Annotated in this window: 344 protein-coding genes, 3 tRNA genes and 1 pseudogene (1 of these 348 only partly in view); 200 read left to right on the top strand and 148 right to left on the bottom strand. The window is 35.4% G+C overall.

Annotated features, from left to right (window positions below):
- Both murF and gldJ read right to left on the bottom strand, forming a co-directional pair.
- On the bottom strand, positions 1-834 hold the 5' portion of the coding sequence (murF, locus tag HN014_RS02395) for a UDP-N-acetylmuramoyl-tripeptide--D-alanyl-D-alanine ligase (protein ID WP_176027311.1). 444 nt of this gene lie to the left of the window's left edge; only the first 834 of its 1,278 coding nucleotides appear in the window; its start codon is at positions 832-834; its stop codon lies beyond the left edge, outside the window.
- Between the two features lie 79 nt (positions 835-913).
- Positions 914-2,590: a gliding motility lipoprotein GldJ gene (gene gldJ / locus HN014_RS02390; protein WP_176027310.1), complete on the bottom strand. Its 1,677-nt coding sequence runs from the start codon at positions 2,588-2,590 to the stop codon at positions 914-916.
- Between the two features lie 710 nt (positions 2,591-3,300).
- Between gldJ and porV the strand changes: the two genes are divergently transcribed.
- The 5 genes from porV (at position 3,301) to HN014_RS02365 (ending at position 9,216) form a co-directional block, all read left to right on the top strand.
- The gene (gene porV / locus HN014_RS02385; RefSeq protein WP_176027309.1) at positions 3,301-4,452 is read left to right on the top strand and encodes a type IX secretion system outer membrane channel protein PorV; all 1,152 of its coding nucleotides are present in this window, start codon (positions 3,301-3,303) and stop codon (positions 4,450-4,452) included.
- Between the two features lie 265 nt (positions 4,453-4,717).
- On the top strand, positions 4,718-5,716 hold the full coding sequence (gene pdhA, locus HN014_RS02380) for a pyruvate dehydrogenase (acetyl-transferring) E1 component subunit alpha (protein WP_176027308.1): 999 nt from the start codon (positions 4,718-4,720) through the stop codon (positions 5,714-5,716).
- A gap of 6 nt (positions 5,717-5,722) precedes the next feature.
- Positions 5,723-7,342 (top strand): pyruvate dehydrogenase complex dihydrolipoamide acetyltransferase, encoded by a 1,620-nt coding sequence (locus HN014_RS02375; RefSeq protein ID WP_176027307.1) that lies wholly within the window; start codon positions 5,723-5,725, stop codon positions 7,340-7,342.
- Between the two features lie 160 nt (positions 7,343-7,502).
- Positions 7,503-8,498, top strand: a complete 996-nt coding sequence (locus HN014_RS02370; protein ID WP_176027306.1) for a M20/M25/M40 family metallo-hydrolase — start codon at positions 7,503-7,505, stop codon at positions 8,496-8,498.
- Between the two features lie 34 nt (positions 8,499-8,532).
- Positions 8,533-9,216, top strand: coding sequence for an SDR family oxidoreductase (locus HN014_RS02365; protein ID WP_176027305.1), 684 nt, complete (start codon positions 8,533-8,535; stop codon positions 9,214-9,216).
- A gap of 290 nt (positions 9,217-9,506) precedes the next feature.
- Here the strand turns inward: HN014_RS02365 and HN014_RS02360 are convergent, their stop codons facing one another.
- The 3 genes from HN014_RS02360 to HN014_RS02350 form a co-directional block, all read right to left on the bottom strand.
- Positions 9,507-10,817, bottom strand: coding sequence for a sugar MFS transporter (locus HN014_RS02360; protein WP_176027304.1), 1,311 nt, complete (start codon positions 10,815-10,817; stop codon positions 9,507-9,509).
- A gap of 140 nt (positions 10,818-10,957) precedes the next feature.
- Entirely contained in the window at positions 10,958-11,848 is an 891-nt protein-coding gene (locus tag HN014_RS02355) for a hypothetical protein (protein WP_176027303.1), read from the bottom strand.
- Positions 11,845-12,696, bottom strand: coding sequence for a hypothetical protein (locus HN014_RS02350; protein ID WP_176027302.1), 852 nt, complete (start codon positions 12,694-12,696; stop codon positions 11,845-11,847). Before HN014_RS02350 ends, HN014_RS02355 begins: the two co-directional genes overlap by 4 nt.
- A 241-nt stretch (positions 12,697-12,937) precedes the next feature.
- Here HN014_RS02350 and HN014_RS02345 point away from each other — a divergent pair, with 241 nt between their 5' ends.
- The 4 genes from HN014_RS02345 to HN014_RS02330 are packed head-to-tail and all read left to right on the top strand — an operon-like array spanning position 12,938 to position 16,990.
- The gene (locus HN014_RS02345) at positions 12,938-13,789 is read left to right on the top strand and encodes a DUF4349 domain-containing protein (RefSeq protein ID WP_176027301.1); all 852 of its coding nucleotides are present in this window, start codon (positions 12,938-12,940) and stop codon (positions 13,787-13,789) included.
- 56 nt (positions 13,790-13,845) lie between these two features.
- The gene (locus tag HN014_RS02340; RefSeq protein WP_176031016.1) at positions 13,846-14,442 is read left to right on the top strand and encodes a SprT-like domain-containing protein; all 597 of its coding nucleotides are present in this window, start codon (positions 13,846-13,848) and stop codon (positions 14,440-14,442) included.
- Between the two features lie 2 nt (positions 14,443-14,444).
- Entirely contained in the window at positions 14,445-15,521 is a 1,077-nt protein-coding gene (locus HN014_RS02335; protein ID WP_176027300.1) for a mannose-1-phosphate guanylyltransferase, read from the top strand.
- A gap of 2 nt (positions 15,522-15,523) precedes the next feature.
- Complete coding sequence (locus tag HN014_RS02330; protein WP_176027299.1) at positions 15,524-16,990, top strand: DUF389 domain-containing protein; 1,467 nt, start codon at positions 15,524-15,526, stop codon at positions 16,988-16,990.
- An 81-nt stretch (positions 16,991-17,071) separates the two neighbouring features.
- Here the strand turns inward: HN014_RS02330 and HN014_RS02325 are convergent, their stop codons facing one another.
- Both HN014_RS02325 and HN014_RS02320 read right to left on the bottom strand, forming a co-directional pair.
- Positions 17,072-17,836 (bottom strand): ABC transporter ATP-binding protein, encoded by a 765-nt coding sequence (locus HN014_RS02325; protein WP_176027298.1) that lies wholly within the window; start codon positions 17,834-17,836, stop codon positions 17,072-17,074.
- Positions 17,836-18,573, bottom strand: a complete 738-nt coding sequence (locus HN014_RS02320; protein ID WP_176027297.1) for an ABC transporter permease — start codon at positions 18,571-18,573, stop codon at positions 17,836-17,838. Before HN014_RS02320 ends, HN014_RS02325 begins: the two co-directional genes overlap by 1 nt.
- A gap of 114 nt (positions 18,574-18,687) precedes the next feature.
- Between HN014_RS02320 and pafA the strand changes: the two genes are divergently transcribed.
- A complete protein-coding gene (pafA, locus tag HN014_RS02315; protein WP_176027296.1) occupies positions 18,688-20,349 on the top strand; it encodes an alkaline phosphatase PafA in 1,662 nt (553 codons plus the stop codon).
- Between the two features lie 131 nt (positions 20,350-20,480).
- On the opposite strand, the gene HN014_RS02310 is transcribed toward pafA, so the two are convergent.
- From HN014_RS02310 to HN014_RS02300, 3 genes are all read right to left on the bottom strand, one after another.
- Positions 20,481-21,332: a glycosyltransferase family 2 protein gene (locus HN014_RS02310; protein WP_176027295.1), complete on the bottom strand. Its 852-nt coding sequence runs from the start codon at positions 21,330-21,332 to the stop codon at positions 20,481-20,483.
- A gap of 21 nt (positions 21,333-21,353) precedes the next feature.
- Entirely contained in the window at positions 21,354-21,878 is a 525-nt protein-coding gene (locus tag HN014_RS02305) for a methyltransferase (RefSeq protein ID WP_176027294.1), read from the bottom strand.
- A gap of 399 nt (positions 21,879-22,277) precedes the next feature.
- Positions 22,278-22,550, bottom strand: coding sequence for a hypothetical protein (locus tag HN014_RS02300; RefSeq protein ID WP_176027293.1), 273 nt, complete (start codon positions 22,548-22,550; stop codon positions 22,278-22,280).
- Positions 22,551-22,663: 113 nt separating this feature from the next.
- On the opposite strand from HN014_RS02300, the gene HN014_RS02295 reads away from it, so the two are divergent.
- On the top strand, positions 22,664-23,035 hold the full coding sequence (locus tag HN014_RS02295) for a hypothetical protein (protein ID WP_176027292.1): 372 nt from the start codon (positions 22,664-22,666) through the stop codon (positions 23,033-23,035).
- 94 nt (positions 23,036-23,129) lie between these two features.
- On the opposite strand, the gene gcvP is transcribed toward HN014_RS02295, so the two are convergent.
- Entirely contained in the window at positions 23,130-25,982 is a 2,853-nt protein-coding gene (gcvP, locus tag HN014_RS02290; protein ID WP_176027291.1) for an aminomethyl-transferring glycine dehydrogenase, read from the bottom strand.
- 134 nt (positions 25,983-26,116) lie between these two features.
- On the opposite strand from gcvP, the gene HN014_RS02285 reads away from it, so the two are divergent.
- Positions 26,117-26,932 (top strand): hypothetical protein, encoded by an 816-nt coding sequence (locus HN014_RS02285; protein WP_176027290.1) that lies wholly within the window; start codon positions 26,117-26,119, stop codon positions 26,930-26,932.
- On the opposite strand, the gene HN014_RS02280 is transcribed toward HN014_RS02285, so the two are convergent.
- From HN014_RS02280 to HN014_RS02265, 4 genes are all read right to left on the bottom strand, one after another.
- On the bottom strand, positions 26,933-27,187 hold the full coding sequence (locus tag HN014_RS02280) for a hypothetical protein (protein WP_176027289.1): 255 nt from the start codon (positions 27,185-27,187) through the stop codon (positions 26,933-26,935).
- Between the two features lie 47 nt (positions 27,188-27,234).
- Positions 27,235-27,513 carry a hypothetical protein gene (locus tag HN014_RS02275; protein ID WP_176027288.1) on the bottom strand — a complete coding sequence of 93 codons (279 nt, stop codon included), beginning with the start codon at positions 27,511-27,513 and terminating at the stop codon, positions 27,235-27,237.
- 4 nt (positions 27,514-27,517) lie between these two features.
- On the bottom strand, positions 27,518-28,072 hold the full coding sequence (locus HN014_RS02270; RefSeq protein WP_176027287.1) for a sigma-70 family RNA polymerase sigma factor: 555 nt from the start codon (positions 28,070-28,072) through the stop codon (positions 27,518-27,520).
- Between the two features lie 195 nt (positions 28,073-28,267).
- Positions 28,268-29,584 carry a hypothetical protein gene (locus HN014_RS02265; RefSeq protein WP_176027286.1) on the bottom strand — a complete coding sequence of 439 codons (1,317 nt, stop codon included), beginning with the start codon at positions 29,582-29,584 and terminating at the stop codon, positions 28,268-28,270.
- A gap of 447 nt (positions 29,585-30,031) precedes the next feature.
- Between HN014_RS02265 and HN014_RS02260 the strand changes: the two genes are divergently transcribed.
- Entirely contained in the window at positions 30,032-32,077 is a 2,046-nt protein-coding gene (locus HN014_RS02260) for an SBBP repeat-containing protein (RefSeq protein WP_176027285.1), read from the top strand.
- Positions 32,078-32,534: 457 nt separating this feature from the next.
- On the top strand, positions 32,535-34,898 hold the full coding sequence (locus HN014_RS02255; RefSeq protein ID WP_176027284.1) for a M20/M25/M40 family metallo-hydrolase: 2,364 nt from the start codon (positions 32,535-32,537) through the stop codon (positions 34,896-34,898).
- A 62-nt stretch (positions 34,899-34,960) separates the two neighbouring features.
- Here HN014_RS02255 and HN014_RS02250 read toward each other — a convergent pair whose 3' ends face one another.
- The 3 genes from HN014_RS02250 to HN014_RS02240 form a co-directional block, all read right to left on the bottom strand.
- A complete protein-coding gene (locus HN014_RS02250) occupies positions 34,961-36,982 on the bottom strand; it encodes a M3 family metallopeptidase (RefSeq protein WP_176027283.1) in 2,022 nt (673 codons plus the stop codon).
- Between the two features lie 787 nt (positions 36,983-37,769).
- Positions 37,770-38,255 (bottom strand): 5-(carboxyamino)imidazole ribonucleotide mutase, encoded by a 486-nt coding sequence (gene purE / locus HN014_RS02245; protein WP_176027282.1) that lies wholly within the window; start codon positions 38,253-38,255, stop codon positions 37,770-37,772.
- Entirely contained in the window at positions 38,252-39,412 is a 1,161-nt protein-coding gene (locus HN014_RS02240) for a 5-(carboxyamino)imidazole ribonucleotide synthase (RefSeq protein WP_176027281.1), read from the bottom strand. Before HN014_RS02240 ends, purE begins: the two co-directional genes overlap by 4 nt.
- Positions 39,413-39,575: 163 nt before the next feature.
- Between HN014_RS02240 and HN014_RS02235 the strand changes: the two genes are divergently transcribed.
- Complete coding sequence (locus HN014_RS02235) at positions 39,576-40,682, top strand: adenylate kinase (protein ID WP_176027280.1); 1,107 nt, start codon at positions 39,576-39,578, stop codon at positions 40,680-40,682.
- Between the two features lie 144 nt (positions 40,683-40,826).
- Positions 40,827-41,825: a GTPase ObgE gene (gene obgE, locus HN014_RS02230; RefSeq protein ID WP_176027279.1), complete on the top strand. Its 999-nt coding sequence runs from the start codon at positions 40,827-40,829 to the stop codon at positions 41,823-41,825.
- A gap of 12 nt (positions 41,826-41,837) precedes the next feature.
- Here the strand turns inward: obgE and HN014_RS02225 are convergent, their stop codons facing one another.
- The 3 genes from HN014_RS02225 to HN014_RS02215 all read right to left on the bottom strand — a co-directional run bounded on the left by HN014_RS02225 (position 41,838) and on the right by HN014_RS02215 (position 46,122).
- Positions 41,838-42,857, bottom strand: a complete 1,020-nt coding sequence (locus HN014_RS02225) for an MBL fold metallo-hydrolase (protein WP_176027278.1) — start codon at positions 42,855-42,857, stop codon at positions 41,838-41,840.
- A gap of 14 nt (positions 42,858-42,871) precedes the next feature.
- Positions 42,872-43,606: a serine O-acetyltransferase EpsC gene (gene epsC / locus HN014_RS02220; protein ID WP_176027277.1), complete on the bottom strand. Its 735-nt coding sequence runs from the start codon at positions 43,604-43,606 to the stop codon at positions 42,872-42,874.
- A gap of 131 nt (positions 43,607-43,737) precedes the next feature.
- The gene (locus HN014_RS02215) at positions 43,738-46,122 is read right to left on the bottom strand and encodes a TonB-dependent receptor (protein ID WP_176027276.1); all 2,385 of its coding nucleotides are present in this window, start codon (positions 46,120-46,122) and stop codon (positions 43,738-43,740) included.
- Positions 46,123-46,229: 107 nt separating this feature from the next.
- Here HN014_RS02215 and HN014_RS02210 point away from each other — a divergent pair, with 107 nt between their 5' ends.
- Complete coding sequence (locus tag HN014_RS02210; protein WP_176027275.1) at positions 46,230-47,219, top strand: AraC family transcriptional regulator; 990 nt, start codon at positions 46,230-46,232, stop codon at positions 47,217-47,219.
- 68 nt (positions 47,220-47,287) lie between these two features.
- Here the strand turns inward: HN014_RS02210 and HN014_RS02205 are convergent, their stop codons facing one another.
- Positions 47,288-47,947: an SDR family NAD(P)-dependent oxidoreductase gene (locus HN014_RS02205; protein ID WP_176027274.1), complete on the bottom strand. Its 660-nt coding sequence runs from the start codon at positions 47,945-47,947 to the stop codon at positions 47,288-47,290.
- 835 nt (positions 47,948-48,782) lie between these two features.
- On the opposite strand from HN014_RS02205, the gene HN014_RS02200 reads away from it, so the two are divergent.
- Positions 48,783-49,730: a type IX secretion system membrane protein PorP/SprF gene (locus tag HN014_RS02200; RefSeq protein ID WP_176027273.1), complete on the top strand. Its 948-nt coding sequence runs from the start codon at positions 48,783-48,785 to the stop codon at positions 49,728-49,730.
- 119 nt (positions 49,731-49,849) lie between these two features.
- On the opposite strand, the gene HN014_RS02195 is transcribed toward HN014_RS02200, so the two are convergent.
- Positions 49,850-55,942 (bottom strand): alpha-2-macroglobulin, encoded by a 6,093-nt coding sequence (locus tag HN014_RS02195; RefSeq protein ID WP_176027272.1) that lies wholly within the window; start codon positions 55,940-55,942, stop codon positions 49,850-49,852.
- 345 nt (positions 55,943-56,287) lie between these two features.
- On the opposite strand from HN014_RS02195, the gene murC reads away from it, so the two are divergent.
- A complete protein-coding gene (gene murC / locus HN014_RS02190; RefSeq protein ID WP_176027271.1) occupies positions 56,288-57,643 on the top strand; it encodes a UDP-N-acetylmuramate--L-alanine ligase in 1,356 nt (451 codons plus the stop codon).
- Here murC and HN014_RS02185 read toward each other — a convergent pair.
- Complete coding sequence (locus tag HN014_RS02185) at positions 57,637-58,242, bottom strand: FMN-binding negative transcriptional regulator (protein WP_176027270.1); 606 nt, start codon at positions 58,240-58,242, stop codon at positions 57,637-57,639. The genes murC and HN014_RS02185 overlap by 7 nt on opposite strands.
- Before the next feature lie 99 nt (positions 58,243-58,341).
- Positions 58,342-58,788, bottom strand: a complete 447-nt coding sequence (locus HN014_RS02180) for a hypothetical protein (protein WP_176027269.1) — start codon at positions 58,786-58,788, stop codon at positions 58,342-58,344.
- Between the two features lie 227 nt (positions 58,789-59,015).
- Between HN014_RS02180 and radC the strand changes: the two genes are divergently transcribed.
- From radC to HN014_RS02150, 6 genes are all read left to right on the top strand, one after another.
- Entirely contained in the window at positions 59,016-59,714 is a 699-nt protein-coding gene (gene radC / locus HN014_RS02175) for a DNA repair protein RadC (RefSeq protein WP_176027268.1), read from the top strand.
- The gene (locus HN014_RS02170) at positions 59,711-61,027 is read left to right on the top strand and encodes a polysaccharide deacetylase family protein (RefSeq protein ID WP_176027267.1); all 1,317 of its coding nucleotides are present in this window, start codon (positions 59,711-59,713) and stop codon (positions 61,025-61,027) included. The genes radC and HN014_RS02170 overlap by 4 nt, the downstream gene beginning before the upstream one ends.
- A gap of 9 nt (positions 61,028-61,036) precedes the next feature.
- A complete protein-coding gene (locus HN014_RS02165; RefSeq protein ID WP_176027266.1) occupies positions 61,037-61,723 on the top strand; it encodes a YjjG family noncanonical pyrimidine nucleotidase in 687 nt (228 codons plus the stop codon).
- Positions 61,724-61,768: 45 nt separating this feature from the next.
- On the top strand, positions 61,769-62,344 hold the full coding sequence (locus HN014_RS02160) for a hypothetical protein (protein ID WP_176027265.1): 576 nt from the start codon (positions 61,769-61,771) through the stop codon (positions 62,342-62,344).
- Positions 62,341-63,747: a DUF5723 family protein gene (locus tag HN014_RS02155; protein WP_176027264.1), complete on the top strand. Its 1,407-nt coding sequence runs from the start codon at positions 62,341-62,343 to the stop codon at positions 63,745-63,747. The genes HN014_RS02160 and HN014_RS02155 overlap by 4 nt, the downstream gene beginning before the upstream one ends.
- A gap of 91 nt (positions 63,748-63,838) precedes the next feature.
- Complete coding sequence (locus tag HN014_RS02150; RefSeq protein ID WP_176027263.1) at positions 63,839-64,621, top strand: hypothetical protein; 783 nt, start codon at positions 63,839-63,841, stop codon at positions 64,619-64,621.
- A 9-nt stretch (positions 64,622-64,630) separates the two neighbouring features.
- On the opposite strand, the gene HN014_RS02145 is transcribed toward HN014_RS02150, so the two are convergent.
- Positions 64,631-65,908 carry a replication-associated recombination protein A gene (locus tag HN014_RS02145; protein WP_176027262.1) on the bottom strand — a complete coding sequence of 426 codons (1,278 nt, stop codon included), beginning with the start codon at positions 65,906-65,908 and terminating at the stop codon, positions 64,631-64,633.
- 133 nt (positions 65,909-66,041) lie between these two features.
- Between HN014_RS02145 and HN014_RS02140 the strand changes: the two genes are divergently transcribed.
- A complete protein-coding gene (locus tag HN014_RS02140; protein WP_176027261.1) occupies positions 66,042-66,788 on the top strand; it encodes a rhomboid family intramembrane serine protease in 747 nt (248 codons plus the stop codon).
- On the opposite strand, the gene rlmB is transcribed toward HN014_RS02140, so the two are convergent.
- The 12 genes from rlmB to HN014_RS02080 form a co-directional block, all read right to left on the bottom strand.
- The gene (rlmB, locus tag HN014_RS02135; protein WP_176027260.1) at positions 66,789-67,523 is read right to left on the bottom strand and encodes a 23S rRNA (guanosine(2251)-2'-O)-methyltransferase RlmB; all 735 of its coding nucleotides are present in this window, start codon (positions 67,521-67,523) and stop codon (positions 66,789-66,791) included.
- Positions 67,524-67,609: 86 nt separating this feature from the next.
- A complete protein-coding gene (locus HN014_RS02130; RefSeq protein ID WP_176027259.1) occupies positions 67,610-69,103 on the bottom strand; it encodes a RagB/SusD family nutrient uptake outer membrane protein in 1,494 nt (497 codons plus the stop codon).
- Positions 69,104-69,120: 17 nt separating this feature from the next.
- A complete protein-coding gene (locus tag HN014_RS02125) occupies positions 69,121-72,225 on the bottom strand; it encodes a SusC/RagA family TonB-linked outer membrane protein (RefSeq protein ID WP_176027258.1) in 3,105 nt (1,034 codons plus the stop codon).
- Positions 72,226-72,793: 568 nt separating this feature from the next.
- The gene (locus HN014_RS02120) at positions 72,794-74,395 is read right to left on the bottom strand and encodes a SusD/RagB family nutrient-binding outer membrane lipoprotein (protein WP_176027257.1); all 1,602 of its coding nucleotides are present in this window, start codon (positions 74,393-74,395) and stop codon (positions 72,794-72,796) included.
- 6 nt (positions 74,396-74,401) lie between these two features.
- Complete coding sequence (locus tag HN014_RS02115) at positions 74,402-77,608, bottom strand: SusC/RagA family TonB-linked outer membrane protein (RefSeq protein ID WP_176027256.1); 3,207 nt, start codon at positions 77,606-77,608, stop codon at positions 74,402-74,404.
- A 435-nt stretch (positions 77,609-78,043) separates the two neighbouring features.
- On the bottom strand, positions 78,044-79,492 hold the full coding sequence (locus tag HN014_RS02110; RefSeq protein WP_176027255.1) for a RagB/SusD family nutrient uptake outer membrane protein: 1,449 nt from the start codon (positions 79,490-79,492) through the stop codon (positions 78,044-78,046).
- 10 nt (positions 79,493-79,502) lie between these two features.
- A complete protein-coding gene (locus HN014_RS02105; RefSeq protein WP_176027254.1) occupies positions 79,503-82,544 on the bottom strand; it encodes a SusC/RagA family TonB-linked outer membrane protein in 3,042 nt (1,013 codons plus the stop codon).
- Between the two features lie 293 nt (positions 82,545-82,837).
- On the bottom strand, positions 82,838-84,226 hold the full coding sequence (locus HN014_RS02100) for a SusD/RagB family nutrient-binding outer membrane lipoprotein (protein ID WP_176027253.1): 1,389 nt from the start codon (positions 84,224-84,226) through the stop codon (positions 82,838-82,840).
- A gap of 11 nt (positions 84,227-84,237) precedes the next feature.
- Complete coding sequence (locus HN014_RS02095) at positions 84,238-87,402, bottom strand: SusC/RagA family TonB-linked outer membrane protein (RefSeq protein WP_176027252.1); 3,165 nt, start codon at positions 87,400-87,402, stop codon at positions 84,238-84,240.
- A 688-nt stretch (positions 87,403-88,090) separates the two neighbouring features.
- The gene (locus tag HN014_RS02090) at positions 88,091-89,101 is read right to left on the bottom strand and encodes a hypothetical protein (protein WP_176027251.1); all 1,011 of its coding nucleotides are present in this window, start codon (positions 89,099-89,101) and stop codon (positions 88,091-88,093) included.
- Positions 89,102-89,114: 13 nt separating this feature from the next.
- Positions 89,115-90,824: a SusD/RagB family nutrient-binding outer membrane lipoprotein gene (locus HN014_RS02085; protein WP_176027250.1), complete on the bottom strand. Its 1,710-nt coding sequence runs from the start codon at positions 90,822-90,824 to the stop codon at positions 89,115-89,117.
- Positions 90,825-90,842: 18 nt separating this feature from the next.
- Positions 90,843-94,073, bottom strand: a complete 3,231-nt coding sequence (locus HN014_RS02080) for a SusC/RagA family TonB-linked outer membrane protein (RefSeq protein WP_176027249.1) — start codon at positions 94,071-94,073, stop codon at positions 90,843-90,845.
- Between the two features lie 566 nt (positions 94,074-94,639).
- Here HN014_RS02080 and rpsL point away from each other — a divergent pair.
- The 41 genes from rpsL to HN014_RS01875 all read left to right on the top strand — a co-directional run bounded on the left by rpsL (position 94,640) and on the right by HN014_RS01875 (position 123,179).
- Positions 94,640-95,014: a 30S ribosomal protein S12 gene (gene rpsL / locus HN014_RS02075; protein WP_024770883.1), complete on the top strand. Its 375-nt coding sequence runs from the start codon at positions 94,640-94,642 to the stop codon at positions 95,012-95,014.
- Between the two features lie 28 nt (positions 95,015-95,042).
- Positions 95,043-95,519 carry a 30S ribosomal protein S7 gene (rpsG, locus tag HN014_RS02070; RefSeq protein ID WP_176027248.1) on the top strand — a complete coding sequence of 159 codons (477 nt, stop codon included), beginning with the start codon at positions 95,043-95,045 and terminating at the stop codon, positions 95,517-95,519.
- A gap of 12 nt (positions 95,520-95,531) precedes the next feature.
- Positions 95,532-97,658: an elongation factor G gene (gene fusA, locus HN014_RS02065; protein ID WP_176027247.1), complete on the top strand. Its 2,127-nt coding sequence runs from the start codon at positions 95,532-95,534 to the stop codon at positions 97,656-97,658.
- 11 nt (positions 97,659-97,669) lie between these two features.
- On the top strand, positions 97,670-97,975 hold the full coding sequence (gene rpsJ, locus HN014_RS02060; RefSeq protein WP_010181931.1) for a 30S ribosomal protein S10: 306 nt from the start codon (positions 97,670-97,672) through the stop codon (positions 97,973-97,975).
- Between the two features lie 220 nt (positions 97,976-98,195).
- Entirely contained in the window at positions 98,196-98,813 is a 618-nt protein-coding gene (gene rplC, locus HN014_RS02055; protein WP_176027246.1) for a 50S ribosomal protein L3, read from the top strand.
- The gene (gene rplD, locus HN014_RS02050) at positions 98,813-99,442 is read left to right on the top strand and encodes a 50S ribosomal protein L4 (RefSeq protein WP_176027245.1); all 630 of its coding nucleotides are present in this window, start codon (positions 98,813-98,815) and stop codon (positions 99,440-99,442) included. Before rplC ends, rplD begins: the two co-directional genes overlap by 1 nt.
- Before the next feature lie 5 nt (positions 99,443-99,447).
- On the top strand, positions 99,448-99,738 hold the full coding sequence (gene rplW / locus HN014_RS02045) for a 50S ribosomal protein L23 (RefSeq protein WP_176027244.1): 291 nt from the start codon (positions 99,448-99,450) through the stop codon (positions 99,736-99,738).
- A 9-nt stretch (positions 99,739-99,747) separates the two neighbouring features.
- Complete coding sequence (gene rplB / locus HN014_RS02040; RefSeq protein WP_176027243.1) at positions 99,748-100,572, top strand: 50S ribosomal protein L2; 825 nt, start codon at positions 99,748-99,750, stop codon at positions 100,570-100,572.
- A gap of 6 nt (positions 100,573-100,578) precedes the next feature.
- Positions 100,579-100,857 carry a 30S ribosomal protein S19 gene (rpsS, locus tag HN014_RS02035; protein ID WP_027880209.1) on the top strand — a complete coding sequence of 93 codons (279 nt, stop codon included), beginning with the start codon at positions 100,579-100,581 and terminating at the stop codon, positions 100,855-100,857.
- A gap of 8 nt (positions 100,858-100,865) precedes the next feature.
- The gene (gene rplV / locus HN014_RS02030) at positions 100,866-101,276 is read left to right on the top strand and encodes a 50S ribosomal protein L22 (RefSeq protein WP_176027242.1); all 411 of its coding nucleotides are present in this window, start codon (positions 100,866-100,868) and stop codon (positions 101,274-101,276) included.
- 8 nt (positions 101,277-101,284) lie between these two features.
- Entirely contained in the window at positions 101,285-102,007 is a 723-nt protein-coding gene (gene rpsC / locus HN014_RS02025) for a 30S ribosomal protein S3 (RefSeq protein WP_176027241.1), read from the top strand.
- A 20-nt stretch (positions 102,008-102,027) separates the two neighbouring features.
- Complete coding sequence (rplP, locus tag HN014_RS02020; RefSeq protein ID WP_176027240.1) at positions 102,028-102,447, top strand: 50S ribosomal protein L16; 420 nt, start codon at positions 102,028-102,030, stop codon at positions 102,445-102,447.
- Positions 102,448-102,460: 13 nt separating this feature from the next.
- The gene (gene rpmC / locus HN014_RS02015; RefSeq protein ID WP_176027239.1) at positions 102,461-102,655 is read left to right on the top strand and encodes a 50S ribosomal protein L29; all 195 of its coding nucleotides are present in this window, start codon (positions 102,461-102,463) and stop codon (positions 102,653-102,655) included.
- A 12-nt stretch (positions 102,656-102,667) separates the two neighbouring features.
- Positions 102,668-102,925: a 30S ribosomal protein S17 gene (rpsQ, locus tag HN014_RS02010; RefSeq protein WP_176027238.1), complete on the top strand. Its 258-nt coding sequence runs from the start codon at positions 102,668-102,670 to the stop codon at positions 102,923-102,925.
- A 2-nt stretch (positions 102,926-102,927) separates the two neighbouring features.
- Positions 102,928-103,296: a 50S ribosomal protein L14 gene (rplN, locus tag HN014_RS02005; RefSeq protein ID WP_176027237.1), complete on the top strand. Its 369-nt coding sequence runs from the start codon at positions 102,928-102,930 to the stop codon at positions 103,294-103,296.
- Between the two features lie 13 nt (positions 103,297-103,309).
- Positions 103,310-103,621: a 50S ribosomal protein L24 gene (gene rplX, locus HN014_RS02000; RefSeq protein WP_176027236.1), complete on the top strand. Its 312-nt coding sequence runs from the start codon at positions 103,310-103,312 to the stop codon at positions 103,619-103,621.
- A gap of 2 nt (positions 103,622-103,623) precedes the next feature.
- Positions 103,624-104,175, top strand: coding sequence for a 50S ribosomal protein L5 (gene rplE, locus HN014_RS01995; RefSeq protein WP_176027235.1), 552 nt, complete (start codon positions 103,624-103,626; stop codon positions 104,173-104,175).
- Between the two features lie 2 nt (positions 104,176-104,177).
- A complete protein-coding gene (rpsN, locus tag HN014_RS01990; RefSeq protein WP_140597674.1) occupies positions 104,178-104,447 on the top strand; it encodes a 30S ribosomal protein S14 in 270 nt (89 codons plus the stop codon).
- Positions 104,448-104,516: 69 nt separating this feature from the next.
- Complete coding sequence (rpsH, locus tag HN014_RS01985; RefSeq protein WP_176027234.1) at positions 104,517-104,915, top strand: 30S ribosomal protein S8; 399 nt, start codon at positions 104,517-104,519, stop codon at positions 104,913-104,915.
- Between the two features lie 21 nt (positions 104,916-104,936).
- The gene (rplF, locus tag HN014_RS01980) at positions 104,937-105,482 is read left to right on the top strand and encodes a 50S ribosomal protein L6 (protein WP_176027233.1); all 546 of its coding nucleotides are present in this window, start codon (positions 104,937-104,939) and stop codon (positions 105,480-105,482) included.
- 10 nt (positions 105,483-105,492) lie between these two features.
- A complete protein-coding gene (rplR, locus tag HN014_RS01975) occupies positions 105,493-105,849 on the top strand; it encodes a 50S ribosomal protein L18 (protein ID WP_176027232.1) in 357 nt (118 codons plus the stop codon).
- Positions 105,850-105,855: 6 nt separating this feature from the next.
- Complete coding sequence (gene rpsE / locus HN014_RS01970) at positions 105,856-106,380, top strand: 30S ribosomal protein S5 (protein WP_176027231.1); 525 nt, start codon at positions 105,856-105,858, stop codon at positions 106,378-106,380.
- A gap of 11 nt (positions 106,381-106,391) precedes the next feature.
- Positions 106,392-106,571, top strand: a complete 180-nt coding sequence (gene rpmD / locus HN014_RS01965) for a 50S ribosomal protein L30 (protein WP_176027230.1) — start codon at positions 106,392-106,394, stop codon at positions 106,569-106,571.
- 9 nt (positions 106,572-106,580) lie between these two features.
- Positions 106,581-107,033: a 50S ribosomal protein L15 gene (rplO, locus tag HN014_RS01960; protein ID WP_176027229.1), complete on the top strand. Its 453-nt coding sequence runs from the start codon at positions 106,581-106,583 to the stop codon at positions 107,031-107,033.
- Positions 107,034-107,043: 10 nt separating this feature from the next.
- A complete protein-coding gene (gene secY / locus HN014_RS01955; protein ID WP_176027228.1) occupies positions 107,044-108,384 on the top strand; it encodes a preprotein translocase subunit SecY in 1,341 nt (446 codons plus the stop codon).
- 1 nt (position 108,385) lies between these two features.
- On the top strand, positions 108,386-108,601 hold the full coding sequence (gene infA / locus HN014_RS01950) for a translation initiation factor IF-1 (RefSeq protein WP_010181908.1): 216 nt from the start codon (positions 108,386-108,388) through the stop codon (positions 108,599-108,601).
- 119 nt (positions 108,602-108,720) lie between these two features.
- Positions 108,721-108,837, top strand: coding sequence for a type B 50S ribosomal protein L36 (ykgO, locus tag HN014_RS01945; RefSeq protein WP_073316873.1), 117 nt, complete (start codon positions 108,721-108,723; stop codon positions 108,835-108,837).
- Positions 108,838-108,839: 2 nt separating this feature from the next.
- Positions 108,840-109,214 (top strand): 30S ribosomal protein S13, encoded by a 375-nt coding sequence (gene rpsM, locus HN014_RS01940; protein WP_176027227.1) that lies wholly within the window; start codon positions 108,840-108,842, stop codon positions 109,212-109,214.
- Positions 109,215-109,222: 8 nt separating this feature from the next.
- Positions 109,223-109,606 carry a 30S ribosomal protein S11 gene (rpsK, locus tag HN014_RS01935; protein WP_176027226.1) on the top strand — a complete coding sequence of 128 codons (384 nt, stop codon included), beginning with the start codon at positions 109,223-109,225 and terminating at the stop codon, positions 109,604-109,606.
- Between the two features lie 115 nt (positions 109,607-109,721).
- On the top strand, positions 109,722-110,327 hold the full coding sequence (gene rpsD, locus HN014_RS01930) for a 30S ribosomal protein S4 (protein ID WP_176027225.1): 606 nt from the start codon (positions 109,722-109,724) through the stop codon (positions 110,325-110,327).
- Between the two features lie 23 nt (positions 110,328-110,350).
- Entirely contained in the window at positions 110,351-111,343 is a 993-nt protein-coding gene (locus HN014_RS01925) for a DNA-directed RNA polymerase subunit alpha (protein ID WP_176027224.1), read from the top strand.
- 60 nt (positions 111,344-111,403) lie between these two features.
- A complete protein-coding gene (gene rplQ / locus HN014_RS01920; RefSeq protein ID WP_176027223.1) occupies positions 111,404-111,877 on the top strand; it encodes a 50S ribosomal protein L17 in 474 nt (157 codons plus the stop codon).
- Between the two features lie 131 nt (positions 111,878-112,008).
- Positions 112,009-113,115: a glutamine-hydrolyzing carbamoyl-phosphate synthase small subunit gene (gene carA / locus HN014_RS01915; RefSeq protein ID WP_176027222.1), complete on the top strand. Its 1,107-nt coding sequence runs from the start codon at positions 112,009-112,011 to the stop codon at positions 113,113-113,115.
- 193 nt (positions 113,116-113,308) lie between these two features.
- A complete protein-coding gene (eno, locus tag HN014_RS01910; RefSeq protein WP_176027221.1) occupies positions 113,309-114,622 on the top strand; it encodes a phosphopyruvate hydratase in 1,314 nt (437 codons plus the stop codon).
- 220 nt (positions 114,623-114,842) lie between these two features.
- Entirely contained in the window at positions 114,843-116,129 is a 1,287-nt protein-coding gene (locus tag HN014_RS01905) for a citrate synthase (RefSeq protein ID WP_176027220.1), read from the top strand.
- A gap of 154 nt (positions 116,130-116,283) precedes the next feature.
- A complete protein-coding gene (locus HN014_RS01900; protein WP_254884075.1) occupies positions 116,284-117,246 on the top strand; it encodes an arginase in 963 nt (320 codons plus the stop codon).
- A gap of 7 nt (positions 117,247-117,253) precedes the next feature.
- Positions 117,254-118,192 (top strand): citrulline utilization hydrolase CtlX, encoded by a 939-nt coding sequence (gene ctlX, locus HN014_RS01895; RefSeq protein ID WP_176027219.1) that lies wholly within the window; start codon positions 117,254-117,256, stop codon positions 118,190-118,192.
- Positions 118,193-118,205: 13 nt separating this feature from the next.
- Entirely contained in the window at positions 118,206-118,622 is a 417-nt protein-coding gene (locus tag HN014_RS01890) for an Rrf2 family transcriptional regulator (protein WP_176027218.1), read from the top strand.
- A gap of 274 nt (positions 118,623-118,896) precedes the next feature.
- Entirely contained in the window at positions 118,897-120,675 is a 1,779-nt protein-coding gene (gene argS, locus HN014_RS01885; RefSeq protein ID WP_176031014.1) for an arginine--tRNA ligase, read from the top strand.
- Positions 120,676-120,916: 241 nt separating this feature from the next.
- On the top strand, positions 120,917-122,245 hold the full coding sequence (gene ffh, locus HN014_RS01880; RefSeq protein WP_176027217.1) for a signal recognition particle protein: 1,329 nt from the start codon (positions 120,917-120,919) through the stop codon (positions 122,243-122,245).
- Positions 122,246-122,285: 40 nt separating this feature from the next.
- Positions 122,286-123,179, top strand: coding sequence for a bifunctional 5,10-methylenetetrahydrofolate dehydrogenase/5,10-methenyltetrahydrofolate cyclohydrolase (locus HN014_RS01875; RefSeq protein ID WP_176027216.1), 894 nt, complete (start codon positions 122,286-122,288; stop codon positions 123,177-123,179).
- Positions 123,180-123,566: 387 nt separating this feature from the next.
- Here the strand turns inward: HN014_RS01875 and HN014_RS01870 are convergent, their stop codons facing one another.
- The 3 genes from HN014_RS01870 to rho form a co-directional block, all read right to left on the bottom strand.
- Positions 123,567-124,724 (bottom strand): SH3 domain-containing protein, encoded by a 1,158-nt coding sequence (locus tag HN014_RS01870; protein ID WP_176027215.1) that lies wholly within the window; start codon positions 124,722-124,724, stop codon positions 123,567-123,569.
- Between the two features lie 431 nt (positions 124,725-125,155).
- A complete protein-coding gene (msrA, locus tag HN014_RS01865; protein WP_176027214.1) occupies positions 125,156-125,818 on the bottom strand; it encodes a peptide-methionine (S)-S-oxide reductase MsrA in 663 nt (220 codons plus the stop codon).
- Positions 125,819-125,941: 123 nt separating this feature from the next.
- Entirely contained in the window at positions 125,942-127,642 is a 1,701-nt protein-coding gene (gene rho, locus HN014_RS01860; RefSeq protein ID WP_176027213.1) for a transcription termination factor Rho, read from the bottom strand.
- Positions 127,643-127,857: 215 nt separating this feature from the next.
- On the opposite strand from rho, the gene HN014_RS01855 reads away from it, so the two are divergent.
- Complete coding sequence (locus HN014_RS01855) at positions 127,858-128,268, top strand: DUF4293 domain-containing protein (RefSeq protein ID WP_176027212.1); 411 nt, start codon at positions 127,858-127,860, stop codon at positions 128,266-128,268.
- A 68-nt stretch (positions 128,269-128,336) separates the two neighbouring features.
- On the opposite strand, the gene HN014_RS01850 is transcribed toward HN014_RS01855, so the two are convergent.
- Entirely contained in the window at positions 128,337-128,831 is a 495-nt protein-coding gene (locus HN014_RS01850) for a metallophosphoesterase (protein WP_176027211.1), read from the bottom strand.
- A 116-nt stretch (positions 128,832-128,947) separates the two neighbouring features.
- Here HN014_RS01850 and truA point away from each other — a divergent pair, with 116 nt between their 5' ends.
- The 5 genes from truA to HN014_RS01825 all read left to right on the top strand — a co-directional run bounded on the left by truA (position 128,948) and on the right by HN014_RS01825 (position 135,662).
- Complete coding sequence (truA, locus tag HN014_RS01845) at positions 128,948-129,709, top strand: tRNA pseudouridine(38-40) synthase TruA (protein WP_176027210.1); 762 nt, start codon at positions 128,948-128,950, stop codon at positions 129,707-129,709.
- Positions 129,690-131,453 carry an ABC transporter ATP-binding protein gene (locus HN014_RS01840; protein ID WP_176027209.1) on the top strand — a complete coding sequence of 588 codons (1,764 nt, stop codon included), beginning with the start codon at positions 129,690-129,692 and terminating at the stop codon, positions 131,451-131,453. Before truA ends, HN014_RS01840 begins: the two co-directional genes overlap by 20 nt.
- A gap of 114 nt (positions 131,454-131,567) precedes the next feature.
- Positions 131,568-133,874, top strand: a complete 2,307-nt coding sequence (locus tag HN014_RS01835) for a TonB-dependent receptor (RefSeq protein ID WP_176027208.1) — start codon at positions 131,568-131,570, stop codon at positions 133,872-133,874.
- A gap of 26 nt (positions 133,875-133,900) precedes the next feature.
- On the top strand, positions 133,901-134,911 hold the full coding sequence (locus HN014_RS01830) for a sensor histidine kinase (RefSeq protein ID WP_176027207.1): 1,011 nt from the start codon (positions 133,901-133,903) through the stop codon (positions 134,909-134,911).
- Positions 134,912-134,984: 73 nt separating this feature from the next.
- Complete coding sequence (locus HN014_RS01825; protein WP_176027206.1) at positions 134,985-135,662, top strand: LytTR family DNA-binding domain-containing protein; 678 nt, start codon at positions 134,985-134,987, stop codon at positions 135,660-135,662.
- 95 nt (positions 135,663-135,757) lie between these two features.
- Here the strand turns inward: HN014_RS01825 and HN014_RS01820 are convergent, their stop codons facing one another.
- From HN014_RS01820 to folP, 6 genes are all read right to left on the bottom strand, one after another.
- Positions 135,758-136,534 (bottom strand): diadenylate cyclase, encoded by a 777-nt coding sequence (locus HN014_RS01820; RefSeq protein WP_176027205.1) that lies wholly within the window; start codon positions 136,532-136,534, stop codon positions 135,758-135,760.
- A 174-nt stretch (positions 136,535-136,708) separates the two neighbouring features.
- Positions 136,709-137,737, bottom strand: coding sequence for a hypothetical protein (locus tag HN014_RS01815; protein WP_176027204.1), 1,029 nt, complete (start codon positions 137,735-137,737; stop codon positions 136,709-136,711).
- Between the two features lie 74 nt (positions 137,738-137,811).
- On the bottom strand, positions 137,812-138,855 hold the full coding sequence (locus HN014_RS01810) for a hypothetical protein (RefSeq protein WP_176027203.1): 1,044 nt from the start codon (positions 138,853-138,855) through the stop codon (positions 137,812-137,814).
- A 57-nt stretch (positions 138,856-138,912) separates the two neighbouring features.
- Positions 138,913-139,161: a hypothetical protein gene (locus HN014_RS01805; RefSeq protein ID WP_176027202.1), complete on the bottom strand. Its 249-nt coding sequence runs from the start codon at positions 139,159-139,161 to the stop codon at positions 138,913-138,915.
- A gap of 229 nt (positions 139,162-139,390) precedes the next feature.
- Positions 139,391-140,953, bottom strand: coding sequence for a 7TM diverse intracellular signaling domain-containing protein (locus HN014_RS01800; protein WP_176027201.1), 1,563 nt, complete (start codon positions 140,951-140,953; stop codon positions 139,391-139,393).
- A 373-nt stretch (positions 140,954-141,326) separates the two neighbouring features.
- Positions 141,327-142,157, bottom strand: coding sequence for a dihydropteroate synthase (gene folP / locus HN014_RS01795; protein WP_176027200.1), 831 nt, complete (start codon positions 142,155-142,157; stop codon positions 141,327-141,329).
- Between the two features lie 104 nt (positions 142,158-142,261).
- Between folP and HN014_RS01790 the strand changes: the two genes are divergently transcribed.
- The 7 genes from HN014_RS01790 (at position 142,262) to HN014_RS01760 (ending at position 148,541) form a co-directional block, all read left to right on the top strand.
- Positions 142,262-142,810: a DUF1599 domain-containing protein gene (locus tag HN014_RS01790; RefSeq protein ID WP_176027199.1), complete on the top strand. Its 549-nt coding sequence runs from the start codon at positions 142,262-142,264 to the stop codon at positions 142,808-142,810.
- A gap of 88 nt (positions 142,811-142,898) precedes the next feature.
- Positions 142,899-143,993 carry a BT_3928 family protein gene (locus HN014_RS01785; RefSeq protein WP_176027198.1) on the top strand — a complete coding sequence of 365 codons (1,095 nt, stop codon included), beginning with the start codon at positions 142,899-142,901 and terminating at the stop codon, positions 143,991-143,993.
- A 50-nt stretch (positions 143,994-144,043) separates the two neighbouring features.
- Complete coding sequence (locus HN014_RS01780) at positions 144,044-145,114, top strand: ABC transporter permease (protein ID WP_176027197.1); 1,071 nt, start codon at positions 144,044-144,046, stop codon at positions 145,112-145,114.
- A gap of 43 nt (positions 145,115-145,157) precedes the next feature.
- A complete protein-coding gene (tpiA, locus tag HN014_RS01775; protein ID WP_176027196.1) occupies positions 145,158-145,910 on the top strand; it encodes a triose-phosphate isomerase in 753 nt (250 codons plus the stop codon).
- 119 nt (positions 145,911-146,029) lie between these two features.
- Positions 146,030-146,872 (top strand): 50S ribosomal protein L11 methyltransferase, encoded by an 843-nt coding sequence (prmA, locus tag HN014_RS01770; protein WP_176027195.1) that lies wholly within the window; start codon positions 146,030-146,032, stop codon positions 146,870-146,872.
- Between the two features lie 56 nt (positions 146,873-146,928).
- Entirely contained in the window at positions 146,929-147,204 is a 276-nt protein-coding gene (locus HN014_RS01765) for an ATP-dependent Clp protease adaptor ClpS (protein WP_176027194.1), read from the top strand.
- A gap of 497 nt (positions 147,205-147,701) precedes the next feature.
- A complete protein-coding gene (locus tag HN014_RS01760) occupies positions 147,702-148,541 on the top strand; it encodes a M57 family metalloprotease (RefSeq protein WP_176027193.1) in 840 nt (279 codons plus the stop codon).
- A 176-nt stretch (positions 148,542-148,717) separates the two neighbouring features.
- Here HN014_RS01760 and HN014_RS01755 read toward each other — a convergent pair whose 3' ends face one another.
- Both HN014_RS01755 and HN014_RS01750 read right to left on the bottom strand, forming a co-directional pair.
- Positions 148,718-150,037 carry a DUF4374 domain-containing protein gene (locus tag HN014_RS01755; RefSeq protein WP_176027192.1) on the bottom strand — a complete coding sequence of 440 codons (1,320 nt, stop codon included), beginning with the start codon at positions 150,035-150,037 and terminating at the stop codon, positions 148,718-148,720.
- 25 nt (positions 150,038-150,062) lie between these two features.
- Positions 150,063-152,411 carry a TonB-dependent receptor gene (locus HN014_RS01750; RefSeq protein WP_176027191.1) on the bottom strand — a complete coding sequence of 783 codons (2,349 nt, stop codon included), beginning with the start codon at positions 152,409-152,411 and terminating at the stop codon, positions 150,063-150,065.
- A 94-nt stretch (positions 152,412-152,505) separates the two neighbouring features.
- Here HN014_RS01750 and HN014_RS01745 point away from each other — a divergent pair, with 94 nt between their 5' ends.
- Complete coding sequence (locus tag HN014_RS01745; protein ID WP_176027190.1) at positions 152,506-153,516, top strand: helix-turn-helix transcriptional regulator; 1,011 nt, start codon at positions 152,506-152,508, stop codon at positions 153,514-153,516.
- Positions 153,517-153,603: 87 nt separating this feature from the next.
- Here the strand turns inward: HN014_RS01745 and HN014_RS01740 are convergent, their stop codons facing one another.
- The 19 genes from HN014_RS01740 to HN014_RS01655 form a co-directional block, all read right to left on the bottom strand.
- Positions 153,604-154,191, bottom strand: a complete 588-nt coding sequence (locus tag HN014_RS01740; RefSeq protein ID WP_176027189.1) for a nitroreductase — start codon at positions 154,189-154,191, stop codon at positions 153,604-153,606.
- Positions 154,192-154,206: 15 nt separating this feature from the next.
- A complete protein-coding gene (locus HN014_RS01735) occupies positions 154,207-156,015 on the bottom strand; it encodes an IucA/IucC family siderophore biosynthesis protein (protein WP_217704359.1) in 1,809 nt (602 codons plus the stop codon).
- Positions 156,016-156,034: 19 nt separating this feature from the next.
- Entirely contained in the window at positions 156,035-156,655 is a 621-nt protein-coding gene (locus HN014_RS22540) for a GNAT family N-acetyltransferase (protein WP_217704358.1), read from the bottom strand.
- Positions 156,656-156,666: 11 nt separating this feature from the next.
- A complete protein-coding gene (locus HN014_RS01730; protein ID WP_176027188.1) occupies positions 156,667-158,484 on the bottom strand; it encodes an IucA/IucC family siderophore biosynthesis protein in 1,818 nt (605 codons plus the stop codon).
- Positions 158,485-158,650: 166 nt separating this feature from the next.
- A complete protein-coding gene (locus tag HN014_RS01725) occupies positions 158,651-159,808 on the bottom strand; it encodes an MFS transporter (RefSeq protein WP_176027187.1) in 1,158 nt (385 codons plus the stop codon).
- Positions 159,809-160,035: 227 nt separating this feature from the next.
- Complete coding sequence (locus tag HN014_RS01720) at positions 160,036-161,373, bottom strand: lysine N(6)-hydroxylase/L-ornithine N(5)-oxygenase family protein (RefSeq protein ID WP_176027186.1); 1,338 nt, start codon at positions 161,371-161,373, stop codon at positions 160,036-160,038.
- A 55-nt stretch (positions 161,374-161,428) separates the two neighbouring features.
- Positions 161,429-162,937, bottom strand: coding sequence for an aspartate aminotransferase family protein (locus tag HN014_RS01715; protein WP_176027185.1), 1,509 nt, complete (start codon positions 162,935-162,937; stop codon positions 161,429-161,431).
- 326 nt (positions 162,938-163,263) lie between these two features.
- Entirely contained in the window at positions 163,264-163,764 is a 501-nt protein-coding gene (gene azu / locus HN014_RS01710) for an azurin (protein WP_176027184.1), read from the bottom strand.
- 50 nt (positions 163,765-163,814) lie between these two features.
- A complete protein-coding gene (locus tag HN014_RS01705; protein ID WP_176027183.1) occupies positions 163,815-164,153 on the bottom strand; it encodes a cupin domain-containing protein in 339 nt (112 codons plus the stop codon).
- Between the two features lie 170 nt (positions 164,154-164,323).
- Positions 164,324-165,067 carry an SDR family oxidoreductase gene (locus HN014_RS01700; RefSeq protein WP_176027182.1) on the bottom strand — a complete coding sequence of 248 codons (744 nt, stop codon included), beginning with the start codon at positions 165,065-165,067 and terminating at the stop codon, positions 164,324-164,326.
- Positions 165,068-165,292: 225 nt separating this feature from the next.
- Positions 165,293-167,110: an IucA/IucC family siderophore biosynthesis protein gene (locus tag HN014_RS01695; RefSeq protein ID WP_176027181.1), complete on the bottom strand. Its 1,818-nt coding sequence runs from the start codon at positions 167,108-167,110 to the stop codon at positions 165,293-165,295.
- 323 nt (positions 167,111-167,433) lie between these two features.
- The gene (locus tag HN014_RS01690; protein WP_176027180.1) at positions 167,434-168,171 is read right to left on the bottom strand and encodes a YggS family pyridoxal phosphate-dependent enzyme; all 738 of its coding nucleotides are present in this window, start codon (positions 168,169-168,171) and stop codon (positions 167,434-167,436) included.
- Entirely contained in the window at positions 168,168-168,764 is a 597-nt protein-coding gene (locus HN014_RS01685; RefSeq protein WP_176027179.1) for a MarR family winged helix-turn-helix transcriptional regulator, read from the bottom strand. Before HN014_RS01685 ends, HN014_RS01690 begins: the two co-directional genes overlap by 4 nt.
- Positions 168,765-168,776: 12 nt before the next feature.
- A complete protein-coding gene (locus tag HN014_RS01680; RefSeq protein WP_176027178.1) occupies positions 168,777-169,514 on the bottom strand; it encodes an AAA family ATPase in 738 nt (245 codons plus the stop codon).
- A 31-nt stretch (positions 169,515-169,545) separates the two neighbouring features.
- Positions 169,546-169,803: a DUF2024 family protein gene (locus HN014_RS01675; protein WP_176027177.1), complete on the bottom strand. Its 258-nt coding sequence runs from the start codon at positions 169,801-169,803 to the stop codon at positions 169,546-169,548.
- Positions 169,804-169,882: 79 nt separating this feature from the next.
- The gene (locus HN014_RS01670; RefSeq protein ID WP_176027176.1) at positions 169,883-170,116 is read right to left on the bottom strand and encodes a thioredoxin family protein; all 234 of its coding nucleotides are present in this window, start codon (positions 170,114-170,116) and stop codon (positions 169,883-169,885) included.
- 18 nt (positions 170,117-170,134) lie between these two features.
- Positions 170,135-170,890 carry a hypothetical protein gene (locus HN014_RS01665; protein ID WP_176027175.1) on the bottom strand — a complete coding sequence of 252 codons (756 nt, stop codon included), beginning with the start codon at positions 170,888-170,890 and terminating at the stop codon, positions 170,135-170,137.
- Positions 170,891-171,058: 168 nt separating this feature from the next.
- Positions 171,059-172,522 carry a catalase gene (locus tag HN014_RS01660; RefSeq protein ID WP_176027174.1) on the bottom strand — a complete coding sequence of 488 codons (1,464 nt, stop codon included), beginning with the start codon at positions 172,520-172,522 and terminating at the stop codon, positions 171,059-171,061.
- A 139-nt stretch (positions 172,523-172,661) separates the two neighbouring features.
- The gene (locus HN014_RS01655) at positions 172,662-173,423 is read right to left on the bottom strand and encodes a cyclase family protein (protein WP_176027173.1); all 762 of its coding nucleotides are present in this window, start codon (positions 173,421-173,423) and stop codon (positions 172,662-172,664) included.
- A 259-nt stretch (positions 173,424-173,682) separates the two neighbouring features.
- Here HN014_RS01655 and HN014_RS01650 point away from each other — a divergent pair, with 259 nt between their 5' ends.
- Complete coding sequence (locus HN014_RS01650) at positions 173,683-174,315, top strand: MarC family NAAT transporter (protein ID WP_176027172.1); 633 nt, start codon at positions 173,683-173,685, stop codon at positions 174,313-174,315.
- A 13-nt stretch (positions 174,316-174,328) separates the two neighbouring features.
- Here HN014_RS01650 and HN014_RS01645 read toward each other — a convergent pair whose 3' ends face one another.
- The 4 genes from HN014_RS01645 to HN014_RS01630 all read right to left on the bottom strand — a co-directional run bounded on the left by HN014_RS01645 (position 174,329) and on the right by HN014_RS01630 (position 177,747).
- Positions 174,329-174,910, bottom strand: coding sequence for a cysteine hydrolase family protein (locus HN014_RS01645; protein ID WP_176027171.1), 582 nt, complete (start codon positions 174,908-174,910; stop codon positions 174,329-174,331).
- 82 nt (positions 174,911-174,992) lie between these two features.
- Positions 174,993-175,922, bottom strand: coding sequence for a GlxA family transcriptional regulator (locus HN014_RS01640; protein ID WP_176027170.1), 930 nt, complete (start codon positions 175,920-175,922; stop codon positions 174,993-174,995).
- Positions 175,923-175,939: 17 nt separating this feature from the next.
- Positions 175,940-176,641 carry a YARHG domain-containing protein gene (locus HN014_RS01635; RefSeq protein ID WP_176027169.1) on the bottom strand — a complete coding sequence of 234 codons (702 nt, stop codon included), beginning with the start codon at positions 176,639-176,641 and terminating at the stop codon, positions 175,940-175,942.
- A 215-nt stretch (positions 176,642-176,856) separates the two neighbouring features.
- Positions 176,857-177,747, bottom strand: coding sequence for a LysR family transcriptional regulator (locus tag HN014_RS01630; RefSeq protein ID WP_176027168.1), 891 nt, complete (start codon positions 177,745-177,747; stop codon positions 176,857-176,859).
- Between the two features lie 161 nt (positions 177,748-177,908).
- On the opposite strand from HN014_RS01630, the gene HN014_RS01625 reads away from it, so the two are divergent.
- The gene (locus HN014_RS01625; protein ID WP_176027167.1) at positions 177,909-178,523 is read left to right on the top strand and encodes an FMN-dependent NADH-azoreductase; all 615 of its coding nucleotides are present in this window, start codon (positions 177,909-177,911) and stop codon (positions 178,521-178,523) included.
- Between the two features lie 44 nt (positions 178,524-178,567).
- Here the strand turns inward: HN014_RS01625 and HN014_RS01620 are convergent, their stop codons facing one another.
- Positions 178,568-179,449 carry an alpha/beta fold hydrolase gene (locus HN014_RS01620; protein WP_176027166.1) on the bottom strand — a complete coding sequence of 294 codons (882 nt, stop codon included), beginning with the start codon at positions 179,447-179,449 and terminating at the stop codon, positions 178,568-178,570.
- A 233-nt stretch (positions 179,450-179,682) separates the two neighbouring features.
- Here HN014_RS01620 and HN014_RS01615 point away from each other — a divergent pair, with 233 nt between their 5' ends.
- From HN014_RS01615 to HN014_RS01600, 4 genes are read left to right on the top strand one after another with little or no spacing between them, the layout of a single operon-like run.
- Positions 179,683-180,402, top strand: a complete 720-nt coding sequence (locus tag HN014_RS01615; protein ID WP_176027165.1) for a hypothetical protein — start codon at positions 179,683-179,685, stop codon at positions 180,400-180,402.
- A 29-nt stretch (positions 180,403-180,431) separates the two neighbouring features.
- Positions 180,432-183,188, top strand: a complete 2,757-nt coding sequence (locus HN014_RS01610; RefSeq protein WP_176027164.1) for a TonB-dependent receptor — start codon at positions 180,432-180,434, stop codon at positions 183,186-183,188.
- A 7-nt stretch (positions 183,189-183,195) separates the two neighbouring features.
- Positions 183,196-184,362 (top strand): DUF4249 domain-containing protein, encoded by a 1,167-nt coding sequence (locus tag HN014_RS01605; protein WP_176027163.1) that lies wholly within the window; start codon positions 183,196-183,198, stop codon positions 184,360-184,362.
- Positions 184,350-186,092, top strand: a complete 1,743-nt coding sequence (locus HN014_RS01600; RefSeq protein WP_176027162.1) for a hypothetical protein — start codon at positions 184,350-184,352, stop codon at positions 186,090-186,092. Before HN014_RS01605 ends, HN014_RS01600 begins: the two co-directional genes overlap by 13 nt.
- A gap of 366 nt (positions 186,093-186,458) precedes the next feature.
- Here the strand turns inward: HN014_RS01600 and HN014_RS01595 are convergent, their stop codons facing one another.
- Positions 186,459-186,608, bottom strand: a complete 150-nt coding sequence (locus HN014_RS01595) for a hypothetical protein (protein WP_217704357.1) — start codon at positions 186,606-186,608, stop codon at positions 186,459-186,461.
- A 126-nt stretch (positions 186,609-186,734) separates the two neighbouring features.
- On the opposite strand from HN014_RS01595, the gene HN014_RS01590 reads away from it, so the two are divergent.
- The 11 genes from HN014_RS01590 (at position 186,735) to HN014_RS01540 (ending at position 234,308) form a co-directional block, all read left to right on the top strand.
- Positions 186,735-187,655 (top strand): cupin-like domain-containing protein, encoded by a 921-nt coding sequence (locus HN014_RS01590; RefSeq protein ID WP_176027160.1) that lies wholly within the window; start codon positions 186,735-186,737, stop codon positions 187,653-187,655.
- Positions 187,656-187,903: 248 nt separating this feature from the next.
- Complete coding sequence (locus HN014_RS01585) at positions 187,904-189,292, top strand: aspartate aminotransferase family protein (RefSeq protein ID WP_176027159.1); 1,389 nt, start codon at positions 187,904-187,906, stop codon at positions 189,290-189,292.
- Between the two features lie 57 nt (positions 189,293-189,349).
- Positions 189,350-199,243, top strand: coding sequence for a non-ribosomal peptide synthetase/type I polyketide synthase (locus HN014_RS01580; protein WP_176027158.1), 9,894 nt, complete (start codon positions 189,350-189,352; stop codon positions 199,241-199,243).
- Positions 199,244-199,258: 15 nt separating this feature from the next.
- A complete protein-coding gene (locus HN014_RS01575; RefSeq protein WP_176027157.1) occupies positions 199,259-210,397 on the top strand; it encodes a non-ribosomal peptide synthetase in 11,139 nt (3,712 codons plus the stop codon).
- A gap of 11 nt (positions 210,398-210,408) precedes the next feature.
- A complete protein-coding gene (locus tag HN014_RS01570; protein WP_176027156.1) occupies positions 210,409-221,427 on the top strand; it encodes a non-ribosomal peptide synthetase in 11,019 nt (3,672 codons plus the stop codon).
- A 31-nt stretch (positions 221,428-221,458) separates the two neighbouring features.
- Complete coding sequence (locus HN014_RS01565) at positions 221,459-228,790, top strand: amino acid adenylation domain-containing protein (RefSeq protein WP_176027155.1); 7,332 nt, start codon at positions 221,459-221,461, stop codon at positions 228,788-228,790.
- Positions 228,790-230,061 carry an MFS transporter gene (locus HN014_RS01560; RefSeq protein ID WP_176027154.1) on the top strand — a complete coding sequence of 424 codons (1,272 nt, stop codon included), beginning with the start codon at positions 228,790-228,792 and terminating at the stop codon, positions 230,059-230,061. Before HN014_RS01565 ends, HN014_RS01560 begins: the two co-directional genes overlap by 1 nt.
- A gap of 155 nt (positions 230,062-230,216) precedes the next feature.
- On the top strand, positions 230,217-231,272 hold the full coding sequence (locus tag HN014_RS01555; RefSeq protein ID WP_176027153.1) for a MupA/Atu3671 family FMN-dependent luciferase-like monooxygenase: 1,056 nt from the start codon (positions 230,217-230,219) through the stop codon (positions 231,270-231,272).
- A 184-nt stretch (positions 231,273-231,456) separates the two neighbouring features.
- The gene (locus HN014_RS01550; RefSeq protein WP_176027152.1) at positions 231,457-232,149 is read left to right on the top strand and encodes a hypothetical protein; all 693 of its coding nucleotides are present in this window, start codon (positions 231,457-231,459) and stop codon (positions 232,147-232,149) included.
- A gap of 70 nt (positions 232,150-232,219) precedes the next feature.
- Positions 232,220-232,951, top strand: coding sequence for a thioesterase II family protein (locus tag HN014_RS01545; protein WP_176027151.1), 732 nt, complete (start codon positions 232,220-232,222; stop codon positions 232,949-232,951).
- Positions 232,952-233,240: 289 nt separating this feature from the next.
- Entirely contained in the window at positions 233,241-234,308 is a 1,068-nt protein-coding gene (locus HN014_RS01540; protein WP_176027150.1) for a YncE family protein, read from the top strand.
- A 26-nt stretch (positions 234,309-234,334) separates the two neighbouring features.
- Here HN014_RS01540 and HN014_RS01535 read toward each other — a convergent pair whose 3' ends face one another.
- Positions 234,335-234,898, bottom strand: coding sequence for an AAA family ATPase (locus tag HN014_RS01535; RefSeq protein WP_176027149.1), 564 nt, complete (start codon positions 234,896-234,898; stop codon positions 234,335-234,337).
- A gap of 649 nt (positions 234,899-235,547) precedes the next feature.
- On the opposite strand from HN014_RS01535, the gene HN014_RS01530 reads away from it, so the two are divergent.
- From HN014_RS01530 to HN014_RS01505, 6 genes are read left to right on the top strand one after another with little or no spacing between them, the layout of a single operon-like run.
- Positions 235,548-242,498 (top strand): type I polyketide synthase, encoded by a 6,951-nt coding sequence (locus HN014_RS01530; RefSeq protein WP_176027148.1) that lies wholly within the window; start codon positions 235,548-235,550, stop codon positions 242,496-242,498.
- Between the two features lie 26 nt (positions 242,499-242,524).
- Positions 242,525-246,823 carry a type I polyketide synthase gene (locus HN014_RS01525; protein WP_176027147.1) on the top strand — a complete coding sequence of 1,433 codons (4,299 nt, stop codon included), beginning with the start codon at positions 242,525-242,527 and terminating at the stop codon, positions 246,821-246,823.
- The gene (locus HN014_RS01520) at positions 246,811-247,119 is read left to right on the top strand and encodes an acyl carrier protein (protein WP_176027146.1); all 309 of its coding nucleotides are present in this window, start codon (positions 246,811-246,813) and stop codon (positions 247,117-247,119) included. The genes HN014_RS01525 and HN014_RS01520 overlap by 13 nt, the downstream gene beginning before the upstream one ends.
- A 12-nt stretch (positions 247,120-247,131) precedes the next feature.
- Positions 247,132-247,959, top strand: coding sequence for an alpha/beta fold hydrolase (locus HN014_RS01515; RefSeq protein WP_176027145.1), 828 nt, complete (start codon positions 247,132-247,134; stop codon positions 247,957-247,959).
- 55 nt (positions 247,960-248,014) lie between these two features.
- A complete protein-coding gene (locus HN014_RS01510) occupies positions 248,015-249,208 on the top strand; it encodes a glycosyltransferase (protein ID WP_176027144.1) in 1,194 nt (397 codons plus the stop codon).
- Between the two features lie 30 nt (positions 249,209-249,238).
- The gene (locus HN014_RS01505; RefSeq protein WP_176027143.1) at positions 249,239-249,742 is read left to right on the top strand and encodes a hypothetical protein; all 504 of its coding nucleotides are present in this window, start codon (positions 249,239-249,241) and stop codon (positions 249,740-249,742) included.
- Here the strand turns inward: HN014_RS01505 and HN014_RS01500 are convergent.
- Entirely contained in the window at positions 249,731-250,462 is a 732-nt protein-coding gene (locus tag HN014_RS01500; RefSeq protein ID WP_176027142.1) for a response regulator transcription factor, read from the bottom strand. The two genes, HN014_RS01505 and HN014_RS01500, sit on opposite strands and share 12 nt — an antisense overlap.
- 2 nt (positions 250,463-250,464) lie before the next feature.
- Entirely contained in the window at positions 250,465-251,931 is a 1,467-nt protein-coding gene (locus HN014_RS01495) for a sensor histidine kinase KdpD (RefSeq protein WP_176027141.1), read from the bottom strand.
- 377 nt (positions 251,932-252,308) lie between these two features.
- Between HN014_RS01495 and HN014_RS01490 the strand changes: the two genes are divergently transcribed.
- Complete coding sequence (locus HN014_RS01490) at positions 252,309-253,160, top strand: carboxypeptidase-like regulatory domain-containing protein (protein WP_176027140.1); 852 nt, start codon at positions 252,309-252,311, stop codon at positions 253,158-253,160.
- Positions 253,161-253,323: 163 nt separating this feature from the next.
- Positions 253,324-253,803 carry a hypothetical protein gene (locus HN014_RS01485; protein ID WP_176027139.1) on the top strand — a complete coding sequence of 160 codons (480 nt, stop codon included), beginning with the start codon at positions 253,324-253,326 and terminating at the stop codon, positions 253,801-253,803.
- Here HN014_RS01485 and HN014_RS01480 read toward each other — a convergent pair.
- Positions 253,793-254,428 carry a class I SAM-dependent methyltransferase gene (locus HN014_RS01480; protein WP_254884072.1) on the bottom strand — a complete coding sequence of 212 codons (636 nt, stop codon included), beginning with the start codon at positions 254,426-254,428 and terminating at the stop codon, positions 253,793-253,795. The genes HN014_RS01485 and HN014_RS01480 overlap by 11 nt on opposite strands.
- A 343-nt stretch (positions 254,429-254,771) precedes the next feature.
- On the bottom strand, positions 254,772-254,993 hold the full coding sequence (locus tag HN014_RS01475) for a hypothetical protein (RefSeq protein WP_176027138.1): 222 nt from the start codon (positions 254,991-254,993) through the stop codon (positions 254,772-254,774).
- 438 nt (positions 254,994-255,431) lie between these two features.
- Here HN014_RS01475 and HN014_RS01470 point away from each other — a divergent pair, with 438 nt between their 5' ends.
- Positions 255,432-256,694, top strand: a complete 1,263-nt coding sequence (locus HN014_RS01470; RefSeq protein WP_176027137.1) for a S41 family peptidase — start codon at positions 255,432-255,434, stop codon at positions 256,692-256,694.
- Positions 256,695-256,773: 79 nt separating this feature from the next.
- Here HN014_RS01470 and HN014_RS01465 read toward each other — a convergent pair whose 3' ends face one another.
- The 4 genes from HN014_RS01465 to HN014_RS01450 all read right to left on the bottom strand — a co-directional run bounded on the left by HN014_RS01465 (position 256,774) and on the right by HN014_RS01450 (position 260,769).
- Complete coding sequence (locus tag HN014_RS01465) at positions 256,774-258,153, bottom strand: TlpA disulfide reductase family protein (protein WP_176027136.1); 1,380 nt, start codon at positions 258,151-258,153, stop codon at positions 256,774-256,776.
- A 231-nt stretch (positions 258,154-258,384) separates the two neighbouring features.
- A complete protein-coding gene (locus HN014_RS01460) occupies positions 258,385-259,236 on the bottom strand; it encodes a protein-disulfide reductase DsbD domain-containing protein (protein ID WP_254884071.1) in 852 nt (283 codons plus the stop codon).
- Positions 259,237-259,345: 109 nt separating this feature from the next.
- Positions 259,346-260,041: a LytTR family DNA-binding domain-containing protein gene (locus tag HN014_RS01455; protein WP_176027135.1), complete on the bottom strand. Its 696-nt coding sequence runs from the start codon at positions 260,039-260,041 to the stop codon at positions 259,346-259,348.
- The gene (locus HN014_RS01450; RefSeq protein ID WP_176027134.1) at positions 260,038-260,769 is read right to left on the bottom strand and encodes a sensor histidine kinase; all 732 of its coding nucleotides are present in this window, start codon (positions 260,767-260,769) and stop codon (positions 260,038-260,040) included. Before HN014_RS01450 ends, HN014_RS01455 begins: the two co-directional genes overlap by 4 nt.
- A 691-nt stretch (positions 260,770-261,460) precedes the next feature.
- Between HN014_RS01450 and HN014_RS01445 the strand changes: the two genes are divergently transcribed.
- The 4 genes from HN014_RS01445 to HN014_RS01430 all read left to right on the top strand — a co-directional run bounded on the left by HN014_RS01445 (position 261,461) and on the right by HN014_RS01430 (position 273,502).
- Positions 261,461-262,819 (top strand): TlpA disulfide reductase family protein, encoded by a 1,359-nt coding sequence (locus tag HN014_RS01445; RefSeq protein WP_176027133.1) that lies wholly within the window; start codon positions 261,461-261,463, stop codon positions 262,817-262,819.
- Positions 262,820-262,934: 115 nt separating this feature from the next.
- Positions 262,935-263,735: a head GIN domain-containing protein gene (locus HN014_RS01440; RefSeq protein ID WP_254884070.1), complete on the top strand. Its 801-nt coding sequence runs from the start codon at positions 262,935-262,937 to the stop codon at positions 263,733-263,735.
- Positions 263,736-264,804: 1,069 nt separating this feature from the next.
- Entirely contained in the window at positions 264,805-268,548 is a 3,744-nt protein-coding gene (locus tag HN014_RS01435; RefSeq protein WP_176027132.1) for a fibronectin type III domain-containing protein, read from the top strand.
- A gap of 880 nt (positions 268,549-269,428) precedes the next feature.
- Positions 269,429-273,502, top strand: a complete 4,074-nt coding sequence (locus tag HN014_RS01430; RefSeq protein ID WP_176027131.1) for a CUB domain-containing protein — start codon at positions 269,429-269,431, stop codon at positions 273,500-273,502.
- Between the two features lie 56 nt (positions 273,503-273,558).
- Here the strand turns inward: HN014_RS01430 and HN014_RS01425 are convergent, their stop codons facing one another.
- Entirely contained in the window at positions 273,559-274,242 is a 684-nt protein-coding gene (locus HN014_RS01425) for a GNAT family N-acetyltransferase (RefSeq protein ID WP_176027130.1), read from the bottom strand.
- Positions 274,243-274,439: 197 nt separating this feature from the next.
- Between HN014_RS01425 and HN014_RS01420 the strand changes: the two genes are divergently transcribed.
- The 3 genes from HN014_RS01420 (at position 274,440) to HN014_RS01410 (ending at position 278,776) form a co-directional block, all read left to right on the top strand.
- Positions 274,440-274,847: a hypothetical protein gene (locus HN014_RS01420; RefSeq protein ID WP_176027129.1), complete on the top strand. Its 408-nt coding sequence runs from the start codon at positions 274,440-274,442 to the stop codon at positions 274,845-274,847.
- A 12-nt stretch (positions 274,848-274,859) separates the two neighbouring features.
- Positions 274,860-275,900, top strand: coding sequence for a hypothetical protein (locus HN014_RS01415; RefSeq protein ID WP_176027128.1), 1,041 nt, complete (start codon positions 274,860-274,862; stop codon positions 275,898-275,900).
- A gap of 914 nt (positions 275,901-276,814) precedes the next feature.
- Positions 276,815-278,776 (top strand): alkyl/aryl-sulfatase, encoded by a 1,962-nt coding sequence (locus HN014_RS01410; protein WP_176027127.1) that lies wholly within the window; start codon positions 276,815-276,817, stop codon positions 278,774-278,776.
- A gap of 52 nt (positions 278,777-278,828) precedes the next feature.
- Here the strand turns inward: HN014_RS01410 and HN014_RS01405 are convergent, their stop codons facing one another.
- Positions 278,829-279,401 (bottom strand): YceI family protein, encoded by a 573-nt coding sequence (locus HN014_RS01405; protein ID WP_176027126.1) that lies wholly within the window; start codon positions 279,399-279,401, stop codon positions 278,829-278,831.
- 184 nt (positions 279,402-279,585) lie between these two features.
- On the opposite strand from HN014_RS01405, the gene HN014_RS01400 reads away from it, so the two are divergent.
- Together HN014_RS01400 and HN014_RS01395 are read left to right on the top strand one after the other, a co-directional pair.
- Positions 279,586-280,383: a helix-turn-helix domain-containing protein gene (locus tag HN014_RS01400; protein WP_176027125.1), complete on the top strand. Its 798-nt coding sequence runs from the start codon at positions 279,586-279,588 to the stop codon at positions 280,381-280,383.
- Between the two features lie 470 nt (positions 280,384-280,853).
- On the top strand, positions 280,854-281,585 hold the full coding sequence (locus HN014_RS01395; protein ID WP_176027124.1) for a hypothetical protein: 732 nt from the start codon (positions 280,854-280,856) through the stop codon (positions 281,583-281,585).
- A gap of 73 nt (positions 281,586-281,658) precedes the next feature.
- On the opposite strand, the gene HN014_RS01390 is transcribed toward HN014_RS01395, so the two are convergent.
- Positions 281,659-282,117: a RidA family protein gene (locus HN014_RS01390; protein ID WP_176027123.1), complete on the bottom strand. Its 459-nt coding sequence runs from the start codon at positions 282,115-282,117 to the stop codon at positions 281,659-281,661.
- 185 nt (positions 282,118-282,302) lie between these two features.
- Between HN014_RS01390 and HN014_RS01385 the strand changes: the two genes are divergently transcribed.
- Positions 282,303-282,917 carry a porin family protein gene (locus HN014_RS01385; RefSeq protein WP_176027122.1) on the top strand — a complete coding sequence of 205 codons (615 nt, stop codon included), beginning with the start codon at positions 282,303-282,305 and terminating at the stop codon, positions 282,915-282,917.
- 104 nt (positions 282,918-283,021) lie between these two features.
- On the opposite strand, the gene HN014_RS01380 is transcribed toward HN014_RS01385, so the two are convergent.
- The 4 genes from HN014_RS01380 to HN014_RS01365 all read right to left on the bottom strand — a co-directional run bounded on the left by HN014_RS01380 (position 283,022) and on the right by HN014_RS01365 (position 291,925).
- Complete coding sequence (locus HN014_RS01380) at positions 283,022-286,480, bottom strand: fibronectin type III domain-containing protein (protein WP_176027121.1); 3,459 nt, start codon at positions 286,478-286,480, stop codon at positions 283,022-283,024.
- 734 nt (positions 286,481-287,214) lie between these two features.
- Positions 287,215-288,513 (bottom strand): hypothetical protein, encoded by a 1,299-nt coding sequence (locus HN014_RS01375; protein WP_176027120.1) that lies wholly within the window; start codon positions 288,511-288,513, stop codon positions 287,215-287,217.
- Between the two features lie 744 nt (positions 288,514-289,257).
- Positions 289,258-290,007, bottom strand: a complete 750-nt coding sequence (locus HN014_RS01370; protein WP_176027119.1) for a LytTR family DNA-binding domain-containing protein — start codon at positions 290,005-290,007, stop codon at positions 289,258-289,260.
- Positions 289,997-291,925, bottom strand: a complete 1,929-nt coding sequence (locus tag HN014_RS01365) for a histidine kinase (protein WP_176027118.1) — start codon at positions 291,923-291,925, stop codon at positions 289,997-289,999. Before HN014_RS01365 ends, HN014_RS01370 begins: the two co-directional genes overlap by 11 nt.
- An 832-nt stretch (positions 291,926-292,757) precedes the next feature.
- Here HN014_RS01365 and HN014_RS01360 point away from each other — a divergent pair.
- Both HN014_RS01360 and HN014_RS01355 read left to right on the top strand, forming a co-directional pair.
- A complete protein-coding gene (locus HN014_RS01360) occupies positions 292,758-293,048 on the top strand; it encodes a hypothetical protein (protein WP_176027117.1) in 291 nt (96 codons plus the stop codon).
- Positions 293,049-293,443: 395 nt separating this feature from the next.
- Entirely contained in the window at positions 293,444-294,445 is a 1,002-nt protein-coding gene (locus tag HN014_RS01355; protein ID WP_176027116.1) for a tyrosine-protein phosphatase, read from the top strand.
- A gap of 70 nt (positions 294,446-294,515) precedes the next feature.
- Here the strand turns inward: HN014_RS01355 and HN014_RS01350 are convergent, their stop codons facing one another.
- On the bottom strand, positions 294,516-295,067 hold the full coding sequence (locus tag HN014_RS01350) for an outer membrane beta-barrel protein (protein ID WP_176027115.1): 552 nt from the start codon (positions 295,065-295,067) through the stop codon (positions 294,516-294,518).
- Positions 295,068-295,338: 271 nt separating this feature from the next.
- Between HN014_RS01350 and HN014_RS01345 the strand changes: the two genes are divergently transcribed.
- From HN014_RS01345 to HN014_RS01305, 9 genes are all read left to right on the top strand, one after another.
- Positions 295,339-295,632, top strand: a complete 294-nt coding sequence (locus tag HN014_RS01345) for a hypothetical protein (RefSeq protein WP_176027114.1) — start codon at positions 295,339-295,341, stop codon at positions 295,630-295,632.
- Between the two features lie 490 nt (positions 295,633-296,122).
- On the top strand, positions 296,123-296,266 hold the full coding sequence (locus HN014_RS01340) for a hypothetical protein (protein ID WP_176027113.1): 144 nt from the start codon (positions 296,123-296,125) through the stop codon (positions 296,264-296,266).
- A gap of 481 nt (positions 296,267-296,747) precedes the next feature.
- Positions 296,748-297,362, top strand: a complete 615-nt coding sequence (locus HN014_RS01335) for a biliverdin-producing heme oxygenase (RefSeq protein WP_176027112.1) — start codon at positions 296,748-296,750, stop codon at positions 297,360-297,362.
- The gene (locus HN014_RS01330; protein WP_176027111.1) at positions 297,359-298,045 is read left to right on the top strand and encodes an HmuY family protein; all 687 of its coding nucleotides are present in this window, start codon (positions 297,359-297,361) and stop codon (positions 298,043-298,045) included. Before HN014_RS01335 ends, HN014_RS01330 begins: the two co-directional genes overlap by 4 nt.
- Positions 298,046-298,047: 2 nt before the next feature.
- The gene (locus HN014_RS01325) at positions 298,048-298,677 is read left to right on the top strand and encodes an HmuY family protein (protein WP_176027110.1); all 630 of its coding nucleotides are present in this window, start codon (positions 298,048-298,050) and stop codon (positions 298,675-298,677) included.
- Positions 298,674-300,137 carry a hypothetical protein gene (locus HN014_RS01320; RefSeq protein ID WP_176027109.1) on the top strand — a complete coding sequence of 488 codons (1,464 nt, stop codon included), beginning with the start codon at positions 298,674-298,676 and terminating at the stop codon, positions 300,135-300,137. Before HN014_RS01325 ends, HN014_RS01320 begins: the two co-directional genes overlap by 4 nt.
- Positions 300,121-300,837: a hypothetical protein gene (locus HN014_RS01315; protein WP_176027108.1), complete on the top strand. Its 717-nt coding sequence runs from the start codon at positions 300,121-300,123 to the stop codon at positions 300,835-300,837. Before HN014_RS01320 ends, HN014_RS01315 begins: the two co-directional genes overlap by 17 nt.
- Entirely contained in the window at positions 300,830-301,594 is a 765-nt protein-coding gene (locus HN014_RS01310) for a hypothetical protein (protein ID WP_176027107.1), read from the top strand. Before HN014_RS01315 ends, HN014_RS01310 begins: the two co-directional genes overlap by 8 nt.
- Positions 301,595-301,884: 290 nt before the next feature.
- Positions 301,885-305,067: a TonB-dependent receptor plug domain-containing protein gene (locus HN014_RS01305; RefSeq protein ID WP_217704356.1), complete on the top strand. Its 3,183-nt coding sequence runs from the start codon at positions 301,885-301,887 to the stop codon at positions 305,065-305,067.
- A 174-nt stretch (positions 305,068-305,241) separates the two neighbouring features.
- On the opposite strand, the gene HN014_RS01300 is transcribed toward HN014_RS01305, so the two are convergent.
- On the bottom strand, positions 305,242-305,961 hold the full coding sequence (locus HN014_RS01300) for an SDR family oxidoreductase (protein ID WP_176027105.1): 720 nt from the start codon (positions 305,959-305,961) through the stop codon (positions 305,242-305,244).
- Positions 305,962-307,215: 1,254 nt separating this feature from the next.
- Here HN014_RS01300 and HN014_RS01295 point away from each other — a divergent pair.
- From HN014_RS01295 to HN014_RS01270, 6 genes are all read left to right on the top strand, one after another.
- On the top strand, positions 307,216-307,452 hold the full coding sequence (locus HN014_RS01295; protein WP_176027104.1) for a hypothetical protein: 237 nt from the start codon (positions 307,216-307,218) through the stop codon (positions 307,450-307,452).
- A gap of 36 nt (positions 307,453-307,488) precedes the next feature.
- On the top strand, positions 307,489-307,698 hold the full coding sequence (locus HN014_RS01290; RefSeq protein WP_176027103.1) for a hypothetical protein: 210 nt from the start codon (positions 307,489-307,491) through the stop codon (positions 307,696-307,698).
- A 398-nt stretch (positions 307,699-308,096) separates the two neighbouring features.
- Positions 308,097-308,714: a Crp/Fnr family transcriptional regulator gene (locus tag HN014_RS01285; protein WP_176027102.1), complete on the top strand. Its 618-nt coding sequence runs from the start codon at positions 308,097-308,099 to the stop codon at positions 308,712-308,714.
- 125 nt (positions 308,715-308,839) lie between these two features.
- Positions 308,840-309,469 (top strand): Crp/Fnr family transcriptional regulator, encoded by a 630-nt coding sequence (locus HN014_RS01280; RefSeq protein WP_176027101.1) that lies wholly within the window; start codon positions 308,840-308,842, stop codon positions 309,467-309,469.
- 292 nt (positions 309,470-309,761) lie between these two features.
- Positions 309,762-311,624 (top strand): lytic polysaccharide monooxygenase, encoded by a 1,863-nt coding sequence (locus HN014_RS01275; protein ID WP_176027100.1) that lies wholly within the window; start codon positions 309,762-309,764, stop codon positions 311,622-311,624.
- 280 nt (positions 311,625-311,904) lie between these two features.
- A complete protein-coding gene (locus HN014_RS01270; protein WP_176027099.1) occupies positions 311,905-313,170 on the top strand; it encodes a S8 family serine peptidase in 1,266 nt (421 codons plus the stop codon).
- Positions 313,171-313,609: 439 nt separating this feature from the next.
- On the opposite strand, the gene HN014_RS01265 is transcribed toward HN014_RS01270, so the two are convergent.
- From HN014_RS01265 to cysS (HN014_RS01250), 4 genes are all read right to left on the bottom strand, one after another.
- Positions 313,610-314,965: a matrixin family metalloprotease gene (locus HN014_RS01265; protein WP_176027098.1), complete on the bottom strand. Its 1,356-nt coding sequence runs from the start codon at positions 314,963-314,965 to the stop codon at positions 313,610-313,612.
- Between the two features lie 323 nt (positions 314,966-315,288).
- Positions 315,289-315,591 (bottom strand): hypothetical protein, encoded by a 303-nt coding sequence (locus tag HN014_RS01260; protein WP_176027097.1) that lies wholly within the window; start codon positions 315,589-315,591, stop codon positions 315,289-315,291.
- 257 nt (positions 315,592-315,848) lie between these two features.
- A complete protein-coding gene (locus HN014_RS01255) occupies positions 315,849-318,209 on the bottom strand; it encodes a TonB-dependent receptor (RefSeq protein ID WP_176027096.1) in 2,361 nt (786 codons plus the stop codon).
- Positions 318,210-318,312: 103 nt separating this feature from the next.
- Positions 318,313-319,812, bottom strand: a complete 1,500-nt coding sequence (cysS, locus tag HN014_RS01250; protein ID WP_176027095.1) for a cysteine--tRNA ligase — start codon at positions 319,810-319,812, stop codon at positions 318,313-318,315.
- Positions 319,813-320,655: 843 nt separating this feature from the next.
- Between cysS (HN014_RS01250) and HN014_RS01245 the strand changes: the two genes are divergently transcribed.
- From HN014_RS01245 to HN014_RS01215, 7 genes are all read left to right on the top strand, one after another.
- A complete protein-coding gene (locus HN014_RS01245) occupies positions 320,656-320,931 on the top strand; it encodes a hypothetical protein (protein ID WP_176027094.1) in 276 nt (91 codons plus the stop codon).
- Between the two features lie 264 nt (positions 320,932-321,195).
- Positions 321,196-321,891: an ABC transporter ATP-binding protein gene (locus HN014_RS01240; protein WP_176027093.1), complete on the top strand. Its 696-nt coding sequence runs from the start codon at positions 321,196-321,198 to the stop codon at positions 321,889-321,891.
- A 19-nt stretch (positions 321,892-321,910) separates the two neighbouring features.
- Entirely contained in the window at positions 321,911-324,397 is a 2,487-nt protein-coding gene (locus HN014_RS01235; RefSeq protein WP_176027092.1) for a TonB-dependent receptor, read from the top strand.
- A 4-nt stretch (positions 324,398-324,401) separates the two neighbouring features.
- Complete coding sequence (locus tag HN014_RS01230) at positions 324,402-325,853, top strand: DUF3526 domain-containing protein (protein WP_176027091.1); 1,452 nt, start codon at positions 324,402-324,404, stop codon at positions 325,851-325,853.
- Positions 325,850-327,196, top strand: coding sequence for a DUF3526 domain-containing protein (locus HN014_RS01225; RefSeq protein ID WP_176027090.1), 1,347 nt, complete (start codon positions 325,850-325,852; stop codon positions 327,194-327,196). Before HN014_RS01230 ends, HN014_RS01225 begins: the two co-directional genes overlap by 4 nt.
- Before the next feature lie 317 nt (positions 327,197-327,513).
- Complete coding sequence (locus tag HN014_RS01220) at positions 327,514-327,666, top strand: hypothetical protein (RefSeq protein WP_176027089.1); 153 nt, start codon at positions 327,514-327,516, stop codon at positions 327,664-327,666.
- A gap of 257 nt (positions 327,667-327,923) precedes the next feature.
- Positions 327,924-331,178 (top strand): CHAT domain-containing protein, encoded by a 3,255-nt coding sequence (locus tag HN014_RS01215; protein ID WP_176027088.1) that lies wholly within the window; start codon positions 327,924-327,926, stop codon positions 331,176-331,178.
- A 596-nt stretch (positions 331,179-331,774) separates the two neighbouring features.
- Here the strand turns inward: HN014_RS01215 and HN014_RS01210 are convergent.
- Positions 331,775-331,930, bottom strand: a complete 156-nt coding sequence (locus HN014_RS01210) for a hypothetical protein (protein ID WP_176027087.1) — start codon at positions 331,928-331,930, stop codon at positions 331,775-331,777.
- Positions 331,931-332,728: 798 nt separating this feature from the next.
- On the opposite strand from HN014_RS01210, the gene HN014_RS01205 reads away from it, so the two are divergent.
- The 4 genes from HN014_RS01205 to HN014_RS01195 all read left to right on the top strand — a co-directional run bounded on the left by HN014_RS01205 (position 332,729) and on the right by HN014_RS01195 (position 336,310).
- On the top strand, positions 332,729-334,375 hold the full coding sequence (locus tag HN014_RS01205) for a thiol-activated cytolysin family protein (RefSeq protein WP_176027086.1): 1,647 nt from the start codon (positions 332,729-332,731) through the stop codon (positions 334,373-334,375).
- A 528-nt stretch (positions 334,376-334,903) separates the two neighbouring features.
- Positions 334,904-335,110 (top strand): hypothetical protein, encoded by a 207-nt coding sequence (locus HN014_RS01200; protein WP_176027085.1) that lies wholly within the window; start codon positions 334,904-334,906, stop codon positions 335,108-335,110.
- A gap of 135 nt (positions 335,111-335,245) precedes the next feature.
- A complete protein-coding gene (locus HN014_RS22775) occupies positions 335,246-335,389 on the top strand; it encodes a transposase (protein WP_368660066.1) in 144 nt (47 codons plus the stop codon).
- Between the two features lie 387 nt (positions 335,390-335,776).
- Complete coding sequence (locus HN014_RS01195) at positions 335,777-336,310, top strand: helix-turn-helix transcriptional regulator (protein ID WP_176027084.1); 534 nt, start codon at positions 335,777-335,779, stop codon at positions 336,308-336,310.
- Positions 336,311-337,498: 1,188 nt separating this feature from the next.
- On the opposite strand, the gene HN014_RS01190 is transcribed toward HN014_RS01195, so the two are convergent.
- The 12 genes and pseudogenes from HN014_RS01190 to HN014_RS01135 all read right to left on the bottom strand — a co-directional run bounded on the left by HN014_RS01190 (position 337,499) and on the right by HN014_RS01135 (position 355,699).
- Positions 337,499-338,833, bottom strand: coding sequence for a hypothetical protein (locus HN014_RS01190; RefSeq protein WP_176027083.1), 1,335 nt, complete (start codon positions 338,831-338,833; stop codon positions 337,499-337,501).
- Positions 338,834-338,836: 3 nt separating this feature from the next.
- Positions 338,837-339,865, bottom strand: a complete 1,029-nt coding sequence (locus HN014_RS01185) for a YncE family protein (RefSeq protein WP_217704355.1) — start codon at positions 339,863-339,865, stop codon at positions 338,837-338,839.
- Between the two features lie 10 nt (positions 339,866-339,875).
- Positions 339,876-340,961: a hypothetical protein gene (locus tag HN014_RS01180; RefSeq protein WP_176027082.1), complete on the bottom strand. Its 1,086-nt coding sequence runs from the start codon at positions 340,959-340,961 to the stop codon at positions 339,876-339,878.
- A gap of 234 nt (positions 340,962-341,195) precedes the next feature.
- Positions 341,196-342,032: a M12 family metallopeptidase gene (locus tag HN014_RS01175; protein WP_176027081.1), complete on the bottom strand. Its 837-nt coding sequence runs from the start codon at positions 342,030-342,032 to the stop codon at positions 341,196-341,198.
- Between the two features lie 268 nt (positions 342,033-342,300).
- Positions 342,301-342,933, bottom strand: coding sequence for a hypothetical protein (locus HN014_RS01170; protein ID WP_176027080.1), 633 nt, complete (start codon positions 342,931-342,933; stop codon positions 342,301-342,303).
- Entirely contained in the window at positions 342,933-343,286 is a 354-nt protein-coding gene (locus HN014_RS01165; RefSeq protein WP_176027079.1) for a hypothetical protein, read from the bottom strand. The genes HN014_RS01170 and HN014_RS01165 overlap by 1 nt, the downstream gene beginning before the upstream one ends.
- A gap of 3 nt (positions 343,287-343,289) precedes the next feature.
- Positions 343,290-344,294, bottom strand: a pseudogene (locus HN014_RS01160) (RHS repeat-associated core domain-containing protein); the annotation flags it as partial.
- A gap of 322 nt (positions 344,295-344,616) precedes the next feature.
- Positions 344,617-345,105: a hypothetical protein gene (locus tag HN014_RS01155; RefSeq protein WP_176027078.1), complete on the bottom strand. Its 489-nt coding sequence runs from the start codon at positions 345,103-345,105 to the stop codon at positions 344,617-344,619.
- Positions 345,077-348,907 (bottom strand): DUF6443 domain-containing protein, encoded by a 3,831-nt coding sequence (locus HN014_RS01150; RefSeq protein ID WP_176027077.1) that lies wholly within the window; start codon positions 348,905-348,907, stop codon positions 345,077-345,079. Before HN014_RS01150 ends, HN014_RS01155 begins: the two co-directional genes overlap by 29 nt.
- A gap of 23 nt (positions 348,908-348,930) precedes the next feature.
- Positions 348,931-353,883, bottom strand: coding sequence for a PKD domain-containing protein (locus HN014_RS01145; RefSeq protein WP_176027076.1), 4,953 nt, complete (start codon positions 353,881-353,883; stop codon positions 348,931-348,933).
- Between the two features lie 102 nt (positions 353,884-353,985).
- Complete coding sequence (locus HN014_RS01140; protein ID WP_176027075.1) at positions 353,986-355,233, bottom strand: hypothetical protein; 1,248 nt, start codon at positions 355,231-355,233, stop codon at positions 353,986-353,988.
- 392 nt (positions 355,234-355,625) lie between these two features.
- Positions 355,626-355,699 (bottom strand) — tRNA-Arg (locus HN014_RS01135).
- A gap of 126 nt (positions 355,700-355,825) precedes the next feature.
- Here HN014_RS01135 and HN014_RS01130 point away from each other — a divergent pair.
- Positions 355,826-356,338 (top strand): adenine phosphoribosyltransferase, encoded by a 513-nt coding sequence (locus tag HN014_RS01130; protein WP_176027074.1) that lies wholly within the window; start codon positions 355,826-355,828, stop codon positions 356,336-356,338.
- Between the two features lie 70 nt (positions 356,339-356,408).
- Here HN014_RS01130 and HN014_RS01125 read toward each other — a convergent pair whose 3' ends face one another.
- From HN014_RS01125 to HN014_RS01115, 4 genes are all read right to left on the bottom strand, one after another.
- A complete protein-coding gene (locus tag HN014_RS01125; RefSeq protein WP_176027073.1) occupies positions 356,409-357,230 on the bottom strand; it encodes a hypothetical protein in 822 nt (273 codons plus the stop codon).
- 190 nt (positions 357,231-357,420) lie between these two features.
- The gene (locus HN014_RS22575) at positions 357,421-357,576 is read right to left on the bottom strand and encodes an SsrA-binding protein (protein WP_254884069.1); all 156 of its coding nucleotides are present in this window, start codon (positions 357,574-357,576) and stop codon (positions 357,421-357,423) included.
- Positions 357,577-357,621: 45 nt separating this feature from the next.
- A complete protein-coding gene (locus tag HN014_RS01120) occupies positions 357,622-358,371 on the bottom strand; it encodes a LytTR family DNA-binding domain-containing protein (protein ID WP_176027072.1) in 750 nt (249 codons plus the stop codon).
- A 7-nt stretch (positions 358,372-358,378) separates the two neighbouring features.
- Complete coding sequence (locus HN014_RS01115; protein ID WP_176027071.1) at positions 358,379-360,268, bottom strand: histidine kinase; 1,890 nt, start codon at positions 360,266-360,268, stop codon at positions 358,379-358,381.
- A 185-nt stretch (positions 360,269-360,453) separates the two neighbouring features.
- Here HN014_RS01115 and HN014_RS01110 point away from each other — a divergent pair, with 185 nt between their 5' ends.
- The 30 genes from HN014_RS01110 to HN014_RS00965 all read left to right on the top strand — a co-directional run bounded on the left by HN014_RS01110 (position 360,454) and on the right by HN014_RS00965 (position 401,373).
- Complete coding sequence (locus HN014_RS01110) at positions 360,454-361,317, top strand: M57 family metalloprotease (protein ID WP_176027070.1); 864 nt, start codon at positions 360,454-360,456, stop codon at positions 361,315-361,317.
- Between the two features lie 183 nt (positions 361,318-361,500).
- On the top strand, positions 361,501-362,457 hold the full coding sequence (locus tag HN014_RS01105) for a calcium/sodium antiporter (protein WP_176027069.1): 957 nt from the start codon (positions 361,501-361,503) through the stop codon (positions 362,455-362,457).
- 405 nt (positions 362,458-362,862) lie between these two features.
- Entirely contained in the window at positions 362,863-365,049 is a 2,187-nt protein-coding gene (locus HN014_RS01100) for a glutamine synthetase III (protein WP_176027068.1), read from the top strand.
- Positions 365,050-365,389: 340 nt separating this feature from the next.
- Positions 365,390-366,568, top strand: coding sequence for a hypothetical protein (locus HN014_RS01095; protein ID WP_176027067.1), 1,179 nt, complete (start codon positions 365,390-365,392; stop codon positions 366,566-366,568).
- 175 nt (positions 366,569-366,743) lie between these two features.
- The gene (locus tag HN014_RS01090; RefSeq protein ID WP_176027066.1) at positions 366,744-367,235 is read left to right on the top strand and encodes a hypothetical protein; all 492 of its coding nucleotides are present in this window, start codon (positions 366,744-366,746) and stop codon (positions 367,233-367,235) included.
- Positions 367,236-367,247: 12 nt separating this feature from the next.
- Positions 367,248-367,976 (top strand): CsgE family curli-type amyloid fiber assembly protein, encoded by a 729-nt coding sequence (locus HN014_RS01085; RefSeq protein WP_176027065.1) that lies wholly within the window; start codon positions 367,248-367,250, stop codon positions 367,974-367,976.
- A 107-nt stretch (positions 367,977-368,083) separates the two neighbouring features.
- Complete coding sequence (locus HN014_RS01080; RefSeq protein ID WP_176027064.1) at positions 368,084-368,488, top strand: curli production assembly/transport component CsgF; 405 nt, start codon at positions 368,084-368,086, stop codon at positions 368,486-368,488.
- A 6-nt stretch (positions 368,489-368,494) separates the two neighbouring features.
- On the top strand, positions 368,495-369,925 hold the full coding sequence (locus tag HN014_RS01075) for a CsgG/HfaB family protein (protein ID WP_176027063.1): 1,431 nt from the start codon (positions 368,495-368,497) through the stop codon (positions 369,923-369,925).
- A 48-nt stretch (positions 369,926-369,973) separates the two neighbouring features.
- Entirely contained in the window at positions 369,974-371,482 is a 1,509-nt protein-coding gene (locus HN014_RS01070) for a carboxypeptidase-like regulatory domain-containing protein (RefSeq protein ID WP_176027062.1), read from the top strand.
- A 95-nt stretch (positions 371,483-371,577) separates the two neighbouring features.
- Positions 371,578-372,756: an AIR synthase related protein gene (locus tag HN014_RS01065; protein WP_176027061.1), complete on the top strand. Its 1,179-nt coding sequence runs from the start codon at positions 371,578-371,580 to the stop codon at positions 372,754-372,756.
- Positions 372,757-372,772: 16 nt separating this feature from the next.
- On the top strand, positions 372,773-374,248 hold the full coding sequence (locus HN014_RS01060; protein WP_176027060.1) for a CapA family protein: 1,476 nt from the start codon (positions 372,773-372,775) through the stop codon (positions 374,246-374,248).
- Between the two features lie 163 nt (positions 374,249-374,411).
- Positions 374,412-376,832, top strand: a complete 2,421-nt coding sequence (locus HN014_RS01055; RefSeq protein WP_176027059.1) for a DUF3160 domain-containing protein — start codon at positions 374,412-374,414, stop codon at positions 376,830-376,832.
- 275 nt (positions 376,833-377,107) lie between these two features.
- Positions 377,108-378,103: a hypothetical protein gene (locus HN014_RS01050; RefSeq protein WP_176027058.1), complete on the top strand. Its 996-nt coding sequence runs from the start codon at positions 377,108-377,110 to the stop codon at positions 378,101-378,103.
- A gap of 352 nt (positions 378,104-378,455) precedes the next feature.
- A complete protein-coding gene (locus tag HN014_RS01045; RefSeq protein WP_176027057.1) occupies positions 378,456-379,121 on the top strand; it encodes a hypothetical protein in 666 nt (221 codons plus the stop codon).
- Between the two features lie 7 nt (positions 379,122-379,128).
- A complete protein-coding gene (locus HN014_RS01040) occupies positions 379,129-380,061 on the top strand; it encodes a hypothetical protein (protein WP_176027056.1) in 933 nt (310 codons plus the stop codon).
- Between the two features lie 8 nt (positions 380,062-380,069).
- The gene (locus tag HN014_RS01035; protein ID WP_176027055.1) at positions 380,070-380,540 is read left to right on the top strand and encodes a hypothetical protein; all 471 of its coding nucleotides are present in this window, start codon (positions 380,070-380,072) and stop codon (positions 380,538-380,540) included.
- A 4-nt stretch (positions 380,541-380,544) separates the two neighbouring features.
- On the top strand, positions 380,545-381,822 hold the full coding sequence (locus HN014_RS01030) for a hypothetical protein (protein WP_176027054.1): 1,278 nt from the start codon (positions 380,545-380,547) through the stop codon (positions 381,820-381,822).
- Entirely contained in the window at positions 381,810-382,124 is a 315-nt protein-coding gene (locus HN014_RS01025; protein WP_176027053.1) for a hypothetical protein, read from the top strand. The genes HN014_RS01030 and HN014_RS01025 overlap by 13 nt, the downstream gene beginning before the upstream one ends.
- Entirely contained in the window at positions 382,121-382,603 is a 483-nt protein-coding gene (locus tag HN014_RS01020) for a type II secretion system protein J (protein ID WP_176027052.1), read from the top strand. Before HN014_RS01025 ends, HN014_RS01020 begins: the two co-directional genes overlap by 4 nt.
- Positions 382,593-383,723 (top strand): type II secretion system F family protein, encoded by a 1,131-nt coding sequence (locus HN014_RS01015; RefSeq protein ID WP_176027051.1) that lies wholly within the window; start codon positions 382,593-382,595, stop codon positions 383,721-383,723. Before HN014_RS01020 ends, HN014_RS01015 begins: the two co-directional genes overlap by 11 nt.
- 39 nt (positions 383,724-383,762) lie before the next feature.
- Positions 383,763-384,326: a prepilin-type N-terminal cleavage/methylation domain-containing protein gene (locus HN014_RS01010; protein ID WP_368660065.1), complete on the top strand. Its 564-nt coding sequence runs from the start codon at positions 383,763-383,765 to the stop codon at positions 384,324-384,326.
- A gap of 3 nt (positions 384,327-384,329) precedes the next feature.
- Positions 384,330-384,806 (top strand): prepilin peptidase, encoded by a 477-nt coding sequence (locus HN014_RS01005; RefSeq protein ID WP_176027050.1) that lies wholly within the window; start codon positions 384,330-384,332, stop codon positions 384,804-384,806.
- On the top strand, positions 384,803-386,224 hold the full coding sequence (locus HN014_RS01000) for a GspE/PulE family protein (RefSeq protein ID WP_176027049.1): 1,422 nt from the start codon (positions 384,803-384,805) through the stop codon (positions 386,222-386,224). Before HN014_RS01005 ends, HN014_RS01000 begins: the two co-directional genes overlap by 4 nt.
- 112 nt (positions 386,225-386,336) lie before the next feature.
- On the top strand, positions 386,337-388,556 hold the full coding sequence (locus HN014_RS00995; RefSeq protein ID WP_176027048.1) for a type II secretion system protein GspD: 2,220 nt from the start codon (positions 386,337-386,339) through the stop codon (positions 388,554-388,556).
- On the top strand, positions 388,556-389,767 hold the full coding sequence (locus HN014_RS00990) for a hypothetical protein (protein ID WP_176027047.1): 1,212 nt from the start codon (positions 388,556-388,558) through the stop codon (positions 389,765-389,767). The genes HN014_RS00995 and HN014_RS00990 overlap by 1 nt, the downstream gene beginning before the upstream one ends.
- The gene (locus tag HN014_RS00985; RefSeq protein WP_176027046.1) at positions 389,751-390,269 is read left to right on the top strand and encodes a hypothetical protein; all 519 of its coding nucleotides are present in this window, start codon (positions 389,751-389,753) and stop codon (positions 390,267-390,269) included. The genes HN014_RS00990 and HN014_RS00985 overlap by 17 nt, the downstream gene beginning before the upstream one ends.
- Before the next feature lie 238 nt (positions 390,270-390,507).
- On the top strand, positions 390,508-391,050 hold the full coding sequence (locus HN014_RS00980; protein ID WP_176027045.1) for an OmpH family outer membrane protein: 543 nt from the start codon (positions 390,508-390,510) through the stop codon (positions 391,048-391,050).
- A gap of 2 nt (positions 391,051-391,052) precedes the next feature.
- Positions 391,053-391,667 carry a hypothetical protein gene (locus HN014_RS00975; protein WP_176027044.1) on the top strand — a complete coding sequence of 205 codons (615 nt, stop codon included), beginning with the start codon at positions 391,053-391,055 and terminating at the stop codon, positions 391,665-391,667.
- Between the two features lie 66 nt (positions 391,668-391,733).
- Entirely contained in the window at positions 391,734-396,755 is a 5,022-nt protein-coding gene (locus HN014_RS00970; RefSeq protein WP_176027043.1) for an RHS repeat domain-containing protein, read from the top strand.
- A gap of 37 nt (positions 396,756-396,792) precedes the next feature.
- Entirely contained in the window at positions 396,793-401,373 is a 4,581-nt protein-coding gene (locus HN014_RS00965) for an RHS repeat domain-containing protein (protein ID WP_176027042.1), read from the top strand.
- 725 nt (positions 401,374-402,098) lie between these two features.
- Here HN014_RS00965 and HN014_RS00960 read toward each other — a convergent pair.
- On the bottom strand, positions 402,099-402,245 hold the full coding sequence (locus HN014_RS00960) for a hypothetical protein (RefSeq protein WP_176026871.1): 147 nt from the start codon (positions 402,243-402,245) through the stop codon (positions 402,099-402,101).
- Between the two features lie 479 nt (positions 402,246-402,724).
- Complete coding sequence (locus HN014_RS00950; protein ID WP_176027041.1) at positions 402,725-404,275, bottom strand: hypothetical protein; 1,551 nt, start codon at positions 404,273-404,275, stop codon at positions 402,725-402,727.
- A 467-nt stretch (positions 404,276-404,742) separates the two neighbouring features.
- Here HN014_RS00950 and HN014_RS00945 point away from each other — a divergent pair, with 467 nt between their 5' ends.
- The 3 genes from HN014_RS00945 (at position 404,743) to prfA (ending at position 408,035) form a co-directional block, all read left to right on the top strand.
- Entirely contained in the window at positions 404,743-405,606 is an 864-nt protein-coding gene (locus HN014_RS00945; protein ID WP_176027040.1) for a hypothetical protein, read from the top strand.
- Between the two features lie 176 nt (positions 405,607-405,782).
- Positions 405,783-406,682 (top strand): hypothetical protein, encoded by a 900-nt coding sequence (locus HN014_RS00940; protein WP_176027039.1) that lies wholly within the window; start codon positions 405,783-405,785, stop codon positions 406,680-406,682.
- A gap of 276 nt (positions 406,683-406,958) precedes the next feature.
- Complete coding sequence (gene prfA, locus HN014_RS00935) at positions 406,959-408,035, top strand: peptide chain release factor 1 (RefSeq protein WP_176027038.1); 1,077 nt, start codon at positions 406,959-406,961, stop codon at positions 408,033-408,035.
- Between the two features lie 370 nt (positions 408,036-408,405).
- Here the strand turns inward: prfA and lgt are convergent, their stop codons facing one another.
- From lgt to folE, 4 genes are all read right to left on the bottom strand, one after another.
- On the bottom strand, positions 408,406-409,329 hold the full coding sequence (gene lgt, locus HN014_RS00930) for a prolipoprotein diacylglyceryl transferase (protein ID WP_176027037.1): 924 nt from the start codon (positions 409,327-409,329) through the stop codon (positions 408,406-408,408).
- 68 nt (positions 409,330-409,397) lie between these two features.
- Complete coding sequence (gene yidD, locus HN014_RS00925) at positions 409,398-409,646, bottom strand: membrane protein insertion efficiency factor YidD (RefSeq protein ID WP_176031008.1); 249 nt, start codon at positions 409,644-409,646, stop codon at positions 409,398-409,400.
- A 26-nt stretch (positions 409,647-409,672) separates the two neighbouring features.
- Positions 409,673-411,169: a cysteine--tRNA ligase gene (gene cysS / locus HN014_RS00920; protein WP_176027036.1), complete on the bottom strand. Its 1,497-nt coding sequence runs from the start codon at positions 411,167-411,169 to the stop codon at positions 409,673-409,675.
- 42 nt (positions 411,170-411,211) lie between these two features.
- Complete coding sequence (gene folE, locus HN014_RS00915) at positions 411,212-411,889, bottom strand: GTP cyclohydrolase I FolE (protein WP_176027035.1); 678 nt, start codon at positions 411,887-411,889, stop codon at positions 411,212-411,214.
- 452 nt (positions 411,890-412,341) lie between these two features.
- On the opposite strand from folE, the gene HN014_RS00910 reads away from it, so the two are divergent.
- Positions 412,342-413,757, top strand: a complete 1,416-nt coding sequence (locus HN014_RS00910) for a T9SS type B sorting domain-containing protein (protein WP_176027034.1) — start codon at positions 412,342-412,344, stop codon at positions 413,755-413,757.
- A gap of 64 nt (positions 413,758-413,821) precedes the next feature.
- Here HN014_RS00910 and HN014_RS00905 read toward each other — a convergent pair whose 3' ends face one another.
- Both HN014_RS00905 and HN014_RS00900 read right to left on the bottom strand, forming a co-directional pair.
- Positions 413,822-415,330 (bottom strand): OmpP1/FadL family transporter, encoded by a 1,509-nt coding sequence (locus HN014_RS00905; protein WP_176027033.1) that lies wholly within the window; start codon positions 415,328-415,330, stop codon positions 413,822-413,824.
- 142 nt (positions 415,331-415,472) lie between these two features.
- Complete coding sequence (locus tag HN014_RS00900) at positions 415,473-416,513, bottom strand: hypothetical protein (RefSeq protein WP_176027032.1); 1,041 nt, start codon at positions 416,511-416,513, stop codon at positions 415,473-415,475.
- Positions 416,514-416,612: 99 nt separating this feature from the next.
- Here HN014_RS00900 and proS point away from each other — a divergent pair, with 99 nt between their 5' ends.
- From proS to HN014_RS00875, 5 genes are all read left to right on the top strand, one after another.
- Complete coding sequence (gene proS / locus HN014_RS00895) at positions 416,613-418,091, top strand: proline--tRNA ligase (RefSeq protein WP_176027031.1); 1,479 nt, start codon at positions 416,613-416,615, stop codon at positions 418,089-418,091.
- An 83-nt stretch (positions 418,092-418,174) separates the two neighbouring features.
- A tRNA-Glu gene (locus HN014_RS00890) sits at positions 418,175-418,246 on the top strand.
- Positions 418,247-418,315: 69 nt separating this feature from the next.
- Positions 418,316-418,387, top strand: a tRNA-Glu gene (locus tag HN014_RS00885).
- 36 nt (positions 418,388-418,423) lie between these two features.
- Positions 418,424-418,672: a 30S ribosomal protein S20 gene (gene rpsT / locus HN014_RS00880; protein ID WP_176027030.1), complete on the top strand. Its 249-nt coding sequence runs from the start codon at positions 418,424-418,426 to the stop codon at positions 418,670-418,672.
- 194 nt (positions 418,673-418,866) lie between these two features.
- The gene (locus HN014_RS00875) at positions 418,867-419,334 is read left to right on the top strand and encodes a hypothetical protein (RefSeq protein WP_176027029.1); all 468 of its coding nucleotides are present in this window, start codon (positions 418,867-418,869) and stop codon (positions 419,332-419,334) included.
- 9 nt (positions 419,335-419,343) lie between these two features.
- On the opposite strand, the gene HN014_RS00870 is transcribed toward HN014_RS00875, so the two are convergent.
- Entirely contained in the window at positions 419,344-420,336 is a 993-nt protein-coding gene (locus HN014_RS00870; RefSeq protein ID WP_176027028.1) for an ornithine cyclodeaminase family protein, read from the bottom strand.
- Positions 420,333-421,415 (bottom strand): alanine racemase, encoded by a 1,083-nt coding sequence (locus tag HN014_RS00865; protein WP_176027027.1) that lies wholly within the window; start codon positions 421,413-421,415, stop codon positions 420,333-420,335. Before HN014_RS00865 ends, HN014_RS00870 begins: the two co-directional genes overlap by 4 nt.
- Positions 421,416-421,534: 119 nt before the next feature.
- On the opposite strand from HN014_RS00865, the gene HN014_RS00860 reads away from it, so the two are divergent.
- Complete coding sequence (locus HN014_RS00860) at positions 421,535-422,050, top strand: MarR family winged helix-turn-helix transcriptional regulator (protein WP_176027026.1); 516 nt, start codon at positions 421,535-421,537, stop codon at positions 422,048-422,050.
- Here HN014_RS00860 and HN014_RS00855 read toward each other — a convergent pair.
- From HN014_RS00855 to HN014_RS00845, 3 genes are all read right to left on the bottom strand, one after another.
- Positions 422,045-423,283, bottom strand: coding sequence for a glycosyltransferase (locus tag HN014_RS00855; RefSeq protein WP_176027025.1), 1,239 nt, complete (start codon positions 423,281-423,283; stop codon positions 422,045-422,047). The genes HN014_RS00860 and HN014_RS00855 overlap by 6 nt on opposite strands.
- A gap of 232 nt (positions 423,284-423,515) precedes the next feature.
- On the bottom strand, positions 423,516-424,292 hold the full coding sequence (locus tag HN014_RS00850) for a zinc ribbon domain-containing protein (protein WP_176027024.1): 777 nt from the start codon (positions 424,290-424,292) through the stop codon (positions 423,516-423,518).
- A 3-nt stretch (positions 424,293-424,295) separates the two neighbouring features.
- On the bottom strand, positions 424,296-425,390 hold the full coding sequence (locus tag HN014_RS00845; protein WP_176027023.1) for a Nif3-like dinuclear metal center hexameric protein: 1,095 nt from the start codon (positions 425,388-425,390) through the stop codon (positions 424,296-424,298).
- Positions 425,391-425,544: 154 nt separating this feature from the next.
- Here HN014_RS00845 and lpxK point away from each other — a divergent pair, with 154 nt between their 5' ends.
- Positions 425,545-426,555 carry a tetraacyldisaccharide 4'-kinase gene (gene lpxK, locus HN014_RS00840; protein WP_176027022.1) on the top strand — a complete coding sequence of 337 codons (1,011 nt, stop codon included), beginning with the start codon at positions 425,545-425,547 and terminating at the stop codon, positions 426,553-426,555.
- Positions 426,556-426,660: 105 nt separating this feature from the next.
- Here lpxK and HN014_RS00835 read toward each other — a convergent pair whose 3' ends face one another.
- The 7 genes from HN014_RS00835 to HN014_RS00805 all read right to left on the bottom strand — a co-directional run bounded on the left by HN014_RS00835 (position 426,661) and on the right by HN014_RS00805 (position 434,130).
- On the bottom strand, positions 426,661-428,877 hold the full coding sequence (locus tag HN014_RS00835) for a response regulator (RefSeq protein ID WP_176027021.1): 2,217 nt from the start codon (positions 428,875-428,877) through the stop codon (positions 426,661-426,663).
- Between the two features lie 28 nt (positions 428,878-428,905).
- Positions 428,906-429,910, bottom strand: a complete 1,005-nt coding sequence (gene gap, locus HN014_RS00830; RefSeq protein WP_176027020.1) for a type I glyceraldehyde-3-phosphate dehydrogenase — start codon at positions 429,908-429,910, stop codon at positions 428,906-428,908.
- Positions 429,911-429,944: 34 nt separating this feature from the next.
- Positions 429,945-430,817, bottom strand: coding sequence for a lipoyl synthase (lipA, locus tag HN014_RS00825; protein ID WP_176027019.1), 873 nt, complete (start codon positions 430,815-430,817; stop codon positions 429,945-429,947).
- Between the two features lie 192 nt (positions 430,818-431,009).
- Positions 431,010-431,579 (bottom strand): RNA polymerase sigma factor, encoded by a 570-nt coding sequence (locus HN014_RS00820; protein ID WP_254884068.1) that lies wholly within the window; start codon positions 431,577-431,579, stop codon positions 431,010-431,012.
- A gap of 31 nt (positions 431,580-431,610) precedes the next feature.
- Positions 431,611-431,817, bottom strand: a complete 207-nt coding sequence (locus HN014_RS00815) for a membrane or secreted protein (protein WP_176027018.1) — start codon at positions 431,815-431,817, stop codon at positions 431,611-431,613.
- A 116-nt stretch (positions 431,818-431,933) separates the two neighbouring features.
- Positions 431,934-432,941 carry a UDP-N-acetylmuramate dehydrogenase gene (gene murB, locus HN014_RS00810; protein WP_176031006.1) on the bottom strand — a complete coding sequence of 336 codons (1,008 nt, stop codon included), beginning with the start codon at positions 432,939-432,941 and terminating at the stop codon, positions 431,934-431,936.
- On the bottom strand, positions 432,904-434,130 hold the full coding sequence (locus HN014_RS00805) for a pyridoxal phosphate-dependent aminotransferase (protein ID WP_176027017.1): 1,227 nt from the start codon (positions 434,128-434,130) through the stop codon (positions 432,904-432,906). Before HN014_RS00805 ends, murB begins: the two co-directional genes overlap by 38 nt.
- A gap of 100 nt (positions 434,131-434,230) precedes the next feature.
- Between HN014_RS00805 and HN014_RS00800 the strand changes: the two genes are divergently transcribed.
- Positions 434,231-435,604 (top strand): aspartyl protease family protein, encoded by a 1,374-nt coding sequence (locus HN014_RS00800; RefSeq protein WP_176027016.1) that lies wholly within the window; start codon positions 434,231-434,233, stop codon positions 435,602-435,604.
- Positions 435,605-435,691: 87 nt separating this feature from the next.
- Here HN014_RS00800 and HN014_RS00795 read toward each other — a convergent pair whose 3' ends face one another.
- Positions 435,692-436,072, bottom strand: a complete 381-nt coding sequence (locus HN014_RS00795; RefSeq protein WP_176027015.1) for a DUF1573 domain-containing protein — start codon at positions 436,070-436,072, stop codon at positions 435,692-435,694.
- Between the two features lie 126 nt (positions 436,073-436,198).
- On the opposite strand from HN014_RS00795, the gene HN014_RS00790 reads away from it, so the two are divergent.
- Positions 436,199-438,832 (top strand): valine--tRNA ligase, encoded by a 2,634-nt coding sequence (locus HN014_RS00790; RefSeq protein ID WP_176027014.1) that lies wholly within the window; start codon positions 436,199-436,201, stop codon positions 438,830-438,832.
- Positions 438,833-439,194: 362 nt separating this feature from the next.
- Here the strand turns inward: HN014_RS00790 and HN014_RS00785 are convergent, their stop codons facing one another.
- The 6 genes from HN014_RS00785 to rsfS all read right to left on the bottom strand — a co-directional run bounded on the left by HN014_RS00785 (position 439,195) and on the right by rsfS (position 443,990).
- On the bottom strand, positions 439,195-439,470 hold the full coding sequence (locus tag HN014_RS00785; RefSeq protein WP_176027013.1) for an acyl-CoA-binding protein: 276 nt from the start codon (positions 439,468-439,470) through the stop codon (positions 439,195-439,197).
- A 5-nt stretch (positions 439,471-439,475) separates the two neighbouring features.
- A complete protein-coding gene (locus HN014_RS00780; RefSeq protein WP_176027012.1) occupies positions 439,476-440,123 on the bottom strand; it encodes a phosphatidylserine decarboxylase family protein in 648 nt (215 codons plus the stop codon).
- A complete protein-coding gene (locus tag HN014_RS00775) occupies positions 440,113-440,916 on the bottom strand; it encodes a phosphatidate cytidylyltransferase (RefSeq protein ID WP_176027011.1) in 804 nt (267 codons plus the stop codon). Before HN014_RS00775 ends, HN014_RS00780 begins: the two co-directional genes overlap by 11 nt.
- 1 nt (position 440,917) lies before the next feature.
- A complete protein-coding gene (locus HN014_RS00770) occupies positions 440,918-441,529 on the bottom strand; it encodes an LUD domain-containing protein (RefSeq protein WP_176027010.1) in 612 nt (203 codons plus the stop codon).
- Positions 441,530-441,647: 118 nt separating this feature from the next.
- On the bottom strand, positions 441,648-443,600 hold the full coding sequence (gene ftsH / locus HN014_RS00765) for an ATP-dependent zinc metalloprotease FtsH (protein ID WP_176027009.1): 1,953 nt from the start codon (positions 443,598-443,600) through the stop codon (positions 441,648-441,650).
- A gap of 18 nt (positions 443,601-443,618) precedes the next feature.
- Positions 443,619-443,990: a ribosome silencing factor gene (gene rsfS / locus HN014_RS00760; RefSeq protein ID WP_176027008.1), complete on the bottom strand. Its 372-nt coding sequence runs from the start codon at positions 443,988-443,990 to the stop codon at positions 443,619-443,621.
- Positions 443,991-444,081: 91 nt separating this feature from the next.
- Here rsfS and HN014_RS00755 point away from each other — a divergent pair, with 91 nt between their 5' ends.
- The gene (locus tag HN014_RS00755) at positions 444,082-444,813 is read left to right on the top strand and encodes a biotin--[acetyl-CoA-carboxylase] ligase (protein ID WP_176027007.1); all 732 of its coding nucleotides are present in this window, start codon (positions 444,082-444,084) and stop codon (positions 444,811-444,813) included.
- On the opposite strand, the gene HN014_RS00750 is transcribed toward HN014_RS00755, so the two are convergent.
- Together HN014_RS00750 and pyrE are read right to left on the bottom strand one after the other, a co-directional pair.
- On the bottom strand, positions 444,814-445,206 hold the full coding sequence (locus tag HN014_RS00750; RefSeq protein WP_176027006.1) for an SRPBCC family protein: 393 nt from the start codon (positions 445,204-445,206) through the stop codon (positions 444,814-444,816).
- Positions 445,207-445,860, bottom strand: coding sequence for an orotate phosphoribosyltransferase (pyrE, locus tag HN014_RS00745; RefSeq protein ID WP_176027005.1), 654 nt, complete (start codon positions 445,858-445,860; stop codon positions 445,207-445,209).
- Between the two features lie 7 nt (positions 445,861-445,867).
- Here pyrE and HN014_RS00740 point away from each other — a divergent pair, with 7 nt between their 5' ends.
- On the top strand, positions 445,868-446,464 hold the full coding sequence (locus HN014_RS00740; RefSeq protein ID WP_176027004.1) for an NUDIX hydrolase: 597 nt from the start codon (positions 445,868-445,870) through the stop codon (positions 446,462-446,464).
- Here HN014_RS00740 and HN014_RS00735 read toward each other — a convergent pair.
- Entirely contained in the window at positions 446,456-448,216 is a 1,761-nt protein-coding gene (locus tag HN014_RS00735; RefSeq protein ID WP_176027003.1) for a M14 family metallopeptidase, read from the bottom strand. The two genes, HN014_RS00740 and HN014_RS00735, sit on opposite strands and share 9 nt — an antisense overlap.
- 297 nt (positions 448,217-448,513) lie before the next feature.
- Here HN014_RS00735 and HN014_RS00730 point away from each other — a divergent pair, with 297 nt between their 5' ends.
- From HN014_RS00730 to HN014_RS00715, 4 genes are read left to right on the top strand one after another with little or no spacing between them, the layout of a single operon-like run.
- Positions 448,514-450,382 carry a SulP family inorganic anion transporter gene (locus HN014_RS00730; protein ID WP_176027002.1) on the top strand — a complete coding sequence of 623 codons (1,869 nt, stop codon included), beginning with the start codon at positions 448,514-448,516 and terminating at the stop codon, positions 450,380-450,382.
- 28 nt (positions 450,383-450,410) lie between these two features.
- The gene (locus HN014_RS00725; protein ID WP_176027001.1) at positions 450,411-451,151 is read left to right on the top strand and encodes a prolipoprotein diacylglyceryl transferase; all 741 of its coding nucleotides are present in this window, start codon (positions 450,411-450,413) and stop codon (positions 451,149-451,151) included.
- Positions 451,141-452,535 (top strand): radical SAM protein, encoded by a 1,395-nt coding sequence (locus HN014_RS00720; RefSeq protein WP_176027000.1) that lies wholly within the window; start codon positions 451,141-451,143, stop codon positions 452,533-452,535. The genes HN014_RS00725 and HN014_RS00720 overlap by 11 nt, the downstream gene beginning before the upstream one ends.
- A complete protein-coding gene (locus HN014_RS00715; protein WP_176026999.1) occupies positions 452,532-452,735 on the top strand; it encodes a hypothetical protein in 204 nt (67 codons plus the stop codon). Before HN014_RS00720 ends, HN014_RS00715 begins: the two co-directional genes overlap by 4 nt.
- 84 nt (positions 452,736-452,819) lie before the next feature.
- Here HN014_RS00715 and HN014_RS00710 read toward each other — a convergent pair whose 3' ends face one another.
- The 4 genes from HN014_RS00710 to HN014_RS00695 form a co-directional block, all read right to left on the bottom strand.
- Positions 452,820-454,094 (bottom strand): T9SS type A sorting domain-containing protein, encoded by a 1,275-nt coding sequence (locus HN014_RS00710; protein ID WP_176026998.1) that lies wholly within the window; start codon positions 454,092-454,094, stop codon positions 452,820-452,822.
- 418 nt (positions 454,095-454,512) lie between these two features.
- Positions 454,513-455,334 (bottom strand): class I SAM-dependent methyltransferase, encoded by an 822-nt coding sequence (locus HN014_RS00705; RefSeq protein WP_176026997.1) that lies wholly within the window; start codon positions 455,332-455,334, stop codon positions 454,513-454,515.
- Between the two features lie 131 nt (positions 455,335-455,465).
- Positions 455,466-455,921 carry a pantetheine-phosphate adenylyltransferase gene (coaD, locus tag HN014_RS00700; RefSeq protein ID WP_176026996.1) on the bottom strand — a complete coding sequence of 152 codons (456 nt, stop codon included), beginning with the start codon at positions 455,919-455,921 and terminating at the stop codon, positions 455,466-455,468.
- Between the two features lie 59 nt (positions 455,922-455,980).
- Positions 455,981-456,952, bottom strand: coding sequence for a D-alanine--D-alanine ligase (locus tag HN014_RS00695; protein ID WP_176026995.1), 972 nt, complete (start codon positions 456,950-456,952; stop codon positions 455,981-455,983).
- Positions 456,953-457,135: 183 nt separating this feature from the next.
- Between HN014_RS00695 and HN014_RS00690 the strand changes: the two genes are divergently transcribed.
- The 5 genes from HN014_RS00690 to yaaA all read left to right on the top strand — a co-directional run bounded on the left by HN014_RS00690 (position 457,136) and on the right by yaaA (position 461,135).
- Positions 457,136-457,711: a PASTA domain-containing protein gene (locus tag HN014_RS00690; RefSeq protein ID WP_176026994.1), complete on the top strand. Its 576-nt coding sequence runs from the start codon at positions 457,136-457,138 to the stop codon at positions 457,709-457,711.
- 25 nt (positions 457,712-457,736) lie between these two features.
- Positions 457,737-458,774: an RluA family pseudouridine synthase gene (locus HN014_RS00685; protein ID WP_176026993.1), complete on the top strand. Its 1,038-nt coding sequence runs from the start codon at positions 457,737-457,739 to the stop codon at positions 458,772-458,774.
- A gap of 157 nt (positions 458,775-458,931) precedes the next feature.
- Complete coding sequence (locus tag HN014_RS00680; RefSeq protein WP_176026992.1) at positions 458,932-459,123, top strand: cold-shock protein; 192 nt, start codon at positions 458,932-458,934, stop codon at positions 459,121-459,123.
- 166 nt (positions 459,124-459,289) lie between these two features.
- A complete protein-coding gene (locus HN014_RS00675) occupies positions 459,290-459,979 on the top strand; it encodes a nitroreductase family protein (protein WP_176026991.1) in 690 nt (229 codons plus the stop codon).
- Between the two features lie 394 nt (positions 459,980-460,373).
- A complete protein-coding gene (yaaA, locus tag HN014_RS00670) occupies positions 460,374-461,135 on the top strand; it encodes a peroxide stress protein YaaA (protein ID WP_176026990.1) in 762 nt (253 codons plus the stop codon).
- Positions 461,136-461,373: the final 238 nt, after the last annotated feature.

Here is a 461,373-nt window from a genome sequence, read left to right as displayed (position 1 = left end):
AAAATACTTTCCAATAGTAATAGCAGCAGCAATATTAGTAAAGTTATACGCGCCTATAAGATGACTATTTATAGTCAATCCATCATATGTGACAGTTACCATAGGGGAGGCATCCTTGAGATGAACCATGACATCATTTTTTGTGTGATTACCAAAGGTGTATGTATTCATATTGATGGCTTGCTGAACAAGCGTAGCATCTTCGGTATTTAAAAACACGGTTTTATCTCTGTCGGCAAGGTGGCGATAAAGCTCGGTCTTTCCTTTTAAAACACCTGCTAATCCCCCAAAACCTTCGAGGTGAGCCTTTCCTATATTGGTGATATATCCATAGTCAGGAAGTGCTATCGAGCATAGAAAATCAATTTCCTTTAGGTGGTTTGCACCCATTTCTACAATCCCTATCTCTGTGTCCGAAGACATGGATAGCAAGGTCAGAGGTACTCCGATATGGTTATTTAGATTACCAACAGTAGCAGTTGTGCGATACGTGGATGACAGTACCGTATTAATTAATTCCTTAGTTGTTGTTTTGCCATTGCTTCCTGTCAGGGCAATAATTGGGATAGCTAGTTGTTGTCTATGGAATGTAGCTAACTCCTGTAAAGTCTGTAATGCATTTCCAACATAAATACATCGTGGGGAAACAGCGTATTCTTTTTCATCGACAATAGCATAAGAAGCTCCTTTTTTCAAAGCTTCATCAGCATATATATTGCCATTAAAATTCGCTCCTTTGAGCGCAAAGAAAATACAGGTGTCTTTAATCTTTCTGGTATCTGTAGATACCCCCGAACTTTGTAGAAATAATTGGTGTAATTCAGGAATTGTCATGAGCTGTTTTTATCATATTAAAAAGCCCTGCGATTACACAGGGCTTATTCTTTTCTTCTATAATGAACTTGCTAATTTCTTAATTAGTAGGTTTTTTATGTCTAGGTGTCTTTTTGTTTTTTGCTTTTGTACCTACTCTAGACATCGCATTTCTGAATCCTATATAATCAGTAGCCATATCCTGAGGGAAGAATCTTCTCTGAGCAGGGTCTAACCAATATGCTCTGTCTTTCCAGGAACCACCTTTGTATACTCTTACGTCATCATCAACAATAGTAGTTCTGGTACTGGTCTCATCATATCTTCTGTCCAGTTTTGTACTGTCTTCTTCACTAGGACCTACTTCATGAATAGGAGCGTTGTACATTCTTCTGTTAGGCATGTTTTCGTCCATGTACCCCTCGTAATATCTAGATGAACTCTTATCTCCATCTCTGAAATTACGGTTGTCACTATCAGTAAAGTTTGTTCTCAGATAAGTTTCGTTTTCGTCAACAGGAGTTTGTAATATCCCTCCTGGTAATACACGAGCAACAATCTTACCATTACTTAATGTATCGTATATAATTGAATCAGTCGTAACGATTTTTACAGTACCGTCAGCATTGATTGCATTTTTAGTGTATACATTTCCTCTATAGTAGTTAAAGTCATTGTATTCATCATCAACAATTGGTCTGTAGATGTCAGCTACCCATTCGGCAACATTTCCTGCCATATCATAAAGTCCAAAATCATTTGGATCGTATGATTTTACAGGAGCAGTGATATCAGCTCCATCATCACTCCATCCGGCAATACCACCGTAGTCACCATCACCTTGCTTAAAGTTAGCTAATTGATCCCCACGTGTTCTTCTAGCTCCGGAACGCGTGTATTTTCCATTCCATGGATATTTTTTTCTTCCTCTGTATATGTTATAACTTCTAACTTCTACTAACGCTAATGCAGCATATTCCCACTCAGCTTCTGTTGGAAGACGGTACTTAGGAAGTAGTAATCCATCTTTTCTTTGGATGTATAATCCAGTAGAGTCATTGCTTTTTTCGTATTTTTCAGAAGCACGACCTCCTCTGATTGCTTCATCATTTCCTCCATATGTTTGAGAAGGAGCATTCAGATACGTCTCTGTATCGAATGTACTTTCTGCAGATACATCTTCAAAAGGAGCATTTTTCTTTATTACGTCTTCTTCTTCTAAGATTCTTTCATTAACACGATTCGTTCTCCAATTACTAAATTCTACAGCCTGAATCCAGTTTACACCTACTACAGGGTAGTTAGCATATGCCGGGTGACGTAAGTAATTGTTTGTCATCATTTCGTTAAAACCAAGACGATTTCTCCATACTAATGTATCAGGAAGTGCACCGTTATAGATATTCTTGTATTTAGGTTCCGTAGGAGGGTATACTCCTTTTAACCAATCTAAATATTCTAAATACATAATATTGGTAACCTCAGTTTCGTCCATGTAGAATGACTGAACGTGTTGTTGGGTGGGAGTGTTGTTCCAGTCATGCATAACATCGTCCTGCACGCGTCCCATTGTGAAGGTTCCACCTTCGATAAAAATTAAACCAGGACCAGTTTCCTGATCTTTGTAGTTTGTGTTTACCTGAAATCCGCCGTCTTTGGAATTGTATTTCCAACCAGTGGCTCTGGAACTGTTGCCATAGTCGTTTTTAGTACAACTCAACAGTAAAGCACTAACAGACAACACTATTAGCGATCTAAAAATAAACGCGTTTTTCATAATCTTAAGTTCGTTAAAGTAGAAATTAGGGCTTGCAATATAACAATTAACGTTAAATTTAGCCTAATATTTTTAATATTTTATTGAATAACAAAAAAAATGTAATCCCACTAAGTCAGTTTTTTAACGTCATATTTTATTGTTTAGTATTCTTTTGATGAAAACAAATAAAAAATATGTAGGTGTTTTTAATGATGCCAAAATGCAGGAACCAGGTATAAATACGTGTTTTTTCAAGGGTTCTGAAAGGTTATTATTGACGCTTTGGAATTTGATATTTTTTTTAATTTGTTCCATAAGTAGTTGCTTCCTGTAGAAAAAGTTTTTTCTCAAAGAAAATGATGATCTATATATAATAGAATGAAAAGCCTTACTAAAGGAACTATAGATAGAAGAATACGGTCCAAAGATACTAAAGGCGTTAAAGGATGTGTAAATTTTTATTTAACTATAATCAAGGAAGTATATATTAAAATGAGATTATTATATTTGAGCAAAATATACCGTGGGTTTATCGATAGTATTCCTTGATTGGTATATGGTGTTTTTGGGGGATAAAATCAAAGGAAAAGAATAAAATACACTTTTTTTATATAAGATATCTGTAAAATATGCGTTAACTAATGCAGGACTGTGCAGGCAGATATCCGAAAATGAACTAACTTAATAATTAACAAAGTAACTATATTTGTTTTAAACACACAGACAACATGAAAAAAATAGTGATACTTGGCTTGGTAGCTATGACACTTAGCAACCTATCATTACAAGCTCAGGAAGATCGGGCGATAACTACAGCTACCCCTTTTTTAGTAATCGCAGCTGATGCCAGAGCTTCAGGTTTAGCTGATCAGGGAGTTGCTACTTCTGCAGATGCATTCTCGCAGCAGTGGAACCCCGCAAAGTATGCTTTTATAGAAAAAAAGCAGGGAGTAGGGGTGAACTATACACCTTACCTAAGTAGTCTGGTTAATGATATTTTTCTGGGAAGTGTTAATTACTATAATAGAATAAATGACCGAAGTGCGATGGCAGCAAGTCTGCGATACTTTAGTCTGGGAGATATAGAATTTAGACAAGGACCAACCGATACCCCTAACGTACAAAAACCAAATGAATTTACCTTTGATTTATCTTATGCATTGAGATTGAGTGATCGTTTCTCTATGGCAGTAGGAGGAAGATATCTTCGTTCGGATTTAAGATTACAAGGACTGGGAGATGACGCTAGTGCGGCAGGTAGTTTTGGAGTAGATGTAGCGGCTTTCTATCAGAGTGAAGAAATAGGATACAGATCCTTTAACGGTCGTTGGAGAGCAGGAGCTAATATCTCTAATATCGGACCGAAAATTAAATATGACGACGCAGGAAAAGAAAACTTTATTCCTACTAATTTTAAAATTGGAGCCGGATTCGATTTCATATTTAATGAAGATAACAGAATTACTCCTTCTATAGAATTTAATAAGTTATTGGTGCCAACTCCAAAAGATTTTGACGGAGATGGAGATATCGATTCAGAAGATAATAAAGAATACGAAGATATTAGCGAATTTGGAGCGATCTTTTCTTCTTGGGGAGATGCACCAGGAGGATTTAGTGAAGAGCTAAAAGAAATTACCTGGGGACTTGGAGCAGAATATGTTTATAGAGATGTATTCTCTTTCAGAACAGGATACTTTAATGAGCATGAAGATAAAGGAGCCCGTAAATTTGTATCTCTGGGAGCTGGGTTTAAATACACAATTGTGAATATTGATATTTCATATCTATTCTCTACTTCTGCAGTAAAAAGTCCATTAGAAGGAACACTGAGATTTGGATTATCCTTTAATTTTGGAGAGGACTTCCATGAGAGATAATAAATGATCATTAATAATAATGTACAGAAAAGGGTTACTGATATGGCTTTCAGTAACCCTTTTTTGTTAAAATGAGTTTAAATAATATTTCACTACACGTTAATTAAAACGTTTTCGTAGATTTTTATGACTAAACTGTTTTTACCTTAAAGCCGAATATATTATTTTTGCTTTTCGTTTTGTTGGGATATCATTTCCATCAGGATGTAATAGATCAGGTGTCAGTGAAATAACTGACTTATTAGTGAACATCATATAATTCTAAATGAAAAAAATAACCAAAGAAGTATACCTTAAATGGTATGAAGACATGCTTTTCTGGAGAAAATTTGAAGATAAGCTAGCACAGGTATATATCCAGCAAAAAGTAAGAGGTTTTTTACATTTATATAATGGTCAGGAAGCTATTTTGGCAGGAGCACTGCACGCGATGGATCTGACAAAAGATAAAATGATTACTGCTTATCGTAATCATGTACAGCCTATCGGGATGGGAGAAGACCCTAAAAGAGTAATGGCAGAATTGTATGGTAAAGGAACTGGAACCTCTCAGGGATTAGGAGGATCCATGCATATATTCTCTAAAGAACATCGTTTTTATGGAGGACACGGAATTGTAGGAGGACAAATACCATTAGGTGCAGGATTGGCATTTGCCGATAAATATCATAACAGAGATGCAGTTACGTTGACATTTATGGGAGACGGAGCAACTCGTCAGGGATCTCTTCATGAGACGTTTAATCTGGCCATGTTGTGGAATTTACCTGTTGTTTTTTGTGTAGAAAACAATGGATATGCTATGGGGACTTCTGTAGAAAGAACAGCAAACCATACTGATATCTGGAAATTAGGTTTAGGGTATGAAATGCCTTGTGGTCCTGTAGATGCGATGAATCCTGTAAAAGTTGCAGAAGCAATGGATGAAGCAATTACCAGAGCCAGAACAGGAGGAGGACCTACTTTCTTAGAATTAAAAACGTATCGATATAGAGGGCACTCAATGAGTGATGCTCAGAAATACAGAACCAAAGAAGAAGTAGCAGAATATCAAAAGATTGATCCAATTACACAGGTGTTGGATATAATCAAGGAACATAACTATGCTACAGAAGAAGAAATAAAAGAGATAGATAAGCGAGTTAAAGATAAAGTACGAGAGTGCGAAAAATTTGCAGAAGAATCTCCATTTCCGGATAAAAATGTAATGTACGACGTAGTGTACGAACAGGAAAATTATCCATTTTTACCACATAAACTATAATAGCGTATGGCAACAGTAATAAATATGCCGAGATTGAGCGACACTATGGAAGAAGGAGTAGTGGCAAAATGGCTCGTAAAAGTAGGAGATAAGGTAGCAGAAGGTGATATGCTTGCTGAGATTGAGACAGATAAAGCAACCATGGAGTTCGAATCGTTTTATGAAGGAACTCTATTGCATATCGGTGTTGAAGAAGGCGAAACTGCTCCGGTTGATCAGTTATTAGCTATTATAGGGGATGAAGGAGAAGATATATCTTCTCTGTTAAAAGGAGGAACTCCAGCAGCAGAAACCACCCCGGTAGAAGAAAAAGCAGCAGAAGTAGCAACTCCGGCTCCTACAGGTGCAAGTGTGCCAGAAGGGGTAGAGATTATTACAATGCCTAGACTTAGTGATACGATGGAAGAAGGTACAGTGGCTACCTGGTTGAAGAAAGTTGGAGATGCGGTGTCAGAAGGAGATATTCTGGCGGAGATTGAAACAGATAAAGCTACTATGGAGTTTGAGTCTTTTTATGAAGGGACATTGCTTCATATTGGAATAGAAGAAGGAAAAACCGCTCCGGTTGATTCACTATTGGCAATTATCGGACCTGCGGGAACAGATGTTTCTGCAATTAAAGAAGGTGGAGTACCTTCACAAGCAACTCCGGTAACAACAAGTACAGAAGAAAAGAAAGAAGTTGTTGCAGCAGCAGAAACAGTAGTAGCAGATACATCCGCATCGGGAGGTAGAATATTTGCCTCTCCACTTGCTAAGAAAATAGCAGCAGATAAAGGAATTGATCTGTCTAAAATAAAAGGAACAGGAGAAAACGGACGCGTTGTTAAAAGAGACGTGGAGTCCTATACTCCTTCACAGACAGTGGAGAAAACAACAGCTCCAAAAGAAGCAGAAAATAACACTGCTGTAAGCGGTATTCAGGCATATACACCCGCAGGTGAAGAACGTTTTGAAGAAGTGAAAAATTCTCAGATGCGTAAGACAATTGCAAAACGTCTTTCTGAATCTAAGTTTACAGCACCTCATTACTACTTGACAATAGAAGTAGATATGGAACATGCAATTGCTTCCCGTAAGAACATCAATCAATTGCCGGATACAAAAGTATCATTTAACGATATGGTAGTTAAGGCTTGTGCGATGGCGTTGAGGAAACACCCACAGGTGAATACTCAATGGACAAATACTGCAACGAAATATGCGAAACATATTAGTATAGGTGTGGCAGTAGCTGTGGCTGATGGGTTGGTTGTTCCTGTACTTCCTTTTACAGATCAAATGTCGTTGACCCAAATAGGGGCAAATGTAAAAGACCTGGCAGGAAAAGCAAGGAATAAAAAATTAACTCCGCAGGAAATGGAAGGAAGTACTTTTACAGTTTCAAACCTAGGGATGTTTGGAATCCAGGAGTTTACTTCGATTATAAATCAACCGAACTCGGCAATTCTTTCTGTAGGAGCGATTGTAGAAAAACCAGTTGTAAAAGAAGGACAGATTGTAGTAGGAAATACAATGAAAGTAACCTTGGCATGTGATCATAGAACAGTAGATGGTGCTACGGGAGCTCAGTTTTTACAAACATTAAAACAGTATTTGGAAAATCCGGTAACGATGCTTGCTTAATCCAATTACAGATACAGTATATAAGAAAAATCCCGTTTCATATGAAACGGGATTTTTTATCTTTATAACACCAGTATGTGAATTTTTAGACCTTATGATAGGGGAGAATGAGTCATCTGGAGTTTATAACAATTTCATTAACATCAAAAAACGAAAACAAATGAAACGAATATGGATACTTGCGTTAGCGATGTCTTTAGTGCAATGCAAAGAAGCGGTTACTGCACAGAAAAATAAAGAAGAAACAGCTACTACTACTACTACTACTACTACTACTACTACTACTACTACTGAGGAGAAAGAAGTCGCTGATATTGTTACTTATTTGGCGAGTGATGAGTTGGGTGGGAGAGATACAGGAACAGAAGGATATGAAAAAGCAGTGGTATATGTCGAGAATACGTTTAAGAAATTTGGGGTTGCTCCTTATTTTGAGTCTTATAGGGATAATTTCGAAGTTCAGGGGCAAAAAACCTGTAATGTCGTAGGATATCTCAAAGGAACAGATGAGAAATTAGCAAATGAATTTGTGATTCTGGGAGCACATCTGGACCATATTGGTCATGCCAAAGAAAATGAAGTAAAAGATACGGTAGCTAATGGAGCTAATGATAATGCAGCAGGAAGTGCAGCAGTGATTTCTTTAGCCAGATATTTTGCAGAAAAAAAAGATAATAAGAGAAGTATCTTGTTTGTGCTGTTTGGTGCGGAAGAAAGAGGACTGTTAGGGTCTAAGAATTTAGCGGGGGTATTAAAAGAGAAGAACCTGGACTTGTATACGATGGTTAATTTTGAAATGATAGGTGTGCCGATGAATAACAAGAATTATACAGCTTATATTACAGGTTTTTACAAATCAAATATGGCTCAGAAAATGAATGAATATGCAGGAAAAGATTTGGTGGGATTTTTGGAAAAAGCCAAAGAATTTAGTTTGTTCAAAAGAAGTGATAACTACCCGTTTCACCAGGTGTTTAATGTTCCGGCACAAACAATTTCTACTTTTGATTTTACAAATTATAAGTACTACCACCACGTGGATGATGAGGCTGCTGAAATGGATTTTGCTTTTATGGCAAGACTGATTAATGAATGTGCGCCAGTATTGTCAAAAATTATAAATGCAAAAACAAAAGAAATTGTATATAATAACTAGTATACTGTTTAAAAAAAAATAGAAGATCAGTCATATGAAAAAAATTATCATCACAGGAACAAGTAGGGGAATCGGATTGGAAATGGTTAAGCTTTTTGCAGAAGAAGGGCATCAGGTATTGGCATTATCCAGAAATGAAAAACCTGTTACGTCATTAGGTTATTCGAATGTAACCGCTTTTTCTTTTGATATTTCAGAGGCGTCGGCTATAGCACGGGTAAAAACACATGTAGAAGAGCTTTGGGGAGCAGAGGTAGATGTATTGATCAATAATGCAGGAAAACTACTTAATAAACCTTTTGCAGCGATTACTACAGAAGAATTTGAAGCCGTCTATAGGGTCAATGTATTTGGGGTAGCTGAGCTAACCAGGCAATTACTCCCTTTTATGAAGACAAAAAGCCATGTCGTAACCATTAGTAGTATGGGGGGAATTCAGGGGAGCATGAAATTTCCTGGATTAGCAGCATATAGCTCTAGTAAAGGTGCAGTGATAACCCTGAATGAGTTACTGGCAGAAGAGTACAAAGAAAGCGGGATTTCGTTTAATGTACTGGCATTAGGAGCTGTTCAGACAGAAATGTTGGAAGAAGCGTTCCCAGGCTATCAAGCGCCCTTAACTGCTGTGCAAATGGCTACGTATATTAAGGATTTTTCTTTGACGGGACATGCATTTTATAATGGGAAGGTGTTACAGGTATCAAGCAGCACTCCATAAATTAAGAATGCCTGTCAGTTGAGGAAGTAATAATCACTTTCACAGCTGTAAGTAGAAAACAAGGAGTTTCTTTTGAGGAGATGTGGACTTCTGTAAAATACTCTATGATATACGTAAAAGAGATACCTCTTTAGGTATCTCTTTTACGTATGTTACTTGCTGATACTTTTTTGAGATTATCTCTGTTATAAGAGAGTTTTTGTAGTTGTTATCCATCAATCTTTTATTTATTGACAGAGTCAGAAATGTTTTAGAAAAAGCTTGCAAGACGTCTTGCAAGCTTTTGTAAGTTAATTTGTTTCTTTATGTCGTTTAGACCATCCGTAATATAAAATGAACCCATAGCATAAAGCGATGAGTAATAAAGCGGTTTTAAAGCCGATATGATCTGTGAGTAACCCATATATAGGAGGGATGATAGCTCCTCCTACAATGGCTGTACACAAAATACCGGAAGCTTGTGCTTTGAGGTCTTCCAGTCCGTCTAAAGCCAATGTGAATATAGTAGGAAACATAATAGAATTGAATAATCCTACGGCGAGGATTGACCACATAGATACCAATCCGGATGTGCTAATCGACAGGGTAATCATCAGAATGGCTATAGTAGCAAAAATACCCAATACTTTTCCAGGAGGAATAATTTTAGTCAGGTAGGCTCCTACAAATCTTCCGATCATCGCTCCAGACCAATAAAATACCACAAAGGCACCTACAATTGCCTTTCCGTCTTTTTCTTCCAGACTAGCCCCGAGTAGTGTTTCTGATAAGAATCGCATAAATGGAGTTTCCTTGATAGTATCTACTAATTCCATATGCATAAAATAATTGACCAAATAACTTCCGATAGCCACTTCGGCACCAACGTATACGAATATTCCTAGAGCACCAAGTAGTATTTTAGGTTTTTGAGCAATCAGTGTCAGGTATCCTCCTTGTGGAGAATCTTCAATTAATTTAGGAAGTTTTATAAAGGCAAAAGCTATGACCAGCAAAGCGATAAATACTACGATAAAGAGAAAAGGCATTTGTACAGCAGAGGCTTCAGATATATAATAAGCCTCTTTATCAGCAGCGCTTAACATCTCTATTTCTTCAGATGATTTTACAGTGTCACTTAATAAAAAGATGGCTCCGACAACTGGTGCAATAGCGGTTCCCAGGGAATTGAACGCCTGAGATAGGTTTAGTCGGCTGGCAGCGCCTTCTTCAGTTCCCAAAAGAGCTACATAAGGATTAGCAGCTACCTGTAGAATAGTAATACCACTGGCCAGTGTGAAATATCCGAGAAGGAATGCAGAAAAAGCCCTGTATGAAGCAGCCGGATAAAAAAGCAGACAGCCAATTGCCATTAAACTTAATCCCAGAATGATGCCTTTTTTGTATCCGATTTTTGATAGAATAAAACCTGCGGGAATCGAGAGTAGAAAGAAAGCTCCGAAAAATGCAAATTGAACCAGACCGGCCTGAAAATATGATAATTCAAAAACATCCCGTAACCGGGGAATCAGAGAATCAACTAAAACGGTAATAAACCCCCATAAAAAGAATAAAGAGGTAATGGTAAAAAAAGCACTTCTGTACGATTTTGATGTATTCATAGAGGTTGTTTTATAAAGAGGATTTTATAAATGAAAGAAAGCAATTTACTAAAACTGAATTTTTTAGCTGCTTAATTTTGCGCATTCTTCGTGAGAAAAGTGCTTTTTATTGAAAAGTGCGAAATAAGAAGGAAAAATTATTACGATTTGCAATGAACAAGGATATTTTTTCGGACGAGGGTGTTGTCGGTCTTTTTTCGTAAAAAGAAATTGATAGAGTAAGCGTATTTATCCTTGAATTTAGAAGTTTCGGGAGTAGCTGTTATCCGTATATTATAATGAGAGTTCTTATAGGTTTCTTTCCAGGAAGAACCAAATGCTCTTTTTGTATTTCTGGGAGTGGTAACCTGAATTTTTTCTGAGGCAGCATGAATCCCAACTTGAAGGATGCCGTGAGTATCATCATTAAGTCGCCCGAAGAATATTTTCTGAGAAGGAGTGTCTTCAACGTTTACAGAAAAAAGACAATCGCAATTATCAATGTCTTCCCATGAAAAATTCAGATCTTTTAAAGAAAACTTTTCTTTTTGCAAGGGAGTGTGGACTTCTTTTTGGTAGGTAACGGACGGTTGTTTCTTTTCTGTTTTTTCAAAATCAATCTGGATTGATGTTGTTGCTATTGTATCGATAAAAACAGTTGATCGTTTGATGATAGATATAATGGTGTCTGTTTTCTGACGCTCAAAATTGAGTTTGGTTTTCACTGTTGTAATAGAATCAGTCATTGCGACAGAATCGATGATTTCGATGTTTTTTAATAGCGTATGCGGAGTGATATGAATCCATGTAGGAAGCGTGTCATTTTTAGGAAATTCCGGGTGTTTTATATGAAGCTGTCTGGTTTCGATAATGTCTTTTAATTTCTGAAAAATCACCTCCGTATAGGCTTGTTGCGGTGTGATTACTTCTTTTATGATCGCTTCAGATTCTACAGCAGTAGAGGACTGTTCTTTTGAAGTGAATTTCTCAGCACGATTGTTAGAGCAGCCAATACTGAGCAGAAATAAAACGATATAAAGAAACTGTCTCATAATGAACTTTTAAATTTTAACATTACAATCTTACCATTAACTCTTTTCGAATCGATAATCCGGATATTTTTTAATTCCTGAGTTGGAGTAGTTAATGTATTGATGAAATCATCTTTGGAGAACATTTCTACGCCAACACCATGAGGTAAAATTTTAAAAATAGTAGCCTCATCAGCAAGGATTTTATGTAGTTCTTTTCGCCGTTTTTTCCAATCCTCAATTTTTCCATTTACATAATAATGGAGCATCAGGGCGTAATCATCTGTTTTTACCTGAATTTGTTCTTGTTGGTGTTTAGTGTAAGAGCGATATATAGTGTCATCTTTGTAATAAGGAGAGGTAATACTGAACCGGACAAAGTCATCTTTGGTTGTCCAGGAGAAACATCCTGTGCTATCACTTTTTATGTCAAAAGGAGATTCTTTGCTATTCAATACCTTAATGCTAATCGGTGGATTGATAATTCGTTCTTCTCTGTCCTGATCAATAAAACAAAAGGAGAAGGTGTTTGAAGGAACAGGCGTGAAAAAAAATACCCAAAGTGTTCCTAGTATTGCCCCGGTACTTCCCAGAAGGAAAAGCCATTTTTTGTAATTCAATTGCTTTTGCTGAGGAGCAGGTCTGTTATTGCTCAGAAAGTCATTCCAGTTTTGATATCCGCAATATTGAGCAAACAAATGTAGGACGTCAATTCGGGGAAGCTTGTTGCTATCTTTTTTAAAATAGCTATAAAACGATTTCTCGCTAATACTTCCCTTTGTTTTAAATAATAAATCTTCTCTAAAGAGAGAGATTTCCGTGCCTTTCCAGGTAGAAATATCATGGTTCGCAGTGGTATGACGTTCCAAAAAAGTTTTAGAAAGTGCTTTTTTCAGGGACTCGAAGGCTATTTTTTCTACAGCAGTAATATTAGTAAGCTTTTAAATTATAGGTGTTTGTGTTGTTGTAAAACCTTTTGCAATTGCTTTTCAAGAGTTTTACAAGAAAGTTCATCTGCAGGATACTAGGTTTGTCATATACGATAACAAGATAGTAAAACTTTATGGAGGAAATCAATATATAATCGCTGATTTCTAAAATAATATAAATATGGATAAGATGAAAAAATATGGAATGTATATTCTGGGAATTTCTTTGTTTTTTATACTCGGAGGATGTTCAGAAAACAAAAGCCGGAAAATGAGTTCAGCAGAAATGATTTCTCTGGGAACTGAGACAACAGAAACAGCTATGATTAGAGAAAGTGATCAGAAGCAAACAGTAAAAGAACATACGGTCTCCCTTCGGGATACCCAGAAGATTATTAAAAATGTTCGTTTTCGGGCAAAAGTGGACAGCCTGTATTTAAGGATGGCGACTATAAAAAAAATCGTTAGAGGAGCAGGAGGCTATTTTGCAGAAGAACATTTTGAGGATAACAGCTACGCTAAAGAAAGCAAAGGTGTAATTCGTGTCCCCGAAGCATCACTGGAAGTTGTCATGAGTCGTATAAATGATTTGGTATTGGAAATTGACTATAGAAACAGTAAAGCTACCGATGTAACGATGGAATATATTGATGCGGCTTCCAGATTAAAAACCAAAGAAGCAGTCAGGATTAGGTATGAAGAAATTCTCAGGGGAAAAGCAAAAACAGTAGAAGATGTTTTAATGGCGGAAGGGAAAATAGGAAGATTACAAGAAGAAATAGAAGTGATAAAAGGAAGTATGTTGTATTGGAATGATAAGACAGAATATAGTACGCTGGAACTGGAAGTATATGAAGAAATTAAAGAAGGTGTTCTTTCTGGAAAGAAACAAGATACTTTTTGGGAAGATGCACGAGAAGGGATCTATTTTGGCTGGCAGGGAATAAGGCAAGTACTGTTATTATTATTTTATATATGGCCAGGAGTGGTTATGGCAGGGTTGGTAATTGTATATTTGAAGTGGATTCGGTAGTGAAATTATGGACTAAGCGTATCGCTAAGGTGCGCTTTATTTTGTATTTTGCAACCGTGAAAGAAATTCTTACTAGATATATTCCGGAACGGGCAGTAGAACCAGCATTTTCATTGATTGTAAAATGCAATGTGCATTTAAAAATAGTCAATGAGCGAATGACCAGACATGGTGATTATAGAAGAATGCCGGATGGAAGACATCAGATTACAGTAAATGCGTCATTGAATAAATATCGTTTTTTGATTACACTTATTCATGAAATAGCACATCTGGTATCGTTTGAGAAATATGGCAGGCATATAAAACCCCATGGAATGGAATGGAAACGGACTTTTCAGCACTTGATGTTGCCGTATATTAATCCAGAGGTTTTTCCGTCTAAGTTATTGCCGGTGATAGCAAATCATTTTAAGAACCCAAGAGCGAGTAGTGATACCGACGAGAAGATGTCGATAGCATTAAAGCAATTCGATCCGGAAAATGATAAAAATTATATCTTTGAATTGCCTTTGGGAAGCCAGTTTAGGATTTATAATGGGAAGATCTTTCAAAAAGGTAATAAACGCGTAAAAAGATACGAATGTATGGAGGTTAGTACCGGAAGAATGTATCTTTTTAATCCAAATGCAGAAGTAGAACTATTAGACTAAGTATGAATAAAAACTATTATGCCGTTTTAATGGCAGGCGGAGTTGGATCTAGATTTTGGCCAGTCAGTACGACGACGTTTCCCAAACAATTTCACGATATGTTGGGAACAGGAGAGACACTGATACAAAAGACATTTGCCAGATTGACTAAAATTATTCCTGCTCAGAATATTTTTATTCTTACCAATGAACGATATGCCTCACTAGTATTAGAGCAATTATCAGAAGTAGAAGAAAGACAAGTGGTTACAGAACCAGCTATGAGGAATACAGCTCCGTGTATTCTGTATGCAGCTTTGAAAATACAAAAAGAAAATCCAGATGCCTTATTGGCAGTAGCGCCAAGTGATCATTGGATAGAAAATGAAGATGCTTTTATAGCGGGACTTCAAAAAAGTTTTGATGCATGTGCTAAAAAAGATATTCTGATGACGATGGGTATTCAACCTGCTTTTCCTAATACAGGTTATGGGTATATTCAGTATGAGAAAGAAGAAACAGCTATAAAAAAAGTAACCCAGTTTACTGAAAAACCAGATTACGAAACGGCTAAACAGTTTCTCTCAGAAGGGAATTATCTGTGGAATGCAGGAATCTTTATCTGGAGTGCCAGAAGTATCATCCATGCTTTTGAAAAATTTCAAAAAGATATGGTTGCATTGTTTCGCAAAGGGTCAATGGTCTATAATACTGAGCAGGAGAACGATTTTATTCAGGAAAATTATCCGTTGGCAGAAAATATATCTATTGATTATGCTATTTTAGAGAAAGCAGATAATGTATACGTATTACCAGCTACTTTTGACTGGAGTGACCTGGGGACCTGGGGTTCTTTATATGATAAACTGGATAAGAATGCGGCAGAAAATGCAGTGGTAAATGCTCGTGTGGTATCAGAAGATGCTTCCGGGAATATGATCCGAACTGCTACAGATAAGGTAGTCGTAGTGGATGGATTAGAAGATTACATTATTGTAGACAAGGAAGAAGTACTATTGATCTATCCTAAAAAGAAAGAGCAGGATATCAAAGGAGTTCTTAAAAAAGTAGTAGAGAAATACGGCAACCAATTCGGATAATTATGGAAGAAAACACACAGGATTTAAACGATCAGGAAAAAGAACAACGAGTAGAAGAACAAAAAGAAGCAGTAAAAAAAGATGCCAAAGGACTTTTTGTTAGTATCCTTAGTTTTTTAAGAGAGTTATTAGACTTTAGAGATGATACAGATCGGGAGAGTACTGTAGAAGCAATAAAGAAAGATATTTCGATCAAAGGGGCAACCGCCTGGATTCTGATCTGTTCGATTTTTATCGCATCGGTAGGATTGAACGCGAATTCGATTCCCGTAGTCATCGGAGCCATGTTAATATCTCCGTTAATGGGACCTATTCTGGGAATGGGGCTGTCTATTGCGGTAAATGATATTGATACCTTGAGAAAATCACTTATTAATTTTGGGGTGATGGTGGTGCTGAGTGTATTTACAGCCTTTTTGTTTTTTACTTTCTTCCCGCTAAGAGAAGAATCATCAGAGTTATTGGCGCGAACCCGACCTGATATCAGAGATGTACTGATAGCATTTTTTGGGGGATTGGCATTAATTATTGCCAGAACAAAAAAAGGAACCATTGCCAGTGTAATTTTTGGAGTAGCAATTGCTACTGCCCTGATGCCTCCCTTATGTACAGTAGGGTTTGGTCTGGCAGTAGGAAAATATGGATATGCTCTGGGGGCAATCTACCTGTTTATAATCAATACCATATTTATTGGGCTTGCTACCTTCCTGGTATTGAAATTACTGAGATTCCCGATGCTTAGGTATGCCAACTCAGCTCGTAGAAAATTAATAGCCAGAATCGCTTCTTTTGTAGCAATTTTAGTAATGATTCCTGCGATCTTGACATTTATTGATGTCTATAGAGAAAGCAAGTTTGATAGCCAGACTAAAAACTTTGTGACTAATGAAGTGAAGTCTAATAAATCATTGATGCTGATTGATTGGGATGCGAATTTTAAAACACAGACATTATTCCTTAATTTTTATAATGAAATTACAGAAGCGACAAAAAGTGATTTGTTGAATGAGATTTCCAGTAATCCGTTGTATCCAAGTTTGAAAGATGTAAAACTAAAGATAAAAGGAAGTGATACCAAGAGTTATGAATTGCTTTCTAATGCGTATAAAGATACACGAGAAGAATTGAGTAAGAGCAGGAATATTGTAGAAGGGTTAAATGCTGAAATTGAAGAATTACAAAATAGGATCAAAGACCTCGAGACTCAGCTAGAAGAAGCCAAAGTAACTCCTGTAGTAGGATTGCCGTATAGTACGATTGCAAAAGATGCTAAAATTAGATTCCCGGATCTAAAGGAGTTAGGATATGGAGAGGTGTTGCAGTCTAATTTTATTAAAGTAGATACAGTAAAGGTTCTTTTTCCTATATGGAAATTTCAGGTCTCTGATAGTTTGAATCAATTAAGAAAAGACAAATTAAGAGAGTGGATTACTAAAGAAATGAAAGTCGATACCCTATTGATTAAATAATTGTCAGGTATTGTCAATGCATAGAATAAAAAAAGGACTAGTGTTAACTAGTCCTTTTTTTAATTGATAGGTTGAATATTGTTATAGACCTTTTATTTGAGCATCTCTTACTTTTTTGAACAGGTTAGAAGAATACACAAAATCAGTAACGGCTTTGTTATCTGTTAGGAATATTTGATCTTTATTTCCTTCCCACTCTAAGTGACCTTTTTGTAGAAAGATAATTTTCTCTCCGATTTCCATTACGGAATTCATATCGTGCGTATTGATGACAGTAGTAATATCATTCTCTTCAGTAATCTCTTTGATGAGGTTATCAATGACAATAGCTGTTCTGGGGTCAAGTCCAGAGTTTGGTTCGTCGCAGAATAAGTATTTAGGTCGGGTGACAATCGCTCGTGCAATAGCAACTCTTTTCTGCATTCCTCCACTAATTTCGGAGGGGAGTTTTTTATTAGCATTTTCCAGATGCACCCTGTCTATAACCTGATGAACACGATCCAACATTTCGGATTTACTCTGTTTAGAAAACATCATTAGAGGAAACATAACATTCTCTTCGACAGTCATGGAATCAAATAAGGCACTTCCCTGAAATACCATTCCCATTTGCTCCCGGAGGTCTCTTTGTTCTTTTGAGCCCAGATCAGAATAGGTTTTCCCATCGTAGCAGATACTCCCTTCTTCTGGAGTAAAAAGTCCCAGAAGACATTTAAGAAATACTGTCTTACCACTACCACTAGTTCCTATAATCAGATTTGTCTTACCACGTTCGAAAGAAGTGGTGATCCCTTTGAGGATTTTCTCTCCGTTAAAACCTTTATGTAAATTTTTTACTTCTATCATTAGCTTAATAGCAATTGCGTGAGTATATAATTAGCGATGACGATAACAACTGTTGTCCAGACAAAAGAGGAGGTGCTCGCTTTACCTACTTCTAGGGCTCCTCCCTTCATATAATATCCGTGAAAAGAAGGGATGGTTGCCAGGAAAAAGGCATATATAAAAGTTTTTATAAAAGCATAGACCAAATGAAATGGAATAAAGTCTTCTTGTAACCCGGAAATGAATTCACTACTAGATACAAATCCACCGTAAACCCCTGCAATATATCCTCCAAAAATACCTACAAACATAGCAATGGCAATCACAAAAGGGTACATTAGCATAGCGATAATTTTAGGAAACACGAGGTAGTTCAGGGAGTTTATTCCCATCACTTCCAAAGCATCAATTTGTTCTGTTACACGCATAGTTCCTATACTGGAAGTAATGAATGAACCTACTTTTCCAGCCATAATAACAGAAATAAAAGTAGGCGCAAATTCCAGAATTACAGATTGTCTGGAGGCAAAGGCAATAAGTTGTTTAGGGATTAAAGGGTTGGTTAGGTTTAAGGCTGTTTGTATAGCGACAACAGCACCGATAAAAAAAGCTAGAAATATTGTAATTCCCAGCGATCCCATTATAAGATCATCAATTTCTTTGAGAATAAGGTTTCTTAGTACAGCGCCTTTGGTCATTCGACTAAAAACCCCTTTCAACATTAAAACATAGCGACCTATGTCATCCAAATAAAACATGTGTTCTTAATTAGAAAGGCTAAAATAGAAAAAAAATATCGAGCGCTTTTAACGAACTAATAAAGTTTTGCATTTATTTATATGGTATTTTTGAGCTTTAAATTCAGAGAAATAATGAAAAACAAATTACTCTTCGCCGTTTTAGTTATAATAGGCGTGTTTTCTGGGATGTCTCAGAAGAAAATAACTGATTCGAATACACCGGTCAACTTACACAGTACTCCTAAGTTAGTGGTAGGAGTAGTGGTGGATCAGATGCGATATGATTATATCACACGCTTTTATGCGAGGTTTGGAGAAGGAGGGTTTAAACGATTAGTAACACAAGGTTTTAATTGTAAAAACAATCACTTTAATTATGTGCCGACTTATACAGGACCGGGACACGCTTCTGTATATACAGGAACAACTCCTCAGAATCACGGAATCATATCCAATAACTGGTATAATAAATTCGAAGAGAAGATGGTGTATTGTGCGGGAGATGATTCGGTAGCACCTGTAGGAACTGAGAGTGTAGCAGGTAAGATGTCTCCGCATCGAATGAAAACCACCAGTATTGCAGATCAGAATCGATTGCATACACAAATGAAAGGAAAAACCATCGGAGTTTCCCTAAAAGATAGAGGAGCAATTCTGCCGGCTGGTCATACGGCAAATGCAGCCTATTGGTTTAAGGGGAGTAAGGAAGGAAACTGGATAACGAGTTCCTATTATGTAGATCAATTACCAGCCTGGGTACAAAAGTTTAATGATGCTAAGAAAGTTGATGCCTATATGAAACCCTGGAATACGTTGTTTGATATAAGTACTTATACAGAAAGTGGTTCAGATCAGAATGCATATGAACGAGGATTTAAAGGAAAAGAAACAGCAACCTTTCCTTATGATTTAAAGAAACTGGGAAAGACAAATGGAGGATATGATATTCTGAAGTCAACTCCTTTTGGGAATAGTCTGACAGCAGATTTTGCGATTGCGGCAATTGATGGAGAGGATTTAGGGCGTGATGCAATTACTGATTTTCTAACGGTTAGTTTCTCTAGTACGGACTATGTAGGGCATAACTTTGGTGTAAATTCCAAAGAAATAGAAGATACGTACTTAAGATTGGATAAGGATCTAAAACGTCTATTCGAAGCGCTGGATGCAAAAGTAGGCAAAGGAGCATATACTTTATTCCTTACTGCGGATCACGGAGCAGTGCATGTACCTGCTTATTTGCAGTCTGTAAAAATTCCTGCCGGTTACTTTGATATGAAGTCGTTTCAGACAGCAGTAAAAACGTTTGTGAAGGAAATGTATAAGGTTGATGGACTTATTAAAAACATATCGAATAATCAGCTCTTTTTTGATTATAAAGTATTACAGGAAAATGCAATTTCCATTGCAGATTTAGAGCGTGCATTGGCTCATTTTGTTTTACAGCAAAAAGAAATAGAAAAAGTATACACGAGAAGTCAGTTAGAAGGAACAAGTTACTCAGAAGGGATTGCACATAGAATCCAGAAAGGGTATAATCAAAAACGAAGTGGAGATATCGTTTTTGTCTTTGATCCGGCTACCATTGTGTATTCTCATACAGGGTCTACTCATGGTAGTGGATTGACATATGATACACATGCTCCGTTGTTTTTCTACGGAAATGGAGTGCGAAAGGGGAGTACAACAATGGAAACCAAAATTACAGATATAGCACCGACTATTGCTGCTTTATTAGGGATATCATTTCCTAACGGAGCAACGGGAGAGGTACTTTCTTTTATATTAGAATAGATAACAACATACTATAGAAGGAAAAAGAGCGCAACAAACTGTTGAGCTCTTTTTTATTTGAAATAACAAAAGATGATACGATTGATAATTATTTTGCAATAAATAGTTTTGTGCTTCTGTATTGAAGCTGTTTATCTCAATATTTTTTCTTTAATTTTTTTCCATCTCAGGGAGCGGATGTATGCCCCTTCTTTTTTAGATACCAAATATGAACATTTATGTTGTTTAGCTTTAAAAAAGCCGATGATATAATCAAAAAACAGTAAAGGTTTCTTTTTTAATAGTGCCAGTTTGATAGAAGCGATCACAGTAATTATAAAACCATATCTCATTTTGTAGAAAGCTTCTCCTTGTTTATACCTGGCTTTGGCGGTATAGGTATGTCCCGTAGGTTTTAGATGTTTGACATGTAGTGTTTCGATTGTTTTTATGGACCACTGATGGTATTGTGCCAGTAACTCATCAACGGTATCCCATCCCATAGCAGTCTTTAAGCCTCCGATTGCTTCGAAACAGGGTTTTCTATATGCTTTTAATGCTCCTCGGATATGATCTTTGTTGGTTAAATTTTCTAGTACCCAGGTATTGTTTTTCTGGATATAACAAAAACCTCCTGCCATTCCTACGGCAGGATCTTCTGTAAAAGCAGTGCATATCGTTTTTAGGTAATCAGAAGGGAAGATCAAATCAGCATCAAATTTACAGATGATATCGTATTCCTGATCAATAGAATTATATGCCTGATAGAAAGCATTAATAACTTTGCTTCCGGGAAGGTGGTCTCCGGTTTCAGAAGTTTTGATATAGCTGATGTTTGGGTGTTTTTCTACATAAGACTTGCATATAGTTGCAGTGTTATCTGTAGAGTTATCATCGGCAATAACAATGTTACTGGCAGGAGCTGTCTGGTTTATTAAAGAGTCCAGTGTAGCGCTGAGGTATTTTTCTTCGTTATATGCGGGTATGATAATGTATACTCTCAATGTAAACTTTTTTTAGCAGAACTATTGCTTTTTTCGCTCCGCGTATACAATGTAATACCGAGGAGTAAAAAAACGAAGTAAAGGTCTGAAACCTATTTTTTTTACAGGATGTGTCCATTGTTCTGTTGCTTTGATCTCCCAGCCGGATTTTTCTAAGAGCCAATCGAATTGCCAGGCTTCAAATTCATGGTAATGACGGTCCCAAGGATCAGTTTTACTTCGATAAGCAGGAGAAAACCATAGTCGCATTGGGATCGAAGCTACTAATTTATCCGCTTTGATGTTTTGCAAAACGGTAAAAGGAGATAAAAGATGCTCGAAAATTTCAAAAGCAGTAACAACCTCTGTTTTTTGAGAAAGAGAAGAGGTGTCAATATCGAGATCTTCGCCTTTTGTATTGGTCACGGTATACCCTTCTTTTTTCATGAACTCCACAAAAGGATTTTCTACTCCGAGATCAAGAACAGAAACAGGAGCAGGAACATGCTTGCGTAGAAATTCTAATGTTTTTTTGTAGCGTTTGTGAGGAAAACTCCCTTCGTACATGATATAGTTCTTATATGATAGCCGAAATATAGAGTTTAAAATGGAGATATTTCATTTTTTGTAGAAAGATCTGATAGTTTTTTGAAAAGATTGCCCGGTATTCTAACTAGGGTTACGGAGTTATGAAGGGGATACAGGACAATCTTCTTTATATAATTTTTTCTTTATAGTGGAGTTTTTTTGTTTTTTTTATCTAAAATTATCTGTGTGTAATATTTTATTTATGATGTTATTGAATGTATGTGCTGCTTTTTTAAAACAAATGTGTATCCAAAAATAAAAGGGCAAGTTTTGTTTATGCTGTTTTTCTGTATCAAAAAGTAGAAATAAAAACCAGTGTGAATTGTACTGATAAATCATAAGGTTTGGTTTCTTTTTTGTGTGTTTTTAAAGAAAAGTTTATGTTTTTCTTAAATGTTTTTTCGTTAGTAAGTCCTTGATTTCTTGATTTTTTTCTTTTTCAAGCATTTTACTGTGGGCAAATGCAATGATAGCATTCTCTATGACTTCATTCTCTCTCTTTCCAGATAAAATGTACGATATGATCGTTTTGGAATAAGGTTTGTTATTTGGTGCTGTAATGTTGTTTTTGGATAAGTGATCTTGAATCTTTTTTACGTGTTTGCTCCCGATTATTTTAATAATAGAGTCGCGTTCTTCCGGTTTTATCATGGGTTATTGGCTAATATTATATTGATAATGACTATATTTGTGAACGAAATGTTATAGTTCTGTATACAAAACTATATAAAATAGTATATATAAACAAATAAAATATAGTTATTTTGGATAAACCGAATAAAATTTTAGATAGAGTAATTGCATTTGCAGAATTTAGAAGGGTAAGCTTGAGGAGTTTTAGTCTTTCGATCGGTGCTAGTGCAGGTTATTTGCATAGGTTACAATCTGTTAATAGTAATATTGGAGGTGATTTTATAGAAAAGATAATCAATTTATATACAGAGTTGAATCCGGTATGGCTAGTTACGGGTAAAGGAAAGATGCTGAAACCGGGAGCAAAGTTGGCAGAAGAGCCGGACGTTTTATACGGACAAAGAGATTTTCTGAAAGAAGCATTGTTACATTATCTCGATGATGAAGATGTGAGAAGTAAGATTATTTCTATAGTTCAAGAGGGAATGGACGAAGAGGAATAGGGGAAAGGGAAATTGTTTTTGGTTTATCAGTGAAAAATAATAAAAAAGGCTAAGTGTACACTTAGCCTTTTTTGTGGAGATTATATAACTGGTATTATGCTTCTAAATAAGCCTCTATTGGAGCGCATGTACAGATCAGATTTCTGTCTCCATAGGCATCGTCTACACGACGAACAGATGGCCAGAACTTATTGTCTGCAATATACGGAAGAGGATAGGCAGCTTGCGCTCTGGTATATGGTAGATCCCAAGTGTCAGCCGTAAGCATAGCCTGTGTATGAGGGGCATTTTTTAATACATTATTCGGGTTTTCTGCGGTAGCTTCTGCTATCTCTTGTCTAATTGCTATTAAAGCATCACAAAAACGATCCAACTCAGCTTTGTTTTCACTTTCTGTGGGTTCTATCATAATAGTACCGGCAACAGGGAATGAAACTGTCGGAGCATGGAATCCGTAATCCATTAATCGCTTAGCGATATCCGTAACTTCGATACCGTGTGCTTTAAAAGGCCTGCAATCCAGAATCATTTCGTGTGCAGCACGTCCTCTTTCTCCGGAATAAAGGGTTTGATAATGACCTTCTAGTCTTTCTTTGATATAATTCGCATTTAAGATTGCGTGGATAGTAGCACTTTTTAGTCCATCTGCTCCTAACATAGTGATGTATCCATATGAGATAAGGCAGGCTAATGCTGATCCCCATGGGGCAGAAGATATAGCGGTAATTCCTTTTTCTCCTCCCGAAGGAATAACAGGGTTACCAGGTAAAAATGGAACTAGCTGTTCTGCTACGCAAATAGGTCCTACGCCAGGACCGCCACCGCCATGTGGTATAGCGAATGTTTTATGAAGGTTCAAATGACAGACATCTGCACCAATGGCACCTGGGTTAGTCAGACCTACCTGTGCATTCATGTTGGCTCCATCCATGTATACTTGTCCTCCGTTATCATGGATGATTTTGGTGATTTCTTTAATGGCTGATTCGTACACTCCATGAGTAGAAGGGTAAGTAACCATTAGAGCTGCCAGATTGTCTTTATGTTTGATTGCTTTCTCTCGTAGATCTTCTACATCTATATTTCCTTCTTCAGTAGCTTTTGTAACTACTACTTTCATTCCAGCCATTACAGCAGAAGCAGGGTTGGTACCATGTGCTGAAGATGGGATAAGACAGATATTTCTGTTGTGATCTCCTCTGGATTCATGATATGCTCTGATAACCATTAGTCCGGCAAACTCTCCTTGCGCTCCTGAGTTTGGTTGTAATGAAGTTCCTGCGAATCCAGTGATCTCTGTTAATTGGTCTTCTAATTGTTTTAATACTTCCTGATACCCTTGTGCTTGTGCTACCGGTGCGAAAGGGTGAATATTTCCCCATTGCGGATTACTTAATGGGAGCATCTCTGATGCGGCATTAAGCTTCATTGTACATGAGCCTAATGGAATCATAGAATGATTCAGTGATAGATCTTTGCGCTCTAATTTTTTGATATAACGCATTAATTCAGTTTCCGAATGATATGCATTGAATACTTCATTCGTAAGGAATTCAGTAGTTCTTTGTAAATGATCAGGAAGGGTTGTTGTCTGAACATCTATGTTATTCACTTTAGTTGCTGTTTTTCCTTTTAATTGAGCAAAAATAGAGAGGATAGTATTGATGTCATCTATTGTAGTAGCTTCATTTAGAGAAATAGAAACAGTTTCATTATCTGGGTAGTAGAAATTTACTTCTTTTGATTCTGCTATTTCTTTTGTCTTGGCAGCATCAGCTTTTAATGTAATTGTATCGAAATAAGTAGCGTTTACTTGTTGTAGCTCTAATTTTTTTAATTCCTGACTTAGTGTATGGGTGTATGAATGTACCTTATTAGCAATATAGGTAAGTCCTTTAGGACCGTGATATACGGCATACATTCCTGCCATAACGGCTAATAATACCTGTGCAGTACAAATATTAGAGGTTGCTTTATCTCTTTTTATGTGCTGTTCTCTGGTTTGCAGTGCCATTCTCAGGGCTCTATTACCATTTGTATCTTGGGTAATACCAATAATTCTTCCAGGGATATTTCGCTTGAACTCTTCTCTTGTTGCAAAATAAGCAGCGTGTGGTCCTCCGTATCCTAATGGAATACCAAAGCGCTGAGTAGTTCCTACAACAACATCTGCATTAAAACTTCCTGGAGACTTTAAGGTTACCAAGCTCAGAATATCTGCTGCTACAGCAACTTTGATTCCTGCTTCATGAGCCTTTTTAGTAAAATCAGCGTAGTCGTATACCTGTCCTGATTTTCCAGGGTATTGAAGGATTGCTCCGTAGAAAGAATCAGAGAAATCAAATTCCTCATGATTACCAACAACTAGTTCTATGTCTAATGGGGTAGCTCTTGTTTGTAAAAGTGATAGGGTTTGTGGTAGAATTTCTTCTGACACAAAAAACTTAGAAACGTTGTTTTTCTTTTGATCTCTGGATCTGACAGCAAATAACATCGTCATTGCTTCTGCTGCTGCTGTACTTTCATCCAGAAGAGAAGCATTTGCCAGTTCCATTCCTGTAAGATCACAGATCATCGTCTGGAAGTTTAATAACGCTTCTAATCGTCCTTGTGCAATTTCTGCCTGATACGGAGTATAAGCAGTATACCATCCTGGATTTTCCAGAATGTTTCGTTGGATTACTGCAGGTAAACAAGCTTCGTGATATCCTAATCCAATAAAGGTTTTAAAGATTTTATTTTTCGCAGCTAATTTCAGCATGCTTGCAGAATATTCCTGTTCGCTTAAAGCAGGTGGAAGATTCAAGGGGTTATCTAATAAAATATCATCAGGGACAGTCTCGTAGATTAATTGATCTACGGAGTCTACTTTTATAGTATCTAACATGCTATCCAGTTCTTTCTCAGAAGGACCGATATGGCGTAGTTTAAACGAATCAGTTTTCATAGCTAAAAACAGTTGAAAATTAGACGCCAAAAATACGTATTTAATCACTAAAACGTTATAGTTATTTTAACATGGGTGAATAAAGTTTTTAACTAATTTCAGGTGTTATTAACAGATTCACTTAACTTTGCAATGTGAAAACCTTAAAACGAATATTTGACTTCTATGTGAATGGAAGTATACATGTAGCGATTGCTGTTTGCTGTTTGGTTGTTGTAACTTTTATGAAATATGAGTTACCTATTGATTATCAGTTTTTAATCTTTAGTTTTTTAGGAGTTATTGTGGCGTATAACCTGGTGAAATATGCAAATGTTTCCAAGTTGTATCACAAACGACTGACAGGGTCTATGAGAGGGATTCGTTTTCTGACCATAGCGTGCGCTGTGTTGTTTTTGTATTATACATTTCTGATGCCACTTAGAACTGTGGTGATTTTAGTTCCCTTTGTTTTGTTAACTGTTTTGTATGCTTTTCCTGTTTTTCCGAATAAGAAAAATTTGAGGAGTTATGCTGGGGTGAAGATATTTATTATAGGGATTGTTTGGGCAGGAGTTTCTGTACTAATGCCAATTATTCATGTGCGGATCGCCATTGATATGGATGTGTTAGTAGAGACAATTCAACGGTTTCTTTTTGTAGTTGTGATGATGATGCCTTTTGAGGTAAGGGATTTGCAATATGATGATGAAGATCTGGGTACAATTCCACAGATGATAGGTGTTACTAGGGCTAAGGTGTTTGGTGGGGTATTGTTAGTATTCTTTTTGTTATTGACGGGAGCTAAAGAAGAATTGATGTCAGCCGAAATTCTAAGTACAATTTCCATTACAGCAATAAGTTTACTGTTTTTATGGGGTACTAAAAAAGAGCAATCCGAATATTTTTGCTCTTTTTGGGTAGAAAGCGTTCCGATTATGTGGCTGGGAATCCTTCTGGTGCTTAGGTAATTATTCGTTCATCTTCTCCAGGATATTTTTCTTCATAACCTCTTTCTGTTCTTTGCATAATGTTTGAGGTTTTCCCTTTTTTATGCAGTCAGATAATTTTCCGTTCTTTTTGCTGTATGCTCTGGTAAGCGCACAGAAAATAAGTCGGATGTTTAATTTTATAATCTCTAGCAAAGAAGCTTCTCCATATTGATTTTTATCACAAATCATTTTTGCTTCCTCATGAGAAATGAATAGTCTGTTACTTCGTTTCATAGCAATGTCTTAATTATTCTGGGGGTCTCTAGGGATTTTTAAATTGTTTACGATTGAATGGATTGGTTGCTACTTTTTTTCATTTCCTGTTGTAATCTTTTTTTCATAATTTCTTTAACCTCCTGGTTAATTGTTATGACTTTGGCCTCTTTCATAGTATTAGTAAGTTTTCGGTTTCTTATTACATATTTTTGACATACACGGCAATATAACACATGAATTTTCAAACGTATTTTTTCCCAGAAAGAAGCTTCCTCGTATTGATCTTTGTCGCAAAAGAGATTCGCTTCTTCACAATTAATAAAAAACTTACTAGCCTTGCTCATAATTCTAAAACCAATTTTTTTCTAAGCACTCAGCCATCGCTGTTCTTGCTCTATGGATTGTTACCCATAGATTAGACGCAGTAATATTAAATTCATTACAGATGGCTTCTGTATCAAACCCTTGAATGGTTTTCATTTTGAAAATAAGAGCCTGCTTTTCGGGAAGTTTTTCAATGCAATTATGTATTGCTAATCCTAGTTCTTTATTCTCAATTTCATTTTCTGCATTAAGGTCAAAAGGATCTGCTACTTTTTCCTCTAACCAGTCTCCTTCTGATTCGGAACTGTCATTGTAATTTATCCGTACTTCTGCCTTTCCTTTGTTACTATTGATCTTTCGGTAGTGGTCTATAATTTTTCTTTTCAAAATAGAAACCAGCCAGGTACGTTCACTAGCTTCTCCTTTAAAATTTTTCATAGATTTAAGTCCGGCAAAGAAGGTCTCCTGAACTAAATCCTGAGCAATTTCTTTATCGTCTACTCTTACAATGGTGTAATTGAATAAGTAATCACCGTACTTATCCACCCATATGTTGGGGTCAATAGTATTTGTGGACATATTTTCTTATTGTGTTTATCAAAAATAGAATAAAAAGTTGAAATAATATTTATTGATTCTTTTTTACAATCTTATTAAAGTTAAAAAAGAATTCTCAATACTAACTTTTTAAAATGAAGGAATATTTTAATTATCAGTTGTTTTGTCTTATAATGCTATTTGTTTTTTTTATAGTAAAAATATATTCTAATACGATTAATTTTTTCGTATTCTGTATGTAATTCTTCGATTTGTGATAATAGTTCGTTTGCCTAGTGCTATAGTAAAGCGAAGGTTATTAGCTAATGCAGTTACTCCATTAAACCCATATGTGTTTCCGCCAAGATCGATTGCTGAGGAGATAGGAGTTTCATCATTAAAATTTCCATCATTGTCTGAGTCAATCAGGAGTCGTAAACTGGAAGTGGTAATTCCTGTAATCCCGCTCAGGTCGAATTGCATATCAATGCCACCTACATTTACGGGAGTACCAGTAGTGCTAACCTCACTAACCCGCCAAACTCTGTCGAACCTGGCTGTTATTCCGGTTGGGATATCTGTAGTGTTGTTTATAAGTAAGGTTCCATTGTCATGTCCCCACATAAAAAATTCATCATTATTTAAGTTTGTAGGATTTGATATTCGTACAATTCCGGTTCCCTGAGAATCATTATGCAGATTCGTAGCATTAACTCGACCAATACCGGCAACATCATGATCGTAATTTCCTGCCGCAATATCATCTTCATTATATACATCAATAGGGATAGGGATATTTGCGTATTTGGCACTTAAGTAATTGTCTACGATAATTATTTGGGCAGCATTAAGCCTGTTGTTGTATAGTAATATTTCGAAAAAATCTCCACTTGCTTCATCTGCAGAGGCTGTTGCTTTACCAATTCTGTCAAAAGGAATTCCTTTGTTGGTTGCTCCAATATTTAAAGCTTGCGTTGCAGTATTTACTCTTACATCTAGATTGGAAGAAGTTCCTGTTTTATGATAGGAGATGATTGCGTTTGTTCCAAATGGAGAAGCAATAGTAGTGCTGTAATCTGCAACTCCATAGTGGGTAAAACCAACTCTACTAGTATTGAACCATTGTTCTGCTCTAAGGGAAAAAGTGCCATTGTCAAATAAAGTATGAGAAGGACCAGTATTGACCGTATTGGTTACAAAAAAAGTACTACCGTTGGTATAAAATCCGGTTGTACTGTTATTCATTAATTGAGGGGTTGCTGCATTAGAATCAAAGTTGACAGCATTGAATGTTCCTGTTGTATAGGTAGGGCGATTTGCTCCTGTTTGTGTAAAATGATTCGCACTTCCACTAAAATCAGACCATTGAGAAACAGCAGTTCCATTGGTAGGATTATCAGTGTTATCGCCATCAGCATCAAGATCGTCAGATTTTAACCAAACACGAAGAGAAGAACTGCCGTCAGTGGTTCCGACACCTCCTGGTCCAGTTTGACCAATCCCGCAAAAAGGGATCAGTAGTATACAGCCCCAAACGAGTATTAAGTATTTCATAATAAAAACGATTTTTCGATTTCCCCCTTTCGAGTGTTTTTATTTTCTAAAACATACAATCTATCTATAATAAATAAAGCAAGGGCTTCTGAAAAACTAGAATAAATAACAAGCATTTAATTCTAGCGTAGAATTTTCTATTATATGTTTTCTTTTTTGCCTTTCAAGGTGCTTAAATATACGATAATAAAAGGACTTAAGGGGCAGAGGTATTTTTTAGAGGTTCTAAAGAGAAGGATTGCCGTTATTTTTTAGAAAACAGAAAAAGTCATGATAAGCTGATTTAATGAAATGAATTTGTAACGATGGTTAAGGAGGCTAGTCGTCGTCATGTTTAAGACTCTAAAATTAGGATACTTTATAAACTTATTTTGTTATTCATTAAGTCATTTACTTTTTCCATTCTGGAAAGGGTATACTTGGGGAGTAATCCTTAAATTCAACTAGATGAAAAAAAAATATTTTTGCAAAAAACAATCATTATTACTGATGCTTGTAGCTATATGTTATTCAGGTTTGCTGGCGCAACCTAGTTACCGATGGGGGCATACTATTAATGAACAACCACCATATGGAGGTATAGGGGGAGTTAGTTATGGAGAAGGAATCACAATAGATAGTCAGGGCAATATTCTTACTACAGGGTTTTCATATGGGAGTTTTGATTTTGATCCAAGCCCTACGGGGCAGGCAATAACTAATGGAGATAATTCAGCAAATGTTTATATCCAAAAATTAGATAATGAAGGTAATTATCTGTGGCATAGGTATTATGGTGATGAAAGCGCGACTGCATTTGGGGAATCTCTGACTACAGATGCTGATAGTAATATATATATTGTCGGGACTTTTTCAGGAACACTTTTTTTTGGAAATAATGTAAGTATTTCTTCTAATGGTCATACTGATGTATATGTACTAAAACTAGACTCTAATGGAAATGCTATATGGGCTAGGAACTTTGGGCTTTCTGGATATGATGAAGGCGGTGAGATCTTTTATAATAAAGATACAGATGAGCTCTATTTTTCAGGAACGTATTCCACTATTCAGACCCCGTCATCAGTAACGGATGATACTTTCTTGTATAAAATAAGCCCTACCACAGGAAATGATATTTGGTTTAGGACTTATGGTAGTGTTCACCATGAAGAAGGAAATGGTATCACAGGGGATGACTTAGGAAATGTCTATATGACAGGGACTTATTTTAAAAAATTAGACTATCGTGATTTCTCTTCAGGAAATACAGTTGCAAATCTATTGTCAACGGGATCAACAAATCGAAATGCATTTGTTTTGAAAGTTAATTCTAATGGAAATGTAGTATGGGCTAAAGGATTTAATAAACAACCTAATGTGCAACCTGGAGAAAGAATTGAAGGTAATGTAATAACTATAGATGAGAATAGAAATGTCTATATCGCAGGTACTTTTAAGGCGACTGTTGATTTTGATCCAAACGCTACTAATTTTATTGCCTCAAATCAAGGCCTAAAAGATATATATATTGTATCATTAAAGGCTTCAGGAGAGTTTCGATGGTTTCAGCGTGTAGAGGGAGGAAATACGGCAGCATATGATCGAGTAGAAACGATTACTGTAGATAATCAAAATGGAGTGCTCACAGGGGGGACTACTTCTTCTGGAGGCTTGTTTATAAGTAGGCATGCGACCGCTAATGGAAATATACACTGGATTCATAAAGGAGGATCAGGAGATGTAGGAAGTATCGTAACAGGGAATTGTAATCAGGTGTATGCTACCGGAGGTTTATTTTCTAACACGAATGATTTTGATCCGGACATCAATACAACTCTTTCATTACCACTTATAGGTCATACTAATGCATTTAATATAGCATGGGGGGCTAATACTCCTCCTGTATTAGATCCAGCATTTACATATGAAGTATGTATGACTACATTAAAAGTAGCAGGAGTAAATCAAGTGGCAGGAGCGAATCCGAACTCCGATTGGCATCTTATAGAATACTTTCCGGGGACAAGTACCGAAATAGTAAGAGAAAGTATTTATTGGTGGCAACAACCAGCGCCTTATCTATACCATACAAATCCTATAGTATTTAATTATCAATTACAGCCAAGACGTTATTATTATGTAAAACATGGGGTGTATTTAAATGAGTGTGCACCTTGGAAAGAAGCCAGAAAATATGGAATTACAACCAATAATATTCCTTGCCCAAGAGGAAAAATAGCTGAACTTTCAATACAAAAAACAATACAAAAACAGCTGCCTAACCTGGAAAGTGTAAAGTTGTTCCCTAATCCAGTAAATAATATGCTAAATATAGAATTTGGGACTTCAAAAATCATGTCTTATACGATCTTAGATTTTTCGGGAAAGCGCGTTATGGAAAAAGAATATTTAAACGGTGCTGTAGATGTGTCAGGTCTAAAGTCAGGAAATTATATGCTTCAAATAAAAACAGCTAATGGTGTGTATGTTAAAAGATTTGTAAAAGAATAATCCTAACTGTGAATAAAAAAGTCTTCTACAATTATATTTAGAAGACTTTTTCTATTTCCTGAGATATAGTAAAAATACCCTTGTTTTTTTGGATAATATCAAAAAGTCAAGATGGATTTTATTGTGCCTTACATCATTGCCGGAAAAAAGGAGTGGTTTTTAGTAAGTGATGGTAAGTACTGTATTATCTCACTATGAATAGATATTTTCAAAAAGCTTTTTTTGTTCTAGCATAAAATTTTCTATGTGTATGCTTTCTTTTTTTGGTTTCCAGCGTGTTTTAAATAGTACGATAATAAAAGCACTTAGGCGACAGATGTATTGTATAGTTGTTCTAAAGAAAACGATTGTTGCTGTTTAAAGAGAAGTGAAAACAGTTTTTATTTTGAGGAGATGCCGTTGTTATGTTGTCGTAAAAATATGTATGTTAGGAACATAACACAAACTCACTTTAAAAATGAAAAAAATAAATTTATTTATTTCAGTGCTCTTGGTATGTCTATATGTTTCCAATGGATATGCACAGCAAGAGAAAAAAGAAATGTTCTACGCGACAATGGAAACAAAAGATGCTATAGCTCTAAAAAAAGGACATCCCGAAGATGTGAAAGTAATTGCTTCTAAAAATGGTTTTAGTGCTGTGATGCTAAGCCATAATGCCGCAGAAGAATTACATCACAAGGTATTGGTTCATGGACCAGGTTTTGTTTATGAACATTCAGAAAAAGATGCACTTCGAACTATCGAAAATGAACAAAATAGGAAATCGACACAGCGAAGAGTTTCTTATACGATTACTCAGGATCGATTGGTTAAAGAAAGTTTGGATTTGGTTAATAATGTAAATATCGCCAACCAGATAAAGGAGTTGGAGCGATATGGGACCAGATATCATACAACTAGTAAGGCCAAGCAATCAGTTACAGATTTAAAAAGAAAATGGGAGCAACTAGCTGGAAACAGGAGTGATGTTTCTGTCCGGTTAGTTAATCATAACAGTACCTCAATGCCATCATTAGTCATGACGATCAGAGGAACAGAAAAACCTGATGATTATGTCATTATAGGAGGGCATATTGACTCTGTAAGTCCAGAAAGAACAACGAATGCTCCTGGAGCAGATGATAATGCATCTGGTATTGCCACTATAACCGAAGCGGCAAGGGTGTTATTTCAAATGAATTTTAAGCCGAAACGAACCATAGAGTTTATGGCATATGCAGCTGAAGAAGTTGGGTTGAGAGGGTCTAAAGAAATTGCAGAAGACTATAAGCGAAGAAATGTAAATGTTGTTGGTTATGTGCAGTTTGATATGACTAATTATAAAGGGTCTTCCAGAGATATCTATATTACTGATGATAGTTATAATAGCCAGACATTAAATAGTTTTTTGCGACAGTTAATGGATCATTACAATGCTTCGGGGACACATAAGTTTACGTACGGAACCTCTAGATGTAATTATGGATGTTCTGATCATTATAGCTGGGCGCAACAGGGATATCAGGTTTCTTTCCCGATAGAAGCTACTTTCAGGGAGAGTAATCCTAATATTCATACGACAAGGGATACTTTCGACAGGTCACCAACCCCAAATGCGACTCATGCAGCCAAGTTTACGAAATTAGCGTTAGAGTTTTTAATAGAAGTAGGAAATGGAGTTAGTGGCGGAGGAGACCCGGTTTACTGTGCTTCTAAAGGGAAAAAAGTAACTGATGAGTACATTGGAAATGTAAAATTAGGAAGTATTGATAATACAACCGATGGATCTAATGGTTATGGGGATCACACAGGAATTTCTACAAATTTATCAAAAGGAAGTTCACATACAATAACGATTACTCCTAAATGGTCAGGGACGGCATATGATGAAGGGTATGCTGTATGGATTGATTATAATCAGGATAAAGATTTTAAAGATGCTGGAGAATTGGTCTGGAGTAAGGCTGCTTCCAAAACCAGTCCGGTTAATGGAAGTTTTACAGTGCCTTCTTCTGCAAAGAATGGGAGAACACGAATGCGGGTGTCTATGAAGTATAACGGGATCCCGACAGCTTGTGAAACATTCGATTACGGCGAAGTAGAAGATTATACAGTAGTGATTGGAGGAACTACAGGAGGTGACACACAAGCTCCTTCGGTGCCTGGTGGGCTGACGTCTTCTAATGTGACGCAGAATTCATGTACCCTTTCATGGAATGCTTCTACTGATAATGTAGGTGTGACAGGCTATATACTGTATAGAGGATCTACTAATTTAGGAACTGTGTCCGGAACGTCTAAAAATGTTTCTGGATTAGCTGCCAGTACAACCTATGAGTTTAAGATTAAGGCTAAAGATGCTGCGGGGAATGAATCTGCTTTTAGTGATGCGATACGTGTGACAACTACAGGTAATAGTGGGGATATCTGTGATGGAGTTCCTGCATATGATTCATCTCAGAATTACCAGGTTGGAGATAAGGTGACTTATTTTGGACGTTTGTACGAGAAAACAAGTAGTAGCTGGAGGTTTTTAGGGAACTGTGGTACTTCAGGGAAGAGTACTTTGAAAAAAGGAGAAATGTTGGTTGAAGATGCAGCAGTGATTCAGTTTTCTCCTAATCCTGTTAAAGAAGAATATCTGACAATTTCAATTGGAAATGAATTGTGGAAAGTGAAAAAACTCCTGATTTCTGATATGAATGGAAAAATTATCAGAAAAATAGCTTTAACAGATAAAATAACCAAGTTACTGATTTCTGATCTTGCCTCGGGAACTTACTTTATTTCACTGGAAGGAAGTGCTAAAAAATACACTCAGCAATTGTTGAGAGAATAACGGTCAATAACCATACTAATTGTAAAAGCCATTACCTTTTTTCTAAGGTAATGGCTTTTTCTTTAAGCGATTAAACCGGCACGTTTGAGTAAGGCTTCTGGTTTGGGTTCCTGTCCTCTAAAACGTTTGTATAATACCATTGGGTTTTCTGTTCCTCCTTTAGAGAGTACATTATCTCTGAATTTATGAGCGGTTTTTTCATTAAATATGCCGTTCTCTTTAAAGTATTCAAATGCATCAGCATCCAGTACTTCTGCCCATTTGTAGGAATAGTATCCAGAAGAGTATCCTCCTTGAAAAATATGAGAAAAAGCTACACTCATACAGTTTTCTGCTACTTCAGGGTATAAGGAAGTTTCCTGGAAAATAGTTTTTTCATGTTCTTTTACATTGGTAATTGCAGAAGGATCTTTGGCATGCCATGACATGTCTAATAGCCCGAAGCTCAATTGACGTAAGGTCGCCATTCCTTCCTGAAAAGTAGCAGATGCTTTTATTTTTTCTACTAATTCCATAGGAAGCAATGCTCCAGTTTCATAATGTTTAGCGAATAATTCTAGTGCCTCTTTTTCATAGCACCAGTTTTCTAATATTTGGCTTGGGAGCTCTACAAAATCCCAGTATACATTGGTTCCAGAAAGACTGGGATAGGTTGTGTTTGCAAGCATACCATGCAGTGCGTGACCAAATTCATGGAACAATGTTGTAACCTCATTAAAAGTTAATAAAGACGGTTTGCTAGGAGTGGGTTTTGTGAAGTTGCAAACAATAGAGACATGAGGTCTGATATTTTTGCCTTCTTTTTTCATCTGAGGTTTATAAGAAGTCATCCAGGCTCCATTTCTTTTACCTGCTCTTGGGTGAAAATCCGCATAGAGTAAAGAAATAAAATTTCCTTCTTTGTCTTTTACATTATATGTTTTAACTTCTTCATGATAGGTATCGATATCAAAAACCTCTTCAAATTCCAGACCGAACAATTTAGATGAGACCTGGAAGACCCCATTGATAACATTCTCCAGTTTGAAATAAGGTTTTAGTTTTTCATCATCCAGGTTAAAACGTTTTTGTTTTAGTTTTTCGGAATAATAAGCCCCATCCCATTTTTGAAGCTGATCTATACCATCTAAGTCTTTGGCAAATTGCTCTAATTCTTCATACTCTCTACTAGCAGCAGGCTTGGCTTTTTGAAGGATTTCATTTAGAAAGGAAGTGACATTCTCTGGTGTTTCTGCCATGCGTTCTTCCAGAACATAATGCGCATGCGAATTGTACCCTAAAAGTTGAGCGCGTTGATGTCTTAGGGTAACAATTCTTAAAACAATTTCCTGATTGTCATGTTGATCCCCATGGAATCCCTTAGAACCAAAAGCCATGGATAGTTTTTTTCGAAGCGCTCTGTTAGAAGCATATGTCATAAAAGGGATGTAGCTAGGATAATCCAAAGTGATAATCCATCCTTCTTTATTTTTACTTTTGGCAATGGCTTGTGCGGCTTCTTTAGCCCCTTCTGGCAGTCCATCCAGATCAGATTCCTGGATGAGGTGTAATTCGAATTTATTAGTTTCTGCTAGCACATTTTCTCCAAAAGACAAGCTCAATTGAGCTAATTCTTTATCGATATTTCGAAGTTGCTCTTTTTTGTCATTAGGCAATTTAGCTCCGTTTCGGGAAAAAGACTTATATCTTTTATCCAGTAAGGTAATTTGTTCTTCAGAAAGTGTAAGCTCGTCTTTTTGATTGTATACACTTTCAATTCGATTAAAGAGTTCAATGTTTAATGCGATATCATTCCTGAATTCAGATAGTAGAGGAGATATTTTCTGAGCAGCTTGCTGGATCTCATCTGTGGTTTCTGCACTATTTAGATTAAAGAAAATACTGGTAATTCGATCCAGTAATGCGCCACTATAATCCAATGCTTCAATTGTATTCGAAAAAGAAGGTGTCTCGGTAGTATTAACTATGGAGTCTATTTCTTTTTTAGCCTTGTCAATTGCTTCCTGAATGGCAGGAAGAAAATGTGCAGGTTGTATCTTGGAGAAGGGGGAATGGTCAAATAATTCTAATAATGGATTATTCATTTTATAAATACTGTTTAGTTTTTTGTTAAATACTATGTTTTTTGTCGAAAAAGTGTGCTTTTAATCGAAAATTGCCTTTTTATTATGGTTTTTATTGCTCTACCTAATATTAATACCAGTAGATTTGCCATAGGTTTATTAGTAATGGTTAAGCTATAGAAAAATAAACATTATTGCTATTAGGGGTATGAATAACAATAATTATTTCTTTAGTAAGACCAAATATATTGAAAGAGCCACAAACCTGTGGCTCTTTTTTTATTTTACTCAATTTATAAAAAAAGACTTTCTTTATCTGGATTGCTATATTTTAAGAAAAAAAAAGTAACTTTATGAGTATGAAGGAGGTTTGATTCCTTGTCGAAAAAACAAAATTATACCTTCTGTTTTCTTTCTTTTTTGGCTTTATTGAGACATAATTTTACGGTTTTACATCAATACTGTGAAGTTTTTTCTTTCTTTTGTTTGTTTAGTAAGGCTTAATTTGTGTATTTCATCGGTTTTTTATGTATTTTCATCGAAAAGTTATATTTTTTATGAATACTTTTATTGCGTAATAAAAGTAAGGTTTTACCTTTGTTATAGGTTTTAAGAGTAGGGTTATACAACATTTTTTTTGTGTAATATATTTAAGTTGGTTAATAAATATTGTTATAATTGTTGTATGACCTAATAAAAAAAGAGTCACTTTCTGTGACTCTTTTTGCTTTTTGAGGTTTTTTGAGACATTATTTTCTGGTACTCAATCCTCTGGATTTATATGTTTTTAGAACCGTACCTAAATAATTTACTGTTGGATTTCTTTGGCTCCTTTTATAACCTTTTGTTTTAGCCCTTCTTTATATATCTGAACTTTGTCCAAAACACATTTATCAGTTGCTCCAATAATCTGAGCAGCTAATATCCCTGCATTAAGCGCTCCGTCAAGAGCTACTGTAGCTACAGGAACCCCTCCAGGCATTTGTAATATAGATAATACAGAATCCCATCCATCGATCGAATTTCTCGATTTTACAGGAACCCCGATAACTGGTAATGGAGATAAGGAAGCAACCATTCCAGGAAGATGTGCTGCGCCTCCAGCTCCTGCTATAATGACATTGATTCCTCTGGTATGGGCATTTTTTCCATAGTCAAAAAGTTTATCAGGAGTTCTGTGAGCAGATACGATATCTACTTCTACTTCAATATCGAATCCCTTTAGTACTTCGATGGCTTTTTCCATAATGGGCATATCACTTGTACTACCCATAATTATTCCTACTTTACTCATGGCTTACTTATTACCTTTATTGTGTTTTTTACTTTTTCTGCAATTTTTCTTGCTTCAGATATATTTTCATGTACGATCGTTACATGTCCCATTTTTCTAAAAGGGCGTGTTTCTTTCTTACCGTATATGTGTGGAGTTACTCCATTCATTTGCATAATGGTGTCAATGTCTTCATAAATAACATTTCCTGTGTGCCCTTCTGCTCCTACAAGGTTGACCATAATTCCGCCTACTTTACTATCAGTAGCTCCCAGAGGAAGATCCAGAATAGCTCTGATATGTTGTTCGAATTGATTCGTGTAACTGGCTTCTATACTGTAGTGCCCACTATTATGAGGTCTTGGAGCAACTTCATTAACAAGGATATCATCCGTTTGTGTCTGGAACATTTCTACAGCCAATATACCAACATGTTGGAATGCTTCGGATACTTGTTTGGCAACAGCTCTTGCTTTTTGGGCAACACCATCACTCACTCTGGCCGGACAAATAACATATTCTACCTGATTCGCTTCCGGGTGAAATTCCATTTCTACCACAGGATATGATTTTATCTCTCCAGAGGCGCTTCTGACAACAATAACAGCCAGTTCATTTTTGAAATGAATCATGTCTTCAGCGATGCATTCTGTGTCAGGAAGAGTTGTAAGGTCTTCAGGTTTTCGGATCACGGCTACTCCATTACCATCATACCCTCCCTGCGTACTTTTCCATACAAAAGGGAATGTTATTTCACCATTGTCTACCTGTTTTTTTAATTCCTGAAGTGTTGAGAATTTCTGGAAAGCGGCTGTTGGAATTTGCTGGTCTTTATAAAAAAGCTTTTGTCGTCCTTTGTTTTGAATTTTTTCGAGGGTATCAGCACTTGGGTATACTTTTTTTCCTTCTTTTTCTAATTGCTTTAAGGCATTGATGTTAACGGTTTCTATCTCGAATGTTAATACGTCTACTTTTTTTCCAAAATTATAGACGGTGTCATAATCCATTAAATCACCTTTTTCAAAATAATTACAAGCAATCTTGCTTGGGGCATCATCACTGGGATCCAGGACATATGTCTGAATATCATATTTACGAGTTTCATAAAGCATCATCTTTCCTAATTGTCCTCCTCCTAAGATACCTAGTTTAAAATCGGATGAAAAATAATTGATCATAAAAAAATAAAATGTTTGGTATATGGGGCAAAAATAATTTTTTAAAAAGTAAAAACCACAATATTACGATCTAAATGCAAGGAGTAAACTGTTATAAGTATGATTTGTAATCATTATCTTTGCCACCTGATAACGTCAAACCTTATAAAATTTAGGGGTAAACATGATTAAATTACATGATTTAGAATTTGAGCCATTATTGCCAGAAGAAGCAATTAGTAAAGCAATAGATGGACTTGCTGAAGAACTTAACAGAGACCTGGCAGGAAAAAAACCATTGTTTCTAGCAGTGCTGAATGGTGCTTTTATGTTTGCTTCAGAAGTATTAAAGAGGTTTGATCATGATTGTGAAATAAGTTTCGTGAAACTTTCATCGTATGAAGGAACCGGATCTACAGAACAGGTTCATGAACTGATCGGTTTGACAGAAAAGGTGTCAGATCGGACTGTGGTTGTTCTGGAAGATATTGTAGATACGGGAAATACGATTGCAATATTATCAGATATGATGAAAGATCAGGGATGTAAAGATTTTAGAATTGCTACCTTGTTTTTTAAACCGGAAGCATATACCAGATCGATTCATATCGATTATAAAGCATTAGATATTCCTAATAAATTTATTGTAGGGTATGGTCTCGATTATGACGGATTGGGCCGTAATCTTACTGCGATATACCAATTAAAAACAAAACATATGACAAATCTAGTGTTATTTGGTCCTCCGGGAGCAGGTAAAGGAACACAAGCAGAAGTATTAAAAGAGAAATATAGCCTGGTACACATTTCTACAGGTGATGTGTTTAGATATAATATCAAAAACGCAACCGAATTAGGAACATTGGCAAAATCATATATCGATAAAGGACAGTTGGTTCCTGATGAGGTAACAATTAATATGCTAAGTGCAGAAGTAGAAAAAAATGCAGATGCCAAAGGGTTTATTTTTGATGGATTTCCTAGAACAGAGGCGCAAGCTGATGCATTGACTACTTTATTAGAGAGCAAAGGAACAGGAGTGAATGCAATGGTGGCTTTAGAAGTAGATGATGAGGTGTTGGTACAGCGTCTTTTAGAAAGAGGAAAAACTTCTGGAAGAGCAGATGATGCTGATGAGTCTGTCATCCGAAATAGAATTAAAGTGTATTATGATGAAACTGCAATTCTAAAAGGATATTACGAAAAACTTGATAAGTATTATGGAGTTGATGGAGTAGGAGCTGTTGAGGAGATTACCAATAGATTGAGTGAGGTTATAGATACCTTATAAATAGGATCTAAGTATAAAAAATAGAAAGGTCAGTATATATTTGACCAAATTATAATTATAAAAGTATTCATATTAGAAAGGCGATATTTTCGTGAAGCGGTTAATATGGATACTTTTTTATGATAAAGAAATATAAGGAGCGTTATGACAGAGGGGAATTTTGTTGATTATGTAAAGTTACATGTTACTTCCGGAAATGGAGGGAAAGGTTCAGTACACTTACATAGAGAGAAATATATAACCAAAGGAGGTCCAGATGGAGGAGATGGAGGTCGAGGAGGGCATATCATTCTCAGAGCAAATCCTAATATGTGGACATTGTATCACCTAAAGTTCAAAAGGCACTTCAGAGCAGGTCATGGAGAACATGGAAGTAAAAACAGAAGTACTGGAGCTGATGGAGAAGATATATTTGTTGATGTACCTCTGGGAACTGTTATACGCGAAACAGAAACGCAGAAAATCCTTCATGAAATAGTAGAAGAAGGTCAGGAAATAATCATAGCAGAAGGAGGAATGGGAGGTCGAGGAAACTGGCATTTCAAAAGCTCGGTTAATCAGACACCTCGGTATGCACAACCAGGAATTCCCGGGGAAGAGATTAACATAACCTTAGAATTAAAGGTGCTGGCAGATGTCGGTTTGGTAGGATTTCCTAACGCGGGAAAGTCTACATTATTATCTGTTATAACAGCTGCTAAACCTAAGATAGCAGATTATGAGTTTACGACCCTAAAGCCTAATTTAGGGATTGTAGAATACAGGAATTTTCAGACATTTGTCATGGCAGATATTCCTGGGATTATTGAAGGAGCAGCAGAAGGTAAGGGGATAGGGCATCGGTTTTTACGACATATCGAGCGAAACTCCACTTTATTATTTTTAATTCCTGCAGATGCTCCCGATATTAAGAAACAGTATGAAATCCTGCTTGATGAGCTGAGACGTTATAACCCGGAACTATTGGATAAGGAACGATTGGTAGCAATTTCTAAGTGTGATATGCTGGATGAAGAGCTGGAAGCAGAATTAAAAGAACAGTTAGATGCAGCATTTACGATTCCCTACGTGTTTATTTCTTCTGTTGCACAACAAGGGTTACAGGGGCTAAAAGATAAACTTTGGCAAATGCTCAATGCTTGATTTTTTATCGTCTTATAGTGCGATAATATCATGAATTTGTGCAATGTTGAACCCTTGTGTCAAAACACGCTGTGCTTGCTTACTTTGTGCATTAATAACAGGATTGGTGTGGTTGAAATGAATGAAGTATACCTTGCTTTTTTCTGCTGTTGATAATCCTTTGAATGTACGCATGCTTTCTATAATAAAAGGATGCGGGATCTCGGAAATGTCTCGGTTGTTTATTTCTTCTCCGTCAAAAAAAGTAGCATCTATAAAGGCATAGTCTACACTGGCAATAGCATCAATTATATTGGTGTCCCACTTTTCCCATTTGTCGATATCAGGAATAAACAATGCTTTTTTATTAGGACCGGTGATGTAATATCCGACAGTTTCGGAATATTCATCACGATGAGGGACTGTAAAAGGTGTAACTTGGATGGCAGGCGTTAATGTTATTTCTTTTTTGTTTTCAAGGGGAAGGATCTGAATGTTTTCATTGGTTACAAGTTGACTCCATGGACCATTCTTTTCCAGAAAATCTTTCATTTTAGGCATTGCGTATACAGGTGCTTTTTTGGCATTAGTAGCTTCTTTTCCCAGATACATTAAACCAGTATAATGACCAATATGTGCATGTGTCAAAAAAATACCATCAGGAATTTCTTCCTGTCGGTTAGTGATAAGCTTCTTTAAGGTTTTTAATTGAGTGGTGATGTCCGGGGTTGCTTCGAATAAAAATGTCTTATTTGATATAGGATCGATTACTCCGAGAGAAACCACTTTTCGATTTGCATCAGGTGTGTCAAATAATGAAGTACAACAGCTTTTTTTACAACCTATATGAGGGGAGCCTGCATCCTGGATGGTGCCGAGAATAACAATAGAAGGAGAATCGATAGATGAAGTGGGTGCTTCTGATGTTTGTTGTTGTTTGGTATTTGTAGTTATCAGAGAAGGGATTTCTGAAGTAGTTTTTTGAGAAGATTGATTGCAGGAAATCAATTGTAAGCCCAAAAAAGTAACGATAAGAATTCTGTGTATTGTCATTCGTTTGCGTTTTTTTAAAGTAATTTTTTGGATCTTCCTACTGATTTAGCAGGAATACCGGCGACGGTTGTATGAGGAGGAACGTTTTTAAGAACTACACTACCCGCAGCAATGTTAACGTGATCTGCTATATGTATATTTCCTAGAATTACTGCTCCGGTACCGATAACTACATGATCCTTGATTTTAGGATGACGATCGCCATTTTCATGCCCTGTACTTCCCAAAGTTACCTGATGAAAAATAACACAGTAATCTCCTACCTGAGCCGTTTCTCCAATGACAATGCCGATTCCGTGATCTATGATAGTTCCTTTGCCGATTTGGGCATTTGGATGAATGTCAATGGTGTATAGTTCAATGATTCTGCTATGGAAGAACTTAGCAGTTTGTAGCTGATTCTGAGTAAACAAAAAACGAGAAATACGATACATGCAAGTAGCGAGAAAACCTCTGGAGAATAAAAGGATTTCCAGGTATGTATGACAGGCAAAATCTCTTTTGAAATACTCTTTCAGATCAGTGGTAATAAAAAGCCTGATCATATCATTATCCTTTAGAATAGGAGTAATGATTGTAGCTAAAGTTTGCTGACTAAATACGGAAGTCGCTAGTTTATCACTAAGAATATATGTAAGGACACCCCAGAATCCTTCTTCTGTAGGGAGAGCGTTGGTTAGCTGAGTTATAAACGGCTCTTTTTTTTCTGCTGCTATGATTTCGTCATAGATCGTTTTCCAGATGTCCATTATGAATCTTTTTTTTTACAAAATAAGACTTTTATTTATGGAAATATGGTTCTTGGGAAATGTTTAAAAAAATTAAGGTGGATTTTCACTACAAAGAAAATCCACCTTAATTAAAAAAAGCGAAAAGTCAATTATAACTTATAGGTAAAACCTACATTAACATTAAGAGGTTTTTGTGGCATACCATAAGCGTTATAGTATTCCTTGTCAAACATGTTGTTTATTTTGAAACCGATACGATAATTCGGCTGGTCGTAGAAAATAGTTCCGTCAAATGTGGTATAATCATTGGCCCAGAAGCTATTGTCTAAACTACTTACCTGATAGATTTTACTCATATGATTTCCTCCGAATCCGGCACCTAAACCACTAAGTTGCCCTTTAAGTACTCTATAACTAATCCAGAAATTAGCAACTGTTTCCGGAGTTAATGTTAGCTGTCTTCCGTCGAATTGAGGATTTGCATGTTTTTTGTGTTCTGAGTGATTGTATGTGTATCCTAATACCATATTTAATCCAGGGAGAGGATTTGCGATTAAATCTGCTTCAATTCCCGAGCTTACAATTTCTCCGTCCTGAGTAGAGAATCCATTGAAACGACGAATGGCATTATCAATTGTAATGTTGTAATAGCTAACAGTACTTTTAATTTTACCATCTAGTAGATTTAGTTTTACTCCGGTTTCCCATTGGTTTACTTCTTCTGGATCGAAATCTACAATTTCTCCTTCAGCGTCCATGATTCCAGGGGCTACATTTTTAAAACCATTCATATAATTACCAAATATTCCTAGCTTATCCCCAAATGGATTGTAAACGATTCCGGCATTATAAGAAATGTTATTTTGATTGTATCCTCCCCGAGAGATTCCATTACTTATACTTGGGTCATTCATAAAACGATCAAAACGGATTCCTCCTAGCAAGGTTAGTTTTTTCTGAATAGTGATCGCGTCCGAAATGTATGCTGCTAAGTTTTTGTTTCCTGTTTCACGAGCAGCAATGCTACCATCAGCTTCATCAAGCCCCCTGCGTGTAATAGGAGGTACTATAGTGTTTTCTCCATTTAATACAATTTGATCATATGGGAAATTCCAATGTGATCTTCCGTTTACAACAGGACCGTTTTTAATAGTGAAGTCCCAGAAAGTATTCACATAATTAACTCCGATAACTATTTTGTTTTCGATAGCATCACTTGTATGGATCCCCTGAAAATCCTGGCGTAAGTCTAATGTTCCTCCATTTCCATGGCTGAACTGAATGATCCCTCTGTTAATCGTATCTTTGGCAATTGCTTCCAGATACACATAATTATCAGTTAGGTGGTAATTATTAGATGAAATAGACGTTTTGGAAATCCAGTTATCTGTGATTTTATAGTTTGCAAATAATTGATATAATTGTGATTTTACGTCTCCTGCTGCCTCATTAGAAGTATAACTTTCGTTATAATCCCAGTTGATATCATCCCAGCTATTTGCTCCTTCGATGCCTCCTCTGGCAATTCCTCTAGCAAAATTCTTGGTTTTTTTGCTATGATTGATTTCAGCATTGAACTCCAGATCAAGTTTGTCACTAACCTTATGAGTAATGCTAGGAGCTACCATAAAAGAACGGTGGAATCCCTGGTTTTGGAAACTGTTTTCAGAATGATAAGCACCGTTTACTCGCAATAATGTTTTGTTTTCTTTGTCAAGAGCTGTGTTGAAATCTACCGTAAAACGATTCAGATCCCAGCTACCTAATGTGTAAGAAACATCTAATTTTTTTCCTTCAAAAGGTTTCTTAGTAACAAGGTTAACCAATCCTCCGTAATATCCGGCACCGAATAATACAGAAGAAGGTCCTTTGATTACTTCGATACGATCAATGTTTTGTGGATCGATAGGGTATTTAGTATATACTCTTAGTCCGTTTTTGATATTAGAATCCGCTCTGAAACCTCTGGCATATACAGATGCGAATCCCTGATTACCTTCTACATATCCTCCTCCTGTGATACTTTTTAGGGCAGAAGGTAGATCAGTATTGATTTGCTCTTTTAGTAACTCACTACTTACTACTGTATATGATTGAGGGTTGTTGATGTTTTTTAGAGGTAAACGTGCTACCTGCTCTGTTTCTTTTCTGGCAAACTGATTTAGACGTTCTGCAATGACGATCACCTCTTGTAGTTTTTGTTCATCAACTTCGAGAGTAATGTCCTTTACGGAAGTGATTCCTTCTTCGGCTACCTGTACATTTATTGTCTGGGATTTGAGTCCGATAAGTGAAAATACGAATTCGTAATCACCGGCATCTACATTGTGAAAAGTGTATGTTCCATTTTGATCTGTAAGAGCTCCTCTTGCAGTGTTGTTTATTAATACATTGATGTAAGCAGCAGGTTGTCCGTCTGATGTAAAGACTTTTCCTGTAATACTGTTGGTTGCCTGTGAATACCCGGCACTACCAAGTAGTAAAAAGGTGATTACCAGAATAGCGTTACCAATACGCATTGATAAATTCTTCATTTTTTTATTAATTTGGATTTAATTTAAATAGTAACTTTGCAAAGGTATTGGGAGGGTGAAATGATGAATAACGCATTAGGTATTTTGACTGCCGCAAAAGGGAATAAATGAAAAGTAGAATTAAAAGTGATATTTTAGGAGGGGTTATTGAGAAGACGTATTCTGATGACTTTGAAACAGATACGTTATTGGAAGATCGGCAGGAAGTAAATTTTAAGGGAATCAAAGGGACTACGGCAGATATCCAGTTAAACGGAGTTTTTCTGCAGACTAAAGATGTAGAAATAGATGTAGACTCTCCTTATGAAGCAGAAGTGGAACACGATTTCCCTTTTTTAAAGTTGCATTTCGAAATTGAAGGAAGTAATGTGTATACACCATATAATAAAAAAAGTGTACCTATAAATATACCAAGTGGGCACTATAATTTATTTTACTTGCCTAAGGTGAAAGGGAAATTGACTTTTGATACCCAAAGACGGAAAACACTTGAAATTAAATTTACGGAACGCTACCTGAAACGGATTTTTGATGCCAGCTATAAAAAAGCGATTTCTCATTTTGGAGAAGCTATGGAAAACAAAGAGCCTTTTGTAATGTGGAAAAAAAGCAAGCCTATTTCTCCGAAATTGCAATTGATTATCGATGATATTTTAGGGTGTACGTATACGAATTCCATCCGAAAGGTTTATTTAGAATCCAAAGTAGCTGAAATTTTTTCAATTCTTTTTGATATTATTGAGAAACAGGGGAATGCGGAAGATGCCATATCATTGAGTGCGATTGATTATGCAAAGATTATCGATGCCGAAAAAATCCTTCGAAAAAATATTAAGACACCTCCAACCATTTCAGAATTAGTGCTCCAGGTAGGGCTAAACAGTTTTAAACTCAAGAAAGATTTTAAGAAAGTGTTTGGGAAACCTGTATTTGCTTACCTGACCGAGTTGCGTATGGAACATGCCAAAAAAATGATTCTGGAAGAAGGATATACGGTTTCTGAGGCTTCCTATGAAGTCGGATATAAAAATCCTCAACATTTTACAGCGGCATTTAAGAAAAAATTTCAATACCTGCCTAGTGTTCTAAAAGAGTAGCCCTGGTCATTGTACGATCAGATATTCAGAAAGGTAAACCTGTTGAGGTGGTTTGTTTAAGGTAGTGGTTACCAATTACTTTTTTCGCCTTCTCTCCATAAGTAGCCCGTTTCTTTCGGAGATTCAAATAAAGAGAAGATATCCATCGCAGCTTCCTGTGGTTCTCGTTCTGCATCCATACTGCCCATATCTGTTTTAACCCATCCTGGATCGACAGCAGATACCGCTATATCAGATGTTTTAAGACGTTCTCCTAGTAAAGAGGTATACATATGGATGGTGGTTTTTGACATTTTGTACAATGGCGTGTACGCATCCTGATCCGTATTAAAAGTTCCCCAGGAAGAACCTATATTAATAATATGTCCGTTTTTTTTAATAAAAGGGAGTAGGTTTTCGGTAAATTCGATGGTTCCGAATACATTGATGTCAAATGTTTTTCTCAGTTGTTGTATGTCAATAGAAGGATCATCCCAGGCTTCTAACAATACCGCAGCATTATTGATGATACCATCGACCTTAATACTGTTTTGTAGCAGGTGATCTTTTAACGAAATAAAAGAGGAAGCATCATCCAATTGTAATGAAAAAACAGAAAGCCTATCCGAGGTTAAGATCGTTTTTCCAGCGGTAGAAGTACCAATAACATGGTATCCTTTTTCTAGAAATAATGAAGCGGTGGCAAGTCCAATTCCTCTACTGATTCCGGTAATAATAAGAGTTTTCATTTGCTTGATGTAGTTTGTGAATCACTATGCATTCAGAGGTGTAAAATTACATTTTGTTTTTTGTTTAGAGCTGTTTTAAATAAATTAAATAGTGTTAAAAAAATAGAATAATACCTTTTTTAGCAGAAGAGATATTTAGATCGTAATACCTCTAGTGCCTCACTGTAAAGGGGTAAATATTTGTCAAAGACGAGATTAGAAATTGCAGTATTAAAAAAGTTAAAATTATCATAAATTTATACAAGTATTTTTAATGGAATCATTGTGAGGTTAATGTTGAAATATCTGTTTTTGTATTTCAAATTTCTGTAGAACAATGTGTTGAGTGTTTTTTGAAGGGAGGTAGATAAGGGAGTACCCTTTTTTTGAGGAAGAGGAAGAGGGAGACTTCGTGGAGGAGTATGTGTTTTTACTCTATATTTGACATAGAAAATAACTTGACAAAGTAATTTAAATTGCCCCAAAATGACTACGTTAAAAGAACTAAGATTCGTTGCTGGTTTTCAGCATCAACAAAAAACTGATCCCCAGGTAGAAGAACTTCAAAATTTATATGTGTTTTAATATTTAGAGGAAAAACACGATAAATTTTAAAATTAAGTAGCAGATAGCTACCGAAAAAAAAATAAAAAATACCGGTAAGATTATCGATAGTAAGAAGTGACTTCTTTTTCCTTTCCCAAAACGTATCGTTTTTGAGATGGTAATATTTTTATGAGGATTGTATATAACAATCGTCTTTGTAATCATTCGAAGGATATTTCTCGTGATAACTTCTTTATGTACTACCTCCTGTATTTTTTTGTATAGATACCAAAATAATAAATTAAAAGAAATGAGAAAGTATATACTTATAATGATAGTAAGTATCCCCTGTATATCTGCGTTGGCACAACAAGATGCTCAGTATACTCAGTATATGTACAATACTATTAGTGTGAATCCTGCTTATGCAGGGAGTAGAGGAGTGATGAGTATTACCGGGCTGCACAGAAGTCAGTGGGTTGGGTTGGATGGAGCTCCGCAAACAGAAACCATATCATTGAATACACCTATTGGAGAAAGTAATAAAGTAGGATTGGGAGTGTCTTTTATAAATGATAAAATAGGTCCCACGCAGGAGATGTATCTGGATATCGATTTTTCTTATACGATTCCTACTTCGGATATAGGAAAATTAAGTTTTGGGCTGAAGGTAGGAGGACACTTTTTAGATGTGGATTTTACAAAGCTCAGGGAATTTGATATTGAAGATCCGACTTTTCAGAATAATATAGATAATAAGTTTAGTCCGAATGTTGGAGTAGGATTTTATTATCATACCGATAAGTTTTATGCAGGACTAAGTGCTCCCAATCTTCTGGAAACCGAGCATTTTGATGAGAGTGCTACGGTGGGGAATAATGATTCATCTACTTATATTGCCAGAGAGCGGATTAATTATTATGCAATTGTCGGACATGTTTTTGACTTGAGTACAGAAGTGAAGTTTAAGCCGGCATTGTTAACCAAAGTTGTTTTTGGAGCTCCGCTTCAGGTGGATGTATCTGCGAATTTCTTATTGTATGAACGGTTGACACTGGGGTTGGGATATCGATGGGATGCTGCGTTTAGTGCAATGGCAGGTTTTCAGATATCAGATGGGATGATGATAGGCTTAGCATATGATAGAGAGACTACTGAATTAGGTAAAGCACAGTTTAATGATGGGAGTTATGAAGTATTTCTTCGATTTGAACTTTTCAAGAAATACAGTCGATTCTTAACTCCGAGATTTTTCTAATCATAAAATAGTTAGTATACTAGATTTCTTTCTGAGATGCATTCCGGGAAGGGACGTATAAAAAAATCCCCTGTAGATTTTCGAAACTACAGGGGGTTCTTTATACGATACGATTGTTTTTAGTGCTCAATTTTTACTCGTATTCCTTCCGAATGACTAGAGAATTCCGGAGCATACATGCTTTGAATTGTTGTAACTCCGTTAGAAAAGTTTCCTTTGTTGTTTACTCTTAGGTCGTATTCGAATACATACACCCCTTTGGGTAGATAATCGAAGAAAAAATTGGTAGCGGCATCTTTGGTACTTTCATAATACCCTAAGCCATCTTGCCATTTGTACTGAGAGAGAACATTAACAGGTTCGAAGCCTGCTGCTCTCATATCTTTCATATGAATAAATTCCATGTCTCTATCTACTTTTAATTCAATGCGTACCCGGACAAGATCTCCTAATGTCAAAGAAGTGTTTTCGGTGATAGCAGTCATTTTTTCTCCTCTGTCTGCATTCTTTTTAAGGAATAGCTTTTTGCTAAGTGATAGAGGGGTTTTAGCTGCGGTGATTTTATCCAGATCTTCAAAATACTGCCAGTATAATCCTCCCCAGGCAATTCCTTTTCCTTTTTTGCTGATCATAACAGTGCTTTTGGAGTTTGTGATTTCAGAACCGCTCCAGGAAGTTTTAAAGTATCCGGTACCTGCCTCTACTTTCGTGTTTTCGTCAGGGGTAACCTTTTCTCCTGCCAGTGTGATGTCTACCATGTCAGTAATAGATAACCACTCACTTCCCTGTAGTAATAAAGCATAAACAGCTTCGGCTGTTTGTTTGGTTGTTTTCCACCTGTTGGTTTGCTTGTGTTTTAGTAACCATATTTTTAGGTTATCGACAACTTCAGTTTTTTTAGGTTCCGGAGCAATCTCTGAAAAAGCTTCAATCAATAATGCTTGTGTTTCTATTGGGGCCTGGTGCCAATACCAGCTGGCAGTATTGGATTTCCAATACATTCCTAATTCTTCACTGACAATACTCTTTTCTTCTAATGAATTGAGAATGGCAGTAGCAGTAGCTGTATCTCCATTTCTATGCGTAATCAAAGCTAACAGTCCCTGTGTATACAAACTGTTTTTTAACCAATACTTTTTGGCTTGTCCCAGATAGTATTTTTTAGCTTCTTTCGTGTTGGAATGGGCAGGGATATCAGCAAAGAAGCTACGCATATATAGATAATGTAGCTGAGCGTAGTGTAGGTGGTTTTTGTTGATATCAATTTTGTGTTTTTTGCAGTGCTTTTTTAATTCTTCATATTGCTTTACAAATTCCTGATCCAGGTATTGTATAGCCTTTTGTACTATTTGTTTACTTATAGGGTTAGCAGAGGTTGTAACTCCTAATTTTTGTAGATGACCGAAACCTGCAGCAATATACTGGGTAATAAACCTGCTCTCTCGACCTCCTTTGAACCACGGAAATGCTCCAGAGTCATATTGCATTTTTTGTAAAGACTGCAAAGCACTCTGAAATTCTGAATTCATTTTATTAAGGTCAAAAAGCAATGCAATTCTTTTCTTTTGTTCTGTTTCACTTTGTGCTTCACGTACCCAGGGAGTTTCTTGGAGAATCAGAGATTTTAACTCTTGGTTTTTTTCCAGATTACTCAGTAATGCATCACTGGTTTTCCATTGATTAAATACTTGCTGTATGCGAGGATTGGAATTGGCAATGTGCGTTGCTAATGCATTAGCATAATAACGAGAAAATGTCTGTTCAGCGCAGTCATATGGGTACTCCATAAGGTATGGTAATGCCTGAACAGCATACCAGGCTGGATTAGAGGTCATTTCCAGAGTTAGTCTATGATGTTTTAAAGAAGTAGAGGTTGTATTCTTTAATTTCTGCAGCGTAAAACTTTTTGTCTGGTCAGATCGAACCCACATAGGCAGTGTTTCTGTAACTAACATCCTATTAGATAATACAGGAAGTACATTTTGTTCTCCATCTGAGAAAGTACCTGCTTTAGCAATGATTTTATACTGTACTGCCTGAATATCATCTGGTATTTGCAGTTCCCATGATACATTGGTGTTTCCTGAGGCTGCTACAGAAAAAGCTTGTCGAATCTGGTTGTTCTGTAGTTTCTGATTAATGGAGGTATTGGTTAAAGCGTTTGTTAATTGTAGTTCGATATCTCCGTTAAGATCAGATGAGGAAAGATTAGAAACCTTAGTGCTAATTATAATTTTATCTCCTTCTCTGAGGAATCTAGGAGGGTTTGGGATTACCATTAACTCTTTTTGAGTAACTGTTTCTAGTGTTGTGGTAGCTGCCTGTAGTGTTTTGGTGTGTGCTAATAACTGCACTTTCCACTTTGTCAATGCTTCGGGAGCAGTAAAACTAAAGCTTACTTCTCCTTCTTTATTGGTTTGCAATTGAGGAAAGAAAAAGGCTGTTTCCTGTAGGTTTTTGCGAACAGAGACACCTGATAGCGGTTTTTCTTTGGGGGTAATTAAATCGTTTTCTTCCTCTTTTTCGTTCGCATTGGTAGTATCTGCGGTCATTCTTTTTGACTCAGCAGTACCTGCAAGTGGCGCTTTTTCCAGTTCAGGAGCATTCGCCATTTCCATTTGGTCATCCATCATGCTTACTGGAGCAGCCATTCTGGATTTTGCCATTCGCATTCTTCCGTATGAAGAACCAAAATAAAGACCATGCCAGTCGAGGCGGTCATACCCTTGAGAAAAACTAGGGATTGGCGGACTGTCGTAATGTCTGTTTGTGAAACTTTGTACTCCGAAACTAAGGCGTGCCTCTCTAAAATAGTTAGGATAGTATGTTGGTTTCATTATAGGGTTGAAATTCCATTGATGCGATTTAAACTGATCTAGAGAAACATCATACATACTCGCTAATAATTCAGCAGCGACCTTGTCTCCTTTAGGACCTTTAATAGTAAAACTCCAGGTTTCATTCTGTCCAGGGAGTAGTTTATCTCTGAATGTAGTTGTCTCTATTGATAATTCTGTAGGTTCGTATGGTACCGTTATAGGAATAGTTCCTCCTTCATGAGCGTTATAATTCACAAAACTGTAGTGTACCGCAAACCCTCCAATATCTTCTTTAGTTACCGGAATTTTTATTGTAGTACTATTATTAGAAAGGGTGAATTGCTCTGTACGGGTAATTTTATTGTTTTTTTCGACATCTACCGTAATGGTAATGTTTTCGGAAGCAGAGCCAAACTTAATGATGACTTCTTCTCCAGGGGAGTATGATTCTTTATTAACACTCACTTCAAAAAGCTGTTGATCACTGATTTTTTTATCTTTTTTGTCGAACAGGGTGTAGTATATAATATCTTTTACCTCTTGTCCAAATCGATCTTTTGAGTTGAGTTCTATCACATATTTTCCAGATTCCCATTTTTTTGTATTTTTTAATGGGATATGTTGCATTCCGGTTGTCTGGGATCCTTGTTCTGCAGTATTGTAGGATATTGTTTGGACTAGTGCACCTTTATCCCATGTCTTATAATCATCTTCATCGTCGTACGCATCGTGCGGAAATAGTTTAGTAAACTCTTCTTTGCTAAGTATCTTATAGTCTGGAGCATTCCATGGACGTCTGCGAAGTGGGTATTGAGGAGATTTTAATTTATAGATTTTGATAGTTCCAGAAGAGGCAACAGGTTCATAGTTTAGGTTTTTAGAAAGAACTGTTAAGCTGTTGTCTGCATTCTTATCAATCTTATTAGGGAGCTGCATGTTTGCAAGAAGTGCATGGTATCCTACATTAACCTGAGTACTGGTACTTCTTGTCTCTCCATTGATGTCTGTAATATCTGCGGTGATCTCATAATGGAATACCGGTAGATTTTCTTTAGGAACACTTTTGTCCGGAATGGCTTCGAAGTTGATTTCAAAAGCTCCTTTCTCATCAGTAGTAGTTTCTCCATAGGTGATCTCCTGAGCTTGTTCTCTGTGACCTGGGTAGTACCAATAACACCATCGAGGTAATTGCACTTTTCTGTGCACTCGGTATACAACCTTGGCATCGGTAATTTTATTGCCGGCATACCCTGTAGCATTTCCTTGAAGTGAAACTATTTCGTTAAGCTTATATGTTTTAGTGACAGGAGAAAAGGTTGCTTCGAATTTGGGGCGTTTATATTCTTCTACGGAGAAGGAAGTTTGGTTTCCATTTCGTGTTTGTAGGTGGAATAAACCAGTCACACCAGAGGAAGGTAGTATAAAGCTTCCCTGAAAAGATCCATATTCATTAGTTTGCAGCTTGAGACTGCTTACTTCTTGATAATTGACATCTTTTAGAGTAACAGGTACAGTAGTATTTGGGACTACGGAATGGTTTTTATTTCCATTTGCAGTCATTAGAATCCCTTTGAAATAAACGGTCTGACCAGGACGGTAAATACTTCTGTCAGTAAACAAAAATACAGTTTCTTGTTTTCTGTTTATGTTTTGTTGCGGCTGATGGTTTTTATATAAATGATATGGGCTAAAAACAACAAGATCTTTCTCATGTTTTACTGTGACAACAAGGTCATAGTATTGATTATCTACTAGAAAAGAAGCTTGTCCTTGTTTGTCTGTAGTGAGTGTCTTGTCAATTTTATTTCCGTAACCTCTTCCATGTCCCGACTGAAGATGAATCGAGGCATTACTAATCGGAGCCCCATCATTTCTGTTAACCACCTGGAAGATTGTCGTATTATTTGTTCGGTTTGTAAGTAAGGCAAGATTACTCACTTGAATGTCTGCATAAGAGATTTGATTTTTTACAGAAATCTCTTCGCCGGCAGAAGCTATGACCAGATATTGACCTTGTGGTAACGCCGGTAATAAAATTTCTGTGGTATGTCTTTGATAGTCTTTTTCGTTTTTTAAAGGGGCTTTCCATGTATTGACCTCAGGTAAACCGTTGATAAACTTGATAATGTCTTTGTTTTTATATAGTTGTTGTAACGATTTTAGCTGGGTAGCATTAATTTTTACAGTTTTTAGGGTAAGGAGATCTGTGTTTTTATAGGATATAAAAAGACGTCCTGCTTTTTGAATAGGAAGAATTTTTTCACTTTTAAGTGATACTTCAGCTTGTAATATGATAGCTTTTAATGCATTGCTTTTTTTTGCTCCATCGCTATTGGGAAATGCGCTTTCTATTGTAGAGCAAAGCTCCAGAGCTTTTTTTGTATCCCATCGAAAAACTTCGTCTTTTTTAGGGATGTATTTAGAACCACGAGATTGATACTGAGCTGCTAGTTCGTATGCGTAGAGGGCATTGGATTCATGATCCTTATTATTCTCTTTTGCTTTTGTGAGTGTGTTGATTATCAGTTCTTCTTTATCAGCGAACGTAGCATTTTTAAAAACAAATAAAAGACGTTCTATATCGACATTTGCCAATGCGTTATAATTTTTGTTTCTCGAGTGAAAAGCGATAAGTTGCTGGTATATTTTTAGTGCATTAAATTGAAGTGACAAACTATCTTTAGTTGTTATCTTCTGTCTGGAAAAAGAAGAAGGTTCATTTAAGTATTCCTTTGAGTTTATCTCAAAAGCATAAGAAGGTCTGGTGATATTCGTTTCAGAAGTTTTATAAAACTCTAATGCCATATGTGATAGGAAATCAAAAAGGGTGGGGCGGTATTTTTTAGAGTTTTCTTCAGTGATAAGAATTGTGTTAAACTTGCTCAATTCTGTTTGTTGTGCTAAAACACCATTTTCCAGTGCTTGTTGAAAATGAATGTGAATCTCAGCAAAAAGAGTTTCCAGATCCCAGGTTCTGAAATCTTCTTTGTCAACTTTAGCACTTGTATGAGTTCTATTGTAAAATTTCCATCGATTTTGTTTAAAGTATTGCCAGTACAGATTCGCTAGAACACCATTGAGAATATTTTTAGTAGGAAAACTGCTGGTAGCAATTTCTGATTGTAATTCTTTGATGATAGTAAGCTGTGCATTTTCCTCAAGAGTAAGTGCGTATTTGGCTTTGTGAAGAAATGCTTTGATGATTTGATTTGTGTTGTTTTCCTTTTTAGCTGCTTCGTAGATTGATTTAACTACCTCTAGACTGGATTTAGGAAGTCCTTTTTGTTCATGGGATTCAACTTCTTTCCACTGTTTAGTATAGTCGTTTTGTGCCATGATAAAGCTGATGTTAGTGATACAAAGGAGAAATAAGAGCGAGATGATTTTTTTCATATTATCTATAATTTTATGCCCCTGACATATAATAAGAAATCACACATGTATATCGGCAAGGATGAATTCTTATTGTACGTTCTGATGCTGCAATTCTTTAGTGTTATTTACAATTCTTATACCATAAATAGGTAGTAATTGCTACAAATTACACCATAAAGCTACGTATTTGAAACGAAAAATTAGGGAAACACGTATTTGGTTTAGGAAAGTTTAAGTTTTTTGAAGGGAGTTTTCTTCTTTTGTGAGCATGGGAGAGGAGCCTCTGTTAAAATTTTAAGGAAAAGGGTAGGTAGCAAATGAATTGTAGATTGTATCTTTACTCCTTAGAATAAAAAGATCAATATGCGTGTACATTTTATAGCCATAGGAGGGAGTGCTATGCACAATCTTGCTATTGCATTGTCTCAAAAAGGAGATGAGGTAAGTGGTAGTGATGATGTAATTTTTGAACCTTCCAAGTCTAGGTTGGAGACTCATGGATTATTGCCAGATGCTTTTGGTTGGTTTCCAGAAAAAATATCAACGGATATTGATGTAGTTATTTTGGGAATGCACGCAAAAGAAGATAATCCCGAATTGCTCAAAGCGCAGGAGTTAAATTTGACGATTTACTCATACCCTGAGTTTTTGTACGAACATGCTAAGAATAAAACACGAGTGGTGATCGGAGGATCACATGGAAAGACGACAATTACTTCGATGATCTTGCATGTATTGCAGTATCACGAAAAAGAAGTAGATTATATGGTGGGAGCCCAATTAGAAGGGTTTGAGACGATGGTTCACCTTACTGAAGAAAATGATTTTATGATTTTGGAAGGTGATGAATATTTGTCTTCTCCTATTGACAGAAGACCGAAATTTCATTTGTATCAGCCTAATATAGCTTTGATTAGCGGGATTGCCTGGGATCATATAAATGTCTTCCCTACATTCGATACGTATGTAGATCAATTTCGCATTTTTATTAATTCTATCATTAACGGAGGTGCTTTGGTATATAATGAAGAAGATGAAGAAGTGAGACAATTAGCAGAAGCAGCAGAAAACCCCATAAGAAAATTTCCATATCAGATACCTGCTTATACAGTTAGTGACGGAGAGACGTTATTAGATACGCCGGATGGGGAAATGCCCATTGCTGTTTTTGGAGCTCATAACCTGAGTAATCTAGCAGGTGCTAAATGGATTTGTCAGCAAATGGGAATAGATGAAGATGAGTTTTATGAAGCAATAGCCACGTTTAGTGGAGCATCTAAAAGACTCGAAAAGATAACAGAGACCAAAACGGCTGTTGCTTATAAAGATTTTGCACATAGCCCTTCTAAGGTAAAAGCTACGACAGAAGCTGTAAAGGAGCAGTATCGCGATAGAAAATTAATTGCCTGTTTAGAGTTGCATACCTATAGTAGTTTAAATGCAACCTTCTTAAAAGAGTATAAAGGTGCATTGGATGCCGCAGATGAGGCAATTGTGTTTTATTCTCCGGATGCAGTGAAGATTAAGCGATTAGAAGAAGTGTCTGAAGATCAGATTATGGAGGCTTTTGGAAGAGATGATCTTATTGTATACACAGAGCCTAAAAGGTTTGAAGAGGCGATTAGTGCCAAAGCGTATTCAAATACCTCTCTATTGTTGATGAGTAGTGGGAATTACGGGGGACTTGATTTTGAAAAAGTAAAAGAGTGGGTTCACTGATTAAAATGCTTTTTATAGAGGTTGTTGATAAATGAATGCGAATTTTCAGAACTATTTTTTAATAGTTCTTGCTTGGCATTTTCTATGTCGGGAGCACTCTTGTCCTGACTGAGCTTAAATTTTCCTTCCCAACTTTTAATCTGTATCTGAAAACCATGAACATATTGTACAATGCGATGCATTCTTTTGTCTTCATGAGCTAGTTCGAATCTGTGAGATGGTGCCTCTAGTGTTGCTGTCATGCGAACCATTGATTTCATAATGTCTTCAGGGATGTGTATTTGTGTAACTTCTCCTTTTAGGTGTGCAATAATATAGTTCCATGTTGGTAATTGTTTGGAATTGTATACCGAAGGTGAAATATATGTTTGCGGTCCTTGAAAAATAACTGTTACCTCAATTTTATCCTTTAGGAAATCACAATGAGGATTGTTTTTATCCAGATGTCCCACCAAAATGTCATTTTCTAATATAAGAGGGATATGGGTGATATGGGGAGTATTGTTCTCTATCGAAATAACAGTAGCTAAAGGAAAAGAATGTATAAGATCTTTTATAATCCCGAAGTTGCTTTCCTGATGATGAGAAGGTGGGTACATGTGGTGGTGGTTTTCATTCAGGATAAATATAGTTGTAAAATAAAAAAAGACCAATTATATAATTGATCTTTAATCTTAATTTTAACAAGTTTTATCTCCTTAGCTTACTTCGTCAAATACAAGTCCTAATATTCCACTCAGATCATCCTTTCCTGCGATATCTTTAGGAGTTCCTAAATTAATCATCAGAGGTTGATCTTTAATTTTACCCATTAAAAAATATTGGTATGAGTTTCCCATTTTGAACTTATATCCTTTTAGAGGAGAGCCGAAAGAGGTAAATGTGACTTCTGTTTTAGCGCCATTACTTTCTTCGAATGCACTTATTATCTGATCAAAAACAGCAGATAGCATGTCATCACTATAATATTCCCATTTAATTGACGTACCATCACATGCTTGTAATTCATATTCAGACTGCGCTTCACATCCTCTAGGAACTTGTATGTGGTTTCCTACTAAGTTTAAAAAACCAATGCGATTGCTGTCTTGTCCATAAAAACTCAGTGTCGTCAAAAACAGGAGTATAGTAAAAATATTCTTCATAAGTAGGATAATTTGAAGTTGTAAAATTATGCTTTTTTAGAATTAAGGGTGATCAAATATAGTAAAACTTTCATTTTCAAACAAATATCCTTAAAAGTTAATCTGATTTTTTTTTGCTAACTACCTTGTTTTTTGAAGGTTACTAAAACAATATTTATTGTAAATAAAATAAATACTACCTATTTTTATGTTAAAAAAATATCACGAAACCATCAAAATTACGGCTTATGAACACTTATAACGCTTCTTTTTCCATTAAGAAATGGAGTGAAAATGATCGTCCAAGAGAAAAATTATTGGTTAAAGGGAGGAATTCGTTGACGGATGCAGAGCTGATAGCAATACTTATAGGATCAGGAAATAGGAATGAAAGTGCAGTAGCATTAAGTAAAAGGATGTTGGCCAGTGTGAATCATCAGATTAATGCATTAGGGAAACTCTCGGTAAAACAGTTGATGAACTTTCATGGAATAGGAGAAGCAAAAGCTATTTCCATTCTGGCAGGACTGGAATTAGGACGCCGCCGCCGGGATGAAGCCGTTCCACAAAACCCTACGATAAGTTGTAGTATGGATGGATTTAACTTGTTAAGCCCTATAATAGGAAATTTAGATCATGAAGAGTTTTGGGTAGTATACCTGAACAATGCAAATAGAGTATTACAAAAGAAACAGATTAGTGTAGGGGGGAGGACAGGAACATTTGTGGATCCTAAGGTTGTTTTTAAAAATGCACTTAACTTTGACGCCACGGCAATTATTCTTGCACATAATCATCCAAGTGGTAAATTAACTCCTAGTGTATCAGATAAAATTTTAACCAAAAAAATCAAAGAAGCTGGAGAGGTTTTGGATATTAATTTATTAGATCATTTGATTATAACAGATAAAGAGTATTTTAGCTTTGCCGATAAGTTTATGCTATGATATTGATCTATATTCAAAAAAATACCCCCAGGGTCTCTTATATATGTAGGCATATTTGTAAGAGGATGCTGGGGATGGAGGTTGATTTTACCTCTAAGATAGAATCTTTTATAGCCCATGACGGTCCTAAGTTTTCATATGGAAAAAAACCATTAGGAAAAGAACTTTTTTTTCAGAGTACAGCACTGCTTTTCGAACAAGGAATTAATGATGTAGCGGTTAAGGTGGTAGATTGGGAAGATACAAAGTGTTTTTTTGGGGTTACTCATGAGAAATCAGCATTGCCATTTGATATTTTTGCAGCCTCTTTTTATTTGTTAAGCAGATATGAGGAATACCTGCCACATGTAAAAGACGGATTAGGGAGGTATAGTGCTACAGAAAGTATAGCTTATATACATGACTTCCTAAAGGATCCTGTAGTAGATATTTGGGCATTAAAATTTAAGAATAAAATACAAGAACGGTTTCCTGAAATTGGCTTTCAAAAGAAACAGTTTTCGATACAACCAGTAGTGTATGTATCAAGTGCTTTGGCTTATAATAAAATAGGACTTCTGCAGTCTTCAATAGGAATTTTAAAAGATCTAATTTATCTGAGATTTCACCAGATCAAATACCGATTTAACGTTTTGGTAGGATTAAAAAAAGATCCTTTTGATACTTTTGACTTTTTTATACGACTACAGAAAAGTAAAAAAAGAAAGCTCATTGTTTTTTTTGGTGTAGGAGATTATTCAAGTTATGAGATAAACATAAATCATAATAATGAATTGTATCGGCGAATGATAAAACATGTAGCAGATTATATAGAGGTAGGTCTTAGAGTTTCTTATGAAGGAGTGTGTGATTTTTTAAAATTAAAAAAAGAAAAACAGCGAATAGAACAAATTGTGAACCGGCAATCACAATATAGTTTGTGTACTTTTTTTAAAATAAAGTTACCAGAAGCGTATAGGAACTTTGTAGAGCTCGAAATAAAAAGAGATTTCTCGATGGGATATGCAGAATACAGTGGCTTTAGAGCTGGGACATGTACGCCTTTCTTGTTTTATGATCTTGATTATGAGGTGCAAACTCCTTTAATGGTGTATCCAACTTCGTTTACAAGTCTGAGTTTGTTGAAAGAAGGGAGAGATAAAGAGTCGGTTTTAAAAAATATAATATACTATTTAGATAAAATAAAAAAAGTGCAAGGAATATGCGTCCCTGTTTTTTTGAATGAAATGTTGGGGGAACTAAATGAACAAAAATATTGGAAGACCATCTTTGAGCACTTGTGGAATATAGATGAATCCCGGGAATTAAAATGATAATGCTAGGTGAAAAATACGATTAAACATATTTTTTTTGATTTGGATCATACCCTCTGGGATTTTGATAGAAATTCAGCTTTGGCGTATGCAATGCTATTTGAAAAGCATCAATTGGCTATTGATGTGAATGATTTTTTGAAAACGTACCGTCCGATAAATATGAATTATTGGAAACTGTATAGAGAAGAGAAAATTACAAAACAACAATTGAGGCAAGGTCGTTTATCAGATACTTTTACGTCTTTGCATCAGGAAGTACCTGAAGATTTGATTGATCGCTTGGCAGATGATTATATCAGATTTCTACCTAAGCATAATTATTTGATAGAAGGAGCCAGAGAAGTATTAGAATACTTAAAACCCAAATATGTATTGCATATTATTACCAATGGGTTTAAAGAGGTGCAATACAAAAAATTGGAAAATGCTAAAATCCTTCATTTTTTTGATACGGTAACCAATAGTGAAGAGGTGGGAGTAAAAAAGCCAAACCCTATTATTTTTGAAAAAGCATTGCAAATTTCCGGCGCGAATATTGATAGTAGTATCATGATTGGAGATAATTATGAAGCAGATATATTAGGTGCGGAAAAAGTAGGGATTCAGGCTATTTGCTATAACTATCATCAAGAGAAATTACCGGAGGATATCCTTCAGGTTTCTGATTTAAAGAGTATTAAGGAGTATCTTTAAACGGAAAAATTGTATATTAAAAGGATTTTATGAAAGCCCCTTAGTATGAAAATAAAAAAAGTAAGCTTGTTGTTATCAATGTTAGGGATGATAATAACAATGATTTCTTGTGTAAAAGATGTCGACGGGAGTCAATTGGAAGACGTAGTATTAAACCCTGTTTACGAACTGGATTTTATGTACTCCAGAGTTGATACAGAAGAGTTAATCCCTTCAGGTACTGATCCTTCTATTGTTATTCCGGAACTAGTGGTGAGTGATACCTTACAGTACGATCTGGTTGGAAATGATTTTGCAGTGGATCATATCGAAAGAGTAGAGATTCAATTTACCATTGATAATACGATTCAGAGAGAATTCGAGTTGATGTTTGCCTTTTTGAATGATGGAAATCAGCAGGTAGGACCATCCTATACAATTCTTATAGATCCTGGTTTAGGACCTGATACTGCTCCGGTGCGAACAACCGCTGAAATTGTTATGGATAATGAAACCATAAGAACATTAAGAGATGCTTCCCAATTAACGTCTTCTATACGGGTAGAGAATGTGAGTAGTAACTTGATCGGTGTACTCGAATTAAAATCAAAAGCAACATATTATATCAACTATCAATTATGAGAATATATCTATACCTGATAATTACCTTGTTCTGGGCAGGAATAGTGTATTGTCAAAATAAAGTGAGCCTATATGATGTGGTAGAAATACCACAATCGTTATTGTTAAACCCGGGAGCAGAAGTGAATTTTAATTATCATGCTGGAATTCCTTTTCTTTCCCATTATCACGTGAACGCAGGGCTAAGAGGAGCTTCTGTTCATGATGTGTTCGCAGATGATGGACGTGATATTAATGTGAAAATAGAGGAGACATTACACAAGCTTACAAGTAATGACTATGTAACCCTGACACAGCAAGCAGAGATTCTCAGTGTAGGATGGAGGAGTAAAAGAGATAAGAATATGTACTTTTCTGCAGGTTTGTATGAAGAACTTGATCTGATAGCGTATTTTCCAAAGGATTTTGCGATTCTGGCTTATGAGGGGAACAGAGATCACCTCAATAGACCTTTTCGTTTCTCAGATATTAGTGCAGTAGTAGATTTTCTGACAGTTTATCATTTTGGGATTAATAAAAAGATTGATAAGCAATGGACTTTTGGAGCCAGAGCAAAAGTGTATTCCAGTATTTTTAATATGAGGAGTACTCGAAATTTCGGAGCTTTTACAACTATTGAAACTCCAAATGGGAATAATATTTATCAGCATGTTATTAGTAATGCTGATGTAGCAGTTAAAACAGCAGGATATGCTTCTCTGAGAGCGATAGAATCAGAAGATACTGATGATGGAGCTAAACAAGTGAAAAATAAATTTATTGGTAGGGCATTACTTGGTGGAAACCTGGGAGTAGGAGCTGATATAGGATTTTCTTATCGGTTCAAGGATTATTGGACACTTACTGGGAGTTTGACAGATCTTGGAGTTATATTTTATACAAAAGATGTAGAGACATATAAGGCAGAGGGGAACTACGTATTTGAAGGTTTCGAAACCCCTGTTCATATGTCAGATAATAATATCGAAGATTTTGTAGAAGATTTTAAAGCTGCAGTAGGGCTAGATACGATTCATAAAAGTTATGTGGCAATGCGCCCCCTAAAAATAAATAGTTCTATAAAATATTCCTTTAATCGATACGATGAAAATTGTAATTGTTATGAAAAAGGAGAGGGACCGATGCGATCTGATGCCTTAGGACTACAGTTGTTTTCTGTGTTTAGACCTAAAAGACCACAAGTAGCGGCCTCTGTTTTTTATTACAAACGATTGTGGAGTTTTTTAAGTGCCAAGGTTAATTATACAGTAGACGATCATTCTCTGACAAATGTAGGTCTTTTGCTGTCCACTCGAATTAACAAATTTAATTTCTATATTTCGGGGAATAATCTGTTTGAATATTCTAATTTAGCCAAAGCGAGAGGAGCTTCGGTTAATTTTGGATTTAATTTGATAATGTAGCTTTTTATAAACACTAATAGCACGAATTAAATTGTTGTAAAGTAAAGATGCTACTTGTCGAATTCATTCAAATAGTAAAAAAAATAAATAAATGAGAAAAGGTTTATTTGTTCTGGTAAGTATGTTTTTTGCCATTCAAATGTCAGCACAGACTGCAAGTGTAAATGATTTTAAATATGTGATAGTGCCAAAAGGGTATGACTTTACAAAAAAAGAAGATGCTTATCAACTCAATTCATTGAGTAAATTTCTTTTTAATAAATATGGTTTTACTGCTTTTCTTAGAGGAGAGGAATTGCCAAAAGATTTGTATGAAAATGGATGTAAGGCACTAACGGCTGATGTACAGAAAAAACCAGGTTTTTTAACGACTAAGTTAGTTGTAGAGTTAAAAGATTGTAAAGGAACCGTAGTATTTACTTCTAAAGAGGGAACCAGTAGGGAAAAAGAGTTTAAAAAAGCCTATCATGGAGCCTTAAGGGATGCGTTTAAAGGTGTAGAAGCTTTACGTTATGCCTATAATGAAAAAGCAGAAGCAGAGATGACTCATGTTGCTGTAGAAAAAGAAAAGGAAGTTCCTGTAGAAAAAAATATAGTTTCGGCTCCGGTATCAGCAATTCCTTCAAAAAGTAATTCATTTCTTTTTAATGGAAAAAGTGTGAACTTTAAAAAAGAAGCATATGGTTTTCTAATCACTCATTCTGATAGTAGTGTACTTGGTAAAGCATATAAAACATCCAGAGAAAATAGCTTTATTGTTCAAGGACAAGAACTAAATGGAATTGGTTATTTCGACGGTTATGGTAATTTGGTGTTAGAGCGAGTGAATCCAGCTACCAATAAGGTTATTGTAGATACATTTGCACGTCAGTAGTATTCGTTTTTAGTAATTGTATTTGTCTTTCCAGCGGTTTTTGAGAAAGGATCTGAAAGCATTTTCTCGTTGATTATCTCCGGGTTCGTATAATTTTGTATTGCTGATTTCTTCCGGAAGAAACTCCTGTGAAACAAAATTATCTTTATGATTATGTGCGTATTGGTAATTTTCTCCATATCCCAATTCTTTCATGAGTTTAGTTGGAGCGTTTCGAATGTGCAATGGTACGGATAGATCTCCGGTTTGTTTTACTAATTGTTGAGCGTGATTAATAGCCATATAGGAAGCATTGCTTTTTGCAGAAGTAGCTAAATATATAGCACATTGACTCAGGATAATTCGCGCTTCTGGAAACCCGATTGTCGTTACAGCCTGAAATGTATTATTAGCCATAATCAGTGCTGTAGGGTTTGCATTACCAATATCCTCAGAAGCGAGAATGATTAGTCGACGAGCGATGAACTTTACATCTTCTCCTCCTTCAATCATCCTGGCTAACCAATATACGGCGGCATTAGGATCACTTCCCCGAATTGATTTTATAAAAGCAGAGATAATATCATAGTGTTGCTCTCCGGTTTTATCGTAGCGTACGGTGTTTTGTTGTACAAGTTTCAGAACGAGATCATTGGTTATTTGTATGCTGTCTGATTCCTGGCTAGAAACGATTAATTCAAAAATATTAAGTAGTTTTCTGGCATCTCCACCACTTAGTCGTAAGAGTGCATCGGTCTCTGATAATGTTATATTTTTAGAAGCCATAAACTCGTCTTCCTTCATAGCTCTGTGCAATAGCGCTTCTAATTCTTCTTTTCCAAATGCATTCAAGATGTATACCTGACATCTGGAAAGCAGTGCAGGGATTACTTCAAAACTAGGGTTCTCAGTAGTCGCTCCTACTAATGTAATCCAACCTTTTTCGACAGCGCCTAACAGTGAATCTTGTTGCGATTTGCTAAAACGGTGAATCTCATCAATGAATAAGATGGGGTTTTTGGCAGTAAATAATCCGCCACTTTGTTTTGCTTTTTCGATGACCTCCCGTACATCTTTAACGCCACTGTTAATAGCACTCAAGGTATAAAAAGGGCGCCCGGACTCAGAAGAGATAATATTAGCTAGTGTTGTTTTTCCGACACCTGGAGGTCCCCATAAAATAAGAGAAGGGATCATACCTCTTTTTATTTGTTGGGTAAGCGAACCATTGTCTCCTATCAGATGCTCCTGACTAAGATACGCTTCTAATGTTTTAGGACGAATTCTTTCAGCAAGTGGTTTATTCATAATGGTAAAAATACATTCTTTTTCGATTTTTTATATCGAAAAGCAAAAGACAGACGTTATTTTATGACAATTTATCCGACTTTTTGAATTTGGAGAACTTTTTGAAGTTGTATCTATATTATAAGCGAGTACAATGAATACTGAAAATCATTTTTATTTTAAAACAGGAGTTATAGGGTATCCTATACTCTTTGTGCTTGTTATATGGGTTGTATTTTGGTTTGAAATACGTTTTGGATTCGATTTTAATCATTTTGGTGTCGTGCCCAGAACTCTAAAAGGGATGAGAGGGATCTTTTTTTCGCCATTCATTCATTCAGGAATAGAACATCTGTGGCATAATACATTACCCTTGTTGATTTTGTCAGCTGCATTGTTTTTCTTTTATGCAAAAAATGCGTGGAAAGTCCTTTTATGGGGAGCATTTTTGACGGGAGTATTTACCTGGATTATAGGGCGTCCTTCTTATCATATTGGTGCAAGTGGGGTTATCTATATGTTGTTTGGTTTTTTGTTTTTTAAAGGAGTATTGGCAAAACATTTTAGGTTGATTGCGTTATCGTTAGTAGTTGTTTTCGTGTACGGAAGTATGATATGGTATACATTTCCGGTAGATCCTAAAATCTCATGGGAAGGACATTCCTCAGGTTTATTAGTAGGAACTGTAATGGCTTTTTTGATAAAAAAGGGAATCGCTACTCCTGAACGATACGCATGGGAAGCTCCAGATTATAATCCGGAGGAGGATGATTTTTTAAAACACTTTGATGAGGATGGAAATTTTATAGAACATACTCCTGAAATGCCCGAAGAAGAAATCATTATTGTGTATAATTATAAAGAACTTACTTCGGATAAAAATAAGGATGAAGAGGAGTGATTATGTTCGTTGTCTAACGGTTTCAAACAAAAAAGCACCACATGCAACAGAAACATTCAATGAGGCGATTTCGCCCGATAGGGGGAGTTTAGCTTTAGTGTCTACTAATTTTAAGACGGAAGGAGAAATTCCTTTTCCTTCATTTCCCATGATAATTGCTGTGGGAAGTGTCAGATTTGTTTCATAAATAGAATCTGTAGCTTTTTCAGTTGCCGCAACGATTTGTATTCCCGAGGATTGAAGGTAGAAAATCGCATCTTTTATGTGATCTACTTTGCAAATAGGAATTTTAAAAATAGCGCCTGCAGAAGTTTTTACAGTATCGGCACTTACCGGAGCCCCTCCTTTTTTTTGTATAATAATTCCATGAACTCCTGTACATTCTGCTGTACGAATAATAGCTCCAAAATTACGAACATCGGATAATTGATCAAGTACTAGAAACAAAGGGGTGTCACCAGATTCTATTGTTTGGATAACCAAATCTTCCAGGGTGTAAAAATCAATAGGAGCTATTTGTGCTACAACACCCTGATGATTTTTTTTGGTGATTCTGTTTAATTTTTCTATTGGAACCAATGAAAAACCGATACCATTTTTTTTGGCGAGATGCATGAGTTCTTTGGAAAGCTCCCCTTGAAGACCTTTCTGTATAAAGAGTTTATCGATTGTTTTTCCAGCTGAAATAGCTTCTATTACTGCCCTGATACCAAAAACCTGAGAATCATTTTTCATGAGGGCAAATATAGGTATAAAAAAACATCCCTCTGAAAATATTCAGCGGGATGTTGTATTTTAATAAATTAGAATACCTATTCTAATTAATTGGTATAACCAGGGTTTTGCTGATCCTGTACTGCAGGATTTGCATTCAATTCAGTAAGAGGAATTGGCATAGTAAACCTAAAATCCGTTGTAGCTAATTCACAAGCGCCGTTCACAGAACAGTCATCAGGATCTCTAAGAATACTTCTATTACCTCTAACTCCTAGACGTTTTAAGTCTTTATAACGATGTCCTTCATAAGCAAATTCAATTCTTCGCTCATCTAGAATAGCACCGAACGCCTCTTCTTCACTAGCGTATACGGGTAAGGGTTGATCAGAGCCAAACCTAGCATCTCTTAATTGCTTAATGAGTGCAGCGGTAGAATTAGTTGCTCCATTAAAATTACCTTGATCTGCTAAAGCCTCCGCTTTAATCATTAACATTTCTGCAATCCTGAAGACTTTTAGATCATTCATCAAAGCTTTTTCACTACCAGGATATTTTCCAATAACTAAAGTATCTCTTACAGTTGGTCCATTATCATAAATTGAAGTTTCATTAAGCAATACATCAAATCTAACATCATTTTGATCAATAGTATTGAATAAAGATCTTCCCATTTCAAAGTATGGTGAACCGTCTATTGTGCCATCAACAAAAGCAAAATTAGCTCCAACCCATCCAGCTCCAAAACCACTACCAGTTGTAGCTTGTCTATCGTGAGAATCCCCAAGAGTACGTTCTAGTTTGAAAATAATACCTACATTAGAGGAGTCTTTGAATACATCAACATATTCCTCTCTTGTCGCTAAGTCATACTTTCCTAGTAATTCTGAAGCAAAAGAATCTGCTTGAGAATACAGACCTCTATAGGCTGCTACTCTTGCTTGAAGTGCAGTAACAAAATCTTTCCCCATTAATGTGGGGTTAGCCTCGAACGATATTAGATTTTTAGCTTTTACTAAATCCTCATCGATTAACTGAAATATTTCACCGTTTGTACTTCTTGGAAGATTATCACTAGCAGAAGGAACAAAATTAACCAAAAAGCCACCTAAAGCATTATCATCAGTATAATCGGTACTAAAGTAACTTATAACTTGGAAATGAGAAAAAGCTCGTATAGCATAGGCTTGACCCAGAATGTCATTTAAATCTTGTTCTTCTCCGGCTTCTGGTATAAGGTTATTACCAGCTTCTATAATTCTGTTAGCACTATTTAATGCTGCATGGTATAATAGCCAATTTTGTGTTGGAGCTGCACTACCAGCATTTAACCTAAAACCGTATTCACCATTTCCTAGCCCTTGTCCACCATTATCCGCACCAATAGCAACAGCATCAGTGAAAACTGCATTGAATTGGATTTCGGGAGATGTGTCAAGTATATCATAAAGCCCTAAAAGATTTGAATTTAGGTTGGGTACTGTGTTAAAAGCACTCCCTGGATTTAACTCTCCTGGTTGTTCTATATCTATAGCATCGTTACATGACCAGAATAAAGAGGTGGCACATATAAGGATTAATATTTTCTTGTTAAATTTCATCTTTTTCTTTTTTTATTTTAAAATCCAAATTCAAATCCTACCGAAAAAGTCCTAGCAGTAGGGAATAAGTTACCTGCAACTTGATTATTGATGTTTACAACTTCCGCATCAAAACCTCTCCATTCTGAGATAGTAAATAGATTTTCTCCATTAGCGAATATTCTAATGCTATTAAAGCCAGTTCCTTTTAGGAATTTATCAGGGAATGAGTACCCAATTTGGGCAAATCTTAACCTTAGAAAATCGGCACTAGTCAGGTATCGATCAGATAGTACTCCGACATCTAGATTAGCTGCATCTAATCTAGGAATGTTAGAACCAGTATTAGTAGGTGTCCATGCATTTAATAAATCTACAGAACTTCTAAACTGTCCTAGAGAAGTTGGATCTTGGAATCCTTGTAAGTCGGAATCAAATCGATCTACTCCAATAGTATATCTAAATTGGGTTGATGCAAAAAAGCCTTTATAATCAATTTTGAAACCAAATCCTCCTTCAAAATCTGGGAAAATATTTTTATCCAAGAATACTCGATCATTATCAACATCAGGATTTTCAGTTATTTCACCGTCTGCAGTAAGAAATAATAGGTTACCATTGTCAGGGTTAACGCCTGCATAACGATAGGTGTAATACTCATTTAGAATTCCACCTTCTCTAAATGATTGTGTTCTACCATTAATAATCTCACCTGTTGGAGTGGCTAGTTCAATAACCTCTTGCTTATTGTAATTACCAACGAAGTTAACCGAGAGATTAAATCCATCGCTAGTTGCACTTCTAAAAATATCGAAATCTAACGATAAATCAACTCCTGTGTTTTGAATTTCCCCTACATTAGCACTAATCGATGTTGCAAAACGATTAACACCTCCATTTAGACGATTAAAAATTGTACCTATCGCTGAAATTGGTTGAGGAAGGAATAGGTCACGGGTATTTTTTTGATACCAATCAGCAGAACCTCTTAACCTTCTATTAAATATTTCGAAATCTAACCCAACATTCAGCTGCGTTGTTGTTTCCCATTCTAGCTCATTATTTCCTATGTTTTGTTGAAATATACCATTAGAACCATTATATACAGCTCCTGTAGTAAATAAGTCACGAGATAAAGTACTTGCGTCAAAATTTATCCCAGGAATATTGAGGTCGTTTTGAACAAATTGATTACCAGTAGTTCCATAAGAAGCTCTTAGTTTTAAGGCATCGAAAATCGATTCTTGCATAAACGATTCATTACCTATATTCCAGCGACCGGAAACAGAAAAGAATGTTCCCCATCGGTTTGAGTCTGCAAATCGGAAGGAAGCATCTCTTCTCAATGTACCAGTAACCCCAAATCTAGTATCATAATCATAATCTATTCTTGTAAAATAAGAAAAAAGACCTGCTTCTAATTTATTAGCAAATATGTCATCTACATAGGCATCATTGTCTGCATTATCATCTATAAAACCAGCATCATCACCAGCAGCAAAAGTCAATGGGTTTTGCCCTTCAGCAGTAAATCCAAATCTTTGATAATGTGCTTTGAAATATTCTGTAAACAAACCTACATCTATAGTATTTTTTCCAAATACTTTATTGTAATTAAGACTAATAACTTGATCAAAGATGAATTGTCTAGTATTAGTTATAGTTTGAGTTCCAGAAGGGTCCTTTCCTTGGGCAAATAATAAGGCGTTGAAAGAGTCTGGTGATTCTATTGTGATGCGTTCTTCATTTCTGAATTCTGAAGTCATATCAATTTTTGCTGTCAATCCTTCTACAATTTCATAACTAGCATTTATACCTCCTAAAAGCTGTACTTCATCTTCTGTTCTTCTTAATGTGTTTTGTAAATCTAGAATAAACAGAGGGGTGTTAGCGAAAGAAAGAGGGCTCAATAATGCAGCTCCATTAATATAATCGTTTGGAGATATATAGGGTACTGATTGATATGCTCCTAAAATAGGATTACGATTTATTCCAGTTCCTCCAATACCATTCGGTTCATTAGATTTTGAGAAATTTAATGCTAAATTTATTCCATAATTAAATTTATCATTAGAAGATTTACCATCCACATTGCTTTGTATATTGAATCTTTTTAGATCACTATTCTCTAAAATACCTTCCTGTTCAAAATAACCTAGAGAGGAGAATTGACGAATATTTCCTGAACCATTAGATATTGTTAGGTTATGACTTTGTGTCACAGCTGTGTCAAAAAATACATCTGCCCAATCTGTTGTCTCCGCAGCAGCAATTTCTGCTGGGGTTAATGTAGAACCTCTACCAATAGTCCTTCCAATTAGTGCTCCATAATCACGTTCTAGTGTTAACTGCTGTTGTGAGTCTAATAAATCATAATCATTTTGCATTAGATTAGAGAATTGGATAATATTAGTGTAGTTAACTTGTACAGGGGTATTAAAACTACCTTTATTAGTAGTAATTATTATTACCCCATTCGCTCCTCTATTACCATATATGGCAGTACCACCGGCATCTTTTAAAACTGATACAGAGGCTATATTATTTGGGTTTAAACTTCTAAATGCATTTGCATCTGTTGGTATTCCATCTATAATATATAAAGGATCAACATTACCATTTATAGAACCAACACCTCGAACTCGAACAGTTGGAGGAGCTCCTGGTTGACCTGTAGCCGCTACAATATTTAAACCAGCCACTTGCCCTGATAATGTTTGTAGTGCATTAGCGTTGGGTCTATTGACAATATCTTCTGCACTTACAGCTGAAACAGATATATTTGAAGTAGCTCTTGTTGTAGTACCATATGCCTGAACAATTACTTCTTCTAGCTCTGATGCCGCTGGTATCAATTGGGCATTTACAGAATTACTGTCTCCGATAACTTTTTCAACGGTTTCAAAACCAACATAACTAAAGGTTAAAACAGCTCCTTTGTTTACATTGATACTATAATTACCGTCAAAATCGGTTTGAGTTCCAGTTGCTGTGTTTTTTATGATAATATTTACACCAGGAAGGGGGAGTCCTTGATTATCTGTAACCGTACCGGATACTTTTTTTTCTTCTTGTCCAAAGGTTATTTGAACAAGAAATAGTGCTATGAATAGCGCTAAAATTCTACTAAATTTGATGTTCATTTTTATTAGTTATTTAAATTAGCCTTGTCAAAAATGTAAATAATAACTATATAGAGCAACTTTTTTGGTAGTATTTTTTTATTTTTTGTATGTTTTAGGTGTTTTTTTTGTTAAAAAAGCAAAAAATATGTTGTTTGAGTAATTGTAAGGTGGTTTTTTTTGCAAGTTTTTGAATTTTAAAAGTGCTCTTAAGGAGTTTTTAAAGATGTATATTTAGATTGTATTAATAAGTGGGTAATAGTGTTTTTATGCTAAGGTGTGTATAGAAGATAATGACTAAGGTATTTTGTTTATTAAAAAATACAAATGTGAAGAGTAATAACAGTTATTCGAAAAAAAGAAGATAGCTGATTACAGATAACTCCTTAATTAGTTAAGAAGGATAAGGAATATAAAGGAGAGATATTGTTTAGGGTGGATCTAATGTGTGTTACTGGATCAAATATTGAAAGTTTTTTATTGTATCAAACGGTTTAAGTAATTCGTAAAAAAATAATATATCTTAATAAAAATGAAAACACCCCGAGATTTTTCTCGGGGTGTTTATTATAAATATTATATAATGATCTTAATTATTGTCCCAGTAAAGTTTACTAGTTAGATCATCGCCATTACTTAATTTAGAGACCGCATCTTTTCTATTGGCTCCATTAAGTGTTTGCAATACTACAGGGTATCTTAACCTGGTGGGTAAATCATTCATGTCAGCTACTCCAGGTGTGAAAATATACTTGTCAGAAGGATTGTCACCTGATAGGTTAGCAAATTGCTCAGGAGTAATTGTTGCTTCTTCTCCAGGTAACAATAACGTTTTAGGGAAACCAGTTCTTCTGTATTCAGCCCAAGCTTCATATGGTTGCATATATAAAGCAACATATTTTTGAGTAAGAACACTTTCTTGAGCAGCAGCCGGTAGGTTAGCGATAAAATCAGTGATGTCACCACTGTCAACTCCCCATTTTTCCATAGAAGCTTGTACACCATTTTCGTATTCGGTTTGATCCCAACCGTTATGTTCTGATAAAATAAATGCAACTTCAGCATATTCCATCAATACTTCACTATAATCCTGACGTAAGACGTTGTGACTAGGTAGAGTATATGTAGTGAATTGGATTTCAGCTGCATTAGGGAAAGCATATGGGAACCCATCATAGTCATCAATATTAGTTGAGACCGTATATGAATTATCTTTAATTTGCTCGGCAGTAGCACTATTAGGTGCAGCATACTTAAAAAGTCTTGGGTCTTGACCAAAACTTCCGCTTTCTCCTCTAAGTACATTAATAAATGGAGCAGCAACTCCAAAATCGGTTCTGTTATTAACAAAGAAAGCTCTGTACATTGGAGAACCGGTAGCATCAGCTGCTTCGTATATTTGAGCAGCATTATCATCATTTGATTCAAAAACTCCAGCACCAATCGCTGTATTGATAGCTGTATTTGCGGTTGTAGGATCAACACCTCTAAGTCTATTAGCTACTCTTAAGATTAAAGAGTTTGCAAATTTTTTCCATTTAACAGCATCTCCATTATAGATAGCATCTCCAGAAGTAAATACTTTTTCAGAAGTTTCTATCATATCAGAAGCAGCTTTTAGTTCAGAAAGAAGATCCGTATAAATAACTTCTTGACTTACAAATTTTGGTGTAAGAAATTCATTTACTTGTAGTGCTTGAAAATCAGGGTTATCATTACCATATGAGTAGTAAGGAATATCACCAAAAGTATCTGTTAATTGATGAAAGATATAAGATAGCATAATCCTTGCTGCTGCAATTTGATTATTGTTGCTACCATATTTGGACATAGTAGCTTTAGTCTCTTCATCAGTATTTAAATCTAAGATTTTTTTAAAATCTGTTGCTAATTTGTAATGGTCTTCCCAGAAGTCTGTAGCAGAACTCTCACGATAAAGGTATGCATCTTCATTAGCATAGTTGTTCTGAGTCCAGTATTGAACCCATGGTAACGCGATTCTCCCGGAGGAGAATGCTCCTCTGGAAATGTCGGTTAATTCTTTTGTTGCACTATTAAAAATTGTTGTAGTAGGAACAATTTCAGGGTCGTTAGGGTTCTGATTGATTGCCTCTAAGTCACTGTCACATGAAGTGAAAAGCAATAGGCAGGTAGTTGTAGCTAATGCTGTTATTTTATGTATATATTTCATGACTTTTTAAAACTTTAATTGAACGTTAAATCCGTAGTTTCTTGTAGAAGGTAAAGATCCTCCTTCAGATCCTTGGATGTTACCACTTCCCGTGGAAGCTACTTCAGGGTCAAAATTATCATTGTCTAAGCCCCAAACAAATAGGTTTCTACCAAAAAGAGATAATCTAATATCGCTTAATGGTCCTGTCCATTTTTCTGGAAGAGAATATCCAAGAGTAACCTCTCTTAGTTTTATATAACTAGCGTCAAATACGTTCATAGCATCAGGACCATAATAATGATCTTGACCAAATCGCTGTGCAGAGATTACAGTTGTGTTTTTACTAGTGTCAGAAACTGTATATGTTCCGTCTTCGTTATAAGTAACAGTTCCTGTTACAGCATCAAGTACAGTTCCTGTCTCACGGATTCCATTCGCAGCAGTGCTTTCTAGAATACCGGAATAATGCCCCCACATATTAGTTAATGATCTGTATACTCCTCCTTTTTGAACATCAATCAAAAAGCCAAAGTCAATGTTTTTATACCTGAACTTATTTCTGATACCCATATTGTAATCAGGTAGAACAGATCCTAAGTTTTGAACTTCGTTTGTAGAAAGGTATCGTCCATCAGCTCCAACTACTTTATTTCCGTTTTCATCGTATATAAAGTCAGTTCCTCTGATTATTCCATAAGATTCTCCTACTACAGCATTTAAAGTTACTCCTTTAAAAGGGAATCTCGCTAATTCTAAAGTCTCAACACCTTCTTTTAATTCAAGTAACTCATTTTCATTCTTCGCAAAGTTCCAAGTGATATCCCAGCTAAAATCTTTTGTCTCTATAGGAGTTCCGCTAATTAATAGCTCAAGACCTTTATTAGACATTTTTCCTGCATTGGCCACAGTTGCTGTGTATCCTGTTGATGGATCTATCTGAATAGGTGTAATTAAGTCTTTAGTGATTTCATCATAATAAGTGATGTCAAATCTTAATCTGTTGTTTAGAAGAGCTGCTTCTAGTCCAACTTCCCAGGTGTTTTTAGTTTCTGGTTTTAGATCTGGATTTTTGTTTTCATCTGGTTGCGTAAATCTTATACCTCCATTAAAAGGAACTCTTGAGCCATAAGTGTTGGCTAAATCATAGGGAGCAGTGTCATTACCTACGCTTGCCCAGCTACCTCTTACTTTAGCGAAAGATAACCAGTCAGTTTTTACCAATTCAGAAAGGACTAAACTACCAGTTACCGCTGGGTAGAAATAAGAATTGTTATTACTAGGAAGGGTAGAAGACCAATCATTTCTTCCTGTAAATTCTAAGAAAGCAAATCTATTATATCCAATAGATGCAGATCCGTAAACACTATTTATTCTTTCTTCTGAGTCAAAGTCGAATATTCTAGGAGACTCATTAGAGTTTGTTAAATTATATATTCCGTCTACAGCAAGTCCTCCTTGAGTTTCTCCTCCTATTAAAGAATATGTAACATTTCTTCTGTTAGCTCCAATAAAAGAATTGAAACTGATTTTGTCTTCTAAGAATGAAGTGTCATAGTGAAGCCTTGCTTCGTAGTTTACTTCCTGGAAAGTTCTATTTCTTTCTTCATATTTTGATTGCGCTTGAGATCCGATAGCAACTCTTTCAGAAATAGAGTAATTGTAACTGTCTGAATATATAGCTCCCATAGCATACAATTCATCTGTTAAATCATATTTGAATTTAACATTTCCAAAATACCTGTTTCTCTTATCGTGAGAAGTGTTTTTGTTGATAATCCAATATGGGTTATCACTATATCTTGGAGTAGGATTGTCCCATGCAGTTCTATTCCATGTTCTTTGTGTTCCATCAGCAAGCATGTAGTTTTTTAATCTTTCATAATCTAATGAAGTTTGTCCCCACTGGAAGAACTTTTGCATTAAACTATTATCTCCATACCCTGTTTCAGGTCTGTTAAAAGCATTCGTAACAATATAGTTAAAAGTCCCTTCTACATTTAATCGCTCAGATAATTTGGAAGAAGCATTAATACTAATAGATGTTTTTTCAAGGTTTGTATTTGGTACAATACCTGTAGTATATACATTTGCTAATGACAATCTAACTTTTGTGTCTTCAAAAGACTTAGAAAAAGATATACTGTTGTTTCTGGATACTCCTGTATCGAAAAAACTTTCAGCATCATTATCAGGAGCGACCCAAGGTCTGGGGTTTAAATAATCCTCAGCAAATTCCGGATCAAAAGCATCCCATCCAAGAACAAGTGTGTTAGGATCGTATTTTGGTCCCCAAGATTCATCTGTAGCATAATTTACAAGATTGTAAGTTGTTCCATTGATGTTTTGTTGTTGAAATGTACTCTGCTCAATAGTGTTTACATTTCCTGCTCCTCCTCCATATTGCTTTTGTACTTGTGGAACAACATTTATGGATTCAAATGATAATCCGGAGTTGACTACGATTTCAGCTTTTCCGTTTTTAGCAGATTTGGTGGTAATGATAATAACACCATTATTTGCTCTTGATCCATATAACGCTGCTGCAGCTCCTCCTTTTAATACAGACATACTTTCAATATCATCAGGGTTTATATCAAATCCTGTGTCTCCGTAGTCTCTTCCACCACCACCGCTTTGGGTGTTTTCACTATTGTAGTTAGAGTTGTCCAAAGGGGTACCATCTACAACAATAAGTGGTTTGTTTCCTTGTGTAATGGAACCTACTCCACGAACCAAAATTCTCGTAGATCCTCCAAGACTTCCAGAAGGGTTGGTAATTTGCACCCCGGCAACTTGACCAGATAAAGCTCCAAGTGCATTTGAAGTTCTGGTTTCTGTGATGGCACTTCCATCTACTTCCTGTACTGAATATCCCAGAGATTTTTTAGCTCTGGAAATTCCTAAAGCTGTTACTACTACTTCATCTAACTGTGCTGCATCTTCTTCTAGCTGAACATTAATTGTTGATTCTTCTCCAACAACCAGTTCTTTTGTAGAAAAACCAATGTAGCTAAAAGAAAGTACTGCTCCTTTATTAACTTCGATAGAATAATTACCATCAAAGTCAGATTGAGTTCCGCTACTTGTCCCTTTGACAAGTATGTTTACCCCAGGTAAAGGCATTCCGTTATTATCGGAAATAACACCTGAGACAGTTTTTTCTTGTGCAAAAGTTAATTGCACAACAAACGCTAGGAATAGCGTTAAAATTACACTAAACTTTGTTCTCATTTTACGATTTATTTGAATTAACCGCGTCAAAAATGTGAATAATATGCATATAAAGCAACTTTTTGTTGATAATTTTTTAACTGATGAATAGGGGGATTTGAACTATGGTTAAAAAGATGTGTTTTTTTTGAAATGTTAATAAATACAGGGGGTCTGGTGGTTTTTGGTGAGTAAGGTATTTTAAATGAATAGATTACATTGAATGTTAAAGTTGGGTTAATAATCCGGTTTTTTTGAAAAAAGGAGTCTTGTTTTTTGAATATAGCTAAAATGTTAAAATTATAAAGTGAAGCACTAAAAAGATGAAATTTTAAATTTTTTTGGAGAAAACTTTAGTTTTTGGCTTTAGAAGAAGTGGAAAAGGTAGGGGCTAAAAAGAAAAGACCGATAAACATCGTTTATCGGTCTTATTATTCTTAAGAAATATTTGTTTTCTTAGTATCCAGGATTCTGCTTAAAGTTTGGATTAGCATTTACTTCATCTGCAGGTATTGGGAATTGGAATCTATTATCCCCAGCTGCAAGAGTTAATATCTCTGCAGGAGTTCCTGTTCCATCTATTAAATCACCTTTAGATGAACGATTGATAGATTCACCTCTTCTTTTTATGTCAAAGAATCTGTGTCCTTCAAAAGCTAATTCAATTCGTCTATTTAATTGAATAGCATCTTCCAATGCTTGACCAGTTTCAGATCCACTTCCAGTTCCTCCATCTCTAGCGGCTCTTAATTCGTCTAAAGTAGCTAGCGCTTCAGCATTGTTTCCTAACTCAAACTGAGCTTCGGCTTTGTTAAGAAGTACTTCTGCAGCTCTCATAACCTTTATGTCTACTCTTCCGTTAACTTCTCCTTTTTCTCCTAAGAATTTTTTAACAGCGTTGTATTTGTTATCAGCAAAATCAGCTTCAAATACCATTACTGATTTTCTTGCATCATTATCATCGATAGATTGAAAGAAATCAAAATCAATTACATACTCAGATTTGGTTCCTTCTGAGTTTGTTTGGCTATATAATACACCTACATTGTTATTTCTGGTTTCTGAGGTGGTGTTTATAGCAAATTCAATTACTAACCCTGCATTAGAAACATCAGTATATACATCTTCTAATTCTGCTGCAGTAGCTAATGGAGTTGTTACTTTGTCTGCAGCATTGATAGCCAACTGATAATCTCCATTGTAAAGGTATACTTTAGAAAGTAATCCATAAACAGAGTTTTTGTTTAATCTACCTTCTACTGTTTCACTACTAATTAAAGAAGCTGCTTTTTCTAAATCTTCAATGATTTCTTGATAGTTAGATGCTACGGTTTCTCTTGCAGGAGTTGCTAAAGGATTTCCTGTATCTCCATCTTCAACTTTTATATAAGGAATACCTAGTGAGCTATTAGCATCAGCACTTTGGGTTGGAATTTTAGCATGAAGTCTAACAATGTCAAAGTGAGCTAAGGCTCTTGCAGCTAATGCTTGACCATGAATATTTCTTTTCTCATCCCCATCAGGTAAGTTATCTATTTGACCAATTACAAGATTTGCAGCTCCAACAGCTTCATATCCTTGGTTAAATATCCAAGAAGATGCTAATTCAGTATTAGGGTTATATCTGTAGTCATAGAAAACCTCATTAGAACGTCTTCCTGTTTGTGCTAGCACAACGTTATCAGATAAGATATCAGGAATACCTTGTAATCCACGAGCAGGATCTTGATAGTAAGACCTTAGTTTGTTGTAAGCTCCATCAACTCCATTTTGAAATGATTGAATGTCTTTGAAAAATGTACTAGGATTACCTTGAGTAAAGGGCTGTATATCCTCTATTTCATCATTACATCCCGTAATGATAAGTACTAATAAAAGTTTATATATTAAAAAGTGTTTTTTCATTTTTGTTTTTTTAGAATCCAACTTCAATTCCTATTATATACGACTTCGTTTGAGGGTAGCTAAATAATGAAAATGCTCCAGGAACGAAGTTAGCATCCCCTGGTTGAAGGTTTTCAGCAGAGCCTAAACCAATTTCAGGATCTCCTTCATAATCTGTAAAAGTAAGAAGATTTTGTCCTTGTGCGTATACTCTAAAGTTAGAGAAAGGTGACTTATCTAATGCTTTCTTAGAGAAATCGTATGATAATGTTAAACTACGAAGTCTTACGAAATCTCCTTTTTGTAAAAATCTAGTTGAGATTTGATTCGAGGTGTTGGCATAAAGAGGGCTTGGTAATACATTTTGATCTCCTGGGTTTTTCCAGTAGTTGAATGCATCTGCACTTAAGTTGTCTCCAATGTTATTAGGGTCAAGAACAACACTTCTTTGGATGTTTCTGATGTAGTTTCCTCCTTTGAAAGTAAAGTCTCCTCTAATACCAAATCCTTTGTATTGAAAATCAGTGTAGAAACCTCCTTCAAAATCAGCGGCAGGTGATTTGTCTTTTATGATTACAGCATCACTTGCGTTGTACTCTGTAGTAACTTCACCTTCTTTAGTTAAAAATAAAGGTTGTCCATTTTGAGGGTCTACTCCTGCATATCTTACTAAGAAATGAGAGTTGATTTCTTCTCCTTCTCTAAGGATCGTGTTACCTCTAATTATATCTTGACCATTAACAAGCTTTTTAACTTCGTTATCAATAAGACTTATTGTACCTCCTACAGTCCATTTGAAGTTTTCGTTTCTGATAACATCGGCATTAATTCCTAATTCAAAACCTCGGTTTTCAATTTCTCCAATATTAGAAAGGATAGTGTTATCATTATCTCCAATTGTCGCAGATATAGGTCTGTCAAGAAGAAGGTCGCTAGAGTTTTTTATGTAGTAGTCAAAAGCTCCAGTAATACGGTTGTTCCATAGTCCAAATTCAACACCGATATCAAGTTGATTTTGAGATTCCCATTTGATATCAGGATTTCCAGCTCCAATTGGAATTGCAGTAGTTAAACCATTATATGTTTGGTCGAATGCCAATAAATCTAAGTATCTAAAGTCTCCAATGTTGTCATTTCCTGAAGTACCATATGATACTCTAAGTTTTAAGTCGTCTACTAAATTCGAATTAGCTAAAAAGTTTTCCTTAGCGATATTCCATGCTACACTACCACTATAAAAATACCCGTATTTATTCTCTGGTCCAAATCTTGTAGATCCATCTCGTCTAATAGACGCAGATACAATATACTTTTGGTCGTAGTTATAGTTAGCTAAAAGACCTAAACCAAAAATAGCATTTTGAAACTTGTTAGTTGTACCATCAGTTTGTTCTGCAGCAACTTCTTGTAGGCGAATGTCAGGAGTAGGGAACCCTCTACTAGCTACATTTAAGTCAGTAATTGTTCTTTGGTAAAACTCAGAAAGAAAAGATACATCGAAGTTATGAGCTTCTCCAAAAGTGTTTGTGTATGTAAATATGTTAGAGACATTATATTCAAATGTGATTCGTTGATTGTCTCTTTGTGTTCCTGGGAATTGAGCGCTTCCTACGTATCCTTGTAAAACACCACCAGCGATAGAAGCACTAGTTCTGTTGAATCTTCTGTTTGTTATACCTGTTTTAAATGTATTCGTGAAATTGTTTGATAATTTCATTTCAGCAGAAATGTTTCCTAAAGTAAGTAAGTTCCTGTTGTTTTCAGGCTCAGTTTGTAGAGCTAGTGCAATAGGGAAACCTGTATGAGTGTAGTTGTATACTTTATTTCCTAATTCATCATATACAAAACTTCCGTCGTCATTTCTTTCGTACAGAGTTTCATAAGGGCGGTACGTGTACATACCTCTAAAAGGATTCTGTACATTGTTACGGTCTCGTGGTCGGTCTGTTGTGTTTCTACTTACAGCAACATTTACTCCTAGTTTTAACCAGTCTTTAGCTTGATACGAGGTGTTTAATCTTGTAGATATTCTTTCAAAACCTTTAATTCTGTCAATGATACCTGTGTTTTTATCATATCCTAGAGAAAGGAAGAAGTTTAGTTTTTCAGATCCCCCAGAAACAGACACAGAATTGGATTGAATAAAACTGTTTCTTAATAATTCATCCTCCCAATTAGTATCAAAAGATCTTAATCTAGCTAATTCTTCAGGAGAAGAGGAAGCTCCAGGAAGATTTAATGCATTATTAATTCCTAGTGCAGCATATTGTCTTTCTATCTCAAGCTTTTGTGAAGCATCCATCATGTCATAGGGATCTTGAATTCTTGTAGCAGATCCTATAGAAGATCTAAATGTAATTCTAGCATCTCCGGATCTTCCACTTTTTGTTGTGATTATAACAACCCCATTTGCAGCTCTAGAACCATAAAGAGCGGAACTAGCTGCATCTTTTAAGATGGAAAAAGATTCAATGTCATTAGGGTTAATGTTATTAACGTTGTCGTCATCCAAAGGTATTCCATCGACAATGTATAATGGGGTAGTTTGTGCAGTAACAGAACCAGTACCTCGAATTTGGATAAATGCAGCTTGACCTGGACGACCGTTTTGAGCAGTTACCTGAACACCGGCAGCTTTACCTTGAAGCATGTTGTCAATACTAGTTGAAGGTACCATGTCTTCAATGTCATCAGCTGCTACAGTAGAAATAGCTGTAGTAGTGGTTGTTTTGGATTTTTTACCAAATCCTACAATTACTACCTCTTCTAATTCTGCAGCATCTTCTTGTAATGATACGTTAATTCTATCGTTATTGTCTATAACGATCTCTTTTGTAACGAAACCTACATAACTATAAGATATTATCGCTCCTTTTGAAGCGTTGATAGAATAGTTTCCATCAAAATCAGTTTGAGTTCCGTTATTGGTTCCTTTGATAAGGATGTTTACTCCAGGAAGTGGGAGCCCACTATTGTCTGTCACTGTTCCTGTGACAGTCTTCTCTTGCGCAAAAGTTAATTGCACAACAAACGCTAACAGTAGCGTTAAAATTCCACTGAATTTTGTTCTCATTTTACGAATTGTTTTAATTAGCCAGCGCCAAATTTGGAAAGAAAAATGTTATAAAACAATTTTTAGTTCATAAAATTTATAGATGAACAGTGGATTTGTATCGATAATATGTTAAAAATCGAATGGTTCTAAAAAGAAGTATTTCAATTTTTAATTATACGGTTATAACGTAATTTTTGAGACTAAAGTTTTGTGTGATAGTTCGTTTCTGTTTTTTGGGAATAATATGATGATTGAAAATAAACAAGCCTTAGAAAATTTCTAAGGCTTGTCGAAAAAAAATATTTTTTAAATCAATCTTTGAATGCCCAAATATCAACATCTAGTAGATGACCTCCTTGAGCGTCTAGAGCAGCTTGAAATGAATTTGGGTTAGAAACTCTCTCAGAAATAGGGTATAACCATCTTCTAGGAATTACTCCAGAAGGGTTAAAACCATTAGAGCCATTAGGATTAGGTGTTAAGTTGGGGTAACCAGTTCTTCGGTAGTCATTCCAAACTTCGATAGGTGTGTTTCCATATAAAGCTTTATATTTTTCTAGAATAATAGCTTCAATGTCAGCTTCTAAAGATCCCCCTAAGGACAATGCTCCTGTATATGTTGCTATATCTGCAGCGTCAACGCCAATATATTCCATGTTAGCAGTAACCGCTTCTATTAATGCTGAAGTTCCGTCTCCACCAGTACGTTCTAGAGCTTCTGCTTCTATAAACTTTTGTTCAGCATAGCTTATTAGTAAACCGGGAGAGTCGTACTGAGCCCAAAAAAGATCTTCGGATCCATCAAATAAAGGGACAGATCCAGATGAATTTATATATAAGTCATATCTGGGATCGCCAGTCATTAAGTTGTCGAAATACGGATCGATTCCCATTGTTTTAGGTCTCAGGATACCAAAAGAAGCAAGTGGGTTACCTTCGTTTTGATTGTTTCCAAACGGGAATACAGCTTGTTCAGTATTACTTGCCATTGCTTTCGATATAGCGGCTAACGCTTTCGTAGCTGCCTGAGAGTCTCTCTTTGTTAATTGAATAAGATAACGAGCTTTTAGTGCGTTCGCTACTTTGATCCATCCAGCGTTGTCTAATGTTATTAAACTACCTTGAATACTTCCTAATGGATCAGTAGCATTTAAATCTGCTTCAGCTTCATCAAGTAATTGAATAATATTTGCATAAATTGATTCTTGGGTGTCATATTTAGGAAATAAGTTGTCTTCCCCTAAGAAAGCTTCAGAAAAAGGAGCGTCCCCCCATGAATTGGTAACCATTCCTAGATTAGCAGCTAGATAAATTTTAGCAACCCCTCTACTGTTTACACCTTCTGTGTCTGAAGTTTTACTTAAAATGTCGATACAATCTCTCATAGAACCAGCGTAAATTCCAGTACCCCAAAATGCATTAGAATCATTTTCGTCAATTACATATCGGGTGTATCCTTCTTGTTGTGCGTCAATTCCATTCCATTGTTGCATTACAATCCCGGATAAACGCCCCAGACCAGCAGTTATGTTTCTGTGTGATTGAGTCTGCATTATTGGCATTATAGCTTTTACAGGGACAATATCACCATTTGGTCTGGTTGGGTCTACATCGGTACTATTATATTCACATGATATCAAAACGATACTTGATGCTATCAGGAGAATAAAAGCTTTATATATGTTGAATATTCTTTTCATTTTTACTTTGTTTAGAAATTAAGTTTAAGAGAAACAGCATAGCTTCTTGTGTTTGGCTGGTTAAAGTAATCTAAACCAATACCATTAGAATCACCTGTTAAATTTGTTTCAGGGTCAACTCCCGGGTAATCTGTGCTAAGCCATAAGTTTCTTCCAGAAAAGGTTATTGATCCAGAAGAAATAGGTGTTGCTTTAGTTAGTTTTTCCCCAAAATTATAAGTTAGAGAAGCTTCTCTTAAACGTACCCAAGATGTGTCAAAAACGCTATCTTCTCCAATACCCCCGAAACCATTTCTTGTCCACACATTAACTCCGGTTGTGTTATCAGCCAACGCTACTTCCTGAGTATTTCTTTGCCCAGTTGATTGTACAATTCCGTCGTACACAAAATTTGTGATTTCTCTTTGGTCTCCTGTTTTTTGAGATACTCCGAAGAAGTCTAATATTCCACAAGTACCACACCACATATCACCTCCTTGTTTTATGTCAAATAAAAAGCCGATAGATAAATTTTTGTATGAGAATGTATTTTTAATACCCATTTGCCAATCAGGTATTGGATCTCCTATAATTCCAGATTCAGGATCGACTATCGGAAGTCCATTATCGTCTATTAGGATATTGTTATTGTCATCTCTTAAGTATTTACTTCCAAAGATGGCTCCGTATGATTCACCTGGAAGAACTCTTGATGATGTAGAAGTGAATCCTTCTAAGGTAAATGATTCAACTCCTGGAGCTAATTCAATAACCTTTGATTCGTATGATGTCCAGTTAATATTTAGATCCCAAGAAAAGTTATCCGTTCTTACAGGAGTAAAGTTAGCTCCAATTTCAAATCCTTTATTTTCTATTTTACCTGCATTTGAAGTGCGACCAGTGAATCCTGTCGAAGGTGCTGCATCAACAGAGAATACTTGATCGACTGTAGTCTTGTCATAATATGTGATATCTAATCCAATTCTGGAATTGAAAAATTTTAATTCTCCTCCTATTTCGTATTCTGTCGTTTTTTCAGGAGTAATTTGATTACTTCCTGAACGACCAGCTCTTTCTAAGGCAACTACCCCAAAAGCAGGGAAATTATTGTTTCCTCCTAAAATGAAGCCATCACCTGAAGCAACTCCTGGTTGGTAAAAGGTCTTAGTAGAATAAATAGGTGCATCGTTACCAGTTTTACCATAAGAAGCTCTTAGTTTTCCGTAGTTAAGGATTTCGTTTTCAAATAGCTCTGAGAACACAAAGCTTAATCCTGTACTGTAAGATAAAAAGTCATTATTATCAGTAGGAAGTGTGGAAGACCAATCATTTCTTAAGGAGGCGTTTAAGAAAAGTATTTCGTTGAAACCAAATTTAGCATCTGCGTATACAGCATCTAATTCTTTTTTAAATACTTGATTAGTGTTGATTTGAGTGGATGTGTTAGATAGGTCAAAGAAACCAGGAATAGTTAGACCATCACCTTGTGCTGTTCTTCTAAGATAGTCTGTGCTATAATGTTCGTAACCAACCAATCCGTTAAATGTAATTTTTTCAGATAAATTTTTGTTGAATAAGGCCATAAAGTTAGTGGTGATATCTTCATTAAAGATATTGTCATCAATGACACGACCGGCTCTACTACCAGCAGAGAAAATATCTCTTGAATTTTTTCTGATATCACTATATCTATCATAGGCGTATCTCCCTTGTAAAGTTAACCATTCGTAAGGTCTGTATTCAAGAGATAACCTTCCTGTAAATCTGTTAACATCGTCTATAGAAGGGTTTTTTGCAACTGTCCAATATGGGTTGTCGTAAACTCCCGCTCTATAACTTCTTTGCGTTCCATCAGAAAGTTGGTAAACAGAAAGTTCGTCAGCTGCAGCTTTTCCTTTTAAGCCATTTCCATTATCAAAAGTAGGAGTTGTTCTAAGAAGACCTAACATAATACCAGATATATTTGATCCTCTTTGTACTCTTTGACCTCCTGAGTTAACAAAAGCTCCACTTGCGGAAATTTCAAAATTTTGAGAAAGATTAGCAGTGATGTCTGATCTGAAAGATTTTTTAGCAAAGTTTTCTCGAGGAGAAACCCCTGTTTGATCAAGTTTTCCTGCAGAGATATAGTATTTGATGTTTTCTGTTCCTCCTCTTACAGAGGCGTTTAGGTCGGTTAGGAGTCCTTTGACAAAGAAATCATAATGGTCATATGTTTCTGCTGCACGCCCATTTCCAGTGCCAGCAGGGACTAACGCTCCAAATCTATGATACGGATAGGATGTGTCGCCATTATATTCTAATGTTGAGACTCTAGGTCCCCAACTTGATCCTGCTTGAGATTCTGGACCTGAGTAGACACCATTATTTCCTTGAGCAAATTCTCTCTGTAAATCTGGAACCTGAGTAATTTCACTCATTTGAACAGTTGTATTAATTGAAACTGTCGGGCTTCCTGATCGTCCTTTTTTTGTATTGATTATTACAACTCCATTTGCAGCACGTAAACCATATAATGTTTGAGCCGCAATTCCTTTAAGAATCGAAATGCTTTCGATGTCATTTTGGTTGATGTCAATAGCTCTGTTAGAATTGTCTGCTCCTCCTGTTCCGTTTCCTACACTTGAGTTGTCAATTGGGACTCCGTCAACAATAAAAAGAGGAGAGTTGTTTCTTAAAATAGAAGTGTTACCACGTATTCTGATGTTAGCTGAGGCTCCAACAGAACCAGAAGAAGATACTACAGATACTCCAGGAGCTTTTGCTGTTAAAGAACTTACTAGGTTTACTTCTCCAGTGTTTTCTATCTCGTCATCTCCAACGGTTGCTATAGCGTAACTTAAAGAACGAGGTTTTGCTTTTAGTCCTCGAGCAGTTACCACCACTTCTTCAAGCTCAGCAGCATCTTCCGCTAATTTGACATTGATAGTTGGGTTGTCTCCAACAGCTACTTCTTTAGTAGAAAATCCTAGATATTTGTATACTAAAACAGATCCCTTGTTTGCTTGAATGGAGTAGTTTCCGTCAAAGTCAGATTGTGTTCCAGTATTTGTACCTCTGATAAGAATGTTTACACCAGGTAAAGGCATGTTATTACTGTCTGTGACAGTACCAGTAATTGTTTTTTCTTGCGCAAAAGTCAATTGCACAATTAATGCTGTAAACAGCATTAAAATTTGCTTACTTGTTTGTTTCATTATTGTTTTTATTTGAATTAGCCGTGCTAAAAATCAATAAAAGAATCTAATTAAACAAGTTAAATTTGTAATAATTTATTAATTATGTTTTTAAAATTTAAGACATAGTGTGTTTTTTTTAACTAATTATAAGGAAGATTTTTCTTAGTTTTTTATTTGCTAAAAAGTGCTGAATTCCATTGATGATATTGAGTTGAAAGCGTTTTTAAAACAGGTAAACTATTTGTTAAATATGTTAATAAGTTTGTTTCATATGTAATGTTGATAAAATTCTATAATTAGAAAACTAAATAGAGTAAATTATATGTGTTGTATAGTGAGGTGTTGTTATTTAGAGAGGCTTTTTTGTTTTTGTGATTTCAAAAGATGTAGCTTGATATTGTGTTTTACAAGCTAAGAAATTTGATTTGAAACTTCGAGAGAATTCATTTCGTAATAAAGAGGAGTATTGCTTTGTGTGGTTGATAGATTAGGTGTATTTGAGATGTGTATTATTAAATGAAATTCGTGTTTGAGAAGAATTTATGGGTTTTTATAGTTTAAGTTTTTGTTTAGATGTTATGAGTTGAACTCCTGAAAAGAAAATTTGTAAATAAAAAAACCGTCTAAAAGTTTTTTTAGACGGTTTTTTTATTTGCGAATTGGCTAAAAATAACAATTCAGAAATACTGTGTTTGTTTACTTGGGTTTAGATTTTTGTAAACTTTAGTTCTACTTCATAAGGAGATGCGCCGCATCCCCCATCATTAACAGCATCAATAAATTTCATTGTAAACTCACTGTCATCTACACCGTCTACATCAAAAGCTCCGGCGTTAAGTTGTCCATCTGTTTCTAACATAATGTTACCTCCACCACAGCCAACTCCACCGGGGGAGTCTTGTTTTGGAAGGATGATTTTACCACATATGAGGTTGAAATTTAATGGTCCAGAAAAAGCAAATTCTTTTAAATAAGTAACTGCTTTTATTTGTCTAGCGGTTCCTGAGGATGCTGTGATTTCAACTTCTTCGTCTATAAAGGATTGAGAGACTCCAAAAGCAGGGAAAACTCCTGATATCCATTCTAACTGATATTTTCCTACTAAAAATGTTTCTGGGTAGCCACAAACAACGTTACCATCATATCTAAAAGGGGAATTGAAAAATAACCCTCCTGCAACATTTGTATTAAGATTGGTGCTAGTGTAAATATCACCATTGTTTAGTTTGATAGCTAGACGAATTCTGAAGATATCTCCTCCATCTATTTTTGGTATTTCAGAATTGAGACCTAAAAGATCGATTGCTTCACTGGCTGCTACCGATATTACTTTTTTTGGTTTTCCATTATCACCAGCTGAGAATTCGGAAGCAGGAATGTTTCTTACTAAGACATCTTCTTTGCTAATGTCATCATCATCATCTGGCGTTGGAGTCAGGTCTCCGTCTTTGTCAACAAATGCGTCAACAAATGAAACAAATACATCAACTGATTCAAAACGACTATTATTTAGAAAGTCATCTGCTTCTACTTCAATGGAGATATTTGACGCTGAAATATTGTTTATGTCTACTTCAGTGTTAATTATGTTTAAGGTTCTTAATACGGCAGAAGAATCAAGTTCGTTTGCCGGGAATGGATTTTTGTCTTCATCTTCACAGCTGGTAATGATTACTATGCTTATTGCTATGAAGAGATATTTATATATGTTTTTCATGATTTTTCTTTTTTTAATCAACTGTTGGACCTCCTTCTGCCCAAAATACTCTAACTGCTTGATTAGGTTTTTGGTCGACATTTGAATTTTGTTGGAATAGCTCTTCAGGGTAGAAAAAAGAATTAATGAATTCTCCCGGTTGTGGCTCAAGTGCAGGTTGTAGGTTAGAAGGAAAGCCTGTTCTTCTGTATGTGTTATAGGCTTCTAATCCATTTCCAAATAAAGCTTTGAAGTATTCAATTACTACAAGTTCTAATCTGTCGTCACCAGATAAGCTATCGTATCGCTCTAATACTTTTTCTATGTATAAATCGATATCAGCACTTGATGAGCCGTATATCTCTCTAACAGTTTTTCTTTCATTTTCTGGAGTGTCAGGGTCATCAGCAACCAATTCTATTTCCATTTCAGGGGTAGTGCTACCTAATTCAATTACTTTGTTTATAGATTGTCTGATTCCGGCTTCAAGATAGCTTTTAGGATCTCCGCTAACACCGGATTTTAAAGATGCTTCCGCTAACATGAAATTAGTGAATGAAGATAGTAGTATTGGAGCAATTCCGGCTCCTTTTAGACCAATTTGTCTTCCGCTAACGGCTTCTCCTTGGTTGTAGTCAAATTGCCCTCCAACAGGGTAAACTCCCCATGTTGTTCTTTTACCTCCGTCTGGTGGAATTCCGTCATTGTCAAAATGATCTCTACCCCAATAACCATCACCAGGGTTACAGTATGTGTCCTCTGAAGAATAATGTGTAGGTCTGGCGATTGTAACACATTCATTTTCATTTGGGTCAGTCGTAAAATCAAGAGATTGTCTATAGAAGTAGTACCTGGTTCTTGGGTCTCCGGAAATATAATCGTTTTTAAGAAGTACCATGTAGGAGTTAGACATGTAGTCAGAAACATCAGCAGCAGCATCAAAATTACGACCAAATAATGGGTGTCTACTGTCTGGGTTTGCATCTGTGGCAGAATATTTAAAGACAAAATCATCTGCGGCATCCAGAATAAGATTTCCTTCAGAGATCAGTGCGTTTATTTTTGAGCCTGCTTCTGAGTCTACGAGTCTTGTTTGTAAATGTAACTTTAGTTTTACAGTATTGGTGAACTTTATCCATTTGGATTTGTCACCTCCGTAGAAAAGATCTGAAGAAGGTTTTCTTAGTTCTTCTTTAGTGAAATTTACTAAAGCTTCGTTTAATAGCTTTTCTGCTTCTTTATAGACATCAGATCCGTTGTCTAGTTTAGGGTTAGGGAATTCGGCTCCGTTTAAAGCTTCGGAGTATGGGATATCGCCAAAATAATCTACTAATGCCATTATTACATAAGCTTCTAGTGTTTGAGAAATACCTACATGAGTATATAATTGACCTTCCTCGGCTATAGGTCTAATTGCTCTAAGGTCGGCTAAAATTCCTGCATACGATATTGTCCAAAGGTTATTAGTTGTACTTGGAGCATATGCATTGTTGTAGGTTGGACCAAAACCATGTAGGATCCTGGTTACTTCCATACCTAATTCGGATAACCCTTCGCGATCGAATATTGTAGAAAGTTCTATTTCTGCTGAGTTAAGGAATAAATCTATGTCCGCTTGATTTGGTGTTAAAGCGTTAGGGTCGTCTAATATTTCTAGCTCAGTTGTCTCGCATGAGCTAATTATGAGAGCAAAGGATAAAAAAGTTATTCCTTTGGTTATTTTTTTTATTTGTTTTTTTAACATTTTATATCAAATTTAAAGTTAAAAAGTAGCTCTTACGCTGATTCCATATCTTCTTGCACTCGGTCCGGTAATGAAATCAATACCTTGTCCGTTCCCAACACCTGTACTTAGTGCGTTTGTATCGAAACGAACATCATCAGGGAAGTTAACAGCTTTGTACCAAAGGTTGTTTCCTCTAAGTGTTATAGAAAGGTTTCCGAAAGGAGTCTTTTTTAAATATTGATTCGGCATGTCGTATGAAAGACTAACTTCATTAAGTCGAATAGTTGTACCATCATAGATTTGTAATTCATTAGGTCCAAACCCTATGGTGTTAAATCCAATTGTAGTTGCTGTTACTTGAATATCATTAGGAGATCCATCTTGTTTTACTCCAGGAAGAATATAGGTTGCGGTTCTATCAATTGGGAAACCAACAGTTCCTCGTCCTAGAAGAGTAGATGCTGTTTGGGAAGCAATATCTCCACCATGTCTATAAAGTATATTGGTGTATAATGTGAAATTTTTGAAAAACTTAAAAGTGTTAGTGATTCCCATGGTCCAGTCAGGGTTAGGGTCTCCTAATATTTGAATATCGTTTGTAGCTAGGTATTCTCCGTTAGCATCAACAATTTTATTGCCGTTAGCATCTCTTTGGATTGCTGTTCCCTGTAATATACCATATGGTTGACCAACTATGGCATAATTAGCTGCTCTACCTGCTATTGAACTAGTTAGGGCAATTTGGTCTGTCCCTTCTGGTAATTTGGTTATTTCATTTTGATCAGCGAAAAAGTTTCCTCCTAAAGTCCATTCAAAATTTTCAAGTCTTAAGGCTTTGATGTTAAAGTCAACTTCTATTCCTTTGTTTTCTAATGATCCTGCATTTACTCTTGTTACGGTAAAGCCGCTTGCAGGATCAAGAGATTGGTCTGTTATAAGATCTTTAGATTCTTTTTTGTATACACTTACATTTAAGGAGAATTTGTTATTGAAGAACTGAGCGTCCATACCGGCTTCAATCTCCGAGATGGTTTCGGGTTTTAGGTTAGGGTTTCCTAATCTGTTAGATACCGAGTTTCCTGATATTACGTTCCCTTCTCTGTCAACAAAAGCTCTAGATGTTAATGCTAATGTGTTTCTCGTTCCATAAGGAGCAGGGAAACCTGCAGATGTTCCGTATCCAAGTCTAAGTTTGAGATAACTTAGGATGTCATTGTTGGATATTGAATCGAAAAAATCAGTAGGCACAAAAGAGATACTTGCGGCAGGGTAAAAAATACTAAAGTTGTCAGTCTCTAAAGTCGAGGTCCAGTCATTTCTTGCTGCGAAATTTAAAAATAACGCTCCTTTGTAGCCTAAGGTGGCATCAGCATATAGTCCGACTTGATTTTCTTCTGATAAAAATGCTATTGGATTGTTACTGAAGCTGTTAACTGTGGTGTGGTTTACAAAGTTGTAATGTTCAAGAACACCAAATGCAAGTTGTTGTGTGCTTTCTACGCCATCTCGTTGGAAAACATCTCGCCTTGATTGACCTCCTACAATGAATTGTAAGTTAAGATCTTCGTTTAGGTCTTTGTTGTAGTTCAAGGTTAAGTTGTGATTCCATATTTTATTTTTGGATTGTGTTGTTCTGTAAATACCAGTTTGGTTTCCGTCAACTCCTCCTTTGTTTTGACCATATGAGCCAAATTCAGTATAGGTATCAAGACCTAATTGATATGCTAATGCAAGATTATCGTTTAGTTTATAATTAAATCTGAAATTACCAAATATGCGTTCGGTATCTTGTGTTGTTTTTGCATTGTGAACAGTCCATAAGGGGTTTTGGATGTCGTTTCCGGATCTGTAATAGACACTTCTTCCGTCTGATGTTTGGAAAGGAAGTCCTAGTAAATCAACACTTCTTGGGGTGTATAAAACATCACCAAAGACAGAGGATCCATCGCCTATTGTTCCGCTTCCTGTAGAGGCTGCAATAGGAGGGGTTTTGTATGCGGTGTTAGAGTAGTTTATAGTTCCACCAACTTTTATGTTATTAGAAAGTTCGGCATTACCTCCAACTGATAAGTTTATTCTGGATAGTTTGTTGCCTGGAGTAAACCCTTTGTCCTCTAGTTTGCTGAGGCCAACGTTATAAGTGGCTTTTTCGTTTCCACCTCTTAAGTTGATAGAGTTATCAGAAACTCCTCCAGATCTGAAAAAGTTCTTTACACTATTGTAGTTTTTGTATCTGTAGTTAGTGTCTACAATATCAAGAAAATCTGCTTTTAAAGATTCATCAGCTAATCGACCAAGAGGGTGTTCTACTAATACGGTTCCGTCAGAAGCAATACCTCTAAAAGAAGAACCATATGGAGCGGGATTCTGGTTGTTGAAATTTGGACCCCAGTTACTAAAGAAAAAACCAAATCCTTGGTGGAATCCACCTCCATAATCTTTTTGAAATTTAGGAAGGATCGCTTCATTTACATAATAAGAGCTTGTGACAGTAACTTCAAGTTTTTTATTTGTAGCTTTAGAGCTGCCTCCTTTTGTTGTTATTAAGACTACTCCATTACTTCCTCTTTCTCCGTAAAGTACAGTGGCACTAAGTCCTTTAAGGACTTTTACGTCAGTTATAGAGTTGGGGTCTAGGTCAAGAAATCTACTAGATTCAGTAACCCCGTCGAAAAAAGCAGTTTGTTCATTTGCTCCTCCGTCAAATGGGACTCCATCAACAATAAATAATGGTTGGTTGCTTCCTGATATAGAGTTGTAACCTCTAATGATGAAATTGGTACCTGAACCAGAAACCCCATTAGTTGCTGTAATGTTTATTCCTGCTGCTTTTCCCTGAAGTATTCTTCCTAGGTCTGCCTGGGATTGTTGTTGGATTTCTTCGGATTGAACTGTACTGACTGAATATCCTAAAGATTTTCTTTCTCTCTGTATTCCTTGAGCTGTAACAACAACTTCTTCAAGAACAGCGGCATCTTCTCTGAGAGATACATTGATTGTAGATTGTTCGCTAATAAGTATAGTTTCATTAGCGAAACCAATATAACGAAATAATAAAGTTGCACCTTTATTGGTGTTTATAGAATATTTTCCATCAAAGTCTGTTTGGGTTCCGGAATTTGTTCCTTGAATTAAGATGTTTACACCAGGGAGGGGGACTCCGCTTTGGTCAGTTACAATACCTGTGACTGTTTTTTCTTGTGCAAAAGTTAACTGCACAATCAATACCGTAAACAGCATTAAAATTTGCTTACTTGTTTGTTTCATTATTGTTTTTATTTGAATTAGCCGCTCTAAAATTGATTAAAATAATTCAATAAAACAAGTTTATGAATGAAAGATGTGTTTTTTTTAGTGTTTTTACTTGAGTTATTTTTTGTTTTTATGTTAAAATTAACTTTAAATTTATGTATCGTTTAAACGGTGATTGAAGTGATGAGGAGGTGTTGTTTTTTTGAATGTGTTTTTTGTGTATGTCTTACCTTATTAGAGTCACTGAGTCATTGTAATGAGGTTGTAATTAGTAGGTTTTGTGGAGGGATTTATTATCGGTTAGCAGTAGTGTTAGGTTTGCTTCAGGGAAGAAGGCTAGGTGGGTTTGTTGATGGTTGTTTAAAAATGAAATTAGATGATTTAGAAGATTTTGGAGGTCAGGAAGATAACTGATGTAATTTGTGGCTGAAATAAAGGTTTATGAGTGTGATAAGGAGAGGTTTAATTTAATATGATTGAAAATTAATGAATTAGGATTTGATTTGGTCTAAAATATTTATACATTTGCAGCCCTTTTATTAAAGGGAATAAAAAATTTTAATAATAGTGTAAAGCAAATTATGCCAACAATTTCACAATTAGTACGAAAAGGTAGAGCCAAAATAACTAAGAAGAGTAAATCGGCTGCTTTGGATTCGTGCCCGCAACGTCGCGGTGTATGTACTCGTGTGTATACCACTACACCAAAAAAACCAAACTCTGCTATGCGTAAGGTAGCGCGTGTTAGGTTAACAAATGGAAAAGAGGTCAATGCATACATCGGTGGTGAAGGTCACAACCTCCAGGAGCACTCGATAGTATTAGTTAGAGGTGGAAGGGTAAAAGATTTACCAGGAGTTAGATATCATATTGTTCGTGGAGCTTTGGACACCGCTGGTGTTGAAGGAAGAACGCAACGTAGATCTAAGTATGGTGCAAAACGCCCTAAGAAGTAATTTTAGAAAAAACTTTTAAGAAGAAGACATGAGAAAAAGAAAGGCTAAAAAAAGGCCAATTTTACCAGATCCACGTTTTAATGATCAGTTAGTAACTCGATTTGTTAATATGATGATGTGGGATGGTAAGAAATCTGTGGCATTTAAGTTATTCTACGATGCAATTGATATTGTAGACGAGAAGAAACAAAATGACGAAAAAACAGCTTTAGAAATCTGGAAAGATGCATTGTCTAATGTTATGCCGCACGTTGAAGTGCGTAGTCGTAGAGTTGGAGGGGCAACTTTTCAAATTCCTAACCCAATTAGACCAGATCGCAAGATATCAACTGCGATGAAATGGTTAATCTTATATGCGCGTAAGAGAAATGAGAAATCAATGGCTCGTAAGTTAGCTGCTGAAATTCTTGCGGCAGAAAAAGAAGAAGGAGCTGCAGTTAAGAAAAGAGTTGATACTCATAAGATGGCTGAAGCAAATAAAGCATTCTCACACTTTAGATTTTAATCACGAACAGAAATGGCTAGAGATTTAAAATATACTAGAAATATAGGAATTGCTGCACATATTGATGCAGGAAAGACTACGACTACTGAGCGTATACTTTATTATACTGGAGTAAGTCACAAGATTGGTGAGGTGCATGATGGTGCAGCTACAATGGACTGGATGGAGCAAGAGCAGGAGCGAGGAATTACAATTACCTCTGCGGCTACTACTTGTACATGGCAGTTTCCAACGGAAAATGGTAAGCCTACAGCAGATGCTAAAGGGTATCATTTTAATATTATTGATACTCCGGGACACGTTGATTTTACTGTAGAGGTAAATAGGTCATTACGTGTTTTAGATGGGTTAGTTTTCTTGTTTAGTGCTGTGGATGGGGTGGAGCCTCAGTCGGAGACTAACTGGAGATTGGCTGATAATTACAAAGTTCCTAGAATGGGGTTTGTAAACAAAATGGATCGTCAGGGATCGAACTTCTTAGCAGTTTGTAATCAGGTTAAGGAGATGTTAGGTTCTAATGCGGTGCCAATTGTATTAAATATCGGAGAAGAAGCTGATTTTAAAGGAATTGTTGATTTAGTAAAGAATCGTGCAATTGTATGGCATGATGAGACTCAAGGGGCTACCTTTGATGTGATTGATATTCCTGAGGATTTAAAAGAAGAAGCAAGAGAACTTCGAGGTAAGCTTATAGAAGAAGTTGCTGCTTATGATGAGAATCTTCTTGAAAAATATATGGAAGATGAGGATTCTATTACAGAAGAAGAGGTGCATGCTGCACTTCGTGCTGCTGTAATGGATATGTCTATTATTCCTATGGTGTGTGGGTCTGCATTTAAAAACAAAGGGGTTCAGTTCTTGCTGGATGCAGTTTGTCGTTATTTGCCTTCTCCAGTCGATAAAGATGCGATTGTAGGGACGGATCCAGATTCAGGAGAAGAAATTAGTCGTAAGCCAGATGTAAAAGAGCCGTTTTCTGCATTGGCATTTAAGATTGCTACAGATCCTTTTGTAGGACGTTTGGCATTCTTCCGTGCGTATTCAGGAAGATTGGATGCTGGTTCTTATGTGATGAATAACCGTTCTGGTAAAAAAGAACGTATTTCTCGTATTTATCAGATGCATTCTAATAAGCAAAACGCAATTGAATATATAGAAGCTGGAGATATTGGTGCAGCAGTAGGATTTAAGGATATAAAAACAGGAGATACATTATCTGATGAGAAAAACAGAATTGTACTAGAGTCTATGGACTTCCCTGATCCGGTAATTGGTATTGCAGTTGAGCCAAAAACAAAGGCAGATGTAGATAAGTTAGGAATGGCTTTGGCGAAATTAGCAGAAGAAGATCCTACGTTTACGGTGAGAACAGATGAAGCTTCAGGTCAGACAATTATTTCTGGTATGGGAGAGTTGCATTTGGATATTATTGTGGATCGTTTGAAGCGTGAGTTTAAAGTTGAAGTTAATGAAGGTCAACCTCAGGTGGAATACAAAGAAGCAATTACAAGGGCGGCTGACCATAGAGAGGTGTATAAAAAGCAGTCTGGTGGACGTGGTAAATTTGCGGATATCGTGTTTACTATTGAGCCGGCTGAAGAAGGTAAAACTGGACTTGAATTTGTTTCTGAGATTAAAGGAGGTAATGTACCGAAAGAATTTATTCCTTCTGTAGAGAAAGGATTTAAGATGGCAATGGTGAATGGACCATTAGCGGGGTATGAAATAGATGCTTTAAAGGTGACTTTAAAGGATGGATCGTATCACGATGTGGATTCTGATCAGTTGTCGTTCGAGTTAGCTGCAAAACTAGGGTTTAAAGCTGCTGCTAAAGCTGCTGGAGCTGTGATTATGGAGCCGATAATGAAGTTAGAGGTGCTTACTCCAGAAGAAAACATGGGTGATATTGTTGGAGATCTTAACCGTCGTCGTGGTCAGGTTAATGATATGAGTGACAGAGCGGGATCTAAAGTTGTTAGAGCGAATGTGCCTCTTTCAGAAATGTTCGGATATGTTACATCATTAAGAACCTTGTCATCGGGTAGAGCTACTTCTACTATGGAATTTTCTCACTATGCGGAGACTCCTTCAAATATTTCAGAAGAAGTGATAGCAGCTTCAAAAGGAGTTAATGCTTAATTATTACAGAAATGAGTCAAAAAATTAGAATAAAACTAAAATCTTACGATCATAACTTGGTAGATAAGTCTGCTGAAAAAATCGTAAAGACTGTAAAAAGTACTGGTGCAGTAGTAACTGGACCGATACCATTACCAACACATAAGAAGATTTTTACAGTGTTGCGTTCTCCGCACGTTAATAAAAAATCTAGAGAGCAATTTCAATTAAGTTCTTATAAGAGGCTTTTGGATATTTATAGTTCATCTTCAAAGACTATTGACGCGTTGATGAAGTTGGAATTGCCAAGTGGAGTTGAAGTAGAAATTAAAGTGTGATAAAAATTGAATTCAGTAAAATAATTTGATAAAGTTTAAGTTATTTAAAAGAATTCGTTAATTTTGCACGAAATTTCAAAATAAGACTTTTGAATTACATGTCCTGAGCTTCGAGCGAGGGAAAAACGGTAAAAAAATACATTCAAGCAGGGTTGAAGTATTTTGACCCTGTGTTTTTTTGCAGAAAAAGGAAACAATTAATAATTAATAATTAATAAATATGTCTGGGTTAATAGGAAAAAAGATCGGTATGACCAGCATTTTCGATGAAAATGGAAAGAATATTCCATGTACAGTAATCGAAGCTGGACCATGCGTTGTTACCCAAGTCAGAACCAATGATGTGGATGGTTATGAGGCTGTTCAGTTAGGTTTCGATGACAAAGCAGACAAGAATGCTTCTAAAGCGGCTTTAGGTCATTTTAAGAAAGCAGGAACAGTTGCTAAGCGAAAAGTTGTTGAATTCAAAGGTTTTGAGGAAGGTGTTAAATTAGGAGATACGATAACAGTAGAACACTTCACAGAAGGAGAGTTTGTAGATGTTTCAGGTACTTCTAAAGGTAAAGGATTTCAGGGAGTTGTTAAAAGACATGGTTTTGGTGGAGTTGGACAAGCAACTCACGGACAACATAACCGTCTGAGAGCTCCTGGGTCTATTGGAGCTGCATCTTATCCTGCAAGAGTATTCAAAGGAATGCGTATGGCAGGAAGAATGGGTGGAGATAAAGTAAAAGTTCAAAACTTACGAGTGTTAAAAGTAGTTCCGGAGAAGAATCTACTTGTGGTTAAGGGATGTGTGCCTGGACACAAAAACGCTTATGTAACAATTCAAAAGTAATGGAAGTAGCAGTTGTTGATATTAATGGAAAAGAAACAGGGAGAAAGGTGAACCTTTCTGATGCTGTTTTTGGTATAGAGCCTAATGATCATGCTGTGTACTTAGATGTTAAGCAATACTTGGCGAATCAACGTCAAGGTACGCATAAGTCTAAAGAGCGTGCTGAGATCGCAGGAAGTACAAGAAAAATTAAGAAACAAAAAGGTACGGGTACAGCTCGTGCTGGTAGTATTAAATCTCCTGTTTTTAGAGGAGGAGGTAGAATCTTTGGTCCTAGACCACGTAATTATTCTTTTAAGTTAAATAAAAATTTAAAAAGATTAGCTAGGAGATCTGCTTTATCTATTAAAGCAAATGAGAAAGCGATTACGGTAATTGAGGATTTTACTTTTGATACTGTTAAAACAAAGAATTTTACAGCAGTGCTAAAGTCTTTAGGATTAGAAGGTAAAAAGTCGTTGTTTGTGTTGGGTGAGTCAAATAATAATGTATATTTGTCGTCACGTAATTTAAAACGTTCTGAAGTTGTAACTAACTCTGAATTAAGTACTTATAAAATACTTAATGCGAATAGTGTTGTGCTTCTAGAAGGTTCTTTGAAAGGAATTGAAACGAATTTAAGTAAATAGAAGCCATGAGTATTTTAATAAAACCTATTATTACGGAAAAGGCTACTGCAGATAGCGAATTGTATAATCGTTATGGATTTGTAGTAGATAGAAATGCGAATAAGGTAGAAATTAGAAAGGCAGTAGAAGCTGCTTATGGAGTTTCTGTTACTAAAGTTCGTACTATTAATGTTCGCCCGGATCGTAAGACTCGTTATACAAAAACGGGTATGATCACTGGTAAAACAAGCGCTATTAAAAAAGCAATTGTACAGGTGGCGGAAGGTGAAGTAATTGATTTATATAGTAATCTTTAAGACTAGAAGATGTCAGTAAGAAAATTAAAACCAATTACCCCAGGTCAGCGTTTTAGAGTAGTTAATGGATTTGACGCCATTACTACTGATAAGCCGGAAAAAAGCTTGTTAGCTCCGAAAAAAAGATCTGGAGGTAGAAACAGTCAAGGAAAAATGACAATCCGCTACAAAGGTGGAGGTCATAAAAAAAGGTATCGTATTATCGATTTTAAGCGTGATAAGCAGGGAGTTCCTGCTACTGTTGCTACAATCGAATACGATCCAAACAGAACTGCATTTATTGCGCTTTTAAACTACCAAGATGGTGAAAAGCGTTATGTTATTGCTCAGAATGGATTGCAAGTTGGACAAAACATCGTTTCTGGAAGCAATGTTGCTCCTGAAATTGGAAATGCAATGCCGTTGAGTGATATTCCATTAGGAACAATCATTTCTTGTATCGAATTACATCCTGGACAAGGTGCTGTAATGGCACGTAGTGCAGGTTCATTTGCTCAGCTTATGGCTAGAGATGGTAAGTTTGCTACGGTAAAATTACCTTCTGGAGAAGTACGTATGATTTTAGTACGTTGTATGGCTACTATTGGAGCGGTTTCTAACAGTGATCATCAGTTAATAGTTGGTGGTAAAGCTGGTAGAAGCAGATGGTTAGGACGTCGTCCAAGAACAAGACCAGTAGCGATGAACCCGGTAGATCATCCAATGGGTGGTGGAGAAGGACGTTCATCTGGAGGTCATCCACGTTCTAGAAAAGGGTTACCTTCTAAAGGATATAGAACCCGTTCTAAAACAAAAGCGAGTAATAAGTATATTGTAGAACGTAGAAAGAAATAATAAGATATGGCACGTTCATTAAAAAAAGGACCTTACGTTCACTATAAATTAGAGAAAAAGGTAGCTGCAAATGTAGAAGCAAATAAAAAGACGGTGATCAAAACATGGTCTAGAGCTTCTATGATTACTCCTGATTTTGTAGGGCAGACAATTGCAGTACACAACGGACGCCAGTTCGTACCTGTATATGTTACAGAGAATATGGTAGGTCATAAACTAGGAGAATTTTCGCCAACACGTTCATTTAGAGGACATGCTGGTGCTAAAAATAAAGGTAAAAAATAATTTAAGCTATGGGAGTTCGTAAAAGAGAAATGGCAGAAAGATTTAAGGAAGAGAGAAAGCAAATTGCTTTCGCTAAACTTAATAACTGCCCTACGTCACCTAGAAAGATGCGATTAGTTGCAGATTTAGTTCGTGGTGAAAAAGTTGAAAGAGCGCTTCATATTCTTAGATTTAATCCTAAAGAAGCATCACGTCGTTTAGAAAAGTTATTGCTTTCTGCAATAGCTAACTGGCAGGCGAAAAATGAAGACGCTAGCATTGAAGATGCTGAGCTTATTGTAAAAGAGATCCGTGTAGATGGAGGAAGCATGCTGAAAAGATTGCGTCCTGCACCACAAGGTCGTGCACACAGAATAAGAAAACGCTCTAACCACGTGACAATCGTGGTTGCAGCAAACAATAATACACAAAGCAATTAATAAATAGTATGGGACAGAAGACAAATCCAATCGGAAATCGCCTTGGTATCATCAGAGGATGGGAGTCCAACTGGTATGGAGGTAATGACTACGGTGATAAGTTAGCCGAAGACGATAAGATTAGAAAGTATGTACACGCACGTTTATCAAAAGCTAGTGTATCAAGAGTGATTATTGAGCGTACGCTTAAACTTGTAACCGTTACTATCACTACTGCCAGACCTGGTATTATTATCGGAAAAGGTGGACAAGAGGTAGACAAGTTGAAAGAAGAGCTTAAGAAGATTACAGAAAAAGAAGTTCAGATCAATATTTTTGAAATCAAGAGACCAGAACTTGATGCATTCTTAGTAGGGTCAAGTATTGCTAGACAGATAGAAGGACGTATTTCTTACCGTCGTGCGATAAAAATGGCTATTGCGGCTGCAATAAGAATGAATGCAGAAGGGATCAAAATTCAGATTTCAGGACGTTTGAATGGTGCGGAAATGGCACGTTCAGAAGCGTATAAAGAAGGTCGAATTCCTTTATCTACATTTAGAGCTGACATCGATTATGCTTTAGTAGAAGCTCATACTACTTACGGTAGACTTGGGATTAAAGTATGGATCATGAAAGGCGAAGTATATGGTAAAAGAGAGCTTTCTCCTTTAGTTGGTTTATCCAAAAAACAAGGAAAAGGTGACAGATCCTCAAGAGGAGGTGATAAGAAATCACGCCGTAGAAAGTAATTTTTTAAAGTAAATTAACAATGTTACAGCCTAAAAGAACAAAATTCCGTAAACAACAAAAAGGTCGTATGAAAGGACTGTCTAATCGTGGACACCAACTTTCTAACGGAACCTTCGGAATTAAATCACTAGATTCAAATTTCGTTACTGCGAGACAAATAGAAGCAGCTCGTATTTCTGCTACACGTTATATGAAAAGGGAAGGATCCCTTTGGATTAAAATTTTTCCAGACAAGCCTATTACTAAAAAACCATTAGAGGTACGTATGGGTAAAGGAAAAGGAGCAGTAGAATACTGGGCAGCAGTAGTGAAGCCAGGAAGAATATTATTTGAGATAAGCGGAGTGCCATATGATGTGGCAAAAGAAGCTTTGCGTTTAGCAGCTCAAAAATTACCTGTTAAAACTAAGTTTATCGTAGCTAGAGATTATAAAGCTTAATATTTGAGAAACTATGAAACAATCAGAAGTTAAAGAATTGTCTACAGCTGAATTACAAGAGCAACTTAGTAAATCTCAAAGAGAGTATTCAGATTTAAGAATGGCTCATGCAATGTCGCCTTTAGAGAACCCTTTACAAATTCGTAAAGTAAGAAGATCTATAGCTAGAATTGCTACAGAGCTAACAAAAAGAGAATTAAACGGTTAATTCTGCTGAAAGATGGAAAAAAGAAATTTAAGAAAAGAACGTATCGGAGTCGTTACAAGTAATAAAATGGAGAAATCTATCGTGGTTTCTGAAGTTAAAAAAGTAAAACACCCGATGTACGGAAAGTTCGTGTTAAAAACGAAAAAATACGTAGCACACGACGAGAAAAACGACTGTAATATTGGTGATACGGTAAGGATCATGGAAACACGTCCTTTAAGTAAAACTAAATGTTGGAGATTAGTAGAAGTAATTGAAAGAGCGAAGTAATTATGGTACAACAAGAGTCTAGATTAAAAGTAGCCGATAACACAGGAGCAAAAGAAGTTTTGGTTATCCGTGTTTTAGGTGGTACAAAAAGAAGATACGCCTCTGTAGGGGACAAGATAGTTGTCAGTGTTAAAGAAGCAACTCCAAATGGAAACATTAAAAAAGGAGCCGTTTCTACTGCAGTTGTAGTTCGTACTAAAAAAGAGGTTCGCAGACCAGATGGTTCTTATATCCGTTTCGATGATAATGCATGTGTGTTATTAAACCCTGCAGGAGAAATGAGAGGAACACGTGTTTTTGGTCCTGTGGCAAGAGAACTTCGTGATAAGCAATTCATGAAGATTGTTTCATTAGCGCCAGAAGTGCTTTAATTATTGTAGCAAAATGACAAAGCTAAAAATAAAATCAGGAGATACTGTACGTGTAATTGCCGGAGACAATAAAGGTCAGGAAGGGAAAGTACAAAAAGTATTAAAAGATAAGAACAAAGCGATTGTGGAAGGTGTAAATCTTGTGTCTAAACACAAGAAACCAAGCGCAGCTAATCCACAAGGAGGAATAGTGAAACAAGAAGCTCCTATTCATATTTCTAACTTATCATTGTTAACTTCTAAAGGAGAAGCAACGAGAGTTGGGTATAGAGTAGAAGGAGATAAGAAAGTGAGATTTTCTAAAAAATCTAATGAAGTAATATAGTTATGGCTTATATACCAAGATTAAAACAAGAGTATAAAGACAGAGTAATGTCTGCTCTTAAAGAAGAGTACAGCTATGGTAACGTAATGGAAATTCCTAAGCTTAAAAAAATAGTTTTAAGTAGAGGAATTGGAGCAGCTGTAGCAGATAAAAAATTAATTGATCACGCAGTTGATGAATTAACGATGATCACTGGTCAAAAAGCAGTAGCTACTATTTCTAAAAAAGATGTTGCTTCTTTTAAATTGCGTAAAGGAATGCCAATTGGTGCAAAAGTTACGTTAAGAGGAGAAAACATGTATGAGTTTTTAGATCGTTTTATAACAAGTGCTTTGCCACGAGTTAGAGATTTTAACGGAATAAAAGCTACAGGATTTGACGGAAGAGGAAACTATTCGTTAGGAATTACTGAGCAAATTATCTTTCCAGAAATAGATATTGATAAAGTGAATAAAATCTCAGGATTGAACATTACTTTTGAAACATCTGCAAAGACAGATAAAGAAGCAAAATCATTGTTAACCCAACTAGGATTACCTTTTAAAAAGAATTAATTATGGCTAAAGAATCAATGAAAGCCCGTGAGGTAAAAAGAGCAAAGACAGTAGCTAAGTATGCTGAAAAACGTAAAGCTTTAAAAGAAGCTGGAGATTACGAAGCATTACAGAAGTTACCAAAAAATGCTTCTCCAATTAGAATGCACAATCGTTGTAAACTAACTGGAAGACCAAAAGGGTACATGCGTCAGTTTGGTATTTCTCGTGTAACTTTTAGAGAAATGGCTAACAAAGGATTAATTCCTGGAGTAACAAAAGCTAGTTGGTAAAAACAAAGTGAATAAATTGGTATCAGGTTCGATCCTAGGATCGAAAACCGATACCATAAACTATATATAATGAATACAGATCCTATTGCAGATTATTTAACCAGAATTCGAAATGCAAACAGAGCTCAGCACAGAGTAGTTGAGATCCCTGCATCTAAGGTTAAAAAAGAGATCACTAAAATATTATTCGATCAAGGATATATTTTAAGTTATAAATTTGAAGATAATACAACACAAGGTACTATCAAGATTGCATTAAAATACGATAAGTATACAAAAGATCCTGTGATTAAAGAATTACAAAGAATCAGTAAGCCTGGTTTACGTAAATATGCAGGATCTAATGATATTCCAAGAATTCTTAATGGATTAGGTATTGCTATTGTTTCAACTTCTCGTGGTGTGATGACTGGAAAACAGGCAAAACAAGAGAATGTTGGAGGAGAGGTACTTTGTTACGTATATTAACAGTATAAAAGACAAAAAGAAATGTCAAGAATAGGAAAAAATCCAGTAACTATTCCGTCTGGTGTCACTGTAGATGTGACAGGTAATGTTGTTACTGTTAAAGGAAAATTAGGAGAGCTTTCTCAGACTATTGAGGATAATATCAATGTAAAAGTTGAAGAAGGTCAAGTTGTGGTAGAAAGACCTAGTGATGCTAAAAGCCATAAAGCAAAGCACGGATTGTACAGAGCTTTGATTAACAATATGGTAGAAGGTGTTTCTAAAGGGTTTACCAAAGAACTAGAATTAGTTGGAGTAGGGTATAGAGCATCTAATCAAGGTCAGAAATTAGATTTGGCTTTGGGATTCTCTCATAACATCGTTTTAAATTTGGCTCCAGAAGTAAAAGTGGAGACAATATCTGAAAAAGGTAAAAACCCTATTGTAAAATTAACATCTCATGACAAACAACTTGTAGGTCAGGTGGCAGCAAAAATAAGAAGCTTCCGTAAGCCAGAACCATACAAAGGAAAAGGAATTAAGTTTGTAGGAGAGCAATTAAGAAGAAAAGCAGGTAAATCTGCATAATAACTAAGGTATGGCATTCTCAAAAGATTTAAGAAGATTAAAGATAAGAAAGCGAATCCGTGGTAAAGTAAACGGAACAGAACAACGTCCTAGATTATCTGTATACAGAAGTAATAAAGAGATTTATGCACAGATCATAAATGATGTTACAGGAGTAACCCTTGCAACAGCTTCTTCTAGAGATAAAGACATTGCTTCGGCATCTGGAAATAAAATTGAAAAAGCGAACTTGGTTGGAAAAACCCTTGCAGAAAAAGCAAAAAGTGCTGGTGTAGAAACAGTATCATTTGATAGAGGTGGTTACTTGTATCATGGTAGAGTTAAGTCATTAGCAGAAGGAGCTAGAGAAGCAGGATTAAAATTCTAAGAAATTATGTATCAGAAATATAAAAACGCAGAATTAGTAAAACCAAGTGGACTTGAATTAAAAGATCGTTTAGTTGGTGTACAACGTGTTACTAAAGTAACAAAAGGAGGTAGAGCATTTGGTTTCTCTGCTATTGTAGTTGTAGGAGATGAAAACGGTGTAGTAGGACACGGTCTGGGGAAATCTAAAGAAGTAGCAGAAGCTATTGCAAAAGCAGTAGAAGATGCTAAGAAAAACCTAGTACGTATTCCATTACAAAAAGGAACCTTGCCTCATGAGCAAAAAGGTAAATACGGTGGTGCGAGAGTACTACTTATGCCGGCTGCTACGGGTACAGGAGTTATTGCAGGTGGAGCAATCCGTGCTGTATTAGAATCTGTTGGAGTGCATGATGTGCTTTCTAAAAACCAAGGATCGTCTAACCCACATAACGTGGTGAAAGCAACTTTTGATGCATTGTTACAATTGCGTAGTCCGCAACAAGTAGCTGCTCAACGTGGTGTTTCACTAGAAAAAGTGTTTAAAGGATAAAATTAGGAACGATGGCAAAGATTAAAATAACTAAAGTAAGAAGTGAGATTAATCGCACCCAGAGACAAAAAAGAACGCTGGAGGCTTTAGGTCTTAAAAAGATTGGTCAGGTTGTGGAGCATGAAGATACTCCTAATATCCTTGGGATGGTAAATAAAGTTAAACATTTAGTTTCAGTAGAAACAAAATAATAAAAGCACATGGATTTAAGTAATTTAAAACCTGCTGCAGGTTCGGTAAAGAATAACTCTAAACGATTAGGACGTGGTCAAGGATCTGGAAAAGGAGGAACTTCTGCTCGTGGTCATAAAGGAGCGAAGTCTCGTTCTGGTTATTCTAGAAAAATAGGATTTGAAGGTGGACAGATGCCTCTTCAAAGACGTGTACCTAAGTTTGGTTTCAAAAATATTAATAGAAAAGAGTATCAAGGTGTAAACTTAGATACTTTACAGAAGTTAGTGGACGCTGGTAAAATTACTGATACAGTTGATCTTGACGTATTGTTAGCTACTAGACTTGCTAGAAAAACAGACTTGGTAAAAATACTAGGTAGAGGTGAGCTAAAAGCGAAACTAAAAGTATCGGCGCATAAATTCACAGCGACAGCTAAAGCTGCTATCGAAGCAGCTGGAGGTGAAGCAGTAACCTTATAAAAGAGAACTCATGAAATTTATTGATACAATAAAAAACATATGGAAAATCGAAGAGCTAAAAAATAGAATCTTAATTACATTAGGATTGCTTTTAGTGTATCGTTTTGGTGCGCAAGTTGTACTACCTGGTATAGATGCATCTCAATTAGCAAATTTAGCTACACAAACAGATAAGGGATTATTAGGTCTCCTAAATGCATTTACTGGAGGAGCATTTTCGAATGCATCTGTATTTGCTCTGGGGATCATGCCGTATATCTCCGCTTCTATTGTAGTTCAGTTGATGGGTATCGCAATACCATATCTTCAGAAATTACAAAAAGAAGGGGAAAGTGGAAGAAAGAAGATCAATCAAATCACACGTTGGTTGACAATTGCTATTACTTTGGTGCAAGGTCCTGGTTATATTTATAACCTTTTTGCGACATTACCGGGGTCCGCTTTTGTATTACCAAACCAAACGATTTTTGTTGTATCATCTGTGATCATCTTAACTACCGGATGTATTTTTGCAATGTGGTTAGGGGAGAGAATTACTGATAAAGGAATCGGTAATGGAATCTCATTACTGATTATGGTAGGTATTATTGCTACCTTACCACAATCATTTGTACAAAACTTCTTTTCTAGAGTTTCTGGAGACGGAGGAGGAATGATTATGGTATTGATAGAATTGGTTATCTGGTTTGTGATTATTTTAGCTTCTATCTTACTGGTAATGGCAGTGCGTCAGATACCGGTACAGTATGCAAGAAGAACAGCAAGTGGAGGATATGAGAAGAACGTATTTGGTTCTAGACAGTATATTCCTTTAAAGCTAAATGCATCTGGAGTAATGCCAATTATATTTGCACAGGCAATTATGTTCTTACCTGCTCTGGTAGCAGGAAAAGTTTCTGATTCAGAAGCTGCTCAAGGAGTTGCAGCTGCCTTTACAGATATCTTTGGATTTTGGTATAATCTGGTATTCGCATTATTAATTATAGTGTTTACCTACTTCTATACGGCGATTACCGTTCCGACCAATAAAATGGCAGATGATCTAAAACGTAGTGGAGGATTTATACCAGGAATCAGACCAGGAAGTGAAACATCAGAATATCTAGATAGAATTATGTCTCAGATTACATTGCCAGGTTCTATATTTTTAGCATTGATAGCAATTTTTCCTGCAATAGCAGTGAAATTATTAGATGTGCAGCAAGGATGGGCATTGTTCTTTGGAGGTACTTCTCTGTTAATTATGGTAGGAGTAGCAATAGACACAGTACAGCAAGTAAACTCATATTTGTTGAATAGACATTATGATGGATTAATGAAAACTGGAAAAAACCGTAAAGCAGTAGCATAATATGGCAAAGCAACCAGCAATAGAGCAAGATGGTAGTATTATCGAAGCGTTATCAAATGCGATGTTTCGAGTGGAATTAGAAAATGGTCACGTAGTGACAGCTCATATATCAGGTAAGATGCGTATGCATTATATAAAATTATTACCTGGAGATAAGGTGAAATTAGAGATGAGTCCATACGATTTATCAAAGGCTCGTATCACATATAGATACTAATATAATTTTAATATTAGTTAATTAAGATTTTTTCTATACTTTTGCAAACTGAAAAAATCTTGTTAATGATATATCCCAAAATGTAACCCGGTTACATTTTGGGAATTAAAACCAAAGAGATGAAAGTTAGAGCATCATTAAAAAAGAGAAGTGCCGAGTGCAAGATTGTGCGTAGAAAAGGCCGACTTTACGTAATTAATAAAAAGAATCCTAGATTTAAACAAAGACAAGGGTAATTATGGCAAGAATTGCAGGGGTAGATATACCTAAACAAAAGCGAGGAGTTATAGCATTAACCTATATCTTCGGAATTGGTAGAAGTAGAGCTAAAGAAATTTTAGAAACTGCCAAAGTAGATGAGAGTATAAAAGTTTCTGACTGGAATGATGACCAAATAGGTCGTATTCGTGAAGCTGTAGGAGCCTATACCATTGAAGGAGAATTACGTTCAGAAGTACAGCTTAACATCAAGCGTTTGATGGATATCGGTTGTTATAGAGGAATCCGTCACAGAGCTGGGTTACCTTTAAGAGGACAACGTACTAAGAATAACTCTAGAACACGTAAAGGAAGAAGAAAAACAGTTGCTAACAAGAAAAAAGCAACTAAATAATAAGTAGTATGGCAAAGTCAACTTCAAAAAAACGTAAAGTAATTGTTGAAGCTGTTGGAGAAGCACACGTTACTGCTTCTTTTAACAATATTATTATATCTTTAACAAACAAAAAAGGAGACGTGATTTCATGGTCTTCAGCTGGTAAAATGGGATTTAGAGGTTCTAAAAAGAACACTCCATATGCAGCACAATTAGCAGCTGAAGATGCTTCTAAAGTAGCAATCGAAGCTGGATTGAAAAAAGTTAAAGTATATGTAAAAGGACCTGGAAATGGTAGAGAATCTGCTATCCGTTCTTTACATAATGCAGGAATTGAAGTTACAGAAATAATCGATGTAACACCAATGCCGCATAATGGATGTCGTCCTCCAAAAAGAAGAAGAGTATAATTCTTTTGACTAGGACAATAACAATTAAGATAACGTAAATCAAAAAAGAGGAAAGCTGGTTATCGAAGGAAAGAGACCTTAATTCATAATCACCTCATTAATTAAATCAATAGTAATGGCAAGATATACTGGTCCAAAAACTAAAATCGCTCGAAAATTTGGTCAAGCGATATTCGGAGATGACAAATCTTTCGAAAAAAGAAATTATCCTCCAGGTCAGCACGGAAATAACAGACGAAGAGGAAAGAAAAGTGAATATGCAATCCAGTTAATGGAAAAGCAAAAAGCTAAATATACATACGGAATTTTAGAACGCCAGTTCCGTAACATGTTCGAAAAAGCAACCCGTTCTCAAGGAATTACAGGGGAGGTTTTACTTCAGCTTTGTGAATCCAGATTAGATAATGTAGTGTACAGAATGGGATTGTCTAACTCAAGAAGAGGAGCGAGACAATTAGTATCGCACAGACACATCACTGTTAATGGAGAATTAGTAAATATTCCTTCATACAGATTAAAAGCAGGAGATGTAGTAGGAGTTAGAGAAAAATCAAAATCACTAGAAGTAATCCAGAATTCATTAGCAGCTAACAGTAGCGTATATGAGTGGATTACATTCAATAATGATACAAAAACAGGTACATTTGTAGCTGTTCCGTCTAGAATTCAGATTCCAGAAAACATAAACGAACAGTTTATAGTCGAATTATATTCTAAGTAATAACTCATAGAAGAAACAATAACATGGCAATATTAAATTTTCAGAAGCCCGATAAAGTTATCATGATAGACTCTACTGAGTTCGATGGTAAGTTTGAATTCAGACCATTAGAACCAGGGTACGGATTAACAGTTGGTAACGCTTTACGTAGAGTTTTGTTATCTTCTTTAGAGGGATTCGCTATTACTTCTTTAAAAATTGAAGGAGTAGATCATGAGTTTTCTACTATATCAGGAGTAGTAGAAGATGTTACTGAAATTATCCTTAATCTTAAACAAGTACGTTTTAAACGTCAAATCGAAGATGTAGATAATGAATCAGTGACAATCTCTGTATCAGGGCAAGAGCAATTAACTGCTGGAGATTTTCAAAAATTTATATCCGGATTTCAGGTGTTAAACCCAGATTTGGTAATCTGTAATATGGATAAAAAAGTAGCACTTAATCTCGAAATTTCTATTGAGAAAGGAAGAGGGTATGTTCCTGCTGAAGAGAATAAGAAGGCAAATGCACCAATAGGGACTATTTTTACAGATTCAATTTATACGCCTATAAAGAATGTAAAATATAGTATAGAAAACTATCGTGTAGAACAAAAAACGGATTACGAAAAACTTGTTTTTGAAATCGTAACAGACGGATCAATACATCCAAAAGAAGCGTTGACAGAAGCAGCAAAAATATTGATCCATCACTTTATGTTGTTCTCTGATGAGCGTATTACCTTAGAAGCTGATGAGATTGCACAAACAGAAACATATGATGAGGAATCATTGCATATGAGACAGCTATTAAAAACTAAGTTAATAGATATGGATCTTTCTGTGCGAGCTCTTAACTGTTTGAAAGCAGCAGAAGTTGATACTTTGGGTGACTTAGTATCGTATAATAAAAACGATTTAATGAAGTTCCGTAACTTCGGTAAGAAATCTTTGACAGAACTAGAAGAACTAGTAAATGTTAAAGGGCTTAACTTTGGTATGGATCTTTCAAAATATAAATTAGATAAAGACTAATCAGTCATATTTTGCTCCCCAAAGAGGGTTGTAGCAAGATGATGATTAAAATTAAATGTCATGAGACACGGAAAAAAATTCAATCACTTAGGAAGAAAAACTGCACACCGTAAGTCTATGCTTGCGAATATGGCATGTTCCCTAATTGAACATAAAAGAATCAACACTACAGTAGCAAAGGCAAAAGCATTAAAACAATTTGTAGAGCCTTTAGTAACAAAATCTAAAGAAGATACTACACATAACAGACGTATTGTTTTCTCTAGATTGCGTAACAAGTATGCGGTAACAGAATTGTTCCGTGAGGTAGCTGCTAAAGTAGGAGATCGACCTGGAGGGTACACCAGAATTATTAAACTGGGAAATCGTTTAGGAGATAACGCTGATATGGCAATGATAGAACTTGTTGATTATAATGAGTTGTACAATGCTAATAAGCCAGCGAAGAAAAAATCTACTAGAAGAGGTAGAAGAAAAGCTAGTACTGCACCAGCAGCACCAGTAGCTGAAACTAATAGCTCTGAAGAAGAATAAATGAAAAGTGTGAAACACACATAATTATAAAGGATAGGCGTTTAACGTTTATCCTTTTTTTTTGAGTAAATAAATAATAAATAGGTTCATTTCCGCAGTAGTGGGGATTTTTTGAAAAAAGTAAATTTAGGATGAAATATCAATCTCGTAAAAAGGCAATTCTTTTATTAGCAGACGGAACAATTTTCTACGGAAAAGCAGTAGGAAAAGAAGGAAGCGCTTTTGGTGAAGTATGTTTTAATACTGGTATGACAGGATATCAGGAGATTTTTACCGACCCATCTTACTATGGGCAATTGATGGTGACAACTAATGCGCATATTGGTAATTATGGAACCAATGAAGAAGAAGTTGAGTCAGACTCTGTAAAAATAGCAGGATTAATCGTTAAGAACTTTAGCTATGAGTATTCTAGAGTATCAGCGGATTCGTCTTTACAGGAATTTCTTGAAGCAAATAATTTATTGGCTATTTCTGATGTGGATACAAGAGCATTGGTTAGTTATATCAGAGATAATGGAACAATGAATGCTGTTATTTCTACAGAAGTAGACGATGTAGATGCATTAAAAGAAAAATTAGCAGCAGTTCCGGATATGAACGGTTTGGAACTGGCGTCTAAAGTATCAACAAAAGAGCCTTATTTCTTTGGAGATCCTGAAGCACCTTATAAAGTATCAGCGTTAGATCTAGGAATTAAGAAGAATATACTTAGAAATCTTGCAAAAAGAGGAGCGTATATCAAAGTGTTTCCATATAATAGTACTTTCGAAGAATTAAGTGAATGGAATCCTGATGGATATTTCTTATCTAATGGTCCTGGAGACCCTGAACCATTAGAAGAGGCAATTAATACTGCCAAAGAAATTATTAAGAGAGATTTGCCTTTGTTTGGAATATGTCTTGGACATCAGGTTATTGCATTAGCTAATGGGATTAGTACATATAAAATGCATAACGGGCATAGAGGAATCAATCACCCGGTGAAGAATTTGCTTACAGGTAAAGGAGAAATCACATCTCAGAATCACGGGTTTGCTATTAATAGAGAAGAAGCAGAAAAAAATGAAGAAATAGAGGTGACGCATTTGCATTTAAATGACGATACAGTAGCTGGAATCAGAATGAAAAATAAAAACTGTTTCTCAGTACAGTATCACCCGGAAGCAAGTCCAGGACCAAATGATTCTGTTTATTTATTTGATCAATTCATAGAAAATATAAAAAAGACAAAATAATAGGGGTATTTTTCCTTTATTTTCAATTTGTAAAGCCTAAAATGATAATGTGTTACCGATAACGTTGTAGTTGATAACTTTACAGTGTTTAAAGGGATTAATGCAGTAAATTAGATGACTGTTAAATACGGTCAGAATATACCGGTTTTGTATATTGCAAATAATTATAACTGTCAAAAAATAAAACGAAAACATGAGTGTAATTGTTAATATTCACGCTAGACAAATCTTAGATTCCCGTGGTAACCCTACGGTAGAGGTTGATGTTATTACAGAGAATGGCGTTTTAGGTAGAGCAGCTGTACCATCAGGAGCATCTACAGGAGAACATGAAGCTGTTGAGCTTAGAGATGGAGGAACAACCTATATGGGAAAAGGAGTTCTTAAAGCGGTGGAAAATGTAAATACAATAATTGCAGAAGAATTGCTAGGCTATTCTATTTTTGATCAAAACCTGATTGATCAGGCGATGATCGAATTGGATGGTACTCCTAATAAATCAAAATTAGGAGCAAATGCAATTTTAGGAGTTTCTTTGGCGGTAGCAAAAGCAGCGGCTAACGAATTGAATTTGCCATTATACAGATATATAGGAGGGGTTAGTGCAAATACCTTACCAGTTCCTATGATGAATATCATTAATGGGGGATCTCATAGCGACGCTCCGATAGCATTCCAGGAATTTATGGTCATGCCGGTAAAGGCTAAAAATTTTACACATGCCATGCAGATAGGAACTGAAATTTTTCACAACCTAAAGAAAGTATTACACGATAGAGGATTGAGTACTGCTGTTGGAGATGAAGGAGGGTTTGCTCCTACATTAGATGGTACGGAAGATGCGTTAGAATCTATTGCATTAGCTGTAGATAAGGCAGGATATAAATTAGGAGATGAAGTGATGATTGCTTTGGATTGTGCTTCTGCCGAGTTTTATGTTGATGGTAAATATGATTACACCAAGTTTGAAGGTGATAAAGGAAAGATTAGAACAAGTGAAGAGCAAGCTGATTATTTAGCAGAATTGGCGTCAAAATATCCGATCATTTCTATAGAAGATGGAATGGATGAAAATGACTGGCAAGGATGGAAATATCTTACAGAAAAAGTTGGAGATAGTGTACAGTTGGTAGGAGATGATTTGTTCGTGACTAATGTAGAAAGACTTTCTAAAGGAGTAGAGAATGGGATTGCAAACTCTATTTTGATTAAAGTAAATCAGATTGGTACATTGACAGAAACAATAGCAGCTGTAAATATGGCGCATAATGCAGGGTATACTTCTGTAATGTCTCATCGTTCTGGAGAAACAGAAGATAATACAATTGCAGATCTGGCAGTAGCATTAAATACAGGACAGATTAAGACAGGTTCAGCTTCTAGAAGTGACCGAATGGCAAAGTACAATCAGTTATTACGTATAGAAGAAGAATTAGGAACTGTAGCATACTATCCACAAGATAAAGCTTTTAAAGTAAAGCAAAAAAGAGAAGAAGTTCTTTCGTAATTTGCTTTGTAATAATGAAATAGAAAAGAGGATGTGTAGGCATCCTCTTTTTTTGTTTTTGTAAGAAGAAGAATCCAGGAAATAATAAAAAAATAATAAAATTGATTTGTACTTAAAAAAAAGAGTTTTTTGCGCAAAAATCATGATCGTATTAAGTAAAAATTAAGACTATATTTTGTAAATTAGCAACACTTTTTAATAGAAAATTCTGAATAATCATATGTCAAAAAAAGCAACGTTAGAAATAGATGGTAATAGGTATGAATTCCCTATTATAGAAGGAACTGAGAACGAATTAGGAATCGATATAAAAGTACTTCGGGGAGCTACCGGAGGAGTTACCACTATTGATCCAGGATATAAAAATACTGGAAGTTGTGAAAGCGCGATTACTTTCTTAGATGGAGAGAAAGGTATTTTGAGATATAGAGGGTATTCTATAGAAGAATTAGCAGAAAAAGCAGACTTCTTAGAGGTAGCGTATCTTCTTATATTTGGAGAGTTGCCAACCAAAGAACAACTAGAGAAATTCGATAAAGATATCAAAGAAGAGTCTCATGTAGATGAAGATATGAAGAAGATACTGGATGGTTTCCCTAAAAGTGCGCACCCAATGGGAGTGCTTTCTTCTTTGACAAGTGCGCTGATAGCCTTCAATCCGGGATCTGTAGATGTAGATTCAGAAGAAGCAATGTATAACGCTATTGTTAAGATCATGGGGAAATTCCCTGTTTTGGCAGCATGGACTATGAGGAAGAGAAAAAGTCTTCCGTTAGATTATGGAGATAATTCATTAGGGTATGTAGAGAATTTATGCAAAATGATGTTCTCTAGACCTAATAAAGCATACGAAGCAAATAGCATAGTAAATGATGCACTGGACAAATTACTTATTTTACATGCTGATCATGAACAAAACTGTTCTACTTCCACTGTACGAATTGTAGGATCATCGCATGCAGGTTTGTTTGCTTCTTTATCAGCAGGAATCTCAGCTTTATGGGGGCCTTTGCATGGAGGAGCTAATCAGGCGGTAATCGAAATGTTGGAGGCAATCAAAGCAGATGGTGGAGATACGGCAAAGTATATCGCTAAAGCAAAAGATAAAGAAGATCCATTCCGATTGATGGGATTCGGACACAGAGTGTATAAAAACTTTGATCCAAGAGCAAAAATTATTAAAAAATCTGCAGAAGAAGTTTTAGGAGATTTAGGAATTGAAGATCCGGTATTAGATATAGCTAAAGGCTTGGCTTCAGTAGCGCTGGAAGATGAATACTTCGTGAAAAGAAAACTGTACCCTAATGTAGATTTCTACTCAGGAATTATATACAGAGCATTAGGAATTCCTACAGAAATGTTTACTGTGATGTTTGCATTGGGTAGATTACCAGGATGGATAGCACAATGGAGAGAAATGCGATTACGCAAAGAGCCAATCGGAAGACCGAGACAAATATATGTAGGAGAGAACTATAGAGAGTTTGTCGATCTGGAAAAAAGATAAGATTTTAAAAATCATATAGAGAAAAGCCTTACCTATGTAATATAGAAGTAAGGCTTTTCTTTTTTTTATATGTTTTTGAAATTTGTGAAATTCGTATAAAGATTGTTTTAAATCTTGAGTATTTTTGAAAACTATTAATAATTGGTAGAAAATAATGAAAGAAATCAAGTTAATTAAAAATAGATCAGATATAGGAGCAGGTACAAGAGGGTCTGATTTAGGGATTGATGCAATTGAGATTGCCGCAATTAATAAAAACGATGATTATTTTAATCTGTATGCATACGAAAATGTAGAAACAGAAAATGAAACAATTTATAATAAGGTGAATAACTCATTCGCAAAGCGAATAGGAAGTGTTGTTAATGTATGTACGCGATTGAGTAATAGTGTGGAAAATAGTCTAAAAAATAATACATACCCTGTAGTATTATCAGGAGATCATTCATCTGCTTTAGGTACCATTAGTGGTATAAAAGCAGCTCATCCCGAAAAAACAATCGGAGTTGTATGGGTAGATGCGCATGCAGACGTTCATTCTCCTTACACCTCTCCTTCGGGAAACATTCATGGAATGCCATTAGCAGCTGCACTTGCAGATGATAACCTGGATTTCAAGATTAATGATGTGTCAGAAGAAACCGTTGGCTTGTGGGATAAAATGAAAAATATTGGAATCGAAGGGCAGAAGGTAAAACATGAGCATGTTGTGTATTTTGGCGTAAGAGATACAGAAGAACCGGAAGAGGGGTTAATTGCAAAAAATGAAATTAAAAACTATTCTGTTGCAGAAATGCGATACCGGGGGTTTGAACAATGCGTGAAGGAAGCAATTGAGCGATTAGATGCCTGTGATGTCGTTTATGTGTCGTTTGATGTGGATAGTATGGATTGTGATTTGATATCCAAAGGAACTGGAACACCGGTTTCCAAGGGGTTTGATATAGAAGAAGCTATTTATATTATTCAGCAATTTATAGAAACGAAGAAAGTAGTTTGTTTTGAAGTAGTAGAAGTGAATCCTACGCTGGATAATAAAGGAAACAGAATGGCAGAAGCAGCCTTTGATGTGTTGAAAGCTGCAACAGCAACCATTACCGAAAAAATGTTGAGTTAAGATAAAGATGTTGGAAAAGCAAGTAACTAATACTATTGTGATGATCCGCCCTGTTCAATTCAGGATGAATGAGCAAACGGCGGTTAATAATTATTATCAGGAAGACGGTGGCATATTGGCAGCAACTGCTAATAGCAAAGCACAGCAAGAATTTGATGCTTTTGTTGAAGCATTAAAGAAAGTTGGAGTTCATGTGATTGTTGTGAATGATGATCCCGCTCATGATACACCAGATGCTGTATTCCCTAATAACTGGGTCTCATTTCATGAGAATGGAGATATTGGCTTATACCCGATGTTTGCTGAGAATAGACGAAAAGAAAGACGTCAAGAGGTGTTGGAAGCCGTCGAAGATGCTGGTTTTGAAATCAAGAATGTGATTGATTATACGTTGGCAGAAGAAGAAAATATCTTTTTAGAAGGAACCGGAAGTCTGATTTTAGACAGAAAACACAGAAAGGCGTATTGTGCATTATCTCCTAGAGCAGATGAAGAATTGTTTATTGAATTCTGTGAAGATTTTGAATATACTCCAGTTATTTTTACAGCATATCAGACTGTAGCAGGAGAAAGGCTGCCTATTTATCATACGAATGTGATGATGGGAGTAGGAGAAACATTGGCAATTGTCTGTTTGGACAGTATCGATGATAAAAAAGAACGAAAGAATGTTTTGAAACATTTGAAAGAAGACGGAAAAGAAGTTATCGCAATTACGGAAGCGCAGGTACATCAATTTGCAGGAAATATGCTTCAAGTGGTTGGAGAAGAGGATAAAAGGTATTTGGTGATGTCCTCTTCTGCATATAATAGTCTGACAAAAGAACAGATTTTTAAAATAGAAAAGCATTGCTTAATTTTACATAGTGACCTAACTACTATAGAAACATTAGGAGGGGGAAGTGCAAGGTGCATGATGGCAGAAGTTTTTCTGCCAAAGAAGTAATTGAATTGATTGTATGCTTTCTAAAAAAACAAAATATGGCTTAAAGGCATTGACCTATATAGCCAGAAAGAAGTCTGATAAACCAGTCTTGATCTCTGAGATAGCCAAAAATGAAAATATATCTCAAAAATTTTTAGAGAGTATCCTGCTGACACTGCGTAAAAATGGAATTTTAGGTTCTAAAAAAGGTAAGGGTGGAGGATATTATTTGCTAAAAAAAGCAGAAGATATCACAATGGCTTCCATTATTAGAGTGTTGGAAGGTCCCATAGCGATGTTGCCCTGTGTAAGTCTTAATTTTTATGAAAAATGCGATGATTGTCCGGATGAAGATGCCTGTACAGTTCATGGACTTATGATCGAAGTTAGAGATAATACTCTTCGGGTGTTAGAAAATAAAGTTCTTTCTGATTTTGTAGATCAGGAATAATGTAATAATATAACTAAGCAAAAAGCGATATGTAAATCAACATATCGCTTTTTTTATGGAGTTCTGTTATGAAGTATGGAAATGATGAGCAAAGGTTAAAAGTACGTCGGAAATCTATTATCTTTGCAGCTTCATTATAAGGCAAGATTGATTTTGTGGAAATCGTAGTATTCTATGCGGATGAAAAGGGAACTTTTGTATGAGTTTAGAAAGAAAAGATGCCATAAATCGGTTGCCAAAAGATAAAATCTTTAATGTCAGAAAGGCTTATAAAATGACTTTACAACAAACGATTTCAAAACACGTACAAGCAGCAGTGCTAGAGCTTTATAAAGCTACTTTAGAGACTGTTGAATTTCAAGCAACCCGAAAAGAATTTGAAGGAGATATTACAGTAGTAGTATTTCCAATGTTAAGGGTTGTAAAAGGTAATCCTGTTCAGATAGGAGAAGCTATAGGAGAGTATCTTGTTCGCACGGTGGAAGAAATCAGTGCTTTTAATGTTGTAAAAGGATTTTTGAACCTGGTAGTGTCAGATGCATATTATCTCAGCCTTATTGCTGATATAGAAAAAGAAACCAATTATGGATATGTAGAACCGACTCCTGGAGATAAGGCGGTTATGGTGGAATATTCCTCCCCGAATACAAATAAGCCATTGCACTTAGGGCATATACGAAATAACTTATTAGGGTATAGTGTTGCTGAGATTATTAAGGCGAGTGGTAAAAAAGTGTATAAAACTCAAATCATTAATGATAGAGGAATCCATATTTGCAAATCGATGATCGCCTGGAAGCAATTTGCTAATGGGGAAACCCCAGAAACTTCGGGATTAAAAGGGGATAAATTGGTAGGAAACTACTATGTGAAATTTGATCAGGAGTATAAAAAACAAATAGCTGAATTAGTCGAATCAGGAAAAACAGAAGAAGAGGCTAAAAAAGAGGCTCCTATTTTCCTGGAAGCGCAGGAAATGCTTAGAAAATGGGAGGCAGGAGATGAAGAAGTAGTTGCTTTGTGGAAAACAATGAATCAATGGGTTTATGATGGATTTGAAACAACATACACGGCGTTAGGGGTTGATTTTGATAGCTATTATTATGAGAGTAATACCTATTTGTTAGGAAAAGATAATATAGAAGAAGGGCTCTCTAAAGGCGTATTTTTTAAGAAAGAAGATGGGTCTGTATGGTGTGATTTGACAGATGAAGGCTTGGATGAAAAATTGGTGCTAAGAAGCGATGGAACAGCTGTATATATGACGCAGGATATAGGAACGGCGATCCAAAGGGTAAAAGATAATACCGATGTTGGAGGAATGATTTACACGGTAGGGAATGAGCAAGATTATCATTTCAAAGTGTTGTTTTTAATTCTTAGAAAGCTAGGGTATGATTGGGCTTCAAACTTACATCACCTAAGCTATGGAATGGTTGATCTGCCTAGTGGGAAGATGAAAAGTAGAGAAGGGACTGTGGTAGATGCCGATGATTTGATAAAAGAAATGGCAACCACTGCCGGAGAAATATCAAAAGAGCTAGGGAAATTAGATGGTTATAGTGAAGAAGAGAAAAGAGAAGTGTACAATACTATAGGTCTTGGCGCATTAAAGTATTATATCTTAAAAGTAGATCCGAGAAAGCGAATTCTTTTTAATCCCGAAGAGTCTGTAGACTTTCAGGGGAATACAGGACCTTTTATACAATATACATATGCCAGAATACAAGCAATTCTTAGGAAAGCAGATTTTGATTGGAAAGGATCAGAAACAGCAGTGATTCTTCATCCAAAAGAGAGAGAGGTTATCAAGCAATTGGAGCAATTTCCAGAAGTAATTCAGAATGCTGCTAAGGAAATGAGTCCGGCATTGGTGGCGAATTATGCATATGATTTGGTAAAAAGTTATAACTCATTTTTTCAGAATGTGTCCATTTTTGGGGCGACCACTGAAGAAGAGAAAAAATTTAGAGTAAAACTCTCAAATTTAGTAGGAGAAACGATTAAGTCTTCTTTTGCTTTGCTGGGAATTAATGTTCCTTCCAGGATGTAAGACTCAGCATCGTAATGCTAATAAAAAAAAGTCACTTGTGTTTTATACAGGTGGCTTTTTTGTTTTTGAGAAAAATAGCTTGATAAATTCTAGAAAACAGAAATAAAATACCTGGTTTTTTATAGAAGTTTAAAAAACAAGATAATAATGAAACCCTCTTTATAAATACACTTCAAATCCTTAAATTTGCATTTTTCTACTCTGCTGCTAATAGTAGAGATCCAAAACATTAAGAAAGCATATGTTTGATAATTTAAGTGATAAGTTAGATAAGGCGTTACATATTCTTAAAGGCCACGGTCAGATTACAGAAATTAACGTAGCAGAAACATTAAAAGAAGTTCGTAGAGCATTAGTTGATGCGGATGTTAACTATAAAATAGCAAAAGATTTTACTTCTAAAGTAAAAGAAAAAGCCTTGGGGCAAGATGTATTAAAAAGCCTGAAGCCCGGGCAATTAATGGTGAAACTAGTCAAAGATGAGCTGACAGCTTTGATGGGAGGTGATGCTGCAGGAGTTAATTTATCAGGGAAGCCATCTGTAATTTTGATGTCCGGATTGCAAGGATCAGGAAAAACGACTTTTTCAGGAAAACTTGCTAATTATCTTAAAACGAAGAAAACAAAGAAGGTTTTATTAGTAGCATGTGATATTTACCGACCAGCGGCAATTGATCAGTTACATGTAGTAGGAGAACAGATAGATGTAGAGGTATTTAGTGATAGAGGGAATACGGATGCTGTTGCTATTGCAAAAGCAGGGGTAGCTCACGCTGAAGAGAATGGATTTAATGTAGTGATTATTGATACAGCAGGGCGATTAGCGATTGATGAAGAAATGATGACAGAGATCGCTAATATCCATAAAGCAATCACACCACATGAGACTTTGTTTGTAGTGGATTCTATGACAGGACAAGATGCAGTGAATACAGCAAAAGCTTTCAACGATGTTCTTAATTTTGATGGAGTAATCCTTACAAAACTAGATGGGGATACCCGGGGAGGAGCGGCTATTTCTATTAAATCGGTCGTTAACAAGCCTATTAAATTTATAGGTACAGGAGAAAAGATGGAAGCTATTGATGTGTTCTATCCTTCTCGTATGGCAGATCGTATTCTAGGAATGGGAGATGTTGTGTCTCTTGTAGAAAGAGCACAGGAGCAATTTGATGAAGAGGAAGCTAGAAAACTTCAGAAAAAGATTGCTAAAAATCAATTCGGGTTTGATGACTTTCTTAAACAAATCCAACAGGTAAAAAAGATGGGGAATATGAAGGATCTGATTGGAATGATCCCTGGAGCAGGAAAAATGATGAAGAATGTGGATATTGATGATGATGCTTTTAAGCATATTGAAGCAATTATTCATTCTATGACACCGGGAGAGCGAGCAAAACCTCAAATAATAAATGCAAGTAGAAAGAAAAGAATAGGAAAAGGTTCTGGAACATCAATTCAGCAGGTAAATCAATTGTTGAAACAATTTGACCAGATGAGTAAGATGATGAAAATGATGCAAGGAGGCGGAGGCAAACGTATGATGCAGATGATGAATAAAATGAAATAATAAGATTCAACACATAATTTTTTTAGAATAAAGTAGGTTTATGGAAATCCTGGATGGAAAAAAAGTCAGTAATGACATCAAAGACGAAATTGCAGCTGAAGTAAAGAAAATAAAAAAAAGAGGAGAAAAAGTGCCTCATTTAGCAGCTGTTATAGTTGGTAATGACGGGGCAAGTCTTACATATGTCGGGAGTAAAGTACGGGCATGTGAGCGCGTGGGGTTTGAATCTACTTTGGTGAAAATGCCTAGTACAACTAGTGAAATAGAATTGCTGTCTAAGATTGCCGAATTGAATGAAGATGATAATATTGATGGATTTATTGTTCAATTGCCATTACCGCCACAGATTAATACTCAAAAAGTACTTTTAGCTATAGATCCTGATAAAGATGTGGATGGTTTTCACCCAACGAATTTTGGTAAAATGGCATTGGATATGTCTAGTTTTATTCCAGCAACTCCTTTTGGGATATTAGAGCTTTTGGAGCGTTATGAAGTTGATACAAAAGGAAAACATACTGTAGTGATAGGGAGAAGTCATATTGTAGGGCGTCCTATGAGTATTTTGATGGGGAGAAGAGGGTGGCCTGGAAACTCCACAGTGACTTTAACGCATAGTCATACCAAAAACATTACTCAGATTATATCTCAGGCAGATATTGTTATTTCGGCCTTAGGAGTGCCTAATTTCTTAAAAGCGGAAATGGTGAAAGATGATGCAGTAGTGATTGATGTTGGAATTACAAGAGTGCCTGATGAATCTACAGAAAAAGGATATAGAATTGTGGGAGATGTTGATTATGAAAATGTGAGTAAGAAAGTATCTCATATTACACCTGTACCAGGAGGAGTAGGACCAATGACTATTGCGATGCTGTTAAAAAATACATTATTGGCTAGGGAGAGACATGAGGCAAATGGTAAAAAGAAATAAATTGTAGTCTATAAAGTAGATAGTTCTTTACAGGATAGTTAACGATATTAAAACCTCTGATATGAATATCATATCAGAGGTTTTTTAATACGAAATATTTGTTTAGAGTGTATAGAGTAGTACTGATTTTGTGCGTATAAGAGTATTTTGAATAAAAAATATCTCTCTTTGATAAGAGGAACTTTCTGAAAACTTTATTGTTTTGTAGAAAAGCTAAACATTGTTTGGGTTTGGTATTATTAGGTGAAAGAAGAGAATGTTTTATAGGAAAGGTTGTTCGTGAATAGAGGAAGGGGGAAGAAAATTGTGTTAAATAAAAAGAGCACTGCAAAGCAGTGCTCTTTTTATTATGTTATGAAATCTATGTTTTTTATTGAGAGGAGACTCTTAAAAGTCGTTAAAACTATCAGGAGTAATGTTGTCATCTCCTTTACCATCTCCATATCCTAGAGTTCCATTAGATAATAGATCTAAAGATAGTGTGTAAGAAGGAACATTGATCCCTTTGTCAGTTTTAATAGGGTTAAAGTTTAAGATGTCTTCACCTTTTTCATAAAGAGCATTTTGAGTAAATTGTCCATATGGCTTTCCTCCTTTAACAGTTTCCATCCACTCTTTACCATAAGCAATTTTTACATAGTACTCTCCTTCAGGGATGTTTCTTATGTACTGAGTAGAGCTGTTTTTGATATATGTAACACGGATACATTTGTCATCTTTTTCAGTTTTACCCATTTTGTATAACTTGATAACTACATCTGTGTTTTTACCTACATTTATTTTTAGATAGTTATCTAATTTGTAGTTAAAAGAAGGCTTGAATTTCTCAAATGATTTAGGAGTTGCTCCAGATTTATATGTTTTCTTCTTCCATCCTACAAACTTATTTTCTTTGCTTACTGCTATAGGGGCAGATGTAGCTCTGTTTCTGTTAGATCCGTAAGAAGGAGTAGTAGACTCAATAGGAGTAGAAGCTACATCGCTATTAAGTGCTCTTTGATTTGCTTTTTCAACAGCTCTTCTTGTTTCTTCAGCTTCTGCTCTGGCTCTTTCGGCAGCAGTCATTTTATTTCTTTTTGCAGCTTCAGCATCAGCGATAGCTAAGGCAGCATTTGCTTCTGCAGCTCTTTTTAAGCGCTCAGCATCTGCAATAGCTCTTCTAGCAGCTTCTTCAGCAGCCTTTTTTGCAGCTTCTGCATCTGCAATTGCTTTTGCTACAGCAGCTTGAGCAGCTCTCTTTTTAGCTTCAGCTTCCTTGGCAGCTCTTTCTGCTTCTGCAATACGGCTGTCTTCTGTAAGTAATTTCGTTAAGACAAATCCGTTAATATTTTTGTGTTGTACAGTACTCCAGTCTCCATATTCAGAGCTGATTACATATACTTGTGTTCCTTGAGGAACTTCTGCAATTATGTTATAGTTACGACCAGGTCCACTATGAACTTGTAATTTTGCTGCAGACATTAGATATCGTTCAGACATCTGTGCATTAGTTACGGTAGGAAAAGTTATCACCGCGAGTAAGATAAATGTAAAAAATGATTTCATAACTTCTGTATTTACGGGTTTCAAAAATTCAATAAAATACTTAGTAGATTGGGCTTTTCTGAGTATTTATTTTCTATCTATTCTTAATTTTAGTTCTAAATTTTAATTTTTAACACTTATAACCGTCAAAATATAACTTGTTGATTATAAGGTGTTTGCGATAAAGAATTCAAGTAAAACTTTAACTTTTTAAGTCAAAGTTCTGAAAAGAAATCTATTAACACACTAACAAATGTATCAAATAAATATTAAAAAGCCAAAGAAGTTGCACTTTATTTTAGTTAAAACTTATTTTTTGTAAGTCTATTTTTGTGTTTTTTGACGATGTTTTGTTGTATTACATCGGATTTTTAACAGAAAATATTGCAAGGTTGTCGGTTCTGTTTCATGTTTTTGAACTTTTTGCAAAACGTAAAATTTCAGCTTTTTTTTTAATGTCTTTTCTTTACTAAATCAGGAAATTTATTTTGTAATTTCTTTAATCTTGGGACAGAAACATTCAGTATATATCTATTGTAAGGATGCTTTTTTTCGTAATCTTGGTGATAGTCTTCAGCGATCCAAAATTTTTGAAAAGGAAGGATTTCTGCAGCTATTTTACGATTTATTTTTTTTGATAATGCTGTTTTCTTTTGGTGTATAATATCTTTTTGTTCTTTGTTTTGGTAAAAAATAATTGATCTGTATTGAGAGCCGTGATCGGGACCTTGTCCGTTTACTTGTGTTGGGTTTTGTGTGGCAAAATAAATATCAATTAATTTTTCAAAAGAAATGATTTTAGGGTTGTATATGACTTCGACAGCTTCGGCGTGCCCCGTACGTCCTGTGTTGCTTGATTCGTAAGTAGGGTTTTTTGTGTGTCCTCCAGAGTAGCCTGAAATGGCTTCTTTAACGCCTTTAGTATTTTCATAGATTGCTTCTACACACCAGAAACAACCACTTGCGAAATAGGCTCTTTTAAAGCCGTCTTTACTGATAACTTCTTTTGGTTGAATTTCTTTTTGGGGAGCTGGAGGAGTTTTGTCTTGGCTGTTTCCTTTGCAGCTTACTATTAATATAGTATATACATATATAAGGTATAACTGAAATTTCATGATATGTTTTTTTAGAGTTTGTTAATCTTAGTCTTGTTTGTTGCTGAAAACTTTCTTTTAAAGAAATAAAAAAAAGCGATCACCGAAAAGATGATCGCTTTAAAATATTGTTATTTAGACTTTTTAACCATTCATTGATATGAGGAATTCGTCATTATTTCTGGTTTGTTTGAAACGATCGTTAATGAACTCCATAGCTTCTACAGGGTTCATGTCTGCTAAGTACTTTCTCATGATCCACATTCTTTGAATAGTGGTGTCGTCAAGTAGAATATCATCTCTTCTTGTGCTACTAGAGATAAGATCAATAGCCGGGAATATTCTTCTGTTAGCAATGCGTCTATCTAATTGAAGTTCCATGTTACCGGTACCTTTGAATTCTTCAAAGATAACTTCGTCCATTTTAGATCCTGTTTCTGTTAGTGCTGTGGCAATAATCGAAAGAGATCCTCCTCCTTCTATATTACGAGCGGCACCAAAGAACCTTTTTGGTTTGTGTAGAGCATTGGCGTCAACCCCACCACTTAATATTTTACCACTTGGTGGTTGTACGGTGTTGTATGCTCTGGCTAATCGTGTGATAGAGTCTAATAGAATAACCACATCATGACCACACTCTACTAATCGTTTTGCTTTTTCTAATACAATGTTTGCTACTTTTACGTGTTCAATAGCTTCTTTGTCAAATGTAGAGGCGATCACTTCTCCTTTTACATTTCGCTGCATATCTGTAACTTCTTCTGGTCTTTCATCTATCAGAAGAATCATTTGGTATACTTCTGGGTGATTTGCAGCAATTGCATTGGCTACGTCTTTAAGAAGCATTGTTTTACCAGTTTTTGGTTGAGATACAATCATTCCTCTTTGACCTTTTCCAATAGGGGCAAAAAGATCCATGATTCTGGTGGAAATTGTGCTTTGTTTTTCTGCAATATTAAATTTTTCCTGAGGAAAAAGTGGAGTTAGATGCTCGAAAGAAACACGGTCTCTTACTACCTGAGGATCTAGTCCGTTTATTTTGTTTACTTTAATTAAAGGAAAGTATTTTTCACCTTCTTTGGGAGGGCGTACTTGTCCTAATACAGTGTCTCCTGTTTTTAGACCGAAAAGTCGAATCTGAGATTGTGATACGTAGATGTCATCAGGAGAAGAAAGGTAATTGTAATCACTTGATCTTAAAAAACCATATCCATCTTGCATGATGTCTAAAACACCTTCACTGGTTATGATTGCATCAAATTCGAAATCAGGTTCTTTGTATCTGTTCCTGTTGTCGTGATTTCCGTTTTCTTTCTTGTTGTTGTGGTTGTTGTTCCTGTTCTTATTTTGCTGCTTATCGCCATTATTGTTATTATTTTTTGGGCGATTGTTGTCTTTTTTCTCCTCTTTATTGTGAGAGGGTGTATTTTTTTTCTCCTCTTTATTTGTTGGAGTTCTTTTGGTTTCCTTGGAAGAAGTAGGTTTTTTATTGTCCTTTTTAACAGGAGCTTTTTCTTCTTTGTTTTGAACAGGGGCTGTTTCTGTGTTTTTTTGAGAAACAGGTTTGTTGGTTTTATTGACAGCTGTGTCCTCGGTCTTTTTTGTTCGTGTTCTTCTTGGTCTAGCAGGTTTTTCAGTAGGCTTAGCTTCTGCTTTAGAAGAGGATTCTTCTTTTTTAGGAAGGGTAGCAGATTTTATTTTTTCTGGGTTTGCTGCTTGATGGTCAAGTATTTGATAAACTAAGTCTAGTTTTTTCAATGTGCGAAATTTGGGGACATTGAGGTTTTTTGCAATTTCCTGCAAATCAGGAAGCTTTTTTGCTTTTAATTCAGAAATTTCTAACATTATAAACTTATAAAAATAGTTACGCTTTTTTTTTGGTAATGAATTTTAAACTTTCTAAAGAAGAATTTACGGGAAAATTTTATTTAGAAGATAAATGACCTTGTTCTAAGGTGTTACGATTTGTGGTGCAATTATACGACTTTATTTTTAATAATTTAAACATATTTATAAAAAGAAACTCTTATTTTTGCATTTTACGTAATTACATTATATTAATGATTCAAAGAGTTCAAAGTGTTTATTTACTGTTTGTTGCGATTTTGTCAGCAGGGGTGAGTAATTTTTTATCATATGGATTTGGAGTAGAAGGACAAGAGTTACATGTGATTCAAAGCCCTTTCCTTCTCGGAATTTATAGTGTAATAGCGTTGATAGCGGTAATTGCTATCTTTATGTTTAAAAATAGAAAGCTTCAATTTGTTTTGGGGCGTATCAATATCTTATTAAACTTTATTTTACTAGGACTATTCGTTTATTGGTCTCTAAATGTATCTGGAGAAACTGTAGTTTCTGAGAAAGGTATTGGGATGCTTATTCCTATCATTTCTATCGTTTTATTAGTGATAGCGAATAAAGCTATCAAAAAGGATGAGCATCTTGTAAAATCTGTAGATCGATTACGATGAACCTAAAATCTTAGTAGTATTAGTGCGTTAAAAAACTCGAAGTATGCCAACTTCGAGTTTTTTTTATATTATTTTTTTCCAAGTTCAATAACTTCTAGGTTTTCAATTTTGCCTTTATCTAATGTGAAGCGTAGCATTGTTCTCATTTTATGAAATCCGTGTTTACCGGCTGCTCCTGGATTCATGTGTAAGGTTCCTATTTTATTGTCAGGAATTACTTTTAATATGTGGGAATGACCACATATAAATAAGTGAGGAGGGTTTTGGCGAATTTTGTCCCGTGTCATCTTGTTGTATTTAGGAGGATATCCTCCAATATGAGTAATCCATACAGATACGCCTTCACAGTTGAAATGCTGATCTAAAGGAAATGTTCGTCTGATTGTATCGTCATCTATATTTCCATATACAGCTCTGAGGGGAGTAATAGCTTCTATTGCGTCAGTAACCTTGAGGTCGCCAATGTCTCCGGCATGCCATACTTCATCAGCCTCTTTTGCATAATGGAGAATTCGATCGTCTATATAACTATGTGTGTCACTTAAGAGTAATATTTTTTTCACAGCGGTTTGATATGAATATATGTTATTTCTGTTTGAGAAGCTGATTGAAAAAAATCTTTGACTCAATTAGAAAAAGTATATTTGTGCTTGTTTTATCGCAAAAATACTATAATGCTTTGAGATATTTTATAGAGTTATCTTATAAAGGGACAAATTATCATGGATGGCAACGTCAGCCCAATGCCATATCGGTACAGGAAGTTTTAGAGACAGCACTTTCTACTTTACTCAGGACTCATATAGAGATTGTAGGAGCAGGTAGAACGGATGCAGGAGTTCATGCCCGAAAAATAATGGCACACTTTGATGTAATAACTTCAATAGATGAAGAGTTACTTACCTATAAGTTGAATTCGTTGTTGCCTGTTGATATTGCGATACATAGTGTGGATAGAGTTACTGATGATGCGCATGCGAGATTTGATGCTCTGAGCAGGTCTTATGAGTATTTTGTAAATGTAAGGAAAGACCCTTTTGGAACAGGTACAAGTTATTATGTGAAAAAGGAACTGGATTTAGATAAGATGAACAGGGCTGCCAAAATGTTGTTAAACTATACCAACTTTAAATGTTTTAGTAAGTCTAAAACAGATGTAAAAACGTATAATTGTACTATAACAAATGCAGAATGGAAGACGAAAGGAGATCGTATGGTTTTTATGATTAGTGCGAATCGGTTTCTGAGGAATATGGTTAGAGCAATTGTGGGAACACTGATTGAAATAGGTGAAGGGAAACTGGAACTATGTGATTTGGAAGTTATAATTGAAAGTGAAAACAGAAGTAATGCGGGTTATTCTGTACCGGCTCAGGGACTGTTTCTTACTGAAGTTAAGTATCCTCAAAATATTTATTTGAATGGCGAAAAAAACGGGTAAAGCGTTTGATATTAAATTGTTTAGAAGGCTGATTGGTTACACAGACCCATATAAAATTACATTTTATTTTGTAGGGGTAGCAGCGATATTACTTTCTGTATTTGCGGTTTTGAGACCTAATTTTCTGCAAAAGGCAATTGATATGGCGATCATCCCTAAGGATAGGGAGTTACTTGTTTATTATATAACGATCATCTTGGGAGTTTTACTGCTAGAGGTGTTATTTCAGTTGTTGTTTATCTATTTTGCTAATTGGTTAGGGCAAGTGGTAGTGAGAGATATCCGGGTACGGCTGTTCGATCATATGTTGCGTTTTAAGAAACAATATTATGATACCTCTTCAGTAGGTAGGCTGGTTACAAGAGCAGTTAGTGATATAGAAACAATTGCCAGTATCTTTAGTGAAGGACTTTTTGTAATTATTAGTGACCTTCTGAAGATGTTGGTGATTATTGGTTTTATGCTTTCCAAAAGTTGGAAGCTTACTTTATTGGTTTTTGTAGTATTGCCATTGGTCTTGTATGCTACTCGGGTTTTTCAGAAAAAGATGAAGGCTGCTTTCGAAGAAGTAAGAACACAGGTTTCTAATCTCAATTCTTTTGTGCAGGAGCGAATTTCAGGAATGAAGATCGTACAACTTTTTGTGAGAGAAAAGACGGAGTATAGAAGATTTAAAGAGATTAATGATAAACATAAAAAAGCATGGATTAAAACCGTTTGGTATAACTCTATCTTTTTTCCTATTGCAGAAATGGCAAGTTCAATTACTATAGGATTAATTGTATGGTTCGGAGGGTTAAAAGCAGCCTATGGAGAAGAACTGACGCTTGGAGTAGTCGTGGCATTTATAGAACTCTCTCAAATGCTTTTCAGACCATTAAGGCAAATAGCTGATAAGTTTAATACCTTACAGATGGGAATGGTGGCAGCGGAAAGAGTGTTCGGGGTATTAGATACAAATGCAGTGATAGAGGATTCAGGAACAGGAGTATTGAAAACGGTAAAAGGCAATATTGAATTTTCTAATGTTCGGTTTAGCTATGTAGCGAATGAAGAAGTACTAAAAGGAATTTCATTTGATGTTAAGGCAGGTGAAACTGTAGCGATTGTAGGAGCAACAGGTGCCGGTAAATCAACCATTATCAATTTGTTGAATAGATTCTATGAAATAGATAGCGGGGTTATTTCTATCGATCAGGTTGATATAAAAACACTGGAACTAAAGAAAATAAGAAAATACATAGGTGTTGTACTTCAGGATGTGTTTCTGTTTGCAGATACGGTGATGAATAATATAACACTAGATAATCCAGATATAACAAAAGAACAAGTCTATAAGGCAGCTAAAGAAATAGGTATTCATGCGTTTATAGAAAGCCTTCCCGGAGGATATGATTATAATGTCAAAGAAAGAGGAGCAATGCTTTCTTCCGGACAACGACAATTAATTTCTTTTTTGAGAGCTTATGTAGCGAATCCATCTATTCTCATATTAGATGAAGCGACCTCTTCTGTGGACTCCTATAGTGAGCAGTTAATACAAGAAGCAACAGATAAAATAACTAAAGGAAGAACTTCTATTGTAATTGCACATCGACTAGCTACAATAAAAAATGCTGATACAATCATCGTTATGGATCAGGGTGAAATCGTAGAACAAGGAAATCATTCAGAGTTACTGCGTTTGGAGAAGGGGTACTACCGAAACCTATACGAAGTTCAATTTGCGACATCAGAACTTTAGTGTAATAAGTGTAAAAAAGCGTTCACAGACAATATTGTTACTTTCACAGATATAATTAATCATAGCTGTATGTATGGCATATTTTCGTGTCAAAAACGTAAAGGATTATAAGTTATGATACGGTTATTATTGTTGATTATGTCGATTTTGTGGAGTCAATTTGTTTGTTCTCAAAGTATTTCTGGTGTTGTTAAGGATAGTGAAACACAGGCTCCAATTCCTTATGCTACTGTTGTGTTAAAAAAAGAAACAGGAGCGTTCTTAAAAGGAGGAATTACTGATGACGATGGAAATTATTTTTTAGAAATTGAAGCGGGAAGATATATGCTCGAAATAGAGTTTATGGGCTATCAAAAATTTTCTTTGAATGTAGAGGTAAAAGGAGCATTAAAGAAAGATATTACCCTGTTAGCAGAAGTATCGTCCTTAGATGAAGTGGTGGTAGTAGGAGAAAAAACAACAGTGACGCAACTGATAGATAAAAAAGTTATCAATGTAGGGAAAGATATATTGGCAGCAGGAGGTAGTGCCTCTCAGGTTTTGGAACAATTATCGGATATCAGTACAGATCAGAATGGTAATATTTCATTAAGAGGGAGTCAGAATGTAAATGTGCTAGTTAATGGGAAACCTTCTCCGTTGAGTGTTAATGAATTGTTACGGCAGATACCTGCTAATGAAATAAATAAAGTAGAGGTGATTACTTCTCCATCGGCTAAATATAGAGCAAATGGGCTAACAGGAATTATCAATATCATTACGAATAAGAAAGTTCAAAAAGGAGTAAATTTCAATGCTGATATCGGAGGAAATACACTAGGCGGTTATAATGCGGGAGTGTCATTAGGGTATGGAAAGGAAAAAGTGAATTATAAAGTAGGAGGTTCATACAGAAAATTGCTTTTTGAAGGTGATGGACTGCAGGAGAGAATAGGAGAAAATCCTTTTGAACAAAAAAATCATTTTGATTTTAATGGAGATGTTTTCCGGTTTAATACAGGACTTGATTGGTTTCCGAATAAAAATAATGAGTTTTCTTTAGGGGTAGATTTTACAGATAATTCTCATGATATCAATACTAATTTTATAGAAGAAAGAGGAGAAGAAGTTACGTCTCAACGAACTCTGAATCCTCATATTCATAAAACATTGAATTACGGATTCAATTATAGACATTTCTTTAATAATCAAGAACATTTTTTCGAAATTGATGCAAAACTTTCTGATAATAAAAATGACTTGAGGAATACGATTGTTCCAGAAGGAATAATTGCAGATAATCAGATAATAAATAATGTGTTCATATCGAATGTTTCCGGAGATTATAATGTACCGATTAACGATGAATTAAAGTTGGAGGCAGGATACTTGTGGGAGTTTCAGCGACTGGATAGTAAAAGTGATGAAGAGAATGAATTAGGAGTATTAGAAAATGTAAATCAATTAATAAACGATCAGGAAACACATGCAGCTTATGTAATTTTAACAACGAAATTGTATAATGTTGATATTCAGGGAGGTTTGCGGGCAGAAGATTATAAGAATACTGGAGATTTTGTATTGCAAAACACCCGAATAAAAAACAATTTTTTTAATGTATTTCCTTCTCTTCATCTGAGTTATACATATAATGATTACCACACGATTGCTTTTGGGTATAACAAGAGAACATCCAGACCGGGTCTAAGACAATTAAACCCACTTACAACCCAGGGGAATCAGTATGCAGTTTTTGTAGGGAACCCTGATTTGGAACCTGAATTTTCTGATAATATGGAATTGTCATATCAGTTTAAAAAAGGGATTATAGAAGTCTATCCATCAGTGTATTTTAGACTAAAGAAAAACTTCATACAGACCATTCGTTTTCTAAACGAAGAGGGAGTGACTGTTACAACTGTGGATAATATTGGAAAAACTGAAGGGTATGGAGGGAGTCTAAGCATGAGACTTAATCCAACCAAATGGCTGGATAATGATTTGAGCTTTAATTATAATAGAGAAGAGAGCCGCAATGATGCAACGGTAGCAGAAGAATTCTTTAATGATTATAGAGAGAATTATAATATTACATTTAGAAATCAGATAAAGTTGTCAAAAAAACTTAGGGCAAATGCTACGTGGAATTATCAAGGAGAGAGTAAAGGGTTCTATTCGACGTCCAGACAGGTGAATTATGTAAGTGCAGGGGTGAGGTATAAGATGTTAGATGGGCGAATGAATCTGAATGTCACCTTAGATGATGTATTTAATCAACGTCGTTATAGGAACAGAAGTTTTGGCTCGGGGTTTTATGAAAATTCTAATTATAAACCCTTATCCAGAATAGTGTCATTTTCTTGTACCTATAATTTCAGAAGTGGTGATATAAAAAAGAGAAATAAAAAACAAAAGCAGTATGAAAGTGGGGTAATGGATTAAAGATGTAAATTTATGACATGGATTTTATGAAGTACAAAAATATCAGGGAATTAGAGATTATATTTCATATAGCATTCTGGGTGATTTATTTTTTCTATCCAGTGATGGAGAAAGGTTGGGAGGATCACTATCATTTTGATGTAGAAAAAGAAGGAATTGAGCTTTTATTTATTAGTTCGAGTGTGTACCTGGCTTATTTTATATTTAAAAAAGTTTCTAATAGGACTTTTGTTATTCTTGTGTGGGTGATTTTAATGTTGTTAATGGTGTATGTTAGTTGTTATTGGAGTGTTATCTCATGTATGTATTGTCATATAAGGATTTGCTTTTTTAGCAGACTGGCAGAATACCTGTTTGTAAATATATTCTTTTTAGCATTTTGGGGATTTAAGAAAAATATTATGAATCAAAGAGCTTTAGAGAAAAGCGAAAGAAATCGGATCAATGCGGAACTTAATGGCTTAAAAGCACAGGTGAATCCTCACTTTCTTTTCAATACATTGAATATGTTGTATTCTAACGCCTTACTAAAAGATGAAGGGTTGCCGGATAAAATCTTAAAGTTGTCAGACAATCTACATTATATGTTGCATGAAGGAGGTAAGAACAGAGTGGAATTAAGTAAAGAGATTACTTTTATAGAAGACTATATCTCTTTGCAAAAAGCAAGACTAGCAGATAAAATAGAAATTAATTTTAAGAGTACTACGGATGATCTTTCACAAAAGATCCCTCCATTACTTCTCATTCCGTTTATAGAGAATGCATTTAAATATTCAAGTGTAGCAAAAGGTAAAAAAATTCCGTTGATCATAGATATTAAACTTAAAGAAAAGAAATTGCATCTCTATGTAGAAAATCAATATGATTCAAAATATTCTGATAATCAGGAGACGATCTGGAAAAGCAGTGGTATTGGGCTGACTAATACAAAGAAACGATTAACCTTATTATATCCTGAAGCTCATGAATTGATAATAGCAACAGAGAATAATATTTTTAAGGTAACGCTAACTGTAGATTTAATGAATAAGTAATAAGATTAAGATTGTATAAAAAGCAGTTTTTTTGACGTATTTGAGATACGTATTGCTATAACAGTGTGAACATATGAAATGTATTATAATAGAAGATGAATTGCCAGCACAGCAGTTGCTTACTAATTTTATAGAGAGGACTTCGTATGTAGAATGTATCGGGGTGTACGAATCAGCAACAGATCTTCCGTTGTCAGTAATGAAGGAAGCTGATTTTTTATTTTTAGATATGCAGTTGCCAGAAATCAATGGACTTGACTTTCTAAAAAGTCTGGATGAAAAACCCAGAGTGATTATTACGACAGCATATCGGGATTATGCCATAGATGCTTTTGAAGAAGCGGTAGAAGATTATTTGCTAAAACCTTTTTCGTATAGTCGTTTTCTAAAAGCAGTGCACAGAATACAAAAAGCAATTGCGCCAGAAGAACGATCTCAGGAAAACCCGGAGATTTTTGTGTATGCAGATAAAACATTTCATAAAATACGAAAAACAGATATCGATTATATAAAGGCCGAAGTAGATTATGTATCTATTGTGGGAGATGGAATAAAGATATTGATTCAGGATAGTATGAATAACTGGGAAGAAAAGTTAAAGCCTGATGGTTTTGTCCGGGTACATCGATCTTATATTGTGAATTTTAACAAAATAGAAAAAGTGGAAGGAAATAGAATCTTAATTAAAGATCATGCGATATCTATCGGAAAAACCTATATCTCTGAATTTTTCAAACGGATCAAAGAATAAACCCCAGTTTATTGAAGATTAAAAGAAAATAAAACAGGCTACTATTGACCAAATTCGTTCGGAAATGAGTTTGAGGAAACTTATATAATAGAGATTTATGAAAGATCCTGTTTTATTTTTTTTGATAATTCTGACATGTCTTTAAATGCTACAAAATTTCCATTTTTAATATAAGAAATTCGTCCGGTTTCCTCACTGACTACCAATGCCAGTGCATCTGTTTTTTCAGACACCCCAATGGCAGCCCGATGTCTGAGACCAAAACGAAGAGGGATGTCTCGTTCATTTGTAACAGGCAAAATAACTCGTGTGGCAACTATTTTATTATCTTCAATGATCATAGCACCATCGTGTAGAGTGCTGTTTTTATAAAATATACTTTCTATAATTGGAGTGTTTACCTGTATATCCATTGCATCACCAGAGCTTTTTACAAAATCAAGAGAAGTGTTTCTTTTGAGGATAATTAACGCCCCGGTATAGGAAACTCCCATATTATTACAGGCTTTAATAATTGAAGCAACATCGGTATCGATTTCCTCAGAGCTGTCCCGTACAAACTTTAGTTGTTTTAAAAACTTTCGCCTTCTACCGAAATTTGTAGAACCGATCATCAAAAGGAATTTCCGGATCTCTTGCTGAAATACAACAATCAGAGCAAACATTCCTACACCAATGAACTCTCCTAGTACACTACTTAACATTTCCATATCGAGGAACTGCGTTAATTTCCATACCAGATAAATAATAACAATCCCTATAAAAATATTGATCGCAGCAGTTCCCTTTACGAGTTTGTATACGTAGTAGAGCAGAAATGCAACTAGTACAATGTCTAAAACATCTAAAAATCTAAGGTTTATTAAATCCAAAGCACCCCTTTTTTTGTAAAAATAGAAAAATTAGGGAACTTAGATTTCAAAAACTTCTAATAAAAGACGATGTTCAAAATAATAATGTATAAAGTGTCGGTTAGGGGGATTTAACTGTATTCTTTATTTTTGTTGAGGTAGGTAAGGAGGGCTTCCATAATAGTATGATAACCGTTATATTTCTTCCCAGAGTATTCGATTTAAATATGCTACATTATCTGAATCAATACGAAATGTTTTGGCAGAACTGATAATTCCTGTTGTCTGCAAAGATACATATCCAGTTTCTCCTTTCCATTTATTGATATATGGATTGTAGTTGCATTCTTTCTCATGATACCATCGTTCTTCTCTTTGTTTGGGAATTCTGCGATCTACACAAATATTCCTAAACTCACAGTCACTGCATACATCACAGTTATCTTTGGTAACCCTCCAGTATTTTTGAAAAGCAATGCTTTGTACTATAGTTTTTAATTCTTTACAGTCAATCAATCGAATATCAGCAAATTCTTCGGTACTCTCTGGAGCATTTTTTACCTGACATGAACTGCTGATGTATAATTTGCGATTAAAATAAGTATGGTATTCTTTAGATTCTGATACTAATTCGTAGCTAGGAGTGATATGTAGATTAATCAGACTTTTTTCTTCTGGATCATAAAAACTGATGCCTTGGCTCATATCTTTATGTATTACGTCTAAGGTTAAAGATTTTTTAAAACTTATTGGTAATGCAATGTTTTTAATCAGTGGGTGCGAGAATAGCCGACTTAGGTATTTTTCATCAACTTCCATATCCTTAATGACAATATGAATGGTTCTTAAACTGACTCCAGAAATTTTAGTTAGATACTGTTCCAGTTTTTTTTGACTTCTTATCAGATATCGTATTTCAATTGCTTCAACTAATAATTCGTTTAGTATTGGGGATATGGGAGTATCTATGGTATTAACTGAAATATCAATGATAAGATTTGTAATAAAACTGAATGAATTCCATACATATCCATTTGCTTTTGGGTGAATTGAATATAAAGCATTGTCACTTATGAATTTATCATATTCTTTGTTTCCTTTCTCTTTGTTTATGAGGTATTTACTAAAACCTTTTGGAGTGGCTTGAATTTCCTTTTCGTAATTAATAAGTATTTCTCTGCTGAACCCTTCGGTAATTGCAAATCGAGTACATTGACTAACCATATTGCGATATGTTTTTATAAAATCTGGAAGAGCTAAAAGCGGATGTTTTTAGTCCCTTATGATAAATTCTTCTGTCATAAACTCTTATTTTTTTGAAGGGTTCGGACGTGTTTTGTGCGATGATTACTGTTGATTTTTTCATTTTGGAAATGCCCGTTTTTATTTGTTAATGCCGTTGCGATATTTTCTGCTACCTGCGGGTATCCATAACCTTGTGAAACCATGCTTATTTGTCCATGGGGATTAACTTCTAGAAATACATAATTTTGATCGACATCAAGAATGACATCTAATGATCCCATGTCTAACTCCAATGTTTTCATTAAAAGAGTTATGCAGCCTTCGATTTTTTTGGGGAGCTGATAAGGGTAATTGATAGTTCTGTCGCTAGCCAAAAGTTTGCGAATATCTACTTCTTTCTCATTACGATTTGGTTTCATCGCTACACTATAAAATTCCCCCAAAAAATAAAAAATTCTTAACTCTAATATTTTTTCTATTTTGGATTGAAAAAGTGCAGGGAAAAACTCCTCAGGTAGATCGTTAATATCTATAATTGTTGAATAATTGGTGCGATACCCATCTGACTCTTTACTGATATACTCTGTTTGGATAGATTTGGTAACAATTTGTTTTTTCTTAAATATAGATAGAAGGTCTTTCTTTTTTTTGGTTATGATAGTTTGAGGTATTTTAAACCCTGAATTTCTGGCAACTAACAACTGACTTAGCTTGTTTTTGGAAAGATGACTACTATAACCTATGAGTTTTTTTTGCTGCTTTAGCCATCTCAAAATAAAATCTCTGATAGCTGTTATTTCTATAGATTTAAAACTGTCTTCTTCAGAAATTATCACATTGTTGGTTGTTTTTATTCTTTCAGAGGACCAGGTCCTTTGAAAAAAGAAATCTATTTCAGTAAAATCAAATGTATTTCCATGGAGATCTGTAATCTGAAACTCAAATGAAGTAGTCGATATATGAAGGAAAAGCGCTTCATTTTCTAATATTTCTTTTTCATAGATAGCTACAGGGGTATGCCCAAAAGATATGATCCATTGATATATTTCATGACCGCAGGGATCTCCTTGTTGACTTAGTAATATTCCTATTTTCATCGGTTATCTATATTTTAGAGGCCTTCCCTGATCAAAGAAATCAGGGAAGGCTTTTTCTTAATTAGTATCCAACGATATGTTTCCAAAGGGATCATTGTCGGGAAGAGCTTGATTAGCAGGGGTTCCGGAAAGCCATCCAAGGTTCCCGTGTCCGGGCCAGTCATTTGATGGTCCATGCCCCACATCCGTTCTAGATATCCAATGTCTGATATTACGTCTAGCTGCTGCTGCAGGAGATAATCCTCCCTGGATATTATTCATATCTAAGACGAGTTTTTTTGATGTAAACGAATCTAATTTTTTCATGAATTGTTTGATTATAAAAAAAATGGTGATGCCTACTCTATATGATTTTCGGCTGCCTCAATAGATTATCAGTTTTTTGTTTGATAATATTTTTACTAGAATTCCAGTGAGATCAAAATTATAAAGAAAGCAGAGTAAATATGCTTTTTACAGGGGAGACAAAAGAGGGGACAATAGGGGTAATACTTTAAAAATAAGAGGTTTTTTTAGGAGGAGTGATGATAGAATGCTAAAAAATCGATAAATAGTTTGATAGGGTAACATTAGTACTGATAGCAATTTTTTTTCTTACCCGTTGCTTTGCTTTTTTTACACTTCCCTCTGTGATAAACAACATATTCGAAATCTCTTTTTGAGTAAACCCTATTTTTACGAGTGTGAGTAATCTGATTTCATTTTTGGATAATTCTGGATGCTTCTCATATAAATTAGACAAAAAATGAGGGTTTAATTCCTGAAACTTTTGTTTAAAACTTGCCCATTCTCCTTCATTTGTGAGATTAGACTCGAGTAACTTAAAAATATTCAAAAAATCGGTTTTTTTAATTTTGGTGTTGTTGACCTGATAAAGTTTTGATTGTAGCTTGATATTGGAGTTTTCCAAAATACTTTGATGTCGGATATACTGCTTTATTTTGTTGCTTTTCTTACCCAAGATATGTGCTGTGGAATAGGTGAAAATTATAAACTCAAAGGTGGTTCCAATTTTAAAAAAAGTATTGCCTGTTACATCGGAAACGATGCAGATATTAAGGATTCCGATACTAACAAAAAATAAGGCAAATGACATGGCTAATACATATTGTATTGTTTCTTGCTTTTGTTTCTGTGCAGTTTTAATAATCATTGATAATAGTAGTAATAACCACCCCACCCCAAATCCATATTCAACGATATGTATTTTTCCTATTTGAGTAGAGCAAAAAAGTAATTGATAGATTAACAATCCTGTTATCACGATTACAGTATAGCATTTTAGATATAAATAAAACTGCGGATATGTTTTTTTGATTCCTAAAAAATGGGCACTAAATATGATGAGAAAAAAAATACTACACTTGTAAAAAACAAAAATTAAATGCTCAACTATAATGATGGGAAGGTCATGACCGTATAAATAACCGTCAAAACCTATATAAAGAAAACAGGTGAATAGAATGTATAAAGTATAGAATAAATAGAGCTTTTTTTTCAATATAATCCAGTAAAAAATAGTAATACAAAAGATAATGAACATCATCCCATAGAAGAAAATATTTTCAATAGTATCCCAATATATAATCTTGATAAATTCCTGTAGGGATGTTATGTAAGGAGTTGCCCGAACTACTTTTCCATTATTGCTGGTTTGTATATAGTAAGTTCCTTGCTCATGAGGTTCCAGAACAATCCTGAAATTGGGTTTCGAAAAATTAAAAAAACGATCGTCGTTATATTGGATGTCTTTGATAGTGTTTAAAGAATGCAATTGGTTTATCGTCGAGTCGAGTTTATAGAATTTGTAATTCCGATTTATTCTGTCATTATTATGTATAATAAGCGTTTTTCTGCTTGGGCTATGATTTGTTATTTTTAAGGCTATCCATATTGTCCCTTTAAAAAAATGAATATTTACCTTCTCCGATATATGAAAAGGAATTTTCTCTATAGTTTTGATCGTATATTGATTTGAATTATCTGAATAAGAGCAGTATGAAAAACTAATATCAGTGAGATCACTATTGGTCTTTGTGCAGCTTGAAATAAAAGATAAAAGAAGAAGTGATATAAGTGTTCTGATCAATCCATTCATTGGAGTATAGGTATTGTGTAAACATACATTTTAATACGATGATAGTTGATTATGCTTTTTCGAGGCTTATCGTTCTAACAATACAGTGTGGGAATAAGAAGAATATTACCCGGTTTCTTTGATTTTTTTGCTCAATGAGTCAAGATTTAAATGTTCAGAAAGAGAGTTCGAAATTAATATTCATTTCCTGAAATATATCTCATGTACTTGTATGAGAGGAGTTGCTTCATAAATACGTTCAATTGTAGAAATTGTAAAACACTTTCTTAGACCGTATATTGTTTCAGGACATGAGACGACCTGCCATAAAGATAGGTATCTATATAGTAGTATTGATTTATGAAAGAATCGTATTCAGTTGATTAGTAACGTATTAATCTTTTTGCTGGAGCATATTTGTCAGGGCAATACATTCCATAGCTTCTTTTACATCATGTACCCTCAGAATGGATGCTCCTTTTAATAAGGAGATCGTATGCAAACATGTTGTTCCGTTTAATGCTTCGCTGGGAGATATGTTCAGTGTTTTGTAGATCATTGATTTTCTGGAAACCCCTGCGAGAATAGGTAATCCTTGTGTGTGTAATAACTCTAATTGATTGAGTAGAGAGAAGTTTTGATGTGGGTTCTTAGCGAATCCAAACCCGGGATCAATAATAAGATCATGAATACCTTCTTTTCTGGCAGCAGCAACCCGTTCTGAAAAATAAAACTGAATTTCCTTGATCATGTCATTATATTGATTCAAAGACTTCATAGTCTGAGGAGTTCCTTTCATATGCATCATAATATATGGAACCTGAAGGTTTCCTATTGTTTTTAACATTTGATTATCCAGGTTTCCAGCTGAGATATCATTAATAATCGCTGCTCCGGCTTCAATACTTAGTCGAGCAATTTCACTTCTAAAAGTATCGATAGACAACAGTACTTCAGGAAATTTTTTGAGCAGTAATGCGATAATAGGAAGTATTCTTTTTTTCTCTTCTTCAATCGATATATGAGTAGCATCTGGTCTGGAAGAATATGCGCCAAGATCAATAAAACTAGCTCCTTCGTTTAATAATTTTTCTACTTGTTTAAGAATCAGTGTTTCATTTTTATAAAATCCTCCGTCATAGAAAGAATCAGGAGTGAGGTTTAAGATTCCCATTACTTTTGGAGAAGAAAGATCGATAAGTGTGCCTTTGCAGTTGATAGTCATGGTTACTTGTTATGCGTTTGAATCCGATAGAATTAATTAAACTTGTATGATGATTTTTTTAATTGCTATAATAGCGCGAAATTTACACAAAATTCAATAGTTTTATGCAAGATACATCTATACAATACGACAAGATTATACATCAATGTCGAGATTTGTTTGTAAAAAAGATGAAAGATTACGGAAGTGCATGGAGAATCCTGCGATTACCTTCATTGACAGATCAGATTTTTATCAAGGCACAGCGCATCAGAAGTCTACAGGAGAATGCTGTAAGAAAAGTAGATGAAGGAGAAATTTCTGAATTTATCGGAATTATCAACTATAGTGTGATGGCATTGGTGCAGGTAGAAAAAGGAATAGCAGACCAACCAGATTTATCACCAGGCGAAGCAGAAAAGTTATATGATAAGCATGTAGGGATCACTAAAGAACTGATGATGAATAAAAATCATGATTATGGAGAAGCCTGGAGGGATATGCGAGTAAGCTCTTTAACTGATTTGATCTTGCAAAAATTATTAAGAGTAAAACAAATAGAAGATAATAAAGGAAAGACACTCGTTAGTGAAGGGATTGATGCTAATTATCAGGATATGATTAATTATGCCGTGTTTGCAATGATTCACTTAGGAAAAGCAAAAGATTGTTAGAAAATAATAAATTAGTGTTAATTACTTTATCAAAAGAAAAAACAGATAGTATCTTGTTTGTTTTTAACAAAGTTTAATACCGTCAAATATGAAGTATTTAGTTTGGTTTTCCAGAGTTTTTGTATCAGTATTGTTCCTTTTTTCAGGATTTATTAAGCTTAATGACCCGCTGGGGTTTTCATATAAACTTCAGGAATACTTTAGTGAAGGAGTATTGAATATGGAATTTTTGATTCCTTATGCACTAATGCTTTCTGTTTTAATCGTAATATTTGAAATCATTGTAGGGATTACTTTATTACTGGGATACCTGCCAAAAATAACCTTATGGTCTTTAATGGGGATGATTTTGTTTTTCACATTTTTGACATTTTATTCAGCCTATTTTAATAAGGTTACTGATTGTGGTTGTTTTGGAGATGCGTTACCCTTGACTCCTTGGGAATCATTTACTAAGGATGTAATACTGCTTATTTTTATTATTGTTTTATTTTTAGGAAAGAAATATATCACACCAATTCAGCCGGTAGCAATACATAAGTGGATTGTTTTTGTAGCCTTTTCATTGTGTTTGTGGTTTGCGTATCATGTACTAATGCATTTGCCAGCTTTTGATTTTAGGGCTTATAAAATAGGGACGAATATTCAGGAAGGAATGGAAATTCCGGAAGGAGCTCCAGAAGCAGAATTCGAATATCAATGGAAGTTTGATGTAAATGGAGAAGAAAAAGTTGTAATCACGTCAGGAGATTATCCTCAGGTAGATGGTAAATTTATCAAAGTTGATACAGAGCTAATAAAAGAAGGGTATGAACCTCCAATTCATGATTTTGCAATCGAAAAAGAAGGAGTAGACCACACAGCAACGTTTTTAGCAAAAGATCGTTTGTTAATTGTAGTAGCCTATAACTTATCCAAAAGTGAAGCTCCCGGTTTTGCTCAAATAAAAAAAATAACAGATAAAGCATTGTCAGGAGGATACACGGTAATAGGATTGACCGCTTCTGTACCGGAAGCTATTAATAGAGTGAAAGAAAAACACCAATTGGATTTTGATTTTTACAGTACAGATGAAACCGCATTAAAGACGATTGTAAGATCGAATCCGGGAATTATAACCTTGAACAAAGGAACTATAACTGATAAGCTTCATTGGAATGATGTCGAGGATCTGAATTTTTAGAAAAAAGGATGTAGATAGCAAGGAATTGGATTCATAAATAACAGTAGACTGTGTTGAAGTATTTAAAAAAAATGGGATATGCGATATTGACCCTTTTGGGGGTAATATCTGTTATTTTTATGCTATTTAATGTGCTTCCCGGAGATCCTGCTCAGATGATGTTGGGACAAAATGAAAATGAAGAACAATTAAAGGCAGTTAGAAAAAAATATGGATTTGATCAGCCGTTATTTACCCAGTATTTATACTATCTGAATGATTTATCGCCGTTGTCGGTACACGATGTAAAAAAAGAAGATTTTTCTTTTTTTGACTCTAAAAAATATACAGGAAAGAAACTGTTTACGCTAGGAGGAAAAAGTATAGTGATTAAATTTCCATATTTAAGAGAATCATTTCAGAAAAACGGGAAAAAAGTAAGCGAAGTTATAGGAGAGACCTTGCCCAATACAATTGTACTCGCTGTTTGTGCTATTTTGATAGCAATTATACTAGGGGTATTTCTGGGAGTGATAAGTGCTTTGACCAAGGATCAGTGGGGAGATAAGTTAATTCAGCTGATTAGTACTATAGGTATGAGTGTTCCTTCTTTTTTTAGTGCTATAATTTTCGCCTGGCTTTTTGGGTATATCCTGCAAGAATATACCCATCTCAATATGACAGGAAGTTTATATGAGGTTGATGATTTTGGAGAAGGGGTTTACCTGCAATGGAAAAACTTATTATTACCTGCAGTGGTATTAGGAATTCGTCCTCTTGCAGTAGTTACACAATTGATGAGAAACTCTTTGCTGGAGGTAATGGAGGAAGATTATATAAGAACTGCCAGATCCAAAGGCTTGTCATTGTATCAAATTATTAGAAAACACGCCTTAAAAAACGCATTGAACCCGGTAGTAACCGCTATTTCGGGCTGGTTTGCTTCCATGTTGGCAGGAGCGGTGTTCGTCGAATATATATTTGGCTGGAACGGAATCGGAAAAGAAATTGTAGATGCATTGAATACCTTGGACTTACCTATAATAATGGGAGCTGTATTAATCATTGCCACTATGTTTATTCTAATCAATATCTTTGTGGATGTGATTTATCAATGGCTTGATCCAAGAGTAAAAATATAACCAATTAGAAATTAAATTTTAACCACACCTAAATTAGTAATTAATGAGAAAACGAGTAGTAGCCGGAAATTGGAAAATGAATAACAATCTGGAAGAAACCGGCGCTTTACTATCTGGATTAAAAACAAAATTAGAGGAGCGCCAAGGAACAGAAATTATTGTAGCACCTACTTTTATCAATTTGCCATATGCTTTAGAAGCATTAAAGGACTCAGGAATTAAAGTAGCCTCTCAAAATATGCATCAGGCAGAGAATGGCGCATTTACAGGAGAAATATCAGCAAATATGCTAACTAGTGTAGGAGTACGCACTGTTATTCTTGGACATAGTGAACGCAGGGCGTATTTTGGAGAAAAAGATGAGGTGCTGGCAGAAAAAGTAACTACCGCTTTAAAGCATAAGATGCAGGTTATTTTTTGTTTTGGAGAAGAACTGGAAGAACGAAAAAGTAACAATCATTTTCAGGTAGTGGAAGAGCAATTAAAAGCAGCCCTTTTTCACCTTGATAAAGGTTCATGGCAAAATATAATCCTGGCATATGAACCAGTATGGGCAATAGGAACAGGAGAAACCGCGTCTCCTGAACAAGCACAGGAAATGCATGCTTTTATTAGAAATGTAATCAAAGAAAAATTTGGAACAGAAGTGTCTGACGAGATTTCTATTTTGTACGGAGGAAGTGTAAAACCGGCAAATGCTGCTGAGATTTTTGCAAAACCAGACGTTGATGGAGGATTGATAGGAGGAGCTTCATTAGATGTGGATAGTTTTGCAGCTATAGCAAATGCCTTTTAAAAAAAACTTCATTTATCATAATATAGATAATCTACAAATCTTTCCGTATAGGAAGGTTTGTAGATTGTTTTTTTATAGCCTAAAAGAGTATTTTTGCTTTTTTTAAAACAGAAAAAACAATGTCAGGTAATACTATATATCTGGGATATTATTTTACGATATCTCCATTACAACCAGCAACAGAAATTTTGATAGCAGAACTAGGGTATGCTGGCTTTGAAAGTTTTGTAGAAACTCCGACAGGAGTAGAAGCCTTTATCCAGAAAGAAGAATGGAATGAAGGAATACTAGCCGATATATATGTATTGCAATCGGATGAGTTTGAAATAACATATACGTTTAAGGAGATAGAACAGATAAACTGGAATAAAGAATGGGAGAAAAACTTTACACCCATCATCGTTGATAATATCTGTAGTGTGCGAGCTCCTTTTCATGATAAGCCAGTAGCGGAATATGATATTGTAATAGAACCCAAAATGTCTTTTGGGACAGGACATCATGAGACAACACATATGATGATACAACATATCTTGACTCATAATTTTGAAGGTAAAAAGGTGTTAGATATGGGATGTGGTACAGGAGTTTTAGCAATCCTGACAGAAATGAGAGGAGCAGGCAATATCGATGCAATCGATATAGATAACTGGTGCTATTTAAACACTCGTGAAAATATAGAAAGAAATAAATGCCAGCGAATTACTGCCTTTGAGGGAGATGTTTCCCTGTTAGAAGGAAAAACCTATGATGTAATCATAGCTAATATTAATAGGAATATCTTACTAAAAGATATACATGCCTATACAAAATCACTGAATAAAGAAGGTTGTCTATTTCTGAGTGGCTTCTATAAAGAAGATTTAGAGATGATTACGGCAGAGTGTGAGAAAAACGGTTTAACGTTTGTTAATAAATTGGATAGAAATAATTGGATTTCATCAAGTTATGTGTTAAAATGAATTTAAATCAGAACAACATTATTTTCTAAATGTTATATTTGTATAAAAAACATGTTATGAGTACTCAGGAAAAAGTATTAGAGGAAGTTCTGGAGAAAACAACTGAGCAACCTAATAACGAGATTGTCTTGTATAATGATGATGTAAACACTTTTGATCATGTGATTGAAACACTTATCTACACATGTGAACATACACCGTTGCAGGCAGAGCAATGCGCCTTATTAGTTCATTATACAGGAAAGTGCACAGTAAAAACAGGAAATTATGATGATTTAGTACCTAGGTGTTCTAAGTTGTTGGAAGAAGGACTTAGCGCAGAGATTATATAATAACGGGAAAAACATAATAAAAATAACAAAAAGGCTTAGCAGTAATTACTGCTAAGCCTTTTCTTTTTCATGGGGAAATCGTGTTTTGTTTGCAGTTTTTTATAAAAAAAAGGCGCAAAACATAAAAATTTAACATTTGAAAGAAAAATACTACTTTTTGTTTTCTGCTGTCAGAGAGAACCTTTTTTTTTAATAGTCTAGTAATCCTAGGGACTAAACTAACATTTGTTTGTGGGAGCCATGTATTTTGTCGAATTTATGTGCATTATAAAAAAAAGTGTGTCTTGTTTTTTAAGCGTTTTATTGTGTATAATTCAAATATTGCTTGTTTTTAATGCGTATAAGATAATTAATTAACTTATTTTTTGGAAAAAATGTTATATATTGAAAACGCAAACCATTAAAAAGTTCGAAGCAATATTAATTTATTGTGGCTGAATAAAACCTCATTTTTTGAGGATAATATTTAGATAACTACACAAACTCAACTTATTAAGATGAAAAGAATCAAATTATTAGCGCTATGCGCTATTGTTGCAGGTTTTACAACTTCCTGTCAGAAAGAAGAACTAGCTAGTGAACAAGAGAAAGAGATTGCATTAACTCCTACAAAAGCAGAATTAACTAAGCTGTTTGATATGGGAGTTAATATAGATGATGTAACTATTGAGGAAATAGCACATCTGGATGGGACTAAGCAAGCGTACCTGGTTTCTGGTGATATTCAAATTCCTCGTGCAGGATTAGAAAAACTAGAAGAATTGGAAGCACTTGCTGATGGACAAAAGCAGTATAGAACCAGTAATCTGGTATCAGGAGCAAACCGTACGATTGATATCCTTGGGTATACAGGTTCGGGAAATGCACTTACCAGTACTATGAGAACAGGGTTACAATGGGCTGTTAATAACTATAACAGAATAGGTACTTCTCTGAATTTTAGACTGACTTTTGGTACAAATTATCAAGCCGCAGATATGGTTGTTTACAATAACAACCAATCTGGAGGCGGAGGATCTGCTGGATTCCCAAGTGGAGGAAGAGCATATAAGTGGATTCAGATAAATCAGGGAACTAGTAGCTTTGGAAACAATGTAAATGAGCATGTAATTGGTCACGAAATAGGACATTGTATAGGGTTCCGCCACCAAGACTGGAGATCTCGTCAGAGCTGTGGTCAAAACAGTAATGAAGGGCAAGCAGGTGTTGGAGCTATTCTAATTCCAGGAACTCCAACTTCAGATAGAGCAGATTCTATTATGTTAGCATGTTTTGGATCCGGAGAAGATGGAGAATTTACAAGTTCTGATATAACAGCATTAAGAGCGTTATACTAAACACACAAACAAGAGACTTTGAACTTTTAATGGAACCACCTCATTTTAGAGGTGGTTTTTTTATTTGATCATTCTTGATTTTTTTAGGAAATATAAAAATACCCCCCTTTGAATATACCTATTCAAAGGGGGGTATAGGTTGATACATCAAAGTATCAGGAGTTATAAAAAGAGATTTAGTTAGAAATCTTAAAAATACCTTTGATAGAAAGCCCGTTTATTTTCGCTCCTTTAGTTGCTGTAGCAGTTTCAGGGTTTACGATATAAATATGAGATGTTCCATCTTTAATATCTCCGTTAACTGGTGGACCTATAGGCATTCCTCCTACTCGACTACTTAGATATGCGATTCCATTTTCCACAAATAAAGGGGCAGTATACCGGTTGGCATGAGGAGATAATCCTTGAACATCTGTTACTGTTTTTTGTACTAGGTCAATAACAACTAGTTTAAAGAAAGGACCTTGCTCATTGTATACTCCCCAAGGACCAATAGTGTCATCCAAAATTATTCTTGCTAGTGCTTTGTTGTTTCCTACATAATCCATCCAAAAGATTTTACCTCCGTTAGTAGCATTTTCTACATCAAAAAAGTAATCAGGATCAAAGGTAGTAGCTCCATTTTTAATTTTTAAAATACCAGAAGGTTTTGTCGCTCCAGCTAATGCACAAGTTGTAGCAGAAGAAGAATACGAATAGATATCTCCATTTTCTGTTTTTTCAATTCCGTTTACATGACCATTAGTACCAATTGGACTAGTTCTATCATCTTCTATAAGCTTTTCAAATTCGAAAGATGGGTATTTGAAGATTGCTACATGTGCCTTTTCTTCTACTTGTATAGGGTTATATGTTCCTGCTGCTGGTAATTTATGGTATGAAACAAATAGTTTTCCTCCGTTTTGAACCATTCCGGTTACCCATGGAATATATGCAGGACCTTCATTTTTACCGTCATTACTGTCTATTGCATGGTTGACCTTTTTTTCGAGCATACCATTGTCAGTATTAATGATGTTGAAATCCCTGTTAGGAATACCTTTACTAGGATCATCTAATGAACCTAACAATTCTACAGCGATCATTTTCTTATCATCAGTATTAATGAAATTCATAGGAGCACTTGGAGTAGAAAAATTATTTACTTCAGTTAATTTTCCAGCTTCGTTTAATTGGTATGCTGTTGTTACTCCTGAAGCAGTATATTGGGTAGTGAATATGGTATTATTGGCACCGTGGAAATAATTCCACCCTTTTAATTCAATTCCTTTGCCTTCTACAGAAATTTCACCGGTAGTAAGAGATTCTATTGAAGGAAGTGTTAGTAAGTAATCTACAGGTCTGTTCTGTCCAATTGGGTTAGCTTGAAAACTAACAACATATTGTCCTTTATCAGGTTCGACTGTATCATCATCGCTTTTACAAGAGAAAGCGATTATCGAAATAGTTAAAAGCAGAAGTATGCTTTTACTCCAATTAATTCTTTTAGTGTTCATCTTTTTGTTTTTAATTTACTGATTGTCAATTGTTTTTATTAGATATGAAGTATCTGAATTTTACATAGAATGCCCTTCCGGGTTTTTGTATATCCATATTGTCCTTAACAACAGCATCTGTAAAATTTCTCGCTTGTACAGAAATGTTGTATTGTCCTTTTTTAAAAGAATATCCTAATTGAGCATTGTGTGATAACTGCTCGGGTATATGTCTCCTATTAGAAGGATTTCCATTACTAAAAGACATAAAAGGAAATTCATGTACATAATAGGAATCAAAAGAGAGGGATAAATTATCATGGTCAGAGAATAGATCCTCAAAGTTATATCCTGTTCTCAGATTCCCAAAAAAGTATGGGATATTGGCGACACGTTCACCTATTCTTTTGTCCTTTATATTTTGATAAGTAGTATTTACCGAAAAAAAGAAATCATTATAAGAGGTTGTTATTTCACTCTCAATACCAATATTATTTGTTTCGGCATAGTTATTATATCTGGAGTAAATCCCTTCAGATGTTAAAACCATTAAGTTTTTAACATCCCGTATAAATAAATTGCTGTCGATATTAACTCGGATGTCGTTCCATTTTAGGTCCCAGATAAAACCTAAATTACCGTTGTAACTTTCTTCTGGTAATAAAAATGGATTTGATTCTAGTAGTAATCCATCTCCAAACATTTCGTATCCTTCAGGGATTCTATAGGATTTTTCAAAGGATCCTTTAAGTAAGAAGTTTTTTGTGACTTTATAGCTGGAAGCCATTCCGTACCCTAATTTTTCATATCTGTTTTCGAAATATTCTAAACTAATTTGATGTCTTTCTGTGTTTTTGACACCTTCGGATTGTAATATATACCCCTTGGTAAAAAGAGAAGTATTTAACATATTGTCAAGTAAGGAGATATCGTATGAAAGACCTAGTATATTTTTATCAAGAATATGAGGGGTTTCAAAAGGGATGCCATCTAATTTTGCAGGGTCTTTTCCTCTTCTTCTGAGGTAGTTTTTCGTATAATTAACACTTACAGAACTGTTTTCATTTACTTCGTAATTCGAAGAAAAATTAATCATGTAAATATTGTCTTTGAACTCAAAGAGCGTTTTGTCTCTTCCAAACTCTCCTGCTACATTTCCATTACTTTCATCTACTTTAAAATTACCAAACCAGTCATATCTTCTGGATGCTGTGTCTACAGTTCTATCTCTGTTTTCAGCAATAGAAGCATATAGATTTAATTTTAACCTTTCTTTAAAGAGTTTTGATTTTCTATAGATGATAGCCGCTTGTTTTACATTATTTTCTTCAAAAACTTCTCCAAATGGTTGCTCCGGATCTATCGAGTGTTGTATCTCATTATTGTTGGAGGATGCGATAAATCTCACCGCAAGTTCATCAGCAATTTTCTTATCAACAATTCCTGCTTGTATATTGATCATTTGAGATTCATAAGCATCGTGGAACCGTCTTACATTATTACGTCTTTCTCCTGTATCATTTCCGAGTTCGTCTCTTACCAGAATTCCATCAATTGTATAATCATTATCCGAATAATTATAATAGGAAGAAAGGTTGATTTTAAAACCGGTTTTGCTGTAGTATTGTGTATTCAAAGTTGCCCGATGTGTATTAAAAGACCCACCGTCATAAGAAACATCCAAGAAATTATTCTTATGCTTATTCGTAATGATATTGATGGAACCTCCCATCGCATCTGAGCCTAAATAGATAGGAACGACACCTTTGAATACCTCTACTCTTTCGATTAGTGTAGCAGGGAAGTTATTAAAAGTTAAAGAGCTTCCCAGATTTTCTTGTGGGATATTATTAATAAAAAACTTTACTTGTTTTCCTGATAACCCATTCAAAGAGAAATTAAAATCAGAACCTAAACCACCGCTTTGTCTGATATTAACACCAGGGACTGTTTGTAGTACAGCATTGATATCTGTACTTATGTTTTTTAATCCTTTTATCTGTATCGCTTCTACCTCAAAAGCCTGCTCCTTAACTTTGGAAGCTCCTGTTTTGGCAGTAAGATGCACATCTTTGAGCTGATTGATATCCTCTTTTAGAGCAATGGTAATTTCCTTTTGATCTCCTTCAGAGAGGACGATTTTGGTATGAGTGCTTTTGAATCCTAGATAGCTGGTAACCAGTGTGTAGGATCCTTTTGGTAGTTCTAAGGAAAACTGACCATTAAAATTACTGACCGTTCCTTTGCCATTAATTTCTTTAATAAGAATAGTCGCTTCAGGGATTGGAGTTGCATTCTCGTCAGTGACTGTTCCGGTAATTTTACTTTGCGAGAAAGCAACAGAAACCAGAAAGAAAAGAAACGAAGGGGCATTTCTTTTTACAAATTTCAACATTTTTATAAACAAAACTTAATTTATTATTTATATTTGATCTAAATAAAATTTCATTGCAAAAGTAGTGTCTGTAAAAAGATTAAAATGACGCATTATGGAAAAAAAAAGACGGGAAAAAGAACTGTCTGAAAGTACCTGTGTAAGAGAGGAAGATAGGGTTCCTATATCTGCTATGAATGTGTTGATTAATGAGTATTTTCTGGGGGGGATGAAAGTAAAATACTTCAAATTTTTGGAAGAATTTGGAGATGGATACTTAGAATATTATAGTTTCGATGGATTTAGTATCTATATATTCGACGTATTATTAAAGCAAGATGCTAAGGAAGATGAGTATGGAATAAAGGATTTTTTAGAGCTTTCGTATTTAATTAATGGGGAACAGATTATAAAGGTAAAAGGAAGGGAAGAGGATATTATATATGAAAGTCAGGAAAGCTATTTGGTGTATTTATCAAAAGTTTCTGGTACTGTTTTATACAATAAAAATAAATACCTGAAGGAAATCAAAATACGGATGAATTCAGATTTTATAACGAATCGGGGGCTTCATGAAGATTTTTCTATCAAGGCAAAGTATGACTTGGATCACTTGGGAACTAAATTTATAGAACCGATTTGCGCTAAAACACAAGGAGTTCTTACAGATATTTTTTCGGATCAAAAAGCAGGAGCTTTAAAACGATTATTCCTCGAGTCAAAAATATTAGAATTGTTATCGATGAAATTAGATTTGATCAAAACGATTAGTATTGACATGTCTAATAAAGATAATCTGGTAAAAAAAGTATACCAGGTGCAAGCTATTATTGGGGCAGATTTAACTGTTCAATATTCGATTCATCAATTGGCCAGACAGGTAGGAATGAATGATTTTATCCTGAAAAAAGAATTTAAACGGGTGTTTGGAAAGACTATTTTTGAATATACCATTCACGAAAGAATGAAAAAGGCAAAGAAGCTGTTGATTCATACAAAAAAGCCTATTTATGAAATCTCGGAACTGGTAGGGTATAAAAACTCAACGCATTTTACCGCTGCTTTTAAAAAAATGAATAAACTAACACCAAAGAAATTTAGAAAATTAGAAGTATCAGTTGTTTGATATAATGAAAGACACATCAATTAATAATGTTGGCGTTATCATTAATAAACTGATGTGCTTTCTATGGTTAGTTTGGGAAAATCCCCCTTATTTGATATCCCAAACCAACTTTCTTTTCAAGGTGCTCCGTTTTCGTTTTTCTTGAGACTCTTCTTGTATATATCCCATATAGAAAATCCCGAGGCAGCGTTCGTGCTCTTTTAGATCGAGGGCATTACCATATTCAATAGCAGCATCACAGGTATCCCAGTAACATCCTATATTCAAAGCAGTACAGGAAAGCCACATATTCTGAACAGCGCACGAAATCGCAGCAATCTCTTCCCATTCTGCAATTTCTACTCGCTGGCTTCGCTGAAATATAATAGCGATCATAGTTGCATTTTTAGGGTATTCTATCGTCGATTGATAGCGGGATGGAGGATATTGCTCTTCTGATAAACGCTCTTTATAATATTCCATCATATATTGTCCAAATACCTCCTGATGTTTGCCGGATAAACCAATAAATCTCCAGGGTTGCGTTTTTTTATGTGTTGGAGCCCATAATGCATTGGTAATAATTTCCTCAATCAATTCTTTAGGAATCTCTTTTGAGATATAATTACTCGCATAGGTTGTTCTTCGCTTTCGTATGAGTTGGCTGATCGGATGTATAGAAAGTGTGGTGCTCATAAATGATGTGTTAATTTATAATTTCCGAAATGGTGCAATTGGATTCTCCAGAGTGCCTTCCAGTTTTAGGCTTTCGATTGGGGCAGCCAGGTTTAACATCTGTTTGGTGTTATCTAATTGTAAACGATTAAGACAGCACCTTTTGAATTGCTTGACAAAGATGTCATAACGTTCGAATCTAGGGGTTAATTCCGGGTGAGCTTGTTTGTATTTATGAATGCAAATAGCTACCTGTTTCCAAAATAATGTTTCAGGATAATTGCAATGTTCATCCAGAATAGGGGTGATAAACCTGAAAATACAATCGAATACATCTGTAAAAATGGATAGAATCTGCATTTCATCAGTGGTTTCTGTATACAGTCGTTGTACTTTTTCAGGGAGTGTTAGTTGATCATTGAACACAATTACTTCTTCTGTAATATCTTTCATGATAGCCCTGACAGGAATGTGATCCTTCATGACTAGAATCAAGTTTTCTCCATGAGGCATAAATACGATACCGTATTTATAAAAGCAATGGATAAGCGGGGCTAAATAAGCAGATAAATACTGTTGTACCCAGCTTTCTGTATTGATTGGGGAGGCTTTAATAATCTCCTTGAGAAAAGAATTGCCTTCATTATCTTGATGCAGGAGTGCTGCCATGGTCATTAGCTGTTCCCCTTCCTGGATTTTGGTATCAGGACTTTCTCTCCAGAGAGCAGAGAGCATTTTATTATGTGCTTTTGTTTTTCCAAGAGGTTCGAAGTACAGGTTTCTATACCCGACTGTAGCAACTTCTCTAAGCATGGTAAACCCTTTTTTATTAAGGTAGGAATCAGTATCTAATAGCTCAGAAATCCATTCGGTAATTGGGGGGGTGCTCCCCATATAGTACGGTGATAACCCTCGCATAAATCCCATATTGAGAATGGATAAAGAAGTTTTGGTATAAAACTTTTTTGGGTGGTCGAGGTTGTACAGTGATCGAATGGATTGCTGAGCAGAATGTCGATAAGGACCTTCTCCTAAATATACAATGGATTGATTCGCTATATCCTGTGAAAAAACAGTGGTTATTTTATTATTCCATTGCCATGGGTGAACAGGAATGAATATATATGCTTCTGGAGAAAGTGATTTATCAATTAATGTAGTATTAAACCTAGTAATCGTTTCTTCTCCTAATTGCTGAGCCATCACTTTTTGATAAGAGAGCTCTTTTGTGCAATAAAAACTAGCATTCTCTTTATGACCCGCAATCCAGATAATATGAAAAGGGTGGTCAGCTTCTGGAGAGTAAGCTAAAAATTCTTTGGTGTTAAACCCGATCCTTCCATTGTTGGCAATAAAGCAAGGGTGTCCTTCTGTCATTGCATGTTCGATCCCCTGAAAATCTTGATGTACTAAAGAAGCAGCATCAAATGTTTCTTTCTTGTATTTAAAAGCAGCACTAAACAATGTACTGGTGATTTCTTCCATATAAGTAGGAAGCATTTCATCAGAGATCCCCAGTGTATGCCTGAATTCAATAATAAATTTAAGAGAATCCAGAGGTTGCTTTTCTTTGTGATGATATTTTGTAATTGATTTGGGGTCAATATGCCAGTGATCTAATGCGTATTTCTTGGCTTTAAAAGTATACGTGATCTCAGGAGTATCAGCGATCACTTTGTAATGTCCCCAATGGTTATTGGTTTGTTGTAATTCGGGGGTTATAATTAATTCATGAGCAAGTTCACTAAGAATTTTTCGGGTATGTAAGCGATTTACTTTTTCCCAGATTTCGGGTATAAGGTGTGGGGTTATTTCTTGCTCATATATCGTATTGACAGTGTTCATTAGTTGTTTGGTTTAGGTTTTAAATAGTAGCAGCATTGGTTTTGATAGCTTTTTCAAAATCAATTCTTTCACAAAAAGCCAGATGTGCTTTTTTATGTGGTAACTGGATTTCTTTTTGGTATTTGAACCCGGCTCTTTTATTCAGGACATGGATTTTTTTATTATTGCTGTCAGGTTCTACCACAACCCTGTTTGTAGCTGGATCAGAAAAAAGAAATTCCATAACAGTAGTGAAAATATTCCAGGTAAAAGAAGGGATTCTTTTTGTAGGAGGACCTACTAATATGTGCATTCCAATATCATTTGCTAATGCATTGTAATATGATCCGATGATATCTTTAGAAGCCTCATAGCGTTCCATTAAGAAGATAGGGGCACCATCTAGTATCCCGATAAACGCATCGTGGTATGGAAGCGCAAGTAAATCATTGTAGATTGTCGTGGCTTCTTCCAATGTGTTTTTTTCCATCCCCCAGAAAGCAGCATAAGGTTGTGTAACCCATTCGTGGATTGTTTTGATATCAGAAGCGACATGCATAGGTCGAAGACTAATATCTCCTAATCCTTCTATTGTTTTGGTGTATACAACAGCGGGAGTATTATTTTTATAATTAGTATTGATGACGTTCTTAGCTGACATAATCCTCTGTATTAGTTGGTGAATGTATTTTCCTTTTTAAAAATCGCTATGGGATTTTGTAATTTTCCTACAAATTGCAATTGAGATACCGCATCATGCATATCAATCATTTGACGATTTTGATTTAGTTGAAGCCTGTTTAAACACGATAACTGGAACTCTCCGGCAAAAAGGTCATAATGGTCAAACTTATCGTTTAGCTCAGGGTGTCTTTCTTGATATTGTTGAATATTTTCAGCGACTATTCTCCAGAAATTATTTTGATCATAAGCAGCATGTTCTTCCAGTATGTGTGCCATATACCTGAAGAAACCGTCGAAAATATCGATGAAGAAAGAAAGTATTTTAATATCATCCGGAACGACCTCGTATATACGCTTTATTTCTTCAGGAACATCAATATCTGGGCTTAAGATTGTAGCCTCATCTGTAATGTCTTTTAAAAAACTTCCTACTGGAACATTGTTATCCATAACCATGATCAGGTTTTCTCCATGTGGCATGAACACAAGATCGTATTTGTAAAAACAATGAATAAATGGGCTTAAATATGCTTTGAGATAACTTCTGAGCCAGTCATCGATTGATAGACCAGAGGCGTTTATGAGTTTAGGTAGGAAGGCTTCTCCGTTGGTGTCAATATGTAAAAAAGCAGCCATAGTCATTAATTTTTGCTCTCTTTTAATCATATTCGTAGGGCTTTCTCTCCATAATGAAGCCAATAGTCTGTTGTATTCGCTCTCGGGACCAAGCGCCTCAAAATAAGGATTGATAAAACTAACAGCTCCGATTTCACTAAGCATTCTGAAATTTGTTTCTATTATATAAGGATCCTTATAGAGTAGTTCTTCTAGCCAGGCAGCAACTTTAGGAGCGGATTCCAGATAATACATCGCTAACCCTCTGACAAAGCCCATATTCAGAATAGATAAGGCTGTTTTTGTATAGAATTTATGAGGGTTGCTGATATTAAATAAGGTTCTGATTGATTGTTGTGGTTGGTATTGATCAGGATTGGAACCTAGAAAAATCAAATCTCCTTTTGCAATCTGAGGGGAGAATATATTGACTAGTTTATTGTGCCATTGCCAGGGGTGTACGGGGATAAAATAATATGATTCGGGATGTTGCCCTTTTTCTGTTATTATTTGATTAAAGCGAGTTATTGTATCCTTTCCTAATTCCTGTTCGATAAGGATTTTATATGGCAATTCTTTTTTTGCAGAATAATGCGTGTGGTCTTTGTGTCCAGCTAACCAAATAAGCGAAAATGTTTTTCCAGTCTCAGGAGCATAGGCTTGATAATCCGTGCTATCAAAACCGATTCGTCCATTATTAGCTACAAAACCCGGATGTCCTTCGGTCATTGATTTTTCGATAGTTTGAAAATCAGCATGTACCAACTCATCCGATGTGAGGTTGTCCGAAGATAATTTATAAATACTTCCGTGGAGTGTGCTTATAACTTCTTCCAGGTAGACAGGAAATCTGGCGTCATCAATTCCTAAGTCACTTTTAAACTCCTTGAAAAATGAAACTACATCCAGTTCTGAAGGACGATTATTGTCTGTTTTTCTTAAAGAATCATCTTTAATCCAAAGATGACGTAAGTGTAAGAGCTTAGCATCAAATGTGTATTTAATAGTGCTGTTCTTTACGGCTAATTCATAGGTGTTCCATCCATTTTTTGAAGAAGAAACAATGGTGGGTTTGATTAATAATTCATGATAAAATTCGCATATTGCCTTTTTTATCAGATGTCGATTACTTTTATACCAATGCTTGGGGGTTAAATGCACACTAGCTTGTTTGGGTGAAATACGATTCATAATTGTAGGTTTATAAGTGTATACAAATTATAATGATTACAAGACGGGGTATGGGTACTTGTGTAATACATTAAAAGAGAGTCTCCGTTCCTTGATAAAAGAGGTGTTGTAATTTTGATAGGAAAATAGGAGAACATCGGTTTAGGTTTTAAAAATAGACAAGAGGTTATGATACTTTTGCTAATTTCTTTTGATTCGATTTTAGCTCTGTTTTAAAAAATATATAATATAAGCTGACTGTGATTCCGAATCCGATTAATGCTGTAAAAAAAGGAATTCTTAGTCCGTAATTATCTACCAGGATCCCTATCGAAAAAGAGGACAATAGTACTCCCAGGTTTTTGAAAAAATGAATTTTACTATAATCGGTAGTATAGGATTCTTTGGTACTGAAAGTAAAGAGTAATACCTCCATTCTAACAACGATATGAAATATAGCCCATCCATAAATGACACGTCCTGCAATAACTAAAGCTTCATGAGGGATTCCCTGGAGTAATAACCCAATAATCCCCAGAAAAATAGAAGACATGATTCCTTCATAACTGCCCTTTTTTGATGATTTACTTTTATTATACCATAATGCAATTAATGCCATTAGTCCAGGAATAGCATATATGGATCCAGAAATGATTTTACTGTCATATACCGATAAAAATTCCCAGTATTTAGAGAAGAATGGGCGAATAGATGCGGAACTAAAATATAAAATCAATAAAATAAGTCCCAGTTTTAGTACAAAACCTTTAGGAGAACGCTGATTTTCGGGAAGGTTTTTGGAAGCGTCTTCTTTTTTTGTTTTGGAAATATTGCTGGTTAGTAAAAATATACTGGTCGCCATTAATAAGAAATCTCCAATTGCCTTGATCAGATAAATATTATTTGCATCCAGAAAGTCGACAACAATTCCTCCGATGACAGCTCCTGAAATACTTCCTAAATGAACAACAACTGATAGTAGTCCGATCGTATTTGTATGCTCTTTTCGGGTAATTGTTTTTAGAATATAAGGATATACCAAGAGATAACTTCCTTTAAAAAGAATCATGATTAATGATACAATCCAAAAATTGAGATAAGATGTCGTCCAATAGCAATATAAGGCCAGAATACCAGCGATAAATTGAGTACATACTAATATATTAAGTTCTGCAACTCGTTTAGAAAGATATGCCCAGCAAGGGAATGAGATCATTACCATTGCACATATAGCAGCAAAATAATATCCCACATATTTAGGGTCGGTAACACCAAAACGAGCTTCAAAAAACTGAGGATAAAAAGGATGTAACATATAGTCGCAGAGAACTGCTACTAAAGTCATAAATATCAAAAACGACTTGATTTTCATTTTGTGTAAAAGAGTTAAGAAAGATTTATTGTTTATTAGGAGAAACGGATGATTGTGTAATTTGATGTTTTGTAAAAAAGAAGTAAAAAGCTTGACAGTCAAAAGAAGAAAAAATACTTTTTATTCTATAGCTATGGTTTGAATAAAAATCTGATAACTGCAAGCTTTTGTACTTCTGCATGGTTGGCGTAATATTATTGTTAAGACGGATTTACAGCATTACTTACCTGGATTTCTTCATCTTCCGTTACTTCAAATTGCTGGAATGCTATTTTTTGTTCTATCGGATAGTATTCTTTTCCGGTAATTTCTTTTATGATGTACGAGTTTCTGTAACAAGCCATCCCTAAATCCGGAGTAACAAACCCATGGGTATGTAGTTCAGCATTTTGCACGAAGATTTCGTTTCCTTTTGTATCAATACTATAGTTACGGTTAACGGCATATCTGTTTTTCTGATCCCACTGGATTCTATTTTCGATATCTTCTATAAATGTTGGTTGTTTATAGGTATATCCTGTCGCCAGTACGAGCCCTTCTACCAGATGTCTGTAATGCTTATCCTGCTCTGTCTGATGTATTTCTAAATTAAACTTGTTTTGTTCAGTGTCAAAAGAAGCCTTCTTTAATTCAGAATTTGTTCTTAACTGGATTTTAATATCATCCTTGATAAGTTTTTTGGTATATAACAAATCAAAAATAGCCCCTATCAGATCTTGATTCACTCCTTTGTAGAGGTGCTTTTGATTAGAAATTAAATGATCTCTTTTGGTTTCAGGAAGGTTATAGAAGTAATCAACATATTCAGGAGATGTCATTTCCAGTGTTAACTTTGAATACTCTAATGGGAAATATCTTGGCGATCTGGTTATCCAGTTTAATTCATAACCAATAGTGTCGATATCCTGTAATAAATCATAGAATATTTCTGCTGCACTCTGACCACTTCCTAAAACGGTAATTGACTTTTTTTTCTGTAATTCTTCTTTGTGATATAGATAACCAGAAGAATGAACAGCCTGTGATTTAAGAGAAGAACAACACTTAGGGATATAAGGAACCGTTCCGGTTCCAAAGACTAACTTTTTTGCTTTGTATATTTTCAGGTCACTTGTTTGAGTACAGGTAGCGGTAATAATATAGCATTTTTCTTGTTCGCTGTATTGAATATGCTTTACTTCTGTACTAAAGTGAACATTAGGGAGTTTTTTGATAGCCCATTGACAGTATTTGTTATATTCGTTTCTCAAAACAAGGAAGTTTTCTCTTATGTAAAAAGAATACATACGCCCTTGCTCTTTCATATAGTTAAGGAAACTGAATGGGTTGGTAGGATCAGCGAGCGTTACAAGATCCGCCATAAAAGGAATCTGTAACGTGGTGTCCTGAAGCATCATCCCGGGATGCCAATCAAACTTTTCTTTTTTATCTAGAAAAACACCTTCTAATTCATCAATAGATTCTGTGAGACATGCCAGACCAAGGTTAAATGGACCCACTCCAATAGCTAAAAAGTCCAAAATTTTTGTGTGGTTCATAGGGATTTGATTTTTTTGAATTTAAATAATCGTTAAAATGTTATGGCAAAAAAGCCTAATTACTCATTTTATATTCCTGCCCTTTTTGCTTGATCTGATTTATAATGTCTATAAGGTTACTTATAGTACTTTTAGGGTTTAAGAGGGTGAATTTTAAATAAGTATTACCGTTATATTTCGTACTGGCAACAGATGTTTGACCAGACTTGAATAAAGTGTTTTTTATAAATAAATTGATGGTGTCATGAATGGTGTTGTCTTCAATTCCTTTGGCTTTGAAACGAAAGACTAATGTACTTAATTCGGGTTCATGAATCACTTCGAAAAAAGGATCGTTCTTAATTTCATGATAGATTTCCTGAGCTAGTAAATGAACTGCTTCCAGATAAGAAGCAAGTGTTTTTTGTCCCGTAACTTTTAAGGTGAACCACAATTTTAATGCATCAAATCTTCTGGTGGTTTGCAGTGATTTTTCAATGAGATTAGGACATTCAGTATCTCTGCTTTCTAATGGGTTTAAATAATCAGCATAATAAGAAACATAGCGGAAATGTTGTCTGTTTTTGGCAATAAATGCACTCGAACATACAGGTTGGAACATTGTCTTGTGAAAATCTACCGTTACAGAATCTGCGTATTGCACACTTTCTAATAAGTGCTTATGTGTATCGGTTATAACATAACATCCCCCATAGGCGCCATCTGCATGTAACCAAATATCGTATTCTTTAGCGATTTTAGAGATGGTAGTAAGAGGATCGAAACTTCCGAAATCAGTAGTTCCCATAGTGGCAACGATACCGATTGGGATATTCCCGTGTTGTTTTTCTTTTTCGATAGCCTGAACCAATGCTTCGGGTTTCATCTTCATTCTTTCATCGGTTTCAATTGTGATCACCGAATTATATCCCATACCGAGTAATGCCGCATTCTTCTTAATGCTAAAATGTGCTTTGTCCGAACAAAAAAATCTGAATTTACTCACTACATCAGCCCATCCATTTTCCTTAAGGTTTAATCCGAAGTGCTTAAACGCATAATGATCTCTGGCCATCAGGAGTGCCATAAAATTAGACTGGGTTCCTCCACTGGTGAATACTCCATCGGCTTCTTTTGGGAACTTAAATTCATTACTGATCCACCTGATCATTTCTTGTTCTATCAAAGTGGCAGAAGTGCTTTGATCCCAGGTTTCTACTGCAGTATTAACAGAAGATGCGATGAGATCACCTACAAGTGCCGGAATTAATATGGGACAATTAAGATGTGCTACATATTGTGGATTGTGAAAAGAAATTGCATGATCTAAAAATAAAGTCTTAATTTCTTTTAAACTTTCTTCTATAGAAATAGGAGATGATGGATCTGCTTGTATAAGGTGCTTAAGAGCTCTCAGGTTATTTGGCTTTTCTCCACTATAAAAATTCTCATTGTTTAGGAAACCTTTGATGTATTGTACTGCATTAAAAATCGCATCTTCATATTCGTGTTTGGAATCGGCATCAAAAAGAAGTTTGGTGTCAATTGAGAGAGGAGTAAGAGTTTTTTCAGTTTCAAGTAGCATAATTATTTTTATTTGGTCTAAATAATTTTTTACACAAAACTAAATCCAAACAAAAGAACTAAATGACGTATAAGGGAGAAAAAAAGACGCGGATGAAGCCGTTCACGTATAGAAGTATTCACAGATTTATACGTGATTTATAGAAATAACTGTTAATGATTTGGTAAAGGGAAAAGGAAGTGTCTAAAAGATTTAAAAAAACTGCGATTAATTAACATATGTTTTGAAAACTAACCGCAGTGAGAAATTGGTGTTTTTTTTAGTTTAAAGAAAATCTGACAGTGTAGAATAGGACTTCTTTTATTACAATATTAGAATCATTGTACTTATTCTACAATCAATTTTCCTTTCATTAATGTATAATGTGCCGGGAAGCTACATATGTAATCATAGGTTCCTGGAGCAGGAGCATCAAAGGTAATTGTTACTTTTTCTCCTCCTCCTATTAACTTTGTATAGGCAATGACGTCGTCACCCTCCGGAATGTATTCTGTATCCTTTGCTTTCATTGCTTTTCTGGCAAATTGAATAATATCAGTTCCTTGCTGTAATAACACAAAGTTATGTCCCATAACATTTTTACTCATGGTTCCTGCGTGCTGGAGGGTTAATGTAATTTTTTCGCCTTTTTTTACTCGAAGTATTTTTTTATCGAATTGCATCTGGTCATTAGAAGATAAGATAATCGTGTTACTGACGAGATCATTCGATGATGCTTCGGTTTTGTTTTTTGATTGGATGGTTATTCTTTCTGGTTTTTCTTTCTGGTTGGAATTACATCCTAGAAGGGCGATGATGGTACCTGCAATAAATACTACTTTTTTCATATAAATAATTTACTTGGAATGGTGTGTTGTTTTTGTCAAAGACAAGCATGCTATTGTACGATGTCCTTAACTCTTTTTTCTGAATCATTCTTAGATAAAGAAAGCCTGATAATACTATCTTCTTTTGCAAATAAACTATGAGGAACTCCTCCTTCTAATGAAATAATATCTCCTTTCTGAAGCAGATATGTTTCCTGCCGAACAGTAAAGGAGATAGCTCCTTCAAATATTTCGACCGCAATAGGAAATGGTGTTTGATGTTCTTTCATGAGTTGACCATTTTTCATTGCAATTCGAATTTCTTTAGCGTATTCAGTTTCTAACAATACAGAAATAGAAGGTTTTTTTTCATTGAATGTTACATCTTTATGGAGAGAAGCTATTTTCATAGGGTGTTTTTTTGCATTAAATAATACTAAGACATAGTACAGAACATATAATTCTGTAATTAAGAATGAATCAAAATTATAAAAAAGCTACTTGTCATTATATGATTCCAGTCATAAAATTATGATAAGGTGATATGAAAAATTTATGCATAGACATAAGATGAAATGTATCAGTTGTTAGCATTTATTTTTTTGATGGCGAAAGAGGGAAATAGACGTGATATAAGGTAAAAAAGCTTTACTTTTCCTACTTTAACTTCAGTTTTACCCTTTTCAATGGCTTGTATCATTTCTGAGACCGCCTGGTTTGGCTGAATTGCAAAAGAAGGGAGTTTAGCACCTTTATGCCATGGTGTGTCTACCAGAGGGAATAATACTTCTATTACGTTTATGGGAGTGTTTTTTAGCTGTAGTCTCAATGTTTGTGTAAAAGAATGTAACCCGGCCTTTGTCGCGTTATAAATGGGGTAACTGGCTTTAGGAGCGTACACTAAACCTGTGGTGATATTGATGATCGTAGCCTTGTTATTTTGAGCTAATATGGGTAAAAAAAGTTTAGAGAGTGTAATAGGAGCGATAAGGTTGGTATTGATTTCTGTAATTGCTTTATCGATCATATTCGGGTCGTCCATAAAACTGGTATTGTGAACTAGTGCGGCATTATTAATAATAATATTACACCTGGGATAAATACTTGCTACTTTATGCGCGAGAGATTCACAATCTTGTTGCCTGGATAAGTCGCAGGAATAAGTAATTATATCAGGATAAGCAGTTTTTACCCGTTCAAGTTTTTTTTCAGATCTTCCACAGATAATAACTGTATTGTTCTGGTGAATCAATTTTTTGGCAAGTGCTAAGCCAATTCCAGAACTTCCTCCGGTAATTAAAATAGTGTTGTTTCTAAGTATCATAACCATATTGAATTAATGACAACAAAGAAATAGTGATTACAACAGATATGCATTGATCTAGATCAATCGCATTATTTTTGTTTTTTAAGAAAAGTAAATGATTGGATTCAGATAGGGGAGAGGTCCGTTGATATGGGATAATCTGAAAGAAAAAGCTTCTCTTACTATAAAAAATAAAAGAGAAGCTTTCCGTGATTTTTAAAAAAAAGTAAGGACGTATTTTGTTTAGATTGCTAATGGGTTCGGGAAGTGAATATGAGTTACAGCTCCTACAGGATTTAAAGCCTCATCTTTTCCACTAAGTCGAGTTAGTAAATTACTTTTTAATTGCCAGGTATCGCTATCCAATAAGTAGGATGCTAATTGGGTTTCATCCTTCGTTTTCCAATATGCTAATCGTTCACGAAGGTGTTCTAAGAGTACTTTTTCTTCAATGAGATCTTGTATCGCAAAACTAGTGACGATTTCCATTACATTTCGGGCAAAAAAGTAATAGGCATACCAGGCCCCTACTTCATCATCTGCTCCCGATGCTTTTGTAGGAAGCTCGATATCGGGTACATAGGCAGCAACTTCTTCGGATTTAGATTCTCTAAAATAGAACCCTTGACTATCCCTAAAATAGATTTTATAAGGATATCCGGCTTCATCAATTTCCAACATCGTATTTTGATGATGGGCTTCGAATATAAGACCAAATTCATTGTACACCGATATGATTGTGTCTAAGAAAATATGAATGTATTTCTTAAACCAGATAAGGGATACTTCAGAAAGAGAACGTTGTTCCTGCTTACTGATATGAGATATGATATTATGCAGACGATCTGAGTAGCCTAATACCCCTTGCTGACATAATTGACCAAGCATAAAAATGTTTTGATCGAGTTTGGTAAACGGATTTTCTCTAAGACAGGTGTTACATCCTTTGATGATATGATCTCCACTTTTTAATGTAATATAGCCTGGATCTTTTATTACGACAAAATTAGGGTGCGCTTCTTTAAACTTTCTTCCGAATTCCGAATTCATTAATTTACTAATCTCATATCCGGTAACCATTTCTTGATATAAGTTACATCGTACTGAATTGGTAATTTTGATATGCAAAGAGAATTTTAACATAAAATCACTGTCTTCTGCATATACAGTTCTAAAAGAAGAGGTAGCTGTAAAGTCAGGTCCCATTTCTCCTAAAGAGAACAATACTTCTTTTTCTAATAGTTCTTTAAATACATCATCATTTTCTTGCAGATAGGTGGCTTCCCAAGGGTGTAATGGAAGAAGTTTCCATGTAGGATTTTCTGTGATTTTTTGTTTGGCTAATGGCGTTAAGTGATGTTTATCTTTTAACGCTTTCATCAATATGGTAGAAACAGGGGAAGCTTCTGCATTATTTTCTAGGATGTACTCCGGATGTGCTAAAAAATAATGAACTTTAAATTTAGCTTTTGTTTCAGGAGAGTATTTAATTAAATCATCATCAGAAATGGCAGATCTGCTTTTGGGAACAGGATGTGCCGGAGGTCCGGGGATGATAGCTTGATCTGCATCTATAAAATTAGTTTTTATAGCATGAATGCTTTCTATGTCATTAAAATTGAGGTCTCTGTATTTTAGAAACATTTCAGTATTATCACAACTATTAAGGATGCTATTTTTGAAATCCTTCATAGTTTCATTAGTAGTAGATTGCCCTTTCGTTAGGTCTTCTAATACTATCTCAGAGAAATCAGAAAGGTTTGGGAAATTAATCGTATCTGAGACCCGATCTACCACTATTACTGGAAGCTGCAAAGAATATCTCCACTTGTTTAAGGATTTAAAAGTAACCGGACAGTAAATATCCTTGTTGACAAAATTTAAAGGTAGATGTATCCAGTTTGTATACGAAGTGTCTTTAAAATGATTTTGTAAAGAACTACTTTCTTTGGATAGAGAGTTTAGTACAGTTCCTCCTTTGTGAATATCTACAATATAACAGTTAAGTAGGGCGGTAAAGGAAATTTTTTCTGCTTCATTTCTATATGCTGTTGATTTCATGAAACGGTTTTTAGGTTTAGGTTTATGAGAATACATTTTAAAATATCACTTAGAAGTTAAAGTGTGATATTTTTATTTAGATTTATTAAAATTAATAATCGTGATTGCAAATATATTATAAACCTGCCTATATCTATGACTTTTGAGGGGTGAATTTTGTATTAAAAAAAATAGTTGTTTGATTGTGAGTTCTTAATAAGTAATAGGAAGGGAGAGGGATAAAGAAAGATAAGCTGATATCCGAATATATCAACTTATCTAGAGGTGTATATTTTGTTTAAGAATTAAAAATATTAATACCTGACTGTAGAAATATTGTATTTTTATATGATGGTTTTCTGTTCGTTCCAGTAATAAGTGTCTGGATATTCTCTTTCTCCAAAAATAGCAGTCCCTACCCGAATGATAGTAGCGCCTTCTTCTATTGCTATCTCCAGATCTCCACTCATCCCCATAGAAAGCTCTTCAATTTTTATATTGGGAATAGCTGAGGCATTTACCTGTTCCTGAATTGTTTTAAGTGTTTTAAAACATTTTCGTACTTCTTCGGATTTTGTACTTAATAGACCAATAGTCATAAGCCCTTTGATGTTTAATGTCTCGAACTGGGATATTTCTTTGAGTAAAGGGATCGCATTCTCTGGGGAGACACCAAACTTACTTTTTTCTCCGGAGGTGTTTACTTGTACAAAAATATCTAGTGTTTTATTATCCAGAGCAAGCCGATTATGGAGCTTTTGAGCTAGAGAAATTCGGTCTACGGATTCTATGCAATGTGCCCATTTCAGGACCTCCTTAATTTTGTTAGTTTGCAAATGCCCTATAAAGTGGATTTCCGGTTTAGCGACAGAAATGGTACTCGCCTTTTGTTTTAATTCCTGTACTTTATTTTCTCCAATCAGAGAAAATCCTTCATCGATTGCAATTTGAATCCGATCAGGAGAAACGGTTTTTGTAGCAAGTAGTAAACGAACTTCTTCAGGGTTTCTATTAGATTTATGGCAGGCAGTCTGAATGCGTTTTTGTATAGTATGTAGGTTGTTAATGATGTGTTTTTTCATGTAGAAATGGCTTGATGTTCAGGGCAGTCGACCCTGAGTTCTTTGGTTTTTAATGGTTTTTTGATAAGCGTACAATAATGATTGTCCTTCTCTTTTTGATAATGAAAACAAGTAAAACACATGCGTTGTACCGTAATGATATCTTGCTTGTTTAGTGAATGAATCATTTGTAGCAGGCTCATAAAAAAAGTATTTTTCTCATTTACAGAAAGAGAAGAAAGCCCTTTTTCCATGCTATTAGCAAAATGGCTTGTTTTTTCAGTAATTTCTTTCCCTTTCTCTGTCAATTGAATGGAATAGCTTCGGGCATCTTCTTCTTTAATTTTGAGAATCAACCCTTTTTTTTCTAGTGATTTTACGGCATCACTAACCGTTGGTTTTGTTAGAGAAAATTCTAATGCCAGATGCCCGATTTTCCTTTTTTCAGCCGGATGAAACATACAGAAAATCAAAATTTGTATTTGGATAGGACTTAATCGATATTCTTTGGCTTGTTCCCATAAAAGTACCCGAAAAGATTGAGAAATTCTTTCCAGAGATACGATGATCTTCTTCGTAATGTCATCAGCATTGGGATTAAAGATACTATCCATAGTACAAAAATATTAGTTCGTGATGTTTATATTGATCAGAGCAGCTTTCTTTTTCTCTTCCTCTTCAATGACTTGTTTTTTGACAGCATTTATAGCAAGCACTTTAGCTTCGGCAAAAGAGATGTCATATTCTCGTTTGATATTTCTGAATTTCGCTGGATACTTATCCAGAATATGGTTGTAATAAGAGTCTAATAATTGGTGATGAGGGAGTTGAAAATGAATTTTAATTTCAAATCTTCTCAGCAATGCTGTGTCAATGACATGAGATTGATTGGTAGCAGCAATAATGATTGCATTATCCGGGAGATAGTCGATTAACTGGATTAGTGTATTGACAATCCGCTTCATCTCACTGGAATCAGTATCGTCATAATCTCTGATTTTTCCTAAAGAATCAAATTCATCCAAAAACAGAATTGAACCTTGCCGGGTCACTTTTTTGAATAGTGTAGTGATATTTTTAGCGGTTTCTCCAAGACGAGAAGAAACAATTGCTCCAAGATTAACGACGATAATTTTTTTACCAAGTGCTTTAGCAAGCGCTTTTGCGGTCATTGTTTTTCCACAACCCGTGTGTCCGAAAAAAAATAATTTATTGTTAATAGGTAAATTATACTGTTTTAAGGCTTCTGCATGGGAATATTCTTTGATAAACTGATCTATTTTTTCCTTTCCTTCAGCATCGAAAGTGATATCATTAAGGTCAATAGTCCCTTCCTCTTCAAAATACAAATCGGATAATGTCATAGTGCTAATGTAATCATCTGTTATAAATGGATTAACAATTTTCCATTTCTATAATATAAAAATTATTTTTTTTAATGTGATTTTCGATTTCTTCCGGGGCCGTTTCTATGTGGCAAAACCTGCAAGCTGAGGTCGTTAAACCAATGTCAGACACCCCTTTTGAAGATAAATATGCTTTTCCATATTCATATACTTTTTCTACAGGCGTATTTTCTTCAACAAGAATATCAAAATGCATAATTACAGATTTATTTTTAGGTACATAGGTGTCGTATACTGATACTTTCATTTTTTCTTTTATTTAAAATTGTTTAAAAAGTTGGTTGCCAAAGAATCAGCTAAAGATTTTTTGGCAACCCTATTGTTGATTAGCCTTTTACATCGGCTAAAGATGCTCCAAAATTGATATGGAGTACATTTCCATTAGGGGTAACCAGTGCAGGGACTGATTGTACTCCAGCTTTTTCTGCATCTGGAAGTCTGGAAGTGTCTTCTGCAAAGTTTACAATCTCAACTTCAGAAGGATTAATTAATGATAATAGGTCTTGCTCTGCGCTAACACATACAGAACATCCGGCGTGATAAAAAATTGATTTACTCATAACATTGATTTATAATAATTATTTAATAGTGACAGTATATGGAAGTGAAAGGTTGGTTGACGCTATGCTATATACACTATAAACCCCAAGCATTGGAATGTCCTTTTTAGAAGTGTTTACTTGCATATAAGCAGTGACAGCATCAAAAGAGAATTGTGTCTTGTTATTTATTCTGGATTTGGGAACTAGTACTTTTATATAGTTCTCTTTCTTGAGTACAGAATACCCAGGAGAATCCATAAACATTGGCATTCCGGGATTTGTAGGAGGAAGTTTTATTGATGAATCGCCTTTAGAGAATTGTTTCACAGAAAATCCTCCGGGTACTCTTTTATCTTCCTGTAAAATAACCCAGTGCGGATGCCATATAATTCCATCATCGGTATAATTCATATTGGAATTCTCATCCCATAATGGCGTGTCATCAAAATCCGGATGAGATGTTATCGCTAGGGCAACAATACCGGTAGTAGCTGAGAATCCAACATCAATAGGAGAGAGGGTAGTGGGGAATACATATCCCAGTACAGGGGCTCCGTCTAATTTTCCATAAGTTATAGGGGTTGTTTGTCCGGCAGTCCCTTTAACCTGTATTGAAAAAATTAGCTGTTCCAGTGCTTGATCATACTGTACTTCTGTTGCAATGATCTTTAAGTCCTCGCTGGTAGAAAAGGACTCATGTTCATTTGTTTGTTGTCTTGCAAAACTTGATATGCAATACATAGAAACAATGTATAAAACAACATGTAGTTTTGATAAAGAATTGCTTGTCATGGGTTATAGTTATTAAGTTATAATGCGAATGTATATATAATAGTTAGGATTCCTAACTATTATATATACGTTTTTCTTATAATGTCATAGATGGATATTATATGGTATAAAAAAAGGTATTCAATACTGATTGAATACCTTTAATCGAATTTAGATGATTGAGAGCTCTTATACGAGATCCAGTTCGGTAATTTTAATACCGAGTGCTTTTGCTACTCCTTTCCCATATTCAGGATCTGCTTTAAAGCAATTGCTTATATGGCGTTCCTGAATAAATCGTTCAGCACCTCCTACTTGTCTGGCGGTGTTTTCGAAAAGAGTTTGTTGTTGTTCTTTGGTCATAATTCGAAATAAAGCTCCAGGTTGCGAATAATAATCTTCATCTTCTCTGTGATTCCAATGGTATGCATCTCCCTCTAAGGCCAATGGGGGTTCTGCATGTGATTTTTCTTCTTTCCACTGACCATAGCTATTAGGTTCATAATGAACAGAAGCTCCTTCATTTCCATCTACCCTCATTGCTCCGTCTTTGTGATAATTATGGAAAGGACATTTAGGCGCGTTAACAGGGATTTGGTAGTGATTAACTCCTAATCTGTATCGTTGTGCATCTCCATATGAGAATAATCTACCTTGTAACATCTTATCAGGGGAGAAACCAATTCCATTGACAACGTTCGCCGGGTTAAAAGCTACTTGTTCAACTTCTGCAAAATAGTTTTCGGGATTTCGGTTCAATTCTAAGACACCAACATCAATTAACGGATAATCACTATGTGGCCATACTTTAGTTAAGTCAAAAGGATTGATGTGATAATCTTTGGCTTCTGCTTCCGGCATAATTTGCACTTTTAGATTCCATTTTGGGAAATCTTTATTTTCGATACTGTCAAACAAGTCTCTTTGATGACTTTCTCTATCTTTTCCGACAACTTCTGCAGCTTCCTGATCACTTAGGTTTTCAATTCCCTGTGCTGTTTTGAAATGGAATTTTACCCAAAACCGTTCATTATCATGATTGATAAAACTAAATGTATGACTACCATAGCCATTCATATGCCTATAAGTTTTAGGGATCCCTCGTTCACTCATGGTCATAGTGATTTGATGTAGAGATTCTGGTAATAATGTCCAGAAGTCCCAGTTGTTATTAGCACTTCGAAGGTTTGTTTTAGGATCTCTTTTTACTGCTTTATTTAGGTCTGGAAATTTATATGGATCACGTAAGAAAAATACAGGTGTATTGTTTCCTACTAAGTCCCAGTTTCCTTCTTCTGTATAAAATTTAACGGCAAATCCTCTAATATCTCTTTCTGCATCTGCAGCTCCTCTTTCTCCGGCAACTGTCGAAAACCGAAGGAAAACATCTGTTTTTTTATTGACCTCCGAGAATATTTTGGCTTTTGTGTATTTGGTGATATCATGAGTGACAGTAAAGGTTCCGTATGCCCCAGAACCTTTTGCGTGCATTCGTCTTTCAGGGATTACCTCTCTGTCAAAGTGCGCCAGTTTTTCCAGGAACCATACATCCTGTAATAACATAGGACCTCTTTTTCCTGCTGTTTGTACATTTTGGTTTTCAGCAATCGGTTTCCCCGATACTGATGTTAGTTTTTTATTATTCGCATCCATAACTTGTTGTTTTATAGTTTCAAAACTACAGTATTAATACGTATAAACAAAATCGATTGTTTTAATATAATAATAACAAAAAACTATAAAAGTATAAATGCCTTTGTGTTCATATAAGGTGTGCCGGTGATAAAATTGATTATTCAATCATGGCAACAACTCTGGCAGGTGCTGCAGAGGCTCCTACAATTTTTAGAGGAAATACCGCAACTTTAAAGCCTGTATATGGGAGTTTGTCCAGATTGACTAATTGTTCCATATGGCAATATTCTTTTCTTTGCCCCACTAAATGTGCTTCCCAGAAAAGTTCTGAATCATTTGTTTCTTTAGCTTTTTGTATTAAATAAGGCAAGGGGAGATCCCACCCCCAGGCATCAATTCCCATGACTTTTATTCCTTGATCAATTAGCCATTCTGTGGCTTCTGCACTCATTCCTGTACCTATTTTATGAAAGTCTTTAGTTCCATTGAATTTATCTCTTCCTGTTTTTATTAAAACAATCATTCCTTTAGTAAGTGTAAGCTCGTGTGTTTGTAAAAACTGTTGGAGATCCTCAGCGGTAATTTCATCAAAATCAGCTTTATGTGCCATATCTATAACAATTCCGTCACCATAGCACCACTCGAGAGGAATTTCATCGATTGTCTTGGAAGGAGCTCCGTTGCAGGTAGGGGAATAATGCCAGGGAGCGTCAATATGGGTAGTGGAGTGTACACCCATTTTCTGAATAGTATCATCAGCCCATCCAGTAAAATTCTTAGGGAATAGTCTAAAAGGTAATCCTAAAAATCGGAGTAACCACTTTGCTTTTTTGTGTGGTTTATGCTTGATTTTTACTTTCATAAACCAAGGGTCGGTCTTGTTATATTGGATGGGTTTTGATAGATCTATAATATTCATTTACTAATGTTTAAATTAAGGTACATCTTGTGTTAAGTTTTTTGAGTTGGCTAATATAGATAATCAATGTCGCTACGAGCAGCATTTGAATGAATTAATTTCGTGGAATTATATTAGTTAGCGCTAATCTATCTCTAAGATAATGAACAGTTTTTTAAAATAACCACTATTGGTTTCTCTTAACCTTTATTTAATTAAATTTTGATTTTTTATTGAATTATAGCTATTGATAATGCAGCGAAATTTGCGCGAAAAAAAAATGGAGTTATTTGTGTATGCTTTTGGAGCGTTGTTTTCAATAATGAATCCTTTAGGGACAGTTCCGGTGTTTGTGGGGTTATCTAAAGATCTTTCAAAAAAAGAACGATCTGTGATTGCTTTCTGGACCGCTGTAAATGTTTTAGTGATTTTATTTTTATCGTTTTTTGCAGGTAAATATATTCTTACGTTTTTTGGAATTAGCCTTAGTTCTCTGAAAATCGCAGGAGGACTGATTATTACTTCTTCGGGTTTTGCTTTGCTTACAGGAAAATTTGCAGAACATAAGGGGATGAAGAAAAAAGGAGTAAAGGATGATATTAATTCCCGGTCAGAAATATCTCTAACTCCTCTGGCGATTCCGATGTTAGCCGGTCCAGGAACAATTTCACTATTGATCACGTATAATCAGGAATATATCAGGGTGCAGGATATCCTGATCATTGCAGGGGCTATTATATTTACTTCTATAACGATTTATGGAATATTAAAAAGCTCTCACCTGATCGTAAAAATGCTCGGTGCTTCCGGGATTAATGGCTTGTCTAGAATTATTGGCTTTATTGTTATAGCGATAGGTGTAGAGTACATTATTTCTGCTGTTTTAGGAATTATAAAAACAATTGAATTCTAAAAAAAGTATTCACTTATGATGAGGTTATTTTTAGTAGAAGTGTATCTGTATTCAGGATTGTTGCGAATTCTTCATGAAGGCTCGCAATGGCAGTATCGTGAATTTCTTGAGCACTATATAGCTGTCCATTGTGATCTTTTTTGTTGAATGTGGCAGTAGCATCGTGGATTAAGAAAGTATTATATCCGAAATTAGCTGCCATTCGTGTTGTAGTGGAGACGCAATGGTCGGTGGTTAATCCCACAATGATAACTGTGTCTGCATGTAAAGAATTCAGTCTTTCTTTTAAATCTGTTCCTATGAATGCACTATTTACGCTTTTTTTAATAACAACTTCTGTAGGTAATGGAGTGACAATATTTTTAAATTCATTGCCTGGGTTTTTTGCAGCTAATGGTGATATTGGGTTAACAGAACAGTGTTGAATATGGAATAAAGGAAGTTGTTTTTCTCTCCATAGATCGAGAATTTTTTTTATGTTTTCTTCTGCAGTCGGATTGTTTCGTTCTCCGCCCCAATATGCAATATCATCGAATCCCTTTTGGATATCGATTAGTAATAAAACGGGGAGTGTTTTTTGATTTTTTGATAACATAACTTTGTTCTTTTGATAGAAACAAAATTAGGAGTATTGACAGAGGATTAAAAGGACAAAAGGGGGGAGTTTCGGGACAGGTTTAAAGGTGATTCTTTAAGATATGCTGTAGTTGTTTAGTCGTTTTGAAACCGCATAAAGTAGCAATGTAGGCAATCTTATGGTCTGAATGGATGAGTAGGCTTTTTGCTTTTTCTACTCTTATTTTTGTACGATATGCTGCAATGGTAGTCCCGGTTTGTTTTTTAAAAATACGAGTTAAATTTCTAGGACTTATATTTACCAATGCTGCCAAATCATTAATGGTCGCGGTTTTTTCTAGATTGTGAATGATCCAATCCTGAACCATGTGAATTTTTTCGTCTATATGATTGCGATGTTGGAGATACACACTTTCTTGAGATTCAGTTCCTTTACGCCTCTTATAAACAACCAGTTCTTTAGCAATTTTAATAGCAACTTCCTTTCCGTGTCTTTTTTCTATAAGATAGAGAGCCAGGTCAATACCAGTAACAATGCCTGCACTGGTATAGATGCGATTTTCCTCAGTAAAAAGAACATCTTTTTTTACGTGTAGAGTAGGGTATTCTTTTTTTAATCGATCGATTAAAGACCAATGTGTTGTACATTGTAAATGATTAAGAATTCCTGAGTTTGCTAATATGAAAGCACCTGAACAGATACTACAAATTGTACATCCCAGGTTGTGTTTTGCTATCAGCCAATCATTAAAAGCCGTAGTGGGGAAAGAGAATTCTGTATCATGACTGCTGAATCCGGGGATAAAAATAAAATCATTCTGTGTCAGGCTCACTTCTGTAAAAAGTTTGATTCCTGAGAGCCATAACCCGGCAGAGCTTTTGATTTTTTGGGAGCTACTTATGAACTCTAATTGATATGGAAACCCAAGATCAATAGCTTCCTGGAATACATGTAAAACTCCTCCTAAATCTAGTAAATGCACTTGGTCAGTAACATAAAAATAAAGAGTTGTTTTTTTTGATGACTCCATAAAATCAGATTTTAGTGTTATTCTTCCTGTTCTAAATTACGGATTCGTTGGATATTTCTTCGTTCAATGCTAGTGAGAAAATTAGTGACATCTTCGTGTTGTGGTCTATACCAGCTTTTTGACTTGAAATAAATATCCATTTCTCCTTCTGAGTTAAAAATATACCCGTAACGTGCAAAAATCTCATTTCTCATGAGTTGTAATTCCTTGTTGGATAGGTTTTTGAGGTGATCTTCGGATAAATCTTTTATAGATGCTTCGGTATATTCTCCATTAAAATAAAAAACATCGGTTTCTTTTAAACCAATTTCATACTGTCCTTCAGAGATTCCCTGTGTCCAGGGGTTTTTTATTTTCAGCCCATAATGGTATTTTCCTTCTTTTATATAGGTAATGAAACGACCTTGATATTGATCAGAAGAGAAGACCCCATTCTTAATACTAGTATTCGTTAAGTTTTCGAAAGTATCTACCCATTGATTCTTTTCTGTATTCCAAGATCCGGATTTGATTTGGGCAATTATAGAATGACCATTAAATAACAATACAATTTCTGATGCGGTCTCAGAATTACCAAATTGATAGACGCCTTCATAATCTTCTATAACATCAGAGCTTCGATTGATTATATCGGATTCATCAATTTCTTCGAAGGCAATTACTTGTGCATTGGTGAGAGTGGGTATACTAATAAGAATCGCTATTAATGATCTTCTCATAAGCTAGGCTAAAAATGGGGATAACGAGTTTTTATGAGGCTTTAGAGAGTACTGCGCAAAAGTAATTAATAAAGATATTATAAACGAATTCTTCTTGCTTATTTTAATGAAATTTTTAAAAAATAAATCCCCTAAAAAAGATTCCTTTTTGCTCATTTGGGTTACCCGGTTATAGAGCCCTGATACAATGAAAAGCAGAAATGGAAATTTTAATTTCAGAGTTCTAGCCCCATTCGCTCCTTAAATAATCGTATTTCATATAAATTTTCACTGGTTGATTTATGGGCACAAAAAAGCTTATTATTTGTTGTTTCCAGGCTGGGAGAAATTAACTTTACTTTCTGATCTTTGAGCTCATTAGCGAAAGAGTGATATGGCAGAATACAGACACCTTTTGTCTTTTGCATAATTTGCATAATTCCATCAAAACAAGAGAAAACAATTTTGGCTTTGATAGGAGGACGCTTTTTGAAATGATGCTCCCAAAACATTCTGATAAAAGGAAGTTCATTATCAAACGCAAACCAATTTTGTTCTTTTAACCAGGATTCTAATGCTTTTGGTCCTGCTTGGTTATTTTGTATAACCTCGGGAACTTCGAGATCATTCGAAGCAATGAGCACTAATTTTTCAGTAGTTAATGGAGAAAAAATATGAGGATATGTATTGTATCTGTATGTTCCTATAAGCAGATGGATTTGTCCTATTTCGAGTGCATTTTTTAAATTTTCATTGATGCCAAATTTTACAGTGATATACATGTCCAGTGAAGAAATAAGATCGAGTAATTTGCTTTTAAAAAACTCATATTGACATCCTATAACAATAGAAGGACAATGCTCGTTTCCTTTTTTGTTAAAGGTAGCTTCTGCTTTTTCTAATCCAGAAACCGAAGAATATATCTGAGTGTATAAAAATTTTCCAAATTCTGTAGGAAGAATTTTTCTGGCTGTTCTGATAAATAGTTTTTTGCCTATTCTGGATTCTAAAGCAGCCAAATGTTTACTCACTCCAGGTTGTGTCATGTGAAGCAATTTTGCAGCTTCTGAGATACTATTACATTCATAGATTGTTTTAAAGGTTCGGTACCATTCAAAATTAATCATATAACAAATATTATGGTTTGAGTAAACAAATATAATATTAATTATATGATTAGAAGTTTTAATATTGTATTGAAAAGAAAACTATTGCACCTTTTTAATCGTTTCTGATAATTTAAAAGAGGGTGTTATGTATTAATTAATAAGCGCACAAAAATACATACATGAAAAAAACACTAGTAGTAACGTATACGCCAAGAGAAGGTTCCAATACCAAAGAATTAATAGATCATTTTATATCTATCAATAAGGAAAAAACGGAATTTTCGATTTTAGATCTGACAAAAGAAGTTCCGGACTTGTTATTGGAAAAAAACCTTGGATTAATTTTTAAAGATAATTATACAGAGGAGTCTTTATCTGATAGTGAGCAGCAGGTTTTAGAAAAAAATAATAAGATGGTATCACAGGTTTTGGAAGCGGATTACATTGTAATCGGATTCCCTATGTATAATTTCTCATTACCGGCTACAGTCAAAGCATGGGTTGATGCTATTATCCAGACAGGGAAGACATTTATGCTGGGAGAAGAAGGGTATGTGGGGTTATGTAGGGGAAAACAAGCCCTAACGATTATGACTACGGGGAGTGACTTTGGGGTGCCTCCATTAGATAGCATGAATTATGCTACTCCATTGATAAAAACGGATCTGGAATTTATTGGTATACCAAGTAAGCACATTAGCGCATTTGGTTTACAACAATATGGAGATCGTCTTTCTGAAATATTGGAAAAAGCCAAAAAAGAAATCACGGCTGTTAGTGATCAGTGGTACTAACATATTTCTTTTTTTAAAGGAAATAACCTGCATAAAATGTCAGGTTATTTTTTTTGTTTGGTCCAATCAGAATCTGGTCGAGAAAAAGGCTTGTTAAAAAAAGTTTCTACTGTTTTATTAAATGTATCAGGGTCCGTAGCAGGTGTAAAATGAGTTTCTCCAGGTAGAATGCATAAATGTGCATTTGGTATATTTTGATACATTTCTACAGTATGTTCTTCTCGTATAATATCTTTATCCCCCGCAATGATAAGTACAGGGGCAGAAATAGTCTGCAAAGAAGCAATACTAATCATGGGTTGATCCCCTAATAATCCGAGCTGTTGTCGTTGTTGTTCCCAGTTTTGGGAAGAATCCTTGTCTTTTATTTTTTGGGCAACCAATTTTCGGGTGTCTTTTACCCAATTAACCGCCCAGGGATACACGGCTGTTGTGTCTGGTCGAAGATTGGCACCCATTGCAGCGATTTTTTTTGTTTTGCTTGGGTGGTAAATTCCCATTAATAAACTAACGATCCCTCCATCACTCCATCCAATAATGTGGATAGAATCAATGCGTAGTTTGGTTGCGAGCTCGCTCCAGTCATGAGCAATTTGAGTATAGGTTAAAGAGTCTGTTTTTAGTTCAGATTTTCCATGTCCCCGATTATCAGCAATGATTACTCGATATTTAGATTTGAAATAATCAATTTGATTTCCCATATCTTTTATACTACCTCCGTTTCCATGAATTAAAAACATAGGCTTTCCAGTTCCATATTCTTCATAATAGATTTTAGCCCCGTTTACCGTTACATATTTTCCAGCTATAGGATTATTCCCATATGGGGTAGTAAAATCCATCTTCATCTCTACTTGTGCAGATATGTATAATGAAAAAGAAAAAAAGAAAAATAAGGTAGGAAAGATATTGTAAGAAGTTTTCATGGTATATGGGTGAACTTTTTAATTCTTATGTTTTGATGTTTAGAATGTTAAAATAAAAAATAAATTGATGAAAGAGGGATTAATTTAAAAAATAACGAAAAGGTTTTCGTTAAGTCTGCGCTGTATGAGTCCTGTTAAAGTGTGTTAATGTTTGTTGTTTTTTGTGCAAAAACAATAACAAATTTGAGTTAAATATGTAGATTCGGAAGAAATTTCACAAAAAAAATCAAAAAATGAAAACTAAAAAAGTACAGTTACTATTGCTTGCTTTTATGTGTATCGGTTTTCTGTCATTTTCGCAACAGTCCAAAGAAAAAGTATATGCGGCTTATGATCAACTTATGGGGCTAGCTAATACAAGCTTATATAATGGAACAGAATTTAGAGACCTGTTTCTGTATACAGATGGGAGTAATCGATTTTTTAAACATCAAGGTTATGTGTTAGGAACTATAGTGTACGAAGAACAATTTTATCCGGAAGTGTTATTGAAATATGACCTTTTAGAGGATAATGTTATCATTAGATCAGCGGACAATATGAGTGTTTTTAATACCAAATTATTACCTGATAATATTTCGAGTTTTTCCATTGAGGGGAGAGATTTTGTTCGTTTGATGAACACTACAATGCCCTTTGAGAATAACGGTTTCTTTGAGAAAGCATATGTTGGAGAGGAGCTTACACTTTATATAAAACAAGCTAAAAGAGTAAGCAGAAAAATTATTGGAAAGAAAATAGAATACAGCTTCAAAGGAGATAATAAATATATAGTATATTATAAAAACACGTATAATCGTATAGATACGCCGAAAGATGTTATTTCTGTTTTTCCTGAATTGGAAAAACGTCAAGTTCGTAGCTTTTATAAAAGTTATAAAGAAGTGTATAAAAAAGATTTGGATGCTTTTATGGTCAGTTTGATAAAGTATCTCGAAGGATATATAAACTAGGATAGAAGCACTTAATTTTCCTTACATTCATGAAAAAAATAACAATTTTATTTACTTTTTGTATTTCTACTTTTATTGCAATCAGCCAAGAGAATAAGAAGATTTCTATAGAATTTACAGATACTCCTCTTCAAGAGGCGCTTTTGGAATTAGAACGTCAAATACATCAAAAATTCTTTTTTGAAGAAAATTGGCTAAAAAGCTATAAAGTAACCAAAAAATATCATCAGGAAACGATAAAAAATGTGCTAAAAGGAATATTTGAAGAGACAAATATTAACTTTTATTTTACGGATGATCGAATAATACTATTGAACAATAGTATTATTTATGCAAAACTTCCCGAAAGCTTTTTTGAAGAGAAGGAGCAAAATCAGAAGCTGGAAGAAAAGGATAATATCCCCATATTTCAGCAAGCGTATGTAACTACTTCTGTCAGCAGAAAAAATAAACTAGTAACTATAGGGAAGCAACAGTTGAATATCTCAAAAAAAACATTTGAACTTTCTGGGGTTATTCAGGATTTTAAAACCAATAAACCAATACCAAATGTCTCCATTCATACAACTGATAAACTAAAATATGCAATTACAGATAAGAACGGAAGGTATAGGATTCAATTGCCATATGGATATAATAAGCTAGAAACAAATATACTCGGATATGAAAAGTTGTATCAGGAAGTAATTCTCTATGGGACAGGAACTTTAAATCTGAAGATATTGCAAAATGCGGAAGCACTGGATGAAGTAGTAATTGAATCTAAAAAAGATGCGAATGTAAAAGACGCAGTTGTAGGAGCAAACCAAATTAAAGTAAAAGAAATTAAAACTATTCCTCTGGTATTAGGAGAAAGAGATGTATTAAAAGTGGCAACGACTTTACCGGGAATTAAAACTGTTGGAGAAGGGGCAAATGGGTTTAATGTAAGAGGAGGAAGAGCTGATCAAAACTTAATTTTGTTAGATGATGCAGTTATGTACAATCCATCTCATTTTTTAGGGTTGTTTTCTGCGGTAAACCCTTTTACAACCTCTAGTCTGGATATATTTAAAGCAAGCATACCTGCAGAATACGGTGGAAGATTATCTTCAGTATTTAACATAAAAACAAAAGGAGGAAATACAAAAAAGATAGCGGGAGAAGGGTCAATAGGTCCCGTAACAGGGAATTTGGCGCTAGAAATACCAGTAGTAAAAGAAAAAGCCTCAGTTATTGCCGGAGTAAGAGCTACCTATTCAGATTATATCTTGCGAAATTTAGATGAAGAAGCATTGAAACATAGTGAAGCTTCTTTTTATGACGGTATTTTGAAATATAAACATACAATTAACAATAATAACGCTGTACAAGCTACATTGTATTACAGCAAGGATAGATTCAGTATTACACAAGATTCTTTATTGACATATTCCAATAGATTAGGGTCTGTGAAATGGAGTCATAGTTTTAATGATGCTAATCGATTTGATGCAATTTTAGTCAATAGCGAGTATAAATATAACATTTTGCATGAAGGAGGAGGAAATCAGAACTTTGACTTCGGGTACACATTAAATGAGACACAACTAAAGTTTAATTTTGATTATGACCATAGCGAGAAACATAAGATTAGTTATGGTGTAAGTAGTAAATTATACAATATAGATCCAGGAAGAATATTTCCAGTTGGAGAAGGTTCAGATATTGTTCCTAAAACGATAGCAAGTGAAAAGGGACTAGAGTCAGCCTTGTATATTTCAGACCTCTACAAGGTAAACGAAAAACTCTTGTTAGATATAGGAATTAGATATTCTATTTATGCAGCATTAGGAGCTTCCACTCAAAAAAAATACGCTCCAGGAGAGCCAAAAAATGAAGGTACGGTTATCGAAGTGAGAGATTATAAATCGAATGAAGTAATAGAAACTTATGGGAACCCTGAATTTCGAATTTCAGGTCGATATTTGTTAGGAAATGATTTCTCGATAAAAGCTGGCTATACCAGTACAGCGCAGTATCTACATTTATTATCTACGAATACAACGATGTCTCCTATGGATATCTGGAAATTATCTGATCTTAATATAGCTCCCCAGACAGCAAACCAATTTTCATTAGGAGTATTTAAGAATATTCCGGATAAAGACCTGGAATTTAGTCTAGAAGGATATTATAAGAAGATGAAAGACCTGTTAGATTATAAAGTTGGAGCCCAATTAATTTTAAATGATAATTTAGAAACCGATTTATTACAGGGCGAAGGAAAGGCATATGGAGTTGAGTTTTTAGCCAAAAAAACAAAAGGAAGGCTTAATGGACATTTAGGGTATAGTTATTCTAGGTCAATGATTAAATTGGATAGTGAGCTTGACGAAGAACGCGTAAACAATGGAGAGTTTTTCCCTTCTAATTTTGATAAACCTCATGATTTCTCTTTAGTAGCAAACTATAAAATAACGAAACGCTATAGTATTTCTACTAATTTTATATATCAGACAGGACGACCGGTTACCTATCCCATAGGGAAATTTACATTTGCAGGACAGGAACAGGTATTATATAGTGATAGGAATCAGTTTAGAATTCCGGATTATTACCGATTAGATATTGGAATTAATATAGAAGGGAACCATAAGCGAAATAAATTGGCGCATAGCTTTGTAAATATCTCTATATATAATGTGTTAGGACGAAATAACCCTTATTCTGTATTCTTTGTCAATAAAGGAGGAGACATAAAGGCGTATAAAACAACTATTTTTTCTGTTCCAATTCCTACAATTACCTATAATTTTAAGTTCTAAGAAAGTAATGAAGAAAATTATAAAAATAATTCCGATTTGTGTCATTTTATCATTTTTACAAATATCTTGTACAGAACCTTTTGAGATAAAAACTTTTGATTTTACGGATGTTTTAGTCGTAGAGAGTAGTATCACTAATGAAGTAAAAAAACAAGTGGTGAAACTAACCAGAACTTCTGCTTTAGAAGGTAAAGATATTATCTATGAAAATGATGCAGATGTGATAGTAGAAGCGAGCAACGGAGAAGTTTTTACATTCTCTCAGGATAGTACAAAAGCGTATGTCTCAGATAAAGCATTTAAGGCGATGCCTGGTACTATGTATACATTGACAATACGTACTTCAGATGGGAATCAATACAAATCTGAAACAGTAGAAACGCCACAAACAGTAGCAATAGAAAGGGTATATCCAGAGGTAATTGCTACAAACGGGAAAGAAGAAGTCCAGGTTTTGGTTGATAGCTATGATAAAACAGGAAAGGCAAAGTATTTTAGGTATGAATATGAAGAAACCTATAAAGTTCAACCTCCATACCCGTCATCTTATATTACAACAATCAAAAATTATGATTCAATAGCTCTAACTTTTGATATAGATTATAAATTAAGAGTTTGGGATAAAGTCTGCTATTCTAAAACAAAGTATTCTAAAGGAATTAATCAAACAGCAACTTCTGAATTAAATGAAAATCGGGTATATCGGTTTCCAGTGAGGAAGATTGATAAAAATAGTATCATGATCAAAGAACGATATAGTATTTTGGTAAAACAATATATTCAGAGTCTTGAAGCATATACATTTTATAAAAAAATGAAGGAATTAGGAAGTGTAGAAGGACTTTTGACTCAGAGTCAGCCAGGGTATTTACCAGGAAACATCAATTCTAAAAATAATCCAGATGAAAAAGTGTTAGGGTATTTTGAAATTTCTCCTGTTTCCATGAAAAGAATATTTTTTGACCATTTAGAACTCAATATAGAAGAACCTGATTTTATAGCTGATTGTGTAAAAGTGGTACCAGAAAAGCGATTGCAAATTATTTCTTTGCTGAATTCAGGGTTTCAGGTAATAGAGATTACAATGACAGGAGATCCAATATTCATGCAAGAGCTATGTACTGTCTGCACGGATATATCAACGGAAACAAAACCAGATTTTTGGAAAGATTAATTATGAGTACGAAATATATATTTTTAGGGTTGATTTGGACATGTAGTTTTGTATCTGCTCAAGTGAGTATCGATAGAGCTACAGTCAATATGGATCAGTTTACGATAAGAGAATCTCCAAAATTAATTACGAATGATAAAGTATTATTAACAGGAGAAAAACTACTATATAAAATATTTAGTATGTCTAATCCTGTTAGGAAAAAAGTAGTAAGTACTATTGGATATGTATCGTTGAGAAATGAAAGTGATTCCATCGTTTTTCAACATAGATTAAAATTGAAAGACGGAAAATCTGTAGGAGCTTATTTTATTCCGGGAACATTAAAAACAGGAAAATACCATTTGATAGCATATACTAACTTTTCGCTAAACAATACTAAAGCCCCATATGCGAAGAGTCCGATATACTTGATAAACCCTTTTAAAAAAACTCCATTGATAATGGATAAGGAGGAAAAAGGAATAACAGAAGTAAAAACAAGTATTGAGCGGGACACGATATCTGTAAAAAGGAAATATGATGAAGTAGCTGGTTTAGAAACGGATAAAAAAGTATATAAACCCAGGGAAAAAGTGAAGCTTATTTTTAAGAATATGAATAAGGTCAATAAATCTAGCGTTTTATCCGTTCGAAAAGTTGCTCCAATAAACGTATACTCAGAAGAAGAGATAAATGAGCCTTTTAATAATGAACAAACTAATTTCTTTGTTCCAGAAATCCGGGGAGAGATTATTTCAGGTTATATACAAACATCTCGCCCTGATAAAAGTATTAAAGATAAAGTAATATCCTTGACAATTTCCGGAGATAATACCATATTCAAATTAGCAAAAACAAATAGTAAAGGACATTTCTTTTTTGTAGTTCCTGAAGATTATACCAAGGCAAATAGTATTTTTCAAGTGCATGAAGAAGATAGGGACGATTACTCATTAGAAGTGAATACGGTTGTCTTTCGTCAAAAGAAAGAAGATAAGAAAACTCCTGTTATATTGGATGCAACGATTAAAAACTGGTTAGAAAAAAGGAGTATTCAACTACAAATAGAAAATGCCTATTACGACACAAAAAAGACGATCGCGGAAAAGAAAAAAGAAACAACACCATTTTTTGAATTACAAGGAAAAAACTATGTGCTATCAGAGTATAATCATTTTCCTACAATGAAAGAAGTCTTTGTAGAAATCATAGAAAATGTCGGGATTCGAAAGCGGAAAGAAGGAGAAAAGTTTGTGATGATTACAACAGGAACAGATAAAGATAGGTCTCTGTTTAGTAAAATGGATCCTTTAATTTTAATAGATGGAGTTTTAATTCAAAATGCTAAAGAGCTTGTCGATTATGATCCTAAAAAAGTAGAAAGTATACGGATTGTAAATGAATCATATCGATATGGTCCGAAGATTTATAGTGGAATAATTGCTGTAAGTACTAAAAAAGGAGACTTCAAACCTATACTAAACGGGGAGTATATCAAAGAAGTCGAACTACAAGGGATCACTCCTTATAAAAAGATATATACACCTGATTATACGGATAAAAAGTTAGACAGAATTCCGGATTATAGAGTGCAGTTATTTTGGGATCCCGAGTTTATACTAGATTCAGAAAGTAAAACGGTAAACTTTTATACTTCTGATGTGCCTGGGAAATATGAAATCAAACTCAGCGGGTATACTAATGACGGAGTGTATATAAATAGTACAAATTACTTTATCGTAGAATAATATTGTTTGCATTTAACATGAGGGTATAATTATTTTACATAAATCAATAATTATAACTGTCCTCCGCTGCTAAAAGTTAGAAAAAGAGCATAGCAGGTTGTTTTCTTGTTTTATAAACATAAAAAAAGCCTTTAGTTAAGGTTAGATTTAGCGATATCAATGTTAAAAAAAAGTAAAAAAATAAATACCGCCTTCTTTTTTAATTAGTTATGTTGCTGGTTTTCAGTATTTTGGTTTTTCGGCTTGTTTTTGATTTTTTTAACCGTATACTTTGTGAGGTTTAAGCGTACATATTGACGTGGTAAAATATCTATATTTGGTACGTGTTTAGAAACACATAAGTACGGAATCCCCATTCATTTAGTTTTATATTCCTTTTCCAATATTAGGAAGCTCTCTAATACTAAATTTAATCATTAACGATCCCATGGTTGTGTGAGTTAAAGAAGCGAAGCTTTGCTCAGTATCCAAGTGTAGTATTTTAGAAATAATAATTACTACATCTGATAAGACCATTTTTTTCAAAAAATATAGAAACGATTTTTCTTCAGTAACTATAATATGTCAGCTTTTAATTGGCAAATTATAATCAATACGACATTTCTATACAATCAATTCTAAGACAAAAATAATTACAACACGATGAAAATAGAAAGAATTCATGCCATTACTAAACAAGAATATATAGAAGAATATATAATGTCTAATAAGCCAGTAATCGTTACAGATGGAATGAAAGACTGGGATTTGAGTAAATTTACGCCAGACTATTTTAAGAAAGAATTTGGAGAAGAACAGGTGCAGGTGTATGATGAGCTTTTTGATCTACAAGGAGTTGTTCCTTTTAGAGAATATATAGATAAAAACTTTGGAAGGACAGAAGAAGAAGGATTAACCAAAGAGTATATGCGATGGTATACAAAATTAAAAGAAGTTGACTTTTATTGGTCAGATAAAGTGTTTAAGTCCCTTGAGGGTTTTTGGAGCCACCCTTATTTCTTACCTGATGAATCCTTAGTAGTTCCATATAGTAAAAGTGGTCAACAAAGGGATATAACCAAGTACCGATATCCTTATAAAGGGTTATTTGTTTCAGGAAAAGGATCCAGAACACGCTTACATAAAGATCCGTTTAATAGCAATGCTATCTTGTGTCAGTTTTATGGAGAAAAAAAGATTTTTCTTTATAACCCGGAAAAAGAGCCTCAGGTAATGAACGGAAAAGAATTTGTTGATATCCAACAACCGGATCATCAGAAGTTTCCTGATTTTTCTAAGATAACATATGATTATGAAGATGTTTTGAAACCAGGAGAAATTGTTTTATTTCCATCAGGTTGGTTTCATGATGTGACAAGCCAGTCAGATAGTATTTCTATAACTTGGAATTTTTTATACGATCAGGAATATATAGGTTTATGTAATCATATCGAAAAAAATCCAGAGGATGATCAGTTAGAAATTTTGCGATTCTTTCTAAAAGATGAAATCCGTCCAGATGCTTCAAATGAAGATATCGTAGCATTCTTCAAAAATAAATTTGAAGAGATTATTAGCTTTTAAAAGCAATGATCAGATTAACTCCGAATACTATTTAGCATAAATAGTAAAAACCAGAGTTCCCCCTTACCTCATACTATTTTATAACTCTTTTTTTCCTGTGATTTTCCAAGAGAAAAATCATGGGCTAAAAGCCTATTTGCTATGAAATAGCAAAATATACGATCTCTGCGGGTCTTCATTATTCACACCTTGATGAAGGAATCATATGTAAGAGATACAATAATAACACATATAACAAACAATTAATTATGAATTCATTGAGTAAATACCACTTATCAGAAGAACCTAGCATTGTTTCAGCTTCGGTTCCGGGTGAAAAATCTGCCATTTTATTAGAAGAGCAAAGAGCAATAGAAGGGAATGTGGTTTCATATCCAAGAAGTATGCCTATTGCCATAAAAAAGGCAAAAGGAAGTATTATAGAAGATGTAGATGGTAATAGATTTATCGATTTTTTTAGTGGGTGTGGTGTTTTAAATGTAGGACATGGAAATGATTTTGTATTGGACTATGTGAAAGAGCAACAAGAAAATTTAATCCATGCATTGGATTTTCCTACAGAGAATAAGATGATGCTTATCCGAAAAATATTAAACCATCTGCCAGTACATATGCAGGATGATTATAAAGTAAGTTTTGGAGGACCTACAGGATCAGATGCAGTCGAGGCAGCTATTAAGTTAGCAAAAATAAAGACAGGTAGAGATGGAATAATTGCATTTACAGGAGGATATCATGGGATGACATCAGGAGCTCTGGCAGTAACATCAGATACTTTTTTCAGAAATCATCTAACTTCTTTAATGCCTAATGTACATTTCATTCCATACAACTATCCATATAGAAGTAAAACCGAAGGAACTAATGAGATTGATGGAATAGAAGCTTTCAAAAGTATTTTTACCAATAGTCATTCCGGAATTTCTAAACCCGCCGCGATTATTGTAGAACCTATTCAGGGAGAAGGAGGAAACATTGTTCCGGAAGAAGGGTATTTAGAAGCATTGGTCAATATTGCTCACGAAAATGATGTACTGGTTATATTCGATGAAATTCAGAGTGGTTTCTTTAGAACAGGGAGTTTCTTGGAATTCATGAATACCAATGCTATCCCTGATATTATTACTTTTTCAAAAGGATTTGGAGGTGTTGGATTTCCGATATCCGGTCTGATTTATAAGAAAGAAATAGAGGCCTGGGGACCTGCTGCTCATATAGGAACATTTAGAGGAAATCAAGTGAGTATTGCGGCAGCAAGAGGAGCATTTGATTTTGTAGAAATACACGGAATTAAAGAACATACAAAAACAGTAGGTGCCTACCTAATGAATAAGCTCAAGAACATTCAGGGAGAAAATCCTTTTATCGGAGAAGTACGGGGACGAGGAATGATGATTGGAGTAGAATTTGTCAGAGACAAAAGAACCAAAGAACCTTTCCCCGAATTATTAAAAGAGTTTAGACAAGAATGTTTTCAAAAAGGATTGCTATTCGAAGTAGGAGGCCATCATAGCAATGTAATGAGGTTAGTTCCTCCTTTAGTAACTACTCATAAAATTATTGATGCAGCCATAAATGTTATGGAGATAGCCATTGAAAGCTGCATGGAGAAATATGTAGCCTTAGACGTATACTAGATATTTAAATTTCAAAAAACACACTATAAATCATCACTTAGTCAAGAGAAGTCACTCATGGAACAAACAATTGTAGACTTATTCAATACACACTTAGTCCGGTTTCCTAATAAAACCATATATCGTTTTCTAACAAACGGAGAAGAAGAAACAGCTTCGAGAACATTTCAACAATTATATGAACGATCAAAGGTAATTGCATCTCATATTTTAGAAAAAGCAACTCCCGGAGACCGGGTACTGCTATTATACCCTTCAGGGTTGGATTTTACCGATGCATTTTTTGGCTGTTTATTAGCTGGAGTTATTGCGGTACCTGCTTTTCCTCCGCAAGGAAAAAGACGTATAGGGAGACTGGAAACAATTGTAGCAGATTGTAATGCGACGCTTATTATAACTACAGATGAAGTTTATAAAAAGTGCCATAGTTGGTTTAGTGATGAGGTGTTTTCTGAAGTAAAATGGTTACAAACAAATGTCTTGACAACTATTAAAGAAGTCTCAAAAAATGTAGAGATCACAGCGCAAACTATTGCTTTCTTACAATATACCTCTGGATCAACCGGAGATCCCAAAGGGGTTATGGTAACTCATCAAAATATCCTTCATAATACCAAATTGATCCAAGATTCTTTTCGACTTAGTCCAAAATCAATCGGGGTTACCTGGTTACCTATCTATCATGATATGGGATTGATTGGTAATATTCTGGAAGCACTGTGTGTAGGGTTCGAATTGATTATCATGTCTCCTACTTCTTTTATTCAGAAACCAATACGATGGTTACAAACAATATCAGACTATAAAGCAACCTATAGTGGAGGTCCCAATTTCTCCTATGATTTATGTGTCAATCAAATTCAGGAAGAACAACTTAAGGAACTAGATATTTCAGGATGGAAATCTGCATTTAATGGATCAGAACCTATTCGTCTAGAGACACTACATCGTTTTGTCGATAAGTTTGAAAAAGTAGGGTTCAAAGAAAAAGCACTATTTCCGTGTTACGGGATGGCAGAAACAACATTGGTGGTAAGCTCGAGTAAATACACAAGTGTACCGAATATGTTATATCTGGAAAAAGATAAATTCCATCAAGGAATAATTAGCATACATCGCGAAGAAAAAAAGACCAACCAGATTGGTTTTGTCGGCAATGGACCTGTTTTAGGAGATTTAAAAGTAAAAATTGTAAATCCGGAAACCAGACAAGTTTGCAAAAAAGGAGAAATTGGAGAAATATGGGTAGCAGGAAAAAGTATTGCCAAAGGGTACTGGAACCGTGAAAAACTAAGCCAGGAAATTTTCTTGGCGACAACAGTATATGCTAATGGAAAAGAAAATACCAAAGCCGGTACTTTTTTGAGAACCGGAGATATGGGATTTTTTCATGAAGGAGAATTATTTGTATCGGGAAGGTTAAAGGAAGTAATGATATTTAATGGAGCAAATTACTATCCGCAAGATATAGAGAAAACGATACAGGAAGCTCATCCAGATCTTCAGAATAATGCGGGAGCTGCTTTTGAAACAGTTATTGATGGAGTTGCGCAATTAGTAATTGTTCAGGAAGTAAAACGAACCAGTATGCGAAATTATAATTTCAAAGAAATTGTAAAAAGCATTTGTGATTCAGTATTTCAGGAACATGAGCTTGGAGTGTATGGTATTCTTATGGTAAAACCAGGACGTGTGTCTAAAACGTCTAGTGGAAAAATACAACGTGTAGGTGCTAAACGAGCCTATGAGACAGGAGAAATAGATGGTGTATTAGAAAGCTGGGATAAGAAAACAGTATATCGTACTACTGAGACGAATGAAATATCCCCAACAGAGGTAAAGAATACAAGAAAAATTAGCAATACTCATATTACACTTTGGTTGCAAAAAACGATAAGCACTGAATTACAAATCCCTGAGAATAAAATATATCCTACGACATCTTTTTCTGAATTAGGAATGAGTTCGGTACAAATGATCAGGCTTTCGGGAATGCTATCAGCGTATGTAGAAAAAGAAATTTCTCCGGCATCTTTATACAGTTACTCTACAATTGAAGAATTATCGAATTATTTATTCCCTGAAAGTAAAGAAGAAAGCTCCATTGTAGCAGAAACTGCTTCTCATAAAGAACCTATTGCTATTATCAGTATGGCAGGACGATTCCCGGGAGCAACTTCTATTGAGGAATTTTGGAAAAACCTAAAGACAGGAAAAGATGCGATTGTAGAGGTTCCTAAAGATCGTTGGGATGCGAATGCGTTTTATTCTGACCAAGAAGACTTTGGAGGAGATAAAATGAATACAAGATGGGGAGGTTTTCTCTCAGAAGTTGATACTTTCGATGCAGGTTTTTTTAACATTTCTCCCAGAGAAGCAAATAATATGGACCCTCAGCAGCGAATGCTACTTGAGTTGTCGAATGAATTGATAGAACGATCCGGATATTTGCCAAAGGGTTTTAAAAACTCTAAAACAGGTGTATTTATTGGGATCGTACATAGTGATTATGGAGCCTTATTAAAAGATAGCGAAAAAGATATCTATTCCGGAACAGGAGTAGCATTAAGCATTGCTGCGAATAGAATTTCCTATCAATTCGGACTAAATGGTCCTAGTATGGCTATTGATACAGCTTGCTCTTCTTCTTTAGTAGGTGTTCATATGGCGGCTCAAAGTCTTAGAAATGGAGAATGTAGTATGGCTATTGCAGGAGGAGTGAACCTTATTTTATCTCCAGAACCAACAGTGGCTTTATCTCAATCTAATATGATGGCGATAGATGGACGATGCAAGACATTCGATAATACCGCTAATGGATATGTGAGGAGTGAAGGAGGAGGTTTGGTTTTGTTAAAACGATTATCTGCTGCCTTAGAAGATAAAGATACCATTTTAGGTGTTATTAAAGGATCAGCTATCAATCAAGATGGAAAAAGTAACGGTCTTACAGCTCCTAATGGATTGGCTCAGGAACAAGTGATACAAGAAGCTCTAAAAGTAGCAGATGTAGCTCCGGAAACTGTATCATATATAGAGAGTCATGGAACAGGTACTTCCTTAGGAGACCCAATAGAAATAGAAGCCCTCCACAATACGTACAGAAATGGAATAAAAAAAGAGACTCCCCTGGTAGTAGGTTCAGTAAAAGCAAATATTGGTCACCTGGAGTCAGCAGCAGGGATTGCAGGGTTAATAAAAACGGTATTGTGTTTTCAACAACAGGAAATCCCTAAGCAATTACATTATCAAACACCAAATCATCATATTAACTGGGAGCGTATGAATATACAAATCCCGAATGCGATTATACCTTGGAAGAAAAATGAAGGGAGTAGAAGAAGAGCAGGAGTAAGCTCTTTTGGTTTTGGAGGAACCAATGCACATATAATTTTGGAAGAAGCCCCAGAAGTAACCAATCATTTATCTATTGAAAGTGATATAAACAATAGAGCTGTAACGATATTACCAGTAGCAGCAAAAGAAGCAAAAGCAGTATCTCAACAATTACAGCAATTAGCAAAATATGTAGAAAATAACCCGGATATTGAGCTGAAAGAATTAGCCTATAACCTGGCAACCAGACGAACACAGTATCACACAAGAACAAGCATTGTCTGTCGTGATAAAGAGGCATTCCTCTCAGCGATTAAGAAGGCAGATTATATAGTAGAATCATCAGATCCGAAGTACCCTGTAAAAACAGCTTTTTTATTTACAGGACAAGGTGCTCAGTATTTCGAAATGGGAAAAAAACTGTATGAAACAGAACCTGTTTTTACAGCGACATTAAACACTTGTATAAAAGTATTAAACCCTTATTTATCAAAAGACTTATATAGCCTCTTATTCAAAGAAAAAGAAGAAATACATCAAACAGTGTATACCCAACCAGCATTATTTGCGATCGGATATTCATTAGCAAAATTATGGGAGAGCTGGGGAGCTTCCCCGGAAGCTGTTATGGGGCACAGTGTAGGAGAGATAACTGCTGCATGTATAGCGGGGATATTTAGTCTGGAAGATGGAGCGAAGTTAATTTGTCACAGGGCTAGATTGATGCAAGATATTCAGGAAAAAGGAGCAATGGTATCCCTGCACCACTCACATCGAGAAGTTATAAAATACCTGGATTCATATCCGAGGGTTTCCATTGCAGCAATTAACAGCCCTAATCATACCGTGATATCAGGAGCAGAAAAGGAAATAGCAGCCTTATGCGAGGTATTGACAGATCAGCAAATTAAATATAAGTATCTAAAAGTATCTCACGCATTTCATTCTCCGCTAATGAATCCAATGCTAGCAGAATTTGAAAAAATAGCTGCTACAATAACATATCATCGACCAAACTGTAAATTAATAGGGAATATTAATGGAGACTTAGTTGACGCAGAGATCACAACCCCTTCTTATTGGGTTAATCATATAAGTGCTCCGGTGGATTTCCTTAAAGGAATGTTGACTCTGGAAAAGATAGGAATAGATGCCTATATAGAAATGGGACCTCACCCGGTATTAACTACTAAGGGGAGTCAGTGTGTCCATGATAGCACAAAAGCAATCTGGTTAGCTTCTATGATTAAAGGAAAAGAAGAAAATACCCAATTGTTAGAATGTCTCTCTGAGTGGTATCTATGTGGAGGAAATGTACAATGGGATCAAGTCTTTATTAACAGAGAAACCAGAACAATCACGATCCCGACATACCCATTCCAAAGAAAACGCTTCTGGGCAATTCCCTTAACCAAAAAAGAACAAAATATTCCCATTGCTATAACCACAACTTCTGAAAAAAAGCAACCTATGTCATCATCCACATCAACAATATTTAAAGAAATAGAAGCGTATCTGAGAAAAACAATTTCTGCAACCCTTCAAATGGATCAGGATGAGATATTGTTAGATAAGTCATTATTGGATTTTGGAGCAGATTCCCTAGTCCTCTTAGAAGTGACAAAAAAAATAGAGAAACAGTACAAAATTAAAATTCCGATAAGAAGAGTTTTTGAAGATTTATCAAACCTAAATAATATTATCAGATTTATTATTGAAGAAAAAGGGCTCTTGGAAGAAGAAACGAGTGTAACAGCAACGGTACCACTAGTAACATCTGAATCATCAATAAAACCTATAGAGACGACGCCTTCGATCTCTTCTCAGAATACAATCTTGCAGGAGAATAATGGATTAGATAGTTTGTTACATCAATTTTCGAATCAAAATTCCTTATTGTCTAAACATATTTCAGAACAAAATGAAATTCTGTCAAGATACATACAATCTTCTTCTGGATTAGAAGGAGTAAAAGTCGCGCAATCAGTGGTGATGTCGGACAAAAAAATCGTAGCGACTCCTAAGAATAAGTCTGGATCAAAGTCCAAAGAAGTAGTGCTGCCCGGAGGAGGGGGAAGTGTTGATATTTTCTTTCAAAAACTACCCGATAATCAGGAAAAACAATTGCCGAAATTAATAGAAGCATATACGACAAAAACAGCTAAATCAAAAGCATATACTGCAAAATATAGAGACGTTCATGCGGAGTATCTTTCTTCGGCAGGATTTAGAATGTCAGTAAAAGAAATGGTATATCCGATTATTAGTGAATCAGCACATGGAGCAAGATTTATAGATATTGATGGGAATGAATACATAGATATCACTATGGGATATGGATCCTGTATCTTCGGTCATCAACCGGATTTTATTGTAAATGCGATAAAAGCACAACTCGACAAAGGGATCAATATAGGTCCTATGAATGAACTCTCGGGAGAAGTAGCTTCTTTAGTCTCAGAACTGACGGGATTAGAGAGAGTTTGTCTGGCCAATACGGGAACAGAAGCAGTTTCATTCGCTATGCGATTAGCAAGAACCGTTACTCAGAAAAATAAGATTGTAATATTCTCTGGATCCTATCATGGACACCTGGATGGTGTATTGGGAATTCAGGGTGATGAGCAGACAGATCCAATGGTTCCAGGTATTACACATAATATGGTAGAAGATATTATCGTATTAAACTATTATGATGAAGATATGCTGGATCAGATCCGAGCTCATAAAGATGAATTGGCAGCAATCATGGTAGAACCGGTACGCAGTAGGTTTCCGGAATTTCAACCAAAAGAAATTCTTACGGCATTAAGAGAACTTGCAACAGCATTACAGGTTCCTTTGATTTTTGATGAAATGGTTACCGGCTTTAGAATAGGACCAGGAGGAGCACAAGAATATTTTGGAATCAAAGCAGATATTGTTACCTATGGTAAAATTGCCGGAGGAGGAATGCCTATTGGAATCGTTGCAGGAGCAGCAAAATATCTGGATGTAGTAGATGGAGGTGTATGGAAGTATGGAGATACATCCTATCCGGAAACGACTAAAACATTAGTAGCAGGAACCTTTGCAAGACATCCGCTGGCTATGGCAGCTTCAAAAGCGGTTTTGGAAAAAATAAAAGAATTTGGGTATCAGGCGTATGTTGCATTAAATCAAAAAGCAGATGATTTGATGAATAGGATAAATGAGTTCTTCAAGAAAGAAGACATTCCGGTCGAAGCTGTAAATTTTGGTTCTCTGTTCCGGTTTAAGTTCAGAGGAAATTTCGAGTTATTTAAGTATCATATGATTGCCAAAGGAGTTTATGCCTGGGCAGCAAATAACCTCTTTATAAACTTTGCACACGATGATAGTGATCTGGAAAAAATATACAGATGTGTTTGCGAGAGTGCTTATATGGTATATAAGTCAGATGGAACAGAAGATTATGTGTTTCCAGAAGAAGTCGCTGTAGAGGAAGAAAAAATAATGGCTTTTGACATGACTTTGGCGCAAAAGCAATTATATCTATTACATGAGATACATCAGGAAAATTCATTGGCATATACCCAAACATTTAGTTTAGAACTAACAGGGAATGTAAGTTTTACAGCCTTGAAAATGGCAGTTAATGAATTGGCAGAAGACCATTGGATTTTAAAAAGTAAAGTAGCCCCAGGAGGAGAACAATTTATTATTGACAAAACGGTAAAAATCCCTATTACAAAAGTAGATCTATCCGAAACAGAAGATACTTTCGAAATCGCTTTTCAGAAGCTGGTAGATGAAAGTTTAGCAACTCCTTTCTCTTTTGAAGAAGGACCATTAGTACGCCTGAGTTTTATAAAACAGAATAAACAGAAACATATACTCCTGATATCAATACACCATATTATTGCAGATGGGTGGTCTTGCTCCTTGTTTTTAAAAGGAATATCAGAAAATTATAATGCTATAGCATTAGGAAAAAGAAAGCAAAAGAAACAATACATACAATTTAATGCATATGCAAGCTGGCTGGAGCGAGAAAAAGAAACAGAAGAGTGGCAGGGGCATGAGCAGTACTTATTAGATACGTTTTCTGCAAAACAATGTAAAGTTTCACTTTTTTCAGGAGAGAAAAATAATGGAGAAGGAAGCCATCAAAGTCACTCCAGAGAGATTTGTATCTCTTCTTTGGAAATGGAAACCGTAAAGAAATGGAGTCAGCAAAATGGTGTAACATTATTTATGACACTATTATCGGCTTTTGAAATACTGTTGCTAAAATTAACAGGACAATCAGAACTGGTCATGGGAATTCCAGTTGGAGGAAGAGATATGGAAGGAGTAGAAAACTCCATAGGGTATTATTCTCATATCATGCCATTAGCGACTTCATATGATAAAGAACAAACTATCAAAACATATCAGCAGGAATTAAAAAAACGATTGTTCGAAGCATATGACCACCAAACCTATCCATATGCTGAATTTTTAAAACTGTTACAGGATAAAGGTTACGATGCTACTGATAACATAATCAATGTCCTTTTTAATTTTGATGTGGGATTAAATGCATTGGAAATGGATGGACTGGCGGTTAATATACATGAGCATAAACCCCTATATGCTAATTTTGATTTAGCCATTAATACCCTGGAAAAATTCGGAAATTTCCATATTACGCTAGATTATAAAACCTCTTTTTTAAGTGATGTACTGGCAGAAGAAATGCTACAGTCATTTCAGCACCTGGTATATGAAATTACAAAGAAAGCTGAAGAGAAATTAAGCACTTTGACATTGATATCCGAACAGCAAGAAGCGAGGATATTAAATGATTTCTCTCTTTCTAAGGATATATACCCCATAGGGAACCTGGTTTTGGAAGAATTTACAAAAAGGGTAATAGAAAACCCGGAAGCTGTAGCAGTTGTATATAAAGATATAGAGTTGACATATCATCAACTTGATGAGCAATCAAATCAATTGGCACATTATTTACGAAAAAACAATGTAGTATCAGGAGAACTGATCGGAATGATGATGAGCAGATCCCCTGAGTTGTTGGTAAGTATTTTTGGGGTGTTAAAATCAGGAGCCGGATATGTACCTATAGATCCTGGTCTTCCTCAGGAAAGAAAGGAATATATTATTAAAGATGCACAGGTAAAAATGATCCTTACAGATCAAGAAGAACCGATACCGTATATGAAAGATAGTGACGTTCGGGAAATATCGGTGCAAAGAGATAAAAAAGATATAGAAAACGAATCCAGAAACCCATTAGCACAGACTATACAGCCATCAGATATTGCTTATGTGATTTATACTTCGGGAAGTACAGGAAACCCCAAAGGAGTTGTTCTAGAGCATGGTCATCTTTCTAATACCATTCTTCCTCAGGTAAAGAAATTCGGAATAAGCCCAGAAGATGCGTGTTTGCAATTTGCAAGCCCTTCATTTGATGCTTCTGTATGGGAGATATTTATCACATTATCAGGAGGGGCAACCTTGTATATTATAGAAGAAGAAGCAAAAGCAGATACAGAACTATTTAGTGATTTTATCGAAAGACATCAAATTAGTTGGGCAACTTTACCCCCTAGTTTTTTTAAGCTTCTAGACACAGATAAAATTGTAGGAATTAAAACAATTATAACAGCAGGAGAGCAAGCAGATATAGAGAAGTCCGCACAATATGTCAAAGGAGGCGGTATATTCTTCAATGCTTATGGACCGACAGAAACAACAATATGCGCGACTGTTTTTGATGGGGCAATCATGTCTTCTGGAGTTCCGATTGGTCGTCCTATTGCTAATACCAAAGCCTATATTCTAAATGAGAATCTGGAAATACTTCCTATAGGAGCAGTAGGAGAATTATGTGTGTCAGGAGCCGGAATAGCAAGAGAATATTTAAATCAGGAAGAGCTGACAGCAGAACGATTTTTACCGAATCCATTTAGTGAGGGAGAACGTATGTATAGAACTGGAGATTATGCCAGATGGCTCCCTGATGGTACAATCGCATTTGTAGGCAGAATGGATAATCAGGTCAAAATAAGAGGGTATAGAATAGAATTAGGAGAGATAGAAAATGCAATAGATCAATTAACCGAAGTAATAAATGCTTGCGTAATAGCTAAGGAAGGAAGTAATGGACAATATAACCTGATAGCTTATGTTGTAGGTCAAAATTTTGATAAAAAAATTGCACAGCAGCAGTTACAAGAAAAATTGCCAGCATATATGATCCCTGCAATATGGATTATAGTGAAAGAAATGCCACTGAATACTAGTGGGAAAATAGATAAAAAAGCTCTTCCAGAACCAGATGTTTCTACTTTTTCAGGAAGTGAATATATAGCAGCTACTACAGAGACTGAACAGGAACTTACCCGTATTTGGCAAGATTTATTAGGCGTTGAAAAAATAGGTGTTAGAGATAATTTCTTTGAACTGGGGGGGAACTCTCTGATAGCAACAAGGCTTGTTGCAGCACTGCGAACCACTTTCGAAATAGAAATCTATATCAAAGACATTTTTGTTTCCAGAACAATAGAAGAGTTAGCTGCTTATGTAGATGCTTTCCGGGAAGAAAACAAGACTTCAGAAGAAGAATATGCTGTAACTATCAACTTATAAGGCTGCTTTTTAAAAATGAAAAATAATGTAATCGAAATCCTTAAGAAAGTTAAAAAAGAGGATTCAAAACTGGTACTTAATGAAGGAGCACTTCAGATAAAATCAAAGAAAACTTCAATTGATCCCGAATTGCTCCAATCTATAAAAGCAAATAAAGAAGATATTATAGCATATCTGGAACGGTTTAACAACCGAAGAAAATCTTCAATAACAGAGTTTTTACAAGCAAATAAATTAGAAACTTCGGATCCAATCCCTTTGTCTTTTGGGCAGGAACGTCTTTGGTTTATAGATCAGTTACAAGGAAGTACTGAGTACCATATGCCTGGAGTGTTTTATCTCAAAGGAAAAGTAGATTGTACTGCATTAGAAGCTTCCTTTAAAACCATAATCACCAGACATGAAGTTCTCCGTACGACAATTACTTCTTCTCAGGGAGAAGGCTTTCAGACGATTATGCCGGCAGATGACTGGTCTTTGGAAATACAAACAGTTTCTGAAACAGCAGTTATTGACGATATACTGTCCGAATACATAAATACACCTTTTGATTTATCAAAAGATTATATGTTACGAGGGAGGCTGTATCAGACAGGAGAACAGACCTATATCTTGGTATTGGTGATGCATCATATTGCCAGTGATGGCTGGTCTAATAATATCCTGATTAAAGAATTTGTAAGCTTGTATAGTGCTCTTAAAAATGGAGTTACTCCAACGTTACCACATCTGCAATTCCAATACAAGGAATATGCTTTTTGGCAGCGAAGCAGTGCAGAAGAAGAAACGCTTCAGGATCAATTGCAATATTGGGAGTCCAAATTAGAGAATGTAACTCCGGTTTTAGTACCGACAGATTTTCCTAGACCTTCTCAGCAAAGCACAGAAGGAGCTGTGATTCATTATGAATTGAAAGAAACGCTAAAAGATAAACTCATCGCCTTATGCGAAAAAGAAGGAGTTACCCTGTTTATGACATTGATTACTGCTTTGAAAGTAGTTCTTCATAAGTATACAGGACAAGAAGATATCTGTATTGGGACTCCAATAGCGAATAGAACGCATCAGGAATTAGAAGGGTTAATCGGTTTTTTTATCAATACATTGGCGTTGCGAACAACAGTCAATAGTCAAGCGGATTTTAAGACAGTATTACAAGATGTAAAAGAAACGACCCTGGAAGCATATGATCATCAAATGGTTCCTTTTGAGAAAGTAGTAGATAGAGTCGTCAGTTCTCGCGATATGAGTATGACTCCTGTATTCCAGGTGATGTTTGTATTACAAAATACTCCGGATAATCAGGAAATCACAATGGAGGATGTTGTATTGACGCCTTATGAATACGGAGCGACAACTGCTCAGTTTGATATTTCTTTAACAGCTACAGAAACACAGCATGGAATCTCCCTAGAAATAGAATACGGCACTGCCATCTTTAAAGAGGAGACAATACGGCGAATGTTTGTGCATTTTGAAAATGTATTACACAGTATGGTATCATCGGTAGAAACCGCTGTAGCACATTTATCAATTATAAGTAAAGAAGAAAAGTATCAGTTGCTTCAAACATTTAATGATACAGCATTTCCTGTTCCTCAGGATCAGACAATTCTGAATATTTTTAAAGAGCAGGTAGAAAAAACGCCAGATGCAATTGCGCTGATTTATGAGCATCAGAAATTGACATATAGAGAGTTGGATGAAAAATCTAACCAGTTAGCAAATTACCTGATTGCTGTAGGAGTAGAAGAGAAATCTTTTGTAGGAATATGTATTTCCAGATCCATTGAGATGATTATTGGAATTATAGGAATTTTAAAATCCGGAAATGCTTATATCCCGATAGATCCTTCTTATCCGGCAGAGCGAATAGCATATATGATAGAAGATTCAGGGATTCAGGTAGTTGTGAGTAGTCGTATGGATGCTCATTTGGTGAGCTCACCAAAGATTATTCAGAAAGTATTACTGGATGATGATTGGGCAAAAATTAATGCCTATCCAATGCATTCGACACCGGTACATGTAATGCCGGATACCACAGCTTATGTGATTTATACCTCAGGAACCACTGGAAAACCAAAAGGAGTCGAAGTAGGGCATGCTAGCCTGTATAATATTTCTCTTAGTTGGGAAAAAGAGTTCGAATTAGATAGTAACACCAGATTATTGCAGATGGCAAGCTTCTCTTTTGATGCTTTTACAGGAGATGTCTGCCGAAGCCTGTTGTTTGGAGGACAAATGATTATTTGCTCAAATGATATTCGTTTTGATTTAGAAGGTCTATATGCCCTCATTGCAGAAAGAAAAACAAATGTTATAGAATTGACTCCTTCTTTAGGAGTACCATTAATGGATCACATTTATGACAATAAACTTGATTTTTCCTGGGTAAAGATCCTTAATCTGGGATCTGATACATGTTCTTCAATAGACTTTCAGAGAATACAAAGACGCTTTGGAGATCAATTTCGAATCATCAATAGCTATGGAGTAACAGAGGTAACCGTAGATAGTTCTTATTATGAAATTAAAGATCCAGCATATTTAGATGATTTGACCAATGTTCCTATTGGAAAACCGATGCAAAATACGTGTTTTTATATTGTAGATCCTGCTCTAAATTTATTGCCAGTAGGAGTCGTAGGAGAATTGTGTATAGGAGGAGCAGGATTGGCAAAAGGGTACCTTAATAGACCCGAGCTGACACGAGATAAATTTGTAAAAAATCCGTATGCATCAGACGAACTGATGTATCGTACAGGTGATTTAGCCAGATGGTTACCAGATGGGAATGTAGATTTTATAGGACGAGGAGATGATCAGGTAAAAATTCGGGGATATCGTATTGAATTGGGAGAAATAGAAAATGTACTGATCCGATTAGAAGCAGTAAGTGCTTGTTGTGTATTAGCAAAAAAAGACAGTGCCGGGAGTAAACGATTAGTAGGGTATGTAGTTACAAAAAATGAGTTTGACAAAGCCTATTTGGAAGCTCATTTAAAAGCCAATATGCCAGAGTATATGGTCCCTGCATTATGGGTTCCTTTAGAAGAAATGCCCCTAACTAGCAATGGAAAATTGGATAAACGTTCTTTGCCCAACCCGGATGCTTCTGCTTTATTACAAAATGAATATGTAGCCCCCAGAAATGAAACCGAGTCAGTTGTAGCAGATATTTGGAAAAAGCTCTTACAGGTAACTAAAGTCGGCGTTACAGATGATTTCTTTACCTTAGGAGGACATTCATTAATGGCTACCCGATTGGTTTCTATGATACGAAATGAACTGGGAGTAGAAATAGCTATTAAAGACATTTTTGTACATCCGACGATTGAAAAGCTGACAGAAGAAGTTATTAGCAAAGCTCAAAACACCTTGTTGTTACCTCCTTTGGAACCACAGGTTCGGGAAACGTTGATCCCTTTGTCATTTAGTCAGGAAAGATTGTGGTTTTTAGATCAGTTACAAGGAAGTTTAGAATATCATATTCCAGAAGTATTTCGTCTCAAAGGAAAGTTAGATGCTACTGCACTGGAATTAACGCTGAAAGGAATTTTGTCAAGGCACGAAGTATTGCGTACAGTAATACAACCGGTAGATGGAGTGGGGTATCAAAAAGTGTTAACAATTGATCAATGGGAAATGACCAGTGTGCAGGTCCCATCAGAAGAAACATTGCAACAACTATTACCAGCTTTTATTTCACAACCTTTTGATTTATCAAAAGATTATATGTTGAGGGCGTGTTTATATCGTATTTCAGAAGAAGAACATATTCTTTCATTAGTGATGCATCATATTGCTAATGATGGATGGTCAGACGTTATTTTGGTCAAAGACTTTGTGCGTTTATACGATGCATATAAAAATAATACTTCCCCAGATATTGAAAAGTTACCATTACAGTATATCGATTATGCAATATGGCAGCGAAAGTATTTGACTCAGGATATTTTAGAACAACAATTATCATATTGGGAGGCTTGCCTGTCGAATACAACTAGTCTTGCATTGCCTACAGATTATACCAGACCGGCTATTCAAAGTACTTCCGGTGCTATTATTAATTATGAGCTGGATGCAAAAATGAGAACGCAACTTCTTTCATGGAGTAAAGAACATGGGGTAACCTTATTTATGACAATGTTATCTGCGTTTAAAGTGATGTTATATCGATATAGCGGACAGGAAGATATTTGTGTGGGAACGCCAATTGCCAATAGAACACACCAGGAACTTGAAGGGCTAATCGGTTTCTTTATTAATACATTGGCATTGCGATCACAATTAGATGGGCATGGAAGCTTTGAAGAACTCGTTAATCAGGTAAAACAAGTAACACTGGGAGCATATGATCATCAGTTGGTTCCGTTTGAAAAAGTGGTAGATAGAGTAGTTTCTGTTCGTGATATGAGTACAACCCCACTGTTTCAGGTGATGTTTGTATTACAAAATACTCCAGATGTGGATGATATTACAATGGAAGGAGTAACGCTTTCTCAGTTCGAATTTGAAACCATCACTTCTCAATTTGATATCTCATTAACCGTAACAGAGTCAGAAAAAGGAATCTCTCTAGAGTTTGAGTATTGTACAGATTTGTTTAAGGAAGATACGATACATCGTATGATCCGACATTATGAAAATATATTAAAAAGTGTCGTTCAAAATACTTCTTATTCCTTGTTAGAATTACCTATGCTTTCAGAAGAAGAAAAAGAACAGTTGGTAATAGCATTCAATCCTCCTTCTATACAGATTTCCACAGAAGAAACAATCTGTGATTTGTTTAGAAAACAAGTGCTTTTAGTACCTGATAAAGTTGCGGTGGTATACAAAGAACATACACTCACATATCAGGAACTGGATCAAAAGTCAAACCAATTAGCACAGTTGTTATTGGATAGGGGGGTAAGCGGACATACAATGGTTGGGATTTGTCTATCCAGATCTGTTGAGATGATTGTAAGTGTATTGGCGGTCTTAAAATCAGGAGGAGGGTATGTTCCTATCGATCCGGAATATCCAGAAGATCGAATTAACTATATGATCGAAGATGCAGGAATACATACGTTACTCAGTACGGAAGTCGATATTCAGAAGGTAACTTCTTCTAATAGAGGAAAAGCAATCATACTAGATCTTGATCAGGATAAACTTAGTAGATATCCTACTACTACCTTATCTGTAGAAATCGGACAAGAGCAAACAGCTTATGTTATTTATACCTCCGGGACTACAGGAAGACCAAAAGGGGTGGCAGTTTCTCATGGAGGGCTATACAATATAGCACATGCCTGGTTGCAAGCATATTCATTGGATAATACAACCTGTTTGCTACAAATGGCTAGTTTTTCATTTGATGTATTTACCGGAGATCTTTGTCGTAGTTTACTATCAGGAGGGACAATGATTATCTGCCCTACCGATATTCGATTCGATCCTCCAAGTTTGTATACATTGATAGCAACACATCAGGCAAATATAGTAGAGCTAACACCCGCTTTAGCAGTTCCGTTAATGGATCACATTTTTGAAGAAAAACTGGATTTTTCCTGGATGAAGTTGTTAATTCTGGGATCGGATGTATGTACTTCCGCTGATTTTCAGCGGTTGCTATCACGTTTTGGAAAAGCATTTAGAATTATTAATAGTTATGGGACAACAGAAACAACGATTGATAGTTCTTTCTTCGAAACTACAGAAACTTCCAATTTAGAAAAATTACCCAATGTACCTATTGGAAAACCAATGCAAAACACAAAGTTCTATGTGTTGGATTCAGCGCTACAATTACTTCCCATTGGTGTTATAGGAGAATTGTGTATTGGAGGAGAAGGAGTTGCTATAGAATACCTAAACCGCCCGGAATTAACAGCAGAAAAGTTTGTTTCAGATCCTTTTGATAAAGGAAAGCGAATGTATCGTACAGGGGATTTAGCCCGATGGTTACCAGATGGGAATATTGACTTTATTGGAAGAGGAGATAATCAGGTAAAAATACGAGGATACCGCATTGAATTGGGAGAAATAGAGAAAGTATTAGTCTCCCATGAATCAGTTAAGAGTTGCTGTGTAGTCGCTAAACCAGATCCAGGTGGAAACAAGCGTTTGATCGGGTATGTGGTTACAACCATCACAACAGAAAATAAAGAAATACTACAGGAGTACCTAAAAGAAACATTACCAGAATATATGGTTCCGATGATTTGGGTGTTTTTAGAAGAAATGCCTCTGACCAGTAACGGGAAATTAGATAAAAAAGCATTACCAGATCCTGATACTGCTTCATTATCGACAATCACTTATGTAGCAGCCAGAAATGAACAAGAAGAAACTTTAGTCACTATCTGGCAAGATTTATTACAGGTGGAGAAAATAGGGGTGCATGATAACTTTTTTGAATTAGGAGGTCATTCCCTTCTTGCAACACGATTGGTATCAGTTCTTAGAAAATCACTTTCATTAGAAGTAGCCATAAAAGATGTATTTCTATACCCAACAATTGCAGATTTAGGAAGGTATTTGTTGGCCAATACAACTAGCAATAGAGCAGTGTTACCGTCCATCGAAAAGCGAGAAAGAACTGAGTTTATGCCCTTGTCTTTTAGTCAGGAAAGATTGTGGTTTTTAGATCAGTTACAAGGAAGTTTGGAATATCATATTCCAGAGGTGTTTACGATACATGGAGATATTGATTTTGTAGCTTTGGAGAAATCGCTGCGAGAAATCATTGAACGACATGAAGTATTACGAACTGTTATTCGATCTAATGAAGGGGTGGGATACCAAAAGCAAATAGCGGCTGATGCCTGGTCCTTAGAGTGTGTTCGATTAAAAGAATCAGAAACCGTACAAGAAGCTGTAGAAGCGTTTATCGCGCGACCTTTTGATCTGTCTTCAGATTATATGCTGAGAGGCTGTTTGTACGAACAGGAAGGGACTTCTTCCGTTTTAGCTTTGGTAATTCATCATATTTCCAGTGATGGTTGGTCTGATACGGTATTGTTTAGTGAGTTTTCTGAATTGTATAGACAGTATAAAAATGAAAAAATACCAAACCTGTCAGATATTCCATTGCAGTATGTTGATTACGCTGTATGGCAACGAGAGTATTTTACTCCCAGCCTGTTAGAAGCACAATTATCGTATTGGACGAATAGTCTCGAGGGAATTACTCCATTGCTATTACCAACAGATTTTTCCAGACCTTCTATAAAAAACACAGAAGGATCAGCACTTCGATATACAATGGATGCCGAATTAACCAGTGCAATAAACGGGCTAGCAAAAGAGTCAGGTACAACGCTCTTTATGGTATTGTTAGCATCTTTTAAAGTGTTGCTTTACAAATACACAAGTCAGGAGAATATATGTGTCGGAACTCCTATTGCAAATAGGACACATCAGGAACTTGAAGGATTGATAGGTTTCTTTGTGAATACCCTGGCATTACATACACCTATTACAGGCACCTATAGCTTTTTGGAGTATTTGCAAAAGGTAAAAGAAGTGACTTTAGGAGCATATGAACATCAGTCTGTGCCTTTCGAAAAGGTCGTGGATCGTATGGTAGAAACAAGAGATATGAGTATGAATCAGTTGTTTCAGGTAATGTTTGTATTACAGAATACACCAGAAGCAATAGATGTAGTTATGGATGATATAACATTAACTCCATTTGAACATAATGCGACAACCTCTCAGTTTGATGTAACATTAATAGCGATCGAAAAAGAAGAAGAACTCATTATAGAGTTAGAGTATTGCACAGCCCTATTCAAAGAGGAAACGATGCACCGTTTTCTTAAGCATTACGAGAATGTTTTAAGGACGGTTACCCAAAATGTTTCTTCAGTTATTGGTGCTATAGAGATTATTTCCAGAGAAGAAAAAACACAGTTACTTCAGGAATTTAATAATACATCGGTTACCTATCCTTTAGAGACAACAATAATTGATTTGTTTTCTGAGCAAGTGAACGTAAGAGGGCAGGAAACTGCAGTAATCCTTAACGGAGAAAGAATTACCTATGAAGTCCTAGACCAGAAGTCAAATCAATTAGCAAATTATCTGATAATATCCGGGGTGCAGCAAGGGGCATTATTAGGAGTATGTATGTCTCGTTCTTTAGAAATGATAGTTGGTATTTTAGGAATTTTAAAAGCAGGAGCCGGATACCTGCCTATTGACCCTTCCTATCCATCGGAACGTATTATGTATATGCTGGAAGATGCAGATGTAAGAACTGTTTTAGGAAATAATACCAGTCCTGAGTGTATAAAAACTATATCAAAAGCAACATTACTTTTAGTAGATAGTGAATGGGAGACTATTGAAGAGATGTCAATGGGATCTCCTGAGATTTCTATTTCTTCAGAAGATATCGCATATGCAATATATACTTCTGGATCAACAGGAAAACCCAAGGGGACATTGATTCCACATAGGGGGGTTGTCAGATTATCACAGATGGATGTAATTCCGCTGGGAGACCAGACAACCATACTGCAATTATCATCCGTATCTTTTGACGCAGCTACTTTCGAGATATGGTGCTCTTTATTACAAGGAGGAACATTAGTATTATATCCATCTGATGTAATTGATTTATCGATTATCAATGAAAGTATTTCTAGACATAATGTTAACACCATCTGGTTAACCTCAGCCCTTTTTGATCAGTGGGCGAACAGTGATATCGCTTCTCTAAAATTAGCCTATATTTTAAGTGGAGGAGATGTTCTGAATCCTCAGAGTGTTGCCAAAGTTTATAACACATTACCATCAGTACAAGTTGTAAATGGATATGGACCAACAGAGAATACCACCTTTACATGTTGTTATACTATCCCAAGAAGTTTGGAAACCAACAAGAGTATCCCATTAGGACCTCCTATTTCCGGGACCACCGTTTATGTATTAGATCAAAATATGCAACCTTGCCCTGTAGGGGTCATAGGAGAATTGTGTACAGCTGGTCTTGGTGTATCTACAGGGTATCTTAATCAGCCTGAATTGACAGCTGAGAAATTTGTAGCAAACCCATTCAATCCACAAGAAAAAATGTACAAAACTGGGGATTTGGTTCGATGGCAAGTGGATGGAACTATTGAATTTATAGGGAGAGGGGATACTCAGGTAAAAATAAGAGGATTCCGGATTGAATTGAGTGAAATAGAAAATTGCCTTTCCGAGCATACAGATATAAAAGGATGTTGTGTTTTAGTAAAAGAAGATGAGCATCGCAATAAACGTATCGTGGCGTATATTGTTATGGATGATTCATTGCAAACAGAAGTGTTAAAGGAATATCTGAAATCACGATTACCGGATTATATGATTCCTGCGATATGGGTACCATTACAAAAGCTGCCTCTTACAGCTAACGGTAAACTGGATAAAAAAGCACTGCCTGATCCAGATATATCAACGTTACTAACGTCGAAATATATTGCTCCTGAGACAGAGTTGGAAATTGAATTAGCACAAATTTGGCAAGAGCTTTTAGGTGCTTCTCAAATAGGGATAGAAGATAACTTTTTTGAGTTGGGAGGAGATTCAATTATAACCATTCAACTGGTAAGCAGGATCAAAAGATTGGGGTATACTTTAAAACCAAAAGATATTTTCGAACACCAGACCATTGCATCATTAGCTGAAATGATTACTAATCATACAGATCTGATCCTTGGCGAGCAAGGATTGCTCCGAGGAGAAAGTGCGTTGTTACCTATTCAGCAATGGTATTTTGATGAGGTACATGTAGAGAATAAACAGGTATTTAATCAATCTGTTTTAATGGAAATAGATAAAGGGGTTAATGAGGCATTTTTAGAAAGAGCGGTTGAAGAACTGGTATTACAACACGATGCATTACGTTTTGCATACACAAGGAAAAATGAAGGATGGAAACAGGATTATACCGATAGGATTCCGTCTTTACTAATAGAAAATCTCCAAGAAGAAACACAGCAAAACCTCGGATCTTCTATTGAGCAGGTTTGTAATACCTATCAGAATGAAACCACACTTGATAAGGAACATGTTTTTGCAGTCGTACTTATTAAAACACCCTCGAAGGAAAAAAATAACAGGCTATTCCTGGTAGCACATCACCTGGTAATTGACGGAGTTTCATGGAGAATATTGCTTGATGATATGCAGGCGATTATTAATGCTTTGAAAAGAGAACAAACTGTAAAGCTTGGAGCTAAAAGTAGCTCTTACCGAGAATGGGTTACTGCGATGCAAAAAATAGCCAATAGCCAGTCTGTATATAGTCAGTTATCTTATTGGAAATCCATTACTCAATCATATAGAGTCTTACCAACAGACTATAAGGTAGCACTTCCTAAGAAGAGAAAAGACGTTGTGGACTATACCATAACCCTGGATTCCAAATACACAAGTATGTTATTGCAGGAGATCAATCAGGTATATGCAACAGAAATTAATGACATACTTTTAAGTTGCCTGAGTAAGACCATAGGAAAATGGTCAAGTCATTCCAAAATAGTCATAGGGATGGAAGGACATGGGCGAGAAGTAATAGCCACCGATATTGATGTTAGTAATACGGTAGGTTGGTTTACGAGTTTATATCCGGTGTGTCTGTCCTATGACGATCAAATGGATGATGGCACTTTAATAAAGTCGACCAAAGAAGAACTTCGATTGATTCCGGATAAAGGGATTGGGTATGGAGCACTTAAATACCTACATCCGTCAGATGAGGTAAGAGAAGTATTTACAGATAATCGATGGGACATTGTTTTTAACTACCTGGGACAATTAGATAATACCCTGGACACTATTGATTGGTTGGATAATGCCAAAGAAAGTTCCGGAATAGAAATAGCAGCAGGACTCTCTTTTACCAGTAAACTGGAAATCAATGCTTCTATCTCTTCCGGGCAATTGTTAATTACCTGGAGTTACGCTTCTAAAGAGTATAAAGAAAGTACTATAGCAGAAATTGCACTTCAATACATCACTAATTTACAAGAGTTAATTATGCATTGCTTACAAAAAGAGAATCAGGAGCTGACACCATCAGATTATGGGTTAGAAAAAGAAGTAAGCCATGAAGAGTTAGATGCATTTTTTGAATCAACATCAGAATCAGAAGAATTATTTAAATTTTAAGGGGGCATAAAATGAAAGATTTTATCAATAAACTTGATGAGTTAAACCTTTTTATCATCGAAGAAAATGATAGCTTGGTTTTAAAAAAATATAAAAACAGAACCGATAATAAACAAGCCTCATTTGAAGCAAGTAAACATGAGATAATAGCTTTTATAAAAGCGAATAAGGAAGCACTTTTAGCTCACCTGAAAGAAGAGAAAACTAAAGAGAAACAGAGTTCTTCCAGAGATAGGATTTATAAATTAAGCCCGCTTCAAGAGGGGCTTTTGTTCCATGGGTTATACAATCCAGAAGCGACAGCATATACCGTACAGTTTTCTCTGGACTTTCTTCAGGAAATAAATGTTGAAGCACTAAAGGCTGCATGGGAGTATGTGTTGAATAATCACAGTATTCTTAGAACGGCATTCTTTCATGAAGAGTTCAAAATACCAGTGCAACGCGTTTTTGAGAATGTTTCCCTTCCCTTTATACGATTAGATTATAGTTCTTATAAAGAGAAGGAACAAGAAGAAGCGCTTGAAGCCTTCATGAAATCAGATCATCAAAATGGGTTTCAGTTTAATGAAGCGCCATTGCTTAGAGTGACAATGATAAAAAGAAGTAAGACCTCATACAGGATGGTATTGACATTCCATCATATCTTGTTAGACGGTTGGTCTGTTTCGGTTTTATTTACAGAACTGTTACAAGCTTATCATGCATTAGAAAAAGGACAAAAACTTCCGGTAAAAGAAGAAGATGTCTATGAAGATTACATAAAATATATTGCAGGAAAAGATAAAAATACAGAAGAGAATTTCTGGAAAAACTATATTCAGGGAATAGAAACTCCTACCTTATTACCTTTTACAGAAACAGTGAATTCTGTAAATAAAACGAAAGGGGAATCAGGAGAATCAACCCTGTTGATAGATCATTTTTTAGCAGAAAAGATCAGGTCATATGCCAGAAAAAATCATGTAACAGTCAACTCGATTTTACAAGGGGTATGGGCTTTTTTATTGACTAAATATACAGGGAATAAGGATGTTGTATATGGAGTTACAGTATCAGGACGTCCCACAGATCTAAAAGATTCTGAAGATAGAGTGGGGTTATTTATCAATACCCTTCCTTTACGAACCAGATTGGAAGATGAAATGCAAGTAGCAGATTGGTTATTACAGTTACAATCCGAGCATACAGCTTGTAGAGAATATCAATACACCAACCTGGCGACCATTCAAAGTTTTTGTGAGGTAAAGGAAGAGTTGTTTGATAGTATTCTTGTTTTTGAAAATTACCCGATATCCGAGGCATTATCAGAAGTAGACAATGCACTTTCCATAGGGAATATGGATGATAAAGAACAAACCAATTATCCATTAGCAATTGTAGCTAGTCTGGGAGATAAATTAGAGATAAAGTTTAACTATAATGCAGATTTGCTTTCTGTATCCAGTATCTGCTCGATTCAGGAACATTTCAAAACTGTCTTAGAACAACTGATTCTTCCGGATCAGCGAATAGCAGATCTGACAATTCTTACGAAAGAGGAAACACATAAATTACTACATACTTTTAATGCAACTGAAATTGCGTACCCTAAAAATCAATCCATAGTGGATATTTTCCGGGTACAGGTAGAAAAAAATGCATCCAAAAAAGCGTTGGTTTTTGAAAATGAAGAAATGACATATCAGGAGCTAGAAGATTCATCAAATCAGATAGCTGATTACCTACAGAAACAAGGGGTTATGCCAGGAGAAAAAGTAGGAATACTTTCCAGGCGTAATATGGATATGATTGCGAGTATTCTGGGAATTCTAAAAGCAGGAGGGGCTTATGTTCCTTTGGATCCAACCTTGCCTTTAGGTAGGTTGGAACATATTGTTGCGGATGCAGCTTTGACCTACATTGTTTGCAATGACTATGCGATGAGCTTGGACATAGGAATCACCGGAGCAAAGTTCTTAGATACCAATATCCTGAATTCATATACGAAAGAAGCAAAAGAAATAGCCTATCAAAAAGAGGCGTATGTAATGTACACTTCGGGGACAACAGGATTGCCAAAAGGAATTGAGATAACACAGCATAACATTTTGAAGCTGGTATATGACGCAAACCCTATTCAGGTATCAGCATCAGACCACGTACTCCAATGGTCGAATTATGCATTTGACGGATCAGTTTATGAGATCTTTAGCAGTTTGTTAAAAGGAGCTACTTTGTTTTTGATAAAAGAAGAGGTTGCCTCAGATGGACTGCGATTGTCAGAAACTATTAAACATTATCAAATCACAAAATGTTTTGTTACTACAGCTTTGTTTAATGCGATGGTCGACTGTGGTATAGAAACGGTTTCCTGTCTCAAAAGCTTATTGTTCGGAGGAGAGATGGTATCCGTAGGACATGTGCAAAAAGCACTATCTATCCTGGGGGCAGGTAAGCTCATTCATGTTTATGGTCCTACAGAGACAACTGTATATGCTACCTATTATTCGGTTGATAGCATAGATGAAATAAAAGATACTGTTCCGATTGGATATCCGCTTTCTAATACCTCAGTCTATGTTATGGATACACAGCAAAAAATGGTTCCGGTCGGTGCTGTTGGAGAACTTTGTATTGGAGGCGAAGGGCTGGCAAAAGGTTATCTTCAGCGAGCCGCCTTAACCGCAGAAAAATTTCTTGAGAATCCATACTTAAAAGGCAGAAAAATATACCGTACCGGAGATTTAGCAAAATGGCTTCCTAATGGAAGTATCGAATTTATCGGAAGAAAAGATGCTCAGGTAAAAGTCAGAGGGTATCGAATTGAATTAGGAGAAATAGAAAGCGCCATAGCTGCTCGGGAAGAAGTAATAGAATGCCGTGTATTGGTACATGAAGATGGTACAAAAAACAAACGATTAATAGCTTATGTTACGGTACAAGGCGAATTGAAGTCAACCGATATAGAAGCTGAAATCCGCACGACACTTCCTGAGTATATGATCCCCGATGTTTGGATGCAGGTAGATAAAATTCCTTTGAATAGTAATGGGAAACTGAATAAGAAAGCACTTCCTGAACCAGCATTTGCTACAATTTCTCAACAATCATATGTGGCACCTGCTAGTGAATTAGAAATTTCCTTGGCAGCAATATGGAGTGAATTATTGTCGATAGAAAAAATTGGAATGTTTGATAATTTTTTCGACTTGGGAGGGCATTCATTATTAGCGACACGTTTGGTAGCCATGATTAGAAAGGCGATGGATACTGAGATTATGATCAAAGATATATTTGTATTCCCAACGTTGGCAGAACAAGTGAAGTTTATAACAGCAGAAAAAAGAACGCCAGTTCTGCCCGAAATAACAGTGCAAGAAAGAGTAGAGAGAAGCCCTTTGTCTTTTAGTCAGGAACGCCTTTGGTTTTTAGATCAACTTCAGGGAAGTCTGGAATATCATATACCGGGAATTATCCAGTTAAGTGGAGACTTGGATATGGAAGCGCTCGAAAAATCTTTACGAGCAATTGTTACCAGGCATCAGATATTACATACAGTTATTCGTTCAGAAAAAGGGGTGGCTTATCAGTCGCTAATTCCTGCAGATCAATGGGAATTACATAAAAAAGTATTGACCTCCAAAGAGCGAATAGAAGAGGTGTTGGAGCAGGATATAAAAACACCTTTTAATTTGTCAGAAGATTATATGTTGAGAGCCACTTTGTACACTCTCAAAGAAGGAAGTTATGTTTTAGGGTTTATTCTGCATCATATCGCAGGAGATGGATGGTCTAACAGTATTTTGATCAAAGATTTAATGGAGTTGTATCAAAAATACCACCAGGACAGTTCTTATATTCTCAAAATTCCAGAATTGCAATATAGAGATTATGCAATATGGCAACGTTCATTTTTATCGGAAAAACGATTAGAAGATCAACTGACATATTGGGAAACAAAACTAAAGGAGGTTTCCCCATTAAAGCTCCCTCTAGATTATTCCCGACCGGTTGAGTTGACTACAGCAGGATTTACTGTAGCAGGAAGAATAAATAAAGAAATCACTAAAAAGTTACGAAACATAAGTAAGCAAGAAGGTGTTACTTTATTTATGACCTTATTGGCTTCGTTCAAGGTGATTTTACATAAGTATAGTGGTCAAGAAGATATTTGTGTAGGAACTCCGATAGCAAACAGACTACAGCAGGAGTTAGAAGAAATGATAGGCTTTTTTGTCAATACATTGGCATTACGGACATCCATACAAGAAACAACTACGTTTAAAAACGTTCTTCAAGAAGTAAAGAAAACTACTTTAGAAGCATATGATCATCAGTTGGTGCCTTTTGAAAAAATTGTTGATAAAGTAATCAAGGTACGAGATATGAGTATGAGTCCTTTGTTTCAGGTAATGTTTGTATTACAAAACCTGCCGGAAACAAAAGAAGTCCCTTTAGAAGGAATAATGGTTACACCATATGATCTTACAGAAAACACTTCTCATTTTGATATCACACTAACCGTTAATGAAACAGATAATGATGAGTTATTAATAAGCTTCGTTAGCAAATCCGATTTGTTTACAAAAGAAACAATTCAACAAATAGCTGCTCATTATCAGGAGTTTTTAAAGCAAATTGTAATTGATATTGAAGTGCCAGTAGGAAAGGTTGATATACTAAAAGAAGAAGAAAGGTATCAATTACTTGAAGAATTTAATGCTACTAAAAAATCATATCCGTTAACTACTTCTTTTGTAGATCTTTTCGAAGAACAAGTATCACTACACCCAGAACAGTATGCAGTGGTCACAGTTGAAGAGCAAATTTCCTATAAAGAAATTGATGAACAATCAAACCAATTGGCAAATTACCTCAATAAACAAGGAGTTGCTGCGGGTGATTTGATAGGAGTTTGTATTTCTAGATCATCAAATTTACTTCGGACTATTTTGGGAGTTCTCAAGTCTGGAGCAACCTACGTACCAATTGATCCGGAATATCCATCAGAACGGATTCAACATATAATAGACGATGCACAGCTTCATTGGGTTGTCAAGACTTCAGAAATTCTGCTTAGGGATTGTCATGATAAAGAAGTAGAATACATTGATTTGGATACTGTTGTTCAATCAGTAGCAGGAGAGTCTAAAGAAAGAGAAAAAACAGAACACTTTAATGCAGAGGCAATAGCATATGTTATTTATACTTCAGGAAGTACAGGAAAACCTAAAGGGGTCAAGATTAAACACCGTAGTTTAATCAATTTGTGCTGTTGGCATAAAGAAGTGTATAAAGTAAATGCTACGAGTAGAGCGACTTTATTTTCTGCCATTGGATTTGACGCTTCAATATGGGAGATTTTTCCATATCTTATGTCAGGAGCTACACTGTATCCAATTACAGAAGATGAGGTACGGTATGATATAGAAGCATTAATACACTTTTTGCAAACGCATGAAATCACACATGCTTATATTCCAAGCCAGTTATGCCAGCGAATCGTACAAAAAGAAATAGAGATAGAAGGGATTACTATCCTGACAGGAGGAGAGGCATTGCAGCTACCAAAATCTACAAAACTCAATATTTACAATAATTACGGACCAACAGAGGATACCGTAGTGAGTACATATTATAAAGTTACTGGTCAGGATATAGGAGAAATTGCCATAGGAAGCCCAATAGCAAATACTGAAGTCTATGTATTGGATAAAGAAAAAAAGCTCGTTCCAATAGGTGTAGAAGGAGAGTTATATGTAAGTGGGGAAGGAGTTGCAGCAGGGTATTTGCATCAAGAAACATTGACAAAAGAACGATTTATCCAGAATCCGTTTCGTCCGGGAACCATTATGTATGCAACAGGAGATATCGTTAAGTGGCGGACTGATGGAGCGTTGCATTTTTCAGGTAGAAAAGATGAACAGGTAAAAATCAGAGGGCATAGAATAGAATTAGGAGAAATAGAAAACGTCCTACAACAATATACTTCAGGGTTGCAGCTTGTTGTTACGGTACAGGAAGATACTAATAAAAATAAACGCTTAATAGGGTATTGGGTAAATGATATACAACTGGAGAAAGAGGAGCTTATCAAATTTGCCAAATCAAAGTTACCTGATTATATGGTACCTGTAGTATGGATCCCAATTGATGAATTACCGATTACTGAAAATGGAAAAGTAGCTAAAAAAAGACTTCCTGTTCCTGATTTTTCAGCCTTACAAACCACTTATACACCACCTAAAAATGATACAGAACAGCTTCTTTGCGAAATTTGGGAAGCATTACTACATCTGGATACTGTAGGGACTACAGATGATTTCTTTCAGGTAGGAGGACATTCTTTATTAGCAGCCCGATTGATGGCAGCGATACGAGATAAAACGAAAGCAGAAATTACGGTTAAAGATATTTTCAGATTCCCAACAGTAGAAACATTAGCCTCTCATATACTAGATCAAAAAGCAGTAGATAATTCAATACCCATAGAAAAGATAACAGACAATCTGGATAAGATTCCTTTATCTTTTAGTCAGGAACGTCTTTGGTTTTTAGATCAGTTAGAAGGAAGCACAGCCTATCATATGCCTACCGTATTTTCCTTGCAAGGGATACTAGATATACAATTGCTGGAGAAAGCTTTTTATACAGTGATGGAACGACACCAGGCATTACGAACAGTGATAAAATCGAGTGATGGAATTGGATATCAGGAAATAAAACCTTGGGAGTCATGGAAATTACAGTATGAACAAATAACAAATGAATCTGAGTTAAAGTCAGCTATTTCAGAGTTTATTGTACGTCCTTTTAATCTCTCTGATGATTATATGATGAGAGCTGTTGTTTTTCAAAAAAGCGAGACATCATACGTATTGGGAATTGTAATTCATCATATTTCAGGAGATGGGTGGTCTAATGGAATTTTGCAAAAGGAACTTATCCAAGCGTATAATCAATATCAGTCAGGAAAAGAAAGAATATTAGATCCATTACCGATTCAATATACGGATTATGCAGTCTGGCAACGCAAAAAGTTGTCTCATAACGTTTTAGAGAGTCAATTGTCGTATTGGGAAGAGAAGTTACGTGGAACTCCCCCTCTTTTATTGCCTACTGATTTTGACAGACCTGCTATGCCGACAACGTCCGGAGCGATTTTTTCATATGAATTGACAGGAAATATCAGAAAGCAACTGGCAGTACTTACAAAAAATGAAGGAAGTACTGTTTTTATGACTTTGTTAGCCGGTTTTAAGGTATTGTTATATAAATATAGTGGGCAAAATGATATTTGTGTTGGGACTCCTATGGCGAATAGAACCCATAGTGAATTAGAAGAGATTATTGGCTTTTTTGCTAATACATTAGCATTGCGATCTGATGTCCGGGGAACTACTTCCTTTAGCGACCTGGTACAGCAAGTAAAAAACACAACTTTAGATGCCTATACGCATCAGGATACTCCATTCGAGAAAGTAGTAGATCGGGTGGTTGACACCAGAGATAGAAGTATAAGTCCTTTATTTCAGGTATTGTTTGTATTACAAAATACACCTGAAGAGGAGTCTGATATGATGGAAGGAGTATCCCTGAATATCTATGAAGTAGAAGAAGTTTTTTCTCAATTTGATTTGACGATAACAGCAAATGAATCGGAAAAAGGAATTTCATTAGATGTTATTTATAATCCAGATTTATTTAAAGAAGCCAGAATAGAACGTATGATGCAACACTATGAGAAACTTTTATCTCAGGTGCTGGAAGCTCCGGAAACTTTTATAAAAGATATCAATATCGTAACAGAGGAAGAGAAAAAACAACTCCTTACCACGTTTAATAATACAGCTGTTCCCTTCCCGGAAGAAAAAAATCTGGTAACTGCTTTTAGAAAACAAGCACTTCTTTCTGCTGATAGGATAGCTGTAGTGGGTGAAAAAGAAAAGTTGTCCTACCATACATTAGATAAGCAGTCTGATCAACTGGCGATGTACTTACTGGAAAAAGGAGTAACGAGAGAAACGTTAATATGTATTTGTACTGCACGTTCCACAACAATGATTGTAAGTATACTGGGGATATTAAAAGCAGGAGCAGCGTATGTTCCTATTGATCCTTCGTATCCTCTGGAACGAGTACAATATATTCTGGAAGATACCAGGGCAACAATACTTGTTAAAGATTCGACCTGTCCTGATATCGTTTTAGAAAATATACAGCAATTAGCAATCGATCAGGATTGGGAAATGGTAATGAATACACCGGTAAAAAAACTTCCTGCACCAGAATCAGCTCAATTAGCGTATGTGATTTATACCTCAGGGAGTACCGGAAAACCTAAAGGGGTTATGATCGAGCATCAAAGTATTATGAATACGATATATGCTCAGATAGAAGATTTTGAGATTCATAAAGAAGATCATTGTTTGCAATTTGCGAGTCAGGCTTTTGATGCTTCTGTTTCTGAGATATTTATCACCTTGATAAAAGGAGCAACATTATATATTATCGATGAAGGGACTAAATCAGATATACAAAGCTTTGTTGCATATATAGTCAGCAATCAAATTGATTGGGCAACATTACCCCCTGCGTTTTTTAGGTTATTAGAAACAGAAGATATTCAAAGTCTTCGTACGATAGTAACAGCAGGAGAACAAGCTGCTTTTGAAAAAGCAAAAGCATACGCCCAAGTAGGTCAGTTTATCAATGCATACGGTCCGACAGAATCTAGTATATGTGCCACTATATTCAAAGAGGAATTCTCAAGCTTAATTCCTATTGGACGTCCGATAGCAAATGCACAAGTATACGTGTTGGATAATGATCGTAATATTGTACCGATAGGAGTACCAGGGGAACTTTGTATAGCAGGAGCCGGAGTTGCCAGAGGATATCTTAACCGTCCTGAATTATCTGCGCAAAAATTCATAGAAAACCCATTTGACCCTCAAGCAAAAATGTATTGTACAGGAGATATGGTACAATGGCTTTCAGATGGAAATTTACTGTTTTTAGGAAGAAAGGATGATCAGGTAAAAGTCAGAGGATATCGAATAGAATTAGGAGAAATAGAACATGTGCTTTCTCAGCATAAAGCTATCAAATCTTGTTGTGTGCTGGCTAAGAAAGATCAAAATAATAACAACCGGTTAATTGGGTATGTAGTAGCGACCTCCCCGATTGATACCTATGAAATTCAAAAATACCTGGGAGCGCAATTACCAGATTATATGGTACCTGCTATCTGGACATTTTTAGACGAAATGCCTTTGACCAGTAATGGCAAAATCAATAAGAAGGTACTGCCAGATCCGGCGGTCACCATGACCTCTAAAGCAGCATATATAGCACCATCCACAGAAATTGAAAAGGCATTGGTAACTGTATGGAAAGAACTGTTAGTTGTAGATACGTTAGGGGTTAAGGATAATTTCTTCGAATTGGGAGGAGATTCTATTATTACCATTCAGTTAGTAAGTAGAATAAAGCGATTAGGGTATCAACTTAAACCCAGAGATGTTTTTGATCATCAAACTATAGAGAGTTTAGCACAGTTTGTTGTTAATCAGACAGAAATGACTCAGGGGGAACAAGGAATCTTGAGCGGGACAAGTGATTTACTTCCGATACAGCACTGGTATTTTGAAACCTTACATACAGCAGGAGCCCCTTTTAATCAGTCTGTATTACTCGCTGTTGATAAATCCATAACAATAGCGATTTTAGAAGAAGCGCTTCAATTGATTAGTGCATATCACGATGCTTTGCGATTTTCATATATCAAAGAAGAAGAAAACTGGATACAGCAATATACGGAAAGGTATTGTGAGTTGGCAATCGTTTCAGTCAAAGCTACTCCAGAAACGACAATAGCTAATGAGATCACAAGAATCTGTAACACATATCAGAAGAAAATAACTCCAGCGAATACATTTCAGGCAGTTTTATTACAAACTCCCGAGAGAGATGGACAAAATCGGGTGTTATTAGTAGGGCATCATCTAGTTGTAGATGGAGTATCCTGGAGAACGATATTAGATGATTTTGCCAGAGTAATTACAGCATTGCTTTCAAAAGAAACAATAGATTTAGGAAGCAAGGGAAGCTCTTACCGAGAGTGGTCTTTAGGACTACAGGAGTTTGCCAATAGCCCGGCAATTACAAACCAACAACATTATTGGAAGAAAGTAATAAGTGCTTATAATCCATTACCTGTAGATATTAATAAAAGCTATAAAACAAGAGCAAGTGTCCGACACTATACTGTTTCTCTGAGTAATACAGATACGACCAAATTGCTTCAGGATGTTCATCATCTGTTTGGAACAGAGATAAACGATCTTCTGCTAAGTTGTCTGGCAATTACCATAACTGATTGGACAAAAAATAAAAATCTGGTGATTGGAATGGAAGGGCATGGTAGAGAAGAGATATCGGATAGATTGGATATCAGTAATACAGCAGGATGGTTTACGAATCTCTATCCAGTTCGGCTAGAGGTAGAAAATGCCAAAGACCTAGGAGGAGTTATAAAGTCAGTAAAAGAGATGTTGCGAAACATCCCTGAAAAAGGAATGAGTTATGGAGCCCTGAAATATCTACACGAAAACCAGGAGATAAAAGAAGGACTGTCGAAAACAAGCTGGGATATTGTGTTTAATTATCTGGGACAGTTGGATAATATTATTGAGAAAGACTCTATGATTGCTACAGCAGAAGAATCTCCGGGAGGTATGGTAGGAGATTCCCTTGTTTTTGAAAACAAAATAGAAATAAATGGTTCAATAACACAAGGAACATTACAACTAAATTGGAGCTACTCGACAGCAGAATACAAGAGTGAGACAATAGAACAAATAGCTCAGCAATTTATTAAAAACCTCCAGGCAATTATTGCGTATTGCAGTATGCATACTACCAGAGAATTTACCCCTTCTGATTATGGGTTACAAGAAGAAATAAATTACAAAGAGCTCGAAGAGTTCACCTCTTTTTTAGAAGAAGACTTATCAGAAAAAGGAAGTGACATATTAGAGTTTTAATTCACACACGCTTAAAAATATCAACATCAACATGGAATTTTTTATAAAGAAACTAAAAGAGTTAAATCTTTTCTTAGTAGAAAAAGAGGGGAAATTAGTTTTAAAAGGACTTCAGGGGAAACTGACAAAAGAAGAAACTGAAAAAGTAAAGAAGAATAAAGAAATTATAGAGTTTATACGAGATAATAAACCTGGATTGATTGAACACTTGAGAAATGAAGCAAAAAAGCAGGTGTTTTATAAATTGAGCCCTCTGCAGGAAGGATTGCTATTTCATGGCTTATATGATCCGGATTCTAGTTCTTATACCATTCAGTTTGAATTCGATTTCACAAAAAAAGTAGATGTTGAGGTATTAAAAAAATCCTGGGAATATGTGATCAGTCGACATTCGATTTTGAGAACAGCCTTTTTTTATGAAGAAATCAGTTTACCTGTACAACGTGTGTATGAAAGTATTGAACTGCCTTTTACAGAAATAGATCTTAGCTCTTTTTCTAGAGAAGAGAAAGAAGAACGCGTAGCCCACTTTATGGAAGAGGACTATACCAGGGGTTTTTCTTTTAATGAAGCTCCACTGATAAGAATCGCATTACTCAAATTAGATGAAACCACTTATAAGATGGTCTTTACCAATCATCATATTATTATGGATGGATGGTCATTACCTATTTTGATTAATGAATTGTTATATGCTTATAACTGTTACATAGTTGGAAATACACCAGAGGATGTTGCAGAGGATTCTTATGAAGATTACATAAAATACATCGCTAATAAAGATACCAAAGTAGAGGAAAATTTTTGGAGAACGTATTTAGAAGGAGTAGAGGCTCCTACTTTATTACCGTTTTCTAAAACAGAAACTTCTGGAAATAAAATAACAGGGGAATTCAAGGAATCTTCTTTGGTTGTAGATAAAAATGTCACTCAGAAGTTAATTGATTTTTCAAAACGTTATCGTTTGACTCCGAACACAATTCTGCAGGGAGTATGGGCATTTTTATTGTCTAAATATACTGGATATACAGATGTGAAATTTGGAGTAACCGTATCAGGGAGACCTGCAGAGATCGGAAACCCGGAGCAGCGGGTAGGGTTATATATAAATACCCTTCCTTTACGAACCATACTGGGCGAAAAAGAACACATTGTCGATTGGTTGGAAACAATACAGGGAAATCATACCTCATGTAGAGAATATCAGTATATCAACCTGGCAAAAATACAGGAGTTTACTGGTGTAAAAGAAGATTTATTTGATACTTTATTTGTATTTGAGAATTTCCCTATTACAGATACATCAGAGGGTAAAGATGTTCACCTTACAATAGATAGTGTAGATGGAAAAGAACAAACCAATTACCCTATAACCATATCTATTACCTTAAACGAGGAATTGGATGTGAAATTTAGTTATAATACAGCTTTGTTAGAAGATACAGTAATAGAAATGATTCAAGGACATTTCGGAACTGTTTTGGAACAGATGTTAGCAGCTCCTAATGGAGCTTTATCTTCTATTAATGTGTTGACAGAAAAAGAGAATGCTCAGATTTTGTATGATTTTAACGATACGGAAGTTTGTTATCCGTTAGACAAAACAGTAACACAGATATTCAAAGAGCAAGTCAATAAAAATCCAGATGCAATTGCAGTAGTATATCACGATAAAAAGATAAGCTATAAAGAACTGGATGTTCAATCAGATCAGGTAGCTGCACAGTTACAAGCCGAGGGAGTTGTAAAAGACACTTTAGTAGGTATTTGTTTAGAACGAACCTCAGAAATGGTAATAGGAATTTTGGGAATCCTAAAAGCAGGTGCAGCATATGTACCTATGAAACCGGATTACCCAAATTCCAGACTAGCATATATTCTGGAAGAAATTACTGCAAAAGTGGTAATAACTGATCGTTCCAGTAAAGAAATAATAACTGCAGCCAGAAATGTGACCCCTCTTGTATTAGATGAATTTTTAGCATCGACGGAAGCAACAACTGAAGTTACTTATACACCGTATGCGACCCCTTCTTCCTTAGCATATATTATCTATACCTCGGGAAGTACAGGAACGCCCAAAGGAGCTATGATTGAGCACAAGGGATTATTAAATCATTTGTTGATTATGGTGGATGAGTTCAAAATGAATGAAGAAACTGTCATGGCGTTTACCGCTCCTTTTACATTTGATATTTCTGTATGGCAGATATTAAGCCCTCTTGTATGTGGAGGACAGGTGATTGTTTATAATGAAGAAATGATCCTAGAACCAGCGAATTTACTATCCTCTTTGGTTGAAGAAAAAGTAAATTTATTACAATTAGTACCTTCTTATTTAGATAGCCTTTTAACCATTGATCAGGAGCAAAGCCTTAATAACCTACAGTATTTCTTAGTAACGGGAGAAGCTGTTCAAAAGGCTTTGTTGGATCGATGGTTTAATACGTACCCTGCTATTCCTGTAGCAAACGCATATGGTCCGACAGAAGCTGCGGATGATGTGAGTTTCTATTTCATGCATGCATCCCCCGAAACAGTTTCAGTTCCTATAGGAAAACCAGTAGCGAATATGAAAATGTATGTAGTAGATAATTGGGGACATTTAGCCCCAATAGGAGTGGGAGGAGAAATATGCGTAGCGGGTGTTGGTGTTGGACGAGGCTACCTAAATGATCATGAAAAAACCAATAAGAGCTTTGTGAAAAACCCTTTCTCAGATGTGTTTGGAGATCGATTGTACAAAACAGGAGATCTGGGGTGTTGGTTAGCAGATGGTAATTTGGAATACCAGGGAAGAAAAGATGATCAGGTAAAAATCAGAGGACATAGAATTGAGTTGGGAGAGATTGATAGTGTTTTATCAGAACACCCTTCTGTTACTACCTGTTGTGTATTAGCTAAAAGAGATACAAGTAATAACAATCGATTAGTTGCCTATGTAGTGACCAAAGAAGCATTGCAAAAAGAAGTATTACAGGAACACCTGGGTGGCAAATTACCAGAATATATGGTGCCTTCTGTATGGGTAAGCCTAGAAAAAATGCCTTTGACAGCTAATGGTAAAATTGATAAAAAGTCCCTCCCAGATCCTGAAAATAAGGAAGTCGATGAAGCGACTTATATCGCACCAGTGTCTTCATTAGAAAAACAATTGGCGGGAATATGGCAAGAACTATTAAAATTAGATAAGGTAGGAGTTCAGGATAATTTCTTTGAGATTGGAGGGCATTCACTACTGGCGACTCGTCTGGTTTCTATGATAAGGAAAGCTATTGATACAGAGATCGCTATCAAAGATATTTTTGCACATCCTACAATAGTATTACAATGTCAGTTTATTGAAGGAACAACTCAAAATATAACAATTCCTGCTCCTACCCCGCAAGAAAGGGATGGGGTAATTCCATTGTCATTTAGCCAGGAACGCTTATGGTTTTTAGATACTCTTCAAGGAAGTAGAGAATACCATATGCCAGGAATATTTCATATTGAAGGAGTATTAAATATCGATGTTTTAGAAAAATCATTTAAAGCGATTGTAGAGAAACATGATATTCTGAGAACAACTATAAAAAGTCAGGAAGGAATCGGATATCAGGATATTTTGGATAGTGACAACTGGTTAATGTCACGAGAAATAGTCACAGACGAATCTCATTTGGAAGAAGCAATTGCAACATTTATAGATATGCCTTTTGATCTTGCAAAAGATTATATGATTAGGGTGTGTTTGTATACATTAAAAGATAGTAATAAATATGTATTGGCATTGGTAATGCACCATATATCCAGTGATGGATGGTCAGACGGAATTTTGTTTGACGAACTGGTGAATAATTATAAGTACCTTACAGCGGAGCAAGAGCTTCCAGTAGAAAAAATGTCATTCAGATATGCCGATTATGCAATATGGCAGCGAAACTATTTGTCTGGAGATGTATTAGAACAGCAGCTAGCGTATTGGGAAACACAATTACAAGAAGTTCCTTCCTTATCACTTCCTACAGATTATCCCAGACCTGCTCAACAAACAACAGAAGGAAGCAGTATAACATATGAATTAAACGAAGAGGTAAGTAAACGTCTGGCAGAAGTAGGAAAGCAAGAAGGAGCAACCTTGTTTATGACCTTGTTAACAGCCTTTAAGGTATTGTTATATAGATATAGCGGACAAGAGGATATCTGTGTCGGAACTCCAATTGCTAACCGCCCTTATCAGGAGCTGGAAAATTTAATAGGCTTTTTTGTAAATACATTAGCGCTGAGAACAACGGTAAATGGGGACGTATCATTTATAGAGGTATTGAAAAGAGTAAAAGAAGTTACATTAGGAGCATATCAGCATCAGATGGTACCATTTGAGAAGGTGGTAGATAAGGTAACTACCACTCGTGATATGAGTATGAGTCCCTTATTTCAGGTAATGTTTGTACTTCAGAATACACCGGACATAGAGGATGTTGTAATGGACGATATCACATTATCTCCTTATGAATACACAGCAGAAACGGCTCAGTTTGACATTACTTTAACCGCGACAGAAACAGAGAATGGGATATCGATGAATGTGGTATATAATTCAACACTCTTTAAGAAAAATACCATCGAACTGTTATTGCTTCATTATGATAATTTGTTAAAAAATATCGTTAATGACCCTACAGTTCCAATAGGGGCACTAGAAATGTTGACCAAGGCAGAAGAAGAGCAATTAATTCATGTTTTTAATGATACAGCAAAAAGTTTTGATTTAGATCAAAGCGTAATCGATGTATTCACTGATCAAGTAGAAAAAACTCCGGAAAAAACCGCATTGATTTTCGGAGATACGAAATGGTCGTATGCAGCACTTAATGAAGCATCTGCTAAACTAGCAACCTATTTACGAAAAAGAGGGCTTCAGAAAGAATCCAAGGTCGGAATCCTGATGGATCGTTCTCAGGAAATGGTGATAAGCATTTTAGGAATCTTAAAAGCAGGGGGAACCTTTGTTCCAATTGGTCCAGAGTACCCTCAGGATCGTATTAATTATATAGTAGAAGATGCCAAAATAGCCTTTTTATTGAGTAAGAGTGATTTGATAACGGCAATAGAAAACCCTACCGTAACAACAGTATTATGGGATCAAATTGCTCAGGAACTCATGGAAGAAGAACCAGCACAACTTGATATGTATGCTCCCACAGCAGCTTCAGTAGCCTATGTATTATATACATCTGGTAGTACAGGAAAACCTAAGGGAGTAATGGTAACGCATAAAAACTTAGTTAACTTTCTGTTTGGAGCAATTGATCAGTTAGAGATGAGGAATATGAAAACCTTGTTATCAATTACGACATACACATTTGATATTTTTTATCTGGAATTATTCAGTCCGTTATTAACCGGAGCCCAGGTAGTATTGATTGATAAAGAAGTGTCAGCGAATGGAGTGGCATTACATAAACAAATAGAAAAGTATAATGCAGACTTTATTCAGGCAACCCCTTCTAATTGGAAGATGTTAGTGTCTAGTGGGTTGAAATATAATAAAGGGTTAACCATGCTATGCTGTGGAGAAGCAGTTAGTGATGAGTTAAAAAATAAACTACTTCCCCTATGTGATTCATTGTGGAATTTGTATGGTCCGACAGAAGCAACCATTTGGGCAACTATAGAAGAACTGACATCCGATAATGATGTGACTATAGGGGTGCCGCTTCCTAATTATTCTGCGTATATCGTAGACGCCAATACCAATGTAGTCCCAATGGGAGTCATCGGAGAACTATGTATAGGAGGAGATAGTATTGCAAAAGGATATTTGAATAAAAAAGAACTTACAGAAAGATGCTTTATTGATAATCCATTCGAAAAAGAAGGAAAACTGTACTTTACAGGGGACTTAGCAAGATGGTTGGCAGATGGAAAGATAGAGTACATAGGAAGAAAAGATTCTCAGGTCAAGATTAGAGGACATAGAATAGAATTGGGAGAGATAGAGAATCAATTAGCAGCCATATCAACGATAAAAGAAGGCTGTGTCATCGTACAAAAAGATCACAATAACGATAACCGTTTGATTGGATATTTTGTATCAGAAAATGAGGCAATAGATGCTCAGGAAATTAAAAAAGAGTTGAGAAAAAAGCTACCTGACTATATGGTACCTGATGTTTGGGTTTCAATGAAAGAACTCCCTAAAAACAGTAATGGGAAATTAGACAGAAAATCATTACCTGATCCAGATATTTCTTCTCTTTATAAAGATGCATATGTCGCCCCAAGAACAGAAACAGAAAAACAATTAGTAGCTATTTGGGAAGAGTTGTTAGATGTAGAACGAGTAGGAATTCATGATAATTTCTTCGAATTAGGAGGGCATTCTGTACTAGCAGTACAGTTAATAGCAAAGATTAATCATGTATTTTCTATGAACCTAAGTCTGGCTAGTTTATTTGAGTTCCCAACCATTATAGAGTTAGCAGAGAAGCGTTTCTCCGGAATAGATATTCAAGATGAGATTTTAGTAACCTTAAATGGAAAAGGAAGTAGAAAACCGATTTTCTGTGCTCCTCCAGGAGGAGGAACGGTATTATGTTACCGTTCATTAGCCCTCTCATTAGGAGAAGAGCAGCCTTTTTATGCATTTCAGGCCCCGGGAATGGATGGGAAAACAAAAGTTCTGGAAACTGTAGAAGAGATGGCGTCGGTATATATTTCCAAAATGCAGGAAATAGACCCTATAGGACCTTATAGATTAGGAGGATACTCTTTTGGAGGCGAAGTCGCATTAGAAATGGCAATTCAATTACAGAGAGGAGGGTATCAGATAGAGGAAATAATCATGTTTGATGCGATTCCTCCACATCAAAAAGATATCAAACTGAGCTTTGAAGAACTTATTGCAGGGATAACAGTATTTATTAATAAAGAGTTTAACACGCATACAATACTAACGCTTTCTGATTTGGAAGGAAAATCCAGTGAAGAACAATTAGACATGCTATACAACATTGTGAAAATGTCAAATTTAGGATTAACCAGAAAACAATTAGAAGCCTATGTAGCAGTACACAAAAACAATATTAATTGTTCATATACACCTCAGTTAGATGAAAAATTGAGAACCAGTATTGTGTTGTTTAAAACGGAGGAACAGGTCGATGAAGAGGTGTTGAAGGATGATGGATTTGAAAAAGCAGCCTTGCTGAGTAAAAATGATTATGGCTGGAGTGCTTATATAGATAGCGAGGTATGTATTCATACAATTCCAGGAAATCATTTAACACTATTAGATCCCGCTAATGCGATTTTGATTGCAGGTCATTTAGATAAAAAGGTATCAGAAGAAGAGTATGAAACAGCATTGATTTCATAATGAAGAAGTATATCACGTATTTATCCCTGTTAATGTTTTCATTAATGGGGACTGACCTTACTGATTTTGCACTCAGCATTTGGATATTGGATCAACCAGATGGGAGCATATCATTATATTCTTTTGTCTGGTTTTGTGAAGCAGCTCCTGCCGTTTTTTTAGCCCCTGTTATAGGAAGTTTAATCGATCGGTGGAATAAAAAGAAAATGATCATATATGGTCAGTTAGTAGCGGGGATTGGCAGTATGATCCTTATGACGCTTCATTATTTAGGGCAATTACACCCATGGCATATTATGATTGTGGCAGGAGTAGGATCGATTGCCAGTACTTTTGTATTTCAAGCATTTTATGTTTCTACAAAAGCATTAGTTCCCAAAGATCAATTAGTAAGAGCGCAAGGGTTATCAAGTACTCTTAATGCGACAATTCAGATGGGGTTACCCATTGTTGCTCCTATTTTGTATAAGCTGATAGGGATGAGTAATATCTTTCTTTTTGATGGAATAACTTTCTTTACCTCTGTAATTGCTTTTTCAATATTGAGTTTTGTAGTGGTAGAAATATCATCAGAGAAATTCAGTATGAAGAATGATTACAAAGTTGTCAAGGAGTTTGTAAAACAACAAAAAGGCTTTTTATATCTGTATTCTTTCTTTTTTCTGATTAACTTTTTAGTAGGACTTATTACCGTATTGTTTACCCCTTTGATTTTGGATTTTTCTAATGAATACGTATTGGGCTTAGTATTAGCTTGTGTAGGTGTAGGAAGTCTTATAGGAGGAGGAGCAATGGCCAGTAAAAAAACATTTAATAACCCTATACAAATCATTATATGGGCGAATGTTTTTGTAGGGCTGATACTGATTAGTTTTTTCATTCAGGTTAATCCTTGGATTTTAGGGATAGGAGGGATGATGATTTTAGCACTCATCTCAGTATCCGCCATAGTTAATGAGGCTTTTTTTCAAACGGTAGTACCTACAAAAATACTCGGTAGGTTAACAGGGTTTTCTGGCTTTTTTATAGGAACAGCAGCTCCTTTATCATTTTTACTATCCGGATTTGTAGTAGATCAATTGAATCATTTTTTCAAAGCTAATACCATTGATTTTATGAATCATTTTCCAGGGACAAGTATTACGACATCCATCGTAGTTGTATTTGTTATCGCAGGATCATTATTAACAATACTATCTCTTATATACAGAAGAAACCCTAATCTAAAAAAATTAGATGCACTGTATAAAATAGCATTGGAAAAGAAATAATATGATTAGAACTGCCATACAGCTACACAAAGAATGAGGAAGCCTTTGGTATGAAAGCAATATATCTCTGTAATTAAGCAAAAAATCACAACCTAAGTATACATCGTATAGTAGTCGATATCAACTATACAATTTAGATAATTAAAAACAAAACTATGGAATTTGGAATTATGTTCTTCGCCAGTAGCGAAGATTCCTTATCAAACAATATATATGATTTGGTAAAAAAATGTACCATTTATGGGGATCAAAATGGTTTTTCATCGGTATGGGTACCCGAAAGACATTTTACAGAATTCGGAGGAGCTTATAATAATCCGGCTGTACTTCAGGCAGCATTGTCTAGTATTACGAACAGGATAAGGCTCAATAGTGGTAGTGTGGTGATGGCACTTCACGATCCCATACGAGTAGCAGAGGAATGGGCAATGGTAGATAATCTTTCTAATGGAAGGGCAGGAATAGCAATTGCTTCTGGTTGGAACCCTAGTGATTTTGCTTTTTTTCCTTCCAATTATAAAAACAAACATGAGGTAATGCATAGAAACTTATCAGTGGTTAGGAAGCTGTGGAAGGGAGAAACCATTGATAGGTTGAGTGGTGACGGGAAGATGACTCCCATTCGCATTTATCCTTCATTAGTTCAAGAAGAAATCCCATTACATCTTACTGTAAGTGGAAACCCAGATGGATTTAGGAAAGGAGGAGAACTGGGGATTAATATTCTGACATCTGTATTAGATCAAACAGTGGAAGAGCTGGCAGAAAAAATTAAAATATACAGACAAGCAAGGCTTGAGCATGGTTTTGATCCAAAAGCAGGAAAAGTATCTTTAATGCTTCATACGTATATAGGAACAGATGATGAAAAAGCAAAAGAAGAAGCCAGAGATCCGTATTGTAGCTTTTTGAAACGAAATAGAAAACTCTTTGAAGGCTTGGCACATAATAGAGATCGAAGTTTTTCTCTAAGTAACTTAGAAGAGGATGAATTAGATGATTTTGTAGATTTTTTATACGATCGGTTTACAAATACGAAAGGCATGATAGGGGATAAAGAATCATGTCATGCATTAGTAAAAGAAGTTATGGAGGCAGGAGTAGACGAAATCGTTTGCCTATTGGATTTTGGTCCCCCAGCTGATAAAATTCTAGAGAATCTTCAAAATATAAAAGAATTAAAAGAGGCATATCAATTAGTTGAGGCCTGAAAATAGGGAGTTTCTTATCTCTTTTTTTATGAAGTAAACTACCATTAGTGCAAGTCCTAAGCATTTACAATCTCAATTACCAAATAAATAACCAGCATATATTAAAAGACGACTGTTTCTGGCAAAAATAGAAAGCCATTACAGCTTTGTTTATATCAATAATGTATTAAAACAAGTTCACACAATGAAAACAATAGCAAAAAAAACACCCATTATAGCGTATGAAGATATGCATCGCCTAAAAGAAGAGTTTCAGAAAAATAAGTACGTTAAACTCCCGGGCTTTTTTACCAAAGACAAGTTTCAGACACTATTTAATGAAGCCATACATTTATTAGATACATACTCCAAAAGAAAAGACTTTTTAATGGAGGATACGGAATTTACTCCAAGAAAAATTAGTACAGTATCAGGAAATGTTATATTCAATGAATCCTCAATGATTACAGAACTATATCAGGAAGAAGAATTGATTGCTTTTCTCGAAGAAATTTCTGGAGATAAGTTATTCCCAACACCTGATATTGCGGATAGACATGCAATACATCGACTCCATAAAAAAAATGATATTCATGGAGGACATGTTGACACATATCCGTTTGTATTAATTACCTGTTTGGAATCTCCCGGAAAAGATGGAGGAGGGGAATTAGAATATGTTCCCAATTCATTGGATATAAAAGACCTGGGAACTGATAAAGCTGTTCGAGGGTATCTGGATCAAGGCGAAAGCTATTTTATGAGAGCAAGTGATTCCGTACATAGAGTATTACCACTAAAAAAAGAAGTCAACAGGACGGTGGTGGTTTTTACCTATGCAGATGAGGTATCCAAAGATATTATAGAGTCGTATTCATCAAATTTGTTATACGATTAAAAAAGAAAAAAAATCAGTTTAGGTATAAATAGAATATCTTTAGAGAAAGAAAATTAATGTATAAAGATTCATGAAGATTATAGCATTGCCATTTGCAGGAGGAAATAAGTATAGTTTTAGAAAACTAGAAAAACATGTTCCCCCTTCTATACAGTGGATAACATTAGAGTTACCAGGAAGAGGGAGTCGATTTAAAGAGTCACGTCTGGAAGATATTTCTCTGATGATAGAAGATTTGCTTAGGCAGATAAAACCTCATATAGAGGAAAGCCCTTATATGATATATGGTCATAGTATGGGGACATTGTTGGGATATGAATTAACAAAAGCATTAATGCAGTTATCATATAAGCTTCCGGAATGTTTATTTTTTACCGGGAGGGGAGCTCCGAATAAAGTCACCTTTACCAAGAAATCAACACTTCCCAAAGATGTTTTTTGGAAAGAAGTAGAAGAGATGGGTGGGTTACCCAAAGAGTTACTGGAGTATGAAGATCTTTTGGATTTGAATTATCCGATTCTCAAAGGAGATTTCAAAGCTATTGAAGACTACGTATTTACTCCAATGACTTCATTATTTCCAATGCCGTTATATGTCTGTATGGGAGAAGAAGAAATAGGAGAAGGTCCCGGAAAAACTTCGATTGATTGTATCAAAGCATGGAATGAAAAAACAGATGCTCCTCAAAAAATACAGTGGATGCATGGAGATCATTTTTTTATTCTGAAAAATCCCAAAGAAATTGTAGATAGAATTGTCAATGCATTTCATGAAGCAACTGGTGTCATAGCTAATTTTTAAGCATAAAATTACTTCGTACAGTCGGTATAACTTTTTCTGAATAGAGAAAACGTATTGAATAATGATTCCATTATTCAATACGTTTTTTTTATGAAGATAATTGTAATGAGATACGGGAAAAATTGAAATATTATCAGTGAAAACAGTATAATTTATTTAACATTTTTAAGTTTTTTTTAACATTAAATAAAAGAGGGTGTTTCTTCTTTTTGTCTGTAAATCTGTGTTTTATGTGTAAATTAATAATGTTATACAAACCAAATTATCTAATTATTTAATATTTCACACAATGAAAAAAGCAGTTTTATTTTTAATGATGGGAGTATGCGTATTATTGTTATCATGTGATACGGATATTGCAACTTCCGAGAATCAAGTAATAGAAGGGGATCAGGATCAAAAAAAGAACGATAGATCATGGTATTCGGGAAAAGAATATTTTCTGGTAGCCAATAGAGGTTCTGCTACTGTGAGTGTTTTTAATGCAAAAAATACAGAATTTATCAAAGACATCACACTTCCTGATCCAGGAGCACAACCCACTTATTTAGCACATAGTAGAAGAAAAAGTAGAATATATGTGGGAGATTTCATTAATAAGAAAGTCGTGTATTATGATAGTGCTACTTTTGAGTTAGAGGGAGAAATTGATATAGAAGAAGGTGCTTTTCATATGTGGTTGAATGACCGTGTAGGACAGTTGTGGGTTAATAATATCGTATCAAGAACAACTTCTGTCATTGACTTGAATACCAATACAGTTATAGAAACATTGTCTTTGCCGGTGAATGAAATTCCGGAATTGACAGAAAATGCAGTACAGCATGATGTGACCATTTCACCTAGTGGAGTTGCGGCATATGTAACGATATTAGATGGAGCTGATAAAAGCTATGTAGTGATGTATAGTACGCGAACAATGAAATATCTAAAACATGAAGAAGTAGGGGGAGATGCCCATTTATTACCAGTTGGCTATAAATTATATGTGCCGGCTCAAAATGAAAATAAATTGACAGTATTTAGCCGTTTTAACCTGAGTAAACTGGGAGAAGTTCCGTTTGAGTCTACACATGGAGTAGCCAATAGCAGGCGATTTATCTTTACCACAGGAATTGGTGTAAATAAAATAGGAGTTTTAGATCGATATACGAATAAAGTAGTTTCTGAGATAACAACAACATATGATATACCTCACAATCTGGCAGTCAATAGGAGAGGAACCATTTTATTTTTGTCTCATTCAGGAGGGACAGCAACCAAAGTCGTTTTTTATCGCATAAAAAGAAATGGACAATTAGAAGAAATTTCAGCACATGATTCGGGAACAAATCCGTTTGGAGTTCTAAGCTATTAAGAAAGAAGGAAACTTATAAAAGCCGCTTATTCAAGTGGCTTTTTTTTATTTTTTAATATGTGTATTTGTTCCAAGGTACTGTGTAAGCGATCTTTCCGGCTGGTATCTCCTTCAATTTTTAGAACAGGACAGCTGAGTTTTTGTATCCATTGATGATGAATGCTGATACTCCTTCCTTCAAAATTAGGATCATCATATTGAGCTGCCCAATTTAGAAAATCAGAAGAGTTTTTCCGGATTGCTATATCAGTATTCAGGGAAGTTCCATAACGCAATTCTTCTCTTTTTCGCAAGCGTTCTAATCGAATGCCTGGAGGAATGTATAAAAATACAGCAAGCTCAAAAGCATGTTCCCATTCAGGCCCCCAGCTTACTAATGACCCACTAAGAACGACAGATGGATGTAAGGAATAATCTTTCCATAAGGCAAGATTACGCTCTTTAAGAGGTATTTTTAGCTGAAAAGGAGGAACTGTTTTTTTCCAGTAATAGTCATCAACATCTAAATGAGGGCAGGAAAGCACTTTTGCTAATTCTCTACCCAATGTGGTAGTACCAGAACCGGAAGCGCCAAAAATTATAATTTTCATGTTTTAGTAGCTTCAAAATCAATAAAGTGTAAAAATAAATTATTGTATGATAATTCTCCTTTTTTTTATTGTTGATAATGAAGTAAAAAAAAACACCTTTTTTGAGAAAAAATACATTAAAAGCCCCTTTAGATTCATAAAAATCAAATTAACAATTCGATAACATTTTTAGAAAAAAGTTATTGTAATTTTAAGATAACCAAATAATCAATCAGTATTAATAATAGGTACTTCAGTATAACCGCTGATTGTTTATAAACCAATTAAATTACTTTTTAAACCTAAACTAAACTTAATTATGAAAGAATCTCAATATATAGAATACTGATTTCTTTTTAATAAGGAGGGTTGTTTTTTCTTTATATAATATTATATGTAACCTCGATACTCTCCTTTTTAATACAACTATTACACCTAAAAAGTTTATAAAACAATTCGTTTCATAGCTCAGATATATTCTGTTGTTCTATTCGGTATACACGTAATTGTTTTTTATAAAAGTTCTCAATAAATAGATTAGAGAACAGAGCTTCTTTTGCTTTTTTAAAAAAAGAGAAGCAGGTTCAGTGTACATCATTTTATATGTATCGGATCATTGTACCTACTTCTGATTAAAATTCTTATGAACCTTTTTAACGCTGCCAGCATTATGAATTCACACAAGATTATAGCTATTACTCCTTTTGAGTACCCATGTTCAGATTTTCTTATAGCACTATTAGAAACAACTGCATTTCCCATTCTACATTTAGGATATAATAAAAAAATAGCAGAAGAAGCGATTTCATCAATTATTCGTAAGACCACTAAGCCTTTTGGAGTTTGTATGACTAAAAACGGAGTGATAGATCTATCACTTCCAGAACAGGTAACATTGGTTATCTCTGATACAATGACAGCTATTGATAATTATGAAAATAAAAAAGTCTTTATTCAGGCGAATAGTGCACAAGAAGGGATAGAAATAGCAAAAAAGAAGGCTGTTGATGGGCTTATTATCAAAGGGAACGAGTCTGGTGGTTTTGTAGGAGATACCTCCGCTTTTATCATGTTTCAGCAGTTAATAAATACAATAGAAAAACCCATATGGATTCAGGGAGGAATAGGAATGCATACAGCGCCTGCATTTATTTTATCTGGAGCAAGGGGAGTAGTTCTAGACAGTCAGTTAGCTCTTTTTTCTAAAGGAAGATTATCGGATGAAACTAAAAAAATACTAGAAAAGCCGGATGGTATTACTACCAAAATTATAGAAGGGAATAGAGTATTGGTTCGTCCGGATTCACCAGCTATTTCTTCCGGAAGTATAAGATCGTATCTGGGGGCACTCAATCACAAGGAAGGTTATATTTCTTTGGGGCAGGATGCTTCTTTTGCAAAAGGGTTCAAAGAGCGTTTCAGAAGTCTTAAAAAAATGATTTTTGGATTAGAAGAAGCCATTCATGCACATATTAAACAAGTAAAATCAGAATCGGTTTTGAAAGAAGGAAATCCTTTGGCAAAAGATTTGGCTATTCGATTTCCGATTGCTCAGGGACCAATGACCCGGGTTAGTGATACCCCGGAGTTTGCTAATTCGGTAGCAACAGCAGGAGGGATCCCTTTTATCGCTTTATCTCTGGTCAAAGGAGAAAAAGCCAAGACAATGATCTCAGAAACTAAAGAATTATTAGGAAATAAAACATGGGGGGTCGGAATTCTGGGATTTGCTCCGGCAGAAGTAAGAGAAGAACAATTAAGTTATATAAAAGAAGCAAAACCTCCGGTAGTATTAATTGCAGGAGGAAGACCTTCGCAAGCAAAGCCCCTGGAAGCTATTGGAATCAAAACATTCTTACATGTTCCTTCTACCAGTTTATTAGATATGTATCTCAAAGAAGGAGCCAGAGGGTTTGTTTTTGAAGGTAGAGAATGTGGAGGGCATGTCGGACCACTATCGAGTCTGGTATTATGGGAGCGACAAGTAGAGCGATTATTACAAGAAGATAACCTGGAAGATATCCGTATTCTTTTTGCAGGAGGAATTCACGATGCAAGATCCGCAGCTATGGTAAGTACAATAGCAGCTCCATTAGCATTTAAAGGGGCTAAAATAGGGGTCTTGATGGGAACCTCATATCTCTTTACCCAAGAAGCCGTAGAAAGTGGTGCCATATTACCTCAATTTCAGCATCAGGCAATAGAAAAAAGTGAAACAACTTTACTGGAAACAGCTCCAGGGCATGAGACCCGTTGTCTAAAAACCCCTTATGTTGACTTTTTTACACACGAAAAAAGAAATTATATCTCCAAAGGCACCGATAAAAAAGAAATATGGGCAGAATTAGAACAATTAAATGTCGGTCGATTGCGAATAGCTTCCAAAGGAATAGAAAGAAAAGGAAGCATACTGGAAAAAGTCTCTGATGCGGAGCAGCTACAGACAGGAATGTATATGATTGGTGATGTGGCAGCTTTGAGAGATAAAGTTACTACCATGGATCAGTTACACAAAGAGATTACTGAAGGTAGTATCGAGATGATACATAAGGCAAGCGTACCTGCGTACCCCCAGCGACATAAGAAATCTCTTGATGTAGCAATTGTAGGAATGTCATGTATATTTCCCGGAGCTAAAAATCTGGACGAATACTGGACAAATATTGTTACAGGGAAAAACTGTGTAACAGAAGTTCCTGATGATCGATGGAATAAAGATATTTATTATAATAATGATTCGGTAGCATGCGATAAGTCGGATTCAAAATGGGGAGGATTTATTCCGGAAATAGATTTTGATCCTATGGAGTTTGGGATTCCTCCACAATCATTAGCCTCTATTGATGCTTCACAATTGTTGAGCCTGCTGGTTGCTAAGCGTGCATTAGAAGATGCAGGGTATTCGGATCATACTACAGAACGGGAAAATGTATCTGTAATTTTTGGAGCGGAAGGAGGAAATGATCTGGCGACAAGTTATGGATTCAGAGCATTTTACCCACAAGTATTTGGGACACTTCCTCCTGAGTTAGACGAAGCATTACCAAAGTTTACCGAGGATTCTTTTCCCGGGATTTTAGCCAATGTTATTTCGGGGAGAATTACGAATCGGTTAGACCTCGGAGGAAGAAACTATACTGTAGATGCAGCTTGTGCATCGTCTTTGGCAGCCTTAGAATTAGCCTGTCAGGAGTTGGTTTTAGAAAAATCAGATATGGTACTGGCAGGGGGAACAGACCTACATAATGGGATCAATGACTATTTAATGTTTTCCAACACCCATGCATTGTCAAAAAAAGGAAGGTGCAAAACCTTTGACAAAGAAGCAGATGGGATCGCATTGGGAGAAGGCGTAGCAGTAGTCGTACTAAAAAGATTGGAAGATGCAGAGAGAGATAACGATCGTATATACGCTGTTATCAAAGGAGTGGGAGGAGCAAGTGACGGAAAAAGTTTGGGACTTACTGCTCCCAGAAAAACAGGGCAGCTCAGAGCTCTGGAGAGAGCCTACGAACAAGCAGGGGTTTCCCCTGGAGAAATCACTCTGATAGAAGCACATGGAACAGGAACTGTAGTAGGTGATAAAACAGAAATCAGTGCATTAGATACCTTGATGGTACAGGCAGGTGCTTTAAAAAATCAAGTGCAGTTAGGGTCGGTTAAGACGCAAATAGGGCATACTAAATGTGCAGCGGGGTTAGCAGGTCTTATTAAAACTGCTTTGGCATTATATCACGGAATAAAACCTCCGACAATTCAGTTAGAAAATCCGAATCCGTTTTATAATAAAACCACCAGCCCTTTTTCATTTAATATTACAGCCGGATTATGGAATGACGAAAAGAAATATGCGGGAGTAAGTGCATTTGGATTTGGAGGAACTAATTTTCATACGGTTTTAGAAGCTTCCAGAAAAGAAATATCTCCAAAGTCAGTATTGGAAGTTTGGCCATCAGAATTATTAGTATTCAGAGGAACAACCTATGAAGAAGCGATGATAGTTCTTAAGAAAACAGTAGCTATACTTTCGGTAAATGAAACACTGAAACTAAGAGATATCGCTTATAGTCTCTTTCGATATAATGAAGCTCCGATTCAGGTTACTGTAGTAGCGAGTACGCCCTTGGATGCTTTGCAAAAATTGGAAAAAACCTTGGTGTCAGAAAAAGTATCCGGAGTATATAGAACCCATCCTCAAAAAGGAAAAGTAGCCTTTATGTTTCCAGGTCAGGGAAGCCAGCGAGTGAATATGGCCAAAGCTCTTTTTGTGTCCTTACCATCTATGCGAAAAATAATAGAACAGTACCAAGAGCTGGAGCAGCTGGTATTTCCAGCTACTGTTTTTGATGCAGACTCTAAAAAGGCACAAAAAGAAGCGATCAAAAGTACGGAGGTAGCGCAACCTCTTTTAGGAATTGTAGATATGGCTATAGCCTCGTTTTTAAAGCAATTAGGAATTGTACCGGATATGGTGGCAGGTCATAGTTATGGAGAATTGCCAGCCCTGTGTTTTGCCGGAGCTATCAAACAAGAAACATTAGTTCCGTTAAGTATTCATAGAGCACAGGCAATTTTAGACGCTATAGAAGAAGATCCCGGAACCATGTTGTCTGTATCTATAGCAAAAGAAAGACTGGAAGAAATAATAGCTGCAGAAGAAGGAGTAACCTTGGCAAATAATAATGCTCCGACACAACAAATTGTAGCAGGTACGACAGCGGCGATAACAAAACTGGAAAAGAAATTAAAAGATCATAAAATAGCTTGCAGGAGAATAGAAGTCGCTTGCGCATTTCATAGTCCTCTTATTAAAAAAGCAAAAGAAAATTATCTGCGGTATTTAAAAACCATCGATATAGAAGTACCAAAATATCAGGTTTGGTCCAATACAACAGCAACACATTATCCTACAAGTAAAGAAGCTATAAAAGAAAGGTTGGCGGATCATCTGATACAACCTGTAAAATTTCAGGAAGAAGTGCAGCAAATGTATGATGACAATGCGAGAATATTTATAGAAGTAGGACCGGGGAATGTATTGACCTCATTAGTAAAAAGCTGTCTGGGTAATGAAGTAATTGCAATTGATACAGAACATCGAAATCAGGAAGGAATTCCATATCTGTTGCATGCAATCGCCCAATATATAGCCACCGGAAAAACGATTCTCTATGAAAAACTATTCGAAGGAAGAAAAAAGGCACTGATAGATCTAGATCAACCAGAACATTATAAGAAACCAAAAACAACCTGGTTGGTGAATGGACATTATACAAGACCTCTCTATGGAGAGATGCCTAAGCATGGAGCATTCCCAATAACATCCGCAATTCAGTTACATAACGCCAAACAAACAACAATGTATACTCCTGATATCACACAAAGAGAAGCTCTGATTCACGAATATCTATCCAATGTAAAATCCATGGTAGATGCTCAGCGAGATGTTATTCTTGGATACTTGGGGCAGCCTGTTCCCGAACACTATGAAGGTTCGAAAGAAGTAATACATACAATTGAAGCTCTCAAAAAAACACCACAAAATGGGCAAGTTCATAGCAATGAAACTCCTGTTAAAGAAGTGCAAAGAGAAATAGATGTCAAGGCTGTTCTACTGAGTATTGTAGCTGATAAAACAGGGTACCCGGAAGAGATGTTAGGAATGGAAATGGATCTGGAAGCAGATTTGAGTATTGATTCTATAAAAAGAATGGAGATCATTGGGGCATTAAAAGAAACATTAGGAGGGTTAAAGGTAGCAGGTAAAACAGAAGAAGAATTGATAGAAGAACTGGCAGCAATCAAAACGCTAAAAGGATTGATCAATTGGTTACAGGAACACAATCAGAAAAGTAAAGAAACTACGGATATTACTGTAGCCGCAACTGAAATGCCTAAAAAGAAAAATGTACAAGAAATATTAATAGCGGTCGTATCAGATAAAACAGGATATCCGGAAGAGATGTTGGGAATGGAAATGGATCTGGAAGCAGACTTGAGTATTGATTCTATAAAAAGAATGGAAATTATAGGAGAGTTGAGAACGGCTTTGGGAGGTTTTGAAGTAAAGGGTAAAACAGAAGAAGAATTGATAGAAGAGTTAACAGCGATTAAAACCATACAGGGATTGATCACCTGGATCTCCAATAATGATACTTCAGATACTTCAACTGATCACATAATGGAAGAACAGTCTTCAGTTACAAAAGAAAATATACTGACACGCCAAAAAATCACTTTGACCAGGCAAGCGGGGGCTCCAAAAGAAAAAAGAATATTAGAGGGGAAGAAAATTGCTATAACGGACGAAGGGAGTAGCCTGGTTCAAACCATAAAAAAACAACTGGAAGATAAAGGAATGTTAGTAACCATTGTGTCAGAAAATGAAGAACTGCATACATATGATGGTTTGATATTACTAGACATATTAACATCTCCCAAAAGACCTAAAATCACCGATTTTGTATCACAGGTACAGCAGTTAGATGCTAAAAAAGCAATATGGGTATATGCGGTATCTGATCTAAAAAGTTATTTGGAGACATCAAAAGATCTAAAAATGCTAAGAAACTTTCAGGGATATGCCGGTTTCTTAAAAAGTTTGGATAAGGAGTGGGAACAAGTACAATGCAAAACCATAAATCTGGAGACCCAATTATCCGAAGAACGCATTGCAGAAATACTAATAGATGAGTTAGTACTAGTGGATGATCATGCAGAAGTTTTTTATGATGATACAGAGCGGAAAACATTTGAGTTAGTCCGGGAAACATTAACGAATCAATCAACACCTGAGATGACTATTGATAAAGATGGGGTCGTTCTTGTTCTAGGAGGAGCTCAGGGAATAACAGCGGAGATGATGGTGCGCTTTTCTCAGGAATATCCGTGTAACTATGTGCTGGTAGGAAGATCTTCAGATCCTAGAAAAGAAAAAGAAGATCGTTGGACAACCACCTATTCAATAGCAGAAATCAAAAAGAAACTAATCCAGGAAGGAATATTAAAGAAACCGGCACAGATAGAAGCAAAAGCAAAGCAATTGTTCAAAAGGAATCAAGTGCTACGCACCATAAAATCCTTAGAGAAAAATGGCGCCATAGTCACCTATCATTCGATAGACCTCAGAGTAGAAAAGAGGCTGGAAGAATTAATAGATTCCCTGTATGACCAATTTGGAAGAATAGATGGGGTCATCCATGGTGCAGGACTCTTGGAAGACAAATTATTTCAAAACAAAACCATAGAATCTTTTGAAAGAGTATTCACGACGAAGGTTACTCCGCTTAGAATCATCGCAGAAAAATTGAGAGAAGATGTACAATTTGTGGTATTGTTCTCCAGTGTAGCATCCGTTTATGGAAATAAAGGACAAACTGATTATGCTGCAGCCAATAGCGTGTTGGATGAATATGCCTGGGAATTAAAAGAACGCTTACAAGGAAAAGTGATCTCAATCAATTGGGGACCCTGGAAAGGAGCAGGCATGGTATCCTCTTCCCTAGAAAAAGAATACGAACGTAGAGGAATAGGCTTGATTCCGCTGGAAGAAGGAATAGAAACTTTTATAAATGAAGTAAAATACGGAACAGATAGTCAGGTATTGATCATGGCTGAGTAAAGAATAGTTCACACAATAAAAAAACCATGACGAATAAAACTGATATCGCTATAGTAGGAATGTCCTGTGTTTTTCCCGGAGCAGGAGATATAGACACTTTTTGGTCGAATATTATTAATAAAGTAGATGCCATAACAGAAGTCCCTGACCATCGATGGGATAAAACATATTATGATCCTTCTTCCTCTGCAATAGATAGATTTTATTGCAAAAGAGGTGGTTTTGTAGATGAATTTGCAGCATTTGACCCGGTAGCTTTTGGAATTTTACCCATAGCTGTAGAAGGGATGGATCCTGATCACCTGCTATCATTAAAAATGGCAAAAAAAGCTCTGGATGATGCAGGGGTTTTTGAGAAAAATATTGCGCTGGACAAAGCCGGAATTATTTTAGGGAAAGGAAACTATCCAGGAATACGTTCTTCCATGGTATCAGAAAAAATGAGAACCGGAGAACATTTGGTTACTTTATTAAAAACAGTACTTCCTGATATTGCTCCCTCAGAATTAATCAAAGTAAAAGAAACATTTTTAGCACAAACAGGACGCTATGGAGCAGATACCACAATGGGATTAATCCCTAATTTGGTAGCATCATTAATAGCCAACAGGTTGGATTTTGGAGGAACGGCATATACTGTGGATGCAGCATGTGCCAGTTCCTTGATAGCCATTGACCATGCCGTAAGAGAACTCAATTCAGGAAGATGTGATCTTGTTCTTGCGGGAGGGATTCATCTATGTCAGAATGAGAGTTTTTATAGCCTTTTTACCCAATTAGGAGCTTTATCAAGAAAGCAACAGATCAGACCATTTGATAAAGAAGCAGATGGTCTTGTTATTGGAGAAGGGTGTGGAATGGTTGTCCTGAAAAAAATGGAAAAGGCACTAGCAGATAACGATAGAATATACGCAGTGATAAAAGGAGTGGGAATTGCTAGTGATGGAGCAGGAACAAGCCTGATGAGCCCGTCCGTATCAGGACAAACCAAAGCAATTGAACAAGCCTGGGAAAATGCAGGAGTCGATAAAACAAATATAGGGTATATAGAAGCGCACGGTACAGCAACAGTATTAGGAGATAAGACAGAAATAACAACCCTTAAACAGGTGTTTGGAGAGAAAGAAGGAACCTCGCAAGTCGGTTTAGGAACCGTCAAGTCTATGATAGGTCATACAATGCCAGCTTCAGGAATTGCAGGTGTGATTAAAACAGCACTGGCTTTATATCACGAAAAACAACCTCCGACATTACATTGTGATGAACCCTTAGATATATTATCGGGGAGTAAATTCTCAATTTTGCAAGAAGAAATTGACTGGAAACAATCTGATACGCCTCGATATGCGGGTATCAATGCGTTTGGGTTTGGAGGGATTAATGCCCATGTCGTATTAGAGGGAGGAGATATTGCTAAGAAACAAAATGCTTCGCAAATAGAAAGTAACATAGAGAAAGACCCTGTGCTTTTATTAAAAAGAACCTCCGGGAGTGCATTAATCCATGCATTGGAGAATGAAGAAACGGAACTGGGAAGAGGAGATCACCGTATTGTATTGTTCAACCCTACTCCTGAACGCATAAAGAAGGCAATTAAGATTATAAAAAGAGGTCGATCCTGGAGAAATAGAAATGACATTTGGTATACGAGTACTCCTTTACTTCAAAATGGAGAAAAAGTATGTTTTCTTTTTCCGGGGCTGGATGGATTGGAAGATAGTACGACAGAAGATGTTTGTCGTTATTTTGATATTCCTGCATTAACGTATCAAAAGAATACAGAGTTGGTAGGCTCTGTAATGAGTGTATTTGCCTGTAGTATTATTTTAGATACGGCTCTTAAAAAAATGAATATAACTCCAGATGTGATAGCAGGTCATAGTCTGGGAGAATGGGTTGGATATATGTCTTCAGGAATTTGTGAAAAAGAAACCACCTTACAAACATTATCAGAACAACGATTGAGTTCTATAAGTGTTCCGGATGTGTTTTTTTTGGTAGTTGGATGTGGTTTAGAGAAAGTTCGTCCAATTATTGAAGGGATAAAAGATATATACCTTTCTCATGATAATTGTCATCACCAGATAATTCTTTGTGGTAAAAAATATGCGTTGGATATCTGCAAAAGAATATTGGACGAGGCACAAATATTCAATCAGGTATTGCCGTTTCAGTCCGGTTTTCACTCTCCTTTTTTTCAGGAGTATGCCAAAGAACTGGAAGATATTAATGTTTGTATACAAAACGCTCCCCGTATTCCTATTTGGTCTGCTACCACTGTTGCTCCATATCCGGATGATATCGAGGGAATAAAAGAATTATCCGTTGATAATTTGTTAAAACCAGTACGTTTTAGAGAGTTAACACAAAAATTGTACGAAGAGGGAGCGCGTGTGTTTATACAAATAGGAGGAGGAGGATTGATAGGCTTTACAGATGATATACTGAAAGGAAAGCAATATTCGGGAATATCGGCAAGTAGTACAAAACGAACGGGAATTAATCAGATTCAGCGAGTGATAGCAGCTTTGTTTGTAGAAGGAAGAGAAGAAGGGATTTCATTCTTGAATCGTATAGAGAAAGAAGTAAAAAATAAAGAAATTAAACTGGCATTAGGGCAAACGTTGATCAAGGATTTTGGAGATATAAAAATTCCTTCAAACTATGAGAAACGAATTCCTACTCATGAGAAAGTTACCCATAAACACCCGGTATTGAAACAGTTTCAGGAAAATTTTGAAAGCATTCAGAAAGCACAGTTAGCAATTACTGAGGTACTGGAAAAACAACTAAAAACAGCAGGGGAGAAGCATCATTATCTGAAATTGACTGATAGAGATACTGTTTTGACAAAAGAACCGATTCCTGAGGATTTCTCTAAGACAATAGAGATCTCTTTAACGAAATACCCCGAGCTGAAAGACCATGCAATGTATGAACAACGAGAAGGATGGATATATCCAGAAGATTTCTTTCCCGTAGTTCCCATGACCATGCTTATTGAGATTATGGCAGAAAGTGTATTGGAGCAGACTGTCGCTAAAAAAATTATTGCGATAGGAGATGTACAGGCATTTAAATGGATGGAAGCAGCCAGTCCTGTACATATAACGCTCAGTGGAACCTGGAAAGATGCGAATAATGCCGTAGTTTCTTTTGGAGAGTACGCTACAGCAACGATCACCATAGGTGATGAATATAAAACACCTCCCTATACTAAGATTGAAGATTTGGGAGAAGAGAGACCAGCCCCATTAACAGAAAAGCAGGTGTATGAAGAACGTCATATGTTTCATGGCGAAGCCTATCAGGGAATTCGACAGTTTTTGCAAAACGGAACCAAAGGAATGAGTGCGTTAATCTCAGGAGGAACAGGAAAAGGTTCTTTACTTGATAATGCAGGACAACTATTCGGATTATGGTGCCATTGGGGGTTATCTGATGATTATGTGGCATTCCCAATGAAGATCAGAAAGATTCAGTTTTTTGATGATTTTCTGAAACAAGACGGAATTATAAAATGTGTATGCAGACTGGAAAAAGAAACTGACGAAATATTGATTGCTAAAATGATTCTTTACAAAGGAGATCAGGTATGGGCGACCATTACAGGTTGGCAAAATAAACGACTGGGCTTTGATGCTATTATGTCTAAAACTTATAGATCAATACGAGCACATAAATTGTCAGATGAAATTTTGCCAGGAATCTCATTATTTCACGGACACTATAAGCGAGTTACTGCCTGGGGGTATGTCATGAGACGTTACCTGAATTCTAAAGAAAAAGAAGTATTTAATTCGTTAAAGCTTTCTCAACAACGTTCTTGGTTAATGGGAAAAGTAGCTATCAAGGATGCAGTGTGTAAGTATATTGCTGATACGACAGGGAATCAGTTGTTCCCAGGGGAGATAACAGTACATTCTGACCCTTCGGGAAAACCATATGTTACCGGAGAAGGAAATGAGTTGGAGGGAATCCATGTCTCTTTATCACATAAAGAAAAACTGGCAGTAGCCACTGTTTCATCAATCAGAAATCCGGGAATCGATTTAGAAGAAATAAAAGATAGGGGAGAAGGCTTTATAGCAGTTTCATTTCATGAGCAGGAAGTTGCTCTTCTGTCAGAAAAAGAAGCTTATTGGGAATGGATCACCAGAGGATGGTCGGCAAAAGAAGCTTATGGAAAATCAATGGGAATAGGATTAGGAGGAGCTCCTAAAAAAATAAGAATAAATGAAATTAAGGACGAGCGTATCAAAATAGAAGATACCTGGATTCAAACAAAACGATATAAAAACTATATAATAGCATGGATAAAGTAAACGAAAGACCTGTTACAGCAGACGGAATATTACTACAGTTAAAACAGATGATAATAGAGGTAGTAGGCGAAGATTTCTTAAGTCTGGAAGATATTAATGAAGATTGCTCATTTACGGACGATCTGGAGATGGAGAGTATTGAAATTGTACAATTTGCAGATAAGGTAAAAGGTATGTATGGAGAACATGTAGATCTAGCAGGTTGGATGTCCTCCATGGAAATGGAAAAGATTTTTAACCTGACATTAAAAGAGGTAGTTGCTTACCTGGAAAAAGCAATATTAGCCACTAACTAAAAAAACAGCAATATGGCAATTATCACTGTTAATAATGTAAAGTTTCATGTACAGGAGCTTAACCCTTCAGGTTCTCAAACCATTGTAATGGTATCAGGAATGGTAAGCACATTGGCACAATGGTATTTTACATTAGCCCCTGTATTAGCCAAAAAATATCATGTACTGATGTTTGATCTAAGAGGACATGGAAAAACAGAAAAAGTAACCTATGGGTATGATTTGACAACAATTGCATCAGATGTGATTGGTCTTATGGATAGCAAAAAAATAGCAAGAGCTCATATTTTAGGATATAGTTTTGGAGCGCAAACAGCGCTAAAATGCGCAATACAATTTCCAGAACGATTCGATAAAATCGTTCTTATAGAGTGTCCTAGTACACAGCACACTATGATCCATCGATATATGAAAGAAAATAAGATCACAGATATCGAGAAGGTGAAAAGAGAACTCCCTAATGATGTATTAAAAAGATATAACTTAGAAAGAGAAACTGCTTTTGTAGAAGGGCAAACAGATAAGAAGAGAAAATTTTTGGGAATTTCAATGTTCAAAACATTCGAATTCTTGTGTCAGCAGACAACCTTATTAGAAGATTTACTCAGCGAAGATATTTTTCCCGAAGAAGATTTAGAGAAAATTACATCCGAGGTATTACTCCTGTTTGGAAAAGAATCTGATTGCCTCAAAGAAGCAGAAAGGCTACATAATCACATAGAAAGTACATCGTATTTCCTGAAAAATGGAGGACATTGGTTTATTATGGAAAATCCCGGAGATAGCTTTGATAATATCTTACATTTTTTGCAAACCCCAGTAAGAGAATTAATCAACTAGTAGTAGCGTATAGACATTCACTTATTAATATGAACTAACAAAATAGTAAATCACAATGGCAAAGTTTTTATTTATAGTTCCTCCGTTTTGGGGACATATCAACCCTACTTTGAGCTTGGGAATTTCTTTACTGGAGAAAGGACATCAGGTAGGATGGGTTAGTATTACTGATTTTTCGTATTTACTACCTGATGAAGCTATTTTTTATCAGATAGAAAAGGAAAAATATAAAACCAAGGAAGATGAAAAGAAGTATCTGGAGGAAATGTTTAAAGATATTCCCAGAACATTTGGATTAAAAAGCGTAAAAGTTCTGTTTGAAGATGTACTGGTGCCATTAGCACGATATATGAGTAAGCATATACCTGAGTATATCGAAGCGTTTAAGCCAGATGTAATTATTTCAGATCATCAGGCATTTGCAGGAGCAATTTATGCGTATAAAAATAAGATTCCGTATGTGACCTCTCTCAGTGCTCCTACAGCAATAATGCCCTCTGAAGAATATCCGAAATTTGTAGAGTGGGAAGCTTCAAAGGTAGTAGGATTACAACAAGAGTTAGGAGTATTGACAGATCAACCAATTGTCTGTTCAGAAACCTTATCAATGGTATTTGCGTCATCGATGTTTTTGGGTGCAAATGATCTGGATAAACGATACCAGTTTTTTGGTCCTTCTATAGGAAAACGTCCTTCTGATATGGAATTTGACTTTGATCGATTACAAAAAAGTAACCACAAAAAAATATTAGTTTCCATAGGGACTATTTTTCCGTCAGAAATAATGAAAGATTTTCTGTCAAAGGTAATCGCAGTTATGGGCAATACAGATACGATTGTGGTGGTAATTTCAGATCCGGATTTATTCGAAGAATGGCCGGATAATTTTATTGTCCAAAAAAGGATTCCTCAATTAGAAGTATTGCCTTATCTGGATGGAGTAGTCTGTCATGCCGGGTACAATACTGTTAGTGAGAGTATAGCCAATGGTTTGCCTCTTGTTGTACTACCGATTGCATTTGATCAATCTCGAGTCGCAGAAAGAGTAGATGCATTAGGTTGTGGGATTCGATTGCGTTTCAAACGATTAAAGGAAGAAGAATTGGAAACAGCTATAACCTCTATATTGACGAATGCTTCTTATCGAATGGCAGCAGAAAATGTGAGAGATTCTTTTGTAGCCACAGGAGGCATTGAAGCAGCGGTAAAACAATTGGAAAGATTGGTACCACAACAAGTAGCACTTTGATCTATAATCTTCTTAAGACCTGAAATTAGTATGCTGACCGTATTAAAGAATCATGAACCATTACGTAAGTTCTTATTTAAAAGGGCTGTTGTTAATGGAATTTTTAATTGTATTTTGAATTATTTGATACAATATTACTCCTTGTTAAAGTTCGAATCGCTGGCGTTTTTTGAAGGAGAGCAATCAATGGCTAAGGTATTTTTACCCTTACTGTTTTTACTTCCGTTTTTTGTGACCCTAGATGTAGTAAAAAGAACGTATAAGGAAATCGAGAAAGAAAAATTGTCAATATTACATGAAGAAGATTTTAAGTGGTTGCGATTTGCCAGAATTCAAGGGGTGAAAAACGGTGGAATAGCCATAGGAATAGGCTTTGTACTATTATTGGTTACCTTGCAATTATTACCGGAGGGCTTTAGATTTGATAAAGCATACATTCTCGGAGTAGTTCCCGTATTAGCAGGGGTTTTGGCAGTAGTATATACATATTTACCCATTATTGATTTGCGAAAAAAGCAGAAACTAATTTTTTGATTTGGGCTGGATTTCTAGCCTGAATCCTTTATTGTGAATATTGATGATTTCAATCTGGAAATTAGGGTCTTCTTTTAAGTGCCCTCTGAGTTTGGTAATAAAAACATCCATACTCCTGGTAGTGTAATAATCGTCAGATTTCCATATAGAAAGAAGCGTTTTTTCTCTGGGAAGTACTTGCTTTCTGGCATCATACTCACATAACAATCGAAGCAATTCAGCTTCTGTTGGAGTTAGTTTTTTTGTTTTTTTATCGAGAAAAAGTTGCCTGGTTTCATAATTAAACTCGAAACTACCAATAGTATATAAAAGAGGCGTAGTTACCTGTTTAATAGCATTGTTTCTATGAATGACAATAGAAATCTTCATCAGCAGTAACTCGGAGTCAAACGGCTTAATGAGATAGTCATCTGCTCCTATCTGGTAACCTCTTAGCTGGTCTTCTTTTAAGGCTTTAGCAGTTAAAAAAATAAAAGGTATCCCAGGGTACCTTTTTTTTATTTCCTCTGCAAGAGTGAACCCATCTTTTCGCGGCATGTTTACATCCAGAATGCACAAGTCAAATTTTTTATTAGTAATAGCAGTGATGGCTTGCACCCCATCAGGAGCCAACGTAACTTCATACTCATGTAATTCCAGATAACTTTTCATCAGCATACCAAAACTGCTGTCATCCTCGGCTAATAAAACTTGAAATTTATCTTTGTAAACGGTTGTCATAATTAAGATATTGGTAATACAATTTCAAAAGAGCTTCCCTTTCCTTTTTCGCTTTCTACATTAATTTTTCCTTTAAAAAAATGAATAATATTTTCAGCGTAATTAAGCCCAAGCCCAAATCCTTTTACATCGTGTAAGTTTTTGGTAGGAATACGGTAGAATTTTTCAAAAATATGCTTTTTTTCAAGGGCAGAAAAACCAATTCCTTTATCTGTAATTTTAATATGTAATGAGTGGATCGTATTATAAGTTTGAATGGTAATATCTGGCGTGTCTAAAGAGTATTTATTCGCATTGTCCAGAATATTAGAAATCGCCTGATATAGTAAAGCCTCATCCGCAAATAACGTCATTTTTGTAGCAGCGAGATCAACCGTGATTTTTCCTCCTCTCTCCTGAACAGGCAGAACCCATATATCTAATAACTGTTTGATAAGCTGATGCATGTCTACATGTTCTAGGTTAAGCCTCCAGTGACCTCTGTCTAATTGTGCGTGTTCCAGAATGGTATTGACCATTTCATTAATTCGAATACTTTCTTTGCGAATAATTTTTGTAAAATTTTGAATTGCTGCTGGTTTATTGATGATATGAGCATTCTCGATATTGTCCACTCCTAGTAGAATATTAGCGACAGGGGTTTTGAATTCATGTGTCATATTATTGATGAAGCTGGTTCTCATCTCAGATAGTTTTTTTTGTTGCAAGGCAAATCGTAAGAGATAGAAGAAGCTTGCCGAAATCAAAAGTAACAACGCAATAGATAATGCGATGACAGTTTGTATCTTTTGTAAGATAAACCGGTCCTCTTTTTGCAATAAGAGGTGAAAGCTCTTGTCTTTTTTTTCTGAAGCCTGAAATGGTTTTTGATATGTGGTTTGACTTAGGGTAAGTGTATCGATTTGCTTATCGGATAAATAATCCCATTTCTTTTTATTTTTATTATAGACGCCAAACTGGAAAGGAAGAGAAACTCCAAATTTTTTTAAGGATACCGTTAGCATACTATCCAGATTAAAAACTTTGTAATCCCTGCATTTTACACACTGTTGCGTGATAGTAAGTTCGACTTCTTCCAGTAGATTGGGAAATGCAAGGCTGTCTTTTTTGAAAAATTGATTGATTTGTCTGAATTGCTCCTTTCTTACAGCGAATAATTGATTGTCAAAAGTGACATCCTTTGTTTGTTCTTTTTCGATTCTATAGCTCCCGTAAAAATTATAGGTAGAATCAGGAGAGTAATATTCATATTCATATTCGATATGGTCATCAAGAAGAATTATCTGACGGTTTTTAATTGATAGATTTAGATCAAATTCTGATAAAGCTTTATGAACATTTTCTTTAAACTCGTTATGTTCTTTGGTATAGGAATGAGAAATCCAATACCCCTGTAATATTAAAATACTGATGATAGAAAGAAGAATTAAAGTACTTAACCAGTATGTCAGTTTTTTATTTTTAATCATAAAGGCAAAATTAATAAAGAAGGTTCTATGTGCTAACTGATTAAGGTTTTGTTAACAAAGATTAAGGTTTTGTAAATCAGTAATTTCTTTGCGTTTAGCTATTGACGAAATATCATTAAAAAAATAGAAGGAAAACGCACTTGTTCTTTCCCTATATATTAACTTTTCATTAAAATGGATTAAAATTCTATTAAGGAAATCCGCGATTTTCGTCTCTATTTTTGCTTCCGAAAGAATTTCAACATCAGCATTGTTATAATGAAGGCGTAGAAGGATTCATGTCTTATAGGTATCAGTGGTGCCAGAAGCCATTTTAGTGAATGTCTGCTTCTTTTTGTAATAAACGGCAGATGGATTAAATGATAAAGAATAAAGAAATGAAAAAAGTGAATACCCCATTGATGATAGGCCTCTTGTTATGCTTTTGTAGTATAACGTTATATGGTTCTAATACAATTAAAGGAAGTGTTATAAACCAAAAAACAAAAGAAGGAATTCCTTATGTTAATGTAGGGATATTTGATAAGAATATAGGAACGGTAACTACCGAAAACGGAGAGTTTGAACTTATATTAAATTCTCAATATTTGGGAGAGTTTGTCACTTTTTCAAGTATTGGATTTAAAACAAAAGAGATTGCCGTTTCTGAATTGCTTAAGAAAGAAACGCCGGTAATAATTGTATTAGAAGAGAAAGAAACGATATTAGATGAGGTACTAATTTCTGTAAGAAAAAAAAGAAAATATAAAACGAGAACATTAGGAATCAAACGTGCCTCCAGTTATTACCTGGGCTATATAGGAGGAGAGAAAAAAGCTGGTGCAGAGATTGCTAGGAAGATGCATCCCCGGGGACGCGCTACCATAGTTTCTGCTTCAGTGTATGTAAAAAACATGGATATAGAGAAGAAACCATATACATTAAGACTTAATGTATATGATGTCGATAAAGAAGGAAACCCAGGTAATATACTTCTTAGTGAGCCAGTATATATAACATCTACACGATCAGATGGATGGTTACGTCATACTTTTAAGGAGAAAATCGTTGTCGAAGCGCCTTTTTATATCTCTTATGAATGGTTGACAACAGGGAAAGCAACACCATTTATAGCTCTAAAAGGGTCGTTATACACGGGGGACGCTATACGAACACGCTCCATTAGTTTAGGAAAATGGAAGAAAGAAAGAGGATTTAATTTTGCGATACAAAGTGTTGTATTGAAATAAGAAACGCTTGTATATTTTTTTAATATGCTATAGAAAAGTTGTACGACCTATTTGTTGTACAACTTTCTTTTATTTAGAAGTGTCTTTTAAGTACCTTGCAGGAACGATTATATTGACGAGGGAAAACATTAAGAATGTATAAGGAAAATTAGAAATTAATTTCGTGAAAAGTAGTACTGTAAAGGAAATAAAATCAGCACTGTCAGAATACTCGAATAGTGAATTGATTGCCATTTGTCTTCGTTTGTCCAGATTCAAGAAGGAAAACAAGGAACTATTAACATATTTGTTGTTTGAGGCTGCTGATGAAGAGGAATTCATTACTCAAATTAAAGAAGAAATGGATGAAGCGTTTGAAACGATTAATACACAGAGTATGTATTATATAAAGAAAAGCATACAGCGGATTCTAAGAACGAATAAAAAATATATCCGATACTCATCTGTGGTTGAAACCGAAATAGAAATACTTTTACATTTTTGCCAAAAGTTACAAGCATTTCCAATAGATATACTGGGACATAAGGTGATTAACGGAATGTATGTACGAGAGTTGAAAAATGCCCGAAAAAAAATAGCAACGCTTCACGAGGATTTGCAATATGATTATAATCAATTTATAGAAGCTACTTTTAGACAGTAGTTTTTCTAAAAACAAAAGAAATCAAACGAGGAAGAGTAGTTGTATCATCAGCATCAAACCATTCATCTATTTTTTCAATACTGAAACCATTTCGAATGGCACAATCAGTATATTCTGAGACATGATGAGTAAAACACTGCAAAATATTGAGCTGCCCTTTATCTGTAAACCGCGCTTTACTTCCTGAATATTGTTTAAACGGATGTAATTCACATAAGAAAAACAAACCATTTTTTTGTAACTTTTGTACTGCTTGCCGAAAAATAAAATCAATATCCTGAATGTGTTCTAATGTCAGACTACAGGAGATTAAATCAAATGTGTTATCGGCTACAGGCCATACTTTTGTTAGATCTGATTGTACAAAAAGAACGTTGTTATCCTTAATTTTTTCCTCGGCTTTTCTCAACATTTCAACAGAAAAATCAAGTGCAGTAAGTTGGGTAGCCTTATGTCGGAGCCAGGTAGTATTTTTTCCAGTTCCGCATCCCAGTTCCAGTATAAAAGGGTATTCTTTTGATTGTAAAGTGGTCAGAGCAGCTGTTTTTTCCAGGTCTCTTGTCTTATTAGGCATATCATCATAATGACTAGCCCATAAATTGTATGCATTTTCTGTATTCATCATCCTTGATTTTGTGTTTTAAGATAATGAATACGAATGTTTTTATTCGATAAAAAATGAATGAATTTATCAAGGGGACGGATGTATTCGTTTTTCCCTTATTTTTTTGTTTTCCCTACTACAAAAGTAAAATTTATATGGGAAGTACGCAATATTTTGAAGGTATTTACTAGTATAAAAATGTATAACGAAAAGATCGATACCTATAGTAGTTTTTGTTACAGGAAACACGTAAAACCCTTTCGTGGGATATACGAGAGGGTTTCCAGTATGTTTTGATATTATTTACAGCTTATAAAAAGCATCTGAAATAATATAAGCCAGTGTATTAAAGAAAAGATTTTATTTATATATCAGTTGCTCCTTTTAATCGCTTTTCGATTTTTCGTTTCTTTTCAGTAAGCAATTTCATGATATCCATTAATTTGGTATCTTTTGTTTCTTTATAAATCTCATTGATTGCTAAAATCAATTCTTTTGCTTCTCTAGAAGCTGCTACTCTATCACTTGTAGACATATGGCTCATCTTTCTACTTTCGAATTCTAAGGCTCTTTCTATTAATTCCATGTCTATTTTTTTATAAAATTACAAAATGTTTAATATTTTTATTCATAACTTATACAAAACACTTCTTATTTGGATTCATTATGAATAATATAGTCCATTTCCGGTATTCGGGAACGAATATAATAGGAAGAATATTTTTTTCAGTATAAAAACACCCTTTTTTTCTTTTTTAGCAGATCAAAAATCCTTGTATATTCCCAAATCATAGATAAAAATAATATGTTTGAGACATCTCCAAATTACGTTTTATCATCTGAAATTTTCAATACCGTTTCTAATATATTAGATATAATAATATAGTCAAAAAAAAGAAAAGTCCCAATTATACAGAAGATTTTTTTCTTCGTTAACAAAAGGTTAATAATCGGTTAATGAGTATTTTATATAGTGTTTTTGTGCTTTGGTCGTGTAGTTTTGTTGCTTCTAAACAAAACAACTATGAAAAATATATCAGTAGTAATTACATTTTTTTTAACCACAATACTGGCAGCACAATCATATAATGATCTTGTAATGAGTGCAGAAGAAGCATATAGGAATAAAGCATATGAAGAGAGTATACTATTTTATAAAAAAGCTTTTGATACTAGTGAACCCCAACTGTTGAATAAAAAAGATATGTATAACGCTGCTTGTAGTGCCGCATTGTCTGATAGAAAAGAGTTGGCAATATCTTATGTATACAAAGCAGTCGATATGGGGTGGGATAATTATCATCATTTGATTAAAGACTCAGACTTGAAATCTCTATATGAAGAAGAACCTTGGCGAGAATTGCTATCAAAAATTAATGATAAACACCAGCGTTTTTTGAATTCAAGATTAAATAAGGAGCAGGTTAGTACGTTGGTTACTGATATTATAGCAAAATTAGAGCAAACGTACTTTGATAAAGAAAAAAGTAAAAAAGTAAAGAAAGTTCTTTTACAACAAATTAAAGATAAAGAACTGGTAGGAATGACACCTCCCGAAATAGCAAAGAAGATTAAAGAAACCCTGAGGAATACCACCAATGATATTCATTTTTATATGGGAGTTAAAGAGATCCCAGCCGCTTATAAGACAGGAAAAATAAAAGGTCAGAAAAAAACACACAATAAAAACGGTGGTTTTAGTCAGGTAAGCATACTAGATGGAAATATCGGATATATTAAGTGGGATACTTCTGGGGTTGACCTGACCGTAGCTTTTAAAAAAGTTATAGCGATGTTGGAGTTTCTTGATGGATGTGATTCTTTAATTTTTGATATTACTTCTAATGGAGGAGGGTATGGGGAACTTAGTGGATTTATCAATCAGCATTTATTCGCTACAAAAGAATATCAGCATCTCTTAAAAAAACGCTGCATAGGAGAGAAGGAATGGCATCAAAGTGAAGTGCCTTATAATTATACGGATGGTCCTAACTTTTTTGATGTACCAGTCTATGTTATGGTTTCTGAGAATACGGGCTCTTCGGCTGAATATTTTGCATTTATATTACAGCAAATGAAACGAGCAACTATTGTTGGGAAAACAACAGCAGGAGCAGGAAATCCAGTTACAGGTGTCTCTTTAAAGCATTACAACCTATATATTCCGATTTGTGAAATTAAAACGAAAGAAGGAAAATCAATAGAAGCAAAAGGGGTTGTGCCAGATATTGAATTAAAAAGTGATAACTGGCTTAAGGAAGTAACAACAATTATAAAGAACAAATAATAATAGTCAAGCCTCATTCACATGTTCGATTTATATCGATGGAGTAATGAGGCTTGTTGTAACTAGCTAATTAATAACGTCATTTTTTTTTGGATAATAGATCATCTAATAGTTTTTCCATTTCAGGAGTAGAGGGATAGGGAGCTTTGGATAAAACAATATTTCCTTCAGGGTCTAGTAAGATAAAACTAGGAAGTGAAGTTACTTGGAAGTATTTAATGAAATCAGAATCAAAAGACTCATCAGCAAAAAGCTGTATTCCTTTTAGCTTTTTTTTATGTACATATTTTTTCCATCGTTCGAAATGCTTCTTTTTATCTACTGAAATACTTACGAATTTGATTTGCTGATTGTGATATTTCTTTTCCAACCTTTCTAAATGAGGAACTTCTATTTTGCAAGGACCGCACCAGGTAGCCCACACATCAATTAAGACATAGTTACCTCTGAGGTCTTCCAATGTGGTATTACTCCCATCTATATTATAATACTTAAAACTGGGAGAAGGAGTACCGACGTCTAATTTTTTGATAGAACGGTATTTCTTTTCCAGGTCAGCCAGCGTTTGTCTATCCAGATTCAAAGAACGCAACCCTGAATATAAAGTATCAATTGCATAATCCTCTCTGTCCATGAATTGTATCGTCATATTCAGAATTTCCTTTTGTATAATGTTAGAATTAATACCATTATAAAGCTGGCTCACCTCTTTACTTGTAGAACAGTTATGTATAAGACGATTATAATAATCTCTGATTAATTTGTTATATGATGAAAGCTCTAAGAAGTCTTGTTCATTGGTTATGTCTACTTCTTCAAGTTCATTATAGAATGTTTCAGAAGGTTTGAAGTTTCTATCTTTGATATAATATGCATGAAGGTATATGTATTTAAAAAATCTAAGATAATATTGATAGGTGATATTTTTTTTTTCTTTGATTATAAATGATTCAGGAAGCCCGTCATAAGAGGTTACCAAATCTAAACTTCTTTTTTTGAGTATTAGGTTTTTCTTTTTGTAATCTATCTCATTGAGGAGGCTAAATTGAGCCTCTCCTCCGGTAATGGTATTTTTGAGTTCACTTTTTTTCTGTAGATATTCATTAATAACACTTTCTTTTCCTTTGAAACGGATGGATTTTTCAAAATTATCTGCATCATAAAAAAGTTCCAAGGAGTTTCCCTGAGATAAGTATAACTCAATATAATTTTTAAGGTCCCGAACATAAAAATAACCACTAGAAGTAGTTAGTGTATCGACGAAACTTCCGTCTTTTTCAATATCGATAAATTGAGAAAAATTATTTCCTACCAGATAAAGTTTGTTTTTTGTGACATTTTTTACATTTCCTTTTATAATAATTTTGTCATTTGTAATTACCTTGTCAACTGCCTGTTTTGTTTTAGTATTGCAGTTGATTAAGGTCAAAAATAAGATACTGTATATAATATATTTCATTAGTGTATGTTTTTGATTAACTCTTTTTTTATTGTTGAAATTGCTCAGTAATCGAGCTGTAAATACCTGGAAGTTTATCTAGAATTAAGAACAACTTCCTATATAATGTTTCGTGTATATGTAAAGAAGTGTTTTACTTTAAATAAGGAGTAATCCTATTCGAAATTTTGTATTCCTTCCTGTAACCACTGATAATATATTTTGGATCAGGAGTGTATCCTATTGGTGGATTTAGTTTTTTTCTTGATGATCCATCAATACATAAAAAGGTTGAGAATTAGTCTTATATCGTATTGCCTGTAGTTCACTCCATTTTTGACCTCTATACCGAAGTGTTTTTCCCGGATATAGTTTAGAGGGGACGCGTTCTCCGTTTTTAAAAGGACGTTTATCATCTACATACAGAGAAATAAGTACGACTTCGTTTTTTAATAGGGATAAGATATTAGAAGTTGTCCAGATATTTTGTTCCATTTTTCTACAATTTACACATGCCCAACCTGTAAAATCTAGGAGAATAGGTTTGTTTGTTTTTTTTGCATATGCTATCCCTTGCTGGTATTCTTTATCTTTTGATGAAATTGCGATAAGTGTTTCATCAGAGCACGCGCTTTGTTCTGTGTTTTTTAGATTTACAGGATGTGATAGGTAAAATGTTAAGTCTTCATATTGAGGTGGTAGACATTCCTTATTGTTGCATGCCATATATTCAATTTCGGCAGTAATAACTTTAGGAGGAGTCTCAGTATAAACACGCTGAGAGAAAACCGCCCTGTTTTCAAAATAAGTAATTACCATATCAAAAACAGGATCATAAGCCATATGTCCTTTGCTCTCAGTAATACTGCCAATACATTGATAGTTGTTATTTTTGTTAAAAGAAAAAACAGTAGGGAGAGGACCATTTTTTGGTACCTGAAGAGAATAAGTATGCCATCCTTTTTGAATAGTAGCAATTGCAGTTAATAGATAACTGTTTTTACTATCTTTTTTGATGGATGTATCCCGGCGTACGGGGTGGTGTATTTGAGCAAAAAGAAAAGTCGAACAACCTAGGAAAAAGATAAAAATTATCAGCCTCATAATTGCTTTATTATTGATATTTAAGGAGGCAAAAATGAAAATAGCAAAATGAGCGCAGAAAAATATTCGGTAGCTGTATGAAATCTGTAGGTATTCTGTTGTTTAGAGGTTATAAATAATCAGATAACTGATCTAAGAAAGATTTTTTATGACTTCTGCTTATTGGAATTGTGTGAGCTCCGATTAATACCTGATTCCCTTTAACAGTATCAATTTTACTTTTATTAATAAGGTAGGATTGGTGTACTTTCACAAAGATATTGTTAGGAAGTTTGTGTGTCCATCTTTTCAGGGTGTCATTTAATAGCCATTTTTTGTGAGAAGTGTGGATTGTTATATAGTCATCATCAGACTTTATAAATAAAATATCATCTCGGTCTATTCTGGAAAAAGTTTTATCGGCATAGATGAAAAAAAATGTTCTTTCTGTTTTTCCTTCTTTCTGTTTATTCTTTAACTGAAATTGGTTTTCAGCCTTGCTAACGGCCTTAAAAAATCGCTCGAAGTTAAACGGTTTTAGCAGATAGTCAGTCATTTCTAATTCGAACGCTTCTAAGGCATAATTAGCAAAAGCTGTAGTGATAATTACTTCTGGTTTTACAGGTAATGTTTGCAAAAAAGATAAACCAGAGATCTGTGGTAATTTAATGTCTAAAAAGAGAAGGTCACAACTGGCAATCATACCCATGTCTACATCTAGAGCAGAAGTATACATAGCTATTAATTTTAGTTTGGGATAACGCTCGATATAATTTTTTAATAATTTTTGAGCAGGTCTTTCATCTTCTATAATAATGCATTTCATAATAAGTGTATTTGTAGTCGGACAGAAAAAAAAGAAGCCTCTTTAGTGATGTGTAAGTGATGCTTTTCTGGATATAAAATGTCTAATCGTTTTTTGGTGTTTTCTAGACCAATTCCATTTTCAGAAGATTCCGTTTCTCGAACAGAAGAAAGGATGCCGTCATTTTTACCAGTATATGGATTTTTGCAATAAAAATGTAAGACATTACTATGTTCCCGAATCTCGATAGTAATTGGGTGTTGTTCTCCTGTCAGATTTCCTGTATGCTTAAAAGCATTTTCTATAAAGGTAATTAATAAAAGAGGAGCAATATACAATCGATTATTTGTTATTTCGCTAGTATATTGGACAATAACATGTTCTTCATGTCGAAAGCTTTGTAGGGTAATATAGCTCTCGATAATTTCTAGTTCTCGAGATAAAGCAACCTCTTTAACCTGTCCTTCATACACAACATATTTTAGAATGTCAGAAAACTGAAAAATCAGGTTAGAAAACTTAGAATCTAGATTTTCTACAATAGCATGAGAATAAATAGCATTAAGAGTATTAAAAATAAAATGAGGGTGAATCTGTGCCTTGAGTGATTTTAATTCTGATTGGTACTGTGCTGTTTTAGCAGCCTCTATCTCTTTCTCTTGAGCTGTAAACCGTTCAAACAAAAAGAAGAGAGTAAAGAAAATAATCAAATAAAAAGTTTCGACACCTCTTCGTGTGATACAAAACATATTGAAGCATGTATTACAGGTAAAAAAGGAATCAATAAAAAGACAATTTAGATATGCAGAAAAAATGAGAATAGCAATACCCAGTAGATATAACCATTTTTTTTTATAAAGTTTGTGCCTGAAAATATAGGGAAGACCTATAAGAAATGCACTATAAATAACAATGAGCTTGAATACGATGTCAAGCAGTAATTTTTTGACAGGAAAATGATACTCTTCCATTCCCCAAAATTGTAATAATGGAAAGAAGAAATAGGATACCCAGAAAAAAACGTGAAAACATACAATTAGAATAAAAGTCTTAGAAAACTTACTTTGAAGAGAAACAAAAAGAGAATTCATAAGTAATAACTGTATTGTTTATAGCAGTTGTTTGTCTTTTAGAAGGATCTATAGGCTGCCGATCTTTCTCAAAATTGCAAAATTAGTACCTTCTGACAAAGCGAAATAGGAAGAAAAAATAAAGAAATGTCAATTACCTGCATAATAAGTGTAACAACCGAAAAAAAATGATATCTATAAAGAAAATGAAGATATTGTGAGGTTGCTTTCTATCTAAAATTTAAAGTGTAAATATGCCTTTTGCAAAGTCATGGAAGAAGTTATGTCAATAAAAATTAATTGACGCCTATAGAATTGATATTAGGAATATACAAGCGAATCCTAAATTATTTATAGAAAAACTAATAAAATGAAAAAACAAATTGTACTGGTGGCGTTAATGGCTACTTTATTTAGTTGCAAAAAAGAAGAAAAAAAAGCAGTAGATTATGTTCTTATATCAGGGAATATTCAACACCATAAAGAAGATAACCTAATACTGTATAAAGACGGAGGAATTCAAAAAATTGAAATAGAAAAAGATGGAACTTTTTTAGATACCTTAAAACTTGAACAAGGGTATTATGTGCTATATAATGGTAAGAAAGGAGCAAATCTGTTTTTAACACCTGGGGATAACATTAATATAACGGTAGATGTCGATAATTTTGACGAATCAATCTCATTTACAGGAGAAGGTGCGGGTGAAAATAATTATTTAAAAAATAAAAAACGAACCATATTCGCAATTACAGGGAAACATAAGACTTTGTTTGAGAACGATGTAAAATCATTTGACGAGAAGATAAAAAAAGCGAAAGACATTTCAGAAAAATTGTTAGCATCTACGACTGAGGATATTTCAGAGACTTTTAAAGTCATAGAGAAAAAGAACATTCTATATCATTATTATCAACAGATGAATGATTATCCGTATTATTATGATAGTTACAAGAATATAGAAGGGACTCCTATGCCAGCTAGTTTTAGAAAAGCTTTGCAGGAATTAAATAAAGATAATGAAGAAGATTATAAGACGATTGGAGTTTATAAGAACTTGATTCATGTGTATTATGAAGATCGGTTAAAAAATAAAGAAACAATAACAACTGCATTTGATGAGATAAAAAACTTCAATTCAGCTCTAATACAAAAAAATATAATTCAATATTTAAGTGAAGAGGCAATTATCCCTGGAAATGAAAATGTAAAGCTTATTTATGATAGAATCATGGAAGTTTCTCAGAACGACAGTCTGAAAAAAGAACTGAAAGCAATCTATAGTAAAATTGAAAAAATTGAAAAAGGAAAACCTTCACCTTCTTTTACATACGAAAATATAAATGGAGGTACTACTTCACTAGAAGAATTGCGGGGAAAATACGTATACATTGATATATGGGCTACCTGGTGTGGACCTTGTAAGAAAGAACTTCCGTATTTAAAAGAACTGGAAAAAACATTCCGAAATAAAGAAATAACATTTGTAAGTATTTCAGTAGATGAACAAAAGGATAAAGTAAAATGGAAAAAAATGACTGAAAAGCAAAAACTAAAAGGTGTTCAGTTGATTGCGGATCAAGATTGGGATTCGGATTTTGTAAAAAAATACCTGGTTGAAGCTATTCCTAGATTTATATTATTGGATAAAGAAGGAAAGATTATCACGGCCAATGCAAAAAGACCTTCAAGCCCTGAGCTAAAAAGCACGTTGAACGGTTTATTGTAAAGAACATCAACAGGTGTTAGTGGTCTTTGATAAAGAGTATTACTATATGTAACCGCCTAACTATCTGTTTGAATTATAGTATATTTAAGGATCAATCAATAAAAAAATAAACGTTATGTCTAAAATTAAAAATAGAGTAAAACATATTAAGAGAAAGAGACCAGAAACTACTGTTTTAGTTTTTCTTTTATTTGTGATAGGAGGGGTATATACCTCTATAGCTCAGATAAAAAGTTATGAAGTAAAATCTTTTGATAAAGTAATTATAAGTCCTCATATAGAAGTGATCTTCAGAAAAGGAGAGGAAGAAGCTGTTATTGTAGAAGAAATTACGGAAGATATAGGAAAATTAAATGTAGAGGTCAACGGGAAAACACTTCGTATATATTTAGATGGGGCTAAAATGGTAACCAAAAATGAGAAAATAAAAAAAGATGGTTGGAAACAAAGTAAACCTCTGTATAATGGGACTGTTGTAAAAGCAGTAGTAACGTATAAAAATATCAAATCATTCTCATTGAGAGGAGAAGAACGGTTTGTGATGGAAAGCCCACTTGTATCTGATAGATTGCAATTGAGTATTTATGGAGCATCCCAGTTGATCATGAAAGAAGTAGCATTAAAAGATATGAAAGTTACCATGTACGGGGAAAGCTTTTTAGAAGTGAAGAACGGGGCAGTAGCGCATCAGAAAATTACAGCGTATGGAGAAAGCAAAGTGAGTATGTTATCCGTTAAAAACAAAGAAACAAAAATCACGGCTTATGGAGAGGGAAGTTTTCGGGTGAATGTTTCTGATAGGATAAAAGTAACAGCCTATGGAGAGGCAACAGTAGCCTATATCGGAAATCCACAGATAGATAGAGGGATTGTAATAGGAGAGGCTACAATCGAACAAATTCGAGAACAACTATAGAGTCTCATATAAGGCGTAGAAATAGAAAAGCTTTATCCGAATTTAATTCGGATAAAGCTTTTTTTTGTAGGTACATAGAATGACTTAGCTAGGGTAATAGAAACAAAAGGAGGTGGTGTATTGGTTCAGTTAAGTCTCCTTTTTATCTTTCGATTAGTTGAGTAAAAAGAATTCATTCCCTGAGAGTATCAAAAAAACGAGACATCGTGTAAGCTTTTTATTCTATGTAGGTAAACATAGAGAGAAACGTTTTCCTAAAAAGGAATTAAAAATATGGTTTATAGAGAAAAAGGCAATCTCTAAAAGAACCGTTTAATTATACTTAATAGTGCTGAGGAGAGTAACAAAAAACACAAAAAAGGTATAATTGATAGAATTTAAAATACATAATTATACATACTTAACACAATAGAGAGTGTATATATAGGGAATATTTTACTCGTATTTTATAACTAACAACATCATGTTTTTAGAATTTTTTAAAGGGAAAAAAGGAAAAGCATTATATAGAAATTGGTAGTATGAAGTGTATAGTTGTTGCCAAAGAAATGAAAATGTTGTCTTATTAAAAACAACAACAATATTATTATAATTACTTCACGTAATAAAAAGGTAAGATTCTTAAAAAAAATGAAATGATATTTAATAAAGAAAAATCTTACATATTTATTTTGATGAGCTTTGCTGGCAGATGATTTATAATGCAAAAAAATAAAACATTATAGATTAAAAATATAAATGTTAAAATTTAGTTAAATAAATCATATTTATTTAACATTTATCATAAAAAAGAAACGTTTTTCGAAAAAGAAAATATAATGGTTATTTGTATACAATAAAAAACTTTTAAACACTAAATATACTTTGTTGCATTAATATTATGTAATATATTATTAATAAGCTAACATGATTTGTGTTGCTTTTATGAAAAAGAAGGTAAAATAGAATTAGTTTGTTTTTGTTAATAAAAAAGGTATTTTTTTGATATATTCTTTATTTTTGATGTTTAAAATTAAGAATAATATAATTTTATATATATTTGTGCTTTAACGCTAAACTCAATTTATATATGAAAACTACCTTTTTAAGAAAAGGAATACTATCTATTTGTATAGTATTTTTATCATCTGTACTGTATTTGTATCACGATTCAGATACAAAAAAAAATGAAGAAGGATTACAAGAGTTAAGAGATCAGCATCTTTATTTTTTAGAAAACAGTCCTTTTAAAGAATCTTTACTACTTACTAAAAAAGCACGTAAAAAACGTGGTATTCCCCCAAATAAATACTTTGAGCAGATGTGGGAATTAACGATGAACCCTAAAACAGGGCGTACAGAACCAGAAAAGATATTTAAAGTTCAAAAACAATTAAAGTCGAGGAATGTAAAGAGAGCCCCGGGAGAAAATAATGCAAATGCCTGGAAAGAAAGAGGTCCCAATGATGTTGGAGGAAGAACCCGTGCTATCTTATTTGATCCTAATGATCAAACTAACAGAAGGGTATTTGCAGGAGGAGTAAGTGGAGGATTATGGGTTAATAATGATATAACTTCTGCAGCTTCGCAATGGACAAGAGTTCAGAATGTGCCGGGTAATTTATCGGTTACTTCTATTACAGTAGATCCTAGAAATTCTAATATATGGTATATTGGTACTGGGGAACAATATACTTTTGGAGATGTAGTCGGTACTGGTGTCTATAGATCTGTTGATGGAGGGAATAATTGGCAGATAGTGAATATTCCTCCGGCAGGAGGAGGAGACCTTCAGGTAGATGAAACCAATCTATTTCTATCTGGGATTTATTTTGTAAATGATATTATAGCCTGGGAGAATACTACTGAGAACCGAACAGAATTATTTGTAGGAGTAGGGGCGAATATATATCTTCCTTCTAATGAACCTAGAAATTGGCTAGGAGTTCAATCTGCCGGGATGTATCATTCTATTGATGGAGGAGCTACTTGGAACCGGATTGAATCAGCAAATATGCGATACCAGCAGGATAACAATACCTATTACTATATTCCGAATGATTTTGAAATTGGAGCCGATAATCGTTTGTGGATGGGGACAATTAATTTTGTGAAATTCGATAATATAGGTGGAGGTCGTGTGTTTAGTAGTGTAAACGGAGCTACCTGGGTAGAAGCAGCTGCTTCTCCTCTGGGAGATTCAAATCGGGTAGAGCTAGAGCCATCTGCTACAGATCCGAATAAAATATATGCGCTTACGCAAGGGGTTTTAAGAGATGGAAATAACAATGTGATAGAACCTGTTCATATTTATAGAACAACAGATGGTTTTGCAACCAATCCGGTAGCAACAGCACTTCCTGTAGATCATGATCGTGCAATTCCTATAATTGGGTATGATGGAATTCCGGCTAATGATTTTACTCGGGGTCAGGCATTTTATGATTTGATGATTGAGGCAGATCCTACCAATGATAATGTTGTATATGTAGGGGGGATTGATTTATTCCGTTCTGCCAATGGAGGAAATAACTGGACACAAATATCTAAATGGTCTAACAATAGTGGGTTGGCGCAATTAAGAGCTTCTTTAGTGCATGCCGATCAGCATGCAATGGTGTTTAGACCCGGGAATACTAATCAGGCTATATTTGGAAATGACGGTGGAGTGTATTATGCGTCTGATTTAGCAAGAGCAGGGGACTCCGATGTGATCAGTAAGCGTGTAAATAACTATAATGTTACTCAGTATGTAAAAGCCGGTATCGGACCGAATGGAGCTAGAGACCAAAATGGAATATTTACAGCAGGATCACAGGATAACGGTTCCCAGGCATTTAGAAATGCAGTCGCCGGAATTAATGGGTCTGAACAATTATCAGGAGGGGATGGGTTTTATACTTTTGTTGATAAAGATGGAGAATATATGATTAGTACCTATGTTTTTAATAATATTCATAGATATAAACTTCCCTGGGATGGAAAAGGACAACAAGCAGGAGGGGGAGAAGCAATATTAAGTGAAGGTACAGGAGATTTTGTGAATCAGATGGGGTATGATAACGATGCTAATTTCATCTTGTCAAATGCCTCAAAAAGGGGTGGAAATACCTCAATAAAGACTATTGATGTTGCTAATAATAGAAACGGAAATATAGATAATCAGATGCTAACGGCTAAGCCAACAGCATTTGTAGCATCTACTTTTGCGAATAACACCTGGTATGTAGGAGCAGCCGATGGAAAATTATTCCGTTTAACCAATGTTGGAGTAGGTGCTGCGAATTGGGCAGAAATCAATACTCCTTTTGTAGGATCAGTATCTTCTGTGAGATTAGGAGCAACTGCAAATGATCTGCTAGTGACAATTCATAATTATGGAGTAACCAGTATATGGTACTCATCAGATGCAGGAGTTAACTGGGTAAGTAAAGAGGGGAATTTACCGGATATTCCAGTACGAGATATTCTACAGAATCCATTAGATAGAACAGAAGTAATCGTGGCGACACAATTAGGAGTGTGGATGTCGAATAATTTTGATAATGCAAATCCTGTATGGCGACAGTCCTATAACGGGATGAGTGATGTTAGTGTGACATCGTTTGATTATTGGGCAATTGATGGAGATGATGATAATAATATTGTAATAGCTTCTACTTACGGTAGAGGAGTTTTTACAGGAAGTTTTACGGCTAATGGAGTGGTTGATAATGAATCGCCTACAGCGCCTACGAATCTTGTTGCGTCGAATGTTCAGGAAACTTCTTTGGAGTTGAATTGGGGTGCGTCGAATGATAATGTAGGAGTAACAGCTTATGATATCTATCGAGATGATGTTGTAGTTGCGACAGTAGCAGCAACTAGTGAAACAATTAATGGACTCACGGCAAATACTGCATATCGATTTAAAGTCAGAGCAAAAGATGCAGCAGGAAACCATTCCGCATTTTCTAATATCGTTTCTGTTAAAACATTAGGAGGAACAGGAAGTGATTGTCAGAAAGTAACAGGGGTTACAGCTACTGATATAAAAGACGTGTCAGCTATAATTAATTGGGATGCTACAGCTGGAGCTGCTCCTTATACTGTAGAGTATAAAAAGACTTCTGATAGTGGTTATGCGGTAGTTGAAGCAACATCAAATACGTTAGAATTAAAAAATCTTAAGTCGGAAACAGCATATCAGCTACGTATAAAATATACCTGTAAAGGAACTACTGGAGATATCTGTGATGGAGTAGCGCCATGGAGATCAGGAGTAAATTATCAGCCAGGAGATAAGGTGGTGTATGACAATGTTTTGTATCAGAAAAATAGTTTGAATCGTTGGGATAGTATAGGGAAATGTGGTACAGCAGGGAATCAGCAAGAAACAGATGCTCCGTATTCAGATGTAATAACATTTACAACCAAGAAAACTACAGGAGGAGGAATTTGCGAAGGAGTAGCGTCATGGAGGTCAGGTGTGATATATCGACCAGGAGATAAAGTAGTGTTTCAAGGTTTCTTGTTTCGAAAAAATAATTGGAATAGATGGGATAATTTAGGACCATGTAATGGAAGTAAGAAGCTAACCTCTCTGGCATCATCCCCTCCATCGGCTATAGAGCTGGTAATTTATCAAGAACCATTTTCTGATATATTGTCCATCTCCCTGCCGGAAACTGTATTGAACTTGTCGTCATATCAAATATTTGATGTAACAGGAAAAGTTATTATGAGAGGAGAAAAGGCTAAGAAAATAGATGTAGGAGCTATGGAGAACGGAATGTATGTGTTAAAAATAACATCAGGAAAGAATAATTATATAAAACGTTTCTTGAAACATTAATAATCTAGCCATATAAAAAACAAAAAAGCGCCTTAAAAAAGGCGCTTTTTTATTCTTAGGTATAAGTGAAGGTGAGGAACGCTTGATTTTTTAGTGGAAGAATAGCTTATGGTTCGGGAAGTGCATCAAAAAAATAGAAATACAGTCAGGTGTCTGAAGAAATCGTTGTGATTAAAAAACATTCAATAGGTATAATTGACATGTTTTAAGTTAGAGGGGGAGTAGGGGAGTATAGTGAGGGGAGACGCTTCGTTTTTTATGCATTTTTAATAATGATAGAAGTTAATTAAGGTGATTTAAAAGAAAGAATTATGTAAAACAAAAATTAACTAAATAGAATCATCTAAAAGAAAAAAAATAAAAATTGTATTGTTTTAAAATTAAATAGCAGGAATATTTTTTTTGAGTAAAAAGAAGTGAGATTTTGGGTAAAGAAATATAGTAAAAAGAAATTAAAGAAAAATCTTACATGTTTTAATTATGTAAAAAATATAGTTGAACGACTGTAAGAGTCTTTCAGGAGATAATTTTTGTACTACAAAAACAAAAGTTAAATATAAGTTAATAAAAATTATTTTTTTAACATTTCTATAATAGGATTCTTTTTGTTTTCAAAATGGGTGTTATGGTTGTTTGTATGAAAAAAAGAGGGGGGTAAAGTTCTAATATATACTTTGTTGCATTAGTAAAAGTTGCTACAATGATCCTAACATACTGAAAGTTATGGAGGTTTGGTTTATTATATGAGTTAATGTGATTTGTTGATTTTTGTAAGTAAAAAAATGATTTTTATTATTGATTTTTTTATTTTTTGCACAAAAAAATAACAATAATATAATTTTTATATATTTGTGGCTTAACACTAAAACTCAACTTATATATGAAAACTACCTTTTTAAAAAGAGGGGTGCTGTTTTTTTGTGTCGTATTTTTATCATCTGTACTGTATTTATATCATGCAACAGATGCGCCAAAAAAAGAAAAGTCCTTACAAGATGTAAGAGATAAACATCTACGTTTTTTAGAAAACAGTCCTTTTAAAGAAACCTTAAGTCTTACTAAAAAAGCACGAAAAAAAAGAGGTATTCCCCCAAATAAATACTTCGAACAGATGTGGGAATTGACGATTAATCCTATGACTGGGCGTACAGAACCAGAAAAGCTTTACGACGTTCAAAAACAATTAAAGTCGAGGAATGTAAAAAGAGCCCCGGGAGAAAATAATGCAAATGCCTGGGAAGAAAGAGGTCCCAATGATGTTGGGGGAAGAACCCGTGCTATCTTATTCGATCCTAATGACCAAACTAACAGAAGGGTATTTGCAGGAGGAGTAAGTGGAGGATTATGGGTTAATAATGATATTACCTCAGCAGCTTCGCAATGGACAAGAGTTCAGAATGTACCGGGTAACTTATCAGTCACTTCTATTACAGTAGACCCAAGGAACTCTAATATATGGTATGTCGGTACAGGAGAACAATATACAGCAGGTGATGTAGTTGGTACTGGAGTGTATAGATCTAATAACGGAGGGAATAATTGGCAAGCGGTAAATATTCCTCCGGCAGGAGGAGGAGATCTTCAGGCAAATCCCACCAATTTGTTTCTTTCAGGGATTTATTATGTAAATGATATTATAGCCTGGGAGAATACTACTGAGAATCGAACAGAATTATTTGTAGGAGTAGGAGCGCATATATACGGAGCAGCTTCGGGACCTAATAACTGGCTTGGAATTCAATCGGCTGGGATGTATCATTCTATTGATGGAGGAGTGACCTGGAATCGAATTGAATCTGCTAATATGCGATACCAGTGGAGTAACAATAACTACTATTATGTCCCGAATGATTTTGAGATAGGATCTGATAATCGATTATGGATGGGAACGATCAACTCTCCTATGGGAGAAGGAGGAGGTCGTGTATTTAGTAGTGTAAACGGAACTGCATGGGTAGAAGCAGCTGCTTCTCCTCTGAGAGATTCGAATCGAGTTGAGATAGAAACCTCAGCTACCGATGCAAATAAAATATATGCACTTACTCAGGGAGTCTTAACAGATGAAAATAACAATGTAATAGAACCTGTTCATATTTATAGAACAACGGATGGTTTTGCAACCAATCCAGTAGCAACAGCACTTCCTGTAGATCACGATCGTGCAATTCCTAGAATTGGGTATGATGGAATTCCGGCCAATGATTTTACTCGAGGTCAGGCATTTTATGATTTGATGATTGAGGCAGATCCTACCAATGATGATATTGTATATGTAGGGGGGATTGATTTATTCCGTTCTGCCAATGGAGGAAATAACTGGACACAAATATCTAAATGGTCTAACAATAGCGGGTTGGCACAACTGAGAACTCCTTTAGTGCATGCCGATCAGCACGCAATGGTGTTTAGACCCGGAAATGCTAATCAAGCTATATTCGGAAATGATGGAGGAGTATATTATGCATCCAGTTTATCAACGGCAAATAATAATGCTAATGCGATTGGGAAGCGTGTAAATAACTATAATGTTACTCAGTATGTAAAAGCCGGTATTGGACCGAATGGAGCTAGAGACCAAAATGGGATATTTACAGCAGGATCACAGGATAACGGTTCTCAGGCATTTAGAAATGCAGTCGCCGGAATTAATGGATCTGAACAATTATCAGGAGGGGATGGATTTTACACCTTTGTAGATAAAGACGGACAATACATGACAGCCACATATACCAATAATAATATTTATCGATTTAACCTTCCCTGGGATGGAGTAGGACAAGAACAAGGAGGAGGAGAGGAGATATTAAGAGAAGCTACAGGAGATTTCGTGAATCAGATGGGGTATGATAGCGATGCTAATTTCATCTTGTCAAATGCGACAGTTAGAGCTAACAATGTGAATCATACCTCAATAAAGACTATTGATGTTGCTAATAATAGAAATGGAAATATAGATAATCAGATGTTAACGGCTAAGCCAACAGCATTTGTAGCATCTACTTTTGCGAATAACACCTGGTATGTAGGAGCAGCCGATGGAAAATTATTCCGTTTAACCAATGTTGGAGTAGGTGCTGCGAATTGGGCAGAAATCAATACTCCTTTTGTAGGATCAGTATCTTCTGTGAGATTAGGAGCAACTGCAAATGATCTGTTAGTGACAATTCATAATTATGGAGTAACCAGTATATGGTACTCATCAGATGCAGGAGTTAACTGGGTAAGTAAAGAGGGGAATTTACCGGATATTCCAGTACGAGATATTCTACAGAATCCATTAGATAGAACAGAAGTAATCGTGGCGACACAATTAGGAGTGTGGATGTCGAATAATTTTGATAATGCAAATCCTGTATGGCGACAGTCCTATAACGGGATGAGTGATGTTAGTGTGACATCGTTTGATTATTGGGCAATTGATGGAGATGATAATAATAATATTGTAATAGCTTCTACTTACGGTAGAGGAGTTTTTACAGGAAGTTTTACGGCTAATGGAGTGGTTGATAATGAATCGCCTACAGCGCCTACGAATCTTGTTGCGTCGAATGTTCAGGAAACTTCTTTGGAGTTGAATTGGGGTGCGTCGAATGATAATGTAGGAGTAACAGCTTATGATATCTATCGAGATGATGTTGTAGTTGCGACAGTAGCAGCAACTAGTGAAACAATTAATGGACTCACGGCAAATACAATATATAGTTTTAAAGTGGTGGCTAGAGATGCAGCAGGAAATACCTCAGCTGATAGTAATGTTATCAATGTGCGAACTCAGGTGGTGGCAGCAGATCCATGTAATGGAGGAGCTGTACTTACAGCAATTAATGGGGCGTTTACAGATGGTAGTGGAAATCAGGATTATCCAACAAATAGAAATTGTAGCTGGTTGATTAGACCAGAAAATGGAGGTACAGTAACCCTTCGTTTTGATGCGTTTAATACGGAGGCTAATTATGATTTCGTAACAATATATGATGGAGAAAATACAGCAGCACCTCAGTTAGGGCGTTTTTCAGGAAGAACAATTCCTGCAGCGATAACTTCTACAGGAAATGCAATGTATGTACAATTTACATCTGATGAGATTATTACAGCTTCTGGATGGTCAGCTCGCTATGAAGCTAATGATCAGGGGAATAATAATGAAGGATGTGCAAACGGAATCAATGTTTTTCCTTATTCTGAAGGTTTTGAAGCTGGGTTTGGAGCTTGGACTCAGGCAGCTGGTGATGATTTTGATTGGACACACCAACAAGGAAGAACGTTTTCTAATAACACAGGACCTTCCAGTGCACAAGAAGGAAGATTTTATGTGTATGTAGAAACATCTAGTCCAAATAATCCGAATCGTACTACAATTCTGAACTCGCCATGTTTTGATTTAAGAAATCAAGGAACAGCCACTTTTACATTTACATATCATATGACAGGAAATGCAGTGGGATCCTTGAGATTAGAAGCTAGTAGTGATAATGGAGTTACCTGGGCATCTGTTTGGAATCAAGCAGGAAATCAAGGAAATGTATGGAACAACGCCAATGTCAACCTTAATGCTTATGCAGGAAATTCAGTACAATTGCGTTTTGTAGGAACTTCCGGAAACTCATGGCAGGGAGATATGGCTGTTGATAATCTTCGATTGGCTACAACAGCTAATAATAATATTGCTACTACAGAAGAACTTGGCAAAGAGTTATTGGCAGATGGTGTTAAAAAAGAAACCATTGAGGTAACTGTATACCCGAATCCGGTACAGGGTGGAGTACTCCATATCGGAGGAACTGGAATAGAGAATATGAATTACAAAGTAATGAATCTATTAGGACAGGTTTCAAAACAAGGAAAGCTGCAAACGAAAGCAATTGATGTACAAGGGTTGCAAAATGGAGTTTATATTCTACAATTGCAAACCGAAGGAAAGACGACCATAATGAGACAGTTTGTCAAAAAATAAGCAATGGTAATTTTAATAGTTTTGTAAAGAAGAGGGATCGAATTCGATCCCTTTTTTTAATGTGTAAGGGATAATTGCCAAAAACTGATCTGTCTCCTTGTCCTGAATCCCAGCTTTTCATATAAACGGATGGCCCCGATGTTGGTAGAAGCTACATGAAGATAAGGGATCTTATTTTGAGCAAAAATAGCGTTCGCAGTTTTTGCAACCAATTGTTTGGCGTATCCATTTCCTGTATGATCAGGATGAGTAACTACGGCGCTAACTTCTGTAAATTGATTCATTTTCATACGTTCTCCAGTAACAGCTACCAATATATTATCAATATAGATTCCATAATACTGTCCCATACGACATGTATACTTTTTAAAATATCCCGGTTGTACAGTATTGACCAAATCAAAAAGATCTTGATGATGTTCGGTTCCAAGGGCAGTAGTAGTATGAGTATGTATTATGGGAATAGGAGAGTCTAATACCATTTGATTGCAAATAAGTTCTTTGCAGACTGTGAGATGAGGCGGACAACTGGGAGAAGTTCCGACTACATAGAAATCAGTAGTATGTTTGCTGTACTCACTAAGTGCAGTTATCATTTCCGAAGGTTTAAAAACACCTCCAAAAGGACAGAAATCAGGATGATAGAATGCAATGTCTTTATAAAAAACACCTAGCTCATGATGTGTCTGTTGTAGAGAATACCATACTGGATTGTCCAGAGGTGTGTAATTAATGTCCATGTCCGATTTATTAGAATCCAAATACAATAATATGAAATCTATATTCGAAGTGGACCTCGAGCATTCAAAAAGATAAAAAAACAACCACTTTTACCATATCAATATAAAAAGAAAAAAGAAAAGGTTGCTCTTTTGTCTCAAATGGACAAACACCTCCTAGAGAAGGTAAATTATTTTTGGTAAAAAATAAAAACCAGATGATACGTAAACCAAACAAAAGTGTATACCTTTTATTAGTATTAGTTTTTTCTGTAAACTATCTAGCTGCTCAATTAGCAGGAAAAGAACAATGCTTATTTGAACAATGGGAATTGGCATATTACAAGATTGGAAATGAAAAATACCCTCCTTCTAAAAAGGAAAAAAAAGACTACCTCAATTTAGGAACAGATATGAAATTTATTTCCATGTCAGAAGAAGAAATAGATCGTGGAACCTGGTTGTTTAATACCAATGGGAGTTATATAGAAATGCAGAATAGCAAAGGAGAAAAGCTCAAAGCACATATCATTTCGATTACTTCAAAGAACTTGGTTCTACAATTTGATATCGATGAGCTAAGAGCGATAGAAGTTCATTATAGTGCTTCTGTAGGCGAGGAATAAGTAGAGTTTGTTATGAGATGGATGCAATTAGGAGTGTTTCTGTTTTTTGTAATACAAACAGTCGCTCAGGAAGATGTTGTTTTACAAATGGTTCCCATTCAGTGGGGAACACCTCAGACTTTTCATATAAAGGAGGTCATAGACAAACGACAAGAAAAATATTTAGGAAGGTTTAAAGATGTAATGTATCAGAAAAGAAGCTTTCGCTTGGCTCCGGATGCAGCAAAAGCAATTCGTGATTTCTTGGTAGTATCATTACCAGATATTCCAAATACCAAGGAAATCAGTATTGTGATTGAAAAGTTAGCTGTACAACAGGCACAGATTTCTCCCTCAGCATTGAAAGCGAGAGTGTTGATACAGCTGTCTTTTTTAGAAGAAAGGGATGATAAGGGATTAAAAGAAGTGTATAATCTTCGACATTATGAAGAAGAAATTTTCCCTTTAGGAAAAGAAGAAGAAGCTATTAAGACCCAGGAGAAGAGAATTAGAGCAGCATTGGAGTATTGTATCAGACAGTTTACCTCACATAAAAACGGAGAAAAAACAGCGATTTTTTCAAATGTAGCAGTGATGAGTCGCTTAGGAAGGTGGTATGATCTGTTTACCTATACCCGTCGATATAGTAAATATTATCAGGGGTGGGAAGTTAGTTATATCGGATTTTCAGATAATGATAAAGAGTTTATAATCCCTTTTGTGATGTCATATGGGCAATCTAAACCTATAAATAACATAAAAGAAAGAAAGGGGTATGTCGATGTCGATACCTATGTGTTTAGTCCTGGTTTTCATGGGTATGTAAAAATGTTTCCAGGGATTTACGGAGTGTTAGGGGCGCAATTTCCAGTAGGGATAGAATTATTAAAAAGAAAGGAAAGTAAACGAAAGGGAAGTTTTTTAATGGGGGTGCGTACGCAGCAAGGGGTAAAGTTAATTCCGTGGAAAGATATGGGGCTTGTAATTGGTATTGGCGCCTTTCAAAGAGTACAAACTTCTAAAGTATATACATTCGACTATGGTATTGCCTTCGAATTAGGAATTCATTTTTAATAAGAGAAATGGTTGGTAATATATTAATGAATTGTGATTGAATTTTATAGCTAAAGAAAGGAACCCTGACACTGTTCTATAATAATTTATATACGACTCTCTAGATTATTATATCACAGAAGACTAGTTGTTTGAAATTTATTGCACTAGAACCATTTATTTACTATTAGGACCAAAATGTGCTTAAGGTATGTTAGTTCGTAATAAAAGATAAAGTTGTCCTATAAAAGTAATTAGTGTTTAATAACTAGAATTAACGTTTTGACTTTCTGGTTTTTTGTAGGAAAAAACTTGTGCTATCTCTTTTGTTAGACACCGGATTAATAGGTACTTTAGCGTTTTAATTATTAACCAACTAATTAATAATAATGACCACAGCCTTAAAAAATGATTGCCTTTTAGAGTTTAAAAAATATATAAAAAACTCTTTTTTTCTCATTTGAGCTTTGTTTTAAAATAACATGTACTTTACATTTTTAGATCATTCGTGATAATAAAACTATTATACTGTTTTTATTATTGGAAAAGCTAACATTAGTTAACAAGTATTAGGCAAAATATCTCCACTGCTTTTTTATTTTTAATTAAAATACTTTTAGTTATAAAAGGACGTAATTGTTCAAAAAAGTCAACTCTTACTATTTATGGAGTAAGAGAAAGATACTTTTTACATGAGTTCTATTTGTAACTGGATTTCTATACGGATATGTCAATATGATATAGTTATTGGCGGAATCTTTCTACTTAAAAAAATAAAAAAATATTGCTTATTAGTTAATTGTGTGGGCTTTTAGAAAAATTTTCTAAAAATATATTACCTCTTACTCAAGTGATTTAAACACTTATTTATACCAATTTTAACTAAAAAACTAATGAAAAAACACAAGATTCTTAAATGTTGTATACTCGTTATAATGAGTATATGTTTGAGCTGCAACACTAAAAATAATTTATCAGAATTCTCTTTTGATATTAATAGGAAAGAGGCTTCTTCATATACTATTGCTGCTAATGATTCAATCCTTAGCTATTTAAATTTTTCCGATAAAACAGATTCTATAAATGCAACTAAAGGATTTATGGGAACGATAGAATCAGGGGAAATTGTAAATGATTCAGGGAATGTTGTATATAATATGAAACAATACGACTTCATAAAAGGAAAAGCTCCAGGAACAGCTAATCCCAGTTTGTGGCGACAAAGTAAACTAAATAGTCTTAACGGATTGTTTAAGGTGACAGATAGTATCTATCAAATACGAGGATTTGACTTGGCAAACATGACATTAGTAAAAGGGAAAACAGGATGGATTATTATAGACCCTTTATTGTCAGAAGAAACAGCAAGAGCAGGGTTGCAACTTGCTAATGAAAAAGTAGATAGTTTGCCCGTAAAAGCTGTTATTATTACCCATAGCCACATAGATCATTTTGGAGGTATTAGAGGGGTGATGAAAGGAAGCGATACAATCAATGGGAAAATACCGATTTATGTCCCTCAAGATTTTTTTGAAGAAGCGGTAAGTGAAAACGTGATGGGTGGCAATGCAATGGGAAGAAGAGCTTCATATATGTATGGGAATGTCCTTTATAAGGATATAAAAGGAACTTTAGGTACAGGTTTAGGGCAAACAACTTCAACAGGTATTTCAGGAATATTAAATGGTACAGAAATTATTAATGCAGTAGAAGGAGTAAAAGATACAATTGATGGACTGACAGTTGAGTTTATTTATACCCCAGAATCAGAAGCTCCTGCAGAAATGATGTTTTATTTTGAAGAGTTAAAAGCTTTCTGTCAATCAGAAGACATCAATCACACGTTACATAATTTATATACTTTGAGAGGGGCTAAAGTGAGAAATGGACAAAAGTGGAGTCAATATATCGATAGAGCAATTTATAAATGGGGAAAAGATGTAAAATATTCTTTTGGTTCACATCACTGGCCCACTTGGGGGAATGAAGAAATTTATAAACTATGGGAGAACCAAAGAGATTTATATCGTTATATACATGATCAAACGTTACGGTTGGCTAATCAGGGATATACCCCGTTAGAGATCTCAGAAATGTTACATCTGCCAGACTCATTAGATAAGCAGTTTTATAATAGAGGATACTATGGATCTGTTAGTCATGATGTCAGGGCACAGTATCAATTGTATTTTGGATGGTTTGATGGGAACCCAGCGAACCTTCATAAATTACCTCCTTCTGATGTAGGAGAACGATATGTAGCTTTTATGGGAGGAGCTGATTCTTTGATAAAAAAAGCGAAAGTATCTTTTGATGAAGGGGATTACAGATGGGTAGCCGAAGTAGTAAATCATTTGGTGTTTTCAGATCCTGATAATCAAAGTGCTAGAAGGTTATTGGCAGATACTTATGAACAGTTAGGGTATATGGCAGAGTCAGGTCCGTGGAGAAACTTCTACTTGTCAGGGGCTAAAGAATTACGTCATGGAGTAAAAGAATGGGATACTCCTAATACTGCAAGTCCAGATATGGTTAGTGGGATGACTAATGAGTTGTTCTTTAATTATCTAGCAATGGGGTTTATAGGGACAGATCAGGAAGCAGTTGACTTTGATTATAATTTTAATGTTAACCTGATTGATGTTAATGAAAAGGTTTCTTTGATTGTTCAGAATGGCGTTGTAACTCCTCGTATAGGGGCATTAATAACAGAAGATGTGACTACAACTGTAACTATGAAGAGAGCAGACTTAAATAGAATTGTAATGAAAGAAACAACTTTTGAGGAGTTGATAAGGAACGGAGATGTTATTCTAACAGGAAATGAAGAGGCATTTATGTCTTTTATTTCTAAGCTTGATACCTTTACATTTTGGTTTCATATTGTAGAACCTTAAATAATTTTATAAAAGAGTGTCTGGCTTTTTAGACACTCTTTTTCTATTTCTTTTAACATCCATCAGGGATTACAGTTATTTGTAAGGAGATTTCTATCAATTTTGGGAATGATAATGCTGAGATAAGGTGAGGTACCTTCTGAGTACTCCATAGCATAGGATCAATGACCAAATTTGATGTGATCACCTCATAAAGCTCCTTTTTTTTAATGGTTGATAAAAAGGTGATGGGCTGCCGTATGCCATTAATAGTTAAATATCCAGTAGAGGAAAAAGAAGAAGGACCGGTATACGCTGTGTGAAGGATATGTAAAATTGCTCCGGGGTGTTTTTTTATATCAAAAGAAGCCCTGGAAAAAAAAGGAATGCATGTTTTACTGTCATAGGTATAAGATTGTAGTTTTGAATATAAATCAACTTCGAACATGCCTTCAGTAATCTGTGTATCTTTTTTTATTACATGACCTTTTTGAAATGAGATTTTTCCATTATGTTTCCCTCTATGATGATCATCTGTGGCGGACCAGTGAAGGGTACTTTGAGAAGCATCAATAAAAAGTTTTTGCTGAGCAAAAGAGGATAAAGAACTATAAAAAAGAACGAATACAATTATTGTGTTTTTCATGATATATGTTTTTTGTAAAGCTAAAAGAGGAGTTGTTGGAAGGTGAAAAAAAAATGTAAAAGAAGTGCAAAAAATTGTAAATTTTACCCGTATTAACTTGTTTACAAAGTATTTTGTGAAATCGAAACTTATATATCGTATACTATTTATGGGAGGCATACTAGTTTTTTTTACAAGTATGTATATGGCGCGATCAAAAGAACCATTATATTTTTCTGAAATAGTAAAAGTAGCATTAAGAGATGTAGGGAATCAGTTACTCTTGTCGGATAAAGATTCTATTTCATTGATAAGTCCGATAATTCAGATTAATGAACATACCTATGAATTGTCTTTTGAGGCAGACATATCCATTGTTCCTGATACCCTGGTGGCGAATATTCGTCATAGTTTTGAAAAATTAGAATTACCAGAGCGTTATATCGTAGAAGTAATCAATTGTAGTAACAAAGAAGTTTCGTATAGTTATCGGGTAATGATGTCGCAAGAGGAAAGCATTATTCCATGTCTGGGAAGGAGACTTCCGTATAATTGTTATAGAATTCGGATATTGTTTATAGAAGAAACAGCTGTTTTAGGGGGGGACAATGTACTTGTATGGGCTTCTCTTTGTTTGATCAGTATTGCAGGAATTGGTTTTTTATATGTAGCTAAGAAAAAAAACAGGAAAAATAATGAGGCTTCAGAACAAATACGAATAGGGAAGTACTCGTTTTATCCGGATAAAAACTTTTTAGAAAAGGAAGGAAGGCGCATTTCATTAACGACTAAAGAACGTGAGCTAATGCAGTTGTTTAGTCAGCATCAAAATGAAACGATTAAAAGAGAGGTATTGGTAAAAGAAGTATGGGAAGATCAAGGGGTCATTGTTGGGAGAAGCCTGGATGCTTTTATTTCCCGCCTTCGAAAAAAATTACAGGATGACCCTTCTGTGAATATTATAAATATTCATGGGGTAGGTTATAAACTGGAGGTGCTTTAAATATTATTTTCTAACCGATGATGGTTTAGAAATATATTAATTCCCTTATTAATACCTTATATGTCTACAGGGGAGTTTACTTTTATTCGTGCTTTTTTGGATTAATCGTTAAGCTCTTTAAGTATGTTCGTAATGTAGCAGGTTGTTTGTAAAATCAACAGAAAAAGTACATGATATAACCATAAATCTTATTTTATGGTTTGTTGTTTAAGTTGTTGATTTTTAGGTTTTTAATTTTTATTTTTTGTGGTTTTTCTGGTCTGTAGTAACAAAATATTTTTCTAAATTTAACTTCGTAATTAAAAAAAATGAAATATTTCATTGAGTAGCTACTTTTAATTCCTTTTGATTACTAAACTATTTTTTATCCCTGTCAAATAGCTTAAAAAGTCTCCAGAGGGTCTGGGGCTCTTATGTGTTATTTAGCCATAGCAGTCTAAATATAACAGAACAATAAAATTTGAAAAATAATGGCAACAAAGTTTAGTACCACAATACAAATGAGTGCAGAGACCGTAGCTGCACTAAAATCGCAAGGGTATTCATTATATGGATTCAAGTCAGTAGAAGCTTCTGGTTCAGGAGAACCTACAGTTTGGTTTAAATTAGAAAAGGATAAGTTATTAACGAATACAGTAATTCATTGGGAGGAGCAGTTTCAAGGGTATAACTCTACTTCACAAGTTTCAGAAAGTGTTACCATCACAGCTAGTAATACGATAAATGCAGACTTAAACGATTTAATAACAATTGACTCGGCAGGAAATTTAAACGGGTCGAGTAGTGGACCGAAAGGGGCAATATCTTTTTTGAATAAAGCATCGCAGCAATTTACAGTAGGAATTAGTCAGGTTGTAGAAAATACGCCTAATATCTTATGTGCGTTCCCTATTTTAGGGAGTGGTTCTGCAAGGTCTATTACACCAATAACTACAATTGCACTGATTTTTTCTACTAATATTGTAGAAACAGCAACTGTAATTACAAGAGCAATGTCTTCAGGGGCATTGATAGATCTTACCGGGGCGCCGAATAATTCTCGTACTTTAGACTTTAGTCTGGATACAGGATGGGGAGCAAATGGAGCTACCTGGCTTAAAAAGTTCAACGCTTTCACCAGTATGAGCAGTCTGTTAATTAAATCCCCATCTAATAGTGTGGACAGAGCTATAGAAAAGAAACATAGCCTACAGGAAGCTTGATAAAGTGATTAAATAATACGAAAAGCCTTCTCTGTATTATGAGAAGGCTTTTTTATGGGGGCTATTGTGCTGATTATATATGGATTGTAAATGATGCTGTCAATCCAACACTAAAATTTTTGGGCAATTTTTCAACACCAAAAATTGCTCGGGAGTGTTTCCCTTTTTCTTCTAACACTTTTACAAAAAGATCAGAAGCGCCATTGACTACTTCAGGCGATTCATCCCAATTTTTTCCGGATTGGAAATAAGCATCTATATGATTAAGACCTATAAGCTTATCAAAACCAATTTTTTGTTTTACTTGCGATAGTACATTCAAGGCACACATTTCCATAGCTTTATACCCTTCTTCAGTAGAAAGCTCTTCTCCTAATCGTCCTTGATAGGTATATTCTTTGTTCCAGATAGGAAATTGAATTGCTATATAAGCAATATTTCCCCTGATATTGACAGATTCATAACTTCCTCCGGGAGAGGGTGTATCTGGTAGTTCTTTTCCAATTTTTTTGAGATTATCCTGTGCTGTCATTATTTTTTTCGTACTGTTTTTATGCTTATTTATAAGGGACTCTTGTTTTGGTAAATGAATACTTACATGTTCAATGTAAACTAATAAAAAAACTTTTTTATATAAAATCATGTTATACTCTAGAGAAAAAAAAGGGTAACGCTCTTTTTTCTCGACATATAGATGAACCCTTTTTTTATACTGTAATGAAAGTAGTACGTAAGCAAGTAGCAGCCCTTTTTTATTTTATCGCTATGATGATGTATGCTCAGGAATATACTCCACGTTTTGGGATTAAAGTAGGAGAAAACTTTTCTTTCGTAACCAAAAAACGAGAGGAACAAGTAGCTCATAGAGCAACACTTCATTTCGGGGTATTATTAGAAGTGCCCTTGACCGAAGTATTGGCTTTTCAGCCTGAGATTGTATATTCTCCTCAAGGAGCAACTATAGAGCGAATAACCGCAGAAGGAATGACATCGCATAGATTGCAGCTGGATTATCTGAATGTCCCTCTGTTGTTTAAATATTATGTGTTTAAGGGGACGAGCATACAAGTAGGGCCTCAGGTCGGGATATTATTGACAGGAAATTCAGAGAAAGAAATATTTCGTGACGGAGCCAAAGAACGTGTAACACAACACATCTCGGGGGTAACTCCCTTATTGGATTTAGGAACAACAGTCGGTATCGGATATCAAATGCCTCAAGGTTTTTTTGGAGAGGTAAGGTATTATTTAGGCCTTTCTACCAGTTATGATGATATGACTCATGAAATGAGAAATGCTGTTTTTCAACTAGCTTGCGGTTTTAAATTCTGATTCCTGTTGAATTTCAACGATATTATAAGATAAGAAACCCTGAGAAATCAAAATCGATTTCTCAGGGTTTTACAATTAATACATATACCTCGTTTAGTGATTGATTATTTGATAAAACGTTGTGTATACTCTTTTTTGTCAGAAAGAACTTTAAGAATATAGACCCCTTTAGGAAGTGGAGTTACATCTATTTCCTGACTAAAATCTCCTTGTAGAACAATTTTTCCTTGTAATTCTATGATGCGGTATGTCGCATCCTTTGAAGGAACAAACAAGGTGTTCAATGTGTTCCCCTTTATTGGATTTGGCTCGATAATTAGAGCATTGTATACAGGGGGATACACTGTTGATGAGTTACTTTCTTTCGTACTGTATGCCATTGAGGTTGGGCAATTTCCTATTCTTCTCCATCCGGAAGCAACTGTGTTATCACGTTGGAAAAGAGTGTTTTGGTGAATTACTTTGTCACCAATCTGGTATGTCCGACCGTTTACATATGTCTGAATACCATCACAGATATTTCCTGTTGTTCTGGCACTTTTTAAAGCAAAATTATCAATAGCAATATCTGCTTTCCAGGTAGCTCCTGTTAGTCTGTTAAAACGAAGTTGTACCGTTCCTCCTGAGTATGCAGACAGATCAATACTGGCAGATAGCCAATTGTTTCCTTTGTTACCAGTTTGGCTCCATAGGCTTACCCAGTTTGCACCGTTATCTTTACTTGCTTCCAGAGCGATGCTTCCCATGTCATTATCTCCATACATATGGTAGTTGAAGCTTACAGTTGCCTGAGCCAAATTTGTCAGGTCGAAACAAGGAGAAGTAAGAATAGCCCTTTTATTAGGATTTCCATTTATTCCATTTGTATTTGAGGCTTCTACATAGATATAATAGTTCCCTTGATGTGCACTGGAAGGACCTGTGTTATCCGATGGGGTGTTCCCGTTTTTCAGCGTCCAGTCAATATGATCATGCTTGCTTTGCTTCCATGAACCAAAGGAGTTTTCGAATCCCTGGTTATAAGGGAATGTCTGTACTGCTGCAGTACATTGGTCTCCACCGGTACCACTTGTTGTAGCAGATACCGCATCACTCAGAGCGGATTGATTTCCTGCTGCATCTTTAGCTCTAACTCTGAATTGATAACTGGTATTTGGAGTTAACCCTGTAATAGTAGCAGAATTTCCTGATACAGACGTTACAATAGTACTTCCCTGATAAACATCGTATCCTGTTACTCCTACATTGTCTGTAGCGGCATTCCATGATAATGTAAGAGAAGTGCTGCTGATATTAGAAGTGACTAAAGCCGTCGGAGTAGTTGGAGCTTGTGTATCTCCTCCGGATGCTCCGGCAAGAGGAACTTTCCATACACCACGACCGTAAGTAGCGGCTATCAGTACCTGATCTTTTAAATTAACCTCCAGGTCTCTTACAGAAATAGTTGGCAAATTCGAAGAATAGTTTACCCAATTGTTATTACCACTTTTGTAATATACCCCCAGGTAAGTTCCCAGATAGATATTTTCTGTTCCTTTTTGGTGGCGTACTACCAATTTTGCTTCTCCAGGAAGACCTCCTGCAATATTGCTAAAATTAGTTCCCTGATTAGTAGACTTAAAAACTCCTCCGTTACCAGAACCACTGGTGCTTACATAGATAATGTTAGAATTGTCATTATGAACTTCTACAGAAGAGATATTTGTTTGGAAGGTATGGATAGAACTCCAATTAATTCCTTTGTCCGTACTTTTATATAAATTTCTACCTCTTGCCGCATACATATTATTGGCATTGTTAGGATCTAATTCTATATGGTCTATTTTTCCACCAAAGTTAAAATTAGACACTTTTTGGAAGGAATTGTTACTCACTTTGTAGAATTTGCTATATCCAGCATATAATACCCCATTTTTATCTGAGACAAGTGGAGTAATCCAATTTCCTCTTTCTGGTCCTCTTGCTACTTGACGCTGCGTAACTCCTCTGTTGGTCGTTATATGTAATGTTCCTCCATATTGAGTAAAACTATAATAGGTGTCAGAATTATTACCACTTACAGCACAATCCATTCCATCTCCTCCATGATGATTATTCCATTCTGTTCCGTTGAGGGCATATCCTCCATTGTCCTGTAGGCCACCAACTAATCGATCAGCACTACTGTTTTGAGCTACAGATATTCTATAGAATTGACTAATCTGTAGTCCTTTTGTAAGACTGTTAAAACTACTTCCGTCGTTTTCAGAAAGGTATACTCCTCCATCACTACCACAAAATAGTTTTCCGTTATAATATCTCAAAAAGTGGATATCAGCATGTGTATAAGTTGCTTGTCTGGGGGAGCTCCAATTGTTGATTTTGGTAAATCTGTTTCCTCCATTAGTTGATTTCCAGATGTTAATGCATCCTACAAAAACAATGTCAGGGTTTTTGTCAGATACTCCAAGAGCTAAATCATACCATGCTTGATCTCCTTCAAAAATATTTTGAGTTTCTTGCGTTTTAGTGAAGCTTTCTCCACTGTTTGTCGATTTGTATAGGCCTTGAAAAGTGAAGCCTGTTTTGGCACTTAATACATATACATACTCAGGGTTAGCTGGAGTAATATCAATCACTAATCGTCCTGATCGGGAAGGAAGACCACTCTGTTTTTGACTAAATGTATTTCCTCCATCAGTAGATTTGTAAAAATTAGAACTGGTAACAGCATAAATCACCTTAGAGTTTCCGGGTTTTAGTTTGATGTCTTTGATGTTGCCATTCAGTGTTTTTGTCCAATTTGTTCCTGCATTGGTAGTTTTATAAACTCCCGTATCGGTGGCTACCCATAAGGTATTGGAATTATTCGGATCAATGTAGATATCATTACTGGATGCTCTGCTACTGGTGAAGGTCAGTCCGGTTTTGTTCCAGCTAACACCTCCGTCAGTAGATTTTAATACTCCAATACTGTAATTATCACTGCTGTCATCATCTCCTGTAGAGATATAAATAACTTTAGAATTATTCGGGTCAATAGCAATTCCAGAAACTCCTATTTGAGGGAGTTTGTCGGATAGTGGCGTCCAGTTAGCTCCTCTGTCTGTAGATTTCCAGATTCCTCCTCCCGGTGCTCCTACATAAAAAGTGCTAGGGTTGTTAGGATCTACGATGGCTACATTGACACGTCCTTGTCCCGGAGCCCAAGAACCAGTTTGATTGTGATCAAATGGCCCCATAGGAGTCCAGGTAGCTGCTGAAGCATTTTTGGTAGTTGCCGTCATTTTTTTTCTTTGTTCCCAGGCATTCCAGAAGAACTGAGGAGTAGGCACTGTTCCATCAGGAAGTAATGCATGCTTCCAGTACTCTCTCCATCTCATAAAAGGCTTGTATCCACTTCCTTTTTTGGTATGGTCTTTATTTTTCCAATAAGAGTCAAAAGCTTGACTTACTTCTTGGAATTCCATCGTTTTTCCTGATTTGGCTTTGTTCCCCTGGTTTACCCATGGTGCATCAGGATTAAATTGAGCCTGACTGATACCACAGGTCAGGCCAATTAAGGCAATTAATGTTTTTTTCATTAGTTGAGCTTGTGTTAAATAAATTAAGTTGGTATATGTGTTAGTTTGTTTCTTTAAAAATTTTACGCAGAGAACAGGTTGGTATATGAGGGAATATATCAGAGATCATACGACTTGCGTAAGGAAAAAATGTCAAAACAATTCATTAGTTTTTTCACTAACTATCGTTTGTTAGTTTATAGGAAATAACTATTAATAAGGAAGTTGAATTTGTGTAATAAAGTGTCATAGTTAAGTTGAGTTTGGTTATCGTGGTTCAAAATTCTAAAAAAAAAACATTACAAAATTCTTTTTTCGATAAGATGCAGATATTTAAAGTATTCGCTTTTGTTTTATGAGTTTATTAATAAATATTAGTCTTTTATTAAAAGAAAAATATGACATGAAGGGGTGGATTTTTCTTACAATTTTATAGAAAAAAACTCATTTTAATGTTGAATTTATTGTTTGTTTAATCTTAGTTGTTTCATTAAACAAGTTTTTGAAAAGTATAATTTTATGCATAAAGGAATGCTGTAAAGTCAAAATTGCTAAAAAATAATAAGCTGATTAATCATGTTTTTGGGTGCGGCCAAAAGGGATACTACCTCAGGGCTTGCCTTGAAATTGAAAATTTGTTTCCAACGAATGCCTCGTGGACTTATCTCTGAGTGGTTTACTTTTTAAAAGAAAAGAGGGAGGTTCTAATTGCTGTAGAACCTCCCTCTTTTCTAAAAACTAAATTTACTCCTTTTTTAGGGTTTAGGAAAAGGATATGTGATATTGGTGCATTTTCCATCAGGTACCCATTTAAGGGAACCGTCAACTTTTTTTAACTCAAATACCTCTCCTTCTTTAATAACTCTGTTACCTTCTATGTATTTAATGTTAGGATCGAATTTTACAGCCTCACAATGAGGGTTAAAATCTTCGCAAGAGGCTATACGATATGTGGTTTCTTCGGCACTGTATTGGTAAGTTGTGTAATAATTTTCATTTATTAAAAGCTCAAAATCTGATGTTTTTCCAAAAGATTGAAAATAGTCTTCCAAATGAATCTGTTTAACTACTTTTAGTTCCCCCGTAGGGTTAGGACCAATTAATGAACTGCCGATTCCACTATAGTCGGGTTTGTCTAAAACGGCTATGATTGACCCTTTAACTTCATAGTGAGTCATGTTTCTATAGTAGTGATTAGCAGGTCTTCTATAAACTAGCCAGTTTATAACTCTATCAGCACTAACATTTATTCTGGTACTTTGTGATCTCAAAATGCTTGCGTTCTCGGTCTCAGTTTTTCCTTCGGAGTTCGATATTGATATTGCTTTAGAGAAATTATAGGAAAAATTTCCATCTCCTCCTAGTTTAAGCTTCTTCGCCATTTCTGCTAGTGCATTGGGTTGAACACTAAAGCCGAATGAATGAGTAGTGGTAGTATTTGAACTTTTGCTTATAACTGTGCTGGATTCTATTCCTTCAATCACTGTAAAAGTTACTGTTTTATTAATTCCATTACCATCATTGTTACTATCACCGTGACAGGTATTTATTGTTCCTTGATTTTTATAACCAACTTCTCTTTCTCCGAGTTCAGTTCTTAGGTATTCTGCATGCCCAGTTTTTTTTAATTTAGCCCAAATTTTAGTGTCATATCTACTAGGTTTATTACTTACAGATTTGTTTACTCTGTTAGGGTTGTCTATTTTTTTTCCATTCATAAAAATCATTAAACAGTCTTCTCCTGTTTCTTTTTCGATATATCTAAAAAGATGAGAAAGGTCTTTACCTGTTAAGAATGTAAAAAATGCTAAATTAACTTTACTTATATCCTTCCCCTCTGGTTTGATATCGATTGTGTGAGGAGGGATATTTATGCGATTTCGGCTCTTTAAATTTTCTTTTTTACTTACATCTTCAGGGGAGAGAATCGAAGAAGCCGAAGGAGGTTTCACATGAGTCTCCTGCGTGTTTTGTAACTGGTCTTTTTCACAGGATTGAGATGATAAGACTACTGCTATCGCTAAAATAGCCTTAGTAATAAAATTGGTTTTCATAAATTGTTTTTTTTAAATGATTTTGTTGTGTGATCACGAGACCGAATGTAATTATAAAAAGGATATTCTTCCCTTTTAGAGAGGTGATTTCAGCTTTTTTTAACTAGCGATTGCTGTTTTTAACTTTGTTTAACTTATTGTTTTGTTTTTTTTATAAACACCTTATTTTTTTTGTCTTATTTTTAGTTTTTATGTTAATAAAATTATTTTTTGTTACTATTTTTTGTTTTTTTATTTTGAATTTGTTTGACAGGTAAGCTTGTTTTGTTTAATGTGTAAGAAATGATTTTATCCCCTAGATATGTTCTGGTTTTATAATGAATTTTTTTTAAACCCTTATATAGGTCCTTTTTATTAAGTCTGATTTGTCTGTATGAAGATTTTTCACTTTAATAATTGTACAGTTTGTATTAATTGGATTGACTTGTCGATTTTCCTTTTTTAGGAAATTATTTTTATGTTGTAAGATTCTTTGTTACCCTAAATGTATCAAAAGAAGTAGAGAAGGGATAATACCATTTATATATGGTATTACACCTTTAGCGGGCAATTGGTTTCGGCAGGAAAGGGTAGAGGAATAATCCATGAATCTCCAACGGAGATCCAGAGGCGTATATACGACACCTAATAAGAAATGTCAAAATGTTATAAATGCCTCTTTTGTTAAGTTATAAGGCTATATTACACGAATAGATGATTCTTATAAAATAAAACCGTGATCGTGTTTACTTTATAAGGAATGTTTTATAAAATATTCATTCGCTTATATAATTCTTTTTTAAAATTTTTAGAAATAGGTAAAGCATCTTTGTTTTGCATAATAATAGCTCCTCCGTCTTCTTTTATTAGATAGTTAATATGTTCTAGGTTAACTAAATAAGATTTATGAACTCTTGTAAATCCGTAATTGATTAGCTTTGTCTCAAAGTATTTTAGGTTTTTTGATATGATGATCTCTTTCTTATCGGACAAAATAAAAGTAGTATAGTTTCCATTGCTTAGACAGTATAGAATATTATGTACTTCTAATACATGAATTCCTTTGGCATCAGTAACAGATATCTTTTTACTCATAGGATTAAAAGCTGTAGCGGCATTTGTAGGGGGAAGAAATAGGTTGTTTTGCTGAATTTTATCAGATATTCTTTGTATGACTTCCGTAAGTTTGTGGATGTCTATTGGTTTGAGTATGTAATCAATAGCATTGTATTTATAACCGCGAATAGCATATTGATCGTAGGCAGAGACAAACACAATATTAAAAGAAAGTTCTTCTATTTCGGATAGGATTTCAAAAGCGGTGAACTCTCCGATTTGTATATCCATAAATACAAGGTCAGGTTGAAGAGAAGTTAACATTCGTACAATGGTATTTTTGTCAGAAGCTTCACCTAAAATTTGTACTTGAGGACAGTACATATTTATTAGGAGTGTTAAGTTCTCGCGATCTTTTTTTTCATCATCAATGATTATACAACTAAGTTTATCTTTCATAATTAGAGGTGGTAATGATAGGTAATATTATTTTTACAGAAGTTCCTTTAGGTTTACCTTCTTTCGTAAAAAGGTCTTTTGTAGAAACAGTAGTATTTTGATACCCTAATTGGGTTAAAATGGCTAATCTTTCAGAAATATTTCGCGTGGCTATAGATAATCCCTGATGTTTTCTCTTTTCATTGTATTGTCTTCCAACGCCGTTGTCTTTAATAATACATATAACTTCTTTTTCGTTTAAAACGAGACGGATTGTTAATTTTTTTTCTTGGTTAGATGGGAGAAGTCCATGGATAATTGCGTTTTCTACATATGGTTGAATGATCATTGATGGAATTGTTAACTTTGAGCCTTTTAGGTTTTCGTCAATGTGATATACAACCTTTATTTTTTCTTCTAATCTTCCATTTTCAATTTCGATATATGATTTTATAATCGCTATTTCTTTTTCAAAATCACTGTATACACTATGAGAATTAGACAAAACATTTCTAATAAGCCCAGATAGTTGAGTCATATATTCATTAGCCTTGAGATGTTCTTTTTTTAGAATAAAGTTTTGAAGTGCGCTAAAGGAATTAAATAAAAAATGAGGGTTCATAATTGTTCTAAGTGACTGTAATCTACTTACAGCAAGGCTGTTATTTAATTGGTAAAATTTAACCCGGGTAATGTGGTTTCGGTACCCAATAATTCCTATGATGACTACTATAATTCCTAAGAGGGTATAAATGGAAAGTCTGGTTTTTGTTACAGAAGCCTCCATCTGATGATTTTTGAATGTTAAAGAAGAGATTTCTTCCTCTTTTTCTTTAAGTAGATTATTAAACTCAATGGCGGCTAGCTCTTTTTTTAATTTAGAACTATATAATAAGGGATAATAATATTGATAGTCTTTTAGATAAGGAAGGAGTTGATCTTCCTGTCCAGCTTTTTTAAAGCTAATCGCCATATCTTCTAAAGTCATTATGACACGCTCTGCATTTCCTGTTTTTTTATAATATGACAATGCTTTTATATAAAATGAGATTGATTGAGAATAGTCGGCTACTTGTTGATAAATAGTCCCCATAGTATGCAGTATAGCCGCATAGTCATTTCTATACAATTCAATTTTGTCAAAATCAATATACGTTTTAATAATTTCAAGGGCCTTATGAGGTTTGTTTTTTTTTACATAATACCAGGCGATATTATTATACAATGTGTAACAATTTTTTTTTGAAGGATCACTGCAAAATACTGATGCCTTTTGCAAATAATATAAACTAGAATCTGATAGAGCATCATTTTGAGCATACGATAAGTTTATATATGCAGTTTTTCTATATGTGGAATCAGTAGAACGAGTTAATTTTAAAGATTTTAAATGTTCTTTTTTGGCCTCATCAAATGAACCAATATCTTGGAATAAGATACCCTTTGAAACATGAATATCACTTTGTAAAAGACTATCGTTTATCTTTTTGGCTAATTCTAAAGCTTTATTATAAAATTGTAACGCCTTGATATAGTTGTTTTTTTGAACTTCTTTGCCCCCATAATTCACTAACCGTATAATATAGCAAGTGGTATCTCCTCTTTTTTTACAAATTTGCAGAAGGTGATTATTTAGTTTTTCTGCTTTTTCATAATTAGATAGACGTGCTCTATATATATATTCTAATCTATGCCCAAAAGTTTTAATCCCATTAAAATAATTCTCTTTTTCAGATAGTTCTAACCCTCTCTTTAGGTAATATGCTGTTTTTTCATAGTCGTGATTTGCTTCTGAGGTTAATGCTTGTTTATAAAAATGCTGAATAGAATCCGCGCTGTTTTCTCTTTCCAAACATTGATTTGAAGGATCTTCTTGTAACGAATAGGTGTTAGGAAAATAAAATAATAAGATTTTGAATAATAGGAGTTTAAGAGTCATATTTATAAGAGTTGATTACTTAAAAATAAGTTTTAAAAACATGCTTATTCTATTCAAAATTGCTTGTTAACTAAAATTTGTGATTTGTTTAAAAACGATGATTTTTATAATCTTTTTACTATTAGAGTTTTAGTTTTTTTTTACAAATAGTAAAATTAATAAAACATGTTTTTTTAACATTTCTTTATAGAGAGTGAATTTGAAATAAATGATACGAGAGAATATGCTATTTTAATACATTGTAATCGTTGGTTAATACAAAATCAAGTATATTTTCTGTAAATAAGAAGTTTTTTAATGCTTTTTGGATAAAACAAAGAAAATCAAATATGATTACTTATGAATTTGGGCATAATATTGGATTCCCTATATAGAAAGCTACATCAGATACGAATCTAGTTTCTGGAGTGCCTAATAATGATCCTTGATCTATTTATGGGAATATGTATAGAAGATGGTTTGACTATCAGTCGTATAAGTAGGTTTATCGGAGGTGTTTTAAGAAAGTTATATGGACGTTTTAATCCAATATGTGATTCAGGTATGTTTTTTTGACTTTTCTTATTTAATCCTAAAAACAGATCTAAATGGAGTTGTTTTTTTATTTTCTATAAGGTAAATACTCCTAGAAGTGTGTCTTCATCTAATGATTAAAGTTTTAAAAAAACCTGTTTTTATAAAATGCTCTTTAGGTTTGTTTAGCAGAAGTTTACTTTATACATAAAAACATATTGTTTATACATTTTGAAGGTGGTTTGTTTAATAATGAGAGGAAAGAGTTCGGAGGTGCTTATACTTTAGCAACAAATTAATCTCAAACTTTTTATACATTATGAAAACAAAACTTTTAACCTTACTAGCTGTTGTAGCATTTACAACATTTGTTAAAGCAGATTGTACAGTAACAACGGATTGTGAAACAAGAACCTATCAAGTAGATAGCGTAAGTGTGAGCTACGATGGGGCAACTGTAACTGTTAAAGATGGAAATGGAGTAGTAATCGATTCTTTCTCTTGTGAAGGAGATAATGTGAGTTCAAGTTGTTCTACAGGAGATACCGGAGGAGATTTTAATATTTGTGATCATCTTCCTGATTCTCTGAAACCACTATTTGGATGCTAATCCATCAGTAAGAAAAACACCAGGTATCTATATAGCCTACCTTTAATATATTCTTATTATTGAATTAAATGCAAATTATCTCTTAGTAGAGAGTCGTATTCCCCCCTTCCTACTTCGAATCAGATAGCATATGATACCTGGTGTTTAATAGATTTATCAGGAACGATTTTTTAGCCCCTATAAAGTAAGTGATTTGTCCACTTACTTTTTATGTATTTGATCAAGTGATATTGGTTAAGAAAGCTGCTCTTGTAGAGAGAATAAATAAGCACAAAGAGAATTGATGACGATAGGAGGATGTATAAGTTTTAGAAATATTTTTTTTGTTTTTCTTATAGGGGGGTAGGTAATGATTGCACGACATGAACATGTAAAATCATAACAAAAACATCAAAATGTACAAAAAACAATTAAAAAGACTTTTATTAGTAGTAACCGCAGTATTACTTATTTCATGTGATCAAAATGATGATACGACTGTTTTGGATGAGTCCCTATCTAAAATTCTGACAGAAATAGTAGTACAAAGTAATTTGGCAGACAGAACGAAAAAAGCCGGGAATTTGACAAACTTTAAAGACTTGGGAGAACTACCGTTACAATCAGGAAGGTGGTTTAAAAAGAATAAGATATTTAGAACGGCGCATTTGGACAATGTAGACAAGAAAGGAAAAAAGTTTTTAGAGAGCCTGGGTGAGACCGTTTTAATAGACTTAAGAAGTGATGAAGAGATTGATTCGAATATCGATTTTTCTACCGTTCTTCCAAAGAATATTACAAGAGTACATCTACCGATTCCTATAAGTAATGCACTTAGTAATGGAGAAATTATCAAAAATGTATTGGGTATTGGAGTAAAAGAAAATGAGAACTACATACAAGAACAACGAGAAATACAGTATAAAGGATTCGTCACCAATACGGAATTATTCGAACACTACAAGAAAATAACTAAATATTTACTTGGCGATAAAAAAGTAATACTTCAGGGAGAGATGGGGAAAGATAGAATAGGGTTTCTTACAGCTTTATTATACAGTTCATTGAATGCATATGATAAATATGTTATTGATGATTATATTCATGCGAATACAACTCTGAAAGAAGTATTCAAAGATTATAAGGATAATGAGGTTCCAGAAATAGTAGAAATGGCAAAAAATGAACTACAGGCAGCTCCTGACTTTAATAAATTGTCAGAAGAAGAAATAGATAAAAAAATACAGCCTTTAGTAACCTCTTTAGAGACATCTTTATCTGTGAAAAAAGAGGATATAAATTTAGCGCTTGCATTGATCATAAAGGAATATGGATCTTATGATGTATATTTAAAATTGGCCTTTGGAATTTCTCAAAAAGAATTGGAAGAAAAGTTATCGATTAAGAAGCAAGGATAAATTCCTAAAAATATATTATTGATAAAAAAAAGCAAGTGATTACTATCACTTGCTTTTTTAGTAGTATATGTTATCCTCCAAAAGTAAATAACAATCCAATATTGAAGGTAAGATCCCCAACGGTAGATTCTTCTACTTTTCCGGCATTCAAATAAGCTGTGTGTACATTAAGGATTCCATACTTGAACCCGAGAGCAGGGCGGAACGCAAAATTAGACTCGTCAAACCCGGTTACATTTACATTAATCCCATTAGAAACAATCGAATAATCACCTTGTTTTATACTAGCCAGTCCTATTCCTAATCCTACATAGGGTTGAAAACCATCTTCTCTGAAGTAATATCGAGCATTAGCCAGGACAGTTCCCATTTTTACCGTGGCCAGATTAACTCCTCCAAGTTTTTCTTCAGCAAAAATATCAAGTTGGTACAATAAAGAAACATCCAATTGTTTTAGGACCCCATATCCTGCTTCAGCAGTAATGGTAAGTCCCCCTTCTGCAATATCGGCTAGGTCACCAGAAGGAGAAACAAATCCTACTCCAAATCCGGCTTTAATTTGTGCTTGTGAGGTGGTAAAACTCAATAAAGAAATGATAATAACAATCCATGTTTTTTTCATAGTAGTATGTGTTTTTTAGGTGTATGAAATTATAAAAAATCTTTTTTTCACAGTGTAAAAAAAGAGATTCTTTTTCTGTCTTTTGTAAGAAAAAAAAATGATGCTTTATCAAGGTTAAAAGTTGTCATTTAATGAGAATTAAAAAGAAGGATATGTTAAGGTAGCTAGAAGCGTATAATAGCTTTATCATATGATAGCTATTTGAAAAAAGTATTTTATATAAAAAAAGATAAAGGATATTTTTGCATCACCAACTTATACACAAATAATAATGAAAACAAACTTTTTGCTAAAAGTTGTATGCGTGCAGATGCTCTTTTTATCTTGTACAAGAAGCCTGAAAGATCAACACCTACCTCATAAAAAGAACGTACGCATATCGACTCGTGATAATACTTCTTCTTTTGTAGGGAATACTAAGAAGACTATTCCTGTAGATAACATGATGAAACCTGAAGAGAAGTTGATAGTATTATTTTCTGCTTCAAAAGAAACCAAACAAAAAGAAGCAAAATGGATGGATCTGGTATTATCTCCTATAGGTTGTAATAGACTTGTCAAATAGATGTAAACACCTCAATTATTTAATAACAACTATAAGTCGCAGTAAAAGCCCCTTGGAACTAGTTCCAAGGGGCTTTTTATTTGTTTGTCATCATAAAGAATAATATGATGTAACTCAAGAATAAATGAGTTGTATAAACAGAAACCTTTTAACCATTTATTAGTATTTGTAGAGGATTTTATTAACACTATTTCAAATAAACAGCTGTGTGTTTTTTGTAATATTGCACTTTATTTAGAATAAATAAAAATAAAAAATCATCTGCGAGAATAGTTCGATACCTGTTTGTGGTATTCTCAAAGGTTACAATACGATTTAAAAAATGATAAAAAAGATAGAAAGTTAGCCAGGTAGCTACTAAATATAGATTATAAATAGTAAACATAAGACCAGTAAAAATAAAAGCCCAGTGTTTCTGTCTCTCAAAACTTTGCACTGAGCTAATAATAAAAACAATCACAAATTGTGATTGTCGTTAAACGACAAATTTATGAAAAATCTACCTATTGTAGGAAGAAAAGATAGTGCTGTAATAACCACTATTACGAATCAAACCAAAGGAGTCACTATCGACTTACGAATACTAACTAACAGTACAGCTGATAACCAATCATGTAGAGAAAGTAGTGTGTAATTTCTGTATAGCTGACTTTGAAAATAATAAATTTTATAGAAGAGAATTCAAGAGCTTAGTATTCGTAATTATCATGTTATAAAAGAAGTATATACCGCTTTCGCGATAGAGATTTCTTTGAGTATCTAATCCTTTTTTGTTTTATTAAAAGGGCTGTTAGTATTGTTTCTATTAAAGAGCAGACAGTGCAAAAATAGACAAATTAAAGTAGATAGTAGTATTGGTTTATTGAGCACATCAAGTACCGAAATAACTAATAGCGAATATGGATTTCTTCCCCAAAACAGCAATTGAATTTTTATAGTAGTAACGTATTTGTTTGAATACCATTCCTTCAGAAACTTATAGAGAGCAGCGCTACGAATAACGAATAACATCAGGGAATCATCAGATTATCTAAAGAGTTCAACTCTTTGTGGTAATTATCTGATAGGTAGGGTCCTGAAAAGATAGAAGAATAACATAATTATATTTTATAACAATGAATCCCCTTAGTAAAGTAATTAAGGACGCTACAAAAGAAGACCACCAAGCGTTGGAAAAGAAAGTAGTAGAAAGACTCAAGAATATCAAAAGCAAAGGAGATTATGCGGACTTGCTGAAGTATTTTCATAATTATTTTGATCATCTGGAAAAAGCGATAGCTCCTTTTTTGACAGAAGAAATCAGACCCAATTATAAAGATAGACGTACGTCTGAACATCTTAGAAATGACCTGCTTGCGCTTCAGGATGTACCTGTATCTTTTCGAGATATAACAATTCCGGTAATTAGTAATTCATTAGAAGCGATAGGAGCTTTATATGTTATGGAAGGTTCCATCATGGGAGGAGGAATAATTGTGAAAATGCTTGCTAAAAAAGGAATTACTAAAGGAGTTTCTTTTTTTTCAGGTTATGGGGAGGATACTTTAATGATATGGAATGCTTTTCAGAAAGCAATGAATACCTCCGCGTATACTCAAGAACAAAAGCTGATAATCATTTATACCGCTCAAGAGACATTTCGACATTTTTCTCAATTATTTGACGCAGTACCAACCTTTTCAGAACCAGTCATGCTGAACTCAAATGAATTTATAAATACTCAAAAATGAAAAACCACATTATAAAAACAACAACAATATTCGCCATGGGGCTTCTCTTATTATCATGTTCCAATGATTCGGATGAAGTAATAGAAGAGGAAAAACAGACGCCTCAACAAGGGACCATTATTAAAGAAGAAATAACGTATAATCCAAATCCTGTTGGAGAAGCTCCACTTTATTTGAATCAATTGTACATTGATTTGGATGATATGAAAATAGGTAAAACCGTAACGTACGGATCAAAAAAATGGGTCAATTTTGATTTATACGGAGGTAATGATACCCCTTTGATCGAATCTTCGCCAATCACAGAGAAATGGCATTTGGTTGCTACAGCTTATGAACAATTATTACCCGAAGGGATCCCCTATACAGTATATGGAGTATTATCTAATATTAACGAATCAGTAGCGGTTTCTAAGTTTTCTGATATGAATATGAGCGAGGAGGAATTCAAAGAAGTCTATCAGAACTTTACTATTGACAAAGCTAAAACATTAAAATACGATGAAAGGATTAATACAATAGGATATGATTGGAAAACATTTGATATGAGCAATTCTTTTTCCATCAACCAACGGCTATTCTACCTTATCAAAACAGTAACGCAAAAATATTACAAACTACGTTTCCTTGGTTTTTCAGAATCGGAAGGAAGGTTTTTACATATAGAAATCACAAAACTATAAAGATGAAAATAATAACAATACCCATGCTGTTGGGAATGTGCCTCTTCTTTTCTTGTAGTAAAGAAGAGACAACAGAAATACCTGAATTTAAAGAAGATATTTTTAATAAAAATGTATTAGTAAGGAATCTGGCAGCAGTAAATTATAACAAACCAACTTATTTTAATTTCAGAAAAAATAAAATTGTAGAAAAACCAGAGGGGAATAATTGGGATCTGGGTTTTAAAAGGCATCAACTGCTGATCAATGGAGGAGCAGATACGGATCCCATAGAAAGAACCGGTAAGGCCGAAGGGATGATCATAGATGAAAACTACGAAACTATTATTAATGTACCCGCCCCATTGAATTTAGTTGGTGATGAGGGAAATGAAAAATATGCCTTTGGCTATGCCAGAGGAACTGAATCCTGGTATGAAATTATTAATGCAGCCATTTTTAAACCGTATAAAAACAGAAGTTTTTTTATGACCACTGCTGATGGTCAATATTATGTAAAGTTTAGGATTTTGAGCGGTTACAAGGATATTTATGAAGGGTTTGACTCGTTAAGCTGGGAAACAATGAGATGGCCGGACTACTTTACTTTCGAATATCAAATCATTAATAAACAAGATAAATTTACTCCATGAAATCCAATTGTTTTTTCATCATTTTACTGCTACTATTAACCCATTTTTATGGTTGTAGAGATACAAGTTTAGATGCAGAATTATATAGTGCTTATGAGGATCAAATAACTCCTCCATCTATAAAAACAGAACTCTACCTAATTCATTTTAAAGATAAAGGGAATCAGGATATAACAAAAAAAGAAGCTTTTTTAAGTAAAGAAGCAATAGATAAGAGAGCGAAACATGCAATTACTACTGATCAATTAGACCTCCCGGTTTATCAGGAGTATATCGATGAAATTAAAACAACAGCAGATATTGAAGTAATGTTTGCAACAAGATGGTTTAATGCATTGGTAATTGCGACAGGTAAAGATTTTGATAAGAAGGAGTTAGAAGCATTAGGTTTTGTCCAGAAGATTGAAAGTTTTGGAGAAAGAAAAGAACTGCATTCCTATGAAGAAGGAGCAAATAGTACGGAGAGAATAACACAAAAATTAACGGGCTATGCTAGTAATTCGGAATACTTATCAGGTACTGAAATCAATTTTGGGAGTGCCCTTAATACCTTAGAGTTTTATAAAAATGAGTTGCCTCAACAAGGGTTTTTAGGACAGGGAATTACTATTGCCTTAATGGGACAAGGCTTTTTATTAGACTTTGAAATAGATCAAGAAGGAGAGGGAACGAATTTGGAAGCTATAGCTCACCTGGGAGACCAACGTCAAATTATTGATACGTATAATTTTCATAGAGGAGACCATGAAGTGGATACCCGATCATGGGAAGGGCATATAGATTTGGAGTTTAGCGCTTCGATACTTCCGGATCAATTTGTCGCTCCGGCATGTAAAGCAAAATACGCATTGTATGTGCCTGAAAGTTCTGATCAAGAAGAAGCTGTTGATGAATTACTATGGGTTAGTGCTTTGGAAAGAGCGGATAGTTTAGGAGTTCATATCGTGAATTCGAGAAATATTTTTGGAAGTCATTTTGATGATCCAAATAGAAATATACCTTTCGAAAAAATGGATGGTAAAACAGCTTATTCCTCAAGAGCCGTTAACATTGCTATGTCTAAAGGAATACTTGTAATAAATACCATGCCTTCTACAAAAGTACCGACTCCCCCTACTGATGCTTCTTATACAATTGTGGGAAGTGGAATCTCACAAAAATTCTTTGGGGAAGGGTATCAAAAAGCTTGGAGTTTTGAAGAAGTAAAAACAGTTGACGGACGCTCTAAACCTGATTTTTTTAGTATTGATCAATCTGTGGATGACATCCGTGGAAAAAGATTAAGTTTTATAGCGACAGGGAGTATTTTTCTAACAGCTAATATCGCTTCTTTATGGTCTGCTCTACCTAATAAATCAGCAAAAGAGATCTACGATTTACTTCATGAGTCTAAAGAGAACGATGATACTAGCTTGACTAATTATATAAACATAAATAAAGCATATGAAATTGGTAAATAATTCAATAAAAGAAATCATCCTAATACTGGTAATGTTATTTTTTATAGGATGTGTTACTGAAGACAGTCATATTGATATTTCAGAAGAAAGTACTTATGAAAATGGATATGATGAAATCCCTGATAAAAGAGGGAGAGTTAAATATTTTTTTAATTCGCATGGGCTGTATCTGTATAAGTATAAACCTGTTTATGATGATTTAGGTAGGGTAATAGAAATTCATTACGGAGATAGGTATACCTTAGATCATAAACTAAAAAAAATGTACTCTTTTGTGTATCATTCAGAGGAGAGTAAAAAGATGAAAATCAAAAAAATAGGCAGGTTTAATACCCATGGGAAACTTACGGACTATATAGACCCAGATTACTCTAAGATTGTTGAACCGCTCTCAGAAACTGAAGTTTTGTTTCCTGATAAGATAAATTTTTTCACCCAACTAGAAGGAGGAGAAGCATTAATCTTATGTGCTGGTATGGAGAGTTCTTTTGAACTTGCAGGGCATGGAGGAGGGAGCTCAACCTTGGTTTCCTTAGATCAGGTCAAGTATGTAAATGTCGCCATGTTTGATGCATCGCGAGATTATAAGGGAGGGTATGCCTATGGTATTACAAAAGAATTTAATGATGATGGGCTACCTGTTATTTTTTATAGAGGAATAGTCAGAGACGCGCAATTTATAATTGAATATTATGATTAAAAAAATAAGTTTAGCTATACTAGGAGGACTAATAATAATAGCTTGTGAGACAGACCTGGAAATACAAAAAACAAATAGAAAAGACATTGCTGCTGATTTTAGATTATTAGAAGTGCAAGATGATCAGGAGAATGTAATAGAGTCATACGTGTATGGGAATAAACAAGAACTCACTAAAGTAAGGCTCAGAGGAAGTGATTTGTTTAACCTGCGATATCAGGAAGGAAAAATTAATACTATTAATAAAAGAACAGTACATATCACAGATGATGGATATATAGTCGTATGGGGTGATGATACTGAAGTACAATTAGAAAAGAAGGCTACTTCATGGAGGATTAATTATCTACAAAAAAACGAAGAAGGAGTGATGGTGATTTCAGATTATTTAGATTTGTTTTTTGATGATAACACTAATATTGTCAGGAGCTATTTACACTCCCATAATAGGAATGTGTTTTATTTTTACGATTCCATGTTGACTCCCTATCATGCTATTCAGGAAGAAGTATTAATCTGTTTATTAAATTATCCCTTACCACGTATGGAAGAAAATATCACAAGGATCATCAGTAATAATAATGTAGTGAGAATTAGTAAGCTGCCTAAATCTGAAGATATATCCACTACCATAGAATATAATGGAGAAATACAGGAATTGACATATCGGTATATTCATCCATTATATGACGTACCGGTAAAAAAGAACATCTTTCCAGGAAAAAAACAATCATTCACTTATAAATATAATCAATAGAAGTAAGCTACAAGCAAGTACATGAAACGCATAAATGGTTGTAGCCTCATATGGAGGAGTCAAATAGAGCGTTCCGCCAGATTATTAGAACCATAGCCAATCATTCTATTGCTGTATAATTACCATAACACTGTTATAAGCTTAAGGGCGAACTCTTAAGCCAGGAACAGAATTGACTGAAATCAAAAGGTATTACTTCAATATAAAAACAAATTACGTATTCATAAAATACCATGAAACAAACAAAACATATATTACTGTTACTGCTATTGCTATATAGTATGAATGGTATGTCACAACACATAATTAAAGGAAAGCTTATCAATAGTATTTCCCAACCGGTGGAAGGCGTTGTACTGAAAGAAATTAATACAAACAAAAAAGTGATTTCGAATAAGCTAGGGTATTTTGAGTTAGAGGTAGAGACACTACCTAGCACAGTTGTTATTTTGTCAAAATTCTATCAGCAAAAAACAATTCATTTTAAGACAACTGCTTTTAAAAATATCAGCTTAGAGAGTATACAGATAGAGGAGGTTTTGTTGATAGGAACTAAAGAGAATAAGAAAACCAAAGAAGTTTTTTCCAGTAGTAATACATTGGGAAATAAAGCAGTTATTAATACGGTAGAAGCTAACCCGATCAATATTCTTAGAGGGCAGATTGCCGGTTTGCAGATGAGTGCTACAGCGGGAGGAGTTACATCTGGTAGTAGTATGATTATCAGAGGACAAAAATCAATAGCAGGAAATAATCAACCTCTTTTTGTAATTGACGGAATCCCTATCCCGAATGAATCCTCGGGAGCGAATGCTAATGGGGGACAAGATTGGGGAAATGCTCTGAAAGATATAAACCCTTTTGATATCGAAGAAATCAATGTGCTAAAATCTGCGATGGATGCTAATAAGTATGGAGCCAGAGGATTGAATGGTGTAGTAGAAATTACCACTAAAGGCAACCGAATAAAAAATGGCTGGAGTTTTAATGCCAATGCAGGATATTCTATAGGAAAGACCTTTGGAGCTCCAGAGCTTATAGATATCAACGATATTGATAAAAATGACAAACGCTCTTTTTTACTGACAAAAGCAAGTGAGAATTATTTAAACCATTTCGAGGATGCGAATTCGCAAACCCTCCATATTTCTGCATCAAACGGTACCAAGATTAGTAAGTCATACCTATCTTATACCTTACATGCGAATAAAGGAAACTATCATGAAAATACGTTTGATAAACACAACCTCTTACTAAAGAACATACTTCAGGCATCTGACAAACTTCAATTAAGTACAAGGTTGTCTTTTATTTCCTCTCTAAGTCGAAATGCTCCTAGTATCGGAGCTCATAAATTTTCTTCATTAGGGAATCAATTTATTAATGCCCCGATTAATATTGCTGATAATGTAGGGAAAAGTGCTTTGGAAAACCAGACAAACTGGTGGCTTTATGGACATAGAGCAGAAAAAAGAAATACCACATTTAGAGGGGCTTTTAGCCTTAATTATGAATTAACACCTACACTTTTTATAAATGCCAGTACGAGTTACTCAGGATATAGTATTAGCACAGAAGAATTAGCCCCCGGTTTTTTTAGAGACCTGGATTCCGATAGAAGAGAATATGTTTTATATCTCGATGAAGATACCCATAGCTACTATAATACGGCTGAAGAAAAAACAGATGAAGTATCCCTTTATATCGGATTTAAACAACAGTTGCAATTTAATCAGTTTACAATAGAGAATGAACTTTCCTTTGATTATTTTAATACAAATTCAAGTATTATAGGAGAAGCTTATATCCCTAAAACATCCATACCCATTCCATTTTATCGAGGGTTTGAAAAAGAGGTCTTAGCTACCTATCGACAGGCAGATCAAAGAATATTAAACAGTTCTTTCAAGGCAAAAAATGCAAACCAAAACAGTATTTATGGTTTTTATTTGAGCCATACAAATTCATGGAGAGAAAAATTATTCCTGCATTTAGGGCTTAAATATCATATCAATAAGACGTTTAAATCTTTGGGAGATTTAAGTGAAATAAAACAAGCATATCCGGCAGTTGGGGTCTCATATAATGCATTGGACGATGTAAGAAAATTGCTCAATAAGGAGATTAGGTTTATGTCTAATCTATCTATAAAAACAAACTTTGCCAAAGTCGGGAATGTAACAGGATTATACCATATTTCGAACCCTGTGAATTCTGATTTGGAATTGCCATACCCTTCTCATCAGACTATTATGAAGCCTTATTATACTCAAAATGCTGTTTTTGGAGCAAAAAATGACTATCAGATAGGGTTTTCTGTAGAGAAGTCATGGGAAAATGAATGGGGACTGGATACCTATTTTTTTAAAGATCGAATAAAACTATCGACAGCTTATTATACAAGATTGACCAATAATCACTTATATGAACTATTAACACCTCTCGAAAATAATGAATCAATTATTAGACAAATGGAAGTTGATGTTGTAAACAGTGGATGGGAAGTACAGCTGCATTCAAAAATTATTGAAACACCTGATTTTACATGGGAAAACATCATTAATTATTCCAGTAATAAAAATCGTTTTAAAGAGATAAATGGCGGCGTACAGCAATCTCAACTAGGGCAGGAAGAGGTAAATCTCAGAGGAGCGCTGACCGGCAGTTTCGGAACAATGGTATCTAATTATTCTTACTTAAGAGAAGGAGGAAATAAAGTATTTGATGCAAATATGCGGTATCTGCCCAGTGGAAAACCTGAAATAATCGGAGATGCTACTCCCGATTTTCTATTAGGGATGGTTAATGTATTTAGGTATAAAAATCTGGAATTCTCTTTTGTATTGGATAGTAAATTTGGAGGGGATATCCTCTCAGGAACTTATGCATTATTATATAACCGAGGAGCCTTAAAAAACACAGCCTTTGGAAGAACAAAAGAAAATGGTGGCGTAGAAAGAGTAGAAACAGATACTCATTATAATCCTGAAACAGATGAAAATGAAATAAGTTATATAAGAAGTTTCGATGGAATCATACCAGAAGGAGTTTTTGCTAGCGAAACGATCCTTCATGGAGTAAATGTGGGAGGATTAACATTTGAACAGGCAAGAGAAAGAATAGGAACAGATAGTAATGGAGAATACTTACTTCAACCATTAAAGGCAAATGATTATTATGAAGGTTTTACAAAATACGCAGGAGTAAAAGAAGATGCGGTTTTTGATAATAGTTATATAGCTTTGAGAGAAATAAAGGTAACCTATAATCTGCCAGAAAAATGGTTGAGAAAATCAAGGTTTGCTACGATGAGTTTAGGACTAGTTGGTAGAAATTTAGGGTACTTGTACAGAAGTTTACCTTATAACTTAAACCCAGATGGATCTTATAATAACAGAAATGGAGGAGCTTTTGAATTCGGCTCCTTATTACCTGTTCGAAATTTTGGAGCGTTTATTAGGTTTAAGTTTTAAAAAACAAAAAAGAGAATTATGTTTTAATATGTATATCTACACGATACCTTCCTAATTTTGTTACTCGGTAAGGAGGGGTAAACGGAATAGGATTGCACTATTTTTTTATCGATGAAATGGGCTATGTTTTAAAAATATAGCCCATTTTAATTTTGATACAGAGATATTGATTTATTAAGAAGGTTGTTTCTCTAAATCAATAACTTTACAGCGCAAGGGTACGATTGGCATACTAGCACCCGTTGATAGAGTACGCACAAAATGGATAGCGCTTGCGAGGTCATTCGTTTCAATTTTCAGATCATTTGAGATACGCCCATCATTCGTCATATCAGTATTTACGACACTAGGGCATAAGCAACATACCTGGATGTTCAAAGGGGTTAATTCCTGATATAATGACTGACTATAACTAACGATTGCAGCTTTTGTAGCAGAATAAGCAGCAATTTTAGAAACAGCTTCCAATCCAGCCATGGACCCCAGGGTATACACTTCTCCATAACCTTGTTTTTTCATTTTTTCTATCACTAGATTGGATATTGTTATCGTAGAAATCAAATTTACGTTTATCAACTCAGATAATTTATCTACTGCTAAGCTTGTATTCCCAGGAAATAGCACTCCGGCACTATTAACCAACACATCAATAGTTGAATATTGCTCAATAATTGATTGAGCTTTAGAAGAAACCTCAAATGGCTTACTAAAGTCTATAGAGACTGTTTGGATTGTTACATCTGGGTGTTTTGTTTGTATTTCTGCTTTTACCTTATCTAAGGTATTTTGATGTAGGGAAATTAAAATAAGAGAATACCCTTGTTCGGCAAAGTAATAAGAGAGTGTTTTTCCAATACCACGACTGGCGCCGGTAATTAGTGCGAATGAATCCATAGACTATTAAATTAATCGTTTTTTTTAGGAAAAATACGATATTATTTATGGGGTTAATCAACTTTTTAGAACTACAACATTTTTTTAAGATAGTGAATCGTTTAGAAACCATACCAATGATTTTTATGCAAGAGGATTTTGTTTTTTTATAGTATTTGGTACTGATGATTAATAGAGGGGGAACAGCTACGGTTTAATTCTCATTTTTTGTAAAGCACTAAATACAGAAGTATGCATGGGGTATATATTGATGGTGCTTTTACGTGTTTGTTTAATAGTGTTTTATGGTTTGTTTTGAGAGCTGTTTTTTGTTTTTTTTCTTGATTAAAGAAATACCTTTTTATAAGAAAAAGGCTCAAGCAAAACAACCGTTATTTCTCAAATAAAATCTTGTTTAACTAGCTTTTAATAATCGGATGAATGTATGGAGGAATTACTTGTGTATTAAGACCGGTTTAACATTTTTTGATTGAATAATATCATCAGTGTAAAATTTTGGTTAAACAGCTGTTAAAAATTGAAATATAAAGAAAAATATTTACGAGTTTAAACAGTACTGTTTTTACTGTTTTTTATTTCTTGTTTGTGATTTGATGTGTATAATTAAATGATTTAAAAGTAATTGAACTTATAACTTCCTTTAAAAGCTTGTGTTAATGCTACAAGTGTGATTTTATTTACTATTTGATCTCCTTTACTTTATCGATGTATTTATTTAATAATTTAGTAATGTCTTAGGATGTTAAGGAACTATATGATTTGCTAAAACCAGAATTATCAATACACTTTCTTGAAGCGATAAAATGGTAAATAAAGTGTATTGGCATACGAAAGAAAATGGAGTAAAAACTTTGAGAGGTGATAGTGATCGTATTTTACAATCTCATACAACCAATTGATAAAATTAGCATAAAACAGCCGAGTATCGTAATTGCAGAAACTCATTTTTCCGGACGAAAAAGCTGTTGTTATCAGTTATAAAATTAGTCAAACCAAAAACAATTTATATCTAATATTTAAAATAAATCAAAAATGAAACAACTAAATATTTTTGCAATTTTATTAATGGTACAGAGCGAAACAGATCCTGTTGAAGGAGGAGAAGAAATGCAACAAAAGAAAGTCATATCCCAGAAGAAACCATAAAAGGCTTGAATGCGTTAGGGTTTAATACTGTAGATTTTGAAGTTCTTCAGAAAAAAGAAGGATATTTAGTAGAAGGAGACATTATTGTTTCTACCTAGGTAATTTTAGATGCAAACACAACAGTTACCAAAACAGAGAAGGTTTGGGTTTATATCGAGCTGTGATGAGGTTAGAGAAGTAACTATTCAAAACAACATTCCTGATATTGTCATTAATAGAAAGATTAGAGAAGAAGAACTGGGAAGATTTCCTACCGGAGATGGAAAGCTGAGGAGACTTATAGAGATTGATCCAGGTTTATTTGATGTAATTATGCCAGAAACGAGAAGAAGACAGATTTTATGATTTGTACTCAGACATGAAATAGGTATAATATAGGTTTTGGTCACACGAATCGAAACGACCCAAACTAGTAGTCACATCCCAGAGACAGCGGTTGAAGATCCAATTTCTATAATGAATACAGAAGTTCATGCAATATTGGATGGAGGATATATAGATGTACCATTAGTTCAATCAGGGAGTTTGAGCCAGCAAGATATAATAGTTGTAAGGCAATTATACGGTAACAATGACCCAATCTGTGAATAGCTTTTTATCACATATCATATTCAAAATTGAAGGATTTTTATACTAGTTTACCTAAAAGAAAGAAATAGAACAAGCGTTTTGGTATTCATTTTTGATGATCAAAAACCTAAAAGTCAGTGTTTTATTAAGAACTCCAATTGTATGATGCCTCTTAGTATATAGAGGCATCATTTTTCGTATAAATACAGTATTGAATTCCTTCAGGAAATTCAATGTAATCACATTCATTTTTTAATAAATATTACCAACGACGCAGCCTATTGTGGTTTTATTACATTACTTTTTTATAACAAAAAAATGTAAGGATACCTCTAGACGATTAGAATGATGATCGAGATCATTCATTGTCGATCCTTGGGTAAAGCCGGGTGTGTATATAAAAACAGCAGAAGATAAGAATGGTATTAAAAGATATACTGGATACGAATCCAAAACTATATAAAACATTAAAAATTAAAGGAGAAGAAAAGAAATATGCCCCCGGGGAGTCTATTGGTACACAGGAGGCAAATCAAAATAGCACAGCTTTTATTTTGAAAGGGGTATTCAAAGTTACACTTAAAGGAGAGAACCCTTTATTATTGTATCATATTGATGCTAAAAGTCAGGGAATTATAAGTTTTATGAATTTTTATAACGATACAATAAGAACTTCTGTTACTGCTATCAAAAATAGCCGTTTGTTATGGGTGCCTAATACCGATATTCTGAGGTTAGGTAATTCTTATCCATTATTAAAAAATACGATGTTATCTTCATATCATTATAATAACCAGGAACTCTTACAAGCGATGGATACGATCATTAGTTCATCTATTGAAAAACGATTTATTGATTATCTGTTAAAAAAGAGTAGTATTTATGGCACCAATAAACTTTATATCCCCTGGAATGAAATCGCTTCGGATTTACAAGTTTCAAAAACAACTGTTTTTAAAGTTGTGAAGAGGCTCAAAACAACCAAACAAATAACTCTTAGTGGAGGGCAAATTGTATTAAACAGGTTTAGTGTGTAAACAACCAATTGTTATGGATTGTCTGTAATGTATCCGATATATGTGCGGCATTGACATCCATGCTTATATAATGCAAGGAAGAAGTCTTTCTATAATTAATTTATTTCATTAATAAGATATACCATATGATTTTAAAGACAATTACTGATCAAGTAAAAACATCAGCGGTTTTCAAGAAATTTCCATTCTTGTTTGAATCCGATAACATCATACAATATTACGATACAGAGTTCTTTTCTTTTAAAGAGAACACCGCTAATTTTTATAAGTTTTTAATCTACGGTTCTTTGGAGCTTTACCTAAAACATTATGAAAAAAGGAGGTTTTTATATAGGTTAGAAAGCGAACAACTTCCTATTGTAAGTATTAACTCTTCATTGAGCAATAGTTCTATTGATTTTTTTTGTAAATCTCTTAAAGAATCTGCAATATTATTCATATCTCTGGATAATATAAGAAGGTATTCAATGGAATCAGAAGCCTTTAGGAAAAGCTTTATCAAATCCCAGGAATATCATTATTCATCCATGTTAACAGCAATAGAATCATATACAAAAGATGGTTTGGAAAAACGGTTATACAACTATCTTTTGACGAAATCTAACTTATACAACAGTCAGGAGTTATCAATTTCACAACATGAAATTTCTGAAGAATTAAATTGTTCTCGAGAAGCAGTTATTAGAAACCTGAAAAAGTTAAAAATCAAAGGAGTTATTGAAAATAAGAGAAACGTAATCTTCCTTAAAAAATAAACATTTTGTTTTTATTCTTTGAGCAGAGGGACCTATTTGTCTTAAGAATGCTCTTTTAGTGTAAGAGGCATCTGAAAGAATCCATAGTATTGTTTTAAGAACCCTATAATAATACAGTGTGATTTGGTTTCAATAGTGGATCGTGAATATAGTTTTTTTTTTTGTGTTATTTGTTGATATTCAGTGGTTTTTGTGTGTTTAGTTAAGTGTTAAAGTAGGAATTAAACACGAAGGATTATAATAATATAACGTATTAATAAGTTAACTTACTAACACAAAAACTATTAAAACCATGTTTAAAACAACAAACTCAGCAAGAATTAGTACAATTAATTGCTCGTGGCGGCAGTTAATTTGTACATTTTTATTCCTATCTGTAATTTTACCTGTTCTCCCTCATGGAACAGTAACTTATCCTCCAAGTCGTATTTGGACTTGTTTTCAGGAAGACCCGGAAAGTCCGGATTCAGCAGCGTGTATTGCAGCGGTAGCTTCTCATGGTACGCAGCCTTTATACGATTGGAGTGAGATTAATCAGGCCAATGCGAATGGAGATCATAGAAGGTATGTAAAAGATGGTAATTTGGCGAGTGGAGGAAGACCAGATAAATATGGGGGGATGGATCAGGTTAGATCTGATTGGTTATCTACCCTGGTTTCTCCTGGACCATTCACTGTTACCTGGACCAATCATGCTCCGCATGCAACTGCGTATTATGAAGTATACATAACCAAAGAAAGTTGGTCCCCAGGACAACCATTGACATGGGATAGCCTGGAACTTTTGGTACGAACACCTCCGAGTGGTCCCGAAAGGATAGTCAATATTCCGGTAACATTGCCAACCAGAACAGGAAAGCACGTTATCTATAGCGTATGGCAAAGGTCAGATAGTGCAGAAGCATTTTATTCGACCAGTGATATTCATTTTGATGGAGGAGATACGGATACGCAGGCTCCTTCTATTCCTACGAATTTAAGAGCTTCAAATGCGACACAAACGACAGTTGATTTAGCCTGGGATGCAGCTACCGATAATATAGGAGTATCAGGATATGATGTATACAGAGCAAATACACATGTAGCTACAGTGACAGATACTTCGTATCAGGTAACTGGATTAGCAGCAAATACTGAGTATTTCTTTAGAGTAAAAGCCAGAGATGCAGCAGGAAACCTATCAGATTTCAGTAGCTCTGCAAAGGCAACTACCCTTCAGGATACCGGAGGAGGAAGTTGTTCCGGCATCTCACGATATGCAGCAGGAACTTCCTATAATCGAGGTCAGGAAGTGCAGCATGCAGGAGGAAAATATAAATGTACTGTAGCCGGCTGGTGTTCCTCGGCATCTGCCTGGGCATATGCTCCCGGTACTGGAACCTATTGGAGACAAGCCTGGACAAAAACAGGAGATTGTAATGGAGGAAGCTCAGATACACAAGCTCCTTCTGTTCCTGCTAATTTGAGCACATCAAATATTACACAAACAACTATTGATCTCTCCTGGGGAGCAGCTACTGATGATACAGGAGTGATAGGGTATGATGTGTATCAGGGAAGTACTGTGCTCAGCACTGTATCCGGAACATCATATCAGGTAACAGGATTAGCAGGAAGTACCACATATTCTTTTAGAGTAAAAGCGAAGGATGCAGCAGGCAATCAATCTGATTTTAGTAATACTGCAACAGCAACAACACTTACAGATACCGGAGGAGGAAGTTGTGCAGGAGTATCACAATATGTTGCAGGAACATCCTATACCAGTGGTGAGGAAGTGAAAAACGCAGGAGGAAAATATAAGTGTACGATTGCAGGTTGGTGCTCCTCTGCAGCAGCTTGGGCATATGCACCTGGAACAGGTTCGTATTGGCAACAAGCCTGGACAAAAACAGGTGATTGTAATTCAAATGCACTGTATGCTCTTTTCCCTACAGTAACACAAGGAATTGTTAACTTTAGCGTAGCAGATAAAAATGCTGAATCGATACGAATAAACTTGTATGATATTACCGGGAAATTAATGAATTCGCAAATATATCAAGGAAACCAAAAATCTATTGCACAAGACTTATCTACCCTTAAAAAAGGACTATATATCTATAGAATATATATTGATGGAAAAGTGTATGTAGAGAGAATTCTTAAAAAATAATTGTTTTTCGAATTATACAGGGAATTACATTAATAGTTAATTACCTGTTACTATTTTGAAGGTAGTACAAAGCTATCAAAGGATAAATCCTTTGATAGCTTTTTGTTTTTAGTTGTAAGTACGTCCATTGGGGAATAACTGATACACTCAACTGATATGAAATTATAAGTTGATACAAAACAAGCCTTGTTTTATGTATCCAGATAAAGAGGTTATACAATCGAACTATTTTTAGATTCTTTCGTATCTAAATTTGAGATAAACCAATAAAAAATAAATAATGAAAAACAAATTTTTAATTTTCAGAAACATTTCTCTAGGAGTTATTGGGGGCTTTATGATTGCAAGTTGCCAAAAAGAAAGTGTAGAAGAAGTTTCACTATCTACAGAACAAGAGGACGTAATTACTTCCTTTGATACAAATAATATAAAAGGAGAGTATATCGTAGCACTAAAAAAGTCAACAATTAGTCTGGATACCAGAATAAAGACGATACTAAGTACTAGCGACATTGATGCTTTTAAATTGATATCTAAATTCGAAAATATTTTTCAAGGTTTTGCTGTAAAAAACATTACTGAAGCAGAACTGGCTAGGCTTAGAGAAGATCGTAATATTGATTATATCGCACCTAATAGAGCATATCAGGGAAACTCAGAACAAAGTATCCCTCATACAGTTTTTCCTAATCTTCCCAATACAAAAAGAACTGGAATTGATCCGCATCGCGGGCAACTTCCATTACAAAATATAGATCATACGCCTACTAGTAAGACTTCATGGGGAATTACTAGTATAGGAGGTTCCCGAGATGGTAGAGGGAAAGTTGCCTGGATTATTGATTCTGGAATTCTTGATACCCCGGAGTTAAATATAGATAGAAGACGAAGCAGAAATTTCCATCCTGGAAATGGAGGACCTGAAAACTGGCAAGATGGACCTACTTTACATGGAACAAAGGTAGCAGGAATATTAGCCGCAAAAGATAATGGAATTGGAACAACAGGGATAGCAGCAGGAGCAACAGTAGTGTCGGTTAGAATATCTGATGCTTCTAGTAATAGTAATGATTTAATATACTTAAGAGGTATAGAATATGTAACAAAACATGCTAAAAGAGGAGATGTATGGAATTTCAGTAATGGTTTTAACGGTCATTATCGATCAAAAACATTTAATGATGCATTTAAAAAATTAGCAGGAGTAACTTATGGAGCGGTAGCAGCGGGTAATTTTGATGAAGATGTATTTCTAAGAAGTCCTACAAATGAATATATTGATGGGATAAAAGTGGTAGGTTCTCATGATGGCGCTTTAGAACCAGCTTTTGATTCGAATTTTGGAGAAAAAGTATCTCTATGGGCTCCAGGAGTGAATATTCCTTGTATTTATATAGCAAATCATCCAGAAAAGTACATTATGGGTAGTGGTACTTCTTTTGCTGCCCCACATGTAGCAGGAATGATGTTGATATTGGGAGGAGATGCTCCCACAGCCGGACAGATTAATAAAAATGGTCGTTGGGCAGGAATTGCTCATTGGTAATGATATAATTTTATAAAAGAACAACTGCACTTTTAGTATATTTTAGGGAATATTCAGTGTTTAGTTATCGCATTATAATCTATAGAACCACCACTTTTTAGTGGTGGTTTTTTTGATATGATAAACAGTTTAAAAATGGTGTTAATGAATAGACTGTTTTAAGAGATATAAGCTCTGATTCGAAGAAGGTTAATGTGTTTTTTAAGTAATTTAACAAACGCAGTCTTTGAATTTTAGCAGTTTGTTATCAAAAGAATCATCGCTAGAGGAAATAGTATAAGTAAGTTATATAAAAAAAGGGACAAGTTAATTAAAACTTATCCCTTTTCAGTGCGTCCAAATATACTTGGTGCTTATCTGCTAGTATTAGACAGATAAGAAAGAAATAGTAACGAAGTATTTAAATTATTACAGTTTCTCTTTTATCACTTTTGGATCGTTAAGAGACGTAAACCCATTCTTCGTTTATATAGGCTACTTTTCGACCATTGTAATACCATTCGTTATTATTTCTTAATACAGTAAGACCATGTACCTTATATGTTTCACCATTTTTGTAGATACTTTTAGTGCCATAAAGTGCTTGTATCCCATTAATATCATCCTGATCCAATTGTACATTAGGGGTATATCCTCTGTAAAATGCAGCCATGATAGCATTGCTGTTTTCACTATGACGTAATCCTAAAGAATGACCAAATTCATGAATAGCGACCTGAAGAAGATTTGTTCCTATGTATGTGTTATCAGTAAAATTTTCAGAATCATCAAAGTGACAATCTCCTCCATATTGAGGGAAGTAGGCATGTGCCAGCGTTCCTCCTGGTCCATCAAAAGGATCGCCATCACCATGTTCGTGTTTACCAAATAAAATTTCAATGCCTTTGGTTCCAAAAACTTCGTTAGAAGTACTAGCTTGAGGAAACTTTAGATTGGTTACATCTTCCCAAAAAACAAAAGCTTCTTTAATTATCCTCTCTTGTTCGGCAACAGTCAACCCACTAGAGGCAGCCTTACTCTTATCAAAGTACCAAGGTACTGTTGCTACTCCATTTCTTCTTCTCCATTTCGAACCTTGAAGTGCATATTTAGCAGATGATTTTGTTTGATCAATCAGTTCAGAAATAGGACCAAATTTTGTTTCCGGACCTTGACAAAAATGGAACTGCTCCTCGGTTTTTACAATTTGCGGGGTTTTTTGAATAGCAACAACAAGGTTGTCTTTAGAAAGGGCGTTAATTTTATCAGAACTCAGTAAAGCTCTTATAATGAATGGAGGTAACCCATTTGTATTCTGTGTTGTTAAGTTATATTTGTTTTTGAACTGGGTTATTTCTTCTTTTTTTAATGCAGCCAGGTTGATAAGACAATCTTCTTCTTGACTATCCTGAGTATTAAAAAGAATTTTATACTCACCTTTCAGGTCGCTTACCATGGCTAAATTTTTTACCTGGTCAAGCTTAGCCTCTTTTGAGACTACAGCGTATATAGCTTGTTTATTTAGCCAATACTTGCTGTGGATTCCTAGTTTTTTTAAGTTTTGTGCGGTGGGTATTGCTCCTTCAAAAAATAAGATTTGGCGCGAATCCTTCCTTGATTTGGAACGTATTGATTTAGAAGGGGTAGGAAGGTATACTCCTTTTTTGAAATGTATCTCCGGAAGGTTACTATTCGAAATAATAACAGCATCAGATTCCGTATTATTGGTTTCAAAATCTTGATCTTTTTCACAGGAAATAATGAACATTCCCAGCGTGGCTAATGCAATTGTTTTATAGAATTTATTATACTTCATTTTAATGTAAAGTTTGTGTGTTTATGATTTTATAAAATCTTAATTTAAATGACGTATATACGATATGAGCGCTTTATTTGGAAAGCAAAAGTATATCTAAAAAAAGAACTAAAGAGCATCTGATAACAGAATTAACCTTCGTTTATAATAAAAAATTAACGATTAGTTAAAAACGATGTGTTTTGTGTTGTTTTTTAAGAATAACATTGTGATAAAAGTGTGTTTTTGGGAATATGGTTGTGAATAATAGTGATGTTTTTGGGGGTGTATATAGAGTTTCGTTTGCTTTTATGAGATGCTGATTAATTCTCTCACGCGCTTTTTTAATAGTTTTTAAGAGGCTGAATAAGTTCTATAGGAGATAGGTATTTAAAATACCTGGTGATAATCTCAAATTTTTTATCTAGAATAATTATTGCGGAAAGTGAAAATGGGTGATTTCTTCGTGAAACCAAAAGAAGTGGAATTTTATGTGTTGAATGTCGTTTTTTACCAATGTGCTCATTTATAAATATGTCATTACCAAATACAATAGTATCCGTACTTTCGGGATTCATTTTTATGGCATAATATTCATTATTTAATATTGAAATAATAGTTGAGCCTTTAAAAGCTGTTCTATCCATTTTTTGCAATAGATACACCAGTCAGTATAAAAATCAATAAATACTTTTTTTGGGTTTACGGATAGGGAATCTTCTAGTTGTTCATATGAGAGCCAGTTGATATGATTATTTTGTTATGCCTTTATAGTTTTGGATAAGAGTAAAGGATGATCATATATAAATCGTTTAATGATCATAAATTTTTAAACTAAAGGTCGCATCCTTTTTTACTTTTTGAATGGTAGGTGAAATTGATGATTACGACCTTTAATTAATTTTTAATGATTTTTTCCAAGCTTAATACCTACAAAAAATGTACGAGGCAGGTTAGGACCATAAATATAATCAGAATCTCTGGTAGGACCGGTATCGAAATCATCCTGATAGCTGTTGAAGAGGTTTTTTACCCCTCCCGTAAAGGTGATCATAAAGTTTTCATTAAAGTCAATATGGCTTTCCAGTTTTATATTGAGATCAAAGAAGGGGTGTACCTCATTTAACTGTAGAAAACCAGTATCACTAACAACTAACGGAACGATCATTTCTCCAGAATAGGTGCCAGTTACATCCACATTAAATTTTTTATTAGGTAACCAGGTTGCATTCAGGTATCCGTAAAGGTTGGGAACTCTTACAAACTCTTCAATGACAATATCACTTTCTCCAGGCGTTCCATCACTTTCAAATAGCAACTGAGGCTCATTGTATTCAGTACGTTGAACCGTTCCTCCTAATTGAAAACGCCATTGAGGATCTGGTGAAAGCCCAAATTCGAAGTTCGTTCCAAATACTGTTGCATTTTCTCCATTACGGACTTCTTCTAAAATAGAACCATTTTCCAGAACAGCACCTGTACTGATCAAGGTAAAAGGGTCTTCTATAATAGTATAAAACCCTTCTAGAAGAAAATCTATTTGTAATAAATCTATCGTTTTTGAATAATTCAGTGAGCTAGTGAAGGCGTTAGAGTATTCTGCATCCAGCTTATCAGACAAAATAACAAATTGTGGTTCACCTCCTACGCTTGAGATATGTAGATCTTCATTAAAGGCTTGTGGAGCTCTAAATCCACGTGCATACCCCCCGCGAAGTCGTAGCTTTTCTGTCAGCAGATATGATATTGTTAATCTTGGCGATAGTGCAGTCTGGCTGACATCAACATCACGAGCAATCCCACCAATGGTATAATCACCATCAACCTGTATATTGTCCAGTCGAGTTCCTAGAAGGGCAGTAAATTTTTCTGAAGGTTTCCACTCGTATTGAGCATAAGCTCCAAAGGAATTTACACTTTGGTCAATCATTCGTTTATAACCACTTATTACATCTTCAGTATTGGTAATGTTGTATTCTATACCAGTAGTTAATACATCTTCATTTTTAAAGTACTTGGTATATTGCGCTCCATTTATCCAGGCTAAATCTTTAGTGGTTCCAAAAGCGTTATTTGCCGTGATGCTATCCTGATGGGTGCGTGCACCACCAAGACCACCATAATAGCTGTCTCGATTGGTGTAGGAGGCAGAAGTGTACAATTGAAATTTATTGGTATTGTCTTTACTGTTAATTTCATAGTCTATACCACCGATAAAGGTATCATGATCTAATTCTTCTGTAATATCGGTAAATTGTGGTGCTAGATCTAAGCGATCACCACCACGACGGTACTCGCGAATAGCATTTAGGTTTATAGATACTCGACTACGCTCATTGGGTTTCATAAAAGCTTTGGTTCCTACAGTGGTATTGCGTAACTCGGTAATTTCTGTGAAACCATCGTTGTTTGCATCATATTCATCTCTATTGCGATAGGCACCATATAAGGTGACACCACTGGTAAGGTCATCAGCAACAGTAGTGACATTGAAGGTCATATTTTTGTCGAGAGCATCTCCATCTATTACACTCAGATTACTGCCTATTTCCCAGGTGTTTAATATGGGATCTTTAGTAATTACATTGATAGTCCCTGCAATTGCGTTAGAACCATAAAGGGCAGATCCACCACTGCGTACTACTTCTACCCGGTCTATGATATTAGTAGGTATTTGTTCTAATCCGTAAACGCCTAATAGAGAAGTGAAAACAGGCCTGCTGTTTAACAAAATTTGCGTGTAACCGCCATCCAGACCATTTAGACGGACTTGTGTAAAACCACAGTTTTGACAATTGGTCTCTATTCGCACACCAGGGGCATAATTTAATCCATCTGCTAATGACAGTGACTGTGTAGCAGTAAGTAACCTTGGCTTTATAGAAGAGACCACTACGGGAGCCGTTTTTCGTTCTACTCGATTTCTTGTTGCGCTGACCACTACTTCCTCAAGACCTAAAGCATCTTCTACCAGAGAGAAGTCAATGGTAATATTTTCAGATTGAGTATTATTTATTTCTTTTTTTTGAGTACGATATCCTTGTGATTGTACCACCAAGACTACATTTCCAGCAGGGATTTCCAATTTGTAATTACCATTGATATCGGTGTTTGTACCTACCGTACCATTTTCGATATAGACAGTTGCGAATGGTACGGGAAGTTCTTTGGATTGAACCTTACCAGATATAATAAAGTTATTTTCCTGAGCTTTTATTGTTGCTGCCGAAACTAAAATCAGCAAGCAAAATACTATGTTTTTCATTTTAAAGTTACAGTTATTATTGATTTGATTGAATTATGATGAATGGTAATGATCTCTGGCTGTTTTGAGATAATTACTGATTTTTAGTGTTATTCCGGTGATACTAATAGCTGTTAGATTCGTAAGTAGCCCCTTCTTTATTATCATTGATCTTTATCCCAATGAGATTTAGTCGGTCTCTGATATAATCAGAGAGCGCAAAGTTTTTATGACTGCGTGCCTGTTGTCGTACCTCGATCAGAATATCCATTATTTCCGGAAGTAGTTTATTTTGTAGGCTCGTTTTCGGGGATACACTTATGCCTAAAACATCAATAAGAAAACCTCTATAGGTGTTTTGGAGAAGAGTTAATGTTTCTATTGAAATGGTACTTTGTGTCTGTTTCAGTATTTGCGCCAATCCCAGAAGTTTAAAAAGGCAGGCAATGACCTCGGCTGTATTAAAATCGTCACTCATTTTTTGATAACAATATTGGCAGGCGGTCAATATCTGTGAAGATATGTCATGATCGATATTTTTTGATTGATTGGTTTTTAATTCATCGATGAGTTTTAGCCCTTTCTGTAATTTTCCACAAGCTATTTCAGCAGCCTTAAGTGCCTGATTTGAAAAATCAATAGTACTACCATAATGTGCCTGTAACATTACAAAGCGGACAGTCATGGGGCTATAAGCTTTCTCTAGTAATGGGTGATCTCCACTAAACATTTGACTAAGGGAAATAAAGTTGCCTTTGGATTTAGCCATTTTATAACCATCCAATGTCACCATATTATTATGCATCCAATACCGAACAGGAGCAGTACCAAATGCGGCATAGCTTTGGGTAATCTCTGCTTCATGGTGTGGGAATTTAAGATCCATACCTCCTCCGTGAATATCAAATGGAAGGCCAAGATATTTGATACTCATAGCTGAACATTCTATATGCCACCCTGGAAATCCTACTCCCCATGGGGAAGACCATTTCATAATATGCCCGCTATCTGCTTTTTTCCATAAAGCGAAATCAGCAGGGTGTTTCTTCTGTTCTTGTCCCTCCAATGCCCGACTTCCAGATAGGAGGTCATCCAACACACGACCGGAGAGTTGTCCATAATGATATTTTTCCGAATAGCCCAATACATCCAGGTAAACAGAACCTTCACTCTCATACGCAAAACCGTTGGCTATAATTTGCTCAATCATTTCAATTTGCTCAACGATATGACCAGAAGCTGTAGGTTCTATAGATGGAGGTACTACATTGAGTTTAGCCATCATATTGCGATACAAATTGGTGTAATGTTGAGCTATCTCCATAGGTTCAAGTTCTTCGAGTCGGGCTTTTTTGGCAATTTTATCTTCCCCTTGGTCATTGACTTCATCCTCAAGATGACCTACATCTGTAATGTTTCGAACATAGCGGACCTGATAGCCTAAAAACGTTAAATATCGATATACAATATCGAATGTAATAGCCGATCGGGCGTGTCCCAAATGTGGCTCGCCATATACAGTAGGACCGCATACGTACATACCTACCTTTCCTTCTACAAGGGGAGTAAATAGTTCTTTTTCTCCAGAAAGTGAGTTTTTTATATAGATAGTTCTATTGTTCATTTTTTAGCGCTTAAATATTGCTTACTGTTTGATTTCTTGATGATTAAAACATCCCGGACATATTCCCTTAAAATATCCATAGTACCTCTTTCGTATTCATTATAGACATCCAGATAAGTCATTAGAATTTATTCTACAATCCTTTTTTAGTATTTATAACTTTATATAAATCAGTCGTTCTTTGTGTTTGTAATGCATGTTAAGTGTATGATGTATGGTGTCATTCCATAGGGGACTTTGTTGCAAATATAAGGGATATTAACACAAATGCAACTTTGTTGCATTTGTGTTGCAGGTTTGATTAAAAAATATATGAGATCAGGGGATCAAAAACTATGATTTAGAGGTTTTGGCACTGTATATTTGTAGAAAACCCGTTGAAGTATCATGAGATCCTTTTTTCGAGTAGTTCCTTTCTAAATGTAAATAAAACAACAACGTTTATAGTATTCTTCACTATTCTGTAATTAATAATTGGTGTTGTATAATGTATTGAAAATAAATATGTTATTTTGATGTGGCTTTAAGTTGTAGATACTCTTTTAAAGAGCTTGCATTGCAAATAAAGTACAGTAAAAGTATTGCTAATCAGTGTTTTGTGGTTGGTTTCGTGTGCAAGCTCTATTAATCTGTCCTATTGAGTGATTTCGATGAAATAATTATCGGTTTTTTTTGATATAAAATCAATGAATCATTAAAAACATACAAGTTTTTTTAACAAATCATTAATAAAAGTAGGGTTTTGGCTTTGTATGTCGTATAAAATTATGTTAAATCGATGGTGTAGGTTTAATTATTTACGAAATTCCCCGGATGTACCAACGTGTACTTACACATATAATCATGTTATTTTTTGCAGTTTCATTCCTTGCACCTAGGATTGCAAACTTGCATGTTTTAGATCATTTGTTAGATGATGATACTGCAATTTCTTGTGAGCTTTGTGATTTTATAGTTTATATTAATTATCAGGATTTAATCAATGATCATACTTCTTACATAGAAACGAAACGACAAAATGTTCCAAGTTCTTTTGTTGTTGAAAATCGATACAATGCTCCTAAAGAAAAAATTGTTTCTCCGATAACAATTTATAATAAACCTCCACCTCTTATATAAATAAGGATATACTAATTTTATTTATAGAGATCATTAAGAAATACTAATGGTGTGTTTTCTCAATGATTTTGTTTATTTCATTTTGTCCTGCTTCCAGGATATCATTGTTTAATGGTATTGAAAATGAATGTTTTATCGTTTTGAGTTCACATCAAAACAAGATATTACTCCATATAGAGTATGGTATTTCCTTCATAGTAGATGACTCTTAAGTTCTAACCGAACTTAAGCATACCAAGTATCAAACTTTTTTACATCATATATATGTTACAAGCTATAAACCTTACCAAAATTTATGGTAAGTATGAGGCACTGAGTCAGTTGAACTTATCGGTAGACAAAGGAGAGATTTTTTGTTTACTAGGTCAAAATGGTGCCGGAAAAACAACCACAATAAATCTCTTTTTAGGACTATTAGAACCGACTAGTGGGGAAGCTTTGGTTAACGGTGTTACTGTTAAATCCAATGATAATAAAACCACCGGAATGATTGCTTATATCCCAGAAGTTGTTCAATTATATGGAAATCTATCAGGAATTGAAAATCTCAATTTCTTCAGTAGGTTAGCCGGTTTTAAATATACAAATACCGAGCTGCATCATTTTTTATCAAAAGCAGGACTTCAGGAAACAGCACATCTTAAGAAACTATCTTCTTATTCAAAAGGGATGCGGCAAAAAGTAGGTATCGCTATCGCTCTTTCCAAAAATGCAGATTACATTTTTATGGATGAACCCATATCAGGATTAGATCCTAAAGCTACATTGGAATTTACTGAAATCTGTAAAGAATTAAGCCATGAAGGGAAAGCTATTTTTATGGCTACTCATGACATTTTTAATGCGGTAAATGTAGGTACCAAAATAGGCATTATGAAAGAAGGAAAACTGGTTCATACTTCAAACACTGATACTATTAGTGCCACAGAGTTACAAGCACTATACTTAAAAACGATCTAAACGAAAAAACATTAATAAAATGAAAATTTTAAACTCACTATTCACCATAACATTAGCATTATTGAGCTATGTTTCCTTAGCTCAGGTACAGGTGACAGGAACTGTTATTGACAATCAGGATATTCCGGTAACAGGAGCGACGGTTTTACTAAAGAGTACAGCAAACACCTTTGGAAAACTCACAAACAACAAAGGACAATTCGAAGCAGAGATCCCTTCGGGTAGTTATACTATTGAAGTCCGTTATTTAGGGTTTCAAGTCTATAGAAAAAATATTGAAACAGGAAATGGTACCACGTTTGATATTGGAATCATTCGACTGGAAGAAGGTACTGAACAACTACAAAATGTTGAGGTTATAGGTCGTGCCAGAACAGATTACAACAGTGATTATTCGTTTTCGTCTACTAAAGTTGCTATCAAAAACAAAGAATTGCCTCAAGCAGTATCAACTATTACCAAAGAATTGATGAATGACCGACAAGCTTTTCAAATAGCTGATGCAATAAAAACGTCCAGTAGTGTCACGCATACAGGATTTTATAATCACTTTAATATCAGGGGGATTATCCAGGCAGAAGATGGTCAGTTGATTAATGGTTTGAGAACGCGACAATATTATTTTTTACAACCGATTACTTCTCATATAGAAAGGGCGGAAGTTATCAAAGGACCATCTTCTGTAACCTTCTCTAGTGTAGATCCTGGAGGGTCAGTTAATTTAGTTACTAAAAAACCTTTAAAAGAGAAAAGAAGAGAGGTCAGTGCCACAACAGGAAGTTTTGGTACCCTTAGAGCAACAGCAGATTTTACAGGACCTTTAAATGAATCAGGAACTTTATTGTATCGTTTGAATGGAGCTGTTCAGGAAGCCAGATCTTTTCGTGATTTGGTAGAGAATAATCAGTTTTTATTAGCTCCTTCCATTACCTTTTTACCTAATAATACGACAGCACTAAATGTAGAGATGATTTATAGCAATGGAAAAGGAAATCTGGATCGTGGTCAACCCTTATTTGGAGCCATTAATGGTAACTTTGATTTGAATAGTACCAAAATTAATACAAATGTTGCTGCTGCAAATGACTTTTATACGTCAAAAGAGTTTATGGTGCTTAGTAATTTCAGTAAAGAGATTACGGATCATATAGGATTCAATGCCTCGTATATGAAACAGACTTGGGAAGAAGATCTTGCAGAGCATCGTGTAGCGGGTGCTGCAGCTGTTGATATAGAAGGGAATGCTATTCCTACATTGGCCGAGTTGCGATACGTAGAAAGACAGCAGTTTTGGATTACAGATAATTATACAGCTTACCTTAATTTTGATTTTGAAAACGATAGTTTTAGCAATAAACTTCTGGTAGGATATGATGGTAGTAGATGGGAGCGTACCGTCGGAGGGTCTTCCAATGGAGCACGTCGTTATAGGAGGCTAAATGGTACCGCAACTTCTTTTAACCCTGAAGAAGCTGATCAGTTTGAGACTATTGATATTGATGGTGTAATAGCACCTAAACCCAATGTTAGTCATTTTGATCTGGCAGATCCCAATAATACCTCAAGAGAGACTTCAGGTTATATCACCTCTGAATTTGCTATTCCGGCAAACCTGACCACTTCTAATGGGATCTACATACAAAACCAATTTAAAATAGGTAAATTTTCGGCGCTGTTAAATCTGCGATATGATTGGTACGAAGATATATTTGATTATGAATCAGATAGTGAACAATCTTATAAGAACGAAGCTTTTATTCCCAGAATAGGGGTGACATATGAAGCGACGGATCAGATTAGTGTATATGCATCTTATGTAGAAGGGTTTCAGCCACAATCTAATACTGTTACCTTATCTCCTTTTACAGAAGACTTTTTCTTTGCAGGTTCTCCAGCCAGTTTTGATCCCTTGGAAAGCAATAATATAGAATTTGGTGCCAAAGGAGAGTTTTTGGGAGGTAAAATGACCGTAAATGCATCGGTATATCAAATTACTCAAAAAAATCTATTACAACAAGATCCTAATGATGAGTCGATATTGACAGAACGAGGAGAGCAGCGCAGTAAAGGGGTTGAGTGGGATCTTTCCGGATACGTAATGCCAAACCTTCAGCTAAGTGCTTCGTACGCTTATATTGATGCGGAAATCATAGAAGATGATGATCCGGCTTTAGTAGGAGAACGTATTGGAGGAGCACCGGAACATAGCGCTAATTTTTGGGGGCGATATGATTTCACACATGGCGTTCTTAAAAATATGGGGCTGGGTCTAGGTATGGAGTACCGAGGAGATCGTTTATCCTGGTATGGAGATCGGCTAACGTTACCATCATATACTGTATTTGATGCAGCGGTATACTATCGTCCAACAGGAATCGATATGCAAATTGCAATAAAGCTTAATAACTTATTTGATGAGACGTACTGGAATGGAGCCCTTAATGCTACCAGACTTTTTCCCGGTGCACCTAGAAATGTATTGTTAACCACAACTTATAAATTCTAACATAATGCAATGGACAAATGTTAGGTTATTTGCATTGAATTTATGGAACAATGCAACGACACCAAAAACTTTTTATGTATTATATTCAGTTTTTATACTGCTAACAGCTTATGCAGCTGTTAGTGGTATAAAAAACTATGTTACCCAAAATAAAATTCGAACAGAGCATCAGGTCAAAGCCAGGCAAAGTTGGGAGGCAAACCCGGATAAACATCCGCACCGGATGGCTCATTTCGGTACTTTTGCATTTCGAATTACCCCAGCTTTAGGAATATTTGATTACGGTTTAGAAAGTTTTATAGGGAATGCAGTTTTTTTGGAAGCTCACCGACAAAACAGTGTGAATTTTTCTGAAGCGACTTTTTCAACGGGGATGCTGAGATTCGGAGAATTGAGTTTAGCGCTTTTATTGCAACTAGTCGTACCTCTGATTTTATTTTTTGTCGGGTTTTCTAGTGTTGCAGCAGATAAACAAAATGGAACGCTAAAAATATTGTTGTCTCAAGGAGCTACCTGGAAAGAGATATTGTTCGGAAAATCAATAGGACTTTTTGCAATTGCTATGTTGTTTTTTGTTCCTGTTTTATTGGTAGTGGTTATTACTTTTCTGGTATTAGGAGAGCAGACCGCAAATGATTTTAGATGGTTACGTTTATTATTGATCACTGGAGGTTACTTAAGCTTTCTATTCATTATATCCTCTCTAACAATAGTAGTATCAGCAAGTAGTAGTAATTCGAAAAACGCATTATTACGCTTATTAGGGATTTGGTTAGTATTGGTGGTATTTTTGCCTAAATCAGCTCAGGCGATGGGAGACTACTGGTTTCCTACCCCTACTAAGCTAGCCTTTCAATCGGCTATCGAGAAAGAGGTGATTCAAAAAGGAGATAGTCATAACCCAAATGATCCACACTATAATAGCCTTCGAGACTCTGTATTAACGGTTCATAACGTAAAAAAAGTAACCGATTTACCCTTTAATTATTCTGGGTTTGTAATGCGAGAAGGAGAAAGAATTACGACAGATTTATATAAAAAACATTATAGAGAATTAGTAGGTATTTATCAACGCCAAAATAATGTAACTCGAGTATCCTCTTTTATAAACCCCTTTACAGCAATCAAACAATTTTCAATGACTGTTGCCGGCACGGATTTTACATCTTATGTAGATTTTCAAAATAAAGCAGATGGCTACCGGTATCAATTGGCACAAACCATGAATGAATTACAAATGGAATATATCAGTCCGAAAAAAGAAAGTGGTTCCGAAGGAAAAACTCATGTAGTAGGGCATGAGCATTGGGAGGATTTTCAAGATTTTAAACATGAACCTATGGCTTTTTCTAATTCAATCAAAGAAGCTTTGCCCGCTATGACTTCGATAATATTGTGGGTTATAGTTGCTTTAGGCTTATTAGTATTTACCTCAAAAAAAGCAAGAGCGATATGATGTTATATAAATTATTTTTGAAACAATGCATTCGATCAAAAGAGGTGTGGATTAGTCTTTTGCTTATTGTAATGTTAGGTATTGTTGGAATTATTATTGGAAATAACCATCTCAAAAAACAGCAAGATGCAATTGCTGAGGTCAAAACATATCAGGAACAACACTTTGATCGACAGGTGTCTCTTCATAATGATGATTTAGGGTTGTTATTGTATTATGCAAAATTTGCCTATATCAATCCCTTAAATCCCTTAGCAGGTTTATCCATCGGTCAGGCAGATGTAAATCCAACTATAAAGCGAATTACTATAAAAACTTTTGAAGCTCAAAAGTATGATACAGATTTGATAAATCCAATGAGCCTTCAATCTGGAAACCTGGATCTTTCTTTTGTGATCATTTATTTATTTCCCTTACTGGTCATTGTAATGGCTTTTAATGTAATTTCTGAAGAGACAGAAACAGGTACCTGGCGTTTGGTTGCTATTCAGACTAGGTCGAAGCTGAAATTTATTATTTCTAAGCTTTTGATACGGTTAATGTTGTTGTATGTTATATTGATTTTTCTTTTTTTAGTTTCGAAGCTAATCCTCAACCTGGTTTTTAATGCAGCCTTTTTTTGGATGGTTGGATTATCAATGCTTTATATCTTTTTTTGGTTTGCGATCTCCTTTTTTGTCATTAGTTTTAAGAAAACTTCAGGTTTTAATGCACTATTACTTTTATCAGTTTGGTTAGTGTTGATTATTCTTTTACCGGCGGGGATAAATGCTTATATCTCTTCTAAATATCCCGTTCCGGAAGCTTTAAACACAGCAATTGCACAACGAGACGGGTATCATGTGAAATGGGATACAGACAAATTAGCTACGATACAGAAATTTTATAAACATTACCCACAATTTGAAAAATACGGGTATCCAACAGAAGGGTTCAACTGGTTATGGTATTATGCCATGCAACAGATGGGAGATGATGATTCCAAAGAAGAACAAGAAGCTTTAGGAGAAAAAATCAAATTACGAGAAGAAGCCAGCAGACGGATTGCATCTGTAATTCCTAACATGCATTTGCAACTTGTTTTTAATCAGTTAGCAGGAACGAGTATGAGTCAACAAATGAAATATTTAGAAGGAACTCATGCATTTCATGAAAAACTGAGATTGTTTTTCTATCCAAAAATATTTGACGGGAAGCATGCTGATACTGTCGATTGGAGCCAATTTAAACCAGCGTATCACCAAACAGAAGTGATTTCAAAACCCATACGGGGAATAATACCGTTACTAATCGCTTCAGGCATTGTTATATTACTATCGATACCTATGATAAGGAGATTATAAGATCAAAAGCGTTTGATTTTTTTTAAAAAAGGGCAAGTTTATTATAAGCTTGTCCTTTTTTGGTTGTCCGGAGCATTCGAAGTTCGAACTTTTTGATACGAGATCAGAGAAAACCGGGAATCTGTAACAGAGAATAGTAGGTGCCTTACTTTATTATATGCTAATCGCTTCTTTTTTTTATAAAATCAATATATTATCAATTTTTTAAGAGTATTTATATAATCCTTAAGTATTTTCTGTAATTTTCTATACAAATACTTAAATTTACATTTTTTATAACAATTATCCTGGGGACCTTATGTATAGAGGAAAATGAAGTGCAAAAAATAATTAACGATACAATTCAAGGAAATGAATTTCCTTTTAATAAGTTTTTGGAAGAGACTTTTCTAGCATTGTACTCCAGATTAGAGATACTCATGACCACAGAAGATGATAGTAAGGATATCCATGAAAATTTTTATTACTAAGCACATTGTCAAATTATACAATAGGAAATACCACTACAGCTTTAACAATCTTCGATCGCCTTGTCAGTTATCCTACTGAAAAAAAAGTTAAAGTAGCACATTGGTTTCAAGGTATTATTTGTTTAGAAAGAGGGGGCACTAAAAAACAAACCAAGAGTTTATCGTGCTTCCTAGTGAGCCATCTTTAGAAATCAAACCAAAAAATATAAGGTTATACAACATACGACTACTACATACACATTGTTTAAAAAACCGCTATGATAAAAAAAATAATATATTGTTTCCTTTTCTTTTTCACCGGAGTTAATATTGCTCAGACATCAAAAGATACCTTAGTTGCTTTTACGTATTATAAAGAAGCAGATTCATTGTTGACGCATAAAAATTATAAAGCATCTATAGCTCTTTTTAATAAGGCATTAGTCATTTATAAAGAAACAGCATCTTGGGAGCGAGTAGCTAGCTGCTATAATAAGGTTTCAGAGAATCTATGGAGATCTAATGCTTTAGAAAAATCACTACAACAAGCAGAAAAAGCACTGGAAATTTGTAATAATCACCTCTCTGAAAATCATCCAGAAGAAGCGAATGCATATGCGAATATAGGGAACTACTACGAAGGAAAAGGGAATTTTAAAAATGTGTTGCCAAATTATGAAAAAGCACTGAAGATACGTGAAAAAATATTTCCAGAACTTCATGTAAGTATTGCCGATTCATACAAGGATATGGGAATCTTTTATTACTATACTAGAAAAAATAAAAAAGCAATAACATGTTATAAAAAGGCCCTGTCTATCTATCAAAAGGTTTTAGAGCCTGAACATAAAAAAATAGGGAATACATATAATAATATAGGAATTATATATGATGAGCTTGAAAAATATGATTTGGCGCTTATTTTCTATAAAAAATCTTTAGCTATTGATATAAAAAAGCGAGGAGAAAACCACTCGGATGTAGCATATACTTACGTAAATATTGGTCTTACCTATTCCAATATGAAACAATTCGATAAAGAATTGAGTTATGGTAAAAAAGCCCTTCGTATTTTAAAAAAGGAGCAAGATACTATTGGGTTGGGTGGGGTGTATCAAAACTTAGGAAACCTTTATGATAGAAGGGGCGAAACTAATAAAGCCTTACAGTATTACAAAAAAAGCCTAAATCTTCGTCAAAAAATTTATGGAGATAAGCATCCAGAAGTAGCGGGTAGCCTTATTAATGTAGGGCTAACATATCAAAATTTAGGCTTAGAAAAAGGATTGTCTTATTGTTATAAAGGACTTGAAATTTTTAAAAATGCCTATGGAGAAAATAATTCTATTATAGCTGATATGTATCAAAATTTAGGAACAACTTATCAAACCAAAAAAGAATTTGATACGGCACTTAACTATTATAAAAAATCCTTAAAAATACGACAAGAAAACTTAAGTAAAACCCATTTAGATATAGTTCGTTCGCATTACAACCTTGGTTCTCTGTACAAAGATCAAGAAAAGCATGTTATCGCTTTGGATTATTATAAAAAAGGGCTTGATATTATAAAAGAATCTGGAAAAATTTCAAAGTTTACTTCTATTTTCTATAACAATATTGGAAGGATATATTTTGAACAGCATGATTATGATAAAGCATTAAGCTTTTTTGATAAAGCATTAATATCAAACACAAAAAAACACTATACAGAAATTACAGCAAACGTTTTTGATCCTGAGCATTATTATTTTAAAGAGAAATTATTTAATGCACTTTTGGGGAAAGCAAAAACATTGCATGAATTATATAAAAAACATCAAAGAACGGACGATCTTAAACAGTGTATTAAAATATATCAAAATTTAGATGTGCTGGTTAGCCGTTTTAGGCAATCATATCAAAATTATAAAGACAAAATAAACTTTGCGGGAGAAGCTAAGGAAATGTATGCTCATGCTATTAAATTACATTTACACAGTTATCAGACAACAAAGGATAAAAATAGTCTGGAACAAGTATTTTATTATATCGAAAGAAGTAAATCTCATACCCTAAAAGAACTTCTCAATGATACAAATGCTAAAAACTTTTCTGAGTTACCCGAAGACATAATAGCCCTAGAAGCTACTTTAAAAACAAATAAAGCTTTTTATCAATCCCAAATTGTTAGACAACAAAGCAAAGATTCTATAGATCTAACCTATATAGAAGAATATGAAAATAAACTTTTCGATACTAATCATAAGCAAGACTCTTTAGCCAAAGTATTAGAAAAAAAATACCCGAAGTATTATAAGTTAAAATATAATAAAAAGCTTATTTCCATTAAAGAAATTCAGGATGCGATAAATGATAAAACAACGATACTGGATTTTTTTGTTACAGATAATACTATCTATGCCTTTATCATTTCTAAAAATACTATTTCAGTAAAGGAATTGTTCATAACTGATTTGAGTGAAAAAGTTCAAAATTTAACAGAAGCAATTGTTTCAAAAAATACTGTTGCATATAAAAAAGTAGCATATTCATTATACCAGGAGTTACTATTTCCTTTACGAGAAACCATAATTGGGGATGAATTAATTATTGTTCCGGACAGCTCTCTTTGGCACGTTAATTTTGATCTTTTACTTACAAAAGAAAATAAGACCAATAATCCAAGGGAATTAGATTATCTGTTGAGAGACTATGCGATTTCATATGCTAATTCGGGACATTTATTATTTGATTCACCAGAAAATGAGACGAAGCAATTTGAAACAAGAGACGAATGCCTTGCTTTTTCATTTTCAGATACGGAAACTGAGACAACAGAAACAATCAGTTTGGCTGCATTAAGAGATGTAGGGTATGATTTACCGGGTACGAGACAAGAGATTACATCTATTTCCAAAATTTTTGATGGACAGTATTATTATGGAACTGCTGCCAGGGAAGCCAATTTCAAAAAAAATGCCGATCGTTATAAAATTATTCATTTGGCATTACATGCAGAACTAGACCCTCAATTCCCGCATCGATCAAAATTATATTTTAATAAGGTAAACGATAGTCTAGAGGATAATTTACTATATGCCTATGAATTATTTGCACTTACTATCCCCGCAGAATTAACTGTATTAAGTGCTTGTAACACAGGATCAGGAAAAGTGGCTAACGGAGAAGGAATTATGAGTTTGGGAAATGCATTTCAGTATGCAGGTACTAAAAGTTTATTACTGAGTAGTTGGGAAGTTTCTGATAAGACGACACCTATTCTTATGAAAGATTTTTATGCTAACCTAAGAAAGGGTATGAGTAAAGCAAAAGCTCTTCAGCAAGCAAAATTAAACTTTTTTAACACCACAGAAGTTTTTTATACAAAACCATTTTATTGGGGGAGTTTTTATATTTTAGGAGATACCAGTCCCATTACGATGAATAATGATATGAATTATAATTATGTAGTGTGGGGGGGAGTAATTTTAATATGCCTCTTAGGATTCTTTATTTTGATTCTAAAACGGAAAGGAAAGATATTCAGGTAATTTTTACAATTTTACCTCTTTCTGACAACTTGTTGTGTATAGCCTCTTAAATTATAATAAGTAAAGAATATTACTTGAAGCTCTTTATTTAAGAAGCATAGTATAGTGCAAAAGGGGAGGCTATAAAGGAAATTCTAACTAAAGTAATCAAAGATTAGATTTCTTTATGAAAAAAGAAATTAAGAATAGTAAAATAACTGCCTGAAATTCTGTGAGAAGCTGTTTTAATATGTGATTATAGTCCACAAAACACTCCTTTTGGATTATAGAATGAGTTTCTATTGATTTTCGAAATAAAACCTTAGCCTCGGTAATATAAGGGGTACAGAAGGTAACAAAACTGGTAAAACAATATGTAGATAAGAAAAAGTGGGGTAAGTGAGAAAATTAAAAAGTAACCTCTATTTTTAAAGATTACTTTTTATTTATTTTTTTGAGCTCTTGTTAAGTAATAAGTCATTCGTTTCATATTTTTACTGTTTAAGAGGTACTTTGTTTTAACAACACTACCATTAGAAATATGATTTGCTAGGAGTTTGTAAGTAACACCAAGCTTCTATATTTATCTTTCTGTAGTGTTTAACAAAAGTCTATTGTTATTCAAGATATACAGTGGCAGATACACCTCCTCTATCTCGGCACCAGCGACTACCGCCTGTTTCTACTGAGCTTTCTGATTCTGCAGATGCTTTAAATGAGTCTCCATTACCACAAATTACTAAACCATACCCAGCTGCGTTGATTTTTGACAATGATTTCCTGTCAATTTGATACTTAGAAAAATTTTTTAAATACATAAAATTTAATTTTAAAATTATTATTTAATAATTTCCAATATAGTAATATTTTTTATTCCTAGCTAAGTATGGATGAAAAAGGACGCCTGAATGCTGATATCCATGAGATGGAGTTGTTGTCTTTGGTTTTAAGAACTTAAATGGACTGACTATAAGGGCATACTTTTTTATATAATCTTTTGTTACCTCTAATCTCTCTGGGTACTAAACTCAGAAAGGAGTCCTTGTAATTTTAAATTTATCTTAATACGGGATGTTTGTTGTTTCCGTACTCTGAAAAAGCGTTTTCTCTGTATTAATATATATCTAATTTCATGTTGTTTACTGTTTAATAAATGTTGTTGTCCTCAGTTTACCCCTCCCGATCAAAGTTCAGCCATTATCCGGGTATTTACTTTGAACTGAGTACTGATTTTTTTTTCGTTTTCCTTTCGTAGATATTGAATGAGTTTAAGTTTTATTTTTTGCCAATATGGTCTGATTTTCAGAGAATATTACAAAATTGGTCTATTCTGATTAATCGAACTTAAGTTAATAGTTATATAAACTTTATGTAAATTACGATATGTCCAAAAAACTATATAAATAAAAATATCATTTTGTTTTACTTTAGATTCCTGTAATACTTAAGTATTCGACAAATTATATAGGTAAATCAGACATTCATTTTTTTGTCTAAAAATCAGATAACTTTTTAAGGCATTACAACTTAGTTTTGGGTGAAATATTTATTAACTAAAATTAAGTCTAAAAATGAAAAAAAAGATTTTTTATTATGGCTTTCTCTTTTTGGGGCTTGCTGCTTGTCAACATGAGGAAGAATCTATTATGGATTATTCAGTAGTAAACGGCGATAAATCAGATCAATTAGGAAATGCAAAAGCAACTACCGATTGCTCTAATCATGTATCCCATACACAAACTGATTCGGATTTCTTTTTACTCGATCAAAAAACAGATTTATTATGGCCAGGTAATATCTTAGGTTCAAAAACAGTCAAAAGTGGGAGTCCATCTTCAGTTCCCATTTATGGAAAAGATAGAAACCCAATAGAAATCAAAATAGATGTCGTATCAGGAGCTTCAACACCAACTAATCGGAAAATTACTGAGCCTACGCCGGGAAAAGTTCAAAATAATATGAATAAAATTTTGGCAGAGTATTATAAAAGTGGAGCAAGTCTTCCTGCTAATTTCGAAGTTTCGATATCACAGATTTTTAATGAAGAACAATTGCAACTTGCTTTGAATGCTGGTTATGCAGGTCCTTCAGTTAATGTTTCAGGGAAATTAGGGGTAGATTTTAATACTAAAAAAACCAAGTTTGCAGTAACTCTAAAACAACGATTTTTTACAATTTCTGTAGCTCCGAAAGAAGGGCTTTCCGGAGATAATGGATGGTTTACCAAAAGCGTGACTCCAGAGAGATTAAAACCGTATGTGACAGATTTTAAGGGGAGCAGTAGCAGTTTAGGAGATAATCCATCTGCATACATCACTTCTGTTGATTACGGTAGATTATTTACAATTATTTATGAATCTGATGATGATGCAACAGATGTAGAAGCTTCATTAAAATTTTCCTACAACGCAGGAATAGTTTCGGCAGATGCAGATGCTTCTGCTAAATATAAAAAAGTAATGAAAAATACTAGTGTAAAAGTGAAACAATTAGGGGGAATTCCTCAAGATGGTCTCACTGCTACCTTAGCTGCATTTGCAAAAGATACAGATATGATATTAGATTTTATAAAAAAAGATACAAGTCCTACTTTAGAAAACCCAGGATACCCTATTTCATACAAGGTCAATAGAGTTTCTGATAATACCGTTTTTCAAGTATCTCAAAATATTTCATATACAGAAAAAAAGAGCTGTTCCTCTATAAGAATACAACCAGAATCTGTAGAAACGAAAGACCTAGCAGATCATGGCACTAGTGGAACAGAATTATATGGTCGAATTACAGTTGATGAAAGTATACCTGGTAAAGATTGGAGAAGGGTAAAGGAGTTAAATTGGGGATATTTGAATAATCCACAAATACCTGTTGATCATTACCCATTCTCAACACGTAATGCAATACAAATTTTAAATGGTCAATTTATAGATGTAAATCTTCCTGAAAAACCAGGTTCTAGATTTAGAATAACAGTAGAGACTTCAGAATGTAATGATAACTGTAATACTGATGTATTCAATCTTACACGAGCAGTAACTTATGTGTTCGAGTATAGTCCAACTACCCAAAAATGGGAAAATGAAAAAGACGAACATATTACAGTTGGCAGTAGCATTGATAAGAAACAAAGAATATCAACTTGGCAATCTATGCCTGATAGATCAGATTCTACATTTCGAGGAGCTGTTAAAGTTAATATCGCTTTACACCAATTTTAAAAACTATAATTATTACAATTCATAATAATACAAACAAAATATTATGAAAAAGAGCTTATTTCTATCCATTTTTTAATATCTATTCTTTTTTACAAAGTTGTCAAAAAGATGATGCAGTTTTAGAATCTGAAGATATATCTGCATCGGAGAGCGTCTTTGATGATACTAATCAAAAAATAGGAAACATCATATCAGTCAATTAGCTAAGTGAATTCTTTCAAAAGCCTTTAAACCTGAATAGAATTTAGAAACGTTTTATGCTAGATATGATAAAGGAAATGGATCTAATCCATCTGTAAATCTAAAACAAAAATATACAGTGGTCATTTAAATGAATTCTTTGGCGGTGACTTCTTTTTTGGTTACAAAAGAGCTCTAAATCGCTTTGGAAGAGATTTGGTAGGGAGACCTGATGGACAGTTTGTTTACCTATCATATGATTGGATCAATTACTGTATGGTTGCAGATGGGCATCTTTCTGAGATAGATAAAGAATTATGAATTGGAGGTTTTTGGAATAATAGAGAAATGATCCGAATTGATATAAAAGGTGCTGAGATATTAAAATCGCTAATTCATAGAATTCCAACAGGTAATGAAGGAGAAGCAAATGACCTTTGGATTCACGGAGGTGTTTTGCCAATTGGATTAAGTGAAGCTGTTTTAGATCAGGGAAACTTCTCTAGATTTAAAATAAAAAATCTTACACTTATAAAATCGCAGAAAAGAAACTAATTGTAAATAAGTTTTTTATACCTAGATACAGTAAAAAGGGAGTAAGTTATAACTTACTCCTTTTTTTAAATGTCAAACTTTCACTATATCATTACTCAGAAGTTATAGTATTTCTATGTTACTCTATCATTTAGTTTGTTCTTAATATATAAACGTATTGCTTGGAATTCAAAAATGGATCGTGTTTTAAAGAAAACCTGTTTGGATGTTCAAGATAGATATGAGACACAATTTTTAGAGATAAGATCAAACAAAGATCATGTTCATTCTTTAGTTTAGTTTACAGTGTTTCAAGAGATAGTTTTATTAGAATAACGTTGATTATAAATAGTTTAAGAGCGTAATAGGTGTTTTGTAAAGCATCTGAAGTAAAAAAAATCTATGGAGAGGTGCATTTTTGAAATAGTGGGTTCTATATTAATACAATTGATCGACTTAGGAACAAAAAAGTGATGGTAGAATGTGTGAGAAATTAAGGTTAAGAACAGGAATATGAGGTTCTTTACCCCTCCAAGTTAAGCCTGAGTTAAACCGAGTTAAACCCGAGTTAATTTAGGTTATTCCTAAAATTAAATACGCATAATTAATAATTTTGTAAACCTAAATCTATATTATAAACACTATATGATAGAATTAGTTCCAACTCTTAATTAACCTTAAATTTTTATGATTAACCCTCCATTAATAAACAATTTTCACATTATTCATATAAACCTAGAAAACATAATTCCAATTAGTTTTTTTATAGTTCTGATATTATTTACAAGAAGACATGTTTGTTTTAAAAAAAAAGCTAATCTGAAAGAAGTTATTGATGTTAAACCAGTACGATCACTACCTAACCTACAAACAGCAATTGATAATTCTTTTTTAAAAAAATTAAACGAGTTTATATATCAAAATGTGGATAATGAAAAACTCAATGTAACCTTTTTGGCAGCTAATTTTTCAATGACTCAAAGAACTTTTTTAAGAAAAGTAAAAAAAGAAACAGGGTTAACGGCTGTATCATATTTGAAACACATTAGATTAGAATATGCCGCCGAGTTATTACTTAGATCAGATTATTCTATTACAGAAATAATGAATAAAGTGATGTATAATAACCTTTCCTATTTTTCTTCTGAGTTTAAAAAAATATATTCTCTTAGCCCGAAAAAATATCGAGAAAAATTCAGAAAAATTGAATGTGTAAAATAAACTTTACGTAAACTGAAAACAATATTTTTAGGAATCTAGTGCTAGAAATATTAAGATTTCGTTCGGTTATTTTTTATTTGGAAAACTATTTCCAATAGTTGCACATTTGTTTAGTAGGATATGTTAGGATATAACTGAATGCCTCTTTTTTCTTATAGGACAAAGTATTATTTTTTGTGTTGTAAAAATTGAAAACTTCAGAAAAAACATATAGGAAAAATAAAATAGTATTAAAAAATACTAACGCTAAGTTTGGATATGCCTGGTGAATATTCTCTATAAGAATAAATGACATTGATATTATTTATGTACTCATGCCCCAGGGATTCATGTACTGTACTGCTATTATCTAGGGGGTTCAAGAAAGATCGTTAGACGAATATTTCAAATAATTAAGAAACCCAACATTGTGTTAATGTTTTCCAAGAGAGGATAAAAAAGCATGGAAAACCTGAGATTATCAATTTTGATCTGGGAATGTGGTTTGCCACACATAAATGGGCAAATTTCATTTTGCATAAAGGGTAAAGGTTTCTATGGAATGGAAAAGAAAGGATTACAGATAACAGGTGGATAAAAAGGTTTTGGAGAAGATCAAAGCATCAATACATTTATCTCATTCCAGCAAGTGATGGAGTGAAGTTATGTCAGAATATCAATTTTTATATTAGCTATTGCAATACGGAGAGAATACACGAAATAAGCAATACAATATCTAATGAAATTTTTAAAAAATAAATACAAAAGCAACAATCAAAAAAAGCCAGACAATATTGTCTGGCTTTTAATACTTTGAGACCTCGGCAGGATTATTGTCGAGCTTTTTTAAAAATAAAAAATTGATAATAAATAATTTAATGTCAGTCCTTTAAATTATTTAACAACTTATTGAGAATTTAAAAAATTAAACAAAAATTCATAATGATAAAAAGTGATCTTTATGTTCCTGAGATCACTTTTTATTTCTTTCCTGAACCTAAAATTACTATTTTTCAACTAATAACCATTTAAGAGACACTTTGTTTTAAAATAACGATGTAGATGGCAGAGCATTCGTAAGTATTCGCCTAATGCTTCCATTTTCCTTAATTAAGGACTTTAATTTAAAGACATTATTTGTCTTTATTTGTCTTTGCAAAAATAGGGTTATTTTGAGTTAGTTCTACTATAGTGTACCCGCATAAAACATTATATTTTTTTATGGTTGACTATCATTTGAAACAAAATTATGGGGTGAAACATCCAATAAAATGATTTGTTTAAATGTATAATTTCAAGTTGAATTTTACGAGCAAAGTAAGTTAAAGAAGATACTTTTGAAAATTTCTTTCCGTACCACTGAATAAGCTTAATGATTATATTTCGGTTTCCAACTGTTTCTGAGAAACGCAGGTCTTCTATTTTAGCCATATTCCAAGATGTATTAATACTTCTTGTAAACAAAGATTGTATATGAGCTGTATTCTGCTTTTCAAGTGTCCATTCTTCTATGTTTGATTTGATAATGTTAGCTTGAATTGCAGATAAAGTTATTCCTTGTCCATAGAAAGGATTTGGAGCACACAAAGCTGATCCTGTTACAAGTAATCCATCTGGAAATTTTTCTAATTTTTCATAATGTTTCCAAATACCTCCTTTCAGTTTGAATCTATAAACGTCTGATATTGGCTGATAATTTTTTATTCGATCATAAAATTGTTTTACTGGAATTGAGTCTTTAGTAAATTTTAAAAAATCACTCACTTTCTTATCCGGAAAATTATTATGCCATCCACCAACAGATACTAGCCATTGATCATTTTCAACAGGAATTATCAAGCCAATTGCTTTTTCTTTTGGAGGCTTAGACCAGACAACAGTTGTTTCATTTTTGTTTGGAGTATTTTTGTCTCTTTTATAGAGTCTTGAAACATATCCAAGGTTTGTTATTATTTCTTCTTTAACAGTTGTTCCTAAACCTTTTAATTTTAATAGTTTATCTGTTTTTGATCCATATCCACTTGCATCTATGACCAAATCAGAGTATAAAACTTTTTCATTGTCATTTAGATAAATTTTTACTCCGGCTACGCAAATTGAATTATTTCTTTTCTCATATAAATAAGAATCAAAAGAGCTATTTGATATTATTTCAATTTTAGAGTTATTGAGGATTCTTTTTTTTACACAGTTATCTAATAGTTTTCTAGAAAAAAAATGTGTATATAAACCCATTTTTGAAATTTTTTTTTTCCACGATCCAAACTGGAACCAATCTATATCTATTCCCATATCTATATAGTTAGCACCTCCTCTTTTTAAATCGTCCATCAACTTCGGAAAAATTTCTTCAATTAATTGCTCACCTTTATTTAACAATACATGTACATGTTTTTCTTGAGGTACATTTTTTCTGTCTTTTTTGAAATTTTCAAATTGTTCTTTTTCAAGTATTAAAACCTTCTCAAACACCTCTGAAATTGCTTCCGCAATTAAACAGCCTGTAATACTTCCTCCTATGATAATAGCTACTTTATTTCTCATAAATTAATCAATGCTTGGTAAACAAACAGTTATTCCAGGTGTAGGACCAACACTTATTGGTTCTCCAATGATTTTGTCTGAAATTGGATCAAATATTATAATTTGACCATTTCCAATAATTCCAAAACCTACCCAAGCTGTTCCTAATATTGTTCCACCTGAAGGTCCTTTTAGATATGATAGACTTGGCCCCATATCACTAATATAGCCATATCTGCCATCTGAACTAAAAGTTACGCAAGTAGCAGATCCAGCTGTCTCAATTTCTGAAATTATAGTATCGGTTTTAGTATCAATAACTAATACTCCTTTATCTCCTAATAATGTAACATAAAGTTTATCTCCATTAGGAGATAGTGTAGAGGTAAATGCCCATGAGTCATCTTCTCTATTGTTTTTTGTAGAAATAGATTTTATAAGTTTCCATTCCTTAATGTCTATAACTCCTATAGAACACACTACATCTACATATAACTTATTTCTGTCTGAAGAAAATGTATACCAAGCGGGTAATGTTCCCCCTGTAAATATAGGTTCACGAATTGTTTCACCATTTTCTGAATCATAAACTCCTAAAAATCCATTTGCAAACCCAATATAAAGATTACCATCTGGCCCCCCCATACAAGCTACAGGAACATCATAGAAATTAAGACGTCTAATTATTTTGTCTGTTTTTGTACATATCACTTCTACACTTTTATTGTTCTCAGAAACATATAATTCTTTACCATCAATTGATAGAAATGTACCAAGAGGAACTCCGTTTATGATAATTGATTTAACGGTATTTGATTGCCTATCAATCACCGATATAGTAGTAGGTATTAAACCAAAGTTATCGGTGTAAATCTTTTGGCCATCTAATGTTGCTGTTAAAACTGTAGGTCTACTTCCTAATGGTAAGATTGGTGTGTCATTGATCGGAATATTTTTTATTATTTCATTGGTGTTAATATCAATGACGATTACTTCATTTAAGTGAGCTAATGGAACATATAACTCATTAGATTTCTTTATACTTTTCTTCATTATAATATGTTTAATTTGTTCTCCACCACCATTGTATTGATTTGATGTCTAAATGTATGTTACCTGAATCTTTAAAATTTGAACTTGACTTTAAATCTGGTATAATTTTGTTAGAAGTGTTATATCTTTTACATGTTTTACCAAATATTAAATTACCTGGGATCATTTGTTCTAAACTATTTAAGTAGTCGTATATACCATTATTCTCTGTTTTCATAAGTTTATCACGTTGGTTTACATAACAAAATAATATCTGATTACGTAAATCTATAACCTGATTTAATGAGCTAATTATACAATTGTTTTGGTACTTTTTATTAACCAGAGTTATTATGTTGTTTCTAATGTTTTTTTCTTCATACTCTTTATTATATGAGTAAATATCATTGTCTATTACTAAAACTAACAATATAGAATTAATCAATACTTGAGTTAATCCAGGTCTTTTTTCATTGATATTCGGTTCAACTTTGTTAATGCATTTTATAATTGAATTTGCGAAATGACCTCCTCCGTTTGTGGTCCTCATTAAACAATAGTCATCAAGAATTGTTAATGGATTACTTATATCTAAGAAAGATTCCCATTCTGCTACTAATATGAAATTAACAATTTCATTAATTATGCTGTTTACATAAGTTATTTCTGACCATAGCTTTATTCTTTCTATTACATCGTTTAATGCGTTTATTAGCTTGTGTATAAGTTCATCATTACCGATGTTTTCAAAATAAATAGAATTATAAAGTGTGTAGGATTTAATTTTAGCTACCAGTTTATGCAAAAAATAGCCAACGTTAGACACCTCTTCTTTCTTTATTTTTTTTTCAATAATTTCATCCAATAAACATACCCAGTTACACAAATCAACTATATCTTTTTCTTGAAATGACTTTATATTGGGATAAAATATTCTGACATGATAACTTCCTGTTCTAGCTAATGACAGTGCTTGAGTCTCATTCTGTACTAATTTAAATTTTAAAAGCCAATCCTTATATTCGTCAATTTTGTCTGTTTCTTTTCTGTGTTTTTTTAGAGCAAATGGTAAGTATACTTTATTTGGTGTTGGATTAAATAGCTTAATATCTTCCATATGTTTCTGATTTATAATCGAATTTTTCAATATACATTCTCTTAAAAATTATAAGTTTACATTCTCTGTTTTAAAATAGCTATGTAGATAGCAGAGCAATGTAGGATTAACTATTAAGAGAAGCATTTTTGTAGGCAAATAATAAATAAGTACTGTTCTGTATCTTTATTTTATTTTTTGCATGAATTAGAGAGAAAAGAGGTTTCAATCAATTAGAATATCAAATAATTAGTTTTATTTATAGAGAGAATTAAGAGCAGATATATCTCCACTACTCAGACTATTACCTACAATAATAGGCATCATATTGTCTTTTCGTACTATTGTATAATATGGTGCTGTGTCGTGAACTCTTACTGAAGAATAATTCATAATTGACTCATAATCAAATGTCCCTTCAAGCCTTCCACTTCCATCGATAGGCTGAGTATAAAATGGACCATTATCAGGATGAAACAGAATATATTTATCTCGGTCAGGTCTAGTAAATTCATGTAACAAACCTAAAGAATGTCCGAGTTCATGAATTATGGTCACTAAATCTGCACTTTTACCTATTCTAACATTTTTTTCTCCCATTCTTTGCTCATAACCAATAATTTCTACTTCTCCTCCTGAACTGTATATATGATTATCACTTATTTTAAGGTAATCCCCATTCCCTTTGCTTTCTATAAATGTAATTTTGGGAACTTTGCTTGAGATGTGATTAATCGCTTGGGTTGTTAAAGATTTAACTCTTGAACTGATGGAAGGAGCCCATTGATAATATACCTTTCCTTCTGGCCAAGGTTTATATTTTAGAAAACCTTTTGTGTTTTTAGAATAATATTTTATTACTTGAGCTCTAGTCATAAGAAGATCTCCTCCTATAATATATCTATCTTTTTGAGTAGCTGATAATGGTACTTCAATGGTTCGCCCTTCAATATTAAATGTCTCAGTTTCTTGATAATTATAATATTCTTGGTTAGTTATCTGTTCAGATTGATGAAAGTTAGCCTCTCTCTCACAGGAAATCATTCCTAAAGCAATTCCTATGAATATACTTAAATTAAGTCTCAATTTCATATTTATGGTTTTAAAAGTTTATACTAAAATTAGTGTAGATTTATTTAGTCTTATCGTAAACAAAATGATTAACTATACATTAACATGAGGTAAACCCGTGTAAAGCTTAATAGTTTTAAAAACAATTGATTACAATAAAAAAAATGTATTGTTTGTTAATGTTTGAATTATTAATGTGTTAAAGTTTTAAAAAACACATTTTTGTATAGCCTTGCTATCTACATAGCTATTTTAAAACATAAAAAAACCACCTGAAGGTGGTTTTATTTTATAACTTTAATATTTGTTTAATAGGTGTAAATTCCTCTGTCTTTTTAATACGGTTCGCTATTTCCAATACAGCACCTATTTTAAAATTTGACATTTCTTCACCGTTTTCGGTTTTAATTAAAATGATATTACCAAATAACATAGACGTAAGTGGGTCTAACTTCATTTGGTTCATAGCTTTTACCATTACTTCTGGCGAAGTAATAAAATTATTTAAACTGGCGTGGTAATCACTTGGTAAATTCTTGCTTTCTCTTGCTATAAGTTTTTCAAGACTCATTTTGCCTAAGCCTACAAACATTTTTTGATTGTAAGGAGTTCTTATAAAAATAGAATCTTTACCGTGATTATTAAGCTTTACAATACCATTTTTCATTCCTTTTTTTAAAGAACTTAAACTATCTAATAATCGTGAATAGGTATATTCTTTAATATTATTCCCATCAGCTTTTAATTTGACTGTATAGACTTTCAAAATTGTAGCATCAAAATCAGAGATTATTTTTTTATCTACTAATTTATCTATCTTATCATTTGAGTATTTGCCTATCTTATCATTTAAAAATGACTTATCAGATTGAGCATTTATAGTTAAGCCAAATAATAAAGTAAGTATTAATATAAATTTCATTATTCAGTTCTTTCAATTTTCATTTCTAAATCTAAGATGATTTCATTTACTCTCTCCCTAGTTAGTTCTCCATTTATCTCTGGGTTTGCTATTTCAAAAATGTATTCTTGTAAAACATCTGTTTCAAAATCAATATCGTCTCTACATTCTATCAAATTTGCCCATTTTACTAAGCTTTCAAAAGTAACTTTATCCTCAATACTTTTTTTAAACAAAGTAACAAAATCAATTCCTTTAAGTACTATCAAAGATTCTTCAACATCCCAAGAATAAGGAGAAAGTTCTTTCTCTAAAAGAGATAAATCTCCATTGATTAGAATAATATCTTTTAAAATTTCTTTTCTATCTCGCATACCTTAGTGTTTAGCTTTAACGTGAATAACTTTTCCGTCTGGCGCATAAGTTGTCTTTAACATTCTAGTAGTTTCTCCTTTATTATTTACCCATTTTTGATATACAGCTTTTGAACCAGGTACTTTACCTGGGGAAGTTGCTTCAAATAGATAATTCCCACTATTACCTAAAGGTGTCATAGTTGCATTTGCTTTAGAGTTTGAAGGTGCTTTTTTGACAAATCTTCTAAAATTACTTTCTATTGCCGCTTTATTTACATTAACATTTGCTCCTCCTGCAAGTACTGTAGCCACATAAAGATAATATTGAGGGCTTGATAATGCTTCTTTCCACATTCCACCCAAACCACTAAGGTCTCCTTGGGATAATGCTATAGTATTTTCATCTGGAGCATACCCATTTATATAGAAAAGATTTGCTGCTGTAGTATATATAAAAGCATTTTCTTGAAAGGCTCCTACACTTCCTGCAGCAATTATATATTCTAATCTATTACCTCTTGCTGCACCATAAGCTACAATCTCTCCATCTTTATAATATGGTGTTAAACTATAGTCTCCTACAGTAATAGCTTCATTTGCCCTACTTTCATCATAGTTCGGTAAAGTGTTATTATATTTTGCAGTTTCATATAATTGAACTGATGGACAATCATCACAATCAACTGTTGTTCCATTACTTCCAGAAAAAGTTCCATCATTATTGTTTGTGAATGTAGTAGTTCCATTACCAGCTGCGTTCCAAGCATCATTTATAAGTTTGGTAGCATCAGCTCCACTAGGGTCTGACCAAACTACAGGATTATTATCAAAAGCATTATATGGTGACGAAAAGAAGTGCGTAACAGGATCTAAAGAAGTAAATCTTGCGATAGCTGGGTCATATTGCCTAACATCCATTTCGTAGATATTTAAACCTAATGCTTCTTCGTGTTCTACTCCATTAAATGTATGATAATTATTTTCAGCGCCGACAATAGTATTATTGTAACCCTTGTGCTGTAACCCAAAGGGATAGTAGTTTACGCGATTTTTTTTAGCGTATCCCTTTTTTTAGCCTATACCTAGAGCTGCTAACTTATTTTTTTAAGAACGTTCCTTCTGCACCACCTTTTACATACCTAAAATAATGATTTGTATACGATCTGCACTACATTTTTCTGTATCTACAAGATATATTGCGCCACCCCACCACTAAAGTATATCATAAAAAAACCAGCTATATCTCTATAACTGGTCTTTATATTTATTTTATCTGCTTATTCATATGAAAGTCCGAGTCACAAACTCGAACTAGCAACATATTATAACCCTACAGGAATTTATTGCTCTATTTTCTTGAGTTAATCGTGATGTAACACGAATCATTTTCATCTATCAGACTAACTTCAATATCTTTATTAGGAAATAGTATTTTAAGATTTTGTTCCCAACTAATCTTTAATGATTTCCCTAATTCCTTAATTTTGCCAATTGATTGGTTTGGGCTATTAATATGAAATAGATCTTTTAGTTCATATAGATTACACATTTTTTCTATCTGCTTAATTTCCCCGTTAAATTCTTTATACCAATCTTCGAAAACACCTTCATCGAAACGGCTTTCTAATACAATACAACCTCTATACTCTATAAATGTTGGGAAGTATAGTTTAGAAAAAGCAATAGCTGCATTAATATCATAACTAAAATTTAGATATTTTTCAACATTCCAATCATCATTAACTTTTTCAAAATCTTTAAAGTCTGTCAAGAAATTCGTATCTATTTCTAGTATGCTATTCTTTATTTTATTCTCCATTATAACCTGGTATTTCATTAGATGTTGCTTTTCTTACTTTATATCCGTTCTGGAATTTTTCTCCCGTTTTAGGGTTTATATTATAACTAGGTTCTTTAACATTAGGACGTGGTATATCTCCATGATCTTTACCTGTACCTCTATATTCCTTAACTAGTTTACCATTTTCATCATAAGTACTATACTTGGTAACATTTCCATCTGAATCTCTAGCTTGTATTTCACTACTATTAGGCTTTCCTTCTTGTTTAGGTTTGTTTCTTGAAGGACGATTACTAGAAGAAGAACTACTGTTAGCATCAGCTTCCATATTGTTCTTAACATTATTAGCCATAATAGTACCAATACCTATTTCTGTTAATCCTTTTGCTAATAATGTACCACTAGCTGCTGCTGCTGGTCCTGTTGCAATTGATCCACTACCTGCTGTAGCCACTGTTGCCGCACCAGAAGCTACTAAACCTGCTGTTCCTGCTGCTGCATTTGCAGTACCATCTACAAGTAAAATAACAGAAATTGCAGCAGATGTACCATTAGCAGTATTAACTCCATTTCTAAATGCTTGGGTATTTCCTCTACTTCTAAGATTGGTTCCAAAAGTATTATCTACCATACCCGCTAAAAAACCTTGTAACTCCTCACAACACATCTCTACCTGATTTCCATCAGGGTCAATATAAATTATAGGATTATCTAAGGCGTAAGTATAAGGTGATGTAGAATAGTATTTCTCAGCTAGAGCATCTGGTGTAAACCATCTTCCTGTTGCTGGATCATAGAATCTTGCTCCATAATCAAGAGTTTTAAAATCAAGTTCATTTTCTTCCTCTTTCCCATTATACCCATAGCTATGCTTTCTCCCTGTAATCAAGGGGTTGTATCCGCGATGTTCAAGCCCAAAAGGATAGTAATGTTTCTCTTCCTTTATCACAATCCCATTTTCAGATCGATCCGATAAACGAATATCATCCAATTCTACAGTAGAGACTTCTGTATTTGCCTCAGACAATCCTATCTTCACCAAAATAGAAGCTACCCCTTCATTACGGATTGTATAGGTTTTATTATGAGTCCCACTACCAACATCTCCTAAGGATTTCCATCCCAAACTCACTGAATTTCCATCTAACTCCTGGATAAGAATTCGCATCTTATCTGCTTCATTAGCCATCGTTAGATTAAAGGATAAGGTCAATTGTTGCCCCTTGGTAAAATCTCCATAAATACGTTTATGGGTACCGCTATACATGTTTTTGACATCAATATGCAACTTTTGATCTACTACCTCTAAGGCACCTCCTGTCCAATCACTACTTCCCTGATCAAAAACATCCTGGATATAGGTTTTTACTCCTGCATATGACAGGCGTATATTCCCCAGGTGATCTTTATACTGATAGGTATAATCATATCCATTGTTCCCATCAGGTTCCACATAGCCTTCCGGATGATTAAAAAATGTTAACCTTCCGTTTTTATAGATGTAGTTCCCTGCATAATCTGTCGTTGTTAAAGAACCTCCCTCTGTTACCGTTTTTCTTAACTTGGTACCAGCGGCGTCGTAAATATAATTAATATTTCCTTTTCCTGCCAGCGTTATCTGTTTAGGTAAATTTAAATGGTTATACTGAATCTCTGTAATTCCTTTATTGCCATCCCTGGTCATATTCCCATTGGCGTCATAGGTATAGTCATCCTCTGTATTGGTCCCATCTGTAAACCCAAAAATTTTATTTCCGCTATCCGTTACCTTTAGTAATTTGTTTCCTCCATTATAAGAATACACTAATTTATCCATTGCTCCAAAGGCAGTGGCTGCTGCATTGGTATGCCCGTTTCTGGTAAGGGTCTGGATATTCCCATTCTTATCATAGGTAACTCCTAATAGGTTATAACTTCCTATATTGGCATATCCGGCAGTGATCCGGTTTAAATCATCATACTGATAGGAATAGGAACGTTTGGTGTTGTCACTGGCAGTTTTCCAGAGCGTCTCGCTGATATTTCCATTGTATAACCCATCAGCTCTGGAAGCATTTTCGGTCACCCTGTTATAATTAATCCCAAAGGCAAACAGATCTGATCCCAGATTGTTGACATCATTAATCCCGGTAAGCCATCCCCGTACATTATAGCTGTAATCTACTGTTTGTAATTCGTTCCCTACCTTTTTAGCGATGAGTTGCCCTAACTCATCATAGGTATTACTGGCAATGGTTTCTGTATATGTTCCAATGCTTTGTTGTTGGGTAAGCAAACGTCCCATATGATCATAGGTAAAGACATCCGTTGTTACAATGGGTGTATTATTCCCTTTGGTATGTGTAGTTTTCAAACGCAGTACCTTGCCTGTAAAATCCAATTCATACTCCATAATATCAATGGTATTCAGATATGGGTTTACCGTTTTGACATAGATAGGTCTGGCTTTATCATCATAGTACGTAATGGTGGTAATCCAGGCGTCTGTATCCAGTACTTTTACCTTACTGGCTGTGGCTAAGGATTTTGTTTTTGTCGTACTCTCTACTCCATAAGTCGTTACTAAGTGGGTATTGGTGAATCCCTGATAGGTATCGTAATACTGAATGGTCAACAGTTCCAGTCCAGTGGTAGGAAAATTGTCATTGGAATAATAGTTTTCCTGATCCACACTGACACGGGGTGTTTTTCGCTCGTAGTTTTGCTGTGTGGTTTTATCTTTAAAGAGCCTGCGTAACTGTGTTACTGTCTGATCCTGTGGGGCAGTATAGCTACCGGTATAGACCACTCGATCAAAAACATCGTATTTGGTAAACAACCATCTATTCGCCGCTCTGAGCAAACTGTCCTGTGTCAATACCGGTCGGTCCAGATTGTCATAGACAATATACTCCCATCCTTTTCCGGGAATTTTCTTTGTAATCAGCCGGTTGCGATAATCGTAGGTATATTGATAACACAGTTCTGCAAGCTCTGTAGCAGACACCCCGTCACTAACATCTACCTTGGGGGGTAGTACAAAACTTAAATTACCAAATCTATCATATACATAATAAGTATCATGTGCTTCTGATGCAGTATAGGTTCTTTTTAGAACTATCTGTCCCTGCTTGTTTTTATATTCTCTGGTGGTATGATTATCTCCATCAGCTCTCGTCCAGTTTTCATCTTTGATAATGGTAACCAGCAATTGACTGGGAGCATAGTTTCCATTTTTACGAAGTACTGGTTTTTCAGTATCCCCAGCTGTAAATGTAACCTCAAACAGCGGAATATCTGCCTGATTTGTTGTCCAGTCAGTTTTGATGGTATGATCAGCTGCCATGGCACTGATCTCACTGTTAGCTTTCCAGGCTGTTCCCGGAGCTGCCTGTTTGATCACCCGGTTTATAGGAGAGGCTTCAAAAACACTTTCTGAATAAGCATTAACACTAGTGCCTGTAAAATCCTGCGGGTAGTTACTTTTATAATATGCATCAATATCTGTAGCCACATTCACCGTTTTATAGGCTCCGGTAGCAGTAGTGGATACAAAGGGTAAATACTGTTTGCTCTGTCTTCCATAGCTGTCATAGGTAATATGTGTTACAATATCCTTATGACTGGGAGATTGCCCGATCCCGATTTGCTGAATCGGACGCCCTAAACCATCAAAATAGGTAATCTGTTTAATGGATTCGGCTGTGTCCGTATTACAATTGCTGTTTTCCAGATTTGCAATTGTCACTGCAAACTGAGGGGCAATACTATAAACATAGTTCTTATCAGAGAGTGCTTCCTGTGCCTGAATACTCAAGCTAATCAGTACTGTTATTAAAATTATAATCTGTTTTTTCATTTGTATTGTAGCATTACTAAATATTAATGTTGATCTCCTGTATTTCCATCACCTCCTCCATTATCAGAAGATACACTCCCTATGACTACCATAAGATTCCTTACTTGTTGTCCGGTAAGCTTATCTGTTACTGTTGCAGTAATATTATATTCATGAGTTCCTGTTTCGAAATTGGAAAAATGAAATTGGCTTCCTGAACCTGTTCCCAAAACCTTGGATGGGCTTATACTTTTGAACGCTTTCCAGGATACTTGAGTGCGAGATCCTGATCCTCCGGAAAGACTGGTTACTTGAAACGATACACTTGGATAAGTGCCCGATACTGAAGTAGCAGATTGGCTGGTTCTCATAATCATTTTAGGATACACCTTTAAAACAGGGGAATTAGAACTCCACTTATAATTCTCATTTTGCAGCTTTAAATCAATAACCTTACATTTAATGGTATAAGTTCCTGAATTAGGAAAATTATACGAATATGAGGTCGAGCTAGCACTTTGTTTTACGTTATTTACATACCATTCAATTTTTCTCGATCCTGATCCTCCTGAGATATTATTTACCCTAAAAGTAGTGTTGGTTCCTTGATTAATATGAGTTTTCGTTGCACTTACTGTTGGGGTGCTTAAAGGGGGATAAGCATATATCGTTACACTTTCTTCTTTAGAATGATCAGAAACTTTTTTATCAATCACTCTAAATCGTATGGTATAAGTTCCTGCAGAGGCAAAAGAATGAACTAACTTAACTCCTGTATAGGCTTGTAACGTATTATTAATATACCATTGGTAACGTCGATGCCCAGACCCTCCTGCTACATTAGAAGTAGGGAAACTAACAGAGGTTCCTTTAGTAAAATGCCTGTGACTGGGGTAGACTCCGGGAGTAGCCAAACTATTATATACGTTTACTTTTTTAGTTGTTGTGTTTTTAGTATGACTAGCTACCTTGGTATCTACTACTTTTAGATATACAGAAAAAGCTCCTGTAGTAGTATGGGTATAGGATAAGGTTGTGCTATTGACATTTTGCAAACTGTTGTTTACATACCATTGATAGGTATAGCTGCCTGATCCTCCACTAATACCCGAAGCGGTATAGGTTACCTTAGTCCCTTTTATAACTTCTGTTTTGGAAACTGTTAGTTCAGGGGTACTAAGGGCGTTATAGGTGTACACCTTTTTGACTGCACTATTTTTAGACGTTCCTGTTTTTGTGTCTGTTACTTTGCAATACACGGAATACGTCCCTACTGTACTATTAGAAAAATCAAAACGGGAATCGGTATCATGTTGCAAACTATTATTTACATACCACTGATATTGTAAGCTACCTGAGCCTCCTCCACTGGTAGTAGTAAAGACAATTGGAGTTCCTTTAATGGTATGTGTGCTACTGGCTGTCACTACTGGTGTTTGTAAAGCAGGATAGGCTATTTGTATATTTTTAGAAACCGTTTTTGCTTCTTTGGTTTGAGTGTCTACTACTTTAAGACGTATCTGATGATTTCCTTGCTGATTAAAGGTTCTGTTGATCTGTGATTGCACCCCACAGGAAACCTCTATATTATCCACCCACCAGGTATAGATAAAACGTCCACTGTTTCCATTTCTTGATACTGATGCTGTATAAGGTATTGCCTGCTCTGGTTGCCCCTGAGTTGCTCCGTCAATAGCAATACTAAAAGCCCCATAAGTAGCTTCCTTTTCTCCATCATAATTATATGAATATTTTTGAAGCACATGACCATTGTGATCCTCAGTGTAGGAGAGTCTGTTAAAAGCATCATAGGTATGATAGATCGTATTCCCTCTGGGATCAGTGATACTGGTAACTCCTATAAGCGGGTCATAGGTATAGGTAGTCACCATGGCATCAGGAAATTGTTCTCTTACATTGTCAAGCGCTTCTCTAAGGAGTTGTTCTTTACAACCTGGCTGACGACAGTGATCTGTATCAGCATTTGATGCTGTTTTTAGGCTTGCTATATAAGGAGCTATATCATTATAGCTCGCATTTTCGATTTTAGCAACAGGAAGCTGATTTTGGTATCCCCAAATAAGTACTTGAGAGCTTCCATTTTCTCTGGAAACTTCAATTGGATTTCCTGTCTCATCATATCGATGGTATCGCAGAGTTACTACGGCTTCTTTATTACCCTTGGCAACTTTAGTATAAGAGGGTAACAAAAGACCATTTTCCCAATTTTTAAATTCAGTACTTTGCGTCTGTAGCAGCTCATTATTCCTAGCAGTGCTAACTTCTATTGCAGTACTAATTCGATTTTGATGTCGTAATGTATTATTAACCGCCCCAGCCTTATCATATGGATATAAGTAAGTTGAACTAATTTCATTGTTCTGACTATCGGTAGTAACTTGTTTTTTTAATTGCCCATATGGCCTATCATAGGTATAAACAATATCTTTGGTAATGGTTTGACCATGATGTATTTCTTCTTGTTTTGATGTAATAACAGGGTATAACTCGGAACGATTTACGTAGCGAGTATATTGAGAATTATTAAGTCCAGAAGAAGCAGTTAATGGGTGCCCGGCAGCATCAAAGGTATACCTTACTTTACCTGCTTTTAAGTTATATGAATTCAAATGACTTAAGGTTCCCGTATAACGCTCTAAAGACTTATATATATTGGAGATTTTTCCATTTATCTCAAATGTATTCCCGTTTTTTATATAAGATTGTTGCTGTAATGTCAACCCTTTTCTCCAGTTTTTTTTCTCTGTAGGAGCATAAGGAAAACTTTCTGTTACATCTGTTGCTCCTGAAAAATAGAATCGACTTTTAAGTATTTCATTATTATCGTTTACCAATTGCTCTTCTACAGTAGTATATAATACTGGGCTGCCTATATAGGTGCTTAACGGAATAACACTGGAAGATAATCTTCTGGTAAGATTACAATCCATTTTTGGTCTACCATGAGGGGTTAAGTCCGGAAGATAATGATGAGATTCTTTGTTTACAAATACAGGTTTTGAAAGATTGATCCCTGAAGAGGTAACCCCATCTTCTTTCAGATACGAATACCGTTTAGTAGTACGCCCTCCCTGACTATCATAAGAATTTACTTCTTTAATTCTCAATCCTCCAAAGGGAATATTAATCACTTCTGGTTCCGCAGCAGGAGTCCCTGAATAATATTTTAATAGCACATTGGCTATAGCTCTTGGCGTTCTATCAGGGTTTGAGGGAGCTGCAATTCTTTCTAGCCTAACAATCAACTCGTAATCTCCAGGTTCCAAAGTATATAATGTTTGATCTTGTTGTTTGGTAACCGGCTCTTGTTCTGCCGAAGAAATTTCCGTTTTATAGTTGCAAGTTCCATTTCTCTCGCCTGTACAATGTACAAACATACCTGCTCCAACTTTTTTAAGTTCTACTGAGGCCAGAGAATACCCCATAGAAGTGTGCAAATAATAACCTAAACTAACTTTAATAGCTCCTCCACCTGGAAGGGGCTTGGGGGAAAAAGGAACCCTAATCGTTTTATTTATATTTTCATCCAGCGCATAACTATCTGAGGTAATAACCTCATTTACAGAAAAATCTAAACGGGCTTCATTTCCTATTTCTCCCGTATCTAGTTTTCCGAACACCTGATTCTGTTCATATATAAACTCTGAATACCCTTTGGTAGGATAGTATATCTTTTTCAAAGCTCCTTGTTGAGTATTGTTAAAATTAGGAGATCGATTGGAGTTTTCTGAAATAAGGCTACCAGTATTATTAGTACTACCACTATAATATCCCCAATAATCTTGCTTATAATAAGCAATATCAGTTGGAGGATTACCATAATATTCAAAACGATAATATTCTTGATATTTACTGACTGAATTTTTTCGCCTATTAATGGTGGTAAGGACTTTTCTCGGAGAGGTCTTATTATTATATCCTAAAGTATATTCCATTACTTTTTGCCCTATAGAGTTAGTAATGGTTACGGCATCTAACGTGGTTAAGTTTTGATTCAATGTTACGCTGGAAGGAATACTATAGGTAAGATCGATAGTCTCTGAAGGAGTAATAATTTTACTTGGTAAAAGCCCTGAAGTCTGATTATCTGAAAAAGAGTGAGAAACACTGTTTAAGCTACGTTCCTGTACACAACGTTGATAATCTGGAGAACCAATATCTACTAAAGTCCAGGTATCAGCATGAGTTCTCTGTCGTACCCTATAGTTTTGGTATTGAAAAGTAATAGTTTTGGTATTTGGCAATTCTATTTTAGTGATTACCCAAGCAGAAGGGTATATAGTGATTGTAGGCTCTGTAGCGCTTAAAGTTTCAATCTCAGTAGTTTCTTGTAGTTCAAAATAATATATAATCCCTGAATCATCAATAAGCTTAAACCCTCCATTATTAGGTAAACGAGTAAGTTTGTAGTTTTTATAGGGAGCAAAAACAGCTTCTCCATTATGATTAAAGTAAAAAGTAGCTGATAGAGAACCTACACTGATCATATATTTATCAGATTCTGTATCCCATTTTCCTGCTGCAGACTCGCGTATCAACACCCCAAGTTCTTCTGAGGACATATTGTGAGAATTGGTATGGAATTTATGTACTTTTTCTCCTATCTTATTAGGTCCGATATATCCTAGTTGCGACTCATCTGCAAGTCCCCGAACCTGTCTAGTAATCATTCCTTTACCAGAAAAATCCCAACCTAATCCTGTTGCCCCTGGAATCTCATCCACCATCAACCCAGAATAGTTATAGGACAGTGAAATCGGCAAACGAAAACCTGCTTCATTAATGGTGTGCAATGGAATTGTATGATTTATTCTTCCAGTAGAAAGATTAACAGGAATCTCTCCATATTTTCCTAAGCTTGCTGCTTCTGGAGAAGTTGGAAATATTGCGGGAGGCTGTGTAGTAGATTCTCCTTCCTGAGAAAAAGCGATAATTCTTAGCAAGAAAAAGAGTACTGTTGTAATTAAGTATTTCATAAAAAATGTTAATTAAACTAATGATATTAAGTAGTTAGGAACACTTATCATCAAAGCAAAAAAGACACTGCTTACCTAAAGTGTACGCAAATATTATATTCATTAAAATATAGTGTAACCAATAATAAAAGAAATCGAACTATATCTATAAAATCCAGCAATTTTTCGGTTGCTGGCAAGTCTTGCTTCTAAACTATACCTATCATATTTATAACCAAGACCTACCACAATATTACTTCGACTGTTAACCTTAGTCTCTCTAATAACACGTTCGTTTATAATTTCTTTATAGCTGGAATTAAAATCGAAATCAGTAACAAAGGCTCCACTAACAAAAAAACTTGATTGATCATTGAGATACATATAATGCCGTAAACCTATAGGTACTTCTATAGAAGTATAATTCAGTGCATATTTTCTATTTTGAGTTCCTAAAACATTTGTTCTGGTTTCCTTTGCTTCTGATTGGTAGGACTGATAGATAGGTTCTAAGAAAATTGACCATTTGTTTTTATAGAAAGGAAAGACAAATTCTGTTTCAACACCAAACTGAAAACGAACTCCAGTGTCAAAATCTTCTAATTCAGATGCCTTTGTGCTATTTTGAAGATAATAGTTTCTATCTTCAATAGAAATAGAAGGAATGGAAATACGAGGTCTAACCGTTATATTCACATCCCATTTTTCTATTTTATCAGCTAGCTCATAGGTAAACCCTTCATTTTTACACCTATTATATTTAAGAAAATAGCGAACCAACTCCTTTTTTTTATAGTCAAGATTAGCAGCGTCTTTTTCATTAATATCAGGACAATTCAACGTATTTAACAATTGTTGCCTAAAATAATTATTAACCCCAACCTTCCTACTATTTAATGTATTATCTGAAAGTCTTATCAAATATTCTTTATAAATTAATTGTTCTATATCGTTATTTTCTTTTTTAAAAAAATAAAGATTTAAATTTCCTTCTCTAAACAAGTATAAAGAAGCTTTTCCTTTCATTAGTACTTTTAGCAACAAAGTTTCTTCTGTAAATTCAGGGCTCCTATTTTCTGTCAAAGAAGAAAGGTCTCTACCTGATCTATCTATTTTTACATTCGCCCTTATATAATGTTGATTTCCTACTTTAAAGGATTTAAAATCATTAATAGAAAGGGAGGTATCACTGGAATCTTCACTTATTTTATATGCTATTGTAGCAGGGTTATCATGCCATTCTTCGTTTTTTATAAGGCAGTCTATTTTGTCTCCCTGATTGTTGATATAATATCCTTTTTCGAATTTTATTTGGGCTATTCCATTTACTCCCAAAATAGTCATGAATAATCCTAAAGTAATTTTTTTCATTATTTGATGATTAGGCCGGCAAAGATATACGCTAAAACCGTAATATGTATTGAAAAAAATACTTTTTTGCAGTAGTTGCAGTAAATAGTTCGCTGACTATCAGTATACATGAGATTAAATAAGAAATAAAACGAGAGTATTAGAAACTAAAATAGACTTTACATGATTAAAAAAAACACTCTTTAATTTTAGGATATTTTTTTGAGTAATCTATCTTACCAACAGTTTTCTAGCCTACGACAGGAGTCGAACACTTAGAGACAAGTAAATCAATTAGTTAAAAAATAAAAATAGAGGAGACCTAACAGGATTGAGTTCGAACTAAAAAAGAAATTAAATTACTGATTTTCAAACAAATAAAAAGAGATAAATTTAACATTTATCTCTTTAAGTGACCTCGGCAGGATTCAAACCTGCAACCTCTTGAGCCGTAATCAAGTGCACTATTCAGTTATGCTACGAGGCCGTTTTGCGGGGGCAAATATAGGATGTTTTATTTATCAAACAAAACTATTTTTGTGTTTTTTTGAAGTAAATAATATGGGGTTTTGATTTTCAGATTGGTATCTTTGATGCGCTTAATCTTAGAACTATGGAATTTAATCAGTTAATACGTGATATACAGGATTTTCCCAAAGAGGGCATCCTTTTCAAAGATATAACCCCCTTACTCGGAAACCCCAAAGCACTGGTAGCTGCAGCAGATCGATTAGCAGCAGTGAGCCCTGAAGGAATATCGATTGATAAAGTGATCGGTATAGAGGCAAGAGGGTTTATTTTAGGCAGTATGATAGCAGAACGCCTGGAAGCCGGTTTTGTTCCGGTAAGAAAAAAAGGGAAACTGCCATTTACAACCAAACAAAGACAGTATGGGTTAGAATACGGAACAGATGTGTTGGAAATTCATACAGATGCGATTCAACCTGGGGATCACGTGTTGGTACATGATGATGTATTAGCTACCGGAGGAACGGCAAAAGCAGTATGTGAATTGGTGGAAGAGTTAGGAGGGATCGTAGTACAGTGTAATTTTATAATGGAATTGACATTTCTCGATGGAGGATCAAAATTAAAAGCTCCGATTCAATCACTTTTACAATATTAAAAAAAAGAGGTAGCTGCTCTTGCATGCTACCTCTTTATCGCTATGAGAAGTTTATATTAAATATATATACTTACTTTTTTAAAGTGGCGATAATAGCGCCGTCTTTGGCTTTATCCCCGTAAATACTGATGGCGGTAGCAGGTTTCAAAAAATCTACATCCTCCAGTTTATCTTCTTTGGCATATGTGTCCAATGTTTTAAAATTACTTTCTTTCCCGTTAATAATGATTAGTTTCTCTACAGAAGGGTCATCTCTAAATCTGTATTTTGGACCTTGATGTAGTTGCTGAAAAGGATGCATTGCCTGTCCGTTAAAGAAAGCTTCCATATCACCTTCTTCGAACTGCATGGATTGCATAATCTGATCTTTTAATTGTTGTATATCAATAGCACCATTTCCAAAAGGAAAACCTCCATCTTCATTATCAAAGTTAAAATCAAAAGAAAGGTTGTGTTGTTTTAATAAACTATCAATTTTTTTTGCTGGAATTCCCGTATGTGATTGATTGCGAAATGAGGCAATGTCAAACATTCCGGTGCTGGTGATATAAAGATTTCCGTTTTTGTAACCCAATTCGATATCTGGAATAGGTTGGTTTGAGGAGGAAGAATAGTGACTTTTGGAACTTCCTTTTTGGATAACAATATTGATTGCGGTAATCAGACCTTCTTTATTGAAGTTTATTTTTTTAATGATTAACTCAATATCATTTTCTGCAAGAAATGCTTTTAGATCATCCAGTTCTTTTTGTGTCGTTTTTTTATTGATAATCGCTGTTATCTCATTCTCATTAGAAATGTTTTTGGAAACCGGAAAAGTAGCAATGCGATTAAAAGCAGAAACAGAAAGCATTCCCATTAAGCCGACTCCTATTAAAATCCATTTTTTCATACGGTTGTTTTTTATAATTCTAAGATATCAAAAAGAAAAGAGATAAAAAGTGTATCTATCTTCTTTACAGCTTTAAATACGAGCGGGTTAAAAAGATGTTGCAGATGCAGAGAATAAATAGTTTGTTTTATACACTTTTGAGATGTAAAAACATAGTGTTAACTTGTGTTAGAGCCTCTTGGTCTGCCTATTATTGATGTAAAGCCCGTTTAGTCACATAAAGGCGCCAACCAAAAATAAGGAGTTGAAATTTTGAAGCCTTACTGAGATCAAGTCGTTTTTTGGTGTAACTGGGGAGTAGTGTCTTGTTGATCGCTGCCAATATTTTAAAAAAAGAGGATTTCATGAGAATGTGTTTAGGTCGATTAGTTGTGCGATATTAGTACAAAATTTAAATACTATTCAGCAACATACGTTTTTTATCTCTGGAAATGGAAAGTGTTTTTCCATCACTCATAATAATATGCCCACCATCATCATTACATAACAATTTTAGGTAGTGAATATTGATAAGGTTGGATTTGTGAATTCTGATAAAATGAGGGTGACTTAGTTTTTCTTCCAAAAATTTTAAGTTTTTCGATACGACAATCTGCGGCTGATCTCTAAGGATGATTGATGTGTAGTTTCTTTCTGCAATACAATACATAATATCATCTACTTTAATCACATGAGACCCTCTGGAATCTGATAAAATAATTTGAGCCGGACCGTTTTGTGCATATATTTTTTGTAAGTTTTCAATAATCTCATTTTGAGAAGCTCTTTCTTTTTCTAGTATCTGAGCAGTTTTTTCTACAGCCTCCTTGAGTTTAATAGGATCTACCGGTTTTAACAGGTAATCAATGGCATTGTACTTATACCCTTTTAAGGCATACTCTTCATGAGCGGAGATAAAAACGATTTTAAAATTACTGTAATCAGCATCTTCAATAATAGTAAAGATATTGTTGTTACCAAGCTGGATATCCAGAAATACAATATCTGGAGTTAATTCTTTGAATAATTTTTTTACAGAAGCCTCATCTTCTCCTTCTCCGATGACTTCTACCATTGGACAATAGGCGCTTAATAAAACCTTTAGGCTGTTTCTAGCCATTTTTTCATCATCAATGATAATACATTTTAATTTCATATTCATAGCGTACTCATTTAATGATAGGAAGATCAATAATAATCCGGGTTCCTATCGGGTTATTTTCTGTATCATATAAATCATCAACATGCAGAGCTGTCTCTTTATAGCCGATTTTTTTTAACAGATTAATTCTTTCTGAGGTATTTTTTGAAGCAATCGATAAATGTGCTTCTCGTTTAAGTGTATTGAGTTCTTTTGATTTTTCTCGTCCGATCCCGTTATCTTCTACAATGCATTGCACAAGATTCCCCTTTTTTTTGAAATGGATCTTTAGTATCTTTTTGTCCTTATGGCTAAGTCCGTGTAGAATAGCATTTTCTATATGTGGTTGAATAATCATGGATGGGATTTTTGGATCCATGTTGATTAGTGTTTGGTCAACAGATTTGTGTAAGATGAACTGATTGTCGAATCGCTCATTTTCAAGTTTAATATATGTTTCCAGAATTTCCAGTTCTTCATTGAGTTTGATAAAAAGGCTATCCGCATTAAATAAGGTTTTTCGAATCAGCTGAGATAAAGAACGCATGTGCTCGCTGGCCTGAAATTTATCTTTTTGCAGGATAAGACTCTGAAGGGTATTAAAGGAGTTGAATAAAAAGTGAGGATTCATCATAGATTTTAAGGACTTGAGTCGGGTAAGGCTGATTTCTTCATTTAGTTGAGCAATTTTTAAACGGCTTTTTTGATAAAAAGCCAGAAATATTAAAATACTAAATAGACTAAAAACCCCGGTGGTAATCGCAATAATCCTAATGTTAGAAACCTGCTTATTGGTTTTTATGTTTTTTTCCTCCAGTGTACTGATAATTTGATTTTTTTTCTTCAGGACACGATGGTATTCTGTTTTGGCTAGTTCTTTTTTTATGTTTAATCGTTCAACTTCTTTGACATAGTTTTCTTTAGCTTTTAAGTAGACGTTCGCCTTTTTATAATCTCCTTTTATCTCATAAATTTCAGCAAGATCATTTAAGCTATATGTATTAGAAGCGGGGTGATTCTGAATAACTGTATCGATAGACCTATTGTAGTATTCAATGGCTTTATCATATTCTTTTAACTTGTAATGAAGCTCTCCAAGGGTGTGAAAAAAGAAAGAATCAAAAGAGTATAATTGACTGTGAGAAGTTTTGTTCAGATCGATGTTTTCTGCTATGATGCGTTTTGCTTTTAATAATTTTTGCTGTTTGATATAACCATAAGCAATATTGTTAACACTCGTTTTGATGTTTTGCTGTAAGTGAGGACCGCTAACGGTTTTTGGATCTATTTTTTTGAATTTATCCAGAGCGATACTGGAGTAATATACCATAGAATCCAAAGTTCCTGTAGTATATGTAGCGGAGATATTCAGGATAGAAGTAGCGGTTCTGTACTTGTTATTTGTACAATAATTAAGAGATTCGATATAGTTTTCTCTGGCAAGTTTATACTCATAGAGCTCTGATAGTAAAAGCCCCTGACAAATTAGGATTTCCCATTTCAGATTTTTGCTATCACTGTTTTGTGATAATTCCCGGGCTCTTTTGAAATAATCCAATGCTTCCAGGTATTGTTCTCCTTTGTGGAACTGCTTTGCGATCATCATATGTGTTTCTGCCAGACAATCGATATTTTCTTTCTCTCCACAGTAATCCAGTAGAGAAAAAAGAGCTTCAGTATCTGTATTTGTCAATTCGTAATGAACCTCTTGTCTTAGTAATCGTAAGCTGTATTGAATATATTTCTTTGCATCATTCCTTTCTTTGGCATTGTGTATTTTTTTTCTTAACCGTGCCTTTGCAGAATCGATTTTAGTGTCTTGAAGAGGAAATGAGTAAAAGTTTTTAGAATAGGCTGTTTGGAAAAGGAAACACCCTATAAGTATATATAATAAAGTAGAATAGTGATTAGTTGACACTTTTTTTGGGGAATTTATGACAAAATTACGAATTAGCTAATTTAAAATTAAATTTAGTTAAAAAAATGTTGTTTTGTTGTTAAAAAAATGTGTTTTGTGTATTGTTCTTTACCGTTGGTGTAGTCTGATTAGTATTTTTTTTTGATCAATCCTAATATTGTAGTCATAAACAAACTCAATATCTAATGAAAATAACAAAGTCAGTGAAAGCGATGGCTGTTACAGCAATCGCAGCATCCATGATGGTATCATGTGAAAAAGATGCCACAGCGAATTTTACACCAGAAGAATCCAGGGAAATTTCTAAAGAAGTAATAGCAAAGATTACCGAACTGCATTATAACCCTAATAATGTAGAAAAACGTATGATCACAGATATCGATGGGAGCCAGGAAGAAATGTATGTTATAGAAGGTGATATTTTAATGTCGTATGATCAATTGATGGGAATGGAATTGCACGGAGGAATAAGAAATAAACAGTATCGAACTACTAATATAGTAACCGCAACAAATATAATTCGAGTAGTTGGATACACGGGAAACAATCAGTTTGGGTTAAGTAATACAGCTCAGACAGGGTTGCGATATGCAGTAGATAATTATAACAATGAGAATTTAAGTATTCGATTCGAATTGTCTTTTGGAACAAGCTGGGGACCTAATGATATTCTCGTATATGTAGATAATAGTATTAATCCGAGTCCTAACCAATCATCTGGGATTGCAGGTTTTCCTAGAAATGGATATCCTTTTACACGGGTAAGGATTAATAATCGAGCAAATACTGGAGAAAGTAACCAGCAGTTAGAACATTTGTTAGCACATGAAATAGGTCATTGTGTAGGATTTAGGCATACGGATTGGGATACAAGAAAGACATGCGGAGAGAACAGTAATGAAGGAGTCTCTAATGACGGATTGGTGTATATTCCTGGAACAGCGGGACCAGGAGGAGATGCGAATTCGATCATGAATGCATGTTATCCGTTTAATACAGATGGCGAATGGAGTCATTTCGACAGAGTAGCCCTTAACTATTTATATTAATACATAGCGTGTACGACGTATCATAGTTAAGAAAAAAAAGCAGTAGCCGATTGGGGGTTGCTGCTTTTTTGTTTGGAAGAATTTCCATTTCAAAAACGGCTGATCCGGTAAGGAAAAATAGCTTTTCTAAATCTTGTCTTTTTTGAATAAAAGAATAGTATCTTCGCGGGTAAATTAGTTACTATGTTAGGAAGTATTTTATATGTCATTATAGGATTGGTTCTTCTGGTTGTGGGAGGCGAATTTTTAGTGCGAACCTCAGTTGCGTTGTCTTTTAAATTACAATTGTCCAAAATGGTTATTGGATTGACGGTTGTGTCTTTTGCGACCTCGGCACCGGAATTATTAGTAAGTATACAGGCTGCATTAGATGGATTGTCAGATATGTCGTTAGGAAATGTAATCGGTTCTAATATTGCCAATATAGGATTAGTATTAGGGATTACTGCGCTGATTGGTCCCTTGGCAATCGATAAAGATTTCTACAAGTTTAATTGGCCTGTGATGGTGTTATTATCACTGGCATTATATGTATTTCTTAATAATGATGGGGTTTTATCTCTGTTAGAAGGAGGTATATTATTAGCCTCTCTGGTTACCTATTTGTATTTGTTGATCAAAAGAGCAAGAAAGTCAGGGGGAGAGGAAGAAGTAGAAGAAGTTGATGATGCGTTACGGCAAGTATCTAATTTTAAAATTGTCATATGGCTATTAATAGGAGCAGTTGCATTGTTTTATGGGTCTGAGTTGCTGGTTGATGGGGCTAAGGAAATAGCACAAAGCATGGGGGTTAGTGAAGGAGTCATTGCTGTGACATTAATAGCAGTAGGGACCAGTGTCCCCGAATTGGCAGCTTCTGTTATTGCTGCATTAAAACAAGAGAAAGCCATTTCCTTGGGAAACCTGATAGGGTCCAATATCTTTAATATAGCATCTGTATTAGGGATTACAGCTTTGATTCAGCCTATAGAAGTAAAAGATGCAGCATTGATTGATGTGAATATTTTTTGGATGCTTGGTTTTGCGATCGTGTTATTGCCCTTAGCTTTTATTCCTAAAAAAATGGAATTAAGTCGTCCTAAAGGATTATTGATCTTTGCGGCTTATTGTATTTTTGTAGCCTTGGTTTTTGTGAAATAAACCACCTTGGATCTCTAATTGTTAATAATGAATCTTAAGGCTTGGTCCTATTTTAATTATAAGATAAAAACCATATGAATAATAGTATCTGGAGATAAGGCTGCGAAAGAAGCAGTTCCTAAGAATCGTCTTTGGAAAGTATAAAAAGTTACAAGAGCATGTATATCAGTACATGCTTTTTTTGTGTCTTTATATTAATTAGAAGTTGGGTTTGTACTTAAAAAAAATAAAACGATACCTGAGTTTAAAGATATTTATAAGAACTAAAACAAAATATCATTTTGGATTAAGATATTATTAAAAATAGGGGGTGTAAAATGTTTTTATTGTAAAATTAATGGTTGACCCTCATTTTTTTAGGGGTGTTTCTGTTTTTAATTATATATTTGCAGCAAAAACTCAATTATGTCAACACTTAGATTTCATGCCTTAAAAGAAGCAATAGGTCGTAAAACAGTAGTAGTAACTGAAGAAGAGCGACGTTCATCATTATTTGGTCAGAATGTATTTAATCAAGGAACCATGTTACAGTATCTTACAAAAGATGCATATAATAGTGTTATTGATGCTACAGAAAACGGATCAAAAATCGACAGAAGAATTGCAGATCAGATTGCTTCGGCAATGAAAGATTGGGCGTTGTCTAAAGGAGTAACGCACTACACACACTGGTTTCAGCCATTGACAGGAGCTACTGCAGAAAAGCACGATGCTTTTTTTGAGACTATTGGGAATGGACAAGCTATTGAGAAATTTGGAGGAGGACAATTAGTACAGCAAGAACCAGATGCTTCTTCTTTTCCAAATGGAGGAATTAGAAATACATTTGAAGCAAGAGGGTATACTGCATGGGATCCGACATCTCCTGCTTTTATATATGGAACAACCTTATGTATACCTACAGTATTTGTAGCCTATACCGGAGAAGCGTTAGATTATAAAACACCTTTGTTAAGAGCTTTACAAGCTGTAGATCATGCAGCGGCTGATGTAGCAAAATACTTCGATAAGAATGTAAAAAAAGTAAACGCATCATTAGGATGGGAACAAGAATATTTCCTGATTGATCGCGCATTGGCAGATTCCAGACCAGACATCGTTATGGCAGGAAGAACATTATTAGGACATGCTTCAGCAAAAGGACAGCAATTGGATGACCACTATTTTGGAAGTATTCCTAATAGAGCGTTGGCATTTATGAGTGACCTGGAAAAAGAATGTATGTTGTTGGGAATTCCTGTAAAAACAAGACATAATGAGGTAGCGCCGAACCAGTTCGAATTGGCACCTATTTATGAAGAAACTAATCTGGCAGTAGATCATAACTCATTAGTTATGGATATTATGGGGAAAGTAGCTGCTAAGCATAACTTCAAGGTTTTGTTACATGAAAAACCTTTTGCAGGGGTGAACGGGTCAGGAAAACACAATAACTGGTCCTTGTCAACAAATACAGGAGTAAACTTATTAGGTCCGGGAAAAACACCTATGAGCAATCTGCAGTTCTTGACATTTTTTATCAATACCATCAAGGCAATTCATGATAATGAAGAGCTGATGAGAGCGGGAATAGCTTCTGCGAGTAATGATCATAGATTAGGAGCTAATGAAGCCCCACCGGCAATCATGTCCGTATTTATAGGAGAGCAGTTAACAGCTGTCTTAAAAGAACTAGAAGGAGTAACCGATGGAAAGTTGTCTCCAAAAGAAAAAACAGATCTAAAGCTAAATGTGGTAGGGAAAATTCCTGAAATCTTATTAGATAATACAGATAGAAACAGAACCTCTCCATTTGCCTTTACAGGAAATAAATTTGAGTTTAGAGCAGTAGGGTCAACGGCAAACTGTGCAAACCCAATGACAATTCTTAATACAATTGTAGCAAAACAATTGGTAGACTTTAAGAAAGAAGTAGATGCTTTAATCGAGGCTAAAGATCTTAAGAAAGACGAAGCGATTTTTAATATCCTTAGAGAATATATCAAGCATTCCAAGAATATTTTATTCGAAGGAAATGGATATGGAGAAGCATGGGAAAAAGAAGCTAAAAAAAGAGGATTAAGCAATAATAAGACAACTCCGGAAGCACTAAAAGCAAAAGTAGCTAAGAAAAACCTGGAATTATTCGAGCAAATGGGAGTGATGAATAAGGTAGAGGCAGAAGCACGCTATGAAATTGAAATCGAAGAATATGTAATGCGTATTCAGATCGAAGGACGTGTACTGGGAGATATCGCAAGAAATCATGTGATTCCTACTGCGATTAAGTATCAAAATATGTTGATCAGCAATGTTACCGGTTTAAAAGAATTATACGGAGCAGACTTTAAAAAATATGGAAAAGAGCAATTAGATATTATAGAAGAAATCTCTCACCATATTAGTGTTATCAATGCCAAAGTAAATGAAATGACCGAAGAACGTAAGAAAGCAAATGCATTGGAAGATACGGAACAAAAAGCTGCGGATTACTGTAATAGGGTAAAACCGTTGTTTGATGAAATTCGATATAGCTGTGATAAATTAGAGCTGTTGGTCGATGATGAATTATGGCCACTGACTAAATATCGTGAATTATTATTTACAAGATAAGTAGGAAAGCGCTTACTAGTTAAGAAAAATTATGATAAATTAGTAAAAGATTAACATCCTTGAAAAACCTTTTAAAAGTCGTAGAACACAAGTTTTACGACTTTTTTTCGTTGGGTATTTCATCGAATTTTTTGAGAATGTTAAAAAAGGTGTGTTATTATTTTATAATTTTAGATTGTCAACGACACTACTATTAAGACAAAACCCTTAGATATTTGACTCCCCCCAAATGTTTTTTTATTAAGAACTTGCTTTTTATTGCAATAAAAACAGACTGTTTTTAGTGGTCATAGTTGCGTAATATTACTTGTAATTTTTAACCTTTAATTATAATTCACACATGAAAAAGTTGATTTTAAGCGCCGTAGCTATACTAGGCGCAACTACAATGTTTGCACAATCTAATTCTAGTAATGTCGGTCAGACTGGAGATGATAATAAAGCAAACGTTACACAGGTTGGAGCAACCAATGAGGCATTAGTAACTCAAGAAGGAGAAGCTAACTCATCAGAGGCTGTTCAAGGGAGCGACCTTTTTACTGCCAGAAACGGAAGTATTGTACAGACGCAAACAGGGATCAGAAATGTCGCTTTTGCAAAACACGAGGAAGACAATAACCAGGTAGTACAGGAACAATTAGGAATGGGAAATAATGCTTCTGTTACTCAAAACTTAGTACATTTTGGAGGCGATAATGTCGCAAATCAAAATCAGGAAGGACAGGACAATACTGCTACCATTTCGCAAGAAGGGTATGGATTCTTTACCTCTGGAACGGCCAATCAGGCAACTCAGAATCAATTAGGAGCAGAAAACTCTGCAGTAGCTTCTCAGAATGGAGAAGAAAACTTCAGTCTTTCTCAGCAAGAAGGTGTATCTAATGCCGTAACGATTGAGCAATCTGGATCAATTAACTATTCTGAGCAAACTCAGAACGGTGAAGCAAACTTAGCAGAAGGAACTCAGTTCGGAGAAGAAAACTCTTCTACTCAAACACAAATAGGAGGAGGAAACACAGCAACTTCTATTCAGGGGAGCAGTGCTTTTGAAGCTACCGGAGGAATTGTAGAGCAAACTCAGGAAGGAAATGAAAACAGCGCCTTCGCTCAGCATGAAGAAGTAGGAAATAGCGTAGTTCAGGTTCAGATTGGAGATGGAAACAGTGCATCTGGTACTCAAAACTTAGAGTATTTCGGAGGGAATAACAATATTGCACAAGGACAATCCGGAAATGGAAATATAGCAGAAGCTAAGCAAGAAGGAATGACAGGAGTATTTGGAGTAGAAAATACGATTACTCAGATACAATTAGGAAATGATAACAAAGCAACATCTGTACAAAACGGAGAAGCAAACTTCAGTGACATCATTCAGGAAGGAATAGAAAACATCGCTCAGGATACACAAAGAGGAACAGGAAACATGACGACAGTTCGTCAGAACGGAGTTTCTCACCAAAGTGTAATCATGCAAAATGGAAAGAATAACGCTGCTGTAGTTACTCAGATAGGAGGATAATACTACACCAGTAATTGTTTTCAGTAATCCCTGAGATTGCAGAAACACCATATTGTTGTGTTGGCATATTTCATATTATATAAGAGTATATAATATGAAATATGCCTTTTCCCACTACATAATGGTATAAAAAGAAAATTAGTATTCGTTTCATTTTATCATAAAGATCGTTGTCATGAAAAGAACACAGTTACTATGGATGATTCCCTTTTTTAGTATACACTTTCTTGTCGCGCAGGAAGAAAGTTCCTCGGATACACAGCAAACATATAGAGATTTTGTTGTGTTTTCACAGGCAGATCAATTGCGGCAGTATACAAATAGTCAGCAGACTAATGCGGTTTTCATTCAGCAAATAGGAGATAAGAACACTATCTTGTCCAATATACAATCAAATTCCTCATTGATTTCCATCGTTCAGAAAGGAAATGAAAATGATATCTCGATTCGAGAACAAGCAGATAGAACCGAAAAAGAATTGACCCAGTTGGGGAACCGAAATTCTATTGAAGAAATAGGTTTTAATGCAGGTCTTGTTACAAAATCGGAAGTCCTTCAGCAAGGAAGTGAATTAAAATTCAGACGATATGGAAGTAATTCATTGTCCAAAGATATGAAGGTAAAAATGACAGGAACTGATAAAACCATTATCATACGTAATTTTTAGAGCTGTCAGGACATGAAATGTATAGGGATATTGTGCGCATTATTGATGACTGCATCAGGGTGGACACAGTATGCCAATAACGAAGTAGTAGCAGCCTTAAAACAAGAAGCGGTTGCTGATGCGACTCAAATAACAGCCATCGCAACCAACACTTCTGAGATCTATAAGAGTTTGCGATTTTCTTTTAGCATTTTTACTACAGATGAGAACAATGTATTAACCAAAAATGTAAAAGAAGGTCGCTTTACAGTAAAAGCAAATGAGAGTATTGTACTTTCTAATGCTATTGTAGCGAATGATGAAACAAATAAAGTTGTCATTTTAGTACTGATCTACGATGAAGATCGGATTATAGGAAAAGACCGGGTCGCTTTTAATGAAGCCCCGGACAAAGTAAGCAGATTAACAGATGATCCGAAGGAACCGGAAGATGGTATTGAATTAAAAGGAATTGTAATAGAAGAAACCAAAACAAAACCGGGAAAAGATTTCTATGATTTTTTCTATCAATCCTATCTGATGAATCAGATTAATGGCAATAAAGTTGTAGGAATTTATGAGACATTGAGCTTTGGAAGAAGTACCATTATTCAGGTGAAAATAGAAGAAACCGTCTTACATGAGTTTTTAGGGAAACCAGATTTGGAATATTTAGAAGAAATGTCACGAGTCGCTATCCGAAAAGTGTACAAATATTTTAAGGACGCCAGAAACCAAAAAAAGGCTATTTTTCAATATTGAGAGGAAGTAGTCTATAGTATTTGTTTAAAACGGTCCATATGTAGTTTGTTCGCAGATAGCAGGATGATCGGTACGTTTTGTGACATTGATAACAACAGTATAAACACATGAAAATAAAAAGTTTAATCTTTGTTCTTGTATGCTTTATGACATTACTGGGATACGGACAAGATTTAGTGTACAAACCCATTAATCCGGCTTTTGGTGGAGATACTTTTAACTACCAGTGGCTGCTCAGTTCAGCCGAAGCCCAAAATACTTTTAAGGACGCAGAACGTTCCAGGGGAGAAGAATCAGATATAGAAAGATTCACTCAAAACCTAAACAATCAGGTATTAGGTCAGATTTCCAGATCCCTGTTTCAGGAGCAGTTCGGAAAAGACGGACTAAGAGAAGGAACCTATACATTTGGCACCTTGTATATAGAAATATTCCCATCAGCAGATGGACTGGTGGTCGATATTCTCGATACCAGTACCGGAGACCGTTCACAAGTAATAATACCTAATTAGATACGAATGCGCAGATCATTTCATTTAGTAGGCATACTGTTGGGTATTGTTTTATCTTTAACAGGATGCGGCAGTTATTTTAGCCAACCTTTCTCCGTGCAGGAAGCACGATTAGGCGAACAGACTTCAGTTACCAAAAAATTACAAAAAGCTCCGCAACCGGTAGAACCTATTGTTGTAGGAGTCTATAAATTCAGAGATCAAACTGGACAATATAAACCTACAGAAAACGGAAGTACCTTTAGTACAGCAGTAACTCAGGGAGCAACTACCATTTTGATAAAAGCCCTGGAAGATTCTAAGTGGTTTGTTCCTATAGAAAGAGAAAACCTGAGCAATTTGCTCAATGAACGAAATATCATTCGTTCCACCAGAAAAGAATACCGAAAAACAAAGAACCCTAATGAGCCGCAATTACCTCCTCTGCTATACGCAGGGATCATTCTGGAAGGAGGAATTGTATCATATGATTCTAATATCGTTACCGGAGGTCTGGGAGCTCGTTATTTTGGAATTGGAGGAGCAACCCAATACCGACAAGATAGAATCACAGTATACCTGAGAGCGGTATCAACTTCCAGTGGGAAAATTCTGAAAACAGTATATGTGTCTAAAACCATCTTGTCACAATCCTTAAGTGCCAATTTTTTTAGATATGTTAATTTTAAGCGGCTGTTAGAAGCAGAAACTGGATATACCCGTAATGAACCAGCACAGTTAGCTGTTACAGAAGCTATAGAAAAAGCAGTAAATTCTTTGATTGTCGAAGGGATAGAAGATAAGCTGTGGAAAGCAAAAGGAGATACAGCTGCTATCGATACTTGGGTTGCAGAATATCACGCAGAAAAGGAAACAGCAGCAAATACCCGGTTGTATGATCGTTATTTTAAAGAAAGACGGGGAAAAGCAGCAATAGCAGCTAAGGTAGGAGGGGCATTGATTAGTGGAGATTATGCTGATGCAGAACTTACATATACCACCGAATTAGGAGGAAAATGGTTTCTAAACCCCTACCTCAATATGAACTTGAGTGTACAGAAAATGGACTTGAGCAATGGAGCAGCTTTTGTAGAAGGACTTAATGCGGTTAATCTTTCTACAGAAGTAATCTTATTGCCCTTCGAGTCGTTTACCCCATTCCTTTTTGGAGGAGCCGGGATGGTGAGTAATGATGAATTCGAGAAGACACTGTTTAAATTTCAGTATGGGGCAGGGATAGAATACTTGCTATCTGATACTGTAGGAGTTCAGGTCGATGCGACCCATAATCTGGTAATGAGTGATGAACTGGATAATGTCGTGCAGGGAAAAAGAGATGATCAATATTTTACCTTTTCTGTGGGAGTCAACTGGTACTTTGATCGTTTGTTTAAGAAAAAAGAACACAAAAAAAAGATAAAAAAAGAAACCTCAGTCGATAATCAAAAGAAGAAATAAAGGATGAAAACTGACAATAAAATAACCCTTTTGATAAACAAGATGCTTATGTTGTGGAGACGATACCATTTGCGATCGTTGGGAGCAGGAATAATGCTGCTGTTTTTAGGAAGTTTGTTAGCTTGTAGTGAGGATACTATTGAGCTGGAAGGAGTAGGAAGTATTAAGGGGCGTATTGTAGAAAAAGGAAGTAATGAACCGTTGGAAAATGTAAAAGTTTCTACCAACCCCAGTTCGAGTACTGTTTTTACAGATGAAAAAGGATTCTACAAGATAGAAAATGTAGCCATTGGAGAATATTCATTATCAACGCAGCGAGAAGGATTGTTGACTAAATTTACTCCGGTCTCTGTAGTAAAGGACAAAGCAGTAGAAGTAGTGGTAGAAATGGAAGAAGAAACAGCAGGGAATCGCCCTCCAGAAGCGGCGATGCTGGTCTCTCCAAAAGATAACACCACAGCAGCTCCGGTAGAAGTGACATTAACCTGGATCGGAAAAGATCCGGATGCAGATGAATTGACCTATACCGTTACCTTAAAAAATGATGAAAACAGCTCGGTAGAAGTTTTTGAAAATATAAGCGATACTACCTATGTGTTATCAGGTCTGGGATATGGAATTAAATATTTCTGGCAGGTGACCTCCTCAGATGATATTAATGATCCCGTTTATAGTGAAACCTTTTCTTTTGAGACAGGGGTAGCACCAGATAATCGGATTTTATATACCCGACTTGTAAATGGTAATAGTGTGATTTATTCAGCAGATGAAAACGGAGAAAATGAAGTGCGGTTAACAGCATTGGATAAGAACAGTTTTCGTCCCAGACGAAGCGCACATACAGGAAGCATAGCTTTTTTACAGTCGGTAGGAGGGAAAATCCAACTGTTTACCATGAAAGAAGACGGTTCTGATACCAGGCAGGTAACCACTACGGTACCTGTTTCAGGGTTTAATTTAGAAGAGGTAGATTTTTCCTGGAGTTCCAGAGGAGCCACTTTGCTATTCCCTAGTCAGGATAAACTGTATCGAATAAAAACAGATGGGAGCGGCGTGCAGCAATTGTTCAAAACCGGAGATGGAAAACTGATTACGGAAATAGATTATAATGATACCACTCATACGACTGTAGTAAAAGTAAACGATGTCAATGGATATGAGGTAGCTATTTTTACTCTCAATGCCTCCTGGGCGGTAAAAGATACAATTCTAACAGGAATGCCTGGAGCTGCAGGTAGTATAAATCTGTCGGTTGACGGAACCAAAGTGTTGTATAGCAGAGATGTTTCCGGTTTTGAGCATGTGACATACAGACAATTGGATTCTAAACTTTTTGTACATACTATTGCAGATGGAACAGCAGTCGAATTATCGACAGGAAAACCAGCAGGAACCAATGACCTGGATGCCCGTTTTTCTCCTAATGAAGCAGCAGTTATTTTTGTGAATACCTCTAATGACGGACGTTCTGTAAAAAATATTCAGACTGTGGAAATTGGCGATATTTCTAATAGGAAAACATTGATAGAAGGTGCTGCGATGGCAGATTGGGAATAAAAAGGAAAGTCTGCTGAGCGATAAAAAACCTTTTTTGACAGGATAGTTTTTCAGCCCGCTGAATTCCATTATCTTTGCCATTTAATCCCATAATAATGAGTCAAGAAATTAGTAAGCGATACGCCCAGCGTGGAGTTTCAGCATCAAAAGAAGATGTTCATAGTGCCATTAAGAATATTGATAAAGGGCTTTTTCCCAAGGCATTTTGTAAAATTGTACCTGATCACCTGACCGGAGATGAAGATTATTGTTTGATTATGCATGCCGATGGTGCAGGAACTAAGTCCTCTTTGGCATATATGTACTGGAAAGAAACAGGAGATATTTCAGTATGGAAAGGAATCGCACAGGATGCATTGATTATGAATATTGACGATTTATTATGTGTTGGAGCAACCGATAATATCATGCTATCTTCTACTATCGGAAGAAATAAAAACCGTATTCCTGGAGAAGTAATTTCTGCGATAATTAATGGAACAGAAGAATTATTGGAAGAGCTTAAGAGTTTTGGAGTAACGATTCATTCTACCGGAGGAGAGACTGCAGATGTAGGAGATTTGGTACGAACAATTATTGTTGACTCTACCGTGACAGCGCGTATGAAACGAGAGGATGTTATTGATAATGCCAATATCCAAGCCGGAGATGTAATCGTAGGTTTAGCATCTTTCGGGAAAGCTTCTTATGAGAAAGAATACAATGGAGGAATGGGAAGTAACGGACTTACTTCTGCCCGACATGATGTATTTAGTAAGGTACTGGCAGAGAAATATCCAGAGAGTTATGATGCCGCCGTGCCGGATGAACTCGTATATTCTGGAAAAACACAATTAACGGACACTGTAGAAGGAGCTCCTCTCGATGCAGGGAAACTCGTATTGTCTCCGACAAGAACCTATGCTCCGATTATCAAAAAAATAGTAGCAACCTATAAAAAAGATACCATTCATGGAATGGTACATTGTAGTGGAGGTGCGCAGACTAAAGTATTACATTTTGTAGAGGATGTGCACGTGATCAAAGATAATTTATTTGAAGTGCCACCTTTGTTTAAATTGATTCAGGAAAATTCCGGAACCGACTGGAAAGAAATGTATCAGGTATTTAATATGGGGCACCGTATGGAATTATATGTAGCGCCAGAAATTGCAGAAGAAATAATCGCAATTTCCAAAAGTTTTGATGTAGATGCGCAGATTATAGGTCGTGTAGAAGCTGCTGATACCAAAAAATTAACGATCAAATCTCCTTTTGGAACATTTGAATACTAAGTAGTATAACGCATAGATGATTCCTTCTGACATTTGTAGAAGAAGCCTATTTTTCTTGGTAATTTTTGCTGTTTCTTGTTCAAAATATCAGGAGGAATCTATTTTTATTACCGTTTCAGGAGACCTGATGCCGGATCGGGGTATTCGGAAACAAGCATCCATTACCGGTATATCGGATTTTTTTAGTGAAATAGCTCCATTATATCAAACGCAAGATGCTTCTATTATCAATATGGAAGGAGTTCTTTCTTCACAGGTACTGGAACCTGAAAACAAAACATATACATTTATAGGAGACCCGGAGTGGGCAAAAGCTGCGTATAATGCGGGAGTTACCCATGCTGGCATAGCGAATAATCACAGCATGGATTACGGGGCGATTGGAGTAAGAGAAACACAACGGTATCTCCAGGAAGCAGGAGTGATACCTATAGGAGGGAGTTGTAATCCGGTTCTTCTCCAAAAAGGAAATACAACAGTACGGGTTTTTTCATATACAGATGTAGGAGGGAGTACCGGAGTACTATGTGATAGAGAAGAAATACTATTACAAGGTATTCAGTCTTACCGGCAGCAATATCCTAAAGAAGTTATCGTAGTGATTGTGCATTGGGGAATGGAGTACACCCATCGACCTACCTCCAGACAATCGATGCTTGCACGACAACTGATAGATCATCAAGTCGATATTGTAATAGGTCATCATCCACATGTCGTACAGCAGATCTCCTATTATAAAGGAAAGCCAATTATATACAGTCTGGGGAATTTGATCTTTGATCAAGTACGTCCAGGAACAAATACCGGAGGGATTCTCCAGATGGAGATTCAGGACAATCACCTATGTCAGTTAGCATTTTATCCAATTCGGTTGCACAAAGGAAAGCCAAGTTTTGTCAGTAAAGAAGAAATATCCAGATTAGCTAAAAATAGCTGGTTTGAAAAGGTAGCTCTTAGCCCGATTCCTAATGGATGGCTATTGCAAGAAAAGAAGAAAGCAACAGATATATGGGAAGTACGTATTGATGATGCTCATTTTCAGGGAAGAATTCGGGTCTCCAGGATGAAAACAAGAGAAGCCTATCGGTTATCTGTAATAGATACTACAGGAAAGGAAATAGATAAAAAACGATTAGATTATCCGGTGTACACACTTCAAAAAGGAGATATTAATGGTGATGGTAAAACCGATATTGTCTTGGGAATTGTCAAGGCGACCAAATACCATCCGGAAAAAGCAAAACGACTATTTACTTTTTCTCTGGATCAGGGAAAAATACGACCTCTATGGCTAGGGTCTCAGTTAAGCTACGAGCTAAAAGATGTAAAACTAGTGGAAGAAGAGGGAAAAGTCTATGTGTATTCTTTGGAATTTTATCATACTTTTATGGTAGGAAAGTACTATTGGAAAAATTTTGGAGTTACCCTGGATCGCTTTGTGCTCAAAGGAGCAGACGAAACAACAGCCACTCAGTTTTTTAATGCCTTGTGATCTCTCGTGTTTAGAATAGAAGCGGCATCGATAGCAACTTTTTAAAAAGTAATTGTGAACAAGTAATCTAATAAACGACCATGTGAAATAGGTGATGTTTGGAGTTGGATTAAAATAATCTCAATACATTTTATTTGATCTTTTAAAATTATAGAATAAACAGATGAAAAAAGGAATTCTTTTTGTTGTATTAGCCGCCATCGTAGGAGGAGGCTATTATTTTTTAACAAAAAAAGAAGGAGGAGTAGAAGAGGAAGACCCCGAGGCGCAAATGGTTCCCGGATTAGAAGAAAAAACGGAGGTAGCAGACCCCTTTGAAGAAGAGTTGGCAGCCTATTACGAAATCGATTTTATCAAAGAATGGTACCCCGAGCGAATCTACCCGGAACCTTTTGATTTTGATATTTCCCTAAAAGGAAAAACACTGGATGAACTTCGCATTCTGAGAAATGAATTATTTGCCAGAAAGGGGTATCTGTTTGAGGATGCAATTGCCAGGGGACACTTTATGCAATATGAATGGTATCAACCTATTTTTGATGTACCGGATTTCAAAGTAAAATTAACCTCTAAAGAAAAACGCTTTATTACCAAAGTAAAAGAAGCTGAAGAGACACTTAAAAAACAACCGTTTGTAGAAAAGAATGGGCATACATTTATCGCATTTAATCAGGTGTTGAATACCTCTCAATTTAAAAACCTGGGAGGGAGTATTCAACGTTCTTTAGAGAATACGAATGCCTGTATTATTCCGGGAGGACATAAACAAATGTTTCACCTATATGATTATAATCACTATCAATATATTCCCAATTTTGTCACAACTGATTCATATTTGCAGTTATTGCATAAGTACTTTAGTGGCATACTAAAGCATGTAGAAGAAGAACAGTTTATTCCAATGATGCGTACGATGCTCAATACCTTGTATACGCAATCTTATACAGTGTATAAAGAATCAGCGCATAAACAAGAACGAGCGGCAGCGGCATATCTGACCACTTATATTGCTATTGGTAGTACAGCATTGACAGGAGAGGAAAAAGAAGTCCCCGAAGAAATGCAATCCTTTTATAAGGAGGAAGTAGAGAAAATTCAAAATCATTCGGGAAACCGATCAGATTTTTTGGGAATTTCTAATGGGATGACAGACTACCAACAATTTACTCCAAGGGGAAACTATACCAAGAGCGAGACGCTTAAGAAATATTTTACCGGAATCAAATGGCTGAATTACGCTCCCTTTTTTCTGGATGAAAAACAACGATTTGATGCGGTATTATTACTAGCTGATATGATACGGTCTGATCGTGCATTGATGAAGGATTATACCCGATTTAATTCGCTGATAAGTATGATGGCAGGAGAAGAAGATAACCTGTCAATAGGAACTGTTATAGAGGTATTAGATACGTTGTATAAAGGAATAGAGCGTAAGGAAATGTATACCAGGTCAGTAAAAAAGGAGTTGATTGCGGCATTAAAAAAGCGGGAAGTCAATAAAATACAAGCCCAAACGGCAGATAAAAACAGAATGAATGTATTGTTTACTGCAGGACGTTATAGTATGGATGCTGCTATTTTTATGAAGTTGGTTCATGTAGATGGAGTAAAATCCAAACGCCCGTATCCCAGAGGATTGGATGTTTTTTCTGTATTAGGGAATCAAAAGGCATCCCATATAATAGAAGGAGTATATAAAGATGAAACTACCTGGGAAGCTTATCCAGAGAAGGTAGATTCTTTACAGCAGGTATTTGCAGCTTATTCAGATTGGGATAAGAATTTATATACCAAAACCATGCAGTTGTTATTGCAAATGAATAAATCAGATAGTAATTATCCTGGTTTTATGCAGACAGATTTCTGGAAAACTAAAAATGTTTCCACTTCATTAGCTGCATGGGCAACCTTAAAACACGATTTGATTCTATACTCAGAACCTGCTTTTGCAGCTCAGGGAGGACAGGGAGGAGGACCGCCACCACCACAGCATCTGAGTTACGTAGAACCTAATATTAAGTTTTGGGAGCATGCCCTGGCATTACTAAAACTAGAAAAAGAAATTTTGCAGGAAGCGGCTGTTTATACAGATCATTTGCGTTTTATAAATGAGGAATTAGAAGATTTGGCAAATCTCCTGTTGAATGTGAGTAAAAAACAATTGAAAAAAGAAAAAGTAACCGAAAAAGAATTTATAGAACTCTCTTGGATTGGTGCCAGAATGGAGCGTATTTTATTCCGTATTTTTAAAACAGATCACCTCCCTAAACAGGAAGCAGATATGGCAGTAGTTGCCGATGTATATAATTACAAACAATTTTTAGAAGTAGGAACTGGTCATGCTGATGAGGTGTATGTGGTCGCTGAGATTAATGGTAGCTATTATATTACCAGAGGAGCAGTTTTTAGTTATTATGAATTTTTATCTCCATCCCCTATGACTGATATGGATTGGCAGGAGAAACTCAAAACTAATCCCAAACGTCCTCGGTGGATTCGTAATACTTTGATTACCCCTGCAAAACCTTTGGAAACCAAACCGAGTTATGCGCTGATGGGAGATACCTATGGAGAAGAGTAGGAAAAAAAGAACATTTAGGAAAGCTAAAGGTGTTGGTTGTATGATTGAGAATAGTAAAAATAGGAGAACTACTTTTCATAGTGTTTAACTATTCTAATAAAAAAAATATTTACTGCAACTACGGGAAAAGAGTTGTCAGATTTTAATAGGATATAAGTTAATTTTCTATTTTTGACCCTTAAATTTAATATCATATGAGACATTTTTTTATTCTTTTTATTATACTTTTTACTTCAAGTATTTACTCGCAGGATCAATATGAAAAAAAATATAGCTTGGGGTCAGGATCTGGAAGTAAATGGTATAAGTTAATGACGTTGGATTTTAATGGGAATGGGAGTTATAATTCTGTTAATATGACCATTGATCTTCAATATGTAAACACTTGGAGTAAATATAATGCTAATGGTGTTTTTAGATTTAGAAAAGGACCAAATGACACTAACGCAGATTGGCAGAGTACTACAGCAGGTACGAGACAATCGGTATTTATGTTGAAAAAGATTGGGACTAAAGTATTCGAAATCTGGGGATATTCTAATGGAGGATGGGGACATTTATTTTTTAAATCAATAGTAAATAAAGAAGGGGCATTTAATGTGACGATTCCGGATACTCCTACAGTAATAACGAATGTAAGTCAACATGAAACAATAGTAAATAAAGGAGACTGGCATTTTGATTCTGGAAATGTATTTACACAAGGAAGTATCGGAATAGGAACGACAGATCCCAAGTTTAGAGTACATATCAAAGATCCTGTAGGTGGAGCGGCTTTTGGTATAGAGAGAGGGGGAGAATTATGGCGAATGGATATTGAAAATACAGGAGATCGTCTTTATATGGGGCATTCCAAAGCACCTAGTGTTTTTGTTTTTGATCATAGAAATGGAGGATCATTAAATATTGGTACCCGAAAATATTTTGGAGGATACAGTTTATCAGTTAATGGTAAAATACAAGCTACAGAAGTAAAAGTGCATACAGATTGGGCTGATTATGTATTCGAAAAAGAATATGATTTACCTACCCTAGATGAAGTAGAAAAACATATTAAAGAGAAAGGGCATTTAATTAATATTCCTTCAGCTACGGAAGTGGCTCGTAATGGTATTTATTTAGGAGAAATAAATGCCAGACTATTAGAAAAAATAGAAGAGCTTACTCTTTATACTATAGCGCAAGAACATCGTATTAATGAACAAAAGCAAAAAAATAAAAAATTAGAGAGTAGGATAGAACGGTTAGAGAAAATGTTGTTGAAAAATTAAAGAGATGCCTTTTCTAATTTATGAGTAAGCAATAAAAGTAAATAAATATAAGAAGAACCAGTTACAGCGATGTAGCTGGTTTTTTTACAGGAAGTGATTTGCATACCAAAATCGTAATTGTTGTTTTTACTGAGTAGATTTAAGTAGTAAAAGGTATAAGATGTAATTATTATAACAGCTTTAATTTCTGTAGTTGCAATGAATAATAAACCACTTTTTCATATCGTTTACCTGCTTCTTTTTATATTTGACGACTTATTTATTTGAAATACCAGTATTAATAATGAAACAATCCTCCTATATTGCTATTAGCTGTTTTGTCATTTTATTAGTTTCCTGTAAGGGGCTCATAGTGAGTACAACAAAGATGCATACTACAGATGCCACTCCTATTGCCTTAGGAGTTCTGGGCATACATTCAGGAACGGTATTCCAGGCTAATTTCAGAGAGACGGCCCTTCCTGTTTACCAGACGCCAATTCGAGTTGGAGTTGAAGTTGAGGACTTTTCTTCCAGAACTTATAAAGCATATCTTCAGCAGGTAAAAAAAGAGCAAGAAGTAATTAATTATGTGGATTCTATTTCGGATAAACCCACTTTTCTTCAACTTCGTTTGCTGGATCATATTACTGCAATATCAGCATTGCAAAAAGAAGCAAATCAGGAAACAATTTCTTATCTCAAAACGCAAAAAAATACAGGGATTGTCAGTACTGTTTCTATGGTGATAACCGCTTCTTTACAAGATGAAATTACAAAAGCTGAAGCGGTATTTTTAACGAATAGTCAATATAAACAATATACATTATCCTTAGCGAAACAAGGAAAAATCTATAAAACCATTGATTTTTCCAAAGCGACTATTTTTGGGTATAGTCTTTCTTATTTCTGCTGGGGACAAAATGATAAAAATCAAATCAGCATTTTTAGCCTTACAGAGGAAAACCGATCTTGCCCGAAAAACACCTATAAAGATGCTGGCAAAGCAGCAGAAAAAATAAATTATTTAAAATTATAAACCTTCTATGAATAAGTATATCCTATTTTTAATATTTCCTTTTCTGTTTCTGTGTGTCAGTTGTGAAGAAATTTTATTTGAAGAAGATATCTCGGGAGAAACCATTTTATTAATTGCTCCCAAAGATAGTTCTGTGGTAGAAAGTACAGCGGTTAACTTTAGCTGGAATGCTGTAGATCAGGCAACTTCTTATCGATTGCAAATCGCAAAACCTAATTTCGAGAATGCAACTCAGATTGTAACAGATACTACTGTGAGTACGACCAATTACCGGACAACATTAGTAAAAAGCGATTATCAATGGCGGGTACAGGGAATGAATTCAGGTTCCAAGACTGCTTTCTCTCAAGCTAGATTTACTTTAAAAGAGAATGAGGATTTTTCAGCCAGAGAAGTACAGCTGATCACTCCGGTAGATAATAAAATTACTAATGTTACTGCCACAGCCATGCAATGGCAATCAGTCAATGGAGCAAGTTTATATCGAATTCAGATATTGGATACTAATGATAAGGTTCTTGCAGAACAAACTACAGAAGAAACAAGCATACAACTCACGTTTCCAGAAGGAGAAAGCTTTTGGCAGGTTCGGGCAGAAAATAGTACACAAAGTACGCTATATAGCAAACGATCTATTGTTACAGATACGAAAAACCCAAAAAAACCTGTCTTGGTAACCCCTGCTAATGAATCGGTTTTATCAGATGCTACTGTGAGTTTTTCATGGACCAGAGAAGCTGTTGCCGGAACCGGGGAAGTAGATACACTCTTTGTCTATAGTGATGAAGCATTGACGCAATTAGTTCGTAAAGAACAAGCGGGTAGTCCCGCAGAAGTACCCCTGGATGCGAGTACTACCTATTTCTGGAGAGTTAAGGCTTTTGATAAGGCGGGGAATCAGGGAGAAGCCAGTAATACGTTTACATTTACAATCAATTAGGCATTAGTATGTTAAAAGGAAAAAAAGGACTGTATATTTTATTTCCTGTAGTAGCTTTTATTTGGGGAGCTATTATCTATCAGGTAGTTGATGCCTTTTCAGAAGACGACCCGGTGATAGCAGATCCGACAACCATTACTATGGCAACGATTAAAACCAAAGAACGCGCTCCCTTTTCTATCCATACGATTTCCAGAGATCCATTTTTAGGCAAAGCGTATAAGATAGCTAGAAGAAAAGAAGTAAAGAAACCTTCAGTTGTATCTCAAAAACCACCCATTATATGGCCATCGATTCGGTATAAAGGACGAGTAAGTAATCAAAATACCGCAGATGCTGTTTTTCTATTAGAAATTAATGGTACAGAATATCTAATCAAAAAAAATCAATCTGAAGCAGCGGTAACAGTACTTAAAGGAACTGCGACTTATATACGATTGCGATACCAAGGGAAAACAAAACAGTTTAATCTTTTATAGTTAATTGAAAAGAAATATAAAAATAAAAGCACAGGCAATGCAGTTTGCGTTACTGGTATCGGTATTGGTAGCGTTGCTGCTAAGTGCCTTTCTTTTATTGACGCATGTACATTCTTTTTTTGCGATTAAATCCAAAGAACTCATAAACGGAGTAACCATTCCTGCTACTGCCATTCGAAATTTTCTTGCCACTTCAGAATCACCATCTTCTGTGACGGATAGCCTTCACTTTTTTATAGAAAATCAAGAAGTGAAAATCAGCAATTCCTTTTACGGAGGCTGGACAAAAATAACAGCTGTTACTGAGCTTCCTCAAAAAAAATATATCCGCACGGCATTATCTGGAAGTAGGCTGATTCCTGAAACTCCCAATCTGTATCTTCCGAAATCCAATACGCCTTTGGTAGTTATTGGAAATACGCGATTAGAGGGGAATTTGTATCTTTCTGAATACGGAATCAAAGCAGGGAATATCGGAGGAAAATATTATCAAGGAAGGCAACTGTATGATGGACGATTGCTAAAAAGTAAGAAAACACTTCCTACACTGGACAGTAGCTGGTTGCACTATATAAGCTCACTCACCACGCAAGTTCCGGAAGATACTTCAGAGATCATTCCATTACGACCAAAAATGCAGCATAGTTTTGAACAGCCGCAAAAGTGGATATATGCACCTGAAACTATTCACCTGGAAGCTGTAGAAATAACAGGGAATATTATCATTAAATCGGATACAAAAATTATAGTTTACTCCAGCGCTATATTGCAAGATGTGTTATTAATAGCTCCGGTTATAGAATTAAGAGAACAAGTCCGTGGAAGGATGCACTTACTGGCAACTAAAAAGCTTCAGATAGGCAAAAAGTGTCACCTGCAATATCCTTCTTCTGTCATTCTTTCAGCTACTAACCATATAAAAGCAACAACCACTCGTGCAGATATACGCAATCAAATTGATATGGTGATTGATTCAAAAGTACAGGTTGAAGGAGTGCTGCTGTATCTCAAAAAAAAGCTGCATGAAAAAGAACGGGTAAAAACACATATGCTGATCAAGCCGGAAACCTTTATAACAGGAGGGATTTATTGTCAGGGAAATGTTGATTTTCAGGGAGTTTTAAAAGGAAGACTCTATGCGCTGCAATTTATAGCAAATCAGCAAGGGTCATTGTACCTCAATCATATTTATGAAGCTCGTATTATGCGGAACCCCATACCGGATTATGCAGGGCTACCGATGGCAGATACTAAAAAAACAGTAGCAAAATGGTTGTATTAAAGAAAATAAAAGCCGCCACTTTGATAGAAACACTAACAGCTTCTGTGTTAATCATTATTGTATTTATGATTGCGAGTCTTAGTTTTAATACAGTGTTCTCTAATCATATACGTGCAGATAAAAGTGCTATTGATAACCGAATCAAAGAACTAGAGTATTTTCTGATACACGATCAGATTAAAATTCCATATATAGAGGATTTTGGACAGTGGGAAATCACAATAGAGAAAAAAAAACATCTTACTGTGATTACTTCTCAAAGAGAAGGTGAAAAATTATATAAAAAAGAAATTATCCGATGAGTCTGTGGATACGAAAACATAAAGTACAGGCGATGACACTTACCGAAATTATGGTGGTATTGGCAATTACTGCTATTATTACCGGGTTGTCGTTTATGATTCTTCGTCTGGTACAAAAAAACATGTATGCTATTCAAACCAATTATGAATACCGTACGGAGATTCAGTCATTAGAAACCGCATTGACAATTGATTTTCACAGCTGTACAGCATCCTATTGGAATGCCTTGGAACAGCAATTGACATTGCGTAGTCCTCTGACTACACAAAATTATAAGTTCTATAAAGATAGTATTCGATCTGATATAAAAACCTATGTTATTCAGACAGATAGTATACAGCTGTATTTTCAGGGAAAGACCGTAGCTGAAGGAGAAATAGATGCAATCCGATTGCATTTTAATCGTACAACGAATTTACACCGCAGCTTTATCTTCAGATATAATGATCCATCGATTCACTTTGCTTATGGGAATTAAAATACAACCACATAACCAACAGGAACGAAAGAACACTTCTTTTGAACTCTCTGAAGTATTGACCAGAGAGATTACTTTATTTGGGAGCTCTTTTAACAATAAGAAAAAAGAAGAATGGTATTCAGAGTTACATGTGCTTCTAAAATCGGGAATTGACCTGAAGAGTGGATTAGAATTATTAACGGAGACCAGAAAAAAAGAAAAGGAGAAACAATTGTTACAATCCCTTGTTGATCCGCTGATAGCAGGGCAATCTTTTTCTACAATATTACAAGAAAACAAACACTTTACGGACTATGAGTATTATGCCATTCGAATAGGGGAACAGACAGGGCAGTTGGCACAAATTACTCAGGAGCTATCTGATTTTTACAAGCGAAAAAATGACCTGAAAAGAGAAATCGTTTCTGCATTGACATATCCGGTGATTGTATTATGCACTGCTCTTCTTGTCATTATGTTTATGCTCCGTTATGTCGTTCCCATGTTTGTAGATATTTTTAAGCAAAACAAAGTAGCACTCCCCGGAATTACCAAAATGATCATACGGTTTTCGGATATGATTGGTAGTTACGGAGGGTATATTATTGGAGGGGGTATTGTATTGATTTTAGGCAGTTCTTATATCGCAAAACAACCCTGGTTTAGAAAAGCCTGGGGTACTTTTCTGCTAAAAATCCCGATTTTGGGAGCCTACTTTCGAAAGATTTACCTGGCACAATGTACGCAAGCCCTTTCTTTATTAACCTCGGCAAGAGTACCGATGGTAGACAGTCTGGAGCTGGTGAAAAATATGATTAATTTCTATCCATTGCAAAACGGTTTGGAAAACACTCGTAATGCAATCATTACAGGAGATAAAATGAGTGCTGCATTTGCTAAAAATCCCATTTTTGATAAAAAAATGATTGCTCTTATCCGGGTAGCAGAAGAAACCAATCAAACGGAATTTATTTTCGCACGATTAAAAGAACAGTTTAATCAACAGGTGAAACATCAGTCTCAGCTTATTGCTAATGTTTTAAATCCGATACTGACCCTGTTAGTAGGCCTTATTGTAGGAGTTATACTGGTAGCGATGTATCTGCCAATGTTTAGGCTTAGTAGTGTGATAGGATAAAAAAATAATAGAAAAAGCAATAGAAACCGAGACATAATTTTGATACATCATAACAGACATAAAAAGCAAATCACTATCAATAAAGTATTGCAACTACAGAAATTAAGAGACTCTTTTGGAAGCGCAACGCTTTCTGAATGGTCAAAAAAACATATTTTTGTGAGTGCTTCTGTCACATTTATAAGTTATATGAAAATGAGATATAAAATACATACTGTAAAGGCATTTAATCTTCAGGAAATGTTACTGGTTCTGGCATTAATAGGGATTCTCCTCTTGATAGCACTGCCAAATTTCCTTCCTTTGATTGCGCAAACAAAGGCACAGGAAGCAAAAATACAGTTGAAAACGATCAGTAATATGCAGACCCAATATCGTTACTTAAACTCTAAGTACAGCTCCGATTTTAATGAAATCAACTATGAGGCTCCGGTAACAGTAAAAAATGGCGGAACGGCTAATTACAGTTATGAAATCATTGAAGCCAGTATGTCTGGCTTTAAGGCACGTGCATCTGCTGTGGTAGATTTTGATGGAGACGGGGTTTTTAATGTATGGGAGATTGATGAAAAAGGGAGCCCGAAACAACTTATAAAAGATTAAAGAATGCTGAAGGCGTTGATTTTGATACATTTGATAGTTATTAGTTATCAGGACATAAAAGCCAGAGAAGTATATTGGTTTCTCTTTCCCGCTTTGGCTGCATTACTGGGATGGTCTCATTATCAACATAGTCTTTTTATACATTTTATCAATGCAGTAGGGATTAATATTGCTATGGTCTCTGTCATTCTTGGGATATTATACCTGTATAATGTCTTGATTATCAAAAAAAAGTTCTTAGAAGAAGTATTCGGATTGGGAGATGTTCTGTTCCTGTATGCCGTAGCTATTGGGTTTCCTACGATATCATTTTTGGTAATACTTGTATTTTCTATATTTTTTTCACTGATTTTATGGATTGCAGTTAAGAGATTCTCTTCTGAAAACACTGCGCCACTTGCTGGTTTTGCCTCTTTGTTTTTGCTGATACTTCTTTCGGTAAACTGGGTGGGCGGGCTTATTAACTTATACCTGATATGACACAAGAATCCGCAACGTATAAACTACCGGTGCACTTAAAACAGCTGATTACTTCCAATCAGGCCTTTCACTATCGGATTATACCAATAAAAAAAGAGGGAACAACACTTGTTTTTGCTTCTGATTCAAAACAACCCAAAAGTCTGCAGAAAGAACTGTCTATCATCTTTAATAGTGCCATACAAATTACAGAAGAAACGACGGAGGCTATTCAGTCATACCTTACCCTGAATTATAGAAAAACAACCACTGCAGCTCAGGAGAAACTTCAGTACGAGGACAATTTTTTGCAGAAACTAATCGCTACAGCAAAAGATTTTGGAAGTAGTGATATTCATATGGAACCCTATGAAAAGTTCTGTAGGGTACGATTTCGTCTGGATGGAAAATTAAAAGAACAATATACGATCTCAAACAAAGAGTATCCACAGCTGATCAATCAAATAAAAATACAATCCGGATTAGATATTTCTCAAAAGCGATTAGCACAGGACGGGCGTATTACTTTTAAAGCGGGAACAGAAGAATTTGATATTAGGGTATCGACCATGCCTACCCTGCACGGAGAAAAGATTGTATTGCGTTTATTAAACCGGAATACACAAGAGGTTTCCCTTACCGATTTAGGGTTCACTGCCCATGAGTTACTTCAGTACCGGGAAGCCAGTAAACAACCCCAGGGAATTATTTTGATCTCTGGTCCCACAGGATCAGGAAAGACAACAACCTTATATGCGACCTTAAAAGAATTAAATAAGGAAACGTCTAATATTCTTACTATAGAAGATCCTATAGAATATACATTAGAAGGGATTAATCAGGTACAGCTAAGGGAAGATATAGAGTTCGATTTTCCGGCAGCACTTCGTGCTTTTTTACGACAAGATCCGGATATTATAATGGTAGGAGAGATCCGGGATGACAAAACGGCTAATATGGCGATCAAAGCAGCATTAACAGGTCATTTGGTGTTATCGACAATTCATACTAATTCCGCCTGGGCGACCATTTCTCGTCTTATCGACATGAATGTTCCTTCCTTTTTAATAGCCAGTACCTTGACCATGAGTATTGCCCAACGACTGGTAAGAAAGCTGTGTCCTCATTGCAAAAAAGAAAAAAATACTGAAACTACGGATTTTCCCCTTACCTATGATATCCCCAAAGACCTTAAGAAATACTATATTGCGCAAGGGTGTAATCAATGTTATCACACTGGATATTTAGGAAGGAAAGCAATTTATGAATTACTACCAATTACCAAGGATCTGGAACAAGCTATAAAAAGTAATCAACTGCAAATTGATGAATATCTGTCAGAACATAATATCAGCACCTTAGAGGACAATGCAATTCGATTGGTAAGAGAAGGGGTTACTTCTGTAGATGAAGTATATGCCTTATTAGCAAAACAGTAATACGAGAATAAGATAGTTTTGATACGATGAAATATAAACAAATAACCCGATATACAAGTAAGATGGACAAGCTGTCCTGCCATTTGATGGCTCAACAAACAACGCTAAACGGATGAAAAAGATTGTATTCCTTCTAGGCTGTGTCCTTCACTTGAGCCTTATCTCTTATGCACAACAGTTGCCACAGGGAACGATGAATCAGACCAATGCCAGAATCGCTGGTATAGAAAATAAACTACAGCTGTTGCACGTAGATGTTCCCGGTCTCACGGAAAAAGTTAATATCAACTTATCCAGTACCTCTTTGGCTAATTTTTTAAAAGCCATTTCTCAGGTACATAAAATCAACATCAGTGTATCTCAGGAGCTCTCCGGAATTTCAATTGTCAATGGATTTTCAGATGTGACAGTGCATGATCTTTTGCTATTTGTGGCAAAAGAATATGAATTAGATATAATGATTACAGGGACTATTTTATCCATAAAAAAATATACCCCTCCGGTTATTGCTCCGACAGAAAAAGAGATACAGGTATCATATGATGCTTTAAGCAATACCTTGTCTACGGATATTTCTAATGATCCCTTACCAAAGGTATTTCGGAAAATCACAGAGGTTTCAGGAAAGAATCTTTTATATGCACCAGAACTTAGTAGTAAAAATCTCAATCTGTTTATTAGTAAAGTGCCTATTGATGTTGCTTTGAGGAAATTAGCAGAAGCCAATCAATTGGAGTTTTCACAAACCAAAGATGGGTTTTATGAGTTTGAAGGAGTGTATAATGCCGAAAACGGATCGGGAACTTCCGGATTTAGCAGATCAAGACATTATCGAAACAATGAGCGGTATCAGATATTAGATACAGTCCGGAAAATGGTAAGAGTACATCTGGAAAACACACCAATTTCTGAAGTAATTCTTCCCTTGGCAGAAGATTTAAAATTAGACATTTATATAGCATCCCCACTAGAGAGTGCAGGGAATGTAACATTAAAGACAGAAGCAATTTCCTTTGATGAATTACTGCTAAAAATCTTTCAGCAGGGAAGTGCAGTTGATACTCCATTGATTTCTAATAATAGTACCAGCGGAAGTTCATATGCTCAAAATAATACGAATTCAGGAGCGAATACAGGGAGGTCAACCACAGCCACCAAAGAATATACGTTTAAGAAAGAAGGGAATATATATTATTTTGGAACCGAAGATCAGCTCGCAATCCGAAAAATAGAAATGGTACAGATGATGCATCGCTCGATTGCCATGTTAGGAGATCCATCTCCCGCTGCCGGATTTAATTCGGGGAGTCTGAGAAGTTCGAATTTTGTATCGGGTGGTACCAATTATATAGGAGGAAATTCCGGAAACTCCGGGTTTCAAAATACACGAAATACCAATTCGTATAACTCCAGAACAAGCAGTGCAGGCACTGCCAGTCAGGTAGGAAATATTCATTCGCTATTTCCACAGAGTGTGACCAGGGGACTAGATATCAAGGTTGATACCGAACTCAATAGTTTTATTGTAAGCGGTCCTGGTGCCCGAATAGAAAATTTCAAAAAATTTGTAACCTATATAGATAAACCGGTTCCTTTGATCCTGATAGAAGTCATGATATTGGAAGTAAGCAGAAGTGCGACCATTGAAACCGGAGTAGAATTTGGAATCGGGAAAGAACCGGTAGCAACCGAAGGGGTTTCTTTTCCGGACGCTAATATTACTTTGGGGGCTAAAACAATTAACCGTATTATAGGTGGTTTTGATGGTTTTGGATCGCTTAATCTGGGGAATGTTGTTCCTAATTTCTATATGGATATCAAGGCGATGGAAACCAATGGAAATCTGAAGATCCTATCGACACCAAAATTAAGTACGCTTAATGGACATAAAGCATACCTGTCTAGTGGACAAACTACCTATTATGCTGTTACGAATCAAAACTTTTTTGGATCACAAATTCCACAGACCTCTCAGGTAGTGAATTACCAACCTATTGATGCAGAACTGGCATTGGAATTTAAACCTTTTGTTTCTGGAGATGGTCAGATTACACTTGATATTCAGGTGATTCAATCTAATTTTAGCGGAGAGCGAATTGCAGAAGACGCTCCACCGGATATCAATAGCAGGCGTTTTTCTTCTATTATGAGGATGCGCACTAATGATGTGGCTATTCTGGGAGGAATCGAACGAAAAATTAAAAATAATTCAGGCTCTGGAGTTCCTTTTTTATCTAAAATCCCCATCATTAAATGGTTTTTTAGCAAGCGAAAACGAGAAGACTCTAAAAGAAAATTAAATGTAATCATTAAACCGACTGTTTTTTATTAATGATAGCGCGTCTTTTGTCATATCGCCCGTTAGGAACGAAAATATACAGTTTGGAGCATTCTGATCAGGAAGGGACTTTATGTATTCAGGGAGTCGTTGTCCATCAGAAAAAAGAGGAAATCGATCTTACGACACAGTTTACAGTAGCTACAATCAAGGAATTAAAAACAGTATCTCCCCCTGTAAAAAAGGCACGACTGACGCTGACTACAGAAGAGGTATTACTAAAACAAAGCCCTCAGACAGGTACGGATACGGAGATTATTGCAGCGACCTATCCCAATCTGGATCTAGACGCTTTTTATTACCAGATTTTACAAACAGGTACCCAGTCTTATATAGCCATCTGCAGGAAGGCGTATGTAGAAGAGCTTATTAGAGCGTACCGGGTGCAGGGAATTTATATAGAGGATGTCTCTTTGGGGGTTACTAATATCGGAGTTTTGGCTCCCTATTGCGGGGATACACAGCTGTATACACAAACAGCAGTAGTTGGTATTCGCAATAAGGAAGTGGAATTTGTAGCAGAAAAAGAAGCATCTGTAGTAGAAACTTATGAGATAGAAAGCCTTAGAGTACCCAGTACACATACCTTGCCACTGGCTACTGCTATCCGAGCTATTACAGCAACAGCTACCATTACGGGAAACCTGGAGGATAGAAATAAAAATCTGACCAGAGTATATCAAGAAGTAGCTACGTTCAAAAAAATTGCTCAATATGGAATTGGAGTGCTGTTAGTGTCTTTGCTAATCAATTTTTTTGTGTTTAACAGTAATTACAAACAATGGCAGAGCCTGCAGGAAACCCTGCAAGTATATACGAATCAACAGGAAAGTATCAAACAGCAACAAACAGTAGTAGCCAATAAAGAAGCAATTGTCAAGAGTATTCTTGCGACTGGCTTTTCTAAAAGTTCATATTTTATGGATCAACTTATCTATAGAATTCCCAGTACAGTATTGCTTAATACATGCATGTATCAGCCACTTAGAAAAACTATACATCCTGGAAAACCAATCCATATTGATCAGGGAGAAATCCGTGTTTCTGGAACAGCAATTGATAAGCAGGACTTTACCAATTGGGTTGCTGCAATTGAAGGCTTGGATTTTGTAAGAAAAACTACCATTATATCCTATGGGGTTCAACAAAAAAATAGCGCAGATTTTGAACTAATTATAAATCTTACAGATGACGCAACGCACTAAAAACAGACTCCTCATTACAGGGTTATTGCTACTGGCATATATCGCGTATCAATATGGTTTTTCCAAAACCGTGGCACTGCGATCTGAGGTGGTCAAACTAACTGAGCAAAAAATACAGTATCAGAATGCCCCGGCACAACTTGCAGCTCTGGCAGCCAAGGAGAAACAACTGGATCAGATTCTGGAAAAAAACAACGTAGCGGGAAACTCTGTACAGAATAATCTTCTGGCGACACTCAATCGCCTGTCAGATAGTACGCAGGTACGTATCACTACTTTTGAGAAGCCTCATATTTTTACAGAAGAAGTATCTAAAAAGACCACAACAACCTATAATTTTACACTAGAAGGAGATTATCGTTCCTTACTGCATATTCTGTATCAATTAGAACAACGTTATAGTTATGGAAACATCGTATCAGCCGGATTTATAAAAAAGAAAAACTACAGAACCAGAAAACAATACCTACAATGTCAGGTACTGCTGCAACGACTTAATTAATACACGTTTATTAGATTTTTGTAGTAAGAGTTATATAAAATTATGAAGGGTATTAATTTGCTTTTGAGAGAGTTAGGTTGTGTTTGTGAACAATTTACTGCAAAGACAGGAAAAACAACTTAAAAAGAACAGGGAAATCCCTTACATCTTTTATTTTTGCCTTCTATAAAAGGTGTAGGTTATCCAGATTTACTTGATAACCATCGTATGAGGAAACAAAAAATAACTAATCATAACAATGAATAAACTTGCCTTACCTATTGCAATACTGGCATTAGTTGCAGCTGTTGCTTCTTTTTTCTTTTCGATGACGACAACAGAGCTGGTCTATGTAGATGTCAATAAATTGTTAGATGGATACAAGCGAACCAGTATTGAGAAAGCTGCTTTTGATAAAAAAGCTGCTACGATGAAAGCCAATGTCGATAGTTTGATAGCCGATTGGCAAAAAGATTTAAAGGGGTACGAAAAGGAACGAAGTAGTATGACCAAAAAAGAAATCACATTAAAGCAGCAATTACTAAGTACTAAACAACAACAACTCAGTAATTATCAGCAAGCCGTTCAGAAGCAATTGCAGGAGGAAGATCAAAAAATGACTCAAACGGTTATCAATGATATTAATGATTTTGTCAAAGAATATGGAAAAAAACATAAGCATACCATCATCTTTGGGGCAACAGGAAGTGGAACTATTATGTATGGAGAAACCACGGCTGATCTGACGGAAACCATATTAACCGCATTAAATGCTGAGTTCGAAGGAAACCTTAATAGATAATTATGAATCGCATTCTGTATACATTTATCCTTTTGGGAGCATGTATGATATTTGGCAGTTGTAAGCAAACTACTTTTGATACCAAAGAAGCTTTATGGACCTATCTGAAGGATCCCGAAAACGGATATACTCATACCAAAATGATTCGAGGGGTACGTTATACGATCACCTATAAACCTACCGATCTACTGGTCGATCAGGAATTAGGAGGACAACAAAAAGAACCACGTGTGATTGACGATTTGAGATCTAAATACAGCCCGTATCTGTACTTCACACTATCAATGGCGAAGAACCAGCAAGAATTACTCAATACAGTAGCAGGAGACAAACAGCGATTTGGCGCGATGGTTAATCAATTAGCCTTTGGAATGGAAGAAAAAATCCATTGTTTTACCCCTTCCAAAGATACAATTGCACTGGCTGACTATAACTATCCAAGAATGTACGGTATGAGTGGAGCCACTACCATGTTATTAGTATATCCCAAAGAAGCAGCCATATTGAATGCGGAGTATATTAATCTAACGATAGAAGATCTGGGATTGAATACCGGAGAAGTCAGGTTTAAAATCCCGACCGACATTATCCGTTCAGCACCGACCCTGCGTTTTTGATCAGAACAACACGACTAAAAATAGAATTATTACCAACAGAAGACTACAGAAAACAACACCCGACCTATGAAGAAAACAATCATACAGACTTTTATGTCATTAGGCGTATCCAGAGAGTCATCTTCAAAAGACATACCATCTCAAAAAACAAAAGGTTCCCATAGAGCCATTGCTTTGTTTTTTGTCTGTGTTTTTTTGCAAACACTTATTCCATACAATCAGCTATGGGCTAATAATAATGGTCCCAATGCTCCGGAAGCCGCTTCTTTTGAACCGGTAGATGCAACCGATATGGTTAATTTATTAACCGGAGACATGTCCTATGTATTACCATTACTCAATGTGCCTTCTCCAGAAGGAGGATACCCCCTGGCATTGGCGTACCATGCAGGGATTGCAATGGACCAGGAGGCCTCCTGGGTAGGACTCGGGTGGAATTTAAATCCAGGAGCGATTAACAGATATGTTTCTGGTGTTCCTGATGATTGGAAAAATAAAAGAAAATATACTGTTTTCTATGATGAAGGAGGAACGTTTAATTCATATACAGGAGGGGTAAATGTCGGATGGGGAGAAGGTGTTTTTTCAGCAGGACTTTATGCCAGTTATTCGGAAAATCAATCTTCTAATGGGGAAAACTCTCGTCAATTTGGAGTAGGAATAACAGGAGGGGTAGGTCCTTTTTCAGGAAGTCTTAGTACTACAGGGGCTAGTTTAGGAATAAGTGTCGCCTCATTACTTAGTAATGGTGATAATGTAAGTTCTGGAGTAGGGTTAAGTGGCTCAATAAATCAGAGTTTTCTTAATGGTAATACGACATTAGATGCTTCTATATCTGCTTCTCTATTTTCTAATACTGATAAAAATTTAAGTACGGGTATTTCATTAAGTTCTCGGAATGGATTAAGCGGAAGTATGATAGGGTATCATTTTAAACTTAGTGGTTTTCAATCGATATCTAAACAAACTTCCATTTTAAATAACTCCTTTACTGCGTATATCCCTATACCAATTTCTGGTGGTTTAGCTAGTTTGAAGGCAACATTTAACAAAACTAAATATTGGGTCTATGAAAATGATTACTATATTTTTAATGGGGCGTTATATGCAGGAAATACTAATAACTCTCTAAATAATACTTTGTTTGATTATAAAGTAGCATTTGATTCCTATGAGTCTTTTTATAGGAGTGATAATAAATTCCTTCGTAATGAAGCATACTATTCTGGAATATCTTATGATAGCTATTCTGTTTCTGGTCAAGGAATATCTGGTAATATTAAACCTTATATCTTTGAAGATGCTATTTTACTAAATCAACTAAAAATAACAGATAATGAAGGAGGGACTGTTAACTCTGTTTCTTATGATTATCCGCTAGGAACGACTGGGGATAGATTCACAAAAAATATTAATGACATTCATTTTTATTTTAATAATGAAAACTCTTCGTTTTTAAAAGTTAGCTCAGATCATTGGGATTTATCAAGAAATACATTGAATAGTATTTTTGATCTTAATACTTCTAACCCTTCTTTCAATTCTTTACTTACTATTAATGGAAAAAACTATAATGGTTATAATTCTAATAGTAAAAGAATGAGAAAAGGATCTTATATAGAAACTTTCACCAATCAAGAAATAATAGATAATCCTTCTAGTATATTAAAACCATATTCATTTAATAGGACAAGAGAAAGAATTCCGAAAGAAGGAATAGGAGCGTATCAAGTAACAACTCCAGATGGAAAAACATATCACTATTCGTTACCGGTATACCAACATGAAAAATTTTCTAGGACATCTGAAATAAATAATGATTTAAATAAACACTTTTTTGAAGAGCAACAACTCGAACCATATGCTACCCACTGGCTATTAACTGCGATAACAGGACCAGATTATATAGATTTGAATAATAATTATTTAGTTGATGAAGGGGACTACGGATATTGGGTTGGTTTTGATTATGGTATGTGGAGCGAAGGGTTTGGTTGGAGAACCCCGAAAAATGGGTATGAAGCTTCAGAAAAAACTAAAGTTTACGAATGGGGTATAAAAGAAATCTACTATTTAGATAAAATAAAAACGAGAACGCATACCGCATTATTTGTTAAATCACCAAGATTAGATAATATGTCTTCCTCTTCTACATTAAATGTAGGGACAAAGGATAATCCTAAAGTATATAATGATATACATATTAACTCATTTTATATAGGAGATGATGGTAAAACATACTTTTCAGGGATTTATGACAAAATTCTGCCTAGAGATGGGACGCATCGTATCGAATCAACACATACTTTTTTTCTTAATTTAAACCCCCAAAGATCTCTTAAATTAGATAAGATAATTTTATTAAAAAATAGTGGTTTAAACAAAACAATAAGTAAAACAAATTCCTCAGAACAATCAGAATTTATAGGAGGGGAAATAAAAATAGATGAATATTATGAGCAATTTAGTATACTTGGGCAAAGGTTAGGTAAATTATCTAATTTAATTACTAATAGAAATTGGAAAGCAAATTTATTTCGAAACATTCTTGATTCCAAAGATATTATTGAGCAAAGCCATAAAATTGATAATGTAATCAAAACTATAGAGTTTAAAACCTCATATGAACTAGCTAAAAATTCTCCTAATTCTGCTAACTCAGGAAGACTTACTTTGAAAAAGTTGTTTTTCTCAGGTAGAAATGGAAATGCTTTAGTTCCTCCATATAGCTTTAGCTATAAGAATATAAACACACCATTTAATAAGAATCTAAAGGACGATTGGGGGTATATAAGTAACTCGCCTCAAAGTTGGAGCTTAAATAAAATTATAACTCCTTTAGGAGCTTCTATAAATATTGAATATGAAGAAGATAAGTTTCAGTATGAAGCAGCAATAACTTCTCCTTCAGAAACAAACAAAAATGGAGGAGGAATACGCGTGAAGAACCTTTATACAGAACTAGAAGGAGAGCGATATATTACCTCTTATAGGTATAACATTCCAGGAACGAATACCTCTTCAGGTGTTACTTCCTATGCCCCTTCTAAGAAAGAAAAAGAAGTTAAGTTTATAGGAGATATCCCATCTCCATCTGTAATGTATGAGTATGTCGAAGTGGCACATAAGTATGCAACCAATAATGTCAAGCATAAAAATGTATACCATTTTAATGTATTGAAAAAAATGACAGAAAAAAGTAATGGTTTTGAATTAGGAAAGAGCCTTTCTTTGAGAAAAACACAGAATATAGATAAAAATATCACTATTAATGGAGAGAATCATTTAATAAATTTTTCAAAATTTGAGCTTATTGATCATACAGCATCTCTTGGTAGTATGATTTCTAAAAAAAGTTATAATGGAAAAGGACAACTTTTATCTAAAATAGAAAATGAGTACTATTCAATAGAAGAAATACAGCAAGGAGCAATTCAGGAGACCAATAAGATATATAAAAAAGGAAAAAAAGGAGTCGTACAAAAAAATTACTTAAGCTCATCAAGCAAAACAAGCCTTCCTAATGTTTTAAAGTCTACATTAAGTTATTCAAAAGGACAGGAATCTGTTTCTTATTTTGATACCTATGATTTTTTGACAGGTCAAAATATAGAAACAAGATCAATACTAGCTAATAATGTTGAGGCAAAATCCGTTGTTGTTCCCGCTTTCCATAAGTATACAGAAATGGGGGCTAAAGCGGATAATTTGACAAATAAGAACATGTTATCTCAACAGGCATTGAGTCTGGCACAGATTAAAGTAGGCAATGAATGGAAAACCATAGGAGCAGGAATTACGACCTGGAGTAATGACTGGCTTTATATGAATACACAGGAAGAGATAACAGAACCGTTAGTAGAAGGAACACAAAAAATATGGAGAAAACATGCCGTGTATACATGGAAAGGGGATATTGATGCTAACGGAGCTTATGTTAATTATCAGGGAATAGACGACAATTTTAAATGGACAGAAGCACAAACCAACCCTAAGTGGGTTAAGACTTCTTCTATTGATAGATACGATCATTATTCGACCCCATTGCAAACATCAGATATCAACAATAACTTTTTTAGTAGAAAAATGGGGGATAAGGAATCTAAAATTATAGCCATTGCAGATGCTAAATATTCTGAAATGTATTATTCAGGAGCAGAGTATCGTTATCCTAATCCATACTACTTTGACGGAGGTGTTGGAGCTGCAGGGGCATCTGGGAACGGTATTGGACAAACCTCAGAAAAGTCTCATACGGGATCTTATTCCGTAAAAGTAAATACTTCGATTGAGTCATTTAAGGTAACCATGCAGCGAGGGAAACACAGAGCAGGAAAATATAAAATTTCAGTTTGGGTAGATAAAGCAAATGTAGCAAATGCCAGAGTTTCGGTTAATGGGCAAGTAAAACCTTTTAATGGAGAGCGTATTGATGCTAAGGATTGGGTTTTGCTAAATCATTACGAAGATTTTACGATTAGTACGCAAAATATAGCCATCAAAGCCGCTCAGGGGATTTTTTATGCCGATGATTTTAGAATTCATCCGGTAGAAAGTAATATGACCAGTTATGTCTATAATGAATGGGATGAACTTACGCATATCATAGGATCCAATAATCTGGCTACCCGATATGAATATGACGATGCCGGTCGATTGATCAAAACTTTTGTAGAGGTGGTGGACGCTCCCGGATTAACAGGAGGCTTCAAAAAAGCAGCAGAAACAAATTATTCCTATAAATCCATGATTACCCTAGATCAGGATGGTGATGGGGTCATCGATCCGGAGATTATCAATCCACCGATTAGTGCATCGATCAGTCTGGATACTTCTCAGAGTGCTAACCCGATTGTGTATAGGGCAAACGTACAAAATGGTTCTGGAGAATACCAATACCGATGGAATAATGGAAGCTGGTCTGCTAGCAATGTATTTTATGGTTACCAATGTGGTGCAATCAACGTTAGCCTCAGCGTAAAAGATGTCAGTACCAACGAAACCGTGACGACAACCAATACATTTCAGGTTCCTGCCTCGCAATGTCAGCTCATCGGGGGGGATGATCCAATAAGCCCTAATGAATAATAAGAATCAGGAAGCAGACCAACAAAACAGTACAAGTATGAAACATTTTATAGTATATATATCATTTTTGCTTTTCTCTTTGGGGATGATGGCTCAGGGAGGAGTTCCAATCGGTCCGATTGATGGGGAGTGTACCGAAGGTGCGGTACGTTATTATTATGATTATGACCGTGATGGAATGGGAGTTGCTTATAGTTTTATTGAGTTATGTCCGGACACGACTCCGAATCCATCTAATTATTATACCGCCTTAGTCTATGGGGATCAGGATGATAATGATCCTGATGTTACCAATGTAGAAAAAAACTGGTATATCGACGGGGATCAGGATACAGAAGGAAAATACAATGCTTCTCCGATACGAAGTGTCTTGCGGCCAACACTCAATAACAAACGCTATGTTTCTAATAATACAGATTGTGATGATACCGATCGGCATATTAAATCTTTTACCTGGTATGTCGATAGAGATGGAGATGGTAGCGGAGATAAAGAACATCCCGGGATCAAACAATGTGAGAAGCCTACGGATGCAGAAGGAAATAATTATGTGCAGAACCGCGATGACTGTGCCGATACGGATGAAACAGCGACGCTGAAGCTCTGGTATAAAGACCTGGATAAAGATGGTTTTGGAGACCCGAATGATACGCGATTACGCTGTACAAGACCTGATAATTTTATAGGACGGGCGGGGGATATCTGCCCTGATGTATATGGAGTATACAATGGATGTCCTGCTGCAGGGAATATAAGAGAACCCTGGAATACCATTACAACCACTACCTATGATGTTCAGGAGCAAGTGAAAGGGAAAAATAAAACATATTTTAATACATTAGGAAAACTTACGCAATCCCAGTCTGTTGACCCCAAGACTAAAAAAACCTGGGCCTCACAGATCTTGTATGATAGACAGGGAAGACCTGCATTGCAAACGATGAGTGCTCCGACCAATGGAGAAATTGACCTGGATTTTATTTATCGGGAGGATTTTATCAAAAAATCTAATGGCGATATATATATAGCCGAAGATTTTGAAACCAGTCCGGAAAACCCGAAAACCGTAGGATCCCAGTCCAATACACTAGGACACTATTACAGTACACAGAATCAGGGAGAGGCTTATCAGGATGTTACTACCCGTCCTTATACCCGAACCATTTATAGTGAACTTACCCCCGGGGCGGTTAAAAAGACATTAGGAGGAAACCGAATTAACGGAAATTGGAAAAACGGATATGTGTTTTCGATGCCTGCCGGACAGGAACTATCGAGCACAGCTGCTTTTGGCGATGCTAAGTATAATAACTATACGATTTTAAAAACAGTAAGCAGGGATGTGCATGGAGAAGAAAATGTTGTATTTACAGATGCAGAAGGCAGGACCCTGGCCGCGGCTCGTAGCGGAGATGTCGAAGCAGCCAATAGAACGGCTACCGTACAGATTCGGGAACAAAACTATGTGGATATACACATTCCTAAGGGGCGAAGCGGGGTTGTAGTAAAAAATGATGTAGGCGTTGTGTTATCAAACAATACGCTTTTTGATGTATACAACCTGATAACCGAAACAACCACCAATACAGCATTCGGCAGTTTACCCAGTGGTTTTTATAGGATTGCATATACAGGTGGGGATACCAGCCGTGCACCTATTCATATTACCTACCCGGAAAATTATTATGATTACAGTTTACAGGAGTATAATAAGGCAGGGCAATTGATTGCTTCTTATCAACCATTACGGGATCATGCTCAGCAAAAGTTGAAAAGTACCTTTACATATAATGCATTAGGACAACTAACTAAAAGTGAGAGTCCGGATGAAGGAGCAGCGGATTTTAAATACCGGAAAGATGGTCAGATTCGCTTTTCGCAGAATAGTAAACAAGCCCATGCTACCCCTCAGGAATTTTCTTATACCAATTATGATCACAGAGGACGTTCTGTAGAAAGTGGTGTATTGGTAAGTACTGCCTTTGCAACAGCCGATCCGGATGCGGCACTTCCTGCCGGAACCCGAAAAGAACAACACTTTACCGTTTATGATCAGCAGACAGTACCCGCAGGTACTACGGCACCTTCCAGAACCCTGGAAGAAGCCCTGACACAACTGGGATTGAACAGTACGCAAAAAGCAACCTATAAGGCTACCTTTTTAGCAGGTAATGTAGCCATGACCTATACCCTGCCGGAAACGACCATCAGCTGGTATAGTTATGATATATATGGACGGGTTAGAAATATGGTGCAATATATTCAGGGATTGGGAACCAAAACTATTGACTATACCTATGATCCCGTAAGCGGACAGGTGACGCAGGTAGATTACCAGAAGTATAAAAGTGCGGAGCGCTTTATGCACCGATATAGCTATGATCCGGATACCGGGCAATTACTTAAGGTAGAAACTACAAAAAATGGAACGAATTATACGGAGCATGCCGCTTATACCTATTATGAAACCGGCGCCTTAAAACGTACCAATATTGCCAGGGGCTTGCAGGGAATTGATTATGTTTACAATCTTTCCGGACAATTAAAAGCAATCAATCACCCTAGTCTCTCTACCGGTAATGATCCGGGAGGAGATGCCAATGACCTTTTTGGGATGATTATTGACTATAACCACCACGATTTTAACCGACCATTGCGAAATATTAAAAGTACCAGCTATGGAGTAGATCAATACAATGGAAACATCAAAGGAATACGATGGAATAGTACAGATACCCCTGTTACCGGAGGAATGAGTACAGAACATACCTATTCATATACCTATGATCGCAATAATTGGTTACAACAAGCAGCATATGGAACATTTAATGCCGATACGGCAAGTCTCCCTGTGATCATCGATGAAAATACCAGTGCCATTCCCTCTCCTGATGACCACCTTCCTTCAGTAAATGACATTCTGAATAGCGGACAGGCCAAGCACTTATCTGCGAATAAGAGCATTACTTTGATTCCCGGCTTTCACGCCAAGCAGGGGAGTCGTTTTAGTGCCCGTATTACTGCTGGGAGTAATCGGGAAACCCGGAGTATCAATGCAGGAACATTAGCCCTGAATGCTCAAGGCGATTATACAGTGGATCAAATCACCTATGATGCCAATGGAAATATCCAGACCCTGCATCGTGCCAAGCAAACCGAAAACGGAAACAATGCGATGGATCAGCTGACCTATACCTATAAGGGGGCAAAACCCAATCAGTTGACACAGGTTACAGATGCTGCCGGGGATGTAGCAGGAGCAGCTGATATCGGCTCTCAGCCGGCTGATAACTATCGGTACAATCGTATCGGGCAACTCACGAGAAATGAAAGTGAAAAAATTGACTATCTTTACAATGCCAGTGGGTTGGTGACAGAGATTCATGAAGAAGGAAGCCCGCGGCTTAAGTTCTTTTACAATGATAAAGGGCAGCGGGTCCGAAAAGAAGCTTATGCTAATGGAACTCTTAGTTATACTGAGCACTATGTACGCGATGCCGCAGGAAATACAATGGTCATATACCGCAATGGGCAGTTAGAAGAATACGCCCTGTTCGGAGCCGGGCGTATCGGGGTCCAAAAAAGAGGCGGGGCTAATTTTTATCAGTTGACAGATCATTTGGGCAATGTCCGGGCGGTGGTTAGTAAAACAACTACAGGAACCCCAATAGCATTGACCAAAACAGATTATTACCCTGGTGGGATGGCGATGCCTAATCGAAATTTACAGGGAGATTACCGCTACGGATATCAAGGGGAGTTTGCTGAAACTGACCCAGAAACTGGAAAACCTGCATTCGAACTTAGATTGTATGATCCTCGTATTAATAGATGGTTAGCTCCTGATCCTTATGGGCAATATCACTCTCCGTATGTTGGAATGGGTAATGATTGGATCAATGGAGTAGATCCTGATGGAGGGTATAAAACAAAATGGGGTCAATTCTGGGGCTGGGTTGGAAATGGTTTTAAAGGTGAACGATTTACAACTGATTTTGGAGGTGATAAAAAATATGGAATTAGTATTGATCAGGGAGATACAGGTACTTTTCTTGCTTTTAATAAGAGCGATCTTAATGCTGTGAACAGTAATTTTGAAGGGTTTGGATATTTTGGTGTTGATCAGAGTATTTTAAATTCTCCTTTTACAGGATCTTTTTCGGAATATAAACCTAACTTTTTTGGAAGAATAGAAGATGATTTAAATAATTCATCAGGTATAAAATCAACAATCGGTTCGGCAATATATAACACTTTAGATGATGCGTATGTATTTGGAACAAGTTTTGATTTATTAAGTCCAAACAATCAGCCTCAGCGATTAAACGGTACTGTAGTTGTTAGAGGGAGTAGTGAAGGAATAGAATCAGGTCTAAATGGGATGATGACTTTAGCAACTTTTGGTAGGATTAAAAAACCAACTTTAAATATGGGGCAATTTAATTCTAAATATAAAGGTATTATTACAAGAACATTTAAGACGGCAAAAATTAAAGGTATAATCTTAAAAAATATGAATAGATTTCATAAATATTGGGGACAAGGAATGAAAGGTCATTTGGGTTATGGAAAGACAATTATTGGCACTGTAGAAGGGATCATTAATAATGATAATTAATAGATGGAAATTGTTGGAATAGTCATAGTACATTATATCTTTTCTTTTTTAGGAGCTAGTTTACGCTTCATAATCATTAATTTTATCCATCTAATATCTAACAAGAAGTTTGTTGGTTTTAAGTTTATTTGGGAAGGAAAAAAAACTCACTATGGCCAGATTGAAAATGAAGCCTTAAATACAATTATTGGATTTTTTCTTTTTATCGTGATTGCAACAATAATTATACAAAATAACTGGTAAGTTTTAAGATGTTTAATTTTATAAAAACAGCCACTCGTTAAAGTGGCTGTTTTGTATTTATAGCGATAAATTTTGCGGGTCTTGATAATTGTTCCAGAAGCGTAACAGTATGATCTGGTTTTGTTCAATTTTATAAAACAAAGTGATCTGTTTTACTACAGGTACTTGGTAGGTGTCCCCCCCTGCTGCCGCTAGAATGCGCTACCGCTAGCATTTGCTAGTGGCGGTATGGATTGGCAGGACAAGGGCAGGAAACAACAAAGCCACGGCCTATTTTTATGGTGGGTTGTGGTTTTGTTTTTTATGCAGAGTAAGCTTTTTTGGTTTTGGTATCTCGTATAAAAGCATCAATGATCTTGGTAATGGTATTTTTATCGTCATTAGCAAGTTCACTAGCGCTCGAACCAGATAACGCGGATTTGTACCTTATATCCGTAGGTTTATTATAAAAAATCCCCTGCTCCCGTTAGTATACGCTCCCGCTAGTTTTCAAAACTAGTGGCGGCAAAGATTGGAAGGGTTTGAGTAAGCAGGTTCAAGTAAAAAATAAAATCAAAAACAGTCATGTTTGTAAAAAATGTGACTGTTTTTTCTATTTTAGACGTATGAGCAGAAACTACAAATTTCATAATAAAAAAGGTTTATACTTTGTCAGTTTTGCTACGGTCAATTGGATAGATGTTTTTACAAGGCAGGTCTATTTTGATGTATTGGTAGATAGTGTAAGCTATTGCAGAAAACACAAAGGTTTTGAATTATACTGTTATTGCTTTATGCCGAGCCATATACACTTTATTTTTCGTTCCACAAATGATCAGCCATCAGAGTTACTTAGAGATTTTAAGCGACATACTTTTGAAACCTGTAAAGTAGGAAATGGATTATATAAAAATATAAAAAAGAACCTTTTTTTAGTGATTTTAGATCAGAATAAGTGCTGAAATACGTCATAAATCTCCTGTTTTTTATGGAGAAATAAGGTGGTTTCTGGTCTGTATTCAAAGGGAGTTTTCCAGAAAAAGTATATAGAAGTAGCCTTCGAGCTCGTTCCGAATAATAGAGAAAGCAATAGAAACCGATTTTGCTTTATGAGGTAAGCATACCAGAATCAAAGTCGTACAACTGCTACTTTTTCTACAGCAATAAGAGAGATTGGGGAAAGATCCGGAATGGTAGGATTATTCATGGTACGGTTATCATCCTCCAGTGTGGTAAATGTATAGACCGGATTTGTTCCAGGATTACTATCGATCATATTAATGACGACAGTACTTCTTCCGGAATAGGTACCGCTGTCATCCAGAAATTTTTCGCTTCCTTCTCCTATTTGAACACCATTTCTGAATACTCTGACATGAGGTAGCGGCCAGTGATTTCCGGTATTATTGGCTACTGCCATAAGATTGATTTTTACATGATCCGGAGTACCGGTATAAGTAATGGTACTGGGAGCGGCAAAAGTCCATCCTGTATCGCTTCTGGTTTGAGTAACATCCAGGGTAGCATTGCTGTGAATGTCTGCATCATCTACCTGCCCAGCCCAGATAAAAGATTGATCGACCAGTATGGTCGAAGTCGTCGTTACAGTTCCGGTATTTCCGATTTGTTGCCAGTTGGTTCCGTCACTTTGCAACCACAAAATACTGCTTCTTGGAACCGTCGTCTGAGCAGTATTGTTCGCATCCCGATAGCTGCTGATTGCCTGGGTAGTAGCTGTGGTGTTTTTGATTACATAAATACGACCGTTGACAGTATTCGCAGCAGGAAGGGTAGTACTGAGGGTGGTCGTAATAATCACTGTGTGATGATCTTCGGTCAGTGTAATATTGGTTGTAGGAGTGACAATCGAGGTAGCTACGGATCCTGCGACCTGTAGGGTAGAATTAGCCAGTGTTCCTGTATTAATTCCTACCCGGGGTTTGGCAGTGAGGGCATTGGCACTTCCCTGTATGCGCATTAATTCTTTTTTGGTTCTATCCCGGTAATCATACCGCTTAAAAATAAATGGTTCAGCCCCATCATCCCCGATAATAAATTCTAGTTCTCCATTGTTGGATACTCCGTTAGAGCCTACCTCAAAAAAGTCTGTACCGGCAGCACTTCCCTTTAGCCGGAAGTTCCCATCACTATTGGTAAAAAACATAGGTTTGTAAAAAGAAGCTGCATTGGCTTGAAATTGTAAGGCAGAAACACCATTATTCCCTTTTACATACGTAAGATATTGATCGGGATCATCATAGTCTTCAAATGCTTGTTCCAGTCCCAGTGTTTGCCGCCTTCCAAATTCCAGGATGCTGATATTATTGGATCGGATATCCATCGCAATATCATCCTGTGTTCCCAGAAAAGAGGTCGAAGCAATGCCATTATTTCCATCAATTAGCCAGTTGTCATTCGTAGTAGATACCCAGTTGGTCCCATCGAATATATAGATCTTTTTGGTTTCTATATTGTACAATAAAGAACCTTCTGCGACACCAGTAATCCCATTCATTTCCACAGTGGTGGCAGTAGTGGGCAATCCCATAACAGAATTTGCGTCAATTTGCGCAGTTGCCGAAAATGTGTAAAACACAAATACAGCCAGTACATATATTTTTATAGCTGATATAGAGTAATTCCTATTCAAAAATACGGATAAGGAGGAAAGTGATAGCATATGGTTGATTACAAATGGGTTATTGGGTTGATGTTAAGTTACTGAATTCTTCAGACTTTTGAAAATTACGGATTTACCTTTGTATCGTTTTTTTTGTAAAAAAAAATGAATTTTTCCCTTTTTCAGCACAGAAAATAAGTCCTCACTGACGATTAATAAGTGAGGGGGGATAGTTTCAGCAGATTGTTGTCTATTTGTATACAACGGTTCCCCGAGTATTAAGCGGTACAGGGCTACCCCTCCAAAAAGGAGATTCATTACATACGTTTTAAAATGCTTCGGCAATCCGTGTCGAATATTTATAATAGTTCCCTTTGGATGCCTCATCAGCTTGCTGCGAGGGAGTTAACTACTTTGTATATCTGTATTGGGATGGATAGGGAATAGTACTGTTGACGAACACGAGAATTGACCGTCTTTGCTATAGCACATTTCGGTTTTATATCAATACTAAACAATAATATATTATGAAGCACTATTACAAACCATCAGGGAAGTTTTCGATCTTGTCGATTCTCTATTTTTTGATACTGTCGGTAACGGCATTTCCGATATTGGGTGTTATATATGCCTACTGTATCCGGTACATTCCATTTGTGTATATCAATTTTTTAATTGCTGCCGGTTTTGGTTTCGGGCTTGGTTTATTGATAAATATTGTGGTAATTAATAAAGGAAAAAACCGAAATCCAAGGATATCAGCGGTGTTGGGAACACTAGGAGGAGCAGTTGCATTATATGTACATTGGGCGGTATGGGTGCAGTTAGTGATTGCAGATGGAACTCCTGATGCAGGAATGGGGCAATTATTCACTTTGGTAACTGATCCGGGAATGTTGGGAGAATGGATTGCAAAAATAAATGAAGTAGGTACCTGGGGCATTAGAAACAATGCAGTACATGGCACTTTCTTATCAGTTATTTGGGGAATAGAAGCACTGATTGTTATAGGAATTAGTACGTTGATATCATTTCCGAGAGCCAAACAGCCTTTTTGTGAACAGGATGGTGTATGGTTTGAAGAAACCGTATTGCCGGCATTGAATTATATAGGCGATACCCCAAAAATGGTTGCCGAATTGGAAAAAGGGACAGTTACCGCTTTTGATGAGATAAGTCTGGCAGCGACGGAGGAAAAAGATCACAGTGTAATTACGGTGTATGCTTCTAAGCGGGGAGATTGTTATGTAACTGTACTAAATAAGAAAGCAAAAATAACAGATAAAGGAAAGATAGAACATACAGATGAAGCCGTGGTTTCTTATATCAGACTTAATCAATCATTAAAGGAACAGCTATTGAAATTTCAAAGCCATACAACCACTGCCTAATTATTATAGGTAGTCGGGGGAATTATGGCATATATTGGGGGTGAGGTTGAAGCGGGGGAGACCCCGCTTTTTTTATGATTTTTTTAAAAAGATTAACGAAAGTCTAACAGTTCATCGTGTCAGGAGACCGCTTTGCATTGCGTCTAACCGCGGTATTAACCTAAAACGATGTTAGTATGTTACACAAATCAAAACAAAAGTGGCTGGTATTGATGGGAATTGTTTTTCCATGTATATGCATAGCACAAACAACAATTAGTGGTTTTTTTTCTAAAAAAGAACAACTTACCGTAGCGAGTAGTTACACCTACAAATTTTATGAACGTTATTATAGCGGAACCCGATTGACAGAGAGGAACCCCCCGGGTTTTGACCGGATTTCCTCTACGCTGGTTTCACTATATGGAGAATACGGACTTACGGATTGGTTATCCTTTACGGCTACATTGCCTTATATCAGTATAGGGAGTGAAGGAGGAGCCTTAGACCCTTATCAGCAAAAAGATCGGATAGAAGGGCTCCAGGATCTCGGTTTTTTTGCAAAAGCTAGGGTTGCCAATGTTTATTTTACAAACGGAGCCTCCCTACAGGCAGGAGTAGCGGCCGGAACCTTTCTCCCGGTAGGGGATTATGAAGGAAGAGGATTGTTATCACTGGGGACCAAGGCGACAACTATGGATGGAATAGGAGTGCTACAGTTTACCACCCCCTTTCGCTTATTTGCAGAGGTGCAGGCAGGGTATAGTTATCGTTATCATAAGGAATACACCGTGCCAGATGCCTTCTTGTGGAGTGCAAAACTAGGGTATTACAACCGTTTCTTTTATACCCACGCAAAAATAGGAGTGCAACAATCCGTTTCGGGTTATGATATCGGGTCTCCGCAGTACCAGGAGGCAGGTCCCGACGGATTGCCTGAAACCCGGGTGAATTATACCAATCTCTCCTTCGATCTGTATATACCTGTATATAAACAAATACTGGGGGTCTCCTCAGGATATAGTACGACAATTGATGGTCGGAATATGAATAAAGAACGCTATTTTTCCTTTGGATTGGTCTATAAACAAGGCTAGTGTTTATGTTTAAGGGGGGGGTAGTGCAAAAGAGATTTGTACAGTAGTAAAGGCATCATAGGTAAGTGTTGTTTCATATCGTAGTAGAAACCATCACGGGGCAAACTCATGAGGCATTCGCTGGAAACAAATTTTTTAATTTCAAGCTTAGCCTAGGGGATTATCCCCTTTAGCGATGCCAATAAAGTGATTGAAGGAGAATCTTGTAAATGCCTGATGTCTTTTTCATAAAAAAGCTTACTTTTGCGTATTCTACGTACAGTATCTAAGTAAACTATGATTGATAAATTAAATATCGTGAAGCAACGGTTCGATGAGGTGAATGATTTAATCATTCAGCCGGATGTGATTGCGGATCAGAAAAGATATATTAAATTAAATAAAGAGTATAAAGATCTTAAAGCCTTGATGGAGGAGCGGGATCGATATATCGAACTTACGGATAACCTGAAAGAGGCAGAGGAAATCATTGATGACGGGAGTGATGCGGAGATGGTGGAAATGGCAAAACTTCAGTTAGAAGAAGCCAAAGAAGAATTACCGGCATTGGAAGAAAAAATCCGGATGATGTTGGTGCCAAAAGACCCTGAGGATGCGAAGAACTGTGTGGTAGAAATTCGTGCAGGTGCCGGAGGAGATGAGGCGAGTATTTTTGCAGGAGATCTATTCCGTATGTATACCAAGTTTTGTGAAAGCAAAGGATGGACAACCAGTGTGGTAGATCTGAATGAAGGAACCAGTGGAGGATATAAGGAGATTATCTTCGAGGTGAATGGAGAAGATGTATATGGAACCCTGAAGTTTGAAGCAGGAGTACACCGGGTACAACGAGTGCCTCAGACAGAAACTCAGGGGCGGGTACATACCAGTGCTGCTTCTGTTATTGTATTGCCAGAAGCCGAAGAGTTTGATGTAGAGCTGGATATGCAGGAAGTACGTATCGAACGTACGACTTCTACCGGTCCAGGAGGGCAGTCGGTAAATACGACATATTCTGCGATTAAATTACACCACGAGCCTACCGGTATGATTGTCAGTTGTCAGGATCAGAAATCCTCACATAAAAACCTGGAAAAAGCCCTGAAAGTACTTCGATCCAGATTGTATGAGATGGAATTAGCAAAGAAACAGGCAGCAGATTCTGAAAAGCGAAAGAGCATGGTTTCTTCCGGAGACCGATCTGCGAAGATCAGAACCTATAACTATCCGCAGGGAAGAGTGACGGAGCACCGTATCGGTCTTACGTTATACGATCTGGGGAATATCATTGATGGAGATATCCATAAGATCATAGAAGAATTGCAATTAGTAGCAAATACAGAAAAATTAAAAGAATCCAGTGATTTGTTCTAATTAATAGCATACCCATTTTCTACAGAAAGAAAATGATATGAGTATATAAAAAACCAATTCTAAAAAGAATTGGTTTTTTTAGTATTGAAGTGGTTTAAACTTTTTTGATTTAAGTGAAAAGTAGTGGTTTTGTGTTCAGATGAAGTAATTTTTTAGCTGTATAGCAGAGCTACGGAAGTCAAAAACTTCATTGTATATAATCTAACCTTGTCGCTGATAGGAACTCCTCTTTAGGTAGCATCTATTAATAGGTTATCAGCCATGAAGTATTCCCTAAGTAAATTTTAAATACTCCCGTACTGGGAAATATATTTATGATCATTTCCTTAGAGCTATTCATATGATCGCAATCACAGGATGGGACTGGAAATTAATCGGTTGCTTTTTGCGGTCTGAAAATAAAGTATAATCCGGCAATAATAAATGGAATACTCAGCCATTGCCCGGTAGATAAGATATCTCCAAAAGCGTCTTCGAATCCTCCCTGACTTTTCTTTACATACTCTACGATAAATCGCACTACCCATATAAGGATGAGGTACATACCAAATAAGAATCCTCGATGGTTTCTTTTGTTGGTTTTCCAGTAAAGATACCATAGGATAAGAGATACAAATATATATCCGAATGCTTCGTATAATTGAGCGGGATGTCGATATGGAATTGCTTCCAGCAGTTCAGCAAACTTAGGGTTTTCTACTACTGCTGCATAGGCTTTATTAATGTGTTTGATACCGGTTTCTCTGACAACTTCATTTTTAGACAATCCGTCCCGAACAAACTTAACACCAAAGGCAGAAGTGGTCGGTTCTCCAATGATCTCCGAATTAAAGAAGTTTCCGATACGAACAAAAATTCCTCCAAAAGCAGCAGGAATCGTTACTCTGTCCAAAATCCATAAGGGATGCTTTTTTAGTACTTTCTTAGCGTAGTAGTACATCGCAATAATAAAGGCGATAGCAGCTCCGTGACTGGCAAGTCCCTGAAAACCGACAAAACTAAAAGAAGGATCAAACCGGAAGGGAAGAAAAATCTCCATAAGATTATTCTTGTAATAATCCCAGTCATAAAAAATCACATGACCTAGTCGTGCACCAATCAGGGTTCCTAATACCGCATAGATAAATACAGCATCCAGTTTTTCCATGCTGATGTTTTCCCGAATGTATATTTTTTTCATCAAATACCATCCGACGGAGAAGGCAACAACAAACATAAGACTGTAAAATCGTATCATAAAGAAACCGAGGTCGATCCCTTCGGCAGGGTTCCAGATAATTGTAGTAAAGGTCATTTTGGACTAAAAAGTTTTTTCTAAGGGTAAATATACTTATTTATATGTACTCGAATGATAAAATCAAGTTAACACTTTGGTTTATCGTCTTTGGGCTCAGGAACGGGATCATAGCCACTGCCACCCCAGGGATGACAACTAAAAATCCGTTTTACAGAAAGCCAGCTTCCTCTAAAGACACCGTGTTTTTGCAATGCTTCTATAGTGTATTGAGAACAGGTAGGGTGGTACCGACAGGTAGCAGGAGTCAACGGGGAAATAAATTTTTGATAGCCCCTTACCAATACAATGAATGGCAAGGCGGCTATTTTTTTTATGGAAGTCCTGGCAGCCAAAATACAGATTAATTAAGGGAGAAAGTAGTGCCTTCTCTTCCATCTTTTAACTGGATTCCAATAGCTTGTAATTCGTCCCGGATTTTATCACTGGTCGCAAAGTCCTTATTAGCTCTGGCTTCTGCCCGTAACTGAATTAGTAATTCGACAGCCCCGGATAATTTATCACTGGTATCAGAAGAGGTTTCATTGATATCTGCTAATCCTAATACATCAAAGACAAAATCATGCAGGGTTTTGGTTAGTAAAGCTAAATCAGCGGCACTAATAGTGGCTTTCTGTTCCTTGACCGTATTGATGAATTTAACCGCTTCAAATAATTTGGCAATAAGAATAGGACTGTTAAAATCATCATTCATGGCGTTATAACATTCCTGTCTCCATTCGGAAACATCAAATGTACTGGTCGCCTTGGCAGGGGTGATTCCTTTGAGCGAATGTATTGCGTCAAATAATTTATAGAATCCTTTTTCAGAAGCTTCCAGGGCATCGTTCGAAAAGTCCAGAATACTTCTGTAATGTGCCTGAAGCATAAAAAAGCGTGCTACAGCTGGCGGGAATGTCTTTTTTAGCAAGGGGCTTCCTCCTGCAAAAATCTCCGCAGGAGAAATGATGTTTCCTGTAGATTTTGACATTTTTTTTCCGTTTAGTGTCAGCATATTGGCATGCATCCAGTAATTAACAGGTGATTTTCCGCAAGCGGCTTCTCCCTGGGCAATCTCACATTCGTGGTGTGGGAATTTGAGATCCATTCCTCCTCCGTGAATATCAAATTGCTCTCCCAGATATTTAGAACTCATAACAGTACACTCCAGATGCCATCCCGGGAAACCATCACTCCAGGGAGATGGCCATCGCATGATATGCTCAGGTTCTGCTTTTTTCCACAACGCAAAATCCTGTGGGTTTTTCTTATCAGATTGTGCTGTTAGTTCTCTGGTATTGGCAATCATATCCTCCAGGTTACGACCGCTTAGTTTTCCGTAGTCATTGGTTTCATTGAACTTAACTACATCAAAATAGACAGATCCGTTAGAGACATAGGCATATCCATTGTCTATAATGGTCTTGATAATCTCGATTTGCTCGACAATATGCCCGGTGGCAGTAGGTTCTATACTTGGAGGAACCGTATTGAATTTAGCCAGGATGTTATGAAAGTCCAGCGTATATCGCTGTACAATCTCCATAGGCTCCAATTGTTCCAGCCGCGCTTTTTTGGCGACTTTGTCTTCTCCTACGTCCGCATCGCTCTCCAGATGTCCTGCATCTGTAATATTTCTCACATATCGTACTTTGTACTCTAAATGTTTCAGGTATCTGAAAACAAGATCGAAAGAGATAAATGTGCGACAATTACCCAAATGTACATTGCTGTATACTGTAGGACCACAAACATACATTCCTACATATCCTTCTGTAATGGATTGGAATGTTTCTTTCTGACCTGAAAGTGAATTGTAGATCTTTAATTCTTGATTTTTGTACAATGGATGTATTGCCATGATTGATGCGTAATTTTGTGTTTTTACAAGTTAAATATAGTATTAAAAAGTTGTGTCTAATCTGATGTAATCCAAAAATTCCTGACGTACTGCTTTTTCTTTGAACTTACCTCCGAATTCACTGGTTACCGTACTGCTTTCGATATCTCTGATTCCTCTGGAGTTTACACAGAGATGTTTGGCATCGATTACACAGGCTACATCTTTGGTTCCCAGTACTTCCTGTAAGTCTTGAACAATCTGCATAGTCATTCGCTCCTGTACCTGTGGTCGCTTTGCGTAATAATCCACAATGCGATTCATTTTGGATAGACCAACGACAGTACCGTTAGAAATATAAGCCACATGTGCTCTTCCTACGATAGGTAGTAAGTGGTGCTCACAGGTAGAATACACGGTTATATTTTTTTCAACAAGCATTTCCCCATACTTATAGGAATTGTCAAAAGTTGAAGCTTTTGGTTTATTCTTAGGATTGAGTCCGGAAAAAATCTCTTTAACGAACATCTTAGCAACCCGCTTGGGAGTTCCCTGAAGGCTGTCATCCGTAAGATCCAATCCCAACGTTTCCATAATGTGTTTTACATCTTTCTGGATAAGGGTAATCTTTTCATCATCACTCAGTTTAAAGGCGTCTTCTCTAAGAGGAGTTGTAGCACTGGTTCCGATATGATCGTCTCCTAATGCATCTATTGCTTCAAGGGCCTTGTCTATTTTCACACGTTTAGATTTTATAATTATAAAATAAAGAACGGCTGATTCATATCATTGTGCCGTTGTTTGATTGTACTCGATTATCGAGATTTAAATGCTTCGAGGCATGCCTCGAAATTAAAATTTAATACCTCATGCACTAGCATCGAGGTAGTTTACCGCTTATGTTTTCTATATAAGGAAATCATAAATCGTAAAAGCTCTTTTTGTTTTCTTTCGCTAAAAAGAATATTTATTCTAATTTGCGCACGTTTAACATCATTCTTATTTTATAGAGAAATATTCTTAAAAAAAAGGACACTTATGTTAAAAGTGGGTGCAAAGATACAATTTTGTCGTTTTAGATAATAAAAGCTATCCAAACATTATTAATAAAGTATTCTTAAATCTATAGAGAATAGTATCTTTACAAATAAGATTCCTATGAATAATAACATTTTTACTTCAGTATATTGATTATGAATAAACTATTGCCTCAAATTTCCCTCTACCTACTCATCGCTTTTATGTCTTGCCTGCATACCTCTTATGGTCAAGACGGACTTCCCTGTACGTTATCTACTCCTTTTTGTTCTGATCAGGCACAGGAACTGACTTTTGACAATACTGTCGGAGTGGAAAGCCTGGGAGAAATCGGTTGTTTGAATACCACTCCTAATCCTGCCTGGTTTTTTTTAAGAGTGGATCAGGGAGGGACGCTGGAATTTGATATTGTACAGTGGGTAGACGAAAACGATAACAGCCGCCTGGATAGAAACGAACGCCAGTTAGATGTGGATTTTATTGCCTGGGGACCGTTTACAACTTCTTTTGTGAATTGTGATGTCTTAGCTACAGGTTGTGATAATAACGGAGATGGAGACGGAAGACCTGCAGAATGTGTAAATAATGTAGACGAACCTTTTTATTATCTGGATAATGAGGATAATACGAACATCGTCGATTGTAGCTATTCCAGGACAGAAGCGGTGGAAAAATTAACTATTCTAAATGCACAGCCCAGAGAATACTACATTATTCTAATTACCAATTTTGCCAATGAATCAGGGAAAATACAACTACAGCAAACCAATCTTGGAGAAGAGAATTCCGGGACTACAGACTGTACAATATTAGAGCCGGGATTGGGACCTGATATCGCTACCTGTGGGGTTGTTCCAGTGATGCTTGAAGGCTTTTTTGAAGGGGCAGTGAGTTATCAGTGGTTTGTTTTTCACGAACCGACAGATTCTTTTCAGCCTGTTCCGGGAGCAACCATTCCTGTGTATGAAGCCCCAGGACCGGGCACATATAGACTCGAAGCCAGAGATGGTAGCGGTGCTGTTGTGGGAACAGATGATATTAATGTGAATGACGTGACCAATGCTTTGATATCTGTGGGGTATTCCATCGCAGAAGAATCTTTTGCCGGGAGTTATACCATTACTGCAGAGCCTCAGGTGACAGTGGGAGAAATAAGTGATTACGAATTTAGTATTAATGGAGGCGAGTACCAGTCATCTCCTGTTTTTACCAATGTGCCTCCGGGAGATCATGTGATTACAGGGCGACATATACAAGGATGTAGTGAAAGGGATTCTGAAACCATTATTATTTTAGGATATCCTAAGTATTTTACACCTAATGGAGATGGGTTTCACGATACCTGGCACTTAATTAATATCGAGGATCAGACCACGGCCTTGATTTATATTTTTGACCGGCATGGGAAATTGCTCAAGCAATTACGACCCAATGGAGCAGGGTGGGATGGTACCTATAATGGAAGCTTGATGCCTTCTTCTGATTATTGGTTCCGGGTAGAATTTAATGAACCCAGAGATCCTAATAATAGAAGGAGAGTGTTTAAATCCAGTTTTTCTCTAATACGATAAAATAAAAAAATCCCTTCCCGAATATACTCAGGAAGGGATTTTTGATATGCGCTGTTTTGTCGTTCTAAATTTTTAAATTCAAACTAACTGTGATATTGTTTCGGTAACTATTGATCTGAGCACTGTTCTGGAAGGCAGATCCAGGATAGAACTGTTCTTCTCTTTCCTGTTCAGAATAATCGTAAGCAACATCCAGTCTTATTTTTCCAAAATTATATCCTGTTCCCAGAGAGAATCCTTTTCGCTCTCCTAATATCTGATCGTTTTTATAAGGGCTTTGTTCTAGGAACATTCCTCCTCTGAAGCTCCAGTTATGATGGCGCATTTCTCCTCCTAATCGTGCAGTAGATGCTCCTTGCAGCATGTTGGAAATTTCGTTATTCTGTTCCCGGTAGTCTACACGGTTGTCAGAACTGAACTTTATAGAGCTGTAATCTTTATAGGAATAGTCAAAACTGAGAAGTCCTTTTTTGCCAAATAATAAGGCAATACTTCCTGTGGCTTTTCCGGGTGTTCTAAGTTCGTATTCCGGATATACATTTATAATATCAGGAGCGACGACGAATCGTCCGTCTGTATCGCTAATAGTAACTACGCGCTGGGTGGTTTCTTCATTAATATTATACCAGGTAGGGGATTGGTATGAAGCCCCTACACGCACCATTTTTGATACTTTGGCAATCCCTCCAAGCTGAAAGGAAATACCGGCGCCGGTAGTCGATAGCTTGTTAGAGAAACTAATGTCGTTAATAAAGCTTCCTGTATTTTGATTTTGCTCTCTGAAATTGGTAAAACGGTCAAAGCTGATAAAATGAGTACTGATATTAGCTCCAAGGAAAAATTTATCATTGATTTGCATTGCTCCGTTGAAGGAGAACTTCCCATTGAGTCCAGTTGTCTCATAAGTAAAATCCTGATCAAAGGTTCCACTGGCTACATTAGAGGAGTACGCAGTGCTATTCGGATCATCCGGGTTATCGGATTCGATAATTAGAGATTCAAAACCTAAAAAAGCTTGTTGTGCACTATAGCTTTCATTTTGTCCCAGGTATCGATATAGACCGCTAACAGATTCGTTGTTTTGTACTGTAAGGAGATCCAGAGGAAGTCCTTGCGCTTCTGTCAGGAAATACTGATCAATAGAATTGTTGCTCTGACCAGAAACAAAGAACTGGTCAGCATTATCAGCCGTTTGATCATATGCCATCCCAAAGGTGACTTTGTTGATTGGTCCTGAGGCAGTATTATTAAACACAAAAACAGCTCCAATCTGATTGAAATTCAGGTTTTTTTCAGATTCATCTTGTTGTATTCCGTTATAAATGGCTTCGTTGTAGATACGATCAGCTCCAATGGTTAAGCTGGCAGAGGAGTTGAGAAATACCGCTGAAGCAGCCGGGTTTATTTGTAATGATGAGATATCACCTCCCAGAGCTCCAAAAGCGCCGCTCATCGCTCGGAAACGAGCAGTCCCTTTAATATTGTCATTAGAGTATCGGAGTGCATCATTGATGTCCTGAGCGTTCGCTATGGACATAGAAAGGATACTTATGAATAAAAGTAATTTTTTCATATCAATTTATATGCTATTTAAATTTTTAAAACAATTTTTGCTTTCATTGCTCGGGGTAGAAGCAGGTAACGCTTAGGGAATCCCTCAACATGCAGAACACAATATAGGTTTGCATGTTGATGCTCAGCCCTGATAGAGGATATTACCCTCTGGATCTCGATCTACTTCCTCCTCCAGAACGACCACTGCTGCTTCTCGAAGAAGACCTGGAGTAACTTCTGCTTCCTGAGCTGGATCTGGATCGGGAAGGAGAATATCCTCTGCTGCCACTAGACCTGGATCTGGAAGGCGAATAGCTTCTGCTTCTGGAAGAACCGGAAGAGTAATTTCTGCTTCTGGAGCTGTTACCGCGGGTTCCGTAGTTAGAGGTTCTGGATCTGGTGGATCTTCCGTTATAGTTAGAAGAACGGCTTCTGGAACCACTATAAGTATTACTTCTGCTACGGGTACCGCTATATCTGGAAGTACTTCTACTTCGGTTATACCCTCTGGAGTAGGCATTTCTACCCAAAGCGTTGTATCGTCCTACATAAGCTCCTCTGGCACCTCTGTGAAAAGCGTACCCATATCTGGATCTAAAGAAAGGACGGTAATATGGACCGTAGAATCTGTTATAAGGGAAAAAGTTATAGGAGAAGCCCCAACCCCAGTTCGGACCCCATCCCCAGTTCCATCCCCAATTGTATGGACCGTAGAAAGAGTTCCATCCATATCCATACCAGGGATCGTAAAACCCGATGCCTCCCCAGAATGGATTATAAAACCCACCGGTGTTAATTATGTTTACAGATACATTATCATGTGTGCTGCCCCAGGATGGTTGACTCGCATGATATTGTAGTCCTGTTACTGTTGTATCGATTTCTGTCGTTCCGTTAATGCTGGCATAATCATCCACTTCGGTAAAAATAGCTCCAGGACCGTCTATGTTTTCATACTGCGCAGATTTTGCAGAGAAATAACTGGCATATTTGTTATTAGCGGCTGCGCCAGAAGTCTGGGCAGGAGTTGTGTTTCTGGAAGGGATAGTTTCGGTATTTGTTTGACTTCTTGTGTCATTATAGATACCATCATCATCATAGGATGCATATTGATAAGAACCACAGGATGTCAACATAAGAAGAGCGGCTGCCAGGAAAAACCCTAGCACATGATGTTTCTGAAAATAATTTTTAAGTCGCATATCTCCGTATTTTATTGTTGAACAGTACAAATTTAGTTAGTTTTGTCCTAACTAATTTTTATTTAACACAGGCACAACATTTGTGCCAAATAATAGCATATGGGTAAAAATCTAACAAAACGAAGTGAAGATTATTCAAAATGGTATAATGAACTGGTTGTCAAAGCTGATCTGGCGGAGAATTCAGCTGTACGCGGATGTATGGTTATAAAACCCTACGGGTACGCTATCTGGGAGAAAATGCAAGCAGAGTTAGATAGAAAATTTAAAGAAACCGGGCATCAAAATGCCTATTTTCCTCTTTTTGTACCTAAAAGTCTATTCGAAGCTGAAGAAAAAAATGCGGAAGGTTTTGCCAAAGAATGTGCAGTGGTTACACATTATAGGTTAAAGACAGATCCAGAGGATGCTTCCAAGCTAATTGTAGATCCTAATGCAAAATTGGAAGAGGAATTAATTGTACGTCCTACTTCAGAAGCAATTATATGGAATACCTATAAGGGGTGGATTCAATCTTATAGGGATCTGCCTATATTAGTTAACCAGTGGGCAAATGTTGTTCGATGGGAAATGCGAACAAGATTGTTTTTGAGAACAGCGGAATTTTTATGGCAGGAAGGACATACGGCTCATGAAACACGGGAGGAAGCGATAGCAGAAACAACACAAATGAATGATGTGTATGCAGATTTTGTAGAAAACTTTATGGCGATCCCTGTTGTTAGAGGAAGAAAAACAGAGAGTGAACGATTTGCAGGGGCAGAAGATACATATTGTATCGAAGCACTTATGCAGGATGGAAAAGCTTTGCAAGCCGGAACTTCTCATTTTCTGGGGCAGAATTTTGCCAAAGCTTTTGATGTAAAATTTACTTCCAAAGAAGGGAAGCAAGATTATGTTTGGGCAACTTCATGGGGAGTGTCGACTCGCTTGATGGGAGCATTGATTATGACACATAGTGATGATAATGGGTTGGTGTTACCACCAAATCTGGCTCCTGTGCAGGTAGTTATCGTACCTATATATAAAGGACAGGAACAATTAGATGAGATATCAACGGTAGTAGATGGTTTAGTGAAAGAACTGAGAGCTAAAGGAATTTCTGTGAAGTTTGATAATCGGGATACGCACAGACCGGGAGCGAAGTTTGCTCAATACGAATTGCAGGGAGTACCTGTACGAATTGCTATCGGACCAAAAGACCTGGAAAAAGGAACAGTAGAGGTAGCCAGAAGAGATACCTTGAGTAAATCTATTGTTGCCAAAGAAGAGGTGGTAGCAACAGTTGCAGATCTGCTGAACGAAATACAGGAGAATTTACATCAAAAAGCTCGTACGTATCGCGATGAACATATAACAGAAGTGGACTCCTTCGAAGCGTTTAAAGAAGTGTTAGAAAACAAAGGAGGATTTGTGTCTGCTCATTGGGATGGGACAATAGAAACCGAGCAAAAAATCAAAGAAATCACAAAGGCAACTATTCGTTGTATTCCTTTTGATGCAAAGGAAGAGGAAGGGATTTGTGTGTATAGTGGAAAAAAATCAAATGTTAGAGTGCTGTTTGCCAAGGCGTACTGATTTTTTTTAGAAAAAAAATAAAATAATACTTGGCGAATTAAAAAATAGTCGTATTTTTGCATCCGCAATTGAGCAAGTATTATGGCCCGTTCGTCTATCGGCTAGGACGCCAGGTTTTCATCCTGGTAAGAGGGGTTCGATTCCCCTACGGGCTACAAGTCATAAAAAGTTGCAAAATTAAATAGAAACCTATAAGTTTGCAGCGAAATTAAAACGGAAATAATGGCCCGTTCGTCTATCGGCTAGGACGCCAGGTTTTCATCCTGGTAAGAGGGGTTCGATTCCCCTACGGGCTACAAATTTTTATAATAAGAAATTTAACGAGAAGAGAGATGGCAAACCATAAGTCAGCATTAAAAAGAATCAGAAATAGCGAAACAAAACGCTTAAGAAATAAATATCAGCATAAAACGACTCGTAATGCAATTAAAAAATTACGTGCAGCTGATAAGAGTGAAGCTGAGAAGTTATTTCCTTCTGTGGTTTCTATGATTGATAAGTTAGCAAAGAGAAATATTATTCATAATAATAAAGCAGCTAACTTAAAATCTCAATTAGCAAAACACGTAGCAGCTCTTTAAGAAAAGTTTCTACATATAATATAAAGAAAACTCTCCTTATTTCAAGGAGAGTTTTTTTATGTTTATTTTTTAACAAAATGGAATCTGTAAGGTGATGAAAATTCTATATATTAGGTTTGTTATTAACTAATAAACCACTTAGGGGGAGTTTCGGAACTACAAAAAGCTTCTCAGAGGATAATTCATACCTGGACATGAAAAAAATAATTGTTGCAGCTTCTTTATTGATACTAGTAGCGTGTAAAAATCAGACAGCAGAGGTTTCTATAGCGCCTTCGGTAGATGATGTAAAAGAAACAAAAAAACCTATAGAAGGTACCTGGAAAATGGTGTATGGGGAAATAAGAGAAAAAGATTCACTTCAAATCAAAGATTTATCTAATACGAGTTTTATTAAAATTATTAATGCATCTCATTTTGCTTTTTTTAACCAAAATACCTCAGGCGAGGCTAATTTTTATGGAGGAGGGGGGACATATGAGCTCAATGGGGATGCGTATGCAGAAACCTTGTCGTATACTTCTGTAGATGGTGTCAGGGGGCATCGGTTTCCTTTTACGGTAGAATTTAAAGGGGATACATTGATTCAGTACGGATTGGAAGAGGTAAAAAAGGCAAATATAAAACGTCATATCGTAGAGAAATATATAAGGATTGAGTAGAGGGATCGATTATCCAAAAAAATTAATCGAAGGGATTGTGTCATTGTTTTTTAATTTCTCATAGATATAAGCAGCTGTGGCGATATCTTGTATTGCGGTTCCTGTAGAGTCATAGATGAAAATTTCTTTAGCATTGGTGCGTCCTTTTTTCTTGTTTATTAAAAGTTCTCCTAGCTCGCAATAGATGTCATCCGGAGAGATGATGTTTTGTTGTATTGCGTGTTGTGATTCGCCTACTGTGATTACTTGATTTTTGATATCAGCAACAATTTTTGCAGTTTTCATGAGTTTAGGATCCAGTTCGCTCTTGCCTGGGCTGTCAGCTCCTACTGCTCCAATAAAAGTTCCTGGTTGTATCCACTTTCTGGATATAAAAGGTGTTGTCGAAGGGGTGCAGGTGATGATGATATTACTATTGAGACAAAGGTCTTCTATAGAGGTAGTTGTGATAGGGTGCTGTACTTTGGATTTTAAGGAATCAGCAAATTTAGTCGCCTTTTCAGGATTCCTGCCACTGACCGTTATTGTTTCGACCTTAATATTTTCTATTAACATTAGTAGTTGAGCTGCTGCCTGATTTCCATATCCGATAACTCCGAGATGGATCGGGGCATCTGGTTTTAGGTATTTAGCAGCGATAGTGGTTGCGGCAGCTGTCCTCATTGTGGAAATTGTCGTAGATTCGAAAATGGCCAGCGGGTATGCATTAGAAGCGTTACTGAGGTAGATAATTCCTAAGATGTTAGGAAGGTTGAATTTTTTGGAATTACTAAAGAATCCTCCGTTGCATTTCAGACCGTAGTAAGGTGTCTGGTCTAAAAGCCCTCCTGTTTTTATATGATATTCCCCTTCAGGAGCATCGGCATGAATCAGATCTGTTTTAATAATGTGATGTGATGCATGTAGGATATGTGCTTTTTCTACCGCCTGTATGTAATCTTGTGAAGTAAGTAGATTTTCGAATGAAGATCGGTTGAATAATAATGTTTTATCTGGTCTCATAATCTTTCGATGGTTTTTTGTGAATTAGTGATGTATTTTTTCATAGAGTTGGCAGTCATACATGCGTGGACAGGTAGGATATGTATAAGTTGTCCGATGTTGTATTGGGAGATATCCTGTTCCGGTACAGCAATGATTCCATGTTCTTGGGATATGCTTTTTAGGTAGGTGTCTGGGATACATCGGGTCGGTGTATTTGTAGTGGGATCGATGATCAGACCGTATATTTTTTTATCCTCTTCGAGAATAAGGTAGTCTTTGGAGAAATGAACGCCTCCACCATAAATGAGAATTTCATTTTTTTCGGGATGAATGGCTACTATAGGGCACACCATGGTTACTGCAATTTCATTGATGGTATTTGACCCTATGTAGTGTTGGGTTAGGTCGTAAAAAACAAAGTTGCCAGGTCTGATTTCATCAATACCATTAAAATTATCAGAAACACTACAACTGGGAGTGTCTCCATAGGAGAGAATAAGATCTGGATATAGAGTAGAGAATTGTTTTTTTAATGGAGTGAAAACGGATAGTGCTTTTTCGTGTACGTCGATGATTTCTTGTTTAGACCGGCATTGATAGGTGTGACCTGCATGGGCAAGAAATCCTTTGAATGTTAAAAGAGAAGAGGCATTGCTGGTCTTGAGAATATTGTTGATTTTATCGGTGTGATGTGGTGAAACTCCTGTCCTGTTGTATCCGACATCGATTTTTATAAAGAAGTTAACTGGGTGTTGTAAGTGTGCTTCCAGAAATGATACGGTATCTATGGATTCTATTAAAATGTTAAGTGTTATTGTACGGGCAAGCTGATTGATTTGTTTTATTTCTAAGATATTGACAGGAAAGGCAACTGTAATATCATTCCAGTCCTTAGAAAAGTACATGGCCATATCAAGAGAGGATACGGTTATTTTTTTTACTCCGAATGCTTTAAACCAGTTTCCTATTTCAATAGATTGGTGTGTTTTGAAATGAGGGCGAAAAATAAGCTGCTGTTTTTCAGCTTTTAATGCCATTTTTCTGATGTTTTTCTGACATTTTTCTTTATCTATTAATAAAGTGGGTTTGGTGATCATGGCATATGTTTTACGTTAAAATATAAATATCTTGATATTAAGATACTTTATGTCAATAGTAAGCTATTTATCTCAATATTGAAATAAAATGGCTACTTTTATTTTTGAAAACAGAAAATATGAATAAAAAAATAAGGGGGGAGTCTGTCGATTTGTTGGATCGATTGGTGAGTGACTGGAAAAGAGAATGTCCTGAATTGGATGTGAATCCTATGGAGATTGTTGGAAGAATTCTTCATTTGGGGAAAATCTTAGAAAAAAGAGCGGGAGATTCACTGAAGGATAGTGGTATTTTTTATACAGATTTAGATGTATTAGCGACTTTGAGAAGGTCTGGAGAGCCGTATGAGTTATCTCCGACTGAGCTAAGAAAATCGGTATTGATTACATCAGGAGCGATGACTGCTTTGTTAGATCGATTAGAAAAAAAAGAATTGATATATCGAAGACCTAGTGAAAAAGATGGTCGGGTTTTTATTGCTGGATTGACTAAGGAAGGGGTTGTTGCGATCGAAGAAGTGATTGCGCATCGGTTTGAGGAGGCAAAATCTTCCATTGCAGTATTTGATGAGTCAGAACAAGAGATGTTGGCTGGGTTGTTGAAAAAGATGATGTTGTTTTTGGAGCCTTCATGACTTTGGCTTGTTTTTTTCTTCGATCCATCTGCTCATATATTCGTTGCTTTTCATGGTGTGGTGTAGTAGCATGGCACCAGTGAAGTTTTGGTTTCTATGTGTTTTTATGTCGGCTGCGATTTGGTTGATTTGATTGATAATGGTATGTCTAAATGCACTTTCCTGAAATCGGGTATTGATGATTTCGATACCATTCTGCTGGGATTGCTCCCAGATATTTTTATGGGTGTAAAGATAGATAGCTGCCTGGGCTAATTTTTCAGGGGTATCAGTTATAAATCCATTCCAATCTGCTTCTCCCTGCATTCCTTCGGCTCCGATAACGGTGGTGATACTGGGAGTTCCGTATCGCATTGCATCGATAAGTTTTCCTTTGATACCGGCACCAAATTGTAAAGGGGCCAGGCATACTCTTGCTTTTCCCATGACATCTGCAGCATTTTTTGCCCATCCTTTAATTAGGAAACCAGAAGAGGCATGATGTAATTGTAAGGCTTTTTCAGGAGGGTAGGAGCCGTAAATATGAAGCGCTGCATCTGGTAATTTTGCACGGATAGCGGGCCATATTTTTTCTTTGAGGTAGCGAATGCTGTTCCAGTTTGGGGCATGCCTGAAATTGCCAATCGTTATAAAGTGCTTTCTGTGATCATACGATGCCCAGCTGTTTTTTGTCTCCCGGTTAATCTCAGGATATGTTAAAGGGTAGTAGCATAATTGATTTTCAGGAATTAGAAATGTATTTTTTAGTAGATCTATTTCATGTTCTGAAATAATAAGAGAACAGTCGCTTCTGTGGATACTGGCGAGTTCTCGTTTGGTGTATTCACTGGACAGGAGTAATTGTGGTGTGTGTGGGATATTTTTTTTAAAGGCTTCTTCCCTTGTTTTTCTGAGAGAATGCAGGTCTTCTGTATTTAGGATTCGAATAGCATCAGGAGTATGCATTGCTACGCGCCAACCAAATTGTTCTTCTGTCATAAAACGATCGAAGACAACGATGTCTGGTTGAAGATTCTTGATAAAATCATCGAATGAGGTGTCGTTAATAGCAATTTGTTGTTTGGTTACCCCTATGTGATCAAGATCAAACATATACTCACTTTCTGAAGCAGCACTGGCAAAGGTAATGGTGTACTCCTGTTGTAGGTTGTTTATGAGTTGTATCATATGGCTTCCTGCTGCAGAAGAATTAGGCTCGGGCCATACAAATCCAATGATTAGTGCTTTTTTCATATCGTTTAAAGTTGAGCAGATTGTTTATAAGAGCTAAGGGAAAACGTAGTTTTTGTACTATTTTACTCGATAATCGAAATGTAAATACCTAGAGGGATTTAATTAATATAGTGCTTATTTTAAATTTTAAGACTTGATCTGTAAGTGTGGGCTTACGTGACAACTTTTTTAAAGGTTTGTATAAAAAAAGCCTCAGTAAAAACTGAGGCGCTATGATCGTAATGCTGTTGGCTTATAATTTAGCAAATATAGCCTGCATTTTTTCTTTTTCTTCTCTCGCGAGTTCCGGATCTACTAAGATTCTACCACTGTGTTCATCAGTGATGATTTTTTTTCTTGTAGCAATTTCCATTTGCACCTGAGGAGGGATCGTGAAAAAAGATCCACCAGAAGCCCCTCTTTCGATGGGTACTACTGCTAATCCGTTCTTAACATTTTTACGGATTCTGTGATATGCGGTAATAAGTCTTTCTTCTATGTCTCTTTGATAGTCAGAAGACTTAGCGATCAGTGCTTGTTCTTCTTTTTCCGTCTCGGCAAGAATCGCATCTAGTTCTCCTTTTTTATGAGCTAAGTGCGCTTCTCTATCAGTAACTTTTTCTTTTGTTTGCTTGATGATTTCGTTTTTCTGAACGATTTGCGCTTTAAATTCTTTAATGTGCTTTTCTGATAATTGAATTTCTAATTCCTGAAATTCGATTTCCTTACTTAGGGCATTATACTCACGGTTATTTCGAACATTTTTTTGCTGCTCTCCGTATTTTTTTATCAAAGCTTTTGCTTCTTCAATCAGATTTTTCTTGTTCTTGATATTTTCATCAATAGTGTCAAGATCCGTGTTTAGCTTGTCTAGTCTCTTATTTAATCCGGCTACTTCATCCTCAAGATCTTCAACTTCCAATGGTAGTTCACCACGTACGTTACGAATCTCATCCACTCTGGAGTCAATTAATTGCAGGTCATATAGTGCTCTTAATTTTTGCTCAACAGTAATTTCTTTCTTTGCCATGTTTTATAAATATTGAATAGGATTGGTATTTTTATCCGATAAAATGATTGCAAAATTACTGATTTTTTTTCTAAGATAGCTAACAATTAGGTTTTTTGTGTATTGTTCGCTTTCATAATGGCCAATATCAGCAATAATTAATCGATTTTCGGCTTCATAAAATTGATGATATTTCAGATCTGAGGTGATAAAAATATCAGCATTGTTTTGTATTGCATTTTTTATAGCAAAGCTGCCACTTCCTCCCAGAACGGCAACTTTTTTGATGGGTTTTCCTAATAAAGCAGAGTGTTTGATACAGCCTGTTTTAAACGTTTTTTTTATCAGTTGAAGGAATTCTTTTTCTTCCATTTCTTCTTCCAGTTCTCCTATCATTCCCATTCCTATATGTTGATTTGTATTTTCCAGTGTGGTAACCTCATAGGCTACCTCTTCATAAGAATGATGTGTGAATAGCGCTTTTAGAACACGACTTTGAGTATGTTTGGGAAAGGTTACCTGAATTTGTGTTTCGGTTTCTGTGTGGGTTTCTCCTTTTTTGCCAATGGTAGGAGATGCTTTGTCAGAAGGTCTGAAGGTGCCTTTTCCTTCTGTAGAAAAACTGCAATGGTCATAATTCCCGATGCTACCGGCACCTGCTTCAAAAAGTTTGTTGCGTATATGCTGAGCTTCTGCTACCGGAGCAAAAGTAGTCAGTTTCTTTATAGTGTTATGCTGAGGAATAAGAATTTTTCTATTGAGTAAGTTTAATTGCTCACAGATCATATCGTTTACTCCGTGAAAAGAATTGTCCAAAGCTGTATGAATGGCAAAAATGGCAATGTCATGTTTAATAGCTTTCATAACTACCCGCTCTACGTAGGTGATGCCGTTAAATTTTTTGATTCCTTTGAAGACAATTGGGTGAAAGCTGATAATGAGATTGCAATTGTTTTCGATAGCCTCATCTACAATATGCTCTAAAGTATCCAGAGTGACCAGTATGCCTGTTACAGTTGTGTTTTTATTTCCTACCAGCAGCCCAACATTGTCAAAATCTTCTGCGTACGAAATAGGTGCTAGTTCTTCAAGGTGTTGTATAACCTCTTTTATTTGCATTGATAATTTTTTTAGTGAAAACAATGTAAAAAAACTTTTGTCAATAATCAAAGGTTGTTCGCTTATTTAGTTCTCTGGTATAAAATATTTACTTTCGCTGTAAAGATGCGTATTTGAGTTTATGTGTTTTTGATAATTCTGAGGATCTATAACTATGAATGTATTAAGAAAGTTACTATTGCCGATTGTTCCGTTTTATTATGTTATTACCTGGGTGCGTAATAAATTATATGATATAGGGGTTTTTACTACTGTTTCCTATGATTTTCCGGTTATAGCTGTAGGGAATCTCAGTGTAGGAGGTACAGGAAAATCACCAATGGTTGAATATCTTGTGGGCTTGCTTAAAGATTCATTTCAGGTAGCTACCTTGAGTAGAGGGTATAAGCGAAAGACTTCGGGTTTTCAGTTGGTGACTGTAAATGCGACAGCGGAGGAAGTAGGGGATGAGCCATTGCAGTTCAAAACAAAGTTCGAAGAAGTATTGGTTGCTGTTGATGCGGATAGAAGAAATGGTATTTCCAGTTTGAGGAAGATGGATCCAAGACCGGAATTAATTTTGCTGGACGATGCGTATCAGCATAGAAAGGTGAACGCAGGGTTTTATATTTTATTGACTGCGTATTATGATTTATATCTGGATGATATTGTATTGCCTACAGGAAACTTACGAGAGCCGATTTCGGGAGTAAACAGAGCAAATATGATTGTTGTGACCAAGTGCCCGAAAGTGCTGACAATTGACGAACAACAAATAATCGAAAGGCGAATGAGGCTACGACCAGATCAGCAACTTTTCTTTGCGACTATTGCATATCAACATTCGATAGTCTCCGGAGAGAAGTCTGTTTTGCTGGAGGAGTTGAAAGATACATCGTTTACACTAGTTACCGGAATAGCGAATCCTGCACCTCTGGTAGCGCACTATGAGCGTATGGGATTAAAGTTTGTACATAAAAAATTCCCGGATCACCATAATTTTACAGATAAAGAAATAGCTGCCTTAAAACAAGAAACTCTCCTTGTTACTACAGAAAAAGATTATATGCGATTAAAAGGGAGTTTTGAAAAGGGGCAGTTGTGGTATCAGCCAATTCAGATGGAGCTATTGGGAAATAAGGAACATTTTGAAAAAGAGATTATAAACTATGCGAAAAAAAAATGAGACTTTGTTAGAAGTCTCATTTTAGGTGCATTTTTTTGGCTAACTCTAAATCAATAATCATAAAAAGTATTTTCAAAATATACTTCATCAATGATCATGCCATAATTATATTTCTGAATATTTTTTAGAGAGCGCTTTGTTTATTTTTATAAAGAATTCATCCGTTTTGTAAGGTTTAGGAATGATATCATTAAACCCATTAGTGAAGAATTCATCGAGATTATCGTCTAATGTTACAGCTGTAAGTGCAATGATCGGAATATCTTTATTAAAGGTTCTTATCTTTTTTGTTGCTTCTATTCCGCTAATCCCCGGCATGTGAATATCCATCAGAATAAGATCAAAATCAGATTTGATTGTCTTCTCTATAGCAAGATGTCCGTTATCGGCAACATCGCATTTTATTTGATGTTTTTCTAATATTTTTCGGGTAATAAGCTGGTTAATTTTATTGTCTTCTACGATTAAAATGTGCTTGTTAGCCATTTTGTTGTAGTCAATTTGTTTGGCTTCTTCTTTATGGGGGTTTGAGAGTTTTTGCAAGGCTTCAAACTCCAGGTTAAAAGAGAATTTAGACCCTTTGTTTAATTCGCTTTCTAATTTAATATCGCTATTGAGCAGGTTGAGCAGGTTTTTTACAATAGGAAGCCCGAGTCCTGTACCTCCGAACTTTCTGTTGATCTGGATAGATCCCTGAGTAAAGTTTTCGAATATGCTATGTTGTTTTTTCTCAGAGATTCCTACTCCGTTATCTTCCACTTCGAAATGAAGAAATACTTTATTTTTTAGTTCGTTAAGTAGCTTTACGCGGATCCAGATATCTCCATTATGTGTAAATTTAATAGAGTTACCTATCAGATTGATCAGTATTTGTGATACTTTTAGAGGGTCTCCTTTTAATCGGGCAGGAATTTGCTCATCAAACTGATAGTGCAAGGTGTTTTTTCTGTCTTTAGCGGATTTCCCTAATGCAATTAGGACGTCGTTGATTCTCTTTTTGAGATTAAACGAGATGTTTTCTATTTCTACTTTATTAGCTTCTAATTTGTTTAGGTCGAGTATGTTGTTGATCAGCGATAGGAGGTATTCTCCTGAGAACTTTAATGAGTTGAGATGTTCTTTCTGATTTGGGGTTGGACTCTCTTCTAATAGTAAATGTGTCAATCCGGTTACCGCATATAATGGAGTCCGCAATTCATGAGTTATGGTTGATAAAAACTGAACTTTAGCTTCACTGGCTCGTTCTGCATTCTCTTTGGCAAGTAGTAATTCTGCATTTTTGTTTTGCAGTAATTCATTCGCTCTTGCTCTAAGGTTGTTGTTTTTATAAAGAGAGAGTGTTAGAAGTGATAAGATAGTGATAAGAGCAATGCTCAAAATAGTAGTTAGTCGTCCCAGTTTTAATGTTCGTTGTTGTTGTATGTTTTCTTCTGTAAGTTCTTCTATCGTTATATTATTATCATTAAGACTGAGATGTGTACTGATCTCATTGGTGATAAAATTGTTCTTTAGAGTGCTTAAGGAATCTGAGATTTGTAAATATGATTTTAGATGTGCTAGGGAGGTTATGGAGTCTCCTTGTAGCTCGTGTAAAATACTAAATGTTTTATGAGCGTAAGCTGCCAGTTCTTTCCAATCTGATTTTTTACTAATTTCTAATGCTGCCGTATTGGTAAGAAAGGCATTGTCTAATTGGTTTAGATCAATCTCAGTGAGTGCTTTGTTTAGTAGTAGCAGATTTTTATTGTAATCCTCTGTGGTACTTATTGCGATTCCTTCATTGAAATGCTTGAGTGCTTCGGGAGTATTTTTTCTTTTTCGGGCGAGCAACCCTGAATTGAGATATATCGCAGACCGCAGTAATGGATTGGAATGTTTATTTTCTAACTCAGATGCTTTGTTTAACATTTTTTTAGCATCTTCATATTGTTGTAAGGTAATATGAAGTGATGCGTAGGTATTATATGACACAGCTAATGCAGGTTCGTCTTTTTCTTTTTCCTGTATTTTTATAGCAGTGAGTACTTGTTCTTCTGCTTTCTGATAATTACCCAGCCGATAATATAGTTGTCCCAGAACGTGATTTATTTTTGCGAATGATTTTCTGTCCTGATCTCTGATAGCTAGTTTTTTAGCAGATATAATATAGGAGATCGCTTGGTCAGCTCTTGTTCTGTTTATGGAATAAGATGCGTTTTTTAGATGTAAATCTAAGGAGTCTTTTATCTTATTATTAGCCAGATTATCCTTACAAAAGGAAGGGGTTTTGGGGCAGAATAATAGAACGATAATAAAGACAAAATGTTTAGTTAAGACAGGCATTTTTCTTTGAATAACTCAACTAATATAGTTAATTCTTGTTAATCTTTAGAATTAAATCGATGATTCTGTTGCTATATCCTATTTCATTATCGTACCATCCGATGATTTTTACCATGTTGTCAATAACAGAGGTCATCTGTGAATCAAACACGCAAGAATGTGAGTTTCCTATGATATCAATAGATACAATAGGGTCTTCTGTGTAATCGAGAATTCCTTTCAGGTATGTTTTGGAAGCTTTTTTAAAAGCGGCATTAATTTCTTCTATAGAAATTTCTTTTTTTACATTAAAGGTGATATCGGTAAGAGATCCGTCCGGGACAGGGACTCTGATTCCACAGCCTCCGATAACACTGCTCAAATCCGGAAAAATTTTAGTTAATGCTTTTGCGGCTCCCGTAGTAGTAGGGACAATAGATTGTCCAGCAGCTCTGGCACGTCTTAAGTCTTTGTGTGGCTGATCGTGTAGGCTTTGATCTGTAGTGTAACTGTGAACAGTGGTGATATACGCTTGCTCTATTCCGCATAATTCTTTTATTACCCGGATCATAGGGGCAGCATTGTTAGTGGTACAAGAAGCATTGGATATAATTGTTTCCGTACCGTCTAATATGTGATCATTGACACCAAGAGCAACAGTCTTAATACTATCATCAATAGGTGGGGCAGAAAGAATTACTTTTTTAGCGCCGGCAAGTAGGTGCTTCTCTGCTTGTTGCTTGTTTTTGAACTTCCCTGTGGCTTCGATGACAATATCAACATCGTATTGCTTCCAGTTACAGGAAGCTGGTTCTTTTTCGTTTAATAAAGGAAAAGCATGGTCATTTACTACAATAGTATTTTCTGTATGCGATATAGTGCCGGGTAAGATACCGTGAATACTATCGTATTTTAATAGGTGACTAAGTGTTTTAGTGTCGGCTAAGTCATTAATGGCTACTACCTGAATAGTAGGGTGGTCTAAAAGAAGTCGGAATAAATTTCTACCAATTCTACCGAATCCATTAATTGCAATTCGTATGGAAGTACTCATGGTATCGCGATGTGATTTTTTTTTCGAAAAAGAATTATGTCAGGTGCTTTTGTGCTCTGTAAGATGAGCGAACCAAGGCGCTGCTTTCTACATGTCTGAACCCCATTTTTAATCCAATTTCTTCGTATTTCTTAAACTGATCTGGTGTAATGAATTGCTTAACAGGAAGGTGTTTTTTACTAGGTTGTAAATACTGACCAATAGTAACAATATCCAGGTTCACAGCCCTTAAGTCTTCTAATGTTTGGATAACTTCTTCTTCTTTCTCTCCTAATCCAAGCATGATTCCACTCTTGGTTCTGTTGATTCCGCTATCTTTTAAGTATTTTAAAACTGCTAAACTTTGTTCGTATTTTGCTTGTATTCGAACCTCTCTGGTAAGTCGTTTTACGGTTTCCATATTATGAGAAACAACTTCGGGTTTTACAGCAATAATTCGATTTATGTTTTTGTGTTTTCCTTGAAAATCCGGGATTAATGTCTCTAATGTTGTATTGGGATTCATTCTTCGGATTGCCTGAATTGTTTCTGCCCAGATAATGGATCCTCCATCAGCAAGATCATCTCTGTCTACAGAGGTAATCACTGCATGTTTGATATTCATCAGCTTTATAGATCGGGCTACTTTTTCCGGTTCTTCCCAATCAACAGTTTCAGGTCTTCCGGTTTTTACTCCGCAAAAACCACAGGAACGAGTACATATATTTCCCAGGATCATGAATGTGGCTGTCCCTTCACTCCAGCACTCTCCCATATTCGGGCAACTACCGGAAGTACAGATGGTGTGAAGCTTGTATTTGTCCACCAAACCACGGAGCTCTGTGTATTTCTTTCCTGTAGGAAGTTTAACACGTAGCCATTTAGGTTTTCCTTTAGGTGGTTTCACTGAAGTAACAGCTGTATTCATATAAGCAATTATTTTTTACAAAAATACAAAGATCGCATGGATTTATAGAGTGCTATTGGTCATCCATCGCTTTTTTATCTGTTTTTTTCTTTTTTTTATAATGATTCTTAATATGTAAGAATTTGATATTGCGATGTTTTGTGATCTGGAGTATGTTAATAAGTGACTGATAAAAAGAGTAGCAGGGAAGGGTTATTTTTTTGGAGATTTAATGATTTCTGCCAATAACTTTCTTGCTCTGAGAAGTTTTACCTTAACATTGTTAATCGGTTCATTTAATGTGCTTGAAATCTCTTTGTAGCTCAGCTCCTGAAAATAGCGCAAATTAATAACTTGTTGGTAATGAGGTTTTAGTTGTTTGATGTATAGTAGTAGTTGTGCCAGGTTTTGTTCTGTGATTAATTTATCTTCAGGGGTAGGGGTGTCATCCGCAATTTTATAGACTGCTTCTCCTACTTCATTCGTTGTTTTGGTCTGAATGGAGGCATTTTTTTTGCGAAGCAAATCAATATGAATGTTCTTGCTAATCTGAATTAACCAGGTTTTAAAACTATACTCCTCTTTAAAAGTGTGAATTTTATCAAAAGCTCTGGAGAAACTCTGGATAGAGATATCTTCTGCTTCGTATTCATTCCTTACTCGTTGTAACTGGAAATTGTATACATCGTTCCAAAAAGTATCCAACAAATAATTAAAAGATGTTTGTTTTCCTTCTTTGGCTTTTTGTATGTGATCTAACAGTGTTAAGGATTCTTTTTTCAATGATCTGTGTTTCAGAAATATTTTTTGCGGATTATTTGCTGTGACCAGCATCATCACAAGAGGCGTATTGATCCGGAGTTTTACCACATAAAGAACAGGATTCTCCTTCTTTGTTTAAAAACGGGCTTTGACTAGCGCATGTTCCTGCAAATTTCCCATCTTTTTTAGCCCAGATTTTTATAGCAATTCCAGCAAAGGCAATTAGTAAGATCCCAATGGTAAGAAAAAGTAATTTCATTTAATAAAATAATAACAATAAGTGCAAAGATACAAAGAATATGTACGATGTTCTATATCACGACTGAAATTAACGCTTTCAGGGATACAATTTTAAACACAGAAAGTGGAGCTGATTTATATAATATTGACTTCTGTTTCCAGGACGATATTAAACTTGTCAGCTACTTCTTTTTGAATGGAGCGGGAAATTTCTACTATTTCTTTTCCAGTAGCGTTTCCGTAGTTGACCAATACCAGTGCCTGATTTTTATGAATTCCGGCATCTCCCCATCGCTTGCCTTTAAAACCACATTGTTCTATAAGCCATCCAGCAGGAACTTTGGTGGTTTGATCATCAACAGGGTAGGATGGGATTTCAGGATATTGTGCTTTGATCTCTGTAAAAAGTTTGGTTGGGATAACAGGGTTTTTAAAGAAACTGCCGCTGTTCCCAATTTCTTTTGGGTCCGGAAGCTTGCTTTTGCGAATAGCGATAACGGCATTGGCGATATCTCTAATTGTGGGCTGCTCGATCTCATTTTTTGACAGTTCTTTTTCGATGGCGCCGTAACTAGTATTTATCGTATGGGTTTTGTGGGTTAGTTCAAAGGTAACACTAGTGATAATATACTGTCCTTTTATATCGTTTTTGAAAATGGAATTTCGGTATCCGAACATACATTCTTCTTTAGTGAATATACGTTTTTCTCTTGTTTTGATATGAATAGCGGAACAGCGTATAAATGAATCTTTGAGTTCTACTCCATAAGCACCTATATTCTGAATAGGAGCACTCCCTACACAACCGGGGATTAAGGAAAGGTTTTCCAATCCTCCATAATCGTTGGTTACGCAATACTGTACAAAATCATGCCAGTTCTCTCCTGCCATGGCTTTAATTTGTACACTAGTGTCAGAAGTGTTTTCTACAGAAATACCCTTATTGTTCATGTGAATAACCAGGGCTTCAATATTTTTTGTAAGTAACATATTACTGCCTCCACTTAAGACAAAAAATGGTTTTTGTAGCTTAAGTACTTCGATGAGTTCTCCTTCTGATTGTATTGAGATGAATTCAGAAGCTGTAACGTCGATGCCAAAAGTATTATACTTTTTGAGGGACTTCTTGTATTCTATATTCATCATTTTGATATTTTTCTAAAGCTAACTGTAATATTTTGGTAGCTTGTGATAAGTCTCTTCTGTTGAGTACATAGGCTATTCGTACCTGGTTTTTCCCCTTGTCTCTACTGGAATAAAACCCGGCAGCTGGAGCGAGCATAACAGTTTGGTTGTCAACATGGAATTTATCTAATAGCCATTTAGAGAAATGTTCAGCATCTTCTACAGGTAATTCTGCAATGCAATAGAAGGCACCGTCAGGAATACTTACCTTAACCCCGGGAATGTTTTGCAATCCTTCTACAAGAGTATCTCTTCTCGCTTTGTATTTTGCAATGGTTTCCGTGTAATAAGACGCTGGGGCATCCAGTGCGGCCTCACTTGCTATTTGCGCAAATGTCGGAGGGCTTAATCGTGCCTGAGCAAACTTCATAGCCGTGTCAATTACATCTTTGTTTTTACTGATTAGGCAGCCGATTCTAGCTCCGCACATACTGTATCTTTTGGAAACGGAATCGACTACAATTGCATGTTGCGCTAGTCGATTGTCTTGTAATATAGAGTAGTGTTTAGAATCGTCATATACAAATTCCCTGTATACTTCATCGGAGATCAAAAACAGATCGTACTTTATGGCTAAGTCTGCTAATTTTTTGATTTCTTCTTTACTGTATAGGTATCCTGTTGGATTTCCGGGATTACAGATTAAGATTGCTTTTGTTTTTGGAGTAATTAACTTTTCGAATTCTTCTATATCAGGAAGGTTAAACCCATTCTCTAAAGAGGAAATAACAGGAACTACTGTTACAGAGGACTGCGTAGAAAAGCTGTAGTAATTAGCATAAAAAGGTTCGGGGACAATGATTTCATCTCCGGGATCAGTAATACTTCCCATAGTAAATATAAGGGCTTCACTTCCTCCTGTTGTGATCAGTACATTATCAGCAGTGATCGCGATCTGGTGTTTGGAGTAATAAGCAGCCAGTTTTTCTCTGAAACTTCTAAACCCGGCCGAATGACTATAGCTAAGAACCTCTACTGTATGATTTCGTACAGCGTTTAATGCTTCTATGGGGGTTTTAATGTCTGGTTGTCCGATGTTCAACCTAAAAATATGCTTGCCTTCTTTTTCTGCCTTTTCGGCAAAAGGAACCAATTTTCGAATTGGCGACTCCGGCATTGCTTTTCCTTTACTCGATACTATTGGCATTGGTCTTATCTAAAAATAAATAGCCGCTAATTTCTTAAAATTTTTAAAAAATAGCGCACTATTGTGCTAAAAATTGAAGTAAATTATTATATTCATTGTAATGAATACGATGCCCAAAGAAAATTATCAATTTTTGACCTATAAATTACTGACTCTTTTTTTCTTTTTTACATCTCTCCTTTTTTCACAAAGAGGTTTTTTGCTTGATTCGGAGTTAACAAAAGACAAGATAAAATTTGAACTTGCTAATAATTTGATTGTGATTCCTGTAGAGCTAAATGGAGAGAAATTATCTTTTGTATTGGATACAGGAGTAGGAACGACTATTATTTTTAGTCTGGAAAACAAAAAATATTTAGAACTGAAAAATATTTCTAAAATTAAACTTAGAGGATTGGGAGGGGGAGATGCTCTGGAAGGGATCAAATCGGTGAATAATCAATTAAAAATAGGGAATTCTCTAAGTCGAAATCATACGGTTTATATGGTGTTTGATGATAGTATTGATTTGTCTTCTAGAATGGGGTTTCCTGTGCATGGTATTATAGGGTATGACTTTTTTAAAAATTTTGTGATAGAGGTTAATTATGCCTCAAAAATATTGAAAGTATACAATCCGGAGTCCTATACATATAAAAAGTGTAAAAAATGCTATGATACTGTTTTGGACTTTAATAATGGTAAACGACCATATGTCAAAGCACGATATGAATCATCGACGGGACTGGTGGATCTTAATTTATTGATGGATTCCGGTTCGGGCTCTGCGCTTTGGTTGTTTGAGAATGCAAAAAAAAACATCAGAATTCCTCAAAATTCTTTTGTTGATTTCCTGGGAAAAGGGTTTAACGGAGATATCTATGGAAAGAAAACAAAGGTAGAAGGATTGCGTATCGGGGATTTTAAAATTAAAAATGTAACGACATCTTTTCCTGATTCCTTATATATTCGGGGAGTTTCTAAACTTAGAAGACAGGGGTCTCTGGGGGGAGGTGTGTTGAAAAGATTTAATGTTGTTGTTAATTACCCGGATAAGAAAATCAGGTTCAAAAAGAATAAGTATTTCAAAAGACCATTTTACTATAATATGAGTGGCCTGACGATACAGCATACAGGTGTTCGGGTACAAAAACAGCTGAGAAATTCTAAATCGGCGGTTTCTTTTAGCTTTGAAACAAGAGGTGGAAAAGAAGAAGGAGATATGGTGAGTTTTACAGAATACAAATCTAATTTTCATTATAGCCTGGCAAAACAATATGAAGTGGTTGATGTGCGGAAAGGTTCTTCGGCAGCAGCAGTTGGTTTGAAGAAGGGGGATGTCTTACTGGCGATTAACGGTAAAAATGCAGATGAGTATAAGTTATCGGACCTTAATGATCTGTTTTATTCCAAAGAAGGGAAGAAAATTCGGTTAAGAATAGAACGATTAGGAGTGGAGCTGACATATACATTTCGTCTTAAAAAAGTAATATAGCAATAAAAAAAAGCACCGATTTTATCGGTGCTTTTTTTATAAGAACTGATAGGTTCTTCTCTTCTTTATGTTTTCTTAAAAATAATTTTATTTCTTAGCGAGTACAGTTCCTTTTATTTTTATAGCTTTTGTGGATTCTTCTGCATTAGAATAAACCGTAATAGTCTTTCTGATAGGACCTACTCTTTTTGTGTCGTATTTTACTTTGATGACACCATTGTCTCCAGGAGCGATAGGGTCCTTTGGTTTTTCAGGAATAGTACAACCACAACTAGAGTATACTCTGGAGATAATAAGAGGAGCGCTTCCTGTATTTGTGAATTCAAATTCGCGAATACCATCGCTTCCAGCTTCTATTTCACCATAATCGATAACATCTGTTTTGAATTTTATTTGCGCTTTGGCTTCTTGTGCATTTATTGTTGTACCTAATAAAGCAACAAATAAAATCATCATTATATTTTTCATAGTGTAGGTTTTTATTGTTTGTAAATGTAGTTACTTTTTATGCAACTTCAAAACCTAAAAAGGCTTTCCTGTTGTCGTTTATAATAATTACTTTTGCACTTTAAAAATCAAAAATCAGACCAAAGTATGGCTTCATCAGGCAAATATGACTCAAAATCAGTAGAAGATAAATGGTATAACTATTGGATGGAAAATAATTATTTTCATTCAGAAGTTGATGATAGAGAGGCGTATACGATAGTCATTCCTCCTCCGAATGTCACGGGAGTGCTACATATGGGGCATATGCTTAATAATACAATTCAGGATGTTCTTATCAGGCGTGCACGTCTGAAAGGATATAATGCGTGCTGGGTTCCGGGGACTGATCATGCTTCTATTGCTACAGAAGCAAAAGTGGTAGCTAAGCTGAAAGAAGAAGGAATTAATAAAAGCGACCTGACCAGAGAAGAATTCTTGAAACATGCCTGGGAGTGGACGCATAAACATGGAGGAATTATATTAGAACAGCTAAAAAAACTGGGAGCTTCATGTGATTGGGAGCGAACGGCTTTTACTATGGATGATAATTTATCCGCTTCTGTTATAAAAGTTTTTGTAGACTTATATAATAAAGGATTGATTTATAGAGGATATCGAATGGTGAATTGGGATCCACAGGCCAAGACCACCTTGTCGGATGAAGAAGTGATTTATGAAGAAAAACAAGGGAATTTATATTATTTGAAATACAAGCTGGAAGGGAGTGAAGAAACGTTGACAATTGCGACTACTCGTCCAGAGACTATTATGGGAGATACAGCTATATGTATCAATCCTAACGATGAGCGATTTGCACACCTAAAAGGAAAGAAGGCGATTATTCCAGTTGTAGGAAGAGCAATTCCTGTTATAGAAGATGAATATGTAGATATGGAGTTTGGTACAGGGTGTCTGAAAGTGACTCCTGCTCATGATCAGAATGATAAGGTACTGGGAGATAAGCATCAGTTAGAAGTGATCGATATTTTTAATGATGATGCGACACTCAATGCGAATGGACTGCATTATGAAGGAAAAGATCGTTTTGTAGTTCGCAAAGAGATTGTAAAGGAGCTGGAAGCAATCGGAGCACTGGAAAAAGTAGAAACACACCTTAATAAAGTAGGGACAAGTGAGCGTACCAAGGCAGTAATCGAACCTAAGTTAAGTGATCAGTGGTTCTTAAAAATGAAAGATCTGGCAGCACCAGCACTTACTGCAGTATTGGATAAAGAGGTAAACCTGGTTCCTGAGAAGTTCGTCAATACATATCGTTACTGGATGGAGAATGTGCGGGATTGGAATATTTCGAGACAATTGTGGTGGGGACATCAGATTCCTGCATATTACTTCGGAACAGGGAAAGAGGATTTTGTAGTAGCAGAAACCAGAGAGGAAGCGTTAAAGTTGGCAAAAGAAAAATCAGGAAATAATGATTTGTCAGATGCAGACTTAACTCAGGATCCTGATGCATTAGATACTTGGTTCTCTTCATGGTTATGGCCAATGAGTGTATTTAATGGAATACTGGAACCGGATAATGAAGAAATTAAGTATTACTATCCGACGAATGATTTGGTTACAGCTCCAGAGATTTTGTTTTTCTGGGTAGCAAGAATGATTATAGCGGGGTATGAATATCGAAAAGAAAAACCATTTACCAATGTTTACCTGACTGGGATTGTTAGGGATAAGAAGAGACGTAAAATGTCTAAATCCTTAGGGAATTCTCCGGATCCGTTAGATTTGATTGATCGTTATGGAGCAGATGGTATTCGTGTAGGGATGTTATTGAGTTCTCCGGCAGGAAATGACCTGATGTTTGATGAAGAGCTGTGTAAGCAGGGAAGTGGTTTTGTAAATAAAATATGGAATGCTTTTAGGTTGATAAAAGGATGGGAGGTAGATGAAACGATTCCTCAGCCAGAAGCTTCAGGAATAGCACTTGAGTGGTATCGTTCCAGATTCCAGCAAGCCTTAAGGGAATTAGAGGATAGTTATGCTAAGTATCGTATCAGTGATGCGCTGATGACTACGTATAAGTTAGTATGGGATGATTTCTGTAGTTGGTTACTGGAAATGATTAAACCGGCATATGGTAGTCCAATCGACGGGAAAACATATAAGGAAGTTATTGCAGTGTTAGAGGAAAACCTAAAAATACTTCACCCATTCGTGCCATTTATTTCAGAAGAATTATGGCATCAAATCTCGGATAGAACCAAAGAAGAGGCGTTAATTATAGCAGAATGGCCTAAAGAAAGGGCTGTTAATAAGGAATTGATTGCGCAATTTGAAATCGCAGCAGCTGTAGTGTCAGAAATTCGGACAATAAGAAAGGAAAAGAATATTTCTTTTAAAGAGCAGATTGAGATGTCAGTATTGAATCATGAGAAGTTTAGTACGGCATTTGATGCGGTTATTGCTAAACTGGGGAATATTTCTGCGATATCTTATGTAGATGATAAGGTAGAGAAAGCACTTTCTTTCCGAGTAAAATCTAATGAGTATTTTGTACCCATGTCAGGAGCGATTAATGTAGATGAAGAAATAAAGAAGTTGAGCGAAGAATTGGCGTATACTGAAGGGTTTTTGAAATCTGTACAAAAGAAGTTACAGAATGAACGATTCGTTAATAATGCACCTGAAAAAGTAATTGAAGTTGAGCGTAAGAAACAGGCGGATGCAGAAGCTAAAATAGAAACACTGAAATCGAGTTTAGCTAGCCTAAAGAGCTAATAGAGTAACATAAGATGATTATATAAAGTTCGGAAAGTAGTTGCTTTTCGAACTTTTTTGTTTAAAAAATGTTAAAGCTTGACTGGGAATTTAACCAATATATAACAGCAAAAATTCTATTGTAAGATAGGGTGGGTTGTATATTTGTAACAGAATGTTTTATAAAGATTTATAATCTTTTACGCCAGTTTTTTTGGTTAAAACATTATTAGGATAAAATAAGAAAATCTATACGAGAAGCTTTAATAGCTCTCGGGATAATCTTTGTTTTCAAATACTTTTTTTAGTATGTCTTCGACAAATTGATTGATTGTAAGAGACTGAAGTGTGTTGTATTCAGTCTCTTTTTTTATGCTTTTAAATCAGTCAATGATGTATTTATTGACTAATTCTATATATTTTAATTTTGCTTCTTTTACGCTGAGGTGTTTTACCTGAAATAACGCATTTAATTTAAAGGCATTTCTCAGTTCGCTGTTACCAGAAGGGGAGTGCATGCCCATGCCCTGTGATAAGCTTGCTTGTTTGTAATATGCATAAAAGTGAAGCATGATATCAGGCGGTAATTGTATTTTTGTGTTTGATGCCCTTCTGAATGCTTCTTTGAATTCAATATCTATTTTCTCTTCTTCCGTCATATAAATTATAAACTAGCGATAATACTCTCGCCCCCTCTTACTTTTTCATTGAGTGATACATTGAGTTTGGTGCCTATGGGCAGATATAAATCTACTCTGGAGCCAAATTTAATGAAACCACTGTCGCTACCTTGTGTGACTTTTTCTCCTTCTACAGCATAGTTGACAATACGTTTGGCTAGTGCTCCGGCAATCTGACGATATAAAACATCAATATGATCGTTTTTTACAACCACTGTAGTTCGCTCATTTTCTTCAGAAGCTTTAGGGTGCCATGCAACTAAGTATTTTCCTGGATGATACTTGCTGAATAAAACGTCTCCGTTAATAGGGTGTCGGGTAACATGAACATTGATTGGCGACATAAAAACAGAGACTTGAAGTCTTTTTTCCTGAAAATACTCTTTTTCAAAAACTTCTTCGATAACAACTACTTTTCCATCAACAGGAGATACGACAGAAAGGTCATTTACTTTTGTTGTTCTTTTTGGATTTCTAAAAAATTGAAGAATTAGAAATAAAAATATCAATGTAACAATCAGGATCGCTACTTGCCATTCTCTTATTTGTAATGCTACATATGATGCAAGATTAATTCCTAAGAATAAGACAATTGATATGGATATGATTTTATAGCCTTCTTTATGAAACATAATTTAGAATTTGTAAAAACAAGTATAAAAAAGGACTGGCGAATATAATGCTGTCCAGACGATCAAACATCCCTCCATGTCCCGGCATAATTGCTCCGCTGTCTTTTACTCCAGCCTGTCTTTTGAACTTAGACTGAATCAGATCTCCAAGAGAACCAAAAATACTCATAATTACACTTATAATCAACCAAATTCCGGTTGATAATGTTTCTGTAAAGGTAGCAATTAAATATCCTGCCAGTAGAGAGAAGACAAGCCCACCAATAAAACCTTCTATTGTTTTTTTAGGGGAAATGCGTTCCAGTAATTTGTGTTTTCCAAAGTTTTTACCGACTAAATATGCGAATGTATCATTGGTCCAGATCAAAAAGAAAGAGCCCGCCATAATCATGGGTTCATACTTGTTGTTATAGATTGGTATTTGGGTTAAAAATATAATTGAGGTTATTAGATAAAATATACTTGTTAGGTATTTCTTTTTTTCGAACATCGGAATAATCCGTATGCTTATTAAGTCCCTGATCAATAAAATTTCAGTAGCTATTGTCAGTAATAGTATAGTGAGTACTACATAATCAGGAAGGGTAATGCTGTTGAATAGCAACATTAAAAAAGCAAATAGGAAATAGAGCCATATTTTATTATAGCGAATCAGTTTCTGGAATTCGTATAAGCTTAAAATTCCAAAAATAAAAAATACGCCTATAAAGGTGTATCTAGAGATAAAAATGGATAGGAGCAATATAAGGATATACAAAAACCCAGATAAAGACCTTGTTATTATTTCCTTCATGTTATAAGTCTTCCAGCAGGAGCAAATATAGATTTTTTGATGTACTTCCGTAGCTTAAGAAGTCTTTTTCTTTTTGGGTTTCAAAGTTTTTGATGGTAGTGATATTGGTTGGTATGGCATTCTTGTTTTTTTCTTTTATTCCTTTTAATCCTTCGCCTATATTTTGTACAAGCTGGCTTGTTCCGGCAAGGATAACAAAATTGTCAGGAAGTTCGGTTATTTTCTTTTCTCCGAGCTGATTGGAAGAAAACAGGATAGCACCAGTGTCGGCAATCAAGTATTCGCAAGTAGCTAGGAAAAAAGAGGATGAGGTGTTTTTTGTAAATTCTAAATTATACCCTGAAAATTTTTGTTCCAATCCTTTTTCTATACAAAATACTTTTTTTTCATACCAATCATTCTCTAATAGGATATTGTCAAAAGAATCCAGAATCTCATTTTCATTATCGCAATAAAGAAACTTACCTCCATTCTTCCTGAAATTAAGCATAAAGCTCTCATCTACAGGTAGGTCGATTTCGGGCATATATTTACTGCGATCATCAATTTGCTGATCTTTCTTCTTCTGGTCTGATTTAGATTTTGAGGAAAATAATCTTCTAAATAGACTCATTTTTATTGGGGTTGCTTACTTTGATTTTACAAAACGTTCAAAGATAAAAAAATCTTAACCTAATATTCTTGTTAGGTTAAGATTTTTTTAATTAAAACGATAAAACAAGTAAAAACTTCTATGAAGGGTCTTCAGTTGTTTCTTCTTTTTCCTTTTCGAAAGGGCGTTTTCCGAAGATTTCTTCCAGGTTATCTTTAAAAATTACTTCTTTTTCTAGTAGTACTTCTGCTAATTCTGTTAGCTTGTCTTTGTGTTCTTCTAACAGTTTTATTGCACGTTGATACTGTTCTTCAATGATATTGGAGATTTCTTTATCGATAAGCTCACTGGTCTGTTCGCTATAAGGTTTAGTAAATCCGTATTCATTTTGACCCGAAGAATCGTAATAGGTGATATTTCCTATCTTATCATTTAGTCCATATATAGTAACCATTGCTCTTGCTTGTTTGGTTACTTTTTCCAGGTCGCTTAATGCTCCGGTAGATATCTTATTAAAGATGACTTTTTCTGCAGCACGTCCTCCCAGTGTTGCGCACATCTCATCCAGCATTTGACCTGGTCGTACAATAAGACGTTCTTCTGGTAAGTACCAGGCAGCTCCTAATGATTGTCCTCTAGGTACAATAGTTACTTTTACCAGGGGAGCAGCATGTTCTAACATCCAGCTAACAGTGGCATGACCTGCTTCGTGAAAAGCAATGGCTTTTTTCTCCTCTGGGGTAATGATTTTGTTTTTCTTTTCTAGACCACCAACAATTCTGTCCACAGCATCTAAGAAATCTTGTTTTCCTACGGCTGTGTTTCCTTTTCTGGCAGCAATAAGTGCTGCTTCATTACAAACATTAGCAATATCAGCTCCTGAGAATCCAGGGGTCTGCTTGGCCATGAAATCGGTATCTAATTCATTTTCTACCTTTTTTAAAGGTTTTAGGTGAACTTCGAAAATTTCTTTTCGTTCTCTGATATCAGGCAGGTCTACAAATATTTGTCTGTCAAAACGTCCAGCTCTCATCAGGGCTTTGTCTAATACATCAGCTCTGTTAGTAGCAGCAATTACAATTACATTGGTATTCGTGCCAAAACCGTCCATTTCAGTTAGGAGCTGATTCAGGGTGTTTTCTCGTTCGTCATTTGATCCGGAGAAATTACTTTTTCCACGAGCCCTACCAATGGCATCAATCTCATCGATAAATATTATGGCTGGGGATTTTTCCTTGGCTTGTTTGAAAAGGTCTCTAACACGAGAGGCTCCAACTCCCACAAACATTTCTACAAAATCAGATCCTGAAAGAGAGAAGAAAGGTACTTTGGCTTCTCCTGCTACTGCTTTTGCTAATAAGGTTTTTCCGGTTCCTGGAGGACCTACAAGAAGAGCCCCCTTAGGGATTTTACCTCCTAATGAGGTGTATTTTTCAGGGTTTTTAAGAAAATCTACGATTTCTTGTACTTCTTCTTTAGCACCTTCTAGTCCGGCTACATTCTCAAAAGAAACTTTGACATCTGTATTTTGATCAAAAAGTTTTGCTTTTGATTTTCCAATATTGAAAATCTGCCCTCCGGCACCTCCTCCAGCACCACCACTCATTCTACGCATGATAAATACCCATACTCCAATGATAAGTGCAAAGGGAAGTAGTGTTACTAAAATGTCTCCCCATACATTGCTTTCGGTGTCGTAAATTACTTGAGTCGATAATCCGTTTTCTGTTTTAATTCGCTGGATTTCATTTTCGAAATTTTGAAGATCTCCAAATTCGAATTGATAATCAGGCTCATTTAATCCGGATGATAATAAAGATTTACTTCTTTTTTTAGTGTGTTTTTCTTGTGCTTTTGCTTCGTTGGTAAGGAATACCTTTGCTTCTCTTCGGTTGAGAATAACAACTCGTTCTACTTCTCCATTGCTGAGGTATTTCTGAAAATCGGAAGGAGTGGTTTTTGGGGCAGCTCCCCAACCGTTACTTCCTAAAAAATTCAATGCTAAAAATCCAACAATGATAATAGCATATATCCAGTAAGCATTAAACTTAGGTTTTTTGTTTGGTTCTAGTTTTTTACTCTCTTTAGCCATTTACCGCTCTTTCTTTTTTTAAAAATTTGTATTTATTGTAGTAGTCTTCGCATCTCCCCATAATCCCTCTATGTCATAGAACTCTCTAATGTGTTTTTGAAAAACATGAACCACTACATTGACGTAATCAATTAAAACCCACTCCGCATTATCACTACCCTCTACATGCCAAGGTTTATCTTTTAAAGATTTGCTTACTGTTTTTTGTACAGAGTTCACAATGGCATTAACCTGGGTGTTCGAAGTACCGTTGCAGATGATAAAATATTCACAAACAGTGTTTTCTATTTCTCGTAAATCTAAAATGCTAATATCACTTCCTTTAACTTCTTCAATCCCTTTAATGATTTGAGTTATTAATTGGTCAGTACTAATTTCTTTTTTAATCATGCATTTTTTTAATTTGTGTAAAGTTATTATTTTTTTCGTTTTTACCTGTCTGTATTGGCAGACAATTATAAAACTTTACACTATTTTTTTTATGCATATAATCAAAGTTGATGCCATTGATTCTACAAATTCATTTCTAAGAGGGTTAAATAGAGAGGACAAATTAGTGGAAAAAGTCTGTGTATTAGCCAGGGAGCAAACGGCAGGGAAAGGACAGTTAGGAGCTTCATGGGTGAGTAATCCCGGTGAAAATCTTACCTGTAGCGTTTTTATGCCGATTCAGAAAATAGAAGCTTCGGATCAATTTTATATCTCAATGCTAGTATCATTATCGGTGTTTGATGCGTTGCAAACATTCATGATACCTAAATTGTCAATCAAATGGCCAAACGACATTCTGTCAGATAAATATAAAATATGTGGTATTTTAATAGAAAATATTGTTAATAATGGCAGGTTAACTGGTGTTATTATCGGAGTAGGGATTAATGTGAATCAGAAAAATTTCGAAAATCTTCCAAGGGCAGCTTCTTTATCGATGTTGTCAGGTAGAAATTTTAATGTAGAAGAGGTATTACATTCTTTTTTGTATGCTTTAGAAAAACGCTTCACTGCATTTGATGTGTCAGGTTTTATGTCGTTGAAACAAGAATATGAAAAATGTTTGTTTAGAAAAAACAAACCCTCTATGTTCAAAGACAGAGAGGGAGATTCTTTTGTTGGAATTATCCAGAGTGTTACACAACAAGGAAAACTACAGGTGCTCTTGGAAGATGAAATTATAGGAGAATTTGACCTTAAAGAGCTTCAATTATTATATTGATTACAATTTACCCAGGTTCTCACTAAGTGTGTTGATAAAGTTCTGGATCGGATTCTTTATCATCATTGCCATCATGGCATTGAATTTTCCTTCGAAGGTTAGTTTAGTACTGCTTTTTCCGTCTTCCAAAGGAGTGATATCAGCTGTAAGAGTAAAAGGAAGCTTATCGCTTGCCGCACCAAGTACTACTTGCGAAGAAGGGGTACTTTCTTTTTGTTCTAAAACAATTTCCGGCATTCCTTTTAATTGAAAAAGAAATCTGGAATCGTTTATTTTTTCAAAATTTTGTTTGCTCTCAGGCATGATTTGCTCAAAGTTTTCAACCTTAGTCAAAAATTCAAAAACCTCTTCCGGAGATTTATTTATAGTAATAGTATTGCTTTCTAGATTCATTTAAATTTTGATTTGTGGTTCCCATTCAGAAGGATTAGTTCTCCATCCTTGCAGGGTGTTTAATTGTTCCTCTGTGATGTAATTGGTATCCAGTGCCTGTTCCAGAAGGTTCTCATAGTTGCTTAGTGTATGAAGCGGCAGAGATGCTTCTTCGAAGTTCTGATTAGCAATTTCAAAACCATAGTTAAAAATGGCGATCATTCCTTTTACATTGGCATTTACTTCTTTCAACGCCTTGACTGCATTAAGACTGCTTTTTCCTGTACTAATTAAATCTTCCACCACCACTACATTTTTTCCTTCGGGAACGATCCCTTCGATCTGGTTTTTGCGACCGTGTTTTTTAGCTTCTGGTCTCACATAGATAAAAGGAAGGTTTAGTTGTTCCGCGACTAACATTCCAATACCAATCGCCCCGGTAGCAACTCCGGCGATTACATCAGGCTTTCCATACTCGTCTTCGATAAACTTAGCGAGATGCTCTCTCAGATAGTTTCTGATAATAGGGTATGAAAGTGTTATACGATTGTCGCAATAAATAGGAGATTTCCAACCAGAAGCCCATGTAAAAGGTTCTTGCGGTTGTAATTTAATTGCATTAATTTGCAGCAATAATTCAGCTGTTTTTTTTGCTGTATTTTTATCAAAAATCATAGTGCAAATGTATAAAGTTTTTGTGAATAACGCCCCAATTATTCTATCTACTAAAAAGTCTGTAGCAGATTGTCAGACGTTTCCTATAAAAGAAGTGGATTTTTTAAAGATCATTGAAGATCTTATCCAAAATCCAGATAAGAAATATCATTTATATCATAAAAAAGAAGAACGCCTGCTGGCACATTTGTATACCAAATTACCTGTAGTCTATGCAGGAGGAGGCAAAGTGTATAATGCTAAGAATGAGGTTCTTTTTATTCATCGCAATGGTAAATGGGATTTGCCTAAAGGAAAAGTAGAACGAAAAGAAGATATAGAAACAGCTGCCATCAGAGAAGTGGAAGAAGAAACTGGTGTGACCGGATTAGAGGTAACTAAGTTTTTATACAAAACATTTCATGTTTTTAAACGAAATGGAGAATACCGATTAAAAGTTACTTATTGGTTTGAGATGAAAACAGCTTTTAATGGTACATTAACTCCTCAGATAGAAGAAGACATCCATAAAGTAAAGTGGAAAAATAGAAAAAAGACAAAAAAAGCATTAAAAGATTCATATGCGAACATTAAAATGCTTTTTTCTCAGGATTATTTATCGTAAAATACGATATATAGGATACTTCATATGTGCTTTTTCATAGTTGCTAGATTGTTTATGAAGCCAGTCTAGCTGACGATAACTGTTTTTTCTAAAAGAAGTGTCTTTTTGTTTTTCAATAAATCGCGCTTTTAGTTCAGGATGTTTTTCTAATAGTTCGATAGCTTTGTCTTCCCAAACATAAGGAGAGAATCCTTCTTTTTGTTGGAGAATCGTATCCAGGTAGTTCCAATTAAAAAATGAATCAGGAGCTTCAGGTTCTAATACCTCTATGATATACCTTATGGCTTTTTGAGCTGTAGGAATCAGATAGTCTCCTTTTCTAAAAGTCATGGTGTTTTCTTTTTTGCTTACCTGAGTGTCATAATGAAGGTAATGTCCTTCATAGGGAGAATTCCGTGTTTTATAAGATTGTATCTTATAGGTTTCTACAGTTATGGTAGTATCTTTGGAAAGACGTTGGTACGCAACCTGATTTCTCTTTAGAGCATCCGTTATTCTCCACCATCCCTGAGGAATGACATAAAATGCAGGAATGGTTACTTGTTTGGAAGGGATAAAGTAATCGCGATATGTTATTTCTTTTTGATAGGGTTGCTCTCGGTAATATTTTAATCGAGTACCTTGTGTAAGTGTGCTGGGAATTCGTTTTCCTTCATAGCCTTTGAACAGAAATGTACTATGACGGGTCGTATCTATTTTCCATTGGATAGGATAAGTAGTCTGTTTGTCAAAATACGAAAAAGCCTGTTCTCGTAATTGTTTGATTTTTTTAGGATCGTTTTCTATGATATCAATCATCGACTTCATCAATTCATAAGTACCTTCTACACGTTGTTTATAGGGTTTAAGCATATGGGTTTCGATCATCATTCCCAATGTATTCCATAAAGTGGTATAACCTGTAGAATATCTTGGATGATCCATAAACTGGGTAAACCCCTTGTCTGGAGTTTGTCCCCATACATTGACATAAGGAGTGATGTCCCATTTTTTTTCTTCCAGTAGGGACGTTAGTGTAGGTTGTATTTCTTGATGTAGATAGGTGCCTAATGGACCTCCCAATTTATTGTGTTGTGTGAACAGGTGAGTGAGGGTGTATTGGTAATCAGCCCCGTTACTCACGTGATTGTCAATAAAAACATCCGGTTGTACCAGGTGAAATACTTCGCTAAAAGCCTGTGAGTTCTTAGTGTCATTTTTGATAAAATCCCTATTGAGATCAAAATTTCTGGCATTACCTCTGAACCCATAGGATTTAGGACCGTTTTGATTCGTACGGGAGGTAGAATTTCTGTTCAGAGAGCCCCCTATATTATAAATAGGAATGGTAACTAAGGCGGTATGCTTAGGAAATGGAATTTTTCCTTGAACAATGTCTCTGTATAGCAGTATGGTAGCATCGATTCCATCACTCTCTCCAGGATGAATTCCATTATTGATAAGTAGAATTCTTTTCGTTTTTCGTAACTGGTCAAAACGAGTTTCGTTACTATCGTGAAGACTAATTACATGAAGTGGAAAACCACTATCAGTCATTCCGATTTCTTGCAGGTGAATTTGTGGATACGCATCGGCTAATTTCTTATAATATGAAATGACTTCCTGATATGTTGGAGTTTCTGTTCCTCTACTTTTCTCAAAAGTAGTTGTAAAATCAATATCTTTTTTTTCTGAATTTGTAGTCGTTGTACAGGATGTAAGAAGTAACAGTATTAAAAGCGTATACTGGAAAAATGTAAAAGTATATTTCATCAGTTTGTTTTTAGTGTTTTTTTACAATCCCCGATGGAATTCGTCTAAATTCGTTTTATAGGGTATGTTTTTACCCATACATAAGAAGAGTTGCCATCCTTGCAATATTTCTGATATTCGTATCATAGATCTCCCCTTATATTTTATAGGTATTTGGTATCCCGGCTAATATAAAAAGTTTTTGATGGGATCTTGTTTTATTAACATTTTCATAAGAATTAAACATTAGATAGCGTCATATTTCCTTGTAAGACGATAAAATAGCTGTATTTTTGCTGCCTTAAAAAAAATGCAACCATGACTGAATTTGTGAGAAAAAGAATGGCAAATGCCAAAAATGATATCTTATCAGGGTTAACAGTGGCCTTAGCCTTAGTGCCTGAGGCAGTAGCATTTGCTTTTGTAGCAGGAGTAGATCCATTAGTAGGATTGTATGCTGCTTTTATGATTGGATTTATTACAGCAGTAGCAGGAGGAAGACCTGGAATGATCTCAGGAGCAACCGGTGCCTTAGCTGTTGTAATGGTAACCTTGGTGGCTAAAGGAAATGCAATGGGGGCTCCGGGAGAGGAACTAGGGTTGTATTATCTTTTCGCGACAGTTATTTTAATGGGAGGTATTCAGATGCTGGCCGGTCTTTTCAAACTAGGGAAGTTTGTTAGATTAATCCCACATCCGGTAATGATGGGATTTGTAAACGGATTGGCTATTGTGATTTTTCTGTCTCAGTTAGGAATGTTTAAAGAAGGCAGTAAAGACCTTTTTGGTAATGATAAGTATGTAACAACTTCAGTAGAGAAACGTTTTGAAGTTCGAGAAGATAATAAGGTATACGAAGTACTTACGGATAAAGTATTGTTTGCCTTTAATAAAAATAGATTAGAAGATCTGCAAACGAAAGAAAGTAAGTATATCATTGTTCCAGAAGAAGGGAAAGATGTTTTTCAGGTATATGATGCTACAAGCAAAGAGGTCGCATTTAATTATAATACCAAAGAAAAAGGTCTGTATAGTGTCAAAAAGAAAGGAAAAGCCAAAAAATGGCTTCCTGCTGAGGAGTTATTATGGATGTTAGGATTGGTATTACTAACCATGCTTATTATGTGGGGACTTCCTAAGATAACGACTAAACTTCCTGAAGCGCTGATCGCAATATTGGTAGTTTCTTCGATTGTAATTTTTGGAAAAATGGAAGACATCGCCACTGTAGGTAGTTTTATCAGAGATGGAGGGGGAGAAGGATTAAAAGGAGGACTGCCTCAATTTCAATCAGCGATATTTACAAAAGTTCCGATGACATTAGAGACATTGTGGTTTATCGGTCCTTATGCTTTGATTCTGGCAGCAATTGGATTGATTGAGTCACTGATGACACTGAATCTGATTGATGAGTTGACAGAAACCAGAGGAAACTCTAATAGAGAATGTCTGGCACAAGGAGGAGCTAATATCATCACAGGACTTTTTGGAGGAATGGGAGGTTGCGCCATGATTGGACAATCAATTATTAATATCAAAGGAGGAGGACGCACAAGGCTGTCAGGGATTGTAGCAGCCGTAACCTTGTTGCTATTTATTTTATTTGCTTCTTCTCTGATAGAGAGAGTGCCAATTGCAGCTTTGGTAGGAGTAATGTTTATGGTAGTCATAGGGACATTTGCCTGGTCTAGTTTTAGAATCCTTAATAAGATCCCATTGGCAGATGCCATTGTATTGATCGCAGTATCTTTATTAACTGTTTTATTTGATTTGGCGATAGCTGTAATTGCTGGAGTTATAATATCTGCGTTGGTATTTGCATGGGAGAATGCTAAAAAGATCCGAGCTAGAAAACATGTCAAAGACGATGGAACAAAGGTATATGAAATTTGGGGACCTTTGTTTTTTGGAAGTATTCAGGCATTTAATAGTAAATTTGATGTGTCGAATGATCCGGAACATATAGAAATTGATTTTATGGAATCCAGAGTGAGTGATCATTCTGCTTTAGAAGCAATTTTTAATCTGGTAGGGAAGTATGAGCAGGCAGGTAAAAAAGTAAAAGTAAAACACCTTAGTGAGGACTGCCAGGCACTTATGATTAAAGCTTCACCAAGATTAGCAGGTGTTATAGAACACAATATTGATGATCCGCGCTATCATGTGATGGCTAGTATTGAAGAGTAATAACTTACCAAAAATAAAAATATAAACGATGGATATTCCTTTTGAACCTGTAGTACTGGGGTATAAAGTGAATATCCATCTTGTTTTAGAATATCTCGCTTTCTTTGTCGGGTTTCGATATTATGTGTATCTAAAGAAAAAGCACAAAGATCATATTTCCTCATCAAATCGATTGACAATTATCATAGGCGCCGTTTTTGGGGCATTTATCGGTTCTCGAGTTATCGGTTTTTTAGAAAACCCAGTATCCGTATCTTCTATAGAACAAGTACTTCAATTATTAAATACCAAAACCATTATGGGAGGGCTTTTTGGTGGGCTATTAGGGGTAGAACTAATAAAAAAAATTATAGGAGAACGATCTTCTTCCGGGGATTTATTTACTTTTCCTCTGATTCTTGGAATAGCTATCGGAAGAGTCGGGTGTTTTTTATACGGAATACATGAATTTACGTACGGGAAGCCGACAACTTTCTTTACCGGAATGGATTTGGGAGATGGGGTGTTGCGACATCCGCTGGCATTATATGAATTGGTGTTTCTAGGAGTTTTGTGGAAGGTGTTGCAAGCAGTTGCCAAAAGAAAAGATTCGGTCTCAGGGATTGTTTTTAAATATTTTATGATCGCATATTTTTCGTTTCGATTTGTTATAGAATTCTTAAAACCTAATGTGTTTTTAGTCTTCGGGTTAAGTAGTATTCAGTATTTATGTATATTATGCACAATTTACTACAGAACTACGATCCGAAAACTATTATATGCCGACTAGAAAATACACGTACTATGACTACACGCTAAGCCTTTGTACTTCTTGTTTGAAAAGAATTGATGCTAAAATCGTCTTTGAGGATGAAAAAGTATATATGTTAAAACACTGCCCTGAGCACGGAAGATCCAAAGTGCTAATTGCAGATGATATTGAATATTATAAAAACATCCGAAATTATAACAAAGCTTCCGAATTTCCTTATCGTTTTAATACCAGTACGCATTATGGTTGTCCTTATGATTGCGGACTTTGTCCGGATCACGAGCAGCATTCTTGTTTGTCAATTGTAGAAGTGACAGATCGATGCAATCTGACATGCCCTACCTGTTATGCTTCTTCTTCACCACATTACGGAAGACACAGAACACTGGATGAAATTAAGAAGATGCTGGATACCATTGTAGCTAATGAAAAAGAACCTGATGTGGTGCAAATTAGTGGAGGGGAACCGACAATTCACCCTCAGTTTTTTGAAATACTGGATTATGCCAAAACACTACCGATTAGACACTTAATGGTAAATACCAATGGAGTGAGAATTGCAAAGGATAAGAAGTTTGCTGAAAAGTTAGCAGGGTATATGCCTGATTTCGAGATTTATTTGCAGTTTGATTCATTAGAAGCTGAGGTATTAGAAAAATTAAGAGGAGAAGATTTAACAGCGGTACGCAAACAGGCAATTGCACATCTGAATGTGTTTAACTTATCAACTACTTTGGTCGTTACCTTACAGAAAGGATTGAACGATCATGAAATCGGTGATGTGATTTCATATGCGATTAAACAAAAATGTGTAAGAGGGGTCACTTTTCAGCCAACTCAGATAGCGGGACGCCTGGAAGATTTTAATGAAGAAACAGATCGAATTACCCTGACAGAAGTGCGGAGAAAAATACTGGAACAGTACCCGGCTTTCGAACCGGATGATTTAATACCGGTACCGTGTAACCCTGATGCATTGGTGATGGGATATGCTTTTAAAGATGAATCAGGAATTATTCCGCTTACTCGATATATAAATCCGGCAGATTTACTGAATAATGGAAAGAATACGATTGTCTATGAGCAAGATGAAGAACTGCATGAGCGGATGTTACAGTTGTTTAGTACTGGAAATTCGGTAGATGTAGCTTCTCAGAATCTTCAATCCATCATGTGTTGCTTGCCAGATATAAAAGCTCCGGAATTAGGGTATGAAAACTTATTCCGGATTATTATTATGCAATTTATAGATGCGCATAATTTTGATGTCAGAGCCATAAAGAAATCCTGTGTCCATATTGTAGATAAAGATTATAAAATAATCCCTTTTGAAACGATGAATCTTTTTTATAGAGATGATAAAAAAGCATATCTGGAAAAACTAAAAAAAGAAAGTATATGATTCTATTAGAGCCAAACTTAGACGGATTAGTCATTTTTATTGTAATGATTATGTTAGTACCTCCGGTGATATTATTAATTATAGGATTACTGTTGCGTAAGTATAATTATCCGGTGGCCGGGAAGGTATTCATGATTTTATCCGGAATTTATCTGATCACTGGTTTGGGAACCTGTGGAGCTTTGATGATGGGGTTTTGATGTTGTGTCAAAACAAAAGCACCTTTTTAAAAAAATGATAAAAAGATGCTTTGTTATACTTCTGCTTAATATTATTAATACTGTTTAGTTTTTTATAAAGGTCTTTTGCGTAGTGAAAGTATCCGTTTTTATTTGAATAAAATACATCCCGGGCTGTAGGTCTTCTATGGTAATTTCAGGGGCGTTATTTATTCCTTTTCTAACCATTTTTCCCTGAGGATTAAAGATGCTGTAAGAAGTATTTTTACTATCACCTGATAGATGTAACCTATTTGAAGCCGGGTTCGGGTATACAGTAATTTCATTAGTAGATGTTTCTTTGTCGAATTCGTGCACATCAAAAGCTTTGGATCTTCGGGATGAAGCAAAGAATACTTTTCTTACATTTCGGGCTTTGTATGCACCTGCAGAGTGACCATATCCACGGGCTACTAACAATTTTTTATTGTCATTTCTCATATAATACCTGCGTACATAATTGGTGTAGATGCGAGCACGTTGGTATCGATTATCGCCTTGTAATTTGGCACCACATCGGACATCCAGATAACGGGTTCCTGTATCTCGCTCTCCGATCATTTGGTATACCGTTCTATTGGTTAAATTTCTTTTGATAGCAGTTGCTCCGGTAGCTCTCATATATGAATTTAGGTTCCCATTGATTCCAAATTCATATTTGTTGTAATTACTACAATTGGTAGAAGGTGTTCTAAATCTGTTTTCAGATCCGGAAATTCGACGTCTACTGTCGGGATATAGGTAGATAGAAGGCGCATAAGAAACATATTGTACTTTAACATTGGAAGGAATAGAAACGCGACTTCCGGCTGCATATCGATTGATCATTTGTCCTCCGGCAGAAAAACCAGTAATTGTCAGTGTTTTTAGATTAGGGTTATTTCTAAGTAATATTTCGACAATTTTATCAATGACCGTAAAAGAGCTAACCCGGTTGCTGTTTTGAGACAGATCTCCAAATTTCCACCTCCTGGTCCAATAAGCGTATGTGTTTTTATCCAGGTTGTGATAATTCATATGATCGAGTTCCATCATAATAGGAGAAACAATAAGGGAGTTGTTTAATTGTCCTTCAGAAATAGCTGCGGATCTTAAATTATCATACACGGATTTTCCGTATTGATTTACCCCGTGAAAAGCAATAATAGCATTAGTGATATTCGTTCTTCGGGTGCCAATAGCCAGGTTTCGCCAATATGGAATATATACTGTTTTGTTATTTACTTTAAAAGAAATTCTGGAAGGCGGTAGTCCTTCTGGCAAAGGGTTAGATTGTGCAATTACATGTGCGCTAAGTCCAAACATAATGAAGCAAAGCCAGATAGTTAGTTGTTTTTTCATGATTTGTGTTTTTGTGAGTTACTCGATAATCGAGATTTAAATGCTTCGAGGAAAAACTCGAAAATAAAGTTGATTTCCCGTGATGCCCTGTGTGTTGGCAATTAGGGAGTTAATTAGCGGGAAGTCTCTGTTCCATAAAAATAATATTAAGTTGAGTGAGTATAAATATATAGGGAACTAGTAGGTAAATGAAACAGGAGTTTACCAACTGTTTAATTTATTACATATAGCCCTTCATATTGTAAACGAAGTAAAGAAATGCAGTTTTTTATTTGAAAGAAAGTGTGCAGTAAGTAATTAACAGTCAGTTAATTTTGTTTGTGATAATTTTAAGAGGAATCTTAGCATATATATGCTTTCAAACGTAGATTGAACTGATTTTTGTTATGAAGTAAAAAAAAGATTTCAATAGTAAATGTTATCTTCTTTTTAGGATATACAAGCTTTCATTGAGGATAGCCTCTTTGATCAGTATATTTTCCTCTGGAGCATAAGTAGCTGCGAGCGTGAACTCATCTATTTCTTTCTCTACTGTATATCCATTGATAGAATGATAAAAAGAAGAAGGAATCGTCTGGTGAGCAAATAGTTCATTCGTCTGATTATTGCGATCAAAATAGTGTAGTAACCGGTTGTATACTTCAGTACTGGCTACTTCGGGTTGATAAGATACGCTTCCGATTTGATCCCCTGGTTTTTGTAATAAAGAAAAAACTTCAAACAGTTTGTTTGTAGTCGTAGTATCCAGAAAAAATAAGACACCTTCTAACAGTACAAAAGTAGGAGTATGTTGGATATACGGAGCTATTTTAGCAACGATCTCTTTTGTCGTATTTGTAGCAAAATCCACAGCGTGATAGTCGATTACCCGTGGAGGCAAGGTTCCATCTTTAATCCATTGACCAATTTGAGATTTCTTATATTCAATGATAGGTTGTTTGTCAATTTCGATTGTATGTATATGAGCAGGTAGTATAAATTGATACATGCTAAATCCTGCTCCAAAATTAATGAGTGTTCCCGTTGGGTGATGTTTGAAGAAAGCGGTAAGCTCTTCCAGAAAAAAACGATTTCTTATTGCATGTAGGATGGCTTCTTTAGAAGAAATTTGTTGAAATATTTCCGGAAGCAGAGAATTGGTCTTATCATTGTTCCACAATCTGGCATAGGGATCTTTACTAATCGTTTCGTGAAGAGATCTATAAGTAGAGACAATGAATGCTGTTTCGTGAACTTTCATAATACCCGAATTTTAAAAGAGAATAAACAAGAATGCTAATGTAGTAAATTAACAGCTTGATAAGACATAAAAAAGCTTCCTGAATACATATCCGGGAAGCTTTTTTTAGTATATAAAGAATGTGAATGTGTTTATTGTACGCGCACCGTATCAGGTACAAGCCCTGTATAATCTCCTCCATTGCGGATCACATCTCTGACAATAGAAGACGAGATATAACTTTTTCCAGAAGAGGTCAGAAGGAAAACAGTTTCTATTTCAGACATTTTCCTATTCGTGTGAGCAATTGCTTTTTCGAATTCAAAGTCCCCTGGATTACGCAATCCTCTGAGGATAAAATTGGCTTGTTGTTTTTTGCAAAAATCAACAGTTAATCCCTCGTAAGTCATTACTTTAATTTTTGGAACATCTTTAAAAGATTCCTCGATAAATCGCTTTCTTTCTTCCAGTGAAAACATGTATTTTTTATCGGCATTCACTCCAATTGCAAGAATAATTTCATCGAATAGCGTGAGTCCTCGTTCGATGATATCGTAATGCCCTAAGGTAATAGGATCAAAAGACCCCGGAAAAACAGCTCTTCTCATATGTTGTGTACTTGATCTATGATGTGCTACAAATATAGAAAACTAAATGAATTAGCATGTTACAGGCACATTTCTATCGCATTACTAAATAGTTCTGTAAGGCTGATACCTGCTTTTTGTGCTTGCTGAGGCAAGATACTTGCTTCACTTAATCCTGGATTTGTATTCATTTCTATAAAATGAGGAACCCCATTGTGGAAGATATATTCACTTCTGGAGAATCCGGACATTTTTAAAACCTGGTAGACTTTTAGTGCAATCTCTTCTACTTTCTTTCTATCTTCTTCTGATAATCTTGCCGGAGTAATCTCCTGGGATTTTCCTTCATACTTAGCTGCATAATCAAAGAATTCATTCTCCGAGACGATTTCGGTAATCGGGAGTACGATGTCTTTTCCTTTATAGTGAATAACACCTACAGACACTTCTGTTCCGCTCAGAAAAGATTCGATAATAATCTCATCATCCTCTTTATAGGCAACTTCAATGGCCGGAAGCATTTCTTCAGCGGTTTTGACTTTAGAAACCCCATAACTACTTCCGGATTTATTTGCTTTTACAAAACAAGGAAGTCCTACCTGATTAATAATCTCTTTTACATGAACCTGATCTCCCTTATTGAGGTAATAATTAGTAGCACAGGGAATTCCGTATGGTTTGACTGCACTGATGCAATCTCTTTTGTTAAAGGTTAAGGCAGCCTGATAAAAATCACAGGCAGTTTGTGGGATTCCGAGGAGCTCAAAATATGCTTGTAATAAACCATCTTCTCCCGGAGTGCCATGAACAGTATTAAAGGCTGCGTCAAAAGTAATTTTATCCCCATTGAGATGGAAAGAGAAATCACTTCGGTCAATAGGATGTCGCGCCTCTTCTTCATCCAGGTAGTACCAATCTTCCTTACTAATGATGACCCGATAAGGAGTATATTTGCTTTTATCCAGGTGTTTATAGACAACATGACCGCTATTGACAGAAATGTCGAATTCACTGGAGTATCCTCCCATAAGAATGGCTATATTTTTTTTCATGTGTATTACATATTATTTTTAGATACCATCAGGAGTATCAAAACCTCCTTCTTTTACAGTATAACGATTGCAATGACTCGTTTTGTTTTCTAGAGCTTGTGAAAACAAAAATATCATTTATCTGTGAACAAAAGCCTAAAACTTTCGGTTTTCATATCTTTGTCCAAATTATCAAATCAATCTATGAAATTACTCAAGTTTATATTCAGTAAAATGTTCCTTATCCAATTAGTAATTGCTGTGGCAATGGTGGCTATTTTATGCTTTGTGGGCCTACGTTGGTTGGATAGTACTACCAATCACGATCAGCGAATAGTAGTACCCAGTTTAAGCAAGAAAACACTTGATGAGGTAAAACTAATTTTGGAAGAACATTCATTGAGATTTGAGGTACAGGATTCAGCAAATTTTAATCCTGAGTATCCCAGGTTTTCTGTAATAGAACAAAACCCTGCGGCAGGAAATATGGTAAAAGAAAACAGAAAGATATATGTAACCCTGAACCCATCAGGATATAAGAAAGTAGAAGTCCCTAGAGTTGTACAGAAAACATTGCGTCAGGCAAAACCCCAACTATTGGCTTTAGGGTTTAAAATAGGTACCGTAACCTATAAACCGAATATAGCCAAAGACATGGTGTTAGAGTTACGATATAACGGTAAAAAACTGAGCCCGGGAACTAAATTGATGAAGACTTCTGCAATCGATTTGATTTTGGGAGATGGGAACAGAGGAACCGTAAACCTTTCTTCGGATTAAAAAAAGATAGTTTCAGTACCAGCTTATGAATACAGAAGGATTAGAACCTACAGAGGATGATTTATATGAGCATTATCGATTTGTAGCAGGAAGTGGACAAGTTCCCCTGCGCGTTGATAAGTTTTTAATGAACTTTGTAGAGAATGCCACCAGAAATAAAATACAGCAAGCAGCTAAGCAGGGCAGTGTTTTTGTCAATGATATAGCGGTGAAGTCCAATCACAAGGTAAAACCCAACGATGTGGTACGGGTACTGTTTTCTCATCCGCCATATGAGAACCTGTTGACTCCCGAAGATATTCCTCTGGATATCGTATATGAAGATGCATATCTGTTAGTCGTTAATAAACCGGCAGGGATGGTTGTACATCCGGGACATGGAAACTACTCAGGAACCTTGATCAATGCGTTAATATATCATTTTGATAATTTACCAAACAATAGTAGTGATCGACCGGGGCTGGTACACAGAATAGATAAGGATACCAGTGGGTTATTAGTCATCGCCAAGACGGAAGAAGCAATGACTCATCTGGCGAAACAGTTTTTTGATAAAACTTCTGAGCGGGAGTATGTTGCCATCGTATGGGGAAATCTGAGTGAAGATGAAGGAACCATCGAAGGGAATATAGGAAGACATCCCAAAAACCGATTGCAAAATACTGTTTTTGAAGGAGATGAATCAGAAAAGGGAAAGCCGGCAGTTACACACTATAAAGTGATAGAACGATTAGGGTATGTTACGCTAATTTCATGCCGATTAGAAACCGGGCGTACACACCAGATCAGGGTGCATATGAAACATATCGGACATACCTTGTTTAATGACGAACGATATGGAGGTGAAAAAATATTAAAAGGAACCACGTTTACCAAATACAAGCAATTCGTAGAAAATGCATTTAAGGTACTGCCAAGGCAAGCACTTCATGCCAGAACATTAGGGTTTGAACATCCGGAGACTGGAGAAATGATGAAGTTCGAAACACAGATCCCGGCAGATATGCAGGAGTGCGTAGAGAAGTGGCGTAAATATGCGAAAAATCAATTATCAGAAGGGTAGCGGAAAAAATAGCTTGATTTTTACTATAAAATACGGTTTTTTTTGAGAAAAAACGGAGATTTTTAGATTTTCATACGTAAAACTTATTTATAATCAAAACCCTTATTCAGGTAATTCTAAATTAATTAACCCTACCTTTATTCCATAATATATTATAATGAATAAAGGAACAGTAAAATTTTTTAATGAAACCAAAGGATTTGGATTCATTATTGATGAAGATTCAAAAAAAGAACACTTTGTACACATTTCTGGGGTATTAGATGAAATCCGTGAAGGTGATGAAGTAGAATTTGAATTACGAGAAGGAAGAAAAGGATTAAACGCAGTAAATGTTAAAGTAATTTAATATAGACGACATTAATTTTTTTATTGAAGAAAAGCCTGTCAGTACTGACAGGCTTTTCTTTTTTTTATTAGTATAGCTTGATTTATAGCGTTATAGGGGAATGGTTTTGTATCTTTAATACCCGTAATGTTAGTAAAGCAACAACAATAACTAAAAAAAATAAGAAATGGAATCGTTAACAGCTATTAAAATAAATGGATATACACATGTTCCGTATGTATCTCCCAGATATGACAAGGATGAAATGCTGGAACGCAGTCAGGCTTTCTATCAATGGATGGATAGCAGGCGATCAGTTCGGGAATTCTCTTCAGAGCCAGTAACAAAAGAGGTAATCGAAAATATTATTAAGACAGCTTCGACAGCCCCTTCAGGTGCACATAAGCAACCCTGGACATTTTGTGCGATTTCCAATCAGGAATTGAAAAAGAAAATACGAATTGCTGCAGAAAAAGAAGAAGTAGAAACCTATACCAATCGGATGAGTGATCGTTGGCGAAATGATTTAGCTCCCTTGGCTACTGATGCGAATAAACCATTTATAGAAGAAGCTCCCTGGATTATAGTAGCCTGTAAACGGGTGTATGAACACGAAGAAGCGGTGAAGCACAATAATTATTATGTCAATGAATCTATAGGAATTGCTAGTGGAATGTTGATTGCTGCAATTCATAATGCTGGATTGGTAACGTTGACACATACACCCAGTCCCATGAATTTCTTGACCAAAGTGCTGGATCGTCCTTCTAATGAAAGAGCCTTTTTACTTCTGCCAGTCGGGTACCCCAAGCAACCGTCTTATGTGCCTGACTTAGAAAGAAAACCGCTGGAAGAAGTCAGTGTTTTTTATGAATAAAAAAGAAATCACCTACCATTGGTATAGAACAAACTAATACTGGTATAGAAAAGAGATGTCTCATAGGGTTTTGATACTAAAGAGTCCGTTGTATTTTTGACCACGCTATGAGAAAGAAAAATATTCTCAGTGTTAGGATGTTATAAAAAAGTGTTGGCGAAGCATAGCAAACATTGCTACTTAAATAGACTGTTTGTTATGCTTTACTTAATCATCGAAATTAAGATTTATTTTCTAAATAATGCGATATGCTCTTATATCAAGGGAGTGTATTCAATATTAGAAAAGAGATTTTGTATTCATTTTTTGAACAGAAATTAGTAAGGAAGAAAACATATTTTTATCTACATTTATAACATATAACAATTAGTGTTTAATCTATAAAAGTAATCGTGTGAAAATTGTAATATCCCCGGCTAAGTCCTTGAATTTTGAGTCAGATATCCCCACTACCAAAACTACAGAAGCTGCTTTTCTAGCAGAGGCAAAAACATTGAATGCTGTATTAAAAGAAAAGAGTCCTAAGGATATAGGAGCGCTTATGAGTATTAGTGATAAACTATCAGAACTTAATTGGCAGCGTAATCAGGATTGGAAATTGCCTTTTACTAAAGAGAATGCCAGACAAGCAGTTTATGCTTTTAATGGAGATGTCTATACAGGCTTAGATGCATATACAATACCACAAGAGAAATTAGGAGTGCTGGAAGATAAACTGCGCATCCTGTCAGGGCTATACGGTATACTGAAGCCGCTGGATTTGATACAGCCCTATCGATTAGAAATGGGAACAAAAATGCCGGTAGAAGCGAATAAAAATCTCTATGGATTCTGGAAAGAAAAACTAACAGCACATCTCAATCAGGAGTTGACCGCTGATGAGTTGTTTGTTAACCTGGCTAGTAATGAATATTTTAAAGCAATCGATAAAAAAGCCCTAAAAGTACCAGTGATTACTCCGGTATTCAAAGATTGGAAAAACGATCAGCTAAAAATGATTAGTTTTTTTGCTAAAAAAGCAAGAGGGATGATGGTTCGCTTTATTGTAGATACAGGAGCCGAAACACTGGAAGATATAAAAGGGTTTAATTACGAAGGGTATGGGTATAGCGAAACACATACTACAAAACCAGAAGAACCCGTATTCATCCGATAATCATATAATGCTTTCAACAACATAAATTTCTTTTCAGTACTACTGGAAGGAGCTGCCTACGTGTACTGCCATAATCAGAGTACATATCTGTTGAAAGCATTTTTTTTATTGGCACTGCCAAGGGATGTACTATCCCAAGGCTTGCCTCGATATTAAAAATTTCTTTCTTATAGATGCCTCGTGGACTTGCTTCTAAGTAATTCACTATCCAATACATCATTCCTATAAGTATTGAGGA

Source organism: Aquimarina sp. TRL1 (assembly GCF_013365535.1).
GTDB classification, from domain to species: domain Bacteria; phylum Bacteroidota; class Bacteroidia; order Flavobacteriales; family Flavobacteriaceae; genus Aquimarina; species Aquimarina hainanensis.
Note: the sequence above shows the minus strand (reverse complement) of the source record. Positions and strands in the feature narration are given on the sequence as shown.

What these genes read in the sequence shown, in the direction of transcription:
- HN014_RS01900 (WP_254884075.1), top strand. Translation starts at nt 116,284, where the DNA reads ATGAAAGAAATCAAGTTAATTAAAAATAGATCAGATATAGGAGCAGGT.
- HN014_RS00695 (WP_176026995.1), bottom strand. Translation starts at nt 456,952, where the DNA reads ATGAAAAAAAATATAGCCATTCTTATGGGAGGATACTCCAGTGAATTC.
- HN014_RS01540 (WP_176027150.1), top strand. Translation starts at nt 233,241, where the DNA reads ATGAAAAAAGCAGTTTTATTTTTAATGATGGGAGTATGCGTATTATTG.
- HN014_RS01055 (WP_176027059.1), top strand. Translation starts at nt 374,412, where the DNA reads ATGAAAAAAGGAATTCTTTTTGTTGTATTAGCCGCCATCGTAGGAGGA.
- HN014_RS00940 (WP_176027039.1), top strand. Translation starts at nt 405,783, where the DNA reads ATGTTACACAAATCAAAACAAAAGTGGCTGGTATTGATGGGAATTGTT.
- HN014_RS01185 (WP_217704355.1), bottom strand. Translation starts at nt 339,865, where the DNA reads ATGAAGAAAAGTATAAAGAAATCTAATGAGTTATATGTTCCATTAGCT.
- radC (WP_176027268.1), top strand. Translation starts at nt 59,016, where the DNA reads ATGAACACTTATAACGCTTCTTTTTCCATTAAGAAATGGAGTGAAAAT.
- rpsL (WP_024770883.1), top strand. Translation starts at nt 94,640, where the DNA reads ATGCCAACAATTTCACAATTAGTACGAAAAGGTAGAGCCAAAATAACT.
- HN014_RS01075 (WP_176027063.1), top strand. Translation starts at nt 368,495, where the DNA reads ATGCGCAGATCATTTCATTTAGTAGGCATACTGTTGGGTATTGTTTTA.
- HN014_RS01260 (WP_176027097.1), bottom strand. Translation starts at nt 315,591, where the DNA reads ATGGATAGAACAGCTTTTAAAGGCTCAACTATTATTTCAATATTAAAT.
- obgE (WP_176027279.1), top strand. Translation starts at nt 40,827, where the DNA reads ATGACAGAGGGGAATTTTGTTGATTATGTAAAGTTACATGTTACTTCC.
- HN014_RS01190 (WP_176027083.1), bottom strand. Translation starts at nt 338,833, where the DNA reads ATGAGAAATAAAGTAGCTATTATCATAGGAGGAAGTATTACAGGCTGT.
- HN014_RS01090 (WP_176027066.1), top strand. Translation starts at nt 366,744, where the DNA reads ATGAAAAGAACACAGTTACTATGGATGATTCCCTTTTTTAGTATACAC.
- HN014_RS01565 (WP_176027155.1), top strand. Translation starts at nt 221,459, where the DNA reads ATGGAATTTTTTATAAAGAAACTAAAAGAGTTAAATCTTTTCTTAGTA.
- HN014_RS01870 (WP_176027215.1), bottom strand. Translation starts at nt 124,724, where the DNA reads ATGAAATCATTTTTTACATTTATCTTACTCGCGGTGATAACTTTTCCT.
- HN014_RS01695 (WP_176027181.1), bottom strand. Translation starts at nt 167,110, where the DNA reads ATGAAATCAACAGCATATAGAAATGAAGCAGAAAAAATTTCCTTTACC.
- tpiA (WP_176027196.1), top strand. Translation starts at nt 145,158, where the DNA reads ATGAGAAAACGAGTAGTAGCCGGAAATTGGAAAATGAATAACAATCTG.
- HN014_RS02145 (WP_176027262.1), bottom strand. Translation starts at nt 65,908, where the DNA reads ATGAATAAACCACTTGCTGAAAGAATTCGTCCTAAAACATTAGAAGCG.
- HN014_RS01240 (WP_176027093.1), top strand. Translation starts at nt 321,196, where the DNA reads ATGTTACAAGCTATAAACCTTACCAAAATTTATGGTAAGTATGAGGCA.
- rplB (WP_176027243.1), top strand. Translation starts at nt 99,748, where the DNA reads ATGTCAGTAAGAAAATTAAAACCAATTACCCCAGGTCAGCGTTTTAGA.
- HN014_RS01405 (WP_176027126.1), bottom strand. Translation starts at nt 279,401, where the DNA reads ATGAAAAACACAATAATTGTATTCGTTCTTTTTTATAGTTCTTTATCC.
- HN014_RS01225 (WP_176027090.1), top strand. Translation starts at nt 325,850, where the DNA reads ATGATGTTATATAAATTATTTTTGAAACAATGCATTCGATCAAAAGAG.
- HN014_RS00725 (WP_176027001.1), top strand. Translation starts at nt 450,411, where the DNA reads ATGGATATTCCTTTTGAACCTGTAGTACTGGGGTATAAAGTGAATATC.
- HN014_RS02365 (WP_176027305.1), top strand. Translation starts at nt 8,533, where the DNA reads ATGAAAAAAATTATCATCACAGGAACAAGTAGGGGAATCGGATTGGAA.
- HN014_RS01675 (WP_176027177.1), bottom strand. Translation starts at nt 169,803, where the DNA reads ATGAAAGTATCAGTATACGACACCTATGTACCTAAAAATAAATCTGTA.
- lipA (WP_176027019.1), bottom strand. Translation starts at nt 430,817, where the DNA reads ATGAATACAGCTGTTACTTCAGTGAAACCACCTAAAGGAAAACCTAAA.
- HN014_RS01575 (WP_176027157.1), top strand. Translation starts at nt 199,259, where the DNA reads ATGAAAAATAATGTAATCGAAATCCTTAAGAAAGTTAAAAAAGAGGAT.
- HN014_RS01175 (WP_176027081.1), bottom strand. Translation starts at nt 342,032, where the DNA reads ATGAAATTGAGACTTAATTTAAGTATATTCATAGGAATTGCTTTAGGA.
- HN014_RS02130 (WP_176027259.1), bottom strand. Translation starts at nt 69,103, where the DNA reads ATGAAATTTAACAAGAAAATATTAATCCTTATATGTGCCACCTCTTTA.
- HN014_RS00680 (WP_176026992.1), top strand. Translation starts at nt 458,932, where the DNA reads ATGAATAAAGGAACAGTAAAATTTTTTAATGAAACCAAAGGATTTGGA.
- HN014_RS02200 (WP_176027273.1), top strand. Translation starts at nt 48,783, where the DNA reads ATGAGAAAGTATATACTTATAATGATAGTAAGTATCCCCTGTATATCT.
- HN014_RS01755 (WP_176027192.1), bottom strand. Translation starts at nt 150,037, where the DNA reads ATGAACACTAAAAGAATTAATTGGAGTAAAAGCATACTTCTGCTTTTA.
- HN014_RS01395 (WP_176027124.1), top strand. Translation starts at nt 280,854, where the DNA reads ATGGCAACAAAGTTTAGTACCACAATACAAATGAGTGCAGAGACCGTA.
- cysS (WP_176027095.1), bottom strand. Translation starts at nt 319,812, where the DNA reads ATGAACAATAGAACTATCTATATAAAAAACTCACTTTCTGGAGAAAAA.
- HN014_RS01070 (WP_176027062.1), top strand. Translation starts at nt 369,974, where the DNA reads ATGTTGTGGAGACGATACCATTTGCGATCGTTGGGAGCAGGAATAATG.
- HN014_RS00790 (WP_176027014.1), top strand. Translation starts at nt 436,199, where the DNA reads ATGGCTTCATCAGGCAAATATGACTCAAAATCAGTAGAAGATAAATGG.
- HN014_RS00690 (WP_176026994.1), top strand. Translation starts at nt 457,136, where the DNA reads ATGAAATTACTCAAGTTTATATTCAGTAAAATGTTCCTTATCCAATTA.
- gcvP (WP_176027291.1), bottom strand. Translation starts at nt 25,982, where the DNA reads ATGAAAACTGATTCGTTTAAACTACGCCATATCGGTCCTTCTGAGAAA.
- HN014_RS01660 (WP_176027174.1), bottom strand. Translation starts at nt 172,522, where the DNA reads ATGGATGCGAATAATAAAAAACTAACATCAGTATCGGGGAAACCGATT.
- HN014_RS00870 (WP_176027028.1), bottom strand. Translation starts at nt 420,336, where the DNA reads ATGAGACCAGATAAAACATTATTATTCAACCGATCTTCATTCGAAAAT.
- HN014_RS02195 (WP_176027272.1), bottom strand. Translation starts at nt 55,942, where the DNA reads ATGAAAAAAATCATCTCGCTCTTATTTCTCCTTTGTATCACTAACATC.
- rpsM (WP_176027227.1), top strand. Translation starts at nt 108,840, where the DNA reads ATGGCAAGAATTGCAGGGGTAGATATACCTAAACAAAAGCGAGGAGTT.
- HN014_RS01425 (WP_176027130.1), bottom strand. Translation starts at nt 274,242, where the DNA reads ATGGACATTAATTACACACCTCTGGACAATCCAGTATGGTATTCTCTA.
- rpsJ (WP_010181931.1), top strand. Translation starts at nt 97,670, where the DNA reads ATGAGTCAAAAAATTAGAATAAAACTAAAATCTTACGATCATAACTTG.
- HN014_RS01410 (WP_176027127.1), top strand. Translation starts at nt 276,815, where the DNA reads ATGAGTATATGTTTGAGCTGCAACACTAAAAATAATTTATCAGAATTC.
- HN014_RS01670 (WP_176027176.1), bottom strand. Translation starts at nt 170,116, where the DNA reads ATGAGTAAATCAATTTTTTATCACGCCGGATGTTCTGTATGTGTTAGC.
- HN014_RS01095 (WP_176027067.1), top strand. Translation starts at nt 365,390, where the DNA reads ATGAAAAAGTTGATTTTAAGCGCCGTAGCTATACTAGGCGCAACTACA.
- rplP (WP_176027240.1), top strand. Translation starts at nt 102,028, where the DNA reads ATGTTACAGCCTAAAAGAACAAAATTCCGTAAACAACAAAAAGGTCGT.
- HN014_RS01320 (WP_176027109.1), top strand. Translation starts at nt 298,674, where the DNA reads ATGAAATCCAATTGTTTTTTCATCATTTTACTGCTACTATTAACCCAT.
- HN014_RS01725 (WP_176027187.1), bottom strand. Translation starts at nt 159,808, where the DNA reads ATGACTTTAGTAGCAGTTCTCTGCGACTATATGTTACATCCTTTTTAT.
- HN014_RS01465 (WP_176027136.1), bottom strand. Translation starts at nt 258,153, where the DNA reads ATGAAATATATTATATACAGTATCTTATTTTTGACCTTAATCAACTGC.
- HN014_RS01265 (WP_176027098.1), bottom strand. Translation starts at nt 314,965, where the DNA reads ATGAAGTATAATAAATTCTATAAAACAATTGCATTAGCCACGCTGGGA.
- HN014_RS02170 (WP_176027267.1), top strand. Translation starts at nt 59,711, where the DNA reads ATGATATTGATCTATATTCAAAAAAATACCCCCAGGGTCTCTTATATA.
- HN014_RS01040 (WP_176027056.1), top strand. Translation starts at nt 379,129, where the DNA reads ATGAATAAGTATATCCTATTTTTAATATTTCCTTTTCTGTTTCTGTGT.
- HN014_RS01515 (WP_176027145.1), top strand. Translation starts at nt 247,132, where the DNA reads ATGGCAATTATCACTGTTAATAATGTAAAGTTTCATGTACAGGAGCTT.
- rplE (WP_176027235.1), top strand. Translation starts at nt 103,624, where the DNA reads ATGGCTTATATACCAAGATTAAAACAAGAGTATAAAGACAGAGTAATG.
- HN014_RS02345 (WP_176027301.1), top strand. Translation starts at nt 12,938, where the DNA reads ATGGATAAGATGAAAAAATATGGAATGTATATTCTGGGAATTTCTTTG.
- epsC (WP_176027277.1), bottom strand. Translation starts at nt 43,606, where the DNA reads ATGGACATCTGGAAAACGATCTATGACGAAATCATAGCAGCAGAAAAA.
- HN014_RS01925 (WP_176027224.1), top strand. Translation starts at nt 110,351, where the DNA reads ATGGCAATATTAAATTTTCAGAAGCCCGATAAAGTTATCATGATAGAC.
- HN014_RS00785 (WP_176027013.1), bottom strand. Translation starts at nt 439,470, where the DNA reads ATGACGGAAGAAGAGAAAATAGATATTGAATTCAAAGAAGCATTCAGA.
- HN014_RS01130 (WP_176027074.1), top strand. Translation starts at nt 355,826, where the DNA reads ATGGAATTTAATCAGTTAATACGTGATATACAGGATTTTCCCAAAGAG.
- rplC (WP_176027246.1), top strand. Translation starts at nt 98,196, where the DNA reads ATGTCTGGGTTAATAGGAAAAAAGATCGGTATGACCAGCATTTTCGAT.
- HN014_RS01685 (WP_176027179.1), bottom strand. Translation starts at nt 168,764, where the DNA reads ATGGATAGTATCTTTAATCCCAATGCTGATGACATTACGAAGAAGATC.
- HN014_RS02320 (WP_176027297.1), bottom strand. Translation starts at nt 18,573, where the DNA reads ATGTTTTATTTGGATGACATAGGTCGCTATGTTTTAATGTTGAAAGGG.
- msrA (WP_176027214.1), bottom strand. Translation starts at nt 125,818, where the DNA reads ATGAAATTTCAGTTATACCTTATATATGTATATACTATATTAATAGTA.
- HN014_RS02375 (WP_176027307.1), top strand. Translation starts at nt 5,723, where the DNA reads ATGGCAACAGTAATAAATATGCCGAGATTGAGCGACACTATGGAAGAA.
- HN014_RS01215 (WP_176027088.1), top strand. Translation starts at nt 327,924, where the DNA reads ATGATAAAAAAAATAATATATTGTTTCCTTTTCTTTTTCACCGGAGTT.
- HN014_RS02260 (WP_176027285.1), top strand. Translation starts at nt 30,032, where the DNA reads ATGAAAAAAAAATATTTTTGCAAAAAACAATCATTATTACTGATGCTT.
- HN014_RS22575 (WP_254884069.1), bottom strand. Translation starts at nt 357,576, where the DNA reads ATGAAATCCTCTTTTTTTAAAATATTGGCAGCGATCAACAAGACACTA.
- HN014_RS01450 (WP_176027134.1), bottom strand. Translation starts at nt 260,769, where the DNA reads ATGTTTTGTATCACACGAAGAGGTGTCGAAACTTTTTATTTGATTATT.
- HN014_RS01655 (WP_176027173.1), bottom strand. Translation starts at nt 173,423, where the DNA reads ATGAATATTATAGATCTATCAAAACCCATCCAATATAACAAGACCGAC.
- HN014_RS00740 (WP_176027004.1), top strand. Translation starts at nt 445,868, where the DNA reads ATGTATAAAGTTTTTGTGAATAACGCCCCAATTATTCTATCTACTAAA.
- HN014_RS01745 (WP_176027190.1), top strand. Translation starts at nt 152,506, where the DNA reads ATGGAAAAAAAAAGACGGGAAAAAGAACTGTCTGAAAGTACCTGTGTA.
- HN014_RS02280 (WP_176027289.1), bottom strand. Translation starts at nt 27,187, where the DNA reads ATGAAACGAAGTAACAGACTATTCATTTCTCATGAGGAAGCAAAAATG.
- HN014_RS02205 (WP_176027274.1), bottom strand. Translation starts at nt 47,947, where the DNA reads ATGAAAACTCTTATTATTACCGGAATCAGTAGAGGAATTGGACTTGCC.
- HN014_RS01720 (WP_176027186.1), bottom strand. Translation starts at nt 161,373, where the DNA reads ATGAACCACACAAAAATTTTGGACTTTTTAGCTATTGGAGTGGGTCCA.
- HN014_RS01360 (WP_176027117.1), top strand. Translation starts at nt 292,758, where the DNA reads ATGAAAACAAAACTTTTAACCTTACTAGCTGTTGTAGCATTTACAACA.
- HN014_RS02370 (WP_176027306.1), top strand. Translation starts at nt 7,503, where the DNA reads ATGAAACGAATATGGATACTTGCGTTAGCGATGTCTTTAGTGCAATGC.
- HN014_RS00750 (WP_176027006.1), bottom strand. Translation starts at nt 445,206, where the DNA reads ATGAATCTAGAAAGCAATACTATTACTATAAATAAATCTCCGGAAGAG.
- HN014_RS01435 (WP_176027132.1), top strand. Translation starts at nt 264,805, where the DNA reads ATGAAAACTACCTTTTTAAGAAAAGGAATACTATCTATTTGTATAGTA.
- proS (WP_176027031.1), top strand. Translation starts at nt 416,613, where the DNA reads ATGGGTAAAAATCTAACAAAACGAAGTGAAGATTATTCAAAATGGTAT.
- HN014_RS02085 (WP_176027250.1), bottom strand. Translation starts at nt 90,824, where the DNA reads ATGTTAAAAAAACAAATAAAAAAAATAACCAAAGGAATAACTTTTTTA.
- prfA (WP_176027038.1), top strand. Translation starts at nt 406,959, where the DNA reads ATGATTGATAAATTAAATATCGTGAAGCAACGGTTCGATGAGGTGAAT.
- HN014_RS01335 (WP_176027112.1), top strand. Translation starts at nt 296,748, where the DNA reads ATGAATCCCCTTAGTAAAGTAATTAAGGACGCTACAAAAGAAGACCAC.
- HN014_RS01230 (WP_176027091.1), top strand. Translation starts at nt 324,402, where the DNA reads ATGCAATGGACAAATGTTAGGTTATTTGCATTGAATTTATGGAACAAT.
- eno (WP_176027221.1), top strand. Translation starts at nt 113,309, where the DNA reads ATGAGTGTAATTGTTAATATTCACGCTAGACAAATCTTAGATTCCCGT.
- HN014_RS01110 (WP_176027070.1), top strand. Translation starts at nt 360,454, where the DNA reads ATGAAAATAACAAAGTCAGTGAAAGCGATGGCTGTTACAGCAATCGCA.
- HN014_RS01705 (WP_176027183.1), bottom strand. Translation starts at nt 164,153, where the DNA reads ATGAAAATAGCTTCTCTCCATAAAGATGTAACATTCAATGAAAAAAAA.
- HN014_RS01625 (WP_176027167.1), top strand. Translation starts at nt 177,909, where the DNA reads ATGAAAAAAACACTAGTAGTAACGTATACGCCAAGAGAAGGTTCCAAT.
- HN014_RS02100 (WP_176027253.1), bottom strand. Translation starts at nt 84,226, where the DNA reads ATGAAAAGAATATTCAACATATATAAAGCTTTTATTCTCCTGATAGCA.
- HN014_RS01035 (WP_176027055.1), top strand. Translation starts at nt 380,070, where the DNA reads ATGTTAAAAGGAAAAAAAGGACTGTATATTTTATTTCCTGTAGTAGCT.
- HN014_RS01025 (WP_176027053.1), top strand. Translation starts at nt 381,810, where the DNA reads ATGGTTGTATTAAAGAAAATAAAAGCCGCCACTTTGATAGAAACACTA.
- HN014_RS01595 (WP_217704357.1), bottom strand. Translation starts at nt 186,608, where the DNA reads ATGGTCTTATCAGATGTAGTAATTATTATTTCTAAAATACTACACTTG.
- rlmB (WP_176027260.1), bottom strand. Translation starts at nt 67,523, where the DNA reads ATGAAAAATGATTCTCAGGTTTTTGGTATCAGGGCAGTAATAGAAGCT.
- HN014_RS02095 (WP_176027252.1), bottom strand. Translation starts at nt 87,402, where the DNA reads ATGAAACAAACAAGTAAGCAAATTTTAATGCTGTTTACAGCATTAATT.
- HN014_RS00960 (WP_176026871.1), bottom strand. Translation starts at nt 402,245, where the DNA reads ATGAAATTTGTAGTTTCTGCTCATACGTCTAAAATAGAAAAAACAGTC.
- rpsK (WP_176027226.1), top strand. Translation starts at nt 109,223, where the DNA reads ATGGCAAAGTCAACTTCAAAAAAACGTAAAGTAATTGTTGAAGCTGTT.
- argS (WP_176031014.1), top strand. Translation starts at nt 118,897, where the DNA reads ATGACTTTACAACAAACGATTTCAAAACACGTACAAGCAGCAGTGCTA.
- HN014_RS01825 (WP_176027206.1), top strand. Translation starts at nt 134,985, where the DNA reads ATGAAATGTATTATAATAGAAGATGAATTGCCAGCACAGCAGTTGCTT.
- HN014_RS01545 (WP_176027151.1), top strand. Translation starts at nt 232,220, where the DNA reads ATGAAGATTATAGCATTGCCATTTGCAGGAGGAAATAAGTATAGTTTT.
- HN014_RS01275 (WP_176027100.1), top strand. Translation starts at nt 309,762, where the DNA reads ATGTTTAAAACAACAAACTCAGCAAGAATTAGTACAATTAATTGCTCG.
- HN014_RS01325 (WP_176027110.1), top strand. Translation starts at nt 298,048, where the DNA reads ATGAAAATAATAACAATACCCATGCTGTTGGGAATGTGCCTCTTCTTT.
- HN014_RS02185 (WP_176027270.1), bottom strand. Translation starts at nt 58,242, where the DNA reads ATGTACCCACCTTCTCATCATCAGGAAAGCAACTTCGGGATTATAAAA.
- HN014_RS02105 (WP_176027254.1), bottom strand. Translation starts at nt 82,544, where the DNA reads ATGAGAACAAAATTCAGTGGAATTTTAACGCTACTGTTAGCGTTTGTT.
- HN014_RS01520 (WP_176027146.1), top strand. Translation starts at nt 246,811, where the DNA reads ATGGATAAAGTAAACGAAAGACCTGTTACAGCAGACGGAATATTACTA.
- HN014_RS01000 (WP_176027049.1), top strand. Translation starts at nt 384,803, where the DNA reads ATGACACAAGAATCCGCAACGTATAAACTACCGGTGCACTTAAAACAG.
- rplN (WP_176027237.1), top strand. Translation starts at nt 102,928, where the DNA reads ATGGTACAACAAGAGTCTAGATTAAAAGTAGCCGATAACACAGGAGCA.
- HN014_RS01125 (WP_176027073.1), bottom strand. Translation starts at nt 357,230, where the DNA reads ATGAAAAAATGGATTTTAATAGGAGTCGGCTTAATGGGAATGCTTTCT.
- HN014_RS01665 (WP_176027175.1), bottom strand. Translation starts at nt 170,890, where the DNA reads ATGACAAGCAATTCTTTATCAAAACTACATGTTGTTTTATACATTGTT.
- murB (WP_176031006.1), bottom strand. Translation starts at nt 432,941, where the DNA reads ATGAATATAGAATACAAGAAGTCCCTCAAAAAGTATAATACTTTTGGC.
- HN014_RS00675 (WP_176026991.1), top strand. Translation starts at nt 459,290, where the DNA reads ATGGAATCGTTAACAGCTATTAAAATAAATGGATATACACATGTTCCG.
- HN014_RS01635 (WP_176027169.1), bottom strand. Translation starts at nt 176,641, where the DNA reads ATGAGAAGATCATTAATAGCGATTCTTATTAGTATACCCACTCTCACC.
- HN014_RS01155 (WP_176027078.1), bottom strand. Translation starts at nt 345,105, where the DNA reads ATGAAATACCAGGTTATAATGGAGAATAAAATAAAGAATAGCATACTA.
- HN014_RS00835 (WP_176027021.1), bottom strand. Translation starts at nt 428,877, where the DNA reads ATGCCTGTCTTAACTAAACATTTTGTCTTTATTATCGTTCTATTATTC.
- HN014_RS01905 (WP_176027220.1), top strand. Translation starts at nt 114,843, where the DNA reads ATGTCAAAAAAAGCAACGTTAGAAATAGATGGTAATAGGTATGAATTC.
- HN014_RS00855 (WP_176027025.1), bottom strand. Translation starts at nt 423,283, where the DNA reads ATGAAAAAAGCACTAATCATTGGATTTGTATGGCCCGAGCCTAATTCT.
- HN014_RS01735 (WP_217704359.1), bottom strand. Translation starts at nt 156,015, where the DNA reads ATGAACACTGTCAATACGATATATGAGCAAGAAATAACCCCACACCTT.
- HN014_RS01255 (WP_176027096.1), bottom strand. Translation starts at nt 318,209, where the DNA reads ATGAAAAACATAGTATTTTGCTTGCTGATTTTAGTTTCGGCAGCAACA.
- HN014_RS02125 (WP_176027258.1), bottom strand. Translation starts at nt 72,225, where the DNA reads ATGAACATCAAATTTAGTAGAATTTTAGCGCTATTCATAGCACTATTT.
- HN014_RS01505 (WP_176027143.1), top strand. Translation starts at nt 249,239, where the DNA reads ATGCTGACCGTATTAAAGAATCATGAACCATTACGTAAGTTCTTATTT.
- HN014_RS01730 (WP_176027188.1), bottom strand. Translation starts at nt 158,484, where the DNA reads ATGAATCGTATTTCACCCAAACAAGCTAGTGTGCATTTAACCCCCAAG.
- HN014_RS01785 (WP_176027198.1), top strand. Translation starts at nt 142,899, where the DNA reads ATGAAGTATTTAGTTTGGTTTTCCAGAGTTTTTGTATCAGTATTGTTC.
- rpmD (WP_176027230.1), top strand. Translation starts at nt 106,392, where the DNA reads ATGGCAAAGATTAAAATAACTAAAGTAAGAAGTGAGATTAATCGCACC.
- HN014_RS01690 (WP_176027180.1), bottom strand. Translation starts at nt 168,171, where the DNA reads ATGAAAAAACACATCATTAACAACCTACATACTATACAAAAACGCATT.
- HN014_RS01715 (WP_176027185.1), bottom strand. Translation starts at nt 162,937, where the DNA reads ATGCTACTTGAAACTGAAAAAACTCTTACTCCTCTCTCAATTGACACC.
- HN014_RS01300 (WP_176027105.1), bottom strand. Translation starts at nt 305,961, where the DNA reads ATGGATTCATTCGCACTAATTACCGGCGCCAGTCGTGGTATTGGAAAA.
- HN014_RS01380 (WP_176027121.1), bottom strand. Translation starts at nt 286,480, where the DNA reads ATGAAAAAAACATTAATTGCCTTAATTGGCCTGACCTGTGGTATCAGT.
- cysS (WP_176027036.1), bottom strand. Translation starts at nt 411,169, where the DNA reads ATGGCAATACATCCATTGTACAAAAATCAAGAATTAAAGATCTACAAT.
- HN014_RS01285 (WP_176027102.1), top strand. Translation starts at nt 308,097, where the DNA reads ATGGTATTAAAAGATATACTGGATACGAATCCAAAACTATATAAAACA.
- HN014_RS01650 (WP_176027172.1), top strand. Translation starts at nt 173,683, where the DNA reads ATGGAGTTATTTGTGTATGCTTTTGGAGCGTTGTTTTCAATAATGAAT.
- HN014_RS01280 (WP_176027101.1), top strand. Translation starts at nt 308,840, where the DNA reads ATGATTTTAAAGACAATTACTGATCAAGTAAAAACATCAGCGGTTTTC.
- HN014_RS22540 (WP_217704358.1), bottom strand. Translation starts at nt 156,655, where the DNA reads ATGTCAGCTAAGAACGTCATCAATACTAATTATAAAAATAATACTCCC.
- rpsN (WP_140597674.1), top strand. Translation starts at nt 104,178, where the DNA reads ATGGCTAAAGAATCAATGAAAGCCCGTGAGGTAAAAAGAGCAAAGACA.
- HN014_RS02325 (WP_176027298.1), bottom strand. Translation starts at nt 17,836, where the DNA reads ATGATAGAAGTAAAAAATTTACATAAAGGTTTTAACGGAGAGAAAATC.
- HN014_RS01270 (WP_176027099.1), top strand. Translation starts at nt 311,905, where the DNA reads ATGAAAAACAAATTTTTAATTTTCAGAAACATTTCTCTAGGAGTTATT.
- HN014_RS01065 (WP_176027061.1), top strand. Translation starts at nt 371,578, where the DNA reads ATGAGTCAAGAAATTAGTAAGCGATACGCCCAGCGTGGAGTTTCAGCA.
- HN014_RS01445 (WP_176027133.1), top strand. Translation starts at nt 261,461, where the DNA reads ATGAAAAAACAAATTGTACTGGTGGCGTTAATGGCTACTTTATTTAGT.
- HN014_RS00945 (WP_176027040.1), top strand. Translation starts at nt 404,743, where the DNA reads ATGAAGCACTATTACAAACCATCAGGGAAGTTTTCGATCTTGTCGATT.
- HN014_RS00850 (WP_176027024.1), bottom strand. Translation starts at nt 424,292, where the DNA reads ATGGCAAAGAAAGAAATTACTGTTGAGCAAAAATTAAGAGCACTATAT.
- HN014_RS00970 (WP_176027043.1), top strand. Translation starts at nt 391,734, where the DNA reads ATGAAGAAAACAATCATACAGACTTTTATGTCATTAGGCGTATCCAGA.
- HN014_RS00705 (WP_176026997.1), bottom strand. Translation starts at nt 455,334, where the DNA reads ATGAAAGTTCACGAAACAGCATTCATTGTCTCTACTTATAGATCTCTT.
- HN014_RS01570 (WP_176027156.1), top strand. Translation starts at nt 210,409, where the DNA reads ATGAAAGATTTTATCAATAAACTTGATGAGTTAAACCTTTTTATCATC.
- infA (WP_010181908.1), top strand. Translation starts at nt 108,386, where the DNA reads ATGGCAAAGCAACCAGCAATAGAGCAAGATGGTAGTATTATCGAAGCG.
- rplF (WP_176027233.1), top strand. Translation starts at nt 104,937, where the DNA reads ATGTCAAGAATAGGAAAAAATCCAGTAACTATTCCGTCTGGTGTCACT.
- HN014_RS01200 (WP_176027085.1), top strand. Translation starts at nt 334,904, where the DNA reads ATGATCCGAATTGATATAAAAGGTGCTGAGATATTAAAATCGCTAATT.
- HN014_RS01560 (WP_176027154.1), top strand. Translation starts at nt 228,790, where the DNA reads ATGAAGAAGTATATCACGTATTTATCCCTGTTAATGTTTTCATTAATG.
- HN014_RS01170 (WP_176027080.1), bottom strand. Translation starts at nt 342,933, where the DNA reads ATGAAATTTATATTAATACTTACTTTATTATTTGGCTTAACTATAAAT.
- HN014_RS01150 (WP_176027077.1), bottom strand. Translation starts at nt 348,907, where the DNA reads ATGAAAAAACAGATTATAATTTTAATAACAGTACTGATTAGCTTGAGT.
- HN014_RS01750 (WP_176027191.1), bottom strand. Translation starts at nt 152,411, where the DNA reads ATGTTGAAATTTGTAAAAAGAAATGCCCCTTCGTTTCTTTTCTTTCTG.
- HN014_RS01165 (WP_176027079.1), bottom strand. Translation starts at nt 343,286, where the DNA reads ATGCGAGATAGAAAAGAAATTTTAAAAGATATTATTCTAATCAATGGA.
- HN014_RS02330 (WP_176027299.1), top strand. Translation starts at nt 15,524, where the DNA reads ATGGAAGAAAACACACAGGATTTAAACGATCAGGAAAAAGAACAACGA.
- HN014_RS00735 (WP_176027003.1), bottom strand. Translation starts at nt 448,216, where the DNA reads ATGAAATATACTTTTACATTTTTCCAGTATACGCTTTTAATACTGTTA.
- HN014_RS00720 (WP_176027000.1), top strand. Translation starts at nt 451,141, where the DNA reads ATGCCGACTAGAAAATACACGTACTATGACTACACGCTAAGCCTTTGT.
- HN014_RS02140 (WP_176027261.1), top strand. Translation starts at nt 66,042, where the DNA reads ATGAATACTGAAAATCATTTTTATTTTAAAACAGGAGTTATAGGGTAT.
- HN014_RS01430 (WP_176027131.1), top strand. Translation starts at nt 269,429, where the DNA reads ATGAAAACTACCTTTTTAAAAAGAGGGGTGCTGTTTTTTTGTGTCGTA.
- pyrE (WP_176027005.1), bottom strand. Translation starts at nt 445,860, where the DNA reads ATGATTTTTGATAAAAATACAGCAAAAAAAACAGCTGAATTATTGCTG.
- HN014_RS01140 (WP_176027075.1), bottom strand. Translation starts at nt 355,233, where the DNA reads ATGAAAAAAATTACTTTAGGATTATTCATGACTATTTTGGGAGTAAAT.
- HN014_RS01345 (WP_176027114.1), top strand. Translation starts at nt 295,339, where the DNA reads ATGAAAACAAACTTTTTGCTAAAAGTTGTATGCGTGCAGATGCTCTTT.
- HN014_RS01100 (WP_176027068.1), top strand. Translation starts at nt 362,863, where the DNA reads ATGTCAACACTTAGATTTCATGCCTTAAAAGAAGCAATAGGTCGTAAA.
- purE (WP_176027282.1), bottom strand. Translation starts at nt 38,255, where the DNA reads ATGAGTAAAGTAGGAATAATTATGGGTAGTACAAGTGATATGCCCATT.
- HN014_RS01645 (WP_176027171.1), bottom strand. Translation starts at nt 174,910, where the DNA reads ATGTTATCAAAAAATCAAAAAACACTCCCCGTTTTATTACTAATCGAT.
- rplW (WP_176027244.1), top strand. Translation starts at nt 99,448, where the DNA reads ATGAGTATTTTAATAAAACCTATTATTACGGAAAAGGCTACTGCAGAT.
- HN014_RS01420 (WP_176027129.1), top strand. Translation starts at nt 274,440, where the DNA reads ATGATACGTAAACCAAACAAAAGTGTATACCTTTTATTAGTATTAGTT.
- HN014_RS02115 (WP_176027256.1), bottom strand. Translation starts at nt 77,608, where the DNA reads ATGAGAACAAAGTTTAGTGTAATTTTAACGCTATTCCTAGCGTTTGTT.
- HN014_RS01415 (WP_176027128.1), top strand. Translation starts at nt 274,860, where the DNA reads ATGAGATGGATGCAATTAGGAGTGTTTCTGTTTTTTGTAATACAAACA.
- HN014_RS01080 (WP_176027064.1), top strand. Translation starts at nt 368,084, where the DNA reads ATGAAAATAAAAAGTTTAATCTTTGTTCTTGTATGCTTTATGACATTA.
- HN014_RS00900 (WP_176027032.1), bottom strand. Translation starts at nt 416,513, where the DNA reads ATGCGACTTAAAAATTATTTTCAGAAACATCATGTGCTAGGGTTTTTC.
- HN014_RS01830 (WP_176027207.1), top strand. Translation starts at nt 133,901, where the DNA reads ATGAAGTACAAAAATATCAGGGAATTAGAGATTATATTTCATATAGCA.
- HN014_RS01475 (WP_176027138.1), bottom strand. Translation starts at nt 254,993, where the DNA reads ATGGAATTAATAGAAAGAGCCTTAGAATTCGAAAGTAGAAAGATGAGC.
- HN014_RS02255 (WP_176027284.1), top strand. Translation starts at nt 32,535, where the DNA reads ATGAAAAAAATAAATTTATTTATTTCAGTGCTCTTGGTATGTCTATAT.
- HN014_RS01835 (WP_176027208.1), top strand. Translation starts at nt 131,568, where the DNA reads ATGATACGGTTATTATTGTTGATTATGTCGATTTTGTGGAGTCAATTT.
- HN014_RS01765 (WP_176027194.1), top strand. Translation starts at nt 146,929, where the DNA reads ATGAGTACTCAGGAAAAAGTATTAGAGGAAGTTCTGGAGAAAACAACT.
- coaD (WP_176026996.1), bottom strand. Translation starts at nt 455,921, where the DNA reads ATGAGAAGAGCTGTTTTTCCGGGGTCTTTTGATCCTATTACCTTAGGG.
- azu (WP_176027184.1), bottom strand. Translation starts at nt 163,764, where the DNA reads ATGAAAAAAGTAGTATTTATTGCAGGTACCATCATCGCCCTTCTAGGA.
- HN014_RS02270 (WP_176027287.1), bottom strand. Translation starts at nt 28,072, where the DNA reads ATGTCCACAAATACTATTGACCCCAACATATGGGTGGATAAGTACGGT.
- lgt (WP_176027037.1), bottom strand. Translation starts at nt 409,329, where the DNA reads ATGACCTTTACTACAATTATCTGGAACCCTGCCGAAGGGATCGACCTC.
- HN014_RS01385 (WP_176027122.1), top strand. Translation starts at nt 282,303, where the DNA reads ATGAAAGTAGTACGTAAGCAAGTAGCAGCCCTTTTTTATTTTATCGCT.
- HN014_RS02355 (WP_176027303.1), bottom strand. Translation starts at nt 11,848, where the DNA reads ATGAGACAGTTTCTTTATATCGTTTTATTTCTGCTCAGTATTGGCTGC.
- HN014_RS01815 (WP_176027204.1), bottom strand. Translation starts at nt 137,737, where the DNA reads ATGGTTAGTCAATGTACTCGATTTGCAATTACCGAAGGGTTCAGCAGA.
- rplO (WP_176027229.1), top strand. Translation starts at nt 106,581, where the DNA reads ATGGATTTAAGTAATTTAAAACCTGCTGCAGGTTCGGTAAAGAATAAC.
- HN014_RS02120 (WP_176027257.1), bottom strand. Translation starts at nt 74,395, where the DNA reads ATGAAATATATACATAAAATAACAGCATTAGCTACAACTACCTGCCTA.
- HN014_RS01630 (WP_176027168.1), bottom strand. Translation starts at nt 177,747, where the DNA reads ATGATTAATTTTGAATGGTACCGAACCTTTAAAACAATCTATGAATGT.
- HN014_RS01890 (WP_176027218.1), top strand. Translation starts at nt 118,206, where the DNA reads ATGCTTTCTAAAAAAACAAAATATGGCTTAAAGGCATTGACCTATATA.
- HN014_RS01800 (WP_176027201.1), bottom strand. Translation starts at nt 140,953, where the DNA reads ATGAATGGATTGATCAGAACACTTATATCACTTCTTCTTTTATCTTTT.
- HN014_RS00950 (WP_176027041.1), bottom strand. Translation starts at nt 404,275, where the DNA reads ATGCTATCACTTTCCTCCTTATCCGTATTTTTGAATAGGAATTACTCT.
- HN014_RS00755 (WP_176027007.1), top strand. Translation starts at nt 444,082, where the DNA reads ATGCATATAATCAAAGTTGATGCCATTGATTCTACAAATTCATTTCTA.
- HN014_RS02110 (WP_176027255.1), bottom strand. Translation starts at nt 79,492, where the DNA reads ATGAAAAAACACTTTTTAATATATAAACTTTTATTAGTACTTATCATT.
- HN014_RS01355 (WP_176027116.1), top strand. Translation starts at nt 293,444, where the DNA reads ATGTACAAAAAACAATTAAAAAGACTTTTATTAGTAGTAACCGCAGTA.
- HN014_RS00775 (WP_176027011.1), bottom strand. Translation starts at nt 440,916, where the DNA reads ATGAAGGAAATAATAACAAGGTCTTTATCTGGGTTTTTGTATATCCTT.
- HN014_RS01875 (WP_176027216.1), top strand. Translation starts at nt 122,286, where the DNA reads ATGGAAATCCTGGATGGAAAAAAAGTCAGTAATGACATCAAAGACGAA.
- HN014_RS00815 (WP_176027018.1), bottom strand. Translation starts at nt 431,817, where the DNA reads ATGAAATTACTTTTTCTTACCATTGGGATCTTACTAATTGCCTTTGCT.
- HN014_RS01460 (WP_254884071.1), bottom strand. Translation starts at nt 259,236, where the DNA reads ATGAGGCTGATAATTTTTATCTTTTTCCTAGGTTGTTCGACTTTTCTT.
- HN014_RS01525 (WP_176027147.1), top strand. Translation starts at nt 242,525, where the DNA reads ATGACGAATAAAACTGATATCGCTATAGTAGGAATGTCCTGTGTTTTT.
- HN014_RS00875 (WP_176027029.1), top strand. Translation starts at nt 418,867, where the DNA reads ATGAAAAAAATAATTGTTGCAGCTTCTTTATTGATACTAGTAGCGTGT.
- HN014_RS02160 (WP_176027265.1), top strand. Translation starts at nt 61,769, where the DNA reads ATGAAAATAAAAAAAGTAAGCTTGTTGTTATCAATGTTAGGGATGATA.
- HN014_RS01180 (WP_176027082.1), bottom strand. Translation starts at nt 340,961, where the DNA reads ATGGAAGATATTAAGCTATTTAATCCAACACCAAATAAAGTATACTTA.
- HN014_RS01305 (WP_217704356.1), top strand. Translation starts at nt 301,885, where the DNA reads ATGTCACAACACATAATTAAAGGAAAGCTTATCAATAGTATTTCCCAA.
- HN014_RS01585 (WP_176027159.1), top strand. Translation starts at nt 187,904, where the DNA reads ATGAATTCATTGAGTAAATACCACTTATCAGAAGAACCTAGCATTGTT.
- rsfS (WP_176027008.1), bottom strand. Translation starts at nt 443,990, where the DNA reads ATGATTAAAAAAGAAATTAGTACTGACCAATTAATAACTCAAATCATT.
- HN014_RS02265 (WP_176027286.1), bottom strand. Translation starts at nt 29,584, where the DNA reads ATGAAATACTTAATACTCGTTTGGGGCTGTATACTACTGATCCCTTTT.
- HN014_RS01500 (WP_176027142.1), bottom strand. Translation starts at nt 250,462, where the DNA reads ATGACAACCGTTTACAAAGATAAATTTCAAGTTTTATTAGCCGAGGAT.
- HN014_RS01470 (WP_176027137.1), top strand. Translation starts at nt 255,432, where the DNA reads ATGAAAAATATATCAGTAGTAATTACATTTTTTTTAACCACAATACTG.
- HN014_RS01370 (WP_176027119.1), bottom strand. Translation starts at nt 290,007, where the DNA reads ATGAAAGATAAACTTAGTTGTATAATCATTGATGATGAAAAAAAAGAT.
- HN014_RS00770 (WP_176027010.1), bottom strand. Translation starts at nt 441,529, where the DNA reads ATGAGTCTATTTAGAAGATTATTTTCCTCAAAATCTAAATCAGACCAG.
- rplX (WP_176027236.1), top strand. Translation starts at nt 103,310, where the DNA reads ATGACAAAGCTAAAAATAAAATCAGGAGATACTGTACGTGTAATTGCC.
- HN014_RS01855 (WP_176027212.1), top strand. Translation starts at nt 127,858, where the DNA reads ATGATTCAAAGAGTTCAAAGTGTTTATTTACTGTTTGTTGCGATTTTG.
- HN014_RS01315 (WP_176027108.1), top strand. Translation starts at nt 300,121, where the DNA reads ATGAAATTGGTAAATAATTCAATAAAAGAAATCATCCTAATACTGGTA.
- HN014_RS01390 (WP_176027123.1), bottom strand. Translation starts at nt 282,117, where the DNA reads ATGACAGCACAGGATAATCTCAAAAAAATTGGAAAAGAACTACCAGAT.
- HN014_RS02080 (WP_176027249.1), bottom strand. Translation starts at nt 94,073, where the DNA reads ATGAAACAAACAAGTAAGCAAATTTTAATGCTGTTTACGGTATTGATT.
- HN014_RS01400 (WP_176027125.1), top strand. Translation starts at nt 279,586, where the DNA reads ATGGCGCGATCAAAAGAACCATTATATTTTTCTGAAATAGTAAAAGTA.
- HN014_RS00865 (WP_176027027.1), bottom strand. Translation starts at nt 421,415, where the DNA reads ATGATCACCAAACCCACTTTATTAATAGATAAAGAAAAATGTCAGAAA.
- HN014_RS01245 (WP_176027094.1), top strand. Translation starts at nt 320,656, where the DNA reads ATGTTATTTTTTGCAGTTTCATTCCTTGCACCTAGGATTGCAAACTTG.
- HN014_RS01740 (WP_176027189.1), bottom strand. Translation starts at nt 154,191, where the DNA reads ATGAGCACCACACTTTCTATACATCCGATCAGCCAACTCATACGAAAG.
- porV (WP_176027309.1), top strand. Translation starts at nt 3,301, where the DNA reads ATGAAAAAAATAGTGATACTTGGCTTGGTAGCTATGACACTTAGCAAC.
- HN014_RS01085 (WP_176027065.1), top strand. Translation starts at nt 367,248, where the DNA reads ATGAAATGTATAGGGATATTGTGCGCATTATTGATGACTGCATCAGGG.
- HN014_RS00845 (WP_176027023.1), bottom strand. Translation starts at nt 425,390, where the DNA reads ATGCAAATAAAAGAGGTTATACAACACCTTGAAGAACTAGCACCTATT.
- gap (WP_176027020.1), bottom strand. Translation starts at nt 429,910, where the DNA reads ATGAGTACTTCCATACGAATTGCAATTAATGGATTCGGTAGAATTGGT.
- HN014_RS02150 (WP_176027263.1), top strand. Translation starts at nt 63,839, where the DNA reads ATGAGAAAAGGTTTATTTGTTCTGGTAAGTATGTTTTTTGCCATTCAA.
- HN014_RS01640 (WP_176027170.1), bottom strand. Translation starts at nt 175,922, where the DNA reads ATGGAGTCATCAAAAAAAACAACTCTTTATTTTTATGTTACTGACCAA.
- HN014_RS02300 (WP_176027293.1), bottom strand. Translation starts at nt 22,550, where the DNA reads ATGATAAAACCGGAAGAACGCGACTCTATTATTAAAATAATCGGGAGC.
- HN014_RS01555 (WP_176027153.1), top strand. Translation starts at nt 230,217, where the DNA reads ATGGAATTTGGAATTATGTTCTTCGCCAGTAGCGAAGATTCCTTATCA.
- HN014_RS01510 (WP_176027144.1), top strand. Translation starts at nt 248,015, where the DNA reads ATGGCAAAGTTTTTATTTATAGTTCCTCCGTTTTGGGGACATATCAAC.
- HN014_RS02235 (WP_176027280.1), top strand. Translation starts at nt 39,576, where the DNA reads ATGATTAAATTACATGATTTAGAATTTGAGCCATTATTGCCAGAAGAA.
- HN014_RS01105 (WP_176027069.1), top strand. Translation starts at nt 361,501, where the DNA reads ATGTTAGGAAGTATTTTATATGTCATTATAGGATTGGTTCTTCTGGTT.
- HN014_RS01700 (WP_176027182.1), bottom strand. Translation starts at nt 165,067, where the DNA reads ATGATACTTAGAAACAACACTATTTTAATTACCGGAGGAAGTTCTGGA.
- HN014_RS00905 (WP_176027033.1), bottom strand. Translation starts at nt 415,330, where the DNA reads ATGAAAAAATTACTTTTATTCATAAGTATCCTTTCTATGTCCATAGCG.
- rplV (WP_176027242.1), top strand. Translation starts at nt 100,866, where the DNA reads ATGGGAGTTCGTAAAAGAGAAATGGCAGAAAGATTTAAGGAAGAGAGA.
- HN014_RS01810 (WP_176027203.1), bottom strand. Translation starts at nt 138,855, where the DNA reads ATGAAAATAGGAATATTACTAAGTCAACAAGGAGATCCCTGCGGTCAT.
- fusA (WP_176027247.1), top strand. Translation starts at nt 95,532, where the DNA reads ATGGCTAGAGATTTAAAATATACTAGAAATATAGGAATTGCTGCACAT.
- HN014_RS00910 (WP_176027034.1), top strand. Translation starts at nt 412,342, where the DNA reads ATGAATAAACTATTGCCTCAAATTTCCCTCTACCTACTCATCGCTTTT.
- rpmC (WP_176027239.1), top strand. Translation starts at nt 102,461, where the DNA reads ATGAAACAATCAGAAGTTAAAGAATTGTCTACAGCTGAATTACAAGAG.
- HN014_RS02225 (WP_176027278.1), bottom strand. Translation starts at nt 42,857, where the DNA reads ATGACAATACACAGAATTCTTATCGTTACTTTTTTGGGCTTACAATTG.
- HN014_RS00980 (WP_176027045.1), top strand. Translation starts at nt 390,508, where the DNA reads ATGAATAAACTTGCCTTACCTATTGCAATACTGGCATTAGTTGCAGCT.
- HN014_RS01195 (WP_176027084.1), top strand. Translation starts at nt 335,777, where the DNA reads ATGATTAACCCTCCATTAATAAACAATTTTCACATTATTCATATAAAC.
- HN014_RS01620 (WP_176027166.1), bottom strand. Translation starts at nt 179,449, where the DNA reads ATGAAAACTTCTTACAATATCTTTCCTACCTTATTTTTCTTTTTTTCT.
- rpsQ (WP_176027238.1), top strand. Translation starts at nt 102,668, where the DNA reads ATGGAAAAAAGAAATTTAAGAAAAGAACGTATCGGAGTCGTTACAAGT.
- HN014_RS00685 (WP_176026993.1), top strand. Translation starts at nt 457,737, where the DNA reads ATGAATACAGAAGGATTAGAACCTACAGAGGATGATTTATATGAGCAT.
- HN014_RS00975 (WP_176027044.1), top strand. Translation starts at nt 391,053, where the DNA reads ATGAATCGCATTCTGTATACATTTATCCTTTTGGGAGCATGTATGATA.
- HN014_RS01590 (WP_176027160.1), top strand. Translation starts at nt 186,735, where the DNA reads ATGAAAATAGAAAGAATTCATGCCATTACTAAACAAGAATATATAGAA.
- rpsD (WP_176027225.1), top strand. Translation starts at nt 109,722, where the DNA reads ATGGCAAGATATACTGGTCCAAAAACTAAAATCGCTCGAAAATTTGGT.
- HN014_RS01480 (WP_254884072.1), bottom strand. Translation starts at nt 254,428, where the DNA reads ATGATGAATACAGAAAATGCATACAATTTATGGGCTAGTCATTATGAT.
- HN014_RS01365 (WP_176027118.1), bottom strand. Translation starts at nt 291,925, where the DNA reads ATGACTCTTAAACTCCTATTATTCAAAATCTTATTATTTTATTTTCCT.
- HN014_RS01340 (WP_176027113.1), top strand. Translation starts at nt 296,123, where the DNA reads ATGAAAAATCTACCTATTGTAGGAAGAAAAGATAGTGCTGTAATAACC.
- HN014_RS01615 (WP_176027165.1), top strand. Translation starts at nt 179,683, where the DNA reads ATGAAAACTAAAAAAGTACAGTTACTATTGCTTGCTTTTATGTGTATC.
- rho (WP_176027213.1), bottom strand. Translation starts at nt 127,642, where the DNA reads ATGTTAGAAATTTCTGAATTAAAAGCAAAAAAGCTTCCTGATTTGCAG.
- HN014_RS00800 (WP_176027016.1), top strand. Translation starts at nt 434,231, where the DNA reads ATGAATACGATGCCCAAAGAAAATTATCAATTTTTGACCTATAAATTA.
- HN014_RS01530 (WP_176027148.1), top strand. Translation starts at nt 235,548, where the DNA reads ATGAATTCACACAAGATTATAGCTATTACTCCTTTTGAGTACCCATGT.
- HN014_RS02090 (WP_176027251.1), bottom strand. Translation starts at nt 89,101, where the DNA reads ATGAAAAACATATATAAATATCTCTTCATAGCAATAAGCATAGTAATC.
- rpsE (WP_176027231.1), top strand. Translation starts at nt 105,856, where the DNA reads ATGTATCAGAAATATAAAAACGCAGAATTAGTAAAACCAAGTGGACTT.
- HN014_RS02240 (WP_176027281.1), bottom strand. Translation starts at nt 39,412, where the DNA reads ATGATCAATTATTTTTCATCCGATTTTAAACTAGGTATCTTAGGAGGA.
- HN014_RS02360 (WP_176027304.1), bottom strand. Translation starts at nt 10,817, where the DNA reads ATGAATACATCAAAATCGTACAGAAGTGCTTTTTTTACCATTACCTCT.
- HN014_RS02210 (WP_176027275.1), top strand. Translation starts at nt 46,230, where the DNA reads ATGAAAAGTAGAATTAAAAGTGATATTTTAGGAGGGGTTATTGAGAAG.
- HN014_RS01760 (WP_176027193.1), top strand. Translation starts at nt 147,702, where the DNA reads ATGAAAAGAATCAAATTATTAGCGCTATGCGCTATTGTTGCAGGTTTT.
- HN014_RS01005 (WP_176027050.1), top strand. Translation starts at nt 384,330, where the DNA reads ATGCTGAAGGCGTTGATTTTGATACATTTGATAGTTATTAGTTATCAG.
- rpsH (WP_176027234.1), top strand. Translation starts at nt 104,517, where the DNA reads ATGAATACAGATCCTATTGCAGATTATTTAACCAGAATTCGAAATGCA.
- HN014_RS00995 (WP_176027048.1), top strand. Translation starts at nt 386,337, where the DNA reads ATGAAAAAGATTGTATTCCTTCTAGGCTGTGTCCTTCACTTGAGCCTT.
- HN014_RS02180 (WP_176027269.1), bottom strand. Translation starts at nt 58,788, where the DNA reads ATGAAGAATATTTTTACTATACTCCTGTTTTTGACGACACTGAGTTTT.
- HN014_RS02335 (WP_176027300.1), top strand. Translation starts at nt 14,445, where the DNA reads ATGAATAAAAACTATTATGCCGTTTTAATGGCAGGCGGAGTTGGATCT.
- HN014_RS01495 (WP_176027141.1), bottom strand. Translation starts at nt 251,931, where the DNA reads ATGATTAAAAATAAAAAACTGACATACTGGTTAAGTACTTTAATTCTT.
- HN014_RS00730 (WP_176027002.1), top strand. Translation starts at nt 448,514, where the DNA reads ATGACTGAATTTGTGAGAAAAAGAATGGCAAATGCCAAAAATGATATC.
- HN014_RS01805 (WP_176027202.1), bottom strand. Translation starts at nt 139,161, where the DNA reads ATGAAAAAATTAGATTCGTTTACATCAAAAAAACTCGTCTTAGATATG.
- HN014_RS01330 (WP_176027111.1), top strand. Translation starts at nt 297,359, where the DNA reads ATGAAAAACCACATTATAAAAACAACAACAATATTCGCCATGGGGCTT.
- HN014_RS01120 (WP_176027072.1), bottom strand. Translation starts at nt 358,371, where the DNA reads ATGAATATGAAATTAAAATGTATTATCATTGATGATGAAAAAATGGCT.
- HN014_RS00860 (WP_176027026.1), top strand. Translation starts at nt 421,535, where the DNA reads ATGAATAAAAAAATAAGGGGGGAGTCTGTCGATTTGTTGGATCGATTG.
- HN014_RS01610 (WP_176027164.1), top strand. Translation starts at nt 180,432, where the DNA reads ATGAAAAAAATAACAATTTTATTTACTTTTTGTATTTCTACTTTTATT.
- HN014_RS01550 (WP_176027152.1), top strand. Translation starts at nt 231,457, where the DNA reads ATGAAAACAATAGCAAAAAAAACACCCATTATAGCGTATGAAGATATG.
- HN014_RS00965 (WP_176027042.1), top strand. Translation starts at nt 396,793, where the DNA reads ATGAAACATTTTATAGTATATATATCATTTTTGCTTTTCTCTTTGGGG.
- gldJ (WP_176027310.1), bottom strand. Translation starts at nt 2,590, where the DNA reads ATGAAAAACGCGTTTATTTTTAGATCGCTAATAGTGTTGTCTGTTAGT.
- HN014_RS01205 (WP_176027086.1), top strand. Translation starts at nt 332,729, where the DNA reads ATGAAAAAAAAGATTTTTTATTATGGCTTTCTCTTTTTGGGGCTTGCT.
- HN014_RS01350 (WP_176027115.1), bottom strand. Translation starts at nt 295,067, where the DNA reads ATGAAAAAAACATGGATTGTTATTATCATTTCTTTATTGAGTTTTACC.
- prmA (WP_176027195.1), top strand. Translation starts at nt 146,030, where the DNA reads ATGTCAGGTAATACTATATATCTGGGATATTATTTTACGATATCTCCA.
- rpsC (WP_176027241.1), top strand. Translation starts at nt 101,285, where the DNA reads ATGGGACAGAAGACAAATCCAATCGGAAATCGCCTTGGTATCATCAGA.
- HN014_RS01790 (WP_176027199.1), top strand. Translation starts at nt 142,262, where the DNA reads ATGCAAGATACATCTATACAATACGACAAGATTATACATCAATGTCGA.
- HN014_RS01020 (WP_176027052.1), top strand. Translation starts at nt 382,121, where the DNA reads ATGAGTCTGTGGATACGAAAACATAAAGTACAGGCGATGACACTTACC.
- murC (WP_176027271.1), top strand. Translation starts at nt 56,288, where the DNA reads ATGCGTGTACATTTTATAGCCATAGGAGGGAGTGCTATGCACAATCTT.
- ffh (WP_176027217.1), top strand. Translation starts at nt 120,917, where the DNA reads ATGTTTGATAATTTAAGTGATAAGTTAGATAAGGCGTTACATATTCTT.
- rpsS (WP_027880209.1), top strand. Translation starts at nt 100,579, where the DNA reads ATGGCACGTTCATTAAAAAAAGGACCTTACGTTCACTATAAATTAGAG.
- lpxK (WP_176027022.1), top strand. Translation starts at nt 425,545, where the DNA reads ATGAATGTATTAAGAAAGTTACTATTGCCGATTGTTCCGTTTTATTAT.
- HN014_RS01145 (WP_176027076.1), bottom strand. Translation starts at nt 353,883, where the DNA reads ATGAAATACTTAATTACAACAGTACTCTTTTTCTTGCTAAGAATTATC.
- HN014_RS01235 (WP_176027092.1), top strand. Translation starts at nt 321,911, where the DNA reads ATGAAAATTTTAAACTCACTATTCACCATAACATTAGCATTATTGAGC.
- secY (WP_176027228.1), top strand. Translation starts at nt 107,044, where the DNA reads ATGAAATTTATTGATACAATAAAAAACATATGGAAAATCGAAGAGCTA.
- HN014_RS01535 (WP_176027149.1), bottom strand. Translation starts at nt 234,898, where the DNA reads ATGAAAATTATAATTTTTGGCGCTTCCGGTTCTGGTACTACCACATTG.
- HN014_RS00985 (WP_176027046.1), top strand. Translation starts at nt 389,751, where the DNA reads ATGACGCAACGCACTAAAAACAGACTCCTCATTACAGGGTTATTGCTA.
- pdhA (WP_176027308.1), top strand. Translation starts at nt 4,718, where the DNA reads ATGAAAAAAATAACCAAAGAAGTATACCTTAAATGGTATGAAGACATG.
- ctlX (WP_176027219.1), top strand. Translation starts at nt 117,254, where the DNA reads ATGTTGGAAAAGCAAGTAACTAATACTATTGTGATGATCCGCCCTGTT.
- rplQ (WP_176027223.1), top strand. Translation starts at nt 111,404, where the DNA reads ATGAGACACGGAAAAAAATTCAATCACTTAGGAAGAAAAACTGCACAC.
- HN014_RS01015 (WP_176027051.1), top strand. Translation starts at nt 382,593, where the DNA reads ATGGGAATTAAAATACAACCACATAACCAACAGGAACGAAAGAACACT.
- ykgO (WP_073316873.1), top strand. Translation starts at nt 108,721, where the DNA reads ATGAAAGTTAGAGCATCATTAAAAAAGAGAAGTGCCGAGTGCAAGATT.
- HN014_RS01440 (WP_254884070.1), top strand. Translation starts at nt 262,935, where the DNA reads ATGTCTAAAATTAAAAATAGAGTAAAACATATTAAGAGAAAGAGACCA.
- rplD (WP_176027245.1), top strand. Translation starts at nt 98,813, where the DNA reads ATGGAAGTAGCAGTTGTTGATATTAATGGAAAAGAAACAGGGAGAAAG.
- HN014_RS00715 (WP_176026999.1), top strand. Translation starts at nt 452,532, where the DNA reads ATGATTCTATTAGAGCCAAACTTAGACGGATTAGTCATTTTTATTGTA.
- rpsG (WP_176027248.1), top strand. Translation starts at nt 95,043, where the DNA reads ATGAGAAAAAGAAAGGCTAAAAAAAGGCCAATTTTACCAGATCCACGT.
- HN014_RS02250 (WP_176027283.1), bottom strand. Translation starts at nt 36,982, where the DNA reads ATGAATAATCCATTATTAGAATTATTTGACCATTCCCCCTTCTCCAAG.
- carA (WP_176027222.1), top strand. Translation starts at nt 112,009, where the DNA reads ATGAAATATCAATCTCGTAAAAAGGCAATTCTTTTATTAGCAGACGGA.
- pafA (WP_176027296.1), top strand. Translation starts at nt 18,688, where the DNA reads ATGAAAAACAAATTACTCTTCGCCGTTTTAGTTATAATAGGCGTGTTT.
- HN014_RS00805 (WP_176027017.1), bottom strand. Translation starts at nt 434,130, where the DNA reads ATGCCAATAGTATCGAGTAAAGGAAAAGCAATGCCGGAGTCGCCAATT.
- HN014_RS01580 (WP_176027158.1), top strand. Translation starts at nt 189,350, where the DNA reads ATGGAACAAACAATTGTAGACTTATTCAATACACACTTAGTCCGGTTT.
- HN014_RS01310 (WP_176027107.1), top strand. Translation starts at nt 300,830, where the DNA reads ATGATTAAAAAAATAAGTTTAGCTATACTAGGAGGACTAATAATAATA.
- HN014_RS01680 (WP_176027178.1), bottom strand. Translation starts at nt 169,514, where the DNA reads ATGACATTATCCGATTTGTATTTTGAAGAGGAAGGGACTATTGACCTT.
- HN014_RS02275 (WP_176027288.1), bottom strand. Translation starts at nt 27,513, where the DNA reads ATGAGCAAGGCTAGTAAGTTTTTTATTAATTGTGAAGAAGCGAATCTC.
- HN014_RS02305 (WP_176027294.1), bottom strand. Translation starts at nt 21,878, where the DNA reads ATGTACGAAGGGAGTTTTCCTCACAAACGCTACAAAAAAACATTAGAA.
- HN014_RS02215 (WP_176027276.1), bottom strand. Translation starts at nt 46,122, where the DNA reads ATGAAGAATTTATCAATGCGTATTGGTAACGCTATTCTGGTAATCACC.
- HN014_RS01455 (WP_176027135.1), bottom strand. Translation starts at nt 260,041, where the DNA reads ATGAAATGCATTATTATAGAAGATGAAAGACCTGCTCAAAAATTATTA.
- HN014_RS01605 (WP_176027163.1), top strand. Translation starts at nt 183,196, where the DNA reads ATGAAGAAAATTATAAAAATAATTCCGATTTGTGTCATTTTATCATTT.
- HN014_RS01375 (WP_176027120.1), bottom strand. Translation starts at nt 288,513, where the DNA reads ATGAAAACCAATTTTATTACTAAGGCTATTTTAGCGATAGCAGTAGTC.
- HN014_RS01060 (WP_176027060.1), top strand. Translation starts at nt 372,773, where the DNA reads ATGATTCCTTCTGACATTTGTAGAAGAAGCCTATTTTTCTTGGTAATT.
- HN014_RS00780 (WP_176027012.1), bottom strand. Translation starts at nt 440,123, where the DNA reads ATGTTTCATAAAGAAGGCTATAAAATCATATCCATATCAATTGTCTTA.
- folP (WP_176027200.1), bottom strand. Translation starts at nt 142,157, where the DNA reads ATGACTATCAACTGCAAAGGCACACTTATCGATCTTTCTTCTCCAAAA.
- rplR (WP_176027232.1), top strand. Translation starts at nt 105,493, where the DNA reads ATGGCATTCTCAAAAGATTTAAGAAGATTAAAGATAAGAAAGCGAATC.
- HN014_RS02155 (WP_176027264.1), top strand. Translation starts at nt 62,341, where the DNA reads ATGAGAATATATCTATACCTGATAATTACCTTGTTCTGGGCAGGAATA.
- ftsH (WP_176027009.1), bottom strand. Translation starts at nt 443,600, where the DNA reads ATGGCTAAAGAGAGTAAAAAACTAGAACCAAACAAAAAACCTAAGTTT.
- HN014_RS01840 (WP_176027209.1), top strand. Translation starts at nt 129,690, where the DNA reads ATGGCGAAAAAAACGGGTAAAGCGTTTGATATTAAATTGTTTAGAAGG.
- rpsT (WP_176027030.1), top strand. Translation starts at nt 418,424, where the DNA reads ATGGCAAACCATAAGTCAGCATTAAAAAGAATCAGAAATAGCGAAACA.
- HN014_RS01490 (WP_176027140.1), top strand. Translation starts at nt 252,309, where the DNA reads ATGAAAAAAGTGAATACCCCATTGATGATAGGCCTCTTGTTATGCTTT.
- HN014_RS00795 (WP_176027015.1), bottom strand. Translation starts at nt 436,072, where the DNA reads ATGAAAAATATAATGATGATTTTATTTGTTGCTTTATTAGGTACAACA.
- HN014_RS00990 (WP_176027047.1), top strand. Translation starts at nt 388,556, where the DNA reads ATGATAGCGCGTCTTTTGTCATATCGCCCGTTAGGAACGAAAATATAC.
- HN014_RS00710 (WP_176026998.1), bottom strand. Translation starts at nt 454,094, where the DNA reads ATGAAAAAACAACTAACTATCTGGCTTTGCTTCATTATGTTTGGACTT.
- HN014_RS01295 (WP_176027104.1), top strand. Translation starts at nt 307,216, where the DNA reads ATGCAAACACAACAGTTACCAAAACAGAGAAGGTTTGGGTTTATATCG.